Genomic DNA, 452,625 nt, shown 5'->3' with positions numbered 1-452,625 from the left:
ACCGCAACCGCAGACCGGGCGTTTATGATGGAATTTATGAAAACAATAACTATATCGGCGAGCCGGGCTTAAATGGCGGCATTTATAACAACCGCAACCGCAGACCGGGCGTTTATGATGGAATTTATGAAAACAATAACTATATCGGCGAGCCGGGCTTAAATGGCGGCATTTATAACAACCGCAACCGCAGACCGGGCGTTTATGATGGAATTTACAATTATAGAAACGAACCAGGTGTTTACAACGATATCTATAATAATCGATCCCTTAACAATAAATATCAAAACATGTATGATTCACCTAGGGGAGTACCTCTGTTACCTATGTATGGATATGACAGCGAAGTAAATCTAAATAAAGATTACGAATATATGAAACAACTATATCCTAATACAGCAAGATCTATTTACTCAGAAGTCGTTCGGGAATGTAACAGATTAGATTATGATGGAAGTATTATGTATGAAGACTATCCTGAGAAAACCGAAATAGAAAAAATTATAAATCGCGTGTATGACAGAGTAAAGAATTATGATGAAAAGCAATATGATGAACATCTTCATTATCATCCAAGGAAACGAGAAAATCATCTTCGGGATATCGTAACTTTAGTTTTATTATGCGAAATGTTAAACAGAAGAAGTCGTTATCGCAGTATGAGGCGCTGGTTCTAGTAGATACGATTAAAAATACTAAATTGTTTATTTCCATACGGAACTATTACAAAATTAACTTTCAGCTATATAATTAAAGTGCACTCAAATGAAGATATATTATTTGAAAGTGCACTTTTTTTCACGCTATTAAACAGTAAGTATACTAAAGTATACTATTTTATCAATATAATACATTATATTGATAAATTACGATCATAATAGTTGATCAGTTCGTCAAAGCTAGTATAATAAGGACAATCTCGGTAATGATGAATAACTAAGGGTCCGCTGCCCCATTTTGATATGATTATATTCTTTTTATAATCCAAAACAATTCCTGAATGAGTATTCCTTGGAACATCATAGAATATTCTCTGATGATTTGCTGTTGGTTGGTTTCCAACGAATAGATAACTTCTATCCATAAAATATTGGCTTGGGTTATTCATCCAATAAATATTATCCGGCGATGACTGATAAAATGCATAGGAATGACAGTTGTAATTATACGTACAGGGAGATACATAAGCAGAATTGGGATATACTTTCTTAAACTCCTTGTAACACAACTCTTTCTCAGCCACTGAATAATCCGACAACTTTAATACTTTTACCTTCGTACCATTCGGGGTTAAAATAAAATCAGTTTCTAATAATTTACCATCCTCTCTAACACTGCTAATTCCGGTTTCATGAAACATATTGCGAAAAATACTTTCAGTCTTCCTATAGATATGGGCTGCTTTTCTTTGCTTTTGCTTTTGATCAACCTCATAATCTAATTGGATAATCCTATCTCCTTGAAGCTTTTGATAGATTTTTTTATAGGCTAACAGCATCTCAATTACACACAATTGCAGATAGGAGCTCGAATCCATATCTTCATTTATTTCTTTTTCTGAATACAGATCCAGTAAAAGATCTCCGATATCATCCCGATGAATAAGTTCACTTAATCCATTAAAATAACCTGCTACCGTATCAATTCCAATTTTATATGAATTGTATGCAAACAAATTTATGATTAGAGGATAATTGAGAACTAAAGTAACCAACTCTTTAGAAGATATTGCTTTAAGAATATATTCCGGAATGCAACATAAATTTATCTTATCTTGAATCGTATTGATCTTCCTCCACTGACTTGTCCCTGATTGTATCGGATATTCATATTCTTTGCTCTGCCGATTTCTTTTCCATAGAATCCTTTGTGATAACATCTCCATCCTATGCTTCATGTAATATCCTTTGTCACGGTTATTATCTAATCCATGAACAAGTACCTTTTTACATTCTTAGTAATTTATATGAAGCCATTTCTTCTTTAGTAAATAAATCTCAAAAATTATTTAATCACCCCTTAATATATCAAAGGTATTATATAAATCTATGATTCCATATCCCCAATCTCTGTTAGGATAGGTTAGAAATTCCCGTCTTCTTGCCCCCCGTATTAGAAACTTCTTTATAACTACTGTATCAACACCAACATCATTCCCTCTTACCACTGCCCATTCTAAGAATAATGCAACAATCCCGGCCGTATGAGCTGCTGCCACACCGGTACCCGTGTAAAGTTCAAATTCATTATTTAAGGAAGGCGCAATATAATTGACACCAGGAGCTGCCAGTTCGGGTTTTATATCATCACTCCTGGTATACCCTCTGCTGGCGTTCACATACAGATTATCGTTAATGGGGTTATAGGCAGTAACAGTAATCGGAATTATGGATGTCCCCGGAGCTACAATCGTTGTATATATATTTGGCTGGATAAAATTAGTGTCTAAAGATACAAAATTACCCATAGGTAACCAAATATGAAAACCGGTTGCTAAATCTCCTTGTCCATACACATTGATTTGCCATATACCCGGTGTAGCATTCTCAAACCGAAATAAAATTAATTGGTCCCCTGTTAACGTCTCTACCAATTGAAAATCTATATAAATAATAGTTTGCTCAAATATAAATGAGATTTCTCGGGTAACTCTTAGTCCGGTCGTTATTCTTGGAATAAATTCACCCCCGGGAGTATATATCTCGATTGAGTACACCCCGGGAAAATCGCCCCATAATTCCATATGAAAGCTACCTTCATCTTCCCCCACATTCAGTTCAACAGTATTATAGCCAATATCCGGATCAATTGCACCATAATAATGCCTCCCAAGATTACCTTCATTTCCGACCGCGGTAACAATACCTACATTGTTAAAATCCCCTAATATGGACAAAAAACTACTCAAATGCGAAAATCCCGTATGGGCTGTCTGGGATGTCCCTAGACCCAAACAGATTGCTATGGGTCTTTTTAACTGCCTAGCTACCTGTATACAATATTGTACACCCCACATAATATCATTTTCCTGATAGCATACCACATCCTCCGGGATAAAATAAAACTCTCTTAGATACTCTTTTGCCTGTTTTAACTTTACCACAACCAGTTCAGCTTCCGGAGCAACTCCAACAAATTCCACCTCCTCATTCTCTGTACCGGCGGCAACCCCTGCCATCATTGTTCCATGACCGACAAAGTCCATACTTGGTACGATAGCAAGCGGATCTTCAGATAAGAGTGCTAGGTTAATCTGATCTGCAACGTATTCTGTTCCATAATAAGTATCGAAGGGATAACCCTCCTCACTCTGGATGGTTTGATCCCAGATGGATACGATTTTTGTAGTTCCATTTTCATTTAGAAAGACAGGATTTAGATAATCAATTCCTGTATCAACAATACCAATTAATACCCCTTGTCCTCTTAAATCAAAACCAGGAATAGCTCTTAATTCATCCACTCCTGAGGCATCTAAGCTTATCTCACTGGTTAAGCCATAGGTTTTAGGGATGATGGAATAGCTGTATTCTTTGACAATCCTCCATGGATAATCAGGAACAGGAACATGTATGACTGCATAGGCTTCATTCATGATATGGACTATGGCATTATCAAATTCTTCTAAGACCCGGGGATTGTATCGATAATCAACAATTAAGTCTGCATATTCCTCACTAACAATTCTGACCCTTTCCTCCTCAGTCATACAGTTCTCCTTATTCGACTTACTTAATACTAATTATATACATACCTTATATGCTATATAACCACTCCTGTCCTCAAGCTGTCGAAGACATTAAAAATATCCAGTATTCCATATCCCCAATCTCTGTTGGGATAATTAATATCTTCGTCACGTCTTGCACCCCTTAGTATCATTTTTTTTAATTCTACTGTACTCATATTGGGTATATTACCTCGAATAAAGCCCCACTCCAGCAGCATTGCCGCAACTCCTGTCGTGTGAGCTGCCGCTACACTGGTCCCTGTATATGCAACAAAGCCATGATCCAGCGTCGGACCTATCACATTCACACCAGGTGCTGTTATTTCAGGCTTCACAACTTCCGTTCGTGTAAAACCTCTACTAGCATATAAATAAAGGCTATCATCCAAAGCATTATAAGCAGTGACCGTTAACGGAACAATCGCATTGCCAAGAGCCAATACTGTAGTAAAGATATCTGATCGAATAAAATAAGTATCCGGTGATATAAATTCGCTCATTGGTAGCCATATATGAAATCCGAGATTTAAATCTCCTCTTTCATAGACACGAAAACGCCAGATACCCGGCGCCGGATTGACAAACCGAAGTAATATAAGTTGATCCCCTGTCTGAGTTTCTACCATTTCATATAATAAATAAAGTGTAGTTTGCTCAAAAAGAAAGGAAACCTCTGTATTCACATTCAAACTTGCAGCGATTCTAGGTACATATTCTCCGGTAGGAGAAGTAATATCGATGGAATAGATGCTTGGGGACTTTCCCCAAAGTTCCATAACAAAACCTTTCTCATTCTGTCCCACCATTAATTCTACCGTATCATATCCGGTTAAGCGGTCCACCTCTCCGTAGTAATGTCTCCGTTCATTGCCTTCATTTCCTGCTGCAACCACAACAGCAGTTCCTGATCTTCTCCCTATAATGGACATCGTATTACTTAATACTCCTCTTCCATCGTGACCTCCTTGTGATGAACCCAAAGCCAAGCATATTGCTATGGGCCTTTGTAATATTGATGAAACATTCAACAAGTAATTAATACCATATAAGATATCTACCTCTGAATAGCATACTACTTCCTCAGGAATAACAAAAAACTCCCTCAAAGACTGCTTACATTGTTTTAATTTAACTACAACCAATTCAGAAGCCGGAGCTACCCCATAAAAATCATCTATCGGAACCTCATTTCCTGCTGCGATTCCAGCCACCATGGTTCCATGTCCAATAAAGTCCATGGTTGGTACTAGTTCAAGAGGGTTGTCACTAAGCAGTGCCAGATTTATCTCCTCCCTCGTAAATTCAGTACCATATAATCCAACTTCAGGATAATTCTCGCTTTCTATCGTCTGGTCCCAGATAGATACGATTCTGGTAGTCCCATCGGCATATTGAAAGATTGGATTTAGATAATCAATACCCGTATCGATTACTCCGATTAAAACCCCTTGTCCTCTTAAGCTGAAATTCGGAATGTTTCTTATCCTTGGGATTTTGGTTGCCTCAAGACTGGCTTCGCTGATTAACCCAAAGCAATGAGGCATTACAGTATATCCTAAATTTGCCACAAATTCCATGGTTAGTAGCTGCGCAGGAATATGTACGACTGCATATATATAATTTATAATTCGAACAGTTGCATTCGGAAATCTGTCAAAAACAGAATAATCCCCACTATATTCTACTAGTAAATCAGCGAACTCTTCACTAATAATGCGCTCCCTTTCTTCTTCTGTCATATACTACCACCCCATTAAAGAAACTTATATCTTAATATAACGTCTCTATCGTATTAATATGACTGTTTTATACTGAAATCCATAAAATAGAATATAAATATTAATAAGAGGGTTAAGGAGATGAATCATGCATAATAAACGGTTAAAAGTCTGTTCTCTTAGTTTCATTATAATTAGTATTTCTACTTATTGCATCTATCAGGAGAGTATAAAAAACAATACAATAACTATCACCACAAGCGAAGAGGCTTATCAGATTAAGGAAGTACTATATGAGGCAGAGGGTGTTAAAGGTTATTATCCTCAGGTAATATCCGGAACCACAAAAGAAAAGATGGCGGTATGGAACGAAATTATAAAGGATGATTTTAATAAAATAGTTAACACTTATTCCTTTGCACCCTATTCAGATCTACAAGGTACATTCCCCGGCGCAAAAACTTCTATGTTAGAAATAGATTATAATGTAACCTTACTTAACAATCAATTTATGAGCATCTTCTATACTGCCGTTTTCCAAAACCCTTATTCACCTTATCCCACAGAGCTGGTTTATACAACGAATATTGATACTAAGAAGGATACAAGACTAAGGCTTGAGGATTTCATCCTGTTAGATTTAAATTTTGCACGAACGCTTAAGGATTGGGAATATACGACTACAGGACCATCCGAGAAGGAATGGGAACCGATTATCAAAGACATCCTTAGCAATATGGAAAATGAGTTTTTATTAAAAGGTCTGAAAGCAGCAGACCAAATAGCTTCTGATAATATTTTGGGTATATATTCCTATCTTACCGCCGAGAAGTTAGGAATAAGTATAGCTGTTCCTAATTTTGTCGGAGATCATGCGGAGCTGGAAAAAAAATATATTGATATTAAGAATTATTTAAATCCTATTTATGAGTGGAACTTTGATAAAAAGGTCATTTTACCAACACTTTAAACTAATTTTTGACAAATAAAATAATAATCGATTCCATTATTGTTTTACTGCTCTAAATATGCTAATATCAAAATAAATTATATTACTCGAAGGAGGATGCTTATGAAAGGCACCGTTGTATCATCTTGGATTGAATCCTGTAAAAAACTTTATGGTAATGAGATTGTAAAGCAAGCTATGATTACTCACAATGTTTCAGCAGATAAGATATTTTCCCCTCTAGAAGATGTAGAAGATAAAATAGCTATTGGCATTATTAATCAAATCGGTCAGTTGGCCGGCAAGGATGATAAAGAAATCTGGACAATTATGGGTGAGGAAAACATAAAAACCTTTAGTCAGATTTATCCCGGATTTTTCCGACACGAATCCGCTTATCAATTCTTAAAATCCATGAATGACGTCCATGTCATTGTCATGAAACGTTTTAAAGGAGCCGTTCCACCCATTCTGGATGTTACCCCGATTTCTTCCCACGAAATACTGTTTGTATACCGTTCCAAAAGGGGAATGGGTAATTACCTAATTGGACTAATAAGCGGGGTATCAAAATATTTCAATGAAAAGATTGATGTTGAAATCCTTAGCAAGACGCCGGATGAATTACATATGAAACTGACTTTTGAAAAGGAAATCCAATATATAAAAAAATTCAGATTAAATCAGATATTATCATTTAAGGTAATAAAAAATGTATCCGTAAAATCCGGTTTGCTTAATTTTTTATTGGTAACGTCAGCTTCCGCACTGATCTTGCCGGATTTTGTACATGCTTTAACAATAGGGGCTGTTACCTTGGGAGTTTCTTTGTTATCCGCTAGTCTCTTACAAAGACCTCAGAAGCTGATTCGTAAGGAACTGGATAAGTTAAGTAAAGGTTATTTTGTTGAATATCTTTCTATTCGTTCAAATGACGAATATGAGTTGATGATGGAACAGATTAATGAAGTAAAACGTAGTATACAAAAAGATTTTATTGGTTTTAATGCGATCGTTGATGAAATGTATACTTTTAACCATTCCGTTTCAGAGATTGCAGTTAACATGCAAGCCACTTCCAACGATATCACCGATGTGTTGGATGAAGTAGCGACCGCAGCTACAACTCAGGCTGAGGATACCGAAAATTCAGTTACTATATTAAATGAAAGCATTATGAATGTTACACGTATTTCAAATGAAAGTCAAAACAATAAAGGTCAAATTGAAGCTGCTATGAAAAATCTGGAAAGTAGTTTTAGCAAGGTTCACAATACAACCATGGAAATTAACTCCGTGCTAGAAAAGTTTCATCAGATACGAAATAACAGTAATCAATTACAACAGGATGCACAAGGAATAACTCAAATTGTATCAATCGTAGCATCTATTGCAAAACAAATTAATCTCTTAGCCCTTAATGCTTCTATCGAAGCCTCCAGAGCAGGAGATGCTGGAAAAGGCTTTGCAGTCGTTGCCGAAGAAGTAAGAAAGCTTTCGGAGGAGACCAATCAGGCGGTTGACAAAATACACGATAGCCTTACCGGATTTGTATCCAGTATAGGAGGCGTTGTTGGTGATATTGATATACAATACAATGTGTTAGAAACTGAAAGTAATAAATTAACAGATGCAGTTCAATTATCAAGCCAATCAAATCAGAACTTAAAAGCAGTATCTGATTTAATGATCCAGACCTCACAGGAGCTCAAAGAAGAAGCTGATCATATTTCATCCATCTTTGATAATATGCACAGTCTGGCAGCCATTGCTGAAGAGAATTCCGCAGCTACAGAAGAAGCCAGTTCAAATGTAGCTTTATATGTTGATGAGATTAATAAATTAACAAAACAGATCTCTGTATTCGATTACATGATTAAAAACTTTCAGGAGGATTTAAGTAAATATATTATCTAGAATTTATTCGTCCTTATTACTTAATCCATGCAAAAGGGTTTGCTGCAAAAAGAAGCTTAAGGAATGTCCTTATCTATATTGCAGCAAGCTTTTTTTTGATGAAAATTAAAAGTACAAACAGCTATATATGATTATGAAAAGATTATACAGATTAATTGCTACCATTTTAGGATAATCAATATTGTTTATTACTTCTGTTCCAAATTATAGCATTTTCATTGCAAAACATTAGTATCTTTTCTTGGGTGATTTATAGATTTTTTATAGATTATTTATGTATAATGAAGCAACACGACTATATATAAGCTGTATTGTTTGATACCATATATTAAACAAATTCATTTATTTAAACAAATTCATTTATTTAAACAAACTTATGGGAGGTACATAAACAATGAAAAGGACCGGATTAAAAGTAATATTTGTTATGCTGTTTGCGTTACTTTTCCTCTTCTCGTGCTCTAAAAAAGAAAATGAGGGAAAGGATCAGAATGACGATATAAAACAAGCTCCGTCACAAGAAACTGTTTCTGAGAATGAAAGCAAAGCTGAAGAAAATGCTTCTGAGGAAGATGCTAACTCTGAAGATAACAGTTCTGAACAAGCTGCAGACAACTTAGAGGAAGCTGTAGAAGAAATTGCAGAACCTATAGAGCCAGTAATTGTGGATGGTTATGATATCACAGCAGCTGTCTCAGGCACACCTTTAAAGGATGCATACAAGGATTATTTTATGATTGGTGTCGGACTTAACGGAAGCGCTCCTGATACAGATACTGTTCGATCAGCCGCAATGACCGAAATCATAAAATATCACTTTAACAGTACTACGTATAGTAACTTAATGAAACCTTCTTATCTGCTTAATCAGCAGGGAAGTATTCAAAACTTTGAAGTTGGTAATATTGAACCGGCTGTTAACTTTGATACTGTAAAAGCCGGCTTAGATTTCTGTAAAGAAAACAAGATAAAAATGAGAGGACATGTTCTCGTATGGCATAATCAGGTCCCTGATTGGTTTTTCCGTGAAGGCTATCAATCCGACGGAGCATATGTGGAAAAGGACGTAATGTTAGGCCGTTTGGAAAGCTATATTAAACAGGTTCTGGAATACGTTCAAACAAAATACCCCGGTGTTATCTACAGTTGGGATGTTGTTAATGAGGCTGTGGAAAACTCCCCAGGTAGTTATGAGAAAGAATCCGGATTTAATATACGAACCCATTATGATGGCACTAAGGATAATCTATGGTATAAGGTGATTGGCATTGATTATGTAGAAAAGTCCTTTGAATACGCAAGAAAATATGCTGATCCTGAAGTTAAGCTGTTCTATAATGACTACAATACCTTCCAACCTACGAAAACCTCAAAAATTCATAAGTTGGTATCCCATTTGAAGGAAAAAGGCTTAGTTGACGGTATCGGAATGCAGGGATATATGGATCTATCTTATCCGGGCATCGCAGGCGGTAACGACAATCTAATGAGTGCCATTACAAAGTTTGCTGAACTGGATCTGGAAATACAAATCACTGAATTAACAATCCGCAGTAAGGATAACACCGAGGCTTCCATGGAAAAACAGGCCGAAAGATACAAAAGCGTATTTGAGCTTTTAAAAGGCCTTGATACAGCCAGTGGAAGAACCGCTAATATTACCAGTGTAACCGTGTTCGGTCTTATGGATCAATATCTCTTCTACACTAATGATACGACCAATGCCAGATTGTTTGACGGTCAGCTTCAACCAAAGCCGGCATTTTATAGCATCATGTCTGTTGTTGAATAATATAATTATATAAATAAATTGAGGGTTGCTGCCAAACAAACTTATATGCTTGGTAACAACCCTTTTTTATGTAAGCTTTAAATCGTATCTATATTTATAAATCCATTACAACCCAAATATCTTTAAATTATATATTTTTTAATTTATATATTCAATAGTTTTATTACAGTAGTTAGAAATATTTAAGTCGAAGCGCTCTCAAATTCTATGGTAAATATCGTACCTTCACCCGTTTTACTGTTCACACTTATTTTGCCATTATGTTTATCTATGATTCCTTTTACTATCGATAGACCTAAGCCGGAACCTCCAATCGCTTTGGATCTGGACTTATCTACCCGGTAGAAAGGTTCAAAGATATGGTCGATTGACTCAGCGGGGATGCCCGGACCATTATCAGCTACGATTATAGTAATAAAATTATCCTTTTCAAAGCTGGTTAATGTAACTTTTCCACCTTTACCACAATATTTAATACCGTTTTCTACAAGATTAAAGATAGCCCTGTACATTAATATCCGGTTGCCTTTCATTGCCCCTGCGTTATTTATCATTTCTAATGTAATGCCTTTATCCTTCGCTACTAGTGTAAGCTCTTTATCTAACTCCTGAAATAAACTCTCCAGTAAAATAAGATCCGAAAAACTATCCTTGGTTTCTTTAGATAATATCAGAAGATTATCCACAATTTGAATCAATCGCTCGTTACTTTCTTTCGCAATTTCAATTGCTTCCTTATAATCCTCAATTGAAGGTTCCTCATCCATCTCAAGCACCTGAATACCAGCCTTTGTGGTAGCCAACGGCGTACGTAACTCATGGGCCGCATTGGCTGCAAAGTTTTTTTGTATGGCAAAGGACGTTGACAAACGATCTAACATCTGGTTATATGCGGTGGTTAGGCTGGCAATTTCATCCTTGGCCACAGGTTCCTCAATCTTCTCATATAAATTATTCTCATTTATCCTTTTCACCGTATCACTCAGTTTACTAACCGGTTTAAGAGCCTGCCCTGTTATTAAATAAATAAGAATCAACCCAATGATTACAAGTACTACAGCTACTAGGATACTCTGTAAAGTAAATTTTCTCCCCGCTTCCTTAAATATATTCCCCGTTGATTCTGCCTCCTTATGCGGCGTTACAGACAAGATGTCATTCAGTTCCTCAGAAGGAATAAATTGTTTTGCAAAATCCAATACATCATTTATCTTTTCACCACTCTTGCCTCCGAAAGTTGTATTCTGACCGTCAAAATTTATACTGAACTGATCTCCAAACTTCATGACAAACTGATCGGTATATGTATTGTCAGCATTTTGAACGCTTACAATAGTTAAAAACGTCGCTACAGCAATTAATATTATTCCACATAAGATTGTAATCCTAAGCTTTAACGGTATTCTTCTCATTGGCTATCTCCCGCCTTATCTTCTATCATATATCCAATTCCACGAATATTACGTATTACTTCCTGTGAAAGCTTTTCAGCTATCTTCTTCCTTAAGGAGCTCATGTGGAATTTAAAGCTGTTAGAAAACAGATCTGCATCACTGTCCCATACATGTTCAATTAATTGCTCCGAACTTATAATCGTGTTTTTATGAAGCACCAGGTAGTGAAGAATAGAGAACTCCTTCTTCGTCAGTCCCAATTCTTCCTCTCCTGCCATTGCAATGCATTTAGCCAGATTTAATGTTATTCCTGCAGTATGAAGTATTGTTTCCTGCATCATTACTTGTTGTCTTAAAAGACAGCGTATTCTAGCTTCTAACTCCTTAAAATCAAATGGTTTTATCAGATAATCATTACCTCCATCATCCAGTCCAACTATTTTGTCCTCAACTTCCGACCTTGCTGATAAAATCAATACCTTCACTGTTTGGTTCGTGCTCCTGATTGTTCTTAATACTTCCATACCATCTACTTTGGGAAGATTTAAATCCAATACAATCAAATCATATTCATTAATCTCAAACAATTCGAGAGCTTCCTCCCCATCTATCGCAGTATCCACAGCATAGCCACATTTTTTTAAGCCTTTGGCAAGAATATCCTTCATTCTGATTTCATCTTCTACAATTAAAAGCTTCATTTTATCTACCCCATATTATTTTTCATAATACCTGAACTCATTACCCTTATTATCTGTTTCAGTTTTAATTAATGTAAGTCCACTTACATCGGTATAATCTTCGGAACAGTTCTTAGTCACAAGATAACCGTCTTTCATACTGATTTTAAACTCTCTTATTTCTCCATTTATTAATATTGTACTCGTTAATAAATTGATGTCATCTTCAAAATCAATCCAATTATTTTTATTTTTTACATCAGTAATAATCTCCGGAAGTTCCTTTGTTAAAAACTCTGATAACAAAACCTTTCCGTTGCCATAATCTATATCAAATTGTAGACTGTCAAGGTCTATACTGACTGAGTTACCAAGGGTACCATCTTTTATAAATATACCATCCATACTAATATCTACATGGTTTTCTCCATCAGCAATATGTAATCCATTCTTTGATATATTCACTGATTTACCTTCATTATTTACCTGTAATCCTTCTTTGTCAAGTTTAACCTTATCCTGACCATGTTCAATAGTTAGCGCATTATCTTTATATCTTATGATGATCTTTTCATATCCGATGCTCTTATTCTGTAAATGTGTTGAACTTATTTCTTTTGTTTGATACGCTGTTTTTTTCACATTAGAAGCTTTACTAAGATGCTCTAGATTCGATTCTATATCCAATAGTGGGATACAGGCCCTTGCTGTTCTTTCACGGAAACTTGACACAATTACCATACTAAGCAACAACATTGTTACAATTAATACGATTCTTTTCCTATTCATTTTTTTCATTATCTAATCCTCCATCTAAATATGATATTGATAAACAGATCTAATATTTTCTGCCTATAATTCCATCTTACTAGCTTAAAGGTTAGATAAAGGATAGATTTAAAATATATTTGGAATATTATTTAAATTACATTTAACTTCTATTTATGAATTCACTAGTATACTAATATACAATAAATCTCAACTCAATTTAATTACAATGAGTCCGGGTTATACAACCCGGACTCACAACATAAACCATATTCAGTATTTCTATAACAGCCTATTTATTCAATGTATTTCTCTTCACGTTCTGCAATAATTTCAGCAGCACCGGAAGCTAACCAATCTTCAATACCTGCATCCCAAACTTCATCAAATTTTTCAGGAGCCGCTGTTACTGCTTCTGCCATAAGTGTTTCGCCTTTATCAGTTAATGTCTGAGTATAAGGACCGGCTGCACTAAGTGTAGCAGGAACGATGATTGCCGGACGACCATTTCTCATTGCATTATCATAAGCATCAATAATCAGCTGAGAATCTACGGTATAAGACTGTGCCAGAGCCTGACTGTACTTATCAGGATCACCTATGTCAAGTCCGTTAATCATGATGGTATAGTCAATGTTTTGAGGAGAGTTCATAATCTTCTCACCTTCTGCTGCTATAACCTTAGGTACGCCATCAATCATTTCATGGGTTACGCCTTCATCACCGATCTGCAGATAGTAACGGTTTTCGAATTTAGATAACCAATTAATGTAGCGAAGTGCTCCTTCTACATTCTCACTGCTGGCAGGAACGAAGAAGTTTACACCGGCTGCATCATAGATGTCTTTTTCAGTAACACCGTTTGCATTCTGGAAAGGATCAATGGTTACGATTTCTGCATCAGGTACATTAACCAATAAATCTTTCAAGAGACCCGGAGTATCACGATATGCCTGATCCCAGTTATGTATGAATGCACCAACCAGACCGCTCTTGATAAGATTATCGCTGTCCGTATCATCATTATAAAGCATAAATTGATTATCAACTAAACCTTCGTTATACATTTTATTTAAGAAACGAACGCCTTCCTTATAGCCGGGAAGCAGATAATTACGGTCAATAACTGTATTAACCCAACGTTCTTTTCTGCTAAGGTTAGGATCGATAAAGGAATTTAAAAGTGTAGCTGCACGCCAACGTACGTCAGTGGTCATAGTAAACGGAACCACTTTGTCCTTACCAACGCCGCCAGGATCCTGTGTCTTGAAAGCGACAAGTGCATCATAGAATTCTTGAGTTGTTGTAGGTAATGGTAAGCCAAGTTTATCTAACCAGTCCTTACGGATGAAAGTATTAAACTGAGCTACGTTCATACGACGGGCAGGAATTGAGAAGATTTCTCCTGTTTCCATTATCATGTTACGTTCAATCATATCTCGTCCAGGTAATGCTAAGTCCGGACCTAAGAATTCCTTTAAGTCAGGTAAATGTGAGTCAATGTAAGGTGCTAAATCTGTAAGACCACCTAAATCACGGTAATTTGCAATTAAATCACCACTATAGGTGAGACAAACATCTGGTGCAGTTCCTGCTGCCATAAGGTTATTAAGCTGGTCGGTTTCTTCCCAACGGGAAACTGCTACGAAGGTAATACCAATGTTTAACTCTTCTAAAGCTTTTTCTTTAATCCAATTGGTATAATGGTTGTTCGTAGGATCGGTTTTACCACCATCAGTACCACGATCAAAGATTTCAACCGTTATTTCGCTGTATTCAGGTTTATCGTCGGTCGCAGCGCTACTGTCGTCGCCGTCATCTTCCTTATCAGCTGGAGCAGTAGTTGCTTTGTCATTAGATGGATCTGTTGTTACAGGATCATCTTCTTTTTTTGATTTACAGCCCCCCAAAACGCTGATCATCATTGCACATACAAGAATGATTGACAACAATTTTCTTTTCATTTTTATATCCTCCTGTTTATTTTTTTATAAATAACAACGCCGCATTAGCTACGTTGATATCTAACGGCATACCTTCATAGTTAATTATTATATTAATATAACTTCGGAATGTATTATTCCTTAATTGCTCCCAGGGTAACTCCTGCTATAAAGTATCTCTGAAGGAACGGATAAATCATAACAATAGGAAGTGTTGCAAACATAACAGACGCTGATTTCAGACCTTCACTTGCCATCGGAGCTGTAAAGCCTTCCTGTGTAGCCGTTTCTATGGACGAAAGATTATTGATTACCTGATAAAGCTTAAGCTGTATCGGAGCAAATTTTGGTTTTGTCATATAATATAGTGCATCGGAAAATCCATTCCATCGTCCTACGGCATAAAACAATGAAAGGGTTGCCAATACCGGCTTTGATAAAGGCAGATATATTTTTAACAATGTGTTAACAGGTCCTGCACCGTCCAGCTGCGCTGATTCCCGAAGACTATCCGGTATCCCGTAAAAAAAGCTTCGCAGTATTATCATATAAAATATAGATAAACTGTTAGGAATGATTAATACAAGGGGATTATCAATTAAATTTAACTGCCTCATCAGTAAGTAATTCGGTATTAAACCTGCACTAAAATACATCGTTAGCAACATCATACCATTTAAAAACTTCCTACCCTTTAAATTATCCCAAATTAGTGGGTAAGAGCATAATATCGTCATAACAAGTGAAACCACCGTACAAATTGCGGTTAGCAATGCTGTCCACCATAGGGAACGGACAAATGCAGCATCCTCCAGAACATAGTGATAGGATTCAAATGTTAATTCAACTGGAAAAAATGAAACTCGATTATTAATCAGCGCCTGTGTAGAACTTAGAGAACGAGCCGCTATATTAACGATGGGCATTAAACATAACAATATAAATATAAAACATATTACTGCAATAAATAGATCTTCTGCTCTTCTTTTTTTTGATTTTACCATAAGTCTGCTCCTCCCTTTACCATATTCCACGTTCGCCAAACTTTTTCGCTACGGCATTGGCAGTTAATAAGAATATTACGCATATAACAGATTGGAACAGTCCCACTGCAGCAGTAAGAGAGAATTGGAAACCTCTGATACCTACACGATAAACATATGTACTTATAACATCCGCCACCTTCATAACCATACTATTCATCATAGCAAATGGACGATCAATTTCACTTCCTAAGATACGCCCCAAATTCATTATAAGAAGTACAACAATGGTAGAACGGATACCAGGCAATGTTATATGCCATATCTTTCTAAGTCTCGATGCCCCATCCACTTCGGCAGCTTCGTAGAGCTCAGGATTAATACCTGTAATAGCAGCAAGATATATGATGGTATTCCATCCCATCTCCTTCCACACGCCTAATACAATGTACGTTATGACATATAGAAAATTTTCCGTTAGAAAATTAATTGGGTCCGCCCCTATCTCTGCCAATAATACATTTACTACACCGGTACGAGGAGCGAGGAGTTGTTTTGCTATACCGCTTACAATAATCCATGACAAAAAGTGTGGTAGATACAGAACTGTCTGTGTGAATTTTTTATAACGGCGAAATACTAGTTCGTTAAGTAATAAGGCTAGTATAATTGGCATAGGAAAACCAAATAGTAAGTCAAGAGAATTCAACATCAAGGTATTACGAAATGCATTCCAGAAATCTTTAGATGTAAAAGCTTCTTCAAACCATCTATACAACGGATCTGACCAGGGAGAATCCCATACACCCTTAAACATATTATAATCTTTAAATGCCATCGAGATATTTGTCATAGGCAGATATCGAAAAACAATGGCAAAGGCTAATGGTAATGCCATCATTAAATAGAGTGTCCATGTTCTTTTCAGATATAAACCTAGTTTGTGTCCGACACTTTTTTGCTTCATAAAGTCCTCCTTATTGGTTAGATTTTTCTGATGTTATAGCTTATAAAGCCGATTTATCAACTCATCGCATATGAATCATTTAAAAAGTAAAATCATCTATCATCAGACTTTGTACATTTTTCACATAAAATCCACTCAGATAAACTGATTTTAAATCATTATAACAATTAAATTTTTGAAAAGACATGGAAAAACTTTAGAAAACATGTAAATATTATGGTTTATTTTTGCAATTTTAACTATAATATGTTATTATATAAACATGCATTAGCAGTTATCTATTTAATGTTATTTTTTAAATTGATTTTATTTATTTACTTTTTTCACCCGCCCACACTTAGTTAAAATCAACCATTTCTATGTATCAATAAGAGGGATGAATATGAATCAATTGGACGAAGAGGTTCTCAATAATATTGTAGCAACAGTAGATTACTATAATCATAGAATATGTACTCCTAGTTGGAATATATCAGAAGATATTATAAACTTTGTTGATATTACCTATGTAATAAGCGGACAGGCTGAATATACCATTAATAGGAATAAATATATCGTATCCTCCGGTGACCTACTATGCATACCGGCAGGTAGTCTACGGGCGGCTATCAGCTGCTCGGAATCACTTATGGAATGCTATAGTATCAATGGAGTCATACGAAATATAGAAGGTGAAGATATTACAATGCCCCTTCCGATTATATGTAACATTGGTATACATAAAGATATTATTGAACTGTACCGAGATTTAAACGCTGTGTGGAGACTCCGTGATCCGGGTTACGTTTTGAAGGCCCGGGCCATCTACCTAATGCTATTACAACGTTACTTTCAACTTATTATATATCAGAAGGATACAAGCATCATTGATAAAAGAATTAAAAAGGTACTTCATTATATGTCAAATCATTATCATGAGCCCCTTACTGTTCAAAAAATGGCACAGTTGGTCAACTTAAGTGACATGTATTTTGGAAGTTTGTTCAAACAAGAGACCGGAATGTCTTTTCGAAAATACTTAACATTAATCCGTATTAATCGTGCTGAAGACATGCTGTACAGCGGTGAATTTAAAGTAAATGAAATAGCAGATGCCTGTGGTTTTTCCGATGTGTTTTATTTTAGCCGGTTATTTAAAGAAAATCGTGGTTATGCACCTTCCAACGCCATACGGACAAAAAAAACAAAAATATAGCATAGCGAAAAGGGCTGACAGGAATCTTATCTGCGTCTATACCAAGAAGTGTATCTGCAACATCTCTAAATGCTTTTAACTTAGCTTCAAGCTCTTCAATACTTCTAGGTTCATCGCCCTATGTGGCATTAGATGACGAAATTTCAGGATATATTGCCGTGAAGCATCTTCTTGACATGGGACATCAGGATATAATAGGTATTTTTACTCATAGTGACCGCCAGGGCCTTCTACGATATAAAGGTTATATGAAAGCATTGATGGAACTAGGCTTACCTATACAGGAAAACCTTGTCTTCTGGTACTCCAAGGAAAATATGCAGCAGATACTAAACGGCGCTCCCCTTTTGAAAGGACTGAACAAAAGCACCGCTGCGCTATGTTACAATGACAGCCTAGCTTTAATGTTAATTGATTTGCTGAAAGAACACGGTATACGTGTACCGGAGGATTTCTCTGTTGTGGAAATTGATAATTGTGAAATGGCCGGTATAAGATCACTCACCACTGTTGTACATCCTGCAGAACAATTGGGCAAAGCATCTGCAAAGTTGTTGCTTTCAATGATGAACGGCAAGGAAGGAAAGAGCATTTTATTCCCTCCTGAATTGATTGTGCGAAACTCCGTACAAAGAATGAAAGGTTAATTAGGAAGGACTATAAAATAACTGGGACTTTTTCATAGTATGGTCTATAATAAGAAGGAACATAGGGGGTCACCACACACAAGTTGGAGTACACATCCCCTACTTTGTTTCCCTTACCACGTACATAAATGTTCGCGTTAGGTAAACAAAGTAGAGAATATGTTCTCCAAATAGTGCATTAAGGTGACCCCCCATGCTCCTTCTTATCCAAGGCTTTTCTATCTATATATGCAAAAGTCCCAGTTATTTTTATACAGCGATATTATGTTAAAAAATCCCCGATTATTAAACCGCTTATCACCGCAAATAAAATCACGTATATAAAGTAAAGAATAAACCGTTTGGTTCCAAGAACAATTTTTACTGCTCCAAGGTTTGTAATTTTGGTAGCCGGTCCGCTTATCATGAATGCAGTGGCAGCTCCCATACTCATTCCTGAATGTAACCATTCTGCTAATAACGGAATGGTTCCTCCTCCACATACATACAACGGTACGCCTATAGTAGCAGCCATGAAAACTCCCAGCTTACGCTGGCTTCCGAAAAAGCTTACAAAGGCATCGGTCGGTACATAGCGTTGAAACAGCACGGAGAGGACGATACCAACAAGTAAATATCCACCGGTCGCTTTGACATTCCTACCAATATTTTTCAATAACCGTAATAGAAGGTTTGGATCTGTATCCCTATTACCGGACTTTTCAAAGCCCGAAAAATCAAAAAACTTTTTCTCACGGTAAAAAAAATGAATGCAGAGCCCTGCTAAAATACCGCATAATGCACAGGCTATAAACCGAATGATTAAAGCGCCTTTCCCTAGAACCGCACTATAAATCAAAAGCTGAGGATTTAATAAGATGGAACTCATCATAAATGCCGCTAACCAATCTTCCCTCATACCTTTTTTTGCAAATGATGCAACTATGGGAATCGTTCCATACATACAAAGTGGTGAAGCAATTCCCAATAGACTGGCAGGAATAATGCCAAATACACCAAATCGTTTCTCTTTCATTCCGGCAAACAAACCATGAATTTTATCCTTGCCAAAGACAGCTATCACTGATCCGAATACGATACCAATTAACCAATAATGAAAAATCTGTTCAAAAAGAATCGTAAAATAATACCAGAAATAGATAAACTCACGTCTTAATACATTACTCATCAATATTAACCAGTTCATAGGACATTGTTCCAACACCAATTTCCTGCGCATAATCAAGCGTATGTGTTCCGTTTCTTGATTCAATGCGGGTTCTTAAGCTTGCACTTTCCTCTTCAGGAGCGGCATACACCTGGTCAACACAGGCTTTATCAAGTGCAACCGGGTCAAGAGATGCTAAAATACCAATATCTGCCATCTCTGGAGCAGCCGGACTGTTGTCGCAATCGCAGTCTACAGAAAGATTATTCATAATACTAATATAGATAATATTCTCTCCGGCATCATCAACGATTGCTTTTGCCGCTTCCGCCATAGATTCTAAAAACTCATTCTGAATATATCCCCCACTTAGCCAGCTGTTGGTTTCTCTTGCACCGGCAGTATGTATTAGATTTTTACCTTTCGGAGTAGCAAAACCGATGGACATATTTTTAATTGCTCCTCCAAAACCGCCCATGGCGTGTCCCTTAAAATGTGACAGTATGATATAGAAATCATAATCTTCATAATGGGAGCCTACCAGATCTTCCGTCAGATGTTTGCCGTTTTCAATCGGCAAGCTTATTGCTCCCTCAGCGTCCAGAATATCTACCGGTGCATATTCTGTAAAACCGTGATCCTTCGCTGCCTGCATATGAGCTGCTGTACTGGCACGTAAACCGCCATATGCCGTGTTACTGTCTACAAATGTACCATTCACGGTAAGAACCAGATCTTTCACCAGCTCCGGTTTCAGATAATTATTACCTCCCGGCTCTCCCATATGTACCTTGACCGCCACCTTACCTGATGCTTCCCTTCCTAACGCTTCATAAATGCGTATTAAGGCTTCCGGACTGATGTCCTTTGTCATGTATACAATTGATGGATCTCTTTCTATAATAGTGGTATCTGTTTTAATATCCTGCTCACTTGCTTCATTGTTTGTATCATCGTTCGTATTGCTGTTTGTATCATTTTCTTCTTTGTTTTTATCTTCAGTTTCATTACCTACTGTCTCTACTGTCGTATTTTCGTTGTCATCCTTTGAATCGTCTTTCATTCCACATGCCGCTAAAGAGGCTAATACAAATATTACAACTAAAAAAATCGATATTTGTTTCTTCATGATAATATTCCTCCATATAAATAAATATGAAACGATTGCTTCATTTGTAATAACTTTACATGGTATATAAATACAAATCAATTACAGTTTTATATTAATTATATCAAAAATTATATTTTGACATTCATATACATGAGAGTATTTTCGTTTCTTTTAGGCTCTTAGTTTACTTTCATTTTATAATTTTTTTTCGCAAGTGCGTTATCTTGATAAAAACAATATATAATAGGGAGCATTCCCTCTTGAATAAAATAGGATTTACATAAAAATATGCTCCTCCTTGCTGTGCATATACCGTCTGTCCAAGGAGGAGCATATCATGATTTATAACTTATCTGGTTTTACTGGTGAAACTAGTCTGTCTTTTTGCTATATCCTATTTTGTTCTCATTTCATTATATTTCTTCTTCCACCATACTCTTACTACGATGGAATATATCATAGATGCAAGGTACCAAAAACAGAGTAAGAAGCGTTCCGTAGATTAAACCTCCGATAGCAACAATAGCCATTGGTTGTATCATATCAGCACCCATACCAAACCCAATCGCCAAGGTGGATAATCCCAAAATGGTAGTGAATGCAGTCATAATAATAGGTCTTAATCGGGTTCTGCCTGCTTCCACAATTGCTTCTTTCTTATCCATCCCTGCTCTTCTAAGCTGGTTGATATAATCTACCAATACAATACCATTATTAACAATGATACCCGATAGCATTACGAATCCAATCATAGCAATTACGCTCACTTCGTTTCCTGTAAGGAACAAACCTAGGAATCCGCCGGTAAAAGCTAAAGGCAGCGTAAACATGATAATAAACGGTGATAATAAGGATTGGAATTGCGCAACCATAATCAAATACATAAAGATAACAGCTAATAAAAGCATTAACGACACCTGCTCTAAGGCCTCATTGGTAGATTCGTTTTCACCTGACATGGTAAATGAATATCCTTCCGGCAATTCATATTGATTTACCAGTTTTTCTATCTCGTTACCCACCAGACCTATATTGTATTTTTTATCTACTTCAGCGCTGACGGTGATGTATCTTTGCTGGGAGGTGCGATGAATGGATGCGGGACTTTTGGCATCAATAAATTCTGCAATTTCTGATAAGAGAATCTCGTCTTCACTTCCATCCATTTCTTTAACTGTTATTGTTACTGCTTCTAAATCTTCTCTGGTTAATGTTTCATCTTCCTGACTTTTTACAAAGACATCATAATCCTTTGTGGCGGTAGCAATCGTAGTAGCCGAGGTAGTTTCCCTAAGCTTTTTATTCAATTCCTGAAACACCTGTGCTACGGTTAAATTATAAGCAGATGCTTTCTCCTTATTCACAATTACTCTAAGTTCCGGTGTGGTTTCTTCCATACCATCCGATACATTAACGGTCCCATCCACGTTCGTTACAATATCGGCTATGTCAACAGCAATTTCCTGCAGTTTATCGAGCTCTTTACCCTTGATTTGAACTTGAATTCCGCTGCCACCCATAGCACTCATATCCATGGAGTTTGTTTCAACGATAATTTCAGCCTTTAGGTCCTTGGTTTTATCTAATATCAATTCCTCTAACTCTAATCCGGACAGCTTTTTATCCTCTTTTAATACCAAAAACATAGAAACCGAATTCGTGGAAGATCCTCCTCCCATACCTAACATGGAACGGGTTCCGCCACCTGCCATTGCTCCGACCGCTTCTACATCCTCAATTTCCATAATTCGTGTTATGACTTCATTCGATATGTTCGCTGTCTCATCTAAGGGAGTCCCTTTTTCTGTTTCTAAAGAGATGGATACCTGAGTACTTTCCATTGGAGGCATAAATGAAGTTCCATTGGATATGGCTCCTACTATGCTTAACACCAGCATGATAATTGTCACTAGGATAACGACCGGTTTGATTCGTAATGTTCTTTTTAACAGTTTGCTATATAACATCGCAATCCGGTCAAAGGTTTTATTCTGTTTTTCAGTCGTGTTTCTTAATAAACCTGCACCCATCATCGGTACAAGGGTTAATGCAATTACCAAACTAGCTAATAGGGAATAACCTATGGTAAGACCCATATCCACAAACAATTGTCGTGTGATACCTTCTGTAAATACAATTGGTAAGAATACACAGACCGTTGTCAGGGTAGAAGCAATAATTGCCCCACTCACCTGTTTCGCTCCTTCCACCGCTGCCTTTTTCGCAGATAATCCTTCATTCCGTAGTCGGTATATATTTTCTATGACAACAATGGAGTTATCAACCAACATTCCGACACCCAGGGCAAGACCCGATAAGGAGATTACGTTTAATGTAATACCGGAGAAATACATTAACGCTACTGCCGTCATAATACTAATCGGTATGGAGCATGCAACTACAAAGGTAGGTTTGATATCTTTTAAAAACAGGAATAGAATAAATATCGCTAAGATACCACCAAAAATCATATTTTGCACAACAGAATTAACCACTAGATCAATATAAATACCCTGATCCATCAAAGGGAGAATATTAAGGCCTTCGTATCGAACCATCAATTGCTCAAATTTTTCATTAATTCTATCTGATACTTCCCCGGTAGAGTATCCAGTTTGTTTTTGAATCTGAAGAATTAATCCCGGAGTGCCATTAATAACCGAATAAATCTCTCCTGAATTATCCATGGTAGCGACTTGAGCTACATCGGACAGTTTCACAGGCTCTACACCCTCAATCTTCATATCCATAAGGATTAGGTTATTAAGGTTGTCTAAATCCCTTATCTTATCTCCTACACGAATTAGATACTCCACACCTTCCTCTGTCACATAGCCGGCCGGCATGGTAAAGTTTTGAGCCGCAAGAATCCCTTTTATCATATCAGAGGTAATTATGTTTTCAAGATTCGCTTTCTCGTAAGCAGTTTCCTTCGTTTCCTCAAAACTTGCTAAGGATTTCTCTAATTCCTTCTCACCGCTGTCAATCTTATAAGCTGCAGAACTCATCTCTATCGCAGCAAGAAATTCGTTTTTACTTAATTCCTCTAAAGCTTCATTTACGGTTGATTTTCCCGATTGTATATCATTTTTTGCAGAAATTAAAGCAGCTTTCCCTTGACTAATTTGCTCTTTTCCCGCTAGCAATTCGGTTTTTGTAGAATTTAAGCTTTCTTTTCCGGCAGCAATTTCTGTTTTTGCATTCTCAATTTCTAAAAACCCTGCATATACTTCCAAGAGCTTACGTTCAACTTCTTCAGGAGTCATATCAATAACCGCAATCTGTTGCTCTATCTGAATTAGCTGTTCCTGTAAAGCAGAAACCTGTTGTTTTAAGGTCTCTAGCTGAGTTTTTAATTCATGCGGGGCCTGATCTCCCATAGTTTCTATCTCGCTGATTCTTAGAGATGCATCCTCCATAGCAAGTTCAAGCTCACTCTTTGATGAATTAAGCTTCTCTAATCCCTGCTTCACTTCATTTAATTGTTGTTTAGCCAACTCCAGCTCATGTTCCTTACGGATCAGTTCCTGCTCTCCGGTCAGTAATTCCTGTTCCTTTGAAGTCAATTCCTGTTCACCGGCAATCAAATCCGCTTCCTTGGCCTCTAATTCCTTCAGCTGTTTCTCGATTTCCAGTTCACCTTTTAACATTTCCAGCTGATTATCATTGAGTTTTGACTTCGCACTGGATAGTTGTTCGTTCGTGCTTAATTTGCCTTCTTCAAACTGTTCCCTACCCTGAATTAATTCCTCTTGTGCCTTTTCTAATTTATCCTGTGCTTCGGCAAAAGATTTATCTAAGGCATCACGTATCTGTACATTAACAGCATCTATCTTATCCTGCTCAATAATGATATGGATTGTTTCCTCAACTTCACCATTGGCTGATACACTGGCTACACCTTCAATACTTTCTATCTCCGGTGTAATGGAATTTTTAACGAACTCTGTTAATTGCGCGCTATCAAGACCAGTTTGACCAATGGAGGCTACCATAATCGGTAACATATCCGGATTTAGCTTCATGATAATAGAATTACCGACTTCCTCCGGCCAGTAGGACCTAATTTGATCCAAACTTTCCCGCATTTCTATCGTAACCGAATCCATATTGGCAGTCTGCTCATATTCGCAGATTACCAAAGACATATTTTGGCTGGATGTAGATCGAATATTACTAATGTTACTAATCGTCGCCATGGACGATTCCACCGGCTTTGTTACAACCATTTCTACTTCTTCCGGACTTGCTCCCGGATATGTAGTAATGACAATGGCATAGGGTAAATTAATACTAGGTAATAGATCCGCAGTCATATTCGTAAAGGACACTACTCCCAATACAATTGCTAATACAATCCCTACCAGTACTGTGTACGGTTTTCTTACACTGATTCGTGATAACATAGATACCTCCAAGTCTTCCTGTTTCTTCTTATACAGTCTAATAATGTAATGTAATTTCAGTTATTTATTTTCCATGTTTCTTATGCCGTTGTCAATAAAGATTAAGCAGTTTATAAATATATAAGATTATTCATTTTTTATACATAATTATTGCTATCTTTTCTTAGTTTTATAGGACTTGGAGTCAGGCGTATCTCTGTACCGATTAATTTTTAGAGTTCTTTATGATTAATATTAATACCGTTACTAGTATTACTGTAGTTAGAGCTACACCGATTGTTTTGAACACATTAGCTCCTGTTCCTTCTATAGGATTATCCCCGTTTTCTTCCCTGACATTCTCACTTTCAATATTTCCCCTTGTGATATTTTCCTTTGTGGCGTTTTTACTCATAACACTTTCTATAATATCGCTATTCCCGTTATTATCTGTTTTTTTTGATAATTCATCGTTTTTCATGTCTGAGATTTCTATATCAGAAGATGGTGAATGCCTATCCTCGCTTCCTACCATTGGCGTTTCAAATATCATCATTTTATTATGAAACAAATCCTCAAGGTCATAATTATTATGTTCTTCTGCTTTCATTTTTTTAAGTTCGTTTAGCAAGTTTATTTTTATAGGCTTATAAAAGTCTCCCATATAATACACGTATACTACTTTTTCATTTAGATCATAAACGTTTGAATATCTGGTACCTCCATTTCCCCAGTCTTGTGAAGTTGCATCCAATATCCTAGTCATTGTTTCGTATGTAAATTCCTTTTCACTGTCCTCCAACATACTTTTAGCCTTTTCATATCTGGAACATGGATATCCCCCCAGATCAGGATTTGATAACCAGAAATTTGTAATCAACTGATACTCTTCTTTTTTGGGTATGATTTTTAAATCATTTTCCATCCATTCTATTACAACCGAATCCCCTGAAGCATCTGCAAACATCAAGTGATCAGCATAGCTGGAGGGAATGTTATACTCCTTTACCATTTCTATAACTTCCGAAACATTGGCACACTTTGAAATTATTATCTCACCCAAATCCATTCCCAAATCAGATTTTCGTTCATCATAAGGAACTTCGGATCTTGGACATGTTGCCCCATCATAAAATAATCCTTTCTCATTCATGCCACCTTGCACATAAGACGAGTTCGCAAAACAGATACGACCATAGGTGTTTTTACCTGGTGCACTAATCCAAAGATTTGATGAAATCTGATACATCCAATCTTCATTATTCCCTGCTAATACACTACCATTATACTCTTTCATAAATATAGTACAGGCAGATACATCCAACTCTTTTGATAAAAAGAAAACTAAAATTAATGCCATACAAATAATCCTCTTCATTTTTTAATCCTCCATCTTCATTCTTATCAATATAAATTTTTACGGTAATCAAAGCAGATGCTTTTATATCATTATAAGTAATTTAAAACATGGAAAATTAACATTTTATGCTCATTAATAAATGTTTTCTCGCTTACCTTTACGTCAATCATAGAAAAAGATGTTATAAAATAATCATAGCCCCTACTGATTATTTTGTAACATCCCTTTTCATAAATATCATATTTATAAATGATAATTTATCACCTTATCAGATAAAAAAATCCAATTAACTACCTGCCAAACTCTGATAACTTTAAATCTTTATTTCGATCCAATGCCGTCTGTATACTCCATCTGTGAACAAACAGCAATAAAGGATTTCCTTTTAAATCCTTAACCTTTTTTGTATCCGAGGAAACACTTAAGGTGTTTACGTCAATGTTTTTGTTCTCAACCCATCTGATATACTCATAAGGTAACATATCCAAAAGGACCTCAACCCCGTATTCGTATTCCAGTCGATATTTTAGTACATCAAATTGCAGCACCCCAACGACTCCTACAATGATTTCTTCCATACCGGTGTTATACTCTTGGAATATCTGAATAGCACCTTCCTGTGCAATCTGTGAGATACCCTTTAGAAACTGTTTTCTTTTCATGGTATCGACCTGCCGCACTTTGGCAAAATGCTCCGGTGAAAATGTCGGTATTCCTGCGTAGGTGAATTTCTGATCCGGCATACAGAGCGTATCCCCAATGGAGAAGATACCTGGATCAAAAACTCCAATGATATCTCCGGCATAAGCTTCTTCTACTATCTTACGTTCCTGTGCCATCAACTGCTGAGGTTGCGCCAGCCTGATCTTCTTATTCCCCTGTACATGATTTACTTCCATACCAGCCGTAAACTTTCCGGAACATAACCGTATAAAAGCAATACGGTCTCTATGGGCTTTATTCATATTGGCTTGAATTTTAAATACAAAGGCTGAAAATTCATTATTAATCGGGTCAATTTTTCCCTCCGAGGATTCTCTTGGTAAGGGTGATGTAGTCATAGATAAAAAGTTCTTTAGAAAAGTTTCAACACCAAAATTAGTTAACGCCGAACCGAAAAATACCGGTGTAAGCTCTCCGTTTAATACAAGATCTAAATCAAAATCACTGCTTGCCCCATCTAAAAGCTCAATTTCTTCTGATAAGATATCATGATTATCTTTTCCAATCAATGTATCAACCTGTGCATCCCCCAACTCTACTTCAACGCTTTCCAATGCTTTTTGACCGTTGTTCGCGGCATAGAAACGGGTAATTCGTTTGGAATTCCTATTATAAATCCCTTTAAAATTCTTACCCGAACCGATTGGCCAATTAATCGGACAGGTGCGTATTCCTAATACGCTCTCAATTTCATCCAGTAATTCAAAGGTATCCTTAGCTTCACGATCTAACTTATTGATAAACGTAAAGATCGGTATGTTTCTCATCACACATACCTTGAATAACTTTATAGTCTGATTTTCAACACCCTTGGATGCATCAATTACCATAACAGCTGAATCTGCTGCCATTAAGGTTCTGTAAGTATCCTCCGAGAAATCCTGATGTCCGGGTGTATCCAATATATTAATACAATAATCTTTATAATTAAACTGCATAACGGAAGAAGTAACTGAAATTCCACGCTTCTTCTCAATCTCCATCCAGTCTGAAACTGCATGTTTTTCAGTTTTTCTACCCTTTACGGATCCTGCCAGATTAATAGCACCACCAAACAGTAATAACTTCTCCGTTAAAGTGGTCTTTCCGGCATCCGGGTGAGATATAATAGCAAATGTCCTTCTTCTTTTTATTTCATTCTTATACTCCAACAAATTAACCCCTCCATACGTTTACATAAAACCACTTCATCATATAATAATTGCTTGACCTTGTCAAGGTTACATATCATTTATTAGCTATTAACTATATTTCTAATACTATAAGTAAGTTACTATTTATTCATTATAGTATGTAACAAATTATTACATAGCATAAACCCATGTTAACATAAAAATATCAAGTAATTCTTAGTTGTATATATTACTTAGAACTACTTGATAAAATTATAATAAATAATGATATGACTCCTCATGCGGTACATGAAGTTGCTGCAAAGGAAGTTCATATACCTTAACCATTGTTTCCTGTTTCATATTCCTTCTTTGTTTTTCCCACACTAAGGATGGCCTTCTCAATTCTCTTATCTGTAACCTCAACTGCTTGTATTCGTAGATTTTTATAAGTTATCTCGCTTACCTGTCCCTTCGGCGGTATATCCCCAAACAGATTAATAAAAAATCCGTTTAATGTTTCATAATTTTCTACAGGCAACTCAACACCAATCAGCATTTCCAATTCATATAGACTTATCATTCCACTTACTTCATAAGTAGAATCATCAATTTTTATAAACTCCTGATCCTCTTCATCCTCGTATTCATCAAAAATATTGCCTACAATCTCTTCAACCATATCTTCAATTGTAATAATACCTGCCGTACCGCCATATTCATCAATCACAATTGCAATCGGGGTCTTGGCTAACTGCATCTCCACAAAGAGCTTATCAATTTTTTTCTGTATCGGAACAAATAAAGGTTCTCTTACATAATCCACCAAATTAAAATCCACTGATCTGTCTCCGACTATAAGCGGAATCAGATCTTTTACATGTAGGATTCCGATAATGTTATCAATGTTATCCTCATAAACAGGAATTCTTGAATATTGTTCTTCTTTTACAACTGTAATTAAATCGTTTAATTCAATTGTTATCGGCACTCCTACCAGTTCAATTCTATGAGTCATAATATCTGCCGCTACTTTATCATTAAATTCAAAGATATTATTGATCATAACTTTTTCCCGTTCATCGATGGCACCCTTTTCTTCCCCTACATCTACCATCATACGAATTTCTTCCTCTGTTACATCATCATCCAGTGAATTGGGATCAACTCCAAATATTCTGACAAAGAAATTGGTAGAAGCCGTAAGTAGCTTAACAAACGGGTTCGTTATTTTAGACAACAGATTAAGCGGCTTTACAACGAAAAAGGCTATACTCTCTGCCTTTTTCATAGCAACCCTCTTCGGTACCAGCTCTCCTAAAACCAATGTAAAATAGGATAGAATAATTGTGATGAGGATAACGGTAATCACCTTAAGCAGTGAAGCTGATATTGGTAAGTTATAATCCCTCAAAACATTTACAATAGGATCTGCAAAGGATTCTGCTGCAAATGCACTTGCTAAAAAGCCGGCCAGAGTAATACCAATTTGAATAGTTGCTAAAAAACGGCTTGGTTCTCCCAAAAGTTTAAATAACAGTTTTGCCTTTTTATTGCCTCCTTCTGCCATTCGTTTAATCTTATTATCATTTAATGATATAAGAGCTATTTCTGAAGCAGCAAAAAATGCATTTACGGCTATTAATGCAAATAAAAACAATATTTTAGAAAACAAAATTGAAACCTCCTGTAAAGTATATAATGATCATATCCTATGATTCGTTACTTAGTTATAAGAATTTCTATGATGTGCAATATATCTATCTTTCTTTCAAGAAATGTTCATCATAAATCACTTAAAACTTTTCCATATCACGAAAATAGATATCGGTAAATACGTTCAAGAAAGAACGTTATTCAACGATATCTATAGTTTATCATAATTATGGAATTATAAAAGTATAAATTTACATTTTTATATGTTGCTCCGTGTACCAGCCTTCAAAGATACCCTTGCTTACTCCTTAATGATATTACAAAACATAAGTAGGCGGAGTGTATGTTCTGGCTTTTAGTTCATTGTCTAACATATATAAACCTTTAGGATCACCGGCGAACAAATCGAATTTTTTAATATTATCATCAGCATTTTTTTCTTCTTCTAACTGTTCTTTGATGAACCAGTCTAAAAACTGCATTGTACGAAAGTCCTTAATTTGAGATGCTGCTTCATAGATTGTATTGATTGATTCCGTCACATATTTCTCATGTTCAAATGAAATTACTAACGGATCACGAAATGTTGTATATTCTCTATTGGGAGCAGCAATGGAATCAAGTACTATACGCTCCCCATTGTTAAGCAGATACTGACGAAACAGCATAGCATGGTCTCTTTCCTCCTGCGCCTGAACATAATACCAGTTCTCAAACCCACCAAGATTTTGATCTGCATAATAGTTTGCCATATCTAGATATAGATAAGCAGAATATAACTCTTTGTTGATCTGTTGGTTTAATAATTCTAATACTTCTTTTTGTAACATTTTCTTCATCCTTTCGTTTTTGTAATATTTTATACCTTAAATTGTTCTCGAACCAACTTAATTAATTTAATAAGGCTCTCTAAATGTAAACTCTGCCGACTCAACCCATTCTTCCGGTCTGGAAACTCTCTTCACGAATTCTTCTAATAAGACGCAGTGCTTATCCTCCTGATTTATAAGATAACCAAACACTTTTTTCGATTGCTCTTGAGAGGATCTATCAAATAATTCTTGATAGAATTCTTTACTTTGTTCCTCTTTTTCCAATGCCAGTCGATATACATCCAGTTGAGTCGCCATTATCTTGATTTCTGATTTAAAATCAGGTAAATCCTTAAAGATAGCTTGGACCTCAGATAAAATATTACTATCGGTCAGAGGAAGCTCAATCTTATCTGCATAACTTTTTAATATCATTGCATGCTTTTCTTCTTCTTTTTGCAAAAGCGTAAATACTGCTTGTACGCTGTTACCTTCATTTAATTCGGCCTGTTTCCTGTAATAACCTTGTAAATCATATTCCAACGAAAGAGCTAAATCCAGTAATTCCATATCATTCTCTCCTTTTCTTAAAAATTTTAAACAGAAAATCTAATCATTCTACGATGTTTTTTTGCAAAAATTAATAATGATATTTATTACTATTATTATATTACTCTTTCCATGTTATTTCAAGGAAATTTTTTCATATTATTCTTATGATTTGTTTTTTTATGAACAACTTTATATGCATATCAATAATTCTTCATATTTTCACACTATTAACGTTATTGTATAACAGCCGCAAAGATGTTATAATAGGATAAAATTTCTATATAATGGAAACTTACTGTTGGGAATTTAACTTTAGGGAACTCATTATCTCATAATACTCGATATTCAACTATCCCTAAAAAATAAACAAGAAAGTCAGGTGTACTTATGGAAATCCGTACAATACAAGAAAAATCGACCATGATTAAAGAAAATATCAATAAGGTTATTATCGGTAAGTCGGAAATTATTGATTTGATGTTAACGGCACTCCTATCCAACGGACACATTCTATTAGAGGATGTACCCGGCACAGGTAAGACAATGTTAGCAAAGTCCTTATCCAAATCAATTGATGCTGGCTTTAAAAGAATTCAATTCACTCCGGATCTTCTTCCATCCGATATCACCGGTTTGAATTTTTATAATCAAAAGCAGGGTGAGTTTACCTTTCGAAGCGGCCCGGTCTTTACTAATATCCTACTGGCTGATGAAATCAACCGTGCCACTCCCAGAACACAATCCAGTTTATTAGAATGTATGGAGGAGCGTCAGATTACCATTGATGGAGAAACAAGACATCTTGATCAACCTTTCCTTGTAATAGCAACGCAAAACCCGGTAGAAACCTCGGGTACCTTCCCGTTACCGGAAGCACAGCTTGATCGTTTTTTGATGCAGGTTCGTATTGGCTTTCCGACAAAGGAAGAAGAACTGGATATATTAAATCGCTTTATGAAAGAAAACCCTTTGGAGACACTGGAACCTGTATGCTCGAAAGAAGATTTGCTGAAAATGCAGCAAACCGTGAAATCAGTATTTATTCATACTTCTTTGATGGAATATATGATAGAAATTGTAAATAAATCAAGAGAAATGGATCAGATTGTACTCGGTGTCAGTCCAAGAGGAACTCTGGCTCTACTTCGTGCATCCCAAGCTTATGCAGCAATTAAGGGTCTGTCCTTTGTTACCCCTGAGATTATCAAGCACCTGGTACCTTACATTTTGGCTCATAGAATTATCTTAAGAACTAGTCTAAACCGATCAGCCTCTTCCTTAGAGGTAATCGAACGGGTATTATCAGATACGACTGTTCCAACCGAGGATTTTTCTGGGGTGTAACTATGTCCAAAACGTAAGGAATTCCTGAATACAAACAGCAGACGAACGTACAGGAAGGGAGGCAGATAACAATGGGTATAATATATGCTTTAATCGGTGCATTATTATTATATCAATTGCAGAAATATCTGTATAAAAGATATTGGAATAAGCAACTAAAAGTCAATCTTTCCATATCAGAAGACCACGCAATTGAAGGAGAAGACCGTATCCTTACGGAAACCATTATAAATAAGAAGCTGTTACCTATTCCGATTATTAAAGTTAAATTCATGACCTCCAGATATTTCACCTTCCATGATATGAGTAACGCAACGGTATCTGATAATTATTACCGGAATGACCTACTCTCTGTCATGATGTATCAGAAGATTTCCAGGAATATCTCGTTTCGCTGTGCTCGTCGTGGGTATTATACCATTGAAAAGATTCATGTTGTTTGCAGCGATTTACTTGTTGTGTCTGAATATGTCTGTGGATATGATGTAAACGTTCATCTATATGTATACCCTCGCCCGGTTGATTATAACCGACTACAGATCCCATTTCAAAAAATGCTCGGTACTGTACTCACCAAACGGTTCATAAACGAAGATCCTTTTGAATTCAAGAGTATCCGTGAATATCAGTCCTACGATACACTAAAGACCATCAATTGGAAGGCATCGGCAAAAACGGGGTCTTTAATGGTGAATGTATTCGATTATACTGCTTCACAACAAATTAAAATTATGATGAACTTAGAACCTGAGGCTCTAAAAAAACAGGAGGATCTGTTAGAAGAAAGTATGCGTATTGCCGCAGCTTTAGCTGCGAAGTTTATAGAACAAGGGGTACCGACTGCATTTTATACGAATGCACTTGATATATTAACAAAGGAACCAATATTCATCCCGGCTGGATCGGGAACCAATCATTTAAGGACAATCAACGAATCCCTTGCACGGATTGATACAAACCTAGATGTTCCTGCTTTCCAACCAATACTAAAAGAGGAATGCCAAGGAGCACACCGTAATGATTATATTGTATTGATATCCACCTACCATAAAGAAGATTTACAACAATTACTTTCTTCAATGCTTCAGGATAAAACTGATTTTATGTGGATCGTACCATATAGTAAAAACATCTCCATAAAAATCGATACAAAATTACAGCCCTATACATATGAATGGGAGGTATATGAAAGCTGATACCGTACCATTACCCGTTGAAAATACGTGTTAGCTTATTGGTTTTACAGAATTTGTTCTTTGTTTTACACAATTTATGATATATTAATTGAAGTAAATTCATTTCATCACCGAAATAATTCATAGAGAAGGATGGTATTATGAAATTAAAACTACGGATGTCCGTTGTAGATATCATTGATATGATTCAAAGGTTTCTTATTGCCTACTGTATAATAACAATCGCACTATATCATATCGACAACTCTGCAGCCCTTTATAATCTAGGGTTGTTTCCCATTCCCTTTCTCTCGTACCTGATACAAAAAAATTCCAAGCATATCTGGTCTTTTATTTTGTTACATTGTTGTATCCTACCGTTTTATGTTTTTACAACTTTTCATCCGGTTGCTGTGACTGTATTTAGTTTCTATATTATTTTAACGGCAATTATTTCATTCATTTCAAAACACCATAGCTTCGTCAGATTTAACATTTATCTTATAGCTGTGTTTGTATTGCTTTATCTGATACTTTCCGGATTAAAAATAACTTATTTGGCACAGTTCACCTTATCCTTAACCATTTTATACACTTTGTTGTCCATCTTTAATCTGTATCTTCAAAACTTAGATAAATACTTTCACAGTCATGCAACCATTACTAATATTCCATACCAACAAATTAAGTCATCCAATAATATCTTAATGCTGTTTTTGGGAGGTTTATTTCTAATTGTAATGTTGGTATCTTACGGTCTTCCTTTAACAAATTTACTGAGCCGTATCGGTAAATTTATTCTACGAATCATACTCTCTCCACTTCGATTACTTACAGGTAACGAAACAGAACCCGAAGAAACTCTAGAGGAAGAGACAGAACAAACCCTACCTCTAGATACCGAATCCTCTGAACTACTACAATTTATTTTTAAGATAATTGAATGGCTCTTTATCCTTCTTGTTGCCGTCGCTTTGATAGCTCTTTTCACTTATTCCGTGTACAAATTATATCAATACTTTTATCGGAAACGAGTAAATGATTCGATGGACCGGATTGAGTATCTTTCACCGTTTATAAAAAAAGAGGCTACCAAAAAAACTCCCCGTAAATTTGGCTTTCATCTATTCGGTAGATCAAACAACGCCGTGATTAGAAAGCATTTTTTCAAGGCAGTATCCTCGTCAGCGGATGCTAGTAAGAAACTGCAGAAGAATCTAACCCCCACAGAAATAACAGAACTGATGAAGCTTGGAGGCAAAGGTACTGATCCTGCCATAATGGCCGAACAAAGAAAGTTGATAACCGCATATTATGAAAAAGCGAGATACAGTAATGAGGAGTGTAGTAAGGAAGAGGTAAAAAAGATTAAGGAAATGTTAAAATAAATTTTTTCCGAATTATTCACGGGACATGCCCCTAATTACAATTACCTCTGCTATTATCGTAGGAATTACACCAAGTACTACGATAAAAAACCGTTTTCTAAGTACTATTTCCTTATAATACTGAAGCATTCCTTCTCTTTCCCTGAGCATATCTCCCATTTTCCTCCATTGGCTGACCCAAAAGTCAAAGTCAGACCAGCGGTTAGGTATCAGTGAGCTAGGAAAAGTAATACGAAAATCCGTCAGCTTAAACAAAATCATACTAAATAGGATTATAGAAAGATAACCCAATATAGATAATATCAGTGAGGCTTTCCATCTATAAACTTTACGAAGCATTAAAATGACTATCCAGATAACACATAGCCATACGGGTATATGGACTACTCTGTCTGCAAGATACCGATATGCATAACCATTGATATAGGCAGCGGGCTCACCAAGACCATAGGTAGAGACAAACTCTTTTGCTAAAGTATCTGCATTATGTGTCTCTGAAAACTGCAATTCCATGCAGCTATATTGGTCTGATATCCCATTCTCCTCTGCTCTGATGATTATCATATTTCTGTTTCCCTTTTTCATAATTCCTCTTATGATATATTCTTTCTCCCTAAGCTTAAGCTTCATTCCCACAACATTCTCTGAGCCAAACAGTTTCCGTGCTGTATCTCTATCCAGTATACAACCAACCAAATCCTCGGAAGATGGATAGCCCCCCAGTACGAGCATCCCGGGATGAACCTTTGACATATCACCGGCAACTGTGACTAAGGAGACATCTAAGGATCGTTTCATTCCTTCCCTACTAACTAAGATATTTTCTTCTCTTTGCCATAGGGTTATTTCGGGGATGTTAGCATCCTGTCTGTCACTCATACTCTGAAGTATATATTTTATCTGCTGCTCTGTTAATTGGGGACCCACATATCTTACACTAACCCCTGAATGATAATCTTCTATCTGTTTTTGATTAACTATGGAACCTGCCCATAAAAGAACGCCAAATAGTAGGACAACTAGATTTTGTATAGCTTTTTTGATAGGAATGTTAATAACCGTCTTCTGTATCATTACCTTAACTCCCCTAACTGTTTTACTTAATTCGTACCTTATCGCCGGCTCGAATGTATTTACTGCTATCCGTAATCACATTCGAATTTCTGGATAAGGCTCCGTCCACAGCCACTGTATAATTGTTTTTATCTAAAACTTCAACACTAATACGGTCTGCTATCATTTCTGTTCCAAGAATCCCTTCTTGTTCTCTCGTAACCAAAACATAATGACCTGTATTATCCTCACGAAGAGCCTGTATCGGTATACACAGATCATAAATCTCTGACTGGCCAGTAATTTGCAGTTCTGCCTTTTGTCCCAAATAATAATCACCTTTTGGCAGACTTGTCTTTAATTCCGTTACCCCATTTCCATTGGTGGTAACACTTATTATGTCGACCTCCATGCCTTCATTTTCCCCTGCTATGGCTACCTTTACATCATCACCAACAGCCACATTAACGGCTTTTTCTCGATCAAAATCTGCTTTGAACCAATAATCTCCTACGCCAATTTTTATTAGTTCTTCACCTGATGTAGTCATTCCCTCCTCTAACCCCACTGATAATAGGATACCTTCATAAGAAGAAGTAACTTCACCGGAGCACTCCAACAGCTGATTGATTGCTTCTAGTTCCTTTTCTTTTTGCTCCAAATCAATTTGATAGCCTTGCATGTTTAGCTCTGAGATTTGTTTGCTTTTTTCATATAATCTCAGCCGATCTGCATCGTTTTGCTTTGCCGTCTCATACTGTAATTCCATTGTTTCCACTGCCTGCTTTGCTACCCTAACCGCTTCCTTTGCCGATTTTACTGCCTGTTTTTTGCCTACCATGAGCTCTTGATAATCAAAGGATCCGTCTTCCATTCTTTGAATGACTCTTTCTAATTCTTTCAACTCTTCCGACAAATCCGCCTTCTCTATTTCACTTTCCTTCTTTAACGCCTCATAATCTTCTTTCGCTCTTGTAAGTGCCAGTTCTTTCGAAGTGATATCCTTCTCAATCGCCTTCGAATTGTCGCCAAGTAGAAAATAATATAAATCCATCCAGGCAGTTTCAGAATCGGACTTATAATCAAATTCATAATCGGCTCCATCATTGGATGCAAGAACCGATAACTGAAATGCCAATAGATAATCCCTGAGTTTATTATCCTGTTTTCTTAACTTACGAAGTTCATTCCCTGAAGCAGTTAATACTTTCTCCAGATTAATTATCTCTGCTTCATACTCCTTCTGCTTCGCTATGTAATTTTGCCTCGCATAATTATAATTCTCAGTCAGCCTGCGTATATTATCTTCTGAATGAATGATCGGGTCTGTACTTTTAACCGCTCTTTGTAGTTCTTCATTGGCAGTACTCTGTAAATCATCATAATATGATATTATATACTGTAGGAACAGCAGGCTGTCGTTATCTCCTTCTACTGTAAGTGCTAAGGTTAAAACTGCGTCCTTATGTTCGGTATAAGCATCTTCTCCGCCATAGTAAGCTTGAAATATTGCCTCCTCTGCATGAAAAAGAGAAAATTTGTCTTCACTTATCACGGCCTTCTGATAGCTTTCGATTAAATGTTTTATATGCTCTTTTAATTCCCTGGCCTGTGATAATGCAGTCTTAGCATCCTCCACAGCTCTAAGAGAAAGTATAAGCTGTTTCTCCTGTAAACGTAACATGGTTTCCTGATTTTTTATGGCTAGCGCATACTCTTTTTTCTTGTCTTCAAGCAGCTCTTCTCTTGTTTTATGATAGCTATCCTCATAATCCCTCTCTGCTGCTTCTAAATTCATGTTAGCAACCTCTAAATTTGACTTAGCCTGTTTAAGGGAAAGCAAAACTCCTCCTGTTGTTTCAGCAATGTTAGCTGCCTGGCTTAGCTGTTCTCTCCTTATCTGAAGCTTTAACTTTGCAATCTCCGTTTCAAGGATACTATATTTATTTTTTATGTCTTCTTCACTATAACGAAATAATAAGGTATTCTTACTCACTGGTACCCCGGGAGAAACATATATCTTATCAATACGATAACCCGGCGCTACATTGATACACAGTTCCTCTGCCTTAATAATCTGCCCTATCCTTGTGAAATCATAAGTCAGCTTATTCCTTCTCGGGTTATCAACCATCACCTGAGTCACTGTAATGGACGCCGCAGCCCTGGATAGGACGGTGAAGATTAGCATGATAGCAAAGAATAAAATTAGCATCTTCCCTGCCACATGGGAAACAGAAGATTTTTTGTTACTTCCATTATTCACTAACGTCTTCCTATATTCATTTCTTAATAAAGTTTTTATTCTGTGAATCATAGAAATCTTGTATCTCTCCTCTCGCTTCTATAAGTTATTCCTTGATTCCTGTTACCATAATTCCCTGCTCCAGATATTTCTGCCCATATAGAAAAAGTAATAATGCAGGTAAAAGCATTACAACCGATGCAACCAGAGAAATTCCCGCCTTCTGAACGGATATCCCGGGAAGATATAAGGTTAAGGGCCATAAGCTTGTTGTTTTTATAAAATTAAGCGGTTGCTCTATTGCATTATAAAGCTCCAGAAAATCTAAAATCATCGCAGATATAATTCCACCCGCCCCCATAGGGATTCCGATATTGATGAATAATTTCCATTCACCTGCTCCGTCAATTCTGGCTGCCTCAATTAAAGACCTTGGTATGGCTTTAAAGAATTTAACCATGATAAATACCGGAAAGGTCGAGAAAATCGCCGGTATAATAATGGCAAGATGGCTATCCAACAGATGAATGCGATCTAAAACCAGATAAGTGGATACCATTGTTACCTGAAAAGGCATTACCATCAAAATGATGTATATTGTAAAAATAATCCTCTTCCCTTTAAAATGAAATCTTGCAAAGCTCCAGGCTGCCGGGACTGCAATTAATAACTGTCCTAGGAGGCTAGGAAATACCTGCTTACAAGAATTCCAAAACACAATAAAAAACTTTGGAGAATCAAGAAGAAGTTCTATATAGGAACGCAGGGTAGGATATAACGGCAGAAAAGGCCAGGATACTTTACCTGTAGTATCATTTAGTACCGTCTTAAAGTTCCCGGAAAATTCCCCCGAACCCATAAAAGAACCGGTAATGACAAACCACAATGGAAGTACTGTAAGTACTGACAATAGGATAAGGATTATCATATTAAGTTTCCTTTTACACCATATAAATAATCTTTTCACTTTAACCTCCAAGTCTATTGTAAATTCGTCAAATCAAGTCGATGTACTTACATACCAATTTTCTTTTCGAAATCTTGTTAATCAATATTCTCATAACGATAATCATTTGAATTACATCAACTTCAATGCATATCCCGTTAAACTAATTCATACATTCTTTGATTCAAAATTCATTTTGTAGAGATTTCATAAGTCAATTCACAATCTATTACATGTAGGTAGCATTTATTCAATATCTAACTTACGATCTACTTTGGTATCTATTCTCTGTAGTATCAGTATGATTGCCACAATAATCAACGCCAACATAACAGCTGCAGCACTCATTTTTTGAATATCCAATTTCGTAAACCAATTGTTAAACAGGTGTTGAAGCATATAGATATTATTATCCCTTGGATATGCACCTGCAATTAAATATGCTTCTCGAAACACTTTAAATGAATTTAGTATGGACAATACAGTTACGATAAAAACCGTAGGCAGCAATCCGGGTAAGGTGATATACCAAAACTTTTTCCAAGCATTCGCCCCATCTACGGCGGCAGCTTCATACATAGTTTGTGAAATTCCATCCAGTCCTGCAAGCCAGAGCACCATATCATAGCCAATATTCTTCCATATATAACTAAATACCAGTACCGGGAAGGCTTTGGTACTCATCCAGTCATATCCCTCTAAGCCAATCACTGAAAGAGCTCCATTTAACAGGCCATTCTGATGAAAGACAACCTTCCAAAGGAATACAACCGATGATACCGGAATGGCCAATGGGATAAGAAAAGAGGTCTTAAAGAAGCTTCTGTGTTTTTTCAAGTTATTTATCATTACTGCCAAAACCAAAGACAAAAGCAAAAGTATTGGTACACAGATAATGATAAATCTTGAAGTATTTTGCGCAGCTATCCGAAAAGCCTCATTATGAAGCACATTCATATAATTGTCCATTCCAACAAATTTCCCACCCATAGCTTCCTTGAACGATCTCTTGATTGCATCTGAAAACGGAATCAGTACAAAGAAGATAACGCCTAGAAAACTAGGTGCTAAAAACGCCCATGCCTTTCTATTTTCTTTCATCTTTCACTTCCATTCCTAAGTAATCAATATTCGTATACTTATAAGAGCTATTGATAGATCATTCACTTATATAGGTACTAATACTGCTTACTGCATTTTTCGCTGCCTGCTCTGCTGTAATATCACCTCTTAGATAACGCTCTGCCTCATCTAAAATCATGTTTAACATAGTGGTATCATTCATCATTGGCTTTGACAAACTGCATATTTTTTCATATATTTTTTTCCTTAACGATGATGTCGGATAGTCAGCTCTGACTTCATAACCATCTTCAAATCCGAGAACCATACCAATTGATTGATCTTTCTGTATCCATCCGTCCATAGCTTTTGTGTTTAGTGGGAAACCATCCTCCAGCGCTAAACTTTGTACTTCTTCTGAGTACAGCAATTGGATGAATTTTTTCGCCAATTCTTTCTGCTGCCCTGCACTGTTAATGCCAATGAGAGCACTTGCTGCAAAAGTTTGATTCATCGCATTATAGGTTCCCTTCCACTGACTCGCTGCTACCAATGGTATTGCAAAATCAGCGATTCCATTCATCAAACCTATATTACTTTGTATTAATTTTTTATGTACATCCCCGACTGCACTTACCCAATAACCATATTCGACATACCCTGTGGATTTACCCAAATGGTCTAAGACTGCATCGTCAGAAGCTCCAATGTTAGAAGCTATAATATTCATAGCTTCTAAAAAATCCTGAAGCATTCCTTCATCGATAACATTCTTATCATTCAAAATCTGATCATAATAGATCAATAAAAACCAAGCTGCCAAGGCCCGATAATTACTTTCATATAGTAAAGGTATCTCTTGGTTACTTTTAGTATAGTCAGCAAGCTCCTTTATTGAACCGGCAAAATTCACAGCCTCCGCATTACCATAAATAATTGGAAACTTAAATCGAACCGGCATAGCATAAACCTTACCATCATCGATATAATTATCTGCGATATTTTCTATAAGTTCTCCGTTTTCCAACATTGGAGTAAAGATGCTACCCATATCCTCAAGAACACCCTTTTCTATATAGGAATCGATCGGTAGACCGTCTAACACTAAGATATCCGCTCCTTTTGACGACAAGAGTTCCGTATTCAAGGTTTTGATATAATCCGTGTCCGTTACTGTTTGTTCCGGGTCTTCAATTCCATATGTATAATATTTACCCTGATCTTGTTTTGCTACCCGGTAATTAACAAACACATCCGGATGGCTTTCACGAAACATCGCTATTGCCTGACGGATCGTCTTGCTATCCGTCAAAGAAAAGATCGAAAGCTCGACCGAAGGTATCGTACTCAAGTTTTCATCATAATATAAATACTTTATAACCGCTTTATTGGTATCCTGATACACACAGTAAAAGTCATCCTCGGCTCCTACAATAAATTTAGAAAGGGTGAGGGATGGCATATTCAGACTGCTTTGATTGCCATCCACGATGGTTTCCCATAGGGAGCTTCCCTCCTTATTTAGGTGTATTCCGGAGGTATCACAGAAATATGCCGTTGTACTGTCATACTCTAAGATGCCTATATTCGATAAATCAATCTCGATAGCTCTGGGTGTTCCTTCTTCTTTGGTTTCCATATTAATGGTCAATAATTCATCATTATTTTGACTTGTATAGTATAGGTTATTCTCTTCCACCGTGATTTTAGCGTCATAACTACTGGTAAGCTCAGCTTCTACTGACTGTCCATCCGACGAATATACTTCAATTTCTCCCCTTAGATAACTAGCGGCTATCATACCATTCTTAAGAACTTTTATAATCACCGGCCTATAGAACATATCAAGGTCTGTATATTTCTCCTCAAATTTTTTAATTTCTACCTTCTCATATTCTCCTTGGTCAGAAAGTCTATAGAATGCATTCTTATATCCTGTGGAGTTACCTAATAAATACTGTCTCCCATCCTCACCGTAAAATACATCTGTAATTCGCATCGTATTGGTTCTATTAAAAACTTGTAACTCATCTGCATTTTCTTTGGTCCATTCTTTATCGGTATACACATATTTTTCATAAAAACCAAAGTTATTATATGTATATAGCTCTATAATTCCATAGGGAGTAACCGTAAGAGAGATATAGTCGTCCGGATCTACTTCTTTTGGAAAGTCAATTGTCTCTTCCACATATCTTCCAATAGTGATTTTATCTTCTACAGTGATATTCTCCTTCTCCTTATCTCCTTTACCTCCATTGCTACATCCTGATAGAGTTAAAAGCAGTAGTAAACAACTCATTATGATTGATATTTTCTTTTTCATACTAAAACTCTCCTATTCATTGCTCATTTTTACTTATTCATTCAAATAGGTATTGATACTGCTTACTGCATTTTTCGCTGCCTGCTCTGCTGTAATATCACCTCTTAGATAACGCTCTGCCTCATCTAAAATCATGTTTAACATAGTGGTATCATTCATCATTGGCTTTGACAAACTGCATATTATTTCATATATTTTTTTTCTAACCGATGATGTCGGATAGTCAGAAACAATTGTATAACCATCGTCAAATAAGATACTCATACCCATTGACTGATCTCGCTGTATCCATCCGTCCATAGCTTTTGTATTCAATGGGAAACCATCCTCCAACTCAAAGCTTTGCACTTCTTCAGAGAACAACAAATGGATGAATTCTTTCGCTAATTCCTTCTGTTTCCCTGCACTGTTAATGCCGATGAGCGCACTTGCTACATAAGTATGATTCATTGCATTATAGGTTCCCTTCCACTGTCTCGTTGCTTCCAATGGTATTGCAAAATCAGCGATTCCATTCATCAAAGCTATATTACTTTGGATTAATTTCTTATGTAAGTATCCCATTGCGCCTACCCAATATCCAAATACTGTATGTCCTATGGACTTATTCATATGATCTAAAGTTGCATCGTTAGAGGCTCCAATGTTAGAAGCTATGATATTCATAGCTTCTAACAAATCCTGAAGCATTCCTTCATCGATAACATTCTTATCATTCAAAATCTGATCATAATAGATCAATAAAAACCAAGCTGCCAAGGCCCGATAATTACTTTCATATAGTAAAGGTATCTCTTGGTTACTTTTAGTATAGTCAGCAAGCTCCTTTATTGAACCGGCAAAATTCACAGCCTCCGCATTACCATAAATAATTGGAAACTTAAATCGAACCGGCATAGCATAAACCTTACCATCATCGATATAATTATCTGCGATATTTTCTATAAGTTCTCCGTTTTCCAACATTGGAGTAAAAATGCTACCCATATCCTCAAGAACACCCTTTTCTATATAGGAATCGACCGGCAGACCATCTAACACTAAGATATCCGCTCCTTTTGACGCCAAGAGTTCCGTATTCAAGGTTTTGATATAATCCGTGTCCGTTACTGTTTGTTCCGGGTCTTCAATTCCGTATGTATAATATTTACCCTGATCTTGTTTTGCTACCCGGTAATTAATAAACACATCCGGATGTTTTTCACGAAACATCGCTATTGCCTGACGGATCGTCTTGCTATCCGTCAAAGAAAAGATCGAAAGCTCGACCGAAGGTATCGTACTCAAGTTTTCATCATAATATAAATACTTTATAACCGCTTTATTGATATCCTGATACACACAGTAAAAGTCATCCTCGGCTCCTACAATAAACTTAGAAAGGGTGAGGGATGGCATATTCAGACTGCTTTGATTGCCATCCACGATGGTTTCCCATAGGGAGCTTCCCTCCTTATTTAGGTGTATTCCGGAGGTATCACAGAAATATGCCGTTGTACTGTCATATTCTAAGATGCCTATATTCGATAAATCAATCTCAATTGCTCTGGGGGTTCCTTCTTCCTTGGTTTCCATATCAATCGTGAATAACTCATCTTTGTTTTGACTTGTATAGTATAGGTTATTCTCTTCTACCGTGAATTTAGCGTCATAACTACTGGTAAGCTCAGCTATTACTGACTGTCCATCCGACGAATATACTTCAATTTCTCCCCTTAGATAACTAGCGGCTATCATACCATTCTTAAGCACTTTTATAATCAGCGGTCTATAGTACATATCATACTCAGCATATTTCTCCTCAAATTTTTTTATTTCTAACTTCTCATATTCTCCTTGGTCAGAAAGTCTATAGAGTACATTCTTATATTTTGTGGAGTTACCTAATAAATACTGTCTCCCGTCCTCACCGTAAAATACATCTGTAATTCGCATCGTATTGGTTCTATTAAAACCTTGTAATTCATCTGCATTTTCTTTGGTCCATTCTTTATCGGTATAAACATATTTTTCATAAGAACCAAAGTTCTTATATGTATATAGTTCTATAATTCCATAAGGAGTAACCGTAAGAGAGATATAGTCGTCCGGATCTACTTCTTTTGGAAAGTCAATTGTCTCTTCCACATATCTTCCCATTGCGATTTTACCTTCTACAGTGATATTCTCCTCCTCTGTTTCTCCTTTACCTCCATTGCTACATCCTGATAGAGTTAAAAGCAGTAGTAAACAACTCATTATGATTGATATTTTCTTTTTCATACTAAAACTCTCCTATTCCTTGTTAACTTTATTCTCACTATTCTTTTCAGTAGCTTCTAAATGATCAACCTGTTTCCAGATTATATTTTTACCAAGTAATCTCTCCAATATAGGCCTCATTCCTAAAGTCATAGTCATATGTAATTTTAAGTATAAATTTTTTAACATTGTATTGAACTTTAATCCTTGAACAAAATTATCCCTTGTAATTATTTTATATTCTTCTTGTGTATCCTTCCTCCTGATTATAACAATTAATTTTCCAATCAATCTCTAAATATGGAAATATTTTTTAGATATTTATTAGAGAAATCCCAGATATAATGTTATAATAGTGTGATATACCCTTATAAGCTCTAAGTTTCTTGGTATGATTGGAGGAATTTACAATGAAAGTTTTGCTGATTGAAGATGATAAGGATCTATGTCAGGCCCTAAGCTTTACGCTTAAGCAAAATGGATATATCGTAGATACCTGTTTACGGGGTGACGAAGCGATTTATTACGGCTCTTCTGCCTCCTATGATGTGATTATATTAGATCGTATGCTTCCCTATTTGGATGGATTAACGATTTTACAAGTTTTGCGTAAAAACAATATAACAACTCCAATTATTTTGGTTACTGCGATGAACGGAATTAACGATCGAATTGATGGCCTGGATGCCGGTGCAGATGATTATCTTGTTAAGCCCTTTGACACCGGTGAGCTGCTGGCGAGAATACGTGCTTTATCAAGACGTCCCAGAACGATTGAGAGTAATACAATCCTTAAGTTCTCCAATTTTTCATTGGATACTGAACTACATACCTTAACGGCTGAATCAAAAACCGTCACATTATCGAATAAAGAAACCTGCTTATTAGAATATCTAATTCGAAATCGTGGGCAAATACTTACAAGAGAGCAGATCCTTACCAGAGTATGGGGACTTGATTCTGTTGTGGAAGACGGTAACTTAGACAATTATATCTATTTTGTCAGACGAAGACTTAAGACAGTGAATTGTAAGGCACGCATTAAGACAATACATTCCGTAGGCTATCAGCTTGAGGAAATATAGAAGTTAATAATACTATGTAATGGAATTATTATCAGCAATCTATTAGATTGGAGGAAGATATGTTTAAATCACTAAGGAATAAGTTGGTCATTCTATATTCTATGTCTACAGGATTTATTCTGATTATTGTTATTATCGTCCTTCTAGTATATACCGAGAAAGAAATAGCAGAAAAAAGACTGGCTACATTTCATAATAATGTTAGTACAATCACCAACAAACTTCAATTCGAGAATACCATAAATCATTCCTGGCTTTCCCAACTGGAAAAGAAAAATAACCTACTCATGCATATTGAGGACAATGGAATTCCTCTAACATATAAGGGTGTTTTATTAACGCCGACAAATCGTAATCAGTTAATGCAGCAACTTACTACTCTTGCTTTCGAGAATGGGATAGATATTAAAAAAAATCCTATCTTCTATCAAACGACTAAAAGTAACATTTTTACGATAAAAGGAGCAAAAGATGAGATTTATTATGGCTGTGCTGTTATTATCCCCACAGATTCCGGTTGGAGAAGTCTGTTATTACTTCAATTTTTACCAAATTATTCCTCTGTGATTTTTAAACAGCGCATTCTATTTTGTCTATTAGCCTTCGCAGGAATCATCGCACTATTCCTCGTAAGCCTAAGCTTTGTAAGCCGCATCTTAAAACCCTTGGAGGAAAGTAACCGTAGGCAAACCCGTTTTATTGCTGCTGCCTCTCATGAGTTACGCTCTCCTCTGTCAGTCATCCATGCAAACAATGCGGCCATTACAGATGCCTCCCAAAATTCACAGAAATTTATTAATGGAATTGATAAGGAATGCAAACGGATGTCCCGCTTAATCGACGACATGCTCCTTTTAGCCTCCATTGATGCAAAATCCTGGCACATGAAAAAAGAGCCGGTTGAAACCGATACTCTTTTACTTGAAACCTATGAGATGTTTTTACCCTTATTTCGGCAAAACGAACGAACTCTTACTATAGAACTTCCGGAAAGGGAGCTGCCCGTTCTCTATGGGGATAAGGAACGCTTACAACAAGTTTTGGCAATCCTATTGGATAACGCATTGTCCTATACACCAATACATAAACGTATTATTTTGCGTGGATTTATATCTAACAACCATATAAATCTGGAAGTGGAGGATCAGGGCTTAGGAATTGACGATCAGGAGAAAAAATTAATCTTTGACCGCTTTTACCGAGTGGATCAATCCCGGAATGATAAGAAGCATTTTGGACTTGGTTTAAGTATTGCGAAGGAATTAGTGCAGCTTCAGGGCGGTAAAATATCAGTTCGTGATACGGTCGGTGGCGGAGCGACCTTTGTGGTACGCTTTCGGATCATATGAAACTGCAATAATCCTCATTATTTTAGCATTTGATTGTTCTCAAAAAAACCGTTCCAAGGGTCGTCTCCACCGCTTCTTATAAGCGCTTCCTTCATAGTGACGCTGTCTGGTGCCACCGTATCAAGCTCATCCCATGAAATTGGCATAGACACCCTGGCTCCTTTTCTTGCTCTTAGTGAATAGGGTGCAATACTGGTAGCCCCTCTTCCATTTCTCATCCAATCGATGAAGATTTTGCCTTTACGCTTGGATTTTCTTACATTACTGGTATAACGATCCGGCCACTTCTGCTCCATAACCTCTGCTACCCGTCTTGCAAAATCATGAAAAACCTCCCAGGAAGCCACCGGCTTAAGAGGAACAACCACATGATAACCTTTACCTCCACTGGTTTTAAGATAGGAGTTAAGTGATAGTTCAGTAAGAATCCCTCTCACATCCAGTACGCCTTGTCGTACTCTGTCAAGCTCCATTCCTTCATCCGGATCTAAATCAAAAACCATCATATCGGGCATTTCAAGGGTTTCGACACTGCTGCCCCAGATATGAAACTCTAGTGTACCCATCTGAGCTTCCTCTATCAGTCCGGCTGCATTTTCAACATAAAAGTAATCTTCTGTTTCTCCACTACTAGTAGATACTGGATATGCAATTACCTGTTTACTCCCTGGTCCGGGATGTTTTTTAAAGAAGCAGGTCTGGGATATTCCCTTGGGGCAGCGGATCGCACTAAGAAGCCTATGACTCACATACGGCAGCATCCGTATCGATACCTCCGCATAATACCTGATTACCTCTTCCTTCGTGATCTTAGGATCATCGAATAACACCTTATCTGGATTGGTAATCTTCACTCCCTGAATCCTGAGACGGCTGTCTGTATCTATCACTGGCTTTTCCTCTTCTTCTACAGATGACTGAGGTAGAGTTTCTTCCTCTATTTCTTCCTCTGTTTCCTTCTCTGCTTTTTCTCTTCTTACCTCTTTGGGATCCTTGTCCTCTCGCAAGCCTTTATAACTAGCCTGCCTTAACAGATTCTCCTGGGTCCATTCGGCAAATTTTATCTCCGCAACAAATACAGGCTCAAGCCATATAATCCTTTCATCGGCTTTTAGTTTTGGCTCTACTCGGAAAGGTGAAGCCATCCTCTGTATGTTGTCAAATTTCTCTTCCAGTCTCTTCATTTCAGCTTCGCTAAAACCTGTGCCGGCACGTCCTGCAAAAACTAGTTCTTCCTTTTCATAGACACCAAGGAGCAACGAGCTTATGCCATTGGTTCTTTTTTCGGACCTGGTATAGCCTCCGATTACGAACTCCTGCCTTTTATCACATTTTACTTTAATCCAGTCACCGTTTCTTGTTCCGCTATAGACAGAGTCAGCCTTCTTGCCGATAATTCCTTCCATATCTGCCTCACAGGCCACAGCAAAGCTTTCTTTCCCTTTTCCTCTGATATAGCGGCTATAATAAAGGTTTTTGGGAGTATCCTTCATAAGTGTCTCAAGCATCTCTTTTCTCTTGATAAGAGGGCGGTTACGAAGATCTACCCCATCCAACGCCAGAAGATCAAAGACGATATAAGTAAGATTTTTACCTTTCGGGTTTTTCATATAGTTTTGAAGCGCCTGAAAATCGGTCTTACCCGCTGCGTCTGTCACTGCGATTTCATCATCCAGAACCATTGCTCTTCCTGAAGAGAAACTTAAAAGAGAGGATACTATGTCATGAAAGCGATGAGCGAAATCATTCCCGTTCCTAGTGATTAGACGGGCGCTGTTACCTTCCACAAAGGCCATGATTCGATACCCGTCATATTTCAGTTCATAGAGCCAATTCTCATCCTCAGGTATGGTCTTCACTAGCTTAGCCAGCTGCACCTGCGCCACTTGAAAAGGGTTTTTTATGAATTTCTCATCTTCCCCCTTCTCAATTTCCTCCATGGTGCGGCCGGTCCTGATGCTGGTAACAAATCCTGATATCCCGTCAGTATCTTTCACATACTCATCCTTCTCTTTTAGAAAAAGCCAGTTGTCCGCTTTCTCTCCTGGACTCCCTTTTATCCGAATTAGAGCCCACTTTCCCTTAAGTCTTCTACCTTTTAATACAAACTTCAGTACACCTTCTCGCAAGCCTTCTTCCACATTAATATAAGGCTCCCAAAAGCCTTCATCCCAGAGCATAACTACCCCTCCACCGTATTCCCCTTTGGGTATCGTCCCTTCAAAATTCCTATATTCCAACGGATGATCCTCAACCTGTACTGCTAGTCTTCTATCCTTGGTTTTATAGGATGGTCCCTTGGGTACCGCAAAGCTTAAGAGAACGCCTGCCCACTCCAGACGTAGATCGTAATGTTCTCTTCGTGCCATGTGGTGTTGGATGACAAATCTCAGACCTTCTTCTGAGTATTCTGCTTCTCCTTCCGGCTCCAGGGTTCTATCAAAATTCCTTTTTTGATTGTATTCTTTTAATTCTCCTATCATATATTAAGCCGTTTCTTTGTCTGTCTTTGCTTTTTCCACGCTCGCTCTAAGGGCCTCCATAAGATCAATTACCTTACCTTCGCTTACAGGTTCAGCAGCCACAACCTCTTTGCCGGATATTTTAGTCTCGATAAGCTCCCGAAGTCTTGTCTGGTATTCGTCTTTATATTTCGAAGGATCAAAGGGTGTATCCATTGAATTGATTAGCATTTTTGCCATGCCAAGCTCCTGTTCGGATATATTCGGCTTATTATACTGTCTTTGTAGCGCTTTAACCTCGTCAGCATAGTGCATAGTGGAAATGAGCACACCATCCTCCCGCGGTATAATTGCCATCAGTGTATCCTTGGTTCCCAGGACAGTTTTACCTATGGCAATCTTTTGTTCTGCCATCAAAGCAGACCTGAGCAACTCGAAGGCCTTTTCACCTCCTGCCTCAGGGGCCGCCTGATAGGTCTTTTCATAGTAGACAGGGGAAATCTGGTTTAACTGGGCAAAATGTAAGATCTGGATTGACTTTTCTTTTTCTGTTTTAATTTTCTCTATTTCTTCGTCTGTAATGACGACATACTTGTCATCATCATACTCAAATCCCTTAACAATATCTTCACCTTTAATTTCTTTTCCACAATGGGCACAACTTTTCTTGTAACGAATGCGACTATTATCTTCCTTATGCAGCTGATTAAAATGAATGTCGTTATCCTGTGTAGCTGTAAACATCGCAATTGGGATTGCGACCATACCAAACGTTATAACTGATTTTCGTGATATCATAGTAAAATCACCTCCAAATCTTATTGTTTCCAGCGAAACTATTCGTATTCGGTATCCAATCAAAAACAACTATAAAATCCCGGGTATGCTTCTCTCGAAAGAAATTATGAGCGCGTGGGTGAGAATTTTGTCCGAGGTAGGATGAACGAAAGTTACAGTGATGACCGGATATTTTCTACCAGATCCGCATTAATATCCAATTTTATATTTCAAAAATGATTTATAGCACTTAATATATTAAAGATAAAAGCCTACATCAAATTGATGCAAGCCTTTACTGATTATTTCTATTATTTTATAATTACATCTCAATCTATCTTCCCGTATGATCCACCGTATACTCTCAGTATAAATCAGCTTGAACACCGGCTCTAGCTACATATATTCCCCTCTATGAATTAGCAACTATATTATATACTCCGTTTTATAATAGCAAAGACGGTGGATTATAAATTCTGGATTTCATCTCATTATCCAACATAAAAAGTCCTTTTGAATCACCGGCAAATAAATCAAACTTTTTAATATTATCATCGGCATTCTTTTCTTCTTCACCCTGCTCTTTGATAAACCAATCTAAAAATTGCATTGTACGAAAATCTTTTATTTGATTTGCAGCATTGTATATTATATTAATAGAATCTGTTACGTATTTCTCATGCTCGAAAGAAATTATAAGGGGATCTCGAAATGAGATATATTTTTTATCCGGGGCAGCAATTTCTTCTAATACGATACGCTCGCCATTGTTTATCAAATACTGACGAAACAACATTGCATGGTCACGTTCCTCTTGAGCCTGTACATAGAACCAGTTCTCAAATCCACTAAGATTTTGATCTGCATAATAATTTGCCATATCCAAATAAAGATATGCGGAATACAGCTCTTTGTTGATCTGTTGATTTAATAAATGTAGCACTTCTTTGTTTAGCATTTGCTTCATCCTTTCACATGATGATACATAAATATTTAATCTATACCATATCTGTTTTCCATAATCCATGCAAATTACAATATGCATAAACGGCTATCGGCATAGCCTCATCCTTATTAAAGAATACTTCAGGTTTATTACCTGGTTCCAGATATTCAATCCGGAAACCATGATCTGTCTCAAGTACGATCCACTCAATATAATGCTCAGGATTCATGGGGTGTTCAATACTACCTACAGATACGCTAGTTTTGTTACCTTCAAATCGAACAACCGGTAAATGCTTTTCAACAGAAGCTTCTACTGTGTTGGGAGAAATACTCATCATTTTTTCATTACAACAAGTCACCTGTTCTATAGATTTATTAATAAAAACTATTAAATTTCCACAATGCTTACACCTATAAAATTCAAGATTTTTTTTCATTTTTAACCCTCATTCTCTAAATTATTGACTTAACATAGAAATAATTATTCAACTTCAGTAAAGGTTTCTTTTTCAAGACCACATAATGGACAAGTCCATGTATCAGGAAGCTCTTCCCAAGTAGTCCCAGGTTCAATCCCGTTTTCAAGATCCCCTGCAATAGGATCGTAAACATAGCCACATGGGCATTCATATTTTTTCATTAGTTTTTCCTCCATTATTATAATTTTTCAGTTTGCCAAATACATATGCCTGCCAAAAGATTGCTTTAATGATGACATTTTTAATAAGTTTTGCTTGACATATCAAGTTTCTATCTAATTTTATAATTTTTAAACACTTAAGATAAGTGCCATAAGTCATCTTAAGAAATGCAAAAAGCACTCTTTTATTACATTGATTTTATAATCAGATAACTAATTAATGAAGTAATTCCACTTACAAAACTTCCCCATAATAAGTCAACTACCGTAATAAATATGGGCCACTCTTTCACAGTCGCAAGATTTGTAAGGTCGTAGGTTGAATAGGTTACTAAACCAAAGAATGCTCCCATAAGTAAAGCTGAAGACCAATTACCTTTCATAAATGCTGGATTAAGTACAAATACTACAATTCCAAGTATAAAGATGGTATAGAACAAAAACGCAGCAAAAAGATTGACTTTTTCAGCCATTATGTATCCCAGATACTTTTTATAGATTGGCCTTGCTATAACAGAAAGCCAAACCATATCAATGATTAAAAACACCACAAGAGTAATTATGTAATTACGGATAAGTTGCATAATAATTATTACCTCCACTATTTTTTTGGAAACCAGGGTATAAATATACTCGTCTTTTCAGCATATTCTTGATACTCTGGTTTGTTTTTCATTGAATTCTCTAACAGGGGAATTCCAGATACAAAAACTAAAAGCACAGTGATCGTAATTGGGCTGATAATTGTAAGTACCGGCACTCCTAAGCTCAATGCCATTAAATATATTCCCCACCACAAGGTAGCTTCGCCAAAATAATTAGGATGTCTGGTAAAGCGCCAGAGACCATCCATCATAAGCTTACCTCTATTTTCCTGTTTCTTTAAAAAAACTCTCAGTTGATTGTCGCTTACCACTTCAAAGCAAAACCCAGTTATCCAAATTAAGAATCCAATGATAAGTATTCCTAATTGTACTTCATCATTAATATACCGGGTAAAAATAATTGGGAGTGCGATTATAAACATAAAAAACGCTTGTAGCATATAGATTTGAAAAAATGATCTGGGTATGAGCCATTTTCCCCATTCTCTCCTCCAAGCTGCGTACCGAAAGTCCTCTGGCTTTCCTTTATTTCGTTTATAAATATGTATAAATAACCTTAAACCCCAAGTAGAAACACATAGAACAATAAGCCATTGACTTAGTTTGATTTCATCTGTAATCAGAAGTATGTCCCAAGCGACTGCAACGAATCCTAATCCCCATCCTATATCTACAATAGAATTGTTTTTTCTTATCGTTCCTATGATAAAGAATAATAGAAAATAGGCAAAAATAAAAAGCATCGTATGAATCATTGTAATTAATCCTCCTCTCCTAATTGCTTCTTTTATCGCGATAAAGCACAGGAGAAGTGCCAAAAAACACTTTATCTTCATGTGCTTTTCGTTCCATAAGTAACAGTTCTTTTGCAATTGACGTAACATTTCTTTTGATTTCCGGAGCATTTATTTCTTCTATTGATTTTCCTTGAAGTTTTTTATAATATGAATACTGTGCCCATAAACTATTGGTAATTTTTTTTGTATTAGAAGGCTTTCGAAGTAAATCCAAGGCTTCCTTACGAAACCTATCACCAAACTCCTTAACATCTTCTTCTACGATTAATGCAAGATTTCTTCCAATATTTTGAGTCCATTCTTGATTAAGCTCTCTGCATAAGAATTTTGTTTTATACCAAGCCTCATATAATTGGTTTTTCGAATCCAATGGCACATTTTTCAACCAATAAAAAGCTAATAAACGTCTCCTCCAATCCCACCACTTTAGTGGACTTTGTAAATCAGATGCCGGTATTAGGAAAAATCCAAGTTCCAAAAGTTTTGCACCAAAAACACCTGGAGGATTTCCTCTGTTTGTATTTTTTAGGGTTGTCCGGTACACTCCGCAGGAGGGACTTCCGTCCATATACACATATGCTATGGCACCAGCCCTGCTTAAGGCCTCTATACATGCTAAAGCACCTTCTATCACCTTATTAGTAACAATCTCACCTTTACGATTTTTCACTTCAGCATCTCCGGTCCATACTTTAGTTCCATCTCCTCCAGACAGACGTATAGGTTCTCTTAACACTCCTAAACCGGCCATACACTCAGGACAAACAGGACACCATCGAAAATCATTCTTTTCCCGTCCTAGATTTTTAAGTAAATCCCACCCCTTTCCGTTGTATCTTACTGGACTTCCCATACAACATGCACTAACTCCAATTGTTAATTTAGTATGAATAATAATTTCTGTTTTTTCCATAGTACCACTCCTCAGCATTATAGTTTCCAATTAAAAAGTCTCCTTTGATTTAAGATACGCCCTGTTACATAACAGGGCGTATCTTAAGGTGGAAAAAAGGATCACTATGTCATTGGGGGGGAGACATAAGTATATGTTAGTAGATATTCTCTACATAGTTATACTATAATAATAAACCCATGAATAAAAGTGCCTTTCGTCATTATTCACAGTGCAAATGGCACTGATATCTCATGTTCAGAATTCTGTAATACAATATATACTTATTGCCATCATTATTCATTCTTATAATAATGGTTTATGTAATTAAGTAAGCATCTAGTGGTTATCTATTAATTCATGGTCTTTCTTATAGTATTATCTCTCATACCACTTAATTAATTAGGTTGCATAACACCGGAAAAAACAAGCCATGCTAATATTGATTTTGCAACCAAGCTTAAAACAATGTAAATTTTCTCACCATACAGATAGTTCTTCCATCTTCCAACCTTAAGATACTGAAGAACCATATTAATCGGAAATAGATTAAAGAATATAAAGTAGGAAGAGACAATGGCATATACAAACCATGGAATTTTATCCGGTTCACTGTTACCAAATGCATATAGCAGTATTACAATCCAAGGAGCAATACCGGCGATTGTTCCATATATAAAAGGACTCCAATCAGATTTTTTTGTAAACTGATTTATCTTTTCCATTAATAAACCAAATAAGTTCATAGATGCATTTACTGCAAAGATTAAAATTAATGCACCAATATCATAAACCCCAAATAAAACCGAGATTAGTACGATCATAATAGAAGAACTGATAGAATATTCATACCATCGGAAATGATTAATTCCTTTCTCCAGTCCTCTGTTATATATTCCATTGGTTCCGGGTAAGACAATAATAAAATGGGCTATTGCAGAGACAAATAAAAAGGCAGAAACCAAAATACCAAATGGTAAATGAAATAATTCATTCACATCAGTAACCAGGCGCATTTGATTTGTATCAAAGGTTAAATAGTATGATAAAATAGCTGGTGTAAAGCTTTTAACCTTTTCTATATTCAATGATACAAAAAGCATAAAACAACCTTGGAGGAAATGTAGTATTCCCATAAAAAAATTAAACCGTCTTAAAGATGATAACTCAATAATCTTCATAGTAATTCTCCTTTATCATTATAGTAATATTAATTTTCAGTAAAGCAGACTGCAACACACCCTAAACCGGAATGTATAGCTACGACAGAAGATATTTCTGTAATAAACTCAGGTTCTTTACCAATCATTTTCGTTAATTCACTTTTATATTCCATAGCTAATTCCAGATTATCTGCATGTACGATACAGTAACTCTGAATTCCTTTTCTGGCAATCGTTGATTTTATGAGGTTGAATATTTTCTTTGTCATACCCTTCTGACTAAATCCAACACCAAAAGCTGCCCCTTTTCCGTTCCTATCTATTGTCATGATTGGTCTTAGGCCCAACTTCATACCAACCTTACCTACTGTGTTGGGTACACGCCCACTTCTTACTGCATATTCCAGGGTATTCAGACATACATAGATATAAGTCTTGGGAATTTGTTCTTTTACCTTTTTAGCAATCTCTTCATAAGATAAACCATTATTGAGTAGATTGGAAGCATATTTTACCAGTAAGCCTTCTGCACCGGAATTCGTTTTTGAATCAATCAATGTTATCTTTTTTTCAGCATCCTTTATCTTTTTAATTTCTTGCTGTATTGTCTGATATGTACCACTCAACTCACTTGAAACTGTTATGAAAATTAAATAATCATAGGTTTCTAATAAGTTATCAAGAAAAATAGAAACTCTGCCAGGTTCCGGTTGAGAGCTCGTTGGATAACTTTCAGCATCTTTCATAAGATGAAAAAGCTGTTCCAACTTAATCGTTGACTTATCCAGATATACGGAATCATCAATAAGCAGCCCCAATGGTAATGTATGTATTTGATGTTTTAATTTATAGTCCTCCGGTATATCAGCAATTGAATCTGTAACTATTCCAATCCTACTTAATTGTCTTGTTTTTATACTATTTTGAAGATGCATGTTATCAACTTTATGTTCAATGAATGTACCAAAGGGTCGCAAACTTTGTGCCACTATTTCTGGTACATCTGTATGAATATGAATTTTTACTTTATCCTGAAACGATGTAATTATCAAAGAATCACCCAACTGGTTGATTTTGTCCCGAATTATTTTTTTTAAATCTTTGCGTATAGGTACGATATCCTTTTCGGATATATCCATAAAAAATTCAGTACAATATAGATAGTTACTTTGCTCATGGTTACTGAGATTAAAACTGTCTTGTACTTCATTATCACTTTTAACTTCTTTTTTCGCCAAATAATAATAATTAATTCCATTTAAAAATCTTACAAAACCATCCGCTCCAGAGTCTACAACTTTATTTTTTTTAAGCACTTCTAACTGTGATGTTGTCATTTTCAGCGAATTTTGAGCTGTTAGGTAAGCATTAGCAAAAAGGTCTTTGAAATTATCGTAATTTTGAAAATTTTGATATAAGTAATTAGCCCAATCCTTTATTACACTGATCATGGTACCCTCTATCGGCTTTTCCACAGCCTGATAAAGATAAGAAACTGCTTTATAGGCTATGCTTGAAAATTGTTCCAAAGTCACTTCCTTATAGCTACTTCCCTCAGAGGCAATACCATTTACGTAAGATGCAAATAAAATACCAGAATTACCTCTTGCATTGGCTAGACCCGCCTCAGAAATAGCCTGAAGCATTCCTGAAAATGTATTAACCTTTATTGGTTTTTCTACCATTGCCTTTAGTGTTATAGATAAGTTAGTGCCGGTATCACCATCAGCAACGGGGAACACATTAATCGCATTTAGATACTTCTTATTTTGGTACACCTCCTGAAACCCAAAATAAAACCATTGTAATAAAACCTTACCATCAACAAATTTTTTCATTTGTGTTTTCTCCATATCTGTTTCTCCTCAGTATTTATTATGTTATTTGACAGCTTGGTAATTATTGTTATTTTAGTAAAAATTTCACCAGTATTGTCATGTAAGTCTAATATCTAAGAAATTGTTAACTTTTTTCACGGATTAGTTTGGTATATTTGTCTATACTGAAGTTTATCATTATACATCATATCCTCCGCTTCTTGTAAAATGCGCTTCATGCTCTTTTTACCTTTGCTCTTCATAGCACAACCTAAAGATATGGATAATTTTACAGAGTCTTTTGTTTGCGTTATACAATGGTCCTTAATTGATTCAATCATTTTCTTAGCTTCCATAATGTTTGTTTCAGGTAATAGAACTACAAACTCATCGCCGCCATAACGGGCCACTCTACCATTAACGCATTCTTTTTGAAGTATATGAGCAATTCTTTTTAACATCTCATCACCTGCTTCGTGACCGAAGACATCATTTGTATGTTTCAATCCATTGACATCGCCTAAAATAATAGATATGGGGAATTTTTCTAATTCATCTAATTGAATTAGTTCTTCTTCCACAAATCTTCTGTTATATAATCCGGTTAATACATCATGATAACTTAGGTATAATATTTTTTCCTTCCACTTCATAAGTTCGATTGCATTTTTTACTTTTAAAGGAAGAGAAATAGAGATTTCTTTTTTTCCCAGTGGTTTTGAAAAATAATCATGCGCCCCTAACTCCAGTGCTTTTTCTAAGATATCACAATCATATAATCCTGAACAAACAATAATCGGTATATCCCTATATCTTTCCTTTTCTTTTATTTCCTTTAATATCTCTAATCCATTCCTCTCCGGCATCATGATATCAAGTATACATACATCGACTTTCTGTGAATATAAAATCTCTTCAATATTTTTACCATGGTCTGCTTCTATCAACTGAATGTCAGGTAATTTACTTTTCAATGCTAATTTAATCATTTTACGGTCAATCGGAGAATCATCAATGATCATCACTTTTTCCATTCATTAAGACCTCCCTACCTTAACAAATAACTGTTTTACTTTTGATAAAATACTCTCTAAGACATTATTGATTTCTGCAATACTAACGTCTTTTTTTAGATGCTTTTCCATATCCTCAACTAGGGATGCAATCTCTTTAGCCCTAACATTTCCTGCTGACCCCTTTAATTGATGTAGATATAATTGAACCTCTTCTATTTTTCCATCTTCAAATAACTGCTTAATTGTTTCAACTGTCTTGAGGGCATGATCACGAAATTCAATGATAATTTCTTCCGCATCTTCATGGCTGAAATCAGTATCTTCCCTCAGTTGTTTAATTACTTTTTCAAAATAATCATCATCATCATTCGATGACTCTTTATTAAAAATTTTATTACTGTATTTATTGATCAAATCCATCAACTGATCAGCAATGATTGGTTTACTTAGATAGTCATCCATACCTACTTCCATGCATTTTTCCGCATCTCCAGACATAGCAAAGGCTGTCATGGCAATGATTATTGTATGCTTTCCGGATTTTTCTTTCGCACGTATTTGTTTCGTTGCTTCATATCCATCCATGATCGGCATCTGACAATCCATGAATATTAAATCATACTGTTTCATATCACATGCTTTTACAGCTTCCAGCCCGTTTTTAGCTACATCACAAAAAAGGTTATGCTTGTTTATTAATTTGATGAAAAACTTTGTATTAATTACATTATCTTCTACGAGTAATATTTTTAATCTGTCATTATATCTTGATTCCCGAATCTTATGTTTTGTTATAAGTTCAATCGGATCATTTCTCATTAATTCTTTTTCTCCTAAAACGACTGCAATGCAATCTAACAGTTCTACTTTTTTGTATGGTTTCGTAATAAAACCTTCAAACCCAATCTGGCCTGCTCCTTCTGCTTCTTGATTAGAGGCTATCGTAGTAATTAAAACGAAGGCAGTATTCATTGTTTTTATAGACCCTTTTATCTTATGAAGCACATCAAATCCAGTGGTTTCGTTTAATCGGTAATCTATTAATATTACATCATAAAAGTCATTATTTTGTGCTTTGTTATGTAATATCTGTGCATAATCATTTGATTTTGCTTCTGCAACCATACACCCAAACTCTGTTAGGTATGCAGCAGCAATATACCGGTTCATTGCTACATCATCAATAATTAATATTTTTTTATCTTTTAAGATAGCATAGTCAGAAATTTCAAGCGCTGTTGCTTTTTCATTTTTGAGTAGTGGAAAAGTAAATGAAAATGTACTGCCTTTCTTCTTTTTACTTATTACTTTAATATCGCCCCCCATAAGGTCTGCTATTTTTTTGCATATTGACAAACCTAATCCGGAACCCCCATATTTTCTCGTCATGGAAGTATCCACCTGACTAAATGGTCGGAATAATTTATTAATATCCGACTTATTAATACCTATTCCGGTATCTTTCACCTTACATAAAACTACTATCTCTTGTTCGTTCTCCTTCACAAGTGATACCTCAACATAGACTTCTCCACTCTCAGTAAATTTAATAGCATTGTTGATAAGATTATTTAACACTTGTCTAATTCGTGTAGGATCTCCTATTACATTATAGGGCACTTGCGAACTAATCATTAAATTTAGTTCCAATCCCTTTTCTTTTGCTCTGGTTCCAAAAAGTGTTACTGCTGTTTCTATCAAGGAAGTTAAATGAAACGGTATGCTTTCTAATTTCATCATTCCTGTTTCAATTTTAGAAATATCAAGAACATCATTGATAACAGTTAATAATGTATCAGTAGAACTCTGAATCAATTGAATATACTCTTTTTGCTCTTCATTCAAAGGAGAATCATCAAGAAGTTGCAAAAAACCGATTATACCATTCATGGGTGTTCTGATTTCATGACTCATATTAGCTAAAAACTGACTTTTTGCTATACTGGCTGCTTCCGCTCTATTTTTCTCGAGACTTAAATTTTTATTCACTTTTTTTAACTCAGTAACTGCTGCCTCCAATTCTTTCGTCCTTTCGGCAACTTTATCTTCCAGGTTATTAATAAGTGACTGAATTTTATCTGCCAAATGATTGAAAGACTTTGATATTGAACCTATTTCATCATTTCTATATATAATAGCTCTTTTTGTTAAGTCCCCCTTTGAAAAACTGTCAGCAGCTTGGACTAAATCATTCACCGGTTTGAGATAATGCTTTGACACTCTGGCAAAAATATAAATTGATACAATAATTATTAGAAACAACAACATCATTGAAATCTTGAACAATAAAGAATTATCCTTCATGAATAATTGCTCAGGCACAGAGATAATAACACTCCATTGTAAACCATGTTTTTGGTAATCCGTTATGTTTATATGAAATTTATCATTCTCCGTATTCATTAATTGTAAACTTGTATTTTCATTCTCATAAAGTTCAAAGGCCTTCATAATAGAAGAGTCAGCGATATCTTCTAATTTTCTTCTATCATATGTACCATCTTCCAAAATCGTAAAGTTAGATTGTTCCATAGAATTCGCAACGAGAGCTTGCCCATCAGCTTCAATGATATAAGCTTTGGTATTGGTTTTCTCTACTAGTTTTTTTAAATTGGAATTTAATCTATTCAATGTAAGGTGAACGCCCAAAACTCCTTGTATAATATCATTCTTATATATAGGATAGGCAGCTGATAGCACCAAATCCTCTTTTACAAAATGCTTATATAATGGAGCAAATACTGGTTCACCTTTTTCTTTTGCAATTATATACCAATCTCTGGTTCTTGGGTCAAACAAACCAAAATCACTTATTAAATGCTCAGCAGTTAAATTCTCATTTACAGAATAATATAATGAATGGCCTTTCGTTTCTTTTGTACTTTGATAAAGTTCCAATTCATTATTAGAATTTCTTCTTGCCCCATAAAAATCCCCATTCTCCAAACCATAACTTACACTATAGATTTCATCGATACTGGTATTTACTATATTAGCTAAAAATGGCTCTCTCTCTGCAGAATTGTTAATATCAATTATTTCATTTTTAATCATAAACTGGTTATTTTCATTCATTTTAATTGGTATGCTAACCATATCATCGATTTCTCTTATGATTTCATTATTCATATTATTTACATACTCTACAATTGTTTTATCAATAGATTTTTTCCATGAATAATTATTTAAATATATAATCATACCCGCACCTATTATAAAGGTTAAAACAAATATAACTAAAATAATTTGACGAATTGATAGGCATTGTTTATCTTGATTTAATCTCATACAGTTATATCCCCACTTCAGGTTAAAAATTTGAAAAATCTAATAATTATTTTAACATATTGATTAATGCATTAGATATATTTGATAGGGCCATTTGCTTTTCTACCGCGCCTATATCGTAAGCTACTTTTGGCATGCCATATACGACTGAAGAGATCTCATCTTGCCCGATGGTATGCGCTCCTTGTCTTCTCATTGCCAGTAAACCCTTGGCACCATCATTACCCATACCGGTTAATATGACGCCTATTGCTTTATCAGCTACCTCTTTTGCTATTGAGTCAAATAAAACATCAACAGAAGGACAATGCCCATTGACCTTCTCTCCATAGAAAGCTTCAATTCTAAAACGGGTTCCGATTCTTTTTACCAAAATATGTTGATCACCTGGTGCTACCAATACTTTTCCCTGTTCGATATAGTCACCGGTTTCGGCTTCTTTCACATGAAGTTTTGTTTGATTGTTAAGTCTTTCGGCAAACATGCGGGAAAACATAGGTGGAATATGTTGTACCACGACAATTCCCGGAAAATCTGAAGGAAGTTGAACCAAAATCTTGGATATTGCTTCTGTTCCACCAGTAGATGCACCAATAGCAACAATTTTGTCATTCCTCAAATTTTTAGCTTCTAAAATCTGATTTGAGGTATTATTTTTTCCTAAAGTCACCTTGGATGCCGCTGCTATTTTAATTTTTCGAATTAATTCATCTATAAACAACTGTATTTGCTCCGGTCCACTTTTATATGGCTTTACAACAAAATCTACCACCCCTGCTTTCATTGCATCAAAAACAGAACCACTTATTCCGCTCACCATGACAACCGGTATGGGATATTGGGGAAGAAGTCTTTTGACAAAGTCTATACCATTCATCTTTGGCATTTCTACATCGCAGGTCATTACATCAGGTTCGAATTCCAGAATTTTATCTCTTGCCTCAAATGGATCACCCGCTTTTGCCACAACTTCTATCTCCGGGTCCTTCATGATACCTCTTATAATTGCTTCTCTGAATACAAAACTATCATCGACTACCAATACTTTTATTTTCTTTTTTTCCATTTTCACTTTATCTTTCCGAGTTTTATATTTTTATTATTAAGTGCCATAAAGTAGTGTTATTTTATATTGTTTTACAAAATCCACATGATAAGCCTAATAGAGGAGAAGCATAATGCCTATCCTCTATTATCAAGTTAATACTTACCAAATTCATTATCATTCAGAAGTATTACTTTTTTTTGTTCACTTATTTTCAAATCTTTATCTTTATTTTTTTCTTCGTATTGATCTGTTAGCTGTTTTGTTCGTGCCCTGTTATCTTCTAAACCTTTATAGGAAGTAGAGCTACTCAAATTTTTTAATCTGAATTTACTTACTTGTTCCTTTAACATACTAGCCTGACTAGCTAATTCTTCGCTGGCAGCTGCACTCTCTTGGGAGGTAGCTGAGTTCGTCTGCACCACATTAGAGATTTGTATTATTCCTTGATTTATTTGTGTGATTGCAGCTGCCTGTTCGTTAGATGCTGAAGCAATATTATTAATTAGATTAGCTACACTGGTTACGCTACTTACAATCTTGTCTAGCGCTTCCGCCGTATCATTGGCTATCTTGGTTCCACCTTCAACACGTTTTACCGAGCCTTCTATCATTTCAGTTGTCTCTTTTGCTGCTTTTGCAGATCTAGCCGCCAGATTTCTTACTTCCTCTGCTACAACAGCAAAACCTTTTCCATGCTGACCCGCTCTAGCTGCCTCTACAGCTGCATTCAAAGCAAGAATATTGGTTTGAAAAGCAATTTCATCAATAACTTTTATAATTTTTGATATATTGCTGGAAGCTTCATTAATATCCTCCATCGCCTTAATCATCGCATTCATTTGGCTGTTGCCTTCCTGTGCCTTAAATTTCGCGTCTTCAGCTATCTTATTTGCCTCTTTGGCATTATCGGCATTTATTCTTGTCTGGGAAGATACTTGTTCTATGGAAGCGGATAATTCTTCAACTGAACTGGCTTGTTCCGTAGCTCCCTGTGATAGTGCCATACTACTATTAGAAAGCTGTTCAGATCCAGACGTAACCTGTTCAGCGGCAGCACTTATATTATGCATAATTTCATTTAAATTATCAGCCATACGGTTAAAGGTTGCTGCAAGAGTGCCTAATTCATCTTTTGATTTAATATCTGCTTTTGCATCCAGGTTTCCATCGGTAACTTCCTTTGCAACACTTACGACTTTACTGATTGGTTTACTGATACTTCGGGAAATTAATACACCTAATAGGATTGCTACTATCATTCCAATTGCAACTATAATCGACATTGTAATCATTGTTGACACAGCAGCAGCAGAATATTGTTGAGACATTTCTTTTCCTACTGTATTCTTCATTTCAAAGAGCTGATCTATGTACGAGACAGCACTATCAGCATATACTTTTCCTTCCTCTTTTAACAAAGCCAACGCTTGTTCTTTTTGGTTTGAAAGTGACAAATCAATAATTTTCTCTTCTACTTCTCTGTAATTCTCAATTGCTGTGATTAATGCAGCAAAAACCTGTTTGCCCTCTTCTGTCCACAATGATTCTTCAAACAGCTTTAACTCTTCGTCGATAATCTTGTTATAATTGTTCATATTCTCTATAGCCTTGTTAATTAAATCAGGATCATCCTCAATAATAAGGTCTCGGACATTCACACGTATCCTTTGGTAGCTGATAGACGCATCGGCAATGTGACTTAAGGAAACACCAAAATCTTCATTTAATTGATTGTAGTTTTTGTCAGTTGTATAAAGGTTATATATCCCAATTCCACCTATTATAGCTGCTATCATTGCCACAAAAATAAAACTTACTGTTAATCTGACCCCTATTTTCATATTAGTAAACCATCTCATGTATTAGTCCTCCATTAAATAATATTCGATAAATCATTCATATCCTGATCATTTAATAATCGATCACATTCGAGTAATAACTTGACTTCATTTCCAACTTTTCCGATACCTTTAATATATCTATTTGTATAGGTACTAACCTCCGGTGGGATGGCTATATCTTCATCTGGGATGCTAATAACTTCCTCCACTTTATCTACAATCAACCCTACGGGCACCCCATTAATATCAACAACAATGATGCAAGTCCTATCGTTATAATCAATTGGTTGCTTTCTAAATCGTAACCTAACATCCATAACCGGAATAATTTTGCCTCTAAGATTTATTATCCCTTTTAAATATTCAGGAATTTCCGGTACTTCTGTAATTGGATGCATACCTATGATTTCTTTTACAAAACTGATGCCTAGTCCATAAGTTTCATTACCTATTTGAAAAGTTAGATATCTTCCTTTTTGTGTATCTTCCTGTTCATTTAAATCTGTAATGTCTTCGTTCAAATTACTCACTCTTAATACCTCCCCTTCTGGTTTATATTTCTAAAATCAACTTATTTCTAGTACTAAATAGTCTTTTAAATAATAACAACTATTTAATTCTTCATAAATTTTATCAATGCTTTTTGTGGTAACATTTAAGTTAATTCCATTGTGCTTGATATATTCAGATATCTCATGCTCAGATATCTCGAAAATCTGTTTCGGATCGAAATGCCAAATGAGCCCGAACTTTGATATAAGATTGATAATATCATAAGCCTGTAACAATATCCTATCACAATCCTCTTTGAAATTTACTTTAACACTATACTTACCCATTAATTATTTCTCCAATAAAAGCAGTTTTCGTTCTTTTTTCGTTAAATCATTATCTGATTTAATTATAATTAGAAGAATCATGAGTAAACAGTGCCGTTAGTCATGATATAGAGTGCAAAAAGCATAAATTATTTAACTTTTATTACATTTTTCAACTTTTTATAGTTTTTTTTTACATATAATCTTGCTCGGATATATAATTTATGTTATTATTTAGTCACAAAAATAAAAAGTCAGGGTGAGATCATGAAAGTTGTAATTGTAGATGACCATAGGTTATTAAGAGATAGTTTAAAAAACATGATAGAACATAACAGTAATATTGATGTTGTAGCCTGTGCTTCAGATGGTAACGAAGCATATAAATATTGCGAAAAGTATAAACCGGATGTTATATTAATGGATATCTTAATGCCTATTTGTAATGGATTGGAGGCAACCAAAAAAATTAAGTCTAAATATCCAGATACCAAAATACTTATCCTTACTGCTTCTACAGACGATTTCAATTTAACGAAAGCTCTTAACAACGGTGCGGACGGGTATATTCTTAAGGATGTTGGTAAAGATGAGCTGATTTTGTCCATAGAAAGTACCGCCAAGGGACTTGGTATTATCCACCGAGATTTTTTAAATCATTTAAAGAATGATAAAAACATTGATACAGACGAAACTAAGAAAGAATTAAACTCTACGATTATTGTTGATGGAATAGAAGTTGCTTTAACCAAACAGCAGCAGCAAATTCTTAAAATGATTGTGAAAGGATATAATAATAAGCAAATCAGTCAAGAATTATTCCTAGCTGAAGGAACGGTTAAGAATAACATTTCAGAAATTATCTCTAAATTCCAGCTTAAGGATAGAACACAATTAGCTGTTTTCGCAATAAAGTATAATTTAGTTTAATAATTAAGTTCTATATAATAAAAAGACCAAAAATCACAATTGATTTCATGGTCTTTTTATTATATATGAGCTTATTCTTAAATAGCTATAAAAAAGCACATTTACCTTCTTTTATAACCTTAGTTTATATTAGAATTACAAAAATGTTCCTCAATTTCTTCTACGGTCTCTTCAACCAGCTCTATTAATGCTTGTATGTAATAATTTAGCTTCAAAAGATTATTATCTTTTAATATCTTTTCTATCTCTTTCGAGATTTCATAAACCTTATTTGCCCTATAATTACCTGATAAACCTTTGATTTTATGAATAGTTTTTATCATCCCTTGAATATTTTCTATATGATAAAATAATTTAACATTCTCTTTTTCCTTTTGAATTTCTTCGGAAAAAGCCATATATAATTCCATTAAGTTATCGTCTTCGAGACCAGTCTCCTCCTGAAAGGTCCTAATTTCTATTATATTCTGTTTCATAATCTGTCACTTCCTTCTGTCTTATTGTGCAATGTTAAGTTAACCACTTTTCTATTGTTGTTTTTAATTCACTTCGTGTGATTGGTTTACTTATATAGTCATTCATTCCCGATTCCAAGCATTTTTTCCTGTCATCCTCCATAGCATGCGCTGTTAAAGCAATAATCACCGTCTCTTTGTTTAATCCCTGTTTTTTTATTATTTTTGTAGCTTCATAACCATCCATAATAGGCATTTGACAATCCATTAAGATTAAATCATATTTTTCATTTTCACATAATTCTAATGCCTTCAGTCCATTCTCAGCAACTAAAACCTCATATCCTAATTGTGTTATTATAATCTGAAGTAGTTTTTGATTTGCCGGAGTATCCTCTACTAATAGAATTTTTCGTTTTTTTATTTTTTTGATTCTTTTATACTTTTTATTATATTGATCAAAGAAAGAATAAGATGTGTCCGTACTATCATCTTCATCAGCGATTTTCATAACAATATCAGAAGCATTAATAACCTTGTTTAAATCAATTGTCACACAGAATTCCGATCCCTGACCCTCTATACTATGAGCACAAATCTTTCCTTTCATTAGTTCAACTAACCGTTTGGTTATAGCAAGACCCAATCCTGTACCCCCGTATTTTCTTGTTGTGGATGCATCTGCCTGAGTAAATTCACTAAATAACCTCTCTAGCACTTGACTACTCATTCCAATTCCGGTATCACTGACTTTTATCCCTAACTTTGCAGTTTCTTTTGTTTGCTTAATCATTTCTACTGATATTCTAACGTATCCTATATCAGTGAATTTTATCGCATTGCTGATAAGGTTAAATAGAATTTGCTTTAATCTTCCCGGGTCTCCATAAAAAAATTCGGGTACTTTTGGTGAAATACTCCACTCAATAGCTATATTTTTCCCTACAACTTTGGGTATGAACAAGCCGATAGAATCTTCAATTAAGGATTTTATATTAAATATGATATTATCTAATATCATTTTGTCTGCTTCTAGCTTTGAATAATCGAGAATATCATTAATTGTAAGCAATAATGTTTCCGTTGCCGATTTTATACTATCCAAATAGCTGCTTTGTAGTTTCGTTAAATCAGTATTTTGCATCAGATCAACGTAACCAGCAATCACATTCATTGGTGTTCTTATCTCATGGGACATATTCGCTAAAAATCTGCTTTTTAACAGACTTGCTCTTTCTGCCTTGATCTTGGCTTTTCGCAGTTCTTGATTCATGATACGTCGTTCTATGGCTCGTTCCACGGAATTAATATAAGTTTTAAACGCCGTAACATGAGCTTCAGGCCATTCCTTGTTTTCATCTGCATCAATAAATCCAATAAATCCCCAGAAGGAATTTGAAACATGTATTGGTAATAAAAGTATTGAATTCATATTATATTTTGTAAGAAAATCAGATAATCCATTTTGTGACAATTCACTGGATTTACCTTTGTATTCTCTTCCTTGCTCCAACTGCCTTGCTAAAAAATACTCATCGAGCTTAATATTTTGAAATACATGGTCAGACATTAAAGAAGGTTGACTCTCATCCATCCACTCTAATTTTAAGCTACTTCGTTTTGTCTCATCATTATCCCAATGATTAACAAACAAAAGAATTCTATCAATCTCAGCCGCTTTCCCAAGTAGAGGCAACGAATGGCGGATAGCATCCATATATTCCTGATTGTCTAAAAGGTCTTTAATCGAATAGGTGATCGCTGTTAAAATTTTTCTTCCGATTTTTAGTTCTTCCTCAAGTTTTTTTGCTTTTGATATATCAATGAATGTACCAAGCATCCAATGTGGTTTCTTATTTACATCCCATTCAATCACTTTTCCTTTAACCTGTAACCATATCCAATGATGGTTTTTATGTTTAACTCTAAAATCTAAATCAAATTCACCGATAGAACTAGTCTTAATTATTTCATTTTGTACCTTTATAATATCTTCCTTATGTAATAATTGCCCATAATCATCATTCAGCAAAGGAGTTAACTCCTCTTTTTTATAGCCCAGAATTTCTGCACCCTTTTCATTGACATTAATACTTTCTATCTTCCAATCCCACAATCCAATATCGCCACTTGCTGTCGCCATATTTAATCTCAGCTCTTGATCCTTAAGGCTGTTTTCCATAAAAAGTCTTTGTGAGATATCTCGCATAACTCCTATGATACCAATGATTTTACCATTAGAATCGAAAAAAGGAGTTTTAGTAGTTTCCGAACGAATTATCGTACCATTTGCAAGCATAATATCTTCTTCAATGGTAACTCTATGACCACTATTCAAGACCATCAAATCACTTTGCATGCAATTTTCTAATGTTGTTTTATCTTTAATTAATTCGATACCTTTTTTACCAATAATCGCAGCTTCATCTAAACCAAATAATTGATCCGCACAAGTCTTATTACAAAAAAGATATTTTCCTTCCGTATCTTTATAATATATAAATTCATTAATTGAGGCTAGGGTTTCATCAAGAAAAAGTTTATGCTTTTTATTGGCTGATATATCGTTACTCTTAACGATGATAAAACTAGTATCATCCAATTCACACTTTAAAAACTGCGAATCTACTGATAATAATTGACCATCACTTAAAAGCATATGAATATAAGCTTTTTCTGAGGATTTATTTTTTAATGAAATTAATATTTGCTCCACTTTAGCCTTTGTATCCTCAGGATATAAATCATATAATTTCATATTCATAACCTCACTTAAAGTGTATCCAAACTTGTGCAAAAATGAAGTATTGGCATGCAGGAAACTTCCAGTTTCAGTAATGATTAATAAGTACTCTTCTAGTACATTTGATATAGTAATAAGTTTTTGCATATTATTTTCATGGTTTATCAAAAACTAAACTACCTCCCCTTATTCTGTCCTTTTATGTCCTTATTATATCATAGAATAAACAGAAAAAAATGTCAAAAGTAATGTTTCTAATATTTCTTAATCCACAGTTTCTACGCGATTTTTTCCTTTTTTCTTTGCCCGATAAAGTGCAGTATCGGCACGTTTTTGTAGTTCAATTAAGGTATCTTCTTCCTGCACAGTAGCGACTCCTAAACTGACTGTTACTTGTCTTACTTTTTTTAAAATTAAATTCTCTATCCTATGACGAATTCTTTCTGCAATAATAATCGCTTGTTCATGATTAGTTGCCGGTAATATAATCATAAATTCTTCTCCTCCATATCTGGCAAGAATATCATACTTTCTAATACTTCGCCCTGCTGCTTTAGCAACCTCACGGAGTGTATAATCCCCAAGAGCATGTCCAAATTTATCATTGACTTTCTTAAAATTGTCGATATCAAACATGATAATTGAAAATTCCTCTGTAGTTCGTTCAGCCTTATCAAACTCATTTGACAATGCTTCATTTAGATAATGACGGTTATAAACATTCGTCAAAGCATCTTTATTCACAAGTCGTTCTAGTTTATCGTGAACATAAAACTTTACAAAACCAATCAATAATATAACCAGTATTAAATTCATACAGGAAGCAACTATTAATACTCTATATTTATGTAATTTAATTTCAGAATAGAATTGAGCCTCATTAACAATCGTATCTGCTAAATCCCAAATTTTTTCACTTTCCAAAAGCAACCATTCTCTTTGCTCTTGGTTGTTTAATTCTCTGTATTTGTAAATCTCTTGTTTTAATTTATTCCACCTTTGGTATATTTCATTAAATTTGAGATTATCCACCAGGGGGCTGTTTTTAGAATCGAAAAGAAATTGATTAACATAATTCTCTATACTAATAATGAGATCATCTCGTTCCACATTATTTGTTTCAAGTTTCAATAACCGCTGTATTGCTCCCCTAATCTTACCCAAATTGTTAATTGTTTCTGCATCATTTTCAAATTGTTTTGCTACATTAAAACGAGATAAAATATCAAATATTGTAATACTAAAAGCAGTAATTAAAATAATGATCAGAACTAGTGACTTTTTCATAATATCCTTTCTGACATAATGAATGATTGCTTCAACAACTTCTTATATCTTATAAAGATTAACTTCGATTATCCGGTTCTATTATTCTGAGATTCTTTAAAGCCTCAATAAGTCCTGTTGTGTCCAATGGCTTAGCAGCATAAGCATCACAGCCTATATCAAATGCTACTTGAACGTGTTCAACCTCTGACATAGCAGTTGTCATTATGATTTTAGCTTTTTGCTCTTGAGGTATCTGATATTGTTCCTCCATATCCCGTATCGATTTTAAGAGACTTAAACCATCTATCTTTGGCATCATGATATCCAAACAGATAAGTTGATAAGGTTTGTTCTGCTCTAAAGAAAGTAATACTGCATCCAGTGCATCCAATCCATCAACAGCTACATCACAGGAACCATAGCGTAATAGCAATTTTGATAAAAATAATCTGCTTGGTAAATCATCTTCAACAATTAATATCTTCATAATTCATGCTCCTTTATTTTATAAAAATGCTCCAATATTAAGTATTAGACTGATTCTACCATCTCCCATTAAAGAACAACCGGCAATGCCTTGAATTCCTATATCTTTAAGAAGATCCGGTAATGGCTTAACTACAATCTGCTGTTGACCTAATAACTCATCTGCAAATACACATATTTCTTTGTCATCATGTTCAACCATAATCATTATTCCTTCTGTTAAATCCGTAATACTGTTACTAATATGATGTATTTTATGTAATCGTAGTACCGGATAACAATTGCCCCTCACCAGTATCATCTCATTACCCTCTGGATCTTCAATAATCTGTCTCAGTTTAACTTTAAAAGATTCTTTAATAGAAATAATAGGAATTGTATATAAAGAGTTCCCAACTTTAATATTCATTCCATCAATGATTGCTAATGTCAGCGGTATTTTAAGTGTTATAGTGGTTCCTCTATCAATTTTACTATCAACATTTATTTCTCCACCTATTTTTTCAATGTTTTTTACTACTACGTCCATCCCGACACCACGGCCGGAGAACTCTGTAACACTTTCTTTAGTTGAAAAACCGGGTAGCAATATTAAATTAAATATTTCTCTGTCTGTTAGCTCAGCTTCATCATTTACTATTAGATTATTTTGTCTGGCTTTTTCATAAATTTTTAGTTTATCGAGGCCTCTCCCATCATCTTTAACATTTATCAACACATCCTTGCCTGCATTCCTAGCCTCTAATATGACAGTTCCTTTTCGGTCTTTGCCTTTATCCAATCGTTCTTCTGTTGTTTCAATTCCATGATCGATTGAGTTTCTAACCAGATGCATTAGTGGATCTGATATATGTTCAATAATGTTTTTATCTACTTCTGTATCTTCTCCAATGATATTAAGTGCAACATCTTTGTTTAACTTTTTACTCATATCACGAACAATACGATTCATTTTCTGAAATGTTGAAGATAATGAAACCATGCGAATTGACATTACAATTTCCTGAAGGTCATTCGTTATTTTATGAAGATGTCTGGCGGCTTTTGTAAAGTTTTCAAACTCATACCCCTTAAGATCAGGATTTTCTACTACCATCGCCTCTGCAATTACTATTTCGCCAATTAGATCCATTAATTTATCAAGCTTTTCTACATTTACACTAATAATATTTTGAATTGACGAATTCGATAATGTTTCATGAGTCGGACTCTCTTTCTTTATGATCGGAACAAGAATCTTATCCGGAGTTTGCTGTATATTTGTTGTCTGAATAAGTCTATTGTCTGAAATCTCTAAATATTCAGAGTCATCCTCCATCTGAATTAATTCCAATTTTTTAAGGAATATAATCTGCATAAAGAACTCTTGCATCATTTCATAATTTAGATTTGACTTCAAATAAACCAAAAAACCTTTCTCTCTTATATTTTCCAAGCTATTACTATCCTCGATCAGATTTTCAGGAATATAATGCATCTGGTCAGTAATTTCAGAGAGATTATGCACTACTGTATAAGCTCGGATATTTTCCATCTCACATCCGTCTTCAAAAAATATCAAAGCTCTATAGCTATACTGATATTCCGTTCCACTTTGCTTGTCCTGTTTTATATAATACTGTTGTTTATTTTCTTCTGTTTCCTTTTTCTCAGTTGAATTATCTATGTTTTCTTCTTTCTTAATTGTAGAAAGAAAACTCTTTAATTTTTCGATTATTTCTCTTGAATCCCCATCAGAAACTAAGTCATTGTTAATTTTATCAATTTCTCTTTTAATAAAATCTAGACTTTCAAATATTAAATCTGTTAAAATAGTATAATCAATGCTCTGAGGTGTGTTTTCTCTAATATAGTAGAATATATCCTCAATGGTATGAGAAAGAGTAGAAATATTCTCAAACATCATCATAGCTGACGAACCTTTGATTGTGTGCATAATCCGAAATACCTCATTAATCTGATTGCCATCAAATTCTTCATTTTTTTCAGTAGTTAAAATAAGTTGTTCCAGCTGCTCTAATAATTGAAGTGTTTCGAATATATACATTTCTAACATTGGCTCTTTCGCCTTATCTTTCACCATAATTTCAACTCCTACTAAACTGATCGTTTCCTGTTTTAATCACTTATTTCGCCGGTAAGAACAACATAGTTATCTTTATGATCATCGCTATACCATAGCTTTTCGAATTCTTGAGGTAATAATGGCTTGCTAAAATAATAACCCTGTATTTCATCACAACCAAGGCGGTTAAGTGCATCAAATTGTTCCTTTGTTTCTACTCCTTCAGCAAGTACCTTGTATTGAAGGGTATGTCCCATATCAATAATAGCTTTTACAAGCATTGCACTTTCATCTTCTTGTACAATATCATCAATAAATGTTTTATCAATTTTTAATTTATGAAATGGTAGTTTTCTTAAATAATTTAAGGAAGAATATCCTGTTCCAAAATCATCGATATCAACTTTAATTCCCATGTTTTTCAATTTTAATATAATATCAATCGTTTTATTTATATCTCTTATAATGGAACGTTCTGTGATTTCAATTTCCAAAGTTTCTGGAGATACCTGATAATCATGGATGATAGCTAATAAATGGTCTGTAAATCCCACCTTTTCCATCTCCTGAGAACTGATATTAATCGAAATCACAGTATGAATCCCCATGTTTTCCCATGTTTTTATCTGTTGACATGCCTGTTTCAGAACCCACTCCCCTATAGAAAATATCATTCCGTTTTCCTCTGCAACTGCAATAAATTCAGATGGGGAGATAAATCCGAACTCCCGATGCTTCCATCGTATTAATGCTTCAACACCTGAGATTTCTTTATAATTATTATCCCAAATAGGTTGATAAACCAGAAACATACCATTTGTTAAGGCTTGTTGTATATCATCGATGATTTTTTGTTTTCGCATTAATTTCTTATACATGTCGCAGGTGAATAAAATCACTTTACTTCCACCATGTTTTTTTGCTTCTAACATCGCCTCTTCTGAATTCCTAAAAAGTTCCTCGATTTTTTTATCTTGAGCATAAATTGCTATACCAATGCTGCATTTTATCTTTAATGATAGTTGATCTATTTGAAAATTTCTTTCCATATTTTTCTTTAATTTTTCAGCCTCATCCATAATGGTCTGAAGTGACAAACCATTTTGAATAAATATGGCAAATTTATCAACACCAAGATAACTGATATATTCTTTTTCATAATAAAGTAAAAGTCGATTCGCAAAAGCTTTTAATAACTTATTACCGATTAAATACCCGTATTTATCATTAATAATTTTAAAACGATCGATATTTACGTAAAATAATGCCATAATTCCGAAGTTGGAACCTTCAGACATATGCATTATTTTTAGTTGTAATGTACTTCTATTCATTAGACCGGTAACTGTATTATGAGTTAATAAATACTCTTCTCTGTTTTTACTTTTAACCTGATCTGTAACTTCATTCAATATCCCAATGTAATTTTTTATATTCTGGTTTTTATCCATAAGAGCAACAATTTTTAAAGTGGAAACATATTTCTCCTTATTCTTCTTAATTGTTGAAACATCGCCTTGCCAATATCCATCTATCTCCAACTGATTAGTTAAAACTAAATGAAGCGAAGCATCTCTCATGACTGTTTCAATTATATTACCTTCTCCCTTATCTAAGTCTTCCTTACCATATCCGGTTATTTTTGTATAAGAATCATTAACCTCTATAACTTTCTTAACGTCATTTTCTGTAAAAATCATACCCTCTGACGAATTAAATAATGCTTCTGATAAAAGATTTAATTTAACACTTATTTCATTAAATTTAGTTACATCTTCCACTGTAGTTACTTTGAAGCGGAAGCCTTTTTTATCTTCAAATCGTGCTGCAGTAACCAAAACATCTATCATCTCTCCATTTTTTTTCTTAACCCTCCAAATATCACTAATCTCCGGATTTCCATTTATGAAATCATCATGAAGCTTCTTCGCTTTATCCTTCTGATGTTCTGGTAATATCATAGTAAAATTATTACCTAATAATTCTTCTTCGGTATAATCATAAATTTTGCAATACGCTTCATTAACCTTAATAAATTCACCCTTATAATTAGTGATACATATTCCTACCTTTGCTACTTGAAATACTGATTCCAGAAGATCCGCAGTCGAATTAGCGGAAAAAACTTGTTTATTAATTTTGTGATCACTCATATTTTTCATATAATGCTCCTACTATCATTTCATTTCTGGGCAAGCTTGTATTATTCACTATAATCAAATACCAAGAAATCAAGTAGTGCCAAAAGTCATTATCCTGGGTGCAAGTAGCATTTCTTTTAGATATGAAATAAAATATGCCATATTACTTTCCGGAATATAGTACCAGTCATAATACAGCATATTTTACTATGCAATCTATATAAATTGGGGAATAGAAGAGAAGGCATTATTTCAATTATGTTATAATATACCAAATCATAAAATAAAAATACAATTTATTTAATTTAGTTGCTAATGTTATATTATATGAATTAGTCTATTGATAAAAGTGCCAAAGGTCATTATAATCAATGCTATCAGCATTAAGATGAAATATACCTTCGCTTTGATGTGTTTACCTAAAGCATAGTTTAGTCTTCTTGAATGTTATCATTATATTGTTTTATTAAATTAATTATTTTAGGTGTACACCTTCTACCTCCACAAGGTCCTGAGCCCGCACCTGTTGCTTTCTGTACCTCTGATAAAGTTTGAGCACCATTTTGTATTGCTTTTTTTATAGTAGCTCTTGATATAGCCTTACAAATACACACCTTAGTCATTTTATCAATAATTTCTTTTTCTATATCTTCCACAATTAATCTCCTTATTTTATTAATATAAATGAAACACCTTATTGCCTAAGTTTTTATGTTTGATTTATAGTTTTTTCTTCAGGCTTCTGAGCAGTAGTTCCTTCAATCATTTTTTGAAATAACTCCTCATATTCCAACCCATCCTCCGGATAAGTAACAAAACTATTCGTTAAATTAATTTCTTGTAGATTTTCACTTCCTTCCTTCATTAATTCAAACTTTTTATTAATTTTATCTAAGATTACCTGTGTATTATTCTTATCACAAAACGGAAATACTCCTATAAAGGTATCAAATGAGTATTTTAAGAATACATCAGTTTCCCAAAACAAACTTTCTAATCCCTCATAAATGCCTTTTAATTCTATTTTATAAATATATTCCTCTAAATTTATATTATCGTCTGGTGAAATCACCTTTGACATTAAAATGGATACTTCATAATTTCCCTTCTTTGCCTTACTTAATTCTGAAGTAATAAAGTTTTCAAGATTAAATGTTACTTCTTCAAAAATTTCAGTTTCTGTTGGCATTAAGAGTTTAAAAACTTTCTGTTGGAAAACAACCTGTTCAAAGGGTTTTAACATAATATTAGTGATACCCTCATTAATTGCCTGCATGATCGTTTCTTTTTTATTATTGGCAGTGATTACAAGTATCGGAGTATCCTTAGATTTATCTTTAAGTTTTCTAATGACTTCAAAATCTTCTTCATTAAAATCTACGTCAATAATTATCATATCTAATTTATCTTCATAATCTTTTAAAATATTTATACTTTCTAGCAAACTAGATGCTTCTAAAAAAAAGTATTCCTCTTCCTTTAATATTTCCTTCACTTTGTTACGTACAACATTAAGATTATCATGGATCATAATATTTTTCTTATTTTGCATAAAATCACCTCATTTTATTTCATCTCATTTAATTTATTGATTATGCATTTTCTAAATACATCTCGATTTAGCGAACAAAAATATGTTGTACGAAAAGCTTGCATCCAATCGGATACAAGCCTCAAATTAAGCAACTACTTGTTTATCTACCTTATAGTATGATCTTATGAATTACAGTTTTACTTTTCAACCAAATATATGCCGTATATCGAATGAACATTGATGAATATCAATTGCTGCTTAATAATTTTCTTTTCTAACTTCAAAATAGCTTTTTGAATGAGAACAAACCGGACAAACCTCCGGAGCTTTCTTACCGATTACAAGATGCCCACATTTACGGCACTCCCACATAACTTCTTCAGACTTTTCAAATACTTTTTGCATTTCTACATTTTTCAAGAGCGCACGATATCTTTCCTCATGTGCTTTTTCAATTTTTGCTACCCTTTTGAATTGTGCTGCAAGTACAGCAAAGCCTTCTTCTTCTGCATCTTTCGCAAATCCTTCATACATTTCAGTCCATTCATAGTTTTCACCTTCTGCAGCATGAAGCAAATTAACTGCAGTATCTCCTAATTCACCAAGTGCCTTAAACCAAAGTTTTGCATGCTCCATTTCATTGTTCGCTGTTGCTTCAAATATCGCTGCTATCTGCTCATAGCCTTCTTTTCTTGCAACAGATGCGAAATAAGTGTATTTATTTCTAGCTTGTGATTCTCCTGCAAATGCTGCTGCTAAGTTTTTCTCAGTTTTTGTACCTTTGATGTTCAAAACATTCTCTCCTTTGTCTTCATCTTCTTTTAAAGTGTTTTGCAGTTTTAACAATCATTTTTTTAAAATCAATTACCATCTTACTTACCACTGTTTCAGTTATAGATTGTTGAATTGAAAACACACTTGTCATAATTCATTATAATTGGGTTATCTCGGTACAAACAGTGCCATTAGTCATGATATATAATGCAAAAGGCATTACACCAGCAAATTATTGAATAATTACTTTACCAAGACTCGGGAAAGATTAATAGTCGATGGTATGTATTCCTTTGATTAAAGAATAATTTAGTTAGAACTTAAAATAAATTATTAAAGACTATGAAACAACTAACTTCTGTGCATCACAGTCTTCTACATTATTAAGATATATATTGATTTATTTTTTCAAATAAAATTTTTGTTCTCAAAGGTTTTGTAATAAAATCGTCCATTCCAGCATGTTTACTCTTTAACATATCTTCTTTAGTAGCATTGGCTGTTAATGCAATAATCGGAACACGCCTGCCAGAAGTTTTCTCTAAATCTCTAATAGCTTTCGCTGCTTCATAACCATCAATAACTGGCATTTGTAGATCCATCAGAATTATATCATAGTCCTTAATCTTAACCATAGATATAACCTCTTCACCATTATCAGCAACATCGATATGATAACCATATTTTTTTATTATATTGTAAACAAGCAATTGATTCGCTTTATTATCTTCAGCCAATAAACACACTATTTGTTTCTTCGATACGCCTTCTTTTCTCTCTTCAGCCGCTATATTTAAACCTTTAACCGGAATACTTACTGTGAATGTACTGCCTTGGCTTAATGTACTTTTTACATTGATTGTTCCCCCCATCAAAAATAAGAGTTCCTTCACAATTGCAAGCCCTAAACCTATACCACCATATTTTCTTGAATTTGACATGTCAAGCTGTTGGAAGCGTTGATATATTGTATCAATCTTATTGTCTGGGATACCTATTCCGGTATCTGTTATCGAGAATTCTAAACTTTCTTCTTTATTTACATTTATTAATGCAACTTTTAATACAACACTGCCAGAATCAGTGAATTTATACGCATTACTTAATAAATTCGTTAGTATCTGCTTTATTTTATCTCTATCTCCTTGGATGAACTGAGGTACATTTTTATCTATTTCACAGTAAAACTCTAAATTTTTCTCATGGATAGAAAACATCTTTGTTATTTCATCAATTAGTTGATTAAGTGAGAATATAGTAAGTCCTAACTCAATTTTACCTGCTTCAAGCATCGAATAATCTAAAATACTATTTACAATTGCCAATAGATCTTCTGCTGACTTAAACGCTATATTATGATAATCTTTCTCTTTCGGTTTGTAGTCTGCGGTTTTTAAAAGATCCATAAACCCAATAATACTATTAATAGGAGTTCTTATTTCATGGCTCATTGAAGCTAAAAAGTTACTTTTTACCTGTATTGCATGTTCAAGTTCTGTTACATCATACAAAATAACAAATTTGCCCATAGAAGTATGATGTTCATCAAGTAATGGACGTATCTTTAAGTCATAATATTTTGTACCCATATTAGTTTCAATTGTTATCCTCTCATCTGCACTCTGTACATTCACATACTTATCAAAAACAGACAGATAATTGTTGTCTATTTCCTGAATTTTTTTTCCGAAGTACTGCTTACTCTTTAAACATAGCGTGTTCTCTGCGGTTTTATTCATATCCAGTAAATTGTTTTGATTATCGAAAACAAACAGCAAACCACTCATATGTTCTGCTACTGCTGCCCTTGCTGATGGAATTAAACGAAATAATTTATACCTATATAAGGAAATATAACATATGATACCGGTAATAGAAAAAGTAAATAACGTTGGGTCAATTGGATAAAACGGATTTAAACGAAAAAGATAGATGATACTAAGAACCAATGGTATCATTATTGAATATATAATCATATTCGTCTGCTTTAATAAAACCAATGGTAATTGTTTTTTATTGTGAAGTAATATCAAAATCCCTAATGAAAATAGAAAATACGAATATAAAGAATGAACCCAATACCAAAGGCCATAGAATTCATTTGCTACTAACAAAGGCCCTACCTCAACAAAAGCCCTACTCTTCACCATAAGATGGTGATAACGGTTAGTAAATAATAATATCATAGTTATACTTGGTATAATATAAAAGTATCGTATATACTTTTGCATTATATAGCGGTATTCTGTAAATTGTATGCAAAAAACAAACCAATGAACAGAAATTAGAACTACTCCTAGAAACTCGATCTTTTCTAAGATTATCATAGCTCTGATATTGGTTGTTAAATTTGATATATAACTACTTACCCCCCAAATAAAAGCACCCAACATCATTAGAGCAAGAGTTTTTGCCTCTTTCTTACTTCTATAATTCCAGAATTTTAACATTAAAAAGGCAGTGATTAAAATTGATGAAATAGAAAAGTGTATATATAGAATTAATTCTATCGGCATGTTTCTCCCTTCTAATATTAAAGGATCTCTTCCTCTAAGATAACATAACATCTGACATTAAGAAGTACCATTAATAAAAAATAATTTATTTTTTTCCAGACTTTTTGCTCAATAGGTGTCTACATCTCTACCTATGTAGGCTACTGTGTCCCCTCTCCAATATACTCTTTAATACTTTGCCGTTAGATTTTACTATATTAGACTTAAAATTTATTATAACAGTGTTGTTAATCTATTTTATCTAATATTATTGATATTGTAACATTAACAAATACATACATTTATGAGTTCATTATATCATAAAAATATAAATAGTCTATTAATTTATGACAAGTTACATATTACATAACCGACCGATATTTCTAGTGTATCATTATTTTTTTTGATCAGTATAGCTGCTCCATACTTACCATATTAGAAACATTGCCCCATCAATTATTATTAGATGAGGCAATCTTTGATAAATCATAATTATTCTATTCTACTGAAATAACGGCTACAGGGCAATTCTCACTTGCTTCCATTGCTAAATCTTCTGCTTCAGGAGGAACTGTATCAACATACACTTCTGCCGGTCCATCATTCCCCATGCGAAACACATCAGGGCATGTAGAAACACAAAGCCCGCAGGAAATACATCCTTCTCTATCTATTTCTGCTCTCATTTTGATCATCCTTTCCTTTATGACATAAATAATCGGATATCATCTTCTACAGATCCGATTCCTGCTATTCCAAAGTTCTCCACCAATACTTTAGCTACATTTGGTGATAAAAATCCAGGAAGTGTTGGCCCGAGGTGAATATTCTTTACTCCAAGATACAAAAGGGCTAGTAGAACAATGACCGCCTTCTGTTCATACCATGCAATATTATAAGCGATTGGTAGCTGATTCACATCATCAACTCCAAAAACCTCTTTCAGCTTTAATGCAATCACTGCAAGTGAATAGGAATCATTACACTGACCTGCATCCAAAACTCTCGGAATACCACCAATCTCTCCAAGAGCAAGCTTATTATATCTGTATTTTGCACATCCAGCAGTTAAAATTACGGTATCTTTCGGAAGTTTTTCAGCAAACTCGGTATAATATTCCCTTGATTTCATTCTACCGTCACAGCCAGCCATAACAAAGAATTTCTTGATAGCTCCGGATTTAACTGCATCTACAACTTTATCGGCTAGGGAAAAAACCTGTTCATGGGCAAAACCGCCGACAATGGTACCTGTCTCTATCTCTGTAGGAGCTGGTAGCTTTTTTGCCATTTCAATTACGAGGGCAAAATCTTTTTTACCATTACTATCTGCACTGATATGTACACATCCTGGGAAGCCTGCGGCACCTGTAGTAAAAATACGGTTTCTTATATCAGCTGTTCTTGGCGGAACGATACAGTTTGTTGTAAAAAGAATAGGGCCGTTAAACGGACCAAACTCATCCACCTGACGCCACCAGGAACCACCATAATTACCAACAAGGTTATCATATTTCTTGAAGAATGGATAATAATGTGCCGGAAGCATTTCGCTGTGAGTATAAACATCTATGCCAGTTCCCTTCGTCTGTTCTAACAACTGCTCCAGATCTGTCAGGTCATGTCCTGAAATTAGAATAGCCGGATTCTTCCTAACACTAATATTAACGCTTGTTATTTCAGGACTTCCATACTTTGACGTATTTGCTTCATCAAGGAGTGCCATTGCTGATACACCGAACTGACCAGTTTTGAGAGTCAAAGCAATCAATTCATCTACTGACAATGAATCATCTAAGGTTGCTGCAAGTGCTTCATAAATAAAATCGTAGATTTTAAGATTTTCATTTCCTATATTAAGTGCATGATGGGTATAGGCCGCCATACCTTTCAGTCCATAACTAATTAACTCTCTTAAAGAGCGAACATCTTCATTTTCTGTAGCCAATACCCCTATCTCTGATCCCTTTACTAACATAGAATTCCGATCAGATATTGTAAAAGTCGCAGCGTCTTTTAACGTAAGACCAGAAGTTTTCGACTTAAGCTCATCCCTTAATGTAATCATTTTCATAATCTGCTTTTCAATTGCCTCGTCATCAAAATTTGCATTCGTAATTGTAATAAAAAGGCTTTTCAACACCTGATGATTCACCTCACCAAGAGTGGCTAGTTCCAGATTTCCTTTAGTCACAACATCTGCAATACCTTTACAAATATAGATTAATAGATCTTGTAATTTCGCAACTTCTTCATTCTTACCACAAACACCTTTTACTGTACATCCGATATTTTTTGCGGCCTCCTGACATTGGTAACAAAACATACTCATAGTAATCCTCCCGATAATAAATATTTTGGGAGCCGATGCTTTTGCCATATTCCAACAAAACTCCCGAACATCCCTGTTTCATAATTTAGCTTAGCTTGAATTGTAATTTAAATACTGCACCAGCTTCATATCTGAATACATTAACATTAGTTTCATTCTAATTGATAAAATTGATTTGAGATAGTGCTAAAAGTCATTCTATAAAATGCCAATGGCATTAATACTGGTTTTTTATTTAATCAATATTGAATTGTCTTAAGATGTCTTCCTAAATCTTTATCCATCAGCAATATATGATCTCTCCACCATTTATTTAAATCATTTTGTAATTGAACAATTGATGTAATGGTTATTCCATCTTTAGAGACAATATCTTTTATTGATTTTAAATCTTTTTTAAACTTTTCATGTTGCTGATACTGTAACATGTACTTCGGGTATTGAGTTTTTCTTTGTAATTCCTCTTCATCACGAAAATGCTTTATAACATATTCTTCAAGAAAATAAATCGTATTTAAAACTTCTTCTTTCCCTTTTCCTTCTTTCATTGACCTTAACATTTTGTTAATACGATCAAATAATTCTTTATGCTGATCATCAATTTGGGCTACCCCAACAAAGTAATCATTTGTCCAATCCATCATAAAAATAACTCCAATCCTAATTCTTTATTATTTGTTTGCTGTCTTCCATCTATATACTATTCCTTCTCGTTAAAGTAAAAACACTATACCAAGATGTTTTATAATATGTTGTCTCAAACATACAATTATTAATATATCTGATTTTTTTACCACCTTCACTGCAATAATAAACCTCTTATATAAATTCATTCATAATAGTATCTAAAATTACAGGATCATATTGTAAATCAATTAAAGGCATACCAGATTTTAAAATTATATTCTTCTGATGGAAAGTACTCTTATTTTCCTTATAAAGGATTCCGAGCGGTATCTTATCCTCAAACTCCATAGCCTTAAGTAGAGCTGCTGTCTTATCAGTACAGTCGTAGCTTGAATCAAGTTCATATACACGTTGACTGTAAAAAGAGAAGGTATTCAGCTTATTGAAACTTACGCAAGGCTGCAGAATGTCAACGATTGCATATCCTTCGTATTCAATAGCCTGTTTCATGATATTAATCAAATGTTCTTGGCGTCCACTGAAAGCTCTTGCTACGAATCCGGCTCCCCCTGCGATAGCTAACAATACGGGATTAAGCGGAATGTTGGCATTACCATGTATTTGCACTTCGGTAATCATACCTACCATAGACGTCGGTGAAGCCTGTCCTTTCGTCAAACCATAAATCTGATTATCATGAACAAAATGGGTTATATCCACATTTCTCCTTATATTATGGAGAAAATGATTTCCTCCTTCACCATAGGAATCACCCTCTCCAGAATTTACAATAACCGTCAGCTTTTCATTGGCTATTTTAGCAGCAACTGCTGCAGGAAGCGCTCTTCCATGCAGGCCACAGAAGGAATTAGTGCTAATATACTGCGGAAGCTTCGCTGCTTGTCCTATACCCCCTACCATTAAAACTTCATATGGATCCTTGTTAAGCTCCTCCAGAGCTGTTTTTAGACAGTCCAAAATATTAAAGTTACCACATCCAGGACACCAGGCAGTTTCATAAGTGGTTATTTTACTCATTCCAATACCTCCTTTCGAATACGATTAACAATCTCATCTTTGGATATTTGTCTTCCATCATATTTTAATATATTAGAAGTGCAGACAATTCCTGTTCTTTCACGTATCAAATCAGCCAACTGTCCTGTAGCATTCTGTTCAATATTTATGATTTTCTTAGCATTTGATACTTTTTCCTTTAACAGTTTCTCAGGTAGTGGATAAATATCACCAAATATAAGCGCTGCATATTTTCCATAAGAATCTTGATTTAATATGTTCACCGATTCAACAATCGGTCCATAGGTAGAGCCCCAACCTAATAACAGTGTATCGTAAGAATCCTCACCGACAAACTCAGGCTCCTGCACTTCATTTTTCAGCTTATCCCATTTTCTAAAACGTTTATTCATCATTGCATTACGGACTTCAGCATCCTCTGTAATCCATCCACGTTCATCATGCTCATCACTGTCTGCCGTCACGAAGTTTTTGGTTTTACCAGGGATTAGTAATGGTGAGATACCATCCTGCGTTATACGGTAACGGAGATAATTGCCTTCCTTACTATCCAACAATTCATTGTCTTCTTGTATGGCCATATCCGTTAAATCATAGGGTTCTATAGTTGCAACTGAATCTGCAAGATATTGGTCACTTAACAATATAATCGGAATCTGGTATTTTTTAGACAACTTCAATGCTCGCATTGTTTGGTAAAAAGCATCCTTATGATTTCGAATTGCTATGACCATTCTGGGAAACTCACCATGGGACGCAGATATTACAAATTTCAAATCGCTTTGTTCCGTACGGGTGGGAAGTCCTGTTGCAGGTCCCGGCCTTTGAACATCAACTACTACAAGGGGAATTTCAGCAATACCGGATAATCCAAGTGCTTCCACCATTAAGCAGAAACCTCCCCCTGAGGTACCGGTCATTGCAACAGCTCCGGCAAAAGATGCTCCAATAGCCATATTGATAGCAGCTATCTCATCCTCCGCTTGTTCTACTACAATACCTGCTTTATCAGATTTTGATGCCAGAAACTCCATAATTGATGTAGATGGTGACATCGGGTATGCACAATAAAATTTAAGTCCTGCAGCAATTGCTCCAAATGCCAAAGCCTGGTTTCCTGATATCATAAGTAAATCTCTATCATTATGTTCAGGAATTTCATATTTACTGACAGCCATGTCATACCCTTGTAGCAGAGCTTTTTTATTCACTTCCTTATATTGTTCTTTTAAATATTTTCCTAATACTTCGTCCATATGTAATGGCTTTAATCCAAATATTTTTAATAAAGCTCCGATTGCTATACTTCCTATTGTACGAATGTTACCCAGTTGCTTTGCTAAAGAAACCATCTCCAAAGAAATAATCCTGGAATCTTCTATTTTCCACTGGGTGTCACATAGTATAAATCCATCCTGTTTTAGTTGTGCAACGTGTAATTTTATTGTATCTTCATCGAAAGCAATAATCCCGTCTAGGATATCGCTATGGGATTGGATCGCTTCTATGCCAAACCGTAATAATGTAAAATTATGTCCTCCTCGAACTCTGGACATAACATCTCTGACCGCAAACACATGATAACCCGAGTCCTTTAGTAATTTCTGTAAAATAGTTGCCATAGTCTCAATACCTTGGCCGGCAGTTCCTCCAATTAATACATTATAAATAATAATCCCTCCTTTATAATTTATGAATATTAAGTACCTGAGTGATTTATCAATTTCCCTTGACTGATATGTTAATAGTCCTCCCTCAAACCGAATTCTGCAGATTCCACCCATTCCTCCGGTCTATTAAGCTGTTTCACCAGTTCCTCTAATATGATACAGTGTTTATCTTCTTGATTTATTAAATGTTGAAAGACATTCTTGGATTGTTCCTCCACAGCCTTCTCATATAATTCACGATAAAAATTCAAACTTTGTTCTTCCTTTTCCAGAGCAATTCTGTATACATCCAACTGACTAGGGAGTATCTTTATTTCAGACTTAATATCATTCATTTCTTTAAAAATCTCTCTTACATCATCCAAAATGTTATTTTCTGTTAAAGGTAATACTATTTTATCAGAATAGCTTTTTAATATTTCAGTATGTTTTTCTTCTTCCTTTTCCAATAATGAAAACACAATATGAAGACTGTTTCCAGTATTGAGTTCAGCTTGTTTTCTGTAAAAACTTTGTAGATCCTGTTCCATTAATAGTGCTAAGTCCAATAGTCTCATGATATCTCTCCATTTTATTATTTTATCGTCTACAACAAGTAAAAAGGTTCCCTTTTCTACAAATTTATAAACTGTTCTTGTTTTTTATCCCGTACTTATATTTCGTGTGGAAAAGGCATACTGTTCACATCCTATTGTAGCTTTGTTTGATCTATTACACTTTTTTTTATGAATCTGCTGTTCCGTTATCCATTACTTACTTCAAAGGTATCGCTTTCTAGTATACCTAAGATTTAAATACTATCTTATATTAGATTATCGTATTCCTATGTATAATTTATATATAATACTCAATGCGCTCTTCTAATGGCAGAAACTGTTTATCTACAGGACTGGCTGTCGGCTTACCAAAAGGCATTTGTGCAATAAGTTTCCAACTATTTGGTATATTCCATTCTTCTTTCACTTTTAATTCAATCAGTTCATTATAATGCTGTAACGATGCACCAAATCCTCCAATTTCTAACGCAGTCCAAAGTACAAACTGAAGCATACCGCTTGATTGTTGGGACCAAGTCAAAAAATTATCCTTGTATAAAGCAAACTGTTGCTGAAGAGTTTCTATTACATTATTATCTTCAAAGAATAAAACCGTACCAAAACCATTTTGAAATGAATTTATTTTTTCCTCGGTAGACGTGAATTGGTCCGGCGTTATTATCTTTCTTAATGTTTCTTTTGTAATATTCCATAACTTATCATGATGTTTTCCTGTTAACAATACTACTCTGGCACTTTGTGAATTAAAGGCAGACGGTGTATATTTTACCGCATGCTCAATGATTTCTTTTATTTCATCATTAGAGAGCACACTCTCCTTACTTATTTCATAAAATGTTCTCCTTTCTTCTATTGCCTTAAAAAAGTCTTTTGTCATTTGATTTTTTCTCCATTCTTCATAATCTTTCATTTGTTCTATTTATATTTCTAATTAATTTTTTGATAATAGTATCATAAAGGAACAAAATTAAATTAGACAGTGCCGTAAGTAATCAAATTAAGTGCCTTTTGCATAACGTAGTAATTTCTTCAATCAAAAAACGCCTGGGCAAGGGGAGGGCCAGGCGTTTTTTGGGTTAGCTGTTCTATTTAGGGGAAGGGGAAGAGCATACCAATCAATGAAATTACTTATTGGCATATGTTTATTCTATTCTAAAAATATAGAATTTTGTAGTGCCAAAAGTCACTATTATTCGTGCTGAAATAACTAAAATATACTTTATTATATGCTGCTCTTTGATTTAAATAGGACTTATGTCAATAGCATAGACACAAGTCCTATGTAGCATGTTCTTCGGATATTAAGGTTTTCTTTGTATTTCATCGTCATCACGAAAATATTATAGAATATTTTCCAAGGAAAATAAATCGTATTTTAAATCTTATTTTTCCTTCCTTCATTTACTTAATATATTGTAAACACAATCAATATGTTATGTTATCTTAAACATAATTCAGCATGCCATACAGTCATAATTAAGTTGTCATTAAGATTGATTATCACATATATTTCCAATGGAACTCACTATACAGTTATCTCCACACTTTTTAGCAATACCGGTATAATGATGCAATACTTCTAGGGTTTTTACCAGAGAATCTTTAAACTCCTCAATCCCTATACATATTTTAAGCTTGTAAATCTTGTTGTTAAATAAAAATTCCTGTGTCGTAAAGATTTTATTAATTTTTAAAGCAGCTTTAATACTATTGCTCAAATTCGTTTCCGGCATCAGAATTATGAAGCTTGTTTCTCCCCATCTACCTATTGAATCAAGTTTTCTAAAATTATCTTTTAATATTTTACTTACCCATTCAATAGAATAATGTCTAAACTCTTGCCATCCACTAGCATTTTTATTCCTATAATCAATTTCAAGCAACATAATCGAAAAAGTGTTTCCATATCTGTTATATCGCCACACCTCTTTCTCAGTCACTTCAATAAAACCTTTTTTGTTTAGCAAGCCGGTTAAATAATCTGTATTGCCATAAACTTCAATCATTTCATTTATTACTGACTTTGCTGTCAATAATTCATTTAGTTCCTCAAGTTTCGCAATGAAGGGCTTTAAATCTTGATAACCTATATTAATGTGCCAACCCCGTTTCTCAAGTACCACTTTTTTGCTGATTATGTCTTTTTCCAGTCGATTCATTACTAAATTATGTTCTATTGTTACAACTGTAAAATCGATTACTTTTCCGTATATCAAACCACTTAACATGATATTTTCATCTACCTTACTTGCTTTACAGTCAAAGTCTTGAAGATGAAAAATTTTTGATACAACACATTGCCATTTTATAAAATCCTCTAATGATATATTTTTTTTCTCTATGCTTGATATAAGTTCATAAGCATTCGTAAAATCTCTGTCCTTGATATATGTAAAATACTTGTCCAGGATTATTTTTGCTGGAATAACACTCGCTTCATCTATTTTTTTTGAATTTTTATTTTCAACATTATCTTGCTTCGTGTCTTTCTCTGCATCATATTTTTTTCTTTTATTAGCATCACTTAATACTTCATATGCCTCGTTAATTTGCTTCATCCTTATGTCGGAATCTTTTGCTTTACTTACGTCCGGATGATATTTCTTTGCCAATCTTTTATAAGCACTTTCTATCACTTCAGGTTCTGCAAGGTAATGTACCTGTAAAATTTTATAATAGTCAACGCTGCCCATCATATGAATCCTCCATATCCTTTTCGTGCTGTAAAAGAACTTTTATATCTTTTCAACTACAATTAATCTACGGGAGTATTCTTATCCTTCGCAAGGACTTATACTCTTTCTGAGATAGCTCAATTTATTCATAAGCCTTATCAAGATAAAAACCATAATCATTTTCTTCCGTATAGATTCTTAACATAAGAATCAAATAAAATAATCTTCTTTATGTTTCACTGAAATAAATAATTTATCTTTTATCGCCTTAATCTCATGGTTTATCAAAACTCTACATATTTATAAAATAGGTATCGGAAACACAAATTTCATCATGTTGCCAGATACCTATAGTTTAACATATTATAAATTTTTTTACATTACTTTTCTCTGTTTCTCAATCCGCCCGTATGATCCTACGTATATCCATGGCATAGATTGGTACGATTGATTGATAAATATCTCTCCATGAATATTTTAATATCAATTACGTCCAGATAATTTCAATTCTTTCGCCACTTACTAAATCAATCTTTTTTTCCTGTCTTTTATATACTAAATTGGTTGTAAAAGATTGTTTTGGATCTAAAGATACATGAGTAAGCTTTCCATCCTTCCAAGAAATAGATATCTCTGAACCTCCCCGAACGCAAAGTCCCGATACCTTTCCTTTCGTCCATACCTTTGGTAAAGCAGGTAATAAAACAATACGTTCTTCACTACTTTGAACAAGCATCTCTGCCACTGCAGCAGTGGAACCAAAGTTCCCATCGATTTGAAAAGGAGGATGATTATCAAATAAATTTGTAAGGGTTGATTTTGTCAATATTTTTACCAGATGCTCATAAGCATTTTCTCCATCCCATAACCTAGCATACATATTGATAATCCATGCTCTGCTCCAGCCAGTATGTCCGCCTCCATGAGCTAATCTTCTACTTAAAGTTACTTTTGCAGCTTCCGCTAATTCTGGCGTACCGTCTACCGTAATTTGCTGGGAGGGATATAAAGCATAAAGATGTGAAATATGACGGTGCCCCGGTTCTGCCTCCTCATAATCCTCCCGCCACTCCATAATCTGTCCATACTTTCCAATAGATATCGGCACCAGTTTATTTTTCATATCCTCTATCTGTTGTCGTAATTCTTCATCCTCTCCTAAAATACATGCTGTTTTATTAAAGCAGGTAAATAAATCATATAAAATTTGGGTATCCATAGAGGAACCTGCACAGACACAACCCCTTACCCCTGTTGGCAAAATATATGTATTCTCGGGAGATACGGAAGGACATGTTAAGAGATAACCTTTATCCTCTATTAAAAAATCAATAAAGAATAGGCATGCTTCTTTGAGAATGGAATATGCTCTTTTTAAGAACAACTCATTTTTAGTAAAGAGATAGTGCTCCCAGATATGAGTACATAGCCATGCAGCTCCCATTACCCAGTATGTTGCTGGAATATAGATATCCTGTGGAGCAGTGTCTGCGTATAAATCTGTATTATGATGAGCTAAAAAACCTCGACAACCGTACATCTTCTGAGCAGTTATCTTGCCCTTTTCTACCATACGCTCAAGTAGATCAAATAAAGGTTGATGACACTCCGATAGATTACAGGTCTCTGCCGGCCAATAATTCATCTCTGTATTAATGTTTATTGTATATTTACTGCCCCAAGCCGGATCAAAATCCTTATTCCATAATCCTTGCAGATTAAGCGGAAGGCCTCCCGGTCTACTACCTGATATCATAAGATATCGTCCGAATTGGAAATATAGCATGATAAGCCCATGATCGATATGATTTTCAGCAATTCGACTTAATCTTTCTGCGGTCGTCATTAAATCAAACTCTTTATCATATTCTAACTGTAGCTTCACTCGATCAAATAACGATTTATAGTCTTTTATATGACGTTCTTTCAATGCATTATAACCCCTATTAACCGCTGACGTAAGAAGCTTATCCGTTTGCTTAGTAAGAGCCTCGTATTTATAATCGTCTGACTTTATAGGATAATAAAAGGAAGAAACAGCTGCTAGGTATACCGTAACTACTTTGGCATCTCGTATTATTAAATGCTCGCCAATAACCTTTACAATTCCTTCATCAGCCTGAGCCCTAGCCATAACAACAAAGTCAATACCACCTTCCCCAAGATTACCATCCAGTGCAATTGAATCATCTGAATATCCATAAACACGATTGTAGAATAAACCTCGGTGAAGCGTAATATCAACATTTAGATTATTTTCTGTTGATTCAATCTTCATAACTATCACTCGGTCTTTAGCAGTTGCAAAGGTTTCTCTCGAGATTTTAATTTCGTTATTCTCAGATATCGAAAAGCTAACGTTATGAAGCGCCTCCGAGATATCCAGTTCTCTCCGGTAGTTATGCACATTATCTAATCCATGAAATCGTACGCTCATATAGCCCAAGGGCTGATATGGTCTTTGGGTTGCTGGCGTCCCAGAAAAAGCATAGGTAAGCAGATTCTCAGCCTCAGGTATATTTCCTTCTAGTATCAATTTACGAACTTTATTAAGATGTTTTAATGCATCTGGATTATTTCGATCGATAGGCGGTCCATACCAGATACTATCCTCATTAAGTTGAAGAACTTCCTCCTTAACTCCACCAAAAATCATAGCACCCAAGGAACCATTTCCAATTGGTAGTGCCTCCTCCCAGACATTTGCCGGTTCTTTATACCATAATTTATTCATCTGTTTCCTCCCGCTACATAACCCTCAAAATCAGATTAATCCCTTATATTCCAAAGTATAGGAAGTAAAACTTGCACTTCCCTGACCAATATATGTAAAATACAGTGCTTGAATCCCATCCGGTATTGCTATAACTGCTGAATAATCCTTCCATACATTCGAAAATCCTACCGATATCGTACCAAGTGGCTTGCCATCCCAGGCGGTCTTAATCTCAAAGTCACCTTGGCAATATCCACGTACTTTAATTTTGACCTTCTTAATTCCTTTACTTTATACTTCAATGATATCAAAAAAACTCATAATACGAAACTTTTTTAAACTGTTGTTCGTTTCTTCTGTAAAATCCAATTATCGGTATTCTTTCATATAATCTCCATGGGTATCAATAAGTTCATCACACATACTCACAATATCATCGATAGATAATTCAGCTGACGTATGCGGATCCATCATAGCTGCCTGATAGATACTATCTCTCCTTCCGGTGATTGCGGCTTCAATGGTCATTAGTTGTACATTTATGTTAGTCATATTCATTGCAGCTAGTTGCACCGGAAGCCTTCCAATATGGCATGGATGAATTCCCTGTGCATCCACGAGACAAGGCACTTCAACACATGCATCTGCCGGAAGATTATCAATAAGTCCTGTATTTAAGACGTTTCCTCCAATTTTAATCGGCTTATTGGTTACAATTGCCTCCATTATATAGGATGCATATTCTTGAGAACGTTGGTGTGTAATCTGACCATCCTGGAGTATGCTGTTCTTCTCATTTTCCCATCCTTTTATCTGCTTGATACATCTTCTTGGATATTCATCCAAAGGAATCTGATATCGATCGATCAATTCCGGATATTTTGATTTGATAAAGAAGGGGTTGTATTCGGCGTTATGTTCACTGGATTCCGTACAATAATACCCTAGACGCTTTATGTATTCGAAACGAACCATATCATTATGCTTTTGGGTATTATTCTTTTGTTCGGCGCGGAATTTGATTTCAGGATATAAATCATTCCCCTCCTTGTCTTTTATCTCTAATAGCCAGGCCATGTGATTTATTCCTGCAATCAGATCACTTCTGCCTTCTAACTTGTCCTCCATGCCAAGGTTTTTCAACAAAGTTTCAGAACAGATTTGTACGCTGTGACACAAACCAATGGTTTTCACATTCGTATATCGTTGCATATATCCGGTAAGTATCGACATTGGGTTTGTATAGTTTAAAAGCAAAGCCTGTGGACAAACCTCCTCCATTTCCCGCGCAAAATCCTTTAAAACAGGTATTGTCCTAAGTCCCCGCATAATTCCACCAATACCAAGGGTGTCACCAATCGTCTGTTTTAAGCCATATTTTTTGGGTATCTCAAAATCTGTAATCGTACACGGATCATAAAAGCCAACCTGAATCGCATTTACAACAAAATTTGCACCTCTTAAGGCTTCCTTTCTGTTAATAACGCCTAGATAGGTCTTAATTACCGCTCTGTTTAAATTTATACTTTTGTTGATTGCTTTTAGAATAATTTCTGATTCTGAAAGTCTTATCGGATCAATATCATATAATGCTATCTCTGCATCCCATAAACTCGGAGTACACATGCAGTCACCCAGGACGTTTCTAGCAAATACAGTGCTTCCAGCTCCCATAAAGGTTATCTTAACCATAATCTTTTTCCTCCAGATCATTTGCATTAATTTCAGCATTATTATATAATAATTAGCAGAAAAATACTTTGTCATATGTTTCATATTATTGTCAATATGATGACTGATATCTGATTAGAATAAGGAGTGAAAAGCTTGGAATTTATTATTAGGCCGGAAGAAACAATTACTAAAAACAGACCTCTTGTTCTTTATCATTGCGGCCATGAACAGTGTCTGCCTTCACATTCCTTTGGACCTGCAATCCGTCCTCATTACCTAATCCATTATATTCGGCATGGAAAGGGTTCCTATACTGTAAATGATAAAACCTATTTATTAAAAGCTGGTGAAGGGTTTTTAATCTATCCAGGCGAAACAACCATCTATACCGCCGATACACAAGACCCTTGGGAATACTGCTGGATTGGTTTTGATGGATATGATGTCAGAGCTATCCTTCAAAGTTGTGGACTTACCCCATCAAATCATATATTTGCGGATCAAAGCAATGGACTTCTCTGGAATGACTTTCTCTCCTTGATTAGACTTTCTATTGAAAGAAAGGGTAATGAGCTTACGCTTTTAAGTCAACTCTATCTCTGCTTCTCCCATATGTTTATTCATTCACCCAATTCTTCAAAAATACTTAATAAAGCTCTTATCGAAAAAGCCTTAAATTACATACATAACAATTATACCTATCATATTAAAATTACTGATATCGCTAATTATCTACATATTGATCGAACTTACTTATATAAACTGTTTATGAGTTTAATAGGAACTTCTCCTCAACAGTACTTAATCAATTATCGGATTAGCGTATCACAGAAAATGCTTATAGAAACCAATCTTTCCGTTACAGAGATTTCATATTCCTGTGGATTTCGGGATACCTCTGCCTTTAATAAGCATTTTAAGAAACTCATGCATACTACCCCATTACTCTACAAAAAACATAATCAACATCCAAAGAACGGTTAGCACTACATTATATACAGTTCATAAAACAGAGTACTTGGAATGGCTTCCACCTTTATCTTTATCTTGATACTGATAACGGCATTGTTGCTAGTCCTTCTTAAATAAATTGTAAAAAGGTATCTTGAAACAATATTCATCCTGTTACAAGATACCTATAGATTACAATATTTTCACTGTTAAACATTATTTATGTTGATTTCTCAAGCTGTCTTCTCTTATGATCCACAACGTAGCTTCTCGATGAAATAATGAAACAGTCTCATACCCTTAAGTTCCTTCATCTCCTATGATTCCGGGGTATACTTATCCCTATTTGCATCTCAGACAGATACAGTATCGGCTCATATGTGATATCACCTCTACATCTTATACTGCCTTCCCTTTTGATCAATCGTATGTTCCCCTTTGTGTATCAGCTGAGAGACAGGAACAATCTCATAGCCTTTATCCTGTAGTCCGACAATTACCTTCTCCAATGCCTGCGGAGTGTATTTGGCTCCGTTATGAAATAGAAGAATGGAGCCTTTGTTAAGCTTCTTATGATAAACCGTTTTATTCACGATGTTTTCGGCGCCGTAATCCTTCCAATCTAAGGAGTCAATATCCCACTGTATCGAATAATATCCACAATCCCTCGCCGCTCCAATCACTGCATTATTGTAATCGCCAAAGGGTGCTCGAAACAAGCTCATATCAAAGCCTGTCAGCTCTTTCACCCGTTTATGAGCCTGCATGATTTCCTTAGCACATTCCTCGATGGAAAGTAAGGACATATGTTTATGATTTTCTGTGTGATTTCCCAGATCGTGACCTTGTTCGTAGATGTTTTTCACATCCTTCGGATATTTTTCAATCCACTCACCGGTCATAAAGAATGTAGCCTTTATATCATACTTGGCTAATATATCAAGAATTGTCTGGATATACTCATTCCCCCATGCAGTATCAAAGGTTAATGCCACTTGATTTTCCTCCGTATCCACACTGTAAATAGGCAGATCTCTCCTGTTACCTGAAGTGGAAACTGAGATTGCATCGGGAAGAAATGTTATTCCCAGACCAATAATTACGAAAATACTAAGTATTATAATACCTAATTTCACAAATAACGTGATATTATCCATATTATTATCATTTTGTTCCATATTTTCACCATGCTTTACGCTGTTAATATAATATATTGAAGCAGCTAGGCCATTATTCAATGTAAGACTTATATAAATGTAAATGGAAAAGTATATTATAGATAAATGAAGATGTTTTATGTAATGTTTTTATCTTCTAATCGTTAGAACCTCAGTGAAAAACAACTACAAGCAGCATCCTGCCACTTGTGTTGTTAACCTCAACCGGTAATAGATGTTTCATAATCTATATATTCTTTATAAGATGTTTGCATAGACACTTGTAATAAATATAATCCTTATAGTATTCTTTGTACTCTTTATATTCTTTGTATTCTTATACTCTTTATATATATCATACTAATAATAATTCGTCATAAACAATGTTTCTTATAACCTTTTCACTTACCTCTTAGACATCATACTTCGTCTTTGATTTAAGATAATCCTGTCCAAAACCGCTTTATATACAAGAACAATCTGTGCATCAATATAACAGAATTTATTGGCTACAAATTCATAGGTTTTATAAACAAAGCAAAGATTCATTAAAACTAAAGCTCCTATGGTTATTTCCGGTGCCATTGCTCTTGCAATTAAGAAAATTGATACCCCCAGATAGAATACAAAAGCGAAGAAATAAGTTTTACTGATGCGAAATGCTAACAGCATCGTGTCATTTAACCGATCATGCATTTTCGTCAGTGCCTTTAAATCTCTGTACTTGAGTTTTTCATACATATCATTAAAAATTATTTGGCTATCACTCATCTTGGTATCCACATTCCTTTTAACAAAAGAAAAATATCTGTTATAATTTACTTCACCTAATTCTTTACTAATTAATTTCTTAAAAACATTTGACATATAAATCACCTTCTCCTCACAACTAATCGGGTCATAATTTCCATTTGATTTTTATAGCATATTAATATTAAAAAGTCCAGTGTTTTTTTCTTTAATACTATTATTCACATAGGACACAAAATAAACCTCTGCAATTGCTGTTATACTTTCCTTATAAATGTATTCTATTTTTATAGACATTTATTTTATTTTTTTGAGTTCTATCGACATTGATAAGATTTATAAAATTTATTAACAAAATGTTCATAATATATCCATACAATCATCATAAATGTAACTTATAATCAAAATAAGTTAATAAAGTAATGAAATGAATTCGCTAATAAGATAATTTTTTTCATAAAATAAGCCCGGCAGCTACCCTCCCCCCTCTACCGGGCTTCTCCTCTTTTTTAGATCTATCCCACATATTCTATATGTATTTCCTTCAATAAAAGCCTCGCTTTTATTTTTTTCTGCTAATTTACTGATACGTATAAGCGCACTATTATAATCAAATTCTTTAATTTCTTCCATCGCTCTCATAAATTCTTTTTTTAAAGCTATATCCTTAACATGTATTAATTTTTCAATTTCATTCATGATAGCATCATACTCATACCTCTTAATATAATATATGGCTTTAAGAATACTTTGTTCATATTCTTTATCCGACATAACCTTATAATCCATTTGTTCTTTTACAACAAGCGAATGTTTCGTTCTATCGTATTCATTTAATGCATCTACCAGCTTTTCCCAAAATTCTCTCAAATGATATACAAAGGAGGATAACATCTTATCAATGTGATTGATATCACCTGTCGAAAGCTTCGTCTCCATAATCTTACTTTCTTCGTATAAGCCTATGGCGCCAATATTTGATAATACATTCTTTATCTTATGCATCGCGATACCTAGTTCATCAAATGTTTTCTCTTTTCCGTTGATACATTTATCAATAAAGATTTTAAGATCTTTCAGGGAACTCTTTAATATGTAGATATATTGGCTCGGATTACCAATGGCATATTTAAACCCTGCATCAAAATTAATCTCACGTACATCTGCTAATAACCTGCGTATTTCAATTTGCTCCTCGGATAATATTACTGAATTCTCCTCATCTTCAGAGGTATCCAAAGGATAATTTGAAAACCATTTATTTAGTATATTTAAGAGTTGTTTTGTACCCAAGGGTTTTTCTATAATATCATCTGCACCTGCGGTATGATATATTTTATTCAGTTCCTCCGTAACACAAGCAGTTAAGATTATGATAACAGCTCTATGACCATCTTTTTCAAGGCTACGTATCATTTTTGTCACTACATCTCCATTCATTCCCGGCATGATATGATCAATAAAAACAATGTCATATCTTATTTTATGATATAACTTAATTGCATTGATTCCTGAAAAAGTTTGATCCGTATAGATATGAAATAGATTTATCATCTTGGCCAATATGATAGCGTTTACTTCATTATCATCTACTACCAAAGCATTTAAGCTATTTATTTGATCCATGTTATAGCTCCTCCATTAGGATAAATAATATTTATATAAATGGTAACTTTATTATTTGAGTATGAAAAGCACCTTCGGAGCTTTCCGAATAAAATATACTGAAATGCAATACTTCTATAGCAAAAATATTTTATACAAAAAACGTGGGGACACTTTATCCTACTTTAACCTTTTCATTAGAAAGCGGTAAATTTATTTTAAGAGTTCATATTCCGGAGCCAAATAACATGATAAATTTTCTATCGAAATTTATGAAATAATTAAATTAATCCTTTTATCCCGTCATTTTTTTTGTTATAATGAAATTTAGGAATTTAGTTTATAAAATCTAGGAGGTATAAAAATGGCCGTAACTATCATGGACCACCCATTAATTCATCATAAGCTGGGGATTATGCGACGTAAAGCTACATCAACAAAGGAGTTTAGGGACTTAGTATCCGAGGTAGCAATGCTCATTTGTTACGAAGCAACCAGAAAACTTCCCCTTACAGATATAGAAATCGAAACCCCTCTAGTTAAAACCATTGCAAAGGAAATCGAAGGTAAAAAACTTTGTATTGTACCCATTCTAAGAGCTGGTCTTCATATGGCAGACGGTATACTCAACCTAATACCGAATGCGAAAGTTGGACATGTCGGGTTATATAGGAACGAAGAAACTTTAGAACCGGTGGAATACTTTTGTAAACTTCCTTCCGATGCAGCTGAACGTGAAATATTTGTTGTAGATCCTATGTTGGCAACCGGCGGTTCTGCTGTTGCTGCAATCGATATCTTAAAAAAGAGAGGAATAACAAAATTTCACTTCTTGTGCCTCATTGCTGCTCCTGAAGGCGTTGATCGTCTAACCAAAGCACATCCTGATATTGATATATATATCGGCAATTTGGATGAAAGATTAAATGAAAATGGATATATTTTACCCGGTTTAGGTGATGCCGGTGATAGAATCTACGGAACAAAGTAAAAACGTATAGAATATAGAATGTGCCTAGGACATTCTAATTACCGAACGCGTTCCAGAGGTTATCATATCCTTATACTTGAATACGGTAATTTTACCACGAAATATTTCATCAAATAGGATGTATTTTCCTATTCTATGAGCTATAACTACAATATAAATTACATGTATGAGAAAAGTGGATTCAAATGTTTATATCTTAAACATTTGAATCCACTTTCTCACATATCTGATAGATTTATAATGCATTAGTTCTTATTTAATCTAATTCCGCCTCAGAAGCACATTCATTTATTTCCATGAAAATTTATAGATAGTTACTGAGTCGTATTCTTTACCGGCTTTTAGTACACAGGAAGGAAAAGATTTGGTATTGCAGGAGTTAGGAAAATATTGTGTTTCAAAACATACCCCGTCTCTCTTTTGGTAAGTAGCACCGCCCTTACAATGTTCTACTGGCTCAATCATATTGCCGGTATATATCTGCATTCCCGGCATATCCGTATAAATCTCCATTCTTCTTCCACTGGTTTCTTCTACCACCTCCGATACTTTCTCAACTTCTCCGCCGGTAATATCAAGTACGTAGTTATGATCATAACCACCAGCCTGGAGTAGAGGCTTATAATCCGCATCGATATCCTGTCGAATGCTTTTTAATGTCCTAAAATCCATCGGTGTACCGGTCACATCCCACAGTTCTCCGGTTGGTATTAAATCATCTGAAGTAGGAGTAAACTGATTCGCTTTAATCCAAACCTTATGATCAAGTATGGAACCTGCATTGTGGCCAGCTAAGTTAAAATAGGTATGGTTTGTTAAATTCACAATGGTATCCCTATCTGAAACTGCATGATATTCAATCACCAACTCATTCGATTCCGTTAAGCTATAAGTAACGCTGATATCAAGATTACCCGGGAAACCTTGTTCCATGTGAGGACTCAATCTTGAGAATTCAATACTTATAATATCTTCCTCCTGATAAATTTCTGTATCGTATATAAATTTATGATACCCGGTATAACCTCCGTGCAGATTATTCTCTCCATCATTTTTATCCAGTTCGTAAATCTTTCCGTTCAATTCGAATTTCGCACCTGCGATACGATTGGAATGTCTCCCAATTAATGCTCCAAAATAAGGCTTGTTTTCCTCATAGCCTGTCAGATTCTCGAAGCCTAAAGCAACATCTGCCATATTCCCTTGTGCATCAGGAACAATAATACTTACAATATTAGCTCCATAATCTGTAAAAGTAACCTTCATTCCATTATTGTTGGATATGGTATACAAGGTAGCTTCTTGACCCTTACCGGTTTTTCCGAATAACTTCTGTGTGATCTTCATGTTAATACTCCTTACATTTTTTTATACATGGATTATTTCCTCTTTTAACCTTGGGAAATAATCTCTCTTCTTCGGATTATAACACAACCACATAAATTAGCAAATACATTTTGACAGGTAAGATGTACCCATGCTATACTATCTCATATGAAGTATACTTCAAACAACATGTTTTAAGTGGTTGAATATCTTATTACTTGTCTATATATGATATAACTTAGGTTATATTAATAAACAAATGTGTTTTTAAGGTATTTAACATAATAGGGAAACAGGTTCAAAGCCTGTACGGTCTCGCCGCTGTATTTGGGGAATTTATTTCCGAAAGCTCATAAGCTTTGGCAAACCACTGGATTATTCTATTATCCGGGAAGGTTAGGAAATAAATGATGATCCATAAGTCAGAATACCTGCTTAAAACCGGTACCATAAGTTCCACGAGTTTTGGACAAGGGTACAATAGAGTAGCTGATTTAAGTTATCAGTATATTTTTATTGTCCTTTTTCCTATTGTGGTGAAAGGATTTTTTTAATATCAGGGACTTATATCCCTATAGAAGGAGAGAAAGATGAGAAAAGAATCAAATTTTAAGAAAACTCTAATTGCTACCTTACTGATGCTAGCAGTGGTCGCAGTAATGGTCGTTGTCTATTATGTAAATAGACCGGAAACAGTAAAAGGTGCAAAAGAAATTACAATTGAAGTCGCAATTCCGGAGGAAAAAACGAAAGAATATACGCTCCATACAGATGCCGAATTTCTACGTCAGGCTTTAGATGAAGAAAAACTAATCGGTGGTAAGGAAAGCGAATATGGCTTTTACATTACCGAAGTAGATGGTCGTACGGCTGATGATGCTAAACAAGAGTGGTGGCTCATAACCAAAGGGGGCGAAGATGTCTTTACAGGCGTTGACGAAATCGCAATTCAAGATGGTGATAAATATGAACTCACTTTAACGGTGGGCTATTAATTTAGGAGGTTCCTATGAAAATTAAGGATATCGTTATTATCGGTATGATGGGTGCTGTATTATTCGTTATACAGATGGCCTTAGGATTTCTCCCCAATATCGAATTGGTATCTTTAATTATCATCTTATCAACCTTGATATTTGGATGGAGAACCCTATATATCATATATGTATTTGTGCTTTTAGAGGGAATACGCTATGGCTTTGGTTTATGGTTTATTAATTATCTTTATATATGGACCATACTATTTATAATCACAATGCTATTTCAAAAAAATCGTTCTTCTTATTTTTGGGCAGTGATATCAGGGTTTTATGGTTTAAGCTTTGGTGCGCTTTGTACCATTCCATATTTTTTTATCGGCGGTGTACCTATGGCTCTAGCCAGTTGGACAAGTGGAATTTACTTTGATATCATCCATGGCGTTGCTAATTATATCGTAACTCTGGTATTATTTAAGCCGCTACATAAATTGCTGGAGATGTTGAATAGGATCAGATCTAATTCAACATAAAAGAATCAAAAAAGGTTATCCTTAAGGAATACTCCTTAAGGATAACCTTTAATCAATTTCGTTTATAACAATATAGCTAATTCTTATAACTTATAACAATAATTTATAGTTTAGAAAAAGGTACACTGTAAACCACTCTTGATTATACTCTTGTTACGTTAGTTGCCTGAGGACCCTTAGCTCCCTGAACTACTTCGAACTCTACCTCTTGGCCTTCTTCTAAGGATTTAAAACCGTCCATATTAAGACCTGAGTAATGTACGAAAACGTCGTTTCCTTGCTCGTCAGAGATAAATCCAAAGCCCTTTTGATTGTTGAACCACTTAACTGTACCTTTGTTCATGTAAAATTCCTCCAAAAATAATAATAATTTAATTTGCTGATATCTTCAGCAACATATTAATAATACCACTCTTTGCTACCTGTGTCAAACATTATTTGTCGACATGATTATTAATTTCATACGCTTCTTTATCTGTACAGACCGCATATTTTCCGGCCTGCAATACCTCCAGGGCACGGTCTAAGTTGGATAGCTTCATGATGATAGAAGTATCCTTACCTGCGGTTGCCAGAGTATACATATACTCGACACTTAAACCGGCATCGAAGAGAATCTTTAATACCTCATGCAAGGTACCCGGTCTTTGTGCGATCTTTACAGCTATAACATCCGTAAGCTTTGCCGAAAATCCCTCCTCCTTCAATACTTTTTGGCCTTCTTCAGGATCGGATACAATCATTCTAAGCAAACCGTATTCTGATGTATCTGCCAAACTGAAGGAAGCAATGTTAATATTGCGTTCTCTTAATGCTTCGGTTACACGCTCTAATCTTCCTTCCCTATTTTCAATAAATACCGATAATTGCTTAATAACCATAATCCCCCTCCTATTTCTATTATAATAAAAATGCTAACAATTATTCTTTTATGACATAAATGTTGATATTTCTCTTAACTTATTGATCTGATTAATTTTCTTTTATCTATAACTCGTTTGGCGAAAGCCAAACGAAGCAATACTTAGATTAATTTTCTTTTATCTATAACTCGTTTGGCTTTACCTTCACTCCTGGCAATTGTCTTGGGTTCTACCAATTTTACCTTAACTGATAAGCCCAAAGCAGAATGAAGTACATGGGAGATTTTCTTAGTCAGATTCTCCAACTCTTTGATTTCATCAGAGAAGAAACGTTCTTCCACTTCCACCTGAACTTCTAGATAATCTAAGTTATTGATACGGTCAACGATTAATAGGTAATGGGGGCTGGTTTCACCGAGTTCCAGTAGCGCCGCCTCAACTTGAGAAGGGAATACATTCACACCTCGAATAATCAACATATCATCGGAACGACCTTTAAATCTTGAGATACGAGCTAAGGTTCTGCCACATTCACATTTATCATAACTGATACTGGTTAAATCTTTGGTGCGATAGCGGAGTAACGGCAGAGCTTCTTTGGTAATCGTAGTAAATACCAGTTCACCTACTTCTCCTTCTTTACATGGCTCTAAGGTCTCAGGATGAATAATCTCCGGTACAAAATGATCTTCATAAACATGCAGTCCGGTATGATATTCACAATCCGCTGCCACCCCGGGACCAAGTATTTCACTCAATCCGTAGATATCATATGCTTTCAGATGCAGCTTTTCCTCGATTTCCTTCCTCATGTTATCTGTCCAGGGTTCGGCTCCACAGATTGCAGCTTTTAATTTAATATTATCAATTTTCCCTGCTTCCTCTAAGGTCTCAGCAATATGTAATAAGTAAGAAGGCGTACATGCAATTGCAGTAGCACCAAAATCCTCCATCATGGTAATTAACCTTTGTGTATTACCGGTTGACATTGGTACAACGGTTGCTCCGATTGTCTCGGCTCCGTAGTGAAGACCAAGACCTCCTGTAAACAACCCGTAGCCATAGGCAACCTGTATCTTATCCTGAGGGCCAACTCCATCCATTGCCAATACTCTGGCAACACATTCCTGCCAGATTTCAATGTCTCTTCTGGTATATCCAACAACTGTCGCTTTACCGGTTGTTCCTGAGGAGGCATGAATTCTTACAACTTCTGACTGAGGTACCGCAAACAATCCAAAGGGATAGTTTTCCCTTAAATCATTCTTAGTTGTAAAGGGTAACTTCACCAAATCATCGATATCTTTAATATCTCCCGGCTCAATCCCCATCTGTTGCATCTTTTTACGATAGAATTCCACGTTATGGTAAACTCTGCTGACCATTTTCTTAAGTCGTGCACTCTGTAGATTATGCAGCTCATCACGGCTCATACATTCCTTTGTTTCATTCCATATCATGATTTTATATCCTCCTGCTCTGCAACCGTATACCCTTTTTCTCTTAATACAGCCGCTGTTTTAGGCAAATCCTCGGTATTAATAATCATAAGCGGTACTTTTCCTTCCCGAACTACTATAGAATAAATATAATTCACTCCAAGACCGGCATCTGCTATCACATGCAGCATACCATCTAATGCACCGGGTTTATCTATTAGCTCAACTGCTACTGCTTCGGACATCTTCACGGCAAAACCATGTTCAGATAACAGTGATTTCGCTTTCTCCGGTTGATCAACGACAATTCTTAGAATTGCAAACTCCGGTGTATCAAAGGAAGCAATTGCTCTAAGATTGATATTATTATCCTTTAACACGGATGTTACTCCTGCCAGACTTCCAATCTCATTCTGTACGAATACGGAAAGCTGCTTAATCATATAAATCCCCCCTACCATATGTTAAATTAATTGATCCATTTTATATCTCTTTTTTATGCCAATAACATTCCTCAATAAACTCTAATTATGGAGATCATAACCTATTTCAAATGCTTTTTTATTAAGTTCTACCGTTTTTGCCGGAACCGTCTGTTCAATCACGGTTAACCAGTCTTCTTTTTTAAAGTCCATATGCTGAGCTGCCATACCAAGAACGATAACATTAAACACCTTGCTGTTTCCCAACTTTTTCGCCTCTTCAATCGCATCAACACGATAAACCCGATGACTTTTTTCCAGATTCTCTATTATATTTTCAGGGTATTTTGCCGCCCCAATGACAACGGGCATAGGATCAATTCTTTGATCGTTTACTACAATCGCTCCGTCTTTCTTTAAATAATGGGCATATCGTAGCGCCTCCAGTCTTTCAAAAGCAATTAAAACATCCGCTTGCCCCTCTTCTACGATTGGTTCTCTTACCTTATCACCATATCTTACAAAAGTAACTACGCTGCCGCCCCTCTGGGCCATACCGTGTACCTCAGAAAGTTTCACATCATAACCTGCTTGAATTGTCAGACCACCAAGTATTCTGCTGGTAAGCAAAGTACCCTGTCCTCCGACACCTACAATCATTATATTTTTCGTCTTCATAGCTTTCCTCCCTATTGTGTCTGAACCGGCTTAATGGAATTGAATTTACATAAAGTCATACATAATCCGCATCCGTTACACATAGTATCGTTAATTACGATGTCTCCGCTTTCCTGCTTGGTAATTGCAGGACATCCCGGTTTTAAGCACATACCACATTTTTTACATACGGATATATCAACGTAGTACTGTGTTTTTATCGATGTCTTATCTAACAATACGCAAGGAGCCTGCGCAATAATAACTGCAATTTCATCCATTGCCGTTGCTTCCTTTACCACCTTCTCCAGTTCTTTGGTGTCAAATGCATTCACAACATAAACATGGTTCACTCCAACAGCCTTACATAAGGCAGCCATATCCACGCAATAGGTTTCCTCTCCTTTAAGAGTTTTACCTGTTGCAGAATGGTCCTGATGTCCTGTCATACCGGTTGTTGAATTATCCAGTATCATGACTGTACCGGTGGCCTTATTATATACCATGTTAATTAATGAATTGATTCCGGTATGCATAAAGGTAGAGTCACCGATAATAGCCACCCAGTTCTTTACAAAATCTTTCCCCTTCGCTTTTTCCATTCCGTGAAGGGAGGATATACTGGCTCCCATACAGATCGTAGTGTCAAGTACAGAAAGAGGTGCTACTGCACCCAGAGTATAACATCCGATATCCCCGGCACCATGAATTTTTAATTTATTTAATACGGAGTATACACTGCGATGAGGGCATCCCGGACATAAAATCGGAGGACGGTTTGGTAGCTGCACAGCCGGAGCTACTACAACCTTTTCACCGTTAATTGCCCTACGTAATAAGTTCGCGCTATACTCACCCTGTATCGTCAGAATGTCTTTCCCAATTGCCTCAATGCCCCAGGATTTCACCTGTTCTTCTATAATCGGATCCAACTCTTCTACTATATATAAGGTTTCAACCTTAGAAGCAAATTCCTCAATCAAGCTTTTTGGTAATGGATTTACAATACCAAGTTTTAATACGGAAGCTTCAGGTAATGCCTCTTTCACATATTGATAAGGAATACCGGAAGTAATAATACCTATCTTTTTATCGTTATATTCAACTTTATTAATTGGGAAGCTTCCCCCATCCTTAATCAAGGCCAGATCTCTGCTTTCGACAACCAAATGCCGTCCCTTAGCATTGGAAGGCATCATTACATTCTTAGCAAAATCCCTTACATAAGGTTTATCTTCAACCTCTATCCTATCATTTAACTCAACCATACCCTGTGAATGGGAAAGCCTTGTCGTACTTCTTACAATAACCGGGGTATCATACTTTTCACTAAGCTCAAATGCAAATTTGACGAATTCCTTTGCCTCATGACTGTCGGATGGTTCTAATACCGGAACCTTTGCAGCTCTGGCAACAGCACGGGTATCCTGCTCATTTTGCGAGCTATATAGTCCCGGATCATCCGCTACGATAATTACCAAACCTCCGGTAACTCCTGCATAAGCAACCGTAAATAAAGGATCGGATGCTACATTCAAGCCAACATGCTTCATGGAGGAAAGAGCTCTTACTCCACTGATTGAGGCACCAATAGCCACCTCCAATGCCACCTTTTCATTCGGTGCCCACTCCGAATAAATCTCGTCATACTGAACAATATACTCACTAATTTCCGTACTTGGTGTGCCCGGATATGCAGACGACACTTTACATCCTGCCTCATAAGCCCCACGGGCGAACGCCTCATTTCCAAGCATAATCACTTTCTCTGCCACTATGTATATCTCCTTTCTTATGTTTCTAACCTAGTGTATTTCTCACTCATAACTAGCCAAATTATTTTTCCTGATTTTCATCTACTTTTCTAACTTTATTTCACATAAGCACTATTACAATACGCTTCAATCCAACGCATAATGACAAAGCTTTCACTAAAGCTTAGTTTCGATGAAACAGGCAGTATCCATGTCACCATCTTGCTGTAACGAATACGAAATAGCAATCAGGTGGCACTAGAGCCATATATTTTATTAAGACTTCCGAAGATCGGTAACTCTTTTGGCTTTTCCTTCAAATCTTTGTAAGCTTCTTGGTGCTACTAATTTAATGGATGCATCCAATCCAAGTACCACCCGAAGGCTAGTTTTTATTTTGCGTTCCAGCTCCCCTAACTTCGCATAAGAATCCAGAAGAGATTCATCCGCTAATTCAACCTTAATTTCCATTAAGTCCAGGTGGTTTTTTCGATCTACAATAATTTCATAATGGGCACCGATTTCCGGAACCTTGAGTAGTACTTCTTCAATCTGTGTAGGGAATACATTCACTCCCCGAATTATCAGCATATCATCGGAACGTCCTGAGAGATTCTCCATTCTGACTGTTGTTCTTCCGCATTTACAGGGTTCATACATAAGCCTCGAGATATCCCTAGTCCGATAACGAATTAAGGGAAGGGCTTCTTTTGTAATACAGGTGATCACCAACTCCCCTTTTGTACCCGGCTCTAGTACCTCTCCGGTGTCCGGATCTATAATCTCAGGGATGAAATGGTCCTCATTAATATGCATACCACATAACTCCAAACATTCTCCCGATACACCGGGGCCTATCAGTTCACTCATTCCGTAATTTTGAGTTACCTTCATGTCATTGCCCCAGAGCTTATGCATCTCTTCCCGCATAGGTTCTGTCATTCCTTCTCCGCCAACTAATCCAATTTTTATTTTTAAATCTTTCTCCGGATCAATCCCCATCTGTCTTACAACTTCTCCGATATGTAATGCATAAGAAGGTGTAGCTACCAATAGCGTTGTTCCAAAATCCTGCATATACATAATCTGTTTTTGCGTATTCCCTGATGATGTGGGGCATACAATAGCTCCTATGTTCTCAAGTCCGTAGTGAAGTCCCAGAGCACCGGTAAACATTCCGTATCCAAAGCATATCTGGGCTACGTCATCCTCTGTTGCTCCGCCCATGGCTGCTATTCTGGAGACACATTCTGTCCAGGTCTGTAAGTCTTTCCTTGTATACCCTACTACCGTTGGTTTACCTGTGGTACCGGATGAGGCATGTACCCGAACCAATTCCTTTTTTGGAACTGTAAATAATCCAAAGGGATAATTATCTCTTAAGTCCTTTTTATTCGTGAATGGAAGCCTTTGTAAATCTGCAAGGCTCCTGATATCTTCGCTCCTTACACCTGCCCGATCCATTTTTTCTCGGTAAGCAGGGACTTTTTCATAGACTCTTGTCACCGTCTCTTTCAGTCTGGCTAACTGGATTTCTTCCAGTTCTTTTCTTGGAAGTGTTTCTTCTTTTGCCCAAATCATTTGGTGTTCCCCCTTATATCTAATTCCTCTGAATACTGCAAAGGCAGATGTGATATACATTATTACCACTACAAGGGAGCATAATCTCAGCCTTTAAAAGCAGAGGTAATGCTCCCGTGAATATTTTAACAGTCTGCCTTAGACCTTTAGTAAAGTTATAACACTATATTGTCTTATCTTTGCATTTCAGAGATTTATTATGTTACTTTCCTTCTCTGTTTAATAAAATGTTACTTACTCTTGAATGGATTTCTTTTTATGTACAGTTACGGTCTCTTCAAAGCAGGAGAATATCTCATTCACAGCTTCCTTTTTCATCTTCGGTGTTAATAAACTAACTACCGGTACTACTACCAGACCGGCTATCATTGCAACAGCTCCTGCATTGATTGGTGACATTGGTGTTATAAACGGATTTTTCATTCTGGTTAATATCAAATTAATAACGGTGTTACCTACACCGGTGATAAAACTAGCCCAGACCGCTGCTTTTGTTACACCTTTCCAATACAAACCATAAAGGAACGGTGCCAGGAATGCACCTGCCAAAGCGCCCCAGGAGATGCTCATCAACTGTGCTATAAAGAACGGGGGATCCCACGCTATAATAACTGACAAAGCAATAAATAATACAATTAATATCCTCATTACAAAAAGCTGAGACTTATCACTCATCTTCTTAATAATTGTATCCTTAATAAAATCCAGAGTCAACGTAGAACTGGAAGTTAACACCAGACTTGAAAGTGTAGACATGGAGGCTGAAAGAACCAGTACGACTACAATACCAATTAAGATATCCGGCATTTTTGATAACATATAAGGAATAATGGAATCAAATACGACTGCTCCTTCACTATTATAGATCGTAGCATTATCAAACAATCTGCCAAAGCTTCCTAAGAAGTAGCTTCCGCCGGCGATGACAATCGCAAAAACAGTCGAAATTATTGTTCCGGCTTTAATGGATTTTTCATTTTTTATTGTATAAAATTTATGCACCATCTGAGGCAATCCCCAGGTTCCTAAAGAGGTCAGTATAATAACTCCAAGAAGATTAACAGGATCAGGACCAAAAAATGAAGTAAATGCTCCCGGCTGTCCCATAGTGACAGGTATATCACTTTCGAACTTAGCCAGTTTCTGAATTGCTTCCATAAAACCGCCCTGTCCATGTAATACGGAGTATATTACAGCGATAATCCCTCCTATCATGATGATACCTTGAATAAAATCATTAATCGCAGTTGCCATATATCCACCCAGTAATACATAAACACCGGTCAAAACAGCCATTGCAAGTATACAATATTTAAAAGGTATATCAAAAGCCATACTAAACAGGCGGGAAAGGCCGTTATATACGGATGCAGTATAAGGTACGAGAAAAACAAATACAATCACAGAAGCTACAATTTTAAGTATTTTACATCCATACCTGGTTCCAAAGAAATCCGGCATGGTAGCTGATTTTATGTGATTTGTCATTACCCGGGTTCTACGACCTAATACTACCCACGCCAGTAAGCTTCCAATAAACGCATTGCCCAAACCGATCCATGTGGCCGAGGTTCCATATTTCCATCCGAACATGCCGGCATAGCCCACGAATACAACTGCTGAAAAATATGAGGTTCCATATGCAAATGCAGTTAACCATGGCCCAACCTTACGGCCCCCCAATACAAAATCTCCGACGTTGGTTGCATGTTTTCTTGCATAAAATCCTACAAATATCATAACTGCAAAAAAACAGATCAAAAATATAAGTTTTATTACCATCCTTCACCCTCACTCTCCCTAAATGCCTCTCTTTATCGATTTAACGCTTTAAAGCGTCGTACTTTAGTGTAATAATATCAATTTTTCCCCAAATTGTCAAGCTTTTAACGGTAAATTGTGGTAGACACCTACATTGTTGTAACTTAACTTCTTGCCTGTCATCAAAACCATTTATTTTGATTTTGTTATAATCTATATAGGAATAGACTTATAAAACATATTTGATTATTATGATTAGACTAATAGGATTAATACTGATATAATTGTAATGAATGTTGTTCAAATATAATCAATAATTAATATAGGAGGTCTTACATGAAAAAAATTGCTTTCATGCTTTTAATCTCATTCATGTTGGTTGGCTGTTCCAAGGCAAACCAAAAAGAAACAGATACTACGACTCCAACAGATACCACTGTAGATGAACCAACAGCATCTCCCACGGAAACACCAAAACCTACAGAAGCTGTTAGGGAGGAGATTATACCTGCAGACCCCTTCGATTCTGAAGGCAGAGCCCTTGCTACCTTTGGTACACCTAATGTGGACGGTACGATTGATGATATTTGGCAGGCAGCCGGTACGATAGTACCGGAAATTATCTCTTCGCCAAATGTAGCGGCTACCGGCGAGTTTAAGGTTCTATGGGATGACAATGCTCTCTATTCCTTGTTTATAGTGACAGATCCTGAACTTAATAAAGCAAGTTCCAATACATATGAACAGGATTCTGTTGAGGTTTTCTTAGATGAGATGAATGATAAGGCATCCTCCTACCAAAGCGATGATGTTCACTACCGTGTTAATTATGATAACGAAGCTTCTACGGATGCCGGAGATTCCAAGCGCTTTTATACAGCAACTACAAGTTTAAAGGATGAATCCGGTAAAGTAATTGGTTATATCGTAGAGGCAAGTCTGTCATGGACGAATACACCGGCTAACGATACCGTTATGGGTTTTGATTTACAAATTAACGATGCCGGCCAGACAGGAAGCCGCTTGGGAACAGTGAATATTTTTGATCGAACCGGAACCGCTTGGTCTAATCCCTCCAGCATGGGGGAAATCATATTAAGAGGCAAAGATATCGATTCTGTAACGGAGGCAAGTCCCTATATGTTGCAAGCTTATATAAAACACGCTGAAGGTTTTAATCCGGAGGGCTATGTTAACAGTGAAATACTTACAACCACAATCATGGAAGCCAAAGATATCCTGGAAAAACCCGGTGCTACGCAAAAAGATTTCGATGATGTATTAGAAAAACTTAGAGATGCTGTTAGTAAGCTGGATGACGGCAGTGGTTTCCCTAATGTAGAACAATTGGCTGCATCAGAGACTCTTCCTGATCCTTTCACCTTCTTTAATGGCGATAGTGTAAACAATGCTGAGGATTGGAAGAAACGGGCAAAAGAGATTTCTAATTTATATCAATATTATATGTATGGTGTTATGCCTGATCCGTCCGGTGAAACCGTAACCTATGAAGCAAACGACAATAATCTAAAGATTACCGTTGAAGCTAACGGTAAGAAGATAAGCTATAATGCAATGTTTAGTGTCCCTGACAAATCTAAGGTTAAAATGCCGGAGGGTGGATATCCTGTAATCATGGCATTTGGATGGCTTACCCAGACCGCTTATGCCAATGATAACGGTTATGCCGTAATCACACTGGATACCAGTCAAATAGCTGCCGATAACACCTCCCGTACCGGTGTGTTCTATGAATTATATCCTTACGGCGATGTATGGCAAAAACAAACCGGAACATTGATGGCCTGGAGCTGGGGCTTTAGTAAGATTATTGATGCCCTTGAGAACGGTGCCGGCTCCGAGCTTGGTATTAGTCCTAATAACACAATTTTAACCGGTGTATCCCGTTGGGGTAAAGCAACGGCTGTTGCCGGAGCCTTTGATAAACGTATCCGTATCACAGCACCTTCCTGTTCAGGGGCCGGTGGAATGGCGGCTTTCCGATATAAGAGCGAGGGTAAAACCTATGACTACTCTTCCATAGGCATTGCTACTCCCCATGTAATGACAGCAAATGAACCCTTAAGTTCTCTTCAATCCTCCGGAGAGCGTCAATGGTTTAATGATAAATTCCTACAGTTTAAAGATGTAAATACCATGCCCTTTGACCAACATCTTTTAGCTGCTCTGACTGCCGAAGAGGATCGTTATATGTTCATTACCGGTTCCTATCTATATGAAGACTGGACAAATCCTCCGAGTATGTGGCTGACTTACCTGGCTGCTAGGGAAGTATTTGAGTTCCTTGGTTTGGATAAAAACATCGCGATACATATCCACAAGGAAGGACATATGGTTACAGATGAAGATATGGTGTATCTGATTGATTTTGCGAATCATCATTTCTACGGCAAGAAAGTGAAAAGTGATTTGAATGATCTGACCACGACCCTTTATGCCGAACCTGCGAATTATGATCCTATCTATGATAAGTATATGAAATAAATCATATATATAAATGAAGTAATAAACTAACCGTATACGCGAAAACGGGCTGATACAAAACACCTATAACAATAGATGTGTTAAGTATTAGCCCGTTCTTATTATTTTGGCTTTTTGTACAAATTGATGGGTGTGATTAATAAAATATAGCTCCCATATTTAATTCAGAGCAGAACAATTTATTATAAATATTAGTAGGGATACATTTGTTGAAGGAATATAAAATACAAGACTATGTAGAAAAGAGCTGCCATCGGAAGCAATATAATGAACTTCATATGTTTTATCTTATGACGAAATAGTCTCATGCCAAGAAACGTACCGATACCTCCTCCGATAAAAGAAAGGATAAGTAGAGTACGCTCCGGTACACGCCACTTATTTTTTATGGCTCTTTGTTTATCATATCCCATGATAAACAAGCCAATGATATTTATAACGATCAGATAAGCCGTTATAAACCTAAATAATATTTCACTCATGTTGTAATCAAACCCTTCTTAGATGAATATATTTTTAACCTACCATTAAGAAATTTCGCAGATAGATTAGATTATGAAAAAGTAATTAGAGATTTACAACGAAACATACGAAGCCAGAATGAAATTAACATGCCAGATGTTAATCCGTTAAGAAACGTGGATTATACCATATTTTTCAGTATCTGCTATCTGCGAAGTTTCATATGCTGCTCAGAAATAACCCGGAGCATCCCCCTTTTCTTAGATGACTAGGGTGTTAAAAGCCTTTCTTCAAACTTGAATTCGTCTATTTGCATATACACTTTCTTTATTCAGAGTGATGCAAACATAGTTTAATAAGCAACTGTATGAAGTCGTTGGTACTTTGACCGCGTGTTTTGCGACCTTATGTACCACTACGTACTTCATCCAAGCGAGCGCGTGCCCGGAATAAACTATGTTTGTATCACGAATATAACAACTAGAATTGTGCAAATTTACGTATGACACTTTATTTCTCGGCTTTTGACACCCTAATCCTAAGATTGGGATGCTCCGGGTTACTGTTTTGTTATTAAGATATACACGTTTCTATTTATATATAACAACCTTTATTGCTCTACATCAATGGCAATACCCAACTCTGTAAGCTGTTTATCATCTACCACATTGGGAGCATCCGTCATCAGACAAGATGCATCCTTCACCTTTGGAAATGCAATTACGTCACGGATACTGTCTTCTTTAGTCATTAACATTACCAAACGATCCAGTCCGTAAGCAAGTCCAGCATGAGGAGGAACACCGTATTTGAACGCATTTAATAAAAATCCAAAGCGTTCATATGCGGCTTCTTTGGAAAAGCCAAGTACCTCAAACATCTTCTCCTGAACATCGCTTTGATATATTCTTACTGAGCCACCGCCAATTTCTGTACCGTTTAATACGATATCATATGCTTTTGCTCTTACCTTACCGGGATTCGTATTAAGAAGCTCTAAATCTTCCTCCATTGGCATCGTAAAAGGATGGTGCTTCGCTGTATATCTTTGTTCCTCTTTGGAATACTCCAATAGGGGGAATTCAGTAACCCAAAGGAATTTATATTCATCTTTTTTTAAGAGCTCCAGATTACGGGCAATCTCCAGTCTTAAGTTGCCAAGCACGGCAAAAACAACATCATCTTCATCTGCTGCAAATAACAATAAATCACCGGCTTTTGCCTCCATAGCAGAAACCAAAGCGCCTAGTTCTTCCTCTGTCATGAATTTTGCAAAGGAGGATTTGAAGGTACCATCCTCATTCACTGCAAGATATGCCAATCCCTTTGCTCCAAAATCCTTCGCATACTCGACCAGAGCATCAATTTTCTTTCTGGGCATATCCGCTTGTCCATTGGCATTAATACCGCGGACTGAACCACCTTTCTCCAAAGCACCGGTAAACACACTGAAACCACAATTTTTTACGACGTCAGATACATCCTTTAATTCCATACCAAAACGAATGTCCGGCTTATCGGATCCAAAACGGTCCATTGCTTCAGTATAAGTCATTCTCTGAATCGGAAGTTCTATGTCAATTCCGATACTCTCCTTGAACATTTTATGAAGCAAACGTTCGTTTACTTCCAATACATCATCCACATCTACAAAGGATAGCTCCATGTCTATCTGCGTGAACTCCGGCTGTCTGTCTGCACGAAGATCTTCATCACGGAAGCATTTTACAATCTGAAAATACCGATCATAGCCGGAACACATTAATAATTGCTTAAATAGCTGCGGTGATTGGGGCAGAGCATAGAAATTACCGGGATGTACACGGCTTGGAACAAGGTAATCCCTTGCACCCTCCGGTGTACTCTTGGTTAACATTGGTGTTTCAATTTCTAAAAATCCTTCTTCTGATAAAAACTGCCGTGTCAAATTGGCCACTTTACTACGAAGAATTAAGTTTTTTTGTAAATCCGGTCTTCTAAGATCGAGATAGCGATATTTTAACCTTAATTCCTCTTTTGTCTTCGATTCCTCTTCAATCGGAAAAGGAGGCGTATCCGCTTCAGAAAGAATTCGAATATCTTTAGCCCTTATCTCTATATCTCCTGTTTTCAGATTCTCATTTATAGCACCGGAACGGGCTTCTACTTTACCTACAACGGCAATTACAAATTCACTTCTTAAACGTTCTGCCTTTGCAAAGCCCTCACTTCCGACATCTCCCTCTTCAAATATAACCTGTAATAACCCGGAACGGTCTCTTACGTCGACAAAGATAATACCACCCTTGTTTCTACTCTTTTGAACCCATCCCATTACAGTAACGGTTTCACCGATTAACTTATTTGATACCTCTGTACATCTGTGGCTTCTACGTAAGCCTTTCATTGATTCAGCCATTTTACATCTATTCTCCTTTGCTTATGCCTATCTAATATTATAATTTCTAATGGAATCATTTTAATTCATTTTATACTATCTGTCCATAGATTTTTCATATACTGTCTCATACATACTTTCATATGCCGCCCCATATTAGTTATAATCTCAACTGAAAAAAATATGTTTTACAAGCTTCTCCACTGTCTAATTTACAGTGTCTTCTGCGTGGATGTATTTTCATATAAATCATTATAAATACATTACTTGTATTTGCTACTGCTTAAACAAAATACGTGTACCGGGCTGATTAATGTATGTACTTTAACCCCCGATACACGTATAAATAATTTAGTCCATAATTCTAGAATAATTATAATTTAAATTTCTTTACGACTCCTTGTAAATCTCCGGCTAAAATTGCAAGTTTTTCACTGGATTTCGCAATCTCTTCGATAGAAGTACTCTGTTCTTCCATAGCAGATGAGGCTTCCTCAGTACTTGCAGCGTTTTCCTGTGCAATTGCTGACAGAGTCTGCATCATATCCAGTATTGTATTCTTGGCACCTATCATATCTTCTTCCGATACATTCAGCTGCTCAACGGCATCCTGTGCTTCCTTCATAGCTTTTGCTATGGACTTATATTTCTGATTGGTGCCGGATACACTAACAGACTGTTCTTTGGTGATAGAGATTACTTTTTCAATTCCTTCAACTGCTTTTGATACAATTTGATTTAGTTCTTGAATTATGTTATCAATGCGTCCTGTAGAATCAGCCGATTGCGCTGCCAGTTTCTTGATTTGATCAGCCACAACAGCAAATCCCTTGCCGGCTTCTCCTGCTCTTGCAGCTTCAATGGAAGCATTAAGGGCCAATAAATTGGTTTGTGCAGCTATGTCAGTAATCACATTACTTGCTTCGCCTATCTGAGCCGTGCTTTCCTTCGTCTTTCGGATAATATCATATATTTCGTTTGTTGCTATGTTGTTCTCCTGTGTGATCTCTGACAAACGCTCAATGTCTTGAAGCCCTTCATCCACAACATTCCCTACTTTACCTGCAGTTTCATTCAGATTCTTCATTTGTTCTCTATTTTTATCTATTACATTGCCTAAGGTAATAACCTGTGAAGAACCTATTTCAGTATTTTCTGCCTGTTCCGAGGCTCCCTTAGCAATTTCTTCAACAGTTTTTGATACTTCATCCGCAGCCAAAGCAGACTGCTCTGTTGTAGCGGTCAGTTCCTCCGCTGTAGCTGATACCAGAATTGCGGAATCTGTAATCTGACCAATAATCTCCCGCAGGCTGTCTACAATCTCCTGCATGGCTCTTGCCATAATACCGTTCTCATCCGGCCATTTTTTTAATTTTTTTGGAACATCTTCGGTAATATCCAGGGATGCAATTTTCTTTGAAATATTAGCCAAAGTTAAAATTGGTTTGGTTATGGTAATACCCATAAATATTACTAGGGCAGCACTTATCAATAGGCCGATAATTACTACAAATAGTATTCTGTTTTGTAAAGTTGGGATTGCTCTTAATAGCTCATGTTCAGCAGCTACAATAACATAGGTCCAGCTTGTTCCTTCCACCGGAGCATAGCCTGAATAAAAGGTATCCTTAGTTTCTTTGCCATCTATCTCTGACCAATATTGATAGCTGGTAACCCCTTTTTTATCCTCTTGCATCTTCTTTACTGCATCCGACCAAGATACGAATTTAGGATCCTCCTCCGCTTTACTAATTGGATTATATTCCTCTAAGACCATAGCTTTATCCTTATGGGCGATAATCTTCCCATTACCTCCCAGCATATAAGCAAAGCCTTCTTCACCGTAGCTGGCATCGTTTGTAATCAAACTGAGGGTATTACCATCCCTACGTCCGATCAGTACCCCTACAACCTTATCATTCTCTAAAATCGGAGTGGCTACCATAATTACCGGTTCATTGATTACCCGGCTGATAATTACTTCAGATACATTCGCTACACCTTCAAAAGCTTTCATCACATAACCCCTGTCACCCAATTGACTTACGGTACCATCGGTGTAGTAAGCGCTACCATCCGGCAAAACAACAGCAATATCAAGAAATTCCGTACCCTTTAGTTCTTCTTTCATAACAGGTAACTGCTTGTCCCATTCCATGGATCTTATTTCTTTTCTTGCTGCAATCCTGGTAAGCGAACTTTTTAATGTCAGAATTCTTGCTTGAACCAGTTTAGCTCCTTCATCAGCTATCATCTCAACGGCATTTTCCGCTTCCTGTATTAGCAATTTCTTTCCCGTATTAATTGATATAACTCCTAATACAGCCGTTACTAAAATAATAATTGTAATAAATGATACCAGTAACTTCGTTCGTATACTATTCATAAGAATTCTCCTAGTCGTGAATTTTTTGTGATTAAAAACCACCAAAAGTTTATTTAATTTTACAACAAAATCCACAAAAATTCAATATATTAGCACACAAATTATCACAAAATTCCAAATATAGTATCGATAAATACACTTTTAATTGTGTATTTTGTAAAATATTTGATAATTGTCAAATTATTATCATTATATTTGCATTATTTTACTATCGTTTTACATGTATTTACATGCACCATGTTAATTTTGTTCAAAGTCAATGCATTTTCGATTACAGGTAGCCGGTCTTACAAAGGTCGTACCTACCCTTACATGCTCCGGATGTATCTGATAAGCCTTTAATGCTTCTTCACTTTCAAATAGACTATCCAATACAAGATCTGAATCCGAGGAACTTAATTGCTGTAAATATACCTTGATTGATATAATACCGGGTATTTTGTCTTTTAATTCCTCCAACTCTCTTTTTATTACTTCAGCGTTTTTCCTGTTCTCCTCCTCAGTAAAGCCCTCAGCATAGTTCCATGCAACAATGTGTCGAATCATGTTAATACTCCCTTCTTTTGATATAGTAAAACTCTAAGTTTGAATATACTCTTTTCATACTATCAGGATATAATATATTACATTGCAGGTAAGCTTGCAATAGCAATCGATTATATCCTGATAGTTGGATATCAATTATTGAACTTTTAGTGTTAAGACTCTATATGAGCAGAAAAAGGCGATGCCGGAAACCCTTCCTTATTGTAGAGATTCGCTCCTTCCGGATTATCCGCCCACGCATATCTAATCCCTACCGGAGCTATGATTTCGTTGCTTGAAACCAGAACGGTATCCCCTTCAATGATTGCATTTGCTTCCACATAGTTGCCGTCCGGTCCACAGATGGAAAAGGTTTTTACTGATTTATCATCAGATCCCTTCGCTATCAACCCACTACCAATATGAGTAAAATATATTCTTAACTGATCTCCTTCGCTTTCCATATGATCATAGAGCGGTCCGCTACATTCCAGATTTTCATTAAAAATCATATTTCTTGCCCAGAATGCTAACCGTTCAGCAACGGTCTTTTTATTCCATGGATGTAAGTCGTTATATTGTCCTACATCTATCGTAACAGCCATTCCAGTACCCGGAAGAGCCAGAGCTCTTCTTTGTTTATCTCTAAGGATTGCCCAACCACTTACTTCAGGTTCCTGTTTCCAAGGGCAAAAATTAGCCAATTGTACGTAAAGAAACGGAATATCTCCCAATCCCCAGTTGGCTCTCCAATCTTTTATTACTGCTTCAAAAAGTTCTTTATAATCCTCGGGATTACCTGTATTTGATTCACCCTGATACCAAAGAACTCCCTGTATACTATATTTCCGGAGGGGGTAAATCATGTTATTATAAACACCCGATGGCATATATTGAAAGAAGGTCGTTGGCGGCAAGGCTCTCATAACAGCACCTAACTTATATCTCCACGGGCCGGATAAAGATATTTCTCCTCTATCAGTCTTAAGTTTATATGGCATATCTGTTATAAAAGCACCAACATTTTCTGTTAAAATAACACGTACTGTCAAAACATTCTTGCCGGGCTTTAGTATCCCTTCCGATAACTTGTAGCGACGGGGTGGATATTGATAACCGGTGCTACCTACCTTCTCTCCATTCAGATAAGTATCATCCCCATCAATAATTGTTCCCAGATAAAGTTTGGCATTTTCCCCTACCATATCTTCTGAAGCATAAAATTCTTTTCGGAACCAGACAGATCCTCTATGTGTTTCCAATTCAGTGCCTCGAAAGCTTGTGGGAATATCAATGTCTTTCCAATCTGTATCATTGAATTCCTCCTTATACCATAAGGTATCACCATTCAAACCGGGATCGGTTTCAAACAGTTCGTGATACCAAGTATTATTACGGGTTTCTTCCTTTTGCTTAACCCCATTCACGTAGTTATCATCTTTACACAGGGTAAGAAGCTCCTTAAATCTATCAAACTTTAACAGTGTCGGTTCACTGATCCAAGCCTCAGCCGGAGTTCCCCCAATCGCTGTATGTATCAAACCGATCGGAACTTTATACGTATCATAGATGTTTTGGGCAAAGAAATAACCTATTGCACTAAAATCATATACCGTTTCGGGTGTCACGCTAACCCAGTTACCATCACACAGTTCGTCAACCGGCCCGTGAAAATCATACATCTGAGGAACCGAAAACTTACGTATTTGAGAGCATTCAGCTCCAGAAACCTCATCTTCAAATAAATCCAACGTACGGCTCACAGGTATCTGCATATTAGATTGACCCCCCAGAACCCATACATCTCCAATTAAGATATCCTTTATCATTTTAACGGTATCCGCACTTTCAATTCGCATTTCATGGGGTCCACCCGGGTTAAGATTCTCTAATAGGATCTCCCATTTACCACTTTTATTCGCTTCAGCCTGATATTCTTTACCTAAGAAAGTTACGTTGACTTTACCAAAGGGAGCTACGGTTCCCCAAATACGTACGGGGCTATGTCTTTGTAATACCATTCCATCGCTAATTAAGGGTGATAAAGCGATACCTTTTCTTTGCTTTTCCATATTATTGCTCTCTCCTTTTTCTTAATGTATAAACTAGCATAATATTATTCGTTTATTAAACACAATAACCGAATGCTAATAAACTAAAATTTTTATTTTCACTACCGTTTTCCATTTTAACTTCTATCACACGTTCCAGCGTTTCTTCATCCCGAAGTACCAGTCTGACTGTCGGGTTATTCCAACCAAACATTCGATAGCCTGATAAAGTAGCGCTTATGATACCGTCTATTATGATTTGAGCATTCCCTTCGGTGATTTCATTACTTTCTTTGAATATTACGAATAAGCTTTTGCAGGTTAAACGCATGATGAGACTGTCATTACCGCTTTTTTGGTTGTGTACCCATCCATTCTTAAATTCTTTAATCGTATCAGAAGCTTTAAAAGATCCCATAGAAATAAGTTCTGCATTCTGAGAATCAAGTAGCTTCATGTTAATAAATGAATTACCGTAGAACGGACGACCTGGAATCTCGATATCTTGCTCTTCCTCTTCATTCATTACTCTATAATAATAATATTTTATAAATTCTGCTATCAGTAAATTGCCATATTCATTAGGATGTATATTATCGTTTGAAAAATGCGACCAATAAAAACGCTTATTTATAATCTCTGGCATAAGTGCATCCATAATACTAATCATTGGTAAATGATAATATTCACCTACTGCCTGCATCTGTCCTTGACAAGAATACCCTGATTCGGATGTCATAAAAAGCAAAATTACCGCCGGTTTTGTATCAGCATTTAATAACTGAAGTATTAAACATTCATAGACTTCCCTACTAACACTATCCTTAGAATCATTCACGGCAAATTCAACAAAGATAATATCCGGCTGATATTGTAAAATATCCCGCTTGGCGCGGATGAGCCCTATGGTCGATGAAGTTCCGTTCATTCCTGCATTCACATATTCTATTTTATCTGATGCTGTGAATAATTCTTTAAAATAATGGTACGATAATGTAGCATAACAATTATTCCAGCTTACCTTTAACGGAAATGTTATAGAAGCACCGAGATAAGCTATGGTTACTTTATCTCCTCGGCGGGCTTTCTTCATAGCTTGTAGTATTCGAAAATTATTACCGGTACTTATTAAAGAACGTTTTATAACTTCAGCATCCGTTATTAAATCATGAAAGTCATTCATCCGGAAGCTACCTCATTTCCTTCTTATCTATCGTTTTATCTATGGCTTCTTAACCTAAAGGATAACTCTCTTATATAAGAAATTTTGCTTTAATAAAATAAAAACTGTCATATATACTATAATAGTATTTTACTCTATTCAGATAATTAATTCTACAAAAAAATGAGTCAATCCATAAGTCATGAAAATCAGAACTTTAGGATTGACTCATCCTTATGATGTTTCTATTTATTCCGCATAGAAATCGTTTATAATTGCATCAAACTGTGCAGATGCTGCTTCAGCAATTTCAACTGCTGATAAAGCTCCAAGTCCGCCGCCATCCATATTGGATCCATATTTATAACTTAAACCGGGTACTTGATAAAGTAGAGAACGTACACCCTGGCCTTCAACCATAGGTTTAATTGTCTCTTCTACTGCTCTGCTATCTCTAACTAGAGCATAGTAATTGGATAAATCACCTTCAGCATCTTCATATCCGGGAGGTGCTGATACCCACTTTGTATAAGCAAATGCGATATCATCGGCAAGCTTCGCATCTAGTCCTGCCGGCATTACACGTACATTACCGGTATACATGGTTTGCATTCTATCGCCGCTGGGACCCTTCGGGAAGAATACATAACCCCAATCATCTTCCATGCTCTGAAGAGCTGAGTTACGGTACCATTCGGTTACCATCATAGCTCCCTTACCGCTTACAAATGCATTCTCAAACCAAGTAAATTCTGCACCTTCAGGATCAGGCATCATATGACCTTTATTATATAAATCTACCGCCAAATTTACAGCAGCTAAATACTCATCGGAATCCTGATTGTTTTCATATCTACCGGTTTCTTCATTAAACCTAACATAATCGGAACCATTACTAAATACTGCTGCCTTAGGAACTTCAACCTGCCAAGCAACGATGGAATACACATCGGTAATACCATCGGAGTTGGTATCCCTAGTTAAAACGTTACACAGTTCCTCAAGTTTCGCCCAAGTCCATTCACCGCTTGCCTGAAGATCATATAAAAGATCAGGTTCTAGACCGGCTTCTTCAAAAAGTCTTTTATTAAAGAATACGCCTAAGCCGGGGCTGTTCTGTTCTTCCGTAAAACCATATACCTTACCGTTTTGTGTCATGTAATCTGTCATGGACGCATTCCAGAGATCATCAGAAAAATCAAAGCTTGGTAAGTCACTAAGCGGATAGAACATTCCTTGCTTTAAGGGTTCCGGAACAAATTTCTGATCCATAATGAAAATATCAGCTGCAGGATCACCTGCCATCGTAGATGTAATAAAGATTTCCTGATATTCAGCCCAAGCACCAATGTTAACCTGTGACAATTTAAAATTGTGTTTCGCCTGAAGATCTTCTCTGTAGAGAAGTGTATCTTCATCTCTTTGTGTTGCAGGTTCTGCAACTTCACCGGTTGACCACCAGTCACCAACCGTAATTTCAATGCCTCCCAGATCTCTTGGAGGTTCCGGGGTAGGTGTTGCTGTAGGTGCTGCTTCTTCCGGATCCTCTTCTTGTGAACTCTCTGCCTCAGGTGTAGGTGTAGCAGTCTTATTAGCTTCTTCCTCTCCCCTAGAACATGCAGCAAGAATAAATACGGTCATTACTAAAAGTAATAAAAATGCACTAATTTTTTTCATCTTACTCATAATCCTTCTCCTTTTTTACTAAATCATAGCTTCTGATTTATGTATATTTTCTACAATATAATAACAAATCATTAAATAACATTATTAGGATTTGCACTATAAGAAGATACAATAGAGAATATACTATCCATATTGTAACAAATTTTATTTGAATAAGCTAATCATTATTGACTTATTATTAGTATAAGTTTATACTTATGTCAGTAGAACAAGATAGAATTTTGTCAGTTTTTTATAATTTTTTGATATCTAGAAGGAGAGAAAGCGATGACACCACAGCAAATCGAATATGTATTAACGCTTAGTGAAGAAAAGAGTTTTTCTAAAGCAGCTCAACGACTCTATATTACTCAGCCTTCTCTCAGTCAATTTATAAAAAACCTTGAAGGCGAAATAGGTGCTCAACTTTTTGATCGTAGCACATTTCCTATTCGGTTAACGCCGGCCGGTGAAGTATTTGTAGAAGCAGCAGGTAAAATCAAAGCAGTGGAAGAGGAATTATATGACCATATTGCAGATTTATCTAATCTAAAAACAGGTAATCTTAAAATAGGTACCAGTCCTTTCCGTGCCTCCTGTCTTTTACCGAAAAGTATTGCAGAATTTCATAAAAAGTATCCCGGAGTATCGATACATATTATGGAAGATGAAAAGGCTAGCCTAGAAAAGGCCGCTTTAGAAGGTAGCATTGACCTATATATAGGTACAGGTCCCTTCGATGAGCGAGTGTTTTATACAGAAGCTCTTGCTGAGGAACAGCTTTATCTGGCCGTACCGGGTGACTGCCTCTATAACAATGAATTACAAAGCTTTCAAGTCAGTTCACAAGATATAAAATATGACACAGTAAATCTGCACAAAACACCCTCCGTAGATTTAGCAAAATTTCAGACAGAGCAATTTATTTTTCAACAGCACAAGCAAAAGCTCTCTTCTCTGGCTCTAGAGATATGTGAGTCTTATAATTTCGAACCTAAGATAATACTTTACAGTGACCGTTTAGAAACAGCTTTCTCCTGGGTATTAGCCGGTATCGGACTTTCCTTTTTACCTGATTTTTTAATACGATTCGGAAATTACGAGAAACACCCTATATATTATAAAATCGATTATCCTGAGGCAACCAGACATCTCTACGTTGCATACCGTAAAAACCGCTATTTATCTAGGGTTGCTGTCGAATATATAGCAGTATTAAAACAATTAATCGGATATGGAACATGGAATATTTCAGAATAAAATTAAGAAATTATATCTTCTGTTATAGCTTCACAATTCTTACTTTATCAATAGAAACATAAAATAGCCTCTTATCATAACAAGAGGCATTTCATTATGAAACAGTTTAATATTTTATTAAATCAAGAATTTACGACCCAAGATTAGTTGCTTTAATTGCTTAATCTCTTCAAATAAATTGACCGTATTATCTTGTAATTTTATCTTTACCTGTAAAGCTGCTTCAACAATCTCCTGTTCCTTAATCCCCCGACAAATCTCACAGATCTCATCAAGCATGCATTCAATAATTTCTGTATTATGATAATCAATTGCATTCTCTATTACCTTTAAATCCAATTCTAATTCAGTTCTATGCAGATTAAGTTCGTTATATGTAAAATCACATGTATCATCCTTGGTAAAAGCATTCCCTTTTCCAAAGGAATTATCTATTTCATTTTCTATGTCCATTTGTGTATCGTAAGCATCTTTAGAAAGCATATCTTCCGATATTGCACTCCCTGATAAATACTCTTCTTTCATGGTTATTGCACCCTGCTGTTTTCGTTTAAAATCTCCTATACGAAATGTCAATGAGAAGTAAAATTCGCTACCACTACCTACAAAACTGTCAACCTTAATTTCGCCTCCCATAATCTCTACCAGCTTCTTTGTAATAGCCAATCCAAGCCCTACACCTCGGTATCTTTTCGTATAAGGACCTTCCACTTGACTAAAACTCATAAAAATGCGTTCTTTATCCTCCTGTGCGATACCAATACCCGTATCATTAATACAGAATTTTAAATTTATGCTATCTTGTTGTATTTCAGTTACATTGACCGACAGGGTGATGATACCTGTATCCGTGAACTTAATGGAATTATCAACTATATTATCAAGAATCTGTTGAAGCTTTTTACCATCACCAATTAAGACCCTTGGTAGTTCAGCGTCAAACTCACTATGCAGCTTCAAATCCTTCTTCATCGCATCAGGTAAATGGGTAATGATAATTCCTTCCAGAAGCTCTAATAGATCAAAAGCTTCTTCTTTAAGACTAATCTTTCCTGACTCTAACTTAGCTAAGTCCAATATCTCATCCACAATATTGGTTAATGCATTGGCGCATTCCTTTGCTATTTTTAATTTGTCTCTTTGTTCCTTTTCAAGATTGGTTAATAAGGTCAAATCCAGCATTCCCATGATACCGTTAATCGGTGTGCGAATTTCATGGCTCATATTTGACAGAAAATCATTTTTTGCTCTATTCGCTGCTTCTGCTGCATCCTTTGCCTCAATTAGTCTTATCTCAGATTGCTTCTGCTTTGTTATATCAGACACAATTGTAACGATTTTATTAGTTTCCGGACTATATACAATAAAGGAAAACCACTTTTGATAGATGGATGAATAATAACTTTCAACTTGGAAGCTTTCTCCTTTGTTTAGTTTATCTTTGTTTTGCAGGAGCTGTAAAATAACAATATCCTTTGAATTTGGAAATACTTCTGAGTAATATTTATATAAAATATTCTCCTTTTTCATATTGACAAAATGTTCAAACTTCTCATTAACTTCAATAAATTCTAAATCTACCGGATTGTTTGATCTGTCATTTAAGATTTTGAAGTATACATATCCGCTATTCATATTCATAAACAGAGAATGATATTTGGCATGACTTTTTAGCAATTCCTTCTCCGCTTTTTTTCGATCGGTTATATCACGGATCACACTGAGTAGAATACGCCTTCCTCCAATATCAGCACCCTGGGAACTAACCTCGACATAGAGTAATGATCCATCCTTTCTTCGATGTGTGGCCTCAAAAAAGATACCCGAGATATCTGCCTGCTGCATCTGCTGTCTTGTTACCGTTTTACTTCTCTCAGGTCATAAATATTTAAAGAACATAACTCCTCATAAGTATAACCGTATGCTATTACAGCTGCTTTATTGGCTTCGATAATTCTACCGTCCAAATCCACAAAGAGTATGATATCCCTGGCATTCTTAGAAAATAATTTATAGCGCTCTAAGATTTCCTCCGTTTCTTTTTGCTCCGTAATATCCGAAATAATGCCAATATAGCACGAAAAGTTTCCATCGAAATCATAACAAGGCGATACTACCAATCTGCACCAACGATAACATCCGTCATATCTTCTTAGCCGGAATTCATAATGCATCTTTTCCTTCTTAGTATGGTGATTTATATGCCCCTTACAAAACACTTGCCTGTCATCAGGTAAAACAAAATCAAACCATCCCTTATCTAACATGGAATCCATATCTTCTCTCACAAAAGAAAGCCCTGCTTTATTCATATATATAATATTAAAATTTTCATCCAGTTTCCATATCATTCCCGGCATCTGATCCAACAGGTTGTTACAGATTATTGCCAGGTCCTTGGTATGTATTTTAGATATTTGCATATTATCATCACCTTAATCCTTTGTTCAAACATTCATATTATAAGTGTTAATTAATACCATGTCAATATTTTACTGATTTATACTGTTTTTGCGCAAGTTTTACATTATTTTTCCACTGTAAAAATAAAAAGTATCCAAATACAAAAAAAGATATATCAAACATATAACTTAATAATCTTCACACGTTTGATATATCCCAATCTATTTAGTTATTATTTCAGATGTTATAACAATTAACTGATACTATATTTAATCAATAAAAAACGCTTCAAACTTATCCAGATCGACCTCTGTTTGTTCTCCTGTTTCCATGTTCTTTACATTGGCTTTGTTATTATTAAGTTCATCTGCACCAATAATTACCGTATTTTTAGCACCAATTTTATTGGCATATTTCATCTGTGCCTTTACACTGCGGTCCAGATAATCGGTTTCTACGATAACTCCGGCATTACGCAGCTTGTGAACTAATTGATATGCAGCTGCTTTAGCTTCCTGCCCAAGAATACCTACATATAATTCAACTGCCGGTTCCGGCTCCAGCTCTACCCCTTCCGCCGCCAATTCATTAATGATACGCTCTATACCAAAACCAAAGCCTACCGCCGGTATATTCTGCTTTTCATCCACCTCATGCACCAGATTATCATATCTGCCGCCACCACAGATAGTAAATCCATCTTCATTCACAAATTCAAATACGGTCTTTGTATAGTAATCAAGTCCTCTTACGATTTCCGTGTCAACTTCAAAAGGAATATTAAGCTTAGTAAGAAGATTCTGCAGTTCATCAAAGTGATTTTTACATTCCTCATCCAGATACTCTATTGTTCGAGGCGCATCCTTGACTATGGTTTTACAGGTAGGTACCTTACAGTCAATTACCCGTAAAGGATTCTTTAGCATTCTTTCTTTGCAGGTAGGACATAACTGGTCCTTATTCTTTTCCAAAAAGCTTAACAATGCTTCATTATAGGTAGTACGACAACAGCCACAACCAATACTGTTAATATGGAGCTTTGCACCATTTAAGCCCAGTTCCTTCATAAACTGTGTAAGGAGGGTTATGATTTCTACTTCTGCCAATGGTCCGGCTGCACCAAAGATTTCCACACCAAATTGATGATGCTGACGAAGCCTACCGCTCTGGGGGTTTTCGTAACGAAATGCCGGTGTAACATAGAACAGCTTCGTCGGTTGGACTTCCGCATAGAGACTATTTTCCAGATAAGCACGCACCGCTCCTGCGGTTCCTTCCGGCTTAAGGGTGATACTACGGTTACCCTTATCATCAAAGGTATACATCTCCTTCTGCACCACATCGGTGGTCTCACCCACACCCCTTTGGAACAGAATTGTATGTTCAAAAACAGGGGTAATAATCTCCTTTATATTGTAAGCTTTGCATATCTTTCTGGCGATGCTCTCAATTATGGTCCGCTTGTGCATATTTGATCCATACCAGTCCTGCGTACCCTTAGGTCTTTGTGTAATCATGTAATCCTCCTAACTTGTTATTAAGGAAAACTTAAGGATAGGTTCTCCGTAATATTCAATTTTTTTAGATATATAATATTTATACTTCTCTAAGTTATTATAAATTGCGAACATTTGGTATTCTTTATGGTTATTCTATTGATAACAATACTTTATGTCAAGTACTGTTATCAAATAAATAAAACAATGTGGTTTCTATAATTTTCTGTTTTTACCCAGAAAATCCTTTTTTCTTTGTATCATTTCATCTATTCTACTAATGTAGTCCATTACACTCTTTACATTATCTACCCGTTCAATACGGTTTTCATTATGGAATACGAACTTCGACATTGCACCGGCACCAAGAGCCAGAATTGTCTGCTTCTCTTCCATAATCAGAATATTATAAAGACCTTCCAGCCCATATCTGGCATAACCGATGTTCTCCAGGTTATCTGCCATATTCTTTTGTCGATAAAGATAATAAGGGAGATAATCGTTATTCTTTGCAAACTCAAAGGTTGCTTCTAACATATCCGATGTATCCGTTGCCTGTAATTCGGTATAATTGTCTTTATCCGTATTTAATCTGGCCGCTCTTTTTATTGCCAATGTGTGCACCGTAAGTCCTTCCGGATTAAGCTTTTCAATCTCTGTTAACGTCTCCTTAACGTCGATCACATTTTCTCCCGGAAGACCAATGATGATATCCATATTAATGTTATCATGACCAATTGCCCTAGCCATAGTAAAAGCTTCCCTTATCTGCTCCACAGAATGCTTTCTTCCGATTAAATCGAGGGTTTTTTGATGCATGCTTTGAGGATTAATAGAGATACGATTGACTCCCCTTTTTTTTAAAACAACCAGTTTTTCTCTTGTAATGCTGTCTGGTCTGCCTGCTTCTACACAAAATTCCCTGACATGGGTGAAATCAAAATGTTTTTTAACACTCTCGATTAACTTATCTAGTTGCTCTGCTGATAGTGTTGTTGGGGTTCCTCCTCCAAAGTATACGGTCGTCAGTTTTTTATCCGGAAAGCAGGTTGCTCCGTATGCGATCTCCTTATGCAGTGCACAAAGATATCTATCTACATAATTGGAGAAACGTTCAATAGAATAAGAGGGAAAGGAACAATAAAGGCAGGTACTGGGACAGAAAGGTATCCCAATATATAGACTGTAGCCATTACGATAATCCATATCCTCAAGAAGCTTCTTCTCTCTTCGGGCAATTTCTATACTCAACTGAATTTTTTCAAGTGAGCACAAATATTCTTCCTGCATCTGTAATCGAATTTTTTCTTCCGTAAATCCCTGTTCCAACATCTCATATACAAGTTTGGTTGGGCGAATTCCGGTTAGGATACCCCACGGCAATTTCTTGTTTAATTTATGGGACAGCATTTTATATAGCAGCCGCTTCATGGCATTTTTATATTGGGATTTTTGATCTTCAATTTCTAGTGTATCTATCGATTGAATACCCTCTTCCCCTGCCGGATTAACCATAGTGATCGAAATTAGCTCGGGATGAAATAATACACGGATTATATAAATCTCCGCCATATTAGCAACAATTTCACCTTTATTATTATGATTCTCTAGTGCAATATCGATCATCCATGAATCAGATTGTTCAACTTTAGTTTCTTCTTTTTCACTATACACTTTAATTATTTCATTTGGATAGAAAGCCTTAACCAAAGGATAAACATCATTCTCATAGGCCTTATCCGACAGGATAATTTGTATCATTTTTTCTCCTATTATTTTACATCAAACAATTTTTTATTTAGTATTTCTTTGTAAAGGAATAATATTAATATTATGTCAATTATGACTTCGCATCGATTGAAGCTAATTAAGTAAATACTATATTATAATACTAGGTGATTTATGAATTATAGAATAACTTTTCGTTTATTAATTAAGTATCTGATAAAGTTTATTCCTTAATCTCTTATCAGGTAAAAATTATTCTCCTTCTCATATCCGACGGTAGTAGACATTCCGTGACCCGGATAAATCAACGTTTTATCCTCTAATAACATAAGCTTATTCAAAATAGACTCTATCAGAAGTTGTCCATCTCCGGTTGGAAAATCTGTACGACCAACACTTTCTCGAAACAAAGTATCTCCACTGATTAAGCAACCCTGTTCTTCAAAATAATAGCATACTCCACCAGCGGTATGACCAGGCGTATGGATTACCTTTAGGATAAATCCGGCGATAGTAAGTATCTCCTGATCCTTAAGTAAAACATCCGCGGTCAGGCTAGTTGCTCTACCCATAAGAGAAGATGCATTTAATGCAGGATCGCTAAGCAGCTTTGCCTCCGCTTCATGGGCATGAATTTTAGCCTCTGTAAGCTCTGACAACTCTTTCGCTGCTAAGATATGATCAAAATGACCATGAGTTAACAGGATTGCCTTACAAATGAGGTTATTAGTTTTCAAATAATCAATTATTTTAACGGCTTCAGCTGCCGGATCGATTACAATCGCTTCCTTACTCTGCGTATTACTAATAATATAGCAATTGGTTTGTATCATACCGAGTACAAGGGTTTTCATATTAAAATTATTCATACATAATACTTCCTTATCTTAAATTATCTCTATATTAAGTCTTCTCAAGAAATCGGCCTGGTTAATCAAAACATAGATGAATCTTCTAAACAAGCTAACAGCAGGCCTGCCATAATTTCCATGACCCATCAGCCTGCTGTTCTTTCAATATCTATAACACTTTCCACGTTACGGATTTTGGCAATGATCTCATTTAACTGCTCTACTCCATTGATTTCAAATCCAATACTAATGGTAGCAGTACCCTGTTTACTGGTTCTAACGTTCATGGAGGTTACATCAATTTTATTTTCCGTAAATACCTTGGATACATCCACCAGTACACCAGTCCGATTATTGGCATATATTTTAATCTCAGCAGTATATACCCCACCGGTGACTTTGCCATCTGCAATGTTCCATTCGGCATCAATTAGTCTTGCCCTGTCTTCTTCCGGAAGATTGATTACATTAATACAATCCGTACGATGAATGGAAACACCCCTACCCCTGGTTACGAAGCCTACTATTTCGTCACCCGGAACTGGGCTGCAGCATTTTGAAAAGCGAACTGCTACATCATGAATTCCTTCAACTACAATTCCACTCTTTGATTTCTTCTGAGGTAATCGGGTATCTTTAAAATCGGATATTGTTTCAAGTACATTCTCATCGGTAATTTCTTTTTTATGCTTCTTTTTATATTCCTCCAGAAGCCGGTTCACTACCTGACCTTCTTTTAATCCGCCGTGGCCGATTGCCGCAAGAATTGATTCCCAATCACGGAAGCCGTATTTACGCATAACAACATTGATAAATTCCGACTTTAATAAATCACTTAGAACAATACTCTTGGTTTTACAATAGTTTACAACCAATTCCTTGCCTCTGGTTATATTATCATCCTTTAGCTCCGATTTAAACCATTGATTAATTTTATTCTTAGCCTGCGTACTCTTAACGATACTAAGCCAGTCACGGCTGGGCCCTTTCGAATTTTGCGAGGTCATAATCTCAATACGGTCACCGTTTTGTATGACATAATCGATGGGAACTAATTTACCGTTAACTCTGGCACCTACCATTTTATTGCCTACGGCGCTGTGAATACTGTAGGCGAAATCAATAGGATTCGATCCGGTTGGCAGGGTCTTTACATCCCCGGTGGGCGTAAACGCATATACGCTTTCCGAAAATAAATCAAAGTCATTCTTAAGTAAACTTAAGAATTCTTTGTTATCCGATAAATCTCTCTGCCATTCGAGAACCTGACGAAGCCAGGTAAGCTTCTCTTCCTCAGCATTGGAAGCATTCCCTTTACCGTCAGCCCCTTCTTTATACTTCCAATGGGCTGCAATACCATATTCTGCCGTACGATGCATATCATATGTTCGTATCTGAATTTCAAAGGGCGCTCCCTTTGGCCCGATTAACGTCGTATGGAGAGACTGATACATATTGGGTTTTGGCATAGCTATATAATCCTTAAAACGTCCGGGAATTGGTTTATACATTTCATGGATCACTCCAAGGGCTGCATAACAATCCTTCAAGGAATCAACAATAATGCGGACAGCAAATAAATCATAAATCTGTTCCAAAGATTTATTCTGGTTCACCATTTTCTTATAGATACTGAAAAAATGTTTAATACGTCCATCGATTTTCGCAGGAATTCCCGCGGCATCGATATGGGTTCGAACCTCATTCACTATGGTGTCAATATATGCCTGTCTTTCACTTTTTTTCGTTGCTATTTTCTCAGCCAGTTCCTTATATACATCCGGTTCCAGATATTTTAAGGATAAATCATCTAGTTCTATTTTAATCTTAGAGATACCAAGCCGTTGTGCAATCGGTGCATAGATATCCATCGTTTCTCTGGCAGTTTCCTTCTGCTTTTCCGGTTCTTTGTATTTTAATGTACGCATATTATGCAGACGATCTGCCAGTTTAATTAATATAACACGGATGTCCTTCGCCATGGCAAGGAACATCTTTCTTAAATTCTCTGCCTGAAGCTCTACCTTATCCATGGAATAATTAAGCTTGGTCAGCTTTGTAACACCATCAACTAATAGTGCGATTTCTTCAGAAAACATGTCTGTAATCTGAGCCACAGTAAATTCGGTATCTTCTACTACATCATGAAGAAGTCCTGCTACGATACTCTCCTTATCCAGTTCCAGCTCTGCTAATATATTGGCAACACAGAGCGGATGGACAATATAAGGTTCTCCTGACTTGCGCAATTGATCCTTATGGGCATTATCAGCAAGATGATAGGCCTTTTCTATCATGGAAATATCGGTAGAAGGATGATAACTACGAATCTTCGCAATTAGTTCCTGATACAAAGCTTCAGGCGAAGTAAAATCAGCAGGCGCATTAATAACAGCCTGACTCTCAAGTACATCCTGATCATAAATTTCATTTATTTCTTCCATGATATCACCACCTTACTTTAACAAATTAGTACACCTGGTTCCCATAAAACCTTTCGCTTTAAACGAATAAATGGTATGCTAATTCGTCTATTATCAGTTTCTTTATCGAATCGTTATCTATATTATATTAATATTTTTTTGAAAATTCGTTACTATAATTTATCTTATCATTAAAACAATGTCCTTTTATTTCTAGATGAAATAATGTAATTATTTCATTATTTACCTTCATATTTTATTACAGCCTCAACATCATAACCTTGAAGTTTAGCTCGTCCGTTTAAACCTTTTAACTCCATTAAAAAGATTATTTTTATAACTTCTCCCCCAAGTTCCTCAATAAGTTTCGTAATCGCCTCGATGGTACCTCCCGTCGCAATCAGATCATCTATAATTACAACCTTCTGTCCCGGCTTTATGGCATCCTTATGCATCTCTATGACCGCTTTTCCATATTCCAAATCATATTCCATAGAAACGGTCTCACAAGGTAATTTTCCTTTTTTCCGTACGGGAATAAATGCTTTATTTAAGTTATATGCGATCGGGACACCAAAGATAAAACCTCTCGATTCGGGACCCGCGATTACATCAAATTCTACATCCTTAAGAAGTGCCTGCATCTGATCAATTGCTAATTTTAGGCCATCCTTACTCTGCAAAACGCTGGTTACATCACGAAAAATAATACCCGGTTCCGGAAAGTCCGGTATACTTCTTACATAGTCTTCAATTTTCTTCATCTTACACCCATACCTTTCTGAAAGGCTTTTGTAATCCAATTGCCTTTTATACATGATTATATCACTACCAATGAATTTTTAAAAGCGTATTTCATATATGTTATTTAATTTCTACAAAATATAACAAATAATTCAAAAAGTTCCATAATATTTTCCATGAATTTTTTCTGTTTTTAAAACATATTCAACATTAACGGTAATTTTGAATCATTAGTTGTATGCTTTTAAAACCGTTGTATTCATTTATTCTTGGAAAATATGTAATCATCAACCTTATCTTTGACCCTCTTCCGGTTCTTAATTTATCTGCCTCTTCTACCCCATAAGCATCACTTATGTAAGAAAAAAACTGATTGACATCCCCAAAATATAAGGCTTCCATTTCGCATCCATATTGATCTTCAAGACGAAATTTAATTCCGCTGGAATTTTTGCCGATGATGAAAGCTGATTTAATCTTTAAATCCTTTTCAGCAAATAAGGGTTTTTCATTTCCTTTTCCAAAAGGCTCTAAAATCTTTAATTCCTCTATTAAGGCCTCGGTTATGTAGCCGAATGGAAGATGGATATCAATGGTAACCTTCGGTACCAGCATTTCATCCGTTAGTATGGTATTATCATTTAAACATTTTCTTAAAACCTCAATATTTTCAGGAAATAACGATAGTCCGGCGGCCATTGGATGCCCTCCGACCTTAAGCATCAAATCCCTGCATTTTGATAGTTCCTCAATCATATTATATTGCTCTATCGATCTTGCTGAACCTTTTATGCAGTCTTCCGCGTCCGTTAGAACGACCGTTGGCTTATGAAATCGTTCTTTTACTCTTCCTGCGATAATTCCTGCTAAACTTTCATGGCAATCCTTTAGATATACCACAAGTACCTTATCATCTTTAAGCGGACTGTTTTCAATTAATTTAATTGCCTTGTCCACATTGTCCAAGGTCATATCTTTACGGACATCATTTAAAGAGCGAACACCGGCTGCCAGCTCTACCGCCTCATTTTCATTCTCAGAAAGTAGAAGCTCCAAGCCCTTCTTTGCCGTATCAAGTCTTCCTGAAGCATTTAGACAGGGACCGATTACGAAGCCAAGATGAAATACATTCAGCTGCTCTTTCTCTATTCCGGCTGCATCCATCAATGCAGATAATCCTTTATTCTTGGTTCTCTTTAATAACGAAAGTCCGTATTTCACGATAATACGGTTTTCATCTACTAGGTCCATTACATCACAGACCGTTGCTATCGCTGTATAAGACAATAATTCTATTTTATAATCCTCTTTATCTTGACATTCATATCTGTCAAGTAGTGCAACGATTAATTTGTAAGCAATTGCCGCACCGCATAATCCCTTAAAAGGGTAGGTACAATCAGGTTGCTTCGGATTTATAATAGCATCTGCCTCAGGTAGTAAAATCTCATCCTCAAGTTGTACTAGGCTATGATGGTCGGTAATAATTACAGTCATTCCGTATTTTTTAGCCAGACTAGCCTGTTCCAGCGCCACAATTCCGTTGTCACAGGTTAATATAGTATCCACTCCATCTTTATAAGCAGCCTCCACCATGTTAATGTTAATTCCATAACCGTCTTTTATACGATCCGGTATTTCATAATCCACCTCAGCCCCCAATAAACGTAAGGTCCGATATAGCATATAGGTTGAAACCACACCGTCCACATCATAGTCTCCGATAATACGGATTTTTTGATGATTATTTATCTTTTCCTTCAAGATACTACAAGACTTTTCCATGTCTTTCATCAACATAGCATCATGCATTTTATCCATATTAGGATTAAGAAAGGCTTCTATATCTTCCGAATCTTCCAATCCCTTATTAACGAGACAGCGCGCCAGTACTTCACTTATCTTGCACTGCTCCATGATTTTTTTAAAATCCGCTTTTTTATTTTTTATTACCCAATACTCCATGAAACCTCCACGTAATATACCTATGTCCTTGTTGCAAAATCGTTTCGGGGTATTTTAAAACACTGTCCTTGGATAAATCTATGCATTCCATATTCGCCCTAATAAGAACAGTTTTTTATAGTAATCGCAAGCGTTACAATAACTTTAGTGAGAGATTATAGTACATCTCTCACTAGGGTATCCAAAATGATTATCATATGTGTTTTATATCAACTCACATGTTTTTATATCATCCTCACTTGATTCTATCATTCTTTTGCTGATGAGGAAAATTTCTTATAAAACATATTCCAAAGCGCTCCTGAAAGGAATACGGAGGAGTATCCTCCGACAATGATACCTGCCATTAAAGGCCCTGCGAATACTTTAACACTTTCAACACCCAGAATAAATAACATCACAACCATGAAAAGGGTTGTTACAGAGGTGTTGATACTTCTGGATAAGGTCTGGGTAATACTTTTATTTACCACATCTTCGACAGTTTCCATATTTAACTTCTGTGCCATATTCTCACGAATACGGTCAAAGATAACAATGGTTGCATTAATGGAATATCCGACAATTGTCAGCATACAAGCAATGAAGGTACTTCCGATAGATATCCTTGCAACCGCATATACCATAAATACGATTAATACATCATGAACCAATGGTATTACAGAAGCTAGGGCAAAACTTAAGTTCTTAAATCTGAACAGAATATAAAGCAACATAGCGAAGGTCGCCACTACAACCGCTAACACGGCATCCTGCCTCATCTCAGAACTGATAGCACCACTAATTACTTCTGTCTGAATTAGTTCGGGATCTACCGCGTATTTTTCTACCAGCTTGTCTTCTAAATCCTTTCTTTGATCCACAGATAACTCTCTGGTACGAATAATCAATGTATTTTCTCCCTCTACCTTAGAGGTTTCAACATTCGGATATCCGGTTACATCTCTGACTAACTGTTCTATTTCTACATTATGGCTGCGATCAAACTTTTGTGGAAAGGTTACTGCGGTTGATGTTCCACCAACGAAATCTAGTCCATACACCAAAGCCGATCCGGTATTGATCTGATGGAAAACCATAGCTACAATTCCGGTTATAATTAATAGAGAAGATACAACAAAGACTTTCATTTTATGTTTCAGGAATGGAATTGGTTTGCGCTCTTTTTGAGTTCCATACATACCCTCTTTGTTAAGTCCTAAACCAAAGAAGGCTGACAGGATAAATCTGGTGATTACCAATGCAGTGAAAAGCGATAATACGATACCAAGTGCTAACGTGTAGGCAAAACCTTTCACTGTACCGGTACCAAGCAATGCTAATACTACAGCGGCAATCAACGTAGTAATATTACCATCGATGATAGCAGATAACGCTTTATTAAAACCTATCTTAATAGAGGAACGTACTGTCTTTCCTGTAGCCATTTCCTCTCTGATTCTTGAGAATATAATACAATTGGCATCCACCGCCATACCGATCGATAATAAGATACCTGCAATACCCGGTAGCGTTAAGGTAATATTAAATACATTTAATAATATTACAATGAGAGACCCATAGATAAATAACGCAATGGCAGAAGCAAGTCCGGGTACACGGTAATAAAAAATCATAAAGAGGATAACCAATATAAAACCGATAAGACCTGCCATTAAACTGGTATTAATCGCTTCTGTACCCAGCTTAGCTCCAACTACATTGGAACGTAATTCTCTTAACTCCAAGGGTAATGCTCCGATTCTGATGGTGGAAGCTAATTTACTTGCTTCTTCAAACGTATCTTGACCTGTGATATGTGCTACTCCATTTGCAATTACACCCGTAACTGTAGGTGCACTGATGATCTGTTCATCATATACGATTGCTATGGTTTTATTAATATTAGCTGCGGTGGCTTTCGCAAATTTTTCCCTACCAGCATCGTTTAAAGTTAGTTCTACAACATTTTGTTGAAACCCTAATTCATTCTGTACGATGTCAGGTTTTGCATCCACGATATCAGCGCCTTCGATTACAATATTTCCGGCTTCATCAATAAATTGAATTGCACCGGCTTTACCAAGCTCCTGTAATATCATATTGGCATCCTTAACACCGGGAATGTCCACATTAATACGATTGTCGCCTTCCTGATAAACCATGGATTCTGTACTGTAATTTTGTACTCTCATCTGCATTTTGTAGATTGTATCACTTAATTCTTCGCTCGTAGGTTCTTCCTTTATCGTCTCGTAGGTAATACTTACACCGCCTGCAAGATCAAGTCCCAGCTTTATATCGGAGGCGCTACCGGTTTTTTTCTCTCCAATACCGTATATCGCAATATAGATCAATGCAGCTAAAGCTACAAAAACCAGTAGAAGCTTTCCGATACTTTTACCCTTGTTTTTCATATAAAATTCCTCCTAGAATTCTCTTGATTAATTATCTTTATTGTGATACCGGTTTTCTATAGACTAGCCGGTCCAAATTTATATCGAAATATGCATTTAATATCTGTAATCATCAAGTATTATACCTATTTTATCATTCAATAAAATCGAAGTAAATTCTTAATTTTCATCCATCCCGGCCGCTTTTAACATGATCGCACATTCAACCCGTTTTTTTTGAAGCTCACAGCCGATATCATAAGTATCATTGATATCACCATGAAATTTAAAGGAATTTGCGGCGCAACCACCGCTACAATAGAATTTAGCAAAACAACTTCGACATTTATCCTTGGAATAAACATTACATTGCTTGAACTCTTCTCTTAGTTGTTCCTTCTTGATACCATCATATACATTTCCCATTAAATAATCGGTGTTTCCGACAAATTGATGGCAGGGATATAAATCTCCCCAAGGGGTAACTGCCAAGTATTCTGTTCCGGCACCGCAGCCGGATAGACGCTTTGCAACACAGGGTCCACCGGATAGATCCAACATAAAATGAAAGAAGTTAAACCCTCTGCCTTCTCTTCCCCGCTCCAGCATTAATCTGGCTAACTTATCATACTCTTCAAATAAAATTGGTAAATCCTCTTCTTTGATAGAATACCTCTCCTCAGGTAATGCAACCACCGGTTCAACTGATATTTGTTTAAATCCCAAATCTGCCAGATGTTTTACATCTTCAGAAAAATCAAGATTGTTCCCAGTAAATGTTCCTCTTACATAATAATCAGTTTGCTTCCTACTTTCTGCTAGTTTTTGAAATTTAGGAAGAATTAATTCATAACTTCCTTTTCCGTTCCTGGAAGGACGCATTTTATCGTTCACTTCTTTACGCCCGTCAATACTTAAAACAACATTACTCATCTCCCGATTAGCAAATTCCATAACCTCATCATCCAGAAGGATACCATTGGTAGTCAGTGTAAACCGGAAATTTTTATTATGAAGTTTTTCCTGCTCCCTTCCGTAGGTTACAAGATCCTTAACCACCTGAAAGTTCATGAGCGGCTCGCCACCAAAGAAATCAACTTCCAGATTTCTCCTGTTTCCCGAATTAGCTATAAGAAAATCCAAAGCCTGTTTGCCGACCTCATAGCTCATTAAGGATCGGTCTCCCTGATATTCTCCCTCCTCAGCAAAGCAATACCTGCAAGCAAGGTTGCAATCATGGGCTATATGTAGGCATAAGGCCTTCACCACCGTAGAACGTTGCTTAAACTCACTGATATAATCCTCATATAAATCTTTCGTAAAAAGTGCTCCATCCTTCTTTAGCTGTTCAATGTCTTCCATTACCTCCATGATCTGACGGACAAGAGCTTCTATATTTTCTGTAAACTCTTCTTTATTATCATTAGCAGTTATAAGCTTCATATACTCCGGCTTTGTATACTTTTCAACCATGGCAGATATGATGCTTCCCTGATTATTATTTTCATACAATGCGATGATATCATATGCCAAATCATCAACAACATGGACCATACCGCTGTTTACATCCAATACGATATTGTATCCATTATTTTTAAACTGATGAACCACTGTTCATTCCTCCCTAATCTTCACAACGAATGGGACTGTCTCAAAATATCTTCCCAAAAATAGCTGTGATTTTGCAGAAAAATATTTTGAGGCAGCCCCACAAATCATGATGAGTTCAATCATCAACCTAGTTTATTACCACAAGAGCTTACATGTCTGACGGGTGTTACTTAGCACTCTTCAACCAGCGATATTCTCTTATCTTAGTGGTGTGAATATAATTACAAAATCTAAATGTGCTTATGTACAGTTTTATTTATTTTCGCAGCTTTGATTGCCGACTGTACAGGATGTCTTACATGCTGATTGACATGATGTCTGACATTCGCCACAACCACCCTTTTTCATAGTTTCTTTCAGGTTTCTTGTGTTTAAAGTCTTGATATGTTTCATTCTTTTGCCTCCCTTGATTACACTAACGCAGATTAGGAATAACACCTGCCTATGTATAGTTCTACATACGCAGATTAGGAGCTCGAAAACTTCGTTTTCAGACGAATCCGTAGGATTCGTTGCTCACCATTACACTTATCCATGATGTTTTCTCGTGCAAGCACGGAAACATCCTAGCTTTCATGGACGTCTACTTATGTATAGTTCTACATACGCAGATTAGGAACTCGATTACTGCGTAATCTCGTTCACGTTGCACTTATCCATAAAATCCATGATGTTTTCTCGTGCGAGCACGAAAACATCCTAGCTTTTATGGACGTCTACTTATGTATAGTTCTACATACGCAGATTAGGAACTCGATTACTGCGTAATCTCGTTCACGTTGCACTTATCCATAAAATCCATGATGTTTTCTCGTGCGAACACGAAAACATCCTAGCTTTCATGGACTAATCTGCTATTTCGTGGATATTATATCATATGTATATGCATAAGAAAAGAGTTTTTTGCAATTCTATTATTATGAAATAAATGATATTTTTGGTATATGGTATTGAAATGATAAGGTACGGCATGATATAATATATCATATCGTTATCAAAACTACATCACTATAAAAATATTTAATAAATAATTAAATTTTCTTTAGAAAGGTTGGTGTAATAAAATGAAGAACTTTATTATTACTACAGATACTACCTGCGATTTACCTCATGATTATCTAGTTAAATATAACATTAGGCTGCTTCCTTTATATTATAACTTTAATGGGGTGGTTTATGGTGATAAAAACGAACTGGAGCCTAAGGAGTTTTATGATAAAATGCGTGGCGGCGCTATGCCCACCACCATGGCCGTTAATCCAGAAACAGCAAATGAGATTTTCAAAGAATTAATTGATGAGGGATATGATATTTTACATATTGCTTTCTCTTCTCCCTTAAGCGGAAGTTGCTCCATAGCTGCAACCGTTGCCAGAGAGCTATGTGAAGAAAATCCTGATGCAAAAATTATAGTTGTTGATTCTCTGTGTGCCTCTATGGGTGAAGGACTTCTTGTCCATAAGGCCGTTCAGTTAAAAGAAAACGGTAAATCTTTAGATGAAATTGCTGATTGGCTTGAACAGAATAAATTAAATCTATGCCATGTCTTTACGGTAGATGATCTACATCATCTCCATCGGGGTGGCAGGGTATCTAAGACATCTGCAATTATCGGAACTTTAATTAATGTAAAACCGATATTACATGTGAACGACGAAGGACGCCTGATTCCGCTAGTCAATGTAAGAGGAAGAAAAAAAGCCTTAATCTCTTTGGTAGATAATATGGAGAAACGGTTGGAAGGCTTTATAGATAAGAATGATATTGTATTCATCAGTCATGGTGATTGTGTGGAAGATGCAGAATATGTAGCAGAATTAATAAAAGAGAGAATTGGAATTCAGAATGTTATGATTAATTTCATCAGTCCTACGATCGGAGCCCATGCCGGTCCCGGAACCGTAGCCTTATTCTTTATGGGTAATACAAGATAATAAAGTATCGTCCGTTTCGTAAAACAAAAGGTTGTGTTCTATGAAACGGACTTTTTTAATTTCTGAGAAATTCGCACTGTGTGTTTCATCCGTTATTGTAAAAGGTTGTTCAATATCAAATAGCTATTCATTTTTTTATTTCTTTCTATGAAATTTTCAATTAAATTCATTTTAACGGAAAGATCCGTTATGCAGATTGCTAACTACTTCTGTGACACGATTTTTAGCTTCATCCCCTGACGTTGATCCTTTTATATAATTTACCAGCTCCTGCTTCTTATCATCTGAAAGGTTAACAAAATTAGTCATAGCTTTCATATCCAATGCCAGTCGAAATCCCAGGCCTTCGGGAATTTCGTTATTTAAATTAACCAAACTCATAATTATACTCCTTTCAATCTATATTTCGGTTCCTTACTCATAAAAATCAACCTATTGTCTCATCAATAAATCTCTCTCATATTATATTATTTGAAAGTTTCTCAGATTTATGTGTTATTCATAAGTTTTCCTCTATTATCATTGGATTTATAATCCTTGGTTTCCACTTATTTTCATTGACTCTGTTACAGTAACTATTGATATTAAGTATTTTTATATCCTCATATCAAACTAAGTGTGCCAAACAAGGTAGTTATTGAGATGTTTTGTTGATACAGCATTAAAGGTATTCATAAATAACATCGAATGGTAGTTGTTGATTTTTTGTGTGTTGTAAATGCCTTTTTCTTTGCCCAATTTTAGCTGTATTAAATGATTTTATTGCTTTTGAAAAATCTGACATAATCGTTTTATACGTACAAAGGTTTGACGATAGGCATATGCAACTCTTTGCTGATAGTTCTATTCGTAAAAAACCAATAGAGTTCGGAATATGATAAAAGGTGTTTTAAAGAAACATTTATTCTATTCATGTTTCTTTAAAACACCTTTTTATTAATATATATATATCTTCTGTTAAGATTCAGATAACCAACTTATCTAACCTGTAGCAATGCTCTCTTCATTCGCTTTATCTAAAATCTGTTCGATATCCTTAAATCGAAATATCCAGGTTAATAAAAATCCGATAATAAATCCAAGGATACAGGCAAAGAAGAAGGTCCAGAAACCCTCTCCAAAATAAACCACTAAGGATACCATGGATGGAAATGCAAAGGAGACTGCTCCCGCACTTGATGTTCCTACGATACCTCCACCAATCGCCCCTGCGATACAGGCTGCCACCATCGGGCGTTTCAGTGGTATGGTTACGCCATAAAGTACCGGCTCAGTTACTCCAAGAATTGCTGTTATGGAACCGGAGAAAGCAATCGTCTTCATTCTTTTATTTTTTGTCATGAAGCTAACTGCCATCGCTGCGCCTGCCTGTCCAAGGACGGCAGGTCCTAGAAGCGGCAAAATGGTATCTACCCCATAGGCACTGATATTACTTAAGATAACCGGAACTAGACCCCACTGGAAACCGAATACCACCATAGGCTGCCAAATCAATCCAAAGATTGCTCCGGCAACTATGGGACTGAAATTATATAAGGTATGGAAAGATTTTGCTAAAACATCCCCGATAAAGGTTCCGAATGGTCCAAACACCAAAAACGTAACAGGAACTACGATTAAGACCGCTATCATCGGTTTTAAAAAGCCTTTCACCGCCCTTGGAAGGTATCTCTCTAAGGGTATCTCTACATAATGCAATAGTCCCACTGCTAGAATAATCGGTATCACACCGGAGGGGTAGGTAACAGAGCTGACAGGTAACCCTAAGAAATCAAGCCCTAACCCCTTCTCAAAAACAGCTGTAATATCAGGATGAACCAGTGCCACTGCAATCATGACTGAGGTAAACGCATCTGCTTTCAGCTTAACCGATGCCGTATATGCCAGAAAAACCGGAAGATAATAAAAGAATGCATCAGCTATGGCATATAGTATTCGATAAGTTCCATCTGTCTCTGATAGAATACCACCGTTAACAACTAAGGTAAGGATTCCCTTTAATAAAGCTGCTGCCATCAGAACATTAAGGATTGGTATAAAGATACCCGATATAGTATCTATAATTTTATTAAAAACATTCTTATTCTGCTGTGATGTCAAATGATTATTTCCTTTCTGTCGCAGATATAAATTCTTCTACGAGATTTTCAATCGTCTTTAAGCTACTTCTCCAAAACTGTGGCTCCTCCAGATTAATGTCAGCTTCTTTCGCAGCACCCTCAACATCCATTACCGTAGTTGCATTTAATAAAGCTCTGTATTTAGGAATGAATTCTTCTCCCTCAACTTTATATTTTTCATATAATCCTCTGGCAAATAAACCGCCAAAGGCATAAGGGAAATTATAAAAGCTTAAATTTTCAGAATAATAATGTCCTTTTAGCACCCACATATAAGGATGTAGATATTCATGATCAAGTCCATCTCCGTAAGCTTCCTTCTGAGCTGATAGCATTATTTCTTTCAGCTCATCCGCAAATAAAAATCCAGTCTTACTTTTCTCAAAGACAGCACTTTCAAATAAAAATCTGGAATAAATATCACAGATAATCTGTGTTACATCCTGTAACTGACTTTCAATTAATGCTATTCTTTCACTGCCGTCGGTCTCTTTAATGGCTGCCTCCATGATAATCGCTTCATTAAAGGTAGACGCTGTCTCCGCCACCGGCATGCTATAATCCACGTTAAGAGGTAGATGTTCCTGAATGTTCATTCCATGATATGCATGCCCCAGTTCATGGGCTAAGGTTACTACATCCTTTAAGGTTCCGGTAAAGTTTGATAGAATTCGGCTTTGCTTCACAAAGGGCATGTTTTCGCAGAAGGCACCGCCCACTTTACCTTTCTTCGGATAAAAGTCAATCCATTCATTATCGAAGGCCTCTTCTACCATGTCAGCTAAATCATCTGCAAAGCCACGGAAATGCTTCACCAGATACTCTTTTGAATCCTCTACACTAAATTTTGTATTACTTTCTCCCATAGGAGCGAACATATCAAACCAGGGAAGACCGCTGTGATACCCCAGAAGCCTTGCTTTGTGTTTTAAATACTTGTGGAATACAGGTAAATACTCTCTAATCGCTTCCAGCATTGCATCTAAGGTCTCTTTCTTCATTTTCGATTGCTGCAGAGTCATAGCCAAAGGGGATTCATATCCTCGGAATTCACATATGGTGTTTACCTGAGTCTTAATATTATTAAGAGAATAGCTTATGGCATCCTTAATCTTTTCATAGGATTGTAGTTCTGCATAATAAGCATCTTTTCTCACGGAAGCATCATCCGAATAAGCCAAGTTACGAACCTCAGGTAGGGTAATCACTTCTCCCCGGTATTCTACCTCAAGAGTAGAGGTTAAAAAGCTTTGCATACTGCTCCAAGCTGAGCCGGCAGATATATTTAATTTCGCAATTACTTCTTCCACTTCATCACTTAACAGATGCTTTGCTTCTTTTTTTATCTCTGAAATGAAGAATTTATATGCCTTTAATTTCGCATGCTTTTCCATATAGGTATCCATATGTTCAATCCCTGCAATAAATTTATGGATAGCTGCCATCGGTTTTGAAGATAAGCTTAACATTTTTTCTACAGCATTCAGTTCATTGACTGTTTGGCTGTCAGTGGTGTTCACAGATTGTCTTAACATAATGTAGAAGCTTAGTTTACAGCCAAGCACCTGATACTGCTCCATATACTCAATAGCCTTTATAAGCGCCGTTTCCTCTTCAGGTGTCTCCTTTAACCCTTCACTAAATCTGGTAATTTCTTTTGTAAGGTTTTTTAACTCTTCCCAATCTTTCTTATATTTTTCATCCTCATATCCTTTGTATAGTACATCCAATGACCATTCTTTGTTCATAACCTACTTCCTTTCCTTGGAACCTTCCAATTCTAATAATTTCTCTTTTATATCAAGTCCTCCTGCATATCCAGTTAGACTTCCATTCGCACCAATCACCCGATGGCATGGTATCATACACATAATAGGATTATTATGGTTTGCCATTCCAACCGCTCGAGATGCTTTTGGATTACCAATCATTTCTGCAATCTGCTTATAAGTCCGGGTCTCACCGTAAGGGATTGACCTTAGAGCTTCCCATACCTTCAGTTGAAATATGGTACCTTGTGGGTGAAGCGGTATCGTAAACTCTTTTCTTGTGCCTTCAAGATATTGCATTAACTGAGATGCTGCATTTTTAATATTATCAGTCTCTCGTAATTTATACTCTAAAGTATCTTTCACGTTCTCTGTATCACCGACAAGAGATACTTGTGTGATACCTGCACCGTCCTCTGTAATTCTTATCTTCCCTATCTTGGTATTATAATAAAATGTACAATTCAACCAAACCACCTCCTCTTCTTATTCATATGAGTGAATGACCAGCTTCTTACTTGTCTTTTTAATAAATCTTGCTTACTATGTATTTATCATATACTTTTATAACTACTTGTTTTATCAGCAAAAAGAATACCACTCTCCAGCAATCGAATGCCATATAAGTAGTATTCTCCTTCATTCTGATTTATGCTCTCTTACATCTACCTAAATTATATACAGCAAAACAAGATAGCATTACGTAATTATAAGTTTATTCATTGATATCTAATGCACCTTTTTATGAAACAATCAAATGGTTGATTACATGTTAAATATACCAACAAACATATAATATGTCAAACGTTTTCAACCTTTCCCAAGATGTACATTTCAACTTATTCTTCAACTAAAATTTTATGCTGTACAATAGCTTAACCATATATGGCCCCTTGAAATTATAGGTTAACCAACCCAAATAAATAATATTATTTATATACCTTTACCCTATCTTCCAACGGTAAAAAATCCTTATCTTCCGGTGCGGCTATCGGTTTCCCAAAAGGCATCTGTGCCAGTAATTTCCAATGCTTAGGCAGGTTCCATTCATTTTTTACCTGTTCATCAATAAGTGGATTATAATGCTGTAAGGAAGCTCCTAATCCCTCTTCCTCCAAGGAGGCCCATATTACGTACTGAAGCATACCGGAGGATTGTAGTGACCATATAGGAAAGTTATCCTTATAGAGTTCAAACTGCTTTTGTAATCCTTCCACAACTTCCTGATCTTCAAAAAACATCACAGTTCCATAGCCGTTTTTAAAGGAATCAATCTTTTTATCCGTTTGATCAAAACTGCCCTCGGGAACAATTTTACGCAAAGCTTCCCTAGTAATCTCCCATAATTTATCATGTTGATCTCCGATAAGAAGAACAACTCTGGCACTTTGGGAATTAAATGAGGAGGGTACATATTTTACAGCATGTTCTACAATATGCCTTATCTCTTCGTCCGAAATAGGGGATGCTTTCGCGATGGCATAGATTGACCTTCTATTTTCAATTATCTGTTTAAAATTGTTATTCATAAAACACACCTTCCTTTCTTTTTATACAAACTTGTTTTATTCGCTTCTAACCTTCTGTTATCCTCTATAGCCTCACTGCTATAACCGTATTTGATAAGCTATATCGTAAGAATATGTCTTAAAGAATAAATTCCGGAAATCAGATATAATATATTCCTAGGTTTAATTATCTAAAACTATATTCTAATATTTATATTGTTTACAATTTAATTTAATACTATTTATTTGCATTTGTCAATAGATTTTATTGACGAAATTATAAAAATTGTATAAAATCTAATTGAAGTCAATATATCTTTCATATAAAGATAATAAGAAAGGAATCTTGAATATGAAGAATCAAAATCATGCTAACAAAAAAGTTACAGAAAATGTTCAAAAAATCTCTGAATATGATATCCTAAAGCTTGATAATCAACTGTGTTTTTCCTTATATGTTTGTTCAAAAGAAATCATCCGTAAATATAAACCTTTGTTAGATCCTTATGGATTAACTTATACCGGCTATATTATTCTGCTGGCTTTATGGGAAAAGGATGATATTACCGTAAAGGATTTGGGTAGAAAGTTATATTTAGATTCCGGCACATTAACACCTATGCTGAAAAAATTAGAGGCCCTTGACTTTATCAAGCGCACCAGAGGCTCTAAGGATGAGCGTACAGTTTATATAAAATTAACAAAAAAAGGATATGAATTTAAAGAAGAAGCAAAACATATTCCAGAAAAAATGGTGTGCTCCTTGGAATTGGATCCGAAACATGGGAAAGAGATGCTGGTATCTCTTCATAAAATGATGGATACCTTCAGTTCTACAGAATTAGGAGAATAAATAATTATGAAGAATGTGGCTAATTTAATTACTATAAGCAGAATTTTTATGTCCGTTATATTACTTTTTTTCCTCAATAATACAACCATATTCATACCGGTATACCTAATATGTGGTATCAGTGATTTTATTGATGGGTATATAGCCAGAAAAACAAATACTACGAGTAATTTGGGTGCCAGATTAGATTCTCTGGCTGATCTGCTTATGTTTATTGTACTATTACTTTATGTTTTTCTTCATATAGGAGAAGAAATTAGAAACTACCTACCATTTATAATTATTATAATTCTTATTCGCACGATAAATATCTTAATTGCATATGTTAAATTCCACGCCTTTGTTGTTTTACATACCTGGTGTAATAAAATAACCGGTATAAGTGTATTCCTGATACCCTTATTTATGAACAGAGTAAATAGAATATATTTATACATCGTATTTATTGTTGGCACTATATCTGCGTTGGAAGAAGGCTTACTACATTTGTTAACAAGTAAGCCTAATCTCAACCGAAGAAGTATCTTTTTTGATTAGTCATCTATTTTTTGTATTAATTAATATTTGAAATGTTAAATTCTATCTCTGTTGCCTATCCTCTCTTGTGTCGGATTATCTTAAAGATTCCTTTTATTCGATGTCCATTAAAGATATCCAAGATACCTTCCAACATCTGATCCGTGATAATGCCCCCTCCTGATGGGACCATGGAATGGAATGGCATCTCTAATACCATTGAAATCATCATAGCATAATTTTCCTTGGAACCAAAAGAATTCTTTTTCACCATTTTTTTAATTATGAAAATGAATAGCTTTCCAAACAAAGTATGCCTCACATCCATAAGCGTATGATCTAGATTGTACGGCCTTGTCGGTAGTAAATCACCGGGTATAAGCTCCTGCCCATACAGATGTTCAAATTCATTATCCGATAAGACCAGTTCTTCATTCTTAAGACTATAATAGCTTGGTAATTTTTCCCTGTAATCCGGTTGTTTGACTTTTGGACTTATTAAATTAACCGTTTTCTGCAAATGGCAATCTGTTAAAGAAGAGCAAATCATAATCTTATACTCTCCGCTATCACAGTACCAGTCATGAATTGCAGTATTATAATATGCGAATTCATGAGTATCTAAGGTAATTTCGATCTGTTTTTTCTCACCGGGCTTAAGAGAGATTTTATTGAAAGCTCTAAGCTCCTTCACTGGCATAAAAACCTTCTTATTTTTATGAGCTACAAATACAAATGCCACTTCTTTTGCTTCCCATGAACCGGTATTGGTAATATCAAAGGAAAGGATAAGTTTGTCCCCATAGTGATATTCGTCTTGATTAATCTCTAGATTAGAATAATGGAAAGTGGTGTAGGATAATCCATGTCCAAACGGATATAAAACCGGTTTTTGAGCAGCTTCATAATAACGATAACCTACATAAACGCTTTCCCTATATTCTACGGTAGTTCTTCCACCGGGAAAATTATGATAAGCCGGAGTATCCGATAACTCTAAAGGCCAAGTTTCCGCCAGTTTACCACAGGGAACCGCTTTTCCCATCAATAGATCGGCAATTGCCTTTCCGTTACCCTCTCCCCCAAGATAGGATACCAGAATACCTTTTACTTTACTTACCCAAGGAAGCCTGGTTGGCGCTCCTCCTGAGAGTATTACCACAATATTCGGGTTTATGGAAGCCACTGCCTCAATTAGCCGATTCTGATTTTCAGGAAGGTCCATAGTTTCTCTGTCAAACCCTTCTGATTCATAACCTTCCGTAAGTCCCGCAAAAAAGTAGACAATATCCTTACCCTTACATATTCTTATGGCTTCCTTTTTTAGAGCTTCTTCTTTGGTAGAATCCTTCTTGCCAACGCTGTTTGCCAGATATCCCTGTGCATATTCCATAGTACCATATTCCTTCAATGCTTCCCAAGGCATATCCAGTTGATAGGGATGTATCTTTGAGCTGCCTGCTCCCTGATATCTGGGTTCCTTCGCCAAAGCTCCGATGACCACTGCCTTTTGTTCTGGATTACCCGGGAGGATGTCATCCTCATTCTTTAGTAAAACCGCTGATTCTGTTGCAGCCCGGATTGCCAATTGATGATGTGTATCCATATCACAGGTAAACCCTTCCTTTTTATTATCCGAGGCTTTTAAGATTAGTTCTGTTACTTTACAGGCTGTACGGTCTAAATATTCTTCCGGTAATGTTTTTTTCCTAACTGCTTCAATTATTTTCTTATCATTATATCCATTGCTTCCGGGCATTTCGATATCTAAACCGGCTGCCAAACCTAATACCCGGTCATTGACAGCACCCCAGTCGGATACAACCACTCCTTCATATCCCCATTCCTCTCTTAAGATATCGGTTAGCAGATATGTATTTTCACTGCAATAGGTTCCATTCAATTGATTATAAGCACACATTACAGTCCAGGGTTTACCCTTTTTTACGGCAATTTCAAAGGCTTTTAAGTAAGTTTCCCGCAAAGCCCTTTCATCCACGATAGCACTTACAGTCATACGTCGTTTTTCCTGGTTATTCACGGCAAAATGCTTTAGGGATGTCCCTACTCCTTGACTTTGTACTCCTGATATCATAGCCGCAGCCATCTCACCTGAAACATAAGGATCTTCACTGAAATACTCAAAATTTCGTCCACATAAAGGGCTTCTCTTTTGATTGACTCCCGGCCCTAACAGAACGGACACTCCTTCCTTTTGGCATTCCTCACCCAAAGCGATACCGATCTCATAAGCTAAATCTCTGTCAAAGCTACAGGCTAGGGCGCTGGCTGTCGGAAAGCATACAGCAGGTACACTATCACTAAATGCAAGATTATCCTGATAGGATATTTCTTTTCTAAGCCCGTGGGGTCCGTCACACATCATTATAGAACAAACTCCCAGTCGCTCTACGGACTTTAAGTACCACCTGTCTTCCCCTGAACAAAGTCCGGCTTTTTCTTCCAGCGTCATCTGCTTCACCAGATCACTTGCTTCCATCCTTCTACTGTCCTTCTTTTGATTTATTTCCCCATAAGATTTGTCCGACATCATACCCTCCTAAAGAATTCTCGCGTAATTTTTATTACTCTGTATTCGAAAGCTGTCTTTCTATCTTCTTTTGTCATACTATCTATCTCATACTATCTTTTTTTATCTATCTTTCTTATATTTATACTTGTACTTTCTTTCATGTACTCTCTTATTGGTAATCTCTTACTTGTTCTTCCTTACTTGTACACTCTTACATATTCTTTCTCACAGGCAATCTGTTATTTATTTTCTTTCGCTGGCTCTCTTACTTATACTCATTTCTATTCCTTTTCTGTTCTTATGATAGCTTACGATATAAAGTCGCCTCATAGGGTCTTAAACAGTCTGTTTTATCCGAATAATTGGATATCACCGATTTATAATCTTCTCCATACTTATCCCTTTTAATTGTTCTATTGCTTAAGTTACATTCGACCAGATAAGTTTCTTCTCCTGATTTTCTTAGGTAGGTAAACAGATTTTTCTTCTTTCTGTTTAAAACTTCAAACTCACCGTATACCAATGCTTTGGTATTCTTTCGTAATCGAATTAACTCCCGGTAGAAATTCAGTACAGATAATCTATCCTCGGTCTGTTTCTTCACATTCCATTCTTTAAAATCCTCATCCATATAGATCCAAGGATGACCCTTCGTAAAACCTGCCCCCTTAGAAGCATCCCATTGCATAGGGGTTCTTGCATGATCCCTGCTGCCACTTAATACCTTGTGAAATGCAGCCTCTTTCCCTAAAGTACCTTCTAATTCATGATATAGATTGATACTTTCCACATCTTTTAAGTCTTCAACCCTGTGAAACTCTTGATTGACAGCCCCAATCTCCTGACCCTGAAAGATAAAAGGAGTTCCCTTTAAGGTCAATAATATCATAGCTAAAAGCTTCCCTATAACCTCTCTGTAAGCAGGATCCGGATTAACTTTCGATATCATTCTCGGATTATCGTGGTTTTCATAGAATAAGGACATCCAACAACTGCTGCCGTAATGCTCCATCCAATCTATCATATATTTCTTCAGATAATTAAGATCATATTGATAATCCTCGAATCTTACATGTCCCGGAGTTTCAAGATGATCAAAGGAAAAGATCATATCCAGCTCTTTTCGGTAATCAGCCGTTAACAACTGTGCCATCCGCATTCCGACCCCCGGTGTCTCTCCAACCGTAAATGCTTGGTAGGGTGCAAAGGCTTCCCTCTTTAATTCCTTTAAATAAGTATGAAGCTTCGGACCATAAAAATAATGTTCTATCCCATAATAGCCCATTAACTTCCCTACTGCTTCGTTTCCATCAGGCAGGCCTTCTTTTTTTGAGATATAATTAATTACATCCAGACGAAAGCCATCCACACCTTTTTTTAACCACCACTGAATCATCTGATAAATCTCACTTCTTAAATTCTCATTGTCCCAATTGAGATCCATCTGTTTTTTTGAAAACAGGTGTAATGCCCATAAATCCTGTTGTTTATAATAATTCCAGGCAGGGCCGCTAAAGAATGATGTCCAGTTATTTGGCGGGAGATTGTCATTCTTCGATTTACGAAACAGGTAATAATCTTTATATTTTGAATTTTCATTTTCTACAGCATCCTGAAACCAGGGATGCTCATCCGAGGTATGGTTAATAACCAAATCCATAATCAGCTTCATATCCCTGTTATGGACTTCCAAAAGTAACCGGTCAAAATCCTCTAAGCTACCAAACTCCTTCATGATTTTATAATAATCCCTTATGTCATATCCATTATCATCATTGGGAGAATCATAAATCGGAGATAGCCATATAGCATCAATGCCTAGCTCCTTTAGATAATCCAACTTCCTTCTAATTCCCTCAAGGTCTCCAATTCCATCCCCATTCGAATCGTAAAAGCTTCTCGGATAAATCTGATAAAAAACAGCTTCTTTCCACCAGGAAGGTGCGGTTTGCCCTGTATCTGTCTTAGGTATATCCTTCTCACTGTTTAACAGCTCAAGCAGTGTACTAACAAATCCGTCACCAAAGGTTTTTTTCGTCAATTTTGAGACTGTTTTCAGCTTCATATTACCGATGACGGGATTTGTAATGAAACCTTCCCTAATATTCATCTGTAACAGAAGCTTATGGAGAATATCATATCCGATCGGGTTATTGTAAACCTCTTTTACTTTACTGTTCCTATTCAGCTTATATTCCATAGAAGCCTCCTCCACCGGGTAAAAAATCATATATCAGACTAAACATCCACAATCATTTGTTCCTTTAAGGTTTAAATCCACAAACATGGTTAAAATAACTAAGAAAAGATAATCTCTCTGTATTAACATCTCCTTCTTTTATCAATCGTATATATTAATAAAACAAAAATAATGGAGGTTTTCCGATGGAGAATACAAAAATGAACTTCTTTCAGCAGATACATCATGCCATAACAAAACCCAGAGAATATTATAAGCTTACCAAAGTAAGCGGTGCCAGACTTACAGGTTTTGTATTTTTATTCGTGGCACTCACTACAATTATCGGTCTCATAATACCTATGTATATTGAAATCCTCGGCCCAAACGGTTTTGTTAATGTACTTGACCAAGAATTACCCGAATTCCAAATGAAGGATGGAAGACTTTATGTCAGTGAACGATATGAGACTGTTGATGATGGCACTTATATCTTAGTTGATACTGATGTTGAAGCTTTTGAACTAATAGATGTTAGTGATAACTATGATCAGGCTATCTTAATTAGTAAATCCAACATCATTAGCAAACAATTAAACGGCCGAATACAGAGCTTTAATTTCAGTCAGTTATATGGTTTTGACTTCGACGACACCATCCTTCAGACTGCCAAACCCTTTCTATTTGTCCTACTTATGATTGGCTCTGTTCTCATCTACTTATTTATGGTTGGGGCTTATTACTTTCGAAGCCTTTTATACTCCATATTCGGTATGTTGGTAGCTACAATCAGTAAAACAAATCTGCCCTTTAAAACGGTTTTTCGAACCGCCGTATATAGTAAAGTTACGATACACCTTTTATATACCGTTATAGATCTTTTTCTTCCCCTTGTCCCAGACAGTTTAAAAAACCTGCTTGCCCTAGCTATAACCAGCATTTATATCGTCTATGGAATATTATCTCATAAATCAGAGGAAGCTGCCTCCTGGAACAGGATGATATCTTCCCACAGTAACTCCTACCACGATAATGAAAGCTCAAATAGTCAGTACGATACGCAATCCACAAGTTATGATAATAGCAGATACAATAACTTAAACAGCAGTAGTAACTATGTACCAAAACAGATACCTGAGCCCAATCAGAACACAGACCCAAACCACTATTCCTCTGATCAGGAGATTAGCGATACCCCCTACAACAATGCGAAGATCGAGAATAATAAGACTAAAAACGAGAATAAAAACAAGTAATTTACAATGAAAGAAGGATTGTAATTCATTCTAGTAATCAAAAACAATAAAACCTGCGCTATTCACTCGTTTCCTTTAATCCAAGCTTAGCCTGATTATGCTCCATCATGAGCGCAACATCCTTCTCATTTAATTTATACACATACATGATTAAAATCATAATTGCATATCCAATAATCGGTACCAGGCTCATAATAATCCAGATACCTTCAAGCGTATCTGCAGATTGTATAGGAGCCTGTTTTACGTACCCAAATAAACCTAAGAGAGATAAGCTTAAAGTAGCGCTTATTGCACCCCCCAGTTTCGTAATAAAGGTCTGTATGGAAAATGCGATTCCTTCTGTTCTTTCTCCATTGATATAAGCTCCATACTCAATACAGTCTGCCGTAAACATACCATAAATCAATAGCGGTATTTGCATAAAGGTAACTCTTACAGCCGCAATACCAAGGAATACAGCAAGATTTTCGTAGCCAGCAAAATATTGGATAACGGACAGTATAATCATGGCCGCTGAAGAATAAATCGTCAGCTTCTTCTTGCCAAAAGCTTTTATCATTGTAGGTAAGAACGGTGCTACAATAATGACCGGTATAATCACGACAGCCATAATAACAGTAACTAAGGTCTCATCACCGAGGTTTGAGTTAGCAAAATAAACAGCCATGGTCTGCAGAGTATTAGTAGCACTAATCGCAAGATATCCAATATAATAAAGCAATAAATATTTATTCTTAAATAAAAAACGAAAAATCTTTTGAAAAGTAATATCCGAGCTTCGATGATATTTCACTCTTTCCTTTGCATGAAATTGCATCGGGAACATCACTAAAAATGCAACGACACAGTAAACACCTGCCGTTAAAGTCCATCCAGCCTTAACCTTGATACTCATAAATGCAGCACTTAAGATTGCCGCCAGAGCAGCAGCCAGCCTTCCATGCGATATCAACGTATCCCGTTCATATGCATGCCTGCTCATTACCGTTGCCAGAGAAAATAAAGGTGAATCAGAAACCGTGTAAACCATTCCAAAAATGATATATGTAATATAGGCATAGATAAGCTTCACATTATATGCAGCATCTATGTTTATAAAGACAAAAAACATGGATAAAGGAAGAATATAAGTGACAAATCGAAGCCAAGGAAGATATTTTTCTTTCTTAAAATTCACCTTGTCAACAATCGCTCCCATAATCGGATCATTAAAAGCATCCCAGAGCTTAGCAATCAAGAGCATTGTGGTAGTATGACCTAAGGAAAGCCCAACATACTCCGTATAGAAATACATCAAAAATTGAAACTGTATTACATAGATAATATTCTGCCCCAGAAAAAAACCTCCATAAGACATGCGCTCCAATCTAGTAGTCTGAAAGCTATTCTTCCCCATAACCTTCCACCCTTTCCGGTAGGGCCTCTGCTCTACCATCAAAATAATTAACAACAAATTGAAATGATATTTTGTTGCCATCCTTATAGAGACGGTACCATCTCCATTGATGGTGCGAATTCGGTATCAACTTCTACTAGTATACCGTAAATTGACAAAATATTCAATCTTTTATCCCTGTTTTTCAGTTAATTAATTTAGAAAAATATAATATTGTTCAAAGACTCCTTTTCTGACTTACTTATCATATGTACCACAGAATTTTAGCAGAAAATAAGCATTTTAATCCTAGCTATATCTATTGAATAATCAAATAAAATTCTGTAAAATATTTAAAAGTAATCCTATAAATCAATTATCTTATTGAGTTATTAGTACTAAAAAATGATTTAAAGGCAAATCTGTGCTGCTATTTATATTCGTCGTTTGGCACTGGAATGGAGTATACTTATGAAACTAAGCGCTACGGAAAAGAAAGAGTTTATTCATTATATTACTGAACTTCTTCAAAATGAGCAAATTCATAAAATGAAGAAGTATATTCAGCATGGAAATACGACCACCTATACGCATTGTCTTGTTATCGCTTATTACAGCTACTGGCTTTCCTTACGGATACCACTTCATTTTGATACAAAAAGCCTAACCAGAGGAGCTATGCTCCATGACTTTTACCTCTACGATTGGCATATGCCAAATCAAGCTCATAAACTTCACGGCTTTTATCATGCCGGCATAGCCCTACACAATGCAAAAAAGCATTATGATATCAATCCCACCGAAGCAGATATCATAAGCTCCCATATGTGGCCCCTTACCCTAACCAGGTGTCCTAGGACTCGGGAGTCCGTTATTGTATGCCTTATGGATAAAATCTGTTCCTTGGCAGAGACCTTTCATATCTCTATGCTCCCAAAGGATTATACTTTCATAGAAGGTAAGCTTCTCCCTAACGATTACGCCTGATGTCCGGCTGTTAATTAATATCAGTATATTCTGCTCTAAATGCACAATGTTAAAATATAACCAAAAAGACATGTTTAACTTAATGAACGCACCCTAATACGATTTGGGATGTTTTTTTAAGCTGTACATGTCTTATTTATGTGAATTTAATAATCGTTTTGTTTTGTATATACCTTTTATATGCATTTATTTTAATTAGATTAACATTAACTGCTTAGTCAAGCAGATGTAAATCCTCATCGAATCCCAGCATAAGGTTCATATTCTGGATTGCAGCACCGGAAGCTCCTTTGCCAAGATTATCAAGTCTAGTATAGATTACTATACTGCCCTTCGCATCATTTCCGAAGACAAAAACCTCAGCCTGATTGGTATGATTGCAAGCAGTTATGTCAAGTCCTCCATCGAAAAGACTGGTATCGTCCCCATAGGGCATCACCTTAACAAACTTCTCCTTGCAGTAATGTTCACTCATCAGTTCATGGATCTCCTTCACACTTAACCGCTTGTTAAGAAGCTTTGTGTGAATTGGAACTGAGACTGCCAAGCCCTGATATACATTATTCAATACCGGCAGAAAAATGGGACTTTCCTGGAGCCCTGTTCTCATGGTCATCTCAGGTAGATGCTTATGATTGAAGGTCAGGCTGTAGGGTCTTGGACCGGTGGTATAGGGATTAGCCTCTCCGTCCGCCTCATACTTTTCAATTAAAGCTTTACCACCACCACTATAACCGGTCAGGCTTTGGCAGCTTACCGGATAATTGGTAGGCATAATTCCATGGAAAATCAAAGGATATACAGATAGTGCGAAGGCTGTGGCATGACAGCCGGGATTACTAACCCTCTTCCCGTTTATCACAGCTTCCCTGTGTTCTTTTGATAATTCCGGTAGCCCATAAGCCCAGTCCTTGGATGTTCGATGAGCGGTACTGGCATCAATTATCTTCGTATTTGGATTGGTTACTAAGGACACCGCTTCCTTAGCAGCATCATCGGGTAAGCACAAGAATACAATATCGGCTTCATTTAAGCATCTTGCTCTTTCAGCCGGATCTCTTCTTTTCTCATAATCTATTGTAATCATATCCAGTTCACTGTATAAACTTAGTCTTTCATGAATTTTTAATCCTGTCGTTCCGGAAAGTCCATCAACAAATACTTTTTTTTTCATCCTACTGTCTCCTTATCCCTAGCATAAATAAAACATAATAATAATAGTAACAATACATGTATATAATAAAATATGTGAATTTGTATATTTATACATTGTTATTCATTAATATACAATTGTATTGCACAATTGTCAACCTGGATTTATATATTTATTAAATAAATTATTGAATAATCTCAATTAATAATAATGAACTACGTTTTAACTCTCTTAAGGTTCGATTATGCCATCTTATAAACTGCTTGTATCGAGTTCCTATTATGATGGATATCAAAGCAAAGAATATTACTAGCCAATGAAAATTATAGAACACAATATATGACATTAAACCGCTCAATCTTTTCCCTACTTCATAATCTTTTTTAGTAATTTAAGATGATTTTTATAGGGTGGATATCTTAAGGGAATATCAATCAAGTTCGATTTCTTTAACACGCTTTTCTTATGGGAGAAGGTATCAAAGCTGGCTTTTCCATGATAGCCTCCCATACCGCTTTCCCCAACACCACCAAAGGGCATATGAGAGGTAGCCAAATGAACTACCGTATCATTGATGCAGCCGCCACCGTAAGAGGTATGCTTAAGAACATACCTTTCATGCGTTTTATCATTCGTAAAGAAATAAAGTGCCAGTGGCTTAGGGTGTTTGTTAATTTCAACAACAACCTCCCGCAGATCCTCAAACTCAAGGATTGGGAGTATCGGTCCAAAAATTTCCTCACCCATAACAGCGCTATTCCAGTTAACCTGATCCAACATAGTAGGCTCAATCTGATGTGTCAGATCATTCCCTCTGCCACCAACAACAATATGACTGTCTTTTACTAACCCTAGGAGACGTCTATAGTGTTTCTCGTTAATAATCTTGGGATACTCCTTATTATTATGGGGCTCTTTGCCGTAAAATGAAGTAATATATTTTTTCATTCTGCTAACAAGTTCTTCTTTTATGCTTTTATGAACCAGCAGATAATCCGGTGCCACACAGGTCTGACCGGAATTTAAGTATTTGCCCCATACAATTCTTTTTGCCGCCAGTTCAAGATTAGCGGTTTCATCAACAATACATGGACTCTTACCCCCCAACTCCAGGCTGATCGGGGTTAGATGTTTTGCCGCTGCTTCCATCACTACCTTTCCTACTGCAACACTTCCGGTAAAAAAGATATAATCAAACCTCTCCTCAAGGAGATTTTGATTCGCTTCCCTGCCTCCTTGAATAACAGATACATAGGACGCCTCAAAAGCTTCCTTTAGAATTGTATCAATCACAGAAGAGACGTTAGGAGAATAGTTCGAGGGCTTTACCACAGCACAATTACCCGCTGCTATGGCACCGATTAAGGGTTCAATCGCCAACTGAAACGGATAATTCCAAGGAGCTATTATGAGTACGACTCCATAAGGCTCTGAATAGATTTTACTGGAGGAGATAAAATGAGCAATCGGCGTCCTGACTCTCTTGGGCTTAGCCCACCTGGAAAGCTTGTTTATCACAAAGCGAAGTTCATCATAAACCATCCCAATTTCCGTCATATACCCTTCAAAATCCGACTTATTCAGATCTTGTTTTAAGGCATTCAATATATCGGCTTCATGATTTCTAATCGCCTGATAAAGCTTTCGAAGCTGCATTTTTCGAAAGGATACTTCTCTGGTAACTCCTGATGCAAAATAATTTCTTTGATGCTCCAATATTGATTTGATATTATTCATATCCTTTTAACCTCCTTTATTACCCATTACAAACCACTTTTACCCATGTGACACTGACAGAACTATTATTTCATAAAACGAATCTGCGGTGATGCATTCCAAATAATCTTTAATTTACCCTAGCTGTTTCAACTCTATTAGATAAAACCTTGTTCTGTAGCTTCTTCGATTGTCCGAATTATTCCTTTATGTATTCATATATTATATAAAAGTCTTTCTTGCAAAAAACTTTAGGGACAGGATAAAGTGGATTCGCTTCCCGACATGCCCGGTCTACCATAACAGGAATATCCTTATCCTGTATGCCCTTAATCTTTGTGGGTATTCCCATTTGTTGATTCATTGACTTAATTTTCTCTATGAATTGTTTTGATTTCTCGTATGTACTATCTTTTTCTTTGCTAATTCCTATTAGATCTGCCAGTTCAGCCAGAGGTTTATGGACAGCTTCCCCATAATAGTCTAATACATATGGTAGGATCACAGCATTCGCCAAGCCATGGGGTATGTTATAAAAACCTCCCAAGGTATGGGCTATGGCATGAACATTTCCAACGTAGGCTCTGGTAAATGCCATCCCTGCATAGTAGGATGCTTTTAGCATATTCTCTCTTGCGTCTAAATCTTCTCCATTCGAATAGGCCTTCCATAGGTTATTAAAAATCAGTTTTATCGCTTCTTTACTGTATTCATAGGTTTCTTTTGTATTACTTCTACCGATATACGCTTCTACGGCGTGTGTCAGTGCATCCATACCGGTAGTGGCAGTCAGATGGGGTGGAAGCTTTATTGTTAGCAAAGGATCCAGTACGGCATAATGAGGTATGAGGGAAGTATCATTGACAGCGTATTTTTCATGGGTTTTGCTGTCGGTAATAACGGCCGCCAAGGTTGCCTCACTTCCTGTTCCTGCAGTGGTTGGAACCGCTATCAAAGGTGGCAGTGGCTTTCTAACTTTGAGTAAACCTTTCATTTTTTGAAGGGTTTTCTTAGGCCTAGCCACCCTTGCTCCAACCCCTTTGGCACAATCAATAGCAGTTCCACCTCCAAAGCCTAGAATAGAATCACATTTATTCTCATTATAAAGCATGAGTGCCTCTTCAATATTATCAATGGTAGGATTGGGAACTGTTTTATCGTAGATGGTATATTCAAGCTCTTCTGCTTCCATGCTGGATAATAAATCCTTCATTAATCCCAGATTCATGATACCTCGATCCGTTACAATTAAAATCTTATGTAATCCATTCTCCTTCATTCGTTTTGGCAATCTTTTCAGGCTGTTTTCACCCTCTAACAGTTGTGGTTTACGCCAAGGTAAAAATCCCGAGAAAGCTCTTAATATTAGCTGAAACAATCTACAATAAATCTTATACAACTCAATTCCCCCTTATAAATCATTAACCATATATTTGGTTCGATCTGTTTTCTATTTCTCTTCAATATAGATAAATCTGATTTCTGACTGGTAAATCCTTTTATATAAATTTATCATACCCTTAAGCTCCCGTCTGGTAATGAAGACATTCGTGATAGATTCCCATAAGAATACCCATCCTCCGATAAAAATTCCTTCTCTAATGACATTGAATACAATATGCTCAGTTTCACTTAAATAAAAGTATCCAAACGCAAGAAGAAGCAAGGAAAATGTAAAATAAAAGATCGTTTTTCCTCTTAAATTAATCCAATTACGCTTCTCTCTTGCAGCGGCATAGAGATAAAAATTTTCATAAGCTGACTTAACTGCTGCTTCCCGATTCGAATCCCGTTTACTCTCAGGCAGATATAAGGCTATAACTATATTATTCTTTCTTGGGATATCCTCAGCCGATGTAAGGATAAACTCATTAAATTCTTCATTAATAAAACGTTTCCTAAAAGGCACGGGATCCCACTGATCATAGATATCCGTATAATCATCGATACCTATTTCAATCAGATATGACTTGGAATCCTTCTCATACTTATATTGTTTTTGTATTAAGGATGAACGCTTTTTCTTCATGGAAGCCCCCTTATTCCTATATGTTTTCCATTATTATACCATATAATGTATCTGATATCCTATAAAAAAAGAAACAAGCTTTCTTTCAACTGAATTTATACAAGAGCAACTAATTTATGACATCATATTATTTTATCAGCGTTAAAGCTAATATATTCTGCATTTAAAAAACTCTAAAAAAAGAGTATTACAACTTATTATAATCAAAATTTGCAATACTCTTAGCTCTTAATATAGTTATCTTTCGATATGAGTAACTATATTTTTAATAATAGCTAAGTCATGATATTTATTTATTCTGCCCCACTTCTTCAGACCAAGGTCTTTTTCAAAGTTAATATATCGTATCCTCCAATTACCATTCTCAAATACATGGACGCTTTTAGGATTATAATAAATAATTGTAATTGGTTTCTTGTTAAACTTAGCAGACATTGTTTCTTCAAATTGTTTTACCTTATCCTCTGTGAATGGATTATAGAAATAAAAAATAGTCCCTTCCTGTGGCAGATTAGCTATGGCATCACCGGCTATGATCGTTATGTTTTTATACCTAGATAACTGATCTTTCGTACATTTAGCCACTCTTTCATCAAGCTCAAGTCCGACAATCTGATTTTTTAATCTCCTGCTTATCCAATAATTTATGACTCGGCCTTTACCACAACCCACATCAACTAATACATCGTTTCTTGCTACTGGTACGAAGCGGAAAATGATCGGCATGACGGAATACTTAGTATGGTATACATCATTCGCTCCCAGATGCTTATAGATCGTTTTGCAATTCCCCCGAAGCAGTTTTCTACTGATGCATAAGTCAATTAATATCTCATATATACATTCCCGTATACAATTTAGGCATACACAGATCAAATACTTTATTGTCATACATATGCCTTCTTCCTTAATTCTTATTCTTAATCTATCCTTAATACTCATCCTAAGAAAACTCCATTATCTCTTTTTAGTCCAGAGAAAGATAAAACAAATTAAGTGTGAAAACCTTCCTCATTATTCAGATATTTACAACAAAAATTATTATGTCTCATAATGAGTATTTTTATTCCATTAAATAAGACTATATCTCACTTAATCATAGCATCAAACAGCATTCTGAAGTAAAGTTTACTTGTAATAACAAAAAGCCTCTTCATTATGAAAAGGCTTTATCAATTCGTATTATAATTATCATAAATTTATCCCAGAGCAACATCTAAAAGCATCATTACAGAAAAACCCAGCATAGCTCCAATGGTTCCTGCATTGGAGTGGCTTTTTTCCTGTTGCGCTTCCGGAATTAATTCCTCTACCACAACATAAATCATTGCTCCGGCAGCAAAGGATAACGCATAGGGTAAGATCGGTCTCATAGTAATTACTGCTACTGCTCCAAGAACACCGGCGATCGGCTCTACGATACCGGAAGCCTGCCCATAGGCAAAGCTCTTTATTCTGGATAATCCTTCTCTTCGCAGTGGTACTGATACAGCTGCTCCCTCCGGGAAGTTTTGAAGGCCAATACCTAGAGCTAAAGCCACTGCTCCGGCTAAGGAAGCCGCTGGCAAATCAGCCGCTACCGCTCCGAAGGCAACACCAATTGCAAGACCCTCCGGAATGTTATGAAGGGTGATTGCCAGTACAAGAAGCACACTTCTTTTTAAACCAGTTTTAACCCCCTCCGGCTCTGCATTCTGTGGCATAAAATGCACGTGGGGCATTAATACGTCAACTAACCACAAGAATGCTCCCCCGGATAAAAATCCAATGACCGCTGGCAACCAGGCTATCATTCCCGCTTCCTCTGCCATACTGATTGCAGGTGCCAACAAGGACCAGAAACTAGCCGCAATCATAACTCCTGCGGCAAATCCAAGCATTCCATTTAAAACTTTTCTATTAATACTTTTAAACAAGAATACACATGAAGACCCTACTGCAGTAACAAACCATGTAAATAAGGTGGCTAATAACGCCTGTACCACTGGGTTCAAATTAATAAACCAATCCAAAAAAATTCCTCCTGATTTTTCATTACGTATTATAAATATGAACCACTTAGAATATGTTGCCTGTTTCTAACTTAGTTTCATTTATAAAATCCCTTTATGAAGGCTAACTAGATTTAGAGAGGTTATGTTTCTTGAATTGGTTGTGTATTGGTTTTTGTATTATATAAATTTGATTGGTCTTTCTATTAGTTTTATGCTGATTTTATATAGGTTTATATTGATTTATCTTGATTCTATTTTGATTCTATCTTGATTCTATTTTGATTCTATTTTGTATTTGGTGTAATTAACTTAGAACTAACTTCTGAATTATTGTATTTGTTTACGTATTTGTTTACGTATTTGTTGCATAAAATATTAACTCCTAAAAACGCTCAATAACCTCTTTATTCAGGCTCCTTACTATCTCACAGGCCAGTTTCACTCCACAATCATAATCATGATAAGAAGAGATACCATAGTGGGTATGGGCATATCTTACAGGTACACCGATTACGATGGTCGGTACCCCCTGATTTGACAGATGGATCGAAGCTCCGTTGGTGGAGCCGCCGGCCCTTACCGCCTCCTGCACAGGGATACCATGTTTTTCTGCTAAATCCAGTGCAAACCTTTGATATCTCGGATTCGTTATCATTCTGGAATCAATATGTCGCAGCATGGGGCCTTTTTTTATGGCTGTCTGTATCTCATACTCATTCACGCAGGTATCATCTGCCGGACAGCCCTCGAATACAATTGCAATATCAGGTTGAATTGTTCTTGAGGTTACTATGGACCCTCTTGTTCCCACTTCCTCCTGCGATGCAAATGCACCCACAATATCCACCTCTAAGTTTTCTCCTTCTAAAGCATGTAAGGTACTGATAACCATACCACATCCTAATCGGTTATCGAATGCTTTCCCTATCATGAGATCATGTTTGTCCTGATATTCAAAGTCAACGCAGGGAACAATGGGTTCACCTATTCTTATCTTATACTCCTTAATCGCTTCCTCCTTAGAGGTTGCCCCTACATCAACGGTAATCTGCTTAATATCCAAAGCTGACTTTTTCTCCTGCTCACTCATAAAATGTGGTGGTTTGCTGGCTACTATTCCGGGGATATATTCACCCTCTGCGTTCTTAACCCACACCTTATGGGCAGGAATATTGTTGGTAACCCAACCTCCGATGGGAATGATCTGCAGGGTTCCGTTCGGCTTAATTCCCTGTACCATGAAACCAACCTCATCGCTATGGGCATCCAACTGAACTATCGGACGATTGCCTATGTTATTCTTGTAATAAAGATAGAGATTACGAAGAGTATCCTCCTTAATCGTACCAAAACCTTCACAATAATTTCTTATTAACGCTACAACATCATCTTCAAAACCAGATATCCCCTTGGCATTGGATAATTCGGTAATCATCTTAATCGTGTTTAATTTATTCATTCTATAATATCCTTTCTTCTAAGATGTCTTTTTCTTTTTCTGTTGGAAATATAAATCATTCTATGTAACGTAATATTCATATATATTATCGTAAACTCATCTTTTATAATGAAATATAGATAAGGAATATCTAATTTAATGATTGTACAACGGCTTAATGATTTAGTGATTTACAATTTTGATATTTTAATTATTTAATTTTATTTAATAAGAAAAATTACTATATTTCTCAATCTTTTTCATGACCCGCTTCTTTTCACTTCCTTCAAGAGGGGTGGGTTGATAGTTGTTTCTTTCTTTTACTGAGGAAATTGAGCAAGGGATAATCTCACTTTCTTCTGAATCTAAGATCCCATTTACAAAATTAAATTTATGGATATATACCATAGTATCTTTATCACTTGGATTTTTATTACCTCCGAAGGAAAAGTTACCGAGGCTATATACAATCTTCTTACCATTATAATCTTCGATTCCCTGGAGAACATGAGGATGTGCTCCCAAGACCAGATTTGCTCCGTTGTCTATTGTATAACGAGCCAGCTCCTTCTGTACATAGTTTGGATAGTAGTCCCGTTCAATTCCCCAATGAAACATTGCTATAACAATATCTGCTCCATCTTCCTTAAGTCCTTCAATCGCCTGCTTTATTTCTTTTTTCTGATTTTTACTTACTTCCCAACTAACATAACCAAGAAATCCAACTTTAATTCCTCGGATATCCTCAATGTATTTATGTTCATAGCCAAAATATCCGATACCTGCAGATTCTAAAGTCGTCAATGTATCCCGATACCCCTTATCGAGATAATCTCTGGTATGATTATTGGCGATACTGACGACTTCAATATCTCCTTCTTTTAATATCTCCACGTAAGATGGATCGGCTTTAAAACGAAACTTCTTATCGGCAGCTTTCTTAGATTTAGTTAAGGTTGTTTCAAGATTAACTACAGTGATATCGTCTGCTTCGAAGATATCCTTAACATTTCGAAAGAAATATCCATAATCCTTATTCTGTATCTTCAATTCATGATCAAAGCTTCTTTCATATCCGTAATTAGCATCTCTTCCCAGGGTTACATCCCCGGCTGCACTGATAATAATTGTATCAAAAACATCCTTGGTATCGTCCTTAGATATATCCTCAGCACCATTTTTAGATTCATTCATTCGTTCTTCGGACAAAGATGGAATTTCATTTTTATCCGTTGTATTCTCTGCCGCTGAAGTTTCAGTATCTGTGTTTTGTTCTGATTCCCCATCTTCTTTATTATCTGTATCTTCATAGACACCGGAAGCTTCATTCGCATTAGAATCTTTGTTGTTATTTACATCTTGGGTATGTTTGCCCGTATCATCCTCGGTAGAATTCGGTTCAGGATATTGAACATTATTCATCGCCTGTGAAGTAGTCTCATTTGTAAAGGATAAGGATACCTCCCCCTTTAATACCAATACTGTTAAAAGGACAGCGATAATTCCCAATTGTATGATTAAAACAGCGCCCATAGCACGTTTTTTCTTCTTTTTCACATTAACACCTCTTTAATATAATGATGATTCATTTATGATGATTTCATTATACCTTAGAAGATGACATTTTTCTATATTATTATATCTAATCATACACAAAATCCCTTTTACCGTAAATTTTCGCGGTGAAAGAGATAAAAAAAGGTCTGTTGCAAAATGAAATATGACTTATCCATTCTGCAACAGACCAATTATTTTACCATGCTGTATTGGTCCAAATTTTATTCTCTACATTTGGATCAACACCTTTTAATTCAAACAACTGACTCATCGTAACCAGTGCATATCCGTCATCTATTAATCCTTGTATAATTGCATCCAGTGCTTCTACTGTCTTATCATTTCCGGTAAAGTCATGAAGCAGTATGATGTCTCCGTCCTTAACTTTGCTTAAGATTCCTTCGGCTCTTTGTTCAGCTGAAACAGTTGCATCCCAGTCAGCAGAATTGATACCATTGATGAAGGGAAGATCAATATTCTCATACATTACATCACTGGTAGATATAAATGGAGGTCTGAAAAATACTGGAGTAACTCCAACCGTTTCATAAATCTTATCAGTGGTGCTTAGGATTTCTTCTTTGATTTTCTCAGGTTCCAGTTGTGCCATATTTAAATGTGTCCACGAATGATTCGCTATTTCACATCCAAGTTCTAACTGTCTCTCCATAACCGGAACTGTTTCATCACTTATGTTCTGTCCAATTAAGAAGAAAGTAGCTACGACCCCATACTTTTCTAACTTATCTAATACTAGCGGTGTTGTCTGAAGATTTGGACCATCATCAAAGGATAATGCCACCAGCTTTTTACCGGTATAATCAATCTCTTGTGCTACAGGAGCTTGCGTAGGAGTTGGAGTAGCCGGTAGCGGTGTTACTGTAGGTTTTGGTGTATTTTCCGCAGGTGTTTCGGTTGGTGTAACCGTATCCTTACTATCAGTTTCCACATCCTTCGAAGAGCAGGAAATTAAGAATGCTGATACAGCTACACAAGCTAATGCGAGTGTTAAAATTTTTTTCATAATAAGTCCCCTTTCAATTTACATAACAAAATACCTAATATGGTTATAAAGGAATAAGGTAAATCGATTGGTATCTTACATACGATATCCTTATGAAAACATTTTAGCAAACCGAATTATAATAATCAAATAATTATATAGTTATCAATATCATAGGTCTTAAATTATAACATCTGCAGTATAACTTAAATCCTTATAAAATTTGAATGTTTTGATCCCATCAAAATGCATAGTAATAAAATATTAGACATTCGCTTACTAAAAGTTAATCATGAAATAAATAAAAATCTGATATTCATATCATACTGTCTATAACAGATAAAAAGAATACAGCTTTCGATAAAATAATCGAGAGATAAAGTATATAAAAAGAAAGGAGGATATACCAAATGGCAAAAACAATTCTGGGTTTTGTGTTACATGATCGGGTTAAATCTGCCAGCAAAGTACAGGAGCTATTAACAAGGTATGGCTGTAAGATTAATACCCGCCTTGGATTACATGTGGCATCTGAAGATTCCTGCAGCAAGCAGGGACTTATTTTGCTGGAGTTTATAGATAATGCAGATAAAATAGCAGAGGACTTCGAGAAAGAATTGAAAGGTATAGCTGACGTGGACATTCAGAAAATGGTCTTTTAGTATTCGTTAGTTTTCTAAACGCTTGCCTTTCTCTATGTTTATTTTCTGTTTTTTATAGTATCACCATATTTTGCCATCGTCAATGCTTAATTGTATTCCTTACCGGAGCCGCAGACTGATGTTATAAAAATAAGCAGAAATATGAAACAAATTATGAAGTTACCGACAGACCTTTATCCAATTTCTATTTAATGTTACCAAAATATCTATCTGTGTTCAAAAAACCGTATGATATAAAAAATAATCCATATAATATTACAGATAGACGTTTTTTAGGAGGTATTATTATGTCTGATAATAAAATCACATCGAAGTCAAATAATGGAGTATATAAAAACACTATGGACCTCTCTCACGTATCAGCTCAATTTAAAAAAGGGTATAAAGGTGATATGACATCCAAAGAAGCCGGAAACATGGTAAAAGCAATGATTCAGGAACAAGAGAAAAAGCTGATGGAAAAATATAATAAGACCTTCTAGATTTATTTTATTTTTTAGAAAACTCATATGCCAGATTAAACAACTTAAAAAGATGTTCTTTATGTGTTTTTATATAGAATCTATGAAATCAGTTCATAAGAACGATAATCCTATGAAATGAAGGTTTAAAAACGCTATAATCATTGAAAACTCCTTGATTATAGCGTTTTTTTAACATTAATCAATCAACTGAGAATTCTTAGGTACCGTATGAAACGCCTTCTTAAAAGCCCTGTAGAAAGTAGAATAATTTTTGAAACCGCTTTGGTAACAGGCTTCCGTAATCGGAGTTTTGTTCTGAACCAAATTCTTTGCTATAAGCAAACGTTTTTCTGTAATATAATTTCCTATGGTATATCCCGTCTCTTCCTTAAAGAAATGCATCAGGTAATAACGGCTCAGATAAAAATGAGAAGCTATTCTATCTATGGTCAGCTCCTCCACAAGATGTTCATTGATATAATCGAGTATTTGAACCAGCTTAGCATTCCCAATCGTTGAATCCAGATAATTTATATGATTAGATATCGCTGTTCTGTTCAGTTGAATCATAAATTCTAAAAACAAAATCTTTTGATATAATTCCTTAGCGAATGCCTGATCTGAAAATGATTGCTCTAATTCAAGACATACCTGATAAAGCTTGCTTTTCTCAACGGAATGTATTCGTAATACATTCGAATGCTCTGACTTTGCTCTTTCAAAGCAATAGTTTAAATTATAATCCTGTTCGGAGTAATTTTTTAAGAACTGCGTTGAAACATAAATAATGATTCTTTCATATGTTGTATTATCAAGGATACTGGGTCTGTGAATCTCACCGGCATTTACAAGGATAATATCATAAGGTTTCAGCGTGTAATTTTTACCCTCAATTGTGTAATTTATATTACCGCTTATAAATATAATTATTTTGTTAAAATCATGGTAATGAAAAGCGAATTCTCTTCGCTGTCTGTCAATGATATGAAACATTTCAAAATCATTATTTAGATATCCAATCTTTTCAATGTCATTCATACGAACATCCCCGCAATCTGTATCCATGTCGCTTCTTACCTCACATTTATTATATAGCATTATATGCAACATTTAAAGCATTATATCTCTATATTTATTAAATAATGCTTCATATAATGATATTAGAAAGCAGAGTTAGGCTAGAAATTAAAGGAGGTTTTTATATGCTTACAGGTATTTTGTTACCAATCATAACTCCGTTCAAAGATAATAAGATTGATTATAAATCCTATAAACGCTTAATTGATCATTATGTTGACAAGGGTATCAGTGGAATTATACCCCTTGGTACTACCGGAGAAGTACCTACCATTAATGAATATGACTTTAGGGAAATAATAGAAAAAACAATGGAATTTACCGAGGATCGTTTACCTGTTTATGTGGGAGTAGGCGGTAATTTTACAGAAAAGATCGTAAAGAAAGTAAGACTGGTGGAAGATTATAATGTAAAAGGTATCTTGTCTGTATGCCCTTATTATAATAAGCCAAACCAAGAGGGAATTTACCAACATTTTAAGAATATATCCGAAAACACCAATTTAGATATCATCCTATATAATATTCCATATCGAACCGGAGTCAACATTGAGAATGAAACCATATATAAACTGGCAGAGCTTAAAAATATCGTAGGGTTAAAGGATGCCAGCGGTGATATCAAGCAAACCATGGCTTTACTTATGGACCCGCCAAAGGATTTCTCAATCCTTACGGGAGAAGATATCTTATTCTTTTCAACACTCGCTTTAGGAGGTCAGGGCGGTATACTTGCTTCCTCCCACTTAAAAACCGAGTTGTTTGTGGAAGTCTATCATAAAATGAAAGCGAATGATACACAAGGAGCATTAAAAATTTGGAAAGATCTTTATGAATTTATTCCTCTCTTATTCAAAGAACCCAATCCTGCACCCATCAAATACTGCTTAATGGAGCAGGGACTGATTGATTCGGCCGAAGTAAGGCTGCCCCTTACGCCAATCTCTACACAACTGGAAATTCAACTGGATAAAGTTGTTTTGGCCTATAATAAAAATAAACGACTACACATGGCTTAAGCTATAAAACGTTAGAGGGAGTTACATTAATTTGCCTGTAACTCCCTCTCCTATATAAGCCTATTAAGTAGTAAAATTATTTCTGATAAGTTAAAACATTGCTTTGTTAATGTGATGATTTATTCACATATAATTCAGATTAATTTTGCTCATGATCACCTGTCCTGTGATTGTCATAACTATCTTCCATATCATTATCTACATCATCTTCTGTATCATCTTCAGTATTATCTTCTTTATCCTCTGGTTTTATATGTTTATCAAAAACACCTCTTATCAGTATAGAATTAATGAAACAAGTAACAGATATACTAAAAAGCACGATAAAAGGGAAAAAATATGGAAAGTAGTAAAGAGCAACAAAAGGACCGATATTGATCATAAAAACCATAATACTTTTCGGTATGTTCGTAAATGCAAGTATGACTGAGTTTTTTATCGTATTCTTTAGTGTATTCTCAAAAAACACTAATAATGGAAATATATAAACGCTGACAAAGTAGATATTTACAACTATGATGATATTAAGAATACGAATTATATTTTCATACTTCATTTCCATCGCGTTCATTAATAAAAAATTAAAATAGAAAAATACCGCAAGAGCTACCATCACAATCCAGATTAAAGTAGCCTTTTTAAAGTTTGCCTTAAATCCTCTAAAAAAACCCTTAGTAACACTGTTTTCCTCATCCCTTACCATTTTTAGAGTGACATAGTAAGTGGCTGAGATAGACGCACCCATGGTAACAATGGGTATACTACAGACAGCAGACCAAATACCCAGAATTAATATATCAGATAAGCGTCCAAGGTGTTTCATAAAATTAGTGTCATAATTTAAAAATTTCATAGTTGTCTCCTGATGAACTATATAATAGTATCACAGTCCAAATTATCTTATAGTCATTATTTAGTCATTATTTGATTCCTTAGCTTAAAGTATACTGTACCATCTTAATCTAAAAATAATATTATTGCCAATAAACTTCCATATTCGAATGTATCACTTGAAGTAGAAATCGTCTATGTCCAACTAGTACTAACAAACTAAAATTGAATAGTACCTCTTCTGTCTCCATAGTACCCCATTTATAAACTCTGTTTAAATCAGGTTCTACTGTGCTGATTTCACCTTTAACGTCTAACTTTTTAGTACTATAATCCTCCAAAATAGCAAATAGCAAATAGCGAAGATGCCCAAAAGTCACCTTTAAAGCATCTTCCTATTCATCCTATATTTATTTTCTTTTATTTGATCCTAATGTTATCGATATAAAAGCTCGAAACATTAAATCCTTTCAGATAAAGATAGGTATCTTTCCCGCTTAAATAGTAGGTCGTTTTCAGTGTTACCCATTTATATCTGTTCTTGCCAATACCGGATTCTGCTTTTATATCCAGAACAACGCTAGTTGCATCCATTCCCGTTCCTTCAATCACTCCCATCTCATAAAAGACCGGCAAGTTCGCTTCAGCATTATATAACATTGAAACTTCTATGGTAATGGCTGAACCGGATACTGTTGGAGCTGTGATGGCTGAGCCGGATACAGAAGGTATGGTAATGGCTGAACCAGAAACTGTTGGTATGGTAATCAAGGTTTCCGATCCACTGTTTACTAGCGGAATGACTATATATCCATCCTCACTTGACTTATCAACTCGTAATGCCGGATCGCCGCCAAGTGTAGGAACGGATATTGCTGCTCCGGAAACTGCTATTATATAATCTGCCAAACCCTTGTCAAAGGTGTCTGAATATAGTAACCCACCGGTTAAAACAGGTCCCTTCATTGCTTTTACAGTATCAAAGAAAGTATCATAGGTATCAGGATCTTCAAATATACTGGTCTTTAACTGACTTAAATCCATTCTATCATCAATCAGACCATAGAATTTTTTATTCGCAAACTCTACCAGATATCTGGTGTCCTCCAGCGTGAATTTATGTCCCACTGCATGAAGATGGATACCGATATTGTCACCCAGACCTAAGCTGTCATAGATGTTTTGTGCTGCCAGATAGGAAACATACATCGCCGCCGGATTCGTCCAGTCCCCTCCTGTAAGCTCGCCCGTAATGAGGAAATAACGATCCTCATCCGCTGTTAAAGCAGCTAAGAAGTGCTGATCAAACGGCAGTTGGTGCGGACTGGAAAACTCCAGGAAGTTATCATTAAACCAGTGTGCCTCTCCACCACCCTGGAGATTACTTAGCTGTTCGTTGGCTCCAGGGGTAAATAACGGTTCATCCTGGAACTTTTGCCATGTAGCGGTTCCCTGCTCTGCACCCTGCTCATCAATAAGTTCCTTTAACTCAATGGAAGAATAATCGTATTGTTTTCCTGCACTCATATATCGGAAGCTTGCCATTCCACCTGCACCGGAGCAACCGGGTACCGTAATTTTAATACGAGGTTCAAAAGCTCCTGCTACTGCAGCGGATTTACCGTTTCTTGATATACCTGTTACCATGGTGTTGACCGGACTAATATTCAGCTCGCCGGACAAGGCCATATCATCTTCTAATACATCAATTATCTTACTTACACCCCAGGTCCAGGCTAAGAGTACACCGGTCTGTTCATCCCATCTCTGACCATAGGGATATAACTCATAAAAAGCACCGGTATGGTTTCCATTGTCAGCCGCAATCGCATTATTGTCATACTCGATTACCGCATATCCGTTATCAATCAAATACTGCTTTTCTGTTCCTCCTAAAGAACCGATTACGATCAATACCGGATATCCGCCATCCTGAGTTGCCGGTTTTTTTGTAATGATATTTTCTCCGCTCACCGGGTCTACGAATACATCTCTTGGGAAGGTTGCCGTAGCCATGAAATTAACCGCTTTATCACCCTTCGCTACAGTTATTCGGATAAACTTTTCATTCGGTGCCGGTTCTACCGTCTCTTGTCTGACAGTCCAGGTCTCCCAATCAAAAACCCATCTTGTATAAGAATTAAGATATTCGTACATCACAGACTCGCCGGACATATCAGGAACCACTCCATACATATAGTACTGATACATATCTGATATTTCGGCCTGGCGCTGCTCCCATTCCTCTAAGGTCGTAACCTTACTGCCATCACGGAAGGTAAAAGCATCCGGTAGTATAGAGTTTAGCGGTAATGCACTTGGCTTTGTAAAACCGCTGCCATCATTTAGACCATCAACTGCCGCCTTTAGCGCCTGATATGCCTGATTAATCTCAGCTTGGATTGATGTTTTATCAGCAGCAACACTCTCTGCATTAGCTAAGGGTTCCGTGATACTATCTTTATTAACATAGGCATCCAGATACATCTCCTTCACACTGTCAATATAGGTTAATAAAGCATATGGATTCGTACCTGTCTGTGCTCCTTCTGCTTTTCCCTCTAAGACCATTTTACCGAGCAAACTCGGGTTTTGATATGCATTTCCTGTCGTATCAAAAATCGTAATGGTTGTGGCTCTGTTACCATTTTTAGCTTCATTAATCTGTAAATCAAAGCCCATCTCCATTTTGTTAACAGGTACCGTCGTATCGGCCCATATAATTACAGCCTCTATGATATAACCGTTATTTACCCCAGCTTCGTCTTTGGTTATCTGGGTCTTGGTATAAAAGCGTGTCTTCTCACCGTTATCATGGGTCCGCATATTATCAAAGTTTACCCGATAATGTAAATCATCGCTTTGGTACGAACCGGCCTTATCGTATAATTCATCCAGGAATAATTCCAAGGAATCCTGCTGATAGCTAGCCGTATTAGACTTATCAAGATTACTGTCCTTGATGGCGGACAATATATAGAGTCCATTGTCATCCCACATAAGACGGTGCTCTGCTGTTACATCTGCCTGTGCTCCATAAACCTCTGGAACTATGACCTCGGCTTTCTCCCAAACCTCATCGATAATGCCATCGACGAAGGGAGAACCGAACGTAGCCGTAACTTGCTCCGGTATTACAGTCGGCTCCGGTGTGGAGGGAGTTGGTGTTGAAGGCGTTGACGGGCTTGGCGCATAACCCCCGGTCTCAGGACTATTCGCAACTAAAATCTCAGAGTTACCGTCAATCTCTATTCTAATATAGCCAGTACCTTGCAATATGGGTATCAATTCATCCGAAGTCGTATTTAAAATTGTTTTAGATGCTTCTACCGAATTCAAATCAAGTGTAAACTTCTGCGTTGCATTGATGAGTAAGGCCAGGTTTGTCTTAATAACGGAACCTTTATGGGATATCGTAACATTTGGAACCTTACCGCTCTCTCCCCGAAGCTCTATGTTTCCTGCTGCATTCACATATAAGTTAAGATCTCCCCTGACTTCAAGGATCGTCTTAGCGTTAGATTTCGTGATATGTATCGATACAGAGGCACTTTCTTCAATGACTATTCTAGAGGCATCCGTATCGATTGTTATGCTATTACCCTTCGCATATTCATGCCATGTATCACTCTTAATCGCATTCACTTGTATATCATTGAATAAACCATAGTTGTTAACCGAACTGTTCGGGGCATCTACTATTAATTTCTTATCCCTATAATCCCCCTCAGGAATGTGAAATTCCATTTCATCCTCCGTTGCTATTTTAATAGCCAATGCATCCGTTAATAATGCTTTCTCTAAAGAGGTCTGATTATTTACAGTTACGGCTGATGTAACCGTTATTGTTACACTATCGGCGATTTCACCGGACAGGGTTGTCGCTGTTATTTTAACATTACCGGGTCTGATCCCTTTTACAAACCCTCTGTGATTCACCGTAGCAACATTGGTATTATCGGATGTCCAGTTAATATAATCCGATGACTTGCTAGGTTCATATGCTTTATTTAAATTATAGGTTTCACCAACAATCATTGTATCTATTTTATTGATGATTTGAACTTCTTTTGCAGGGTTTTTCGATGCCTTTCTTACATAAACTACTGCACCCAGTTGGTATTTACCTTTTGGAGTTGTGATATCACAGGTTATATTCGCTGTACCTGTTTTCTTGGCTTTTACAACACCAATTTTATTGACGGTTGCTATCTGTGTATTACTACTTTTCCATTCGTATGAAGAGCCTGACTTTTTATTTTTTATATTAAAATCATAAGTATCTCCTACATTCATATACCGATAGTTTGTCTTGCTTAATACCGGCGTAGTCGAGTCATTTGTAGTATGGGCATATACCTTTTGTTGACTCATAATACCAGATGGTAATATTATGACCACCGTAAGTAAACATGCCAACATTCGTTTTAAATTAAAACTTGTAACCCTTCTCATGCTATCAACTCCTTCTCTTTTCATAGTTCTATAACAATCTCTATACCATGAAATATAGAGTTTATTATCCTGTTATTTTTAATACGATAAAAGATATAAATAAACGTAAGATAGCATTTTCGTAAAAGTCCTTATTACTTCTTAAGGAAAGAACAAAAATCAATCTGCCATATGATATAGGACATGATATTGATACATTTATGAATTGTAAATATATGGTATCTTTATTCTATCTCTAATACGTGGTATTGTCCAATAAGTATAGGGTTATAAATCATATATCAATTCACTTATACATGATTTAACACTAATAACATCCTTGCATGGATTGATCTTTTTTAACTATAACATTCTCATTTACTTCATAATACTTCATAGATAAAATGGCACCAATAAACTTATTTACCATGAAAAAAAACCATTGATTTAATCGATTAATTGAGGTTTTGTAACCCAAATCATCTTATCATCAATGGTTTCTTATTAATACGCAAGTAGATGGATAACTATATTATAATTTCTACTTCTAACGGTTTTCTACCTAGCAGTTCTACACTTCTTTGATCCGGCTGGCTGCCTCCGACATAGATTTTAAACCTCTTACTGTCAATATACCTGTTCCCTTCGTCGTCCACAATCTCAAAAGCTTTTTTATCAACCTTCAGTTTTATTGTTTTCTTTTCTTTCGAAGAAAGTGATATTCGCTCAAATGCACATAAATTATGGTTTCTGACAGCATGCTTAGATTCTAAATCCTTCATGTATACTTGTACAATTTCATCTCCGTCGTATTCTCCTGTATTTTGAACCTCAACTTCGACTTGAAGTAGGTCCTGTTCTGTCTTAAGCTCTGTCCTTAGATTCGAATACTCGAAGCCGGTATAACTTAAACCATACCCAAAAGGGTACAAGGGCTTTCCTTCAAAATAACGATAAGTACGGTTCTTCATTGAGTAATCCAGAAAATCCGGTAAATCCTCCTCTCTTTCATAGAAGGTAACCGGAAGTTTTCCTGACGGATTTACTTCACCAAAAAGTATCTTAGCGATTGCCAGACCACCCTCCGAGCCGGGATACCAACCCTGAATAATTCCTTTCACATTCGGCGTATCCTGAAGCCATTTCAAGTTCATTGCACTACCAGTTAGATTAACAACAATTATATCAACCCCGGTTTCAATTACGGCTTTTAACAGATGTATCTGGGAAGCAGGTAAATCCATCGATTTATCTGCCTTCATTAGTTCATTACCCTTGGAAGGATTCCCGTTATCAACCTGCTCTCCTTCAAAACGGCCATCCAAGCCTACACACACAATAGCAAGACCGGTTCGTTTTGCAATCTTAACGGCTTCCGAGGTTCTGTCATGGGGCATTGCCCTAGGTTCCACCTTATCTTTTATAATGTGGCAGCCTTCGGAGTAATATATTCTGGTGGTTTCATCCACTACACTTTCAATACCCTCTAAGATAGTAATATATCTGGTAGGTGTACCGACATAATTACCAATGAGTGCTGTTCGACTGTCCGCATTCGGACCAATCACTGCGATATGCTGCGTATTTTTTGGTAAGGGTAAGATACCCTCATTTTTTAACAGAACAACGGACTTCTCAGCTGCCAAAGTAGCGGCTTCCCTATGTTCCTTACATGCGACCTTATCATAGGCTATCCTGTCATATTCACAATCATCGGAAAAAAGACCTAACCGAAGCCTCGTCCTCATGGCATGCACCGCCGCTTCTGTTATCTCCTCTTCCGTAACCAGACCTTGTTCATAGGCCTGTAAAATATATAGATAGATATTACCGCAATTGATATCACAACCCATCTTTAAGGCCAAGGCCGCCGATTCTTGTGGAGTAGAGGTCACCTTATGATGCTCATGAAAATCTGCCAACGCAAAACAATCCGATACATAATAACCTTCAAAGCCCCATTTATCCTTTAAAATATCCTGCATCAATAATTTACTGGCACAGCAGGGTTCTCCGTTGGTTCTGTTATAAGCACCCATAACACTTTCCACCCGGGCTTCTTTAACACAGACTTCAAAAGCAGGCAAATAGGTTTCCCATAAGTCCTTATCCGACACCACTGCATTAAACTCATGTCGGAGTTCTTCCGGCCCGCTATGAACTGCGAAGTGTTTTGCACAGGCGGCGGTTTTTAGATATTTTCCGCTTCCTTGTAGTCCCTGTATAAAGCTTTTACCAAGTTCAGAGGTAAGATAAGGATCTTCGCCATAGGTTTCCTGTCCCCTACCCCATCTAGGATCTCTGAATATATTAATGTTAGGTGCCCACAAGGTCAAACCCTTATAAATATCCCGATCCTCTTCCTTACTGTATTCATTATACTTTGCCCTTGCTTCGGTGGCAATGATGTCCCCAATCTTTAGCATAGCCTCTGAATCAAACATAGCCGCCAAGCCAATTGCTTGCGGAAACATGGTCGCTGTTCCAGTTCTGGCTAAGCCATGTAAGGCTTCATTCCACCAATGGTATCTTGGAATACCTAGCCGTTCAATCGGAGGTGCATCATACCTTAATTGACTTGCTTTTTCCTCCAAAGTCATTTTGTCTACTAATTCTGTTGCCTTTAACGTAAAGTCCATGCTTATACCTGTCCTTCTTGATATACTGTCCTTGAATTATAATCATAATAAGTAACGTTATCCTATTTATTATTTTCAAAAATTTATAACCCTATTTATTAAGAAACTAACAAACTAATATAATTATCTAATCAGTATGTAGTCATAATCAAGATCACTATTTATGGTTCACTTTATTCTTCATCTTTTATATAAAGTATTCCGATATGGTAACAATGAATGGGATTGTAACCGCACATAAAAGAGTCGTTACTGTAAATATTTCTGCTGCCAAGATTGAATTCTTTTCATATTTAATGGAAAACAATATTCCGGTCGTGGCTGACGGTGCTGCCGCCATTATGATTGCTGTAATTAATACCTTTTCATTGATTGGGAACCGGCTGTAAATCATCAGCAATATGATTGGAATTAGTAAAAGCTTGAGAAAGGTAACAAAATACACTCTGTATTTTGTGAGTAGCTTAAGGATATTCGTCCTACCTATGGTAACACCTGCAATCAGCATAGCAAATGGTGTATTAATTCCTGCTATATGTGAAAATGCTTGGTACATAACCTGGGGAACTCTGATTTGCAATAGAAAAAATACAAGTCCTATTACAATCGCTATGATAGAGGGTGACATAAGTTTCTTTAGCATGCTTTTTAGACTCCATTCACTGCTACCCTGCATCATAATAACCCCATGGGTCCATAGGAAAACATTGAATATTGTAATAGAGGCAGTTACATAAAAAACACCTTCTGTTCCAAAGATACCGTTCACCAAGGGAATTCCCATAAACCCAACATTGGCATAGACACTGGATAAACGTTCTACCTCTACATCTTCATTTTCTACCCATTTCTTAATAACAATCCCATCCATAACAATTTTCTTTCTCTTTTTCTTTTTAATAAGCACATAGGCAATAATAATACTCATAATATGAGTAACTAGGGCCAGTACCAAAGAAATTAATAACCCTTCCATCAGATCTGTACTAAATTCCCTCTGATAAGAGACGAAAATCACCATAGGATTGACTAGCAGCAATAAAATATTGGATAATTTACTATTCGTAGCTTCATCAATCAGTTTTATTTTATAACAAACAACACCGATAAGAATAATAACAAAAATTACTAGAATTTGATTTAATGTAATACCTGCCAGTGACATAATTTTCAGCTTCTCCTATGCTACAGTGTTGATTGGTGAACCCTGGATAAATGCTTTTAGATTCTCTACAGCGATATTCATTAGTCGCTGTCTTGCTTCCTTCGGGGCCCAGGCAATATGAGGTGTTATAATGATATTTGGAGCAGATAAAAGTGGATTATCCATACGAATCGGCTCTGTGGACACCACATCTACTGCTGCCCCAGCTACTTTTCCACTGATTAGGGCATCTCTTAAATCCTCTTCTACAATTAAGGGACCTCTTGAATCATTGATAATCAATACCCGATCCTTCATCTTACTTATGGTTTCTTTATTAATAATTCCTTTTGTCTCAGGGAATAGTGGACAATGAAGGGATATTACATCAGAACCCTCTAGCAGCTCCTCAAAGGATACCTGCTCTATATTATCATCTAATTGGTCTTTATCGATAGGGCTGGGATTGTAAGTAAGAATCTTCATTCCAAAAGCCCTTGCTATTTTAGCGGTTGCCTGACCTATCTTACCAAACCCTATAATGCCCATCGTCTTATCTACTAGTTCAATCAAGGGGTAGTTCCAGAAGCAAAAATCCTGCGAATTCGTCCAGTCTCCCTTTTTTACGCAGTTGGAATGATCTCCGATATGATGACATAGCTCCAATAACAGAGCCATCGTATACTGAGCTACGGCGTCCGTTCCATAAGAAGGAATATTGCTTACCACAATCCCACGGCTTTTGGCGGCTTTAACATCAATAACGTTATATCCAGTTGCCAAAACGCCGATAAACTTTATATTCTGACATTTTGCCAAAATCTCCTCCGAGATAACCGTCTTATTGCTGTATACAATTTCTGCATCTCCAATTCTTTCAATCACCAATTCCTCAGGGGTTCTGTCATATACCACCAGATCTCCTAACTCTGCTAGTCCGTCCCAGCTTAAATCACCGGGATTTTCTGTATATCCGTCTAATACTACTATTTTCATACTGTCTCTTTCCTTTCATCTGGTTTCCTTAGTCCTCCAATAACGCCCATGCCCGGTTAATAACTCTCTTTGTATTCGCCAGGACGATATCGCCATCCTCACCCTCTCTGAGTGTCACTTCCAACGAAAGCACATAGGGATTGTCTGCTCTAAAAAAGCCCTCTTCCTTTAACACTCTGAAAAACTCCAGTAGCTCCGGCGTATCATTGGCACTGTTCGGATATCCGAATCTTGGATGTTTATCACCGTATGCATCACAACCTTGTTTTACAACTGCATTTCCTATATGAAAATGTGTTATATACGGCTTTAAGGTCTGAATCACAAACTTACTGGTTTCATATGTGGTAGGAAAATGGGATAAATCCACCATCAGACCAAAATTCTTACATATGCTTCTCACATCCGCTGCAAATTTCGCTGCATAAGGAGCAGGCCCGATCAAGGCTGCCTTATCCATATCAAAATCAAATACTTCCAGATTAACGCTCATATTCTTAGTTGCAGCGTAATTACATACATTTATCGTAGTCGTAAGGAGTTGCTCATAGGCCTTATCCTTCGTCTGTTCTTCCCACTTGCCGGCTAAGAAGGCAATGCCTTTCGCTCCAAGGTATTCAGCCTCATCAATTGCTTCGATTAAGGTCGCCTCTGCTTTTTTACGTCCTTCCTCATTAATATCATTCGGATTGAGTCCGGTGGATAACAGACGGGGCTGTGCTCCATAGCATACCTTAATATGGGATTGCTCTAACAATGCCTTAACTTCAGCCCGAAGTGAATCCTCCTTAATCTGTGTGATCTCAATCGCGTCAAAATAATCGTCCTTTAATATCTTACAAAGGGATTCCTTATAATCGTACATTGCCGGTGGATAACTCATCCAAAGAATGGTCCCCACCTGAAAATATTTATGAATACTGTCTCTCATGAAACTACTCCTTTCCTATAAAAGTTATTTAAATAAATATGAACTTTATTTTCATTATAATGATGTACATTTTTTTATTAATACTACGATGTATTTCTAAAACATTATTTCGATTGCTTCATACTCCTGTAATTCATCCAGTAAAATATATGCTATTTGATCTTTATATTCGTAGCTTACATCCTGCCCTGACTTCAATGTGTTCATCGATTTGGGTTCCTTCGGAACCGGTATCTCCAATTTTAAGTGGTACATTGGAACCGGGTCAAAGAAGCTTAATCCAAAACAGCCACTGTTATTGACAAACTGAACAAACAGATTACCATTTGACCGTTCAGAGAGACTCACCTCTACCATAGGGTTAAGACTTTTGGCAATGGATTTTATATCACATAGGTTCATCAAGATATCCTGCATAAACCAGAAGGTGTTACTATGTCCGCCCAGGTTATAGAAGGTCCCGGGCATCCAGGGGATATAGACGGCATAACCTTTCCCAAAATTGTATTTTGTTACGCCCGGAGTATCCGTAATTTCTGTAAAATAACAGCGCTCCGGAGGTCCATACCTATGAGGAGGAATTAATTTTAAGAATTTTTCTGCATCCTCCTTTACAGTAGCGTGGATAAAGCTGTCACCAACCGGAATAACATCCGTATCTGCATAGGAGGTAAAAATTTTCTTATCCTTCGCTTCAACCAAAAACATCGAAGATACCATGTCATGACGAATAGAATTAATCCGTTCTACCCCAAGGCTCTTGATTACCTGTTCATCCCGAATACCGGTGTATGGATCATATAATCCCGTTTCTCCGGTCGCAATTACTCTTCCACCGTTTTTGACATAGTCATCAATTTTGTCCGCTTCCTCTTTTGATACAAATTTGATATCCGGTAAAAGCAGTAGCTGATACCGACTTAAGTCTACATCCATAAATTCCGTAGGAAGTACCTCAGCAAAGGGTATATGACTTTCTGTCAAGGTCCTTATCCATCCCTTTTCTTCCGGACTTGCCACCCAGCGATGGGTTCGTTTCATCAAAATCTTTGCTTTGGATTTAAGTCCTGTATAGGCTTGTTCATGCTTGGCATGAAAGGCAAAAACCTTCTTTATCCTCTGAAAGGAGGACCGGTCCAGATGGTTATCAATTCGTCCGATCAGATAATAATCCAAGGCACCTAGATTAACCAGATTCTGCCATAATCTAAGCTCCTGAAGGGCCGGAGTTACGGAGACATGGCGGAAGGCATATCCGATATATTCCACGGTTGTATTGGAGCAGATGATATTGCTGGTACCGTCGCCAATGATGACACGACAATTACTGGAGGCATGATATTGCCAATGGGGTAATCTGGTCTTATATTCCGTAGCTGCTTCAATTCGGGCGTAGGCTTCATCATCAAAGCAGATTTCCTTATTGATGCCCTTAACAAAGGCAACCATTCGCTCCCGATATTCCTTAAGTATTTTGTCCTGAAACTGGAGGTACTGGCCATAAACAGGATTGTTATAGTCCTCAGCTTCCGGTAAATCCTGCCCATACAACTCCCTGAATTTTCGTTTGCAATTATCACAGTGGCAATAGCCGTAATCTTTAAAGTCATAATCTTTTGTCTGAAAACCACCCATATTACAGAATAATCCGTCAAAGGGAATCGTCTCAAACATTTCTTTTAATATTTCAAAGGCATACTTTTGCTGATAATCCCCGTTAATGCAGCACTGCACATCCCCGTTGTAATCCATAACTTGGCCGTCCTTTGTCCGAAACGCCCATTGTGGATGCTGTTCATAAAGAGTTCTTCGAACCTTCGAAAAATCCGTTCTGGCTAATACTTTAATGCCATTTTTGTGACAAAGGTCCACGATATCCTTTAAGCTGTCTCCGTGCAAATATGAGCTTTGATAATGATAGGGCAGCTTTGTAGGATAGCTGGCTATAATGCCTGCTGCATTGAGAAGTACTACATTCGCCTTGAAATCCAACAAATCCTTCACAAATTGCTCTGCATTGATATCCTCCATATCGATTTCACGTAAATTAGTCTGTATCATTCTCCAGGGATAATTCTCCCACCAAGCCATAATAATAACTCCTTACTGTATTTTTTAACATAGTGTACTTAACGACCTCTATAATGTTTAATTTATTTAAAAATCTTTGTATCCTACTGTATTCATAATGTTATCTGTAATGCTGGAAATATATTTGTTTCTTTCATTATCATTCTGTCTAAACATATATCAACAGTTTTAATTTTTCAGGGTTTTCAATTTCTATTACAGTTTAATTTTACAGCTTTTATTTTTTTTCATATATGTGCAATTTATTTTTGTATTTAAACTAAAATAAAAATTCCTTGTAGCTGATATCTCTTTTCTTGTTATTCTTCCAAGGCTAATAAAACATCTAACTCAGCTAATCTGTCAAAACGTTTTACATCCACATAAGAACATAAACGGGTCAGCACCTGTGGTTTGTACATGGCTCTTGACTTGGAGGAATATATCTTCCACAGATTGGCCGCTGTTTTTAAAAGCTCTACAGCCTCCTGCTGTAGTTTTTTATCTCCGTTTTTACGGTAGGTACAAAGCAGGACTGCTGCCTTTAATTTGGTTGCATAATATCTTCCCAGATAACTAAGAGTTTCTATATCATCTAAGGTATATTGAAGTTCCTGATTACCTTCTGCTTTCTGTCTAATGAGATTTACCCCCTCTAGAGCCTGTTCTGCATAAGAAAGAATTGTCTCAGCCGTTCTTAGGGGATCAATTTTGCTTAGTGGCTCACCCCGGTACATTGCTTCGCAGTATTCTGATACGCTGTAATAATCTCCTCCGGGAATACTCTTACACCGGATGAATTCGTTGATGTCGGCAAAGACAAGTTTATCCGTCTCGAAATCATACATACAGCAACCTTCCGGATACCACTGAAAATCATAATCATGCCAATGTACCTGATTGAATTCCTGTAGAATAGAGGATGCATGCTTCCAGCTATCATATAGTTTCGAAGCTTCTATCTTAAAATAACTGTTAAGTTCATGAATAAAGTAATCCTTCGAGAGATCCATATTATAGGATAGCTGGCCCCAGATCGTAAACATATACCACATTTTTTTGATATATAACGGATGGGATAAATCCCTCTCATCCATATAATCCCTACCCCAGGTATAACCGTCTGCTCCCATATAAAACCCGGTCATTTCATCCGACGGTAGATTTTTGATATACTCTCTGGCAAACTCCGGATCTCCCCAGCGATACATATAAAAATCATCGTTACGTATCGTTAACCATATCTTAAGATCTTTGGCCTTCTCCTTTAAAAAATCATGAATGAAGGCAGGCTTAGTACTGGAATACATATGGGCCTGAGAATACTTAAAACTAATGCCAAAGGGGCAGGGAAATTCGCGAAACTCTTCTATAATACTGTCATAGGCTGTATATTGCATCCTATGGATAAAGCGAAACTCCCTCTGTGGATGATCTGCCAGATAGTCCTTTACCCCTCTACCATAGGAATCAGCCAAAAACGGGATATCCGTCTCATCCCTTAGCATGTGTTCACCAGAGGTAATACCGATGCCTGCCAGTAAGGGGTAGGTCTCCATCAGAGCCTTTGTTCCACAGTAGATGTAATCCTTCGTTACCGGATTATGCTGATCGCAGGTAATCCCATAGGGGTTATTCTCTGTGCCATAGACAAATAAATTCCAGGTAAAGATAAATATCTTAATGCATCGGTTCTTCGCATATTCCATCACTGACTGCCAGAAGGATATTTTATCGTCCATCGTCATCTTCTTCACGGTTACTAAGCTTTCTTTCATATCCTTTGTATACATTCCCCAGCCGCTAAGGTCTGCTTTAATGGGTCTGGTTGTTATTTTCACATCTTCCAGAGCTGTTAGTGGGTATTCAGGAATACGTACAAGGGAAGGAAAAGGTGATAGAGACCATAAGGACAATACATTATATCGGTTTAGAGCCATTCGATCCAAAAACTCTTTCCAAAACTCAAAATCCCACATATTTTCTATGTTTAGAGATGCAGAATCCGATGCATCGGAATAACTGGGTGTTCTGGCATCTAAGGGAATATTAAACTTAATCCCTCTATATTCCAGATAAGGGATAACCGAAATATCCGATATATCTTCCATACCTTTCCCATGGCTAATCTCCTTACTTAAATCCAAAACACCGTACATAACACCGGCTTCGTCCGCTCCTGTTATGGTGACCGTATCCTGTGTTGTTAACCTTTGATAGCCCTGCGGTTTCAGCTTTCGGTCCATGAAAAGCCTTAAATGAAAGGTATTGTTTTCTGCACTTCTATACATCAGTTCCTGTTTCAGTTTATCGAGTGCAAATTGAATTGCCGGTGTTAATTCTACATTGCTTATAATATTAATCATCACATTTTCCTATCTATTGGTCAATCATTTTGCCTGATGTTTTGTCAGTAAAGATACCAATGTTATTCGCAGTCTTAACCCTGGCGAGATTGGTATCCGGAAGTTCCATAACTGTTATCTCCGCAAGATATAAAACCGTTGTTCCCGGTTCTAGATGTCCTGCATAGGTACCGTTCTCATCCGAACAGACGATATGAATATGTGGCTGCCCATCTACAAACATACCCTGTAAGGAACCCAGCTCCAACGGCTTCTCAATCGTTACAAATTCCTCTTCCGGTACATTGCTGAAACTGGTTACCCGGTGATATACTACTTTTTGCAAAGCTCCTATTCCACATAGGATAACTGCATCCTTAATTCCGGCTTTATTTACTTCTTCCGTAATTTTCTCAAGAAGCAGATCTCCTCTTTGCAGATCAAGTATCAGATAACGATGTGGCTTATTTCCTAAAATCATAGCAAACCTCCTTTATAATAGAACTGTTTCGTGAGCACATAGATTAGTTTCTCTCTTTAGGTTTTTAGGGCTATCGATACAATCTTATAGAAACTATACAAAGAGCTCCGTCATACCTACCTAAGTTAACTAATTTATATGAGTTTCTTACATTACATAGATAGCCAAGATTAAGGTGTGCATATTCAGCCTTATTAAAAGCTTATGATATTATAAATAATGCTTAGTATGCTCGATACAATCATTTTTGTACGAGACAGGCATACTAAGCATCTGTATCAAACTAGTGTATGTGGGAACTCCGTGTCTCGCCTTAAAAGAAAATCTATTATTATGCGACAGCCCCATGAAATATCATCACTATTGTATGATATCTTATTTCATTAATCGTTCCAGTGTTTCATCCGGTTCTAAACCAAGGTTTTGGTAATGCTGGGTTCTTACTTTAATATCATCCTCTAACTGCATTTTAGCAAACTGTATTACGTCTTCAGCAACTTCTCTGGGGATAACTAAAACTCCGTCATCATCCGCACAGATTACATCACCAGGTTTTACGGTTACACCTGCACAGTTAATCGGTACTCCGATTTGTCCTCTCTGTACTCGGCCATAAGCATGGGTGAAGGTTCTTCTGGTACAGAATACCGGTGCTTTCTCAACATTTGTCTCATAGGAATCACGGCATCCGCCGTCAACAACAACTCCTTCTACACCACGCTCCATCATGGTCAAAGATATCTCAGATCCCCATACACCGCCACGGATACCATCCATATCGATACAAATTACCATATCCTTAGCGTTTTCTTCATTCACGGTGTCAACAAAGTTGTAGATGTCGTTACAACCTTTACCCAGCTCTTCTCTCCACTCTTCCACTGTTTTACAAGTTTTTACTTTATCCTGTTTTGGAAGCAGTTTAACCGTGTGAGCGAAGCCTTTGAATTCAATTCCCGGACGAAGAGGTCTCATCTTCTCATCCATAGTTCCTTTGTCTACCAGACCTAGGGCATCCATTGCATCTGATAAATCTGCACATCTGTACTTTCTAAGCTCTTTAATTAATTCCTGATTTGTCATCATAATATTATTCCTTTCTCTTGTTAGGTATCATTTTTGCAATAGTCCTATTATTTCATTTATAATAACCCGGTATCATAATCATTGCACCATGCTTATGATACACAGATTGTTTACTTCCAACATTAGGATATCATGTATAATAATGTGTTACAAGGTAATATCCTATACACTTTTTTATTTGAAAATACTCAATATTGTATTTGATTAAAATATAAATATTCTTATTGTTTGAATTCATAACTCTGCTTACAGGAACAATTGGTATGGCCACTCAATTCCATGCTAAGGATTTTTCTATAGCTCACTTTACTTTCATGGATAGACTTTTATATCAGCTCACTTTACCTTCACGCTGATAACAGCGGCATCCCGGTTTTGTACGGTGATTAAAAGACGTTGATCGGATAATATTTTTAATCCCGTTCCACGAAGACAGCTTTCAGGTATTACCCTATCTTCTAAAAGCTCAACCTCCACTTCCCGGTCGTATTCCGTACTGTTGAGAACCCAGAGGTATATGTTTTTATTATGATCTTCCCATACCCTTCCTATAACTCCGGGATTACCATTAATCCGTAGTCTTTGCCTCTTTCCGCCAAAGGTGAGAAGTGATTGAAACCAATTTCTCGTTTCTGTATCCTCATTCAGATAATATCCATAGCCTGGCATAGAACCAACCATCATGATACGACCCTTTCCATAAGTGTCACACACAACAGCATTCTTTCCATCCGGATATGTTCCTGTTACACAAGTTGATTGACCGATCACCTCAAATTCCTGTCGGTATACCCCTCCATGGATTGGACCTTTATTCGTTTGAATGATTAATTCCTTATGTTTATCCGGGCCCAGATGAACCTTTGACTGACGGTAACCGAACTTTTCTTTAAAATTACGGTTAGGCTGTTGTTCCATTCCATGACCTCTATCATTAAAGTATCCAAAACAGCCTTCACTGATTAAAGTACCTCCGTTATGAACCCATTCACTGATCCGATCCATATCCTGGTCCGAGATGGCAAGCGGATAGGGAACATAGACCATATCATAATGATTCAGTTGATGAAGTCTTATTATATCTGCCTGTATGGAAGCATCGGTAAATGCATTGTATGCTCCGGTCAGACATTTCGCATAGATATCTGTATCTTTATATAGGGAATAGCATAGAGCTTGCGAATCCTCCAAAAGAAGGATCGCACATTCACCTTTTACCGGATTTGCCTTCCATAGGTCTGTTTGCTCCGGTGCATTACACCAGCTTTCTATGGATGCGACCATTTCGGATCTCTCAGTCGGTGAACCGTCTGGTGCATACCAGCCGTATGCATGGAAAAGTCCTCCTTCACAAAGCGGCCTCCATCTCGGATTCATAAATACTTTAGATCCGGTAACAAAGGTAGACATTGCATCATATCGTATATTTTCTGGAATGGACATGAGGTCCTTATCACTTTCATAATCGGTTTTATCACTGCGTCCGTCCCAGGTACTGTCTCCGATGGCTTCCGCTCTCCAAAATTCCTTGCCATCGCATGCAAGACGGGTCATATCACCACTCATTAGAGAACGGCATTGATTTGAATACCAATGGGTATATCCATATAGATCAGCATAGTTCGGATAGGCCCAGTCATCACCACAACAGGTGGCAATATCCTTATGGGATTTCGCATTGCCATGGGCGAACACCTTATGATTTGGATCTGCATTCCTTAAAACTTCCGATTTGATTCGGAACCAGTATAACTGGTTTTCATTATGAAATTTGATAGAATCCATAACCTCAGGATAATTTCCGACTACTCTTGGAAGCTGTACCTGATTCCAGTCCGTATAGCTATAACGAAACCAAGCTTGATTTAACTCATCTAAGTTGTCATATCTCCCCTTCAACCATTCCCGAAAACGTATTTGTGTTGAAGGACAATAACAGAGTAATTCCGGTGTATACAGACTGCATTCGTTCCAAACATCATAGCCGTAAACAGCCGGATGATCCTGATAGCGTTCTCCCAGGGCGGTCAGGAAGCTTTTCACACCCTTTTGAACTTCAGGATGATCCATACACATCATAAAAGTACCGCCGGTTACACAGGATGAGCCTATATCATTAAATCGTTTCTTACCTTTATAATCTTCCCTAATTGCTTCGGGATATTTTGCACAAAACCATTCCGGTGCGTAATCGCTCATTTCTGCGATTACGGTTTTTATTCCGTATTTTGCCGCTAGCTCCAACTGCCGATCATAAGGCTCCCAGTTATAAACACCGGGTGCGATTTCTATGGCAGACCATAGAAACCAGTGACGAAATATTGTCATTCCATCTTTTGCAGCCTGTTCATAATCCCTCTCCCAATCCTGCCTGGGAGGGTTAGAACGTCTGTAATAAACTGCACCAAATTCCACCGATTTTTCGTTTTCATTTTTATTAACCATGTTAGATCTCCCTTGGGTAATCTAAGTAACTAAACAACTTTTATGTTTGTTTTCTTCACATGCCTCTTTTTAACTATACTTTTTGTAATATATCATTGTAACATATATTCAGTTAATAGCAGTCAATATATCAGATCTATTAGCCTTTAACCGCACCTGCCGTTAAACCTTGGATAAAGTAACGGTTAAAAATCATATATACGATAATCATTGGAATGATTGCAATTGAAGTACCGGCAAGCATTAGGTTCCAAGAGGACGCTGCTGCACCTGAACCTTTCAGATTCATGATACCTACAACCAGCGGCATACGATCCGGATTTGATAAGGTGAATACCATCGGCATAAGGTAATCATTCCAAGCAAATCGAAACTCTAGGATAGCTAAAGTTGCAATCAAGGGCTTTAATAAAGGGAATATAATACTTGTATATATCCTGAAGAACGTACAGCCGTCAACTTTCGCAGATTCATCAATTTCGGTTGACAGTGTTCTTATGTAGGATCTAGTTACGAATAGATTCGTAACATTCATACCCATTACTCGGATGATAATAACGCCCCATAAGGAGGTATTAATGCCAAATACTTTGGCAATCATCAACTGCGGATACAAGGTTAAACTACCTAAGGAAACAAACATGGAGGATATAACCATGGCAAAAATCAGATTTTTACCGCGGAAATGACCTCTTTCAAATACATAGCCGGCTATGGTACTGGTAATAATGGTTCCTACTACAATGAAAAATGATAAGAATAAGCTGTTAGAGGTATATTTTTGAAAGTTAGCTAATTCCCATGCCTGTTTATAGTTATCAACAACAAATATACTGGGTATTATTTTATTTCCATTGGTCAGAAGCTCCATATTGCTTTTGAATGAACCCATGAATGAATAAAACACCGGAAATACTGTTATGATAAAAATTACACCAAGTACTAAATATAAAACGATATCTCCGCTAATTTTTTTAACTTTACGACGCTGCATAATGGACCTCCCTCCTTTAATAACTCTTTCCTAATTTACTGCTAGATCTCATATAAACAAAGGAAATCATAGCAAGTATAACCGCTGTAACCAATGCCATGGATGATGCATAACCGACTTCAATCTGTCTGCCATCATATCCAAAGAAGTATTTAAATACATAAGTCATAACAACTTCCGTTCTACCTCCGGGTTGGCCATTTGTAGTGGATAAAATCAGATCCGCCATCTTCAAGCTACCAACGATAGCGTTCAAAAGCACTACCTGGAACGTTGGTCCTATCATAGGAAGCGTAATTTTGAAGAATCTCTGGATTGGATTAACACCGTCCAAATCCGAACATTCATACAATTCTTTTGGAACACTTTGCAGAGCCATTAAAAAGAAAATCATGTTGATACCGAAGTTATTCCATACGGATGCAAATCCGATTACAAACAGGGCGGTTCCTTTATAACTAAACCAACTAATTGGACGTTCAATGAAGCCTGCGCTTTGTAAAAGTCCATTCACAGTTCCGTTAAAAGAAGCAAACATCAGGGAGAAAATCAAACCTGCTATCGCTGCACTGATAACGGTTGGAAGAAATAAAGTGACACGGAAAAATCCTGTTCCTTTTCTTCCTTTATTTAATAAAACAGCCAGTAAAAGTGCCAGCGGAATTTCCACTGCAAGCTTACCAAATGTTAAAATTATCGTATTCAGCAGTGAACTCCAATAGGAAGTATCTCTTGTAAATACACGGACAAAATTCTCCAGTCCGACAAAACTTTCTTTAAAACCATTTGATTCATATAAAGCATAGCGCAAAATATAAAGTATTGGTACATAAGTAAATAGAATGAAACCGATCAACATAGGGGTCAGCATAAGGACTGCCTGTGTTGAGTCTTTCTTAATCCACTTGATTTTATGTGATGATCCTTTTAATTCTTTCTTTGTTATTTTCACTGGTAATCTCCTTCTTCCCATTCATTACTCAGAGCTTCTTATTGCCAAACCTTTTGACAAAACATGATGTGCTCTTAGAATATTTTGAAGTTCCATGATGTCAATATTCTCTGATGAAATGCTGATAATACTCATTGCCTCAGCACACATCCGCTCTGTGTAATCCGGTTAGCAGATTAACCTCCTTACAGAGCAACCTCTTTACAAAACAAACTACATAAAGAGTCCTTTCTTTAAAGTAACCACTCTAAAGAACTATCATATTAAAAATCTTGGAAATATTACGATAACTATTTAATTGGATACATAATATCGATTGATATATCCAAAATGTAATTTTCAAATTTTATATAACTTTTAGTAAAGTTCATACTTGCTGAAAAACACCTGCATCTTTTTCATATAAAAGCTGCCTCTCGAATCCACGTATATCAAATATTCGGCATGATAGTAATTACTCGTATACTTCAATTGGAATTTAGTCCTGATAAACACCGGATTCGAGTCGCAGCTTTCATTTAATCTTTTGGTTTTACATAGTATTGCTATTATGTCATTCCATAGGATGTCTTAATTGCTGTCAATAATTATTTACTTCTTTCAGTAGTTACACCATTGGGAAGTTTATATAAATCTACTAATGCAGGATCAACTTCTGCTAATGCAGCATTATATTTTGCATCGATTTCTGCCATGGTTTTCTCTACATCATTTACTTTAGGATCAGTCCACATATTAGCGATGGCTTCACGGTAAGTAGCACCTTCGAACTGAATTAAAGTATCCGGTACAGGAGCCATAGTAAAGATTTCATCAAAGCTTGCGAATGCTGCAAAGTTTTTCATAGTAGGTTCTGATTTCGCAAGAGCAACTGCTTCGCTTCTAACCGGAATATATAATCCTTGTTCGTACATTTCTGCCGCATTTTCATCCGCATAGAAGAACTCTAATACTTTTAAGACTTTTTCAGGATGTTCTAAAGCTTTTTTACCTACACACAGAAGGTTTGTAGGGTTACCGAAAGTCTTGTACTTCGCAGGTTGACCATCAAAGGTAGGAATATCAATTACTTCCCAATCAATTTGTGCAGGGAACTGATTGTTATAAACTGCAGCGTCAAAGCTTGCTGCTCCCATCATACCGATCGTACCTGCTGAAAACTGTGCTCTTACCATATCTGCATCCATGGTCTCAAATCCAGGAATAACACTGCCGTCAGCTACCATGTTGTCAATTGCACTGATTAAAGGATTGTAATCAGAATAAGCAAACTGCTGTTTTGCATAGTCATATCCATAATGACCTATATTCTGTCCTGCACCCATAGTATAGAAGGAAGTGATCGTCCAAAGTGCGCTAGGTGCAATACCTAAGCCATAAGCCTTACCGTTAGATTTCTCTGTAATGATTTTAGCAACTTCTCTTACTTCTTCCCAAGTCTTAGGATAGTCCGCTTCGGAAAGTCCGGAAGCTGCAAACAAATCCTTATTTACAACAAATCCGTATGTAGTAAGGTTGTAAGGTAATGTGTAAGTTTTACCGTTAAAAACGTGTGCCTGGTTAGCTACCAGATTAGAATATCTGCTTAAAATGTCTTCGCTTCCGGGCAGATCTTCGATTGCAACGAGGTAATCGGAATCAACAAAATCCTGCATCCATTTGGAGTCGGATCTGAATAAGTCCGGAGCTTCACCTGCCTGTGCGGCAATTTTAATTGTATCGGTAAAGTTACTGCCGTATACGGTATATTCGATATTGATACCCAATTCTTTACCAACACCTTCATTAAACTCTGCGATTTGTCTATCTCTTACTTCTTTTTCGTGAGCGTTATCGGACCAAACCTTAATGGTTTCCATCTCAACAGGCTCTTTGTCCGCTGTGTCATCGGATGCTTTGTCATCATTGTTTGTCTCAGTATTGGTCTCCGTATTCGTTTTCGGAGTAGTGTCATCTTTTTTGTCTTCGCTTTTACTACAAGCTGCTAAGGAACCGGCAATCAAAACTGCTGACAAAAGTAATGCCATAAATTTCTTTGTGTTTTTCATTCTCATACCCTCCATAAGATTTTGTTATGTCATTTTGCTACCCAATAGTGATTACTATTGATGTATTTATTATAATACCGGAATCCCTTCAAAGTAAGGTTTAACTTTTATACAACTTGTATAATAGATCACCCTGTAAAACCCATATAATTAGCTATTATTATGCAGAATCACGGCAAATAAGTTGTATTATATCTCAACCCCATATATTTTGTGTGGAAATATAAGCTATTCAGAGGGTAGCCAAATCCTTTTCGAAACATGGAATATCCATGTTAACTCACGTATTATATCAATAACTTAAATCTACTTTTCTTATACCTTCCGATACTTCGTATCGAAGATGCCCGCCTTATGGGCATTATTCGCTGGGCTTGCTCGCTTTGCCTTCGTACACATAAAAAATTCACGAATAGGTTAAGTTATTCTACTATCCGTGAATCCTTTAATGAGCTTTATTTTATTTTACTTCTTTAGTCATCTATGCTCTCGTTATCTTCGAATTCCTGTTCGGCAGGTAGGATCGAAGTCAGGTCAAATGCTATCACACGATCCACTTGATAGGAGGCATTGTCAAAGGCTGCAGATTCAAAGTTAACATAAAGATAGGAATCTTCAATCGCAATTTCTTCATTCATGGAAGGCATCTCAACCGTATGAACTATATCCCCCAAGGAAATGATACCTTCCGTCTGATCGGCAAAATCCGGCTGATATAGATCCAACTGTCTCATATAACCACGAAGTCCCTTATAAAGCTGGCAGGAACGGGATAAAATCAAATACCCATTCTCCGTAAATGCAAGTCCTTGGACTCTGGTAGGCATTGTAACAGTATTTACTTTCGTCAAAGTAAGCAAATCCTCATCTTCAGTTATTACATAGCTGTACATACGGGTTGATTTTAATTCATTATAGGAACCAACCCAAAGCATTTCATTATAAAAAGTCATATAGGATGCTGTTATTCCCAAGTCAATCATGGTATTAAGATCAATTCTTGAGTAAGCTTTCTCTTCCTTTACCGCATTATGAATATCTGCTATGGGAACCGGTGAGACGCTTGTACCTACGGCAATCCATACATGGTTACCATCATAAGTAATACCGCCAACATGAGCCATAACCGGCAGTACGATCGTGGCCAGAAGCTCTTTTGTAGCTTTATTAAGCACATAGACAACGGAATATTCTTCATCCGCAAGATCATATGCCGATATTAATAAATAATCCTCGGTAAAAGTCATACCCTGAGGACACATGGAAGTACTTGAGAATCCTCCGACATTGGTTGTAATTAATCCAGGTATAATAATACTTTCATTAAAGATCGCATTGTTTCGGAAAAATTCTATATCCTTATAAGCGGATGAATTTTCAAACTCTGTTACGTCAGAGAATAAAGCAGCTGCTGAACTTGTAGCTTCTACTTCTACTATCTCAGCTTGAACAATATCAGAAACCGGACTGTCATATACGATTCCATTATAATCCCGATGGACTATACCATAGAAGGAATAGGCTTCTCCTAGGATTAATCCCTCAATTATGATACTGTTAATGTCTTCCTTTGTGGTAGTATACAAGGAGAACTCGCTATTACTGTCTTTCCAATAGATATCATAAGAAGTGGCACCGGTTACTCTCGGCCAGGATAATCTGACTTTTTGTTCACCCACTTTAACCTTAAGCTTCATTTTAGCCGGATTGGTGGTGATCTCCACCGGAGTTGAGTAATCCCCGGCAAACAAGGGATCAAAAGAATAAGCACTCACTTTATATCGAAATCCTGTTCCGGATAAAGCGGTTTTATCTATATATGATATGTCTTGTGTAGTTCCTATTTTTTCATAGCTATCGGATGCGTCTTGTGAGCGATAAATAAGATATCCGGATGCATCTGTAGATTTATCCCATGTTAGTGATATCGAAGTCGAGGTCGTATCTGTTACCTCTAAGCCTGTGACCGGGAGTGGTTTTATGGCTCCTGTAAATGTATCAGAAAATACACCCTTATATTCACTTCCGTATATCTCACCAACCGCCCGTATCTGATACTTTAATATCGTGCCTGCGGGGGCGTAAGAGGTATATTGATTGGTATATGAAGAGCCGTCTAGGATAAAATCTCCGGAAGTCTCATCCCAACGATAAATTTCATATTGTTGAATTCCATCCATCTCATCCCAGGAAAGTGTCAGGTGAGAAATACTATTACCCTTCATATGAATATTCTTAATCTTACCCGGAAGAACAGTAACATTAAGCCCTATCATATAATCCTGATATTTTATGAAAACCGTTTGCAACCCTATCTTATTCGTGTCAAACCCTTCAATTTTATAATCCGTTATATTCTCGGTAGTTCCGTCTGCGAAATATCCCATCCATATCATATCAGAAAAATCAAGACTTTCTCCTGCCATATAAGTTGTCTTATTAGGATACTGCGTGATTTCAGCATAAACTAAGACAGGGCTATCTTCTGCTTTAACATTCGTTTTATCAAGCAGACCAGAAAGACTGGTTGCAGCTATTAGTATAACCAATAGAGTCAAAATCTTTTTTTTCATTATCTTAATCTCCTATTCTCTGGCCAATGTGAGCGTGTAACTAAGAAGCTATGTATTTCAATAAATAAAATATCTAAAGTTCACCGATACCAGTCTTTGGTACGAATGATAAAAAATAGATACTTGTATTCTCACATACACGTAGGAGACTGTCAACCCAAAGGCCGGTCAGATTTATTACTTCATACCGTATAATGTCCAATCATTACCTTACCTCCTATTAGGATTTTAAAAAAGTCATCCGGTTACCCGAATGACTTTTTCTCTCAAAACAATACGATGTATCAGTATTCTTTATTAATATCATCATCACGGGATAAACCAATTAGTAAGCCCATGATAGAATCACAGCCTCACTTAATTAATGTTTATAACAATGATGTTTATTGATAAAGAACATATGATTTATCTCCTTGTTATCCCGGTTGATAGATTTTCATTATTTTATTCCATTATTTTCTTATTGTCAAGGAAAATCAATTATAATTTTAGCTTTAAAACAGTCCTTGCATATTCCTTACTGCTTAATACAATATCTTATATATAATAGCCAACCATATTCCTTGAGGTATAATACTACGATTGATATAAATTTGGAATTCAAAGATATAAATAAGTTGTTATTTTTAATAGTAAACGGAAATATTCCTATGATTTCTAATCGTTGAATAAAGAGGAAGTCGTGACATTGGATTCCATAATTGTTGGAACCCAATGTCACGACTTCCTTTAAAAAAGTTATTCTATACTATAATTCACAGAATATCATCTACATTAGCTTTGATTAACAATTACCCTTTTTAAAATCGTTTCCTTAAAGAAGAGGCCTGCCTCTACCGTTTCTATACGGTAAGTAGTTCCATCAACCGAAACAGATACCCCATTCTTTTGACACTCTTTCATGCAAAAATATGCTTTAAAATCCACTTTATCATGAAGGGAATATTCCTCTATCATCTGTTGAAAGGTTTGTACAACATTATAGGAGCCGTTAACATGACAGGAGGTACCAATACATACACTTATTTCAACCATTATTCATGCTCCTTTCCGGGTAGATAATTTACATGTAACAAATCATGGACTCTTCCCTTTAAGATTCCGTTATACAATGACATCATTATCGGATTCTCTTCTGAACATTTAATGTTACATAACTTATCTGCTGCATATAATCCATTGCCTCGGTTTTCTCTGATATCTTTTTGAGCGAAGGGCTGACCGGCTCCACTGATACAACCACCAGGGCAGGCCATAACTTCTATAAAATCATAATGCTCACCGGATTTCATTCTTTCAATCAAATCACTTACATTTTTTAAGCCGCTGACAACTGCAATCTTGACTTCTTTGTCCCCATACATAACCGTTGTTTCCTTCACGCCTTTCATACCACGAACTCCCTGATAGGCTATTGACATAAGGGATGCCTTTGACTTGTCAGTAGAAAGTCGGCGAAGGACAGCTTCCGTCACACCACCGGTGACACCAAAGATAACTCCGGCTCCTGTAATTGTACCAAAGGGCATATCGACTGCCTCCGGTTCCAGCTCTGTAAATATGATACCTGCTTCACGAATCATCTGTATTAATTCCTGTGTAGTAATAACATAGTCTACATTCGGTACTCCATTCACCTTAAACTCATCTCTGGCAGCCTCGTACTTTTTCGCAGTACATGGCATAATTGCAACGTGAACATGTCGACGGCTGGAGGAATTAGATTGATCCTTTACTATGGATGCCAGCATCTCCATTGGCGAGCGACAGGTGGAAACATTCGGTAACAGCTCGGGATAATTCTTTTCACAATACTGCACCCATGCCGGACAACAGGAGGTGAAAAGAGGTAGATTACTATTTTTGTCCAAACGCTTGATAAATTCGTTCCCTTCTTCAAGAACGGTCAAATCTGCTCCGGCGCTGGTATCATATATCTCATCAAAGCCCATACGACGAAGTGCGGCAACAATCAGTCCGATTGCATTACCCTCCGCATCCAGTTCCAATTTCTTACCAAGTCCAACGCGAACCGCGGGAGCAATCTGTACGGTTACCTTAGTATTCATATCATCCAAGGCTTCCCACACCTTCTGAGCATCATTTTTAACCACAATGGCTCCGGTAGGACAAACGGCCGCACATTGTCCACAGCCAACGCAGGGTGATTCTGCAATCGGAATTTCAAATGCCGTACTGATAGTCATTTTTGAACCTCTGTGGGCAAAATCAATGGCTCCAACATTTTGTATCTCATTACACATTCTAACACAGTCACCACATAGAATACATTTATTCGCGTCACGGGTAATACATAAGGATGAATCGTCTATTTCCGGTTGACTTGCCGTGTTAGGAAAACGTACATCTTTTATATCAAAACGCATAGCCAAATCCTGAAGCTTACATTTTCCATTATTATTACAGGTAGTACAGTCACGGCAATGGTTGGCCAAAAGCAGCTCCAATATATTCTTTCGATATTTCCGTAGTCTTTGCGTATTCGTCTTTATATTCATTCCTGCTTTTGGAATTGTAGAACAAGCTGCATCGATTCCTCCCCACTCATTTTCCACCATACACATACGACAGGCTCCGTATATAGACAGCTCTGAATGATAGCAAAAAGTGGGCATCTTAATTCCAACTTTTCGGATTACTTCAAGAAGATTCTTCTCCCCATCGATTTCAACGGGAACTCCATCTATCGTCATAAAATCTTTCTTATCCATATAAACCTCCAATCTAATATTACTTATTCTTTAATTGCATTAAATGGACAGGCTGTGATGCAGGCACCGCATTTAATACACTTCGTCTGGTCTATAGTAAAAGGCTCTTTTACTTTTCCTGAAATCGCATTTACCGGACAGGACTTTGTACATTTTGTACATCCCTTACACAGCGCTGGATCAATTGTTATCATTTTTAGTTTCTGACAATTACCGGTTGGACAATGTTTGTCAAAGATATGGACTTCATATTCCTCACGAAAATGCTTTATTGTACTTACGACCGGATAAGCGGCTGATTTCCCTAGGCCGCAAAGTGCCGTAGCAGAGATGGTATCTGCCAGTTCCAGGAGTAAATCGATATCTCCTGCTTCTCCCTTTCCTTCCACAATGCGTTCGAGTATCGCAAGCATTCTCTTGGTACCCTCGCGGCAGGGAACACATTTGCCACAGGATTCGTTCTGCGTAAAATTCATAAAGAATCTGGCAACTTCAACCATACAGGTATTTTCATCCATTACTACCAATCCTCCGGAACCGATCATGGCACCGGCTTTTTTTAAGGAGTCAAAATCAAGGGGCAGGTCCAGATGCTCTTTGGTCAGACATCCGCCGGAGGGGCCTCCTATCTGTACTGCCTTAAACTCTTTACCATCTCTCATTCCTCCGCCAACATCAAAGATAACTTCTTTTAATGTTGTCCCCATGGGAACTTCAATCAGTCCTGTATTTTCAATATTCCCGGTTAAGGCAAATGCTTTTGTACCCGGACTGTTTTCCGGACCTATGGTTTTATACCACTTCGCACTGTTTAATATAATCAAAGGCACATTAGCATAGGTCTCCACATTATTTAACACCGTGGGTTTATCAAAAAGTCCTTGTTCTACCGTTCTGGGCGGCTTTACCCTTGGCATACCCCGTTTTCCTTCAATGGAAGCAGTCAATGCACTGCCTTCGCCGCATACGAAGGCACCGGCTCCCCGATTGATATGTATATGAAAACTAAAACCGGTTCCTAAGATGTTGTTACCAAGAAGTCCATGCTCGGTTGCCTGTTCAATTGCCATCTTTAGACGACTCACAGCCATCGGATATTCTGCCCGGACATAGATATAACCTTCACTGGCACCACAGGCCAGACCTGCTATCATCATTCCTTCCAGCATTCGATGAGGATCGCCTTCCATGATACTGCGGTCCATGAATGCTCCGGGATCCCCTTCATCTCCGTTACATACTACATATTTTTGTGCTTGTTTCTGCCTATTTACCTGAGCCCACTTCCGTCCGGCAGGAAAACCACCGCCTCCTCTGCCTCTTAAATTCGCCTCTGTAATTTCATTAATTATTTCATCTGCTGTCATATCAAATAGTGCCTTTTCAAGAGCTGTATACCCATCGTTGGCAAAATATTCTTTAATAGAGGTAGCATCGATATGTCCACAATGATCCAAAACCAATCGGGTCTGTTTTTTATAGAACGGAATTTCATCCTGCTTTTTACAGACTGCATTGCCTTTTTGATATGCAAGTCGCTTTATATGTTCTCCATTCCTTATTGTTTTTTCAATAATCTCCTCACAATCGGATAACTGCACTTTGGTATAGAGCCATCCCTGAGGATCAATTCTTAAAAGAGGACCCATTTCACAAAATCCGTGACATCCGCTTTTTTTCATTCCTACGGTTTCATCATGGGGTTCATCAGCTAGTTCCACACTGCTGGGTATATCTCGCTCCTGCATCAACTCAGTTAACCGATTATATATTTCAAACGCACCACTGGAGACACAGCCGGTTCCAGCACATACCAATATTTTTGTCGTCTGCGCCTTAAGGGAAGACGCATACTTGGAACGAATCTTTTGTAAATCTTCTCTAGTTTTTAGCATCAAAGTTCCTCCTTTAAATCTCTTAATAATTCAGAGGTTTTTTCCGGAGTCATGGCAGGATATACCTTGTCATTGACCGTAATAACCGGTGCTAAACCGCAGGCACCAAGACAGGACACTGTTTCCACGGTAAATCCCAAATCATCCGTTGTTATCTTGTTCTCTGATAATCCTAAATCCTTACGAAGTCTCTCCAGAATAGGAATTGATTTTCTTACATGACATGCAGTACCATCACATATCTTAATCACAAATTTACCTTTCGGTTTCAAAGAGAAGTTTTCATAAAAGGTTGCCGTGCTGTAAATTCTGGCCTCACTGATTCCTATCTTTTTTGATAAATACGGAAAAACCTCCCTAGGTAGATAACGGTAATGCTCTTGAATACCCTGCAAAATAGCAATGATCGCACTTGGTTTACATCCAAGCTCATTCATAATATGATCCACGATTGTGAAATCAAATGTTTTGTTCATAATCATCCTCCGTTCTTAATATTTAATAATTCTTCCTCAGAAATGTTACAGTTTTGGTTTTGTTTCGTTTTATGTATATAGCCCAGTAGATGTGTTTCAACTCTGATTTTTATAACAGTAATTTTTTAGAGGGTTCTTATTTATTACTTAAAATATTTTTCGTTTAAACAGAACGAAATTTTTCCACTAAATGATTTGATAAAACTGCTAATGAACTGGCCAGGTTTTCATTCTGTACGATAATTTTATCCGGTACTTTTAATCGGACAGAAGAAAAATTCCATATTGCCATAATGCCGCTTTTCACGAGCAGATCGCAGACACTCTGTGCTTCTTTGGAACCAACAGTAATAATACCCATTTTAATCTTCATTCTTGAACATATCTTGGGAAGCTTTTCGACCGAAAGAACCTGTTTTCCAAATATATGGGTTCCGATTACACTCTCATCAAAGTCAAAGGCTGCAACAATATCAAAACCATATTCCGAAAAACCCTCATACTTAAGTAAAGCCCGTCCCATGTTATCTAATCCGACGATAACAACTCGTTCAATATTGTCATATCCAAGACAGTGTTCTATATCTGATATTAAGTCCTTTACCGGATAACCGATTTTGGGACGCCCTCCTTGGCCTGCCATGGCAAGATCCTTCCGAACCTGAACATCATTTAATCTAAGCTCCTCTGCTATCATAGTTGCAGAGATATTTAGAACCTCATCTGAAGGTAACGATTTCAGATAATTAAGATATAATGGCAGTCTTTGTAGGGTTTGTGTAGGAATGGGTTCTATCATGAAGTTATCCCTCCCTTGAGCCCATAATATATTCATCTATTGCTGTAGCTGCATTTTTACCGGCTCCCATGGCAAGGATAACTGTAGCCGCGCCGGTTACCGCATCTCCACCGGCATAGACGGCTTTTCGTGAAGTTAATCCCGTCCTCTCATCTGCTATAATGCCTCCCCATTTTTGTGTTGCGAGACCCTCAGTTGTATCTTTAATGAGAGGGTTTGGAGATGTTCCAATGGACATTATGATACAATCGGCTTCAATACTAAAATTACTGCCTTCTATTGGAATGGGCTTTTGCCGTCCTGAAGAATCGGCTTCCCCCAGTATCATCTGTTGACAGCTTATACCCTTTACCCATCCTTTCTCGTCACCTACAATCTCTAATGGGTTGGTAAGAAACTTAAACTTTATCCCTTCTTCTTTAGCATGCTCTATCTCTTCCAGTCTTGCAGGCAGCTCCTTTTCGGTACGGCGATAAATAATAGTTACCTCAGATCCCAGACGTTTGGCACATCTTGCCGCATCCATAGCCACATTACCTCCACCAACAACTGCAACTTTACTGCCTTTTTGTATAGGAGTAGCTCCACTCTCCTCATATGCTTTCATAAGATTAATCCTTGTCAAAAACTCATTGGCAGAATAGACCCCTTTTAAATTCTCTCCTTTGATATTCATAAATCTTGGAAGTCCTGCACCGGAACCGATAAATACGGCCTCGTAACCATATTCATTTAACAACTCGTCAATTGAAATGGTTTTACCAATTACCATATTGGTCTGGATATCAACTCCCAGCTCCTTTAAGGAATTAATCTCTTTTTGTACAATGGCTTTCGGAAGTCTGAATTCGGGGATACCGTATACAAGAACTCCTCCGGCAAGATGTAATGCCTCAAATATAGTTACGCTATACCCTTTTTTTGCAAGATCTCCGGCACAGGCCAGACCGGAAGGACCGGAACCTATGACAGCTACTTTTTTATCATTGGATATTGGTTTTATCTGTTTTTCAGCCCCATGGGTAATATGATAGTCAGCAACAAAACGTTCCAATCTTCCAATCGCTACCGGTTCTCCCTTAATCCCTCTTACACATTTTGCTTCACACTGTATCTCCTGAGGACATACTCTTCCACAGACAGCAGGTAAAGAACTGGCGCGAGCTATTACCTGATATGCAGCCTCAAAGTCACCATCTGCGACAAATTGGATAAACAAGGGAATGTCAATCTGCACAGGACATCCGTTGATACATAATTTATTCTTACATTGGAGGCAACGTTTTGCTTCATCGATTGCTTGCTCCTTCGTATAGCCTAAGGCAACCTCCAGAAAATTTTTATTTCTTATCTCAGCCTCCTGGGCCGGCATTTCATTTTTAACCATAGACGTATTTGCCAATTAAGACACCTCCTTTTGATACAGCTTGCATGCCTCATCCTGCTTTTTTTGCTCAAATTCTTTGTACATGTCAGATCGGGCTATTGCCTCATCAAAATCAATCTCATGCCCATTAAATTCCGGTCCGTCAACACATGCGAATTGTGTCTTTCCTCCAACACTCAGACGGCATCCACCGCACATTCCGGTGCCGTCAATCATAATCGGGTTCATACTGGCAACGGTCTTTATTCCGTACTGCTTCGTCAGCATACTTACATATTTCATCATGATCAAAGGACCGATCGTGATTACTTCATCGTATTGTTCTCCGCTCTCAATAAGTTTTTTCAGTGCGTCAGTTACAAGACCTTTCTCGCCACAACTACCGTCATCGGACATCAGTACCAATTTGGAGCTATTTGACCTGAATTCTTCTTCCAGTATGACAAGCTCGTTACTGCGAAAACCTATGATTGCATGCACCTTCGTACCCTGTTCATGAAATTTCTTAACCACCGGATATGCAATCGCACATCCAACACCACCGCCTACCACTGCAACTTTTTTCTTACCTTCGGTAACGGTTGGCCGTCCCAGGGGTCCGACAAAATCCTGAAGGCAGTCTCCCACGCTCATAGAATTTAATATCCTTGTGGTTGCTCCTACAATTTGATAGATAATAGTTACCGTACCCTGTTCGCGGTTGTAATCCGCAATTGTCAGAGGTATTCGTTCTCCACCTTCATCCGTACGTAATATAACAAACTGTCCCGGCTGTGCTTTCTTAGCTATAAGAGGCGCTTCTACCTCCATCAATGTTACTGTAGGATTCAGTTCTTTTTTCTTAATAATTCTAAACATAGATACCTCCTATTCACCGATAAACAAAATAATAAATAATTAACATAGCTTATTAATTATTCGATATACATATATATAATTAATAGATAAACAATAACGTACTTTAAACATGTTTCTATTACCTTCAAGCATAAAAAGGCTGCAACTTTTCAGCTGCAGCCTTATCTTCAAATCGTTAACATTTTATGTTTGCGACAAAATCAAATGTTAAGGATTAGAAATCAACTTCTGTATCAAAATAGCAGCAATACAATAATTTTTCCATTACCTCAGGGGTAATTGCTCTCGGATTAGATCCTGTGCAGGCATCACCTACTGCAAGCTCTGCCACCTTAGGAAGTTTTTCAAGAAATTCTTTTTCATCTATGATGCCATCCTCATAATCCTTAATGCAGGAGGGAATATCAAGTGCTCTATTTAAAGCATTCAGATGATTAATCAATGCATCTGCTGTAGGTTCCAGTCCTAAAAATGCGGCAATTTCGCCATATCTTTTCGCTGCTGTTTCATCCTTAGAGTTATATTTAATAACTTTAGGAAGATACATTGCATTTGCACAACCATGAACAATATGTCCGCCGGAAAAAGCAGCGCCTGTCTTATGAGCCATGGAATGAACAATTCCAAGTAACGCATTGGAGAAGGCCATACCAGCCAGACATTGTGCATTATGCATCTTAGCACGGGCTTCTTTATCCCCCTGATAAGATTTGACTAAATACTCGCTAACCATTTTTATTGCCTGTAAGGCCAGCGGATCAGTGTAATCGCAATTCATTGTTGACACATAAGCTTCCACTGCATGGGTCATTGCATCCATACCGGTATGTGCCGTAAGCTTCTGGGGCATGGTTTCTGCCAGATCAGGATCTACGATTGCGATATCGGGTGTTATATTAAAATCAGCCAAAGGATATTTTACACCCTTCTGATAATCAGTAATTACGGAAAATGCAGTAACCTCAGTCGCCGTACCGGAGGTAGACGGTATCGCGCAGAACTTTGCTTTTGTACGAAGTGTGGGAAAATTAAATGGGATACAAAGATCTTCAAAAGTAGTTTCCGGATATTCGTAAAATGCCCACATAGCTTTTGCAGCATCTATTGGAGATCCTCCACCGATGGATACAATCCAGTCTGGTTCGAATTCACGCATTGCTAAAGCACCCTTCATTACGGTTTCAACGGATGGATCAGGTTCAACTCCCTCAAAAAGTCTTACTTCCATTCCTGCTTCCTTCAGATAGTCAACTACTTTATCAAGGAAACCGAAACGCTTCATGCTTCCTCCGCCAACAACTACGATTGCTTTCGTTCCTTTTAAAGTTTTTAATGCATCAAGTGATCCTTTACCGTGATAGAGATCTCTGGGAATTGTAAATCTAGCCATTTTTATAACCTCCTGTTTTATGTAATGTATGGTTAATTCCTTGCTTAAAAGGATTAGTACTTTCTTGTTTTATCTGTATTAATATTTATTCTTTACCGGTCAGTTTGAAATGTATTTATTTTTGGGGAATGTTGTAGTTCTTTTGTTTCTTTCTCCCTTACTTTTTCTCTCTTGTTTCTTTAATTATTGATTTGTTTATATTTTAACAATGCCTAACCAAAAAATGAAATGCAAATTCTATATATCGATATTCCATTATCGATATATCTTTTCTCCGGAAAAGGGAAATGCATTTCCATTTTATAGTTATTCTTAAATACAATTATTCTAGGTAGAAAGAATATAGATAGATAAGCTTCATGCAAACTTATCAATTAAACCAATGCATATTTACTAAATGATAGATTAAGCAAATTATGAATTCTTGTGATATCAGATAATGAATAACGGTATATCGATATTGGAATATCGATATACCGTTATTTATATTTTTGCTGCTATTTGTAGTCTTTAAAAGACACTTTATTCTTTTCTTCTGAAAACTTATCAATAAATCTTCTGTCTAGCTCTGTAAAAATATAATCCTTAGGATATATAAAAACATCCTTATATCTGTGGCCGGAAGCTTTACATTTACGCTGTATTAGGTTATATCGTTTCAACCATTTATCCGGTATTGGTGATACCCACATATATGTACTGGTTATGGAAGATAGCATATCATACTGACTGCATCTGTCATATACAAATATATGTTTCGAGGTTTTATCCGTTCTCTTCGTTTTCATCCCGTTGCTCTGCATGATATAAGGAATTGCTGTATCTCCGTGAACGATTTCTATGTACCCCTTAAAATCCCGATAATCTATCTTATCTTTATGAGCCAGCGGATGGTTTTCTGACATAAGAGCTAGATATTCAAATTCCCATAAAGGCTCATACCTTAGCTGCTTCTCTGTAAGATAATCAAAAAAATAGTTTTCATATTCTGTCTGGTAGCGGATAATTCCAAGGTTAAACGGACCATCTATAATATTGTTAATTACCTGTATTGAGTTCGTTTCCTGTACATTTACATTGATTTCCTTGTTTATATCCAGTTCGGATACGAAACTTGTAATGGCATCTGCGATATAACTTCCTCTGGGTATAGATATATTAAAGCTTTGAATATTAGTATTGGAAGTATCAGATAGAGCTTCCATTTTCTCAATCTGAATAAGTACATTTCTTGCATAGGATAGAAACTCAACACCCTTTTGTGTAGGTGTTACTCCCTTAGATGTTCGCTCAAATATGGAATAACCAAGGGTATCCTCTAGTTCCTTTATTGCCTTACTTAAACTTGGCTGTCCCATATAAAGATTTTCTGCTGCTTGGGTTATAGAACATGTCCTTTCTACTTCAATTGCATATTTTAAATGCAGTGTATTCATTTCCTACCTACTTTCCACTATTCTAGTTACATTGTTGTCTAAATCCATCATCATTCATACTTAAACACACTTCGGTGTATTAGTCGTCAAGGCTATCTATCTCTTTTCCTTCATAGCCTGTTTTAGGTGCTTCGATAACACAGCAAGGGAGGCCGCCAGATTTTCATTTTGTACAAGAATATGGTCAGGGACCGATAGATGTACCGGAGCAAAATTCCAGATGGCCAATACACCACCCGCAACCAGTTGATCGCATACAACCTGTGCCTCTTTTGCAGGTACCGTAATAATACCGATATGGATATTCATACGACGACACAAATCACTTATTTTATCCGAAGATAATACCTTAATCTCATTTATGGTAGAACCGATACGATAGGGATCCACATCAAAAGCAGCAACAATATTGATACCAAACTTACGAAAACCTTCATGAGCTAAAATTGCCTGTGCCAAAGACCCCGCTCCGACAATTACAGCTTCATCAGCATTGTTATATCCTAACAGCTCTTCTATATTATCAATTAGATCATTAACCGAAAAACCTGCTTTTGGTTTTCCCTTTGAAGAACTGACCGCAGCAAAATCCTTTCTTACCTGAACCTCATTTAGATTTAGCCTCTCTGCAATTTTAGGAGCTGAAACTGTTTCGACATTCTCAGACTGTAAGATTCGTAATTGTTGAATATAATATGGCATTCTACGCAGTGCCTGTGTGGTAATCGTATTTCTTTTTTCATTCTTCACTAAATCCACCCCTATTTATCAGTATTGGTATATCGATATTTTATTACCGATATTGATATAAGTCAATCTATTTTTAGACCACAACTACTTAATTAAATCTTCAGAGATATTTAAACATAGTTTAGTGAGCAACTATTATGAAGTCGTTAACACTTAACACTTGTTTTACAATCCGCCAAAGAAAAATTGTGTACATATACATATGATACTGGGCATAAAGAAGCACCCTACAATAAATATAATCTGCAGAGTGCTAACAAGCAAACTTTATGTAATAAGCCTAGTCAGCTTAAATGTTATATTGAATGGGGCAGTCCTTCCTGTAGTTCTCCCCATCCACCGAGCCTATTGCCATCCCATGAAAAATAAGTTTGATATGTTGTACTAACCGGTGCTATTTCTTTTATTCTTTCTTCTATGCTAATATCCTGATTGCATAGCTTTTCATCCATTAATACATTGCGAATTTTACACAAGAAAACTTCTCCATCCTTCAGCTCAACATTTTTAAAGACTTGTAATTCAAAAGATAAAGGACTATCCGTGAGAATCGGTACATCTAATTTAATACCCTTAACCGTATCAATCTTAATATTCATCTTATTTCTTGAATATCCATCCTTATTTCCAAAATAATCAGACAGAGTTAGCAATTTTTCAGTTACAAGATTAGCGGAAAATACCCCGGTTTGTTTAATACGATCCTTCGTTAACTTGTCACCGCCAATACATGCCATCACTCCCAATTCACTGTCCCAGATATAGCTAAGCCAGCAGAATAATCCAAAGTTGGCCGTACCATCCTCTTTATATGTGCCATACAGGAAAAGGGTTTGCGGACAAAAATTGTTCGTTATAGGTACTGATATTTTACTCATTATTACTACCTCCATTTAGATTATTTAATATTCTTAATAAGTAATTCTCAAATTGGACGATTTCCTCCTCTGTAAAACCTTTATAATAGATATCATTCATTTGAGATGAAACCTCATTATAAGCTTGTTGAAGATTGCGGGCTTTATCAGTAAGAATAATCAAGGTTTTACGTCGGTCTTTTTTATCATATATCCTTTTTATAAGACCTGATTTTTCCATTCGATCAAGCATACTGGTAAGGGTCGTTTTCGCTAATCCAGTCTTTTGCGACAATTCAATGATAGGAATTGATTCGTTTTGCCAAAGGATATATAAGATACGTCCTTGGGCGCCGTTAAACTCATCAATATTCTTTTCATTTAGAATTTTTTCAAATATTCGCCCTGCCTGTTGCTTAATCTGGGAAATCAAAAAGCCTCCTTGTGTTTTTATATTCAATTCTAGCACTCCTTCTTATTTTATTACTATATAGTATCATACTATATAGTACCTTTAGTGTCAATGGATATTCATGTATTCAATTATAACTTGTATTTATTATTTATACATTTCCTAATATCACCAAAAAGAAGAGCCCGCCGAAAAATCGGCAGGCTCATTTGTACTGTCTCTTAATAGTAACATTGGGATGTGATTTCAACACAACCTCTTTTTCTCTTTCTAATGATTCAATAATTAAATCTACATTTTCAGGGTCAAATAAAAATAGAATTATAAAGACAATAAATGCAAACATTATTATTCAAACATTTTCTATTAATAAAAGAAAAATCCTTAGTAATATTTTCTTTCTTGCTCAATACCCTATATTACTTATGCTATATCTATTATAGCATAATAGAAATTGTAATAATTATGTATATTATCCTATAATTTATCATAATCTGATTGCTGTTATCATTAATACTATGAATACAGGAATACTGAGTATTTTTACTCTACAACACAATCCTAAATTAGTTTTTATGCCAATAAAAGGTATAATGCGAATGTTGTTTAAATCCTAGTGATTTGTAAAAGTTACTAGTAAATAGGCATCTTGGCTGAATTAGTACCATCTTAGTCCAAATCCTCGCTCTCAATATTATATATATCATCCAATTGCAGTCTTTTTTCTACGATTTGGAGTATCCGTGATGTCCGGTTGATTTTGGCAACCATACCGGTAAACTGAATATACTCTCCTTCGTTATTCACTTTATCCTTTTGAAAAAACACAACTGTAACGATTGGGTGTTTTCCTTTTCTTAGTAGCCTTTCAATCTTTCCAAGCTGTAAATCCAAATACTCTTTTGCTTCTTCTGACAATTCTATGCGGGGTACAATGATTTTTTGTTTTGCAGTAATTGCCTCCTCATAGCCTTTTAGAGCCGCAAAAGGAGCAAATATCTTTGCCCGTTCTTCTACCGTCATTCTTGGATGTTTGATTATATCTGAACTTTTCAATGGATATTCTATATGAATAATGTCATCATATTTATGAGTAGCTTTAGCATCCAACGAAACCGGGTTTTTTACCATATCTAATCTCTCCTACGCTTTGTGTCCACCAATCTGGTTGTTTCTTTCCATTGTGGTAGCACCCTCTTCTAAACTTATGCCCTTTAAAATAGCATTCTTTCCAAATTTCTTTTTTATACTAAGCATAGCCTCCTGCATCTTACGCTCTTTTGCCAGTTCTACCGGATCTGTAAATAAATCATATTGCTCATATCTCTCTTCCTCAAGATTATTGGCACTAAGAGTCACCCGCCTAATCATAAGTTCTTTGGATACGATTCTATCGTAAAGTTCCAAAAGTGCCGTTATGATTTTCTTGGTACTGCTGGTTGTTGTATTAAGATTCGCAGTACCATGAGCGGATTTTGGAATCACCCTACCATAACGGTCATAAGTAACTTCCCCTTTATATTTTCCTTCATCGACGCTGCTTCTGTCATAGCCAATGGTCAATGTCAGACTATCTGTCACCATTCCCTTATCCACTAGTTCCAATACCAGTAAATCGGTCATTTCCTGTACAATAATTCTTGCCTTATGAAAATCATAGGGATACTGTAAGACTTGTCCTGATGAAATGCTGTTTGTGCTGGGTTTATAGGATTTGATTTCTTCCATTCCACAGGGTTCATATCCCCAGGCATGGTCAATCAATAATTCAGCATCAATTCCAAGAATCCTAAATAACAAATCCTCATTATACAGTGAGGTTCTTGCAATATCACCCATCGTATACAGACCATTATGTTCAAGTCTTTTGGCGATACCTTTACCAACTCTCCAAAAATCTGTGATCGGTTTATGATCCCACAATAATCTACGATAGGTCAGCTCATCCAGTTCAGCAATACGAACTCCGCTTGAATCCGCATCTACATGCTTTGCAACGATATCCATAGCAATCTTACTGAGATACAAGTTGGTTCCAATTCCTGCGGTGGCAGTAATTCCAGTCTTATGAAGTACATCATGAATTATTTTCACCGCCAATTCCTTTGCAGACATCTGATAAAGCTTTAGATAATTCGTTACATCCATAAAACACTCATCAATGCTGTATACATGAATATCTTCCGGACTGATATATTTTAGATAGGTCTCATAAATATCTGCTGACACTTCGATATAGCGTGCCATCTGAGGTGGTGCAATGATATATTCTACTTCTTCCCCTGTATGTTGTTTTATTTCCTTAAGTTTTTGTTGAACCTCGAATAACCGTGCTCTGCCAGGTATACCATATGCCTTCAGGGATGGGGATACTGCAAGACAGATAGTTTTCTCTGTACGAGCCGGATCCGCTACCACAAGATTGGTAGTCAGGGGATTTAGTCCTCTTTCAATACACTCAACGGAGGCATAAAATGATTTCAAATCGATTGCAATATAAATATGTTCCTGTGTCGCTGCTCTTGTATTTGACATCTTCACTACCTCCTTTCCTCGGTTTCTTAAGTCTCTTTATAGCTTCCATACAACCAACCCGTCTAAACTAATTGAATGGAAGACCCATATTATGATCTATTACTCGTTACATCCGTGTCTTAATTATACTACTATTGTTAGCTGCAAACAACTCGTCAACAGCATTATGTGATCCGTTTTTATATTATAATTCAGGCAACCATATATCTTAACCAACATAAAAACCTTCCTTGTACTTCGATTTAGGAAGGTTTTATTTTTATTAATTGTTAGTAGTATGTCAAAAAATTATTATTTTTTTCATTAACCTAGTTTGCTTTTATTTTATAATCCAGCGGTCATGGAACGCCTTCTCTATAAACTCTTCTTTTTCTAGGTATTCTTGTATAATCTCTCTTAAGAACTCCTTTTTATACTTCTCATCTTTGTTCATCGCTAATGAGCGATAACCGGTTCCTCTTTGAAGATAGTCCGAGGATGCTACAGTATACCATTTTTCAGCTATCAGTTTTTCACCACTAATATATATGCCTAGTATCTTTCTGCCATTATGTTCAATCGCTGCATTAGAAACATGAAGTCTACCCAAATATTTGCCCCGAAACCCCGGTCCCTTACCATCTGCATAGCAATAATCTGTATCCAACGAATTTTGTAAGGCTTCCCATAAGTCCTTTCCTTGTATCTGAAAACTGGTGGGATTTAAAGGAGAAGGGCATAATTCTATCAACTTTTTCTTCGACACATTCCCTTGTCTAATTCCCCCGTGAATTACACCACTATTTATAATTGCCATATCACATTTAAACACATCCTGCAAAGCATCTGCCAGTAGATTCGTCATAGGATTCTCTTCCACCACATCATGCCATATATCCCTACTGACTTTACAAATTGTTTCACTCAGTTTATCAATCGCCTTTTCTTTGTTGTTCTTTAAAACATCCAGTATTTCATCAGATTCCTTACACTGAAGAACATTGATATTACATCCTTCAATCAATTTTACCTTTCCTTTATCTACTTCCACTACAAGCTTTCCTACATGTTCACCGTATGCTCCGGAAGTAAAAATAATTTTCTCATTTTCTATCTCCGGTTTCTCCATTAAGATATGAAAATGCCCACCTATGATAATATCAATACCCTCTATCTTTTCTGCTATGTCCTTATCCGTATCCATCCCTAGATGGGATAATAAAATACACAGGTCATAGTTATCTTTATGTGCATTTATCTCAGATCGGATAACCTCCAAATAATTTTTCATAGAAAATCCAAGTAATTTTGTAAAGGAGCCCAAATAAGGCGAGGCAGCTATGATTAAAATCTTCAAATCACCTTTTTTAATAATGATGTTTTTCCTAACATTTTCAATAGAGCTATCATCAGGACCGTATAAGTTACTGCTTAATAACGGAACTTTTGAATTAGCTGCCATATATTTTAAGACATCAATCCCAGGAAAAATCTCATTATTACCGATTGCTAAGGCGTCATACCCTGCACCCTCCAGTAACTCCATCGCAGCCATTCCATCGGTTCCCTGTAATTCAATCCTTTTGAAATCCGCAAAATCTCCGGCATCTAATATAATCGTATTATTGTCCTTAAGTTCTTTTATCTTAGTAACTATCTTAGAAAAATTTTCATAATTACTATGGATATCGTTGGTATGTAGTATCGTTAATTTCATTTTCCTTCTCCAATCATAATCGCATTACTGACATTTATTTATACCTAATTTGTCATTAATGTAAAAAACCTTCCCTGTATTTTGGCGAGTCAGGAAGGTTTTACTATCTTATACTGGTCAACCACCCTGTGGCGATTGCCTTTTCTAATTATATTATAACATGTTATGAAAACATTGTGAAGAATAAATAGCTAAAACAATATGAAACCAACATACTGTATGAGTTATTTCAAACTCATAACCGGTCTTTAATCCTGTCCTTTCAGAAGCCACATTATCATATGGAAAGATAAAGTTAAGTCATTAAACATTGGCATCAGTTGCAAAGGCCTCTGAACCCATTGGTGAAATTGTGACGTAAAGGCGCAAGACATCTTCACCAGTGTTTATAACCTGCAAGCTTTCCTGCCCATCAACCTGCATTAACTCGCCCACCTGCAACGAGGTTTCATTGCCATCTGTTACAACCCTGGCATTACCCTCCATGACCTGCAGGAAAAGGGTTGATTCCAGATGTGTATGTCCCGGTAGTATTTCACCTTTTGCGATATTTAGAACAAAGGCAATTACATTATCGCTTTTGAAAATCATCCGCTTAGCGATTTTTCCTTGTGGCTCATGAAAATAATCATTGAAAATATACTTGTTCATAGATAAAATCCTCCTTTAATTTAGCTTAAACTTTAATATACCCTAATTGGGGGATATAATTACTAATTTCTATTCTACAAAAAACTTTTTATCAACCATCTTTACTAGCTTATTCAAATTCCGGAATTCCATATTTCTTCAAGACTTTTATCAGCGATTTCCAATAAGGTGCCTCCTTATTAATTCCATAGCTTGCTATTTTTTCTCCAGAATCTAATTCTATATCAAGTTCCCAAGAATAGCCGTCCAAGATGTCTTTATCTATATATTTCTTTTTCCATTCATCTGGATAACATTTCATTACGTCATAAGTGAACCTTGTTATCATGTCATCTGACAAAGGAATTTCAAGCTTAATATCTGATTGAAAAAACCCATCTTCATCAACATCAAGATGAATCCCTTCATTTGAAACATATCTTAGACAAAGGCCATATTTCTCAATATCAAAGCCGCAGACATAATTCCGACCAAAAAAACCTCCAATACTGCAATGAAACCTTTTTATAATTCCCCCAAATATTCTGCGATATGCAAAGTCATCCTTGCATTCATTACAATGATACCTCGGTTCAGGCATCGGAACACAACACCCACCAAGAACCACTCTTCTATTCTCTAATTCATCTTCAAGTTCTAAAGACATCGCCGGCATACCCCATAATATATGAGCGGTATCACGACTTCCGCATTTGGGACACATTTTTCTTGCCATAGAGTTCCTCCTAATTTTTAATGTCCAGAATATGTATTACTCCAGACCATGATGTTCAACTTCTCTACAGATTTCAATAATATCAGTATGTATCTTTTGAACAAAAAGCAGATAATCAACAATAATAGCTCCCTCGGGAATATTCACTTCAATGGTTATTGTGATAAAATTAATATTAGGAATACCTTAACCTCTAACTGTTTCTTTCAATTCTATATCTTACTAAAGATTTTTCACCTGTAACATCCGCTAGTCTGTGGCGTTATTTCCCTGTATTTTCTACAGGCATAACTGTTACTGTAGAATTCCCAGTAGTCTATTATGTATCAACTTCCAGTCCTGGTTTAAATTTACCGTTCTAATTTTAACTTTATGCCCTTGTATTAGAAAATCTGCATCTACTTCCTCATCTACCATTGGATACAATAAAATTCCTTCAGTCTGTAAATTTAAACCACCTTTTGCCTCTCCGTTTTTCAAATATGAGAATATCTGATACAGGTTATTTGACCTTAATTTTTTTGAACCCAGATTTGATGTAAAAACTTCTGCATAATATTTTGTATCTATTATTATCTTTCGGTCCTTAGACGTAAGAGATATGTCAGTTTGCATCTGTGGTAAATAGGTAGCATCTCCAACAACATCCCAGCCGATATTTTCTCTTGAAACCTTAAATTCCTCCAGTTCTCTTCTATAAAAATTACGTACAAAGTTTTCATAAAGATATGCCATCTGTCTCTCATCTCTTAAGAAATCCCGAAATTTCGTTTCACCGGTCTGCTCATCAACTAAGATATTATCATAGATAATCTCACAGACCTTCAACACAAATTCATAATATTGATTATTTTTGTTAATCTGTATCTCACGAAAGGTCTTTTTGTTGATTACAATAGAATTAATATCCCTGAAATATCTGCTTAATCTGGCCAAATCATCCTTTAAAGTTTCATCCAGACCTTTGTTCATTATTAATAGTTCTATCGTGGTCTTAATGATTTGGTTATGATGAATATTATGACTCAATTCATCATAATCACATGTCATTTTTCCCTCCATCCATGTAACTCTTTTCATAGAAGATGTAAAATCTATTTTACCTTTGATAGATGGAATTGTCTCATTCCTATTAATGTATTTCCTATCAAACCCCCTTTTGATAAGATATTCTGTTCCGCTTATCATCACCCTAGCAAAAAGGTCAAGTAGGTCATTGCCTCTAATCTTGTCTGTATCTATAATATCTTTTTCCTTTAATCTATCCCATGCATAACACAGCATGAAGTAGATGTTTTTTATAGGTATTCTGTCTGGCATAAGATTACCTTTCCTATGATAATAAATAATCGATTTCAGTTTCTGCTGTTTCCTCGTCGTCAAACCAATATTCCAGAAGAAGTGGCTTTATCTCAGAGAGAATAATTCTACGGTACCATTTATCCTGCGATTCCCCTTGCTTCGGAGTAATACAAAAGTAACTGTGTCCGATTCTATATCCTTTTCCTAGGTTCTTATTATCATCACTTATTTTCTTGTTTAGATGTTCCATACGAGTAATGATTTTATTAAGAAGAAAATCCTCTATTCCTTTTTCCTTCATAAAATTCCGAAACGCTTCTGTTGAGAATGCAGGATTGATACTAATAAAAGAAAAACGTCTTCTTAATGCATAATCCACCATAGCTAAGGAGCGGTCAGCTGTATTCATCATACCTATTAAATACAGATTATCTGGGATATAGAATTTATCATCCTCACTCTGGGCATATGTTAATGGTATCTCATATTCCTTTCCTCGTTTATCAGACTCAATCAACATCATCAGTTCTCCGAATATTTTACTCAGATTTCCTCTGTTGATTTCATCAATAATAAAATAATAATTATGCTCTTTATCCCTCTGCGCTTTCTTACAAAAATCATAAAAAATACCATTCTTTAGTTTGAATTTGCCATCTTCAGTTGGGCGGAATCCTTGTATAAAATCTTCATAGGAATAGTTCTGATGAAATTGAATCATTTGTATCTTAGAGTCATCTTTTAGCTTCATATGTGAATATGCCAACTTTTTAGCAACGAATGTCTTACCTACTCCAGGAGGTCCCTGCAGGATTATGTTTTTCTTATGTTCTAAGTCATAAATAATATCTTCATACTTTTCTTCACTAATAAAAACTTCCTGTAATAGGTTATCTTTAGTATACACATCCGGGGTTTTTACTTCTTCACCCTCTATCATCTCCATGATAATCTCATATTCATTTTCTTTCACTTTAAAGAAGCTCCCAATTGATCCCTGTATCGCCTCTAAAGTTTCACCTAATACTTTTTCACTCCTAATTTCATCCAAGGGAATTGGTCTAAGCAAGTTAGCTGTCTTCTCAAATTCAACTGTTTCACCATTATGTTCTCTACTTACTTTTAAAAGAGAAACGATAGCTCTTGTAGGAGAAGTTTCATATCCAATTACCAAATCTCCTACTTTGGCTTCATCAAAGTACTTATACACATTTCTTTTTGTCCCTTTATCTGTATGTGAGGTATATTCTATTTTTTCTCCAATATTAATGTTATCAAAGCTCCATATAGACGGTTTTGCATTTAACCACCAATAATTGACCTTCTGGCTATCTTCCGCTTCATCATACTCTATTACGGATTGACTATTAATAATTTCTACGGCTCGCTTATACCCTGTATTAGAAATTTGATTAATAGCTTGTACAGATAGCTTATTAGTCTCCATAACCTCTAAAGTTTTATTAAAATCATCTATCACAATGGGCTCCGATGAAATCTTCTCCCACCTTACCCCTATTCGTTGCGCCCATTTTTCATTTGATGATATAAATTTTCTATCATCCTTCTCTTCATAATATTCTTTTATTACTATACCATAAGCCAGAACCTTCTGGTCTCCTGTATAAGCTAATACATAATCGCCTATTTTAACATCCTTGGCAACCTTAATGTTTCTGGTCACAGATGAGTTATCCTGAACATCATACTCATATTGCATTGCAAAGCAATTGTTTTCTTTACAATAATCCCATACCGTTTTATTTTTTATGAAAACATTTAGTAACCACGCTTTTGTGTTATCTGTATCTATATCCCATAAAACCGTGTCAAGTATTCTGTAGTTTTTAAACTTAAAATTATTATCCCTGTATTCTTTAATCTTTTTAACATTCTGAATATAAAAAGGAAGTTCTCCTGGCTTAAGTAAATTTATATCAAGTGACTTATATACAATTGACCCTGCATCTGAGCTGTTATTTAGAACAGGAAATGTAAAAGGCTTTAGATAATGAAGTATTTCACTAACAGAAGCAATACCCATTCCATAGATGTTATTTTTCAGCACCTCATGTGTCTTTTCAAATATTATTTCATCATCATCTATTCTACTTATCTCAATACATAATCTAATAAACCTTCTGGCATCATCTTTAGAAACCTTATTAAATGTAAAGAAGCCTGTACCAAACATACCTATGGAACCATTATTGCCTGAATTCTCATACTGATGATTTTTTGCATTTTCCTGCAATTTATCAACCAAATTCAAAAGTCGATTTTTTTCACTTTGACTTAAATGGCTTTTATTAATTTTCTCTTTCTTCTTTTGGTAGGAAGACTTCCATGTACCTATCCCCATCAAATAGAGCATATCCAAATCTTCTATTCCTAGCTCTTCCGGATTTACATTTGCTAATGCATTAACTGTTTCTCTTACTAATTCATATGCGCCATCATGAGCATCTGGGTTCATTTCTGTTTGAATAGATAATTTTTCATGTAATGTCATAATATTTACATTCTCCTTTGTATTCTGTTTAATACCAGTTAGGCTTTTGTCCTTTAGAATATTTCGTTAGGATTCATCACTATCATTATAATATTTACATACGAATAAACTCTAACTCTCACTACTAATTCTAATATTTTCTTCATAAATTAGTTTTGCAAAATCATTTTTATCTTTCTTAACGTAAGAATCATACAATTCTAAACTTTCCTTTATTACCTTCTTGCATAAACAACATACTTCCCAACAACCAGCATCAGAAAGCACAGCATACGACTTTTTTATCTTGTTACATTTACAAAACCAATACTCTTCTTTCATATTTACCATCACTAATTATATAACATATACTTACACTTAGGATAATTGCTGCACCCAGTAAAAGAACCGTATTTACCTTTTCGTTTTACCAATTCTCCACCACAACGAGGACATATTTTATTAGAAATTTTTGTTTCAGCATCACTAACCTTTTTACGTATAGAAGAAATATGTTCCTTTCGGTTATCCTTCGAATCCACGTTAGCTGATATAATTCTGTTCGCTATATCTTGAATGTCATTTATATTTAATTTCTCTTGATGATAGCTCAATACAATCTTTTTAAGTTGATTAATATATACTACCGGCGTACTTGTTCTTACCTTGATATCAGTATTCCATGAGAAAGCTACTATAGGTATAAATATATCTTCCTTTAAGTTCAATAAAGCTTCCAAAGCCTTCACATGCGCATAATTTTGTTTCAATGGATTTCTAAAATTATATTTCTTTCCGTACATGTTCTTTGTCCACTGGTCAGCAAATTCATTACCGGTAATCCAGCCTTTGTAATTCTTAGTCTCTATAACGAATATACCATATATGGACACAATAATATGGTCTATTTGAGTAGTCCCATAATCAGTTTCCAGCATTATATTATTTAATACTTTATATTCATTCTCTGGTAATCCTGATAAAAGCTTGGCTACTAAAGTCTCACCAAACCAGCCTTTCACTTTTGGAGTTAGTATTCTTATTAATATGCCGAGTACTGCGGCAGCCAGTAAATATAAATATCCTATGTAATCTCCCATAATAAATGCCCCCCTAATATATTACCCATATTACAATTTGTGAATTGTTCCTATTCTATCACTACAGCATGTCATAAAATGATTTCTCACTGATAATAATTAGGTCATTCCCCTTTAAAATCATCTCTTCAGCTTTCTTTTGCTTACTTGACTTTCCGTCCTTAATCGATGAACAATAATCATTATTTCCAAGGACAAGGATATTTGTGTTCCTTGTTACCGAATCAGTAGGAATTCCACCAACTCACCAATTATTACCATATACGGTGGGCATGTCAGTTCTCTGGTAATTGTACCCTCTTCCGCTAGCACAGAGTACACGTTTCTGACCTCTTCTTCTGTATCAAACCCAACATACATTGTAACTTTTTGCGTAAGCTCAGTCTTTTCGGAATTGTCCAAATCTATCAGTCGCACTTCATAGTCACCGAACATAATCTCTGAATGATATACCCTATCATTTATTTCCTCATTCGGCTTTTCCCACCCATAAGCTACCGCATCACGATAGTGGATTAGTGTCTTTACTGTACAGCCGAACGCCCTTTCGTATAGTTTCAACGCCTCATCTGAAGTTCCTGCAAAGCATAGTTGTGTAATAATCTTCATCTTTTTCCTCCAAAAACTCAATCATCAATTTAGTAAATTCAAATTTGTCGTTCGTAATTTTCATACGGTTCCGACACATTATCTATATATTATGAGCCAGCTTTATTTCGTGTAATGCTTATTCGGTACGTTGATATATTGACGGTATGGTTAAAACCACGTCATTATAAATCTTGAATCCGATTTTTTCATAATAACCTGATATATGTTTTTCTGTTTGAACTAACCACTCGCAGTTTGGGAAATGTTCAATACACCTTTTTACCAATTCCTTTCCTATTCCCTTGTTTTGATATTCAGGGTCAATTACTAAATCATAAATTACTGACCTGATAAACATATCGCTCAACACCCTTACCGCTCCAATTAAGCGTTCATTTTCCCATGCAGAAATCACTAAAGTTGAGTTAATAAAAGGAATGTTAAATTTTTTTAATATCTCTGGGTCTGGAGTAATTTCTGAACCTGCCCAACCTGCTAAAAAAAACAAATGATGTAATTGCTCAACAGGTAAATCTTTTTTTGTGTCATTATATGTAATAATCATAAATAACCTCCACTAATAATATGCTTCAGTTCGCATTTTGTAACGAGTACGACCTATATTTATCATTCTAAAATGAGCGAAAAAATCTATCATATGAATGTTTCTTGTTGAATTAACATATCCCAAAGTTTGTCCTTTTGACACATCCCATATTTTAATATATTCCATAATGGATTTACAGCGTATGGTCCAAAAACTTTCATATACGATATGTGCATAAAAATCGCACCTTGCCAAATCAAATCATATTCATTACGAGATATTTTTTCATTTTCATAATATCCCTGCAAAAAAGCCATTGCTAAGTCAAAACGATACTTCATTTCCTCAGTTTCACGATTATATTCCACGAATTGCATAATAAAAGCCCAACCAATGTCAAGGTGCATGCTACCAATACCCGAGTCATCCAAATCTATTAGTATTACCTGGCCATTTAGTCTCATCATCGCATTGTGTGGACCCAAATCTGTATGAATAAAGCATTGGTCATATTTTGTAAAATCAGGTAATTGATTAAGAATTGAATCAAATTCTTTCTTGAATTCTTTATCAGTAAACCATTCATAAAATCTTTTTTTATCAGCATCAAGAGACGATAAATATTGATAATCTGTATAGGAATGAACTAGTCTGGCAATCTTTCCAAGTGAATATTCATCTTCGACGGTTTCCTCTAAAGGCCGTCCTTCAACAAATTCCATTACATAAAACCAAAATCCGTCTTCATGAATATAACAATTTCCGTCTGGTGTATATATAATATCAGGCGCAATGTGCTTTTGGTTTCCTAAATATTCATGTGCTGATACATTACCTTTAATCACATTTTCTGATATTTCATCAGGAATACCTTTTAACAACATGCGTTGATTATTAACCGAGAATGAAAATATTTGTCTGGATGAATCTTCATGGAATTGATTCTCTATTATTACTTCTTGAAATCCCCAGTTCTTTAACACTTTTGTTAAATTAATCATTTTTATCATCTCCAAATATGCATTCTCATTATCGTATAAATTCGTACTCGACAATTCACGAGCTATTAATAATTAATTATACCCCAAAAATATCCATAGTTCTACTATAATTTGCTAATTAAAAATATATCATCCTCATATTTTGATAGTTTTCTATGTCCTTACACCACGGACTTACACCTCATTTTTACATAAATTCTTGCATAAAAAGAAGCACTCTACCATTTTTAACGTGATAGAGTGCTCTATATTTATTTTAACTTATCAAAATGTGAACTGATATTGTTATATCATTACACCACTGAGACATCCTCAAAAGCCCTTTTCTAGCGGTTTTGAAGGCTTTTGCCTCATTATATCCGATAGTAAAATCGAATAAGTGGATTCGCCTACTTTTGATTAAGCGCTGCCTGTGCTGCTGCAAGTCTTGCGATCGGCACACGGAAAGGTGAACAGGATACATAGTTTAATCCTACCTTATGGCAGAACTCGATGGTAGAAGGATCTCCACCATGCTCACCACAGATACCAAGCTTGATATCAGGTCTAGATGCACGACCTTTTTCGGAAGCCATCTTCACTAACTGACCAACACCGTCCACATCAAGTCTTGCAAATGGATCGGACTCGAAGATCTTGGTCTTGTAGTATGCATCTAAGAACTTACCGGCATCGTCACGGGAGAAACCAAAGGTCATCTGTGTTAAGTCGTTTGTACCGAAGGAGAAGAACTCAGCTTCCTCTGCGATTTCATCAGCAAGTAAAGCTGCACGAGGAATCTCGATCATAGTACCAACATGATACTGAATGTCGGAGCCCATTTCTTTCTTCACTGCTTCAGCTGTCTCAACAACAATATCCTTAACATATTTTAACTCTCTCTTCTCACCAACTAACGGGATCATGATTTCAGGAACCACATCGAAGCCTTTTTCTTTCTTAACTTCAATTGCTGCTTCCATAACCGCTCTGGTCTGCATTCTTGCAATCTCAGGATAAGTTACCGCAAGACGGCATCCTCTGTGACCCATCATCGGGTTGAACTCATGTAAGGAATCACAGGTAGCCTGTACTTCCTCAACGGAAAGACCCATATCCTTAGCTAATTCTGCTATATCATCAGCATCGGTAGGAACGAATTCATGTAACGGAGGATCCAGGAAACGAATGGTAACCGGTCTTCCTTCCATAACTTCGTAAAGTCCTTTAAAGTCACCCTTCTGGAAAGGAATCAATTCATTTAATGCTGCTTCTCTCGCTTCAACAGTCTTAGAAAGGATCATTTTTCTGATCTTAGGAATTCTGTCAGCCTCAAAGAACATGTGCTCTGTACGGCAAAGACCGATACCTTCAGCACCGAATTTTACAGCGTTAGCTGCATCTGCCGGTGTATCAGCATTGGTTCTTACTTTTAAGGTTCTGATTTCATCAGCCCAGGTCATAATTCTTTCAAAGTTACCACTGATGGAAGCTTCTACCGTCTTAATATCACCAACGTAGATGTTACCTGTGGAACCGTCAAGGGAGATATAATCTCCTTCTTTTACTGTATTTCCAGCAATTGTGAAGTACTTCTCTTCTTCATTAATTTTAACTTCACCACATCCGGATACACAAGCAGTACCCATACCACGAGCAACAACTGCTGCGTGAGAAGTCATACCACCACGTACGGTCAAGATACCTTCAGCTGCATGCATACCTTCGATATCTTCCGGAGAAGTCTCAAGACGAACAAGAATAACTCTTTCACCTTTTTCATGAGCTTTTACAGCATCTTCAGCAGTAAAGTATACTTTACCGGCTGCTGCACCAGGAGAAGCAGGTAATGCGCTTCCAACAGGTTGTGCTGCCTTTAAAGCTGCATCATCAAAAGTAGGATGTAATAACTGATCTAAGGATTTTGCTTCAATTCTCTTGATTGCATCTTCCTTCGTAATCTTTCCTTCATCTACTAAATCGCAAGCGATTTGAAGAGCAGCAGGTGCTGTTCTCTTACCGTTACGAGTCTGTAAGAAGTAAAGCTTTTTATCTTCAATTGTAAACTCCATATCCTGCATATCTTTATAGTGATTCTCTAAAAGAGTAGCAATTCTCATGAATTCTGCATAAACCTCAGGCATGTCCTGTTCAAGTCTTGTAATCGGAAGTGGAGTTCTGATACCGGCAACAACGTCCTCACCCTGAGCATTGATCAGGTATTCACCATAAATCTTAGCTTCACCGGTGGAAGGATTACGGGTAAATGCAACACCGGTACCGGAGGTATCGCCCATGTTACCGAATACCATTGCCTGTACGTTAACTGCAGTACCCCAATCGCCAGGTATATCATTCATTCTTCTATAGTAGATAGCACGAGGATTATCCCAAGAACGGAATACAGCAGTTACAGCTTCGATTAACTGATCTGCAGGATTTTGAGGGAAATCAGTACCTTTTTCTTTCTTGTAAAGTGCCTTAAATTGTTCAATAACTTCCTTTAAGTCATCAGCTGACAAGTCAGTGTCAAATTGAACGTTTTTCTTTTCCTTGATTTCATCCAGTACTCTTTCAAACTTGGATTTAGGAATTTCCATAACAACGTCAGAAAACATCTGAATAAATCTTCTGTAGGAATCATATGCAAATCTAGGGTTACCGGTCTTCTTAGCAAAGCCTTCAACAGCAACATCGGTTAAACCTAAGTTAAGGATAGTATCCATCATACCCGGCATAGAAGCCCTTGCACCGGAACGTACGGAAACCAATAAGGGATTTTCTGTATCACCGAATTTCTTTCCTTGTTGTTCTTCAAGAACCTTTAAGGAATCGAAAATCTGAGTTTTAATTTCATCCCTGATTTTCTTGCCGCTATTGTAGTAATCTGTACAAGCTTCTGTCGTTACGGTAAAGCCTTGTGGAATCGGAAGTCCTAAATTAGTCATTTCAGCTAAGTTAGCACCCTTACCACCAAGAAGGTTTTTCATATCCGCTTTACCTTCTTTAAACAAATATACCCATTTCGTCATTTTGTAAGTGCCCTCCTAATTATTTATATTATATAATTGATATAGCAAAATCTGTTTGAGTGAAAAGTACTCCACGAGGAGAGTAATTAATCATATAATTAGACTGAATAAAGTGTTAAAATGCTACGCATTCTTTTCCAGCTACAATATATTGCCATTTCAAGCAAGCTTGCATAGCAATATATTGCATCTGGAAAGCACCAATGGTGCTTTTAACACTTTATTCATCATTGTCTTTTATTCTTCTCGTGCAATACTTTTAGCACTCAAACGTTTCCTGCTTATATCACATTATAACTCTATATTGGCATTTTTAGTCACCAAAAAACATTATAACATAGACATCTATTGTAAGAAAAGACTTTTTTTCTAAAATTTTAATTTATTCTCAAAATATGGCTTTAAATCTTCTATTTTTATTCTTTCTTGCTCCATAGTATCTCTGTCACGAACGGTAACACATCCATCGTTTTCTGATTCAAAATCATAGGTAATACAGAACGGTGTACCAATCTCATCTTGTCTGCGGTAACGCTTACCGATATTACCTCTGTCATCATATTCACAATTATACAGTTTACATAAATCCATATAGATCTTCTCAGCAGGTTCTGCTAACTTCTTTGATAAGGGAAGAACACCAATCTTAACCGGAGCCAACGCAGGATGGAAATGAAGTACCGTACGTACATCTCCCTCAGCGATTTCTTCTTCGTCATATGCTGCACACAGGAAAGCCAAAGTTACACGGTCTGCGCCTAAAGATGGCTCTACCACATATGGAATGTATCTCTCTTTCTTCTCATCATCAAAGTAACTCATATCTTCTTTGGATACGTTCTGGTGCTGAGTCAGGTCATAATCGGTACGGTCTGCAATACCCCATAACTCACCCCAACCGAAGGGGAATAAGAATTCAATGTCAGTGGTTGCTTTACTGTAGAAGGAAAGCTCAGCGACGTCATGATCTCTAACTCTCATTTCTTCCTCTTTCATACCGAGGCTCTTTAACCAATCGATACAGAATTGTCTCCAATAAGTAAACCACTCAAGATCCGTATCCGGCTCACAGAAGAACTCCAGCTCCATCTGTTCGAACTCTCTGGTTCGGAATGTAAAGTTACCCGGTGTAATCTCATTACGGAAGGACTTACCGATCTGTCCGATACCAAAAGGTATCTTCTTACGGGAGGTTCTTTGAACATTCTTAAAGTTAACAAAGATACCCTGAGCCGTCTCCGGTCTTAAGTATACAACATTCTTCGCATCCTCCGTTACACCCTGGAAGGTCTTAAACATAAGGTTGAACTGACGGATATCGGTAAAATTATGTTTACCACAGGTAGGACATACAATCGTATGTTCGTCAATGTATTTCTTCATCTCTTCATTGGACCAGGAATCGATGGATCCTTCCATAGTGATTCCTTTATCCATATGATAATCTTCGATCAATTTATCGGCACGAAAACGCTCATGACATTCTTTACAGTCCATCAACGGATCAGAAAAGCCACCCAAATGTCCGGATGCTACCCAGGTCTGTGGATTCATAAGGATAGCACAATCCACACCCACATTATAAGGGTTTTCCTGAATAAACTTCTGCCACCAAGCCTTTTTAACATTATTTTTTAATTCTACACCCAGATTACCATAATCCCAGGTATTCGCCAGACCTCCATAGATTTCTGAGCCCGGATATACAAATCCTCTTGCTTTTGCTAATGCAACTATTTTTTCCATTGTTTTTTCCATACATTCATCCTCGCATCTTTCTTTCATGTTTCATTTAAGGTTTATAGATAACTACCGTCATGTCTTCACTATTACTCTGAACTTTATTATTAGCTGCTAAAGTCACATTCTCGCTATAATACTTTACGCTTCCCTCTACGATAATATCAAAGGGTTCATAAAGTACTACCACCTTATACTTTCCATTATTCATTGCACTGTCCCGATCTACCAGTGATCCATCTTTTGCACTGATAAACTGTTCCGGTAAACTAAGTGCTACATTATCCATATCAGCATTGAAATACGCGGCTGACACATCATTAAATGCACTATAATGAGCCATCCCTGAAAATGTAAGTAGCATAATTGCTTTGCCGTCTCTTAAAAGAAGATCTTTAATCTCTATCTCCTCACTACCTGCCTGCTGGTTATACAGACTAATTTCTTTTTTCACAAATTCATCTAATTCGGATAAATTATAATAAGACTTATCAAAATCCTCGACAAAAGCTACCTGAAGTTCGCCGTTACTTTTAACCAATATGGTATTAGAAGTAATATCCTCAGCCGTTATGTTGACTTCTTTTTTATTACACCCTGTTAGGCTTATAATAAACAATAGTAAAATAATACTAATCGTTATTTTTTTCATATATTATTTCCCTCCATCGGATAGTTTTGGGTTCATATCATTTTAACCTTAAAATATGAGAATTTCAACATGATTTTCTAAAAACTTATATTTATAGAGACATAATCATCTCTAATGACTTGAATTGATGATCAATATAATGTTCCAGATATATCTTAGTACAACGCGTTAATTCATGAAGAACTTCTTCAGATACCGTAAAGGTGTACAGTTTTTCTATCTCTTTCGATATTATGTACTGTAATGTATATAAAGTGGAAGTTCCTATCTTAATTGCACTACGGTCGTTAAACTGGCACTCACTGCACAAAATTCCTCCTGATTTTATAGAAAACCGATAGTCTGTGTAAACAGCAGATCTATGGTTCAAAGTATCTTGTTCACCTTTGATAATCTCCTTTTTATTATCAGCCGGATTTTTCGAACACTTGACACACTGAAACACCTGTGGTGCTTCACCGTTGATTGCCATTGCTTTTACCTCAAAGATAACCTTTACAAGCGATAAAGGAATTGTCTTCTTAGCAATGGCCCGAAGTGTCTGATACAGTAGCTTTAAAACATCCTTTTCATCATTATTTTCCTTCGTTATATAATCTGCAAATTCACAAAAATAAAACCCATAGTATAAGCTTTCGATATCTGACCTTAGCTCCGCGAAATAATTAGAAATCTCAGCCGACATTATATTATAAGAAGATCTTCCGGCATATAGGGTGAATTCACCAAAGGAAAAAGGTCCGCTGCATGCCAATAAGGCGCTGTTTTGTCTACGAGCGCCTTTGGCAAATGCTGTTATTTTTCCATGTTCTTTCGTTAATATTACCAACCGTTTGTCATAATCACCAACCGGCATGGCCGACAGAACCATTCCCGTCACGGTAGTTGATGCCGGCAAGATAATCACCTTCTTTTTCCTTATCCACGACCAGGTAATCTTCTATACTTTCTTCCCTAGTACACGCAATATAATTTAAGTAATCATCAATCTTTCCTGTTTTGATAAACTTCTTCCAACAATCATAATTCTTCATAAATGAGCCCCCTAACCATGATACTTGTTATGTCTTATAAATCCTTACGTGGTTTCTTTTACTTTATATCATTAGGTTTCCCATTTTGTATTTTTCTAAACTGGTTAGAATATCCCATCGTAATTTTAATAATAACACTTGACAAATTCTTATAGTAACAATTCTAACCAAAATATGTGTTTTAAATTATATATTATCTTTATTAGATCTATATATCCAATATAATAAATTAAAGATCAATACAGAGAATTACAATTCAATCAGTGAATCAATAAAAAGATAATATAATCGTTATCGTTAGTATCTATATCTCATTTCTGTTATATCCATAATTTTTTAAAAGAAAATCACTATCTCTCCAATCCTTCTTAACTTTAACCCATAATTGAAGATTAACCTTACAATCCAGTAGATTTTCGATTTCCCTTCTGGATAGAGTACCGATCTGTTTTAACTTACTGCCACCCTTACCGATAATTATTCCCTTATGGGAATCTCTTTCACAGACAATTGTAGCATGGATGTCTATCAAGGCACCGGATTCGGGAGTTTCTTCCCAGGAATCATCAGAATTATTGTTTCGCTCTTTCATCCTGTCGATGCTGACTGCGATACCATGTGGAATTTCATCCTCTAATAATCTGAGTGCTTTCTCTCTGATTAATTCTGCCACAATCTGTCTCTCAGGCTGATCGGTAATAGTATCCTCATCATAGTACTGTGGTCCTTTGGGCAGATATCGAAATACAGTATCTAATAAATCTTGCGTATTCTCTCCTTTTAATGCTGATACCGGAATAATCTCAGCGAAATTAAGGATATCCTTATAGGCCGCTATGAAAGTCAGAATTTCTTCTTTTTTCACGGTATCTATCTTATTAATAACCAAAATAACCGGTGTTCTCACTTTTCCAAGCTGCTCTGCAATGAGTTTCTCACCTGCTCCAATAAAGGTAGTTGGTTCTACCAGCCAAAGCACCACATCCACTTCACTTAAGGTACGCTGCGCTACACTGACCATATATTCGCCCAGCTTGTTTCTTGCCTTGTGTATTCCGGGTGTATCTAAGAATATAATTTGTCCGCGATTATCCGTATATACTGTTTGGATTTTATTTCTGGTTGTCTGAGGTTTATCCGAGGTGATGGCTATCTTTTGTCCGATCAGACGATTCATCAGTGTTGATTTCCCCACATTGGGTCTGCCTATCAAAGTGACAAATCCTGATTTATAATTGTTTTCCTTCATTTTTTATCTCAAGCCTTTCTTATCAGCCGCTACATGGATCATTCATACCCGTTGTATAAAACTAATTGATTTTACATTATTTTAATTACTGTTTCTTTTTTTCTTATACATGAGTACTTCAGTCAACATATTCTATTGTTTTTACACAAATGACATGATCTAAGTTAGCGGCAAAAGTTTATTCTATTTATCTCACATTTTAGACTTTGTTTCAATGCTTATCCACAGGATGCTTCCATTTATTTCAGTAACTTTTTTACTTCCTTAAATAATTCTTTGTTTTCTTCAATCTTTTTCTCATTGCCGATGACACAGATATAGCCGGCATCCGTAATTGATTTCACAATACCGGATAAAGCACGAATATCCTTAATAGAAACTTTTAATATCTCATCTCTTTCCCTCTGTAAATCCTCCATGGTAATTCCGGCCAGATACATACTTAGGGATCGCTTTCCTTTGGACTGCGGTGTTAACGGCGTATCCAGAGAACTGATGGTGCCGATGATATTCTTAGTAATATCCCTTTCATCCGCATCATAGTTGGCTACAAATTCATGGCATTTTTCATATATCTGATTTGTCTCTTTTAAGTTCGGATCCCGGTAGGAGGTAAAATATGCGTCGCCGTCTACGCCGGAAAAGTTACACATGCATCCATAAGCTCCGCCCTTTACCCGAACATTATTCCAAAGGTAATCATAGCTTAAGATAATCTTTAACACTTTAAGAGCTCCGGTATATTGATAGCCTGCCTTAAGGAAATTACCAGCACGGGCAACATACTGTACCTGCATAGCTGTTTTAAAGCCTTCGTTATGGCAGGTAGGGACCATTTCCTGCCTATCATACTCTTCATAAGCTTTATCTTCTCTATCCTTTAAGCCGATGATAAATGCCGGAAACTGTTTTTTCAAAAGACGAATTCCTTCTTCATCTGCAGTGATACTGACAAGAAGCTTATCCTTTCTGAATATTATCTTCATCAGTTCTTTTAGTTTTGAAACCGCTTCACCCTTTTTCTCATCAAATTTTACTACCAATTCCTCCAAGAATTTATAGAAGGTGATACCGGTTGTTATTTCCTTAAACAGCCCATGGGCAGAATAATATGACATGGCCCGGTCAACTGCAACAGAATGACCCGAGGAATTAAAGCGCATCTGCATTCTGGATTTCATCTCATCTACAATCTCTTTCAGCCTCTTTGTATCGTCAAAGTAGGTCCGATATAGCATCTCCTCCATTAGCCGGAACGCTTCCGGTAACTTATGATATAAAACCTTAGTACTAAATTCGAATACCGGCAGATATTGATCGCTTCCCTTGATTGCAAAGCTTTTAACATCTGTACTTATCCCACCGGTATGAATATTAATCTCATTGGAAAGCTCCAGATAGCTATAATTCTCTGTATTTACATATCCAAGGATTAGAGATAAGAGTGACATATAGGGAAGCAGATCCTTAGGAATGTCACTGACATCGAATAACAATCTGAGATAAGCAATCTCATTGGTAAATACATTATGGTGTATCACCTTAACATCCTCTACCTTAAGCTCAGTGTTATAAAGAGGCTGTACCTCCTTGCCGATATCCTCTCTAGCAAGCAAAGGAATCGCCTCCAGCTCTTCCTTGGTGGAGGGTTTTTCCTGAAACTCTCTTAGCTTCCTTGTTTCTTCTATGATGTTATCTATCTCTTCTTTTGAAAGACCGGCCTTATAAGCAGACAGTTTATTCTTAACTGCCTCCTCTCTCTCCGTATTAAGTCCTGCTTTCGGTTTTAAGACAATCATAGTAGAATGCGTATTATTAAGCAGATAATCGCGAATTAACTGTTCATAATAACCGGTTCCAATCTTTTCTTTTAAACGGTCATATAGAACAGTATCTTTTAGGCTCTGGAAGGGGTTATTGTCATCATAAAGCCAGATACCCATAACGCGAAGACCATACATAAGCCCTTTGGGAAATGCGCCGTAATCCGCTTCCCGATATTTAAATTCATAATAATTAATTGCAGCTCTCAGAGATTTTTCATCAACTCCCTCTTCGGCAACCTTAGTAAGGGCTTGCCTTATCGTGGTTAAGAACTGTTCCTTCTTATCTTCGTCACTGTTTTTTGCTACGATGGAAAGGGTTGGTTGCAGATATTCGCTCAGATAACTGCTTAAGATATCCTTTCCCATCTGCGCATCCAAAAGTGCTTGTTTTACCGGCGCCCCCGGTGCATCAAGTAATACATAATCCAATATCATAAAGGAAAGGTTAAGCTCTTTCGACATCGTCGTACCGATTACGGTATTGTAGCTTAGATAGGTATTCTCGGCTACATCTTCACCTTCTCCCAGAGGATAGTATGCAACAATTTCCTTCATTACATCAAAACCCTTCTGAAGTGTGATTGCTGAATTTACCTCCAATCGGTCAAACTTTCCAAGATACTCCTGATCCAACCACTGTAATCTCTCCTCAAAATCCATATCGCCATACAGATAGATATAGCTATTGGATGGATGATAGTACGTCTTATGAAAATCCAGAAATTCTTCATAGGAAAGCTCCGGTATAAAGTCCGGATCACCACCAGATTCCACACCGTAAGCTGTATCCGGGAAGAGAGAGTTGAGATTCATACGAAACAGCATCTGCTCCGGTGATGAGAAGGCTCCCTTCATCTCGTTATAGACGACACCGTTATATTTTAAATCATCCGCCTCATTTTCCAACTCATAATGCCAGCCCTCTTGTTGGAAAATCTCCTTACGCTCATATATATTAGGAAAGAAAACCGCATCCAGATATACATGCATCAAATTCTTAAAATCCTGTGTATTCTGACTTGCAACCGGATAAACGGTACGATCAGAATAGGTCATTGCATTTAAAAAAGTATTTAAAGATCCCTTTGCCAGTTCAACAAAAGGATCCTTCGCAGGAAAGTGTTTTGAACCGCATAATACCGAGTGCTCAATAATATGCGCCACCCCGGTACTGTTCTTTGGCGGTGTCCGAAATCCGACGGAAAACACTTTATTATCATCCTCATTAGCAATCAGGGCAACCCTTGCTCCGGTTTTTTTATGGAACAGTAATATCCCCAATCCGTTTACATCATCTAATTTATCCTCAAAAGCAAAATCGTATGAGAAAGGAACCTTAAAATTCATATTGAAACCTCCTGTCATATATCTTCGCAATAAGTATGGCAATATATAGTAAGTGCTTATTCATAATAACATAATTTCTTTGATTTGTCATTTCTTAGATACATAAAATGATTACGAAAATGTTACAGAATACTACAAAGTTTGTTTGACTTTTTTCATAAATTATGCTAAATTTAGACTATCATTACTAATAATAGTAATGCAATTTTAATCGTTTTTTTAGGAGGCAATTTTTATGAAAATGGGAACAGTTAAGTGGTTTAATGCAAAAAAGGGGTTTGGTTTTATTTCTGACGAAGAGGGCAATGATGTTTTCGTACATTTTTCCGCTCTTATGATGGATGGGTTTAAGGTTCTTGAAGAAGGCGACAAGGTTGAATTTGAAGTTGTTGATGGCGATAAAGGCCCTCAGGCAGCTAATGTAACAAAGTTATAATCACAGCGAAAATAATGTAATTTGTATAGATATGGATGCATATTTGATCTGAGTGTTTAAAGCATTCTGCAAGCAAATCAGTGTTTCTATATTAAGTTTATATAAAAATAGCGAAACCCTATGATAAGTGTCAAAATACCTTTAGTGGTGCTTTGCTTAGCACTATTTTACATTTATTATTGCATCGCTTGCGAATACTTATGACATTCAATCATTTTCGTTATAAGTAGGATGGGTTGTAACATAGGGGTTGTTTCAACAGCCTCATAAGATAGAAGAACAGGAAAGCATGATATATAAAGTCAACTTTCCTGTTCTTTTTATGATAATTGGTTCAGATATTTAAGTACATACAATCTCTTTCATATCTTAGGTCTAATACAAAATTATTCTTATTCATAATTAAACTTGTTTAATTAATCGTGAGCCAATTAAGTGCCTCACTTTTATCTTGAAATACCTTGATATCTGCTCTTGAAAATCTAGTAACAGCATCAAGTGCAATTCTGTGTAAACCTCCTAAACCTATCAAAGCACTCGCTTTTACATATTGCTTTGTACTTGCAGTTTGCTCTTTAAATAAACTAATTACATCTTTATTAAAGTGCATACCTTCTACATTCGTTAAAGTGAGAACTGTTCCCTCTTTTTCTTTTTTAATAAGTTCATTTGCCTCACTAATAATTTGAGGAAGTTCAGAACTCATACAACCTGAATAATCGAAATAAAACACCTTTTTTCCTATGTGCGTTACTGTGTTAATCCTAGACATATGTGCCTCCTTAAATAGTGATAATTAGTAGAAACTAGTAAAAAAACCTAGAATAATTAGAGATTTTATCATATTTTGGCGATATATGTCTACTTAAGTTATTTTAGAAATATCCAACAAATTATATAAAAATTAATAATATATTGAGACATCTATGCTTCTTAACACTTCCCTAGTGTTTGAAATGTCTCATACCGGTGAACACCATAGCGATTCCATATTCATTACATTTCTTAATGGAGTCTTCATCACGGTTTGCACCACCCGGTTGAATTATGGCAGTAATTCCTGCTTTGTGAGCCGCCTCTACACAATCATCAAACGGGAAGAAAGCATCGGAAGCAAGTACCGCTCCTTTTGTAGCATTTTCATTAATTAGCTCTGCGGCATGTTCAATGGACTGCTTCGTTGCCCATATTCGATTTACCTGTCCGGGACCGATACCAACAGACTGTTTATCTTTGGCAAGGGCAATACCATTCGATTTAACAAACTTCACCACTTTCCAGGCAAATCTTAAGTCTTCCATTTCCTTATCGGTAGGAACGCGATAAGTTACTACCTTTAAATCTTCTTCGTTTAATAGTTTACTGTCAATCGTCTGAACAATCAGTCCGCCGTTTACCTTCTTTAAATCATATGCATTTTCATCCTGAGGCACTTCAATGTCCTTAAGCTCTAATAAACGGATGTTTTTCTTGGTTTGAAGAAGCTCTAAGGCAGCCTTTTCAAAGGAGGGAGCTACTACCACCTCTAAAAAGATTTCCTTCATCTCCTGGGCAACCTCTAAGGTAATTTCTCGATTCGCAACTACGATACCTCCAAAAATGGATACCTTATCCGCTCCAAAGGCTTTTTTCCATGCACCGTAGATGTTATCCGCACTGCCTACCCCACAAGGATTACCATGCTTACTGGCAACCACAGTGGGTTCCTTGAATTCCTTTAATAATTCTAATGCTCCATTGGTATCATTGATATTATTAAAGGATAATTCCTTACCGTTTAGCTGAACTGCATCAGTGATAGAGCCCTTCTTCTTACCAATCTCACGGTAAAAAGCTGCAGCCTGATGAGGATTCTCACCGTATCTCATGTCCTGAACCTTCTCAAAGGTCATAGTTAGAGTTTCCGGAAGCTCTTTATCATTTCTCTCTTTCTTAAGATAATCAGCAATCATAGTGTCATAGGAAGATGTATGCATAAACACCTTCTGCATCAGATAGAATTTCGTATCAAGAGATATTTCATTGGTCTGTTTTAGTTCGGAAAGCACCTTATCATAATCTCTCGGATCAACAACAACTGCAACATCCTGATAATTTTTAGCAGCAGAACGAAGCATAGTGGGCCCTCCGATATCAATATTCTCCACTGCTTCCAAGCGGGTAACTCCATCCTTTAAAATCGTAGCCTTAAAAGGATAAAGATTTACAACCACAATATCAATGGTTTCAATATTTAGATCTGCCAGCTGCTTCATGTGCGAAGGATTACTTCTCATGGCAAGTAAGCCCGCATGTACGGCCGGATGTAACGTCTTCACTCTTCCATCCAAACATTCAGGAAATCCGGTAAGCTCTGATACTTCGATTGCCGGAATGCCGGCTTCCTTCAGTTTACCATAGGTACCCCCGGTTGATATAATCTCCACTCCCAGGGAAACCAGCTCCTTAGCCAACTCTACTATACCCGTCTTATCCGATACACTGATCAATGCTCTCATATTTTCTCTCCTTTTTCTTAAAATTCATTCTACTTGTGTCTTCTCACAATTATCTACAACGATTAAGGCTACTATGGTCTCAGGTAAAGCCCTGAGAAAAGACACTTTTGTTATTCTACAAAAAATTCTACACTACTTAAATGATGAATGCAATTTATTAATACTTATGTTTCTTATCGTTTTTTCTAATATATCAATTCGTTGTAAAAAACTCCAAAGTTACTCATCTTTGTTCTTAAAATTTTCACGGTTTTTACCAATGTAAGCTTTTTAAATAGAACCCAGTTGCATTCGTTTAGAAAGTGTACTATAATGCGTATTGAATTAGATAAAGGTTAAGGAGAAATGTTATGCATAAAAGAAAGCGTTTCAAAATTACTGACATACTTATAGGGGTTGTTTTCACTCTGTTTTTTATTTCCCTATCCGTGATCATCACGATTAATTTTAGGCCGTTATACTATTTTGATGTGAATTATCTAAACATAGTGGAAACCTCCGGTTATAGTAAAGAAGAAATCATTGATAATTATAATGCACTCATCGATTACTCCTCACCCTTTTTCCAGGGAAGATTAGAGTTTCCAACTCTTCCCTCCTCCGAGTCCGGTATACAGCATTTTGAAGAAGTCAAAAATATTTTTACATTCTTTTATTTGCTTGTCGCACTCTCCTTCATTATTGTTATTATGATAATTCTACAAAAAATCAAGAAAAAGGATTACAGTTTTTTACCAGTATCAGCAATAACAGCCATAGTTCTTCCGCTTACGTTAGGTCTTTTCATGGCAATAGATTTTGATACCTCGTTTCTTGTATTTCATAAATTATTTTTTAATAACGATTATTGGTTATTCGATCCGGCAACTGACCCTGTTATTAATATCCTGCCGGATACATTCTTCCTGCACAGTGCGTTGCTTATTATATTACTTGTATTATTAGGAAGTCTAAGTCTTTACCTTATCTATCTTCATCTAAATAAAAAAACCGGTATCAAACACCGTAAAATCAAAGGAATTAAGATATAATAAAATATGTATATGCCATGAAAAAATTGGTGAAAATGTTTGTAATGATATAGTAAAAAACCATAGTCGGTTATCTATAAAGGAATCTGTCAATATAATACCAAAGGAGTAAAAAGTATGAGAAAGACAAAAATTATTTGTACCCTAGGCCCATCAACAGACGACGATAAAATCTTGAAGGATTTAATTCTTTCCGGTATGGACGTTGCTCGTTTTAATTTCTCTCATGCAGATCACGCAGAGCATCTGGGGAGATTTAGAAAGATTGAACAATTTAGAAAAGAGTTGAACATGCCAATCGCTACACTACTTGATACCAAAGGACCGGAAATTCGAATTGGTACTTTCAAGGATGATAAGAAAATTCAACTGCAGGCAGGTCAGACCTTTACCCTATATACCGAAAAAATAGAAGGTAACGAAAACGGCGTATCCATCAGCTATCCGGAATTAATAAATGATATCCTCGTTGGAACCACCATATTAATTGATGATGGTCTAATTGAGATGTCCGTAATCGAAATAGCTGATAAGAAAATTGTCTGTGAAGTTAAGAACGGCGGAACTGTATCAAACAAAAAAGGTGTTAATGTTCCCGGTGCTCATCTGTCCATGCCTTTTATCAGCGATAAAGACAGAGAAGATATTTTATTTGCAATTGAACATGGATATGATTTTATAGCCGCTTCATTTGTTAGAACAGCAGAAGATGTAAAGGAAATCAGAAGAATACTTGATGAGCATAACTCACAGACAAAAATAATTGCGAAAATAGAAAACTTGCAAGGGGTAGAAAATATTGATGAAATCATAGAAGCTGCGGACGGTATCATGATTGCTCGTGGCGATATGGGTGTTGAAGTTCCTTATGAAGAAGTACCCGTGATTCAAAAGATGATTATAAAGAAAGTTTATAATAGAGGTAAGCAGGTAATTACCGCAACGCAGATGCTTGATTCCATGATAAAGAATCCCCGTCCTACAAGAGCGGAAACCACTGATGTGGCGAATGCGATCTATGACGGTACCAGTGCCATCATGCTTTCCGGTGAAACAGCCGCAGGTTGTTATCCGGTAGAGGCTTTAAAAACCATGGTAAAGATTGCAATTCGAGCAGAAGCTGATATCGATTATAAAAAGCGTTTTCGTATCCAGGATGTCTCCCAGAATCCCGACATTACGGATGCTATTTCCCGAGCAACTGTTACCACCGCCCATGATTTGAATGCGAAAATGATTATTACCGTCACAACTTCCGGTAGAACCGCCCGTATGGTATCCAGATACCGTCCGGCTTGTCCAATCTTGGCCTGCACCACGGATTCTGTAGTATACAGACAATTAAATCTTGCTTGGGGTGTAACTCCCCTTATGATTGCCGTAGAGCATGATACCTTTGAATTGTTTGACCACTCTATTGATGCTGTAGAAAATGCCGGATATTTAAAGGATGGCGAACTGGCTGTACTTACAGCCGGAGTTCCACTTGGTATATCAGGAACCACCAACATTATAAAGGTTCAAATAGCTGGAAGCAAAGAATAATTTGCAATTATTCGTATGATAGCTTAGGATAATATCTTATGCAAAGATAAAATCGAACTATTTTCTTGTAAATACATTGCTTCGGATTTTTTATGTAATCTTTCTCTCTGAAATACTTAGTTAAGCATTTATAATTCGAATATTAGTTATATGAGTGATAAAAGATAGTTGATATTATCTTTTGCCAAAGAGCAAAAACTGTTGTATATTTATTAATAAATTGCTATTATAAATTATAGATATTAACTTGAATCAACTCAGAAGGAAGGGGAAAGTTACATATGAAAAAGCAGGACTATATCAAATGGGATGAATATTTTATGGGAATTGCTCTTTTATCAACCGAGCGTAGCAAAGACCCAAGTACCAGTGTCGGAGCCTGTATCGTTAGTGAGGACAACAAAATTCTCTCCGTTGGTTACAACGGTATGCCAATCGGTTGCTCCGATGACGATTATCCTTGGGACAGGGAAGGTAATGGTCTCGATACAAAGTATTTTTATGTATGCCATGCAGAACTAAACGCTATCTTAAATTATACGGGTACACATATGAAAGGTGCTAAAATCTATACAACTCTGTTCCCATGCAATGAATGTACCAAAGCGATTATTCAAAAAGGAATCACTGAAATCATATATATGTGTGATAAATATGCAGATACCGAATCTGTAATAGCTGCAAAACGTATGCTTGACTCCTCCGGAGTAAAATACAGGCAGTATCATCCTATCGGTAAGGATATTGTGATATCTTTATAAAGTTATAATCAATATATTAAATGCATTCCTTACATGCGTTTTTACACAAACAAGTGAACCGTAAGTCGCTTCACTTACATAAAAATAAAAGGCTCCCTTCCTGAACCATTCATTAAGGGAGCCTTTCATTTTTTATCTTTATATTTTATAGTTATTACTTATGTCTTAGTCATAAGCTGTAAAACCTGTAAAATGATCCTCATTTACATCCTCTGCATGAACCCATCCAAGGCTGCCATTTACCCGAACCTGAATCCATTCCTTATTATCGGTAGCTACCATCTCCACTTCACTTCCTGCTCTTAGGACAACTGTATCTGAAACCAAATCATTGGATCTGTATGCAATCATATCCCTTATCACACTTAACTTAGAGGAAGTAACATAGTGTTCTAAACCTATTATTCCATGGTCCACCAGGGACACATTCGCCGGTGAATAAGTAAAGGTGTTCCTTCCAAACCAAGTATGATACCTGGCTATGATATCCAGTCTTACCGGAGCATTAATTCCTATATGATCAAGGTAAACCGCTTTAAAATTAAAATCAAACATCTTGGTCTCATCATATTCCTGTTGCGGTGTTATCATCCCGGGAATCGTACCAAGACTATAATATCCGTAGTTCATATCCGGAGTCTGTACGATTCCGTAAAAGCTCGTGGTATAATCGTCACTGGGTCCAAAATCAATGATACCGATCAGATTTAATTTACTATCATAAGTATCCGAAAACCGAAGAATAACAAAATACTCCGTTTCTGCAAACATTACATCAACTTCAATGGGATCATATCCCTCCACTGAGATGAGCCCCTTCGTTGTATTATATGTAATAGTTTCTTTAACTCCATCTTCATCTAAATCAAATAATACAGGTACATTGGACTTATATTTATAAAAGGTTGTACCATTCTTAGAATCATAGGATGCCAGCAGAGGACTTTCATCAGAAGAATCGTCTAAAGGCATAGGATCCGATTGGACCTCTTGATTCTCGCCAGATTGAAAGGGTCTGCTGACAAAATCCATCTGTACTGGTAGATAAGCCTCCGTCTTAGACTCTTCCTTAAGAACCTGTAATAAATCATTCTTTTCTACATATACCAAAGGATATTTGGCTTCTGATTTTAGCCCTGTATCTCCTACCTTGATATCATCCGTTAATTTTGAAAAGTTATTTAACCCCTGAACCGGTTGATCATTGTCATCATAATATTCTGTTTCATATCTGAGTTCATATACCAGTTCCAAAGCTCTTTTCATTTTCTGATAGGTATCCGGTTCAACTGCCACCTTAAAACCAAAATCCTCTATATTACCATCTGAGATCCAATACGCCTTATATAATCCAAAGACATCATCCTCTGATAGCCTCTCAAATATGTCATAATTAGAAGTATTCGGAAGCATGTTAATATATATGATATTCTCTTCCTTGGTGTAGATACCCTCATACAGATAATTGACATTCTCATACAACGGTGGAGCAACGCTATCCATAGGTAAAATTGCATTATTCAGTACTTCATATTCGTTAGAGCGACGAATTACTTCTTCGACAATTAACTTAGCATAACTCAGTCGCTGATCTTCATTAAACACATCATACTGCCGATTAAAGTAATCAATGGCTCCCAGTAACCCTTCAGTTTTATAAACGGTATCAAAGCTCTCTAAATCCTGAGTGGCATTAGAAGTACTATCATTCTCTGTCTTCTCCTGTTCTGCTTCTGAATATACATTTTTAGCCGTTTGATCTGCTTCTTTTTCATTGGCTTTACATCCGGCAAATATTACTGCTATACATAATACTAATAGTAATCTTTTCATCGCTCACCTCATATTTTATATATTATTTTGCTTATCTTCATTCATCTTTATAATTTCATCCATTATGTCTTTCTTAAGCTTCTCCCACTCAGTTTCATTTTCCACATAATAGAGCGGACAGAGCTTCCCTGATACATCATAATGCCTTATGATATCTTCTTCTCCCAGGTTAAATTCCTTATATAGGACTGCCGCCAATGCAACCAGAGATTTATAGGTTTCTTCATTAAACCTGCCGGTCTCGTCCGGATGACAGCACTCTATGGAGATGGTATCCTTATTTCGTTCATTGGATGCATAGGCAATCTCTGTTAGGGGAATGCATTGTATGATTTCACCCTCTAGTCCAATGATATAATGACTACTGGCAGATGTCGTTTTTTTTCTTGCCAAGCCTTCAAAATAATTGCGATTTGCACTCGCAGAAGTTCCCGGGTTTGCCGTATAATGAATTACGATACCGTTAACCTTCTTAAGTTTCGTCTGAGGTCTGGAGTACCGGTTTGGTGTCAGATACTGCTTTGATACAACGGTTCCATTGGATAAGGTAACGGTGACCGCTTCTGTTTTATGTCCGGTGTTATTAAACAACGATATTAATAATTTACCGATTACGAGTGCCGATACGGTAAAAATTGCTATCATCAAGGTGATTACCAATATAACCATAATTTTATTTTTAAGCCTCTGCCTTCGAAGCCACTCTTCCTTCGATAGTATCTTACTCACAATATCACCCTTCAATCATGTGTATATTTCTCTGACTCATTCGTTCCATACTAAACAAAAATAATTCTAATTTCCTGATGCAAATACTAAATAAATTAGATAATCTTTACTCATTGTATAAATTATCCATGGTATTGTCAATCTCTTCACTATCTGAACTATCTGTATCTTATTCTTTACCTGCCTTTGTCTTCGCGCATATGAAAGTGAAAACGGGCAAGAAAATCTGTTTTATACAGTTTTCCTGCCCGTATATATTTATATTAGCTCGAATAGGGTACCTACTAAGTTATGAAATCTTGCTTTTATTCTTCAACACTATAGTTTGGTGCTTCCTTCGTAATATGAATGTCATGAGGGTGGCTTTCTTTTAAGGAAGCCGCTGTAATCTTAACGAATTTACCTGTTTCCTGAAGAGTTTCTATGTTCTTGGCTCCACAATAACCCATACCGGATCTTAATCCTCCGATGAGCTGGAATACGGTATCTTCCACTGTACCCTTATATGCAACACGGCCTTCCACACCTTCCGGAACCAGCTTCTTGGCATCTGTCTGGAAATAACGATCCTTACTTCCCTTTTCCATCGCAGCAATGGATCCCATACCACGGTAAACCTTATACTTTCTTCCCTGATATAGTTCAAAGGTTCCGGGGCTTTCATCACAACCTGCAAAGATACTTCCCATCATACATACGTTAGCACCGGCTGCCAGAGCCTTCGTAAGATCACCGGAGTATTTAATACCTCCATCAGCAATAACAGGAATACCATAGCTTTTTGCTACTTCATACGCATTGATAATTGCTGTAATCTGCGGAACACCAATACCGGCTACCACTCTGGTTGTACAAATAGAACCGGGTCCGATACCAACCTTAACGGCATCCACACCCGCCTTAATCAGATCCAGAGTTGCTTCTCCTGTTGCCACATTACCTGCGATAATCTGCGCCTCCGGATATGCATCTCTAACCTTCTTAACTACCTGTATTACATTTGCAGAATGACCATGAGCCGTATCAATAACAATAGCATCTACCTTGGCTTTAATGAGGGCATCTACACGGTCAAGAATATTATTCGTAATACCAACTGCTGCCGCACATAATAATCTACCCTGTGCATCCTTAGCAGATAAGGGATATTTAATCTGCTTTTCAATATCTTTAATTGTAATAAGACCCTTTAGGTTTCCTTTCGCATCTACAATCGGAAGCTTCTCTTTTCTGGCAGCACCAAGAATTTTCTTAGCCTCCTCCAGGGTGATTCCTTCCTTCGCTGTAATGAGACCCTCAGAGGTCATGGACTCTTTAATTTTCTTTGTAAAGTCTGTTTCAAACTTTAGGTCACGATTGGTGATGATACCTACTAATTTCTTGCCATTTACGGTAATCGGCACACCGGAAATCCTGTATTTTGCCATCAACTCATTCGCGTCCTGTAACGTATGTTCCGGAGACAGATAAAAGGGATCCGTAATAACACCGTTTTCAGAACGTTTTACCTTATCAACTTCCTCAGCCTGTTCCTCAATCGACATGTTTTTATGAATAACTCCGATACCACCCTGTCTCGCCATTGCGATTGCCATTCGATTTTCAGTAACAGTGTCCATACCGGCACTCATTAATGGAATATTTAGTCTGATTTTCTTGGTCAGATTCGTTGATAACTCAACTTGATTCGGGATAACCTCAGAATAAGCAGGCACTAATAATACGTCGTCAAATGTGATTCCTTCACCAATAATATGACCCATTTTTTTAATCTCCTCACTTTCTTAATAGATGTAGTTTATAGTTATATAAGTTACTTTTTCATTTCAACATATCCATGTTGATTTTGGTTGTTGTTATAAATATTTTTATTGGTAATTTATTTATGATTAAAATATTTTTACAAGTATATCTAATAATCCATACCTTGTCAACAACAATAAAATAAATTTCTCTTGTTTCATTTCAATGTTTTTCTACCGACATCATCTGTTTTTTATGCGCATACAAAACGGGAAAACCGACAAGATTTCCGACACAAATGTGAATCCTACCGGGAAGGCTTTTTATTCTATAAGAAATTCGGAGAAATTTTTCTAAAACAAAAAGACCGATATCAGCGTCTATATGATATCGGTCTGTAAACTTTATATTTCTAATTTTCGTTTTCATTTCTTATTCTAGTAACCCAACTTAGATTTAATCTCTTTCTATCTAACAGGATTCCTACTTCATTGCTTTTTAATACGGTGATAATTTTCTCGGACTCTTTTGTTTGATCATACCAATCATTTTTTCACTGGGCTCAAACAAAATTCTGTATTTCTTGTTATCGACATTTGCAATAATAACATAGGGTTTACTTTCCTTGGTGCCGGAGGAGAAATCCTTCTTATCCATCTGAACATGATTGTAGGAATCTAAGGCATGAGAATTAATCGGAGCCATGATTTCCACCTGCTCAAAATCAATTCGCAAGATCTGCTTTCTCTTCGCCTTACCCATAATCTTGTCAAAATCCAATTGTCCGTCAACAAAAACATATTCATATTCTACATTCAGCCTGGGTAGCAGATAAAATAATACCACCACCATAGCAATTCCCACAATACTAAAAATTTGTCCTAAAAACATAGCAATAAAGCCTATGATAATCCCGACAAACATAAGAAAACGAAGTGCCAACGTTGCCGTCGTATCCTTTCTTTTAACACCCGCTTCTGCATAAAGTTGATTCATTCTAACACCTGTGCCTTTCTATTATTTTCACGGCCTACTAACTCCTCTGTTACTCTGATCGAAGTGATCATGATGGAATGGCCTGTTTAGAAGTTACTCGTGCTGTACTATACCTCTACCGTCCAATTATGAGTATCTTCTATTCTACCTAGCTGTATTCCTGTGAGTGTATCGTAAAGTTTCTGGCTTACCGGACCGATACCACCATCCTGTACCTGCATAATCTGATCGCCCCAACGAAGACCGCCTACCGGAGAGATGACTGCAGCCGTACCGGTTCCAAATACCTCTTCCAGGGTGCCGTTTTGATAGGCTTCATATATCTCATCAATGGAGATTCGGCGTTCTTCAACCGCTAATCCCCACTCTTTACATACTTGGATAACAGAATCTCTGGTAACACCGGGAAGAATACTTCCTGTTAACAAAGGTGTAATTAATGTGCCGTTAATCTTAAAGAAGATGTTCATTGCACCGACCTCTTCGATGTATTTTCTGTCAACACCATCCAACCACATTACCTGAGAATAACCCTCGTCATGGGCTTTAACCTGTGATCTTAAAGAAGCCACATAATTACCTCCGGTTTTTGCTTCTCCGATACCACCTTTTACCGCCCTGACATACTCATCCTCAATCCAGATCTTAACCGGATTAAGTCCTTCCGGATAATAAGGTCCTACCGGTGAAAGGATAATCATGAACATATAACTGTGGGATGGCCTTACTCCAAGGAACGGATCCGTAGCTATGATAAACGGTCTGATATACAAAGAGGTTCCCGGCTTTGTGGGTATCCATGCTTCATCAATCTTAACAACTGTTTTTACTGCTTGTACAAAGTCCTCAATCGGAATCTCCGGAATACAGATTCTTCGATTGGTTCTGTTGGTTCTTTCCGCATTTTTATTCGGACGGAACAACAAGGTTCTTCCATCCTCTGTCTTATAAGCTTTTAAGCCCTCGAACATCTCCTGCCCATAATGAAATACCATAGCGGAAGGCTCTAATGAAATCGGTTGATAAGGAACGACTCGGGGATTAATCCAACCCTTTCCCTCTTCATAGTTCATAATAAACATATGGTCCGTAAAAATGGTACCAAATTTTAAGGGATTATCTGCACTGGGCAGCTCCTTCGGGGTTTTCGTCATTTCAACTTTGATATCGAGCATTCTTATCATCCTTCCTTTTCTATCAGCATCGGCAAACATTCCATCTTTTTGCGTTATAGCTGACTTGTATCCTATGATTGTTTCCTAAAAATTATATATTTTATATAGTAGTATTACTATAGGATTTTTTCAAGTGTTTTTAACGTATTTTTCCTATTAAATTATATTAATTCCTATTTTAAACCTAACTGTTTACTTCTTTTTTTCATATTTACAGAAGGTATAGGTTAAATCATAATAGGTTTGTTCATCTGATTCTCCCGTTAGAATCCAATCCGGTCTCTCATCTAAATTCGGGAAATAGGTATCTGCCTCATATGCATAGTCAATTTTAGTCACATGGGCCACATCGCATAAATCTAACATTTGCTTATAGATTGTGGCACCACCGATGATATAGATATCCTCAGATGCATAACCCTTGACCGCCTCTAAAGCTTCCTCGATATTCTTAACTATAAGTGCATCCTTTACTTTATAGGTTGGGTTTGAAGTAATCACTACATTCAGACGCTCTTTGAGGGGCTGTCCTCCCGGAAAGCTCTCCAAGGTCTTTCTACCCATGATGACAGCTTTATGTATTGTTTCATCTCTAAAAAATCTTTGGTCTGCGGGAATCCTCACTAGGAGCCGATTCTGATACCCGATAGCCCAGTTGTTATCCACGGCTACAATAAGATTCATTTATATTCCACCTTTCTACCAATAAGGACCCGTAATCCTAGTCCGCAAATGTATTCATTTATTATATTATATTATATTGAATGCAAATCCTATTTTATCACTATTCTTGTTTAGGAATTGTATATAATAAATAGTTCTTACAAATTCATATGTCTAGCAACAAAATTACTAATTACATCTATATTGTATAAAACTCCGTTATACCTTCATATGATTTGAAAACGCACAATATAGACTCATAATAAGACTATACAGCAACCGGGATATTTTCCACCTTAGGTCCATGCTGATAATTTCTTAATTCAAAATCCTCAACCTTAAACTGATAGAAATCCTTAACATCCGGATTCATCCAGAAGGTTGGTGCTTCAAATGTCGGTCTCTCAATCAGTTCCTTAATGACCGGGATATGTCTGTCATAGATATGGGCATCCGCAATCACATGCACCAGCTCTCCCACTTCATAGCCACAAACCTGTGCCAGCATATGCAAAAGGACGGAATACTGGCATACATTCCAGTTATTCGCCGCCAGGATATCATTGGAGCGTTGGTTAAGTATCCCATTTAACACCAGCTTTTCGCTGTCCGATTTTTTCGTAACATTAAAGGTCATACTATAAGCACAGGGATATAAATTCATCTCATGAAGATCCTGATGTACATAGAGATTTGTCATAATTCTTCTGCTGTAGGGGTTATTCTTTAGGTCATAAATTACCCGTTCAACCTGATCCATCATTCCTTCTTTATATTGATGTTTTACAGCCAACTGGTAGCCATAAGCCTTACCGATCGAGCCGTCCTCATCCGCCCAACTGTCCCAGATATGGCTGTTCAGATCATTTATATTATTGGATTTCTTCTGCCAGATCCAAAGTATCTCATCGATACAGCTTTTTATTGCCGTTCTTCTGAGTGTTAACGCCGGGAATTCCTTAGATAAATCATAACGGTTTACAACTCCGAATTTTTTTATTGTATAGGCGAAGGTCCCATCCTCCCATTTCGGTCTGACCTTTTCACCCTCGGTACTCGTTCCGTTATCGAGAATATCCTTACACATAGAAATAAAAATATTATCTGCTAAGCTCATACATCATTTCCTCCCCGGTTATTTTTGACGTTTATCAGATCTATATTTTGTACGATAGCTTATATACCTTGGAACCAGATATAAGGTAGCACACAAGTTTCATTCCTTGCATACCCTATTATCTGTCACTATATAAGCAAAAATCAGGTTACTTTCTTTCAATATTGTACCTCACACAGACAGAGTAAGCAAGGAAAAATGTAGCCCTTAATACTTTGTATTGTATCAAAAACTTTATTATCTAACATAATTGTTGCATGCAAATACCGAATTTATTCGATACCTGCATGCAACTATATACTTTTGGGAAAGCCTTATTAAGTTTTTCGGCATACTGCTATTGCCGTACCAAACCTTTATCTATGTACCTTTTTCTATTAATTAATGTCATTTGTTTATAAGCAAACCAACTGGTCCTCAATATATTTCTTGATATTAGAAGCATTGACATATTTCTTTGCTACGCCGTCCTTAATTACGACTAAGGTAGGAGCCTGCATAATACTATATTCTTTCGCAAGGTCCGCATTCTCTTCCGCATCGACAACTGTGAAAGAGAAATCCTTAAGTGCCTGTTTCGCCAGATGGCAATTCGGACAGGTCTTAGTCGTAAACAGATATAAGCCGTCACCCATCATACTTTCTTGTTCCAGATCAAATCCGTTGAAGCGTTCTGCTACTCCAACCGGCATTTCTCTTGAATTCTCCGGTTCATAAAGTCTTCTGTTTTTATATTCCTGAGACTTACCGTCATTCCAGTTTTGCACCGGACGATAATAACCGGTGATACGGCTGTAAACCTCAGCCTTTTCTCCGCAATGAGGACAGGTAAATTTCTCTCCTTCCAGATAACCATGGGTCTTACATACGGAATAAGTAGGTGACATAGTATAGTAAGGCAGCTTATAATTCTCTGCAATGGTTCTTACCAGCTTCGCAGCTGCTTCCCAATCCGGTAATTTCTCTCCTAAGAAGGCATGGAATACGGTTCCTGAGGTATAGAGAGTCTGTAATTCATCCTGAATATCCAAAGCCTCGAAGATATCCTCTGTATAGCCTACGGGCAGATGGGAACTGTTGGTATAATAAGGGGTATCTCCCTCTTTACCGGCAGTCTTAATATCCGGGAATCTCTTTCTGTCAAACTTCGCAAGGCGGAATGAAGTGGATTCTGCCGGAGATGCCTCTAAGTTATAGAGATCACCGTATTTCTCCTGATAATCGGACAGACGCTCTCTCATATGATTCAATGTCTTTATGGCAAAGTTCTTTGTCTTCTCATGGGTCATGTCTTGGCCAAGCCATTTTGCATTCAGACCCACTTCATTCATTCCCACCAGCCCAATGGTAGAGAAATGATTGTCAAAGGAACCAAGATATCTCTTCGTATAAGGATACAGACCTTCGTTCAAGAGTTTTGTAATAACGCCTCTCTTAACCTTTAAGGAACGAGCGCAGATATCCATCATTCTGTCAAGACGGTTAAAGAATTCTTCTTCATTGGCTGCCATATAAGCAATTCTTGGCATATTGATCGTAACAACACCAACCGATCCTGTACTCTCACCGGAACCGAAGAAACCACCGGTTTTCTTTCGAAGTTCACGAAGATCCAGACGAAGTCTGCAACACATGGAACGTACATCGCTGGGTTCCATATCGCTATTTATGTAATTGGAGAAGTAAGGTGTACCGTATTTTGCTGTCATTTCGAATAACAAACGGTTATTCTCCGTATCTGACCAATCAAAGTCCCTGGTGATGGAATACGTGGGAATCGGATATTGGAACCCTCTTCCGTTGGCATCGCCCTCGATCATAATCTCAATGAAAGCCTTATTGACCATATCCATCTCTTTTTTACAATCCTTATATTTAAAATCCACTTCCTTACCGCCTACGATACAAGGCAATTCTGCCAAATCGTTTGGTACGGTCCAGTCAAGCGTAATGTTAGAAAACGGTGCCTGGGTACCCCAACGGCTGGGAGTGTTAACACCATATACAAAGGATTGGATACATTGTTTTACTTCTTTATAGGTTAAATTATCTATTTTCACAAACGGAGCCAGATAGGTATCAAAGGAGGAAAATGCTTGTGCTCCTGCCCATTCATTCTGCATAATACCAAGGAAGTTTACCATCTGGTTGCAAAGGGTTGATAGATGGCTTGCCGGTGAGGAGGTAATCTTTCCGGGGATTCCGCCAAGACCTTCTTTAATTAACTGTTTTAATGACCAACCGGCACAATATCCGGTTAACATGGATAAATCATGCAGATGAATATCTGCACTTCTGTGTGCATTTGCAATCTCTTCATCATAGATTTCTGATAACCAGTAATTAGCCGTAATTGCACCTGAATTATGTAAGATAAGACCACCTACGGAATAAGTTACTGTAGAGTTTTCCTTCACTCTCCAATCCTCTTCATTCACATAGTTGTTAACGATATCCTTATAATCAAGGATCGTAGATTTCATATTACGAATTTTTTCTCTATTTTTACGATATAGGATATATGCCTTTGCAACATCCGTATATCCGGTTTGCTCCAATACATTTTCCACACTATCTTGGATGTCCTCTACGTGTATTTGATCATCCTTAATCTTCTTCTGAAAATCCGATGTTACGCGAAGTGATAATAAACTGATAATTTCTTCCGTATAAAATTTCTCCGTGGCTTTGAACGCCTTGGTTACAGCGTCACTAATTTTTTTTAAGGTAAATTCAGCGACCTGACCATCTCTTTTTACAACGTTAATCATATGTAACTGTCTCCCTTCCCGCTCTCTTAAAGTAGAGATATCTGCACAATTTCTTATGAATAAATACTATCAGAAAAGAGCTGGATAGTCAATACAAAAATACTAGATATATGAAGATTTTTTATATCTTACACAATATCTAGTATTTAAATTAGTTATTAATTCCTATAAAGTATTTGGTATAATATGCCGATAAACACACGGTAGCTCGGTAACAACGAGCTAAAATATCTTTGAATACTCTCAACCGAAAGTTCTATTATACACATAAATTCTAAGATATTCTGTTGTTAAATATATCTTTTTCAATCACAAATATCCTTTTAATTACCAATTCATTCTTTATTAAAATGATAAACATCTACTTATCTAGTGTCTCATATGATTTTGACCAAATAACATAATGCCATTTCGCTGTTGCATAAGATTTGATTTTTATTTCAACTACATTTATATATCCGTCTTTCATTATAAAGTAAACACCGCATAACTACCTATTACTTTCGCTTACATAATGTTATAAAACCTTACATTCCTTGATAGATATCCTTCGGTACATAGGCTTTAACGAAGATACCCTCCTGCCTATATTCCTCTTCTAAGAGCTGACCGTATTTACGGATCGCCTGAATCTTACCCGCTTCTTGATAGGAAAATACTCTTTCCACTAAAACTTTTCTCTCTTTTAACACCTTTTCAATCAGATCAAGAAGCTTATCCACATCCTTACCGGTCTTGGCTGATATTTTCACCGTATAATCCGCTTTAAAATCTTTCATAATCTGTTCAGCTTCTAGCTTATCCTGTTTATTGAAAGCCGTAATAATTACTTTGTCTTCTATCCCAAGCTTTGTCAGGGTTTCATATACAATATGCATCTGTTTATAAGCATCCGGATTGGAGCTGTCAACAACATGTAGGATAATATCTGCATATTTCGCTTCCTCTAAGGTTGAACGAAAAGAATCAATTAAGTGATGGGGGAGCTTGCGTATAAAACCTACTGTATCAGTCATAAGAATTTGCTGACCGCTTTCTAAATTTAGATTTCGTGTGGTTGGATCAAGGGTTGCAAACAGTTTATCTTCTTCCAATACTCCGGCTTGCGTCAGATGATTTAGTAAGGTGGATTTACCGGCATTGGTATAACCCACAATAGCGATTACAGGTATTTTACTTTTGCTTCTTAAGCTTCTTGCAGTTTCTCTGTTTTTCTTTATCCCTTCCAGTTCTTGTTTTAACTGCGTAATTCGTTCCTTGATTAAGCGGCGGTCAATCTCCAGCTTTTTCTCACCGGGTCCTCTGGTACCTATTCCACCACCAAGTCTTGATAAGGAATTTCTAAGACCAATCAGCCGGGTTGCACGGTATTTTAACTGCGCCAGTTCCACTTGAATTTTCCCTTCTTTTGTAGAAGCTCTCTTTGCAAAGATATCAAGAATTAGTACAGTGCGGTCAAGAACCTTAGTTTGAAGTGAATCCTCCAGATTTTTTAACTGTGCCGGTGACAGTTCATCATCACAGACAACCCCTGTGGCATCCATTTCGAATACCATAGCCCTGACCTCTTCAATCTTACCCTTACCGATATAAGTACCCGGATGTATTCTCTCCCGGTTTTGGATAATCTTTCCTACGGTGATAGCTCCGGCTGTATCGGCCAATTCCTCCAGCTCATCCAGAGACTGGGCCGTATCATCATTATCCGATACTGCAACACCTACCAGTACAAATCTCTCAATTTGTTCCTTTATCTCATATAAATCTGACATGCTCTACCTCTCAATATCATTCCTGTATACTATCATAAAACCATATTACCCACTCAAACACATTATCCACATTATGTCAATTATTTTCCTATATTATCCTAATTCTTACCTCTTTGAATTCTCATTACAGTCCATCCCCGGGAAATGAGATATCTTAATTTTCACAGATCACTTTTTCATTGTTCTTATATGTTCAGATAAATAAATAAGGCCTTTTCTAATACCAAGCTATCATTGTCCTTTCTTGATATCATCCGGGTTCATTAATCTGGTTGTAATAAAATCCAGTTCCTTCTCTGCCTCTTTATCCTCTGGGTAGCTTGCTTTATATTCCTTTAATTTTTGAATTGCAGTCTCAAACAGTCCAAGATTTTCATAAGCAATAATTTCATTTTTCTTTAATGCTTTCATCGTACCGGCATGTTTATAATCCATTCCTTTTTCCAGATACTTTATAGCCTGTTTATATTCACCGGTTGTCATCAGACTGGTTGCTATCTGGTTATAAACGAAAGGCGTGGTGATATTTCCTTCATCCAAATATTTATCATAATAATAAATTGCTGTTTCATAATCCTTCTTCTTACGGTAAATTTCACCAATATAGAAATACGCCTCAGTAAATCCGTTGGCAAAGGCTTCGCTGAGTTCTGCCAAGGCCTCATCATAACGTTCCTGATAATAATGCACCTTTGCCTGCATAAATCGGTCTTCCTTAGACTTTACTTCTATTGCTGCTGCCGCTTCTAAAACCTGCTTCGCTTCAGCTTCTTTGCCGGTATCCAGCAATAAATAGTATTTACCAAAATACCCTTCATAACTCTTTGGGTTCAGAGAAATTGCCTTGTCATAATCGATAAGACTAGCTTCCTGGTCACCAAGCTTTCTAAAGGTATATGCTCTATTACACAAAGCTACCGGATCATCGCCAAAGGTATTCAGAAACTCTGTATAGATATCCCTAGCTTCTTCATAAAATCCGATCGTCATTAAAGAGCTTCCCTTATAATACAATATGTCCATGTTGAGCTCAGATAATACACGCATTTGAAGTGCTTCATCGAACAGTTGGATTGCATCGTGGTAACGATACATTTGATAATAAGCAATACCCTTACCCCGTAAAGATCTTTTATTGTTTTCTTTTACCATAATTATATCTTTATCCAAATATGCTTTATCGAACTGTTCAATGGATTCTTCATATTGTCCAAGGGCGATTAAGGTCATACCATAATCTATGTAATAAATAGCTTTGTTGGGGTTTTGTGATATAGCTGCTTTAAAATTAGCAGCTGCTTCCTCAAAATTCCCGCTTAAAAAGCAGCGCTTTCCACTTCGATAATAACCACCGGCTGCACTGCACCCGGATAATATCATGACCATGATACATAATAACCCGAAAGAAAGTAGCTTCTTTTTCATCCTCTGCCCCCTATTTGAATTACTATAACGAAAGACTTGGCACCTAAACATTAACTATCTATTAATCCCGTGTTGTAAAGTAAAGATGAACGGAAAGATTTCTTAAAATATACTATATATTGTAGATATGTTTAATTATACAACACAATCCATGTATTGGCAACAATTCTCGACTGCGTCCGGAAGATTTTTCGATATCCACAGCATAGAACTTCTATCGATACGATCATACAAATATTTTCTATGAAAACCAACCCTATGAAACAAAGTAAATCCGAATCCGTTTCCTTTCGAAGATAAATGGAAAGCTACTTATAATTATATTCTATACTAGGTATTAAAGTGACAAAGGCTTACTGTATATCAAAATTTGTACGATAGTACAATTCACGGCATATTTGTACCTTTCATATGATAAATTAATGAAAAAATCAGGTATTGTAAAACAATGATTGATCCTAGGCCTAATCACATGAAAAAATACGCTGAACATGAGCACAGAAGAGAAATACCACAAGGTAACAGCTCAAAAGAAATCGAAGTCGAAGCCGGTTATCATATAGAACCGGTCGCTATGGGCTTTACCTATCCTACCTCAATTACCTTTGATGATATCGGAAATATATACATCGGTGAGGCCGGTTTCTCCTACGGCCCTGCAAAAGCAGAAGGAGGAGGTAAAATCAAACGAATTGACCCTTATGGTAATGTTACCACCATAGCCTCCGGATTTGACAGTCCTTTGACAGGAGTAACTTGGCATAAGGGTTGTTTTTATGTGGCAACAGGAGACATTAAAGGAAAAATCTATGTTGCAGACACCTATGGTAACAGCCGTGTTTTAATTAGCGGCCTGCCAACCGGAGGGGATCATTATACCTCGAATATTGTTTTTGATAAATATGATAAGATGTATTTTGGAACCGGAACTTCGACTAACTCCTCTGTAGTAGGTTTGGATAATTTTATGATGGGATGGCTCGCTAATTATCCTGACAAACACGACATTCCACCCATAGACTATGTACTTACAGGAAAGAATTACCGTTCTTTAAACCCATTTAAATTTAGCAATCCCGAATTTGTATATACCGGTTCCTTTAAACCCCTTGGTGAACCTTGCGAATCCGGTGAAATGATAAAAGGCAGTTTAAAAGCCAATGGTGTCATCTATCGAGCAAATGCGGATGGCTCTAACCTTGAGCAGTATGCCATAGGCCTTCGAAATCCTTATGCACTTAATTTTTCTCTGGAAGGAAAACTGATCTGTATTGACCAAGGCTATGATGCCAGAGGAAGCCGACCAATTGCCAATGCTCCTGATCCCATGTATGAAATTGAACAGGGCGGATGGTATGGATGGCCGGATTACGTAGCCGGTATTCCTGTAACTGACCCGATTTTTCAACCTCCAAACGGGGAAGTGCCAGAATTCGTACTGGCAGAGCATCCTCCGGTTGCAGGTAAACTTCGTTCTGTTTTTGAAGTCCATGCAGCTGCAACCCATTTTGATTTCTCTAGAAATCCTAAGTTTTGTACTGTTGGGGATGCTTTTGTAGCTTTATTCGGTGCATTAACTCCCATGACCGGAACCTTAGAAAATCACCCTGGACACCGGGTTGTTCGGGTTAATATGAAAACGGGCGAATATTATGATTTTATTACCGGACATCACAACGGTCATTCTCCGCTTCGACCAATCAGTGTTAAATTTGACCCCAGTGGATATGCTCTTTACATTCTGGACTTTGGCCGAATGGATGTAAGTCAGGCAGATATGACTCCCTATGCTGAGGACGGAGTTTTATGGAGAGTAACAAGAAACGCTTGATAATTAATAGGGTATATAATTCACGTAGTTTCCACGTATTGAGTTGATTTATATTGAGAAGTTTTATAATGCCTAATCCGATAAAATGACTTATACATGGTAAAGAAAAACAGAGGGAACATGCATAAAACATATCCTCTGTTTTTCTTTATTAATATGAAGCAAATATTTTGGTACATATTAACAGTGAGATAAGAAATATAGCACAATTATCGTAATCCTATAGGAATAGATAGAATTAAAATTAGAATCTAAGGGTTTAAAATCAGAAACGACATTGACACAGTTAGGAAATATGAGCTACAATAGATACAATTGTTATTGTTAATCATTTGATTGGCGCGCTTGCATTGCTTTAAGATGTTTTCGCGCATTTATAATGTACGGATAGTTTTCAGATAAGAATGTACATTTATATTTCATTTCAATGTGGTATACAATAAAAATGATAAACATGCTAAGGAGGATTTTTCATATGGATTTTTTATTGTCAGGAATATTGGCAATAACCTGGCAGCAGTGGATTATGTATGCTGTAGGTATTTTACTGATTTATTTAGCGATTGCGAAAGGATTTGAACCTGGTCTTCTGCTTCCCATGGGCTTTGGTGCGATATTAGTTAACCTGCCTGCATCCGGTGTATTAAATCAAACCCTATTTGGAACAGAAGAAACCCATGGTATTATAGAATGGTTATTTGAAACCGGTATTGAAGCCTCAGAGGCCTTACCTATTCTACTTTTCGTAGGTATCGGTGCCATGATAGATTTCGGTCCGCTGTTATCCAATCCCAAGATGTTTTTATTCGGAGCGGCAGCACAATTTGGTATCTTCTTTACAATTACCGTAGCAGCAATTTTAGGATTTGATTTAAATGATGCTGCTTCCATCGGTATTATCGGTGCAGCTGACGGTCCTACTTCCATTCTTGTGTCCAAGCTGTTAAAGTCGGAATATATCGGTGCGATCGCCGTTGCAGCTTATTCCTATATGGCTTTGGTCCCCATTGTACAACCCTTTGCAATCAAGCTGGTAACCACAAAAAAAGAACGTTTGATTCGCATGGAATACAATCCCAAATCCGTAACCAAGACTACCAGAATAGTATTTCCAATTATCGTAACCTTTATAGCCGGTCTGGTTGCTCCGGCGTCCGTATCCTTAGTAGGCTTTTTAATGTTTGGTAATTTAATTCGTGAATGTGGTGTTTTAAATACATTATCCGAAACAGCACAGAATATCCTTGCCAACCTCATTACCTTACTGCTAGGTATTACCATCTCCTTCAGTATGCAGGCAGAAGGCTTTGTCAGAATTGAAACCCTAATCATCATGGGCTTGGGTCTGGTGGCCTTTGTTATGGATACTATTGGCGGTGTATTATTTGCCAAGTTAATGAACCTGTTTATTCCAAAAAATAAAATTAATCCTATGGTAGGTGCTGCCGGTATCTCTGCATTTCCAATGTCAGCCCGTGTTGTTCAAAAGATGGGACTGAAAGAAGATCCCTCTAACCACCTTCTGATGCATGCCATCAGTGCTAACGTATCCGGTCAGATCGGTTCCGTAGTAGCCGGTGGTGTTATCATCAACCTGGTAATCGAACTCTTAAAATAAGAAAAGCTAAGAAAGGAGTTTTATATGAACGAACAAGTTTTTTGGGATTCACTCTATATCATGGGAAATGGTATGTTAAGAATATTCGTTGTTATCTTAATCCTTACTTCCATTGTAATGCTGCTTGCTAAGTTTTCCGGAGGTAAGAAAAACAAAACTGATTCTATACAGGAATAATATATAATACAAGTACAACAAGGGGTTACAAAAGCGATACCACAAATACTCATCGTTAAGTACCCCCTTGTTGTATGCGTATTTAAGACCCACATAGTCTGTCAAATTAACATTAAAACACTAATTAAACACCAATATTTAGGAGTCATTGCTATATTATCCGTATAGCATGATACGGTTCTTGATTTTATTAATCTATATCATTTCACTGCAGTTCTTCCCATTCCCGGTATAAGCCGAAAAGCTTATGATCTAATTGTTCCTTATCTTTATAGATTTCATTCAGTCGATCCCCATCATAGCTGTATAGATTCATTAATTCCTCTAAAGCCTTTATCTTCTCCTCCTGCTCTTCAATCTCAATTTCCAGTTGCTCCAGCTTCTTTTTGCTATTATCTTTATTATGTTGAACATTAATACGATTATGTCGATCAGATGTTGGTCTATCAGACAAATCTTTGCTATCCGGTTTTATCATTGTATTCCTATTCTCAGATAAATTATCTGATGCACCTTCTGTTGTTCGTACCAAAGCTTTTTGATACTCCTCCTGATAATAGGTATAGTCACCATGATAAACTATGATACTTCCATCCTCAAGAGTTACCATTTTATCCGCGACTTTATTAATAAAATAACGGTCATGGGATACGAACAGTAAGGTTCCGTCAAACTCTGATAAGGTTTCCTCTAACACCTCTCTCGAATCAATATCCAAATGATTTGTCGGTTCATCCAGAATAAGAAAATTAACTCCTTCAAAGGTTAAGGAACAAAGCTTTAATCTGCTCTTTTCTCCACCGGAAAGGAATCTTATTTTCTTATTTACATCCTCTTTCATAAACAACACTTTGGCCAGCTGGGATCTGGCTTCACCGTTGGATATATTATGAAGCCTTGAGAAGTATTCCAATACAGTCAAATCCTCATCCTCATATTCCACCTGTTGTGGCAGATAACCTACGATTACCCCGGAACCAAATCTTACGTTACCATGATCTGCTTTAAGTTCCCCCAGTAATGCCTTTAGCAGGGTTGACTTTCCGCTTCCGTTTTTACCAATAATACAGGCACTATCCTGATAGAATAATGTGATATCAACCTCTTTTAAAATCTCTTTCTGGTCAAAGCTTTTCTTAAGCCCCAAGGCTTCCAGAACAATTTTACCAGTTCTTTGGGTTGTATTTTGATTCAAACGTATTTTTCGTTTATTTAAGATCGGTTTTTTTGGAGTATCGATCTTTTCCAACCTCTTCTCCAGTTCCTTCGCCCTCTTATACATCACTTCACTATCCCTTGAATCCCCCCAGATTCGATATCTTTGTATCTGTTTTTCAATTCGATCTATCTTTCTCTGTTCATTTTGATAATGCTTATAATCAACCAAAAACCTTCTTTCCTTTTCCACTACATAATAACTGTAATTACCAGGATAGACATCTGCATGGTCATAGTCCAATTCGATAATCTTACTTACCACCGCATCCAAAAAGTATCTGTCATGGGATATTACCAGTACTGCTCCTTTATAATCTCGCAAAAAACTCTCCAGCCATTCTATGGAAACCAGATCCAGGTGGTTACTCGGTTCGTCAAGCAGCAGTATATCCGGTTCCTCAAGCAGTATTTTTGCTAGGATTACTCTTGTCTTTTCTCCTCCGCTTAGCAGATAAAAAGGCATTCCCTTCATTGTTTCATTGATATTAAGGCCCTCACATATCTTATTGATATTAGTTTCTAAGTCATAACCCCCGGATAATTCATACTGTTCAGTTACTCTGCCATATTGTTGGAGTGCCTTATTAAGAGCCTCCCCCTCCAGCTTTAAGAACTGCTCCTCAAGTTTTTTCATCTCTTTTTTCATTTGATATACATGACCAAATGCGGTCTGCAGTACTTCTATTGTTAGCATAGCTTCCTCATAATCCGGTATTTGGTTCAGGTAACCAAGCTTTGCATCCTTTCGGATGTTGATATCACCCTCCTGATAGTCTTCCAGACCCATCAAGATTTTCATCACTGTAGTTTTACCACATCCGTTCTGTCCGATAAATCCAACCCTCTCTCCCGTTTTTATATCAAAAGATATATTTTCAAATATTTGATTTGCTCCGTAATATTTTTTTAAATTGTGAACACTTAATTCTATCATTTTATTTATTATCCTCTCTTTCACTCTACTATCTTTCTGTATCACATAGATCATTTCTACAAGTTCTTTAAGAAAAGCTCTTCTACAACCTTAAAGAACGCTTATCATATTAAGATTTATTAGCTATCGATAATCCTTACCCCTTTTTATGAACACAAAAAAACCCAAAGCCAATAAGCCTTGGGATTTTATAAATAATCTAAATTCTTACTATCTATTTATCAAAAAATCTCCAATAAACTTATATGGTTAAGATGAAAGCTATTAAATTTGGGCGCACTTATCCCGTTAATTGCAGAATTTGCGATCATAATAGCTTCAAATTTAATCCATCTAAGTGTATTGTTCATCAATTCTTTTCCCTTTCATAGAATTCTTATATTATCTTATGTTAAATTATGTCTAATGTCAAGCCCATTATCTGATTTTGCTTAATACAGAAAGCAATTTAAGTAAAGGCCTCCAAATTCTTGGATTATGTTCCAGAATAAAGTTCTGTATTTCAGAGCTTGATACTGCATCGGTGACTTTCAAAACATGTTCCCCGCTGGGATCAGCCCCAACTGCAGTTTCCCCAAATGCTAATCCTCCGACTGCAACCTGTGACGCTAAGGCAATTCCTCCGATAGAATATATCCCAACCGCTATACCTCCTGTTGCAATAATTCCTAAGGATAATCCTCCGAAACTAAAACCACCAAGTGCAAATCCGCCCAAAGCAATAAGACCTAAGCCTAAACCTCCTAAGCATAATCCCCCCAGGGCAATACCGCCGATACTTACGACTCCTATTGCTATATATCCAATTGCTATGATTCCTTTTGCCACCTGCATACCGTAACCATTTTTAATATGAACTAAGGGAATGCCGAATATTGTCGTTTTACTCTTATATTCATAAAACCAATAACACGGAACCATACGAGATGAAGAACAGGCTGATGATGCTGTTGTATCCTGTGTTTGGGTATTTTGATCCAGTGTGTGATTTTGAGGGCGTACCTCCAGCTCCTCACGAACGAGATTGTCGATTGTGACGTTAAATATGTCGGCTATTGAAATCAGTTTATTCAGCTCCGGTGTGGACTGTCCCGCTTCCCACTTACTGACTGATTGACGGGATACATTTAACAGGTCTGCCAGCTGTTCCTGTGAATAACCTTTTTCTCTTCTTATTTGAATTAGCTTATCAGAAAATTTCATATGCCACCTCCTACCCACAATATAGCAAAATCGGTATATTAAGACAATAAACTGAACCTTGCAATTTGTCAACCAACAGTTGCAACCCTCATAAAAATAACCTCTATCTAATTGTGATAGGCAAAAAAGTTAATTTATCATAAATAATTCATATATAACTGTTATTAAGCTTATTTGTCATCTTCTTCGTATTTTGAAAGGTTTTTCCTCACAAAACGAAGCTGTTCTTCCAGATATTTCGCCTGTCTGGTCAGAAACTCTTTTTCATCATAATCCGACGTATACCTTTCATCATAATCCGGATGTCTAAAATGTCTCTGTCCGTATATCCCTGTTGGATAATGAAATCTTCGATTACCCCTTCCATAACCATAGATCGGTCTTCCAACAAAGTTAGCGTACCCCGGTGTTGTATAACCGGAACAAAAACCGGCACCCCGTCCAGTCTTAGCTCCAAGTCCAATCGGACCGCTTCCATCTCCTCTTGGCATAGTAATCACCTCCTTCCCGATTATTTCTGTCTTTGTCTTCTCCTGTATTCTAATAGCCGATACAACAAGTAAATACTGCCCGGAATAAGACTTGCTCTACAAATATGTCTGCTTAAGCCATGGCTCCTTCCGGCGTTTCTTTGCCCTCTTATCGGAAATGGATTTCGATAACCAGGCACTTGAAAGCCTGCGCAAAAGCCGGCACTCCGTCCGGTCATAGCTCCAAGTCCGATTGGGCCGCTTCCATCTCCTCGTGGCATAATAATCACCTCCAAAATTGATATGAAGATTTAATGTTATTATTGGCATATGCTCATTATTATATTAAACCAGTTATTGGCATATGTCAATAACTGGTGACAATTTTTCTTATAAAAAGTTAGGGTGTCAAAAGCTTTATTCTGAGTGATGCAAACGTAGTTTAGTGAACAACTGTATGAAGTCTTTGGTACTTAGACCGCGTGTTTTGCGGTCTTATGTACCACTACGTACTTCATCCAAGCGAGAGCGTGCCGGAGTAAACTATGTTTGTATCACGAATTCAATAATCTTTTGACACCCTAACCTTAATAACCAAAAAATCTGCCCTCCTAATTTGAAGGGCAGACACCTGTCAGATAATAATTCGGTTACCGGTATGATTAAATATATAGCAATCCTTTAGCTCCTTTTGTATTGTTTTACTTCCTTCCTCTCCCGTACAATGGGATACAGCCACAAGTCGAATATCCATCTCTTTAAAACTATCAATGGTATGACGAATTCTTTCTTCATCCGCATCCACAAGATGGGTACCTCCAATTACTGCAAAAATAGGTAGGTGTATTCTTTTTTTAATTGTCTTAAGAATATTGATAATGCCGACATGAGAACACCCAACAATTAAGACCAAACCTTTATCCGTTATGATACCCAACACAAGCTCATCCATAAAATCATCTTGTAGATATCGACCGTTATGCTCCTTATAAAAGTTGGGATTAAGCTGTTCAAATCCGGTTCTTTGCTCAAAATTCTTAAACAGAAAAATTTCATCTCTAAGATAAGTGATGTCTTCTGTCACAATACGAAGCGGAATTTGTTTCTTCTTTATATATTCGGCGTCAAATAAGTTTCCGTTAAATTTGTATTGATCGTCACTTAACTTTTTATACTTTGGTATAAAAAATCCTTCACCAACAATCAGCTTAGGAACCATACCAACTGCATTTATCAACGATTCAAACCCTCCGCTATGATCATAATGCCCGTGACTTATGACGACATCCTGTACTGTGGACAGATCTATATTGAGTTTGTCGGCATTTGCAAGAAATGCTCCGCTTTGTCCGGTATCAAACAATATTTTATAATCGTCAACTTCAATAAAGAGAGATAGCCCATGCTCACTGGCCAAATGCCTCTCCTCGTCCGAATGATTTTCTATTAATGTCGTTATAGTTAACTTCATAATCCTACCTTTTGCCTTTGCACCATTTGTTACAGAATTCTGATTTTTTACTACATCTGACATTTGTAGATTGGCACTTAGGACAGACTTCCTTATCCTGTGCATAATTTATCTCATAAAGAGAATCGCAATCATAGCACTTAAATCTGCATTGGCCGGTTGTATAGTTGCCACCACTGATATGAATTGCTTTTCCTTCGCTTAAAGCAATGGCTACTTTTTTTCTGGCCGCATCAATTATATTTTGGAAGGTCTGCCTAGATACCTGCATCCTTTCTGCACATTCCTCCTGATTAAGCTCCTCGATATCCTTTAACCTCATAGCCTCCAGCTCTTCTACCTTAAGAGTGATTTCCTCCAGTTCGCATCTTGGCCTTCCTGAGGGTGCAAAATAGGTATCCTTTGGAAAAAATTCAACTCTACGAAATTTTGTTGGTCTTGGCATAGCTTCCTCCTAGCATTTACTAAGGCCATCATATGATTTTCACCCACATATTCAGCCTTTCATTTATTTACTTAACGGTGCTTATAATAATCCTTTTAATCTAATCATAGCACTACATCGTTCGTAAATAAAGAGGCTATGCAAGGTTTTAACCACAATTTCCCTCATGGGCATGTTCCCGGCACACACTGCCGGTAGATTTTAATTGCCCCGTTATAAAATGATTGGCAACCGCATCACAGTTTCCCCTAGCACCGGTGTAAACCTCGATCCCATTCTCATAAAACAACTGCTGAGCCGTTTCTCCCATACCTCCTGCTATGATTACCTTTACGCCTAACTCATGTAAAAACACCGGTAAAAAACCGGGTCTGTGACCGGGATTTTTCGCAAACACCTTATCGGTGATTTTATCTTTTACAACTTCATAGACCGTAAACCCCTCACAATGACCAAAATGTCCGCTTACCATCACTCCATCACTAGCAATTGCAATTTTCATTTCATATTCCTCCATTTTTAATATTTTATAAAAAATAGCGTATGTTTTGTTAAGTCATATCTTTTCTAATTTTTCATAATATAAATTCGATAATATTTTTACATTAAAATAGCATAGTTACGGCTTTTTAATTTTTACTTCTAAAATAAACTTTTATAACGAGGGGTATTTATGCATATATCCACATTCATCTGATAAATGTTTTGTAATACAGTCCCACATTCTAACTATTGCTTTATTTGCCGGACTTTCATTAAATTTTGTGATCGGCCTTAATTGGTTAAGAGCAACCATAACGGTTTTATCAAAGGGAATTTTACCTGCCATAGGGATATCAGCCTCTCTGACAAAATCCTCAATTTTTTTTGACATTTCTTCGTTAATATCATATTTATTAATACAAACCATAGTAAGAAGATCAAAATGTTTTGTAAGTTCTAATATCCTTTTTAAATCCGAAAGTCCTGACTGCGTCGGCTCTGTAACAATTAAAGCAGCATCCGCTCCTGTAATAGAGGATATCACGGTGCATCCAATACCCGGTGATCCGTCAATTAATGTTAGGGAATTATCCGGTTCAAATTGCTTACTGTTCTTTCTTAAGAACGTTACTAACTTACCGGAACCATCACTTCCGATCTCCATTCTGGCTCTGGATATAATACCGGTATCTGTTTTGGTGATAAATGTATCTGCTGTTTTTTCATCCACCAGCCGAATTGCATGCTGGGGACATACTAAAACACAAGCACCGCAACCCTCACAGGAAAAACCATCAATCATCGGTAACCGGATGGCGTCAAATCTGCAAATCTGTTCGCAGACTCCACAACCAATACATCTTCCTTCATCAATGATTGCCTTTAGTCCACCGTAAAAACTATCTTGGTCGATATCATCGCCCTGATAATACAGATACAGATTCGGAGCATCGACATCACAATCAATTCTAACGGCTCCCCCAGATAGTTCCGATAAGGCTGCCACTACAGTCGTTTTGCCTGTTCCTCCCTTACCGCTTAGGATAACCAGTTCCATCAAAGCGCCTCCTTTATTACCATGCTGATATGATCAAATATCTGTGTATAAGGCTGTTTATCATACAGTATGCAGCCTATGGAATAAGCTTTCGCAGCCTCCTGACTGTATGGTATGACTCCCAGTAACTTAATCTGATTTTCTTTACAATACTCCTTTATAAAATTTTCATCCCCATCATCCTTATTAATAATTACTCCAAAGGGAATGTGATAGAGCTTCACCAGTTCAATCGCCAATTTTAGATCATGGAGTCCAAACTGCGACGGTTCTGTAACCAGCAGAGCTGCATTCGCATATTTTAACGTATTTACTACATTACAGGAGGTTCCCGGCGGACAATCGATAAGATAATCCTTGTTTTGCAACTTACTGAGTAATTCTTTGATTACAGGTACAGCCATAGGCTCCCCTACATTTAAAATGCCGGCGCTACATTCAATCCCTCTGCTGATCCCTTGCTCGATGATACCTATATTTCGCCTTCGATAGCTTAAAGCATCTTCTTTGCATACCAGCTTACAGGCGCTGCAATCATGACATAGTTTTTCAAAAATAACAATATCACTTCCCGCTTTTGCCAAAGCATGAAAACGGCATACCTTAGCGCACGCCCCGCATAAAGTACATTTTGCTTTATCAATGTCGGGAACTCCTACAGTAACAACTTGCCTGGCAGTTACTTCCGGTTTTAAAAACAGGAAGCCGTTCGGCTCTTCCACATCACAATCAACATAGTTTCTATTCATTGCAAGAGCGAGGTTCGTAGACACAGTTGTTTTACCGGTTCCTCCCTTTCCACTGAGAACTGCTATATTCAACTTAAACTCCTCCTGTCTAGCCGGATATACCATGATGCGCAACTCCCGCTTTTTTGATTGGTGTCAGAAGATTCTTCTCTAGCATTTTAACAGCTTCCTGTACCGGTACCATATCACAGGAATACGCCTTAATTCCTGACTTTTCTACCAGTTCATAAGCATTTGGACCAAGACTTCCGGTTATAATTACATCCACTCCTTCCTCAATCAACTGACTTGCAGCAGCAATTCCGGCACCTCCTCCTGAGGCTGCACCCTTGTTCGACATTATCCTTAGATTGGATTTTTCCGTGTCAATGATATGAAAGCATTCACACCTGCCAAATCTACCATCCAGATTATCGTTTTTGTTCTTTCCCACCGCTGAGATTGCCACGATCATAAAATTACCTCACTTTTCTACCTACTTTTTTATAGATTATTATTAGCATATGCCAATTTAGATATTACTCCAAAATTTGGTTTTTGTCAAATGCCAATTTAAATATACTATTGAAACCCGTGATACAAAAATAATTTGTCCCGGGCACGCTCTCGCTTGGATGAAGTACATAGTGGTACATAAGACCGCAAAACATGCGGTCTTATGTACCAACGACTTCATACAGTTGCTCACTAAACTATGTTTGTATCACTCTGAATATCCACACTAATCCTATAAAATTTAAACATCTGCCTCTCGGCAGATGTTTAAATCTTATTTATCTGTTATTTCGACATATTCTGTAACACATTCTGTCCCAGCTGAGTATTATAATAGCAGGATATAAATTTTAAGTTGAAAGGAGTATCTTTTATGGAATTTATTATATTTTTTCTTGTATTTATAGTACCCGGATTAATTGCTGTTCTGGCTTACAACATTGTTGCACAGTTAAGAGTTGAGGTATGTTTTACCGGTGGATTAATCTTTGATTTATTAATTTTTATCATTATGATTACAGGTCTATATTTCTTTAGGGATATTACGCAGGTTCCAATGCTGTTAGAACAGTTTATCTGTTTAAGCTTTACAAGAAATTACGCCCTATTAAGTATCCTGATTGGTATTATCCTAGGTGTAGGTTTTGGTTTTCTAAAGAGATTATTCTTCTGGATACGTAACTAACCCTCTTCATCTATAATACGAATACCACAACAGGGATAACCATGTAACACATAGCGATTAGAAGGAATAATCTTGATAACAAGGGTGGTGTCACTATGTAAAATAGATATACACCACCCTAAAAACATTTTTTTATACTATTTCTATCTACAAATAATATTGATTAATTGAATTTACCCCATACCACCCGTTTCACATAGTCCGTGTAAGACAAAAGTATTCGAAGCACTTTATCGGATACATTAGGTACGGTATAATCCACAACACTTCTAAGAATATGCTGCTTCTGATCTAATATCTGAAGTCCTTGCAATATTCTATCCTTGTTAAGTCCAACCATCATAACAGAGGTTTCCTCCATAGCTTCCGGTCTTTCATGAGCCTGTCGAATATTCAATGCTTTCAGACCAAGAATAGAAGCTTCCTCGCTGATTGTACCGCTATCACTTAATACGGTTTTCGCATTTTGTTGAAGTTTTATATAATCATAAAATCCGAAGGGCTTCATGGACTGCACCAGCTCATCAAGACAAAGATTTTTTTCCTTAATCATATTTCTGGTTCTTGGATGAGTACTCATAATAATCGGATATTGATATCTCATTGCAATGGTATTTAAGCTGTCGATTAAGTCGGTAAAGTTCTTTTCGGAATTAATATTTTCTTCTCTATGGGCAGAAACCACAAAATACTCTCCCTTTTTTAACTCTAACCGATCTAACACATCAGACCTCTCAATATTCTCTTTCTTGGAGTTAATTACTTCATACATTGGACTTCCCGTTTTTATAATTCTGTCAGCAGGAAATCCTTCTTTTAATAAATACTCTCTGGCAATGGAGCTGTAGGGTAAATTGATATCAGAAATATGATCAATGATTTTACGGTTGGTTTCTTCCGGAACTCTTTGATCAAAGCATCGGTTTCCCGCTTCCATGTGAAAAATAGGAATCTGTCTTTTCTTAGCTGCAATCGCACATAGACAGCTATTGGTATCCCCGAGTACTAAAAATGCCTCCGGCTGCACTTCTTCCAGTATGCGGTCAACCTTTATTAAGATGTTACCGATTGTCTCTACCGCTGTTCCCATTACTGCATCCAAAAAATAATCCGGTTTTTTCAGATGTAAATCTTCAAAAAATATTTTATTTAATTCATAATCATAGTTTTGTCCGGTATGAACCAGGATGTGTTCAATTGCTTCGGTTATCTCAAGCTTTTGGATAACAGCCGATAACCGAATAATCTCCGGACGGGTTCCTACAACCGTCATTACCTTCAACTTCTTCATACTGACTCCTAAAATCAAGAATTGTCCTGTTACTATTCTACCAATTCACATAGTGGTATATAAGATATAGAAAAATAGCTTCATACTTCCATATAATAGGTATCCGGTTTATCCGGATCAAAGCATTCATTTGCCCACATAAGTATTACTAGGTCTGTTTCACCTAGATTGATGATATTATGGACAAATCCTACAGGGATATCAACCACTTCCAAGACATCTCCGTTTACAAAATACTTGATTATAGTTTCAGTACCAATCTTTCTTAGCCTTATAACTCCTGTTCCTTTTACCACAAGGAACTTCTCACATTTTGTATGATGCCAGTGATTTCCTTTAATATATCCCGGCTTAATGATGTTCACGGATATCTGCCCTCGTTCCTTTGTTTTTATAAATTCCGTAAAGGAACCCCTATGATCTGCATTGGTTTTTAAAGGAATACTTAACTCTTTCTCCGGAAGATAACTTAAAAACGTACTATATAATTTTTTTGTTAAGGAATTCGACATATCCGGTATCGAGAGTTCTCTGCGGCTTCTTTCAAAGGAATAAATCAGATCCGTTATCTCACTAAGTGAAATTTGATAAACCTTAGGTACTTCACATAAATCTCCCTTTTTATTGGCCTCTCCGTGTAATGCCCGAACCAGTTCCTCCACTAAATCATCAATGTAGACTAGCTTTAGAACAACCTCCGGATTTATCACAGTAATGGGTAACCCACGAGCTATGTTATAACAGAACGTGGCGATTGCACTATTATAATTCGGCTTGCACCATTTACCGAACACGTTGGGAAAGCGGTAGATAAAAACCTCTGCCCCTGTATCTTTCGCATATTGAAGTATTAAATCCTCTCCTGCTTTTTTACTCTTACCATACTCATTATCCAGTACTGCCTGTATAGAGGAAGAAATCATAACCGGGCAGGTGTTATTCCATTCCTTTAACCGATCAAGCAATGTAGAGGTAAACCCATAATTGCCTTGTAAAAACTCTTCTCTAGTATCTGCCCTGTTTACCCCCGCCAGATGAAATACAAATTCTGCATCTTTACAATAATCATTCAGCAATGACGGGTCGGTATCAATATCATATTCAAAAAGATCCGTAAAGCCTCTGTTTTTTAACTCTATTATCAGATTTTTTCCGATAAAGCCCTTCGCTCCTGTAATCAGTATATTTTTCGTCCAGATCATCCCCTTCGGTCTACTATGCATCCGGCACAGGTACTAAGGTCAAAAGATTGCATCCCTGTGCCAACCTATGACTGTTTCCAACTGTTTAACTCATCTCTTACATATTGAAGTTCCAATAACTTAGTCTTAATCTGATCAATATCCAATCGTTTCGTATTGTTTGAATTATACTCATCGTCCTTGGATAACTTCTGATTTCCCTCTATAAAATACTTATCATAATTTAAGTCCCTGGTGTCTGCTGGAATACGATAAAAATCACCCATATCCTCCGCCACATAATATTCTTCTTTTGTTAACAGAGTTTCATAAAGTTTCTCCCCGTGCCTGGTACCAATAATTCTGATTTCGTTATCAACCTCAAATAATTCCAGTAATGCATGAGCCAGGTCCCCTATGGTAGATGCCGGTGATTTTTGGACCATGATATCACCTGCTTGGCCCTGCTCAAATGCATACATTACCAATTCCACTGCCTCCTCAAGACTCATTAAAAATCTCGTCATATCCGGATTCGTAACTGTAAGCGGTATACCGGCCTTAATCTGCTCGATAAATAAGGGTACGATAGAGCCTCTTGAGGCCAGAACATTACCATAACGGGTACCACATATGACGCATCTTTTCGGATCAACCGTTTTGGATTTTGCTATAAACACTTTCTCCATCATAGCTTTTGAGATACCCATGGCATTAATCGGGTAGGCTGCTTTATCCGTAGACAGACATATGACTTTCTTCACACCACCATCAATTGCTGCCGTAAGTATATGATCGGTTCCGATAATATTGGTTTTCACCGCTTCCAGAGGGAAGAACTCACAGGAGGGCACCTGTTTTAAAGCTGCTGCATGAAATATATAATCTACCCCGTAGATTGCATTTTTTATCGATTGTATATCCCTCACATCTCCTATGTAGTACTTTATTTTGTCCGTTTTATATAATCTGCGCATGTCATCCTGCTTTTTCTCATCCCTTGAAAAGATCCGGATTTCTCTGATGTCTGTACTTAGAAAACGTCTGAGTACTGCATTACCAAAGCTGCCTGTACCCCCCGATATAAAGAGGGTTTTCCCATCAAACATAATAACTCCCTTTCCTAAAACTAAAACATCCCTAATGTATCGCTCTATTCAACTTAGACTAGCAAAGTACTCCGCCATCATCGAATTATTCGACTGAACCTTATTCCTGTATCGTAAATACAAATTTAATACCTAAATATCATCATAAAGCAATTCACTAATTTTCAATCCATCTGAATATTTTGTCAGTCACCTTACTTCTGAATATTTTGACAATTTACCTTTATATCCGATTATTATGATAACTCACTCTGTTCCTTGAGAACTATCGCGAATAAGGCAGCTGCCGGTCCCTGAGCGCTAGGATAGGTCCCATAATTTTGTGGGTACATACCAAAAGCCATACTCTCATCGAAGGAATCGGTGACCTCTCCATCCGTAATGGAGTTCATTAGAGCGATAAGCCCCAGATTCGAAACAGATAAATACGTATTATCCAACAAACCAAGCATTACCCCTCTTCTTACAGCATATGAAATCATAGCGGTGGAGGAGGTATCAACCGGTCCTTCGGACGCGGTTAACTGCCAGGTAAAATATCCACTCTCTAATTGATATTTTATGGTTGTATCAACAATTTGGTGAAATGTTTTGCACAAAAAATCGTAATTTGTATGCTCAGTATTCATTTGACTTAGACTTTCAACCAAACCGAATAAGAACCAGCCAATCCCCCGACCCCATCCGATAATGCCGCATTTTATTCCTTTTTCTAGATTAAAACCATGATAAGGCAAATGGGTTGCTTCATCAAAACCAAATCGTAAAAAATTCATCATATGGTTAGCCGCTAAATTGGTAGCCGCATTATCCTTATATATTCTCCCGTATCTGCAAAGAAACGGACATACCAGCCCAATACTTTCTATATAAATGTCATGGGGTCTGTCAAACCGATAATAAAAACTTCCGTTTTTGTCTTTTGGTTGAAGCTCAAGGAAATTTCTTATCCTATCAATGGCATATTTATATTTTCTGTCCTGTGTCAATTGATGAAGGTAGATCAATGTGTATCCATTCAGTACATGATCCGGCTTTTGAATTGGTACATTGTACTGGATCCATCTGGTATAATAAGTCAGAATACCGTTTATGTCCCTTCTATCTTTTGAAAGCCTATGAGCTAGTTCCATGGATACAGCCATTAACCCGTTGGATGCAGAAAAATAATCTGATAGGTTGGAGTTTAATTGTGGTCGTCTCCCAAAAAGTAAAGATCCTCTGTTTTGATGATGATTTTCTATGGGGCTGGCTTGCAGCCTATGGTCGACTTTATCCCGTAGTTCTTGAAAAACAGATAACAATTGTTCTCTGTCAATTGCAACCTTTCCATAATCCTTACATTCCTGTGTCCTCTTTTTTACCAATTTTATGTAACATATATCCCTAATCAAACCCATTTGATATCTTAAATATCCAAATCCTCTGTGTATCGGAGACAATCTCCTCTTAACAAAACCTTGCAGGTTACTTAACATGGCTCCTATCTTATCCATACCAAACTTTTTCAGTATATGGCCATATCGCACAACTATGACACCACAAAGGTACCGATATTCCTCACGACGGTGTAAAAAAACATAAAATAGTACATTAGGAATCATTACTGTAATTACTGCCATTAGCAAGAAATTAATCGTCGTTATACGGTCAAGGATGATTCCTTGAAAACCTAATAATATAAAGCAAGCAGCCCCTGCCAAAATTGCATAAAGGATGGAGTCCTTAAAATACAAGCCTGCTTTTTTATTAAAAATGATTTTATATAGAAGAAATGGTCTGGTAACATTCGCTATTAAGCCTGAGATTAAGGTACCGATGAACACTCCCTTTAGACCTAGTATTTGGATTAGGGTGATTGAAATAATTAGATTTACAATGCCCTGTATCAGTGCGATGTATTTATCCGCTTCAAAAACTCCTGCTGCTGTCTTAAAGTTTAAAAGTACGGTTCGGTGCCCTTTAAAATAACAGTCTAACATAATCAAACCTATGACGCTGTTCTCCAGACGATATTTCTCTCCGAGCCACAGGGTTATGAAGGGTGTTAATAAAAGGTATAGTACAATAGCAGAGAAGCCGAAGATCCAGAAGCCCAGAAAACGGTATACCAAGAATAACTGATACTGTTTTTCTTTTGACTCAGTAGCGATCAGGTTCCCAAAACAGGAGATAACAGAATGAAATACGACATTAATTAAAGTAAGCATCGACGTAATAACCAGATTGTAATTTGATAAAAGCCCTACCGCCGTAACATTAATAAAAGAGGAAATAATAATATTATCCGTCTGATTAATGCTGATTTCTCCGATTTTATGATAAATCAGGGCAATCACATTCTTTTTTATAGGTGCTTTTTCTTCTTTTGATAAAGGCTTACTATTTTTATCCTGTAGATAGGGATAAAGCCTTTGAAAATAACGGTTTACAAAAATCTTTTGAAGCAACCCGATGGTTGCAGAGGTCAGTAAATAGAATAAAAAGTTGCGAAATAAAATCAAGATTATAATTTGAGCCGTTGTTATCACAAATAAGGTTATTACATGAATATTCATCTGAAGGTAGTATTTTTGCTCCGCGTTCATAAGGGTGTATTTATAGGTTACAAAATAGGAGCTGACTGAAGTAAATAAGAAAATCAGATAGTAAAGAATTAATTCATTGTTACTGATCGCTCCGGGCTCTTTCATCATATATTTTAAGAAAGGGATCAGACTTACACCCAGTACAGTTACAATCAATGCAATATAACGATAGACCTGCTTATAAAGTAACATTAAGGATTTGATTTTTTCATAATCCTGATCAGCAACCGGTTTATACAGACTATAGCTGATTGCGGTACCAATACCTAACTCAGCTAAGGATAATACAGACAAAACATTGGTAAAAAAACCGTTTACACCAAGCAGTGACAGATCTAATCGATGTATAAATACTGTCCTTAAGACAAAACCCAATCCTAATATTATGATATTTCCCAAAGTGCCAAAGAAGACATTGCGCACTGCATTCTCAGTTCGTCCCATATTCCTATCACTTTCATTCTCTTATTAAAAAAGGTGTCTATATCATTCCGGAACTTATAATCAGGTAACATTGTTTGCATAGAAATAACTTTCATTAACTTAGCTCTCAGTATCTCTCGATGTGATTGGGACATCCGCTCTATTATTCTTTCCCACTACAGTGCATACCACTAACAATAAAACAATTCCCATCATCTTAATCTCTCCCAGCATGACATTAATAGTAAAACCGATGAAAATCGGTACTATCCATACATAACGCCGAAAGGAAGTTCCTTTTCTCTTTCGAAACACCAGATACATAAATTGAAGATAAGAGATAAAACCGTAAGCCAGTATCCAATAAAAGTGACCATTGTGAGGAGGGTATTCCATCTTGTTAATGAGTGTTACACCGCCCCTGCCAAACAAAATATATTCAAAAAAATTCACATTATCTAGGATATATTCCCAGATAAGAAAACGGGATTCCCCGGAATTATTACGAAAACGTTCCATAGCTTCTAACGCTACCGAAGTCTCCATAAACCTAGGAATTCTGGGAAGAATTAAGATTAAGCTCAATAAGAGAGCTACATACAAAAACAGATCCAACGGATGCAAGAGAAACTTTTCCTTCCTCTTTTTCTTCTGAAACATATCCTGTAGTTTTATGAGCAGATATAAGAACATCGCTACTATGAAGGAGACTAACCCTCCGCTGCTCATACAGGAAATCAATATAAAAAACAAAGATAAAACAGAGCATACCTTTAGTAATAAACTCGTTTTTTCATTACACCATAGATATAACAAAAGCGCATTCATCATATATGCAATATTATTCGCATCCATCCAGATAAATGCATAGCGATATCCCACATATCCCTCGTATAAGGTCTCATTAATCGATATACCGGATCGTCTGTTCCAAAGTAATTTAAATTCCTGATATAAGGCTTTGTCTAAATTATATATTACAGCTAAGGCTACTACGAAAATCATAAATATAATTAGGATTTTCTTTAATTGAAAGGAGGCATTCGTCCTCAGGTAATAAGAGAATAAGAAATAGTATAAAAACATGGAGGTAAATAATAAGAGATAGACCAGATTACGGTACAAATGCTGTGGTGCCGTAATCAATCCCAGCATAGTACTGAAAAGCATGATAAAAAACATAGCAGCAAAAACCTTAAATTCTTTTAATACCGCGATATTATGATACCTTCTTATCACCCATAGATAAAGAAGCGGCAAAGTATAAGGAATGGAAATAAACCAGACATAGGGTAAAAACATGCAATCAATGACACATGCATAGAATACAAACTTATCAAATCTATCTTCTCTCATATCTGTCTGTTGGTTCATATTACGAATTATACTCTCCTGCCATTATAAATTGATATATTCTTTCACACTGCTTTTCCCAAGTTTTATGCTCCAATATAAATTTTCTTGCTTCCTCCGCTTTCTCTCTTAACATTTCTTCCGGTAACATAAGGATCTGATTTATTTTCATTCCTAAACTGATAGCATCATCTGTCTGAACAACAAAAAGCTTATCCAGATATTCCTCTGTCAGACCGTTTAATCTAGTCGTCAACACCGGTACCCCGCTTAACATATATTCGAATAATTTTGATGGGAATGTAACCCTGGCAATCGGATGATCTACCGGCCTTGGATTGACCAAAAGATACGCCTCCCTCTGAATTTGTCTCATAAGACTATAATGAATGCTTCCATGGTATCTGATATTTTTATTAATTCCAGTATATTCTCTTACATCCTTTGCAAGGGGTCCATCGCCATAGATATCAAGAAAGACCTCTTTCTCTTTGATATATTTCATAGCTTCAATCAGTTCGATGATTCCACTGTACTGCGTTAAGGCTCCGGAATAAACGATACGTTTCATCTTATGGTTACATGACTCATCCGTTGGTTGACTTGAAGATATGTCCGATGCTTTATGATAATCTCTTTTATTTATTATGTCCGCATAGTGATTTATTGCGTTTTCGGTTGTTGCCTCCTTAGGATCTATCCCACCCTCAACTACAATATAGTTTTTACCGGGTGCATACCTGGAAATCGCATGCTTATTTAATGTAATGAACTTATCATAAGAAGCAAAAAGCTTAAGGGTCAGATGATCAAAGCTTTTTCTAAGAATATAGGAGATACCCTTCCTACCCACAGCATCATCAATCGGTAAATCTGCCAAAAGACAGATTAACTCACAACCATATCGTCTTTTCAACCATTTTGCCGGCAGTCCTACCTGAGGAAACAAATTAAAAGTAAAAATTGTTTTTATCCCCTCGTCCTTCACAATTTTTCTAGCTTCCAGATACGTAACTATGGTTTCAAGGAATTGTTTTATCACCGGCAGATTGAGAAATCCAACTCTTATTGAATAAAAACCCCGGAACAATCTGATTCGTTTCCTCCTGATAAATAGTCGGCCTTTTGGATAGGCAGCGGTAGGATATATAGTTATACACCGCAGAGCCAAATCCCCATAACGGGATAACTGCTTTAGTACATTAATCTGCATTTTGTTTCCCGCAATGGAGGCTCCGTATAGCTTCGATGCTTCTTTCATGCTGATTGCATACCCCAAAAAGAGAACTTTCATTCTGCCAACAGCTCCTTAAAAATCTCCATATGTCTTTTCGCCATAGTTTCAATAGTATAACACTTTATCGTCTCCAGATTGAAATTTGCCATCATCAGCCTTAAAGAATTATCCTCTAGAAGTTGGATCATTCGTTCTTCCAATAATGCGATATCTCCTACCTGAACGATATAGCCATTCTTACCTTCTTCAATCAGCTCCAAGCCAGCCACACATCGGTCTGTCGTAATAACCGGTAAACCATTCGCCATAGCCTCATTAATGACTAGTCCCCAGACATCCTCTCTTGTAGGGAGCACAAACAAATCTGCCACAAGAGAATAATCCTTAAGCGCATCTTTCGATTTATACGGGGTAAAATATACACTGGTAAGTTTTAGTTCTTTCACAAGCTTTTCATATTCCTCCGTGGGTTTTCCACCGATGATATAAACCCCGGTATCCGCATTCAGATTCTGGCTTGCCCTCAGTAATATGTCATATCCCTTACGGTGTATAAACTGACCGATAGATAGGACAATTTTCTTCTTCGTAATACCAAGCCTGCTTTTGATCTGCTCCTTTTCTTCTTGGTTTAAAACATATGGAATAATATCCTTCTCTAAGACAGAGGTGAAGGGATACCGATAGATATCCTCAGGGGTTGCTCCATAAGTTAAGAAATAATCATCCAGACTTTTTGACGAACTAAGGTATGCCAAAGCCCCCTTCACCAGATGCTTTTTATACCGCTCCTTTATACCTTTTCCACTCTTGGTAAATCCTCCGTCCCCCTCCAACAGATAAGGTATCTTATGTATCTTCATGTACTCTATTGCCATAATCCCGGTGGGTGTTGCAAGATTTGTGACTACTATAAAGTCATACCGATACCTACGTAGTATCTTAACAACTATCGGACAGATTGCTTTATCAACATCAATTGTCTTTCCTTTTAAGAAGACCCCTTTAAAGTTAGTAAAATTATGATTTACCCAGCCCTTCTCTCTTTCTGAGGAATCCGACTTTTCAAACAAAACCGTAAGATGGCAGTACTTTCCCAGTTCATTAAAAAAATCGACCCGGTAGGGTGAGGGTACATTCGTTAACCACAAAACTTTCATTTCATCACTTCCCGATATAAATCCAGATATGCCTGATAGCATTTATTTTTATCGTATTGCTGTGCTATGTTTCTACAATTTTCCTTGCTTCTTGGGTTTAACATAAGTTCTCTTATCGCCTCTATAAAGCAGGTTGAATTTAACTTAGGTACCACAATTCCGCCTTCTTCCTTCACCAGTTCCGGATTCGCACTATATCGGTTGCTAATCACCGGTATGCCACAAGCCAAAGCTTCTAAGGAGACCATACCAAAGGTTTCTTCGATCGAGGGATTCAGAAAAACATCCGCCGCACTGTATATCTTAACCAAATCCTTGATATGATTGGTCCGCTCTAGTACTAGGATCTTATCCGTAAGTCTTTGCTTCTGCTTCTCAGTTACTCCAACCAATGCAATTTTATAGGGGTCCTCCAATCGCTTGGCCAGTTCCTGAAATAACCACAATCCCTTACGCTCTTGCCAGATGGATGCCACCCCCAGTAAGACTATCTTACCCTCTAACCCATATTTACTTCTAAAATCACTTTCCGTCGGTTTAAATAGCTCTAGGTCAATTCCATTCGGAATTATGCGTACTTTTATGTCCTTTAGAAATGACTGCTTTACCTGTGATTTCAACCAATGAGATACCGTGGTTATGGTCAGTTTCTCTACCCCAAGGAATAAGTCCTTCTTCCATTTATAATTATTACTTGAATTATCTAAGAAGAAGCTGGCCGGATAGACCTTCTTCTGTATGCAGTTATGACAATGGGTTTTCCATTTATTGCACCGCGCATAGGTATAATAAGCACAGTGTCCGGTAAATGCCCAGCAATCATGAAGGGTCCAGATTACGGGCTTGTTACTTTCTTTCATATATTCAAACAACAGCTTTATATTGAGATAGCTGCCATGTAGATTATGAAGATGTAAAATATCCGGATTATACTCCCGAAGTCTACGAATAAAGCGTTTTGTGGCATGAACTGAGCCAAAGCCCTGTAGATCAAACAGCCTTGTGAGCATTGCATGACTGTAAACCGAAAGCAAACTGCCAATTCGATGGCTATGATAACCCTCCTGTGTACACTCTCTTCCGTAGCCAATCATTGCCTCATTGCCTTCTTTTATAACTTCCTGATATAAATCACATACAATCCTTCCCGTACTACCATAACCCAGATCTGAATTTATGAAAGCAACCCTCAACGCGAACTCCTAACTGTATTACAGCTCTATGGTTTAGAAGTCTATATATCTAACCCTATTTCGTCTGCCGAATACCGATTAGTATCTCTACTATCTTATTCATCCCAATTCTTTTGGATACATATTCGCTAGCCTTAATCGCTAGGATTGTAATCAATAGGACCATAACAGGCCGAACAGGAGTCAAATACCACAGCTGATACCGATTACAAAGATTAGTTATGATACCGGCAAAGGGCGTATGCAAAAGATAAACGGCAAATGACATCTGCCCAAGCATAATCAACAGTTTTTCAATCTTTTTCTTCATGCAAAAGGCGGATAAACCAAGAACCATACCAATTGACAGCATCTCAACCGGTATAGCTCCTTTCATCCAATAGGAGATTGGTTCCCCGTGATGCAAATTGACACTTAAGACGGCGATATAGAACAAGATAAGCACAGGTAACCATCTTAAGCATAGGGAAGAAAGCATACAAAGCAGCTTAAATCTTCGTATCAGCGATCCGATAACAAAATAAATCGCCCAGTTAAGGGGATTAATATACGGGTAGATGGTAAGATAATTAAGTCCTGTTAATTCAATACTAATGTAGGAAACACCCATTAAGATAAAAAGATATCTTATATTATTCTTCCCCTTCCAAAACATTAGGTAAAGCATCATTAATACGGATAGATAATACAGATGACTGTACGCAGTAATTGTCAGGAACCAATGGTAAAAATCAAGTCCACCTTTCCTAAGAGCAACATAGAGAAAAAGTAAGGTTCCACAGAACAACCAGGGTATTCCAATGGTATAAGCTTTCTTTCGAAAGAAGGGTTGCAGCGGTCTTTTTGTATCATAAAACAGATACCCGGATATGAAAAAGAACACTCCCACTCCGATGGCTCCGATACTGTCTAACACAAGTCCAAATATCTGATTGCAGGGGAAAGTAGCCTTCGGTACTGTTCCTACATGGGCAGATACAATACTAAAAAGTGCGAAGGCCTTTACAATAAACAGATATGCTCTTTCATCAAAACGTTTGGCTTCCCCCATGATAAACAATTAAAGCCTCTTTTCATCCCAATTCACATTTTCCTTAATCACCTTAGCCGGGATGCCACCGATAATACAACCCGGCTTAACAAACTTACCGGTAACAATTGCACCGGTAGCAACGATTGAATTCGTGGCAACCTCTGCTCCTTTTGTAAGAATTGTCCGATTCCCAATCCAGACATGGCAGCCGATTCTAATACTTCTTGACGGATTGATACGGTTACCTTTGGAACTTAGAATAGAGTGACTGTCTCCTGTCCGAAGGGTTACCTCTGAGGAAAAAAGGCATCTCTCTCCAATTACAATATTGCACCCTTCCATACATGCCAGATGGGTTGGACCGTTGATATGCGTTTTCTCCCCAATATAGATAAGATTTTCATCGTTTTCAACATATATATTACATCGACTGGCAGATACCTGATTCCCCAGAATGATTTTATTATAATTACCATGTATGTGTATTCGACATTCCTTTAATACACAATGCCTCTTAATACAAATCAGATTATGTCTTCCAGTGATTTTAATATCACAGTCTTTTAAAAAGCTTTTCCTACATAATATTTTATTATTTCTTCTACCTCTTATTCTGTTCCTTCCAAGTATATTCGTATATAAGCCTCCCGCCAGGGCAGAAAATCGATTATTCTTTTTTAGAATTTTTTTAAAATGTTGTTGAATGTCTTTTCGGATTCCCATATAATACCTTCTCTTCATTGAGTTTAATCGTCAACGATATCCATTCATTGCTAAACTAATATTATCCTTAAATTATCTCAGTATCTTAGGTCTGTGGTAAAACAACCTAATCTCTATTGTCTTTTCCTGTGAGTGTATCATCTATCGGATCTCTTAAAAGAGCTTTATCTACTGTGTTCAGACAATGTTCTGATATTTTAGTATATTTATTTTTTTTTCGTTTTGTTACCTTTGGACTCTTTCTCTTCTTGTAATCATAAACTTTACCTAACTCAATGTAGGCAAAGCTGTCCTTACAGGCATTTTTAATCTTTTTCTTTTTATTACAGGACAGCTTAGTACCAACAAAACTGGTGTCAAACACCGGTTTCACCAATAGTTCCTTTTTGCATCTTTCTATATACTCCTTTGTGCTCCCAATGACTTTAGCGGGAACTCCTACGGCAACACTATCGGAGGGTATATCCTTTGTAACGACACTACCTGCTCCAATAATAACATTATCGCCGATTACAACGTTTGGTAAGATTGTCACCCTTGCCCCAATGAAGGAATTGTCACCAATGATAACCTTACCCACCTTTCCATACCCCATATGCACTCTTTGGGACTGGTCATGAGCTAGTATCTGTACATTATTTGCCACCGTCACATTGTCTCCGATTTCAATCAGATAACAATGGGAGGGATCAAACTTTGTACCGGTCTGTCTGTAAAAATTCTTACCTACCTTCATGCCTTTCTTCACATAATAGGACGTAGGTAAATCTCCATAACAGATAAAATGAACTGCGATATATAGATTAGTTAAAATAAAACTCTTTAATTTTCTCTTTAAGGGTAATATCTTCTCTTTATTTTTAAAGTATTTATTTGTTCTCTCCAATTCCTTATCCCCCTTTTTTCCCTTATTTTCATAATGACTTATTATGATTTGATAACTTATATCTACGGTATAATGTTCCCTCAACAATCGGTAGCTGTTTATACCCATACTCTTTCTTACATCTTCATCTTTAAGAATCTGCTCCACCGCCATACGAAAGTCGTTCATATTTCCACTGTTCACTAAGATACCGCAGCCGGCACTCTCAATAATCATACCGAGGTCCGTTGCAGGATCAACGCAGGCTATTACCGGAAGGGAGGCATTCAGATACGTGAGTAGTCTGGACGGGAAATTAGGTACCGTACTGTTCTTATATAAAAAGATTAGGCCGATATCACAGGCCCGAACCAGCTCCTCATATTCCCTAACCGATAGGGAAGGAATAAGCTTTGCATTCACCGGTTTTATCTGAGTAATTTTTCTGTGCAAGTATTCATATTCGGTTCCGGATCCAACAATAAGAATGAATACTTTACTCTCTTCCAGGTATTCCCTTAGGATATCTGCTAAAAACGAAATTCCTTGTGCCTTACCTAAGTTGCCTCCATAGATGAATACCGGTTTATCCATCGGTAAGCCGTACTTTTTTCTGACAGCTTCTCTATCAACCGATATTATCTTTCTTTCCCTTATACTGTTAGGGCAAACCTCTATCACCTTATTCTTTAGATATCTGTTATGTTTTTTGATATAGTTAACACCGGCCGGTGACATACACCCGATGTAATCTGCATGGCGGTAGGTCAGCTTCTCTAAATAGCGAAACACCCCCCATACAAGGCCCCCATATCTCATTCCGCCAAGATCAACCGTATCCTGGGGCCAGATATCCTTAAGAAGCAGATACAGGCTGGCACGGTAATGCTTCTTCATAAGTACTACGAAAGGAGTTAAAGTAATCGGAGGTGTGGAGAACAGAATAAGATTAAATTCTGCATGCTTTAAGTATTTATGAATTGCGCAAAGCAACCTGGGCCCGGCGAAAAAGGAGGCTATAACCTTTTTATACTTATTCGTCTTCTGGATATTACCGGTTCTTACCCGTAATACCCGAAGCCCCTCTTCTAAACGCAGAGAACTTTTCTGCTGTATTGCTTTTTCGTTCACTGTCACAACCGTAACATCATGTCCGTTCCGATAAAACTCCTGCATCAAATCGGAGTATAGATTATATTCACCATACTTTGGCCATGCCATAGTGATCAATAATACTTTCATAATAATGTTATTTCCTTCATAATAATCTCAAACATAGATTCCATCTCCTCTTTCCCATATCGTTGATCGATGGTAACCGGTATCAGATATTGGGATAACCGAAATTCCAAGGTTTGAGGCTCTACCTCCATAAGAAGATGGCTCCACCAATGCCCTTGGAACAGTTTATTTTCAACTAATCTTTCGGGCAGACCTTCTTTTTCAATTAATAATGGATAGACCATGGGTACACAATCCTCACTGTAATAACGCTTGGGTTCGATCTGATTTATCTTATCAAAACAGTCGCAGGCAGCAGAAAAATTATCCCTTCTTCTGCATCGGATCCTTTCATAGTCGGTTCCGTCTAATATGGCATGGGTCAACTCAGACATTCTCCTAATATCAGAGGTATTAAGTCTCTCTTCATTTTCTACTCTATTCTCATAGGCCTTACCCTCACATCCGTACTCAATTCGTAACAACAAAAACAGTCCGGTATCAGAGGAATAATCCTGTTGATACTCATCCATATATCTTTCGGCCTGATTGCCAATCACATAGGCTCCATCTGCTGCTCCAATGAATTTCCTCACAGAATATACATTCATGCAACCTTTTAGGGGAGGTGCAAAAAAAGCCTGTGCATTATCGATAATTACCTTTGGATATTGTTTCGCCAGGTGCTTCATCCTTTTCTCTCCCATAACTCCAAAGTAATTAACAAGTACCACCGCCTCATCCTCCTGACAAAACGGTAGTATAGGACAAAACTCTTCGTTTAAATAATAATATCTTACTTTCATTCCTTTCTTTTCAAGAAACTCTCTTACCGTATGGCATTCATAATAAGGAAGACATACCTTTTCACATCCTAATACCCGACAGGCATGATAAATTCCTGCCCTGCCTGTATTAAGCCTTGCAATGTGTGACCCGGTATAATATTCTCTGCCTTTCATAAACTCCAGCTCCAAAAAACTTCCGAATTCTTTGTTATGCTTCAAGATCATTTCCCCTAACCAATTCATAAAAAAATAACTTAATTCCTGTCATACCTAAGATCTGAAATAATCGTTTATATGATTCGATATTCAGATCAACCTGGTCTGTGACCCACCAAAGCTTATACAGGTATATCCGGCTTTTTTACTCTATTCATCACGAATATATTTTTAAACCCTCACAGTCATAGCCCTGATGGAATAAATAATCCAGAATCGATAGATTGGGTATGAATTCTCCCCAAAGCTGAGGATAAACAATCGGCTGGTAATCACTGTAGGTTAGTTTCATGTCTTTCCCTGCAAAATGTTCTTCCTTTTGATACACTCTGGCTCCAATCCCGGACAGATAGGTGCTTGCACCCACCGCTTTACATAAATCAATTACCCGGTTCTCCCTAGCGGATTGTATCCTGTAAGAAGAGGAGCGTTCGAACCGTTTTCCTATCCCAAGTCCTTTACAGATTTGTTGTATCAGGGCAATATTCATATCCGCAATATTATCAAACTTATTCATCAAAAGCTTTTCAAAATCGTAGTAAATCTCATCAAAGTACTTCGCCTTTTTATAATTTAAAAGCAATGTTTTCAAATGCTTTTTCTTCCAACCAAGCTCATCTTTTGTTACCACCTCCATAATGGTATCTCCAAGGGTCTGTAATACCGGTATCTTTAGCCGAAGTTCTCCCTGAGGTGTTTTTATTCTATTACAATTCGTAAACCCGGCATTGGAATACTGCGCATCATCCAAAAAGATAAAACAATCACTGTTCGCTATTTTATAAAAATAACCGGGATACGGAATATAGTCCGGTTGATGAATTGCCACTATCATTAATATCAGCCCTTCTTTCTATGACTTCAATTCTTGTTATATGAACACAAGTCAAAGTCTGTTTTTTCTTCAACAGCTTCGGGTGTCATTCCGAGTGATGCAAACATAGTTTGGTGAGTAACTGTATGAAGTCGTTAGTACTTAGACCGCGTGTTTGCAGTCTTATGTACCACTACGTACTTCATCCAAGCGGGAGCGTGTTACGAACAAACTATGCTTGCATCACGAATACAACAACTAGAAATTTAAATTCGTCAATTTGCACATACACTTTCTTTATTCCGAGTGATGCAAACATAGTTTGGTGAGTAACTGTATGAAGTCGTTGGTACTTAGACCGCGTGTCTTGCGGTCTTATGTACCACTACGTACTTCATCCAAGCGGGAGCGTGTTACGAGCAAACTATGCTTGCATCACGAATACAACAACTAGAACTGTGCAAATCTACGAATTTAAGTTTGACAAAAGGTTTTGACACCTAATCTTATACCTTATGTCTCTCTTCATTAAGGGAAGGCCGCTTATAATTACCGTACTTTATTTTGGACCGTTGTAATATCCCTCGGCTTGCTGCAAAAGCAATCCTTACATCCTGATAAAAGGTTACCTTTTGTGCATAGGAAACCTCATATTCAAACTGTTGCTCCCAGGTTGGTGTGATATTCCCATATAAAACTTCCGGCGGAATGAGGCCTCCCCGTACCTTATGTCTTTGTAGCTCATATTCGGTAAAGTAGGGTAAATATTCTGCTACCAAGGGTCTAGGACCGATAAAAGAAAGTTCTCCCTTTAATATATTGATGAGCTCCGGCAGTTCATCCAAAGAGGAAGAACGAAGAAAGCTTCCGAACTTTGAAAGCCTGGCTTCATTGGGGAGTAAAGCTCCCTTTTCATCCTTCTCCTCTGACATGGTTCTGAATTTATATATCGTAAATAAATGATTATCTTTTCCGATTCTTTCTTGCTGAAAGAGCACCGGCTTCCCTAGATTTATTCTCACTAGGATGTAGATGATAATCATGAATGGTCCAACTAAGGCAATTGCCAACAAAGCAATCATAAAATCAATACTTCTTTTAATAAACCTGTAATACATTACCTACCACTTCCAATCATTCTCTTCGTCACAGAAACCTTCCTTTAATCCAATCCCAATCTGCTTAGCTATGAGCTTAAAACATTCATAACATTATGTCGCCTTTCAATACTATTGCTCATAATAGCATTCTTACTAAAGCAAATGCCTCTGCTGCCTTCACATTAACGGTAGAACCTCTTACTCTTGCCAAAGCTTCCATAGCTTGTAAGGACCTGGGGTTTGGAAATTCTGCCAGCTGGGAACGATAATATTCCATGGCCTTTAGCTTAACAACCAGATAGTCACTGATATCATGATACACATTGGGTAAAAAGGAATTCGCTGCGTGAGGTAGATTCCATTCTGTCTCGGATAGGGTCTCATAAGCGTAGATCTCCTTTACCCTGTGGAGATATTTTGGTCTTAAAGCCACAAGCGATGCCTCTGCTATAATCTGATGATCCTTTTGCATATCTCCATGATGCGGAATAAAAGTAATGTCAGGCTCCACCTCTTCCACCACCTCAAGTATCCTTCTATTTACTTCATGCCTCTGTACTGTCTCCAGCATTGCAGCAGGTAGATCAAGATAAAATGTCTTCTCAATTCCCAGATATCTATGACACTTACCCGCTTCTTCCAGTACGGTTTCTACAAGTTCTTCTGAAAATAGCGGAGCACGCCCCTTCGTTGCAATACATACATAAACCTTATGTCCTTCCTTTAGATACTTTGCCATGGTAGCTCCCACCCCTAGAATTTCATCATCTGCATGGGGCGCTATCACTAAAACAATCATATTACCTTTCCCTCCTACCCCTCTCCAAATACACCCTGTAAACTCTAAACCCGGTAAATAGGAAAATAATCACTTTGTTCAAACTGATCTTTGATTTCCTCCACTGCCATACCCTTTTCTAACAGTTCGATCTTTCGAAGCTTAATTAACTCCTGATATCTCTTCTCATCGAATATTTTCTTACCGACCAGATAGTCGGTTTCTCCATCTTTATGGAAGCTTTTTTTGAACTGATATAAACTGTCCTCTTTGCAACCGACTCCCCCTCCCAGATGAAAGGTCTTATATCCGTTTGTATGGCCCCAGCAGGCGGCTTCATAGAGTAATAAATTCGTTGGGGCAAGATGGCGGTAATTTGTATCCGATGCGGATAGATGATAGTTCATTTGTTGATTGGCAAACAATAGAATTGACATAGCTATTATTTTATTCTCATAAGAAGCGTAGAAGATATCTGCATGATATTTTAAATCATATAACATACTGTGATAAAAATCCTGATCAAAGTAATAGTACTCACTTGCATGATTTTTATCCATTGTTCGGTTATAAAGAGGTATAAATTCTTCTATAAGCTGCGGACTTCTTCCCCAGAAAATCTCTACCCCGGCTTTTTTTGCCTTACGGATCATATTACGGTTTTTACTGGACAGATCAGCCCAAATTTGTTGTTCGGATAACAGATTAATCGTAACGGTATTCCCAAGCTTTTTTATCTCATACATGCTTTTTAGTTTTTCACCATTCCTATGTATAGGATGAAAACGGGCAAATTCACAGACAATACCCTGTTCCCTGCAATAATCACAGTATTCCTGTTCCAGTTGTTTTAAATCCTCGTCCGTTGTATTCCCCTGTATTAAAAACCCTCCATAGCCATAGGGCGTCGTAATATCGTAATAAGTATCCTTTGATATCTTAGATGTAAAATGTTTATCCTGATAAATATCTCTTACCATGACTACATTGATTGCCCGGATATTATCCTTCTCATAATAAATCAGCTTGGCATCACCATCACCGTTATGACAAAATGCTTTCACATAGCCGGACAGATAATAAACATCATACTCTCGGAATCTTTTCACCAGGCTATCCCATTCCTGCGTATGCTCTAATTTTATTACAGACAGCACTGTCTCACTTCCTTTATATTTAAGTACGCCCCGTAGGTAATCTATTCAAATGATAAGTCATCCGTTACAACACCTATAGGGGCAAGATTATCTCTTTCGTTTAACAGGTATCTTTGCTGGTATGCTTTATCCACAACAGTTTTCGTTTGTATGAATACTATCAACAATCTAAAACCGTTAACTCACCTTAAGGTTCTTTAGTACATGACATATCCGTTTCATATCCCTATGTCCATATCGCTGGTCACAGGGAATGGAAAGAATTCTATCATAAATCAGAGAAGCTTTCTTATATTCCGACTCAGTCAGCTGTGTTGGTACCGGCCAATGAATGGGACAATAGACGGATGCATTTGTTAACTTTTTTCTGATTTCAGCCCGGTTTTTCAGGGTATAAATCGGGAAGAACATAGGACATACCCCATCCGGCAAAGAATGAAACACCGGAGTAATAAATGAAACATCCTTAATCCCTTTGTAAAGATAGGAATAATTTGCTCTTCGTTTTTCTCTTATCTCATTAAAATCAATGGAGCGGATGATTCTCATCGATAATGAATCGATTTTCGCAGTTAACTTTTCTTCCTCCAATAGCTGCTCCGCCATCGCAAACAGATTTTGATAGAGTTTTTTCAATTTTTCATCCCCGGTTTTTATATATTCTCCTTTTAAAAGTAATGCCTCTCTTCGGATAAAGGTAAATAATTCATTCTCGTTAAGAACATCCGAATGTATTTCCCTGACTGAAGAGCCAAGTATGCCGCCACTAGGAATTCCAAACCATTTTCGCAGGCTAGCAATATAATAATCGTTTTCTTCAAACCCCTGATACTTTGAGCCGATGGAGTGAGTAATATCTTCAAGGATGATAGTAGAGTTTTGTTTCAGCTTTTTTATGATGTCTTGTAAATTCTGATTTGTCCGATAGCCGAAATAACCCATATGAACAAATACACCAACACCCTCCAGATGATGTAAATCACTTAAATCCGGTTCCAACTCCTGATTAATCTTATAAAATTTGCATAGATATCCCTCATTTAAAAATGGAAGTATCATAGAATTACAAAGATATGCAGGAAGCAAGGCGGTTCGCCATCTGGGTTTTATTTGCTTTAGAAGTAGTGTTAAGGCTCCTCTGCCAGAAGATGTAAATACGGTATTACCATAAAGCCAATTTATATCCTTACCTTCATAAATCCGGTTATTCTCAAGCCAAAATTCACTCCCTATTTCCATCTTCGTTCTTACTAAGAATTGAATATACATATAGGTCATGATAGGACCCTTTTTTATATATTCTGTTTCGAAGTACTCCTTCCCTTAAAAATCCCATCCTCTCAAACAATTTCTGGGAAGCCCTGTTATAGGCATTAATAAAGGCATAGATGCATTGAAGGCGCAGTTCTTGAAAGGCATACGCTGTCAAGGTCTTTACCGTATCCGTTCCATAGCCCTTGCCGCAAAAGTCCTTTTTTATCTTTATATGAATCTCAGCCGTACCGTTTTTATAATCAATATTCGTTAATACCACCGTACCGATTGTTATTTCTTCCTCTTTCTCAACAATCATACAACGGAGAGTATGCTCACTTGGTTTCAAAGACATAATCCACTCCTCCTGATGATAATCCGAGATAGGGAACGACCAACCGCCGAGACAATATTCTATTTCAGAATCATTCATGAAACCCTTTAATATCTCTTTATCCGAAAGCTCTATCGCCCGTAAATACACTTTTGAACCATACATAATCATTTCGATTGCTCCTTACAAGTAAGTAATCAGCTTAAATAAAACCTACAAATCCTTAATTATCCTGACAATACGATACAGGTCTTCCTCCGTAAGCTTAGTATCACTTGGAAGGCACACACCGCATCGATAGATCTCTTCCGATATCCCATCTCCGATATAATCATATTCTGCAAAGAACGGCTGCAGGTGCATCGGCTTCCATATGGGTCTTGACTCGATTTCATCCTCTTCCAAAGCTACGATAACCTCTAAGGGGCTTAATCTGCCTTTCAGACTGATACAGCTTAGCCAGTAGTTTGGCCGGTTCCAATCATTCACCGGCATCATATGAATATCTTCATGGTCCCAAAATGCTTTTTTATAAAATTCAAATATATATTTTTTCTTCTCAATTCGCCTACCTAATACTTTTAACTGACCCCTGCCTATTCCTGCCACTATATTACTCATACGATAGTTATAACCCAGTTCACTGTGCTGATAATGTCTGGCCGGATCCCTTGATTGAGAGGACCAGAATTTTATTTTATGAATTCGCTCTTCCTGATCCGAGACAACCATCCCCCCGCCGGAGGTTGTGATGATTTTATTTCCGTTAAAGGAATAGATGCCATAATCACCGATGCTACCGGTATAGCTGTCTTTATAAAGGGTCCCAAGACTTTCCGCCGCATCTTCGATTAAGACAGCTCCACTTTTATCACATAAGGTTTTTATCCGGTCCATATCCGCAGTTAAACCGTATAAATGAACGATTACTACCGCTTTCACCTGCTTACCCAGTTGTCGGTATTTATCAAAGGCCTTTTCTAAATGCATTGGACTCATATTCCAGGTATCAATATCCGCATCGATAAATACGGGTACCGCGTTAAGATACCGAACCGGATTAACAGATGCTGAGAAGGTTAGATCGGAACAAAAAACAATATCTCCTTCCCCTATTCCGGCCGCCTTAAGGGCCATATGAATTGCTGCCGTGCCACTGCTTAAAGCTGCTGCTGATTTCACGCCTACTAAAGCGGAAAGTTCATTTTCAAATTCATTAACGTTAATACCAAGAGGGGCAATAAAATTCGTTTCAAAGGCTTCTTCGATGTACTGCTTTTCATACCCTTCCTCACTCATATGTGGAGATGCCAGATATATTCTTTTATTCTGATTCATTGTTACCTCCGTCAATCTGCTCAAGAATAGCACCATAATCATAATCCACATTACTTTCATTTACTTCCTTGGGATCACGATACGTAGGAACCACTTGTTTCATAACTTCCTTTATATGGTCCGGTGCTCCGGTTTTTAAAGCATTGTTTAATAGCTCTAACTTATCCTCCAGCTCTTTTTTCGTAATTGACTTCTGCCGTTCAATAAAAATCTTTCGGTTAGAAGTTGCGATTAGTTCTTCCCCCTTCGTTAAAGGCTCTTCATACAGCTTCTCACCCGGTCGAATTCCTTTCTCAATGATTGGTATTTCCTCATAGGGTGTATAGCCAGATAGTCGAATTAGATTTTCAGCCAGTTCCAGTATATTCACCGCCCTGCCCATATCAAGTACATAAATCTCAGCATTCCCTTTCATTGAACCGGACACTAATACCAGCTGCACCGCCTCCGCTATGGTCATAAAATAACGATAGATCCGTCGATCCGTTACTGTAACCGGGCCACCTGCTGCAATTTGTTTTTGAAATAAGGGTATAACCGATCCATTGGAACCAAGTACATTACCGAATCTGACAGCGATATAATCCGTCTTCGAGTTATTCTTCATGCTTTGAAGAATCATTTCACAAAACCGCTTACTGGCTCCCATAATACTGGTTGGGTTGACGGCTTTATCCGTTGATATATGAATAAATTTATCCACTTTATACCGGTCAGCAGCTAAAACCATATTATAGGTTCCAAGAATATTGTTCTTCACTGCCTCCTCCGGGCAATCCTCCATTAAGGGTACATGCTTATGGGCCGCCGCATGAAAGATAAGATTCGGTTTGTAACGTTTTAATAACTCATTTACTTTATGGCCGTCTCTCACCGATGCAATCTCAACCTTTAGATTTAAATTGCTATGATAGGCCTGTAATAGCTCCTGCTGTATTTCATAAGCATTATTTTCATAATTGTCTACAAGGATAAGTTGCTTTGGTTCGTACCTAGCTATCTGTCTGCATAGCTCTGAGCCAATGGAACCGCCACCTCCGGTTACCATTACAACTTTCTGGAGTATAAAATCCTTTATCTGCTTGTCATCCAATATAACCTGCTCTCTTCCAATCAGTTCCTCAATTTGTATCTCTCTGATATTATTCCAGAGATTACTTTTACTTCGGTGCAGTAAAGTCATTGTATCCGGTAAGATACGTACCCTACATTTTATTTTTGAGCAAATCTCCAGAATGCATTTTAATTGCTTCGGCGTGGCAGAGGGTATTGCAATTACAATCTCTCTGACCAGACAATCGCCAAGAATTTTTTCCATCTTAGCAATCGGTCCCTTTACCTCAATATTACGTATAAATTTTCCTATTTTTTCAATACTGTCATCAATAAAACAGACCGTTTCATACCTACTATTCGGATTGTTTTGTACTTCTTCTAAAAGCTTCACACCGGCTTCCCCTGCTCCAATAATAGCAAGGGATATTCTGTCCTTGTATTTCTTATATTTATTGCATTTCCTATACTGACGATAGCATAATCTCATAAAGAGCATTCCTAATAATGAAACACTATAGGAGGCCAAGGTAAATAAAACGGATAATTTACTTCCCGGGATAAAATAGTTCAGAGTAAAAAAGCACACGTACCCACAGGCTCCTCCTAAAATCAAGGTGATATATTCTTTGCTTTCGGCGTATCTCCAAAGGCTGTCATAGGTTCTAAAAAGAGATTGGGTAATGGCTCCACATAAAGTCATGATTACCATATGCGGAAGTAATTCAAATGCATTAAGACAGACCCTTTCGTTTATCAGCTGTAGAAAATAATATAAAACTATATTTACAAATACAATTATGAATAAATCCAATAAGAACACGATTGTCTTCCTGTATTTTTTGATTAACAACCTACTTCCCTCCCCTGTATCCCTCCTCATAGAATGTTATCCTATAGCAAGTTATCAGGTAGGATATATGCTTTCTTTTCTTTCAGCTCTCTTCCCTCAATTAGCCTTTCGGCATTATTCATAAATTCGCTGCAATACTGCTCTCCAATTTTTTTATTTATGATATCAAGAGCCTCCGAAAAAATCGGAGGACGGCTTAACATATTATGACAATCACTACCCAGTACATCGATGTAACCCTTTTTGATATAATGAAGAGCCTGTTTTCTCGACTTATCATCTATGATGGAGGTTGTATTTAGTTGTATCACACAGCCCATTCTCCTAAGTTTATTTATATGGCGGCTCCTACTTTTTCTTTTATGATATCTCTCGATGTGTGCAATCACCGGTACAATATCATAATAAGATATTAAATTTGCCAAGGTATCATATGCTTTCTCGCTCCATTTAAAGCCATGGGGTAGTTCAATCAGAAGATATCTGGTGTTCTCTATACATAGCTCGCTGATATCGGGATAGTGAAATAAATAATCATGAAGTATCGTTTCACTTCCAAGGACTAATTCTATTTCTATTCCGATAAGCATCTCAATGCTTCTCGATCTTAAATCTATGAAATCATATAAAGAGGTCTTTGTAGGATCAAAATGAGGAGTGCAAACTACCTTAGATACATTTTGATGGTACAGTGTCTTTGCCATCAACCCAGCTTCTATAACGCTCTCGGCTCCGTCATCTATACCCGGTAAAAGATGTGTATGCAGATCAATCATTCTTATCCTTATAATTCCTATAGTAGTAATTCGACTTTTTCTTATTATGGTGCTGAAATGAGACCCCATTCATTACAAAACCTAAGATGTTAGCATTTGCAAAGCTATATTTATTAAGTGCAGATACTATATTGGGGTAAGTGGTTATCCCCTCTCTTACTACGATGATTACTCCGGAAGATAACTTTACCAGGCTGAGTGCGTCTGATACTACATTGATTGGAGGTGAATCCATAAGAATGTAATCATAAACCTTCTCCAGTTTTGCCAGCACTTCCTCCATTTGTACACTGACTAAAAGTTCATTCGGATTTGGCGGGATTGTACCCATGGACATTACATGGAGATTCTTATATTTTGTTTCCTGTATCACATCATTTTCCGAAACCATGCCGGATAAGGCATCGCTGATTCCCGGTGCACTGCGAACCTTTGTAAAGCTGTGTATTCTTCCTTTTCTTAAGTCACAATCCATTAATAATACCTTAGAACCTGTTTGGGCAATCGTAATTGCCAGATTAACGCTGGTCGTACTCTTACCATCCTCAGGATTCGGACTGTTAATCACTATTTTCTTACATCCGTTCCCTCTCAAGGCAAACCGTAGGTTTGTTCTGAAGGATTTATAGGCCTCCGTGATGATAAACTTCGTATTTTCATTGAGGCAGATCGCTTCATTTTCTGATTTCTTGGAACGTTTCAGAAGCGAAAGAAACGAACGGAATGTGATTTTCTTTTTTTTCTCCTTATCAAAATTTGGTATAACACCCAGAACCGGTATCTGATATCTTTTTGCTAATTCCTCCTGGCTTTTTACTCTTACATCAAACATCTCCCAAAGAATAATTAGGAATACGGAACCAAAAAGTCCTATGAAACCACCGATAATCGTATTTAGAATGATGTTAGGTGAGGATGGGGACGTGGGTATCACTACAGGATCAACGATACTGATTTTTGAAGTATCTTTAATATTTTTTATGTGTACGGGAACCATATCTTGCATTACCTCCACCAGACGAAAGGAGTCCATGGGATCATTGGTCGTTACACTTATTTCAAAAATCTCCGTATTATTGACCGCTTCTATGGTTGTCATTCTTTTCAAATAATCCGGAGTATATGCTAAATTGCTTTCTCTTGCTATCTTACTGTAAAAATCCTTCGTTTGAAGAAAGCCAATGTAAGTGTTTACTACCTTCTGTGCATAATTTAATTCATTTAGATTAGCTGAAGAAGTTGTATCGTTAGGATTGACATACATTTGTACAGATGCCGTATAAGAAGGCTTCATTACGTAACTGCTAATCAAATAACATACACATAAACCGGCAAATATACTGATTACGATAAACCAAATTTTTTTTAGCAAAAGTTTTATCGTTTGTTCCAGAGTCAGTTCCATTCATATTCCTCCTCATATCTCGTAATACCACATGCTTATTCATTATGTTACAGCATACTTTCACGCCGATTTCTCTGTGAATAAGGTAAACTTCTACTGCTATAATATGGATTATTTTTGCTTTTGTGATAAAAAACTTCTTAATACTGCATAAATTGTATTCAAATTTAGACATAAAGTCTTTGTGAACAAAGATTGCACAATACATACTTTCATATGCTTAAAAGAAATTGCTTTTTAATTCCTATAGCAATAAAAAGCATCCCTTATTTCTAAGGGATGCTTTTCACTTCTATTTATTTTATTATTTTTTTTATTAAGTGTGCTTAGTTTTAATATTTGTTTCTGCTTACAATGTATTTACAAGTCATTTCTATTATTAGCAGTCCATACTTATCTATAATTATTACTTAATTTGGTTAACTGCATAACCCATTTCGGTTAACATATCCGTAACACTGTACTCACTGATATAATGTCCTGAGCCAACCACTACGAAGTAACTATTGCTACCTTCCGCTTTTAACAGATTATCGATATAATCCGCCATACCCTTATCCCGTTGAGTCCAGAATTTATCCTGCCATTCTCTTAGATACCCTTTGATTTCTTCATCGGCAATTTCTTCTAATGCACTTATACTATTTCCACCCATTGTTTTCTTGAAAGCTTCTACGTCACCTTTACGCCAGTATTCTAAGGTTGCATTCAGAAAATCATTGGCATGATTGACATTAACTTCAACTTCACTACTAAAAGCATTTTGAAGTAATACAATATTATTAAGAAGAAAGAACTCCTGAGTTCCCGGTGAAAGACTATCTAATATGGTTGCTTGTTTTAATAAGCCCTCAATTTGATAGATCGGCTTTTGATACATATACGCACTATTCATTAATGTTGCATCGATACCAAGTGCTGCTGCATTTTGTGCTTCTGCGTTTTGTTCCTCCGCATTCTGATCTGCACCACCGGCTCCTGCTGAGGCCATTACTTCAAAGGTAAGAAATAAAACCCAAGGTTTCATCATAGCGATTGCTTCTTCAGTTAATCCTACTAATTTTCCTGTTTCTACGGTTAATTGATAGATTTCCGGTGAAACATGATCCTTCAAAGTTGTGCCATCGGTATAGGTTAGAAGCTCATTATACGCTAGCATCTCGGACTCATCATTTAATAACGCTTCAACAATTAATGCATCAGAGCTATGAAATGCCTGCAGGATCCTCTGACTCATCGGATAGATAACCGGTGATGCTATATGAATTGAACCCAGAAGATATACCGTATTCTCACCTGATTTTACTTCCCAGAAAAAACCCTTACTGGAAGCCCCAAGACCTTCATATAGAATGGTTACCAGTCTGGAGGATATCACCATTGCCTGTTCTATACTACATCTTTCATCAAGTCCCTGTTCCCCGTTTTGTCCTGTATAAACACCGATTGCTTTCATATAATCAACCGGAGATAATCCATAATTAAGGCCGATATCCTCGGTATAGTCATAGTCTGTTAATACAGAGTAAAATGCATTAAGAGCCTCCTCAACTGTTACGGAGTAGCTTAATTTCGGTATCGTATACCTGCTTTGTTCTGCACAATCAGAGGTGAGCAATTTATATCTTAGCCCTGCCAGTAATATTCTTAACTGTGACTGTTTGATAGGACCTGTCATGTCCTTTTCGGTCCATCCTGTTGGGTAAATGCCATAGGTTATACCGGCTGAAACATCGGAAATTGCCCAGGTGCTAATCTGTTGGGTTGCTTCTGTATTGGCGGGAGCAGTTTCCGCGGCCCCAGCAAATGCAGGAGTAATCAGCATAAAGCACATAACCAACATTAACAGCATTGATAATAATCTTTTTTTCATTTTTTGTACCTTACCTTTCTTTTAAACTTTTCATTTTGCTAACGCATATAACTAATTCGAAATATGCCTCGCCCATTTAGTTCCATGTTATTATGCTATATATCCTACAGAATATGGATTGAATTATATCATACAAAATATTCCACTTCAAGAATATATTGTAGATTTTTAGACAATCTTAATCTTCTAATCATTTTATTAATTTAATGTAGGTCTAAATAACTAGCCTGTTTTTATAAATGATAAAATCACCTTCTACTATAAGATTACGAACGATACAAAACCCATAGAGGTTACCTATTCTTTATTAGGCTAGTATATATCTGATATCTGATTTATACAACAACTGTTGACATAAACGTCTGATTTATATGAATAAACGTTAGTATTTAATTATTTTATATAGGAAGTGAATCCTCTAAACACAGGGCACCAAACCCAAGAGTACGATTAGGATATACATTCTCAATCCTCAAAGGTCTTGCACCGTTAATCAGATAGGCCTTCAGTTTTTCGCCGTACAGGTACCTATCATTCCCCAGTACGACACCCCACTCCAGCATTAAGGCAGCACTACCGCTTACAAAGGGTGTAGCCATAGAGGTTCCGGACCGAAGTGTATATCCGCCTCCCGGAGATGCTGACATAATATCAACACCGGGAGCTACCAGATCCGGCTTTATATCATTGTCTCTCGTAAAGCCCCTTCCTGAAAAAGGTGCATAGCTCCCGGTATAGGCATTATAAGCTCCTACGGTGACGGCACGATATGCGGTCGAGGGTATAGTTAAAGTAGTGAATTCTGATGGTAGTAAAAACCCGGTACCGGGATTTGTCAATCCTCCCGCAGGCAGCCACATATCATAATCTCCGATCACAATCTTCCTTGGCACCATTTCAATCCGCCAGACTCCGGAATTGATGTAATCTCTGGTTGGGACAAATTCAAGATAGATTTCCTGTTGAATATTATACGGCGTCGGATCACCATAAAAAAGTAAAATCTCTGTCTGTGCAATTGTAAATTGTTGTTTTCCTAGGATTCTGGGAATTGGGCCTACACGAACACCGTTTGGAGCAATGATAGTAATGTCGAATTGGTCATAATAATTTTTCCAAATCTGAAGGTTTAATGAAAACTCAAATTGATCCACGGAAATATCCACATAAGAGGTAGTCCCCATTTGCAATACCCCGGCTGCGTGATTTGCTGTTGCCCCTTCATTTCCTGTGCCAATAACAATACTGGTCCGCCATATGTTAGCTATATCATCAATAAAGGTTTCCAATAAGGTTCTCCCTGTATGAGAACCATAATTATTGCCAAAGCTTATATTAATCGCTACCGGTCTTTGTTGTTCCAATGCGAATCTTACAGCAAAGTCAATTCCCTCCATCAACTGTGTTGTCCTGGGAAAGGAATCCCCAATGGAGGAACCCAGTTTCACAACAATTAATTCACTTTGAGGAGCCACCCCCCGGTATCTGCCTTCACTGGCCCTGCCGTTTCCCGCTGCGATACCGGCTACATGGGTTCCGTGACCGGAGATGTCCACACTGGGAACAATCTCCATCCTCTGAGGCATGGGTATCTGAAGGGCTTCATTTATCACTTCTCTTGTATATAGGGTTCCAATCTGATAGCCTGGTGGTGGGTTTCCGGGAATTGTTTGATCCCATAAAGCTGCAATTCTGGTGGTTCCGTCCTCGTTACGAAAATCCGGATGGGAATAATCAATACCCGAATCTATAACAGCAACATAAACTCCCCTGCCAAACAGTCCGAAAGTTGGTGTTTGTAACGGATTAATACAAGAAGCTGTTCTTCCTTGATTCACTTCAAAAAATAACCGTTTTGGTTTTTCAATAAACTCAATTTCCTCATAATCAGCCAAGCGGTAAATCTGCTCCTCCGGTATCGTTATGATTGCATACTCGTTCATTAGTTCCACAATTAAAACATCCAGTTCTTCCTCGATACGACTCAGGCTGCCATTATACTTTACAATCAGTTCCCAGGTATTCGTTATTGGTGAATAACCTACATCCAAATCCAGGGTTTTTTCTCTCGTAGTCTCAGGAACTTCAAGTGCTAAATTTAATTCGTTTTCAATAACTCCGCTATCCATAGATATCCTCCTATTATTTAAGACAATATTTCAACCAATGTTTTTACTTCCTATAAGGCTGCTATATATTGGAAAAACCAGGATGTACTATAAATTCCGACATTCTCAATACAACACTCCCTTATTGGAATGTCCATCAATTCAGTTAAATATATGCCAGATAGGGGATAGGTTATTACAGTTACGGCTTTCGGCACTGAAACTGGGTTTCCCATACAATATTGGTGTTTCTATACGGTCTTTCCAATAACTTTTTCTAGAAAAGTAGCTTAAAAATGTTACAATAATTAAGTTGACTTATGTAAACTTCTAATTTTATGGGGGTTAGTAAATGAAGAAAAAAACATTGATCATCCTGTCCGTTCTGGTGCTGTCTGGTACTATTTTGGCAGGATATTATTATCTAAATAAAACCCAGCACAAGCTGTCCTACCCCTTATTTCTGGAAGCAGTAGAGCAGAATAAGGTGGCTGAAGTTATCTTAGATGAGAACAGTAATACTTTTAAGACAAAATTAACAGAGAAACCGGACAGTATATATATTGTAACAAATCCAAAAACTGAAGATTTTACAGAATTTTTATTGTTGAATAATATTACTGTTAATTATGGTAGTAACACACCCGCTAATATCTTTCGTGTACTTTTTGTCGCGGCAATTGCAGGTGCAATTATATGGTATACGCGAAACGGTTCTAATAAAAACCTAATTTCGGATACGAATAAAAAGAAGCAAAACTCATCTGCCATTACTTTAAGTCAGGTGGCAGGCAATATAGAGGCGAAATCCATGGTGGAGGATATCATCGGTTTTATAAAAAATCCGGAACAGTATGCACAGGTTGGGGCCAGAATGCCAAAAGGATTGCTATTTTACGGACCTCCCGGAACCGGTAAGACTCTTATGGCGAAAGCCATAGCCGGAGAGGCAAATGTTCCTTTTTATGCCATGAGCGGTTCTGATTTTGTCCAAATGTATGTTGGCGTAGGTGCCAGCAGAATTAGAAATCTGTTCAACAAAGCCAAGAAAAATGAAAAAGCCGTTATATTCATCGATGAAATTGATGCCATCGGTAAAAAGAGAGCACGAAACAGCAATGCCAGCAATGATGAACGTGATCAGACCTTGAATGCCTTATTAACTGAAATGTCAGGTTTTCATGATAATCAAGGGATTGTAGTGATTGGTGCAACAAACCGACTGGATACCCTGGATGAAGCACTGCTTCGCCCTGGCCGATTTGACCGTCAGATAGAAATCGGACTTCCTGATGTAAATTCCAGAAAGAATATCTTATCCCTTCATGCAAAGACCAAGCCTTTGTCTGAGGATGTGGATATGGATGCCCTGGCAAAGTCCACTGTATTCTTCAGCGGTGCCATGCTGGAAAATCTTCTAAATGAAGCAGCAATTCAAGCAGCGAATGAGAAAAAACCGGCAATTAATAAGAACCACATTGACAAAGCTTTTTATACGGTTGTTGCTGGTGCCCCTAAGACGGACCGCAGTTATATCTCAGAGCATGACCGTAAAATCACTGCCTACCATGAAGCGGGTCATGCACTAGCTACTACACTTCTCTTACCGGAACATTATATCTCCAAGGTCACTATTATACCCAGTGTACGAGGTGCAGGGGGATTTAATCTGAGCATTCCAAAAGATACTTTGTTCCAAAGCCAGAGACAATTAAAAGCTAATATTATGGTATTACTTGCTGGCCGTGTCGCCGAAGAATTAATCTTTGGAAAAGAGGAGATTACCACCGGCGCCAGCAATGATATCCAAAAAGCCTCTTCCATGATCGTAAACTATATCAATAAATTCGGTATGGATGAGGAGTTAGGATTATTCAGTATGGATGCTTTTGAACATGGACAGGATAATCAGCTAATCAGTAAATGCCGTTCTCAGATGAACGACTTCTATGAAGATACAAAAAAACTGCTTCAATTAAATCTGGATACACTAAAGAAGATAACCAATGAATTACTTGAAAAAGAATCCTTAACCGGAGAAGATATTGATAGAATTTGTGCATAGCTGTCGTACTCATAAATTTTATGAAAATCTTGTTAGTATACAATTGTTTATTGCATAGGATTAGGGTGTCAAAAGCCTTTGACATCCTAATCCATATAGTTAATGTCGATTATTATTTTTCACTCTTACAATCTTCCATATAACTCCCGTATTAGCAAGATATTCGTTCGGATTATTTCGGACATTCATTCCGAGATCAAGAACATACATAGCATTGTCCGGTCCGAATACAACGTCCACCGGTCTGTTAATGCCCCCCTCCTGAGTCAAATGAGCCGGGAACCCGGTTTTGTTAATGGCAAAGGTTGTTACCCCGCCTGTACTCATATTGATTTGTGAAATACGATGCCCTATTCCTGTATAGGGTGTAGAATTTACAACTGAACTGGGACTGGCTGGTCCGAATTCTGCTATAAAAACATCTCCGTAGTTGGCAAAGCCAGGATTATAATTAAAATCAAAGCCCATAATATTTGATTGGGGTGGAAACGCAGCATAGGGTCTCGGAGGATAATTTGGATGGTTCGTCATCAAAAATTCCGGCTGCTTTCCTCCCTCCGGTGCAAATCTGGGATTTGTAACCGGTTCTCCTCCTGCATAATCAGGCCAACCATACCAAGTCCCCTCTCTGACTAAATGAAATTCGTCCGGAGCGTTGGCGATCGGTCTGCTGCCTCTGATTTCATACCCGTGATTGGCTGCAAATAGCCGAAAATCCTGATCAAAGCGAATACGAACAGGATTACGAAAGCCCCAAGCATAAAGCTCCAGTTCACTTCCATCCAGATTGGATCGCAGGATACTTCCGTTAGCCCTTATCACCCCTTTTTTTACCTCAAAAGCCTGGTTAGGGATACCAAAGGGCGAATATGCTCCGGTAAAAGTATGTTCATCTGCAGCAACCAATATGTTTTCTGTTTCAAAATTCTGACCATTCATCATAATAAAGGTTCCCGGATAGTCAAAAATGAATGGGTGGTGGTAAAGCCATCCGTTATCCAGACCAACTACAGCGGAGTTTGTTGCTGTCCCCTGCCCGAAATACATCTTACCATCGGATCCGAATGTCACATTATTATTGCTGAAATCTCCATTGCTGGGTAACCCAGTAATGATATCTTCTCTGGTTCCATCGACGTGTACTGCCGTGATTGCTCCCTTATGAGATACATAGAGATTACCATCAAGATAATTGATTCCCGTAATCGGCGTATTGAATTCATCTGCAACAACTTCAAAACCATCCTCCGTAAGCCGCAATACCCTAGGAAGGTCTGATATATATCCGGATTCTGCCACATACAAGTCTCCTGCCCTAGTAAAAAGCATACTGATAGGTGCGTTAAGACCCATGGCAAAAACCTCTATCCCATAACCGGCAGGCAGATAGATATCATCAGGGTTTACATATCTTCCCTCTTCCTCATTCACCTGATTAAATTGACATCCTTTTCTTATTCTGGAACTCATTATCATCTTCCTTATGCTCACATTAGTACAATATATTCATATACCATATATTCCATGTCTCTAAGGTAATGTATAAGGAACACCCGACTAAAATACTCATTTTATTTATAGTTTTTATTATGTTGTATCACGTTTTTAACTTGTATTAATATCGATTTATCTCAATCCTAGATACCTTACACACCTTTCGATCATAGGTAAAGAGGCCATTCACTTCATCTTCCACATCCGATAGCTGGGTGTAAACAATGGCAGATAAGCCTTTTTTTCTTAGACATGCAATCTCCTTCCTCATTAAATTCTGATATGCTTCATCTAACTCTTCTTTCGTTCTATAGATCCGGTAACCATAGATTCTCCAGGAATAGGAATGCTCTGGAATATAACAGGCATACCCTCCGAACTCTGATAATATTACAGCTCTTTTCTCTGGTGTAACCTTAAGTTTATGAAAATAGTTATGTATACTTTTAAAATCCCCTCCCCTTTGGTCGTACCAACCGCTGGCATGATCAACCAACCGGGTAAAGTCATGTTCACGGATCAGTTCTGTTATTTGTAAAGAATCAAACTGCCCCCAGGCTTCATTAAAGGGAACCCATACTACTACACATGGAGAATTATAAAGCAATAATATCGTATCAATGCACTCCTGCGTCCATTCTTTTCTTCCCTCTACATTCTTTCTTGCAAACCAGCTATAGTGATGATCCTTAATACATCCGGCTAACCATGGAAATATCGTAGGTAAATATCCGACCAAAAAATCATTGTAATTACCTCCCCCGTTAACCATATCTTGCCATACTAGAACCCCTAGTCTGTCACAATGATAATACCAGCGCAGAGGTTCAATCTTAATATGCTTACGTATCATATGAAAGCCCAAATCCTTCGCCTGGGATATATCAAATATCATAGCCTCATCACTGGGTGCCGTATACAATCCATCGGGCCAATAGCCCTGGTCTAAGAGACCAACTTGAAAATACGGTTCGTTATTCAGTGAAATACGGGGAATCCCTTCCTCGTCTTCCTTTACCTCGATTTTGCGCATGGCAAAATAACTTTCTATCTTGTCTTCTCCAACCGTAATTTCAAGATCATATAAAAAGGGATTTTCAGGACTCCAATACTCAAACTCTTTCATGGGAATTGTTACGTTGGGACTTTTACTTATCAACGTAACAATATTGTTACCTTTAGCAAAAATTTTAATTTTGATTAGTGGCTCAATCTCTTTTCTTGAATCTTCCCCCGTTCTCTTAGTATTTTGTTGATTTATCTGTTCCAAATGATTAGAGTTAATCTGATCCATCAGAGAATCGCTGCTGTTTTTTTCATCGGTTTCTATAACCTGTCTTAGACTTATATCAAGATGAATTGCGCTTTGATCCACCAGCGGTGTGATCCTTAGGGCTTCGATGTACCTATCTGGGACCCATTCCATCCAAACTGTTTGCCAGATCCCGCTCTGGGCTGTATAAAACATACCTCCCCGCTTTAGTTTCTGCTTGCCCCTGCTATGATAGGATGTATCACTATAATCATTTACCCGTACGGACAGAAGGTTACCTTCTTCCTTTATATAATCAGTAATATCCATGGAAAAGGGAAGGTATCCCCCGGTATGTTCTATCACTTTTTTATAATTAATAAAAACCTCACAATACTGATCGACTGCCCCAAAATGCAGAATGCACCTCTTACCCACAGGCTTTTCGGGTATAATCAGAGGTCTTTCATACCACAATGTCTCATCCGGCTGTATCTGTCGATTCACTCCGGATAAGACACTTTCCGGGGAAAACGGTACTAGTATTTTACCATCATAGTATGCAGGCTTATGAATATTTTTTGTGATACAATAGTTCCAATATCCGTTTAAGATAGTATACTCTTCTCTCTTTAACTGAGGTCTGGGGTATTCCTCCAAAACATGTTCAGGATTTAACTGTTCCCCCCAGGATGTGTACAATTGATGGTGTGTATTTATCTTCTTTTTAAAAAGCAAAGTACGTATTGCATCTTTTAATTTCATCTCCAACACTCCAATCCTATTGAACTTAAACTCTCATTTTTAGAAATCTGCGATGGTTTCTTAGATACCTTTGATTAATCTTAGAAACCAACTAATGAAATGTATGTAAAAACCAATCACAATATCCCATATCTCTATTCCATATTTTAACTTATTCACACTTTATTAGCAATTCATAACCTAGCATTGATTCTTATCCGGTTTGTTTTGGTATTATGCCTTTTCACTGCAATTCTTGCGAAAAATCTAATAGCTTATCTTTCCTTCGTTTTCACTATCTGGTATAATGAGGTATACTCTGATTGTTTAAAAAAGTGAGCCTCCAAAGTGTGCACTTGAATACTAAACAATTCGGATAAATTCTTCTAATTATGAAAACACTCATAGAAGAAACAGAAAATTGTACCAGATAAAAGGAAAGGAAGATAAAACATTGAGTTTTTCTAAAGACTTTATATGGGGAGCTGCTGCTGCCTCATATCAGATTGAAGGTGCTGCAAAAGAAGATGGAAAAGGCATCTCCGTATGGGATACATACTCCCACACGAAAGGTAAAACCAAAAATAATGATCATGGTGATATTGCCTGCGACCACTATCACCGGTACAAAGAAGATATTGCCTTAATGAAAGAAATGGGAATAAAAGCATACCGCTTATCCATAAGCTGGCCACGGATTCTGCCTGAGGGTGTAGGAAGTATCAATGAATCCGGTCTTGCATTTTATAATCACCTGGTGGACGAGCTTCTCGCAGCTGGAATTGAGCCTTATATTACATTATTCCACTGGGACCTGCCCCAGGCAATCTATGATCGGGGTGGTTGGAAAAACAGGGATATCTCCGACTGGTTTGCCCAGTATGTGAAGGTTGTTGTTGATAGTTTATCAGATCGCGTAACTAAGTGGATCACCGTCAATGAACCCCAGTGTCATATCCTGTTAGGACATGTAGACGGAAGTCACGCCCCTGGCGATCAGGTATCCATTCGTGATGCTTTTATTATGATGCACAATATACATCTAGCCCATGGTAAAGCGGTACAGACGATACGAAAATTTGCTAAAAAACCAGGCATTGTAGGATATGCCCCTAATCCGTGGCCTGGAATACCGTTCTCTAATAACAAAAACGATGTGGAAGCCGCAAAAAATTACTCCTTAAGTGGTACCACCCGTGGTTTATGGTCCAATACCTGGTGGCTTGACCCTGTTTTATCAGGAAGATATCCTGAAGATGGCTTAGCGTACTTTAAAGAAGATTTTCCCTTTGATATCATTCAGGGCGGAGATTTGGAGCAGATTTGTCAGCCTCTGGACTTTTTAGGAATTAATATGTACCAGGGGGCTATCATTCAGTACGACGATCAACATGGCTATATCGAAGTCCCAAGAAAAACCGGCTATGATAAAACCGCCATGAAGTGGCTGGTATTACCGGAAATTCTTTATTACATGCCAAAATACTTATATGAAAGATATCAGTTGCCAATTTATATTACGGAGAACGGCCTTTCTTTATCCGATTGGGTTAGTTTGGATGGTAAGGTTCATGACTTAAATCGAATTGACTTTATGCACCGTTACCTTAAAGAGTTAAAAAGAGCAACTACAGAAGGCGTTGATATCCGCGGTTACTTCTATTGGTCTGTTATGGATAACTTTGAATGGTCCGAAGGCTATAACGAACGCTTTGGGTTAATACATGTCGATTATGTTACACAGAAAAGAACCCTGAAAGATTCCGCTTACTGGTATCGTAAGGTGATTGAGAGTAACGGTGATATTCTTTAAAGTTATTCTCTATTTGTTTTTTGTTATTATCTTAAAGACATCATATATAAACAAAAAATTATTGTAGTTTACTTATATTAGATTGGTTTAACATAAAAACCTCATAAGACGGGACATAAGGTTTCCCCTCATGTATTGTTTGGAAAGCATATTATTTACTCCAAATAACTTGTAGGAACCCTTATGTCCCGTCTTTTAATATGTTTATTATAAACTGTTAGTTGAAGGAAATAGGTGATAGTCTAAAACCCTCCCGATAATTAATATATTTTAGTTCTTTTTGTCACTTTCTGTATTATTTTGCATATAGTAAAGTAAGGACTTGGATATAACCTATCCATCCTGCCATAGCTTATAACAAGTTATGGGTTTATAAAAATAATAAAAGGAGGAAGAAGTATGAATTATAATATAATTGCACATCTTTCAGAATTTATTGGTCAGACGGTTACAGTATTCACTACTAGCGGTGGACCTTCCGGCTGCGGCTTTACTGGTGTTCTTTTATTCGTTAACCCTTGTTATATTCGTTTATCTACCCAACAAGGAACACCACCAACAAGTCCTTTAGCAGAAAACATCTGCCCGAAATTTGCTGCTGATACACAGGGACAGGGAACAGGTTGCCATAAACCGAAACCTATACCACACTTTGTAATTGGTTCCGTATGTGATATACCGGTAGATAAGATAGCATCCTTCTGTCATAACGCTATATAATAAGGTTTTATAACGAAAAAAGCTATTTCATTAATATTTATGTCTTTCTTTGTCACAACATGTAAAACCATTTCATATTATGATATTAGGATATGAAAACGAAACGTAGGTATCCAAAACTTTAAAATCAGATTGGAGGAAAAATATATGTCATTATTAGGTTACAATAATAATTATGGAGGAAATATGAGTTTAGTACGACATCTTTACGAGTTCATCGGTCAGACCGTGACTATCTTTACCACCAGCGGCGGACCTTCCGGCTGCGGTTTTACAGGTGTAATACTCGCTGTAAATTGCAACTATGTTAGACTGGTGACACAGCAGGGTACACCTCCTACCAGCCCACTCAGTGAAAACATCTGCCCACAATTTGCAGCCGATGAGGCGTTCGACGGCGGTATCGGCGGTGGCATCGGTGGCGGTCTAGCAGGTGGTATCGGCGGTAAAGTTGGCGCAGGCGGCGGCGGAATCGGTGGCGGTCTAGCAGGCGGTATTGGTGGCGGTATCGGTTGTGGAGGCTGTCATTATCCTAAACCACAGCCATTTGTAGTTGGTTCCGTATGTGATATCCCGATTGATAGGATTGCAGCCTTCTGCCATAACGCAGTATAACGATAAGTTTATACCAAAGAATGAGTAATATAGCTGAGCCGGCAAGATGAACCAGCAAGCGGCTTCACTTGTCATAAAAATGGGTTGTTTTCTACCTCTGCTTACCGTATATGTTACGATAATACAGCGTGGGAGACATCCCTTTTTTATACCAAGTCTTTTTCCGAATCTTTCAGTCTTTAATTTCCTTAAATGTCTTCTGACCTAAGAAATCCTGCCTGCGGATATTTTAAAAGTCGATCCATAACCCCTTGATGGCATCCTCGAAATTGTGCTGTTAGATCCTGTCCTGCTATTAATCCGTTATGTAACCCTCCTACCCAAGCAGGAGCTGCACTAAGGTCATAGACCACATTATTAACCGCGACATAGATTGGTTTTCCTTCTGTTCCATCATAATAAGCAAGTTCTTGTGGAGTGAATACCTGTAACTGTGCCTCTTTGGTCTGGGTCTCATTCAAAATATGAGACATAGGTATCTGAGGTTCACTTACTGCCTGACTTTTCTGTACAGAATGAAGATTGTTATGATATTCTTCCTGCCATACTGAATAACGCTTTATATAATTAATTAGAGTATTAACTCGATCATCTATCTGCTTCTGAAAATAATTACTTTGATAACAGGAGGTGGCAAATACCTGCATCTGACTAAAATGGCACATTTCCTTAATATAGCCATCAACCATCCTCCTCAATTCATATTCATCCATAACAATTCACCTTTCTAATGATATATTGTACCAATCTGACATGTAACTGCTAAATTATTATTCCTCTGTCTTTACATAACATTCCTTATATATGTATATTAATCCGATACAGTAAATTTTATAGGTCTTATAGAATATATATGCCTATTTTATGCAAGAACTTCTCCTAATACAAAGTTCTAGATAAATCTACTCATTCAATGTGATATTATCACAGAGGAAAAAATTAATCGTCTGTTATAATGAGCCGACTTGTTAAAGAAAGGGAGGATAATGTGGTGAGAGATATTATAATAATGGGCAATGGCCGGCAGTTGTGAAATTAAATCCAATCCTTACAGTTCAACCATATACAGTGCTATCCTAGGACTACAGTTATCTACTTGATACTACTTGACTTATAAAGAAAGAGGAGAACAATGCGTAATAATAAATATTTATACCTGATAACTATTACTTACTTTGCCCTTGGCTTTGTGAATATACATTTTGCTCTTTTGGGATTGATTTGTATGGCAATACCATTCTACTTGCTACAAAAAAACAAGAAAAAGACATGGTGTCAGGGCTACTGCCCGAGAGCCAGTCTGTATACTACGGTCGGTAAACATAAAAAAAATTCCCGTAAGACACCGGTTTATTTTACTAAAGGTAATATGAAGAAAATCGTTCTGGCTTATTTCTTCGTAAGTCTGACAGTGATATTAATGTCAACTCTAGGTGTGGCAATCGGAAGGATCCCCCCTATGGATTATCTAAGGTTTCTTCTTGTCTTTAAATTACCTGTAGATTTGCCTCAGATTATTGAAATAACTAATCTTGCCCCATGGGTTACGCATCTTGCCTACCGTTTTTATTCCATGATGATGACTACCTCCATACTTGGTCTCTTACTGGCACTCATTTATAAACCCAGAACCTGGTGCACCATATGCCCGGTTGGTACTCTATCCGATGAATATCTTAAAAGCAGAAAGAAAGTGAGTAACCGTCCTGTTATTCATAAAAATGTTGAAGCAGAATAATGCAACTATTATAATAATAGTAAAATTACATGGACTATTAAACAGAGGAGGCGTGCTATGGATTCCTATATTTTATACAGTATAACTGTTGTATTCCTTATCTTTTCCATATATAAAGATAAGAAAAAAACAAAGATGGCATTAAAAAAATCCTGGAAGGCGTTTGAGAATATATTACCCCAATTTCTGGTTGTAATCCTATTGGTCGGTATTATGCTTGCGGTCATAGATACGAATACCATCTCTAAGATTATCGGTTCCAAATCAGGTGGTTGGGGAGTCATCGTATCTGCTGTGATTGGAGCGATAACCCTTATTCCGGCATTTGTTGCATTCCCAACTGCAGCTCTCCTCTTAGAGGGCGGTGCTGGGTATATGCAGATTGCAGCATTTGTATCCGCTCTTATGATGGTCGGAATCGTAACTCTACCGATTGAATTCAAATACTTTGGTAAGAAAATGGCCATTCTTCGTAACACTTATGCCTTTCTTTTCTCCTTTGTAGTGGCTTATATTATCGGGATCGTTATAGGTTAAAAAAGTGCACCCTAAATCACAAAGACAAGAGATACTTAAAATATTATATTCTGTAATGGAAATTGAAAGGTTTTTAGAATTTGAGCTGTCTAAATTGACAGCATGGAGGGTTAATATGAAAAAGTTTTTCAAAAGATATCGCTCTTTTCTCATTGTATTGGCTTTACTATTGTTAATAACACTAATAAATAAGAAAATTGGCTTTAAAGCCTTTGATATAGCTACCTTCTCCATGAAGGAAATGTTATTGGTAATTCCTCCGGTTTTTATTCTTCTGGGCCTACTGGATATTTGGGTACCCAGAGAGACTATGATAAAATTCATGGGAGAAGGTTCCGGTTTGAAGGGAGTACTATTATCCATTCTCTTAGGTTCCGCAGCGGCAGGTCCTCTCTATGGAGCTTTTCCGGTTGCTGCCGTATTCATGAAAAAGGGCGTAAAGTTTATGAATATCTTAATCTTTCTGGGTGCCTGGTCAACAACAAAGATTCCTATGTTCCTTTTTGAAATGTCATCGCTAGGTACTTCGTTTGCAACAACCAGGTTGCTGATTGATATTCCCGGTATCATTATTATTGCATATCTCCTTTCAAAATCAGTATCGAAAGACTATGTGAATAAGCTTTATGTTAATGCAGAAAATTTATAATATTCGGTAATATATAACTTAATAAAGGAAACTTTATAATTTAACATTTTAAAAGGAGGAAAAATTTGAAACTTACGAAAAACATTTTTTTACTTTCGATATCAATATTAGTTCTAATGACCCTAACCGGATGTTTTAACTATGGCAATATGAATGAGCCAAGGAATGATATTAAGACCTCTGACACAGCTGATGATACAGACAACACGGGCATAACTGGTGAAACGAACTCCTTAGTAATGGAGAAAATTACAGCTGAACAGGCGAAGGAAATGATGGACCAGCAAGAAGATATAATTATTCTAGATGTACGTACTACACAAGAGTTTAATTCCGGACATATCGAGGGAGCGGTTCTTATTCCTGATTATGAATTAGCCGAGGTTGCAGAGGAACAGCTAAAAGATAAAGATGCTATCATATTGATTTATTGCCGAAGCGGGAATCGAAGTGCCCAAGCTGCCAATACTTTGCAGGAACTTGGTTATACCAATTTATATGATTTTGGTGGTATCATAGACTGGCCGTTTGATATTATCAAATAATATAGCGATGGTTGAATATCAAGAAATATGATAAAGTACATTAACAATGGATCTGTGAAATATAGACATCGAAATCGATTCCACCTGTATCATAGGTGAAATCGATTTCGATGTCTTTTTATTAGAGATAACGAAGCTGCTGCTATAAATTAATATTTCATATGGGCACTAAATATAAATTGGTAAATATACTTATATTTTTTATGTAATATAACAAATTTCTAATGTGTTTTATATTGTATTTCAGTAATTTTAATGATAAAATTAGAATAATAAGTCATAAAAGGTTGCACATAATATGTTTTTGTATTATTCTGTCTGCTACCGATTATTAGTGACATCCATTATTTATGAATAAACAGGGAGGGTTTCATATGTCCGAGCAACAAAACAGTAAAGTTAAAAATCGAAATAATACAAGATTTTTAATCTTAACTTTAGCTTTTCTGATTTTAGTTCTTATGGTAGCACTGTCGCTTTTGTTTTTATCTGACAGGGAGGGAGTAAAAGATTATATTCAATATGGATTTATTGTGATCATCGTATTATTTGCCTTGGAACTAATTCTGTTGTTAAGATTCTTCGCTTCTATTACCTTGGTTGATAAAAACGCTAATTTATTATCCCAAGGAAAGCTGAATATCAGTGATATTAACGCTGATAAAACCAAGGGTCTTGAATCTTTAACAATTGCATTTAACGAAATGAAGAGAAATTTATTAAGCTTTATCGAATCAACAAAGAGCAATGTGATAATTCTGTCTGATGCAGTAGATAAGGTAACGAAAAGCCTTGACATGAGCTATAAAGGCAATGAACAGATCGCCTCCAATATGAATATCGTAGCAGAAAAAGCTCAGGATCAGTTAAAAATTGTGAAAGATACCTTGGACCGGATTCAGGAAGTATCACAAAGAACCAATAGCATTACTACGAGCCTCGCGAATATTGAAGGCTTTGTTGAAAATACCGTTAATATGGCAGAGAACGGTTCCGAACATTTGGATAAATATAATGAGCAGATGGATGTTATCTCCACTAACCTTTCTGATACTTCAACCTTTATTGATACCTTAAACTCACATCTGAAAGAGATTGATCAGGTAGGCGGTCTTATTATCAATATTACAGAACAGTTAAAGCTTCTTTCCCTTAACTCCGCTGTTGAAGCCGCAAGAGCCGGTGAGGCTGGTAAAGGCTTCGTAGTTGTAGCTCAGGAGATGAATAAGCTATCCTCACAAACGAGGGACAGCATTGGTCAGATTAATAAATTGTTGAGTAATATTCTTAATTCAAATGAAAAAGTTAGCGAAAGTATTGATAGCTGTGTGGAAAGCTTTAACATTAGTAAAGAAATTTTCAATTCCGTGAAGGATTCCTTCTATACTATCAATAAGAATGCCAATATCCTTAACGAAGATATGAAAAAGGTATATGAAGAATCCCGCTTAATAAACGAAAACACTAAGGGTATTAATGAAAAAGGATTAATTCTTCATGATGCATCCAATGAAATATCATCTATTACTCAGGATGTGGCTGCCGTTACCGAAGAAGAACTTGCAGAGAACGAAGAGATTAATAATCAAGCCCTATCCCTGCAAAACATGCTGTCCAGTATAGAGAACCTGTTAATGAGATTTAAAACCTCTATCGTTCCTGTAGATCAGGTGAGTCCTAAGAGATTAAAAATTGTGATGCTTAGTCCCCTAGACCATCCCTTCTGGCACGGTGTAAGACAGGGTGCATTATATGCCAAAAATGAATTAAAAACGAAAAATGTTGAGGTTGAATATATTGGTTTTGAGCATGTGGACGATAGATTTAATCAAACCCTGGCTGAAAGAATTAAGGAAGGCTGCGATGGTATCGTTGTTCCAGGATTTATCCAAGATATTGAAAATCATGTAGCTAATGCAAACCGCAAGAATATTCCGGTTATGGCGTTTAACTGTGATTTCGTAGAAGGTACGAAAAGATTATCCTACTTCGGACCTGATATTCATGCAGCCGGTTTAATGGCCGGAGAATTGGTAGTGAAAGCATTGGATGGTGAAGGAGAATATGCTCTAATCCGGGGTGGATTAGGAACTTCCATTAATAAAATCCGTAGAGATGCTCTGATAGAAGTAACCAAGAAAAAGAAAAAGATTAAATTAGTTGAAGAAATCGAAGCGGAAATAAATGATAATATTGTTTATAAGAAAACAAAGGAATCCTTGATGAAGTACCCGAATCTACGGGCTTTAGTTGTAGTTACCGGTGGCATCACAGGTGCAGCAAAAGCAATAGAGGAATTGGGGCGAATCGGAAAAACCGTTCTTATCTGCTTTGATTATGACCAAAAGGTAATGGAATTAATCAAACAGGGTATATGCTATGCTGCCATGGGACAAGATCCCTTCGGTCAGGGCCATGATCCAATCATTTCTCTATATAATTATATTATGGCTAACGAAACACCTGATAGTATTTCTTATACAAGAACAGAGGTTATTGATATTAGAAGTATCACTGAAAGTTAATTTAAAAATTGTTCTAAAATACTATAAAAAGGGCATCACTCTTTCATTATAAAAGTGATGCCCCTTATTGTATAAGTAATATTATTTTCTTACACACCCTATGGACCAACTAAGATTTAGGGTGTGTAGATTTCCTATACCAATCCTTACGAGTATTTTCTGCTTGCTTCATATGAATATTAAAGCCTCTGTCTTTCTTGGCTATATATGTGATACAATAATTTCCATATTACCTTTTAAACAATACGTACCGTAACCATAGGGCAGAATAAAATGATCCCCTTTTTTTATCTCTATTTGATCAATAGATCCTTTACCTTCTATTATACTGACATTTAAAAACTTAAATTCTTGCATAAATGTCTGTTCCCCATGAAGGCTTAGTTTACTTACCGTATAATATTTACATTGAATTAGTTCTTCCAATACGCAGTTCTGATAATTCGTTAACTTTCCTCTTACCGTTACATCCTCATGAGGACATCGGATCACATCTATGCTTTGCTCTATATGTAAGGGTCTAGGCTTTCCATTATCCAGTCTGTCATAGTCATACAGACGATAGGTTATGTCACTGCTTTGCTGCGTCTCCAAAAGTAAGGTGCCTTCCTTAATTGCATGTACTGTACCGGGATTAATCTGCAGAAAATCTCCTTTCTTAATGGGTTTGATACGGATTAGCTCCTGCCATCTTCTATCCTCTATCATCTTCCTTAGCTCTTCCCTGCTATCTGCATTATGACCAATTACCAGATTGCCATCTTCAGGGCAATCAAGTATATACCAACATTCGGTCTTACCGAGTGCCCCCTGCTCATGTTCCATGGCATATGCATCATCCGGATGGACCTGTATGCTTAAGTCTGCTTTGGCGTCTATGATTTTAACTAAAAGAGGGAACACCTCTCCCTCGACGTCTCCAAACAACTCCCGGTGATGCTTCCACAACCAACTTAAGTTTTTTCCTTCATATGTACCGTTTTTAACAATACAATCTCCGTTTTTATGAGCACTGATCGCCCAACACTCACCGGTATGTTCATCTGGTATATCATAACTAAATTCTGTTTTAAGACGGTCACCACCCCATATCATTGACTTAAATACCGGCTTAAGAAATATTATCTCGTTCATGGTAGACCCCTTTCTAATGTCCTGTGCATTAAGCCCGACAAAATTCTTAACTATATTATAGCAAACCGGCATTATATTTCAACAAGATGAATTATTTTTAAGTTACAGACTAACTTAATTGGTTACGTTAAACAGTAAAATTCACATAACATAATGACGCTTACATCTATATGTTTATAACCATGTCAATACAAAGTATATTCGAATCCTGTCCATTAACCTTATAAGTACAAGAAATCGTTCTACATAAGCCTCCTGTCGCAGACGATATATATTCATGGGAAAAGTGTATTCTATCCTTATCTTTCACAGCTTGACGAAAATATTTCTTATCATCATGGTTATCCCCTGGTATTGCCGGATGAAAATCTTCATTATCTTCCAATTGAATATTTGGATGCATAATCGTATGACTAAGCTGCTTTCCGTTATCACCAATCACATAGACACATTCAATTTCATCTTTTTGTCTCACTATATCAATCAGTACCCTATCTATCTCAGCGGTTGAATTATTAATTCCCTGTAATTGATTCTTAAACTGCTCTATCCATAACAAAATCTTCTCCTTTTCCATCTCCCTTCTCTGTGGATAATTTTTTATCTGACTCTTCAAACGATATCCACTCAATACACTTCTTAGTTGAGATGATATATCGTGAAGATTACATGCTTCAGCAGAATTTTCCTGTGCATAGGCTGCATTGTTTTGTACAACCTCCGAGATATTCGTGATTATTGCAGAAGTATCTTTAAGACTTTGTGCCTGATTTTCGGAGCGCTCCGCTATCTCTTTACATAAATGGGTGGTTTTTTCAATAGAACTTTGTATACTAATTAAACTATCCGCTGTCTTACTTGCTATTTCAGTACTTTCCTGAGTTGTATGTATACTGTTATTAATAAGTGATATTGTTTTTTCAACCGCTTCTTCACTTTTTACAGCTAGAATATTAACTTCATTAGCAACCACTGAAAAACCTTTCCCCGATTCTCCGGCCCTAGCAGCCTCTATTGCAGCATTTAATGCCAGCAACTTGGTTTGTCCTGCTATTTCTTTTATTATATCAATAATATGTGAAATATCCTTAGATGAATTTTTTACGTTTTCCATGGATGTTAACATTTGATCCATATATACTCTTCCGGTTTTTGTTTCCTTCTTTATTGCCTCCATACCTATGGCCGCCAACTTTGCATTTTCTGCATTATTTACGGTCTGCTCCGTAATCTCATAGACTGTGTTTGACAAGCTGCTAATTAAATCTGCTTGATTTGATGCATTATTAGCAAGAACAGAGGAAGCCTTTTCCATCTGATCAGACAGAATATCCATTTGATTGGATAGCTTTAATATTTTTTCAAATGATTTATTCAACGATTGTTTTATTTTATGAAGAGCACTTCGTATAGGAAGAAAATCTCCTTGATAATTAATGTCTTTGTTCAATGTAACCGCCATATTTCCCGCTGACAGATGTGATAAAACATGGGAGACTTCATTAATATATTCATTAAATGATCCGCTGATAAAGCTTACATCTTGTGCCAGTTCACCCAATAAAGTAAATTCATTCGCGTTAACTTCAATATCCAAATCTCCTTGTAATAGCTGATTGGTTATTATTTTAATATTTTCAATTTCCTGGTAAAACCCGAAATCCTCTTTGTTACTTCTTTTTCCTGTCTTTCTAAACATAGCAAATGCTCCTCTCTTGTAAATTAGCATAAAAAAAGCAACGGATTTACTACTCCGTTGCTTTTTTAAATATAAACTATGATTGTTTCTATGTCAATAGTTTTAATTATTTCTCTTGCACAAAAGGCAACGGTACCTGCTCCGTTGCCTTCTATGCAAACATGTAACTATTATATTAACGAAAAAAAGTATGATGAATACATTTTCATTACGGTTTGGCATCGTATCATTACTTTGTAAGCCAATGTGGATTGCTCCTATACAAATTTGAGCAATTGCCTTCATCTATTCTTTTACTTGGCTCTCTCGTACTGATAGGGCCATTTTATATCACAGCCTAACTCATTTGCTGCACGAAGTGGCCAATACGGATCACGAAGAAGCTCTCTTCCTAAAAACACGAGATCAGCCCGTTCATTTTGAAGGACTTCCTCCGCCATCAAAGGAGATGTGATAAGTCCTCCTGCTATTACCGGAAGTCCACATTCTTTTTTAATGGTTTCCGCATATTTTACCTGATAACCCGGATATACATTCATTCCTACATTCACAACTCCACCGGAGCTGACATGGACAATATCTATACCATAGTCTTTCACCATATTTACCATCCGAGCAATACTATCATCATGGTTACCACCCTTGCCGTAATCTTCAGCAGATACTCTTACAAGGATTGGTTTCTCCTTTGGCCAGACTTTTGTTACGCTTTGAAGTATTTCCTTTAAGAATCTGGAACGGTTTTCTTCACTGCCACCATATTCATCCGTTCTCTTATTCGTTAAAGGAGAAAGAAATTCACTGATCAGATAACCATGGGCTGCGTGTATCTCAATTACATCAAAGCCGGCAAGATCTGCTCTACGAGCCGCTTCCCCAAAAGCTAATATAACCTTTTTGATTTCCTCTTTCGTCATCTCTGCCGGTACTCTATATTTATCACTAAAGGCTATGGGACTGGGGGCGATGGAGGGTTCCGCTATCACTTCTGATTTACGACCCGCATGAGCCAATTGTATACCAACCTTAGCTCCATGCTTTTTGCATTCTTGCACAATTTTTGCAAGCCCATCAATCTGTTCGTCCTTCCACAGACCTAAATCCCTGTCCGTAATCCGACCCCTATTCTCTACACCTGTTGCCTCCAGAAGAATCAAGCCAACACCTCCGACAGCTCTTGAGGCATAATGTATAAAATGCCAGTCCTTTACTAAACCAGCTTCATTAGAGCTATACATGCACATAGGTGCCATTACAATTCGGTTCCTAAGTTTTAGTTGTATTAAATTATATTCTGTGAATAATTTCGTCATTGTCATACCTCCATTGTAATTCACAATATAATCGGTCGAATCATTCAATATTCCTAATATATATGAATGGTATACTCAATTAAAAACCATTGTTTTAGTTTAACATTAAGAAATTTATTACTTGTAAATACTTCATATACTCTAAACAGGTACTACATCTTCTGCTTCCAGTCTCTCTAATATAAATCTCATAGATTCATTAAACTCTTCTTGCGAGGAGTTTTTAAAAATCAATAAATCGTCACTGACATCAGGGTCATCCAAGGTAGTTGGAATATCAAAATTACACCCTGCTATGTACTCATCCCAATTCGCTAGTTTCCAGATATCCCTGTCCGAATTACGTTCTATCATTCTCTGTCTGCATACCTCAATAGAAGTTTCAACCCAGATAACGACTAAATGCGCATCTTTTTGTTTCAATTTGTTTTTTAAATTCATAATATAATTAATATCTCTAATTTCTCTGGAAAAGGGAGCATTAATTAAAACCATATCAGAATAATCGAGCGCTTCCAATGCCAACGCAACAATCGCTTCATATTCGTAATCGCGGATATTTTCTTCAAAAAACTGTGAACTTCTGTTATAGGGTTCACCTGCTATCTTAAAAATCTGTTTTGATAAACAGATTAATGTATCCTTATCAAGATATACTATGTGCTTCAGGGACTTAGCCAGTTGCTTTGAGACGTATGTTTTGCCACAAGCCGGGGGGGATGTTACTAAGATTAACTTTTTCATGTTTCATTCCTCCTAACGTTAGTAATAATTAGTCCAACTTATATAAAGTATATGCAACCGGCTTGTAATCATGCTTCTCTTAACAGAAAAGCTTTTCGTCGGCCAAAAATTCACAAAAGATTGTTATCTACACAAAACAATTTAATCTTTATTTTGAAATATCCAGTACTGCAATAATCTCGACTTCACAAAGTACATCCTTAGGTAATTTCTGCGCAGCTACACAGGACCTCGCCGGTTTCCCTGTAAAATACTGTGCATAAATTTCATTGAAGGCAGCAAAATCATCCATATCTTTAAGAAAACAGGTTGTCTTAATCACATTCTCAAAACCTATTCCGGCTGCACCAAGGACAGCAGAGATATTCTTCATTACCTGCGTTGTCTGAACCTTGATATCTCCCTCTACAAGCTGTCCGTTCTCCGGATTGATTGGTATCTGACCGGATGCAAACATAAGATTACCATGAATTAGTGCTTGGCTATAAGGTCCGATTGCTGCGGGGGCCTTATCGGTTTGAATTACTTTAAACATAAAAATACCTCCCATTCTGGTTTTCTTTATATTATAGTTATCATTGGTAAAATTAGCAAGGATATATTTTTGTACACATATATTTTTGTATTGATTAACCTGAGAATTACATGGCCTTCCTTAAGACTTCCGTATCAGTATAACAAAGGAGTAAGTAGAGTCCTTTTTGTCTCTATAAAATAACAATCCTACTGTATATTCTATAAATAGGTTAAAAGCATGAAAGGCCACCCAATTGTCTTTCATGCTCTTTAACTTAATGCAATATGTTTTCTATTATATAATCTGTTGTTTATATAAAATAACATGGATCGACTATTGTAGATAAATCAGGCAGAAACCTCAATTGATTGAGATATCCTATCTGTTGACAACGCAATATTATATCTAAACGAATTCACAGCTTCCCTTCCAATTGAATAATACTCCACCTCCGCTTTTCTCATAGCTTCAAGCTCATAAACATTCCTTCCATCATACACAATAGGTGTCCTCATAAAGATACGGAATAATACCGGATCCATCATCTTAATCTTACCCCACTCTGTCAGAATGAAACATACATCAGCATCGTCAATGGCATCTTCAATATGATCCGTATAGGTTATCCCATTGCCATGCTCCCCTTCAGGAAACAGCTTTCTAAAATTAGCTTGTCCTACGGGATCATAGGCAAAGATACTGGCACCTTCCTGTAAAAGTTTTGGTATATAATAGACGGCTGGAGATTCTCTACAATCATCCGTACCAGGTTTATAAGTAAGACCCAGTATGGCCACCTTCAACCCCTTAAAAGACTTTACTCGGTCAAAGGCCTTCTGATATAGTTTATCCTTCTGATCATTATTTACATCGATTGCTGCTTTTACGGTACGAAGTTCATAACCATTCAGATTCGCCATATATGAAAGAGTTTTGGTGTCCTTTGATATATTGGGGCCTCCATATCCGATACCGGCACCCAGAAACTGTAAACCAATCCTTTTATCAAAGGCAAGCCCCTGTGAGACTTCTTTTATATCAGCACCCATTCTCTCACAGAGGTTAGCAATATCATTCATATAGGAAATCTTAAGTGCAAGAAAACTGTTAGAGGCATACTTCATCATCTCTGCGGATTTTCTACTTACGCGTAGTATAGGGCTTTTAAAAGGCTCATAGACACGTCTTAGAATTTCCTCAGCCCATTCACTTTCAGTTCCTATTACAATACCCGGCACCTGTAGTGTATCTCGGATTGCAGTACCTTTAGCGAAAAATTCTGGATTATAAGCTATTTCAACTCTGTACGAATTTACCGAAAACTCTGCTACAATCTGATCGAGTTTATCACAGGTTCCCACCGGAACAGTGGTTTTTATTACAATCAGACAATCTTTCGCTACAATAGAAGCTATCTTCTCAGTTAATGATGTTATATAGGATAAATCAACTGATCCGTCCGGATTCTCCGGAACCCCTACATCGATAAAAATAACATCAGCGTTCTTATATGCTGCTTCCTCATCCGTTAAGTAATCAAGTCTATCTCTTGCATAATTTTTCTTCATCAGCCTAGCGAGATCCGCCTCATAAATCGGAGATTCGTTTTCTTTCAACATCTTTATTTTAGCTTCATCAATATCTACACAAGTTACATGATGACCTACTTCGGCAAAACATACGCCGACAACTAATCCTTCGTATCCGGTTCCTGCGATTGCTATGTTAAACATCTTTACTCATCCCTTCCATTTTAGAGTTATATATTTTATATGTATCTTTATAAAAATCGTAAAGTTTATTACTTCTGTAAATAGTGAGTCATACTACGTTCGGATAATGTATCTCGTAGAATATTGTACTTATATCTAAGATAAAGATTGTACAGTAACAAAAATAGTGTTATAATTCTTGTAATATTTTTACATTTGGAGGTTTCTATATGAATTACCATAGTCAGATATTAATTACCTTGTTATCAAACGCAATTCGAGGTCAAGAGCCAAGTATCGAGATCAATAAAACCATCGATTGGTATGAAGTTTATGAAGAAGCTTTAGCACATCAGGTTCATACCCTTATATACCCCTGCGTAACCCGGCTATCTCCAAAATCTAAGCCGGACCCGGAACTACTATCCAAATGGGAAAAAGAAACTATGAGGTCCGTATCCGAGCAACTTCAGCATATAGATATCATAGGTCATGTTTTAGACACCTTATATCAAGAAGGTATCCAGGTTGTCGCATTAAAAGGTTTAATTCTAAGGGAATATTACCCTGAACCGGAATTAAGAACCATGGGTGACGCTGATATATTGGTTCATAGAGAGGATACAAACAAAGTTGGAAAAATACTGAACTCTTTTGGGTACGAGGAAGGTATATCCTCCAATAAGCACATTGCATATATTCATCAATATTACCCTTGTATAGAAGTACATTGGACACTAAGCAATCAGGAAAATAATAAATCACCGGTCTTTACCGGACCGATTTGGCAAAACACTAAAAAATCAGATCTATTAGGTAATACCACTTATATTTTATCGGATGAAGATCAGCTGTTACATCTTATCGTTCATTCCTTGAATCATATATATACATCGGGCTTTGGTTTACGTCAATTATGTGATATCACTCTATTCATTGAAGCAAAGATTAATACAATTAACTGGAGAAAAGTCAAGGCAGAAGTCATTCTTTTTAGCATGTATAATTTTGCATCATCCATTTTTATCCTATGTAAACGTCTATTTTTTATGAAAATACCTAATGATTTTATTGATGCTACCATTAACACTTCCTACATCGATATGCTTCTTCAGGACATCATTCATTCCGGTGTTTATGGAAAAAGAACACCGGAGAGAGAAGCTTGTTCAAGTATATTAAGATTCTTACATACACAAGGTTCAACTCGTCCTTTTACAGGCTTTCATTATAAACTGTCTTTTCTTTTCCCTTCTAGTAAGTGCCTTGGGCCAAAATATAATTATGCCAAAAAGAACCCACTATTACTACCCATCGCCTGGCTTCACCGTGGTATCAAAAACATAAGACGTAAAGAATTTATCACTCAGTCCTCTAAAATAAATGCCATTGGAAAAGAACGGGCTAAATTGCTTCACTGGCTACAACTTCGTTAATATGCTTCTCCTGTTCAATTAATTTCCCTTCATTTATTTTCCAAATTCTATGACAATATTCCAATAAGGAAGGTCTGTGCGTTATTATGATGCAGGTGCGACGAGGTTGTAGATTTATGATTGAATCCATAACTCTCTGCTCTGTATCAACATCCAATGCTGAGGTGGCTTCATCTAACACTAAAATCGGCGATTTACGAAGAAATGCTCTAGCAATTGCTATCCTTTGGGATTGTCCCTCTGAAAGTCCATGCCCTCGTTCCCCAATTATCGTATCAAGACCCATGGGAAGTTTACTCACAAACTCCCAGGCATCTGCTTCCTTTAAAGCAGTAATCTGTTCGTCTGTAGTTGCATCTGGACAACCTATACTTAGATTATATGAGATTGAACCGGATAATAAGGTATTCCCTTGAGGAACATAGGATATCATGGAGCGTAAGGATATATTTGTCTTATACCAGTGATTAATGGAAATGCTACCCTCATTGGGTTTATATAGTGACATCAATAGATGTATTAAAGTCGTTTTTCCTTCCCCTGAAGCTCCAATTAGTCCGATGATTTCACCTTGGTTTATTTCGGTTGTTATATTCCTCAATACAGGATTCCCTTCTTTATATTCAAAGCTGACATCATCAAAAGTAATATTACGAATTCTTATACCGATATCTAGTAAATTATTATTATCATCTTTACTAAGTTCCTCAAACTTCATTACTCTTTTTGCGGATGCAGCCATAGAGAACATCTGAGGTAGTGTTTGGGCTAGACCCATAAATGGTTGTTGTATCTGACCAACTAACTGAATAAAGGCCGTGAAAGTACCAAAGGAGGTTGTACCTTCGGCAAGGCGCATTGCCCCCCATCCGAATACAATAAGGTAGCTCACCCAATATCCGCCGGTCATCATGGAACCGGCGCTTACACTGGTTAAATTACTTTTCAGATACAATCGTTTTTTTTCGTCTTGTAACTCCTTTAACCGTCTGCAACTTCTCTTCTCATGACAAAAGGTTTTTAGAACCAGCATATGTTCAATACACTCCTGCAAATACGAGCGATACTTACTCTCTGCTTCTTTAGCCTTTATATTAATTTTCATATAACGTTTTCCTATAAATTGGCTTAATAAAATTGCGACCGGAACTAATAAGAGAGCAAAGATAGCAAGGAACGGATCATATATTAATAATGTAATAAAAGCAGCACATACTCCTGATCCTAATGTAATAATCTCAGGCAGGTCTTCAACAATTCCGCTTACGATACCGCCGATATCGTTCGTCATCCGTGTCATAATATCGCCGCTATGATATTGGTTATATTCTGTCCATTTGACCTCTGTTAACTGTAAAAACAGTCTTTCCCTCATGTTATTGGACATGGTTTCGGAAACACGAACTGACAGCATGGAAACAGCTGCTTTCATAAATACCTGTATTAGTACTATCCCCAGCAAAAACAACCCAGATATTAAAGCTTGATTTAACATCCCACTTATTGCAAAATCAATTAGTTCTTTTGAAGCAATAACCATACCGACCCCGCAGAGCGAGAGTAGAAAACTCATTATGAATATAATAAACAAGGATTTTATATAAGGGCGGGCCTGCCTTGCGATCCAATTAATAATTACTATAATTTTTCTCAAGACAAGGATCCTCCTAATATTCGGTGATAGATTTTACGAATAACTCTGCAATAGGTCATTATTATGAATCTGCGAAAAGGAAAAAGTAGTATCCAGTTAAAAGACAATATCCTCCAATAAAGATTGGAACAGGATATACATCTGCCCTCACGCCATACATGAATAACTTTGGCAATGATCTGATCTTTTCGTATTGGTCCTTCAGATACTGTCTGTGCATCTCCACACATATAAAAGAAGTGCTTTTTTCTTCGTACAATTCGATGTAAAATATATTGTTTACTGTCCATCTGTACCAGAACAATATCTCCCTTTCTTATATTAGAATACTCGGTTGCTTTAAGTACTACACTGTCTTTATTACTTCTTAAAAAAGGGTACATACTCATTCCGGTTACAGTAATACGAATATGTTTTCCAAAATCTATTATTTCTTTTACAAAAGGGTATAGTGTTTTAAACTCTATATTTTTTATTTGACACATTGATAAACCAACTCCACCGCTTCTCTTTCCGGTCGGCACTTTAACAAATAGATTGGAACAATATCAATTATCTTTTCAATATTATACATAGCTATTTGCATAAGCTCCCCATCATAATAAGGTAGGAAACATCTCGGCAAAACTCGGGATATTCCCTCCCTGCTTTTAAGTAACTCTATACTATTCTCCTCGGACTGTTCAATCATTACGATTGCAGACAACGGAACACTGCAATTGGTACATTTAGGAGATGACCCATTCCAAGGAGTACCATGGACATAGACATACTCCTTTTCTATTCTTACTGCCGGCCTATCTTCATTTATAATCTTTGCCCCTTTTATCCTTCTCCATAATTTTGCCTGCGTACTCTTACCGGTACCGGAAGGAGCAGAGAATAGAATACCTTTTCCCTTCCAGTCAATGGCTGCCGCATGGATAACAATGCCATGTTGGAAGAGGATATGGTTTCTGAATAAAATTTCGCCTATCGGACCAGTAATCATAGATGTAATGTCCGAAGTGTTTTCAACATATGTGATAACAGCTTCATCCCATTTATGATTAACCTTTATCTGATATGAAACCTCGGTTGTCTCCATATCGAAAATATAGATATAATAACATCCATCTGCATTCGACTTGTACCATTTTATATTTTCATCCATCAATAGTGTACTATCCGGAATATTAACAATTTTTTTGTGTTCCATAAATAGCTTTAAATCTGCATCGTTACTTTTTTTTAGAATATATTTCTGTAATCTTTTCTTTATTTTATATTTTTGATTCGAGTTAATATTAGTAGAGACTCCGGCAATCATAAGCGTATTCGTCACAACTTTTTCCTCCGTTAACATCAAGCTATTACCTGCATTTGGGTTTTATGGTCTTATACAACCAGATATTCTAACTACAGCCACCACCATTTTTATATTTGGCAAAGCAGCCCCACCACCAGAACAACCAAAATGGGCGAACCCACCTTAATCTACAGGATGCAAGTCTCTCTTCTGAGCGAAGTTCAATCATTTCTAAAGTAGGTTTTATGTACTTTTTCATTCACTAATCCTCCTGTCAATTTATTATCCAAAGATAACTGATACATTTCACGAGCATACTCGCACAGATATGATGCCGGTTCAGTAAAGCTGCCTGTTTCGCTTTTTAATCTGGCTGGGCAGGACATACAGTAATCCCGCAAAGAGCATTGTTTACAAGTGCTACAAGTTAGAACACAAGAACACGCTTTCGTCATATCTCTCCATGCTTGCGAAAAACCCGTCTCGAATGGTAAAGTATAAGGATCATCCAATAAAGAGCAAGGAATCATTTTTCCGTCCCAGGTTATCCAAAAGGAGCTCTTACCATTATTACATTGAAATGGATGTCCATCATCCGGTTGTGCGACAAAATCATCTAATTCATCTTCAGAATTTTTATTTTGTTTTTCTCCTTTGGACTTTTCCATCTTGTTATGATAGTAATTATTAACACGCCATTCATATTGTACTAAATCTTTCGGATTTAGGCGTTCTCCCTCCGGGTTGGTACAAAACCCTTCCCGTCGCGGTGATATATAGTTAACAATACTTAAGTCCACTCCCCGTTTCTCTGCCAGTTCAGCCAACCGCTCAAAATCCTCCTGGTTCTCCTTTATAACACTTGTCCGAATCTGGACATTAATACCTTCTGCCAGTAATAAATCAATACCTTGTAAAGCCCGCTCAAAACCACTTTCATCACCGCATACCTTACCATAGGTCTTTGGCGAACCACCATATAGAGTGATATCAATTTGAGCGGGAGGCATACTACCCAACCACTTTGCTATCTGGGGGGTTATCATCGTTCCATTTGAATAGATAGACTTAATAAAACCCATCTTAGATAGTTCTTCATAGATATCTCTAAAATCCTTCCGAATAAAAACCTCACCTCCGGTGAGCAAAAGATACAGCATACCTGCATCCATTGCTTCCTCGGCTATTTTTATCCACTCTTTTGCCGTTTTTTCCATCGATATTGCTTGCTTATCCAGCGCATTGCGACATACATAACACATCTTACATTGTAAATTACATCTGGCAGTTAATTCAAACTGACCAAGGATCGGTATTTTCTTCTCCGCTGCTATGCACCCCAACTTATGGCTCATTACCCCCCATGTCATATCCATTGCTCTAATAACCCTTTCTCATGTAATGACGATATGAAATCATGAACATCTTGTTTGGCTGTTATTGCATCTATCTCATATTCTTCTGTAAGCACAGTAACTAGCTCCTCTTCCTTATCCACATTCTGCTCTAACTTTTTCCAAAGTAATGCGCCGCTTTCACTAAGACTTATTAGCCCGTTAAATTCTACTACTCTCTGACCAATCGGTACAACAATCCATGATTGCGCTACTTCCCTTAATAAAAACCCCTGTTTAATTCTCATTACTTTTCCCCTTCATCCCTTTAAATCATTTATTTACTCCGTAATATTCCACATACCAATCAGCAAATTTTTGTAGCCCTACATCAATCGGTGTACTTGGCTTAAATCCTATTACTTTGTCAAGTAAATCAACGGAAGCATAAGTTATCGGTACATCACCCGGTTTCATTGGTTCAAAGACTTTCTTAAATTCAATATTTCTACCTGTAGACTTACTCAAGCATTTTTCTAAAGTCTGAATAAATACCATTAATTTTTCCGGATTATTATTTCCAATATTAAATACCCTGTGATTTGTAGTTTTGTTCGGTGGAGAATCTATAATCTTCTCTATTCCCTCAATAATGTCATCAATATAGGTAAAATCTCTATATAGGTCATTCTTATAATCACCATTATTATAGATATGGATTGGCACTCCCTTAAAATAATTATTGGTGAAACCAAAATATGCCATATCCGGTCTACCCATCGGTCCATATACAGTAAAAAACCTTAATCCTGTCGACGGAATATTATATAAATGGCTATAGGTATATGCCATTAATTCATTTGATTTTTTTGTTGCGGCATAAAGTGACACCGGATGGTCCACAAAGTCACTTTCTTCAAATGGAACTTTTTTATTTGAACCGTATACAGAACTGGATGAGGCATATACAAGATGCCTAACAGGGAAATATCTGCAGGCTTCTAATATATGATAGAAGCCAATTATATTACTTTGTATATAAGCATCTGGATTATCAATGGAATATCTTACACCCGCCTGAGCCGCTAAATTAATTACAATATTAGGTTTGTGTTCCTTGAATAACTTAATGACAGTTTCTTTCTCTGATATATCACCTTTTATAAACAAAAAATTGTCATAGGCTTTTAATAGGTCTAACCGAGTATTCTTTAAATTTATGTCATAATAATCATTTATGTTGTCCAGTCCAATTACCCTATAGCCTCTTTCAAGTAGTTTCTTTGATAGGTAAAAGCCGATGAAGCCTGCTGCCCCTGTGACCAGATAATTTTCGTTGGTATCTAAGGATTTTAACGACATTCTTATTCTCCTTTATTAGTGAATGCATTGGTACTAGTGCTTGTTTTCTGCCAATGGCATAATATTCAATACCGGCATCCAACATTTGTTGTACTTCATATATGTTTCTACCATCAAAAACAAGCGGAGTTTTCATATGTTTCTTATAATCAATTGGATTTAACCCTTTAATCTCATCCCACTCGGTAAATATGAAACAAAGATTAGCATCGATTAAAGCATCTTCAACACTCTCGACATATGTAATTGTTCCTCTTTTTATCTTTCCCTCAGGATAGATTTTTTTAAAGTTATCAGCTCCAACCGGATCATAAGCGTAGATATCTGCTCCATTTTCTAACAACAAAGGGATATTATCAAGTGAAGGCGCTTCTCTCAAATCATCTGTTCCCGGCTTAAAAGTTAGACCTAGTACTGCTACCTTCAATCCATGAAAGGTGATTAATCTTCTGCTAGCTTTTTTGTACATTGCTAATTTCTGTTCCTTGTTCACATCAATCGCAGCTTTTACTGTTTTTATTTCATATCCATTCTGTCTGGCCAGATACTCTAAAGCCTTGGTGTCCTTTGGGAAACACGAGCCTCCATATCCAATACCGGCATTCAAAAACTTATCCCCGATTCGGCTATCATAGGACATTCCCTTAGCTACATCCTTAACATCAGCACCTACCAATTCACAGAGGTTAGCTATTTCATTCATATATGATATCTTAAGTGCCAAGAAGTCGTTAGAAGCATACTTAATCATTTCAGCCGATCTTCTATTCACTGTTACGATAGGCAGATGAAATGGCTCATAAATACATTTCAAAATATTCTCTGCCCATTTACTTTCCACACCTATAATGATTCTGGAGGCTTTTAGTGTGTCATGAACCGCTGATCCTTGCGCCAAAAACTCAGGATTTGAAGCAACCTCAACCTTTACATTATGTACTAAAAAGTCATTAATAAACTGTTCAACTTTGTCATTCGTGCCTACAGGAACGGTTGACTTAACAACAACCAAACAGTCTTTTTCAATTGACTCAGCTATCTGCCTTGCAACGGAAGCTATGTAAGATAGGTTTGCTGATCCATCCGGTAATTCCGGAGTTCCAACACCTATGAAAATTGCATCCGCATCCTTATAAGCAGCCCTGAAATCCGTAGTATAGTCTAGTCTACCGGCTTCATAATTCTTTCTCATCAAGCTTTCCAAATCCGCCTCATAGATTGGTGATTTACCGGACTTCATTAATTCAACTTTCTTTTCATCAATATCAACGCAGATTACGTTATGCCCTACTTCTGCAAAGCAAACACCTGCAACTAATCCTACGTAACCAGTTCCTGCAACTGCAATTTTATACATACTTATTCAATCCCTTTCAAAATTTTTATTCATATATATACTTCTTCTTACTTTTCTTGAAACAATCCTTTCTATTTTATCTAATACAGGAGCTAAATCACTTCTGGTTTCAGGAAAAATACAATATAATGATATAAAATATATAATTACGCAGATAAATATTGATATAATACTCCATATCAAATTATCGCTTACATGTTGTAAACCTAAAGCACATAATGCCATTATTATGGAGCAGAAAACAAATGGTACAATATTAAGTATCATTTTTCTTGGTGATATCCGAACCGTCAAATACATAATTGTAAGATTAACAATAATCATTTCTATTACTACAAAAGACCGTAATATGTATAGCATCTCAAAACCGCTTTTTGCTCCATACAATAACAGTGGTATCAGAACTACAATCTGAGTTACCTGAACCATAACCGATAATCTTGGTCTACCTACTGATCTGTAAACTTCTGAACAATAATTACTAAGAACTATTTTAAAAGAACTTATTAATGCCCATAAACCTATAAACTCAGATGCTTCGACCCATTGACTTCCTAGCAACAAATTTGTCATAAGTTTATGATACATAAATATTCCGACTCCCATAGGGATAACCAGCATGCCTACATGACGTTGAAATTTAAAAAATGTGTCTTCAAATAGCTTAAAGTTGTTTTGCATTCTTGATAAAGAAGCAAATAAAATCGGTGTAGTTGCTGCAGTTATCAGAGTCATTATTTGATTAACCGTATGCATTGAGGTTTTGTATAAACCGAGGTGATAAGTAGATAGAAAAACTCCCACAATAAAAATGCCTATATAATTTGTTAACCAGATAGAAACAGCTTCAACTAAAGACCATATGCTAAATGCTAGCATTTGTTTTAGAATATGAAACCGAAAAAACAAATTTGGTTTCCACTTCGATTTAACTGTTAGTATGATAGCATTGGAGAGATGACCGCATATTGTACCAATAATTAAAGCCCAATAACTTTTTAACATGATTGCCAATGGGATAGAAACAACCAAAGGTATTAGTACCGCTGTTATACGGACAACAAACAGTGTTTTAAACTCCAGGTTTCTCCTGTATAACGCCATCTGTATACTTGAAAAAGATGTAACAGGCAAAGATATGCAAGCCACCCTAAACGTTTTACCTAATCCGGGATTTCCAACAAGTGCTGCCAGGGAGTCACTAAATATGATAATAATTCCCCATAACAAAAAAGAAATCGTTAGATTCGTCCAGAAGGCAACCGTAGTACTTTGATACATCTCCTCATTTGAATTAAATTCATGCTGAACAAGATATTTTTGAAACCCCGAATCGGTGAACATATCAGCAAAACTAAATATCATTGCTACTGTAGCCACCACACCAAATGCATCCGGAGTTAACAATCGTGCAAGAATCATACTGGTTACAGGTGTAATCAATTTAGCTAAAATCTCAGCTAGACTTGACCACTTAGTAGCATTCCCAATTTTTTTATATATATTTTCCATTTTATCATTCCCTTTAAAGATTAACTAATCTTACTATTTATCCAATCTTTAATATTCGCTGCCCTTTGTTCTAGAGATAACATTTTAGCTCTCTTTAGTGAACCTCTTGATAGTTTCGTTCTAAGTTCTAGGTTACTCTTTAGCTCCTTAATAGCCATCGTGATCTCCTCTGTGCTATAAGGATTTATAAGTAATGCATTCTCTGAATCCAAAACGTCCTTATTAAACGGTAAATCAGATGAGATGATAGGTAAGCCACATGCCATTGCTTCTAATATCGCATTACAGCATCCTTCATTTTGTGTAGGTAGTACAAATACATCTGATGAACTTAAAAAAGCCGGCATGTCGGTTGGATTTATTTTGTCACAATACAAGATATTATCACCATTTGGTTTTAAAGGTCCACTCCCGGCACAAATTAATTTTACTTCAGGCATATCTTTTATTGCTTCTACCAGATTGTTTATTCCCTTCCGCTCTATAAATTGCCCCACAAAAGATATAATAAAATCATTTTGATCAAATCCAAATTTTACTCTGGCAAGAGCTTTATCTATTGGCAAAAATGAGCTTGTATCAACTCCGTTCACAAATACTTTTACTTTTTCGTCAGTAACAACATTCATCCCCAACAGCTTTTCTTTATTATAGGAAGATACAGAAATAACTCCTGCAACATTATTGATATCTTTTATGGTTTTTTTAATTCCATACTTTTTAATCGACCAATCTGAACTCTCGCCATATGCAATAAATGACGGCCTTTTAAATTTCTTACTTAATTTGCAGGCACATATACCCGGCATACATATAAAATGTCCATAGAATACATCTGGTGAAATCTTATGTTTTTCTATAATAGAGGCACAAGATTTATAAAAGAAATACAAACTAATATGCACGGGATTTAAACCTATTCTTTTTTTCTCTCCTAAAGATAGATATCTAGGATAGAATATATTAATTTCATTGCCGTTTTTACTATGTTCAATTACATGGGTAGTAAGACTATGAAACTTTTTTGATTTATGTATGGGTATTGGTGCGATAACCGTGCAATTAAATCCCATATCCGCTATTTTGACAACCAGATTTTTGAGAAACACATGTTTAGTCGGCTCAATACGATTAGGATATCTTGTTGCTATAAAGCAAATATTCTTCATTACATTCCCCTTTTAATCTATTCCCTATTTTTTTAAACGGAAAGCATTCTATAAGTTCGTTCTTTTTGCAATTTACTTGTTCCGGGCTTATTTTATAATTATCAATAATTGTATTTATACTTATATTATTGATTTCATTCTTATATACAGGACTATGTTCTAAATCATATCCTGAGTAATAGTCCTTAAACTTAAAACCATCACCTGAAGGTGCATCTGAAACAATTATATGTTGATTTGGTATATTAAAACTATCCGCTATAATTAAACCATGTAGACTACTTGATATTACATATTCACATGAAGCTATTTCCTTTACTACTTTAATGGGATCTGATTTGAGATCTATAATTTTGGAATACTTAAATTTATTATTTAAATCTCGAAATGCAATTTCATGCTGCTCTTTAAAATGAGGAATTATCCCAAGTTCAAACCGTTTTTGAATTTTGTTATCCAATAACCCCGAGGCTAATATCCCTCCATCTCCAGTTGGAATATTTAATCTTCTTCCTATCAATTCTTCTACACGTTGTTTGCTTAGATTCCCTCTTAGGGCACAAAATGTTATGTTTTTTCTAAAAAAAGGTGTTGTTCCATCATCATCACTTATAAATCCTGTTCCCCAGATATATACCGTTGGTAATATCAAACCTGATATCTGTTGAATTATTCTACGCTTAAAATTCTGTGAAAGGGTATATCTGTTTAATCCACTCCCTATACCACTTAACTCACTTGTAATTGAATTATGTTGGACTATATCATAACCAAAGTATTTTTTTATAATATGAATATTAAGCAAATCTCCCATATTATTAATGTGTGCGTAACTTACTCTCAGTTTTTGTTTCATCATAAATACCTTTCTCTGTATTTTTTATATAATACTTTTTTCTTATCTCTATATAACAAATTCCTAAAGCTAGGAATGTTATATAAAAAAATCTACTGTATGTTACAGTTGAATAGTCCATAATTAGAAAGATCGTATAAACCGAAAAAAACAAAACCTCATATTTACCGAATAAATTCTTAAATATTTCTTTGTACAAAAAGATATATATACCATAAAATGCTATTCCACCAAATAAACCTATTGTACATAAAAGCTCTAGATAATTATTATGCGCATAATAATCCGTTCTGTTAATTGTATTAAAATTACCGAGTCCTGTGCCAAAAAAGATATTCTTTTTAAAGTAAGTAATTCCTGTTTCCATTAGATATTCTCTTGTTTTTAGTGAATTATCTACTGCTGCTCCAGGGTTGATAAATGAGTTGACTAAGTACTCCAATCTATTCCCATATATCTGGTATAAGAAATCATTATTTATGGATAACCATATAATAAATATTGAAGTAACTATTGCTATCAATGGAAACACCAACTTTTTTAAGCTACTTTTACCTTTCCAATTTTTAAGTGTAATCACCATTATAAAAAAAAGAATTGGAACAAGTATACTTTTTCTACGACCCGATATAAAATTAAGGAAAAACATATAAGGACATAAAATAAAATATATTTTCTTTCTTTTTTCATAAAACATATACCAAATGATTAAAAGTAAAGTCGGTATTGATACATATGTATATTGCATTATCGTTCCATTCGTATAAGAGATATCTAATCCGCTAGCTATTAAATTATTAGGTCCTTGTAAAATCAAAACTATAGAACAATAAATAACACCTCCATACATTAAGCTCTTTAAAGCTAAATCAAGTGTATTGATATTTCTGATACATTGTGTGATAACAAAGGCAATAAAAAATGTTCTGATAATAATATTTAAATTACTCATGGTTACATTCTCATTAACCGTATATATTAATGTACTTAAACAAAATGCTATAAAGAGAATACTCCATATTAAGAACACCCTATTATCTAATTTATTTTTATAAGTAATAATTGATAAAACTAATATTATAAGAGGTAAAACTATACGTATTCCAAATAAAGTATCACTGGTATACAAGTAACTACTTTGTAATAATATTATCATTACAATTAATAGCTTATCTGTAAGAAGAAGCTTCTTTTTCTCAAGAATTATTTTCATCTGTTAACCCCCAACCACCTTAATTAATTCTGATATTTTACTAAGCCCACCTTCTAAAAAATAGTGCTACTTTAAAAGGAAAAAACGTAAGTAGAAAATAGAGAAATGATTGCAGTGTTATTTTTTCTTTCATCGCTACCCATGCAAATTTTCTTGCAGCGTCATATTGACCATTTCGCATTTCCTTTTTTGATAATAATAAAGCCATAATATTATTACGCATCTTTATCTGCTTCTTTGAAAGCTTTAAGATTAAATCTTTATACTTTGTATTTATTTGTTCAGTAGCTTTTAAATATTTATCTGTCTGCTGTGAGATCTGATTATTTTGCTTATAATTGTAATATTTTACACAGGGTTCTTTAACAACACCAACTTTTGTAACTTGACATATTCGTATCCATAAATCATAATCCTGTCTAGCATACAGTTGTTCATCAAAAAACCCACATAGCTTTAACAACTCCGATTTTACTAAAACGGTTGACGTTGATCCTACATAATTACGAATTAATATTTTTTGAGATAGATCACCTGATTCAGCAGGTATATAAAGATATGATGAATTTTCTTCAATATATATATTTTCAATTCCTGTGCATACTAGTCCTACTTCCTGATCAATCTTTATTATTTCAACTTGTTTTTGTATTTTTTCAGGAAACCATTCATCGTCATCGTCCAAGAATGCTATATATTCACCTGTTGCTGCTTTTATACCACAGTTTCTGGCATAATTTCCATTTCTGCCCGGATGATATGATATTAATTGTATACGTGAATCTTCATTCATAAGCTGATTTACAATCTCATCTGTCCCATCAACTGACCCATCTGAAACTATAATGATTTCTCTAACTGGGTATGTTTGATTTTGAACACTTTTAATTGCTTTTTCAATTAAATTAGCTCGATTATGTGTGGGAATAACAACACTTATATCCATCTTTAAACCTCCATTAAACTAAAAAACCTTTATTGGATATTACTATACTCATATTATAAAGATTAGATTTCTCACCCTAAGTTTTTAATAAAGCTATCTATTGCTTTTATTATTGTAAATGTATTAGATTGGTATAACTTAAAATTCCTAGAGGCTAACGAGCTTAATTTACTTTCCAAGTCACAATCAATACAGCCACAAATTAGCCCCATATTATCAAATTGATCTATAATCTGGATCTGATGATCATCTACATGTTCACTATATTTTACCAATCTAGGAACTCCTATGACTTTTTTTCCCAGTTTTACAGCAGTGATAATAGTGCCCGTTCCGCCGTGAGTTATCACAATATTACAATTATTTAACGTTTCAATAAACTTATCTCTGTTTAGAAATTGTGTAAACTCGAAGTTTTTTGGTATATAATCACTAAAACCAATCTGTGCAAAGACTTTATCTGTTATAAGATTATTTTGAACTAGTTTATCTATAGCTATTAACAGACGGTTAAATTGAAACTTCTGTGAGCCTAAGGTTACAAAAATCAATAAATCCCCCCCTTATAAATAGCTTTTGGAAATACTTTAATCATATCATCCCACTGAACATAAAACTGATCAGCAAATTTATATAATAATTTGCCTGTTTCTGTCGGTGTAGATACCTTTGCAAACGATTCAATATATATTAGTTTACCTCCTAATAGTTTTACTAATAAGCATATTGGTATTACAGCCAATACTCCTGTAGTAATAACTACATTCGGTTTCTCTTTCAGTATAATTACTAAAGATTTAATACTGTTAAAAACTATTTTTGGTATAAATCTAATTTCTTTTCTATTTATTTGTAATAAATAAAAGCTCTTAATATTATCTACACGAGATGAATATTTAGTTTTTTCGGTAACAATAAAGCTATCATATTCATCCATTATCGGTTTTAACATCATTAGCTGTTCGTAATGTCCACCCGAGGAAGCAGCAAAACATATTTTTTTATACATATAATCACTCTCTTATTTTATATAATTTAATTCTTCAGATTCTATTTTGCTCCTCTACCAAAAACCACTACACCTATTGTTTTAATCAGTATCTTAATATCCATCAATATTGACCAGTTATCTATATATTCCAGATCAAGCCGTACGACATCTTCAAAATCATTAATATCACTTCTACCACTTACCTGCCAGAGACCGGTAAGCCCTGCTTTCAATGCCAATCTTCTCTTGTGCCTTCCTTCGTATTGAAGGAACTCCTTCTCCGTGGGGGGTCTGGTACCTACCAGGCTCATATCTCCTTTTAGAATATTAAAAAACTGTGGAAACTCATCCAAGCTGGTTTTTCTTAGAAGCTTACCTACTTTAGTGATTCTTGGATCATTTTTCATTTTAAACATTAGACCATTCATTTCATTGTGAGCCATAAGTTCTGCTAATCTCTCCTCTGCATCCATATACATAGAACGAAACTTATAGATACGAAAACGTCTACCGTTTTTGCCAATCCGTATCTGAGAGAAGAATATAGGACCCGGTGATTCAATATAGATCACCGGAGCGATAAATAGTGTAAGAATTATTGTCAAGATACACCCAATCAAACCACCTATGATATCTAATATCCGTTTAAATAACATTTGGCTTTCATTGAATATCCGAGTACTAAAAGTGAGCACATTATATCCACTCATTTCTCTGACAACTTTTTCATTAATTTTTAAACCAAAGGTATTAATACTGATATCTACAGTAATTCCCATTGTTTGAAATTGCTGAACTATTTCCTCCAGATTAATACTCAATGTATTATCATTTGGTATATGTATAAACGCACCATCTAATACCTCCAACCTAGCCACATCAAACATATTATGAATGTCAGCCTTAACCTCAATACCTTCAATTCTTTGACCTATCATAGAAATATCCAGTATTGTAAGATATGTAATCTGATATTCCCATTCGTTTTCATTCATAAATTTTGCTATAACTTTTTTTACTTGATCTGAGGTGGTAATTATCATAATCTTATGACTGGAGCTGCTTTTTTTATAGACAGCCAGCAAAAGGACTTTATAATATTGTCTGGTGATATATGTAATAAGTATGTTTAATATAAAGAAACAAAAGAAAAATAATCTGGAGTAAGAACCTCCTTCTTGAAATAAAAACATTACAGCAGTTAAAGAGACTGCTAGAGCACAGTTAATCTTTAGAAGAATAAACATCTCCTCTAAAAACCCCCGCTTAAATAACTTACTGTAAGTATCATATATGTAATAAATTACAATGTATAACAAAAGAATTATGATTAGTGCTGATCCATATATTTTTGTATTTAACCATATATCTGTAATCTCCCCAAAACGAACCCACATAGATAGTAAAAAAGATATCAGGATGCAGAATAAGTCAACCAGAAGTAAATACTTATTAGGCAAATTCTTTTTCATCAAACCCATTGTAAATCACTTCCTTTACAAATAATCTGTTCTTTCTGGCAATGATAATACAAGTGATTATTAAAGTTAAGATTATCCCAAGGATTATCATCAAGGCATCGATATTTAATTTACTATTATTTTTTGCATTATTTGATATGTATAAATTATGCCCTTTACTATCGCTAATCTGCGTAATTTCACCTTCAACGTTAATATCAATACTAAGACCACATAATTTATATATTTCCTCTGAAAGATACACTACTACTCTTCTTCCATCAAAAGACATATCCTTTAGATCCTTCCTAGATTCTAGCCCTAAAACATTAATTAAATCATTAACTAATAACTGTGCTTTATAGGATATATCTATACTTAAATCAACTTTTTCATTACGCAAGTGTTGATTCAAATAATTATAATAGATATGGTATTGGGAATTTTGACTGTGAGTACTCCCTAAATTGATAACCAGATCTGAAAGCTGATTCATTAAAGACATTTCAGCATCGTTGAGACCATCCTTTCGTGATACATCAGAGTAATTGGAAATAGCAGGTATACTTCTATTTTGGTCTACTTTATTAAGTAATTTGGCAATATGAATAACACTTATAATGGCTATTAATATAAAAATCGTAATGAAAGGAAGCATAGAACGCTTTCTTTGCATTCTATTCTCTACTGGTTCTTCACTCTTATTTAATAATTGCATTTTTTCATCTCCCTATGAAACACTACCGGTTAACTATATCCATCAACTAAGTTTCTTTTTTGGAATTAGTCTTTTGTATTTAATATTTTTCATTGGTAAGATGATTAATAAAACTTTTATTCTAAGATATTAGTATGATTCATAGTACCTGTAATATCTTTTATATTTCTTTCCTTTATATCCGTAAGCCTTCTTATTTGATTCGTATTTATTAAGTACCGCCCCCAGAATACGGCTATGCGCTTTTTCCAATTGTTTTATAGTTCGTTGAGCGAATTTATAGCTGATGGCATTAGCCTCTATTACCATTACGATCCCATCACACTGTTCAGCTACTATGGCACTATCAATAACACTTCCGATCGGTGGCGTATCAATAATAATATAATCATAGATGTTACGAAACATTTTGATTAAATCAATAAAATTATCACTTCCCAGAAGTTCTGCCGGATTAGGTGGAATCGGTCCTGTAAAAATCATATCTAGATTATCAATATTCGATTTATACAAAACGTCTTCCAGACTGTTCTGTCCGGAGAGATAATGGGTTAACCCAAGTACTTCCCGGTCTGGTTTATAGCGCCCTACGATAACTGACCTTCTTAAATCAGCATCAATGAAGATAACCTCCTTTCCACTTTCCGCCATAGACATGGCTAGATTAAAGGATACATTTGACTTTCCTTCATTCGGTAAACAACTTGTTATACAGATTACCTTAATTTCACTTCCACAGAATTGTATATTCGTTCTTAATGATTTATATGCTTCATTACTTAGAAAGCTAAGCTGATTTATATTTTCAAAATTTACCTGTAACATTTTCAATCTCCTTTAACTAGCCAGTTCCGCTTTACTTTTGATTTGTTTAGACCTATGTAACCTCTTTTTACGATTTCCTTCTTCCAGAGGAATTACACCCAAGGTTGTAATCCCGAGATGTTTTTCAATATCATCTGCTGTCCTAATATTATCATTCATCATGTGTACAATGATGATTGCTAACGATGCAACAACAACTCCAGCTAAACCGCCGAATATGGTGTTTTTTGTAACATCCGGACTGGAAGGGTAGGAGGGAATATTGCCGTACTCAACAATATTGATTTTTTTAATCTCCATAATATTTACCATCTGTTCCGATGAAACATTTGCTATTTCATCGGCCAGTTGCTTCGCTAATACCGGATCACTGTTAACTACACTGATTTCCAAGATACGGGTGCCGTCCGGATTAACTATATATATCATATCTGCCAATTCTCCCGGTGACATATCGTCGATACCAAGGTTCTCAATCACTTTCTCCATTACCGGGCGGCTTGTTACCAAGATCATATAGTCCTGCGTTAACTGCGCACCTGACTGTAAATCTGAATAGGTTGTCTTTGACTCATCCTGACGATGAATTACATATATTGATGTTGTTGAAGTATAAATTGGAGTTATCATATACTGGTTGATAAGTCCTATAACTATTGCTCCTACAATACCGGCCATAATTATTATCCATATCTTATGTAATAAAACCGAAAACAGTTCTTTAATATCTATCTCTACTGCTTCATTGCTCTTAACATCCATTCTACTGCTCCTTATTAAGTATTATATTATCTTATTCTCCAGCATCCTCATCGGGTTCTCTTTCATTATTTTATATACGGCTCCCTCACCGTACTTCTTCTGCAACCGTTTTATTGCTGCTTTTGCGATTGGTGATCTTTCATCAGCTCCATGAGAATCAGTTCCCAAAAAATGTACCCAGCCTCGTTTTATTAGCTTATGGCAAAAGCTTGTCCTTTTTGAAAATCTTCTTACTGTACTTGATAGGTTAATTTGGATATATGCTCCTAACTTTATAAGTTCATGTACGAAGTCCGGTTTATTCACTAGATCTAAATATCTCTCTGCATGGGCAAGGATAGGTATATAACCCGCGTGAATACACTGACTGAGTCCCTTCCATATCTCTCGAAAAGTACTTTCCGCTAAAAACTCCACTAATATGTATCGAGTGTCATTGATTGTCAGGGCCTCACCACGCTTTAGAGCATTTATAATATCTGTGAAGTATAAAATCTCATTTCCCAGAAATAGTTTGAACTCCTTATCTATAAGTTGTGCAGCTTCACCTACCTTTTTCTTCAACTCCAGTAATCTATCCTTCGGTATACGCTCCATACCTACATAATAATGCGGAGTCATTACTATAGTACGTAGTCCTTCGTTATAAGCGATGGATAGCATGCGGCAAGTCTCTTCCATGTCTTTAGCACCATCATCAACCCCCGGGAGAATATGGCAATGGATATCGCAATAACCTTGCATAAGCTACCTCCAAGCTTATAGAATTTACATTGGAAATTCATATTTATTCAATCAACAAAAGGATTATATAATATGATTTTTACAAAATCAACCTTTATTTGGAAAAAAGAGGAAAATCCCATTTACAGATTCTCCTCTTTTTATACAGCGTAATTTTATTTTCTTTTTTATTTTATCACATACGACTTTTTTCTAAAAAATATATTCCAACAGCGCGAAATACAAGTATCATTCATTATTTTACAAATAGTATTAATTAATTACTATTAATAAGATATTTCATTGATGGATTTTGGCGGTATTGGGGATTTATCATAGGGGTATAATCTTTTTTCCATAACTAATAGGTCCCACCACTTTCCCATCTTAAATCCTGTTTTTTGATAAATTCCTACTTTTGTGAAGCCGAATTTTTTATGCAAATGAATACTGCTTTCATGATGATTCGTTATTAGAGCATATACTGTATAATATCCTTGTTGCTTCACAAGATCAAAAAGCTTCTCATATAGGGCAGATGCAATTCCTTGATGATGGTACTTCTCATCAATATAGACAGAGCACTCACAATCCCAATCAAACGCTGCTCTTTCTTTAAATTTTGCACAGTAAGCATAGCCCAATACCTTGCCATCCCTCTCATAAACAAGCCATGGGAACTGCTTTAGGACAGTCTCCATCCGACTTTGGAATACCTCCACAGGAACCGGATCGTATTCAAAGGTAATAGCGGTATTTAAAATATATGGTTCATAGATGGCATAGATAGACGAAGCATCCTCCAGGGTTGCCATGCGAATGTTTGAATTCGTGTTCATTATGTAACTCCTTATAGTTCCACTTGTAATTGTTAGAATTATTATTCCAATATTATAGCACCAGAACTTAGTCTTGTCACTTTCTTATAATATAAAATTCTAGACACAATGCCCACCTATTACTACTTTATAATCTTTAATATCGTGTACACTTTTACTACCTTATAGCTTTAACATGTTGTTCACTTATTCTAATTTAATAATCTTTACATAATGTACAATCATGAATATCATGTCTACATTTACTGAAATATTTGTTTGGTGATTATACGCTTTATCATCAGAGATGTTAACCGTTCTTTTGAACATTAATGTCTTGTTAACAATTCCCTACATTTTGCTTTTGGTACACCAAAAAGGAGCACCACTTTAGTCTTAATTGACAAAGTTGATGCTCCGCTTTATTTTATACTTTTCTGTATTTAATCCTACGCAGTTCTTGGTTATTATCTACTCTCTACATGATGACATGCTACCAGATGACCCTGTTTCATCTCTAATACAGGTTTTTCCTGTCTGCAGATATCAGTTGCACGAGGACAACGACCTGCAAAAGGGCAGCCCTTTGGTGTATTAATCGGGCTAGGTACGTCACCGGTTAATATCTGGCGTTGTTTCTGGGCTTCCTTATCCGGGTCCGGAATAGGAACTGCGGATAGTAACGCCTGTGAATAAGGATGAAGTGTATTCTCATATAAATCCTTACTGGATGCCAGCTCTACAATATTACCCAAGTACATAACAGCGATACGATCACTGATATACTTAACGATATTTAAGTCGTGGGCAATAAATAGATAGGTTAAATTAAGTTTTTTCTGTAAATCATGTAATAAGTTAATAATCTGAGACTGAATGGATACGTCCAAGGCAGAGATCGGTTCATCACATACGATAAACTCAGGCTCGATTGCTAAAGCTCTCGCAATTCCGATACGCTGTCTCTGACCACCGGAAAATTCATGAGGAAATCGATTCGCATGCTCCTTATTTAAGCCTACCAGCTCCAAAAGTTCATAGACTCTTTCCTGACGTCTCTTCTTATCATACATCTTATGGATAATCATACCCTCTTCAATGATGGAGCCTACCGTCATACGGGGGTCAAGGGAGGAATACGGATCCTGGAAAATTATCTGAGCCATCTTGGAATACTCAAAATGAGTTTTCTTGTTAATCTCCATTTCTTTCTTCCCATGATATACAAGCTTACCTTCCGTTGGCATATAAATACCCATTAACACCTTACCAAGAGTGGACTTTCCACAACCGGATTCACCAACAAGTCCTAAGGTTTCACCCTTATAGATATCCAGCTTCACATGATTCACTGCTTTTAATATTCCTTCGGACACTCTAAAATGCTTTGATACATCCTGGATTTCCAATAGTTTATTAACATCAAAATTCTTATTTTCCATTGCTACTCACCTCCATCCTTTTTACTAGGACAATCCTCATGAAGTAACCAGCAGGCTGCTTGGTGATTATCACTAGGATCAAACTGAGGTGGCATCTCTTCTATACAGATCTTCATGGCATGTTCACATCTGCTGGCAAATGGACATCCTACCGGAGGATTTAACAAATCCGGCGGTGTACCGGCGATGGAAACCAGTCTTACGCTACGATCCATCTCTACAGTAGGAAGACTTTTAAGAAGTGCTCTTGTATACGGATGGGAAGGACGATAGAATATCTCCTCCGCTGTTCCGGTTTCAACAACTTTACCTGCATACATAACCGCAACACGGTCTGCCATGCTGGCTACTACACCCAGATCATGTGTAATTAATATAATAGCAGTATTGGTTTTTTCTTTAATTTCCTGAAGCAGGTCCATAATCTGTGCTTGAATAGTAACATCAAGAGCAGTCGTAGGTTCATCCGCTATCAGTAACTTTGGTGCACAGGACAAAGCCATAGCTATCATAACTCTCTGTCTCATACCACCTGAAAACTCATGAGGGTACTGCTTTGCTCTCTGTTTTACGTTAGGAATATTAACCAATTCCAATAATCGAAGTGCCTCTTTATGGGCCGCTTCTTTTGAAAGGTTCTGATGATGTCTGATGGCTTCGGTTAACTGTTTACCCACCTGCATCGTAGGATTTAAACAGGTCATAGGATCCTGGAAGATCATACTGACATCCTTACCGCGGATATTCATCATTTCCTTTTCAGTTGCTTTTACTATATTTTTACCGGCTAACTGTATCTCTCCACTTACAATCCTTGCGGGAGGCATCGGATTCAACTTCATTATGGTTTGAGCTGTTACACTCTTACCACAACCACTTTCGCCAACAATAGCGAGGACCTCTCCTTCATGTAATTCAAAGGTGACACCGCGAACCGCTTTAACCTCACCGGCATAAGTATCGAAGGATACATGTAAGTCATTAACCTCTAACACTTTATTCATCACGTTACCTCCTTAACTTAGGATCCAATGCATCACGTAATCCATCACCCAACAGATTGAAGGATAACATCGTTAAACTGATGCAGATTGCAGGAATAATTAACAGGTGTGGATACATCTGGAACAACTGTCTTCCCTCATTTGCCAGGGTTCCCCAACTTGCATAGGGTACTGGCACACCAAGTCCGATATAACTTAAAAATGCTTCTGTAAAGATTGCGCTTGGTATAGACAGTGTTATATGAACAATAACAACACTAAATGTATTCGGAAGTAAGTGTTTTCCGATAATTCTTGATGGTTTTGCTCCCATTACTTTCGCTGCCACAACATAATCCTGTTGTTTCAAACTCATAATCTGGCCACGAACCAATCGTGCCATACCGGTCCAAGCAACCGCAGCATAGGCTACAACAATTGTCATGATACCCTTCGGCATTATCATCATTAATAAAATAACGATAATCAGATAAGGAATACCATTAATAATCTCAATAATTCTCATCATGACGTTATCTACAGCTCCGCCAATGTAACCGGCAATACCACCATAGATAATACCGATAATCACATTAACAAATACCGCTGTAAAGGAAATGAATAATGAGATTCTAGCTCCGTACCATATTCTTGTAAAAACATCTCGCCCCAAAGAATCTGTTCCAAACAGATGCACATGTCCATCTCCCGGATCTGTATATCCGATTTTTGCATAGGTATGAGTTACATGCTGTTCACTCACTGTATAAGGAGATATTATAGGTATTATAATAGATAAAATACCGATAATTCCTATGATAATTAAACATATCATGGCTGCTTTGTTCCTACGCAGACGATGCATCGCATCCTTCCAATAACTGGTGCTGGGTCTGGAGATAGTTTCGCTTTCTGTAGTATTTGATCCTATCCATTCAAAACGGCTTACATCAATCTTCTCCGGTGTTATTTCTTGGGAATTGTTATTCATATCCGTTATATTCTCATTATTTAAGTCATTTATCTTATTTAATTTATTTTCTTTCACATTTTTTTTACTCATGCTCTCATCACTCCTTTACATTCGTAAGTTTAACTCGGGGATCAATGAAACCATAAGCAAGGTCCACAATAAGATTCGCAATTACCAAAAAGGCTCCATAGCATAAAGTGGTACCTGAAATCATGGTGTAATCCTGTGCCTGGATACTAAGTACAAAGAATCTACCCATTCCCGGAATAGAGAATATATTTTCAATTACAAAGGCTCCGGTCAGTACTGCAGCAGCAATCGGTCCAAGCACCGTAATTACCGGCATGATCGCATTACGAACGGCATGCTTCCAGATAATTTTCTTCTGGGATAAACCTTTTGATTTCGCTGTTTTAATATAATCCTGACCGAGAACATCCAACATACTGGTTCTCATCAGCCTGGAAATCGTGGCCAAGGAACCAAAACTTAAAGCAAAAGAAGGTAGTATCTTACTGGCAAAGGTGTTCCATCCTGTAATCGGGAACAATCTAACATCAAATATTTGATATACTCTCAACCCCAGGAAATACTGTAGTAAGGAACCCACGATAAAGCTGGGTACGGATACACCGATAATAGCTAACAACATGGTTAGGGTATCCCAATGGGTACCTCTTTTTACTGCTGCTACAATACCTAAAAATACACCCATAATAGTTGCAAAAATAAGTGCTCTTATACCTAAATCAAATGAATATGGAAATGCTTGTGCAATAATATCATTAACAGGTCGATTATAATGTATGGAATGACCTAAGTCTCCCTTTAAAACATTACCAATATACATAAATAACTGTTCCAGCATCGGCTTATCAAGTCCGTATTTTTTGTTCAAAGCTTTCATTGTAGTTTCTGGTATCGCTTTTTCCCCAATGAAAGGATCGCCGGGTAGCCAACGCATCATAAAAAATGTTAATGCAGTTAAGGCAAGTAATGTTAATGCTGCATAAAATAATCGCTTACCTATATATTTTATCACATGCACTCCTCCTTTCTGTTATCATGTTTTTTTGTGAGGAACGAAAGCTTCGCTGTCTCTATAAGAATTGTTATCCTATATCACTTTTAATTGCTTACGGCATATAAAATGCAATTATACATAGAATAAAGCCCATAGCTGGAATACCATCTAAAAAGTAATATAGGATGGCAATTCTAATAGATCGCATTATTAGTCCGTTCTCGCAATTACCGTTATATTATACTATATCACAACTAAATTGTCGTGCTTTTTTTCGATTTTTTTCGCTAGGGAATTATTGGGGACTTAATAGTAAACAAAAGGGAAGTGCGGGTTGCTAAAGTACAGCCCGCACCACCAATTGATGTAATTACATCGTTAGCTTTTTTAGCTTATATTTTCATATTAACCAAATAGATTACTGTGCTAATTTAACATATCTGTAGTTCATATCCTGGAATGCAGTTCTGATTACACCGCCAGCAATTTTACCGCTTACGATATAATCTCTGGATCTCCAGTAGATAGGAGCGATTGGAAGATCTTCGCATAATAATTTCTCAAGTTCATATAAGTAACCCATACGAACTGCAGGATCTAATTCTGCACGAACTTTATCCAGTAACTCATCATATGCTTCGCTTGAATAGCTGGAGTGGTTGTTACCACCACCGGTTTCAAACATATCAAGGAAGGTCATAGGATCGTTATAGTCAGGACCCCATCCTGCATATACGATGGAGAAGTCTTTGTTAGACATTCTCTCAAGTCTACTCTTGAAGGTCATAATTTCAACTTCGATTTCAAGACCTAAGTTAACCTTTAACTGTTCTTGAACATATGCTGCATATTGAACAGCAACATCACTGTCACCGCTGATCATGGTAAGCTCAACCTTATCAACGCCCAGCTCTTGTAATGCTGTTGCATAGAGTTCTTTTGCCTGTTCAGGATCAAATGCAGGAATTAATTCACCAACCTCTTCTGTGAACTTCTTCTCAAGACCGTTCATTGCCGGAGGTGTGAAGCCTGTAGCAGGCTTGGAATTGTTCTTTACGATGTTAGCTGTAAAGGAAGGACTGTCAATTGCATAAGTAATAGCCTTACGAAGGTTTTTATTCGCAAGAGCAGGCTCTGCTAAGTTAAACTCTAAGTACCAGCTGGAACCATCGTCATATGTGATAACCGGATAATTCTCACCCTTCATCATCATAGCCTGATCGCCGGTAACGCCGATAACATCAACTTCACCAGCTTTAAAGGAGTTGAGTGCCGCGTTAGAATCATTAATCATAACCATTGTAATCTTGTCAAGTGCGATTTCACTTGCATTATAGAAATCAGGGTTCTTTTCAAGAACGATCTTGCTTTCATGTTCCCAAGAAGTCATCTTGAACGGTCCGTTATATACCATCTTATCTGCATCAGTACCGTAAGCAGTACCAAATTCATTGTATGCCTTCTCATTAACAGGTGCAAATACACCAAATGCTAAGGTTGATAAGAAATAAGGAGCCGGATGTTCTAATGTTACTTCTAATTCATAATCAGAAAGTGCCTTGAAGCCGAGTTCTTCAGCACCAACTTCACCTTTATTGAATGCTTCACCATTCTTAAATATATATGCAAAGTATGCATAGTCAGATGCAAACTCAGGTGTAAGAAGGGATTTCCAAGCAAATACAAAGTCATTGGCAGTTACAGGTTCACCATTGGACCACTTCATACCCTCACGAAGCTTGAAAGTATATACTAAACCATCATCGCTTTGTGTCCAAGTTTCTGCAACACCGGGAACTACCCTGTCATCTTTGTCCAACATAACAAGATTTTCTACGATATGACGAAGAACTGAGAATGAAGTAGTATCAGTCATTGTAACGGAAAACATTTCCGGAGGTTCGGATGCAATGTTAACTGTAATTGCATTAGCCTCAGGTGTACCGGGATATGCGCTTCTGTCTGATTCCTGAAGTGCCTCATCTACATTAGTATCCTCAACGGGAGCCTCAGTAGCGGTAGGTTCAGGTGTTGTGTTATTAGTGTCATCTTCTTTGCCTTTGTCTTTTGTTCCGCATCCAGCTAACAGCATAACTGACATTGCCAGAACTAAAATTACGGACAGTAATTTCTTAAATTTCATAAATATTCTCCTCCTTTTTGCTATATAAAAAGGAAGCATATTGTTATACACTTCCTTAGTATATATTATGATATAATATTCTAATACAAAATTACAAAATAGTCAAGATAATTACTTTATCCAAAAAGGGGACAATTTATAGAATTATTTCTATTTTTGTCCTTTCTGCTCTTTCTTCTATTATAATTAGCACATAATGCCTCCCAAAACATATAATATGGCATAAAGGAGTGAAGCATATGGCCCAACTTTTTGATATTGGTATCTTCGGCGGTGATCTTCGCCAGGTTTATATGGCCATGTCCTTTTTGTCAAAGGGATATCGGGTTACCACATACAATCTTGCCGAGACAATCAGTCATACAAACCATAGTCCGGCACATACTTTGAGCGAATTATTTGAGAACTGTACCATACTCATCGGTCCCATTCCTATGTCCAGGGATCAAGCTACAATTTCTTCTGTAAACGCTCCAAACGATCTTACGATTGCTCATGTGGCATATCTTTTAAAGGAGCAACATTCTTTGATAGGTGGCAATATTCCTATACCTATAAAAGAATTATGTGAAACACGGCATATCCCCTATTTTGACTTAATGAGAAATGAAAAAATAACAATTTTAAATGCAATAGCCACAGCGGAAGGAACTATAATGGAAGCTATTGCAAACAGCAGCAGAAATCTTCATGGTAGCAACTGCCTGATACTTGGCTATGGTCGATGTGCTAAGGTATTAGCCGATAAGCTAAAGGGGCTGGATGCCATGGTAACCATAGCAGCCCGTTCAGAGGATGCACTGGCCTATGCATATGCAGCCGGACACAAAATCGTATCGATTGCAAATATGAAATGTATATTACCATCCTATTCTTTCATATTTAATACGATTCCTTCCTTAATTTTGGATAAAGATTATTTGGAATTGGTAGATCGTAATGCTACCATAATAGATATTGCATCCGCACCGGGAGGTATAGATTTTGAATATGCTAAACAATTGCATATTACAGCCAAACTATGTCTTGGTTTGCCCGGTAAAGTATCACCGAAATCTTCTGCTGATATTCTAGTTACAGAAATCATAAAGTTTATGAAAGAAAGAAGTGATTAAATGACCGTTAACGGATTGAAAGTGGGCTATGCCCTCACCGGATCATTTTGCACCTTTTCAAATACCTTTCTTGAGATGGAACGGCTGGCTAAGGAAGAAGTCGATCTATATCCTATCTTCTCCGAACGTTCCTGTACGATAGACAGCCGGTTCGGAAAAGCAGAAGACTTTCTTAAGAAAGCAGAAGCAATTACCGGGAAAAAACCTGTTACAACCATAGAAACGGCCGAAAAATTCGGCCCTGGAAATATACTTGATATTGTAGTGATAGCACCCTGTACAGGTAATACTATGGCAAAGCTTGCCTATGGAATCACAGATTCCCCTGTACTTATGGCAGCTAAAGGACATTTAAGAAATAACAAGCCCGTCGTTTTAGCTATTGCTACCAATGATGCTTTAGGAGCCAATATGAAGAATATTGGCATGCTTATGAACACAAAGAATATTTATTTTGTACCATTTAGTCAAGATAATTATGAGAAAAAACCTTTCTCTATGATAGCCCATTTTAATTTGCTTTTACCTACTATTATAGAAGCCTTGCAAGGAAATCAACTTCAACCTGTTATTTTAGCTCCAAAATAATCTTATAGGAAATATAGTATTGTATAATTCCAAAATACATCTGAATTTAATATGATGTAAGCAAGGGTGCTTATATATGACAAAGGTGTCTCCACCCTGTCTGTTATGATTCCACCCCTGTTTTATGTTCTGTTTTTCGTACCATGTGACATCGGATATAAATGATACTCTGTATGCTTTCGTAACCTGAGGTGGTAAGTTTATAATGTTAATCCATAACAAAACCAATCAATTAAGCAAACAGCGGTTATTTTATATAGGAACGATGTTACATGGTACTTGATTTTATTAGATATTATTTTATGAGGTGATGATATGTGTGGAATAGCCGGTTTTAGTAATATGAAGGCTGACTTTACTAAGGATTATAACAAGTGGCATAAAACACTTACTGGGATGAAACATTCTATGAAGCACAGAGGTCCGGATGATGAAGGCATAGTATTATATCCTCAAGCCGGTCTTGCCCATACCCGTCTCTCTATTATCGATTTAACCCGAGGTCATCAACCTATGACAAAGAGTAAATTCGGTTGTACTTATTCAATCGTTTATAACGGCGAATTATATAACACCGTCCAATTAAGAGATAACCTTGTCCGTATGGGGTATTTGTTTAAGACCCATTCCGATACCGAAGTGATTCTTACGGGATATATGGCTTTCGGCGAGTCCTTTGTAAAAGAACTCAATGGTATTTTCTCATTTGCCATATGGGATGATAATAAACATAGCCTCTTTCTATGTCGAGACAGACTTGGAGTAAAACCTTTATTTTATACTGTAACAGAAAATACCATTGTATTTTCTTCTGAAATAAAAACTTTGTTTAAGTATCCCGGTTTTACGCCAAGGATTGATTCCCGGGGATTATGTGAAATCTTTGCCTTGGGACCCGCGAAAACATATGGGCTCGGTGTTTTTAAAGATGTTTATGAAGTACTGCCGGGTCATTTTATACAGTTTAATAAAAACGGATTCCATGATGAAACGTATTGGGAACTGGTTAGCGCACCACACGAAGACACCTATGATGAGACTGTTGAAAGGACTTCCTTCCTATTATATGACTCTATCAAACGACAGATGGTATCGGATATTCCTATCTGTACTTTCCTATCCGGCGGTGTTGATTCAAGCCTGATAACCGCGATCTGTGCTGAAGAACTAAAGAAAGAAGGAAAAAGGATTGAAAGCTATTCTTTTGATTTCGTAGATAATGCCAAGCACTTTAAGTCAAATTCCTTCCAACCCTCCATGGACCGACCATATGTCGATATCATGGTAGAACACGTGAACAGTAGACATACTTATCTGGAATGTAATAATGATGATATGATAGAGAATCTTTTTCATGCCGTAGATGCAAGAGATCTTCCGAATATGGCTGATGTCGAATCCTCTTTACTGTATTTTTGCAAAAAGGTAGCGAAAAGAAATAAGGTTACCCTAACCGGTGAATGTGCTGATGAAATCTTTGGCGGATATCCATGGTTTCATAGTCAGGAAGCCATGGAACTTAATACTTTTCCCTGGTCAAAAAATCTAAAACCAAGAAAACAGTTATTATCCGAGGATCTGTTAGCAACCATTGACTTAGATGAGTATGTCCGTAATACCTATAAAAAATCTGTTGCTGAAACTCCCCATCTGGATGGAGAAAGCAAGTTGGAAGCCCGTCGCCGGGAGATTGCCTATCTTAACCTTAAGTGGTTTATGATGACTTTATTAGATCGTATGGATCGGTGCAGCATGTATTCTGGTCTGGAGGCCCGGGTTCCGATGGCTGATCATCGCATTGTAGAATATATCTGGAATGTACCTTGGGAAATGAAGTGTCCGAACGGAGTTGTTAAGGGATTACTTCGAGATGCCGGAAAGGGTCTAATACCGGATGAGATTTTATATCGCAAAAAGAGTCCTTATCCAAAGACTTATCATCCTGAATATGAGAAAAGACTTGGTAATATGTTGCTTGAAGTTCTATCTGATTCGAATGCCCCCATCCGACCTCTCATCGATGCTAAGAAGGTTAGAAGCTTTTTAACAACTCCCTCTGATTACGGAAAGCCCTGGTATGGTCAGTTAATGGCAGGCCCACAGATGATAGCCTATATGCTGCAGGTGAATTATTGGTTGGGGAAATACAAGATTGAGTTGGTATAAAAAGTAACGGTACCGTTATATCGGGTCTATATCAGAGTTCAGGTTATCATTTTTAAGTAACAACTATACTTCGATTTTTCGCTCGAAATTGTCTGTCTGAGCGCATGCGGCCTCCTTGCCGGCGCTCCTAAAATGTCCATCCATGGACATTTTCCAGACACGTTCGCTCAAAATCTCAGTAAGTGTTACTATAAAAATGATAAAATCACTCTAATATAGACCCGTTACAACGGTACCTGTTTTTCGACAAATTTAAATATTGATAATAGCTTCATATTATCGATATTCCTCAGACTTTAAAATTCAAAATACTAAAAAGACAATAAAGATATGCAAATATAAGCCGATACCAGGGTACCTATTTCTTGTCTATGATATTATTCATCCTTGCCATACACACCTGAAATGTCCCTCCATGGACATTTATCAGACACGTTCGCTCAAAATCTCAGTAAATGCTATTAATAAAATAGAATAGTTTAGATAGAATAATTTTCCATGACGTAAAAAGGCCGGAGCAGGTGCTTCCGGTTACAGGCGTCGAAACTGTTTTTCATGAATCACACATCTGGGTTCCTATGTTATGGAGCAGATTGACATTGGTTCTTTCAATTTCTTTTCTGCTCCGTACATAGGGGCACAGGATGTAAGTGATTTTGAAAAACATCGACCCTGTAACGGAAGTAACCGCTCCGGCCTCAAGGTTATTTTATTTGCGATAAATTTTATCCCTTAGGTAATTGAAAGTCCAAGTACACTACCATAAACACAAAGAATAATGTAATCACTAGACATATACCGTTAAAACTTAATTCGAATCTATTTAACTTACTTGGGATACTGCTCTTTTTTAACCAGAACTTAAAGATTACTATTCCTATAATAAGGGTTAATATAAATGCCATACTTTTCAAAGCGTATGATACCGTATCAATCATCAATTCTGTTCCAAATAAATATTCTACAATAAATTCACTAAACAATCCGCCTATAAAGCATAGTCCTCCCATAATGATAACTACAGAGTTTTGCAAAATGTCCGTATTTTCTTTCTTAGCTTGTTTGACTTTTTTGAAACCGGTTAGCATAGCGGTATATTTAACAAAAGTTATTACTGTGCCGAGATTAACCAGCATAATTCCATATTCCGCCCAACTGTCCTTAGCTCCATACGCAATCCAATATTTTGAGATGCTACCATTAAAAAATGGCGCACCTACAATGCCTAATACCGCTAAGATAGTGGCCACAGAAACGTAAGGCATCCGTTTCCATACACCTCTAATCTCATATACATTTCTTGTATTATAAACATCAATAATCATGCCGGCTGTTAAAAATAATGTTGATTTAAAGAAAGCATGATTGATAATATGATAAATCCCACCCATCTGTGCCTGGGGACTATTCATATTAATTCCCATCATAATAAGCCCAATTTGAGATACAGTAGAATATGCTAATAGCAATTTTATATCCTTTTGTGCCATTGCAAGAATAAAGCCAATTACTGCTGTCATAAATCCCATGATATAAAAAAGCTCTTTCGTGTCGATTTGTGGGGAGAACATGGTCTGTACCCTTATAAAGAGATATACCCCACTCTTTACATACAACCCGGATAAAATAGCTGATATAGTAGATGGAGCACTGGGTGTTCCATGGGCTTTGGGTAGCCAACTAAATAAAGGCATCAGAGCGACTTTTAAGCTAATGCTAGTTATAATAAATGCATATGGAAGTATCAATACTCTTGCATTATCTATATTATGAAGCCCTTTCTCCACCCCATAAAAATCTACAACTCCAACTGTTTTATACAGAATACCTAATCCCATAAGAAAGAACAACATAGAAACAACATTAATAAGAAGATATAAAATACCGTCATAAATTGCCTGGCTGTCTTTCTTAAACATAATTAAAATACTTATAATTACTGTTGACACTTCGATCAGAACAAAGATATTAAATAAATCATTCGATAAAAATATACCTATAATTAATCCTTCAAGAACTAGAGTCAAAAACACTAACAACTTATCTATATAGTTACTTTTCAATTGATACAATCCCATCCCAAGAAACAGAACCGTTGTTAGAAGAACCATCACAAGAGCTAATTCATCTGCTCGCAACGCTATTCCAATATAATCCGGCCAATTTCCAATATTATGAATCAATTGCCCATAGTTTTTTACATGGTAAAATACATCAAATGCTAATGCAACCATAATCACCTGAAATACTACTGATATGTATTTTGAAATCCTTACGGGTAATAAGTAGTATAACGCTCCAAATAATATAGGTAACAGTATTAGCCAATACAAATTCATTATTCTTTTCTCCTATCTGATCATATTTTTTATTTTTTTAGTTTTAACCAGTTAGAAGTACCATATTTATGATAAACATGAATAAACATAACAAGACTGGCAGCCGTAATACCTGCTCCAATAACAATTTCCGTAATCATAAGTGCTTGTGGAAGTGGATCAGCTACTACTGCATCTACAGGTATTTCTTCAATTGGCGGAACACTTTCCGGAATATAATTACCACTTATATAGTATAAAATAACTGCTGTCTGCATAATACCAATAGAAATTATGGTTTTCATTACATTTCGTCTGGCAATTAGTCCCCACACTCCTATGAAAAATAAAACTATTGCTATCGTTTCTCCGTTAATATAATCCATCAATCATCACTCTCCCAGTATACAAATCTAAAAAATATAATAGTTAAACCGCAACATACTTTTAGTCCGATGAGAAGGTTCATCCCTACCAGATAGATTACATTCATTTCACCAGCCTGTTTATATAAAAGCATAAACACAAATAGTATGGGCAAAGCAATGATTACGATGAATAATAATTTTTCTAAAGATTGTAGGGATTTTATTCGAAAAACACTAATTGGACGAACTAAATATCTGCTAATAAATACGGAAGCTAAAACTGCCCCTCCCTGAAATCCTCCACCCGGAGTTAAATGACCGTTTAAGATAATATAAAAACCAAATATTATGATAATAGGGTATATTATACCTGTCATTTTCGCAATAATTTCAGAATTCTTATTCATTTTCCTGCCTCCTGGAAAAGCTGATTACGGCTGTAGCACTTGCAAGAAGAATTAACGTTTCAAAGATACTATCAAAAACTCTGTAATTCAGATAGATTGCAGTAACCCCATTCTTAGCATGGGTATCCTGATAAAAATTCTGTATATAGTATGTAATAATACTCTGATCCAAATTCATTTTGGTATCCAAAAAAATAGAAATCACATAAACCACAATTGCAACAAACAAGATTGTAAGAAGTAATTTACGCATTATTGTCTATCCTTTCTTCACAGTGGATGATTGAAACATCAATTCCCTTATACTTCCTATAACGGAAAAACTCCTCCATCTCCTTAAAGTGATGATCTTTTTCCCGCCCGAATATAAGAACCTTATTCTCCGTTTTTTGGAGTAAGTAATCAAAATTTTCCCTCTCAATAATTACATTCGGATCGCCGTAAGTAGTTATAATATTAGGTTCCAGTTCTTTTTGTTTTAAAAAACGTTCTATATCTTTCAAAATTAGAGGATAATTGCCCTTATCTCGTTTTTTATTTTTCTTATCATTTTTTTCTGTATTATCATTGATGTAAAAAATCTTAATTGCTTTATGCTTATTAATCGCAACCAGAAATATTACTGTTGTCAGTCCTGCTGCCATTATGGCTTCTGCTATTGCGACATCCGGTGCACTATATAATAAATAAACATAGGAACTAACAAGCGAAAATATTGCCAGATAGACTACCGCCACTCTAAGCTTAACTGTGTTGATTGATGCAATTGCTAGAATTACCATCATAATCAAGCAGACCTTTTCCAACATTATTTCTTCTCCTTCTTATTAGTATATCCACTTATATAAGCGGATCTTGCTATGGCATGGGTGGCTAAAGGATTCGTGATGATTATTAAAAACAGAATAAGAAGCACCTTTAAAGTAAAGAAGCTAAAGCCCGAATGAAACATAACTCCAAACATAATGGTAATAAAACCAAGGGTTTCAACTTTGGAAGTGATTAAAATACGAGAATAAAAATCTTTGAACCGAAACAATCCTAATATACCGAAGGACATAAAGAGCAACGCCAGAACTACGATAATCTTTGATATGTACTCCATTACTTAACCCCCTTTTTCTCTATAAATTTAGCGATTAGAATAGTACCAATAAATCCCAGTACTGCATATGCCAGTGCAACATCAAGAAAAAAGGACTCATTTAAGATTACCGCCAAAATTACAATCGACATAATAATCTTAGCTGATATCATATTAAATCCCATTAGTCGGTCCCAAATGGTTGGACCTTTCAAAACTCTTATTAGTACGATAGCTGCAAAAATTATTAAAACCATAAGAACGTACTGATAAAAACTCATTCCTTAGTCTCCTTTAATATCCTTTCAAAAATCTTAAGAACAGAATCATCCATACGACCTAAGCTTAATATTGTCAGCTCCTGCCCTTTCTTATCAAGTGTTACAGTTCCGGGAGTTGAGGTTATTGCATTAGCTAACATACATATACGTAGCTCATCATCTATCACTGTTTTATGTTCAGAAATACCCACCTTACCCTCTCCCCTAATTATTTTATTAATAGAAGATATTCCCGATTTATATATTTGAACAAACAAAACAAAAAAGTACTTGATTAAAACAATCGGGCTGACCTTATAGGTTTCTTTATAGCCCTCCAATAGTAAAAAGCGATTTGTAAAAATAATTGTTATAATCGAGACCCCTATTCCGGTTAAAATCTGCATAGTTTTATAACCTTCATTAAGAATAATCCAAATGACGGTAAAAATAATAACTAGTGGAATATGTTTCAGCATTTTTTTCATAAAATCACCTAGTAAATAAATCATTTCATATTTATAAAAAAAGCAAACCGATAAATTTAAACAACTCCAGAAAGTACCGGAATTAACACTCTTTATACCCATATCATAACTTAAAAATAGGACAGAGTAAACATCTTTTTTCATATAAAATTCCATATATTTCGTTACCCTACCTCATATAATATTATCTTGCTGAAACTTCGCAGATGTAAAATGTAAAGCATGATATAATCAGCAGTCCGCATACTAATTCCATAACGTAAAAAGGCCGGAGCGGGTGCTTCCGGTTACAGGGATCGATACTGTTTTTCATTAATCACACATCTGGATGCAATTGTACGGGGCAGAATGACATTTGATTTAAATGTCAATTCTGTTACGAACAATTGTATTCAGATGTTAGTGATTTTGAAAAACATCGACCCTGTAACGGAAGTACCCGCTCCGGCCTCACAATTTATGAATTCTTACTTATGCATTTTTCTCCGCATTTGGTTTTTCCAATTCTACAATCGCATTCTTCTTCATTGGAATTCTACAGTTCTTATTATTACCGAACTCAACAATAACAATCTCATCCATTACATCAATTACCACACCGTAAAAACCGCTGGAGGTTAATACGCTGTCTCCAGATGCCAATGTAGATAGCATAGCCTGCATCTGCTTCTGTTGTTTTTTCTGAGGACGAATCATTATAAAATACAGTAACGCTCCTAGTAAACCGATTTGTAAAATTATTGCGAACCATGGATTACCCGTTTCGGCGCCCGCAGCCTGTAAAAGCATAAAATTATTTCCCATTATTATTCCTCCTAAAAATCATTTTTCTATAATTCAATGTTATTCACTTTTAGTGTACTATCTCATTCGTCTAATTAACAAAAATTCATGGCAAAACACCCATTGTAGTTTAGATAATCTTGAGTGAGATCCTACCCTAATCCTCGCTCCTAACAAATCCTTCAAGCTTTTGTTTCTTATATTCTTTATATCTTTTACCTCTTATGGCATCCCTGATTTCCTCCATCATATGATTGTAGAAATACAGGTTATGAAGAACCAATAGACGCATTCCCAGCATCTCCTTTGCCTTAAGCAAATGCCTGATATAGGCTCTGCTGTAATTCTGGCAAGCAGGACAGGCGCAACCTTCTTCAATCGGCTTCTCATCCAGCTCATATTTTGCATTTAACAGATTCATTTTACCATGATTGGTATAGGCATGTCCATGCCTACCATTACGGGTTGGATATACGCAATCAAAGAAATCAACACCTCGGTCAACTGCCTCTAATATATTGGCCGGAGTACCTACACCCATCAGATAAACCGGTTTATGAAGCGGTAGATAGGGTACGGTATCTTCAATGATTCGATACATTTCATCATGACTTTCTCCTACTGCCAACCCTCCGAGTGCATAACCGTCTAAATCCATCTCAGCAATTCGTTTCGCATGTTCAATCCTGATGTCCTCATAAGTACCACCTTGATTAATACCAAAAAGCATCTGCTGCTTATTAATTGTATCCTCTAGATTGTTAAGTCTGGTTAATTCAGTCCTACATCGGATCAGCCACCTTGTTGTTCTGTCAACAGAAGCCTGTATATATTCTCTGGTAGCCGGATGAGGAGGACATTCATCAAATGCCATGGCAATGGTAGAAGCCAGATTAGATTGTATTTGCATACTTTCTTCAGGACCCATAAAAATTTTTCTTCCATCTATATGGGAACTGAAATATACCCCTTCTTCCTTGATTTTTCGCAGTCCCGCTAAGGAAAACACCTGAAAACCACCGGAGTCGGTTAAGATGGGTTTGTCCCACACCATAAATTTATGAAGACCGCCCATTTGCTTTACAATCTTATCCCCGGGTCTGACATGTAGATGATAAGTATTGGATAATTCAACCTGAGTTTTGATAGCATTAAGATCCATGGTTGATACTGCTCCCTTAATTGCAGCTGCAGTTCCAACATTCATAAATACAGGCGTTTGTATCGTTCCATGGACGGTAGTAAATTCACCGCTCTTGGCAAGTCCATCCTGTTCGATTAATTTATACATTTACTTTTATGCCTACTTTCTCTTAAGCTGTTCACTTAATTTTTAACATTACAAGTATACCCTTAATACCCTTTATTTTCAACTATAAAATCATAATTCATATTTATTTGTTGAAAAACGCTTTATTACCATGTTTATTATTTATCGTTTCTTTCACCCTTACTCATATCTTGATTACTAATCATAAAAAGTACAAAAATCTTTATCATGGTTCGAAATTCTTATAATATGCGAAAAATTATCCATAATTTTGAAAAATATGCCCATAAAATTACACAAAAGTAGAATTTTATTGCATTATTTTAGCGTAATTGGTAGAATATTTATATCTAGGTAAAAAGAAAATCAAGCGTAACTACTGACGGAGGTCGCTATTATGTCGATCAAAAAATCATTGCGAATCTTGCTGATCATATCCTCAATTATACCCGTTGTATTGGTTTCCGTAATAGCACACGGATTACTTACACACAGGCTTATTTCTGTTCAAACCGATAATCTCCAGAAAATAGCAGAGACAAATCAGAGTGGCCTGGTTGCTTTAATTGAAACCCAACGAACGGAAGTGTCGCTTCTTTCCATACATGATGAAATCCAATCACTGGTCAGAATTAGTAATCAGACGGATAATTATTCACCCGACGCTGTTAATAAATTGTTAACCATAAGAAAAAACAGTTATAAGGACTGCGAAATAATGACCCTTTACAATTTTGACCGCGAGATAATCGCCAGTAGCAATCCCTCTATCATAGGTTTTGACGGTGCTTCCAATATCTCACTATCTTATATGTTTGCTACTAAAAACTTTGCAGTTGGTGTCAGCGGTATTAAACCTTATGTCTTTAATAGTACAAAGAAGCATACCATAGAGATTGGTTATCCGATTTTAGAGCAAAATAGTGATTCAGAGACAATCCTTGGATACCTAATCAGTACCTTGGGCTTATCTTACTTCGAAGATTTTTTAAGCTCCATCTCCATCGGTGAGACAGGCTATGGTATACTTCTTGACAAAGATGGGACTGTGATATATCACCCGGTCCAAGAATTAATTGGTAATAACATTCACGCCGACCGCTTATCCAGTATCGTAGATGATTATAATAAAGGTCTCATCCCTTCCAGCGGCAAATTTGAATATTTTCATGATAGCTCAAATCGGGTTTATGGATATTGTGTAATTCCTGAGCTTGATTGGGTTCTTCTGGTGAAACAGGATATCTCAGAATTACGATCTCTGACAAGCATTATCCTGTCTCTACTGATTTTTATATGTGCTGTTCTTTTAATATTCATTATCATATTTGCCCATTCCCTAACGAAAAGATTTACTGCTCCAATCATTGCCCTGAGGGATGCAATGAAAACTGCCTCGGACGGCAATCTAACGGTGCAGTCGAATATAAAAAGTAAAAATGAACTTGGAGAACTCTCCAAGAACTTTAATAAAATGTTACATATTATAAAAACCAATTATGAAGATTTGGCTTCCATGCACGAAGAACTTTTATCAAATGAAGAACAATTAAGAACAAATTATGATCACATCGAGTATTTGGCTTACCATGATACCCTGACAAATCTGCCAAACAAACTGGCTTTTTTAGATTATGTAAATGCTGCTTTGATTTCATCTCCCAGGGCATCAAAATCCCATGCGGTATATTTTGTGGATCTTGATAATTTCAAGACCGTCAATGATACCCTAGGACATGAATACGGAGATTCTCTGCTTATTAAAACAGCACAAATATTAACCTCGATTATGGGTGAAAACGGCATGCTCGCCAGAGCCGGAGGAGATGAATTCTTGATTTTTAAGGAGAATATTTCCTCGAAAGAAGAAGCCGTTGCATTTGCTTCTGAGATGATTGATTGTTTCAGAAATCCATTAAATCTTGGAGATGAGGTTGTTTATGTCTCTATGAGTATCGGTATTGCTGTTTATCCTGAGAATGGCTTATCTCCCAATGCGTTAATTAAAAATGCTGACATTGCCATGTATAAGTCCAAAGATACCGGTAAGAATAAGTTCACAATATTTGATTCCAAGATGGAAGAAGAATTAAATCGCAACACCTTAATAGTAGAAGTATTACGAAATGCTATTGATAACAAGGAAGTTTATATTCAGTATCAGCCGTTAATTGAATTGGAAACCACCACTGTTATAGGTTATGAAGCATTGATGCGAATAAGAAGTGAGCGTCTGGGTTCTATCACACCGGAGGAATTTATTCCGATTGCCGAAGAGAGCGGATTAATCATAGAATTAAGTTCCTGGTTATTAAAAGAGGTATGCAATTTCAACAAAGAACTAATCGATATGGGTATTCCTCCCCGTCCGGTGTCTGTTAATATATCGTCGATACAGATTAATCGTCCCGGTTTCATATCATTATTAAGAGAGGTTTTAGAAGAAACCGGATTGCCACCTCAGTATCTTGAGCTTGAAATTACGGAAAGTTCATTGGTTTCCTCCATCATGGATGCTACAGAGCTTTTAAACACTTTACAGGAGCTTGGTGTCAAGGTTTCTTTGGATGACTTCGGAACAGGATACTCCTCTTTGAATTACCTGACAAAGATGCCAATTAATACTCTAAAAATTGATAAATCCTTCATCGATAACATCTGTTATAGTGAAAAGGATTCACAAATCGCCAAATCAATCATTCAGTTGGCCCATAGTCTCAATATCAAGGTAGTGGCAGAGGGTGTGGAATATGAAAACCAGTTAGCCTTATTAAAAGAACAAAAATGTGATATTATACAGGGATTTATCTATAGCGGTCCATTACATGCTCCTGCACTGATCGATATGATAAGGAAAGCATAAGAACGACATAAGACCATGCTTTTACTCCATGCATGGCTTTAAAAAAGAGGCTATTTCAAATTTTGAAATAGCCTCTTTAATTTAGTAATTTTCTAATACTTTATAACATAGACTCGCCTTATTTTGCAGCTCCTGAAGAACCAAGTACATTAGCAATTTTATGTTTTACCAATGCTTTTACAAAATCTCTACCCGGAGCAAGGAATTGTCTAGGATCAAAATGATCCGGATTAGCTGTGATATGCTGCCTTACACCTGCAGTAAAAGCAAGTCTTAAGTCGGAGTCAATATTAATCTTACATACAGCCATTCCTGCCGCTTGTCTTAACATATCTTCCGGAATACCGATCGCATCATCTAATTTACCACCGTTTTGTTGAATGATTTTAACGTACTCTTGAGAAACAGAGGAAGCACCATGTAATACGATAGGGAAGTTAGGAAGTCTCTTAGCTACTTCTTCCAAGATATCAAAACGAAGTTGAGGATTCTGTCCCGGTTTGAATTTGAATGCACCATGGCTTGTTCCAATAGCTATTGCTAAAGAGTCAACACCGGTACGGGAAACGAATTCTTCTACTTCTTCCGGTCTTGTATAGGATGCATCTTCAGCAGAAACATTTACATCATCCTCAATTCCTGCTAACTGACCCAGCTCACCTTCTACAACACAACCATGAGCATGCGCATATTCTACAACTTTCTTAGTTAATGCTATATTATCTTCAAAGCTATGATGAGAACCATCGATCATAACGGAAGTAAATCCTCCATCAATACATGCTTTACAAATTTCAAAATCTGCACCATGATCTAAATGAAGAGCAATTGGAAGATCTGTATCCAATAAAGCTGCTTCTACTAATTTAACAAGATAATTATGTTTTGCATATTTTCTTGCTCCTGCAGAAACCTGTAATATTACAGGTGAATTTTCCTCTTTTGCAGCTTCCGTAATACCTTGGACTATTTCCATGTTATTTACGTTAAAAGCTCCAATTGCATAGCCTCCGGCATATGCCTTCTGAAACATTTCTTTCGTTGTCACTAATGCCATCTTATTATCAATCCTTTCCATTTGTTAAATATTTTTCAATGCTCCATATATTATACCATAAAATAACTTATTGAAAAGTTTTTTTTAAATTTTTCTATTTTTCATCTTTTTAATTCCCATAGATTAAGAATTAGCACATCGCTTTCTATAACATATAATATAACATCCAATTCATTTTCTTATGTATATAATCTTAAGATTATGTGTGGTCAGTCTTATGTCGGAAATGTAATTACGTTCATTTTCCGAAATTAAGATTAGAAATAATTATGGGGAGTGATATTAAAATGTTCTATGATGATAAAAGACGTCGGCCTCCTTGGCCACCGGGTCCTCCGAAACCTCCCGGTCCGCATCCTTGGCCTCCCGGTCCGCATCCTTGGCCTCCGGGTCCGCATTCTTGGCCTCCGGGTCCTCCGAAACCTCCCGGTCCACCAAGACCTCCCAGACCTCCATGGGGCCCCGGCCGTCCTATCGTATATCCTATTCCGGGTAGACCTATCATAATACCAATACCGGGCAGACCTCCTTTTAGACCGGGTCCTGCAAGACCCCCATGGGGAATTGGTCCCAGAAAAACACCGTGGTATAAAAGCTCAGAAAAGTAGGAATATTTACCCGATAAAATAATAAAAGTACTATTGGTAATACATTTCTAGTAAGGTTACAATTCTTCTCTATGAATATATTTCATTTTCACTTCTGCGGGATGATAAGAATGGGACTGTTTCATAATAAACAGTTGGAATATAATTTACCTCAAACTTCCCCGTTTAACTAATTTGAAACAGCCCCTTCATCTCGCTTCTTTGTTAACTACCCTGATGCTTACTTACAGGTATGTCTTGATTAAATTGAGAGGAACGTATAAAATAAGAATAAATACATTACAATTACTACTATACAAAAATTGCATACGAAAGGATTAAATCTACAATGGAAGAAAAAGAAGCAAAACGTGTGGCAGATTCTCTGACAGAACAAGTTCAGATATTAATGCCTTCCCATATAAATGGTTCAGATCGATTATTCGGAGGACAGTTAGTTCAATGGATTGACGTGGTTGCAGCAGTTGTTGCCCGTCGCCATTCCGGGCGAAATGTTACAACGGCGGCAATTGACACTTTACAATTTAAGGCTGGTGCTTATATTAATAACACTCTGGTATTAATTGGCCGAATTACTTATGTCGGTAAAACATCCATGGAGGTTCGGGTTGATACTTATGTGGAAGATATAGCAGGGATGCGTAAGGTTGTTAACCGAGCTTATCTTGTGTTAGTAGCTCTTGATGAAAATGGTAAGCCTACACAAGTTCCAAGACTAATTCTAGAATCGGAATCAGAACGGGCAGAATGGGAATCCGGTAAGAAACGTCATGCCCTACGCAACAAACGTAGGAAAGAAGGTTATTAAAGTAATTAAATCCATCGTAATATAGGTTTTTTTGTCACCATATTCATAATGAAGAGTAAATTATAGTAGGAGCGGAATTATTAACACGGATTCCGCTCCACTTAATTTTTATGATGCTCCGGTACGCAGAGCGAATTGTAATTAAATTCATTATTGAAGAAAGGAATGATAGAATGCCTAAAATTAAAATTGCTATTGATGCGGGTCACGGAAGCAATACAGGCGGAAAAAGAACACCTCCGTTTACTAAAGATGTCGATATTAACCGGGATGGAATTATCGATATAAAAAAAGGGGAACAATACAGAGAACATTATGCTAATGTAGGCGTTGCCAAACTTTTATATTCGAAGCTGGAAGCCCGTGGCTATGATGTAATTCGTACTGGTTGGGACGATGCAAATGCAAACAACGATAAGGATGACTCATTAAGCTCTCGACAAAGAAAAATAAAAGGAGAGCGTTGTGATTATTCCATCTCCATTCATTTTAATGCCTATGGTAACGGAGACAGCTTTAACAGTGCCAACGGATATGGTGTTTATATTCATAGTAAAAACCCTTCCGATTCCAAATTACTTGCAGATTATGTAATAAGAGAATTGGGTCAAGGAACCCCACAAAGGAACCGTGGTATTCGCGCAGCCAGGCTTGCTATGTGCAATTGTAAAACGATGAAAACAAAAGCTTCCATTTTATGCGAGTTGGCATTTATGACGAATGAATATGAAGCTTCGGAATTAATGGCGAATGCATATTTCTGGGAAGAATGTGCACAGGAAATAGCAAATGCCGTGGACCGGTATTGTAACTGTAACAATGAGGAGGTCACGGATAAAAACGGAATAACCAAACTTTATCATAATGTTGTATGGGGAGATACCTTGAGTGCCCTTGCTATAGCGAATAAAACTACTGTTAACCGACTTGTTGAACTCAATGATATTAAGAATCCGGATCTTATCTATGTAGGACAAAAGCTTCTGGTTGCTAAATATGTGAACTATACCGTGAAAAGTGGTGATACTTTAAGTCGATTAAGCTTAAAATACTTAGGTGATGCGAGTCGTTATGATCTTATCATGGCAATGAATGATATGAAATCGACCAGAATCTTTGTTAATCAAATATTAAAAATACCTGTAAATTAAGAATGTATTCAAATACATTAATATACAGACTCTCATGATATAAAAAGTAATATTAGAATTTATGTTTTTGCTTATCAAATGTTAAATAAAGTTTAATTTTTTTGCTAACCTTAACCTCGCGTTATCAGAATGGATCGTCCTTCCGGTTTATGTATGCATTAAAAAACAGGGAATTTGTTCCTTTACAAACATCCCTGTTTTTTTATTCGTTTTTACCTAACTATATTTCACTTTAAATGATTTTATAAACTTAATCCAATATCACAATTTAATATATTTCTAAAGCTCTATCGATTGCGCTTTTTTGACAGCCTCCTCAAGAGTCATGCCAGTAAAGTCCTGAGCAGATATCCATCTTCCACTCTTTTTATCATCTAAGAATGCTCCGACACACATTCCGGGTATACTGCTTTCCACGCTATTAGGAGCATGAGGTCCTCCCAAATCAGTACGACACCAACCGGGATCTGCTAGGTTAATCATAACATTCGACCCCTCTAATCTGGAGCCCAGATCCTTGGTAAACTTATCCAAAGCAGCCTTACTAGCTGAGTAACCTGCCTGTTCCGGCTCATCCTTAATTCCGCTGGTAGTATTAATTACTCTGCCGAAGCCCTTCTGAACCATCTTCGGTATTAACCGATAACATATCATAGCAGGAGCTATTGTGTTAATGATAAAACTTTGAGTAAAATCCTCTACCGGCGTTTTAAAATACTCTTGCCGATATGCAATTTGAACCGCGGCATTATTAAATAATATATCTACATGGGTACCCTTCTCTTCTATCTCATCCAGCATTCGATTCACAGCATTGATATCTGAAAGCTCCGCTTGTACTGCATACGCTTTCACACCCCTCGCTTTTACTTCTTCAATCACCTTCTCCGTATGGGAAATGCTTCTTGAATGCAGTATAAGATTACATCCATGTTCCGCCATAAAAAGTGCTATATGATAACCTACTCCTCTACTGGCTCCCGTAATGAGTGCCCACTTGCCTTTTACATTTGTCATATTATAAAACCTCCTACCTTATAGAGTTATTATTTTTATTACTTAAACAGATCTTTTCTTTTTATACATCCTATATTAGTATGGCTTTATAGGCGGATGCTTAAGATTTTTTGTCAGCTTATCCTATATGTAATAATATCATGAGTATCCATATATTACTATCCCCAGCAAACATATATTATAGTATCCTACATGAATTTTATATAATATAATACATAATCTATATTCCTATTATTCAGTATTCCAACAACTCACAAATTAAATATTCCAATAAGTTAAATTTTTTTATAAATTGAATATTCCCTTTGATAATATCGAGTATTCCAACAAACGATAAAACTGAGTATCCTACAATGATAAATTTGAATACTCCAATAAATGTATTGACATGTTTTAATGTATATGATAAACTTTTAAAAATTTCAGATTAAGGATGATTTTATGATATTCATTTTAACCTTAAATCCGAATAGGGACGACGATAAGCAGCGCTTGTAGCTATGTAATTCACATAGGTACAGGCGCTTAAAGTCTTGTGCCTATGTGGATTTATATTTATAGTTTAAAGCTTAACCACATTGGTATCATTGTAAGCTATTACAATTCCAATGTGGTTTTTTTATTATCATTTTTTGAAAGGTTGTGATATTATGCGACATACAGATTATGTCGGAATGGATTTCGTTTTTTATAAATAACCTAGTTATACTGATAACCTATAAACAATTATAATTAAAATGTTTATTTGAAAGGAGAAAGCTATATGCTACAAATAGATGGAACAAAAACTAAAACCCCTACTTCACCTAGGGAATTAATTCATAGCATCGGTACTACCGTCACATTACAGGGTGCAATCTATAAAATCAGAACTATGAGCGGCTTTGCTTTTGTAATAATAAGAACTCACAACACCTTAGTGCAAGGTATCTATCACCCTGACTTTTCTGAATTTCCATTGGAGCTACTGAAAGAAGAAGCTTGTGTTACCATAACCGGTAAAGTGGTTGAAGATAAACGTTCCAAAACAGGATATGAGATACATTTAATGAAGGTTAAGATACTCTCCTCCCCTATACAAGTACTCCCTGTTGTTATTAATAACAAAAATATGGTAGTCTCTATGGATACTCTAATAGACTATCGACCGATTACACTACGTAATGAAAAAGAAAGAACCATCTTCAAGCTTCAGGAAGGCATCTGCCGTGGTTTTCGAAGTTTCTTATTTTTAAACAATTTTACAGAAATTCATACACCAAAAATCGTATCTGCCGGTGCTGAAGGCGGAGCCAATATCTTTAAGCTGGATTACTTTGGAAGAGATGCCTATTTGGCTCAAAGTCCGCAGTTTTATAAGCAGATGATGGTTGGTGTTTATGAGCGGGTTTTTGAAATTGCCCCTGTGTACCGGGCCGAAAAGCATGATACCTCCAGACATTTAAATGAGTATATCAGTGTGGATTTTGAGATGGGTTATCTGGAAGACTATACCGAATTGATGCATATGGAAACTCAAATGCTTAAGTATACCCTAGACTTCTTAAAAAGTAATTATGCTTATGAACTTGATCTTCTAAAGGTTAATTTGCCTGAGATTTCAGGTATCCCTGCGATTAGGTTTCATACAGCCAAAGAAATGATTGCCAAGGAATATCACAGAGAAATGAAAGATATGGAGGATTTTGAACCGGAAGAAGAAAAACTTCTCTATGAAATGATAAAGAAAAGAACCGGAAGTGAATTCGTATTCATTACTCATTACCCCAGCAAAAAACGCCCTTTCTATACCATGGATGATCGTGAAAACCCTGAACTTACCCTAAGTTTTGATTTACTGTTTCGCGGATTGGAGATAACTACAGGAGGACAAAGAATTCACAATTATAGGGAGCAATTAAGTAAATTGATTTCTCGCGGTATGAACCCGGAAGCATTCGATAGCTATTTAATGCTTCATAAATACGCAGTACCGCCCCACGGAGGGTTAGGGCTTGGTCTTGAACGATTTACAAGCCGTCTTTTAGAACAGAGTAATGTAAGATACTCTTGTCTATTCCCTCGGGATATTAATCGACTGATACCATAGAAAAAAGTTAGTTATAGAACAAAAGGCTATAGAAAAAAAAGATAAATTGGGAATATAACTCACCGTAGCTCCTTGTTTGCCGGACATATTTATATACTTTTTTAATGCAAAATCAATCATGTCCCTAGGTAAGTTATATTCCCATATGCTTATAGTTTACTAAACCATTTCTTTGATTGAGACTAATTAATAGCTATTTTAAGAAATCCATCTGTTCTTTTCGATGTTCTTGCTTAATTTTAGCATTTTTAAATGCTTCATCATCCATGTGATCTGCATTATGATTAAGATAACCTTCTGTAAATATAAATCGTTTCTCCGTATTTTCCAGATAATTATTAGATGCATTCTCGCCATGAGCAATAATGTTTTTTAGATTCTGTATTTCGTTCTCTCTTTGCTGATTGATATCTTTTGCATGCTGAATATTTTCCGGTGAATCAGAGATATCGGAATGCTCCTCTAAATGTCTCTCCGTCCGTGTCTTTCGCTCCACCAAACTAATCAGATGGTCTATTCTTCGTTCATTTTCCAAACCTCTATCGTCACGTGATCTGTTATCCTGATCCATGTTTTCCCACCTTTCCTACTTTTTTGAGAAGTATTTCTCTTTATTATTTTTTCCTCTGAGTCAATTTGTTATACTGGTTTAAAAGTCCTTGCTATTTTAGCTTTTTGGGAATACATGCATTATGTGCCGATACGAATAAATGCTGTCATTACATCTATATTTTGATTAATTTTTTATTATTTTATTTTAATGATCTCATATAATAAAACATATATTGCTGAATTATCCCGGCATAACCTTGGTATTGTTCTACATCAAAGCTGTTTTGATATACTTCGTTTAAAACCTTATTTATCCATACATCAACGGGAAAAGCCTCGATATGATGGAGTCCATAAAGTGAAATACAATTAGCAACCTTATCTCCCACACCAGGAATGGTTTTTAATGCAGTAACAGCCTCCTCATGACTGCACGCTTTTAGCTGATCTAAATTAATTCTGCCTTCGTGTATTGCCTGTGCAGCCTTAATGATATATTCATCGCGATAGCCTAGCTTTAACTCTCTTAGTTCCTCTTTTTTTGCATTTGCCAGACGACCAGGGGTAGGAAATGCATAATATCCCATTTTGTAATGCTCTTCACTGATTTTAAATTCTCCATACCGATTGCAGATACCCTCGATACATTTTTTTATCGAAGGTATATTTTTATTTTGAGATATGATGAAACTAATTAATATTTCAAAGGGTTCCTGCCTTAGTATCCGTATGCCTTTACCGTAATCTCCGGCTTTCTTTAAAAAATCATCCTTACCCTTCATAAGTTTTTGTATAATACGATTATAATCATAGGACAAATCAAAATAATCCTTCCAAATCAATTCATACTCTTCTCCACTACAACTAATTTCTATGGCTGTATCGTCCAACTGTTTTAACTGTAGATATCTTCCGTATGCAATCAAGCTGAAAGTATCCTGTTTTATCTCATTCATCCGAAAACACTGTCCGGATTCCGCTATTTGTCTTATATTTATATTATTTGATTCTATTATCATAACATAACCCCATCTATAAGAATAATTGTCAATTTGTTCCTATTAGTTCTCAAGGATCTCATATTATTTCTTATATTATACCCTTTGAAACCATAAAACAACTGAAACAACATTTCTTTAACCTCCAGAATATAGATTTGAACCTTGCCAAAATACGGTATTAGGTTTATTATATGGTATCATAGCATGTTTATAATAATTTTATACGATTCGATAATATGGTTTATTTTGTACTTTTTACATGTCCTAAACCATAGACAGGAGGATTACTCTATGCATTTTACAACAAATCTGGAAGGTCTTCAAATAAGATTTGCCGAAGAAAAAGATATCTCTTTGGTTTTAAGCTTTATCAAAGAACTGGCAGACTATGAAAAAATGTCTAATGAAGTAGTTGCCACGGAAGATATTCTGAAAAAGAATTTATTTGACCAAAAGATGGCGGAGGTAATCATAGCCGAATATTATGGCAAACCGGTAGCTTTCGCTTTATTTTTTCATAACTTCTCCACCTTCTTGGGAAGGCCCGGAATTTATCTTGAGGATTTATATGTAAAACCTGAGATGAGGGGTAAGGGAATTGGTACTGTGCTGTTATCCTTCCTTGCCAAATTAGCTGAGGAAAGGGAATGCGGCAGATTGGAATGGGCCTGTCTAAATTGGAATGAGCCTTCCATTAAATTTTATAGAGGATTAGGTGCAGTCCCCATGGATAAGTGGACTGTTTATCGTGTCCACGAAGACGCATTGCGAAATCTGGCATCAAAGTATGATTAAGAAGTTTCTGTTTTAACATGTTAATTCGTCAGTATAAATTTTAGTGAAATTATAGTGGGGCTACTATATAATTTCACCGATTTATTATGCAATAGCCTCAAAATTCTTCCTAAGTAATTTTTGTTAAATAAAACAGATTGCGTTATCCGATATAATCACTTATAATGTGTTAGGATTTAATGAATGTTAAAGATTATGAATAGTAAAGACAAATATCTGCTTCATATAAGTAGGAGGTTTCTATATAAGAAATGTTATATAATATCATGTTTATCCATAGATACTTGATGGGCCAGGTAAGAAGAATTTATTTTATGGCCTTACCCGAGACTAAGAAGGATTATAAGAAAAGCCGGGTATATTATACCACTGCCGATAGCGCAGCACAAACCATTGTGCAATTGGCCGGTGGTACTTTTTTGGCGTCCATTATGTCTTACAGTGGAATTTCTGATGCCAATATCGGTATTATCACGTCCCTGGTTAGTTTTGCGGCTCTGTCGCAGCTGTTTTTAATTAATTTTTTGAAACGTATTAAAAAATATAAGCTTTTGGTGTGTGTAACTGCATTACAGCGTACCTTGTTTGCTTTGATTTATCTAATTCCTCTGCTAGGAATAAGTAACATGCAAAAATCTATTCTTATCGTTGTTCTTTATTTTATCGGGCAGGTTTTTGTTCAGATCGGATTACCGGCATCCCAGGACTGGATCGCAAGTCTGGTTCCATGCCGTCTAAGAGGTAAATATTTTTCCATCAAGGATTCTGTCGCTGTATTTGTTGTTTCCAGCACTATGCTGCTTGCAGGAATGATCCTGGATTATTATAAACCCCGAGACATATTAGTTGGATTTGTAATCATAGGTACTATTATCTTTATCCTCACTATGGTAAATGTTATCGCACTTTCAAAAATGAAGGAACCGAAAACCTCCTATGTGAATCAGGATGGAAAGGAAATGCACGGGAGCCTTGCAAAAAAAGCCAGAGACAGTGAAAAATCTTTACATAAGACGGAACAGGGAATCCTCATGGAGTTGAAGGGAGCATTTATCGATCGTAAATTTAGAAAAGCTTTTACAGTTCAATGCCTCTTCACCCTGGGCTTTTATATCTGTATTCCCTTTAACGCCAGCTATCAGATTAATGAATTAGCCTTGCCTTACACTTTTATTATGCTCATCGGTTTTGTCGCGAACTTATATCGTATCTACATCACTCCTAAGTTTGGCCGTTTAGCAGATAAATTTGGAATGGCAAAGATGCTTCGTTATACCTTGTTCGCTTTAGGCTTGAATTTCTTGACCATGGCACTTACCGTACCCGAGAACGCTTACCCCTTACACATCATCGGATCAGTTCTAGCTTCTACAGCCTGGGCATTCGTAGGTATCGGTTTATTCGGTGTACAATTGGATTTCTTTAAGAGTGAGAAGAGAATGGTTTGGCTTACCATAACCTCCTCCGTATCCGGTATCTTTGGATTTCTGGTATCTATTGTTGGCGGAGCAATACTATCTTTTCTCCAAAGGAATCCGATTGAATTATATGGGAGACCCATATATGCCCAACAGGTCCTTAACATACTTGGATTTTTTGTTTTATTATCTGCAGTATTCTATATCAGGTACTATATTGAGACAGAAAAAATCGATACCAATCGATCCGACGGAAGAATTCAGATATAAACGTGAAACATTGAAGTTAAACATCTCGTCCGTGTGCATATATGTCTAAGGCGGTTAAATTCCTATCATGTGAGTCGCATCCTAAAGGGAGCGTTTTATTGAATAGGATGAATTCTATTATACAACAAAAGGGTATTTATGTAATTCTTATATCCAAATAAAACAACCTATGTTAAAATGGTAAATAACAGCAATTTATACATAGGAGGTAATTGAAAATGGAAACCAGACCTTATATCTCATGGGATTTGATAAGCACGTTTATGACACAAGCGTTTGAAAAATTAGGAGTTCCTAAGGAAGAAGCGCTTGCCTGTGCGGATGTGCTTATGGAAAGTGATCGTAGAGGAATTGAAAGTCACGGTTGTAATCGATTTAAAGCGATCTATGTAGATCGTATCCTGGCAGGAATTCAAAAACCGATTACCGAATTTGAAGTACTTCGGGAAACCGCTACAACAGCTGTTGTAGACGGTCATGACGGCATGGGTATGATTGTTGGAAAGAAATCCATGCAAATGGCAATTGATAAGGCAAAAAAATATGGTATGGGTATGGTAGCAGCACGTAACTCCACCCATTACGGAATCGCCGGTTATTATGCATCCATGGCCACAGATCAGGGGATGATCGGCATCACAGGAACCAATGCACGACCCTCTATCGCTCCTACCTTTGGCGTGGAGAATATGCTTGGCACCAATCCCTTAACAGTAGGTTTTCCAACGGATGAAGAATTCCCTTTTATACTTGATTGTGCTACCAGTATAACACAGAGAGGTAAGATTGAATACTTTGCCCGAACGGGTAAAAACACTCCAGAGGGTATGGTAATCGGACAGGATGGCTCTGCCTTAACAGACAGTAAGCAGATATTAACGGACCTTACCAAGGGATCTGCTGCCCTAGCACCCTTAGGTGGAATTGGTGAAGAACTGGCCGGATATAAGGGTTATGGTTATGCTACCGTAGTAGAAGTACTTTCTGCCGCCCTGCAGGCGGGCAGTTTCTTAAAGATGTTAACCGGCGTAGATGAGCAAGGGCAAAAATGCCCGTATCATCTGGGTCATTTCTTCCTGGCAATCGATCCGGAAGCCTTTTTAGGATTGGATACTTTCAGAAAAACCACCGGCGATATCCTCAGGGCTTTAAGGGCTTCTAAACTTGCCCCCGGTGAGGAACGGATCTATACAGCAGGCGAAAAAGAGTACCTATGTTGGCTAGATCGTAAGGATAAGGGCGTTCCGATCGGAGATGAGGTTCAGAAGGAATTTATCGAAGTAAGGAATAAACTGGGTCTTTCGATTCGTTTTCCTTTTGAAGCATAGCAAAGATTTAAAATACATCTTATTACTAAACCGAACATCGTATTGCCTACAATAAAATTCAAGAAAATGTATTTATCTTAGTCTACTATATACCCACTTATCGAAAAATATAAAAAGCATGCTACTGGCTGCAACAAACAGCCAGTAGCATGCTCTTTATGTTTAGCTAAATTGCTTACGTTATAACTTAACAGATCCTTTTATCAAATCCTTATTGTCTGAACTGGTACCAATATATACTTCATATTCCATTGCTTCCAGTTCCATCTGGTTCGTCTCTTCATTATAATAACAGAGCTTCTCTGTAGGACAAGACAGCGTTACAATCATCTCTTCTCCGGGGACAAGATTTACTCTGGTGAAGCCGCGAAGCAGCTTAACAGGCCGATCTATGGAGGATTTTGAGAAGCCTACATACATCTGAACAACTTCTGCCCCTTCTCTGTTTCCTGTATTCTTAAGCTTACAGGAAGCATATACTTGGTTACCCTCTGCCTTAAAGGTTGCATCCGATACCTCAAAGGTCGTATAGGATAATCCAAAGCCATAAGGTAAGAGTGGTTTCACGCCTTCTTTTTCCAATTTTGCATATCCATGATAATAATCATAATGCTGTTTGGTGGTTTCCCAGTCTACCTGTGGCAGGTCACTCTCCTGATAGGGTAATACATATGGGAGCTTTCCACTGGGGCTGATATCTCCAAATATGATTTCACCCAGTGCTCTTCCACCTTCCATGCCGGGATAATAAGCCATGATGATTGCACCGACAGAATCCATCCATTCCGTGATCATAATTGTATTACCACCAATCAATACGGCCGTAGAACAATCATTTACCGGGCCAACTGATTTAATTAATTCAATTTCATTTTGATGAAGACCAAGGGAATATTTTCGGTCGCCACCCATAGAGCCGGTATAACCTTCCGCTTCTTCTGCGGATACAAATTCACCTTCATCATTATAATCATAACCTACCACAAAGACTACAGCATCAGCTTCCTTAGCCAGAGCCTTAGCTCTATCCAGATCCTCACCCTTATCAAAAATTACTTCCGTATCCGGTGCTGCCATACTAAGTCCTTGCACCGGCGATATTACATAAGGAGGGCGTACCCAGCTGGAACCGTGATCACCAATTGGCTCAGCCTCTCCTAAAGCTCCCAGAACAAGAATCTTCTTCACTTTCTTTTTATCTAAGGGTAATATCTGTTTTTCATTCTTAAGCAGAGTAATGCCTTTTCTGGCACTTTCTAGTGCAAGGGCTATATGCTCCTTGGATGCAAGTACAGAGGAATTACACTGCGTATCCTGCTGGCTTGTAAATGCTAATAGAGTACGGATAATTCTTAGCGCCGATTCATCAATCTTCTCTTCCGAAACCTTACCATCCTTTACAGCCTGAACTAATTTATCACCAAAAAATACGGTATGCGCCATCTCCATATCCTGACCGCCGTTTGCAGCCTCCACTGTATCTTTGACACCCCAGTAAAAATCACTCATTACAAAGCCATCGAAATCCCATTCTTTCTTTAAAACTTCATTTAAAAGATAATCATGATGTCCACAATGGGTTCCATGGTACAGATTATAGGAGCTCATCACACTGGCTGCCCCAGCATCAATACATTCCTTAAAATGAGGAAGATATACCTCTCTCTCAGTTCTCTTATCACATTCAACGCTTACTTTAAAACGGGAATTTTCCATTTGGTTAAATGCATAGTGTTTTACACATGCAATAATATCCTCTTCCTGTACGCCTCGGACTAAAGCAGCCCCCATCTGTCCTAGATGATAAGATTCCTCTCCATAGGTCTCCTGGCTTCTTCCCCAACCGGGATTATAAGGAAGGTTTATGCATACCCCACCAAACAAATTGCCACCAAAGGCTTTAATTTCTTTCCCAATGGCATGTCCTATCTTCTCCTCCAGTAAAACATCAAAGCTGGCACCTCGGAGCATGGATACCGGGAAGCAGGTGGTTTTTCCATTCCCGCATACGACCCCCCTCGGCCCATCACAGAACAACATAGGGGGAACACCAACCCTCTCAATTCCTCCGGCAGGGTAAGGGACATAGTTATAATGCAGATTATCCGGATCTGTCTTAATATTTTCCATCTCCTGCGCCAAACTCATTCTGCCGCTCATAAGATAAACCTTTTCCTCAAGTGTAAGATTTTTCAAAATCGATTTCGCTTTTTCCGTAAATCCAAGACGATATTCCTTAGTACACTTCATATAATGTCACTCCTTGTTTTATATTTGCAGGACAAACAAAACCTTTGGCCTGCCACTTATGTTAATAAGATAAATTAATAATCCAATTCGTAATAAATTCACAGTTAATAGTTATGCTATCCATAATTCTATTTTCCTATTAGCAATGCTATCTTATTCTGGATTATCCTTCATAACAGTTATAACATTAATTAATCATATCTTCAATGTATATAACAGTTTTTTGCATGTCAGATTACAGTTTCTACTCCTATGGGATACATTTTCTAGTTAACATTTCGCATTATATTTCTTACCGCAGTTTCTATTGTTTTCTCACCTTTTAAATAAGATTTGCTTTCTTTTAATATATATTGATACATAGCTTCATCGTAATTGATTGGTGTATCCAGATTTTGAATCATTGCTTTTAATCGGTTGATCTGATCCTGTGTTGCGGGATAGGAAAATTGTAATTTGCTGCCGGATATCGGATCGATGACCGTTCCTCCCTGTAAAATCTTCTCTGAGTCATTCGTCCAATAGGAATAGGCTACCTGATTTACAGGAAGGCCCCGTCCAACATGTTTTTTTTGAACTTCTTCTGATAAAAGCATTGTAATAAATTCCTTAGCTAGCTTCTGATTTCTGCTCTCTTTATTAATTCCAACGACTACATAAGGCTTATACATAAATCTGGCTGTTTTATATATATAATTTAATTTTGATACTTCCTCCAAAAGAAGAAAATTCTCTAACCCAGCCAAATCCATTGTGATTAATTGTGCACGATTTTGTATCATTTCCAGAAGCCTTGAATTTTCATTCCATTGCTCATAACTTAAATTCGGATTGTAGCAGTCCAGTTCCTTCAGTAGTAATAAAAACGTCTCCAATTTATCCATATTAAGTTTTCCATTAGAATCAACTATATCCTGATAAAACAACCGAAAATAAGAATAAATTAACTGATCTTGATTTAAACGTTCTCCCATGATTGCCCTATCGCTTATCTTCGAATATTCAAGCAACCGTTCCATGGTTTTTGTTTCCCTTAAGACCTTAGTTTTACCGGCATAGATACTGGGTGCGATTTTCATGGGAAAAGTATAGATCTTTCCCTCTGTTGTATAATGATTCACTATATTACCGAATATTTTATTGTCCTTCACCATAGGTAATAATACACTACTTAAATCAGTATAAATATCTTTCTTAATATAGGCGTCTGTAGGAAGGTAATCACTGACTATGATATCTGCACCTTTTCCTGCTATAATCTCTGAATTTAACGCCGCAATATAATCTTTTAATTCTAAGGAAGTCTCTCCGTTTTTCGCGATACGGTAATCTATGCTAACCTCAGGATGAACCTGTTGAAACTTTATACTGGCTTGTTGAATGATATCACATTTTTCTATGGAACTGATTGTAAGTATAATATCAGGAACAGCGGGTAAATCTTCATGATATTTATATTGAATGAATTCGTACGTACCGTTATAGTCCAAATAAAGCACGAAATAAGTATCTTCTTCGTCCTTAGTTATATTTTGAATGGATAAGGATGGTATACTCATGGAAGCAGCCGAACCACTAATTAGTGTTTCCATAATTGCGCCACCTTTATCTACAGACGACAGACCGTTTTTATCTACAACGAATACTCTGCCAAAAAGATCTGTCCCGATTGATATATTACCGACAAAAGAAATGTCATCATCCGTATTGATGGTTATTTCATTCGTTAGTTCTTCGGATTGCTTATTCATAACAAGAAGTTTATTATATTCCTTGTTCACAGCAATAATATCCTGGCCTGTTGCCGCAACTGCTCCATTAATTCCTGCCTCAAACCGAAGAAGTCTCTTACCACTCTCTTTATCATATACCTTAACCATTCCCGTATATCTGTCTAATAAAATAATATCTCCGTCTTCCATAATCTCAAAGTCGGATGGATATGGATATTTGCCTATCTCATCTTTTAAAGTCAAATCTTTAATTACGATTTTTTGCAACCTATTGCTGTCTGTAATCTCGTATATACTGACGTTTCCCTGAGCGATATCATTATTTTTAGCGATTGCATATAGCTTGTTGTCTTTTCCATATTTCATAAGATAAATACTTCGGTCTTTAAGTTCTTTCTTGTCTGCCCATGCAGGTATCTCTCTTTCCCACTGACCTTTCTGAGCATAGTTATATTTTGTATATTGGTTTGTCTCATAATTAATCGCATATAACTCAATCACTCCCATAGGATTCTTAAGTATAGTTAAAACGGACTCATCCATTTGTTTTACCTGCACCGGAAGTTCAATCTTTTCTTCCGCATAGCGACCCATAGCTACCTTGGATGTATTGTTTCTAAAACCGCATCCGACAAGCAATATAATCATGAAAATCATCATTATGATAAGTTTACTGTTTTTCATAGTTCCTCCGAAATATAGTATATATACTGATTATATCAGATATTATTGTATAATCCATAGATCCGGTATGAAAATATGTACTAATTTTATACATATGTATTTGTATAGATGAAATCCTTTTATGACCTTTATACTATGATCCATGGATACTTTTGTATTCACGAATATATTCCTTCTTATAGACAGAGTGGACTACTATAAAATAAATTTTACAGCAATCCACTCTATCGTCAGTTATTTATGAAAACTACATTTTGTGAGTTCAAAATGTAAGTGGTTGTTAAATAACTGTATGTGATCTAACGTAATATAAATTATGTAAGAAGTTAACTCGTCTTATATTATTAAAACAATGATTTCTAAAAAAAACCTATATTTTACTCAGGATAATCATTTTTTTACACATTGCACATAATACACTATCAATTATCGGTGATATGTTGTAAAATAGTATAATATAAGAGTATAACGGAGGTGATAAAATGAGAATCCTCATCATTGAAGATGATGTGAAGTTATGTAATGCCATATCGTTCCACCTAAAAAATGAGGGATTTTTAACGGACGCCTGCAATACCGGAGACGATGGCCTTTTCTTTGCTATGGAAAGAAACCACGATCTTATTATTCTTGACCGGCTATTACCAGAAATAGATGGTATTACATTATTGGACAAAATCAGAAAAAATCATATAGAAACTCCTGTCATCATGGTAACTGCTTTAGGGGAGCTAAACGATCGTATTGACGGTTTTGAAACCGGCGCAGACGATTATCTTGTAAAGCCCTTTGCCATGGAGGAGTTAATTGTTAGAGTAAAAGCTTTGCTTCGCAGACCGAAGAAAATTGACGATATTACAGAGTTTTCATTTTCTAATATTAAACTAAATATTCAGCATAAGATTTTAAGCAGTGATACAGGCCAATGCGAATTATCCAAAAAAGAAGCTGCATTGATGGAGTTCTTTCTTAGAAATAAGAATCAAATATTATCAAGAGATATCATCTTAAACAGAGTATGGGGCTATGATAGTTTTGTCTGTGAAGCCAATCTAGATAACTACATATCCTTTTTACGAAAAAGATTAAAATCCATTAACAGCAGATGTAAGATATCTACCATTCATTCTGTTGGATACCGTCTGGAGGAATAATCATGTTTCGCGTTTTACAGCGTAGATTTACCTTCATTTATACATTTACGATCAGTTTAATCTTAACCTTCGTTATCATTGTAGTGGTGTATTTTATGTTCAATCAGACATTACTTAATACACAAGCAACGTTAACCAATGTTTTAAATGAAGTGGAATATAAATTGCAGGTAGATAAGAATATTAATCAGGTATGGTTATCAACGATGTCCTCCAAATTCGACACAATGATCCACATTGAAGATAATGGAAAACCACTTTTATATACCAATACCATAAAAAGTCCTACAGAATATGATACTTTAGTAAATAAGGTGAAAGAACTGGCTCTGAAAAAAGATATTAATACTTCTATCTATCCGATATCCTTTGATAAAAAGCTTTCTCCTTTGCTCAAGTTCAGAGGCGACAAATATGAGCCCTATTACAGTTATACCTCTATGCTGGTTTCGGCAAACGGTTGGCAGACGATAATTATTATTAAAAATGTAACCGATCAACATCTTATATTATTACGATATGCAATTACAGCTTTTGTTATTGATTTACTGCTTATTTTATTTGTATACTCGTTCAGCCGTTACTTTGTAATGAAAACTCTTTTACCGGTGGTGGATGCCCAACAAAAACAGAAGGAGTTTATTGCCTCCGCATCCCATGAGCTTAGATCACCTTTAGCCGTTATTCGTGCAATCGTATCATCATTAAAATTAAATGTGGGTACGTCAAAAGACAACCTTCAGAATGAATATTTAAATGATATCGAGGCTGAAGCCGTACGCATGTCTACTCTAATCAATGATTTGCTTGTACTTGCCTCGACGCAGGCTCATAAGTGGTCCATAAAAAAGGAAGCCCTTGATACGGATGCCTTATTATTAGATCTGTATGAGGCTTTTTCTATCCTAGCATCAAAAAAGGGCAGAAAACTTTCCATACATTTACCGGATAAAAGTCTTCCCTGCGTTCTTGCAGATAAGCAACGACTTTGGCAAGCTTTGACTGTGATATTGGATAACGCTCTGGAGTATACTCCTCCAGGTAAGGATATTACTCTAAAAGCCTATACCAAGAAACTAAAAATGTACATTGAAATTATTGACCATGGTGTTGGCATTCCGGATGAACAAAAAGAACTTATATTTAATAATTTTTATCGGGCAGACCCTTCCAAGAATAGTAAGGAACACTTTGGCTTAGGTTTAAGCATAGCCAAGGAACTAATACTTCTTCATGACGGTAAAATCTATGTGCAGGATACCCTCGGTGGAGGAGCCACCTTTGTAATAGAATTGCCCTTAGAGTAGGATATGATATAAGCTAAAACTTTGATATAATGAAACAAAAAATAAAATAAAGTCAGCTTTCACGTACTAATAATTCGCCTAGCATGATATTTTCATCCTGACTTCATATGACTCGTTGAAATTCACTAATTACTTTATCTGATGGTAAAACAGGACCTAAAAACGCAAACTCCTCGCCTTGCTCGTCAGACACTGCGCTTTTTAGCTCCTAAACCATCATCAATAGTAATAAGTGAATTTATCAACTCGTCATAAGGCGCCATGTTAAAAACATCATGCTAGGCGAATGCTATACTGAGAGCTGATTTTATTTTATTTTTTTCTTTTTTCTATCTACAAAGTTTATCGTTATAATATATAGGAAAAATTAATAAAATGACAAATTATTAAGATACTATAAAAGACACAAAATAATTTGCACAATTTAGAGAAAGTATCTCCTTACTACCATTCCACTCATAGAGAGGAGTGAATAAAAATTTGAATATCTACGATATCATTGGACCGGTTATGGTAGGCCCCTCCAGCTCTCATACCGCTGGGGCAGTTCGTATAGGTCTTTTATCCAGAAAACTAATGGATGAAAATATAATAAAAGCTGACATATTTCTTCATGGATCGTTTTATGCTACAGGTAAAGGGCATGGAACAGACCTAGCCTTAGTCGCCGGCTTACTCGGAATGAAGGAGGATGATGATCGTATTCCTTCCAGCTTTCATATTGCTGAAGAATTAGAACTTCAATATTCATTTTCCGGAATTATATTACGGGATGTACATCCCAACTCCGCTTTATTAAAGCTTACCGGTATCAGTGGAAAATATATGGAAATCATCGGCTCCTCCCTGGGCGGTGGCCGCATTATGATAAATCAGATTGATGGTTTAAATGTGAATTTTAGTGGCAATTATCCAACACTGATTGTGCACAACATTGATGAACCGGGTCATATTGCCGATGTTACCGCTATGCTCAGCCATAAATCCATTAATATTGCGCAGATGCAGCTTTACCGGGATGGTCGCGGTGGTAATGCAGTTATGGTAATTGAATGCGATCAGGAGGTTCCTTATGAATCAGTCAAATGGTTGGAAAAGGTTGAGGGTGTTGTTAAAGTATCGTATCTAAGTTTATTAGATTGATCTACTGTATTTATATCAATACGGAATCTTCTTTATAGATAAATTCAAATATATATTTATATTTATTGTGTCAAAAGGCGCTGCGACATTTTCGAATAAAAACTATTGCTACTAACAAATAAGTTTGAAAGCACCAAGGTGCTTTTTACACTTTTATTATATTAAATAATTATACTAGCTATAGCTGAGAGGTTCGCATATTTATGTTCAAATCATTGTCAGATATTATAAAGAGAATAAAAAAAACAGGTTTGCCCTTCTGGGAAATCATACTTGAGGATGACAGTTATGAACGTCAGGTGCCGAAAGAAGAATCCTGGGCTAAAATGAAAAGTCTATATCATGAAATGAAACTAGCAGATGCCTCCTATGATAAAAATTTAAGATCAGCCAGCAATCTGGCTGGGGGTGATGGTGCCAAGGTAAGTGAAGCCCTTGAAAAAGGTGAAATACTGAGTGGCCCTTTTATGGGAGAAGTAATTGCAAAGGCATTAAAAATGGCTGAATCCAATGCCTGCATGAAAAGAATCGTTGCTGCCCCCACCGGAGGTTCCTGTGGAGTGATTCCTGCCGTTTTAATAACCTGTGAAGAAAAACTCAGATTCTCGGAAGATAAAATGATTGAGGCGATGTTTGTTGCTGCCGGTATCGGTCAGGTAATTGCAGAACGGGCATTTATATCCGGTGCCGAAGGAGGCTGTCAGGCTGAGATCGGGTCAGCCAGTTCTATGGCAGCAGGGGCAATCAGCTACCTTAAAGGCGGGGATGGCAACAAGATTATTCATGCAGCCGCTCTTGCCTTAAAGTCTATGCTTGGATCCACCTGTGATCCCGTGGCAGGTTTGGTAGAAATCCCTTGCATCAAAAGAAATGTAATGGGCGCTGTCAATGCTGTTGCCTGTGCTGATATGGCCTGTGCAGGTATTATAAGCCGTATCCCTCCTGATGAGGTAATCGATGCTATGCGAGAGACCGGACTCGCCTTACCGGATAGTTTAAGAGAAACCGGAAAAGGCGGATTAGCACAAACGAAAACAGGGAAAGAAATAAAGAATTCCATCTGGTCATAGAGCTTCGTAGTTAAAGTAAATGCATTTAGGATAGACCGTGCTAGGCTCACACAGCTTCCGTAAAAATTAAAAAAGAACCTATCTAAGATAAGAAAACTCTTATTTTTGATATGTCCTTTTTTATAAAGGAAGTTCTAATAGATTGTATGATTTTTCCATATTTAATTCTCTATCACAATAACTTATCCTTGTAGAATGAATAATCCTGTTATAAGAGTGTCATTGTATCTTATGAAGTTATACCCCGATAAAAAGATATATTATCATTCCTACAAGTCCAGATCCCAATATGATAAAAATCGGATTGGGTTTTCGTTTTCTTAAAACGATGAAGCTGACAAGAAATAAACCTAGGGCAATGAAATTCACGTCTGCCACATTCCATGTAAATCCATGTTCTCCCCAGATAGCTAGGATAAATATAGAAAAACCAGCTGAAGCGATTAAGGCAACGACTGCTGGTCTTAATCCACTTAAAATCCCTTTAACAATTGTTATGTTCTTATACTTAAAGTAAAAATATGCCAGAGTTAACACAATGATAAAGGAAGGCAGTATACATCCAAAGGTTGATATGATTGCACCTCCGACGCCTGCAATCCGGTTTCCGACAAAGGTTGCCGAATTGATTGCAATTGGACCGGGGGTCATCTCTGCTATTGTTATTAAATCCGTAAATTCAGTCATGGTAAGCCATTTCTTAACATCAACAACCTGTTCCTGAATCAAAGGAAGCGCTGCAAACCCGCCACCAATACTAAACAATCCTACCTGTAAAAAACTAAGAAATAATTCAAGATATATTATCATTGGTTACGCCCCTTTCCATGTTTCTCTCTGTAAATGACCGTTATTGCACCAATCAATGCGCAAATCAATATGATAATCACTACATTTACATCAAAAAAGAAAGTGGCAATAAAAGCTATAACCATCATCCATATAGATAACATCTGTTTTCCTTTTGTAACATTTCCTGCTAATTTGAATACAACATCGATGATAACAGCAGCCACACCGGCTTGCATTCCTTTTAGCAAGGCACTTACTATTACACTGTCACGAAATGCACTATAAAAAAATGATACAACCGTTAAAATAATAAGCGGAGGTAGTACTGTTCCGAACACTGACACCACAGCACCGAAGGTGCCGGCAATACGGTAACCGATTAAGATAGAAGTATTCACTGCAATGGCTCCGGGGGAAGATTGGGCAATTGCAATCAAATTCAGCATTTCCTCCTCATCGATCCACATTAACTTTTCAACAAATTTCTTCTTCATCAACGGAACGATAACATATCCACCTCCAAAAGTAAATGCACTTAAAGAAAAGGTGGAGATGAACAGCTTCCAAAATAATTTTCCGGTTATCTTCATATTTTTCTCCTTAGCTTTCTGTCACAGCTCCATGTCTAATAATCGAATTATTATGCATTCATCCTATTAGTATCACGAAATATCTATAGAAAAAGTATTGCTTTGCATAAACCACAATTATTTCCATAGATTTCGTATATTAATCCGTATTCTTTTATTATAAACAGGATAACATCAGTAATCAAGCCAATCTGAACCATTCTTATACAAAAGCAATCAAAAATCAAAACCATTTTACTAATGATAAATTTTTACAAAGCAATAAGTATATTGTAACGTTTTATTATAACTATCATTCACAAGAGTTACTGCCATTTCGCTGTGCTGTTTATTTCGTTGTGTTATTTATTTCGCTGGCATCACCCAATTCCATATCTTTCGTAAGTTCCTCTATCCCCTTCTCTATCTTATTTTTCTTTTCTTTTGTTACCTTAATCCAAGCAGATAACCCACCCTCTGCACCGCAGAAAGCGAATACGCAGGTTATTAAAGTATTTGGTTCTGATCCTGTTTTATATGATATAAATAAACAGGCTGCCGAAAAAAGAATCAAAAAGACAAACATACAGGATAAGGTTATTTTCATATACTTTCCGCTTACTTTTTGCATATAAGTTCACCTATATTTATTATTATACTACATTTTATGTTCTGTTCTTGTAGTTGTGTCATAGGTTAAACAATAGAGCATTACCCATGTTTTTATCAATGAGTTACCAACTCATATAATAAGGGTAATGCTCCTTATAATTCATAATTACATCCTAAACCAAGTATTCAGCGATACTTACTATAAAAGGGATTGTAATACAAGATAATAAAGTTGTTATTGTAAAAATTTCTGCTGATAGTAAAGCATTTTTTCATATTTAATTGAGAAAAGAATACCTGTCGTAGCAGAAGGTGCTGCTGCCATAATAAGTGCAGTTATTAATACAACTTCACTCATAGGGAATCTGCTATAAATAAGTAGTAATATACTCGGTATGAATAATAACTTTAGAAAAGCTATGAAATATACCCTATATCTCGTTAACAATTTAAGTATATTAGTTTTTCCAATTGTAACACCGGCAATTAACATGGCAAAGGGTGTATTAATGCTAGCGATATGGTTAAAGGCCTGATATATTGTATCCGGTACTCTTATCTGCAATAAAAAGAATGTTAAGCCTATGGCAATTGCTATAATAGATGGCGATAAAAGCTTCTTCAGCATGCTTTTTAAACTAAATTCCCTACTGCCTGACATCATTATGACTCCGTGAGTCCAAAGAAAAATATTAAACATAGTAATGGATGCCGTTACATAGAATACCCCTTCCGTTCCAAAGATACCATTTACCAAAGGAATTCCCATAAAGCCGACATTGGCATATATAATGTTGATACGCTCTACTTCCACATCCTTATTTGCGATTAGTTCTTTCAACTTTTTTCCGTTATTATATATCTTTGTTCTTCTTTTTCTTCGAATTACCAGATAGGAAATGAAAATACTCATTAGATGAGTTACCGTTGACAAAATAAGTGAAATCAACAAACCTTCCAATAAATCTTTACTAAATTCCCTCTGGTAAGATACAAAGATAACCATTGGGTTAACCAGCATTAATAAGATATTCGACAGCTTACTGTTGGTTTTCTCGTCAATCAGTTTGGTTTTATAACATATGATACCTATTAAAATGATCATAAATATGACTAATATTTGTTGAAACGTAATACCTGCAAGTGACATTCTCATTCTCCAATTCAGTTTCTAATAACCTACTTATAAAGCAAAATATTCATCGAAAGATCCGATGGATACTTATTTTCACACCAACAGGATTATTCTACTATAATCATTCCCTCTTTACCAGTCTTAAATCTTGGGTAAATTGTTCCTGTTATCTCCACTCTTCATTCTCATTGTATTTACCTATTAAAACTCTTTTTCCTTTGGTACAAAATTAAGCAAAGTTTATTAATAATATTTTGTTCCTATTTAAGTTGCAATAACATTACAACATATGTTATATAATTACAGTACGGTTAATTTTTGGTTTATGTATAAGATATCACTATCCCTGCAATAAGATAATAATCATCAAGACAAAAATACTAAATACTATAGATAGGAGAAATTGATCTATGAGTAAACGATATAAATATTTTAAGAGGCTCTCCCTCTTTTCTATAACCCTATGCCTCTCTTTATTAATCGCAATGTCAGCAACAATAATGGTTGTATATTTCCGACTATCTTCAGCAGCTATCTCTAACAGTTCCCCATTTTTTTACGCACTGTTATTTGGATTGCCTTATATTCCTATCCTTATTGCTTCTTTGATTGTTTACATAAAACTTCGAAAGAAAATTCGTATAGACTACCCGGAACTATTAATCAAACAAGAGAAGCTATCAAAAGAAGTTATTATAAAACGTATCATCAAGTCAATTGCAGCAACAATTATAATTTGCCTTATTCTTTTAATCATTGCTCCCTTTGTGGCCCTTCCATTATTTCTTAATCGTCATGTAGATTATAAAGGTTATACCACGCAGAATTATCCGTTACAGGATATCTATGTGGCAACGGATTATGCTCTAAATGAAAATCAAATATATCTTAAAACAGAAGACGGTCTTAATCTATGGACTTCAGAAATTTTTGCCGAAAACCCAAAAGCAGTTATTATCTACTTAAGTGGTATTGTTCAACCTTCTGTGACCTATTTTTATGGACATGCTAAATACATGCAGGATAACGGTTATGCATCTATTCTTTTGGAGGTTCGTGGACATGGTAAGAGTGATGGTAACAGAATTTGCTTAGGATACGAAGAAACTAAGGATGTACAAGCGGTTGTTGATTATATTCAAAGTAGCCCTAAATATGATGGTGTACCAATCGTTCTACATGGAGTGTCCATGGGAGGCGCGATTGCAGTCAATGCCTTCGGACAAATTGATGAAATAGACGCATTAATTGCAATGTCCGCTTATTCAAGCTTTGAGGATGTGGTAATTGATATCATGGATAACTATGGTATACCCCAATTTATTCAAACCTTTGAAAAACCTCTTATATCTTCATCCTTAAAAATGATGTTTGGCAGTGAAGCAGTCGAACACATAAAACCGATAGAACAAATCAAAAATACGAACGGTAGACCTGTGTTATTAATGGCTTCTTCCGGCGATATGGAAGTTCCCATGGATAACTTACATCGTCTAAAAGATGCGAATCCTAATGTAGAAGTATGGATACGGGATTCCTGGGAACATTTTATTGTAAAGGATTGTGATTTTAAGAATATGGCTAAGGACAAGGAGTATTGTAATAAATTACTTGAGTTTATTGAAAAAAGTCTTGGTTACTGATTTTCTTCAAGCAAACGGAATATGTCTGCCTCAGGTATCGGGTGACAGAACAAGAAACCTTGAATCTTATCACAATTATGTTTCTTCAAGTAATTAAATTGATTTTGAACTTCTACTCCTTCAGCTATAACATTCATCCCCATATTCTTCCCAATCGAAATAATATGACCTACAAAATCATCCTCACTATCTTCTGCTATGTGATCAATAAATATTTTATCTATCTTCATTGTAGTAATTGGAAGTTGTTTTAAATAATTTAGGGAGGAATATCCTTTCCCAAAGTCATCCAGCGCAATTCCGACATTAATATCACGCAGTTCTTGAAGCCTTGAAGCAATAAAATCAAAGGATTCCATTAAGATGGATTCTGTGATCTCTAATTCAAGACATTTCGGTTCTAATTGATGGCTTTGTAGACTTTCCTTTACAATGTCCTGAAAGTTAGTATTTAAAAGCTGTAGTATTGAGATATTTACTGATACCGTTAGGTTTGAATATCCTTTTTCCCTTACCCTTTTTAGAAATCCACACGCTTTATTTAACACCCATTCTCCCAACTGATTTATGAAATGTGTCTCCTCTGCCACTTTAATAAATTTTATCGGTGATACCGCTCCCAGATCAGGACTATTCCATCTAAGAAGCGCCTCAAAACCGGTTATTGTTTCTGTTCTGATGTCAAGTTGCGGTTGATAATGCAGTTCAAATTCATTATGCTCTAAGGCTTTCTCTAAGTATTTCTCAATTGAAATCCTTTCTACTAAATCTTCATGCATAATATCATTAAATGTTACATAGTTCTTTTTTCCTGCTTTTTTAGCCTGATACATAGCGATATCTGCATACTTTAGTAAATTCTCTAAATCATTCCCATGATCGGGGTATATCGAAATACCTATGCTCATACTAATATGAAGATTGCTATTTAGACTATCAAATTCATTCATGAAGTTATTTAGAAGATAAGAAGCATATTCTTCTGCCTGTTTTTCATTTTCTATATGTTGCAAAATTATGATAAATTCGTCTCCACTAAGGCGGTAAAAAGTACAATCTTTCCATAACAAAGAAGTTAATCTCTCACTGATTTTAACAATCAGTTTATCTCCAAATACATGACCTAAGGTATCATTTACATATTTAAAATTATCAATATCTAAAAATAACAGTGCTGCCTTTTTTTCTTCAGAGGTAAAGATATTATTTGCTGTTTCATACAAAGAAAGCTTATTTGGCAAACCGGTTCGTGAATCATAATAAGCAAGATAAGCTAACTTTTCTTCATTCTCCTTAATTTTTTCATTTGCTTTTAACAATGCCTCATATTGATGTCGCATCTCATCATCCGAAGCCGTCAGTTCTTCGTACAGTTGTGTTAACTCTTCATGGTTTTCCGATAAGTTCTTTTTCATCCTTTGTATCTTACGAAGATAAAACAGTAGAATACTGACAAAGGAAATAAGTATGATAAAAGCAAAGACTACACTTAGTACTAATACCTTGTAGGTTTCGTAAAATGAAAAAGGTTTATTGATTATTTCGTAATCTTTCGGCAGTAATTGTGAATCAATATCAAATCGAATCAGCTGATTATAATCAAATACAACTCTAGTAGAATCAGGCGTCATCACCCTGATTTTATCCGGATCCTCCCCTTCAAGAATGCGATTTGCCATGTCAGCGGCATATTCACCCTGTAGTCTACCGCTAAGTAAAGAACCCCCGATAATTCCGTTATTTAATCCAAAATCATAAAGTGAGTATACTGGAACATTACTGAAGTTACTTATTTCTTTTGTAGCATAAGCGATATCAAGAACATTATTATTACCATCACTAAAATAGGTTCCGATTATTATGATGCTGTTTTCATCTAATGCTTGTGCTTGATGCTTAATCTCATCGAAGGATAAATCATTCCATGTGATAACATTCATATCCGGATTAAATTTCTCTATTTTTTCAATTAATATATTCCCTGTTGATATCCCACTCTCAGAGTTATCATTCAGCAAATAAACAGTATGAATTGAGGGGTTGATTTTGCTGGCAATCTTTAGTGTCTTTATCGGATCAATAACCTCTACCACTCCGGTTACCCGATGAAACCCTTCTGTAATTGATCTTACACCTTCACTATTTACACCACAAAATACAATCGGTGCATCAGAGAATATATTCTCCCTATTATTTAAGGCAAATTGAAGCGCTATATCATCTGTAGTTACTATGACATCAATTTTTTTATTATGATATTTATATTTATAATAATCATATAAATAATCAAGATTATCATGAGATTGATAGTTCTTCCAATCCATGTATTCAATAAAAAAGGAAACGTTATCCCCTTTTTCCCTAAATTTATCCATGATGCCTTGGGTTGCTTCTTGTGTCCAAACAAATCCCTGATGATAAGAGTTTAAGATCAAGATTGATTTTATATCACCATTCTCTTTTGCAAATGCATGATGATTGATACCAAGACAAAAAGTTACTATAATTGTCACAATTCTCAGATATTTTATCTTTTTCTTTATCATACAACCCCCATAATGTCTTATGTATAGTATTTTTCAGGATTAGCTCTAAAACTAATATGAGATCCCAATATGTGTATCTTAAGTTCGATCCTCTTGGTTTCAGTCTGTGACTCCTTACATAAATAGTACTAATCTAACATCTTTTATGTTTTAATTATATAACACCCGGAAACATATTCCAAGGGATATATACATTTTACTAATCTTATTTGCTTCATATCTTATACATTTAATCGCTACGATAAAAAAGCGTTAATAAAAATAAAGATTTATGCTTTCGCATAAATCTTTATTTTTCTCACACTTTTTTTATTCTATATTGACAAATGAAGTCAAGCTTAAACTGTATTAATTAATAGCCTGCATTATCATAATCAAGCTTTGCTCCATAGTAGGAGTATTTCGGTGCTAAATCTTTATCGAACAATAATGGGCTTCTGTCACGTCTCCATGATAAATGATCTGCAAATCCCCAGAATGTAATTACAGATACTGCAGTATTTCCTGCTGCATTTTCCTCAACAATTCTGCTTACAAGCTCATAATAATACTGACCCTGAGCCTTTAAGTTCTCTTCTGTGGGCTGCATAATATTTTGCCATGTTCCAAGACTAACGTCAAGTTCTGTAATCTGAACATCCAGTCCCAAAGCACTGAATGCCTTTAAAGTTTGCATGTATTTATCAATGGAATCTTTCGTATATAAATGTCCTTGACAGCCGATACCATCAATCAGGGATCTACCGGTATCATCTACAAGAGATTGAGCCAGTTTTACAACAGCTTGGGTTTTGAACTGTTCATTGAAGTCATTATAAAAAAGTCCTACGCTTTCCGGAGCATATTTATCTGCAAAATTAAATGCATGCCAGATATAATCGTCACCAATAATTTGTTTATATAAGCTATCGCGATAGGATCCGTCATCTAAGAGTGCTTCATTCACAACGTCATAGGAATAGAACATGTCTAAATAACCAAGTGCCTCCAGCTTTTCAAACACCTGTTTAATATAGCTCTCCATGCGGGCAAGCATTGTATCACGGTCAACTAAACCTTTGGATTTATCAAAATCAACATAGAATATCCAATCCGGAGTCTGACTGTACCAAACCAAAGTATGACCACGGAGTGCCATCCCCTTACTCTTGGCCCAGTCTAAAAGTTCAGTCGTCCTCTGTGGAAATGTTACGACGATATCTCCTGTGGCAACACTCTCAGCTCTGTCCAGAATATAATCCGGTTTCATAAAGTTTTCTAAGGTAATACTGGTAAAATTCTCAGTAATTAAATTTGCATAATTATCATTTTTGATCATAGCGTCAGATAAACAAGTACCTGCTGTAATACCAACCTGCTCATAGACATCTTTAATTCCACCGTCTAACACTAATTGTGTTTCCTGATCATTTGCAGCATCCTTATCTTCTGCACTTTTATCTTCTGATTCAGCCGGTGTTACTGCCTCTTCCTCATCAGTTACATCTTCTGTTTCTTTCTCATCTTGTGCATTATCTTCTTGTGTTTCTGTTTCGGCTTGTTCAGTCTCAGGGTTATCAATCGGATTCTTTTCTTCTTTGTTACAGCCGCCCATAACTCCCAATATCAGTACCATCAATATGATTAATGCTATTTTGTAAATTCTTTGTTTCATGCCAACCTCCAATTAGTAATTTTTTTAACGCTCACCATAAAATATAGCATTAACTGACCTACTTGTCTATCCTATTATAAGCCACTTCTACTAACAAAATCGACTTTAGCATCTTACATGTTTGCGCTTAAATCCTAGTTTTCCTTTATCTGCAGCATTTTGAATATATTCAGCAGCAACATTTGTTTTACATTGGGTTTTGCCCATAAAAACTTCTACCTTACCAACTTCGACGGCAATTTTTTTAGCCTCTTCGTGAAGCGGTAAATAAGAAATGCCCACAGACATTATAAAATTATTCATAGCATATTTGGTTCGATTGGGCTGATTGTGTATTGTATCCCGTACCCTGTAAAGCATGGATAACAGTTTATCCTTGTCAAATTCACTGTCTTTACGAGATCCTAATAACCAGTCATAACAGCTCCAACCTGCCGACATAGTTAATTCATCTTTGCTGTCTATAAAACGGTCTGCTACCGTAAAGGCTATATCTGTTTCGGCAAGGGTTACTGCTACTATATAGTCCGATATCATATAAAAATATGCACCTTCTATCCATCTGTCAAAATCTTCTTCTGTCATTTTTTTAGGCTCCGCTATCATACCGGCTAAATACATGGCATCATAATTACCTGTGGCATAAAGCTGCTCTGCCAAAGGTTGATTATATTTTATCTTTTTAAATATCGGCTTCATAGCACTTATTGATACGCCAAAAACAGGCTCTCGTGCACCATTATTCAGATATGTTTTTTTCGTTCGCTCTGTACCAAGGGCTTTAAGCTCTTCCATAATTTCGTTTAGTTCCATTGGTATATCTCCTTTCATACTTCTCCTCATCAGTCTGGTTTTAGCCTTAATTATACCTTTTAAATTATTCATGTCAATTAATTATTATTTTATCCTGATTTTTTACCTTTACATCAGTAAATACATATCCTCCAAATAATCATTTAAGAATGTATTTAATAAATAATGAAAAGGAATGAATCCTATACAATATAGAACTCATTCCTCTAGAAACACTTATAACAAAGTACTTCCTTATAGTTCACTTCTTAAAGAGTGCGTTTATAATTATTCTTCCATATTATAACTTTTTAATAATTTATTGGCAGTGGCTATTGTTACCTTATACCGTCGAAACAAGCATCAATATGTTTATCATCAAACTTTGACTTAGTAATCATAGCTACTACAATAGTAACAACAGTTGAAACCGTAAGTGAAATAATAATCGGATCAATAACGGCAAGTTGACTTCCCGGAGGAGACAGCGTTTCCTTTCCAAATAGTAACGAACATACTTTCAATACGGCCGATTCTTTCGTATGTATAAACATCATCCATAAAACACTGGTTATAAATCCGGCACTCATTCCGGAAATGGCTGCTGTTTTTGAAAGCTTTTTAAAATATAAAGCTCCAACGTATAAAGGTAAAAAAGCCGAAGCACATACTCCAAAAAACAATCCGGTACTAATCGCTATGGCACCATCCCAAACTGACGGAAGAACATAAGCAAGAAAAACAGTTATTAATATAGCTACAAGGACTCCTCCTCTGGTTATAAACATCAATTTTTTATCATCACAATCTTTATTTGAATACAGGTCTCTCCCTACTGCTGTACCTATAGCATGAAACTGAGAACTAATTGTTGACATCCCCGCTGCTACAATAACCACAAAGAAGATCGCCATAAACCATTCCGGCATGAAAGTCTGCAAAAACACGGGGATTACATTGTCCGTTCCTTGTGCCGCAACTACGGCGATTTGTCCGAATTTCTCAAAAAAGTAAACATTTGATAAGGGGCCAACGATAAAAGCAACACCTGTCATCATAAAAATGAAAATGCCTCCTGCCGGAATTGCTCGATTAATTTCCCGATTACTCTTAACAGTCATAAATCTTACTATTAACTGTGGTTGTGCAAGCACCCCTATACCGACACCCATAACAATGGAAGATACGACAACCCACCAACTCGTAGATAAGAACGTTGGCATAGCGGTCCAGCCATTAAAGCCTGAAGGTACTTTTAATTGTTCTATCACCGCAGGATTATTCATTAAATCTGTAAGCTTTTGATGTGCAGCACTTATGCCACCTAATCCCGAATAAACAGATACCAATAATATAGCCATACCTATAAACATAACACTGCCTTGAAATGCATCTGAATACATAACACCTTTTATACCACCAAAGAATACGTAGATAGCAACAATGATAGAGAAGAAAAATAGAGCAACATTATAATTAATTTCAAGACTCCATTCAATAAACTTGGCAGCACCGATCATGACTGCCGCAGTATATACAGGCATAAGAAGAAATATGACTAATCCTGCAAACTTTTGCATAAGCTTTGATTGATATCTCTTTCCAATTAGCTCCGGAAAAGTATGGGCGCCTAAATTGTGACCCATTTTTCTTGTTCTTTTGCCAAAAAGTATAAAGGCAATAATAATCCCAAAGAAAATATTCATAAATGTCAACCAAAGTAAACTCATTCCAAATAGTGCCGCAGTACCACCAAAACCAATGATAGCAGAAGTACTGATAAACGTTGCTCCATAGGATAAAGCCATAACCATAGGATGTATTTTCCTGCCACCAATCAGATAATCTTCTGAGCTTTTTGTGTGCTTAAACCCCAAATATCCAAGGATGCCAACAATACCTAGGTATAAAATAGTTATAACAACTTTTAACCCCATAATACAAAACCTCCATTGATTCTTTCGTTATAATACATTATTGATCTTATCTTCCGTTTGCTCCCATAATAATTCTTCTGTCATTTCATCTTTTTCTTTTTCTTGACCTTTGTTCCAATTCCGGTAGCCATATACTACACAAAAGATCGAACATGCAATACATAACGAAAGTACTATAAAAATATTAATGTCTTGTAACCCAAACACATAAATCCCCCTTTCTGTTTTATCACTTTAAACTTCTACGCTTTAAAGTGATATATTATTAAAAAGTATATATGATTTATAAGTATCTGTCAATAAATAGAAGAAATCTCCTAGCCATCTTGTTGCCGAAGAAATTTCTAAATCATCTTATATAGGAAATTCACTTCGACGCATCCTAAAAAAAAAGAAAGAAGAATCTGTCGTAAAATGAAACTAAGAGATAATAAACTTTCTCCCAGCATAACCATTAACAACAGATCCTTTTATTGTATTTCATAATTTACACCAATGATTTACCTTATCCTATTAATGATATGAAGAATCTTATCTTTTATTTATTAACCTTCCATGCATATTAAAATAAGATTCCTTCTGTACTTCCCTTTATTTATTACGGCATACGCGAAAACCCTGATCAGAGCCCATTCCGTTCGCCTCGAACTTACCCCGGTAAGACGGCTCGCAACAACTGACATCACCTAGCCATCCCCCACCTTTCCAAACACGGTAAGTGCCACTGTTAACATTCATATCTTCATACCAATCCCAACACCATTCTCTTACATTACCGGACATATCATATATTCCTAACTCGTTGGGTTTCTTAGTCCCTACAAGTTTTGTCTGATTATTGTTATTATCAACCGCCGCACAGCTCCAGTCTCCCGATAAATACGTATCTCCAGCATTTTTCCAATACCATGCTACTTCATCTGCATCATCACTTCCACTATAGGTATAGCTCTTACTCATCTGGCCTCCGCCTGCTGCATACTCCCATTCTGCTTCTGTCGGTAATCGGTATCCGTTCGCTTCCTCATTAATCGTTATGGTCCATTTAATATTATCATATTCACTTATATTATTCGGATCTATTTTCACTTTATCTATATTGTAATGCGGTTCTAAGCCCTCTTTTATACTTCTCTTATTACAATATTCCACAGCCTCATACCAGCTTACCATTTCTACCGGTAAATTATCCCCTTTAAATTCCGAGGGATTACTCTCCATCACTTCAATCCATTCTTTCTGTGTTATCTCATATTTGCTGATATAAAAGTCCGTTAATGTTACATTACTTCCATAAAAGTTGGAATTCGTGTTAAGAAATCTCCCTCCTTTCACTAACACAAGATTATCAGACTCTTTTTTCGAACAAGCACTTAAAATAGCCATGATTGCTAATACCATCATAATAAATCTTATTTTCATAGATATATCTCCTTTATCTGACGAAAGTTAGTTTCTTAACCGTCTATTGTTTAATTCCTGTAATGTCGTGGCCAATTTACAGGAAATATTATATTGGTTCATAACCAATTCAGATAAGCACATCCAGCATCTTTCCCACGCCCAGTGCTGCTGCTTCGAATGGTAATATTCTTGTAGTATGTAGGTAAGTAGTATTTTAATATGTAAGGCCTACAGCTTTTGAAACCATACGGCTTTATCTATATCAATTAATTTAACGGCCATAACCCGTTAGAAATCCTATTTTAATATGATCTTTTACCATGCAGTAACGTTAGCATATCCGCTACTTTGATATCCTTCAACCGCCATTACCTGGTATGACCAGCTACTACCCAAATTCATGCCTTTACTTCTCCAGGCGTTAACATGGTTGCTAAAAGTAATTTTTACATTACTGCCGGTCGGTCTCTTTGACTGTCTAACGCTCCAAAACTGCTGGAAGGTTTGAGTCCCGTCGATGGAAGGCGCGTTATATCGCATAGTCGTATATATATCATAGTTACCACCATCACTATACACAGTTCCCTTATGTGTTCCGGTAGGCCTATAAGTGCCCCAGGAATCAACTATGTAATACTCGATAAGCGCGTTTCTTGTCCATCCATAGAAAGTCAGATATCCGTTACCGGACGGTGAAAAGGCGCCGGCATTGTAATTACATACTCTGGATGCTGATCCCTGACTCCATCCCTTACCAACAACAAAGTTCCCGCAATTTCTCCAACTAACACTGTAATTTCCTCCGGAGCCATTGGTTGCGTTAACTGTTCCTCCACCATCGGTCCAATTCTGCCAGTAGTTTGTCGCTGCTAATGCAGTGCTAGCAAACATGGTGGATAAACACATCGTAATTGCAAAAAATACCGCTAAAACTTTCCTATTTAACTTACGCATACTTATATCCTCCTTTATTCGATTTTTTGTTACTACTTACCTACACACTATATTGAATACTACCTTATAAAAAATCACTCCCTTTTCATTTGTCTTAAAAAAGAAAGACAATGTGATAATAATCATTGTTTACATATCGTACGGATATCTCAGTTGCAAAAGTTAGGATTTGATTATTGTAATTTTGCTATTAACAAGTAAAATTTAATGGATTATTTTGTGATAGGATTTAGAAACAAGATCATTCAGATGAGTAAAGATTGTGCACTGAAAAATAAGTTATTCGATTAGTCTAATGATACCAGAATAATAATTATAATTTCTTTAAGTATTATGATATCAAATGATACCTTAAATTCTTCACGAATCAATATTAACATAAATTGTAAATTTGTGCAATATGTCTTTTTATATTTTCATATTTTATTTTTTTATATTTATTTTATCACTTTTACTATAGATTTATCGCATATACTTAGTACTATATTATGTAATATTCCTTAATTAAGTTTTTATTTTAGTGTTTTTGCACAATTTAGCGTATTGTTCCAAAAATATATGCATTAGGTTTAATATAATTATATTAAGAATATCTCTGAGAACAGAAAAACATTGCGTTTTGAGAGTTTTGAACGTTATCACAATAGATGAAATAGCTTGAACAGTATGTCTAAATAATAGGTTAACAGGATAATAAAAGGGAGCATAGTAAAGAAGCTGTGCAAAATGAATTTACATTTTACAACAGCCTCACTTAAATATGAATTAATTTAATTTCTAATATAGTTCAATGTTTTTCTTAAATAGCACCCAAGTGCTGACAAAGTAAGAGACAAACAAGACGATTATTATCATCATCATCTTAAATAACGCATCATAGAATTCTTTGCTACCGATAAGTGTATTAATAATCACTTCAGTCCATTTCATATAGAATCGTCCGGTAATAATTGCACTAATGCCTGCAAAGAGAATTGGAAGGCCGAACCATATACCCATTTGACTCAAAATAATGCCATTAATTGAAGTATCTGATACCCCCATCTTTTTTATGATTTGAAATCTGTGTTTAAAATCAGAAGAATCCGCCAGTTGGTGAAGAGAAAGCACTGTAAAGCTAATCACGAATAATACAATTCCTCCGTAAAATAGTAGTAATTTCGTCAGTAAGGCTACAGATATTCCTTCATTTCTCTGTTTCGTTCGCATACGAAGCTCTGTATAGTACTGATGATCCTTAGAAATCTGTTCTATCTTCTGATTTAAAGCTGCATTTATCTCCTGTGCAGTTTCATAAGACATTTTACTCATGGCATTACCATAGTAATTACATTTTCCTATCAGTAAACTTTTACATAAGATATCAGGTATAATTATAACTACCGAAGTATCACTACTAAAGGAATAAATGGCCTCTCCAAGCTTTTCCCTATGTCTGATTTCATTTGCCTGAACTAAATTTTCATTGTTAATCGTAATTGTTTTGTTTTCTTTCAGGTATTTTTCAATTTCTTCTTCAGTTACGCTATAATGCCATTGTAAGCTAAACTCATTTTCCTTTAAATCAATTTGTGTCGACCCAGCCATCGCCCTTAGATGATTATAATCTGATAGGGAAATCGCCATTATGGGTTGTTCGAAGCTACCTTCTACAAACTCTTTATCATTAAGATAATAGAATTCCACTTTCAAACTATCTTTAAGCACAATGCCCATTTCCTCCAAAGTTTCTTCCACATAGGTAAAATCACCATCGGGAAGGGTATTCAAGGTTGTCTTTGAATTACCTTCTGTAGCAATCTGTATATCATAGACTGCTCTTTCTTTCAGATATCCCATAGCCCATCCTGATAAAATCGGATCAACAATGAATGTTGTAATAGCCAGTAATATGGTTCCGGCTAAGATTGACATCGTCCGTGTATTAGAAGTTAGCCTTGCGTTAATCTGTCCTACGATAAATAATGTGTTCCCTTTATATTTCCATCTCTTTGATTTTGTCTTAAATATCTGCATTAACGTTGACAGAGAATAAAACACTGCAAACATGAAAAACACCAGATATATCATTACATACATATAGGCTCCGTTCGTAGTTGTTCTATCCATTAGCGGATGACCTGCTACAATCATTAACGCAAACGCAATAATTAAAATCGTAAAACCTGTTAGTATTATTATTAATTTTTGTATAGATAAGAGCTTACGCTTTATTATGCAGAGAATCAGGTACATTGCGACTGTTCCGGCAAAAAACAAAGGAAGAATTAAATTTCCATAAAATGATACGACATCCATAAACCCCCTGCTACCAAGAATCATTACATCCTTATATTGTTTATATAACAAAAGTCCATCCATTACTTTATTTATGGATATTGCTGTCATTACTAAAATCATAAAAGGCATAAGGAACTCCTTTTTCATATCATCTTGTAATTCCTTGTTCGCTCTCAACATATCGACAATCTTCATTTTTCGTATTTTTCTGATATTTAAAAAGCCTATCAGAATAAAAACTGCACAGAAGCCTATTACCGTTATCAGTACGGTATCTGGGAACAGAGAAAAATACATATGATATTCTTCTTCAAAAAAACTCATGATATTAGAAGTTAATACCTGTGAAAAAAAAGCCCCTAATATAATTCCTATTACGATAGAGATAAGTCCCATAATCAGTGTTTCAACAAAAAACAGAAAAGCTACACTTTTTTGTTCCATGCCAAGGAGTGTCTGAATTGCAAATTCCTTTTGTTTGCGTCGTAATATATAGTTATTTACATACTTCACCAAAAATATCAGAACAGCAGTAATACCAATCACCGGATATCGCATTAAATTTTGTAGCAGTTTTAGGTCATATTCCACGGGAAGGCTACTAACATAATATCTGCTGCTGATTGACATGAAGGAATAGAATAGTCCGACACAAATCATTAAGGTAACGATATAGATCAGATAATCTTTCATGGATTTTCTCGCATTGCGAAGTGCCAATTTAGCGTACATCTCTTAAGTCACCTCCTAGCAAGGTCATTACATCAAGGATTTCTCCAAAAAATTGCTTTCTTGACTTATCACCCCTGATGATTTCATTAAATATCTTCCCGTCTTTTAGAAAGAGTATTCTTTTTGCATAGCTCGCTGAGAATGCATCATGGGTAACCATAAGAATTGTGGCTGCTAATTCTTCGTTCATACTGATTAGCGTTTCCATCAGCATTTGTGCTGACTTTGAATCTAAGGCTCCGGTCGGTTCATCTGCCATAATAACGTTTGGCTTATTAACAATTGCTCTTGCACATGCACATCTTTGCTTTTGACCTCCGGATACCTCACCAGGATACTTATTCAGTATTTCATTGATACCAAGCTTATCTGCTATGTGCTTCACTTTACCTGGAATTTCAGCAGCTGGTACTTTATTAATTGTCAAGGCATAGGATATATTTTCTTCTAATGTCAGAGTATCCAGCAGATTAAATTCCTGAAAGATAAATCCAAGGTTTTCTCTTCGAAACTGCGCCAGTTTACGATCATCAATTTCTGTAATATCCTGTCCCCCAAGATAAATATGTCCAGCACTAACTGTATCAATTGTTGAGATTACATTTAAAAGTGTCGTCTTTCCTGAGCCTGAAGCTCCCATCACTCCGATAAATTCACCTTCATACACGGAAAAGCTGATATCATCAATAGCCTTCGTTATATTATTTTTGTTACCGTAATATTTTTGGATGTGATCAATTTTAAGTACTTCCCTTTTCATTTTGCCTCCCTTGCCTGTGCGGCATTTCAAATAATTATATTTTTTGATTATGTTTATTTGTGATGATATAATTCTGAAATCAGTTACTCCTGATTTCCTTTTCTATTGTCCAACAATTTATTGCTTAATTGTATAGAAATAACTTACCGACTTCTTACAATTTTGTAAGAAATCAATAAGTTATCAATGTAAGTCATGTGTAAGGAATATAAATTTATCATTACTTATCTACTTCAGCCTGCCTGTTGCAAAGGTTAAAATGATTTTGGTATAGCTACCGATTTGGGATTTAACATCGATCAACACATCTAATTTTTCACAGAGTTTCTTACATAGATATAATCCAATTCCTGTTGATTTTTGCAGCTCATGTCCGTTCTTTCCGGTAAAACCCTTATCAAAGATTCGGGGCAGATCCTCGCTTAATATTCCAATACCATCGTCTTCGATTATGAGATTTGTTTTACTACCGATCACTTCAGAATAAAAAACTATATTGGTTGCACCATATTTTGCGGAATTGACGATACATTGATCAAGAATAAATACAATCCATTTACCGTCTGTAAAAACACTCTGGTCACATTCCAACTTAACCTGAATCTTCTTCTCCAATAGCAGTTGCTTATTATTCTGAATCGATTTCTTTACCACCTCATCTAAATTCACTTCTTTGATAAGATAGTCCTTCTCTACATTTTTACTTCTTGCATAGAACAGAACCTGTTCCACACAGCGGTTTGCCCGTTCCAATTCCTGAAGTACTTTGATTGCTTCCGGAGTACGATTATTATCACAAATTAGTTTCATGGCTGCAAGAGGGGTTTTCACCTCATGAACCCATTGTTCAATATATTCTATATAATCATTGCATTCATGGATGGTTTCGGAGATCTCCTCCAACATTGCCTTATTTCCCATATGTAATATTCTATGATAAATAACGTCCTCTAGACGGTGAGACTTTTCCATAACATCTGCAATTAAATATTTTTGTTTTAGATGCTTAAGAGACTCAAGAAGAGAATTGTAATACCGCTTTCTACAGCTATAATCAAAAGAGTAATATAAAACCAGAACAAAACCCCATCCGACGAGCAAAAGTGTAATTGCATCATTTGAATTTCCTAACATACTCATAAAGGATGACACTGCAACCGCACCCAATATCTGAAGTATGTTCGGTATGCATTTATCTTTTAAATAACTGTATCCACTCATTCACTCACCTAATCCTTATCAATATAGTATCCCCTTCGATGTTTTGTTTCAATTAAATGATATACTCCAATCCCCTCAAGCTTGTTACGAATACGGGTTATGTTAACACTTAACGTATTATCGTCAACAAACATCTCATTATCCCACAAATGATCAATAAGGTCAGCTCTTGGTACAATCTTTCCTACATGGCGAAACAGATAGGCCAATATTCTCATCTCACTTTTTGTTAATTCTGCTTCCAATCCGTCTTTTATAAGCCTTCCGGTCTCAATATTAAGTGTGATCCCTTTATGCTCCAATACTAATTGATTCTCATCCTTATATACTCTTTTTAAAAGTACTGCTATCCGAGTTAATAGGATGGATATATTGTAGGGCTTAGTAATAAAATCATCACCGCCCATCATCAAACTCTGTAACTCATCGATATCGGTATCACGGCTCGTGACAAAGATAACAGGTACATCAGAAAAGGCCCGCAGCTTCATACATATCTTAAGCCCATCTTCACCCGGTAGGTTAATGTCCAGCAATACAATGTGGGGTTTTATCTCCTTTAACTGATTAACAACGTTAGTAAAATCTACAATATCGCATACCTCATAACCATGATTGGCCAACACCAGATGTAATTCACTTCTTATCGTATTATCGTCTTCTACCACCGCTATTTTGTACATGGTCAATTCCTCTTTCCACCGTTATTCAGGATTCTATACCATCAACTATATATATATCATACAAGTAGCATTGATTAAATCCTTCAAATAAATCCTCTTATTTGATATTATTTCCATTACCAACATCCATATCATCTTATCACAGATATTCCCTTTTATCTACCAAAAATATGTCACGAATTTAAACCAACAAACAAGTTGTAGATTATACTGCAATAAATCTTAATTTGGGTATTTCTGTAAATTATCCACGCAGTATTGTTGATAATGTGGATAAATGCCATTAATTGGAAATTAATATTTTGTATTTTTGACATACTATGTCCAATGACTGTGATTTAATATGAATGACTAACTTAAAGGAGCTTAAAACCCATGCCATTTCTGAAACATGACCGTCGACCGGTTATTCGACATCCCCATGGACATCCGGTAGCTGTTATTGCCGCTTTTAATGTACTCGGTGATTTTATCCCAAGATATTTTTGCATTGAAGATGATAATCAGGAGCTGTTTAAATATAAAATTCATTCAGTAATTTCTACGAAAGATAGATATATGTTAAAAGAATTTTACTGTGTTTATGATACTTACGATTACAGAACCAATATACTTCTTATCTTTGATATTACCAAATGCCGCTGGACGATAGGATAACTATATTGACTATTCCTCTACAATAAGAGGTCTTATCATATCGGGATCTTCGTGCTCTAATATATGGCAACGCCATATATAATCCCCGGAATGTTCTTTAAAATGCATTACAATAGAAGTTACCTGCCCAGGATCTGCCCTCACCATAACATACTTGCCCTGCTGATTATCTTTGTCTGTTATTATAATCGACATATTAATTGTTAATTAGATAAAATATAGAACAAAAACACAAAAACCAACATAATATAATATGAAGAACATAATTTTAACATTGTTTAATTGACAGGAGGTTATGTATATGTTCCAGTATCAAGCATCTGAAAAAACCTTCAATTGTTTTGACAGTAAGTTCTGTGATAATGTACAGATCCCAAGTTTACCGTTAAAAGGCCCTAAGCCGTTTGACCAAATCCTCCATTGTATTCATAAAGCAATCGAAGATGAAGCAAACGCCGTTGATTATTACCGACATCTTTTAAAAGATGCTCCAAATAAACTCCACTGTGAATTCCTTCAGCAGATTTGTGATAATGAATTAGAACACTTACACATATTTATAAAGTTATATATATATTATACCGATTGCGAACCAAAATACTGTGTTACTCCTGCCTGTATAAAATGTTACAGGGAAGGTTTATTAAAGGCTTTAACCGACGAACTAGCGACTGTTACTCTTTATCGAAACGTTCAATTATCTACTATGGATCAGGTTATCATCGATACCTTCTACATGGTAATGATTGACGAGCAAAGTCACGCAACTATGTTAAGTACCTTATTCAATAACTTTCCATGTAAATAATCAGAAAGTATAATATTTCTCTATCCTGCTAAAAGGAATATAATATTTATATGATTAAGGCCTGTTACTAAATGAATCATTCGGGAATATAACAGAAGTGCCCCGGGTGAAGGGTCACTTTTCGCACTCACAGAGTGAAGGACACATCGTTTAGTATGTATGAATAGAGGGAACATAATTGTTCCCTCTATTCATACATATTCAACAATATGTCCCTCAAACAGTGTATTACAGCAAGTCATACTCTCAGTATATTCATCTAGTAACCGCTCTACAAAGTCATAATATAAACATAACCTATATCGCTGTACATATAGGAATCTATATCTTTATTTACCGAGCTTAATCATATGGAAGCTTTTATCGCATAATATTGCCTGCAATATACCACCTTCTATCTTAGCATTATCCCCCTTAACAGGAACCACATTATTCGGATTCTCCTCTGTATTAACAGCTTTTAAATCAGAGTGGGTTAAAACGATATGTTCTTTCACCTGATAATCTTTAAACTGTCGTAAATCGCAGGTTAACTCCATAGAATCCTCCAGATCCTTATTAACAGCAAATATCGTTAGAGTTTCCTCCTCCTCATTCACAACACAGACAGAATCTAGATAGGGTGCATCCCCTTGTTTACTTTCATAAACCGGTGCCTTTACAATGGTATTTAGTACTGTCCCGCGTCCATGATTACTGATCAGTTCAAAAGGATAAAAAATTGTCTGCATCCATGCACCAGTATCCGAGGTCATGATGGGAGCAATTACGTTAACGAGCTGTGCAAGACATGCCACTTTTACGCGGTCTGCATGACGGAGCATGGTAATCATCATACCTGCAACTAATAATGCATCTTCAAAATTATAGACATCCTCCAATTGATGAGGCACTTTACACCAACGTTCCAACTTTTTATCTTGGTTATTGGAATGGTACCATACATTCCATTCATCGAAGGATAGCTGAATGGTTTTATTTTTACGTTTCTTTGCTTTCACCGCATCACAGATTGATATAACCGATTGAATAAAACGATCCATAGCAACGGTGTTAGCAAGAAATTCCGGCGTATTATTATCGCGATTTCCATAATACTGATGTAACGATAGATAATCGACCTGGTCATAGCATTCCGAGAGTACTGTATCCTCCCAAGAACCAAAGGTGGGCATATCAAGGGCAGAGCTACCACAGGCTACCAACTCTATGGAGGGATCTACCATCTTCATAATTCTTCCTGCTTCTGCTGCAAGTCTTCCATATTCAACTGCTGTTTTATGTCCCATCTGCCAGTGACCATCCATCTCATTGCCCAGACACCATAACTTAATATCATGGGGCTGTTCATATCCATGTTTTTTTCTCATATCACTATAATAGCTTCCACCTTGAATGTTACAATATTCTACGATATTCTTGGCATCCTCGATACCTCTAGTTCCCAGATTAACTGCCATCATCGCAGAGGTATTGGCTTTCTTCGTCCAGTCCATAAATTCATTTAATCCAAACTGATTAGTTTCAATAACACTCCAGGCAAGATCTAATTTCTCTGGACGCTCATTTTTGGGACCAACTCCATCTTCCCAGTGATAGCCCGATACAAAATTACCTCCAGGATAACGGACAATAGGAACGTTTAATTTACGAATGAGTTCAACTACATCCTTTCTCATACCCTGTTCGTCTGCAAACGGACTTTCAGGTTGATAGATTCCTTCGTATACAGCTCGTCCAAGATGCTCAATGAATGAACCATAGATACGATGATCAATTTCTCCAACAATAAAGTGTTTATCAATAATTAACGTTGACTTTTTCATTCTTCGATTTCCTTTCTTATATACTAAAAGATACTTAAATTATAACAACTCATAAGGTTATGAAAATATCATTATTTCTTATATTATTGACTTTTCTTCCGGTTATAAGTATGATATAAGAGCGTAACAAAATTAGACAAACTCCTTCACTAAGTATATTGAAAGTCTGTCATAAAACGTTATTTTTATCTATTTAGAAAGTAGTCCTCTGGGATTTAGCAATAACAAGATTATAAGTTGGCCAAGCTCTTATAATTAAGAATACAGGCTGACCAATCATAATAATGAAATATAAGAAAGAGAGTACCGAACAGGGTAGTCTAAAGTAAGTAAAGTAAAACTAGGTAAATAAATAAAAAGGCTCTATGGAACTACAAAAAGATAACACATAGAAAGCGAGATAAAAGATGATAACGATTGATTATTGCGGATATCACACACATAATCCTGATCGCGATACTATTTTACGTCCATCCGGAACAACCAGCTATCTTTTTTTACTGATACTATCACCAATGACTTTTTACTTTCCGAATAAAAGCACAGTGAGTGCAAAGCCCGGAGCATGTATCCTTTATTCTCCCGGAAATCATCAGCACTATCAGGCAGATAACGAGTTTTTCAACAGTTATGTACACTTTTTTTGTGATCATGAAATCATTAAACAATATAACATAAAACAGAATACGATTTTTTACCCGGATAATACCGAAGAGCTTAATTGGCTGCTGAAGAAGATTTACCAGGAATACATAAATAAATTTTCAAAGGCAGCTCAAATGACGGATCTATATATTCATCAGCTTCTCATATTGCTTCACAGAGGTCAACTTCGGGAGACAATTCCTAATGAGCAAAGGCAGAATATTTACCCTGAGCTTCTAAGTCTTCGTGAACAGATGCTGGCAAGCTGTGAGCAACCATGGACTGTGGAAAAGATGTGTAAAATATTAAATATCGGAAAAAGTCAACTTTATAAGTACTATGATCTTTTCTTCCATAGCACCCCGAAGGAAGAGCTAATTCAAGCAAGATTACAGAAAGCAAAATACCTGATGAAGAATGATGCTGTAACGATCAAACAAGCTGCATATGATTCAGGTTTCAATAACATTTGCCATTTCAATCGGATATTTAAATCCCAATGCGGATGTACACCGGGGGATTATAGAGAAGAAGGAACGTAAAAGAAATAAACACTATCTCCAAGCTTCCAGTAGCCCTGAATTATGACTGAATGGCCTTCTTGTCCACTGGATTCCCAATACATGACATAGAGGATTTTGCCCTTGTCCAATAAGTCCAACATCTTGTCTAAATTGATATCAAATGAAACACTAAACATCACGCCATATTGTCGTGCATTAGTCTCTAACTTTACACAAAAATAATAGTAGTACATAAAAAATGACTACTATTATTAGTTCTGTCTCTATTTTTAGCAATACTTTAATTTTTCCTGAAGGATAGATTCTACTCTTTGTTTTATTTGTTCAAATCCCACTCCTAAGGATACTGACAATTCAGTAAATAATAATTCTTTTGCCTTTTCTAAATATTTTTCATCCGTAGCAGATTTTTTTCTTCCTTCCGCTCTTTTTTCATTCTCTTCCTCATTCAAAGCATTAATTATTTCTACTAATTCGCTTGGATTTCCTTCTTTCAGCATTTTATTATAAACACGTTCTCTCATCTTTTTATCAGTAATACGCGGCAAATCACTATTGTCTAATAATGTATCTATAATATCCTCTGCTTTTTCCTTTTTCATAACCTTACGCATTTTTACTTTTTCATTATCAACTGGAGTCATAATAATAGAATTTTTTATATTTACCGGATGCATGATATAATACATATTTTTCTTATTTTCTATCGTTTTCTCTTTTATATCCTTGATTAAACATACACCCCGACAAGAGTAAATAATATAATCACCTTTCTTAAACATTTTATCGCCTCCATTTTTCACCTAGGTTACCAATACAAATATAACATACTAATTATTAAATGTCAACTTGGTTGACATTTTTCTTCTATTATAGTATACTTCTTCTGAGGTGAAATGAGTGGAAAGTGAAGCTAATAACTTAAATTTAATAGAATTAATAAATTTAAAATATTATAAGTTCAAGAAAATGATTGAAAAAGAATGTAAAAACTCATATAACATTTTTATAACTAATTCAGAATGGCTTGTCATTTACCTTATTTATGGGAAACAGCCTACTATTTCAGAAATAGCACAACAAGTCAACATAACAAGGCAGGCAACTCACAAATGTATTAAAGCTTTAAATTCAAAAGGTATTATAACGATTAATAATGTTGTAAATAATAACAAGAAAAAATGTCTTAAACTTACCCCATTGGGTGAACGTTTATTCTTAGAAAATAATATGTTTAAAGAAGCAGTCGAACGAGATCTTGCAGAACAAATAGGGTTAGAAAATTTAAACCTGTTAAAAAGCTTGCTTAAAAAGATATAAAACCGCTGCCCCTGCAGACACAAAAAAGCTCATACTTTCGTATGAGCCTTTCTGTGTCTACAGGGGCAGTAGGATTTGAACCCACGACCTGCGGTTTTGGAGACCGTTATTCTACCAGCTGAACTATACCCCTATTTATGTCGCCTATTTATAGTACTATGAATTGTCTTAATTGTCAATATAATTTTAAGATTTTAGCACGACTTTGCACTGTAATATTTTGGTATATCAAATCTCGTTTATATTTTATAGTATGTATGAGTGTAATTTATTCCATAGTCAGCATCAACTCTGCACCAGCAATTGTACCATTCAAACTTTTCTCTTAATTTTACGTGAGAAGAATTTATGTTCCATTAAGACAATACGCAAGTCACATATAGTACAATAATTGTACATGCTAATTATTTATCTATTCTATCAATTACTTTATATACATCCTCATTACTTCTTGAATGTTTTTAACACCGATTAACTGTATTCCCTGAACCTTGATGTGCTCTTTATTCGCTTGTGGTAAAATACATGTCTCAAAGCCCATTTTGGCAGCTTCAATAGCCCTTTGTTCCGCCATATTAACTGCTCGGATTTCTCCGGTCAGACCTACCTCACCGAATAATATTGTTCTGTTATCTAAGGCTACGTTCTTATAACTGGATAAGATTGCAGATACTACCGCAAGATCCAGTGCCGGTTCCGTAATTCGTATTCCGCCTGCTACATTAACATAGGCATCACAGTCCGCTAGTTGAATGCCAAGGCGCTTTTCTAAAACTGCCATGAGCAGATTTACACGGTTATAATCTGTTCCGGCTGCTGTTCTTCTTGGCATATTAAAATTCGTCCGGCAAACCAAGGCCTGTACTTCAACCAGGATAGGTCTTGTCCCCTCAATGGAGGCCGCGACAACAGATCCCGATTCTCCTTCTGGTCTTCCCTTTAACATATATTCGGATGGATTTTTTACCTCAACCAGGCCGGTATTTCGCATTTCAAATACCCCAATTTCATTGGTAGAGCCAAATCGGTTTTTTACTGCTCGTAGTACCCGGTAAGAAGCATGATTATCACCTTCAAAATAAAGTACGGTATCTACCATATGTTCCAGTACCCTCGGTCCGGCAACCATACCTTCTTTGGTCACATGTCCGATGATAAATACCGTTACCCCCAGACCTTTAGCAATACGCATTAACGCAGCGGTAGCCTCCCTTACCTGGCTTACGCTGCCCGGTGCAGAACTCACCTCATCCTTAAACATGGTCTGGATGGAATCGATTACCACGATATCAGGCTTATGCTTTTGAATGGAATCTTCAATTAAATCTAGATCGGTTTCACAAAGGAGCAGAAGCTCGCCGTGAAACACACCGAGCCTCTCTGCCCTCATTTTAATCTGGCTTAAAGATTCTTCACCGGATATATATAATACCTGTTTCGTTTGATTTACGATTTCCCTGCACATCTGTAAGAGCAGTGTGGATTTTCCGATGCCCGGGTCACCTCCGACCAGTACAAGGCTAGCCGGTACAATACCTCCGCCTAAAACCCGGTCCAGTTCTCCAATCCCTGAGCTTACTCTTACATTATCTTCGGTTTTAATACTTGACAGAGTTTCAGGTTCTCTGGCAATTCGACTCTTGCTGCTCGAGGTACTCTTTTTCACAACCGGTTCCTCTACAAACGTATCCCATTGCTTACAGCCTGGGCACTGACCTACCCATTTTGCAGATTCGAAACCACATTCCTTACAGAAGAACACGGCCTTACTCTTAGCCATCTATAGTTTTACCACCTTTATAAAAGCTTTCTCTTCCTCATTCAAATCCACGGAAAATACCAGCTTTCCCCCTAAATTTGTTTTCATTTTGCCAAGATAAGAATCATTTTTAAATATCTCATAATCTTTCTCAGCTTCAAGCTCTAAGGTAATCTGAGCGGTATCCAAACCTACCACCTGATAACTTACTTCATTCTCCTTCATATTCAGGTGAAATACTGCGGTACCGGGCACTGATTCATAAACAAACATGCCGTTCTTCTCGAGCTTTGTTATTTTATTATAGGTTTTTACCTTGTATAAATCCCCTTCATGTTCAAAGTCTGACATTTTAGATTTTACATCTAATTTGTAATTGCCAAAACTTATGGTTCCATCACTTTCCTTGCGTATTAACTCTTCAATAACTGCCATTATATGACCCTCCTAATTGTATTTATTGTAAAAGGCTTTATAACAACTTCGTTATTTTTTATACCTTTTACAATAGGTTCGTAAATTTATCGTGACAGATAACTTAAAATGGAACACTTTTATTACTTCAATTACATTATAAACGAAATAGAGATCAAATTCTACTACAATTTCATAGTTCAATTTCTGAGTGCACTAATATTATTTCGTTTTAACAACCATTTCATTGTCAAGATACTCTATGGATACAGTATCTCCTTCTTTGATATTTCCCGCTAATATTGCCTCTGCCAAACGGTCTTCAATATTCGATTGTATTGCCCTTCTTAAAGGTCTTGCACCGTATTTTTCATCAAAACCTACCTCAGCCAGATGACTGATTACTTCATCACTGGTTTCTAAGGTGATGCTCATCTGTGCTTTGCTTCTCTTGGCAATGGTAGCAACCATGATAGCCACGATACTCTTAATGTCATCTTTTGATAGAGCGTGGAACACGATAATCTCATCAATTCGGTTAATGAATTCCGGTTTGAAGATTCTCTTAACCTCATCCATTACTCCTTCCTTCATCCTCTTATAATCCTCTTTGTCATCGACAACCGAGGTAAAGCCTAGACGTTTCGGGGCTATGATGTTCTGTGCTCCGGCATTGGAGGTCATGATAATAATTGTATTTTTAAAGCTTACTCTTCTACCCTGCGCATCGGTGATATGACCATCATCCAGTACCTGCAATAAAATATTGAATACATCAGGATGTGCTTTCTCTACCTCATCAAACAAGATAACGGAATAAGGATTTTGTCTGACCTTTTCGCTTAATTGGCCTCCCTCATCATATCCAACATATCCCGGAGGGGAACCAATCAGTTTACTTACACTGTGCTTTTCCATATATTCCGACATATCAACTCTAATAATTGAGTTTTCACTGCCAAACATAGCTTCTGCCAATGCTTTTGAAAGCTCCGTCTTACCAACACCCGTAGGCCCTAAAAATAAGAAGGAACCAATTGGACGATTAGGGTCTTTTAAACCTACTCTACCTCTACGAATTGCTCTGGCAACGCTGCCTACGGCTTCATCCTGGCCAACAACTCGTTCATGAAGAATTTTTTCAAGATTTTGAAGTCTTTCTGTCTCTTCTTCTGCCAGCTTCTTCACCGGTATTTTTGTCCAGCTGGATATAATCTCAGCAATTTCATTTTCGTCCACTACCAATTGTTTTTCCGTCCGCTGTTTTTCTTCAAGAACTTTCTGTTTCTCCAGCTGTTCCTGCGCAGCTTCCTGTTGTTTCTTTATCTCACCGGCTTTTTCATAAGCCTCCTGTTTGATTGCTTTTTCTTTCTCATCTTCCAAACGCTTGATTTCCTGTTCCAATTCCTTAACCTGTGGTGAAGAGGTATACGTACTTAATCGGACCTTGGAAGCAGCCTCATCCATTAAATCAATTGCTTTATCCGGCAGATGTCGGTCGTTAATATAACGGCTTGATAACTTTACAGCAGCTTCTAAAGCGCTATCCGTAATGCGTACCTGATGATGTGCTTCGTATTTATCCCGAAGTCCGAATAAAATCTGAATTGCCTCTTCTTCGGAGGGTTCATCTACGACAACCGGTTGGAACCTTCTTTCCAAAGCTGCATCCTTTTCAATATATTTACGATACTCTTCTCTGGTTGTTGCACCGATAATTTGTAACTCTCCACGAGCTAAGGAGGGCTTTAGAATATTGGAAGCATCAATTGCTCCCTCCGCACCACCTGCTCCGATGATGGTATGAATTTCATCAATAAAGAGAAGTACATTGCCATCTCCGATTACTTCACTGATTACTTTCTTAATTCTTTCTTCAAATTCACCACGGTATTTTGAACCTGCCACCATACCAGATAAGTCTAAGGTAACGACCCTCTTTTCCTTAATGACATCAGGGATATTTCCTTCTACAATTTTTAGAGCCAGCCCTTCTGCGATTGCAGTTTTACCAACACCCGGTTCACCTACTAAGCATGGGTTATTTTTAGTTCTTCTGCTAAGGATCTGAACAACTCTTTGTATCTCATTTTCACGACCGATGACAGGGTCTAATTTACCCTCTCTGGCATACTCTGTTAAATCACGGCTGTATTGGTCCAAAGTCGGAGTTGCTGATTTTGCTTTCCCCTTATTCTTTCCTGCTGAATAATCTGTCTTAGCGGCACTTACATCGACACCGGAAGCGGTTAAGATATCAATATATACCTTCTGTATATTTACACCGAGTGTATTCAAAAGACGTACAGCAATACAATCGGTCTCCTTAATAAGTGCAAGTAATATATGCTCCGTTCCAACCAGCTGTGCTTTGAATTTGGCAGCTTCCTTATAGCTTTGGTCCAGAATGCGCTTTGATCTGGGGGTGAAGCTACCGGCATCCATCATTTCAACCCCATTATTCGGAGCAATCAGTTGATTTACCAGTTCCAGAACCTTTTCCACACTGACACCGTTTTCCTCTAATACCTTAGAGGCCACTCCGTCGACTTCCATTAAGCCAATCAGAAGGTGCTCTGTACCAATATAATTATGAGACAGTCGGTAAGCTACTTCCTTCGCTAAATTAATTGCATTTTTTGCATTTTCGGTAAATTTATCATACATCATATTGTGTCCTCCATTCACTTAAGAGTACTTTCATTAATAATTATTCGTCCTGTTTATATAATTGTAGGTAATTCCTTTCTGATATATTCAGCTCTTGACTGATCCCTTGTCGTACTACCTACATTTTTACCAAGGGTCCACTGAAGACTTCCGGGTTGTACTCCCATCATCAGCTTATGAACATTGAATTCCCTATCAAATTTAATTACCCCGCAGTCTGCACCAAACTTTAATTGGGATAACAATGTCATAGCATCGTCGGATGCAATTTGGCGGGCAAATTTTAATATACCGTAAGAGCGGTATACCTGATCTTCTATTTCATCGGAATTAACAGATAGCATATATTCCCGTCTTTTTCTTTCCTGTTTTATAACCTGAGTGACAATACGGTTTAGGTTATCAATAATCTCCCGTTCCGAATTTCCTAAGGTTTTCTGATTAGAAATCTGATAGATACTTCCAAGACTCTTCGTTCCTTCTCCGTAAATACCACGAATCGTAACTCCATACTTGCCTACCTCTTCAATCAGCTTCTGTATCATTCTGGCTGCACTTAAGGCCGGTAAAAAAACCATATAGGAAGCACGCATCCCGGTACCGGCATTGGTTGGGCAGGATGTTAAGTAACCATACTTTTCATCGAATGCAAAATGTAACTTCTCATAAGCAATGTCATCGATACGATCCGCTTCCTCATATGCCTGTTCTAAATTCATTCCACCCACGATGGCTTGTATTCTTACATGATCCTCTTCATTTATCATAACACTGATTGTTTCATCTTCCGATAAGATTAAACCGGTGGTCTGCTTTTTCTCTGCCAGCAGCGGACTGACAATATGCCTCTCAACCATGGCGGACTTATCAATCTCACTTAAGGTACTGATATTACAGGAATAAAACTTTCTATTTGCTTTTTCTGCTAAAGAAGAGGTGATAGTTTTTACTTCTTTAACCAGTTCTGCTGCCTGTTCTTCCTTTAGCTTATTGGAAAAAGAATAGTTTGCTAAATTTCTTGCAAGTCTGACGCGGCTGGAGATCACAACATCGCTGTCTTGGGCAGTTTGTTCATACCATTTAAGCATTATTCGTCTCCTCCTTTTTCATCTCCCGTATCAGATCCCGTAACCTTGCAGCCTCCTCAAACTCTTCTTTCTCGATTGCCTCTTGCAGCTTTAGTGACAGTCTCTCTATTTCGGTAAAGTCCTGTAATATACGGTCTGTATCACTTATGAAACCTTTTGGTCTTTTCCCGGTATGCACATCGGAACCCTGAACACCCTTTAAGGTCTTGCTTAATTCTTTATGAAAGCTGCGATAACAGTTCGCACAGCCAAAACGACCCTTTTGTAAAAATTCTTCATAGGTAGTACTACAGGAATCACACACAATATCCGGCTTACTATCCCCAGTTTCTTTCGTTCCTTTCGTTGTATATGCTTCCAACAAAGTCGATAGCAGATCTCCTAAAGTAAGCTCGCTGTTTAATAGCGGTTTCTCCATTTGAAAGGATGTGTAATCTGCCGCACATTCCTCGCAAAGATGCTGTTCCTTTTTTATTCCATTTATAATCTCGGTATATAATAATTTGGCATCTCTCTTTTGGCATCTATCACATAGCATAGGAATTACCCCCTTTCAAATTCATCAAATATCTGATCCACGATCTTATGCGCTTCCTCACAGCTGATATTCTTACATATTGCTTTTGCAAATATAACTCTTAAATTCTCCTTCATTTCCTCGATAGCCTGAAGCTTATTCATATCAATTGCAATTACCGCTCCCTTTCTACGATCAAGTTTTATATAACCTTCCTGCTTTAGAATAGCATATGCTTTATTCACCGTATGCATGTTAATTCCTATGTTTTCTGCCAGTTCTCTTACGGACGGTAGGTTATCACCTTCTTGTATCTTAGAAGTTGCGATACCATATATAATTTGATTCCTAAGCTGTATATAAAATGCTTCATCACTGCTAAAATCGATTTTAACATACATCGTAAACACCTCATTACATCAAATTTATCGTTATATCTGTTATATATATAATATAACAGTACACCTCACTGTGTCAATAACAACTTATTATACAGTTTATGAATATGTTCTACCGTTCCTTAATCCAAATCATCATCCCGATATCCTCTTGATTTCATAAATAATCGGATTGAGATAATTAATAGTAAAACACTTAGGGCGCTCAGTAAACCGATAATGACAGCGGCCTTATTTAAATTCGACTGATATTCATCAGAACGGATGATTTCATCAATATTCGTGTCTGTATTCGGTTCAAATCCTTGGGAACCTTCAGCTACATATCGTTGCAACGTTCTTTCATGCCTATCATATCGATAAAACCCTTTTTCTTCCATCTCATTCATGGCATAGATTAATAAGAACTCAGAGTCAAGATTATCCTCCGGTGTATATGCCGAAATAGCAATATCAGATATGATTATCTGCGTCCTCTTATAACCAGAGGGGATTTTAACTTCGCTATCCGGCTCTATCAATTTATATCTTCCATTATAAACAATGAATAATTCATCTTCCAATCTGGCAACTGCAAAGCTTCCATGCTTTGTTCCCGGCGTGATTATTCCACCTTCTGTATTATCTTCTTCCACAGGAGCCGTTTCACGAATTACATTTATAGTATATTCTATGTTAGCTCCCGATTCTGCTAACACTGTAACAATAACTTTATTTTCCCCTTCTATGAAAGAATCATTACCTGATATTTTAACAATTGACTTTTCATCTTCTGGAACTGCTTCAACCACCAGTCTGTCAACTGTATGGCTTACCATGGTCTCATAAGTAAATGTATTTTTGTCAAAATCAGGGCTTAGATTCGAAGGACTAATTTTTAATGATCCTAAAAATGCGTTATCGGAAGCGGTTTGTGCTGCTTTTACACTAACTTCTAAATCTTTAATGGAAACCGCCATTCCCATACCGGATTCGTATTCATACACGATAGCATCATCAAAGGTTATTTCACTGCTACCTACTTTTAAGGTTTCAAACTTTAAGGTGTATTTTCTACTATATCCCGCTTCTGAGGTATTAACGTCTGAAATTTTCAAATATCCGCTACCACCGGTAATTACCGATGCGCCGCTGATATATTCCAATACTTCTTCATTATAAGTAAGATAAGCTTCAAAATCACCAAACATAGTTTCCGAATTTATGGTGATATAAACAAATAAATTTTCGCCCACATGAACCTCTTCTACATCTGTATATATCTGAAGCTCTGCACTGGCTGCTTGAACTGCCTGTATGTTGATATGGTTTCCAAATATGACTAACAGAAGTACTAACATCAAGTATTTTTTTATTTTTTTCATATGTTTTTCTCCCTTTTATGTATTTCATTGCTACTGTTATGATTTCATATATATAAGATTAAATTCATTATAAATCTTTTCATATGAATACTTATATTCCTATTTATTCGTATTAAATATATGAATTAAGCTATTTCACTTTAATTATAGTATCTTTAAAGCAATAACCGGCCAGTAGGCTTCGAACCCACCGGCCGGATTATAGTTAGTTAGTCTGTATTTCCAAGCCTGCTTATCTTATACCTGCTATCGTAAAATACCAGTGCATTTTATCTTGCAAGTAAGTATATCAACACTTACATACAATTTCATGCAATAAAGATATTTCAACTTCAAACTTGTCTAATGAAACTATATCCACTTATTATTGTCGTACTATATTGATGATATAGTCTGCTATGTCTCCGTTTTGAGCAATAACCGGAACTTTAATTTCATTATTACCTACATTCAACGGAATATAACCGCCCCCTGCCAGGGATGCCTTCTTGCTAACGGTTGTAGCCTTAATCTCAACCATATCCACTTCATTTCCTACAATGAGATAATAATTTTTCTCAGTCTGACTGAAGGTTGGTGTTATGGCTAGCTCTTCACCATTCATATTAAATACCTTAAGACTCTTAAGTCTATTATTCGGATTAAATTGTGTCATCGGTAACGGTGCCGGTTGACTTGGCATGTTAAAATATACCGGAACAGAGAATACAATTGGAGAATCCGTTATATTTTTATATGCAGCTGCTATTTTCTTAGACTCTGCAAATGGTGCTTCGACATTGGTCATGTATTGATGGAAAAAAGTTGATATCGGCGTTACATTAAACTTTTGCAGATAAACCGTATCCTGTCCACGCTGAATATAACTACTGCCAAGGAAATAAGCTCCACCAACTAATGATTTATATGGGTTCGTCCAAGGTATCAAATATTTCATATTGTTCGCTGCATTTTTACTTCCGTTTTTGGCATAATTAAGACCGTTTGCGATAGCTCCTCCTCCGGGACTATCATTAGCTCCTATATTAAAGAAATTATAGTAACCTTCATAACCTTTATAGGTACCTGATACACTGTTACTTAAAGTGGTAGGTCCTGTCACAACTTCCTGTTTTACGCGGGAGGCCAAATGGTAAGGACTCACGCCGGAATATTCTGCGGCTTTTATAAAGGTTTCACCATAGGTATATGTCTGTGGAAGACCATTATCATCGAGAAAACTATAGGATGTATTGTGTAAAGCTGTCCCTTTTAATATGTTCTCTACCCCTGAGCTATTCTGATAATTATCGTGATATCTTAGTAATTCAAATTGGAAAATTCCATTCTCAGTAAGGAAATTACGAGGATCCATATAGTATTCGATAGCGGCTTTCGACGCTGTCACCCAGTATGAGCCATCGTATAATATAAAGGTATCATTCTTCCAGTTATAGGCTCCATTTTCAAAGGACAACCATTCCACACTTTTTGAATTAGGTAACAGGTTTTTACCCGGTTTACTTTGTTCTGCTATCACCGTGTTCCAATCAAGTCCGGTATGATAGGCTTTGAACTCCCAATTCGGATATAAAGCATGTAATCTTCTTAACGGCTCTTTATAGCTCTCCGGGAAACCTTCTGCCATTAGTTTTAATTCAAAGTCTGCTTGATTGATATTTCCAAGGATAGGTGTAGGAGTAGGTGCAATATTGACCGGTGGCGGTGTGATTGCCGGGACATTACTTCCTACAGGAAGTTCATCACCTATATAGATATATTCCGCTCTAACATAACCGTTAATATTATTATATTCGATCTGATACCATACATTACCGTTAACCCTTACGGCACTTAATACCTTTACGCGCAAACCGCTCGTCAATAACACCGGCTCATTATTCTGGTCTAATAAAAATTCCTGAGAAACCAAAACATTACGTACAACATTCAGATAAATTGTATTGCAGACATAGCCGTTCATCGGCATGTAAATATCTGTTGTTATATTCACTTCCGAAATTTCCAAAACAGCTCCAGGTGTCGGCGTTGGTGTTAGCATAGGTGCCGGCGTAGGTGTCAGTGTAGGTAATGGTGTCGGTGTTGGGGTGATCAATGGAGTTGGTGTTGGCTCTGCTGTCACCTTAGGTGTTGGCGTTGCCGTCGGTTTCGGGGTGGGAGTCGGAGTTGCCTTTGGCTTTGGCGTCGGTGTCGGTGTTGCAGTTGGTGCCACTGACTCCGTTACTCTGAAAGTCACCTGATTAGCCAAGGCATAACCCGAATACTTTTCACTGTCAATTGTAAATGATATTTTAAACCATTTTTCACCAGAACTTGTTACTTCATCTGTTATGGTTACATTCTTGCCCTTTTTCAGTGATATGATATTACTTTTTTTATCTTTAATATAGATCGCATCTTTTCTGGCTGCTTCACGAACTTTCAGTCTACTGGATGCAATCTCGCCTAATACTTTGTCATTAAAATTAAGATCTATATACAAACTGGATACATAACCGGTTTTAGTCTGCTCTTCGTTTTTAAAGGATACCGCATACCATTTCGTATCTCCGGTGATAGCTTCATCGATAATTGTAACACTACTATTATCCTTCAGACTGCCAATCACCTGATAAGTTTTATCAGGACCGCTTCTCACATTCAGGGAATAGGCAGTAACAACAGCTTTTATATTATACTTTTTATCAATGGTTTCATTCTGCTGTGGTGCCTGTGTAGGCTTTGGTGTTGGTGCTTTCGTAGGTTTCGAAGTTGGCTTTGGCGTAGGGGTTGGACGATTGACTTTAACAAAATCACTATGTACATAACCCTTAACGGTCTTACCATTAAACTTAAGAGAAACATAGAGCCAATCTCCATCTTCTTCTAATACATCCACTTTTTCACCCTCACGAAGAAATACATGGGTTTGGTCAAGCAACAGTTTGTCTGCTGTTGTTGACGGTTGTGTTCTTACATTTAAAGTAGACGCAGTAACCGTTCCGGTTTGTGCCGCCATCGCATAATCAGAAGCTCTATCAATGCCATGCGAAAATATTAATCCGATGCATATCAGTATAATCAGCCATCTGTTGTAAAAGCGCTTCTTCATCAAATACCCCTTTCATAAAACAAAGCAATAATCTAGGATTTGCCTTCGTTTCGCTTAGTTACATTTTGTGTTTAAATCCTACAATTACTGCTTTATATTATGAAAGAACTATGGCACTTCTGTGGCATTTAATGTTTTTTATGTTATATGCTGTTATAACCGGTTATATTTTGTTGTTTTAGCAAAGATTTGGTTTTTATCCAATGATCTTATAAGCAATTGATTAAACTTCGTAAACGATAAACGTAAAAAAGTATGGTGTAATCAGCCATCCACATAATTATATTATCATCAGGCATGATGTATTTAGCATGGCGCCTCATGACAAGTTGGCAAATTCACTTATTTCTTTTGATGATGGTTTAGAGCCTAAAAAGCACCGTGTCTGACGAGCGAAGCGAGGAGTTGGCGTTTTTAGGCTCTGTTTTACCATAAGAAAAAGTAATTAGTGAATTTCAACGAGTCATACGAAGCCAGGATGAACACATCATGCCGGGTGATATTTTAGTTACTTAAATGCTGATTATACTATACTTTTTATATTATCTACTTGAGAAGTTTCAGTCATTGTTTATAATGCCTCATCAATTGCCTTACCAATATCATTTCGCATATATTTGTTATCGAAGTGTATCCAACCGGTTGCTTCATATGCTTTTTTCCTGGCTTCTTTTAAGTCCCTACCCTTGGCAGTTACCCCCAGAACCCGTCCTCCATTAGTTACTATCGCTTCACCGGACTTCTTTGTTCCTGCATGAAACAGAAAATAGTCGTCTTTCTCATGAAAGTTTTCTATTCCGGTAATGGGAAATCCTTTGTCATAATACTCCGGATAGCCATCAGAAGCAAGAACGACACACACCGCTGCATTGTCTTCAAATCTTAAATCTATGCTGTCTAATCTGTGGTCAATGCAGGCTTCAACCACATCAATCAGATCATTTTTCATTCTGGGTAATACCACCTGAGCCTCCGGATCTCCAAATCTAGCATTGTATTCCAATACCTTAGGACCCTCCGGTGTCAGCATCAGTCCTACAAATAAGATCCCTATGAAATCCCTTCCCTCAGCCTTCATAGCATCTATAGTTGGCTGATAGATATATTTTTTACAATAATCATCGATTTCTCTAGTGTAGAAAGGACTTGGAGAGAATGTACCCATACCGCCTGTATTTAGTCCTTGATCCCCATCCTTAGCACGTTTATGATCTTGGGCACTGGTCATTGGCTTTATATGCGTTCCATCACAAAAAGCGAGAACGGATACCTCCGGGCCGGTGATAAACTCTTCGATCACCATACGGTCTCCAGCTGACCCAAACTGCTTATCTTCCATAATACTTTGAACCCCGGCTGCTGCCTCTTCATAGTTATTACAAATTAAAACACCCTTACCCAGAGCTAAACCGTCTGCTTTTAATACAATCGGGTAACGGCTGGTTTTAAGATAGGCAAGTGCTTCACCGGAGGTGTCAAAGGCCTCATATCCGGCGGTAGGAATCTGATACTTTTTCATCAGATCTTTTGAAAATACTTTCGAGCCTTCAATTGCAGCCGCCTTTTTTCTTGGTCCAAAGACTCTTAAGCCTCTCTCTTCTAATACATCCACAACGCCGGCAACCAAAGGATCATCCGGACCTACAATAGTAAGATCTATCTCTTCCTTGACTGCAAAGTCTGCCAAAGCATGAAAATCCATGACAGCTATATCAATACACTGTGCACACTCAGCAATTCCTGCATTCCCAGGAGCACAATAAAGCTTGCTAACCCTAGGGCTCATGGACACCTTCTTTGCTATGGCATGTTCTCTTCCGCCGCCTCCGATGATTAATACTTTCATTTAAATAACCTCCGTTCTATATATTTATAGTATCTTTGTCTCTCAATATATTCTGTATTTGACATATAAAAAATAACTTTAAACTGCTATGAATTATCCTTCATTATACTTTTCCTTATAATGTAGCTTATATTTTATTTTCATACCGACACATCAAAGCCTGTCCTTTATATTTGTATGTATAACTTTTTGTAAGGAAAAAACAGATAGCTTTCTATCTGCTGTCTGTTTTCTTTGTTCATCCTATTTTTTTATTTTAACAATATTGTCTTCTATCATTAGTTTGTTTTCTGCAATAAGACGTACCGCTTCGGGAAGTATGATCCACTCAGCCTGTTCCATAACTCTTCGTTGAAGTATCTCGGCTGTATCATTGTCTAAAACATTAACCGCCTTTTGAAGAATAATCGGGCCGGTATCACATCCTTCGTCTACAAAATGTACTGTTGCACCGGTTACCTTAACACCGCGGTCTAGCACAGCCTCATGAACCTTAAGTCCATAATAACCTGCTCCGCAAAAGGATGGAATTAGGGCCGGATGTATATTGATAATCCGATTTTTATACTTTCTTACAATTATCTCAGGTATCATTAACAAACACCCTGCCAACACCACCAAATCCACTTGGTAACGGTCAATCTCCTCCAGTAATGCATGTTCAAACTGTTCCTTGGTTTCATAATCCTTTTTAGACATTGCGGTTGCAGGTATACCGTAGTGCCTAGCCCGTTCTATGGCATAGGCCTTCTTACTGCTGCTAATGACCACCTCAATTTTAACGTCGGTCAGCTTCTTTTGATTAATCTGATCGATCAAAGCTTGTAGATTCGTGCCACCGCCGGAAACGAGCACTGCTAATTTTAGCATAAGGTAACTCCCTTCGTACCGTTTTTCGCTTCACCTATGATATAAGCCTTTTCTCCTGCTGCCTCAATTAATTGAACCGCCTTGTCCGCATCTGTCTGGTCCACGGCAATCATCATACCAATCCCCATATTGTAGGTATTATACATGATATGTTCTTCAATATCCCCATCCTTAGAAAGCATTTCAAAGATAGGTGGAATCTTATAACTGTTTTTATTAACAAATGCATTGATTCCTTCCGGAAGCATACGGGGAATATTCTCATAGAAGCCTCCTCCGGTGATATGACTGCAAGCTTTTACCTTAACACTACCCTTTTTTAATTCTTTTAGAGCCTTTACATATATTTTTGTCGGAGTAAGCAAGGTTTCTCCCAAGGTAGAACCTAGAGACTCATAGTAGGTATCCAGAGTCTCTCTCTGCATACGGAATACTTTTCTTACCAGCGAATAACCATTGCTGTGAATTCCTGATGATGCAATGCCAATCAATACATCTCCCGATTTTACTCCGGCTCCGGTTATCAGTTGCTTCTTATCTACTATTCCCACTGCAAAACCTGCCAGATCATATTCATTTTCAGGATAAAATCCGGGCATCTCTGCGGTTTCACCACCGATTAAGGCTGCTCCGGCTTGCTTACACCCCTCTGCTACACCTTTCACAATGGTAGCAATTTTTTCAGGTTCATTTTTGCCGCAGGCAATATAGTCTAGGAATAGCAAAGGCTCCGCTCCCGCACAGGCAATGTCATTAACACACATAGCAACACAATCAATACCGATTGTATCATGCTTATCTAACAGGAATGCAATTTTTAATTTTGTCCCTACTCCATCCGTTCCCGATACCAAAGTGGGCTGCTCCATATTCATAAAGCTTTCAAGAGAAAATGCTCCAGAAAATCCTCCAATATCCGTCAACACTTCCTTACGCATGGTTCCTTTGATATGCTCTTTCATCAGGTCCACTGCTTTGTAACCTGCCTCAATATCTACTCCTGCCTTCTTATAGTCCATACAAACCTCCATCCAGCTGCCTCCCAGGGCAATCAATTAACTTTAAAGTTACGTTTGATAACAGCATGGTTTCGTCACGCCAATGATATAATAAAAACCATTTTATAAGTTTTATGTTTCGATTGAAAACTTTATCTGCCAACATTTTAGCATAACAGTCATAGTTTGTCGTGTATTTTTGACAGAAAATTTCTTATGGTATTCATTAGAGCCTCTAATAAACATCATTTTTATGTTATAGTAGTTTGTAGAAAATTTCTACTACGATTTTGGTGTCAAAAGTTTTTCATTAAACATAATCGTAAATTTGTACAAACTTTCTTTTCAGAGTGATACAAACATAGTTAGTGAGCAACTGTTATGATGTAGTAGGTTCTTAGACCGCGTGTTTTGCGGTCTTATGTGTGAAAATTTACGTAGGATATTTTATTTCAGGGCTTTTGACACACTCACCCTATAACATAAAACGTTTCGTAACACCTATAGTGCTACGAAACGCTTATTACCCCATGTTATTAAAATCTTATATAATGCAATGTCTGTTAAAATCAATAATATTCCATAAATCAAATAAGCCAACTCAAAAGACGGTAATATAAGCAACATCAGGTACTGCAATGCTGCAATTCCAATCCCGGAGAAAATAGTAACCACTGAGGAGGCACTTTGTTTTACTACTACAGTTTCCGTTGTCCAGTTGAAGTTCGGTAGTTTTAAATTCACTAACATCCCAAACACTGCTACAAAGAAAGAAAACCCGATTGTGATGCCCAACAAAAGTAAAGTCTGTATCATACTTAATTCTAAAACAATACTAATGAGAACAGCCGCAATGACAGACGGCGCTGTTATGGTAAAATTCACTGCCATCTTAGACAGGAAGATAACCTTCGTAGATACAGGTAATGATTTTATTACCCAAAGATTTTTCCCCTCTAAGGATATGGATGCCATTGTAGTGCTACTGGTAGCAAGGCAGAAGGATATAAATATAGGACTGACCTTCCTAATCATATCCAAGGCCTGAGGTACTCCAAGCATCTGCTCCAGATCAACAAATAAGAGAGCAACCGCTCCCGCAATCAGCATAATTATCCCAACTCCCGTATTAAGAACATAGATAGTGGACGAGAAATACCTAGCCAATTCCTTTTTATATAGTGCCTGAAAGGGAGTTGTTTGTTTTAATTCTCCCATTTTATAATTCGTACGGTATCTCCCTGTCATAATTACTGTATTCATCTTTTTAAACACCTTGCCAATTAAAAGAGAATAAAGCAGGAAGCATACAACGGATATTCCCAAAAAAGATACCAATGCCATACTATTATTATGAACAACCGCTTTTGTATACATGTCTGCCAACGGATAAATTGAATTCACCTGTTCGGTCAAGGCACGACTAAAATTAACTATTTCCTCTCCTGTATCTTTCACAAAAAGCGGTAGCACAATAATAGCAAGAATCAATATTACCGAAACTATGATATTAGCCAAATTGCTATGTCGGAACTTGGAAGCAATATAGGTAATCCCGGTTCCAAGAACCGATGCTAAAATAATCGGTACCAGTGGTATAAACCAGATCGTTAATAAACCATATAGATAAAACAAATAACCTGGGTTGGCTAAAACACCATACGCTATCATCATAGGTATCATAATCATAAGAACAAACAAAAAATTAATACTGTATAATAAAATTAATCGGCTGGCAACAATACTACCCGTCTTTACCGGAAGGGACATTACCATATCATAATCCTTAAATCCAAATATCGTTCCCTTTACCTTGAACACGGTAGTCAGAAGAACTATCATACTAATCACCGCCATCATCATAGCGGGCAGTATATCAATACTATTATACATCTGAAGACCTTTACCCAGCATGAAGCAGTAAAAAAAAGCAATTGACCCCATTCCCAAAACAAATAGTAAAACACCAAAATAGATTGCTTTAGGTTTTCTCTTACGGTTATTACCTATGGAGAGCATATCACCCAGAATGGCACCAAGCTGTACACTAATTAAACGTAAGACTTTTTTCATATCCGTTACCCCAAACCTTTCTGTCAGTGTTATTTTTTATCAATCAGATCCAAGAAAACATCTTCCAAGCTATGATCTCCGGTAACCTCCTTGGTAGGACCATAGGCGATCAGTTTTCCGTTTTTAATAATTGCGATTCGATTACAGAGCTTCTCGGCCACCTCCAATACATGGGTGGAGAAAAAGATTGCACTCCCACTCTTACATAAATCTGACATGATGGATTTTAAAGTATGAGCCGCTTTCGGATCAAGGCCCACAAAAGGTTCGTCCAGAATAAGAAGCTTGGGTCTATGTATCAACGCTGCTATAATAGCCAGCTTCTGTTTCATTCCATGGGAATAAGATGCTATGGAGTCTCCAAGATTGGAGGTAAGTTCAAAGGCATCTGAATATTTCTCAATAAGAGTCTCCCGATCAAACTTATTCACCTCATAAATATCACCTATAAAATTAAGATAGGAAATACCGGTTAAATGTTCATATAAATCAGGATTATCCGGTATATACGCCGTGATTTTTTTACAAGCAACCGGATCCTTTTTTATGGATACCCCGTTAATAAAAATATCTCCCTCTTCAAAATCCATCACTCCGGCTATGGCACGGATTGTTGTCGTCTTTCCAGCACCATTATGTCCGATAAAACCAAAGATATCCCCATTAGCTATCTCCAGATTTAGTTGGTCAACTGCCTTTTTGTCACCTTTGTAGCTTTTTGAGAAATTTCTAATCTTTAACATAATCCTCTCCATTCTGCCGATCTACCGCCATCAGGGATCAGCTTAAGATTTTAAAAGCAATTAGTTACCATTATTTTATCCCTTAGTGTAAAATCATTCTTAAAATTAATCCTCTCACAACATTTTGTCTACTGTGAATTAAGTGAGTTGACTCCTCAAATCAATACTACGGCTCCATTGTTTCCTCATCAAAAGCCTTATTAAGGATCTGTGTCCCCTCTAACACAAACCGCTTATCCTTAATGATTGGTATTGTTGTGCCGTCTTTTAGACAAACGGTAATTTCTTTAATCTCATCATAAGGGAGGGTAATATCCGTATGGCAGTTAAAATAAGCCTTATCCGGTTCTGTCTTTCTAAGCAGAGATATCTCGTTATCTCTTGCAATAATCTCCTTACCGTCCGGATTAAATACCTTTTTATCCTCAGCCATTTTATAGCAGGTATCGCCTATGGCAAAATGAGGTCCTGTCTTTTCTGCTATTAGGATTGGAAGTCTGGGCGCGATATCGTACTTCCTACCCATCATATAAGCTGTCGTATTCGTGCCTATTGCAAATTCTCCCAAAGGCAGAGTATCATGATTATATAATAAATTCTCCTTAATAAAACTCTTATTCTTTTCGTCACTATCGAAGTTTTTGCAGTTGTACCCGATTACTCTGCCATCCTGAAATACCAGCTCTAAGTCCCTGTATTCCAAATCGTGCAGATATACTTTGGGCACATGTAATGTACCATGTGTTCCTTTTAATTGCGGAGAAGTAAAGACTTCACCTACCGGAATATTAACATCCGCTACACAATTCTCAAAATTAGTTTCCTTCTCTTTATCCTTCAGAGGATGTAGCTTCACCTTAATATCGGTACGGTTTGCACCGGTTCCCCGAACATACACATAGTCTCCCTGATCCAGGGCATTGATGATAGCTTGCTGTATTTTACGGTATAAGTCGCTATCTAAGGTATTAACCTTAACTGTCTCGGCAAAGATAGCCTCAAAGTCTTCTCCGATTTCGGGAATTGGATAGGAGATTATCGTAAAGGAAGTCTCACTTAATTTTAAGTATTTCTCATGAATAAAATTAGCTTCATTATAGTAATCCACATATAATTTCTGCTGCCGCTTATCCAGACGGATTACTTCTTTCTTATCCTCCGGAGCAAATAATTCTTCTCCAAAGACTTGTATCAGGCTAGGACCGGCATAAAGAGCCGCCTTATCCTTATATTGTTCTAAACCGGTTTTAAGACTTTCCAGTTTTCTAACCTTTAACGCTTTATCAAGGAAGATGCCGATATCAAAGCGGTGATCATAATCATATTGCCTGTTTGGGCTGGTGGCGTGGTATCCGATTTTATGCTGCTGATAACGATTCATCGCATTATACGCCGCTCGGTAAATCGTTGGTTTCAATCCCATTTTCTCAAAATTATGAATGACCTGACGGACCATTCTTTCAAATCCAATTTGATACCTAAGATTAACAATGGCCTTCTTACTGATATCTAAATTATTGGCAATAAAACCGAGTCGATAACCTTCGGTAAAGGTATCTGCCATAGCCTTTATCTGCTTTTCCGGTAACGAATTCAAAAACTTAGCAGTCCGCTCTTCGTTCTCTGAGATATAGTCTCCGTATTGGTAGAGATACTTTAGATCCGATAAATCCGATGTCATAATTATATCGGTGGCAAAAGCAAGCTCAGTGTCAATCATTTCTCTAATTCGACGAGTTACCAAGAGGTCACAATAATCATACATAAAATCATAGATAGCTCTCTTAACATCCTTATAAGTAAATTCATCTTCTGCTTCAAAGTAATTATATACTTCAATTAACAGTTCCAGATAAATCGTTAATTCATAAAGCCGTTTTTCATAAGCATATATTATAATACTTCGCAGTTCTGTATATAAAAAAGATAAAAGTTTACCGTATTTGACACCCATACGGTCACAGGCATAGGTTGGATTTGCATAACTAACAAGATAATTATCTCCCGTAATATCCTCATACAAAGAGCGATTAATGGATTTATATTCCTTTATTGCTAAATCAGCGAGAGAATTTTCTTCTTTCAACTGAACAATGTTTTTTATCAGCATAACAAAAGCAGCCATCTTACGGAAGTACTCAATGAAAGGCTCTTTTACGGTGTTTTCCTGCTCCATTAACCGGATACGATCTATTGCAAGTTCATATCTTTCCTTTATTTCCTCCCATTCTTCTTTTGAAAAATTATTTTGATACATATTTACTCCTATCTACGGGAACTGTATTCCCATAATTCTTTAAATGTCGCATCTATTGATTAATAATATTGTTGTTATCTACATTTTTTTGAATTAGTTGATAGCCATAGTCCCATAATGCCTGAGATCCTTCTCCTGTATTCTCATTACGTTTCAGAATCTGTGAGAGAGTCACCTTATGCTCCTTCCATGACTTTCCATCACTGCCTGAATTTAATAATAGTGGCTGAACTTTGTCTAGAGTTACGGCAAATTTAGCTTCCGGAGTCCTTCCCTCTTCAAATTCATCCCATAAAGCACGGATTTCTTGAGCTTGGTCCGCCGGCAGCAACCGAAAAATACGATCTGCGGCTTCCAATTCCCGTTCCCTTTTTGACACATTTGCATTGGAATCGTAGGCATAGGTATCTCCGGCATCAATTTCTACCAAATCATGAATCAATACCATAACCATAGTTTTTAATACATCAATCTTTTCATTGGCATGCTCGCTAAGTATCGCACACATCAACGCAAGATGCCAAGAATGATCTGCGTCATCCTCCTTACGGCTACCATCCACAAGATAGTTCTGACGTATTATATTCTTTAGCTTATCCACTTCAATGATAAAATTTATTTGCTGTTCTAATCTGGTCAAAGCAGGCCTCCTCCATTCATTCTCATTCGTAATAAACTTATATGGGTTTACATATAATACGGTTTATGATGTGAACTTTTTCTTAACTACCAAAACCTAAAATATAAAGAATTAATAATAAAATCGTCATACATCCGTTCAGAACAGCTCCGATAATTGGAAACCGATAAAAAATATCTCTTTGCTTAAACGACTTATAAGATAGAGTAAATCCGAAAACAGCCAGAGCAAAAAGCGCAAAACCGATGACACCTAAAATCAGTCCACCTTCTCCCTTCATCAAACCGGAGATTACACTAACCACAATAAAGCCGGCTACCACGGCAAAACCGATAATTGCCGAGATAACTCCTGTTTTGCTATGTCTTCTTCCAGAAAAATGAATCATATCCTTCTTTCGAATGATTCTTAACATTTCATTTCCCCCTTCTACCCTTTTGCTTTTCATCGGATTTTTTTCAATATACCGTTACCCAATGCGAAAAACAGATAACCTATTAATCCTCCGAGTGTATTCAAAACAACATCATCAACATCAAATATTCCAACCTTAGAATACATCTGGACCAGTTCAATTGCTAAGCTGAAGGTACAACTTAAAAAAGTGACATAAAAAATCCTGCGGTATCTCTTATTTAAAAGAGGTAGCAGAAGGCCAAAGGGTGCAAACGCTAATATATTACCAAGGATATTTACTACAAAGCTTTCAAGACCCAAAATCTCCCGATATTTGATAAATCGTTTAATTTCCTTGAAAAACTCCAGATTGTAACGATAATCTTCTGATATTAAATCTCTTCCGTAATGCTCACTAAAAAACAAAAAATAACACAATAATATAATATATAAATAAAACATAAGCCAACCGGCTTTCGTTAAGATTCTTTTTTGATTCTCTTTCAACTTTTTTCTCCATATCTACGAATTTCTAATAAAAATAACTAATTCCGAGCTCTATCTAAATGCGAACTTTAAATATAGTTTATTGATAAAACAGCTATCAACCTTCTTGGCTGGATATAGGTTATCCACGACGCCCAAAAATATACACTTTGGGAACTGACAAGTATTATTATAAATCAATTTCAAAACCTAGTAAAGAAAAGATTGGAATAATGATGGCAAAAATGTTCAATAATACCAACATATACTGCATGCTATAAATCAAATAAAATAAATTGCTTGACATTGGAGGTATAATCCAATTCTTTGTGGAAAATACATCCCATATTGTGGTACAATAATTATAAGCAATATATCTATAGCATTTGTATAAAAAAGATTCTATCAGTATAAAATTGTAGGGTTTATAATACCTGTAAGGGGTGGCTTATGAAAACTTTTGAAGATTTATATAAGGAACTTATGGCAGCAACTGCTAAACATGAGGAAGAGGATTATCTTAGGACCTTGGATCCGTATGACGCTCATCAATTGGATTGTCTGCTTCATCCAAAAAAGCATCCGGTTGTATGGCATACCGGTAATTGCGATTGCGATGATGAACATCACTGCGTTAACGTATGTCCATTCCATGCAATCAATCCGGGTGCATCCGGAAATATAGTTATTGATGAGGATCTGTGCGCCGGATGTATGTTTTGCATCCAGGAGTGTCGCGCAAAAAATCTTACCAATAGTAAAGACGTGATACCTGTGTTACAGGCACTTCGATCACATAAGGGTTTAGCCTATGCTTTAGTTGCTCCTGCTTTTTTAGGTCAGTTCACTAGTGAGGTTACACCCGGAAAGCTTCGTAATGCGCTAAAGATGGTCGGATTTGACGGAATGATTGAGGTTGCTTTATTTGCGGATATTTTAACCTTAAAAGAAGCTCTGGAGTTTGATAAAAACATTCAAACAGAAACGGATTATCAGCTTACCAGTTGTTGTTGCCCGGTATGGATCGCCATGATACGTAAAATCTACAATGATCTGGTCCCCCACGTACCTCCGGCAGTTTCTCCTATGATCGCCAGTGGTCGTGCCGTAAAAGTGATGCATCCGGATGCACTTACCGTTTTTATTGGCCCATGTATGGCCAAGAAAGCTGAAGCCAGAGAAAAAGATATTGCCGATGCCGTTGACTATGTTCTAACTTTTCAAGAGATACAGGACATCTTTGAAGTTATGGAAATTGATCCTGCTGCCATGGAAGAAAGCGAAAAAGATCACTCCTCCAGGGCAGGAAGAATTTATGCGCATACCGGTGGCGTCAGCGAAGCCGTTGCCCTTACACTGGAACGACTTAATCCTAACAGAAGTATATCAATACGGACCAAACAGGCAGATGGAGTTCCGGAATGTAAAGAAATGATAAATGATATTTTATCCGGTAACATAACAGCTAACTTTTTTGAAGGTATGGGTTGTGTCGGCGGTTGTGTCGGTGGACCAAGAGCTTTAATTCCTCATGAACTTGGCAGAGAGCATGTGGAAGAATACGGCAATAAGGCAACCTATCCTACTCCGATTGACAATCCCTATGTAATAGAACTACTCCATAAGCTTGGTATCGATACTGTTGAAAGTCTTTTAGAGCATAGTGATATATTCACACGAAGCTTTAAGGATAAGACCATTCCTGTAAAGAAATAACTTAACCTGTATTTATTTCCTTTGACGTATTACTACAATTAATATGGGAGGTATCCCTATTGATAAATTCTTTGTATATAGCATTGAACTTATCATATATAGATACTCTCCCATAATTTTATATTAGAGTTATTTATTAAACTTTCTTCTAATGTGTTTCTTCATAAGAATAATAGGTAATTTTCTTACTCATCCCATACGGAAAATAGTGCTTCAAAAGTCTTATTGTATACATTAACATTTCTTTAAAACAATAATAAAACTCATATTATTTGCTTCTGCTTCTGCAAAAATCTCGCCATCCATTTTTCGTAGCAGTTGTTTACATATGTATAGACCCAATCCGTTACCCTGTTTTCCATGGGCATTGGAACCCCGCCAGAAACTTTCATAGATATGTACAAAATCAGTAGGCGGTATTGGTGTCCCTGTATTTGTGATACGAATTAATTGACAATTATCTTCTTCCTCAAAGGAAAAGGTAATTTTCTTACCATCCCCATACTTTATAGCATTCTGAAGAATATTATCCATCACATCAATTAATTTTTCTATATCGCCTGAGAGCAATTTATTTTTATAGGGTTGTATTATAAATTCTATCTTAAGAAGTCCTAACTTCTCCTCGTACACCCGTTGTACGGCATCTATTAATGATTTCAGATAAAACTCACCCACCCTTACCTCAAAATCAAACAATTCGGTTGAGGATGTTTTAATAATCTGAGATACAAATTTCTCTATCTGATCAGCCTTTTCATCAATCAGCCTTGCCGTATTGTGCTTTTTTTCTTCAGAATCATATAAATCTTCATAAAGAGCCTTCGCATACAATTTAATTGTACTTAACGGCGTTTTTATATCATGGGAGATGGATAAGATCATCAGCTTTTTATCCTTTTCCATCTGCAATTCCTTCATCTTATGCTCCTCAAGGCTATCTTTAAGCAGATTTAATCCCCATACAAATTTACCAAAATATCTGCTTTTCGATTCTTTCACACTCTCCGGTAGGTGGCCCTTCGCAAGCTCATAGGGCATTTGGCTGATCTCATGAAAGGGTCGTAACAGATTTCTTTTTAGATAAAGTAAGATCGTAAGTGCCGTTAAAAATATGACTGTCTCAATACATATAATGAAGAAAAGCATTTTACTCTTATATACGTCTTCTCCCGTATCATATATAAATCTTAGATATCCCTTAAGTTCATTTTCAACATAGAAGGGCTTAATCATATATTCATACTCTTTTGATATAGAGTTTCCACTAAAAAAAAGTTCCATATCCTCCGTAAAATCAGTAGTCTTTGCAGAAGCTGCTGAAAGAGATAAATAATTCACATCCTTTACGTGCTTATATGTTGATAACTCTATTTCTGAGAACTCCTTATTCTGTATGAATGAATTAAGAATACGGTTGACCTCAACCAAATATGCTTTTTGGGGTTGGTGGATGGAATATTCATTAAGCAAATAAGTAGATACTCCGATTAGGAAAACAAATCCTATAACATACCCTACCAGGATACGATTATATTGCTTCATACTTATACCCCACTCCCCAGACGGTAACAATTCGTTTTGGTTCTTTAGGGTTTTTTTCAACCTTCTCCCGAAGCTTATTGATATGTACCGTTAATGTAGACGGTTCGCTGAAACTGTCCATGCCCCATATCTTATTGAATATCCAATCCTTTTGCAGGGTCTTACCTTTATTTTCTATAAAAAGTATTAAAAGCTCATATTCCTTCAAAGTCATTACAAGCGGCTTTCCCTCCAGATAAACTGTAGTAGCATCAATATCTATGGTTAAATTACCGTCAGTTAAAAGCTTTCCTTTTTCCTTCATATCATAGCTTCTGCGTAGCTGAGCCTTAATCTTTGCTGATAATATCTCCATATCAAAGGGCTTTTCAATATAATCATCGGCTCCTAGGGTAAGTCCTGTAATTTTATCCTCTTTATCAACCTTTGCACTCATGATGATAATCGGCATATTTCCCTTCGATCTAATCGTAGTACATACTCCAAAACCATCCAGCTCGGGAAGCATAATATCAAGTAGTACAAGCTTAACCGTATTGCCTTCCAGATATTCAATTCCCTCTTCACCACTTTTTGCATGATAGAGGGAATAACCATCCCTAGTAAGAAAATCACAAAGAATGGTCCCTAATTCAATGTTATCTTCAATCACCAATAAATCTACCATACACCCTCCGGATAACCCTAATCATTAGCTACCAGCCCATCTCCAGCAGCCAGCTGTTTAGGGCCCTTTCCCTCTCCTTCATCTGTGCTTCATCTAAATATTTCCCTAATACATATTCCCCTTTTATATTTCCATCCATGATATATAAGACTTTATCCGTCTTAGCTGCTACTTTTACATCATGAGTCACTAACAAAATTGAAGTTCCTTCTCTATTCAATTTAACCATTTCTTCCATAACCTCTTTGGAGGCTTTCGAATTTAAAGATCCTGTTGGTTCATCTGCAAATAACATCTTTGGTCGATTAATCAAAGCCCTGCAGATACAGGCTCTTTGCAGTTGTCCGCCGGACACCTCTGTAATATCATTATCCGCAATATCTATAATATCTAACTTTCTCATAAGTTCCAAGGCATAATCGTTAATCTTGGTACGTCCCTGTCTTGTTTTACCTTGTTCAGAATGATATGCCGATACGATTATATTATCATATATGGATAAATTTCTCAACATATGCATCTGCTGAAATACAAAGCCCATTTCATTCAGTCTTATTTCAGACATCCTCTTATCTGAAAATCCTGCGATAGACCTGCCGTTAAAAATTACATCTCCAGCTGTCAGATGATCCATGCCACTGACTGTATATAGCATCGTTGATTTTCCGGAACCGGAGGGTCCCATTACAGCCACAAACTCCCCTTGTGTCAGATTAAAATTAACATTTCGAAGTACATTATTCTGCCTTTTGTTAACAATATAGGTTTTACATAAATCCTTTACTTCTAATATTTGATTCATAAACTTCCTCCAATCTGCCGACGGTTACGACGACTTTACAATTTCAGATACCTGTATGTTAACTATTCCTGATGATTCAGTTCCCATACAAAAGTCCTTTTTATTTGACCAAGACTGCTTAAAACTGCCAACATTGTAGCTGTAAATACTAAGGTCGGATAAAACAGATAAACCTGAAGCGGTTCAATGGTGAGCGAAAGTCTGGTTAAGCCCATAATATTGAAAATACCACCCGCCAGGAACTTACCCGTACTGTTTGCTAATAATGTTCCGAGAATAATTGAGAGTAAAAGGATTATCGATATTCTGTATATTTGCCACAGTTTAATATCAAGGTTATAAAAACCAAGGCTTTTTAAAAGAGCAACCTCCGGAATCTCTTTGGATATTAACATTCTAAGCAACAATGCCGTTATTAAAAAATTCACCCCAAGAACTATGATTAAAATAAGGTTTTTAATAGACCCTAATTGTTTCGTTATGCTGCCGATGAAACTATCGACTACCTCCTTACCACTTTTTATATCCATATCATGAAAAGTTGCTTTCAGTTCATTGAATTGTTTCATTTTTTCTTCTTGATCTCCGGTAAAAAGTCCGGATATCTGTATCGAGGTATTACTTCCGAATTCCGCTTTATAGTTTTCCGCTAATCGTACTGCGTTGCCAAGGTTGTTGAAGGTCTGAAACAATGCAGTGATGATATATTCCTTGGTCTCATTCTGTACTTCACATAGTATACTATCCCCTATACCAACCTCTAAAGCATCTGCCACCTTCTCCGTAATAGCAATCTCATTCTCCAAAACCGGCGGATATCCCTCCAGATAATCGTAATTATGTGTCGAAATACCAATTCCCTGAAATCCCAAAACACCGATACTCTCTTTCTTATCCTTTGTTAATAGTTTTCCATTGGAAATTAAATCGGCTCGGAGAGTAGTCTCAATGCCTGCTTCTTGAAACTTATGCTGCAATTCCTGCATTCGTAAGCCTGCCTTCTCCTGATTCCCGATAATAACATCTCTTATATAAAAATCACTTTTGATATAACCGAACCAGGTGATGGTTTCGTTGGAGCTTAAAGTACTTATTATATTATTCGGTATTATAATCACTGCGGTTCCTAAGATAAAAGTAATGATTAGTATCACAAATTTTTTAAGGTCACTGCGTATATCACTCAAGGCCATGAAAAAAGGGGTACTCATCTGCTTAAAATGATGCAGGGATAGTTTTTTTGTTTTCTTAAACCGTTCTCCTGTATTACCTTGCCTGATTGCATCAATCGCAGAAAACTTCTTAATTTTCCTGGTTGAATAATTACAAAATAAAACCGTTATCCCAATTACTAATATTACACTGGCAAAAGATACAATCCAATTTATAGACGAATGTTGCAGGAGAATGTACTCACTGATATTTGCCTTTAGCAGACCGGATACCGGTATACTAATTCCATAACCTATAATTCCGGCAACTGTTGATAAAACCAGATATTTTATGGAATACATCCCTCGTATTTTACTGTTTTTAAGCCCGATTGCTTTCATAACCCCAATTTGTTTATAATCCTCCATTACTGTGAAAACAATTGTAAATCTAAGTATTAGAAACGATATCAATATAAGAAATATACTAAAGATTATCATAATGGCTGCTAATACCAGATCTAATATATATGCCGTGCTAATTACACTCTTATTCATAATTGTAAAGTTGGGCAGCAGTAGATCAGAAAAAGCATTTTCCAAATCCCTTATACTATACGCCTCTGTCTTTTGGAAGCTCCAGAAATTTAGAAATTCCTCCTGTATCGCATGTTTCGCATACTCTTTAAAATCCTGATCACTTATAATTATGCGCTTCATACCCATTAACTCTGCACCTAAGACAGCATCCTTAAAGATATTACTTACGACTAAATCCATATGGTACTCGTTCTCAGCTCCATCATTAATAATAATTCTTAAGCCGTCTCCCTGTACCAAATTCATCTTTTTTTGTAAGCTTACCGGTATTGCTACTTCTGATGGTCGAACCTCAAAATCCTTGCCTAATGCATCAAAGATCCGATTAAACATCTCAGGCTTCTTCATAATCACCAGCGAACTTGTATTCTTCAGTTCTTGTTTATTGGAAGCTATTACGTTTTTTTCATGAAGCATTATAGCATCTTCCTTATGAGCACTCTTTACCATATCGCTTGTTTTGACCCAATCTTTTATTGAGCTGGTAATATAGGTATCGGAGTTCGTTAAAGTCATTAAATCAGCTACATTGGATTTTTCTATAAAATAATCCACGGCGGTTACCGTTGAATATAGCAGATTAGTGCTGCTAGCTATTAGTATCGATGCTGTGAGCATGAAAGCAAATAAGATTACATTCATAATCTTTTTTCTCTTGAAATCTTTTTTCAATATTTTATAAAACATCTTTCTATATCCCCTTTCATAATCATTATCTTGAGGGGAGTATAACATGTCAATTATTAAATAATCCTTAAATCTAATCCTTAATTTGAAAAATAATTTTTCTACTCTACTCATTACCGATAAAAAAATGATATGCGTTAATCAAAATTATATGGCAGTTAAATGCAATTCTATATTTGCATATTGTTTTGTTCATAGGAAAAGCCCCTTGATCCGGAATCCTTTACCGTCTCAAGAGGCTTTTATACCCAATATATTTACTTATAAAACTATTAATTACTGTCCTATTAATTTATCGCTTTCCAGAATATGATGTACCAGCCAGTCATTTAAGAAATCTAAAAGCTCTAGTATAACTTCCTTTTGGTTTTCGTCAACGGTCTGCAAATCATATCCTTCCAACTTCTCGATAAAGGAATCATGCTCCATTTTTTGTGCAAAAAATTTACGATATTTTATGCTAAGCATATATTCTTCCTCATGCTTAAAATGCGTTTGTGCATACTCCTTTAATTCATTTAATATTTCAACGATATAGTCATATTTATCAGATATATATTCATCCACCATGGTTTCATATGCTTTGTCTGCAATTTCAAACAATCTCTTATGCTCCAAATCCACTTGCTCAATTCCTGTTTTAAATTCGTCTTTAAATCTATACATATCGTATCCTCCTAGTAGCTAACCATTACACCTAATTGTGTCTGAATATTCGCCGATTGGTTACCGCTCATATCTGTTATGTTATTCTCTAAGATTTCTATCCTCAGATAAGTGTTATTCCCCGGTACGGAACCCAAAGTGATGTATACACTGTTACCTGATACAGACACTGTACTGGTGTATTCAATCGGATATGTACCAATCTGAGTTACCTTAACATCCATATCTCCTTGAATAGGTTCATTAAAGTTTAATCGGATTACATTCATTGCATTTTTATCAAACACCGGCTGGTCTATCATAATCGGTTTCTTGTTATCCTTTAATTCAACGGTGGTTGTATATTCAACAATTTCACTGAAGCTTCCGTTATAGCCCTTAACTCCTGATATGGAAACCGGACGTTCTACCGTTACATCAATGGACCCGTCAGCCACTGTTAGAAGTACCGTTGCTCCGTTATCCTTGGTGTTCTTTGTTACTTGAGCCGTTAGAATAACGACACCGGGTATCGAATAATTTGCTACAGTCTGCGCTGATGTCACATCCAGCATATTCGCAAATTCCAGATAAATCTGACTTAAATTTGTAGTAGACTGTATAATTGCATAAGGTCCCGGCAGTTCATTGGTAGTTCCACCGGTATTACTGATGGTAATTGATCTGGAAAGACTCAGATTTCTAAAGTTATCCTGTACAAAGCCCTGCTCTATCGTAAAGGTATAATTGCCGGATAAGGTCATGTTACCCATCAAGAGTTTGATGACATTACTCTCTGCACTTTCCATCTTTGTGTACGTAATATTCGTTCCTGATCTTATTTCATCCGTAATCGTTACCAAGATAGAACTAAAGATACCTGAATTTGCAGTTAAGGTTACCTCCTTGTTATAGGTTAAGGTAAGTACATTGGTCTCCGGATCAAATACTGAAGTCAGAAGAACCGGATTTGTCTTATCTACCGAGAAGTTAACACTGCTAAAGCTGTGCATCTGCTGTGCATAAGTATCCGTTGGTGTTACATTATAGCTATTCCAATATCCGATGGATACCGTTTGAATTCCTGTTAAAGTAGCGTCTGCATCTGTTAACGCATAATTAACTTTTTTATTATCTTTTTCATCAACCGTTCCGTATAAAGTAGATCCGTTATTTAATCTTGCCCAACCCGGTTGTTGAATAGCTCTATCAAAAGTAGCTGTAATCGTATTATAGGAAGTTCGCAAAATCATAATCGGTCTGGCTTGAGGCTTCGGTGCTGTATCTGTCAACAAATACGTTGTTAATGTATAACTGGACGGCATATTACCGGACAAATCCTTAATTCCTGTCATGGTGATAGAAAATGTCTTTCCATAATCGGTTACCGCTATCTTGGACAGATTAATGGTTAAGGATTTCTTATCTTCACTGGCAATATAATTTAATTTGTTATTTAATGTGCTTAATGTACTCGGTTCAACACTGGAATTAAAACTGCCTGTAGGTACCAATGCCGCATTAGATACCTTGAAATCAGAAAAATCTACCGCTTCATTGAAACGGATTGTCGCTATCATGCCCGTATCATCCAGATCAACTTCTGTAATGCTAGGTGGAATTGTATCAATAAAGTTCAGTTGCTTGTAGTATTCCTCGATTGCTAAACCATCCGTTGTTTTAATCTTATTGGTGAAATTAATGCCGTATTCACCATCAAACATATTAGAAGAGGTTATCGTTAATGTCTTTAAATCAGAGGAAAGACTAGCAGTCAACGTTCCGGGATCTTTCGCCAAGACACCCTTCACATTCTTTTTCATTGTAACTTCTATACTATTTAATAATTTATTATCTGCTCCAATTACCGTGCTTTTATCAATAGGGCTGTCGAATACAACCTTTAACTCTGTTGAGCCTACAATTTCTGCCGATTTGACTGTAGCAGATGGTCCGATTACTTCAATTATAATCGCATCATTCACAATACTGTTTTCAGCAGCTTCCTGCGATGAAGTTTCTGCTGCCGTAGCAACTAGGATAACCTTTCCTGCTTTTACAGCATTAACAACACCGTTGGAACTGTTTACCTTAATACATCCGGCATCTCCACCTCCAATAGACCAATAGGTTTTATCAGAGGAACCGGAAGGAAAGATATCTCGATTAAAATTATATTCCTCTCCCAGTGTAAGAATATGAGCACCGTTAACTTCTTCTGCATTATTAATTTTAATGCCGGTAGCCGGTACAATCACTTTAACTTTACTGGAGATTGTTTTTGACTTTCCGGACGGATATATGATTTTACATTTTACGGTTGCTGTACCCTTACCTACGGTTGTTATTAATCCTTTACTGGATACTTTTACTACCTTAGTGTTGGAGGAGGACCACTTATATGTACTACCGGCTACTTTATTTTTAATTTCATGCTGATAAGTTTCCCCTTCTCCTTTTAGCTCTACTGTACTTTTCACAAAAGTCGGAGTTGCTGCACTTACAACCGCTTCGCTCTGATTCCACCAAAATGAAACCATGAGTATCAGTACCAGTATCATCGCCATTCTTTTGCCTTGACTCATTTTCATTCGACATTCCTCCTAAGTTCATCATTACTGCCGTTTTTTCGCAGCATTTGCCGTATAGTAATACTTTCTGCTATATTCATGCATTTCTCCTCTTATAAAACGAACTAAGAGGCTAGCGATTTAAGCAGACTTTTTCATTGTAATACTACTATATATAGTATCATAACCTAAAATATTTGTCAAAATCTTGTCGTATTGTTTAATTATTTCTTAAGGACCAATTATTTACATTTCAACAAATTAGTCAATTCGTTTTGTAATAACGGTAGGACGTTTACAATATACCCTATCTCTTGATATTACCTGTTTATAAACATCCTCTACTCTACCGGCAAATACTTCGGATGAAAAAGTTTTAGCCATTTGTATTGCATTCCTTGAATAGTCGGTTTTGGTATCTTTAAATAACACCTGGTCCAATCCATAATAAAATCCTTTTTTATCTGTAAAGGTATATCCATTTTGTCCATTAATCAATATATTATCCAGACATTTATCTTCCCTTGCCACCACCGGTAAACCACAGGCTAATGCTTCAATATAGGTCAGTCCTTGGGTTTCGCTTTGTGAAGCGCTGACGAATACATCTCCCAGCCTGTAATACAGACCAATGATGTCCCAGGGTTGTGATCCGGTAAATATAACCCGTTCTCTGATACCTAGTTGTTTTACCAAAAGCTGTAATTTATCCAAAGCAGGTCCGCTACCGACTATTACAAATTTAACCTCTTCCCTCGTTTTCATATATTCCGGCATTGCGGTTATAATCTCTTCCAAATTCTTTTCAAGAGAGACACGACCCAGATAAAGCAATACCTTATTATCTTTCGTGATTTTATATTGTTTTTTCAATGCTAAAACTTTCTCCTTTGTATAATTCCTAGCATCAAATTTATACAAATCTATACCGGTTGGAACAACTGAGATCTCCTTATGAACACTGTATTTTAATAAAAGCTGTTTGGTTTTTTCTGTCGGAACAATTACTTGTTCTACCGTATTACAGCAAACCTTAGAATAAACTCTGGCAAATGCCTTGGCTTTTTTATCCAATGCTTTAAATCGGGTTAGGTAGTGGGTATAATCTTCATAAATAGTATGATAGGTATGAACGATAGGTAGCTTCAATTCTCTAGCCATAATACGTCCAAAAATACCAAGGGAGAATTCTGTATGGGTATGAATAATATCCAGATTCAGTTTCCGTATGATTGCAGCCAGCTTAGGTTGGTAGAACAATCCAACCCTTCGCTCTGATATAAAAACAAAAGGCTTGCTGGGAACACGGAATACATTTAACTCATGATTCGGAGCTCCCGGTGTCTTAGTTGTAAAGACATAAACATTATGTCCTCTTTTCTCCAGTTCTTGTTTCAACATATAAACAGAGGTAGCAACACCGTTAATCTCCGGATAATAAGTTTCGGTAAATAAACCTATATTCAAATTTTATCCCTTCCTTTCCCCGAACAAATAATTCCAAATAATTTATTTTATAATAATTTATTTATACCGAAATGTAAAGATAATATAAATATACCCTGACCAAATTTATAGAAACTTAGTCAGGGCATTTCATATTAATATGATTAACTTAATACTACTAATTTATTTATAAACACAATATCATTCTAGTATAAGGGGATGTCAGGATCTTGTATCACACCAAAATAAGCAGGTTTTTTCTCTAAGTTATCATCAAATAATAAAGGATAACTTGGTTCATTTGCTTTATTAAGCCAAGACCTTCCATCGATTGTTCCCCAGAAGGTAACATTAGTTAGGTTTACTCCCTCGTCCCTCCACTTTTTGAAATAAAGGAACATTCTTTTATAACGAGTCGCCTGTTTCATAATATCTTCCTCAGTATTGCCTTTTAAATCAACATCAAGCTCAGTAACCTGAAGCTCAACATCAAGTTCTGCATAAGCACGAACAGATGCATCAATGTCGGTTAAGGATGGCGCATCCACTTTAACGTGAGTCTGCATTCCGATACCATCAATATTACCCTGTTCTTTTATCTTCTTAACAAGCTTTGTAATTGCAACTACTTTGGGGGTTTCTTCCGTATTATAATCATTATAGAATAACTTCACATCAGGATCCGCATATTTTCTAGCATATTCAAATGCTTTCTCAATGTATTCATCACCAATTGTACGATACCAATAACTTTCTACACGAAGGCCATCCGGATGTCCTTCACCAGGATTTATTGCCTCGTTTACTACGTCCCAAGCATAGATAACTCCCGGATAATTTGTCTGATAATACTCCAGCACCTGCTTAATGTAGTTTTCCATTCGTTTCAACATTACTTCTTTGGAAACTAATGGAGCATCATGTTTCATAGAGTAACCCTCAGCAAAAAACCACCGGGGCGTCTGGCTGTGCCAAATCAAAGTGTGACCTCTCATCTTAAGTCCATTTTCTTTTGCAAACTTAATACCGCCCTCTGCCGCATTAAATTTGACTGCCGGACTTTCATTATATTTTGGATCCGAGATAGAAGTATGATAATCCAGAATTGCGTCGGGCTTCATTTCGTTTTCCATAGTCAGACTGTTAAAATGGGTAAGAACCAGTTCTTTTAATTCAGCGTTTCCAACTCCGCTGCCATTTAATACTGCACCTACCGTAAAATAATCCGCATAGATATCTTTCACTACAGCATTTTTATAATCAATCGGTACCGGTGTCGGTGTTGCTGTTGGTGTTGCCTCAGGAGCCTCAGTTGGTGCAGGTTCCTCCGCCGGTACAGCCGTAGGTGTCGGTGTTGCTGTATTGTTCTTATCGTCTGCTTTACAGCCGGCCAGTACTGTAATTGCTATTAGCAGGATCATGATTAGTACAATCATTTTCTTAATTTTATGCATTTCAATTGTTCCTCCTTTAGGACCTTGTACTCATGCAATCTATTTTTCAATATAGCAAATTATAAGTTGCGTGTCAATTCATAAATACATTGCTCACTTTTTGTCCCATTATTAACTAATTTTACAATTTTATAGAAGTTTTACTTTATTTTTTACATAAACAGAATTATAATGAAAGAATAGTATATAATTATAAATAAAAATGAAAGGATGATTAACCATATGAAAAAATTCGGAAAATTTATATTTGGAACCCTATCGATCGCAACGGTTGCTGCAGGTGCCTATTATCTTTATAAGAATTTTATTAAGAAAGATACAACCGATGATTTTGATGATTTTGAAGATGATTTTGAAGACTTTGATATTGATGATGAAGATGATATGGATTCAAGAGAATATGTATCTATTAATATCACATCCGACGAGGAAGAAGTTTCTGCAGAACCTGAGACCCAGGATGACGTAGATGCATCCGAGGAAGAAAAATAATGCGAATAGCATAAATAGACTACTTAATATATTCTATTATAAAATCGGAAGAAACGCTTCGTAGGTTTCTTCCGATTTATTGCATTACTCTCGGCATGTCGTGATACAAGAGCCACTATTTATCATAGGTAACATCTAAGCCTGTTACTATTATTACTATCATTCATTATATTTATTTATATTTCTTAAGTAATTTTCCTATATCCTGAACAAATCCTTCCTGATCAGCCAAGTTATATACGGTATAGGATGTCATATCTCCAATCATATAATTGATTGCAACATTATTCCCTATCTCGACGATTAGTTGATCTTCTTCACCGGATACTTCGATTCTATAATAATTCCCATCCAATTGATCCGTTGTGACCGTAAATACATGATGGCTCATTACAGAATAAAAATCAGTTATGCTTATCTGCTCGGAAAGGGTTGCTTCTATACTGCTGGAAACATCAATAATCTTAATTGACTTAACCTTATCTAAACCAATTGGGAAAGCCATGTCAAAGGTAATCTCATCCTTATTCCTGATACCTGCTGTAACTTTCAAATCGTCATATTCATTATCTTGGATAGAAGCGATAAACTCATCTTGCGAAAACTTATTATCTTCCTCTGTAGTTTGGCCAGCTTCTTCCATCTGTACAGAATCGGCTTTCTCCATATCACCTTCGTCTGCTGCTATACCGAGTGTTAACTCCGGTGCCTCTGCTGCTTCCTGAGATTCCTCACTCGTCATCTTTGTATATACTTTTGATTCTTCCTTGCCCATATTTTCATCGCCATATAGTTCAATACCCGTACTACTGTCATCTGCAGCAGATTCAGCATTATTCGAACGGTCCCCTTTCATTCCTATGCCGGATATCATTTTAATTGCATTAAAACCAGCAAATAATACCAGGGCTGCCGCTGCGACTCCTGCAAATCTTCGAACATATCTAGTCATAGGAATTACCTTGTCTTTATTCGTTGTATCCTCATGATCAGCTTTCACTGTATCTTCATCCGTCTGGTTTTTGATTGCTTGTAGTGTTCTATTAATAAGATCCTCTGAGACACTGATTTGCCCTTTTTCTAAGGAAGTGTTCAGATGTGATTTTATATTCATATCATCCATTTCAATATTAATATCCTTATTTTGATCAAAACTCATCTGAAATCCTCCCTTCTAACAATTGTTTTAGCTTCTGCCTTGCCCTGGACAATCTGCTCTTCGCTGTTCCCTCTGCTATGCTTAAAGCCTGTGCTGCTTCAGAAACCGACATTTCCTGAAAGTAGACACAAAGTACCACATCCCTATATTTTGCCGGCAGAGAAAGAACCGCATTCTTAATCAGATCGTTCGTGTCCTGCTTTTCTACATCTTCATAATCAGAATCACTGATAATCGCATCCTCTTGATACTCCATCATAGGAACGACTCTCCTGTTCCAAGCACTTTTCAAAAAATCTTTACAGGTATTAATCGTAATCCGAATAATCCAGGTCTTGATACTTGAATTACCCTCAAAGGTAGAAAGCTTTTGATTTACCTTGATAAACACATCTTGAAAAATATCTTCTGCCGTATGGATGTCCTTAACATACATATATGCCGTTCGAAGAACGTCGTTACCATATTGTCTGATTAAGGTCTCTATATCATATGCAGGTGATTTTTCAAAGAGGTCATTTTGAATTTCCTTTTGCATCCTATTATCCCCCTATATTAAAACCCTTTATAATCATCTGTCAAAATCTTGCTTGCTAAACCTAGTATACATGGACATGCAGATGATGTAAATGATAAAATGGATGCAGAGGGAACTGTTTTCCCTTCTTACTGATTAGACGCACATCCTATCGTTATCGTTCCATAAATTTGACGGATTTTGCAGAGAAATATTTACCATCTCTATTTAACGGAGACCGTATACCGGGTGTCTATAAAAATACAATTTTCATTATCTAGTAATTCTCGATTTCGATTTTTCACTTGATACAGTCTGTGACAAAAATTAATCATGCTTTTCTGTATTTTTCTTCTCATAAGTCATACGGTACAGGTTGGCGTAGATACCGTCATTTTTTAATAATTCTTCATGGGTTCCGGTTTCCTTTATTCCTTCCTCTGTAAGTACAAGTATTTTCTTGGCATTCTTTATCGTAGATAATCTGTGGGCAATAACAAAGGTGGTACGGTTCTTTGCTAATTTCTCCAAGGAATCCTGTACTACTTTCTCACTTTCATTATCCAAGGAGGAGGTAGCTTCATCAAAGATTAAGATAGGTGGATTTTTTAGGAATACCCTTGCTATACTTAATCGCTGTTTTTGTCCTCCTGAAAGCTTAATTCCCCGTTGTCCTATATTGGTGTGATAACCATTTGGAAGTCCCATAATAAACTCATGGGCATTGGCATTTTTCGCAGCCTCCACCACTTCTTCCTCAGAAGCATCTGCCCTTCCATAACGAATATTATCCATAACAGTTCCGGCAAACAGGTATACATCCTGTTGTACAATACCTATATTTTTTCTTAGAGAGCTAAGAGTTATATTGCGAATATCAATATCATCTATGGTGATATACCCTTCCGATACCTCATAAAATCTTGGTATTAGACTGCACATGGTAGTTTTCCCGACACCGGAAGATCCCACCAAAGCCATATAATCACCGGCGTCTACCTTAAGATTAATATTCTTAAATACTTCAGATACGGTATCATTATATTTAAATGCAACTTGATGAAATTCTATCTCACCTTTAACCTCATTAAGATTAATTGCTTCCGGTTTATCTTCAATGTCCGGTTTTATTTCCAGAATTTCATAGAAACGATCGAAACCGGTCATACCATGTTGGAACTGTTCTGTAAAATTAATCAGTTTTTTTACCGGATCAATCAATGTGTTTATGTATAACAGAAAGGTAAGCAGGTCACCAACATTGATCAACTTATTGGCGATAAATAATCCTCCCCCTGCGATTACCGCTACATTAATCATACCGGTAAACAAATTTAAGCCAGAGTGAAAAGAAGCCATATTCCAGTAGCTTTCTCGTTTACTATCTACAAATCTAGAATTCCCCTCCAGAAATTTTTCTATTTCTAAAGTTTCATTGGCAAAGGATTTCACCACCCGAATTCCGGACAAATTATCCTCAATCTGTGCATTAATGTCCGCTATTCTTTCCCTATTTTTACGAAAGGCTCTGCTCATCCTTTTCCTCATATATAATGCAAACGCAAACATAATGGGAAGGAAGGCAAAAACGATTAAGGTAAGAGGCAGATTAATTTGAATTAATATAACAAATGCTCCGACAAACTTAATGGTTGATATAACAATATCCTCAGGGCCATGGTGACATAGCTCCGTAACCTCAAATAAATCATTGGTAATACGGGACATTAACTGACCAACCTTCTGATTATCGTAAAAGTTAAAGGATAGCTTTTGATAATGCTCAAAGATGTCATTACGCATATCATATTCCATCTTAGCACCCATAATATGTCCTTTATAAGCTGTAAAGTAGGTACTTATAAATTCCAGAAGTAGAAGTCCCAGCATGACAAACAATAATTTGATGATAATCGGACTGGCCTGTGTTATGTTCATCTGCACTAAGACATGATTTGTTATATATCGTACGATCATGGGATATACCAAGGATATGGCAGCTGCAGTCAGCGCAAAGAACATATCTGCGAAAAACAGTCCCTTATAAGGCTTATAATAGGATAAGAATTTTTTTGATTTTTTACTCATACCAACCTCCATCATGCCGTTACTTGGCAACTTAATAACTCCAAAGATTTTATCTAACTACTATAATACAAAAAGGCCCTGTAATTCAAGGAATTTTTGTAATCATTTTTTATCTTGATTATTCTTACAAAAAACCTTGAAATACATGGCCCTTATTCGTATAAAGCAAATATCCGCTTTCTATTATGAAATTACACCCAAAAACCGCTGATAGCTTTATAAGTTAGGCTTAAACCTTATTATTTTTCTTGTCTATATTCCCATAGCGGTTATTTCTTACTTATACAATGTCTATTAAATAATAAAGAATGAATTAATCAACTACTTGGATAATCGCTTTGCCAGATCATACATATATTGATCGATATCCTTCGTCATTGCTAACGCCTCTTCAATATCATAATCCACAAATTCACCATTCTTATGAGCTACTACCCTGTTTGAGGCACCGGCAATTAATAAATCTACCGCCTTGGCTCCCATGGCTGTAGCATAATAACGGTCCCTGGCAGTTGGACTACCGCCTCTTTGTGCATGTCCGATAATCGTTGCTCTTGTTTCCATTCCGGTCGCTGCCTCTATCCTTTTTGCCATGCCGTGGGAATCTCCGATGCCCTCAGCATTGATAATAATATAATGTTTTCTTCCCGTTTCACGTCTCTTATTAATCTTATCAATAATATGCTGTTCATCATAATCATAACGTTCCCTGATTAAGATATCCTCTGCACCATTGGAAACACCACACCATAATGCAATATATCCCGCATTTCTACCCATAACTTCTATAATACTGCATCTTTCATGGGAAGTGGAGGTATCTCTAACCTTATCAACGGTTTCCATTGCCGTATTTACAGCCGTATCAAAACCGATGGTATAATCTGTACAGGTAATGTCAAGGTCAATGGTTCCAGGAATACCAACCGTATTCACCCCACGCTTTGCTAAAGCCGCCGCTCCTTTAAAGGACCCATCACCGCCGATTACCACCAGACCGTCAATACCATGCTTCTTGCAGATTGCAGCACCTTTATCCTGACCCTCCGGTTTGATAAATTCCAAACAACGGGCAGTATAAAGAATTGTACCGCCTCTTTGGATAATATCCGAAACACTTTTATTATCCATATCGATTATGTCTTCTTCCAATAAACCATTATAACCCTTTCTAATACCTTTTACTTTAATCCCTGCTGCCAGTGCAGTTCTTACCACCGCTCTGATTGCAGCATTCATTCCCGGCGCATCCCCACCGCTTGTTAATACTCCAATTGTTTTAATCTGATTACCCATTATTTATACCTCCGTTTTATTTTACAGTATTGTATTCTAATTGATTTTTCGTCTGTTTTCAATACTCTTTTCGGTCACACGAATATTTTTATCCGAATAAACTGTCTTTAGTTTGCTAATCAACTCTTGATTCACCTTAATACTTCTGCTTTTGGGCAGCAGTTTCATCTGTTTTTCCTCTTCACAATATATAATCACTGAATCGGAGCCGTCATATTCGCTTAAAATTGCATATAATGTCTGTTCATCCTTTTGAAACGCTTCAACATTTTTGTATTTAATCCAAAGTTCCTGAGGAATACTATCAAAGGGTATTATCTCCTGACAGATTAGTTTAGCGGCTTTCTCTTCCTCAGCTGTTACTTTACCGCGAATAAAGATTTTAACATCATTCGAAAGCATACTCTTATATTTCTCATAATCTCTCGGAAATATGATGACTTCTACAACCCCAAACATGTCTTCTAATAAGACAAAGGCCATCGAAGCATTATTTCTGGTAGTCTTTACTGTAATATCAATCACCATACCACCGATTAACTTAATCTCACCGTCAATCACCTTAGGTTTGTCGGTCTCCTCATCAATCATAAAATCGCCGGAATATGCATTTACATTTTTATTAATTCTGTCCTCATAGGCCTCCAAGGGATGACCACTGACATAGATACCCAGAACTTCTTTTTCAAATGCCAATAATTGGTCCTTACTATATTCCTCCACATCCGGTAAGGCAATTTCATAACTTAATTTTTCCTCTTCCTCTGCAAAATCAAATAAGGTCATCTGTCCTGTCAAAGATTTTTTCTTTTCGGCTGCTATCTGATCTATAATCTGTATATAGCTCATCATCAACTGTCTTCGATTGGTATGAATATTGGAAAATACACCGGCTTTAATAAAGCTTTCTATCGTTCTTTTATTAACCTCCTTTCCGGAAAGACGTTCGGCAAAATCCTTAAGACTGCTAAAAGATCCCCTCTCTTCCCGCTCTGTTACAATCGCTTCAATCACCGGTCTGCCAATTCCTTTAATTGCGGAAAGGGCATAACGTATGGCTCCTTCGGATACAGAAAATACGGCCTGTCCTTCATTGATGTCCGGTGGTAATATCTCGATCCCCATTTGTCTGCAGGTATAGATATATTCTGCTACTTTACCGGGATTATCAATTACCGAAGTCATAAGTGCCGCCATAAACGCAACCGGATAATAACACTTTAAATATGCAGTCTCATATGAAATTACAGCATAGGCTGCCGCATGGGACTTATTAAAGGCGTATTTGGCGAAGTCCATCATTTCATCAAAAATATGATTCGCAACCTTTTCTGAAATTCCATTACCCACACAGCCGGGTATCCCTTCCTCCTTATTACCGTATACGAAGGTCTGCCGCTCCTTAATCATAACTGCTTCTTTCTTTTTTGACATGGCACGGCGCACCAAATCACTTCTTCCGTAGCTGTAACCGGCCAATTCACGAACAATCTGCATTACCTGTTCCTGATATACAATACACCCATAGGTAGGGGATAAAATCGGTTCTAACTGAGGACATTCGTATATAATCTTTCCTGCTTCATTCTTACCCTTTACATACTTTGGAATAAAGTCCATTGGTCCCGGACGATAAAGAGCTATGCCCGCAATAACGTCCTCTAAGGACCGAGGTTTTAATTCCTTCATAAAGCTTTTCATACCGGCACTTTCCAACTGAAAAATGCCCTCAGTTTTTCCTGAGGAAATCAAATCAAACACTTTACTGTCATAATAATCGATCTGTTTTATATCTATTTTATTCTCTAAATTGCGATCCTTATTTACCAACAATACTGCATTTTGAATTACAGTTAATGTTCTAAGACCTAAAAAGTCCATTTTTAAGAGTCCCAGTTCTTCCAAGGTTGTCATCGGAAATTGCGTTGTAACCGAATCATCAGAGGAACGAGTCAATGGAACATATTCATCAATCCTGTTCTTACCAATTACAACCCCGGCTGCATGCATGGAGGTATGTCTTGGCAACCCCTCCAAACGCTTCGACATATCAATGAGGTATTTGACCTCTTCATCACTTTCATAAAGTTGCTTTAACTCCGGATTGATTTTTAGCGCCTTTTCAATCGTAATACCGATTTCTGTCGGAATCATTTTAGCAACAATATCTACCTGTGCATAGGACAAGTCTAGAGCTCGTCCAACATCCCGAATTACTGCCCTCGCTGCCATAGTACCGAAGGTAACAATTTGTACCACCTTGTCCTTGCCGTATTTTGCTGTTACATAATCAATTACTTCCTGTCTTCGTTCAAAACAAAAGTCGATATCAATATCCGGCATAGTAAGTCTTTCGGGATTCAAAAACCTTTCAAACAGCAAACTATACTTAATCGGATCGATATCCGTGATTTCAAGGGAATAAGAGACCAGTGAACCGGCCGCACTTCCTCGCCCAGGACCAACCATGATCCCGTGGTCCTTGGCATATTTTATAAAATCCCATACAATTAAAAAGTAATCCACAAAGCCCATATCTTGTATCGTCTTTAGTTCGTAATTCAGACGTTCCCAAAGCTCATCAGAGACTTCCTCATATCGATTTTTCAGACCGTCCCTACATAGTTTCTCCAAATATTCGAAGGCTGTATAGGAGGTAGGTACCGGATAAACCGGCAGCTTATACTCACCGAAGGTTATTGACACATTACATCGTTTGGATATTTTATATGTATTTTCCAAAGCTTCCTTCGCATATGGAAAGATAGCTGCCATCTCCTGAGGTGACTTCAGATAATACTGTCCTCCCTCATAACGCATACGATTATCATCTGAAACCTTCTTTTGGGTCTGAATGCAAAGCAGAATGTCATGAGGATCAGCATCCTCAGCATAGGTATAATGAACATCATTTGTAGCAACCAGCTTTATTCCTGTCTCTGAGGAGAGTCTTAAAAGCGCCTGATTAACTGATTTTTGTTCGGGCATTCCATGATCCTGAAGCTCTAGAAAAAAATTATTATCACCAAAGATTTCCTTTAATTCAAGAGCAGCTTTTTTCGCTTCCTCATAAAAGCTTCTTCTTAAATTGCTGGCTACAACACCACCCAAACAGGCGCTTAAGGCGATGATGCCTTCATGATATTCCTTAAGAACCTCATAATCAATTCGCGGTTTATAATAAAAGCCTTCTAAAAAGCCCTTAGATACAATTTTCATAAGATTATGGTATCCTGTATTATTCTCAGCTAGTAGCACCAGATGGTGATATCGTTCTTCCGATGCCCCCGGCTCCCTATCAAACCTGGAATTTGGTGCAACATAAACCTCACAACCGATAATCGGTTTTATTTCCTCAGCCAGACACGCCTTATAAAAATCAATCACACCATACATCACACCATGATCTGTAATAGCCAGGCTGTCCATACCCAATTCCTTCGTACGAAGAACCATTTCCTTAATCTTACCGGAACCATCCAAAAGACTATATTCCGTATGTACATGTAAATGAGTATAGTTCATGCTCCCTCCTCCTTCCTTATTATCATCTTAAGGAAACTGCTATTTCCTATATTATTATAGTCTTTTCTTCATCATAACTTAATCTTTTCAAAACTTCAATTGTTTCATTCTTGGTTTTTACAATTTATATTGGTTCTATAATAAATATTGGGGTGGTACTTCACCCCGATATTTATTTGTAATAAAATACACTTATAAATCGCCTACCACTACTTTCGTACTGCCTCGCTAACACTATGAAAGAAGGTGATTTATAAG

Annotated in this window: 365 protein-coding genes, 1 tRNA gene, 2 pseudogenes and 1 riboswitch; of the genes and pseudogenes, 65 read left to right on the top strand and 303 right to left on the bottom strand. The window is 36.6% G+C overall.

The features are described 5' to 3' along the window. On the top strand, positions 1-677 hold a 677-nt coding region (locus I5677_RS01830), incomplete at its 5' end, for a hypothetical protein (protein WP_197659841.1). 176 nt (positions 678-853) lie between these two features. Here I5677_RS01830 and I5677_RS01825 read toward each other — a convergent pair. The 3 genes from I5677_RS01825 to I5677_RS01815 all read right to left on the bottom strand — a co-directional run bounded on the left by I5677_RS01825 (position 854) and on the right by I5677_RS01815 (position 5,469). Next, the gene (locus I5677_RS01825; protein ID WP_197659840.1) at positions 854-1,897 is read right to left on the bottom strand and encodes a hypothetical protein; all 1,044 of its coding nucleotides are present in this window, start codon (positions 1,895-1,897) and stop codon (positions 854-856) included. A gap of 111 nt (positions 1,898-2,008) precedes the next feature. After that, entirely contained in the window at positions 2,009-3,709 is a 1,701-nt protein-coding gene (locus tag I5677_RS01820) for a S8 family peptidase (protein WP_197659839.1), read from the bottom strand. A gap of 53 nt (positions 3,710-3,762) precedes the next feature. Next, on the bottom strand, positions 3,763-5,469 hold the full coding sequence (locus I5677_RS01815) for a S8 family peptidase (protein ID WP_197659838.1): 1,707 nt from the start codon (positions 5,467-5,469) through the stop codon (positions 3,763-3,765). 127 nt (positions 5,470-5,596) lie between these two features. On the opposite strand from I5677_RS01815, the gene I5677_RS01810 reads away from it, so the two are divergent. The 3 genes from I5677_RS01810 to I5677_RS01800 all read left to right on the top strand — a co-directional run bounded on the left by I5677_RS01810 (position 5,597) and on the right by I5677_RS01800 (position 10,106). Next, on the top strand, positions 5,597-6,418 hold the full coding sequence (locus I5677_RS01810) for a hypothetical protein (protein WP_197659837.1): 822 nt from the start codon (positions 5,597-5,599) through the stop codon (positions 6,416-6,418). Positions 6,419-6,520: 102 nt separating this feature from the next. After that, positions 6,521-8,314 (top strand): methyl-accepting chemotaxis protein, encoded by a 1,794-nt coding sequence (locus I5677_RS01805; protein ID WP_197659836.1) that lies wholly within the window; start codon positions 6,521-6,523, stop codon positions 8,312-8,314. Between the two features lie 394 nt (positions 8,315-8,708). Next, the gene (locus I5677_RS01800; protein ID WP_197659835.1) at positions 8,709-10,106 is read left to right on the top strand and encodes an endo-1,4-beta-xylanase; all 1,398 of its coding nucleotides are present in this window, start codon (positions 8,709-8,711) and stop codon (positions 10,104-10,106) included. Between the two features lie 182 nt (positions 10,107-10,288). Here I5677_RS01800 and I5677_RS01795 read toward each other — a convergent pair whose 3' ends face one another. The 6 genes from I5677_RS01795 to I5677_RS01770 all read right to left on the bottom strand — a co-directional run bounded on the left by I5677_RS01795 (position 10,289) and on the right by I5677_RS01770 (position 16,841). After that, entirely contained in the window at positions 10,289-11,518 is a 1,230-nt protein-coding gene (locus I5677_RS01795) for a sensor histidine kinase (protein WP_197659834.1), read from the bottom strand. After that, the gene (locus I5677_RS01790; RefSeq protein WP_197659833.1) at positions 11,515-12,201 is read right to left on the bottom strand and encodes a response regulator transcription factor; all 687 of its coding nucleotides are present in this window, start codon (positions 12,199-12,201) and stop codon (positions 11,515-11,517) included. The genes I5677_RS01795 and I5677_RS01790 overlap by 4 nt, the downstream gene beginning before the upstream one ends. 15 nt (positions 12,202-12,216) lie before the next feature. After that, a complete protein-coding gene (locus I5677_RS01785; protein ID WP_197659832.1) occupies positions 12,217-12,978 on the bottom strand; it encodes a hypothetical protein in 762 nt (253 codons plus the stop codon). Between the two features lie 266 nt (positions 12,979-13,244). Next, positions 13,245-14,912 (bottom strand): extracellular solute-binding protein, encoded by a 1,668-nt coding sequence (locus tag I5677_RS01780; RefSeq protein WP_197659831.1) that lies wholly within the window; start codon positions 14,910-14,912, stop codon positions 13,245-13,247. A 113-nt stretch (positions 14,913-15,025) separates the two neighbouring features. After that, complete coding sequence (locus I5677_RS01775; protein ID WP_197659830.1) at positions 15,026-15,895, bottom strand: carbohydrate ABC transporter permease; 870 nt, start codon at positions 15,893-15,895, stop codon at positions 15,026-15,028. Between the two features lie 16 nt (positions 15,896-15,911). Then, the gene (locus tag I5677_RS01770; protein WP_197659829.1) at positions 15,912-16,841 is read right to left on the bottom strand and encodes an ABC transporter permease; all 930 of its coding nucleotides are present in this window, start codon (positions 16,839-16,841) and stop codon (positions 15,912-15,914) included. 382 nt (positions 16,842-17,223) lie between these two features. Here I5677_RS01770 and I5677_RS01765 point away from each other — a divergent pair, with 382 nt between their 5' ends. Continuing rightward, positions 17,224-18,036 (top strand): AraC family transcriptional regulator, encoded by an 813-nt coding sequence (locus I5677_RS01765; protein WP_197659828.1) that lies wholly within the window; start codon positions 17,224-17,226, stop codon positions 18,034-18,036. Between the two features lie 122 nt (positions 18,037-18,158). After that, complete coding sequence (locus tag I5677_RS01760; RefSeq protein WP_197659827.1) at positions 18,159-18,683, top strand: substrate-binding domain-containing protein; 525 nt, start codon at positions 18,159-18,161, stop codon at positions 18,681-18,683. Between the two features lie 262 nt (positions 18,684-18,945). On the opposite strand, the gene I5677_RS01755 is transcribed toward I5677_RS01760, so the two are convergent. The 8 genes from I5677_RS01755 to I5677_RS01720 form a co-directional block, all read right to left on the bottom strand. After that, positions 18,946-19,869, bottom strand: a complete 924-nt coding sequence (locus I5677_RS01755; RefSeq protein WP_330617780.1) for a permease — start codon at positions 19,867-19,869, stop codon at positions 18,946-18,948. Continuing rightward, positions 19,844-20,704: a DUF362 domain-containing protein gene (locus I5677_RS01750; protein WP_408632530.1), complete on the bottom strand. Its 861-nt coding sequence runs from the start codon at positions 20,702-20,704 to the stop codon at positions 19,844-19,846. Before I5677_RS01750 ends, I5677_RS01755 begins: the two co-directional genes overlap by 26 nt. 650 nt (positions 20,705-21,354) lie before the next feature. Beyond that, positions 21,355-25,347 carry an efflux RND transporter permease subunit gene (locus tag I5677_RS01745; RefSeq protein ID WP_197659826.1) on the bottom strand — a complete coding sequence of 1,331 codons (3,993 nt, stop codon included), beginning with the start codon at positions 25,345-25,347 and terminating at the stop codon, positions 21,355-21,357. 205 nt (positions 25,348-25,552) lie between these two features. Next, positions 25,553-26,704, bottom strand: a complete 1,152-nt coding sequence (locus tag I5677_RS01740) for a carcinine hydrolase/isopenicillin-N N-acyltransferase family protein (RefSeq protein ID WP_197659825.1) — start codon at positions 26,702-26,704, stop codon at positions 25,553-25,555. Positions 26,705-26,976: 272 nt separating this feature from the next. Then, positions 26,977-28,563 (bottom strand): peptide chain release factor 3, encoded by a 1,587-nt coding sequence (locus I5677_RS01735; RefSeq protein ID WP_197659824.1) that lies wholly within the window; start codon positions 28,561-28,563, stop codon positions 26,977-26,979. Positions 28,564-28,861: 298 nt separating this feature from the next. Then, positions 28,862-30,196, bottom strand: a complete 1,335-nt coding sequence (locus I5677_RS01730) for a hemolysin family protein (protein ID WP_197659823.1) — start codon at positions 30,194-30,196, stop codon at positions 28,862-28,864. 298 nt (positions 30,197-30,494) lie between these two features. Continuing rightward, positions 30,495-31,007 carry a ferritin gene (locus tag I5677_RS01725; RefSeq protein WP_197659822.1) on the bottom strand — a complete coding sequence of 171 codons (513 nt, stop codon included), beginning with the start codon at positions 31,005-31,007 and terminating at the stop codon, positions 30,495-30,497. A gap of 66 nt (positions 31,008-31,073) precedes the next feature. Further along, entirely contained in the window at positions 31,074-31,559 is a 486-nt protein-coding gene (locus tag I5677_RS01720) for a ferritin-like domain-containing protein (RefSeq protein ID WP_197659821.1), read from the bottom strand. 369 nt (positions 31,560-31,928) lie between these two features. On the opposite strand from I5677_RS01720, the gene I5677_RS01715 reads away from it, so the two are divergent. From I5677_RS01715 to I5677_RS01705, 3 genes are all read left to right on the top strand, one after another. Further along, positions 31,929-32,885, top strand: a complete 957-nt coding sequence (locus I5677_RS01715; protein ID WP_197659820.1) for an AAA family ATPase — start codon at positions 31,929-31,931, stop codon at positions 32,883-32,885. A 71-nt stretch (positions 32,886-32,956) separates the two neighbouring features. Then, positions 32,957-34,081: a DUF58 domain-containing protein gene (locus I5677_RS01710; RefSeq protein WP_197659819.1), complete on the top strand. Its 1,125-nt coding sequence runs from the start codon at positions 32,957-32,959 to the stop codon at positions 34,079-34,081. Positions 34,082-34,221: 140 nt separating this feature from the next. After that, on the top strand, positions 34,222-35,448 hold the full coding sequence (locus I5677_RS01705) for a hypothetical protein (protein ID WP_197659818.1): 1,227 nt from the start codon (positions 34,222-34,224) through the stop codon (positions 35,446-35,448). A gap of 12 nt (positions 35,449-35,460) precedes the next feature. Here the strand turns inward: I5677_RS01705 and I5677_RS01700 are convergent, their stop codons facing one another. The 7 genes from I5677_RS01700 to I5677_RS01670 all read right to left on the bottom strand — a co-directional run bounded on the left by I5677_RS01700 (position 35,461) and on the right by I5677_RS01670 (position 45,612). After that, positions 35,461-36,522 (bottom strand): ABC transporter permease, encoded by a 1,062-nt coding sequence (locus tag I5677_RS01700; protein WP_197659817.1) that lies wholly within the window; start codon positions 36,520-36,522, stop codon positions 35,461-35,463. Positions 36,523-36,544: 22 nt separating this feature from the next. Then, positions 36,545-38,818 (bottom strand): hypothetical protein, encoded by a 2,274-nt coding sequence (locus tag I5677_RS01695; protein ID WP_197659816.1) that lies wholly within the window; start codon positions 38,816-38,818, stop codon positions 36,545-36,547. Positions 38,819-38,852: 34 nt separating this feature from the next. Beyond that, positions 38,853-39,674 (bottom strand): carbohydrate ABC transporter permease, encoded by an 822-nt coding sequence (locus I5677_RS01690; RefSeq protein WP_197659866.1) that lies wholly within the window; start codon positions 39,672-39,674, stop codon positions 38,853-38,855. Between the two features lie 264 nt (positions 39,675-39,938). After that, positions 39,939-40,793, bottom strand: coding sequence for a carbohydrate ABC transporter permease (locus I5677_RS01685; protein WP_197659815.1), 855 nt, complete (start codon positions 40,791-40,793; stop codon positions 39,939-39,941). Between the two features lie 58 nt (positions 40,794-40,851). Then, positions 40,852-43,080 carry an ABC transporter substrate-binding protein gene (locus tag I5677_RS01680; protein ID WP_197659814.1) on the bottom strand — a complete coding sequence of 743 codons (2,229 nt, stop codon included), beginning with the start codon at positions 43,078-43,080 and terminating at the stop codon, positions 40,852-40,854. A gap of 33 nt (positions 43,081-43,113) precedes the next feature. Continuing rightward, entirely contained in the window at positions 43,114-45,342 is a 2,229-nt protein-coding gene (locus I5677_RS01675; protein ID WP_197659813.1) for an ABC transporter substrate-binding protein, read from the bottom strand. A 12-nt stretch (positions 45,343-45,354) separates the two neighbouring features. Further along, entirely contained in the window at positions 45,355-45,612 is a 258-nt protein-coding gene (locus I5677_RS01670; protein WP_197659812.1) for a hypothetical protein, read from the bottom strand. A gap of 119 nt (positions 45,613-45,731) precedes the next feature. Between I5677_RS01670 and I5677_RS01665 the strand changes: the two genes are divergently transcribed. Then, a complete protein-coding gene (locus I5677_RS01665) occupies positions 45,732-46,406 on the top strand; it encodes a response regulator transcription factor (protein ID WP_197659811.1) in 675 nt (224 codons plus the stop codon). A gap of 59 nt (positions 46,407-46,465) precedes the next feature. Continuing rightward, positions 46,466-47,755, top strand: a complete 1,290-nt coding sequence (locus tag I5677_RS01660) for a sensor histidine kinase (RefSeq protein WP_197659810.1) — start codon at positions 46,466-46,468, stop codon at positions 47,753-47,755. A gap of 17 nt (positions 47,756-47,772) precedes the next feature. Here I5677_RS01660 and ligD read toward each other — a convergent pair whose 3' ends face one another. The 17 genes and pseudogenes from ligD to I5677_RS01580 form a co-directional block, all read right to left on the bottom strand. Then, a complete protein-coding gene (gene ligD / locus I5677_RS01655; protein ID WP_197659809.1) occupies positions 47,773-50,238 on the bottom strand; it encodes a DNA ligase D in 2,466 nt (821 codons plus the stop codon). A 3-nt stretch (positions 50,239-50,241) separates the two neighbouring features. Continuing rightward, the gene (ku, locus tag I5677_RS01650; RefSeq protein ID WP_197659808.1) at positions 50,242-51,015 is read right to left on the bottom strand and encodes a non-homologous end joining protein Ku; all 774 of its coding nucleotides are present in this window, start codon (positions 51,013-51,015) and stop codon (positions 50,242-50,244) included. Between the two features lie 424 nt (positions 51,016-51,439). Beyond that, entirely contained in the window at positions 51,440-51,952 is a 513-nt protein-coding gene (locus I5677_RS01645; protein WP_197659807.1) for a ferritin, read from the bottom strand. A 40-nt stretch (positions 51,953-51,992) separates the two neighbouring features. Next, entirely contained in the window at positions 51,993-52,280 is a 288-nt protein-coding gene (locus I5677_RS01640) for a desulfoferrodoxin family protein (protein ID WP_330617777.1), read from the bottom strand. 6 nt (positions 52,281-52,286) lie between these two features. Continuing rightward, positions 52,287-52,379 (bottom strand): annotated as a pseudogene (locus tag I5677_RS17475) (hypothetical protein); the annotation flags it as partial. Positions 52,380-52,423: 44 nt separating this feature from the next. Next, a complete protein-coding gene (locus I5677_RS01635; RefSeq protein WP_197659805.1) occupies positions 52,424-52,582 on the bottom strand; it encodes a rubredoxin in 159 nt (52 codons plus the stop codon). A 188-nt stretch (positions 52,583-52,770) separates the two neighbouring features. Next, a complete protein-coding gene (locus tag I5677_RS01630) occupies positions 52,771-53,166 on the bottom strand; it encodes a DUF2177 family protein (protein ID WP_197659804.1) in 396 nt (131 codons plus the stop codon). Positions 53,167-53,183: 17 nt separating this feature from the next. Beyond that, entirely contained in the window at positions 53,184-53,942 is a 759-nt protein-coding gene (locus I5677_RS01625) for a DUF1295 domain-containing protein (RefSeq protein WP_243456457.1), read from the bottom strand. 19 nt (positions 53,943-53,961) lie between these two features. Beyond that, positions 53,962-54,897: a DUF523 domain-containing protein gene (locus tag I5677_RS01620; RefSeq protein WP_197659802.1), complete on the bottom strand. Its 936-nt coding sequence runs from the start codon at positions 54,895-54,897 to the stop codon at positions 53,962-53,964. 377 nt (positions 54,898-55,274) lie between these two features. Beyond that, positions 55,275-56,057 (bottom strand): heliorhodopsin HeR, encoded by a 783-nt coding sequence (gene heR, locus I5677_RS01615; protein ID WP_197659801.1) that lies wholly within the window; start codon positions 56,055-56,057, stop codon positions 55,275-55,277. A gap of 29 nt (positions 56,058-56,086) precedes the next feature. Next, complete coding sequence (locus tag I5677_RS01610; protein ID WP_197659800.1) at positions 56,087-57,892, bottom strand: DegV family protein; 1,806 nt, start codon at positions 57,890-57,892, stop codon at positions 56,087-56,089. A 119-nt stretch (positions 57,893-58,011) separates the two neighbouring features. Beyond that, on the bottom strand, positions 58,012-58,890 hold the full coding sequence (locus I5677_RS01605; protein WP_197659799.1) for a GGDEF domain-containing response regulator: 879 nt from the start codon (positions 58,888-58,890) through the stop codon (positions 58,012-58,014). Positions 58,891-58,893: 3 nt separating this feature from the next. After that, on the bottom strand, positions 58,894-62,160 hold the full coding sequence (locus I5677_RS01600) for a sensor histidine kinase (RefSeq protein WP_197659798.1): 3,267 nt from the start codon (positions 62,158-62,160) through the stop codon (positions 58,894-58,896). Between the two features lie 46 nt (positions 62,161-62,206). After that, positions 62,207-63,226 carry a protein-glutamate methylesterase/protein-glutamine glutaminase gene (locus I5677_RS01595; RefSeq protein WP_197659797.1) on the bottom strand — a complete coding sequence of 340 codons (1,020 nt, stop codon included), beginning with the start codon at positions 63,224-63,226 and terminating at the stop codon, positions 62,207-62,209. Positions 63,227-63,360: 134 nt separating this feature from the next. Then, complete coding sequence (locus I5677_RS01590; RefSeq protein ID WP_197659796.1) at positions 63,361-65,067, bottom strand: methyl-accepting chemotaxis protein; 1,707 nt, start codon at positions 65,065-65,067, stop codon at positions 63,361-63,363. 14 nt (positions 65,068-65,081) lie between these two features. Further along, on the bottom strand, positions 65,082-65,579 hold the full coding sequence (locus I5677_RS01585; RefSeq protein ID WP_197659795.1) for a chemotaxis protein CheW: 498 nt from the start codon (positions 65,577-65,579) through the stop codon (positions 65,082-65,084). A gap of 36 nt (positions 65,580-65,615) precedes the next feature. Continuing rightward, positions 65,616-65,888: a hypothetical protein gene (locus I5677_RS01580; protein ID WP_197659794.1), complete on the bottom strand. Its 273-nt coding sequence runs from the start codon at positions 65,886-65,888 to the stop codon at positions 65,616-65,618. A 246-nt stretch (positions 65,889-66,134) separates the two neighbouring features. Here I5677_RS01580 and I5677_RS01575 point away from each other — a divergent pair, with 246 nt between their 5' ends. Continuing rightward, positions 66,135-66,797 carry a response regulator transcription factor gene (locus I5677_RS01575; RefSeq protein ID WP_206762656.1) on the top strand — a complete coding sequence of 221 codons (663 nt, stop codon included), beginning with the start codon at positions 66,135-66,137 and terminating at the stop codon, positions 66,795-66,797. A 119-nt stretch (positions 66,798-66,916) separates the two neighbouring features. Here I5677_RS01575 and I5677_RS01570 read toward each other — a convergent pair whose 3' ends face one another. The 20 genes from I5677_RS01570 to melA form a co-directional block, all read right to left on the bottom strand. Next, a complete protein-coding gene (locus tag I5677_RS01570) occupies positions 66,917-67,273 on the bottom strand; it encodes an Hpt domain-containing protein (RefSeq protein ID WP_197659793.1) in 357 nt (118 codons plus the stop codon). 34 nt (positions 67,274-67,307) lie between these two features. Next, positions 67,308-70,142: a response regulator gene (locus tag I5677_RS01565; protein WP_243456468.1), complete on the bottom strand. Its 2,835-nt coding sequence runs from the start codon at positions 70,140-70,142 to the stop codon at positions 67,308-67,310. Between the two features lie 117 nt (positions 70,143-70,259). After that, positions 70,260-71,282 carry a diguanylate cyclase gene (locus tag I5677_RS01560; RefSeq protein ID WP_197659791.1) on the bottom strand — a complete coding sequence of 341 codons (1,023 nt, stop codon included), beginning with the start codon at positions 71,280-71,282 and terminating at the stop codon, positions 70,260-70,262. Positions 71,283-71,340: 58 nt separating this feature from the next. Beyond that, positions 71,341-71,751 (bottom strand): response regulator transcription factor, encoded by a 411-nt coding sequence (locus tag I5677_RS01555; RefSeq protein ID WP_197659790.1) that lies wholly within the window; start codon positions 71,749-71,751, stop codon positions 71,341-71,343. Positions 71,752-71,769: 18 nt separating this feature from the next. After that, positions 71,770-73,833, bottom strand: coding sequence for a chemotaxis protein CheA (locus tag I5677_RS01550; RefSeq protein WP_197659789.1), 2,064 nt, complete (start codon positions 73,831-73,833; stop codon positions 71,770-71,772). 35 nt (positions 73,834-73,868) lie between these two features. Next, entirely contained in the window at positions 73,869-75,977 is a 2,109-nt protein-coding gene (locus tag I5677_RS01545; RefSeq protein WP_197659788.1) for a sensor domain-containing protein, read from the bottom strand. A 410-nt stretch (positions 75,978-76,387) separates the two neighbouring features. Continuing rightward, complete coding sequence (locus I5677_RS01540; RefSeq protein WP_330617776.1) at positions 76,388-76,612, bottom strand: (2Fe-2S)-binding protein; 225 nt, start codon at positions 76,610-76,612, stop codon at positions 76,388-76,390. 53 nt (positions 76,613-76,665) lie between these two features. Further along, positions 76,666-77,508: a response regulator gene (locus I5677_RS01535; protein ID WP_197659787.1), complete on the bottom strand. Its 843-nt coding sequence runs from the start codon at positions 77,506-77,508 to the stop codon at positions 76,666-76,668. A 240-nt stretch (positions 77,509-77,748) separates the two neighbouring features. Continuing rightward, entirely contained in the window at positions 77,749-78,282 is a 534-nt protein-coding gene (gene rbr, locus I5677_RS01530) for a rubrerythrin (protein WP_197659786.1), read from the bottom strand. A 365-nt stretch (positions 78,283-78,647) separates the two neighbouring features. After that, a complete protein-coding gene (locus I5677_RS01525; protein WP_197659785.1) occupies positions 78,648-80,780 on the bottom strand; it encodes a histidine kinase N-terminal 7TM domain-containing protein in 2,133 nt (710 codons plus the stop codon). A gap of 476 nt (positions 80,781-81,256) precedes the next feature. Continuing rightward, the gene (locus I5677_RS01520; protein WP_197659784.1) at positions 81,257-81,445 is read right to left on the bottom strand and encodes a ferredoxin; all 189 of its coding nucleotides are present in this window, start codon (positions 81,443-81,445) and stop codon (positions 81,257-81,259) included. A 17-nt stretch (positions 81,446-81,462) separates the two neighbouring features. Further along, the gene (gene hcp, locus I5677_RS01515; RefSeq protein ID WP_197659783.1) at positions 81,463-83,091 is read right to left on the bottom strand and encodes a hydroxylamine reductase; all 1,629 of its coding nucleotides are present in this window, start codon (positions 83,089-83,091) and stop codon (positions 81,463-81,465) included. A 239-nt stretch (positions 83,092-83,330) separates the two neighbouring features. Beyond that, positions 83,331-83,735 carry a bacteriohemerythrin gene (locus I5677_RS01510; protein WP_197659782.1) on the bottom strand — a complete coding sequence of 135 codons (405 nt, stop codon included), beginning with the start codon at positions 83,733-83,735 and terminating at the stop codon, positions 83,331-83,333. A gap of 175 nt (positions 83,736-83,910) precedes the next feature. Continuing rightward, positions 83,911-84,756 carry a thiamine pyrophosphate-dependent enzyme gene (locus I5677_RS01505; protein ID WP_197659781.1) on the bottom strand — a complete coding sequence of 282 codons (846 nt, stop codon included), beginning with the start codon at positions 84,754-84,756 and terminating at the stop codon, positions 83,911-83,913. Next, the gene (locus tag I5677_RS01500; protein WP_206762655.1) at positions 84,753-86,540 is read right to left on the bottom strand and encodes a 2-oxoacid:acceptor oxidoreductase subunit alpha; all 1,788 of its coding nucleotides are present in this window, start codon (positions 86,538-86,540) and stop codon (positions 84,753-84,755) included. The genes I5677_RS01505 and I5677_RS01500 overlap by 4 nt, the downstream gene beginning before the upstream one ends. After that, positions 86,498-86,983 (bottom strand): ferritin-like domain-containing protein, encoded by a 486-nt coding sequence (locus I5677_RS01495; RefSeq protein WP_197659780.1) that lies wholly within the window; start codon positions 86,981-86,983, stop codon positions 86,498-86,500. The genes I5677_RS01500 and I5677_RS01495 overlap by 43 nt, the downstream gene beginning before the upstream one ends. Positions 86,984-87,260: 277 nt before the next feature. Continuing rightward, positions 87,261-87,893: a nitroreductase family protein gene (locus I5677_RS01490; RefSeq protein WP_330617775.1), complete on the bottom strand. Its 633-nt coding sequence runs from the start codon at positions 87,891-87,893 to the stop codon at positions 87,261-87,263. Between the two features lie 577 nt (positions 87,894-88,470). Next, the gene (locus I5677_RS01485) at positions 88,471-89,679 is read right to left on the bottom strand and encodes a GGDEF domain-containing protein (RefSeq protein WP_197659779.1); all 1,209 of its coding nucleotides are present in this window, start codon (positions 89,677-89,679) and stop codon (positions 88,471-88,473) included. 466 nt (positions 89,680-90,145) lie between these two features. Next, positions 90,146-92,392: a glycoside hydrolase family 95 protein gene (locus I5677_RS01480; protein WP_197659778.1), complete on the bottom strand. Its 2,247-nt coding sequence runs from the start codon at positions 92,390-92,392 to the stop codon at positions 90,146-90,148. A gap of 351 nt (positions 92,393-92,743) precedes the next feature. After that, a complete protein-coding gene (gene melA / locus I5677_RS01475; RefSeq protein WP_197659777.1) occupies positions 92,744-94,066 on the bottom strand; it encodes an alpha-glucosidase/alpha-galactosidase in 1,323 nt (440 codons plus the stop codon). 135 nt (positions 94,067-94,201) lie between these two features. Here melA and I5677_RS01470 point away from each other — a divergent pair, with 135 nt between their 5' ends. Continuing rightward, positions 94,202-95,032 (top strand): AraC family transcriptional regulator, encoded by an 831-nt coding sequence (locus I5677_RS01470; protein WP_197659776.1) that lies wholly within the window; start codon positions 94,202-94,204, stop codon positions 95,030-95,032. A 359-nt stretch (positions 95,033-95,391) separates the two neighbouring features. Here I5677_RS01470 and I5677_RS01465 read toward each other — a convergent pair whose 3' ends face one another. The 3 genes from I5677_RS01465 to I5677_RS01455 form a co-directional block, all read right to left on the bottom strand. Beyond that, a complete protein-coding gene (locus I5677_RS01465) occupies positions 95,392-96,156 on the bottom strand; it encodes a polysaccharide deacetylase family protein (RefSeq protein ID WP_197659775.1) in 765 nt (254 codons plus the stop codon). A gap of 405 nt (positions 96,157-96,561) precedes the next feature. Then, positions 96,562-97,023, bottom strand: a complete 462-nt coding sequence (locus tag I5677_RS01460; RefSeq protein ID WP_197659774.1) for a hypothetical protein — start codon at positions 97,021-97,023, stop codon at positions 96,562-96,564. A 357-nt stretch (positions 97,024-97,380) separates the two neighbouring features. Beyond that, positions 97,381-98,532 (bottom strand): response regulator, encoded by a 1,152-nt coding sequence (locus I5677_RS01455; protein ID WP_197659773.1) that lies wholly within the window; start codon positions 98,530-98,532, stop codon positions 97,381-97,383. A gap of 343 nt (positions 98,533-98,875) precedes the next feature. Here I5677_RS01455 and upp point away from each other — a divergent pair, with 343 nt between their 5' ends. Then, positions 98,876-99,502 (top strand): uracil phosphoribosyltransferase, encoded by a 627-nt coding sequence (gene upp / locus I5677_RS01450; RefSeq protein WP_197659772.1) that lies wholly within the window; start codon positions 98,876-98,878, stop codon positions 99,500-99,502. A gap of 288 nt (positions 99,503-99,790) precedes the next feature. Here upp and I5677_RS01445 read toward each other — a convergent pair whose 3' ends face one another. After that, positions 99,791-100,849: an aldose epimerase family protein gene (locus tag I5677_RS01445; RefSeq protein WP_197659771.1), complete on the bottom strand. Its 1,059-nt coding sequence runs from the start codon at positions 100,847-100,849 to the stop codon at positions 99,791-99,793. Between the two features lie 232 nt (positions 100,850-101,081). Further along, positions 101,082-101,281, top strand: a riboswitch (cobalamin riboswitch). A 137-nt stretch (positions 101,282-101,418) separates the two neighbouring features. Between I5677_RS01445 and I5677_RS01440 the strand changes: the two genes are divergently transcribed. Then, entirely contained in the window at positions 101,419-101,823 is a 405-nt protein-coding gene (locus I5677_RS01440; protein WP_197659770.1) for a DUF4430 domain-containing protein, read from the top strand. 14 nt (positions 101,824-101,837) lie between these two features. Next, positions 101,838-102,338, top strand: a complete 501-nt coding sequence (locus tag I5677_RS01435) for a hypothetical protein (RefSeq protein ID WP_197659769.1) — start codon at positions 101,838-101,840, stop codon at positions 102,336-102,338. Positions 102,339-102,480: 142 nt separating this feature from the next. Here I5677_RS01435 and I5677_RS01430 read toward each other — a convergent pair whose 3' ends face one another. The 8 genes from I5677_RS01430 to I5677_RS01395 form a co-directional block, all read right to left on the bottom strand. Then, entirely contained in the window at positions 102,481-102,681 is a 201-nt protein-coding gene (locus tag I5677_RS01430; RefSeq protein ID WP_197659768.1) for a cold-shock protein, read from the bottom strand. A 91-nt stretch (positions 102,682-102,772) separates the two neighbouring features. After that, on the bottom strand, positions 102,773-103,219 hold the full coding sequence (locus I5677_RS01425; RefSeq protein ID WP_197659767.1) for an ACT domain-containing protein: 447 nt from the start codon (positions 103,217-103,219) through the stop codon (positions 102,773-102,775). Positions 103,220-103,362: 143 nt separating this feature from the next. Next, complete coding sequence (locus tag I5677_RS01420) at positions 103,363-104,661, bottom strand: phenylacetate--CoA ligase family protein (protein ID WP_197659766.1); 1,299 nt, start codon at positions 104,659-104,661, stop codon at positions 103,363-103,365. Then, positions 104,658-105,083, bottom strand: coding sequence for an ACT domain-containing protein (locus I5677_RS01415; protein ID WP_197659765.1), 426 nt, complete (start codon positions 105,081-105,083; stop codon positions 104,658-104,660). Before I5677_RS01415 ends, I5677_RS01420 begins: the two co-directional genes overlap by 4 nt. 81 nt (positions 105,084-105,164) lie before the next feature. Next, positions 105,165-105,740 carry an indolepyruvate oxidoreductase subunit beta gene (locus I5677_RS01410; RefSeq protein ID WP_197659764.1) on the bottom strand — a complete coding sequence of 192 codons (576 nt, stop codon included), beginning with the start codon at positions 105,738-105,740 and terminating at the stop codon, positions 105,165-105,167. 11 nt (positions 105,741-105,751) lie between these two features. Continuing rightward, on the bottom strand, positions 105,752-107,494 hold the full coding sequence (gene iorA / locus I5677_RS01405; protein WP_197659763.1) for an indolepyruvate ferredoxin oxidoreductase subunit alpha: 1,743 nt from the start codon (positions 107,492-107,494) through the stop codon (positions 105,752-105,754). 255 nt (positions 107,495-107,749) lie between these two features. Beyond that, a complete protein-coding gene (locus I5677_RS01400; RefSeq protein ID WP_197659762.1) occupies positions 107,750-109,054 on the bottom strand; it encodes a phenylacetate--CoA ligase family protein in 1,305 nt (434 codons plus the stop codon). A gap of 234 nt (positions 109,055-109,288) precedes the next feature. Further along, complete coding sequence (locus I5677_RS01395; protein WP_197659761.1) at positions 109,289-110,836, bottom strand: sodium:solute symporter family protein; 1,548 nt, start codon at positions 110,834-110,836, stop codon at positions 109,289-109,291. 315 nt (positions 110,837-111,151) lie between these two features. On the opposite strand from I5677_RS01395, the gene I5677_RS01390 reads away from it, so the two are divergent. Next, positions 111,152-113,320, top strand: coding sequence for a sugar-binding protein (locus I5677_RS01390; RefSeq protein WP_197659760.1), 2,169 nt, complete (start codon positions 111,152-111,154; stop codon positions 113,318-113,320). Positions 113,321-113,511: 191 nt separating this feature from the next. Here the strand turns inward: I5677_RS01390 and I5677_RS01385 are convergent, their stop codons facing one another. The 7 genes from I5677_RS01385 to I5677_RS01355 all read right to left on the bottom strand — a co-directional run bounded on the left by I5677_RS01385 (position 113,512) and on the right by I5677_RS01355 (position 123,969). After that, a complete protein-coding gene (locus tag I5677_RS01385) occupies positions 113,512-113,802 on the bottom strand; it encodes a DUF1294 domain-containing protein (protein ID WP_197659759.1) in 291 nt (96 codons plus the stop codon). A 590-nt stretch (positions 113,803-114,392) separates the two neighbouring features. Further along, positions 114,393-116,180 (bottom strand): aspartate--tRNA ligase, encoded by a 1,788-nt coding sequence (aspS, locus tag I5677_RS01380; RefSeq protein ID WP_197659758.1) that lies wholly within the window; start codon positions 116,178-116,180, stop codon positions 114,393-114,395. A 352-nt stretch (positions 116,181-116,532) separates the two neighbouring features. After that, a complete protein-coding gene (locus I5677_RS01375; protein WP_197659757.1) occupies positions 116,533-118,545 on the bottom strand; it encodes a methyl-accepting chemotaxis protein in 2,013 nt (670 codons plus the stop codon). 240 nt (positions 118,546-118,785) lie between these two features. Further along, positions 118,786-119,091, bottom strand: coding sequence for a Dabb family protein (locus I5677_RS01370; RefSeq protein WP_197659756.1), 306 nt, complete (start codon positions 119,089-119,091; stop codon positions 118,786-118,788). 152 nt (positions 119,092-119,243) lie between these two features. After that, entirely contained in the window at positions 119,244-121,142 is a 1,899-nt protein-coding gene (locus I5677_RS01365; RefSeq protein ID WP_197659755.1) for a sialate O-acetylesterase, read from the bottom strand. A 55-nt stretch (positions 121,143-121,197) separates the two neighbouring features. Continuing rightward, positions 121,198-122,304, bottom strand: a complete 1,107-nt coding sequence (locus I5677_RS01360) for an SGNH/GDSL hydrolase family protein (protein WP_197659754.1) — start codon at positions 122,302-122,304, stop codon at positions 121,198-121,200. 228 nt (positions 122,305-122,532) lie between these two features. Beyond that, on the bottom strand, positions 122,533-123,969 hold the full coding sequence (locus I5677_RS01355; RefSeq protein ID WP_197659753.1) for an ABC transporter substrate-binding protein: 1,437 nt from the start codon (positions 123,967-123,969) through the stop codon (positions 122,533-122,535). Positions 123,970-124,236: 267 nt separating this feature from the next. Between I5677_RS01355 and I5677_RS01350 the strand changes: the two genes are divergently transcribed. After that, positions 124,237-125,208 carry a LysR family transcriptional regulator gene (locus I5677_RS01350; RefSeq protein WP_197659752.1) on the top strand — a complete coding sequence of 324 codons (972 nt, stop codon included), beginning with the start codon at positions 124,237-124,239 and terminating at the stop codon, positions 125,206-125,208. 117 nt (positions 125,209-125,325) lie between these two features. Here I5677_RS01350 and I5677_RS17300 read toward each other — a convergent pair whose 3' ends face one another. The 11 genes from I5677_RS17300 to scfA form a co-directional block, all read right to left on the bottom strand. Then, positions 125,326-127,053 (bottom strand): PAS domain-containing sensor histidine kinase, encoded by a 1,728-nt coding sequence (locus I5677_RS17300; protein ID WP_197659751.1) that lies wholly within the window; start codon positions 127,051-127,053, stop codon positions 125,326-125,328. An 11-nt stretch (positions 127,054-127,064) separates the two neighbouring features. Continuing rightward, complete coding sequence (locus I5677_RS17295; protein WP_197659750.1) at positions 127,065-127,631, bottom strand: PAS domain-containing protein; 567 nt, start codon at positions 127,629-127,631, stop codon at positions 127,065-127,067. Positions 127,632-127,880: 249 nt separating this feature from the next. Further along, positions 127,881-129,128 carry a histidine--tRNA ligase gene (gene hisS / locus I5677_RS01335; RefSeq protein ID WP_197659749.1) on the bottom strand — a complete coding sequence of 416 codons (1,248 nt, stop codon included), beginning with the start codon at positions 129,126-129,128 and terminating at the stop codon, positions 127,881-127,883. Between the two features lie 195 nt (positions 129,129-129,323). Then, positions 129,324-130,868 carry a coproporphyrinogen dehydrogenase HemZ gene (gene hemZ, locus I5677_RS01330; RefSeq protein WP_197659748.1) on the bottom strand — a complete coding sequence of 515 codons (1,545 nt, stop codon included), beginning with the start codon at positions 130,866-130,868 and terminating at the stop codon, positions 129,324-129,326. 197 nt (positions 130,869-131,065) lie between these two features. Continuing rightward, positions 131,066-131,704, bottom strand: coding sequence for an MBL fold metallo-hydrolase (locus tag I5677_RS01325; RefSeq protein ID WP_197659747.1), 639 nt, complete (start codon positions 131,702-131,704; stop codon positions 131,066-131,068). 128 nt (positions 131,705-131,832) lie between these two features. Beyond that, the gene (locus I5677_RS01320) at positions 131,833-134,130 is read right to left on the bottom strand and encodes a RelA/SpoT family protein (protein WP_197659746.1); all 2,298 of its coding nucleotides are present in this window, start codon (positions 134,128-134,130) and stop codon (positions 131,833-131,835) included. A 218-nt stretch (positions 134,131-134,348) separates the two neighbouring features. After that, positions 134,349-134,873 carry an adenine phosphoribosyltransferase gene (locus tag I5677_RS01315; RefSeq protein WP_197659861.1) on the bottom strand — a complete coding sequence of 175 codons (525 nt, stop codon included), beginning with the start codon at positions 134,871-134,873 and terminating at the stop codon, positions 134,349-134,351. 190 nt (positions 134,874-135,063) lie between these two features. Next, positions 135,064-136,818: a single-stranded-DNA-specific exonuclease RecJ gene (gene recJ / locus I5677_RS01310; RefSeq protein ID WP_197659745.1), complete on the bottom strand. Its 1,755-nt coding sequence runs from the start codon at positions 136,816-136,818 to the stop codon at positions 135,064-135,066. A 248-nt stretch (positions 136,819-137,066) separates the two neighbouring features. Continuing rightward, positions 137,067-139,214, bottom strand: coding sequence for a protein translocase subunit SecD (secD, locus tag I5677_RS01305; RefSeq protein WP_197659744.1), 2,148 nt, complete (start codon positions 139,212-139,214; stop codon positions 137,067-137,069). Between the two features lie 159 nt (positions 139,215-139,373). Next, a complete protein-coding gene (gene scfB, locus I5677_RS01300; protein WP_197659743.1) occupies positions 139,374-140,804 on the bottom strand; it encodes a thioether cross-link-forming SCIFF peptide maturase in 1,431 nt (476 codons plus the stop codon). A 252-nt stretch (positions 140,805-141,056) separates the two neighbouring features. Next, on the bottom strand, positions 141,057-141,197 hold the full coding sequence (gene scfA, locus I5677_RS01295; RefSeq protein ID WP_197659742.1) for a six-cysteine ranthipeptide SCIFF: 141 nt from the start codon (positions 141,195-141,197) through the stop codon (positions 141,057-141,059). A gap of 671 nt (positions 141,198-141,868) precedes the next feature. Between scfA and I5677_RS01290 the strand changes: the two genes are divergently transcribed. Then, positions 141,869-142,738, top strand: coding sequence for a DegV family protein (locus I5677_RS01290; protein ID WP_197659741.1), 870 nt, complete (start codon positions 141,869-141,871; stop codon positions 142,736-142,738). Positions 142,739-142,909: 171 nt separating this feature from the next. On the opposite strand, the gene I5677_RS01285 is transcribed toward I5677_RS01290, so the two are convergent. From I5677_RS01285 to I5677_RS01260, 6 genes and pseudogenes are all read right to left on the bottom strand, one after another. Next, entirely contained in the window at positions 142,910-143,119 is a 210-nt protein-coding gene (locus tag I5677_RS01285) for a hypothetical protein (protein WP_197659740.1), read from the bottom strand. 237 nt (positions 143,120-143,356) lie between these two features. After that, a pseudogene (locus tag I5677_RS01280) lies at positions 143,357-143,529 on the bottom strand (IS1595 family transposase); the annotation flags it as partial. Positions 143,530-143,719: 190 nt separating this feature from the next. Beyond that, positions 143,720-144,838: a PTS transporter subunit EIIC gene (locus I5677_RS01275; protein ID WP_243456456.1), complete on the bottom strand. Its 1,119-nt coding sequence runs from the start codon at positions 144,836-144,838 to the stop codon at positions 143,720-143,722. A gap of 4 nt (positions 144,839-144,842) precedes the next feature. Then, a complete protein-coding gene (locus I5677_RS01270; RefSeq protein WP_197659739.1) occupies positions 144,843-146,606 on the bottom strand; it encodes a M3 family oligoendopeptidase in 1,764 nt (587 codons plus the stop codon). A 3-nt stretch (positions 146,607-146,609) separates the two neighbouring features. Further along, positions 146,610-147,095: a methylated-DNA--[protein]-cysteine S-methyltransferase gene (locus I5677_RS01265; RefSeq protein WP_197659738.1), complete on the bottom strand. Its 486-nt coding sequence runs from the start codon at positions 147,093-147,095 to the stop codon at positions 146,610-146,612. A 461-nt stretch (positions 147,096-147,556) separates the two neighbouring features. Next, positions 147,557-148,156 (bottom strand): nitroreductase family protein, encoded by a 600-nt coding sequence (locus I5677_RS01260; RefSeq protein ID WP_197659737.1) that lies wholly within the window; start codon positions 148,154-148,156, stop codon positions 147,557-147,559. 331 nt (positions 148,157-148,487) lie between these two features. Between I5677_RS01260 and I5677_RS01255 the strand changes: the two genes are divergently transcribed. Next, entirely contained in the window at positions 148,488-148,988 is a 501-nt protein-coding gene (locus I5677_RS01255) for a MarR family winged helix-turn-helix transcriptional regulator (RefSeq protein WP_197659736.1), read from the top strand. A 6-nt stretch (positions 148,989-148,994) separates the two neighbouring features. Further along, on the top strand, positions 148,995-149,525 hold the full coding sequence (locus I5677_RS01250) for a CDP-alcohol phosphatidyltransferase family protein (protein ID WP_197659735.1): 531 nt from the start codon (positions 148,995-148,997) through the stop codon (positions 149,523-149,525). Positions 149,526-149,580: 55 nt separating this feature from the next. Here I5677_RS01250 and I5677_RS01245 read toward each other — a convergent pair whose 3' ends face one another. Further along, positions 149,581-152,055: a glycoside hydrolase family 3 C-terminal domain-containing protein gene (locus tag I5677_RS01245; RefSeq protein ID WP_197659734.1), complete on the bottom strand. Its 2,475-nt coding sequence runs from the start codon at positions 152,053-152,055 to the stop codon at positions 149,581-149,583. A 280-nt stretch (positions 152,056-152,335) separates the two neighbouring features. Continuing rightward, the gene (locus tag I5677_RS01240; RefSeq protein ID WP_243456455.1) at positions 152,336-154,267 is read right to left on the bottom strand and encodes an alpha-glucosidase; all 1,932 of its coding nucleotides are present in this window, start codon (positions 154,265-154,267) and stop codon (positions 152,336-152,338) included. Between the two features lie 155 nt (positions 154,268-154,422). On the opposite strand from I5677_RS01240, the gene I5677_RS01235 reads away from it, so the two are divergent. Continuing rightward, a complete protein-coding gene (locus I5677_RS01235; RefSeq protein ID WP_197659733.1) occupies positions 154,423-155,472 on the top strand; it encodes a DUF1189 domain-containing protein in 1,050 nt (349 codons plus the stop codon). 58 nt (positions 155,473-155,530) lie between these two features. Here I5677_RS01235 and I5677_RS01230 read toward each other — a convergent pair whose 3' ends face one another. Further along, positions 155,531-156,871 carry a glycoside-pentoside-hexuronide (GPH):cation symporter gene (locus I5677_RS01230; protein WP_197659732.1) on the bottom strand — a complete coding sequence of 447 codons (1,341 nt, stop codon included), beginning with the start codon at positions 156,869-156,871 and terminating at the stop codon, positions 155,531-155,533. Positions 156,872-157,321: 450 nt separating this feature from the next. On the opposite strand from I5677_RS01230, the gene I5677_RS01225 reads away from it, so the two are divergent. Then, entirely contained in the window at positions 157,322-157,837 is a 516-nt protein-coding gene (locus I5677_RS01225) for an HD domain-containing protein (RefSeq protein ID WP_197659731.1), read from the top strand. A gap of 214 nt (positions 157,838-158,051) precedes the next feature. Here the strand turns inward: I5677_RS01225 and argC are convergent, their stop codons facing one another. The 9 genes from argC to I5677_RS01180 all read right to left on the bottom strand — a co-directional run bounded on the left by argC (position 158,052) and on the right by I5677_RS01180 (position 168,748). Further along, on the bottom strand, positions 158,052-159,011 hold the full coding sequence (argC, locus tag I5677_RS01220) for an N-acetyl-gamma-glutamyl-phosphate reductase (RefSeq protein WP_197659730.1): 960 nt from the start codon (positions 159,009-159,011) through the stop codon (positions 158,052-158,054). A gap of 345 nt (positions 159,012-159,356) precedes the next feature. After that, positions 159,357-160,727: an aldehyde dehydrogenase gene (locus I5677_RS01215; RefSeq protein ID WP_197659729.1), complete on the bottom strand. Its 1,371-nt coding sequence runs from the start codon at positions 160,725-160,727 to the stop codon at positions 159,357-159,359. A gap of 178 nt (positions 160,728-160,905) precedes the next feature. Beyond that, positions 160,906-162,105, bottom strand: a complete 1,200-nt coding sequence (locus tag I5677_RS01210) for an iron-containing alcohol dehydrogenase (RefSeq protein ID WP_197659728.1) — start codon at positions 162,103-162,105, stop codon at positions 160,906-160,908. 51 nt (positions 162,106-162,156) lie between these two features. Further along, entirely contained in the window at positions 162,157-162,735 is a 579-nt protein-coding gene (locus I5677_RS01205; RefSeq protein WP_197659727.1) for a hypothetical protein, read from the bottom strand. A gap of 237 nt (positions 162,736-162,972) precedes the next feature. Continuing rightward, positions 162,973-163,677 carry an rRNA adenine N-6-methyltransferase family protein gene (locus tag I5677_RS01200; protein WP_197659726.1) on the bottom strand — a complete coding sequence of 235 codons (705 nt, stop codon included), beginning with the start codon at positions 163,675-163,677 and terminating at the stop codon, positions 162,973-162,975. A gap of 257 nt (positions 163,678-163,934) precedes the next feature. Then, positions 163,935-164,747, bottom strand: coding sequence for a ZIP family metal transporter (locus I5677_RS01195; protein ID WP_197659725.1), 813 nt, complete (start codon positions 164,745-164,747; stop codon positions 163,935-163,937). 364 nt (positions 164,748-165,111) lie between these two features. Continuing rightward, on the bottom strand, positions 165,112-166,188 hold the full coding sequence (locus I5677_RS01190) for a M42 family metallopeptidase (RefSeq protein ID WP_197659724.1): 1,077 nt from the start codon (positions 166,186-166,188) through the stop codon (positions 165,112-165,114). 204 nt (positions 166,189-166,392) lie between these two features. Then, positions 166,393-167,724 (bottom strand): CapA family protein, encoded by a 1,332-nt coding sequence (locus I5677_RS01185; protein WP_197659723.1) that lies wholly within the window; start codon positions 167,722-167,724, stop codon positions 166,393-166,395. Positions 167,725-167,920: 196 nt separating this feature from the next. Continuing rightward, positions 167,921-168,748: a polysaccharide deacetylase family protein gene (locus I5677_RS01180; RefSeq protein ID WP_197659722.1), complete on the bottom strand. Its 828-nt coding sequence runs from the start codon at positions 168,746-168,748 to the stop codon at positions 167,921-167,923. Between the two features lie 389 nt (positions 168,749-169,137). On the opposite strand from I5677_RS01180, the gene I5677_RS01175 reads away from it, so the two are divergent. Together I5677_RS01175 and I5677_RS01170 are read left to right on the top strand one after the other, a co-directional pair. After that, positions 169,138-169,389: a hypothetical protein gene (locus I5677_RS01175; RefSeq protein ID WP_197659721.1), complete on the top strand. Its 252-nt coding sequence runs from the start codon at positions 169,138-169,140 to the stop codon at positions 169,387-169,389. A gap of 287 nt (positions 169,390-169,676) precedes the next feature. Then, complete coding sequence (locus tag I5677_RS01170) at positions 169,677-169,871, top strand: small, acid-soluble spore protein, alpha/beta type (RefSeq protein ID WP_197659720.1); 195 nt, start codon at positions 169,677-169,679, stop codon at positions 169,869-169,871. A gap of 177 nt (positions 169,872-170,048) precedes the next feature. Here I5677_RS01170 and I5677_RS01165 read toward each other — a convergent pair whose 3' ends face one another. After that, positions 170,049-170,918 carry an AraC family transcriptional regulator gene (locus I5677_RS01165; RefSeq protein ID WP_243456454.1) on the bottom strand — a complete coding sequence of 290 codons (870 nt, stop codon included), beginning with the start codon at positions 170,916-170,918 and terminating at the stop codon, positions 170,049-170,051. Positions 170,919-171,055: 137 nt separating this feature from the next. On the opposite strand from I5677_RS01165, the gene dapA reads away from it, so the two are divergent. Further along, complete coding sequence (gene dapA / locus I5677_RS01160; RefSeq protein WP_197659719.1) at positions 171,056-171,949, top strand: 4-hydroxy-tetrahydrodipicolinate synthase; 894 nt, start codon at positions 171,056-171,058, stop codon at positions 171,947-171,949. A gap of 139 nt (positions 171,950-172,088) precedes the next feature. On the opposite strand, the gene I5677_RS01155 is transcribed toward dapA, so the two are convergent. From I5677_RS01155 to I5677_RS00935, 46 genes are all read right to left on the bottom strand, one after another. Beyond that, complete coding sequence (locus tag I5677_RS01155) at positions 172,089-172,802, bottom strand: YesL family protein (RefSeq protein WP_197659718.1); 714 nt, start codon at positions 172,800-172,802, stop codon at positions 172,089-172,091. Between the two features lie 398 nt (positions 172,803-173,200). Beyond that, positions 173,201-177,235, bottom strand: coding sequence for a glucuronyl esterase domain-containing protein (locus tag I5677_RS01150; protein WP_197659717.1), 4,035 nt, complete (start codon positions 177,233-177,235; stop codon positions 173,201-173,203). 506 nt (positions 177,236-177,741) lie between these two features. Continuing rightward, a complete protein-coding gene (locus I5677_RS01145; protein WP_197659716.1) occupies positions 177,742-179,853 on the bottom strand; it encodes a glycoside hydrolase family 3 C-terminal domain-containing protein in 2,112 nt (703 codons plus the stop codon). 187 nt (positions 179,854-180,040) lie between these two features. Further along, the gene (locus tag I5677_RS01140; RefSeq protein WP_197659715.1) at positions 180,041-181,018 is read right to left on the bottom strand and encodes an AEC family transporter; all 978 of its coding nucleotides are present in this window, start codon (positions 181,016-181,018) and stop codon (positions 180,041-180,043) included. Positions 181,019-181,033: 15 nt separating this feature from the next. Next, the gene (locus I5677_RS01135; protein WP_197659714.1) at positions 181,034-181,993 is read right to left on the bottom strand and encodes a D-2-hydroxyacid dehydrogenase; all 960 of its coding nucleotides are present in this window, start codon (positions 181,991-181,993) and stop codon (positions 181,034-181,036) included. A 28-nt stretch (positions 181,994-182,021) separates the two neighbouring features. After that, positions 182,022-182,924: a sugar phosphate isomerase/epimerase family protein gene (locus I5677_RS01130; protein WP_197659713.1), complete on the bottom strand. Its 903-nt coding sequence runs from the start codon at positions 182,922-182,924 to the stop codon at positions 182,022-182,024. Between the two features lie 96 nt (positions 182,925-183,020). Next, positions 183,021-185,015, bottom strand: coding sequence for a beta-galactosidase trimerization domain-containing protein (locus I5677_RS01125; protein ID WP_197659712.1), 1,995 nt, complete (start codon positions 185,013-185,015; stop codon positions 183,021-183,023). A 299-nt stretch (positions 185,016-185,314) separates the two neighbouring features. Then, on the bottom strand, positions 185,315-187,360 hold the full coding sequence (locus I5677_RS01120; protein WP_197659711.1) for a beta-N-acetylhexosaminidase family protein: 2,046 nt from the start codon (positions 187,358-187,360) through the stop codon (positions 185,315-185,317). A gap of 13 nt (positions 187,361-187,373) precedes the next feature. After that, positions 187,374-187,820: a PPC domain-containing DNA-binding protein gene (locus I5677_RS01115; RefSeq protein WP_197659710.1), complete on the bottom strand. Its 447-nt coding sequence runs from the start codon at positions 187,818-187,820 to the stop codon at positions 187,374-187,376. Positions 187,821-188,195: 375 nt separating this feature from the next. Then, positions 188,196-188,906, bottom strand: a complete 711-nt coding sequence (locus tag I5677_RS01110) for an RraA family protein (protein ID WP_197659709.1) — start codon at positions 188,904-188,906, stop codon at positions 188,196-188,198. A 336-nt stretch (positions 188,907-189,242) separates the two neighbouring features. Further along, complete coding sequence (locus I5677_RS01105) at positions 189,243-191,351, bottom strand: beta-galactosidase (protein WP_197659708.1); 2,109 nt, start codon at positions 191,349-191,351, stop codon at positions 189,243-189,245. A 139-nt stretch (positions 191,352-191,490) separates the two neighbouring features. Continuing rightward, positions 191,491-192,345 carry a carbohydrate ABC transporter permease gene (locus I5677_RS01100; RefSeq protein WP_197659707.1) on the bottom strand — a complete coding sequence of 285 codons (855 nt, stop codon included), beginning with the start codon at positions 192,343-192,345 and terminating at the stop codon, positions 191,491-191,493. 16 nt (positions 192,346-192,361) lie between these two features. Next, entirely contained in the window at positions 192,362-193,297 is a 936-nt protein-coding gene (locus I5677_RS01095) for a carbohydrate ABC transporter permease (RefSeq protein WP_330617770.1), read from the bottom strand. Between the two features lie 587 nt (positions 193,298-193,884). After that, entirely contained in the window at positions 193,885-195,345 is a 1,461-nt protein-coding gene (locus I5677_RS01090) for an ABC transporter substrate-binding protein (protein ID WP_197659705.1), read from the bottom strand. 473 nt (positions 195,346-195,818) lie between these two features. Continuing rightward, positions 195,819-197,918: a bacterial Ig-like domain-containing protein gene (locus I5677_RS01085; RefSeq protein ID WP_197659704.1), complete on the bottom strand. Its 2,100-nt coding sequence runs from the start codon at positions 197,916-197,918 to the stop codon at positions 195,819-195,821. A 73-nt stretch (positions 197,919-197,991) separates the two neighbouring features. Continuing rightward, positions 197,992-198,120 carry a hypothetical protein gene (locus tag I5677_RS17290; protein ID WP_279380734.1) on the bottom strand — a complete coding sequence of 43 codons (129 nt, stop codon included), beginning with the start codon at positions 198,118-198,120 and terminating at the stop codon, positions 197,992-197,994. A 572-nt stretch (positions 198,121-198,692) separates the two neighbouring features. Further along, positions 198,693-198,953, bottom strand: a complete 261-nt coding sequence (locus I5677_RS01080) for a (2Fe-2S) ferredoxin domain-containing protein (protein ID WP_197659703.1) — start codon at positions 198,951-198,953, stop codon at positions 198,693-198,695. Then, on the bottom strand, positions 198,953-200,650 hold the full coding sequence (locus tag I5677_RS01075) for a [FeFe] hydrogenase, group A (protein WP_197659702.1): 1,698 nt from the start codon (positions 200,648-200,650) through the stop codon (positions 198,953-198,955). Before I5677_RS01075 ends, I5677_RS01080 begins: the two co-directional genes overlap by 1 nt. Positions 200,651-200,673: 23 nt before the next feature. Continuing rightward, positions 200,674-202,545: an NADH-quinone oxidoreductase subunit NuoF gene (gene nuoF / locus I5677_RS01070; protein WP_197659701.1), complete on the bottom strand. Its 1,872-nt coding sequence runs from the start codon at positions 202,543-202,545 to the stop codon at positions 200,674-200,676. Beyond that, positions 202,545-203,021, bottom strand: coding sequence for a complex I 24 kDa subunit family protein (locus I5677_RS01065; protein WP_197659700.1), 477 nt, complete (start codon positions 203,019-203,021; stop codon positions 202,545-202,547). The genes nuoF and I5677_RS01065 overlap by 1 nt, the downstream gene beginning before the upstream one ends. 163 nt (positions 203,022-203,184) lie before the next feature. Continuing rightward, positions 203,185-203,820 (bottom strand): redox-sensing transcriptional repressor Rex, encoded by a 636-nt coding sequence (locus I5677_RS01060; RefSeq protein WP_197659699.1) that lies wholly within the window; start codon positions 203,818-203,820, stop codon positions 203,185-203,187. Positions 203,821-203,824: 4 nt separating this feature from the next. Continuing rightward, positions 203,825-205,222, bottom strand: coding sequence for an NADPH-dependent glutamate synthase (gltA, locus tag I5677_RS01055; protein ID WP_197659698.1), 1,398 nt, complete (start codon positions 205,220-205,222; stop codon positions 203,825-203,827). After that, positions 205,223-206,065 carry a sulfide/dihydroorotate dehydrogenase-like FAD/NAD-binding protein gene (locus I5677_RS01050; RefSeq protein ID WP_197659697.1) on the bottom strand — a complete coding sequence of 281 codons (843 nt, stop codon included), beginning with the start codon at positions 206,063-206,065 and terminating at the stop codon, positions 205,223-205,225. A 214-nt stretch (positions 206,066-206,279) separates the two neighbouring features. Continuing rightward, complete coding sequence (locus I5677_RS01045; protein WP_197659696.1) at positions 206,280-207,455, bottom strand: iron-containing alcohol dehydrogenase; 1,176 nt, start codon at positions 207,453-207,455, stop codon at positions 206,280-206,282. 497 nt (positions 207,456-207,952) lie between these two features. After that, positions 207,953-208,891, bottom strand: a complete 939-nt coding sequence (locus I5677_RS01040) for a LysR family transcriptional regulator (RefSeq protein WP_197659695.1) — start codon at positions 208,889-208,891, stop codon at positions 207,953-207,955. A gap of 96 nt (positions 208,892-208,987) precedes the next feature. Beyond that, complete coding sequence (locus tag I5677_RS01035) at positions 208,988-209,641, bottom strand: redox-sensing transcriptional repressor Rex (protein WP_330617767.1); 654 nt, start codon at positions 209,639-209,641, stop codon at positions 208,988-208,990. Positions 209,642-209,937: 296 nt separating this feature from the next. Next, entirely contained in the window at positions 209,938-210,519 is a 582-nt protein-coding gene (locus I5677_RS01030) for a flavin reductase family protein (protein WP_197659694.1), read from the bottom strand. Continuing rightward, entirely contained in the window at positions 210,512-210,952 is a 441-nt protein-coding gene (locus tag I5677_RS01025; RefSeq protein WP_197659856.1) for a MarR family transcriptional regulator, read from the bottom strand. The genes I5677_RS01030 and I5677_RS01025 overlap by 8 nt, the downstream gene beginning before the upstream one ends. Before the next feature lie 627 nt (positions 210,953-211,579). Beyond that, positions 211,580-212,041 carry a YolD-like family protein gene (locus tag I5677_RS01020; protein WP_243456453.1) on the bottom strand — a complete coding sequence of 154 codons (462 nt, stop codon included), beginning with the start codon at positions 212,039-212,041 and terminating at the stop codon, positions 211,580-211,582. Positions 212,042-212,053: 12 nt separating this feature from the next. Next, positions 212,054-213,445, bottom strand: a complete 1,392-nt coding sequence (locus I5677_RS01015) for a Y-family DNA polymerase (protein WP_197659693.1) — start codon at positions 213,443-213,445, stop codon at positions 212,054-212,056. 319 nt (positions 213,446-213,764) lie between these two features. Beyond that, entirely contained in the window at positions 213,765-215,141 is a 1,377-nt protein-coding gene (locus I5677_RS01010) for a bifunctional metallophosphatase/5'-nucleotidase (protein WP_197659692.1), read from the bottom strand. A 303-nt stretch (positions 215,142-215,444) separates the two neighbouring features. Further along, entirely contained in the window at positions 215,445-215,792 is a 348-nt protein-coding gene (locus tag I5677_RS01005; RefSeq protein WP_197659691.1) for a cupin domain-containing protein, read from the bottom strand. Between the two features lie 109 nt (positions 215,793-215,901). Beyond that, positions 215,902-216,507 carry a hypothetical protein gene (locus tag I5677_RS01000; RefSeq protein ID WP_197659690.1) on the bottom strand — a complete coding sequence of 202 codons (606 nt, stop codon included), beginning with the start codon at positions 216,505-216,507 and terminating at the stop codon, positions 215,902-215,904. A 294-nt stretch (positions 216,508-216,801) separates the two neighbouring features. Beyond that, positions 216,802-217,827 (bottom strand): 5-methylcytosine-specific restriction endonuclease system specificity protein McrC, encoded by a 1,026-nt coding sequence (gene mcrC, locus I5677_RS00995; RefSeq protein ID WP_197659689.1) that lies wholly within the window; start codon positions 217,825-217,827, stop codon positions 216,802-216,804. 13 nt (positions 217,828-217,840) lie between these two features. Beyond that, a complete protein-coding gene (locus tag I5677_RS00990) occupies positions 217,841-220,321 on the bottom strand; it encodes an AAA family ATPase (protein ID WP_197659688.1) in 2,481 nt (826 codons plus the stop codon). Between the two features lie 332 nt (positions 220,322-220,653). Further along, positions 220,654-221,400, bottom strand: coding sequence for an NERD domain-containing protein (locus tag I5677_RS00985; protein ID WP_197659854.1), 747 nt, complete (start codon positions 221,398-221,400; stop codon positions 220,654-220,656). Between the two features lie 216 nt (positions 221,401-221,616). Then, positions 221,617-222,009, bottom strand: coding sequence for a VOC family protein (locus I5677_RS00980; RefSeq protein WP_197659687.1), 393 nt, complete (start codon positions 222,007-222,009; stop codon positions 221,617-221,619). A gap of 118 nt (positions 222,010-222,127) precedes the next feature. Further along, on the bottom strand, positions 222,128-222,556 hold the full coding sequence (locus tag I5677_RS00975) for a GNAT family N-acetyltransferase (protein WP_197659686.1): 429 nt from the start codon (positions 222,554-222,556) through the stop codon (positions 222,128-222,130). A gap of 89 nt (positions 222,557-222,645) precedes the next feature. After that, entirely contained in the window at positions 222,646-223,539 is an 894-nt protein-coding gene (locus tag I5677_RS00970; RefSeq protein ID WP_197659685.1) for a phosphotransferase enzyme family protein, read from the bottom strand. Positions 223,540-223,928: 389 nt separating this feature from the next. Next, a complete protein-coding gene (gene ppdK / locus I5677_RS00965; protein WP_197659684.1) occupies positions 223,929-226,550 on the bottom strand; it encodes a pyruvate, phosphate dikinase in 2,622 nt (873 codons plus the stop codon). 369 nt (positions 226,551-226,919) lie between these two features. Continuing rightward, on the bottom strand, positions 226,920-228,308 hold the full coding sequence (locus I5677_RS00960; protein WP_197659683.1) for a glycine--tRNA ligase: 1,389 nt from the start codon (positions 228,306-228,308) through the stop codon (positions 226,920-226,922). A 34-nt stretch (positions 228,309-228,342) separates the two neighbouring features. Continuing rightward, positions 228,343-228,942 carry a hypothetical protein gene (locus tag I5677_RS00955; RefSeq protein WP_197659682.1) on the bottom strand — a complete coding sequence of 200 codons (600 nt, stop codon included), beginning with the start codon at positions 228,940-228,942 and terminating at the stop codon, positions 228,343-228,345. Between the two features lie 91 nt (positions 228,943-229,033). Next, a complete protein-coding gene (gene recO, locus I5677_RS00950; protein WP_243456452.1) occupies positions 229,034-229,840 on the bottom strand; it encodes a DNA repair protein RecO in 807 nt (268 codons plus the stop codon). Further along, complete coding sequence (locus I5677_RS00945; RefSeq protein WP_197659681.1) at positions 229,785-229,976, bottom strand: hypothetical protein; 192 nt, start codon at positions 229,974-229,976, stop codon at positions 229,785-229,787. Before I5677_RS00945 ends, recO begins: the two co-directional genes overlap by 56 nt. A 304-nt stretch (positions 229,977-230,280) precedes the next feature. Next, complete coding sequence (era, locus tag I5677_RS00940; protein ID WP_197659680.1) at positions 230,281-231,225, bottom strand: GTPase Era; 945 nt, start codon at positions 231,223-231,225, stop codon at positions 230,281-230,283. Between the two features lie 239 nt (positions 231,226-231,464). Continuing rightward, positions 231,465-234,398, bottom strand: coding sequence for an insulinase family protein (locus I5677_RS00935; protein WP_197659679.1), 2,934 nt, complete (start codon positions 234,396-234,398; stop codon positions 231,465-231,467). A gap of 235 nt (positions 234,399-234,633) precedes the next feature. Between I5677_RS00935 and I5677_RS00930 the strand changes: the two genes are divergently transcribed. After that, complete coding sequence (locus I5677_RS00930) at positions 234,634-234,834, top strand: cold-shock protein (protein WP_197659678.1); 201 nt, start codon at positions 234,634-234,636, stop codon at positions 234,832-234,834. A 412-nt stretch (positions 234,835-235,246) separates the two neighbouring features. On the opposite strand, the gene I5677_RS00925 is transcribed toward I5677_RS00930, so the two are convergent. Both I5677_RS00925 and purH read right to left on the bottom strand, forming a co-directional pair. Beyond that, positions 235,247-235,606 (bottom strand): hypothetical protein, encoded by a 360-nt coding sequence (locus I5677_RS00925; RefSeq protein ID WP_197659677.1) that lies wholly within the window; start codon positions 235,604-235,606, stop codon positions 235,247-235,249. Between the two features lie 172 nt (positions 235,607-235,778). Then, positions 235,779-237,332, bottom strand: a complete 1,554-nt coding sequence (gene purH, locus I5677_RS00920) for a bifunctional phosphoribosylaminoimidazolecarboxamide formyltransferase/IMP cyclohydrolase (RefSeq protein ID WP_197659676.1) — start codon at positions 237,330-237,332, stop codon at positions 235,779-235,781. A gap of 350 nt (positions 237,333-237,682) precedes the next feature. Here purH and I5677_RS00915 point away from each other — a divergent pair, with 350 nt between their 5' ends. The 3 genes from I5677_RS00915 (at position 237,683) to I5677_RS00905 (ending at position 240,669) form a co-directional block, all read left to right on the top strand. After that, positions 237,683-238,363 carry a TIGR01906 family membrane protein gene (locus I5677_RS00915; RefSeq protein ID WP_206762653.1) on the top strand — a complete coding sequence of 227 codons (681 nt, stop codon included), beginning with the start codon at positions 237,683-237,685 and terminating at the stop codon, positions 238,361-238,363. Positions 238,364-238,480: 117 nt separating this feature from the next. Further along, positions 238,481-239,908, top strand: a complete 1,428-nt coding sequence (gene pyk / locus I5677_RS00910) for a pyruvate kinase (protein ID WP_197659675.1) — start codon at positions 238,481-238,483, stop codon at positions 239,906-239,908. 281 nt (positions 239,909-240,189) lie between these two features. Continuing rightward, positions 240,190-240,669 carry a deoxycytidylate deaminase gene (locus I5677_RS00905; protein WP_197659674.1) on the top strand — a complete coding sequence of 160 codons (480 nt, stop codon included), beginning with the start codon at positions 240,190-240,192 and terminating at the stop codon, positions 240,667-240,669. A gap of 165 nt (positions 240,670-240,834) precedes the next feature. On the opposite strand, the gene I5677_RS00900 is transcribed toward I5677_RS00905, so the two are convergent. The 10 genes from I5677_RS00900 to I5677_RS00855 all read right to left on the bottom strand — a co-directional run bounded on the left by I5677_RS00900 (position 240,835) and on the right by I5677_RS00855 (position 254,893). Then, positions 240,835-242,502, bottom strand: a complete 1,668-nt coding sequence (locus tag I5677_RS00900; RefSeq protein ID WP_197659673.1) for an SH3 domain-containing protein — start codon at positions 242,500-242,502, stop codon at positions 240,835-240,837. Between the two features lie 15 nt (positions 242,503-242,517). Then, positions 242,518-243,231 (bottom strand): peptidoglycan recognition protein family protein, encoded by a 714-nt coding sequence (locus I5677_RS00895; RefSeq protein WP_330617766.1) that lies wholly within the window; start codon positions 243,229-243,231, stop codon positions 242,518-242,520. 305 nt (positions 243,232-243,536) lie between these two features. Next, complete coding sequence (guaB, locus tag I5677_RS00890; protein ID WP_197659672.1) at positions 243,537-244,994, bottom strand: IMP dehydrogenase; 1,458 nt, start codon at positions 244,992-244,994, stop codon at positions 243,537-243,539. A gap of 478 nt (positions 244,995-245,472) precedes the next feature. Next, positions 245,473-245,970: a DUF6106 family protein gene (locus I5677_RS00885; RefSeq protein WP_197659671.1), complete on the bottom strand. Its 498-nt coding sequence runs from the start codon at positions 245,968-245,970 to the stop codon at positions 245,473-245,475. 107 nt (positions 245,971-246,077) lie between these two features. Beyond that, positions 246,078-247,145, bottom strand: a complete 1,068-nt coding sequence (locus I5677_RS00880; RefSeq protein WP_197659670.1) for a branched-chain amino acid aminotransferase — start codon at positions 247,143-247,145, stop codon at positions 246,078-246,080. Between the two features lie 192 nt (positions 247,146-247,337). Then, on the bottom strand, positions 247,338-247,829 hold the full coding sequence (locus I5677_RS00875; RefSeq protein WP_197659669.1) for a dihydrofolate reductase: 492 nt from the start codon (positions 247,827-247,829) through the stop codon (positions 247,338-247,340). Positions 247,830-248,076: 247 nt separating this feature from the next. Then, positions 248,077-248,925 carry a thymidylate synthase gene (gene thyA / locus I5677_RS00870; RefSeq protein WP_197659668.1) on the bottom strand — a complete coding sequence of 283 codons (849 nt, stop codon included), beginning with the start codon at positions 248,923-248,925 and terminating at the stop codon, positions 248,077-248,079. Between the two features lie 395 nt (positions 248,926-249,320). After that, positions 249,321-251,696, bottom strand: a complete 2,376-nt coding sequence (locus I5677_RS00865) for a ribonucleoside triphosphate reductase (protein WP_197659667.1) — start codon at positions 251,694-251,696, stop codon at positions 249,321-249,323. Positions 251,697-252,223: 527 nt separating this feature from the next. Beyond that, positions 252,224-253,468: a GTPase HflX gene (hflX, locus tag I5677_RS00860; protein WP_197659666.1), complete on the bottom strand. Its 1,245-nt coding sequence runs from the start codon at positions 253,466-253,468 to the stop codon at positions 252,224-252,226. 231 nt (positions 253,469-253,699) lie between these two features. Next, positions 253,700-254,893 (bottom strand): tetratricopeptide repeat protein, encoded by a 1,194-nt coding sequence (locus I5677_RS00855; protein ID WP_197659665.1) that lies wholly within the window; start codon positions 254,891-254,893, stop codon positions 253,700-253,702. A gap of 472 nt (positions 254,894-255,365) precedes the next feature. Here I5677_RS00855 and I5677_RS00850 point away from each other — a divergent pair, with 472 nt between their 5' ends. The 3 genes from I5677_RS00850 to I5677_RS00840 all read left to right on the top strand — a co-directional run bounded on the left by I5677_RS00850 (position 255,366) and on the right by I5677_RS00840 (position 258,519). Next, the gene (locus I5677_RS00850; RefSeq protein WP_197659664.1) at positions 255,366-256,724 is read left to right on the top strand and encodes a PQQ-dependent sugar dehydrogenase; all 1,359 of its coding nucleotides are present in this window, start codon (positions 255,366-255,368) and stop codon (positions 256,722-256,724) included. A gap of 475 nt (positions 256,725-257,199) precedes the next feature. Next, positions 257,200-258,342, top strand: a complete 1,143-nt coding sequence (locus I5677_RS00845; protein ID WP_197659663.1) for a sodium ion-translocating decarboxylase subunit beta — start codon at positions 257,200-257,202, stop codon at positions 258,340-258,342. Positions 258,343-258,366: 24 nt separating this feature from the next. Then, entirely contained in the window at positions 258,367-258,519 is a 153-nt protein-coding gene (locus tag I5677_RS00840) for a hypothetical protein (protein ID WP_197659662.1), read from the top strand. 205 nt (positions 258,520-258,724) lie between these two features. Here the strand turns inward: I5677_RS00840 and abc-f are convergent, their stop codons facing one another. The 10 genes from abc-f to I5677_RS00790 form a co-directional block, all read right to left on the bottom strand. Continuing rightward, a complete protein-coding gene (gene abc-f, locus I5677_RS00835; protein WP_197659661.1) occupies positions 258,725-260,671 on the bottom strand; it encodes a ribosomal protection-like ABC-F family protein in 1,947 nt (648 codons plus the stop codon). A gap of 417 nt (positions 260,672-261,088) precedes the next feature. Beyond that, entirely contained in the window at positions 261,089-261,874 is a 786-nt protein-coding gene (locus tag I5677_RS00830) for a helix-turn-helix transcriptional regulator (protein WP_197659660.1), read from the bottom strand. Positions 261,875-262,044: 170 nt separating this feature from the next. Further along, the gene (locus I5677_RS00825) at positions 262,045-262,365 is read right to left on the bottom strand and encodes a DUF5320 domain-containing protein (protein WP_197659659.1); all 321 of its coding nucleotides are present in this window, start codon (positions 262,363-262,365) and stop codon (positions 262,045-262,047) included. 20 nt (positions 262,366-262,385) lie between these two features. Continuing rightward, entirely contained in the window at positions 262,386-262,625 is a 240-nt protein-coding gene (locus I5677_RS00820) for a DUF5320 domain-containing protein (protein WP_197659658.1), read from the bottom strand. Between the two features lie 353 nt (positions 262,626-262,978). Beyond that, positions 262,979-263,878, bottom strand: a complete 900-nt coding sequence (locus I5677_RS00815) for an MBL fold metallo-hydrolase (protein ID WP_197659657.1) — start codon at positions 263,876-263,878, stop codon at positions 262,979-262,981. Further along, positions 263,820-264,260, bottom strand: a complete 441-nt coding sequence (locus I5677_RS00810; RefSeq protein ID WP_197659656.1) for a DUF134 domain-containing protein — start codon at positions 264,258-264,260, stop codon at positions 263,820-263,822. The genes I5677_RS00815 and I5677_RS00810 overlap by 59 nt, the downstream gene beginning before the upstream one ends. Before the next feature lie 148 nt (positions 264,261-264,408). Beyond that, positions 264,409-264,762: a NifB/NifX family molybdenum-iron cluster-binding protein gene (locus I5677_RS00805; protein ID WP_197659655.1), complete on the bottom strand. Its 354-nt coding sequence runs from the start codon at positions 264,760-264,762 to the stop codon at positions 264,409-264,411. A gap of 153 nt (positions 264,763-264,915) precedes the next feature. Next, positions 264,916-265,800 (bottom strand): ATP-binding protein, encoded by an 885-nt coding sequence (locus I5677_RS00800; protein ID WP_197659654.1) that lies wholly within the window; start codon positions 265,798-265,800, stop codon positions 264,916-264,918. Continuing rightward, positions 265,800-266,621: a P-loop NTPase gene (locus I5677_RS00795; protein ID WP_197659653.1), complete on the bottom strand. Its 822-nt coding sequence runs from the start codon at positions 266,619-266,621 to the stop codon at positions 265,800-265,802. The genes I5677_RS00800 and I5677_RS00795 overlap by 1 nt, the downstream gene beginning before the upstream one ends. A gap of 16 nt (positions 266,622-266,637) precedes the next feature. Beyond that, positions 266,638-267,003: a NifB/NifX family molybdenum-iron cluster-binding protein gene (locus I5677_RS00790; protein ID WP_197659652.1), complete on the bottom strand. Its 366-nt coding sequence runs from the start codon at positions 267,001-267,003 to the stop codon at positions 266,638-266,640. Positions 267,004-267,417: 414 nt separating this feature from the next. On the opposite strand from I5677_RS00790, the gene I5677_RS00785 reads away from it, so the two are divergent. Then, on the top strand, positions 267,418-267,729 hold the full coding sequence (locus tag I5677_RS00785; RefSeq protein ID WP_197659651.1) for a hypothetical protein: 312 nt from the start codon (positions 267,418-267,420) through the stop codon (positions 267,727-267,729). A gap of 163 nt (positions 267,730-267,892) precedes the next feature. Here I5677_RS00785 and wecB read toward each other — a convergent pair whose 3' ends face one another. The 24 genes from wecB to I5677_RS00665 all read right to left on the bottom strand — a co-directional run bounded on the left by wecB (position 267,893) and on the right by I5677_RS00665 (position 298,974). After that, the gene (gene wecB, locus I5677_RS00780) at positions 267,893-269,020 is read right to left on the bottom strand and encodes a non-hydrolyzing UDP-N-acetylglucosamine 2-epimerase (RefSeq protein WP_197659650.1); all 1,128 of its coding nucleotides are present in this window, start codon (positions 269,018-269,020) and stop codon (positions 267,893-267,895) included. An 80-nt stretch (positions 269,021-269,100) separates the two neighbouring features. Continuing rightward, on the bottom strand, positions 269,101-270,243 hold the full coding sequence (locus tag I5677_RS00775) for a capsular polysaccharide biosynthesis protein CapF (RefSeq protein ID WP_243456451.1): 1,143 nt from the start codon (positions 270,241-270,243) through the stop codon (positions 269,101-269,103). A gap of 44 nt (positions 270,244-270,287) precedes the next feature. Further along, a complete protein-coding gene (locus I5677_RS00770) occupies positions 270,288-271,310 on the bottom strand; it encodes a polysaccharide biosynthesis protein (RefSeq protein WP_197659649.1) in 1,023 nt (340 codons plus the stop codon). A gap of 236 nt (positions 271,311-271,546) precedes the next feature. Further along, positions 271,547-274,342, bottom strand: a complete 2,796-nt coding sequence (locus I5677_RS00765) for a glycoside hydrolase family 88 protein (protein WP_197659648.1) — start codon at positions 274,340-274,342, stop codon at positions 271,547-271,549. A 99-nt stretch (positions 274,343-274,441) separates the two neighbouring features. Beyond that, the gene (locus I5677_RS00760; protein ID WP_197659647.1) at positions 274,442-275,695 is read right to left on the bottom strand and encodes a hypothetical protein; all 1,254 of its coding nucleotides are present in this window, start codon (positions 275,693-275,695) and stop codon (positions 274,442-274,444) included. A 1-nt stretch (position 275,696) separates the two neighbouring features. Next, positions 275,697-276,968, bottom strand: coding sequence for a glycosyltransferase (locus tag I5677_RS00755; protein ID WP_197659646.1), 1,272 nt, complete (start codon positions 276,966-276,968; stop codon positions 275,697-275,699). Beyond that, positions 276,965-278,071, bottom strand: coding sequence for a glycosyltransferase family 4 protein (locus I5677_RS00750; protein WP_197659645.1), 1,107 nt, complete (start codon positions 278,069-278,071; stop codon positions 276,965-276,967). The genes I5677_RS00755 and I5677_RS00750 overlap by 4 nt, the downstream gene beginning before the upstream one ends. Then, positions 278,068-279,264 carry a glycosyltransferase gene (locus I5677_RS00745; protein WP_197659644.1) on the bottom strand — a complete coding sequence of 399 codons (1,197 nt, stop codon included), beginning with the start codon at positions 279,262-279,264 and terminating at the stop codon, positions 278,068-278,070. The genes I5677_RS00750 and I5677_RS00745 overlap by 4 nt, the downstream gene beginning before the upstream one ends. Positions 279,265-279,319: 55 nt before the next feature. Continuing rightward, positions 279,320-280,315, bottom strand: coding sequence for an acyltransferase family protein (locus I5677_RS00740; RefSeq protein ID WP_197659643.1), 996 nt, complete (start codon positions 280,313-280,315; stop codon positions 279,320-279,322). 9 nt (positions 280,316-280,324) lie between these two features. Further along, positions 280,325-281,020: an acyltransferase gene (locus I5677_RS00735; RefSeq protein WP_197659642.1), complete on the bottom strand. Its 696-nt coding sequence runs from the start codon at positions 281,018-281,020 to the stop codon at positions 280,325-280,327. A gap of 106 nt (positions 281,021-281,126) precedes the next feature. Next, complete coding sequence (locus I5677_RS00730) at positions 281,127-283,127, bottom strand: glycosyltransferase (protein ID WP_197659641.1); 2,001 nt, start codon at positions 283,125-283,127, stop codon at positions 281,127-281,129. Beyond that, on the bottom strand, positions 283,124-284,113 hold the full coding sequence (locus I5677_RS00725; RefSeq protein WP_197659640.1) for a hypothetical protein: 990 nt from the start codon (positions 284,111-284,113) through the stop codon (positions 283,124-283,126). The genes I5677_RS00730 and I5677_RS00725 overlap by 4 nt, the downstream gene beginning before the upstream one ends. Before the next feature lie 154 nt (positions 284,114-284,267). Next, on the bottom strand, positions 284,268-284,945 hold the full coding sequence (locus I5677_RS00720) for a WbqC family protein (protein ID WP_197659639.1): 678 nt from the start codon (positions 284,943-284,945) through the stop codon (positions 284,268-284,270). A 485-nt stretch (positions 284,946-285,430) separates the two neighbouring features. Beyond that, positions 285,431-286,042: a sugar transferase gene (locus I5677_RS00715; RefSeq protein WP_197659638.1), complete on the bottom strand. Its 612-nt coding sequence runs from the start codon at positions 286,040-286,042 to the stop codon at positions 285,431-285,433. Positions 286,043-286,160: 118 nt separating this feature from the next. Continuing rightward, positions 286,161-286,823, bottom strand: a complete 663-nt coding sequence (locus tag I5677_RS00710; RefSeq protein WP_197659637.1) for a PIG-L deacetylase family protein — start codon at positions 286,821-286,823, stop codon at positions 286,161-286,163. 44 nt (positions 286,824-286,867) lie between these two features. Next, positions 286,868-287,959, bottom strand: coding sequence for a lipid II:glycine glycyltransferase FemX (locus I5677_RS00705; protein WP_197659636.1), 1,092 nt, complete (start codon positions 287,957-287,959; stop codon positions 286,868-286,870). A 177-nt stretch (positions 287,960-288,136) separates the two neighbouring features. Next, positions 288,137-289,237: an aspartate aminotransferase family protein gene (locus tag I5677_RS00700; RefSeq protein ID WP_197659635.1), complete on the bottom strand. Its 1,101-nt coding sequence runs from the start codon at positions 289,235-289,237 to the stop codon at positions 288,137-288,139. After that, the gene (locus I5677_RS00695; RefSeq protein WP_197659634.1) at positions 289,182-289,718 is read right to left on the bottom strand and encodes a GNAT family N-acetyltransferase; all 537 of its coding nucleotides are present in this window, start codon (positions 289,716-289,718) and stop codon (positions 289,182-289,184) included. Before I5677_RS00695 ends, I5677_RS00700 begins: the two co-directional genes overlap by 56 nt. Before the next feature lie 42 nt (positions 289,719-289,760). Beyond that, entirely contained in the window at positions 289,761-290,885 is a 1,125-nt protein-coding gene (locus I5677_RS00690) for a DegT/DnrJ/EryC1/StrS family aminotransferase (RefSeq protein WP_197659633.1), read from the bottom strand. Beyond that, positions 290,872-292,791 (bottom strand): polysaccharide biosynthesis protein, encoded by a 1,920-nt coding sequence (locus I5677_RS00685; RefSeq protein ID WP_197659632.1) that lies wholly within the window; start codon positions 292,789-292,791, stop codon positions 290,872-290,874. Before I5677_RS00685 ends, I5677_RS00690 begins: the two co-directional genes overlap by 14 nt. Positions 292,792-292,832: 41 nt before the next feature. Continuing rightward, complete coding sequence (locus tag I5677_RS00680) at positions 292,833-293,567, bottom strand: CpsB/CapC family capsule biosynthesis tyrosine phosphatase (protein ID WP_197659631.1); 735 nt, start codon at positions 293,565-293,567, stop codon at positions 292,833-292,835. Continuing rightward, the gene (locus I5677_RS00675) at positions 293,560-294,972 is read right to left on the bottom strand and encodes a polysaccharide biosynthesis tyrosine autokinase (RefSeq protein WP_197659630.1); all 1,413 of its coding nucleotides are present in this window, start codon (positions 294,970-294,972) and stop codon (positions 293,560-293,562) included. The genes I5677_RS00680 and I5677_RS00675 overlap by 8 nt, the downstream gene beginning before the upstream one ends. A 406-nt stretch (positions 294,973-295,378) precedes the next feature. Continuing rightward, complete coding sequence (locus I5677_RS00670; RefSeq protein ID WP_197659629.1) at positions 295,379-296,845, bottom strand: TraB/GumN family protein; 1,467 nt, start codon at positions 296,843-296,845, stop codon at positions 295,379-295,381. 398 nt (positions 296,846-297,243) lie between these two features. Then, positions 297,244-298,974 carry a S8 family peptidase gene (locus I5677_RS00665; RefSeq protein ID WP_197659628.1) on the bottom strand — a complete coding sequence of 577 codons (1,731 nt, stop codon included), beginning with the start codon at positions 298,972-298,974 and terminating at the stop codon, positions 297,244-297,246. A gap of 331 nt (positions 298,975-299,305) precedes the next feature. Between I5677_RS00665 and I5677_RS00660 the strand changes: the two genes are divergently transcribed. Next, entirely contained in the window at positions 299,306-301,018 is a 1,713-nt protein-coding gene (locus I5677_RS00660) for an ATP-dependent metallopeptidase FtsH/Yme1/Tma family protein (protein ID WP_197659627.1), read from the top strand. A 99-nt stretch (positions 301,019-301,117) separates the two neighbouring features. On the opposite strand, the gene I5677_RS00655 is transcribed toward I5677_RS00660, so the two are convergent. Both I5677_RS00655 and I5677_RS00650 read right to left on the bottom strand, forming a co-directional pair. Continuing rightward, positions 301,118-302,488, bottom strand: coding sequence for a PQQ-dependent sugar dehydrogenase (locus tag I5677_RS00655; protein WP_197659626.1), 1,371 nt, complete (start codon positions 302,486-302,488; stop codon positions 301,118-301,120). 145 nt (positions 302,489-302,633) lie between these two features. Further along, on the bottom strand, positions 302,634-304,529 hold the full coding sequence (locus I5677_RS00650) for a glycoside hydrolase family 2 protein (RefSeq protein ID WP_197659625.1): 1,896 nt from the start codon (positions 304,527-304,529) through the stop codon (positions 302,634-302,636). Between the two features lie 433 nt (positions 304,530-304,962). Between I5677_RS00650 and I5677_RS00645 the strand changes: the two genes are divergently transcribed. The 3 genes from I5677_RS00645 to I5677_RS00635 all read left to right on the top strand — a co-directional run bounded on the left by I5677_RS00645 (position 304,963) and on the right by I5677_RS00635 (position 307,656). Further along, positions 304,963-306,321: a GH1 family beta-glucosidase gene (locus I5677_RS00645; RefSeq protein WP_197659624.1), complete on the top strand. Its 1,359-nt coding sequence runs from the start codon at positions 304,963-304,965 to the stop codon at positions 306,319-306,321. Positions 306,322-306,720: 399 nt separating this feature from the next. Next, positions 306,721-307,041: a hypothetical protein gene (locus I5677_RS00640; protein ID WP_197659623.1), complete on the top strand. Its 321-nt coding sequence runs from the start codon at positions 306,721-306,723 to the stop codon at positions 307,039-307,041. Positions 307,042-307,227: 186 nt separating this feature from the next. Continuing rightward, the gene (locus I5677_RS00635) at positions 307,228-307,656 is read left to right on the top strand and encodes a hypothetical protein (RefSeq protein ID WP_197659622.1); all 429 of its coding nucleotides are present in this window, start codon (positions 307,228-307,230) and stop codon (positions 307,654-307,656) included. 188 nt (positions 307,657-307,844) lie between these two features. On the opposite strand, the gene I5677_RS17100 is transcribed toward I5677_RS00635, so the two are convergent. Beyond that, the gene (locus I5677_RS17100) at positions 307,845-308,369 is read right to left on the bottom strand and encodes a cytochrome b5 domain-containing protein (protein ID WP_243456450.1); all 525 of its coding nucleotides are present in this window, start codon (positions 308,367-308,369) and stop codon (positions 307,845-307,847) included. A 419-nt stretch (positions 308,370-308,788) separates the two neighbouring features. Between I5677_RS17100 and I5677_RS00625 the strand changes: the two genes are divergently transcribed. From I5677_RS00625 to I5677_RS00605, 5 genes are all read left to right on the top strand, one after another. Beyond that, positions 308,789-309,394 carry a 4Fe-4S binding protein gene (locus I5677_RS00625; RefSeq protein WP_197659621.1) on the top strand — a complete coding sequence of 202 codons (606 nt, stop codon included), beginning with the start codon at positions 308,789-308,791 and terminating at the stop codon, positions 309,392-309,394. A gap of 57 nt (positions 309,395-309,451) precedes the next feature. Beyond that, on the top strand, positions 309,452-309,931 hold the full coding sequence (locus I5677_RS00620; protein WP_197659620.1) for a permease: 480 nt from the start codon (positions 309,452-309,454) through the stop codon (positions 309,929-309,931). Between the two features lie 115 nt (positions 309,932-310,046). Beyond that, entirely contained in the window at positions 310,047-310,580 is a 534-nt protein-coding gene (locus I5677_RS00615) for a permease (protein ID WP_197659619.1), read from the top strand. Positions 310,581-310,645: 65 nt separating this feature from the next. Further along, a complete protein-coding gene (locus I5677_RS00610) occupies positions 310,646-311,125 on the top strand; it encodes a rhodanese-like domain-containing protein (protein ID WP_243456449.1) in 480 nt (159 codons plus the stop codon). 374 nt (positions 311,126-311,499) lie between these two features. Beyond that, a complete protein-coding gene (locus tag I5677_RS00605) occupies positions 311,500-313,650 on the top strand; it encodes a substrate-binding domain-containing protein (RefSeq protein ID WP_197659618.1) in 2,151 nt (716 codons plus the stop codon). 201 nt (positions 313,651-313,851) lie between these two features. Here I5677_RS00605 and I5677_RS00600 read toward each other — a convergent pair whose 3' ends face one another. From I5677_RS00600 to I5677_RS00575, 6 genes are all read right to left on the bottom strand, one after another. Continuing rightward, positions 313,852-314,784, bottom strand: coding sequence for a type I phosphomannose isomerase catalytic subunit (locus I5677_RS00600; protein WP_197659617.1), 933 nt, complete (start codon positions 314,782-314,784; stop codon positions 313,852-313,854). A gap of 166 nt (positions 314,785-314,950) precedes the next feature. Next, positions 314,951-316,483: a methyl-accepting chemotaxis protein gene (locus tag I5677_RS00595; protein ID WP_197659616.1), complete on the bottom strand. Its 1,533-nt coding sequence runs from the start codon at positions 316,481-316,483 to the stop codon at positions 314,951-314,953. Positions 316,484-316,776: 293 nt separating this feature from the next. Next, positions 316,777-317,796 (bottom strand): NADPH dehydrogenase NamA, encoded by a 1,020-nt coding sequence (gene namA, locus I5677_RS00590; RefSeq protein WP_197659615.1) that lies wholly within the window; start codon positions 317,794-317,796, stop codon positions 316,777-316,779. A 141-nt stretch (positions 317,797-317,937) separates the two neighbouring features. Then, entirely contained in the window at positions 317,938-318,540 is a 603-nt protein-coding gene (locus I5677_RS00585) for an AAA family ATPase (RefSeq protein ID WP_197659614.1), read from the bottom strand. Between the two features lie 148 nt (positions 318,541-318,688). Next, on the bottom strand, positions 318,689-319,075 hold the full coding sequence (locus I5677_RS00580; RefSeq protein ID WP_197659613.1) for a RidA family protein: 387 nt from the start codon (positions 319,073-319,075) through the stop codon (positions 318,689-318,691). Between the two features lie 329 nt (positions 319,076-319,404). After that, positions 319,405-320,790 carry a UDP-glucose dehydrogenase family protein gene (locus I5677_RS00575; protein ID WP_197659612.1) on the bottom strand — a complete coding sequence of 462 codons (1,386 nt, stop codon included), beginning with the start codon at positions 320,788-320,790 and terminating at the stop codon, positions 319,405-319,407. Between the two features lie 209 nt (positions 320,791-320,999). On the opposite strand from I5677_RS00575, the gene I5677_RS00570 reads away from it, so the two are divergent. Then, the gene (locus I5677_RS00570) at positions 321,000-322,205 is read left to right on the top strand and encodes a nucleotidyltransferase domain-containing protein (RefSeq protein WP_197659611.1); all 1,206 of its coding nucleotides are present in this window, start codon (positions 321,000-321,002) and stop codon (positions 322,203-322,205) included. On the opposite strand, the gene I5677_RS00565 is transcribed toward I5677_RS00570, so the two are convergent. The 26 genes from I5677_RS00565 to I5677_RS00440 all read right to left on the bottom strand — a co-directional run bounded on the left by I5677_RS00565 (position 322,174) and on the right by I5677_RS00440 (position 347,758). Next, positions 322,174-323,859 carry an ABC transporter ATP-binding protein gene (locus tag I5677_RS00565; RefSeq protein ID WP_197659610.1) on the bottom strand — a complete coding sequence of 562 codons (1,686 nt, stop codon included), beginning with the start codon at positions 323,857-323,859 and terminating at the stop codon, positions 322,174-322,176. The two genes, I5677_RS00570 and I5677_RS00565, sit on opposite strands and share 32 nt — an antisense overlap. Next, positions 323,856-324,383 carry a S26 family signal peptidase gene (locus tag I5677_RS00560; protein ID WP_197659609.1) on the bottom strand — a complete coding sequence of 176 codons (528 nt, stop codon included), beginning with the start codon at positions 324,381-324,383 and terminating at the stop codon, positions 323,856-323,858. The genes I5677_RS00565 and I5677_RS00560 overlap by 4 nt, the downstream gene beginning before the upstream one ends. Continuing rightward, positions 324,332-325,183, bottom strand: coding sequence for a hypothetical protein (locus I5677_RS00555; RefSeq protein ID WP_197659608.1), 852 nt, complete (start codon positions 325,181-325,183; stop codon positions 324,332-324,334). Before I5677_RS00555 ends, I5677_RS00560 begins: the two co-directional genes overlap by 52 nt. 70 nt (positions 325,184-325,253) lie before the next feature. After that, a complete protein-coding gene (locus I5677_RS00550) occupies positions 325,254-325,406 on the bottom strand; it encodes a hypothetical protein (RefSeq protein WP_197659607.1) in 153 nt (50 codons plus the stop codon). Then, a complete protein-coding gene (locus I5677_RS00545) occupies positions 325,369-326,523 on the bottom strand; it encodes a radical SAM protein (RefSeq protein ID WP_197659606.1) in 1,155 nt (384 codons plus the stop codon). The genes I5677_RS00550 and I5677_RS00545 overlap by 38 nt, the downstream gene beginning before the upstream one ends. Next, the gene (locus tag I5677_RS00540) at positions 326,514-326,789 is read right to left on the bottom strand and encodes a PqqD family protein (RefSeq protein ID WP_197659605.1); all 276 of its coding nucleotides are present in this window, start codon (positions 326,787-326,789) and stop codon (positions 326,514-326,516) included. The genes I5677_RS00545 and I5677_RS00540 overlap by 10 nt, the downstream gene beginning before the upstream one ends. A gap of 25 nt (positions 326,790-326,814) precedes the next feature. After that, positions 326,815-327,843 (bottom strand): GDP-mannose 4,6-dehydratase, encoded by a 1,029-nt coding sequence (locus tag I5677_RS00535; protein ID WP_197659604.1) that lies wholly within the window; start codon positions 327,841-327,843, stop codon positions 326,815-326,817. Then, positions 327,752-329,200, bottom strand: a complete 1,449-nt coding sequence (locus tag I5677_RS00530; protein ID WP_197659603.1) for a UDP-glucose dehydrogenase family protein — start codon at positions 329,198-329,200, stop codon at positions 327,752-327,754. Before I5677_RS00530 ends, I5677_RS00535 begins: the two co-directional genes overlap by 92 nt. A gap of 6 nt (positions 329,201-329,206) precedes the next feature. Beyond that, entirely contained in the window at positions 329,207-330,712 is a 1,506-nt protein-coding gene (locus I5677_RS00525; RefSeq protein WP_197659602.1) for a lipopolysaccharide biosynthesis protein, read from the bottom strand. Positions 330,713-330,732: 20 nt separating this feature from the next. After that, positions 330,733-331,881: a glycosyltransferase family 4 protein gene (locus tag I5677_RS00520; protein ID WP_197659601.1), complete on the bottom strand. Its 1,149-nt coding sequence runs from the start codon at positions 331,879-331,881 to the stop codon at positions 330,733-330,735. Continuing rightward, positions 331,844-332,740: a polysaccharide pyruvyl transferase family protein gene (locus I5677_RS00515; protein ID WP_197659600.1), complete on the bottom strand. Its 897-nt coding sequence runs from the start codon at positions 332,738-332,740 to the stop codon at positions 331,844-331,846. Before I5677_RS00515 ends, I5677_RS00520 begins: the two co-directional genes overlap by 38 nt. Next, complete coding sequence (locus I5677_RS00510; RefSeq protein ID WP_197659599.1) at positions 332,700-333,950, bottom strand: O-antigen ligase family protein; 1,251 nt, start codon at positions 333,948-333,950, stop codon at positions 332,700-332,702. Before I5677_RS00510 ends, I5677_RS00515 begins: the two co-directional genes overlap by 41 nt. A gap of 40 nt (positions 333,951-333,990) precedes the next feature. Next, positions 333,991-334,896, bottom strand: a complete 906-nt coding sequence (locus I5677_RS00505) for a glycosyltransferase family 2 protein (RefSeq protein WP_197659598.1) — start codon at positions 334,894-334,896, stop codon at positions 333,991-333,993. A gap of 71 nt (positions 334,897-334,967) precedes the next feature. Then, positions 334,968-335,447, bottom strand: a complete 480-nt coding sequence (gene pssE, locus I5677_RS00500; RefSeq protein ID WP_197659597.1) for a PssE/Cps14G family polysaccharide biosynthesis glycosyltransferase — start codon at positions 335,445-335,447, stop codon at positions 334,968-334,970. Continuing rightward, positions 335,444-335,905: a PssD/Cps14F family polysaccharide biosynthesis glycosyltransferase gene (gene pssD / locus I5677_RS00495; RefSeq protein ID WP_197659596.1), complete on the bottom strand. Its 462-nt coding sequence runs from the start codon at positions 335,903-335,905 to the stop codon at positions 335,444-335,446. Before pssD ends, pssE begins: the two co-directional genes overlap by 4 nt. 41 nt (positions 335,906-335,946) lie before the next feature. Beyond that, positions 335,947-337,368, bottom strand: a complete 1,422-nt coding sequence (locus I5677_RS00490; RefSeq protein ID WP_197659595.1) for a sugar transferase — start codon at positions 337,366-337,368, stop codon at positions 335,947-335,949. Then, positions 337,340-338,065 carry a hypothetical protein gene (locus tag I5677_RS00485; RefSeq protein ID WP_197659594.1) on the bottom strand — a complete coding sequence of 242 codons (726 nt, stop codon included), beginning with the start codon at positions 338,063-338,065 and terminating at the stop codon, positions 337,340-337,342. Before I5677_RS00485 ends, I5677_RS00490 begins: the two co-directional genes overlap by 29 nt. Positions 338,066-338,194: 129 nt before the next feature. Continuing rightward, positions 338,195-338,890, bottom strand: coding sequence for a CpsD/CapB family tyrosine-protein kinase (locus I5677_RS00480; protein WP_197659593.1), 696 nt, complete (start codon positions 338,888-338,890; stop codon positions 338,195-338,197). Positions 338,891-338,902: 12 nt separating this feature from the next. Continuing rightward, entirely contained in the window at positions 338,903-339,652 is a 750-nt protein-coding gene (locus tag I5677_RS00475; RefSeq protein ID WP_197659592.1) for a YveK family protein, read from the bottom strand. A 21-nt stretch (positions 339,653-339,673) separates the two neighbouring features. Next, positions 339,674-340,396 carry a CpsB/CapC family capsule biosynthesis tyrosine phosphatase gene (locus tag I5677_RS00470; RefSeq protein WP_197659591.1) on the bottom strand — a complete coding sequence of 241 codons (723 nt, stop codon included), beginning with the start codon at positions 340,394-340,396 and terminating at the stop codon, positions 339,674-339,676. Between the two features lie 266 nt (positions 340,397-340,662). Continuing rightward, the gene (locus I5677_RS00465) at positions 340,663-341,214 is read right to left on the bottom strand and encodes a GNAT family N-acetyltransferase (protein WP_197659590.1); all 552 of its coding nucleotides are present in this window, start codon (positions 341,212-341,214) and stop codon (positions 340,663-340,665) included. A 446-nt stretch (positions 341,215-341,660) separates the two neighbouring features. Then, positions 341,661-342,635, bottom strand: a complete 975-nt coding sequence (locus tag I5677_RS00460; protein WP_197659589.1) for an ABC transporter ATP-binding protein — start codon at positions 342,633-342,635, stop codon at positions 341,661-341,663. Between the two features lie 2 nt (positions 342,636-342,637). Next, positions 342,638-343,639 carry an ABC transporter ATP-binding protein gene (locus I5677_RS00455; RefSeq protein WP_197659588.1) on the bottom strand — a complete coding sequence of 334 codons (1,002 nt, stop codon included), beginning with the start codon at positions 343,637-343,639 and terminating at the stop codon, positions 342,638-342,640. Positions 343,640-343,643: 4 nt separating this feature from the next. Beyond that, positions 343,644-344,681: an ABC transporter permease gene (locus tag I5677_RS00450; protein ID WP_330617759.1), complete on the bottom strand. Its 1,038-nt coding sequence runs from the start codon at positions 344,679-344,681 to the stop codon at positions 343,644-343,646. A 7-nt stretch (positions 344,682-344,688) separates the two neighbouring features. Continuing rightward, positions 344,689-345,633: an ABC transporter permease gene (locus tag I5677_RS00445; RefSeq protein ID WP_197659587.1), complete on the bottom strand. Its 945-nt coding sequence runs from the start codon at positions 345,631-345,633 to the stop codon at positions 344,689-344,691. A gap of 400 nt (positions 345,634-346,033) precedes the next feature. Then, positions 346,034-347,758, bottom strand: coding sequence for a peptide ABC transporter substrate-binding protein (locus I5677_RS00440; RefSeq protein WP_197659586.1), 1,725 nt, complete (start codon positions 347,756-347,758; stop codon positions 346,034-346,036). Positions 347,759-347,997: 239 nt separating this feature from the next. Between I5677_RS00440 and dpsA the strand changes: the two genes are divergently transcribed. From dpsA to asnB, 3 genes are all read left to right on the top strand, one after another. Further along, positions 347,998-348,873, top strand: coding sequence for a dipicolinate synthase subunit DpsA (gene dpsA, locus I5677_RS00435; protein ID WP_197659585.1), 876 nt, complete (start codon positions 347,998-348,000; stop codon positions 348,871-348,873). Then, positions 348,874-349,461 carry a dipicolinate synthase subunit B gene (locus tag I5677_RS00430; RefSeq protein WP_197659584.1) on the top strand — a complete coding sequence of 196 codons (588 nt, stop codon included), beginning with the start codon at positions 348,874-348,876 and terminating at the stop codon, positions 349,459-349,461. A 315-nt stretch (positions 349,462-349,776) separates the two neighbouring features. Then, positions 349,777-351,627, top strand: a complete 1,851-nt coding sequence (asnB, locus tag I5677_RS00425) for an asparagine synthase (glutamine-hydrolyzing) (RefSeq protein WP_197659583.1) — start codon at positions 349,777-349,779, stop codon at positions 351,625-351,627. A 725-nt stretch (positions 351,628-352,352) separates the two neighbouring features. On the opposite strand, the gene I5677_RS00420 is transcribed toward asnB, so the two are convergent. The 10 genes from I5677_RS00420 to tgt all read right to left on the bottom strand — a co-directional run bounded on the left by I5677_RS00420 (position 352,353) and on the right by tgt (position 358,626). Beyond that, positions 352,353-353,966 carry a complex I subunit 5 family protein gene (locus I5677_RS00420; protein WP_197659582.1) on the bottom strand — a complete coding sequence of 538 codons (1,614 nt, stop codon included), beginning with the start codon at positions 353,964-353,966 and terminating at the stop codon, positions 352,353-352,355. Between the two features lie 29 nt (positions 353,967-353,995). Beyond that, complete coding sequence (locus I5677_RS00415; RefSeq protein ID WP_197659581.1) at positions 353,996-354,331, bottom strand: sodium:proton antiporter; 336 nt, start codon at positions 354,329-354,331, stop codon at positions 353,996-353,998. Beyond that, the gene (locus I5677_RS00410) at positions 354,331-354,720 is read right to left on the bottom strand and encodes an MnhB domain-containing protein (RefSeq protein WP_197659580.1); all 390 of its coding nucleotides are present in this window, start codon (positions 354,718-354,720) and stop codon (positions 354,331-354,333) included. Before I5677_RS00410 ends, I5677_RS00415 begins: the two co-directional genes overlap by 1 nt. After that, on the bottom strand, positions 354,713-354,973 hold the full coding sequence (locus I5677_RS00405) for a hypothetical protein (protein WP_197659579.1): 261 nt from the start codon (positions 354,971-354,973) through the stop codon (positions 354,713-354,715). Before I5677_RS00405 ends, I5677_RS00410 begins: the two co-directional genes overlap by 8 nt. After that, the gene (locus I5677_RS00400) at positions 354,966-355,529 is read right to left on the bottom strand and encodes a Na(+)/H(+) antiporter subunit B (protein ID WP_197659578.1); all 564 of its coding nucleotides are present in this window, start codon (positions 355,527-355,529) and stop codon (positions 354,966-354,968) included. Before I5677_RS00400 ends, I5677_RS00405 begins: the two co-directional genes overlap by 8 nt. After that, complete coding sequence (gene mnhG, locus I5677_RS00395) at positions 355,529-355,825, bottom strand: monovalent cation/H(+) antiporter subunit G (RefSeq protein ID WP_197659577.1); 297 nt, start codon at positions 355,823-355,825, stop codon at positions 355,529-355,531. Before mnhG ends, I5677_RS00400 begins: the two co-directional genes overlap by 1 nt. Further along, positions 355,825-356,085: a monovalent cation/H+ antiporter complex subunit F gene (locus I5677_RS00390; protein ID WP_197659576.1), complete on the bottom strand. Its 261-nt coding sequence runs from the start codon at positions 356,083-356,085 to the stop codon at positions 355,825-355,827. The genes mnhG and I5677_RS00390 overlap by 1 nt, the downstream gene beginning before the upstream one ends. Further along, positions 356,082-356,654 (bottom strand): Na+/H+ antiporter subunit E, encoded by a 573-nt coding sequence (locus I5677_RS00385; protein WP_197659575.1) that lies wholly within the window; start codon positions 356,652-356,654, stop codon positions 356,082-356,084. The genes I5677_RS00390 and I5677_RS00385 overlap by 4 nt, the downstream gene beginning before the upstream one ends. A gap of 369 nt (positions 356,655-357,023) precedes the next feature. Then, the gene (gene yajC, locus I5677_RS00380; RefSeq protein WP_197659574.1) at positions 357,024-357,356 is read right to left on the bottom strand and encodes a preprotein translocase subunit YajC; all 333 of its coding nucleotides are present in this window, start codon (positions 357,354-357,356) and stop codon (positions 357,024-357,026) included. Between the two features lie 136 nt (positions 357,357-357,492). Beyond that, on the bottom strand, positions 357,493-358,626 hold the full coding sequence (tgt, locus tag I5677_RS00375) for a tRNA guanosine(34) transglycosylase Tgt (protein WP_197659573.1): 1,134 nt from the start codon (positions 358,624-358,626) through the stop codon (positions 357,493-357,495). Positions 358,627-359,002: 376 nt separating this feature from the next. Here tgt and I5677_RS00370 point away from each other — a divergent pair, with 376 nt between their 5' ends. After that, on the top strand, positions 359,003-361,468 hold the full coding sequence (locus I5677_RS00370) for an EAL domain-containing protein (protein ID WP_197659572.1): 2,466 nt from the start codon (positions 359,003-359,005) through the stop codon (positions 361,466-361,468). Positions 361,469-361,586: 118 nt separating this feature from the next. Here the strand turns inward: I5677_RS00370 and fba are convergent, their stop codons facing one another. Together fba and I5677_RS00360 are read right to left on the bottom strand one after the other, a co-directional pair. Next, positions 361,587-362,525, bottom strand: coding sequence for a class II fructose-1,6-bisphosphate aldolase (gene fba, locus I5677_RS00365; RefSeq protein WP_197659571.1), 939 nt, complete (start codon positions 362,523-362,525; stop codon positions 361,587-361,589). 292 nt (positions 362,526-362,817) lie between these two features. Further along, a complete protein-coding gene (locus I5677_RS00360; RefSeq protein ID WP_197659570.1) occupies positions 362,818-363,030 on the bottom strand; it encodes a hypothetical protein in 213 nt (70 codons plus the stop codon). A gap of 431 nt (positions 363,031-363,461) precedes the next feature. Between I5677_RS00360 and I5677_RS00355 the strand changes: the two genes are divergently transcribed. Further along, a complete protein-coding gene (locus tag I5677_RS00355) occupies positions 363,462-363,941 on the top strand; it encodes an acyl-CoA thioesterase (RefSeq protein WP_197659569.1) in 480 nt (159 codons plus the stop codon). Between the two features lie 173 nt (positions 363,942-364,114). Beyond that, positions 364,115-365,092: an N-acetylmuramoyl-L-alanine amidase gene (locus I5677_RS00350; RefSeq protein WP_197659568.1), complete on the top strand. Its 978-nt coding sequence runs from the start codon at positions 364,115-364,117 to the stop codon at positions 365,090-365,092. A gap of 279 nt (positions 365,093-365,371) precedes the next feature. On the opposite strand, the gene I5677_RS00345 is transcribed toward I5677_RS00350, so the two are convergent. Next, positions 365,372-366,109: an SDR family NAD(P)-dependent oxidoreductase gene (locus I5677_RS00345; RefSeq protein WP_197659567.1), complete on the bottom strand. Its 738-nt coding sequence runs from the start codon at positions 366,107-366,109 to the stop codon at positions 365,372-365,374. 763 nt (positions 366,110-366,872) lie between these two features. Here I5677_RS00345 and aspS (I5677_RS00340) point away from each other — a divergent pair. Continuing rightward, positions 366,873-368,198: an aspartate--tRNA(Asn) ligase gene (gene aspS / locus I5677_RS00340; RefSeq protein WP_197659566.1), complete on the top strand. Its 1,326-nt coding sequence runs from the start codon at positions 366,873-366,875 to the stop codon at positions 368,196-368,198. A gap of 193 nt (positions 368,199-368,391) precedes the next feature. Here aspS (I5677_RS00340) and I5677_RS00335 read toward each other — a convergent pair whose 3' ends face one another. Together I5677_RS00335 and I5677_RS00330 are read right to left on the bottom strand one after the other, a co-directional pair. Beyond that, positions 368,392-368,769: a hypothetical protein gene (locus tag I5677_RS00335; RefSeq protein WP_197659565.1), complete on the bottom strand. Its 378-nt coding sequence runs from the start codon at positions 368,767-368,769 to the stop codon at positions 368,392-368,394. A gap of 181 nt (positions 368,770-368,950) precedes the next feature. Beyond that, positions 368,951-369,769, bottom strand: coding sequence for a DNA-3-methyladenine glycosylase family protein (locus I5677_RS00330; RefSeq protein WP_197659564.1), 819 nt, complete (start codon positions 369,767-369,769; stop codon positions 368,951-368,953). Positions 369,770-370,042: 273 nt separating this feature from the next. Between I5677_RS00330 and I5677_RS00325 the strand changes: the two genes are divergently transcribed. The 3 genes from I5677_RS00325 (at position 370,043) to I5677_RS00315 (ending at position 373,562) form a co-directional block, all read left to right on the top strand. Further along, positions 370,043-370,546 (top strand): GNAT family N-acetyltransferase, encoded by a 504-nt coding sequence (locus tag I5677_RS00325; protein WP_197659563.1) that lies wholly within the window; start codon positions 370,043-370,045, stop codon positions 370,544-370,546. Between the two features lie 251 nt (positions 370,547-370,797). After that, positions 370,798-372,234 carry an MFS transporter gene (locus I5677_RS00320; protein ID WP_197659562.1) on the top strand — a complete coding sequence of 479 codons (1,437 nt, stop codon included), beginning with the start codon at positions 370,798-370,800 and terminating at the stop codon, positions 372,232-372,234. Positions 372,235-372,452: 218 nt separating this feature from the next. Next, on the top strand, positions 372,453-373,562 hold the full coding sequence (locus I5677_RS00315) for an Ldh family oxidoreductase (RefSeq protein WP_197659561.1): 1,110 nt from the start codon (positions 372,453-372,455) through the stop codon (positions 373,560-373,562). A gap of 180 nt (positions 373,563-373,742) precedes the next feature. Here the strand turns inward: I5677_RS00315 and I5677_RS00310 are convergent, their stop codons facing one another. Together I5677_RS00310 and I5677_RS00305 are read right to left on the bottom strand one after the other, a co-directional pair. Further along, positions 373,743-375,812 carry a beta-glucosidase family protein gene (locus I5677_RS00310; RefSeq protein WP_197659560.1) on the bottom strand — a complete coding sequence of 690 codons (2,070 nt, stop codon included), beginning with the start codon at positions 375,810-375,812 and terminating at the stop codon, positions 373,743-373,745. Between the two features lie 266 nt (positions 375,813-376,078). Next, the gene (locus tag I5677_RS00305) at positions 376,079-378,229 is read right to left on the bottom strand and encodes an ABC transporter substrate-binding protein (RefSeq protein WP_197659559.1); all 2,151 of its coding nucleotides are present in this window, start codon (positions 378,227-378,229) and stop codon (positions 376,079-376,081) included. Between the two features lie 482 nt (positions 378,230-378,711). Between I5677_RS00305 and I5677_RS00300 the strand changes: the two genes are divergently transcribed. The 4 genes from I5677_RS00300 to sdaAA all read left to right on the top strand — a co-directional run bounded on the left by I5677_RS00300 (position 378,712) and on the right by sdaAA (position 382,903). Continuing rightward, complete coding sequence (locus I5677_RS00300) at positions 378,712-379,383, top strand: response regulator transcription factor (protein ID WP_197659558.1); 672 nt, start codon at positions 378,712-378,714, stop codon at positions 379,381-379,383. A 2-nt stretch (positions 379,384-379,385) separates the two neighbouring features. Further along, positions 379,386-380,690 (top strand): sensor histidine kinase, encoded by a 1,305-nt coding sequence (locus tag I5677_RS00295; RefSeq protein ID WP_197659557.1) that lies wholly within the window; start codon positions 379,386-379,388, stop codon positions 380,688-380,690. Between the two features lie 480 nt (positions 380,691-381,170). Further along, positions 381,171-381,833: an L-serine ammonia-lyase, iron-sulfur-dependent subunit beta gene (sdaAB, locus tag I5677_RS00290; RefSeq protein ID WP_197659556.1), complete on the top strand. Its 663-nt coding sequence runs from the start codon at positions 381,171-381,173 to the stop codon at positions 381,831-381,833. 203 nt (positions 381,834-382,036) lie between these two features. Beyond that, positions 382,037-382,903, top strand: a complete 867-nt coding sequence (gene sdaAA, locus I5677_RS00285; protein ID WP_197659555.1) for an L-serine ammonia-lyase, iron-sulfur-dependent, subunit alpha — start codon at positions 382,037-382,039, stop codon at positions 382,901-382,903. Positions 382,904-383,140: 237 nt separating this feature from the next. Here the strand turns inward: sdaAA and I5677_RS00280 are convergent, their stop codons facing one another. From I5677_RS00280 to I5677_RS00265, 4 genes are all read right to left on the bottom strand, one after another. Next, positions 383,141-383,710, bottom strand: a complete 570-nt coding sequence (locus I5677_RS00280) for a chromate transporter (RefSeq protein ID WP_197659846.1) — start codon at positions 383,708-383,710, stop codon at positions 383,141-383,143. Next, entirely contained in the window at positions 383,710-384,285 is a 576-nt protein-coding gene (locus I5677_RS00275) for a chromate transporter (protein ID WP_197659554.1), read from the bottom strand. The genes I5677_RS00280 and I5677_RS00275 overlap by 1 nt, the downstream gene beginning before the upstream one ends. A 328-nt stretch (positions 384,286-384,613) precedes the next feature. After that, on the bottom strand, positions 384,614-384,895 hold the full coding sequence (locus I5677_RS00270) for a hypothetical protein (protein WP_197659553.1): 282 nt from the start codon (positions 384,893-384,895) through the stop codon (positions 384,614-384,616). Between the two features lie 216 nt (positions 384,896-385,111). After that, a complete protein-coding gene (locus I5677_RS00265; RefSeq protein WP_197659552.1) occupies positions 385,112-386,026 on the bottom strand; it encodes an AEC family transporter in 915 nt (304 codons plus the stop codon). A 395-nt stretch (positions 386,027-386,421) separates the two neighbouring features. Here I5677_RS00265 and I5677_RS00260 point away from each other — a divergent pair, with 395 nt between their 5' ends. Continuing rightward, the gene (locus I5677_RS00260) at positions 386,422-387,654 is read left to right on the top strand and encodes an alpha/beta hydrolase (RefSeq protein ID WP_243456448.1); all 1,233 of its coding nucleotides are present in this window, start codon (positions 386,422-386,424) and stop codon (positions 387,652-387,654) included. Here I5677_RS00260 and I5677_RS00255 read toward each other — a convergent pair. The 11 genes from I5677_RS00255 to I5677_RS00205 form a co-directional block, all read right to left on the bottom strand. After that, positions 387,648-390,200, bottom strand: coding sequence for an ABC transporter substrate binding protein (locus tag I5677_RS00255; RefSeq protein ID WP_197659551.1), 2,553 nt, complete (start codon positions 390,198-390,200; stop codon positions 387,648-387,650). The genes I5677_RS00260 and I5677_RS00255 overlap by 7 nt on opposite strands. Before the next feature lie 352 nt (positions 390,201-390,552). Continuing rightward, a complete protein-coding gene (locus tag I5677_RS00250; protein ID WP_197659550.1) occupies positions 390,553-391,854 on the bottom strand; it encodes an endo-1,4-beta-xylanase in 1,302 nt (433 codons plus the stop codon). A 105-nt stretch (positions 391,855-391,959) separates the two neighbouring features. Beyond that, positions 391,960-392,739, bottom strand: a complete 780-nt coding sequence (locus tag I5677_RS00245; RefSeq protein WP_243456447.1) for a DNA alkylation repair protein — start codon at positions 392,737-392,739, stop codon at positions 391,960-391,962. A 245-nt stretch (positions 392,740-392,984) separates the two neighbouring features. Beyond that, entirely contained in the window at positions 392,985-394,583 is a 1,599-nt protein-coding gene (locus I5677_RS00240; protein WP_197659549.1) for a sodium:solute symporter family protein, read from the bottom strand. A gap of 27 nt (positions 394,584-394,610) precedes the next feature. Next, positions 394,611-394,790: a symporter small accessory protein gene (locus tag I5677_RS00235; protein ID WP_197659548.1), complete on the bottom strand. Its 180-nt coding sequence runs from the start codon at positions 394,788-394,790 to the stop codon at positions 394,611-394,613. A 384-nt stretch (positions 394,791-395,174) separates the two neighbouring features. After that, positions 395,175-396,005 carry a formylglycine-generating enzyme family protein gene (locus tag I5677_RS00230; protein ID WP_197659547.1) on the bottom strand — a complete coding sequence of 277 codons (831 nt, stop codon included), beginning with the start codon at positions 396,003-396,005 and terminating at the stop codon, positions 395,175-395,177. 297 nt (positions 396,006-396,302) lie between these two features. After that, on the bottom strand, positions 396,303-396,941 hold the full coding sequence (locus I5677_RS00225; RefSeq protein ID WP_197659546.1) for a glycoside hydrolase family 11 protein: 639 nt from the start codon (positions 396,939-396,941) through the stop codon (positions 396,303-396,305). A 777-nt stretch (positions 396,942-397,718) separates the two neighbouring features. Further along, positions 397,719-399,953 (bottom strand): ABC transporter permease, encoded by a 2,235-nt coding sequence (locus I5677_RS00220; RefSeq protein ID WP_197659545.1) that lies wholly within the window; start codon positions 399,951-399,953, stop codon positions 397,719-397,721. Continuing rightward, the gene (locus I5677_RS00215; protein WP_197659544.1) at positions 399,943-400,713 is read right to left on the bottom strand and encodes an ABC transporter ATP-binding protein; all 771 of its coding nucleotides are present in this window, start codon (positions 400,711-400,713) and stop codon (positions 399,943-399,945) included. The genes I5677_RS00220 and I5677_RS00215 overlap by 11 nt, the downstream gene beginning before the upstream one ends. Positions 400,714-400,941: 228 nt before the next feature. Beyond that, the gene (locus I5677_RS00210) at positions 400,942-401,934 is read right to left on the bottom strand and encodes a sensor histidine kinase (protein WP_197659543.1); all 993 of its coding nucleotides are present in this window, start codon (positions 401,932-401,934) and stop codon (positions 400,942-400,944) included. An 8-nt stretch (positions 401,935-401,942) separates the two neighbouring features. Continuing rightward, the gene (locus tag I5677_RS00205; RefSeq protein WP_197659542.1) at positions 401,943-402,617 is read right to left on the bottom strand and encodes a response regulator transcription factor; all 675 of its coding nucleotides are present in this window, start codon (positions 402,615-402,617) and stop codon (positions 401,943-401,945) included. 375 nt (positions 402,618-402,992) lie between these two features. Here I5677_RS00205 and I5677_RS00200 point away from each other — a divergent pair, with 375 nt between their 5' ends. After that, positions 402,993-403,274 carry a hypothetical protein gene (locus I5677_RS00200; protein ID WP_197659541.1) on the top strand — a complete coding sequence of 94 codons (282 nt, stop codon included), beginning with the start codon at positions 402,993-402,995 and terminating at the stop codon, positions 403,272-403,274. Positions 403,275-403,283: 9 nt separating this feature from the next. Here I5677_RS00200 and I5677_RS00195 read toward each other — a convergent pair whose 3' ends face one another. Then, entirely contained in the window at positions 403,284-403,469 is a 186-nt protein-coding gene (locus tag I5677_RS00195; protein ID WP_197659540.1) for a multicopper oxidase domain-containing protein, read from the bottom strand. Between the two features lie 106 nt (positions 403,470-403,575). On the opposite strand from I5677_RS00195, the gene I5677_RS00190 reads away from it, so the two are divergent. Next, entirely contained in the window at positions 403,576-404,082 is a 507-nt protein-coding gene (locus I5677_RS00190) for a ferritin-like domain-containing protein (protein ID WP_197659539.1), read from the top strand. A gap of 329 nt (positions 404,083-404,411) precedes the next feature. Here I5677_RS00190 and arfA read toward each other — a convergent pair whose 3' ends face one another. Further along, entirely contained in the window at positions 404,412-405,908 is a 1,497-nt protein-coding gene (gene arfA / locus I5677_RS00185; protein ID WP_197659538.1) for an arabinosylfuranosidase ArfA, read from the bottom strand. A gap of 407 nt (positions 405,909-406,315) precedes the next feature. Here arfA and I5677_RS00180 point away from each other — a divergent pair, with 407 nt between their 5' ends. Beyond that, positions 406,316-407,095, top strand: coding sequence for a helix-turn-helix domain-containing protein (locus I5677_RS00180; protein ID WP_197659537.1), 780 nt, complete (start codon positions 406,316-406,318; stop codon positions 407,093-407,095). A 251-nt stretch (positions 407,096-407,346) separates the two neighbouring features. Here I5677_RS00180 and I5677_RS00175 read toward each other — a convergent pair whose 3' ends face one another. Continuing rightward, positions 407,347-407,859: a CarD family transcriptional regulator gene (locus I5677_RS00175; RefSeq protein WP_197659536.1), complete on the bottom strand. Its 513-nt coding sequence runs from the start codon at positions 407,857-407,859 to the stop codon at positions 407,347-407,349. Between the two features lie 118 nt (positions 407,860-407,977). Here I5677_RS00175 and I5677_RS00170 point away from each other — a divergent pair, with 118 nt between their 5' ends. Further along, a complete protein-coding gene (locus I5677_RS00170; RefSeq protein ID WP_197659535.1) occupies positions 407,978-408,397 on the top strand; it encodes a MarR family transcriptional regulator in 420 nt (139 codons plus the stop codon). A 60-nt stretch (positions 408,398-408,457) separates the two neighbouring features. Here I5677_RS00170 and I5677_RS00165 read toward each other — a convergent pair. The 18 genes from I5677_RS00165 to I5677_RS00080 all read right to left on the bottom strand — a co-directional run bounded on the left by I5677_RS00165 (position 408,458) and on the right by I5677_RS00080 (position 430,028). Beyond that, positions 408,458-408,530, bottom strand: a tRNA-Trp gene (locus tag I5677_RS00165). A 291-nt stretch (positions 408,531-408,821) separates the two neighbouring features. Then, complete coding sequence (radA, locus tag I5677_RS00160; RefSeq protein ID WP_197659534.1) at positions 408,822-410,177, bottom strand: DNA repair protein RadA; 1,356 nt, start codon at positions 410,175-410,177, stop codon at positions 408,822-408,824. After that, positions 410,178-410,591, bottom strand: coding sequence for an endosialidase (locus I5677_RS00155; protein ID WP_197659533.1), 414 nt, complete (start codon positions 410,589-410,591; stop codon positions 410,178-410,180). A 201-nt stretch (positions 410,592-410,792) separates the two neighbouring features. Continuing rightward, the gene (locus tag I5677_RS00150; protein WP_197659843.1) at positions 410,793-413,237 is read right to left on the bottom strand and encodes an ATP-dependent Clp protease ATP-binding subunit; all 2,445 of its coding nucleotides are present in this window, start codon (positions 413,235-413,237) and stop codon (positions 410,793-410,795) included. 56 nt (positions 413,238-413,293) lie between these two features. After that, positions 413,294-414,328: a protein arginine kinase gene (locus I5677_RS00145; RefSeq protein WP_197659532.1), complete on the bottom strand. Its 1,035-nt coding sequence runs from the start codon at positions 414,326-414,328 to the stop codon at positions 413,294-413,296. Continuing rightward, positions 414,321-414,866: a UvrB/UvrC motif-containing protein gene (locus I5677_RS00140; RefSeq protein ID WP_197659531.1), complete on the bottom strand. Its 546-nt coding sequence runs from the start codon at positions 414,864-414,866 to the stop codon at positions 414,321-414,323. Before I5677_RS00140 ends, I5677_RS00145 begins: the two co-directional genes overlap by 8 nt. A gap of 5 nt (positions 414,867-414,871) precedes the next feature. Continuing rightward, on the bottom strand, positions 414,872-415,246 hold the full coding sequence (locus I5677_RS00135; protein ID WP_197659530.1) for a GntR family transcriptional regulator: 375 nt from the start codon (positions 415,244-415,246) through the stop codon (positions 414,872-414,874). A 119-nt stretch (positions 415,247-415,365) separates the two neighbouring features. Continuing rightward, positions 415,366-416,607, bottom strand: coding sequence for a cadherin-like beta sandwich domain-containing protein (locus I5677_RS00130; RefSeq protein ID WP_197659529.1), 1,242 nt, complete (start codon positions 416,605-416,607; stop codon positions 415,366-415,368). A gap of 364 nt (positions 416,608-416,971) precedes the next feature. Then, a complete protein-coding gene (locus tag I5677_RS00125) occupies positions 416,972-419,698 on the bottom strand; it encodes an SH3 domain-containing protein (RefSeq protein WP_197659528.1) in 2,727 nt (908 codons plus the stop codon). A gap of 571 nt (positions 419,699-420,269) precedes the next feature. Next, positions 420,270-421,544, bottom strand: coding sequence for a phosphoribosylamine--glycine ligase (purD, locus tag I5677_RS00120; RefSeq protein WP_197659527.1), 1,275 nt, complete (start codon positions 421,542-421,544; stop codon positions 420,270-420,272). Between the two features lie 243 nt (positions 421,545-421,787). Then, the gene (gene purN, locus I5677_RS00115) at positions 421,788-422,414 is read right to left on the bottom strand and encodes a phosphoribosylglycinamide formyltransferase (RefSeq protein WP_197659526.1); all 627 of its coding nucleotides are present in this window, start codon (positions 422,412-422,414) and stop codon (positions 421,788-421,790) included. Beyond that, positions 422,408-423,433 (bottom strand): phosphoribosylformylglycinamidine cyclo-ligase, encoded by a 1,026-nt coding sequence (gene purM / locus I5677_RS00110; protein ID WP_197659525.1) that lies wholly within the window; start codon positions 423,431-423,433, stop codon positions 422,408-422,410. The genes purN and purM overlap by 7 nt, the downstream gene beginning before the upstream one ends. Before the next feature lie 480 nt (positions 423,434-423,913). Next, positions 423,914-425,485 carry an ABC transporter permease gene (locus tag I5677_RS00105; RefSeq protein ID WP_197659524.1) on the bottom strand — a complete coding sequence of 524 codons (1,572 nt, stop codon included), beginning with the start codon at positions 425,483-425,485 and terminating at the stop codon, positions 423,914-423,916. Positions 425,486-425,514: 29 nt separating this feature from the next. Continuing rightward, positions 425,515-426,228, bottom strand: a complete 714-nt coding sequence (locus I5677_RS00100) for an ABC transporter ATP-binding protein (protein ID WP_197659523.1) — start codon at positions 426,226-426,228, stop codon at positions 425,515-425,517. A gap of 166 nt (positions 426,229-426,394) precedes the next feature. After that, positions 426,395-428,485 carry an aminopeptidase gene (locus tag I5677_RS00095; protein ID WP_197659522.1) on the bottom strand — a complete coding sequence of 697 codons (2,091 nt, stop codon included), beginning with the start codon at positions 428,483-428,485 and terminating at the stop codon, positions 426,395-426,397. Positions 428,486-428,537: 52 nt separating this feature from the next. After that, the gene (locus I5677_RS00090; protein ID WP_197659521.1) at positions 428,538-429,125 is read right to left on the bottom strand and encodes an HD domain-containing protein; all 588 of its coding nucleotides are present in this window, start codon (positions 429,123-429,125) and stop codon (positions 428,538-428,540) included. An 82-nt stretch (positions 429,126-429,207) separates the two neighbouring features. Continuing rightward, a complete protein-coding gene (locus I5677_RS00085) occupies positions 429,208-429,540 on the bottom strand; it encodes a DUF6142 family protein (protein WP_197659520.1) in 333 nt (110 codons plus the stop codon). A gap of 29 nt (positions 429,541-429,569) precedes the next feature. Continuing rightward, a complete protein-coding gene (locus I5677_RS00080) occupies positions 429,570-430,028 on the bottom strand; it encodes a VanZ family protein (protein ID WP_243456446.1) in 459 nt (152 codons plus the stop codon). Between the two features lie 429 nt (positions 430,029-430,457). Between I5677_RS00080 and I5677_RS00075 the strand changes: the two genes are divergently transcribed. Then, positions 430,458-431,723: a [Fe-Fe] hydrogenase large subunit C-terminal domain-containing protein gene (locus tag I5677_RS00075; RefSeq protein WP_197659519.1), complete on the top strand. Its 1,266-nt coding sequence runs from the start codon at positions 430,458-430,460 to the stop codon at positions 431,721-431,723. 234 nt (positions 431,724-431,957) lie between these two features. Here the strand turns inward: I5677_RS00075 and I5677_RS00070 are convergent, their stop codons facing one another. The 8 genes from I5677_RS00070 to I5677_RS00035 form a co-directional block, all read right to left on the bottom strand. Beyond that, entirely contained in the window at positions 431,958-433,268 is a 1,311-nt protein-coding gene (locus tag I5677_RS00070) for a HAMP domain-containing sensor histidine kinase (protein WP_197659518.1), read from the bottom strand. Next, the gene (locus I5677_RS00065) at positions 433,255-433,935 is read right to left on the bottom strand and encodes a response regulator transcription factor (protein ID WP_197659517.1); all 681 of its coding nucleotides are present in this window, start codon (positions 433,933-433,935) and stop codon (positions 433,255-433,257) included. The genes I5677_RS00070 and I5677_RS00065 overlap by 14 nt, the downstream gene beginning before the upstream one ends. A 28-nt stretch (positions 433,936-433,963) precedes the next feature. Beyond that, entirely contained in the window at positions 433,964-434,737 is a 774-nt protein-coding gene (locus I5677_RS00060) for an ABC transporter ATP-binding protein (RefSeq protein WP_197659516.1), read from the bottom strand. Between the two features lie 62 nt (positions 434,738-434,799). Continuing rightward, the gene (locus I5677_RS00055; protein WP_197659515.1) at positions 434,800-437,175 is read right to left on the bottom strand and encodes an ABC transporter permease; all 2,376 of its coding nucleotides are present in this window, start codon (positions 437,173-437,175) and stop codon (positions 434,800-434,802) included. A 276-nt stretch (positions 437,176-437,451) separates the two neighbouring features. Next, the gene (locus tag I5677_RS00050; RefSeq protein WP_197659514.1) at positions 437,452-437,841 is read right to left on the bottom strand and encodes a bacteriohemerythrin; all 390 of its coding nucleotides are present in this window, start codon (positions 437,839-437,841) and stop codon (positions 437,452-437,454) included. A gap of 11 nt (positions 437,842-437,852) precedes the next feature. Then, positions 437,853-440,411, bottom strand: coding sequence for an Ig-like domain-containing protein (locus I5677_RS00045; protein ID WP_197659513.1), 2,559 nt, complete (start codon positions 440,409-440,411; stop codon positions 437,853-437,855). Positions 440,412-440,651: 240 nt separating this feature from the next. Further along, positions 440,652-441,857 (bottom strand): glycosyltransferase family 4 protein, encoded by a 1,206-nt coding sequence (locus I5677_RS00040; protein WP_197659512.1) that lies wholly within the window; start codon positions 441,855-441,857, stop codon positions 440,652-440,654. Between the two features lie 185 nt (positions 441,858-442,042). Then, positions 442,043-443,290 (bottom strand): endo-1,4-beta-xylanase, encoded by a 1,248-nt coding sequence (locus I5677_RS00035; RefSeq protein WP_197659511.1) that lies wholly within the window; start codon positions 443,288-443,290, stop codon positions 442,043-442,045. Positions 443,291-443,512: 222 nt separating this feature from the next. Here I5677_RS00035 and I5677_RS00030 point away from each other — a divergent pair, with 222 nt between their 5' ends. After that, entirely contained in the window at positions 443,513-443,782 is a 270-nt protein-coding gene (locus I5677_RS00030; RefSeq protein ID WP_197659510.1) for a DNA-directed RNA polymerase subunit delta, read from the top strand. Positions 443,783-443,954: 172 nt separating this feature from the next. Here I5677_RS00030 and I5677_RS00025 read toward each other — a convergent pair whose 3' ends face one another. The 5 genes from I5677_RS00025 to I5677_RS00005 all read right to left on the bottom strand — a co-directional run bounded on the left by I5677_RS00025 (position 443,955) and on the right by I5677_RS00005 (position 452,367). Further along, the gene (locus tag I5677_RS00025) at positions 443,955-444,941 is read right to left on the bottom strand and encodes a hypothetical protein (RefSeq protein ID WP_197659509.1); all 987 of its coding nucleotides are present in this window, start codon (positions 444,939-444,941) and stop codon (positions 443,955-443,957) included. After that, the gene (locus tag I5677_RS00020) at positions 444,931-445,479 is read right to left on the bottom strand and encodes a sigma-70 family RNA polymerase sigma factor (RefSeq protein WP_197659508.1); all 549 of its coding nucleotides are present in this window, start codon (positions 445,477-445,479) and stop codon (positions 444,931-444,933) included. The genes I5677_RS00025 and I5677_RS00020 overlap by 11 nt, the downstream gene beginning before the upstream one ends. A 306-nt stretch (positions 445,480-445,785) precedes the next feature. Beyond that, positions 445,786-447,546 (bottom strand): ABC transporter ATP-binding protein, encoded by a 1,761-nt coding sequence (locus I5677_RS00015; protein ID WP_197659507.1) that lies wholly within the window; start codon positions 447,544-447,546, stop codon positions 445,786-445,788. A gap of 321 nt (positions 447,547-447,867) precedes the next feature. Next, positions 447,868-448,842: a 6-phosphofructokinase gene (gene pfkA / locus I5677_RS00010; RefSeq protein WP_197659506.1), complete on the bottom strand. Its 975-nt coding sequence runs from the start codon at positions 448,840-448,842 to the stop codon at positions 447,868-447,870. Between the two features lie 36 nt (positions 448,843-448,878). After that, positions 448,879-452,367 carry a DNA polymerase III subunit alpha gene (locus tag I5677_RS00005; RefSeq protein WP_197659505.1) on the bottom strand — a complete coding sequence of 1,163 codons (3,489 nt, stop codon included), beginning with the start codon at positions 452,365-452,367 and terminating at the stop codon, positions 448,879-448,881. Between the last annotated feature and the right edge of the window lie 258 nt (positions 452,368-452,625).

This window comes from Mobilitalea sibirica, from assembly GCF_015999265.1.
GTDB lineage: Bacteria > Bacillota > Clostridia > Lachnospirales > Lachnospiraceae > Mobilitalea > Mobilitalea sibirica.
This window is presented reverse-complemented; position numbering and strand designations above follow the sequence as displayed.

Bases quoted from the DNA above. Each gene is read 5' to 3' on its own strand.
- I5677_RS01215 (WP_197659729.1), bottom strand. From the start codon at position 160,727: ATGAATAATATCAAATCAATATTGGAGCATCAAAGAAATTATTTTGCA.
- I5677_RS01400 (WP_197659762.1), bottom strand. From the start codon at position 109,054: ATGATTTGGGCAAAAGAAGAAACACTTCCAAGAAAAGAACTGGAAGAA.
- I5677_RS00420 (WP_197659582.1), bottom strand. From the start codon at position 353,966: ATGAATTTGTATTGGCTAATACTGTTACCTATATTATTTGGAGCGTTA.
- I5677_RS00655 (WP_197659626.1), bottom strand. From the start codon at position 302,488: ATGAGTTCCAGAATAAGAAAAGGATGTCAATTTAATCAGGTGAATGAG.
- I5677_RS00855 (WP_197659665.1), bottom strand. From the start codon at position 254,893: ATGAAAAAGAAGCTACTTTCTTTCGGGTTATTATGTATCATGGTCATG.
- I5677_RS00880 (WP_197659670.1), bottom strand. From the start codon at position 247,145: ATGCTCGATATCAAAGTTGAAATGACGAAAACCCCGAAGGAGCTGCCC.
- I5677_RS00850 (WP_197659664.1), top strand. From the start codon at position 255,366: ATGAAAAAATACGCTGAACATGAGCACAGAAGAGAAATACCACAAGGT.
- I5677_RS00215 (WP_197659544.1), bottom strand. From the start codon at position 400,713: ATGAAAAGGGAAGTACTTAAAATTGATCACATCCAAAAATATTACGGT.
- radA (WP_197659534.1), bottom strand. From the start codon at position 410,177: ATGGCTAAGAGTAAGGCCGTGTTCTTCTGTAAGGAATGTGGTTTCGAA.
- I5677_RS01675 (WP_197659813.1), bottom strand. From the start codon at position 45,342: ATGAAAAAGAAAATATCAATCATAATGAGTTGTTTACTACTGCTTTTA.
- I5677_RS00210 (WP_197659543.1), bottom strand. From the start codon at position 401,934: ATGAGTGGATACAGTTATTTAAAAGATAAATGCATACCGAACATACTT.
- I5677_RS00710 (WP_197659637.1), bottom strand. From the start codon at position 286,823: ATGATTGTTTTAGTGATAGCGCCCCATGCAGATGATGAAATTCTAGGG.
- asnB (WP_197659583.1), top strand. From the start codon at position 349,777: ATGTGTGGAATAGCCGGTTTTAGTAATATGAAGGCTGACTTTACTAAG.
- I5677_RS00315 (WP_197659561.1), top strand. From the start codon at position 372,453: ATGGAAACCAGACCTTATATCTCATGGGATTTGATAAGCACGTTTATG.
- I5677_RS00775 (WP_243456451.1), bottom strand. From the start codon at position 270,243: ATGCATAGTAGACCGAAGGGGATGATCTGGACGAAAAATATACTGATT.
- I5677_RS00410 (WP_197659580.1), bottom strand. From the start codon at position 354,720: ATGAATAAGAATTCTGAAATTATTGCGAAAATGACAGGTATAATATAC.
- I5677_RS00885 (WP_197659671.1), bottom strand. From the start codon at position 245,970: ATGAATCAACTTTATGCAGAAGCGGGTGTTAAAAGAAAGGATACGACG.
- I5677_RS01135 (WP_197659714.1), bottom strand. From the start codon at position 181,993: ATGAAAATAGTAGTATTAGACGGATATACAGAAAATCCCGGTGATTTA.
- I5677_RS00505 (WP_197659598.1), bottom strand. From the start codon at position 334,896: ATGGATATAAGTGTTGTTATTCCCACACATAATCGAGCTAATTTAATT.
- I5677_RS00975 (WP_197659686.1), bottom strand. From the start codon at position 222,556: ATGATTATTACATATAATGACACAAAAAAAGATTTACCTGTTGAGCAA.
- I5677_RS01680 (WP_197659814.1), bottom strand. From the start codon at position 43,080: ATGAAAAAGAAAATATCAATCATAATGAGTTGTTTACTACTGCTTTTA.
- I5677_RS00060 (WP_197659516.1), bottom strand. From the start codon at position 434,737: ATGAATCAAATATTAGAAGTAAAGGATTTATGTAAAACCTATATTGTT.
- I5677_RS00740 (WP_197659643.1), bottom strand. From the start codon at position 280,315: ATGGGGGAAGCCAAACGTTTTGATGAAAGAGCATATCTGTTTATTGTA.
- I5677_RS01140 (WP_197659715.1), bottom strand. From the start codon at position 181,018: ATGTCACTGGCAGGTATTACATTAAATCAAATTCTAGTAATTTTTGTT.
- I5677_RS01225 (WP_197659731.1), top strand. From the start codon at position 157,322: ATGAAACTAAGCGCTACGGAAAAGAAAGAGTTTATTCATTATATTACT.
- yajC (WP_197659574.1), bottom strand. From the start codon at position 357,356: ATGGGAAATAATTTTATGCTTTTACAGGCTGCGGGCGCCGAAACGGGT.
- I5677_RS01010 (WP_197659692.1), bottom strand. From the start codon at position 215,141: ATGAAATTAACGATACTACATACCAACGATATCCATAGTAATTATGAA.
- I5677_RS00925 (WP_197659677.1), bottom strand. From the start codon at position 235,606: ATGTCTAGGATTAACACAGTAACGCACATAGGAAAAAAGGTGTTTTAT.
- I5677_RS01090 (WP_197659705.1), bottom strand. From the start codon at position 195,345: ATGAAAAACACAAAGAAATTTATGGCATTACTTTTGTCAGCAGTTTTG.
- hemZ (WP_197659748.1), bottom strand. From the start codon at position 130,868: ATGATACAAATTATCCTGTCGGATAAGGCCTATGAGAATGATGTTTAT.
- I5677_RS00430 (WP_197659584.1), top strand. From the start codon at position 348,874: ATGACCGTTAACGGATTGAAAGTGGGCTATGCCCTCACCGGATCATTT.
- I5677_RS00935 (WP_197659679.1), bottom strand. From the start codon at position 234,398: ATGAATTTTAAGGTTCCTTTCTCATACGATTTTGCTTTTGAGGATAAA.
- I5677_RS01240 (WP_243456455.1), bottom strand. From the start codon at position 154,267: ATGATTTTTTACCCGGTGGAGGAGGCTTCTATGGAATATAAGCTGAAT.
- I5677_RS01145 (WP_197659716.1), bottom strand. From the start codon at position 179,853: ATGGACTTTACGTTAAAGGCAACAGAATTAGTAGACAAAATGACTTTG.
- I5677_RS00140 (WP_197659531.1), bottom strand. From the start codon at position 414,866: ATGCTATGTGATAGATGCCAAAAGAGAGATGCCAAATTATTATATACC.
- I5677_RS01575 (WP_206762656.1), top strand. From the start codon at position 66,135: ATGAAAGTTGTAATTGTAGATGACCATAGGTTATTAAGAGATAGTTTA.
- I5677_RS01825 (WP_197659840.1), bottom strand. From the start codon at position 1,897: ATGAAGCATAGGATGGAGATGTTATCACAAAGGATTCTATGGAAAAGA.
- I5677_RS00625 (WP_197659621.1), top strand. From the start codon at position 308,789: ATGCGTAATAATAAATATTTATACCTGATAACTATTACTTACTTTGCC.
- I5677_RS01390 (WP_197659760.1), top strand. From the start codon at position 111,152: ATGAAAAAAATTGCTTTCATGCTTTTAATCTCATTCATGTTGGTTGGC.
- purN (WP_197659526.1), bottom strand. From the start codon at position 422,414: ATGCTAAAATTAGCAGTGCTCGTTTCCGGCGGTGGCACGAATCTACAA.
- I5677_RS01445 (WP_197659771.1), bottom strand. From the start codon at position 100,849: ATGAAGATCACACAGAAGTTATTCGGAAAAACCGGTAAGGGTCAAGAA.
- I5677_RS00930 (WP_197659678.1), top strand. From the start codon at position 234,634: ATGAAAATGGGAACAGTTAAGTGGTTTAATGCAAAAAAGGGGTTTGGT.
- I5677_RS00765 (WP_197659648.1), bottom strand. From the start codon at position 274,342: ATGGGACGAACTGAGAATGCAGTGCGCAATGTCTTCTTTGGCACTTTG.
- I5677_RS01510 (WP_197659782.1), bottom strand. From the start codon at position 83,735: ATGATGGATTGGACAAATGATTACTTTGTTGGGGTAGCCCAAATTGAT.
- I5677_RS01080 (WP_197659703.1), bottom strand. From the start codon at position 198,953: ATGGTTGAAATAAGTGTATGTATTGGTACCTCCTGTCATGTTAACGGC.
- I5677_RS00990 (WP_197659688.1), bottom strand. From the start codon at position 220,321: ATGACATTACATGAAAAATTATCTATTCAAACAGAAATGAACCCAGAT.
- I5677_RS00620 (WP_197659620.1), top strand. From the start codon at position 309,452: ATGGATTCCTATATTTTATACAGTATAACTGTTGTATTCCTTATCTTT.
- I5677_RS00905 (WP_197659674.1), top strand. From the start codon at position 240,190: ATGAAAAAGCAGGACTATATCAAATGGGATGAATATTTTATGGGAATT.
- I5677_RS00480 (WP_197659593.1), bottom strand. From the start codon at position 338,890: ATGTTACAGGTAAATTTTGAAAATATAAATCAGCTTAGCTTTCTAAGT.
- recJ (WP_197659745.1), bottom strand. From the start codon at position 136,818: ATGGAGTATTGGGTAATAAAAAATAAAAAAGCGGATTTTAAAAAAATC.
- I5677_RS17100 (WP_243456450.1), bottom strand. From the start codon at position 308,369: ATGGATGAATATGAATTGAGGAGGATGGTTGATGGCTATATTAAGGAA.
- aspS (WP_197659758.1), bottom strand. From the start codon at position 116,180: ATGGCTGAATCAATGAAAGGCTTACGTAGAAGCCACAGATGTACAGAG.
- I5677_RS01285 (WP_197659740.1), bottom strand. From the start codon at position 143,119: ATGAGTTTGGTTAATTTAAATAACGAAATTCCCGAAGGCCTGGGATTT.
- I5677_RS01060 (WP_197659699.1), bottom strand. From the start codon at position 203,820: ATGATAGAACCCATTCCTACACAAACCCTACAAAGACTGCCATTATAT.
- I5677_RS00945 (WP_197659681.1), bottom strand. From the start codon at position 229,976: ATGAAGAATTATGATTGTTGGAAGAAGTTTATCAAAACAGGAAAGATT.
- I5677_RS01465 (WP_197659775.1), bottom strand. From the start codon at position 96,156: ATGGATAATATCACGTTATTTGTGAAATTAGGTATTATAATACTTAGT.
- I5677_RS01780 (WP_197659831.1), bottom strand. From the start codon at position 14,912: ATGAAAAGAAAATTGTTGTCAATCATTCTTGTATGTGCAATGATGATC.
- I5677_RS00265 (WP_197659552.1), bottom strand. From the start codon at position 386,026: ATGTCACTTGCAGGTATTACGTTTCAACAAATATTAGTCATATTTATG.
- I5677_RS00540 (WP_197659605.1), bottom strand. From the start codon at position 326,789: ATGAGAATTAAACAGGGGTTTTTATTAAGGGAAGTAGCGCAATCATGG.
- I5677_RS01500 (WP_206762655.1), bottom strand. From the start codon at position 86,540: ATGGGTGGAATCTGCAGAATTCGGTTTGAGGGAGGACTATTAACATAT.
- I5677_RS00050 (WP_197659514.1), bottom strand. From the start codon at position 437,841: ATGTATAGATTTAAAGACGAATTTAAAACAGGAATTGAGCAAGTGGAT.
- I5677_RS01245 (WP_197659734.1), bottom strand. From the start codon at position 152,055: ATGTCGGACAAATCTTATGGGGAAATAAATCAAAAGAAGGACAGTAGA.
- I5677_RS00155 (WP_197659533.1), bottom strand. From the start codon at position 410,591: ATGGCAGTTATTGAAGAGTTAATACGCAAGGAAAGTGATGGAACCATA.
- I5677_RS00450 (WP_330617759.1), bottom strand. From the start codon at position 344,681: ATGAGTAAAAAAAATGTGAAAGAAAATAAATTAAATAAGATAAATGAC.
- I5677_RS00225 (WP_197659546.1), bottom strand. From the start codon at position 396,941: ATGCGTAAGTTAAATAGGAAAGTTTTAGCGGTATTTTTTGCAATTACG.
- I5677_RS01785 (WP_197659832.1), bottom strand. From the start codon at position 12,978: ATGAAAAAAATGAATAGGAAAAGAATCGTATTAATTGTAACAATGTTG.
- I5677_RS01125 (WP_197659712.1), bottom strand. From the start codon at position 185,015: ATGGCTTGGTGGGAGAATTATCCCTGGAGAATGATACAGACTAATTTA.
- I5677_RS01820 (WP_197659839.1), bottom strand. From the start codon at position 3,709: ATGACTGAGGAGGAAAGGGTCAGAATTGTTAGTGAGGAATATGCAGAC.
- I5677_RS01660 (WP_197659810.1), top strand. From the start codon at position 46,466: ATGTTTAAATCACTAAGGAATAAGTTGGTCATTCTATATTCTATGTCT.
- I5677_RS01545 (WP_197659788.1), bottom strand. From the start codon at position 75,977: ATGAAAAATATGAGTGATCACAAAATTAATAAACAAGTTTTTTCCGCT.
- I5677_RS01695 (WP_197659816.1), bottom strand. From the start codon at position 38,818: ATGATTCACAGAATAAAAACTTTATTAAGAAATGAATATAGGAAGACG.
- I5677_RS01550 (WP_197659789.1), bottom strand. From the start codon at position 73,833: ATGGTGAAAGATAAGGCGAAAGAGCCAATGTTAGAAATGTATATATTC.
- I5677_RS00150 (WP_197659843.1), bottom strand. From the start codon at position 413,237: ATGTATGATAAATTTACCGAAAATGCAAAAAATGCAATTAATTTAGCG.
- I5677_RS00535 (WP_197659604.1), bottom strand. From the start codon at position 327,843: ATGTCGTTAAAATCCTTAGATACCAACGAAAATTATCTGGTCACAGGG.
- I5677_RS01085 (WP_197659704.1), bottom strand. From the start codon at position 197,918: ATGAAAAAAAAGATTTTGACTCTATTGGTTATACTAATAGCTGCAACC.
- I5677_RS01105 (WP_197659708.1), bottom strand. From the start codon at position 191,351: ATGGTTAATAAAAATGAAAACGAAAAATCGGTGGAATTTGGTGCAGTT.
- wecB (WP_197659650.1), bottom strand. From the start codon at position 269,020: ATGAAGAAGTTGAAGGTAATGACGGTTGTAGGAACCCGTCCGGAGATT.
- I5677_RS01170 (WP_197659720.1), top strand. From the start codon at position 169,677: ATGTCTGATAATAAAATCACATCGAAGTCAAATAATGGAGTATATAAA.
- I5677_RS00135 (WP_197659530.1), bottom strand. From the start codon at position 415,246: ATGTATGTTAAAATCGATTTTAGCAGTGATGAAGCATTTTATATACAG.
- mnhG (WP_197659577.1), bottom strand. From the start codon at position 355,825: ATGGAGTACATATCAAAGATTATCGTAGTTCTGGCGTTGCTCTTTATG.
- I5677_RS00470 (WP_197659591.1), bottom strand. From the start codon at position 340,396: ATGCAAGGTTATTGCGATATCCATTGCCATATTCTCCCGGGGGTTGAT.
- I5677_RS01635 (WP_197659805.1), bottom strand. From the start codon at position 52,582: ATGAAAAAATATGAATGCCCATGTGGCTATGTTTACGATCCTATTGCA.
- I5677_RS00785 (WP_197659651.1), top strand. From the start codon at position 267,418: ATGGAATTTATTATATTTTTTCTTGTATTTATAGTACCCGGATTAATT.
- I5677_RS01750 (WP_408632530.1), bottom strand. From the start codon at position 20,704: ATGACAAAGGACATCAGTCCGGAAGCCTTAATACGCATTTATGAAGCG.
- ku (WP_197659808.1), bottom strand. From the start codon at position 51,015: ATGATATCACGAAAATCAGTTATAACGTTTGGTATGGTCGCAATCCCA.
- I5677_RS01165 (WP_243456454.1), bottom strand. From the start codon at position 170,918: ATGGATACAGATTGCGGGGATGTTCGTATGAATGACATTGAAAAGATT.
- I5677_RS01705 (WP_197659818.1), top strand. From the start codon at position 34,222: ATGAAATTAAAACTACGGATGTCCGTTGTAGATATCATTGATATGATT.
- I5677_RS01430 (WP_197659768.1), bottom strand. From the start codon at position 102,681: ATGAACAAAGGTACAGTTAAGTGGTTCAACAATCAAAAGGGCTTTGGA.
- I5677_RS00245 (WP_243456447.1), bottom strand. From the start codon at position 392,739: ATGAATAATTTAAAAGGTATAATTAAGGCTAAAACCAGACTGATGAGG.
- I5677_RS01720 (WP_197659821.1), bottom strand. From the start codon at position 31,559: ATGGAATTACTGGATTTAGCTCTTTCGTTGGAATATGATTTACAAGGT.
- hisS (WP_197659749.1), bottom strand. From the start codon at position 129,128: ATGATTACACAAAGACCTAAGGGTACGCAGGACTGGTATGGATCAAAT.
- pfkA (WP_197659506.1), bottom strand. From the start codon at position 448,842: ATGGGTAATCAGATTAAAACAATTGGAGTATTAACAAGCGGTGGGGAT.
- thyA (WP_197659668.1), bottom strand. From the start codon at position 248,925: ATGAGCTTAGCAGATAATATTTTTATTTCTATGTGTAAGGATATTCTC.
- hflX (WP_197659666.1), bottom strand. From the start codon at position 253,468: ATGTCAGATTTATATGAGATAAAGGAACAAATTGAGAGATTTGTACTG.
- I5677_RS00250 (WP_197659550.1), bottom strand. From the start codon at position 391,854: ATGAAACAAAGAATTTACAAAATAGCATTAATCATATTGATGGTACTG.
- I5677_RS01350 (WP_197659752.1), top strand. From the start codon at position 124,237: ATGACACCACAGCAAATCGAATATGTATTAACGCTTAGTGAAGAAAAG.
- I5677_RS01795 (WP_197659834.1), bottom strand. From the start codon at position 11,518: ATGAGAAGAATACCGTTAAAGCTTAGGATTACAATCTTATGTGGAATA.
- I5677_RS00815 (WP_197659657.1), bottom strand. From the start codon at position 263,878: ATGTCAGATGTAGTAAAAAATCAGAATTCTGTAACAAATGGTGCAAAG.
- I5677_RS00750 (WP_197659645.1), bottom strand. From the start codon at position 278,071: ATGAAAGTTTTGTGGTTAACGAATGTACCCTCACCCTACCGGGTCGAT.
- I5677_RS00595 (WP_197659616.1), bottom strand. From the start codon at position 316,483: ATGTTTAGAAAGACAGGAAAAAGAAGTAACAAAGAGGATTTCGGGTTT.
- melA (WP_197659777.1), bottom strand. From the start codon at position 94,066: ATGGTTAAGATAACCTTTATGGGAGCTGGAAGCACTGTATTTGCTAGA.
- I5677_RS00545 (WP_197659606.1), bottom strand. From the start codon at position 326,523: ATGGATATGACATGGGGGGTAATGAGCCATAAGTTGGGGTGCATAGCA.
- I5677_RS01200 (WP_197659726.1), bottom strand. From the start codon at position 163,677: ATGAGTATTAAGGATAGATTAAGAATAAGAATTAAGGAAGAAGGCATA.
- I5677_RS00985 (WP_197659854.1), bottom strand. From the start codon at position 221,400: ATGGGAGATTACATAGGATATTTATATTTACTGGCTGCCGCAGTACTC.
- era (WP_197659680.1), bottom strand. From the start codon at position 231,225: ATGAAGGAAAACAATTATAAATCAGGATTTGTCACTTTGATAGGCAGA.
- aspS (WP_197659566.1), top strand. From the start codon at position 366,873: ATGCTACAAATAGATGGAACAAAAACTAAAACCCCTACTTCACCTAGG.
- I5677_RS00270 (WP_197659553.1), bottom strand. From the start codon at position 384,895: ATGCAAAAAGTAAGCGGAAAGTATATGAAAATAACCTTATCCTGTATG.
- I5677_RS01555 (WP_197659790.1), bottom strand. From the start codon at position 71,751: ATGAAGATATTAATTGTTGAAGATGATTTACCAAGCAGATTATTTTTA.
- I5677_RS00020 (WP_197659508.1), bottom strand. From the start codon at position 445,479: ATGCAAAAGGAAATTCAAAATGACCTCTTTGAAAAATCACCTGCATAT.
- I5677_RS01480 (WP_197659778.1), bottom strand. From the start codon at position 92,392: ATGAATAAATTATGGTATAAAGAACCGGCAAATGTCTGGGAGGAGGCA.
- I5677_RS00370 (WP_197659572.1), top strand. From the start codon at position 359,003: ATGTCGATCAAAAAATCATTGCGAATCTTGCTGATCATATCCTCAATT.
- I5677_RS01565 (WP_243456468.1), bottom strand. From the start codon at position 70,142: ATGCAAAAACTTATTACTATATCAAATGTACTAGAAGAGTACTTATTA.
- I5677_RS00345 (WP_197659567.1), bottom strand. From the start codon at position 366,109: ATGACAAATGTAAAAGGCAAGTGGGCACTCATTACGGGAGCCAGTAGA.
- I5677_RS01590 (WP_197659796.1), bottom strand. From the start codon at position 65,067: ATGAGATGGTTTACTAATATGAAAATAGGGGTCAGATTAACAGTAAGT.
- I5677_RS00175 (WP_197659536.1), bottom strand. From the start codon at position 407,859: ATGTTTAAGAAAGGTGATTATATTATTTACTCTTGTCGGGGTGTATGT.
- I5677_RS01595 (WP_197659797.1), bottom strand. From the start codon at position 63,226: ATGGAAAAAAAGAAAATAAAAGTATTGGTAGTCGATGATAGTTTTGTA.
- I5677_RS00845 (WP_197659663.1), top strand. From the start codon at position 257,200: ATGGATTTTTTATTGTCAGGAATATTGGCAATAACCTGGCAGCAGTGG.
- I5677_RS00440 (WP_197659586.1), bottom strand. From the start codon at position 347,758: ATGAAATTTAAGAAATTACTGTCCGTAATTTTAGTTCTGGCAATGTCA.
- I5677_RS01645 (WP_197659807.1), bottom strand. From the start codon at position 51,952: ATGCTAAACAAAGAAGTGCTACATTTATTAAATCAACAGATCAACAAA.
- namA (WP_197659615.1), bottom strand. From the start codon at position 317,796: ATGACGAAATTATTCACAGAATATAATTTAATACAACTAAAACTTAGG.
- I5677_RS00755 (WP_197659646.1), bottom strand. From the start codon at position 276,968: ATGAAAGTTCTCTTTTTGGGGTATGCAATCAGCATGAAAGAAGCATCG.
- I5677_RS01775 (WP_197659830.1), bottom strand. From the start codon at position 15,895: ATGGTAAAATCAAAAAAAAGAAGAGCAGAAGATCTATTTATTGCAGTA.
- I5677_RS00515 (WP_197659600.1), bottom strand. From the start codon at position 332,740: ATGATGAAACAAAAACTGAGAGTAAGTTACGCACACATTAATAATATG.
- I5677_RS00335 (WP_197659565.1), bottom strand. From the start codon at position 368,769: ATGGATCAGGATAACAGATCACGTGACGATAGAGGTTTGGAAAATGAA.
- I5677_RS01810 (WP_197659837.1), top strand. From the start codon at position 5,597: ATGCATAATAAACGGTTAAAAGTCTGTTCTCTTAGTTTCATTATAATT.
- I5677_RS00670 (WP_197659629.1), bottom strand. From the start codon at position 296,845: ATGAAAAAAAGATTATTATCAATGCTGTTAATGTTGGTTATGTGCTTT.
- I5677_RS01370 (WP_197659756.1), bottom strand. From the start codon at position 119,091: ATGATTCGACACATTGTTGCATGGAACTATGCTGAGGGCTTTACTGAG.
- I5677_RS00520 (WP_197659601.1), bottom strand. From the start codon at position 331,881: ATGAAGAATATTTGCTTTATAGCAACAAGATATCCTAATCGTATTGAG.
- I5677_RS01045 (WP_197659696.1), bottom strand. From the start codon at position 207,455: ATGGCTAGATTTACAATTCCCAGAGATCTCTATCACGGTAAAGGATCA.
- I5677_RS00580 (WP_197659613.1), bottom strand. From the start codon at position 319,075: ATGTTTAAAGTAATTCAAACCGATAAGGCCCCCGCAGCAATCGGACCT.
- I5677_RS00180 (WP_197659537.1), top strand. From the start codon at position 406,316: ATGATAACGATTGATTATTGCGGATATCACACACATAATCCTGATCGC.
- I5677_RS01800 (WP_197659835.1), top strand. From the start codon at position 8,709: ATGAAAAGGACCGGATTAAAAGTAATATTTGTTATGCTGTTTGCGTTA.
- I5677_RS00255 (WP_197659551.1), bottom strand. From the start codon at position 390,200: ATGATAAAGAAAAAGATAAAATATCTGAGAATTGTGACAATTATAGTA.
- I5677_RS00320 (WP_197659562.1), top strand. From the start codon at position 370,798: ATGTTATATAATATCATGTTTATCCATAGATACTTGATGGGCCAGGTA.
- I5677_RS00680 (WP_197659631.1), bottom strand. From the start codon at position 293,567: ATGATTGATCTGCATACACATCTTTTACCGGGTATAGATGACGGAGCC.
- I5677_RS00790 (WP_197659652.1), bottom strand. From the start codon at position 267,003: ATGATCGTGGCAATCTCAGCGGTGGGAAAGAACAAAAACGATAATCTG.
- I5677_RS01525 (WP_197659785.1), bottom strand. From the start codon at position 80,780: ATGCCGATAGAATTAATTCTATATATACACTTTTCTATTTCATCAATT.
- I5677_RS00650 (WP_197659625.1), bottom strand. From the start codon at position 304,529: ATGAAATTAAAAGATGCAATACGTACTTTGCTTTTTAAAAAGAAGATA.
- I5677_RS00605 (WP_197659618.1), top strand. From the start codon at position 311,500: ATGTCCGAGCAACAAAACAGTAAAGTTAAAAATCGAAATAATACAAGA.
- I5677_RS01395 (WP_197659761.1), bottom strand. From the start codon at position 110,836: ATGGTAATAAAACTTATATTTTTGATCTGTTTTTTTGCAGTTATGATA.
- I5677_RS01050 (WP_197659697.1), bottom strand. From the start codon at position 206,065: ATGTTTAGAATTATTAAGAAAAAAGAACTGAATCCTACAGTAACATTG.
- I5677_RS01440 (WP_197659770.1), top strand. From the start codon at position 101,419: ATGAGAAAAGAATCAAATTTTAAGAAAACTCTAATTGCTACCTTACTG.
- I5677_RS01360 (WP_197659754.1), bottom strand. From the start codon at position 122,304: ATGAATGACTTTCATGATTTAATAACGGATGCTGAAGTTATAAAACGT.
- I5677_RS01755 (WP_330617780.1), bottom strand. From the start codon at position 19,869: ATGAACTGGTTAATATTGATGAGTAATGTATTAAGACGTGAGTTTATC.
- I5677_RS00045 (WP_197659513.1), bottom strand. From the start codon at position 440,411: ATGAAAATGAGTCAAGGCAAAAGAATGGCGATGATACTGGTACTGATA.
- I5677_RS00350 (WP_197659568.1), top strand. From the start codon at position 364,115: ATGCCTAAAATTAAAATTGCTATTGATGCGGGTCACGGAAGCAATACA.
- I5677_RS00715 (WP_197659638.1), bottom strand. From the start codon at position 286,042: ATGTATTACAGGTTTATTAAAAGAAGTATTGATTTTATGATTGCTTTG.
- I5677_RS00275 (WP_197659554.1), bottom strand. From the start codon at position 384,285: ATGAAGATAACCGGAAAATTATTTTGGAAGCTGTTCATCTCCACCTTT.
- I5677_RS01110 (WP_197659709.1), bottom strand. From the start codon at position 188,906: ATGATGACAAATCAGGAATTAATTAAAGAGCTTAGAAAGTACAGATGT.
- I5677_RS01385 (WP_197659759.1), bottom strand. From the start codon at position 113,802: ATGAGTGAAATATTATTTAGGTTTATAACGGCTTATCTGATCGTTATA.
- I5677_RS01155 (WP_197659718.1), bottom strand. From the start codon at position 172,802: ATGAAATTTTTAAATTATGACACTAATTTTATGAAACACCTTGGACGC.
- I5677_RS01455 (WP_197659773.1), bottom strand. From the start codon at position 98,532: ATGGATCAAATAAATAGCTTAAATGCTTTGGTAGTAGATGATAATGAA.
- I5677_RS01435 (WP_197659769.1), top strand. From the start codon at position 101,838: ATGAAAATTAAGGATATCGTTATTATCGGTATGATGGGTGCTGTATTA.
- I5677_RS00660 (WP_197659627.1), top strand. From the start codon at position 299,306: ATGAAGAAAAAAACATTGATCATCCTGTCCGTTCTGGTGCTGTCTGGT.
- I5677_RS00865 (WP_197659667.1), bottom strand. From the start codon at position 251,696: ATGATTAACGTTGTAAAAAGAGATGGTCAGGTCGCTGAATTTACCTTA.
- I5677_RS00230 (WP_197659547.1), bottom strand. From the start codon at position 396,005: ATGAAAATAAGATTTATTATGATGGTATTAGCAATCATGGCTATTTTA.
- I5677_RS01580 (WP_197659794.1), bottom strand. From the start codon at position 65,888: ATGGGTAAGTATAGTGTTAAAGTAAATTTCAAAGAGGATTGTGATAGG.
- I5677_RS00355 (WP_197659569.1), top strand. From the start codon at position 363,462: ATGGAAGAAAAAGAAGCAAAACGTGTGGCAGATTCTCTGACAGAACAA.
- I5677_RS00830 (WP_197659660.1), bottom strand. From the start codon at position 261,874: ATGAAATTTTCTGATAAGCTAATTCAAATAAGAAGAGAAAAAGGTTAT.
- I5677_RS01065 (WP_197659700.1), bottom strand. From the start codon at position 203,021: ATGAACAAAACATTTGATTTCACAATCGTGGATCATATTATGAATGAG.
- I5677_RS01190 (WP_197659724.1), bottom strand. From the start codon at position 166,188: ATGAATAAATTAAACACGATTAAGATGATTACCGAATTATCCAATGCC.
- I5677_RS00585 (WP_197659614.1), bottom strand. From the start codon at position 318,540: ATGAAAAAGTTAATCTTAGTAACATCCCCCCCGGCTTGTGGCAAAACA.
- I5677_RS00640 (WP_197659623.1), top strand. From the start codon at position 306,721: ATGAATTATAATATAATTGCACATCTTTCAGAATTTATTGGTCAGACG.
- I5677_RS00465 (WP_197659590.1), bottom strand. From the start codon at position 341,214: ATGAACACGAATTCAAACATTCGCATGGCAACCCTGGAGGATGCTTCG.
- I5677_RS00415 (WP_197659581.1), bottom strand. From the start codon at position 354,331: ATGGATTATATTAACGGAGAAACGATAGCAATAGTTTTATTTTTCATA.
- I5677_RS00695 (WP_197659634.1), bottom strand. From the start codon at position 289,718: ATGATTATGTATGGTTCAAAAGTGTATTTACGGGCGATAGAGCTTTCG.
- I5677_RS00300 (WP_197659558.1), top strand. From the start codon at position 378,712: ATGAGAATCCTCATCATTGAAGATGATGTGAAGTTATGTAATGCCATA.
- I5677_RS00310 (WP_197659560.1), bottom strand. From the start codon at position 375,812: ATGAAGTGTACTAAGGAATATCGTCTTGGATTTACGGAAAAAGCGAAA.
- I5677_RS01290 (WP_197659741.1), top strand. From the start codon at position 141,869: ATGAAGAACTTTATTATTACTACAGATACTACCTGCGATTTACCTCAT.
- I5677_RS00820 (WP_197659658.1), bottom strand. From the start codon at position 262,625: ATGCCACGAGGAGATGGAAGCGGCCCAATCGGACTTGGAGCTATGACC.
- guaB (WP_197659672.1), bottom strand. From the start codon at position 244,994: ATGGGTCATATTATTGGTGAAGGAATCACATTTGACGACGTATTATTA.
- I5677_RS00510 (WP_197659599.1), bottom strand. From the start codon at position 333,950: ATGAAAATAATTCTTGAGAAAAAGAAGCTTCTTCTTACAGATAAGCTA.
- I5677_RS00550 (WP_197659607.1), bottom strand. From the start codon at position 325,406: ATGAAAAAGTACATAAAACCTACTTTAGAAATGATTGAACTTCGCTCA.
- I5677_RS00475 (WP_197659592.1), bottom strand. From the start codon at position 339,652: ATGGATGTTAAGAGCAATGAAGCAGTAGAGATAGATATTAAAGAACTG.
- I5677_RS01535 (WP_197659787.1), bottom strand. From the start codon at position 77,508: ATGCAAAATAAGAAAAATATTATGATCCATGATAATCTTAATGTTGTA.
- I5677_RS01425 (WP_197659767.1), bottom strand. From the start codon at position 103,219: ATGGTTATTAAGCAATTATCGGTATTTATTGAAAATAGGGAAGGAAGA.
- I5677_RS00035 (WP_197659511.1), bottom strand. From the start codon at position 443,290: ATGCATAAAATTAAGAAAATGATTGTACTAATCATGATCCTGCTAATA.
- I5677_RS00125 (WP_197659528.1), bottom strand. From the start codon at position 419,698: ATGAAGAAGCGCTTTTACAACAGATGGCTGATTATACTGATATGCATC.
- I5677_RS01175 (WP_197659721.1), top strand. From the start codon at position 169,138: ATGGCAAAAACAATTCTGGGTTTTGTGTTACATGATCGGGTTAAATCT.
- I5677_RS01790 (WP_197659833.1), bottom strand. From the start codon at position 12,201: ATGAAGCTTTTAATTGTAGAAGATGAAATCAGAATGAAGGATATTCTT.
- I5677_RS01320 (WP_197659746.1), bottom strand. From the start codon at position 134,130: ATGGAAGAAATAAATGAAATTTATGATCAGGATGTACTTGAGAGTCAG.
- I5677_RS00730 (WP_197659641.1), bottom strand. From the start codon at position 283,127: ATGAAAGTATTATTGATCACTATGGCATGGCCAAAGTATGGTGAATAT.
- I5677_RS01205 (WP_197659727.1), bottom strand. From the start codon at position 162,735: ATGAAGAAAAAGCGTTCATCCTTAATACAAAAACAATATAAGTATGAG.
- I5677_RS00735 (WP_197659642.1), bottom strand. From the start codon at position 281,020: ATGGGAATCCGAAAAGACATTCAACAACATTTTAAAAAAATTCTAAAA.
- I5677_RS00770 (WP_197659649.1), bottom strand. From the start codon at position 271,310: ATGTTTGATGGGAAAACCCTCTTTATATCGGGGGGTACAGGCAGCTTT.
- I5677_RS01130 (WP_197659713.1), bottom strand. From the start codon at position 182,924: ATGAGAGACAGTATTCATAAATATTTTCAGGTGGGGACCATTCTTTGG.
- I5677_RS00720 (WP_197659639.1), bottom strand. From the start codon at position 284,945: ATGATAGTGGCAATTCATCAACCGGACTATATTCCGTATCCCGGTTAT.
- I5677_RS00455 (WP_197659588.1), bottom strand. From the start codon at position 343,639: ATGAATAAAGTGTTAGAGGTTAATGACTTACATGTATCCTTCGATACT.
- I5677_RS01315 (WP_197659861.1), bottom strand. From the start codon at position 134,873: ATGAAGAAAATTGAAGACTATGTAAGAAGTATACCGGACTTTCCGGAA.
- I5677_RS00400 (WP_197659578.1), bottom strand. From the start codon at position 355,529: ATGTTGGAAAAGGTCTGCTTGATTATGATGGTAATTCTAGCAATTGCA.
- I5677_RS01560 (WP_197659791.1), bottom strand. From the start codon at position 71,282: ATGAAAAAGTCACTAGTTCTGATCATTATTTTAATTACTGCTTTTAGT.
- I5677_RS01725 (WP_197659822.1), bottom strand. From the start codon at position 31,007: ATGTTACAAAAAGAAGTATTAGAATTATTAAACCAACAGATCAACAAA.
- I5677_RS00615 (WP_197659619.1), top strand. From the start codon at position 310,047: ATGAAAAAGTTTTTCAAAAGATATCGCTCTTTTCTCATTGTATTGGCT.
- purH (WP_197659676.1), bottom strand. From the start codon at position 237,332: ATGAGAGCATTGATCAGTGTATCGGATAAGACGGGTATAGTAGAGTTG.
- I5677_RS01120 (WP_197659711.1), bottom strand. From the start codon at position 187,360: ATGATTAATATTATAAGCAATGTAGAATTAACACCGGCAATTCAATTT.
- I5677_RS00390 (WP_197659576.1), bottom strand. From the start codon at position 356,085: ATGAGTTTTTATCAGTACGTTCTTATGGTTTTAATAATTTTTGCAGCT.
- I5677_RS01685 (WP_197659815.1), bottom strand. From the start codon at position 40,793: ATGAAAGAAAATAGAAAGGCATGGGCGTTTTTAGCACCTAGTTTTCTA.
- I5677_RS00130 (WP_197659529.1), bottom strand. From the start codon at position 416,607: ATGAAAAAAATAAAAAAATACTTGATGTTAGTACTTCTGTTAGTCATA.
- I5677_RS00570 (WP_197659611.1), top strand. From the start codon at position 321,000: ATGAATTACCATAGTCAGATATTAATTACCTTGTTATCAAACGCAATT.
- I5677_RS00700 (WP_197659635.1), bottom strand. From the start codon at position 289,237: ATGACCTATATGTATATTCAATTCTTAGTAAGAACGAAGATGGAAATA.
- I5677_RS00665 (WP_197659628.1), bottom strand. From the start codon at position 298,974: ATGGATAGCGGAGTTATTGAAAACGAATTAAATTTAGCACTTGAAGTT.
- I5677_RS00760 (WP_197659647.1), bottom strand. From the start codon at position 275,695: ATGAACCAACAGACAGATATGAGAGAAGATAGATTTGATAAGTTTGTA.
- I5677_RS01805 (WP_197659836.1), top strand. From the start codon at position 6,521: ATGAAAGGCACCGTTGTATCATCTTGGATTGAATCCTGTAAAAAACTT.
- I5677_RS01640 (WP_330617777.1), bottom strand. From the start codon at position 52,280: ATGATGAGTATTTCTCCCAACACAGTAGAAGCTTCTGTTGAAAAGCAT.
- I5677_RS00025 (WP_197659509.1), bottom strand. From the start codon at position 444,941: ATGAGTTTTGATCAAAATAAGGATATTAATATTGAAATGGATGATATG.
- heR (WP_197659801.1), bottom strand. From the start codon at position 56,057: ATGAAGATTATTGAGTTATCATCTTTAAGACGGTTTAATTTTTTTATG.
- ppdK (WP_197659684.1), bottom strand. From the start codon at position 226,550: ATGACGAAATGGGTATATTTGTTTAAAGAAGGTAAAGCGGATATGAAA.
- I5677_RS01740 (WP_197659825.1), bottom strand. From the start codon at position 26,704: ATGAAGAGGATTATTTGTATGGCATTAATTTTAGTTTTCTTTTTATCA.
- I5677_RS01690 (WP_197659866.1), bottom strand. From the start codon at position 39,674: ATGATAATCCTTATCCTATTGTCAGTACTTACAGTACTTCCATTGTGG.
- I5677_RS00675 (WP_197659630.1), bottom strand. From the start codon at position 294,972: ATGGAACTGACTCTGGAACAAACGATAAAACTTTTGCTAAAAAAAATT.
- upp (WP_197659772.1), top strand. From the start codon at position 98,876: ATGGCCGTAACTATCATGGACCACCCATTAATTCATCATAAGCTGGGG.
- I5677_RS00690 (WP_197659633.1), bottom strand. From the start codon at position 290,885: ATGAATCAGAATAAAAGAATATATCTGGCATCTCCACATATGAGTGAG.
- I5677_RS01270 (WP_197659739.1), bottom strand. From the start codon at position 146,606: ATGAACAAAGAATGGTCATTGGATGTACTATACAAAGGATATGAGGAT.
- secD (WP_197659744.1), bottom strand. From the start codon at position 139,214: ATGAAAAACAAGGGTAAAAGTATCGGAAAGCTTCTACTGGTTTTTGTA.
- I5677_RS00460 (WP_197659589.1), bottom strand. From the start codon at position 342,635: ATGGAAAATAAGAATTTTGATGTTAATAAACTATTGGAAATCCAGGAT.
- I5677_RS00095 (WP_197659522.1), bottom strand. From the start codon at position 428,485: ATGTATCAAAATAATTTTTCAAAAGAAGAATGGGAGGAAATAAAGGAA.
- I5677_RS17295 (WP_197659750.1), bottom strand. From the start codon at position 127,631: ATGCAAATATCTAAAATACATACCAAGGACCTGGCAATAATCTGTAAC.
- I5677_RS00005 (WP_197659505.1), bottom strand. From the start codon at position 452,367: ATGAACTATACTCATTTACATGTACATACGGAATATAGTCTTTTGGAT.
- I5677_RS00485 (WP_197659594.1), bottom strand. From the start codon at position 338,065: ATGCAATTATTAAATAAGAGTGAAGAACCAGTAGAGAATAGAATGCAA.
- I5677_RS17300 (WP_197659751.1), bottom strand. From the start codon at position 127,053: ATGCAGCAGGCAGATATCTCGGGTATCTTTTTTGAGGCCACACATCGA.
- I5677_RS01005 (WP_197659691.1), bottom strand. From the start codon at position 215,792: ATGAACAAGTATATTTTCAATGATTATTTTCATGAGCCACAAGGAAAA.
- I5677_RS00875 (WP_197659669.1), bottom strand. From the start codon at position 247,829: ATGAATCTTATTGTAGCCGTGGATAACAACTGGGCTATCGGGTATCAG.
- I5677_RS00205 (WP_197659542.1), bottom strand. From the start codon at position 402,617: ATGTACAAAATAGCGGTGGTAGAAGACGATAATACGATAAGAAGTGAA.
- I5677_RS00195 (WP_197659540.1), bottom strand. From the start codon at position 403,469: ATGTCGATTATAATAACAGACAAAGATAATCAGCAGGGCAAGTATGTT.
- I5677_RS00325 (WP_197659563.1), top strand. From the start codon at position 370,043: ATGCATTTTACAACAAATCTGGAAGGTCTTCAAATAAGATTTGCCGAA.
- I5677_RS00065 (WP_197659517.1), bottom strand. From the start codon at position 433,935: ATGGTAGATTTATTGGTGATTGAAGATAACATTGAATTAGGGACCATT.
- I5677_RS01260 (WP_197659737.1), bottom strand. From the start codon at position 148,156: ATGAATAACAATTTTAAACAGATAATTGAAAATAGAAGGTCAATCTAT.
- I5677_RS01665 (WP_197659811.1), top strand. From the start codon at position 45,732: ATGAAAGTTTTGCTGATTGAAGATGATAAGGATCTATGTCAGGCCCTA.
- I5677_RS01410 (WP_197659764.1), bottom strand. From the start codon at position 105,740: ATGAAGACGAAAAATATAATGATTGTAGGTGTCGGAGGACAGGGTACT.
- I5677_RS01115 (WP_197659710.1), bottom strand. From the start codon at position 187,820: ATGATTTTAGGAAATAAGCCACATCGTTATCTGATACTTGATCTGCAA.
- I5677_RS01325 (WP_197659747.1), bottom strand. From the start codon at position 131,704: ATGAATAATTTTAATATGAAAACCCTTGTACTCGGTATGATACAAACC.
- nuoF (WP_197659701.1), bottom strand. From the start codon at position 202,545: ATGCTAAAAACTAGAGAAGATTTACAAAAGATTCGTTCCAAGTATGCG.
- I5677_RS00085 (WP_197659520.1), bottom strand. From the start codon at position 429,540: ATGTTAAGAATCATTCGAAAGAAGGATATGATTCATTTTTCTGGAAGA.
- I5677_RS01625 (WP_243456457.1), bottom strand. From the start codon at position 53,942: ATGATTCATACGATGCTTTTTATTTTTGCCTATTTTCTATTATTCTTT.
- I5677_RS00330 (WP_197659564.1), bottom strand. From the start codon at position 369,769: ATGATAATAGAATCAAATAATATAAATATAAGACAAATAGCGGAATCC.
- I5677_RS01415 (WP_197659765.1), bottom strand. From the start codon at position 105,083: ATGATTAAGCAGCTTTCCGTATTCGTACAGAATGAGATTGGAAGTCTG.
- I5677_RS01015 (WP_197659693.1), bottom strand. From the start codon at position 213,445: ATGTCAAATACAAGAGCAGCGACACAGGAACATATTTATATTGCAATC.
- I5677_RS01490 (WP_330617775.1), bottom strand. From the start codon at position 87,893: ATGAAAGATTATGAAGAATGGAGAAAAAATCAAATGACAAAAGACTTT.
- sdaAA (WP_197659555.1), top strand. From the start codon at position 382,037: ATGTTCAAATCATTGTCAGATATTATAAAGAGAATAAAAAAAACAGGT.
- I5677_RS01250 (WP_197659735.1), top strand. From the start codon at position 148,995: ATGAAGAATGTGGCTAATTTAATTACTATAAGCAGAATTTTTATGTCC.
- tgt (WP_197659573.1), bottom strand. From the start codon at position 358,626: ATGTATAAATTAATCGAACAGGATGGACTTGCCAAGAGCGGTGAATTT.
- I5677_RS00810 (WP_197659656.1), bottom strand. From the start codon at position 264,260: ATGCCAAGACCAACAAAATTTCGTAGAGTTGAATTTTTTCCAAAGGAT.
- I5677_RS01630 (WP_197659804.1), bottom strand. From the start codon at position 53,166: ATGCAACTTATCCGTAATTACATAATTACTCTTGTGGTGTTTTTAATC.
- I5677_RS00915 (WP_206762653.1), top strand. From the start codon at position 237,683: ATGCATAAAAGAAAGCGTTTCAAAATTACTGACATACTTATAGGGGTT.
- abc-f (WP_197659661.1), bottom strand. From the start codon at position 260,671: ATGATAGAATTAAGTGTTCACAATTTAAAAAAATATTACGGAGCAAAT.
- I5677_RS00190 (WP_197659539.1), top strand. From the start codon at position 403,576: ATGTTCCAGTATCAAGCATCTGAAAAAACCTTCAATTGTTTTGACAGT.
- I5677_RS00145 (WP_197659532.1), bottom strand. From the start codon at position 414,328: ATGCTTAAATGGTATGAACAAACTGCCCAAGACAGCGATGTTGTGATC.
- I5677_RS01040 (WP_197659695.1), bottom strand. From the start codon at position 208,891: ATGAATACACTGCATTTAAAATATGCAATTGAAGTAGAAAGGACATGT.
- I5677_RS01770 (WP_197659829.1), bottom strand. From the start codon at position 16,841: ATGAAGCAAAAAAGTGTCGGACACAAACTAGGTTTATATCTGAAAAGA.
- I5677_RS00575 (WP_197659612.1), bottom strand. From the start codon at position 320,790: ATGTTTAACATAGCAATCGCAGGAACCGGATACGAAGGATTAGTTGTC.
- I5677_RS00800 (WP_197659654.1), bottom strand. From the start codon at position 265,800: ATGGAACTGGTTATCCTAAGCGGTAAGGGAGGAACAGGCAAAACGACT.
- I5677_RS01600 (WP_197659798.1), bottom strand. From the start codon at position 62,160: ATGAGATTAAATCAAGATAAACAATGCCTATCAATTCGTCAAATTATT.
- I5677_RS01765 (WP_197659828.1), top strand. From the start codon at position 17,224: ATGAATCAATTGGACGAAGAGGTTCTCAATAATATTGTAGCAACAGTA.
- I5677_RS01715 (WP_197659820.1), top strand. From the start codon at position 31,929: ATGGAAATCCGTACAATACAAGAAAAATCGACCATGATTAAAGAAAAT.
- I5677_RS01255 (WP_197659736.1), top strand. From the start codon at position 148,488: ATGAAGAATCAAAATCATGCTAACAAAAAAGTTACAGAAAATGTTCAA.
- I5677_RS00530 (WP_197659603.1), bottom strand. From the start codon at position 329,200: ATGTATAAAATTGCAGTTGCAGGAACTGGTTACGTAGGATTAGTTGCA.
- argC (WP_197659730.1), bottom strand. From the start codon at position 159,011: ATGAAAAAAAAAGTATTTGTTGATGGACTTTCCGGAACGACAGGATTA.
- pyk (WP_197659675.1), top strand. From the start codon at position 238,481: ATGAGAAAGACAAAAATTATTTGTACCCTAGGCCCATCAACAGACGAC.
- I5677_RS01505 (WP_197659781.1), bottom strand. From the start codon at position 84,756: ATGAGTAAAATAACCACTTATGAAACTGCCTGGTGTCCTGGATGTGGT.
- I5677_RS00055 (WP_197659515.1), bottom strand. From the start codon at position 437,175: ATGTTTTATAAAATATTGAAAAAAGATTTCAAGAGAAAAAAGATTATG.
- I5677_RS00600 (WP_197659617.1), bottom strand. From the start codon at position 314,784: ATGAACGAGATAATATTTCTTAAGCCGGTATTTAAGTCAATGATATGG.
- I5677_RS00825 (WP_197659659.1), bottom strand. From the start codon at position 262,365: ATGCCAAGAGGAGATGGAAGCGGTCCGATTGGACTTGGAGCTAAGACT.
- I5677_RS01700 (WP_197659817.1), bottom strand. From the start codon at position 36,522: ATGATACAGAAGACGGTTATTAACATTCCTATCAAAAAAGCTATACAA.
- I5677_RS01020 (WP_243456453.1), bottom strand. From the start codon at position 212,041: ATGGTAAAAAACCCGGTTTCGTTGGATGCTAAAGCTACTCATAAATAT.
- I5677_RS00970 (WP_197659685.1), bottom strand. From the start codon at position 223,539: ATGATTAATTTAACAAAAGTGTTAAAGAACTGGGGATTTCAAGAAGTA.
- mcrC (WP_197659689.1), bottom strand. From the start codon at position 217,827: ATGCCAGACAGAATACCTATAAAAAACATCTACTTCATGCTGTGTTAT.
- I5677_RS01355 (WP_197659753.1), bottom strand. From the start codon at position 123,969: ATGAGTAAGATGAAAAAAATTAGTGCATTTTTATTACTTTTAGTAATG.
- purD (WP_197659527.1), bottom strand. From the start codon at position 421,544: ATGAAAGTATTAATCATCGGAGGCGGCGGAAGAGAACATGCCATAGCA.
- I5677_RS01570 (WP_197659793.1), bottom strand. From the start codon at position 67,273: ATGAAACAGAATATAATAGAAATTAGGACCTTTCAGGAGGAGACTGGT.
- I5677_RS00305 (WP_197659559.1), bottom strand. From the start codon at position 378,229: ATGAAAAACAGTAAACTTATCATAATGATGATTTTCATGATTATATTG.
- I5677_RS01520 (WP_197659784.1), bottom strand. From the start codon at position 81,445: ATGAGAGCAGAAATAGATAGAGAAGGATGTATTTCCTGCGGGCTTTGT.
- fba (WP_197659571.1), bottom strand. From the start codon at position 362,525: ATGGCATTAGTGACAACGAAAGAAATGTTTCAGAAGGCATATGCCGGA.
- I5677_RS00405 (WP_197659579.1), bottom strand. From the start codon at position 354,973: ATGCGTAAATTACTTCTTACAATCTTGTTTGTTGCAATTGTGGTTTAT.
- I5677_RS00295 (WP_197659557.1), top strand. From the start codon at position 379,386: ATGTTTCGCGTTTTACAGCGTAGATTTACCTTCATTTATACATTTACG.
- I5677_RS01495 (WP_197659780.1), bottom strand. From the start codon at position 86,983: ATGAGACTATTGGACTTAGCACTATTAATGGAACAGGATCTACAAAGT.
- I5677_RS01100 (WP_197659707.1), bottom strand. From the start codon at position 192,345: ATGCAGCGTCGTAAAGTTAAAAAAATTAGCGGAGATATCGTTTTATAT.
- I5677_RS00900 (WP_197659673.1), bottom strand. From the start codon at position 242,502: ATGAAAAGATTACTATTAGTATTATGTATAGCAGTAATATTTGCCGGA.
- I5677_RS00220 (WP_197659545.1), bottom strand. From the start codon at position 399,953: ATGTACGCTAAATTGGCACTTCGCAATGCGAGAAAATCCATGAAAGAT.
- I5677_RS01605 (WP_197659799.1), bottom strand. From the start codon at position 58,890: ATGGAAAAAGTGATGATCATTGATGATTCTCCGATTGACCGTAAAATG.
- I5677_RS01620 (WP_197659802.1), bottom strand. From the start codon at position 54,897: ATGGAAAAAACAGAAATTATTATTCATACTAAATTAACAATTGGAGTT.
- I5677_RS00490 (WP_197659595.1), bottom strand. From the start codon at position 337,368: ATGGGTTTGATGAAAAAGAATTTGCCTAATAAGTATTTACTTCTGGTT.
- purM (WP_197659525.1), bottom strand. From the start codon at position 423,433: ATGGACTATAAGAAGGCAGGAGTAGATATTGAGGCAGGTTACAAAGCA.
- I5677_RS00015 (WP_197659507.1), bottom strand. From the start codon at position 447,546: ATGAGTAAAAAATCAAAAAAATTCTTATCCTATTATAAGCCTTATAAG.
- I5677_RS00635 (WP_197659622.1), top strand. From the start codon at position 307,228: ATGAGTTTAGTACGACATCTTTACGAGTTCATCGGTCAGACCGTGACT.
- I5677_RS00805 (WP_197659655.1), bottom strand. From the start codon at position 264,762: ATGAAAATTGCAATTGCTAGTGATGGAGTGATGGTAAGCGGACATTTT.
- I5677_RS00030 (WP_197659510.1), top strand. From the start codon at position 443,513: ATGAAAAAATTCGGAAAATTTATATTTGGAACCCTATCGATCGCAACG.
- I5677_RS01375 (WP_197659757.1), bottom strand. From the start codon at position 118,545: ATGAATAGTATACGAACGAAGTTACTGGTATCATTTATTACAATTATT.
- I5677_RS01365 (WP_197659755.1), bottom strand. From the start codon at position 121,142: ATGGAAAAGCAAAGAAAAGGTATCGCTTTATCACCCTTAATTAGCGAT.
- I5677_RS01745 (WP_197659826.1), bottom strand. From the start codon at position 25,347: ATGTTATCACGAATCAGTGTAAGAAAACCGTACACAGTACTGGTAGGG.
- I5677_RS01030 (WP_197659694.1), bottom strand. From the start codon at position 210,519: ATGAGTAAAATATCAGTACCTATAACGAACAATTTTTGTCCGCAAACC.
- I5677_RS01420 (WP_197659766.1), bottom strand. From the start codon at position 104,661: ATGATATGGAATGAAACAAAGGAATGTATGAGCCGTGATGAGCTGCAT.
- I5677_RS01460 (WP_197659774.1), bottom strand. From the start codon at position 97,023: ATGTCAAATGTTTTTAAGAAATTAATTAGTAAAGAATTAGGTGAAGTA.
- hcp (WP_197659783.1), bottom strand. From the start codon at position 83,091: ATGAGTATGTTTTGTTACCAATGTCAGGAGGCCGCAAAAAATATCGGA.
- I5677_RS00075 (WP_197659519.1), top strand. From the start codon at position 430,458: ATGAAAACTTTTGAAGATTTATATAAGGAACTTATGGCAGCAACTGCT.
- I5677_RS00260 (WP_243456448.1), top strand. From the start codon at position 386,422: ATGAGTAAACGATATAAATATTTTAAGAGGCTCTCCCTCTTTTCTATA.
- I5677_RS00070 (WP_197659518.1), bottom strand. From the start codon at position 433,268: ATGAAGCAATATAATCGTATCCTGGTAGGGTATGTTATAGGATTTGTT.
- I5677_RS00840 (WP_197659662.1), top strand. From the start codon at position 258,367: ATGAACGAACAAGTTTTTTGGGATTCACTCTATATCATGGGAAATGGT.
- pssD (WP_197659596.1), bottom strand. From the start codon at position 335,905: ATGTATAAAAAAATATGTTTTGCTGCTTCCTCGGGTGGACATTACGAA.
- I5677_RS00955 (WP_197659682.1), bottom strand. From the start codon at position 228,942: ATGAAAAAAATAACGATTAGTATTATTTTACTATTGTTTATTATAAGC.
- dapA (WP_197659719.1), top strand. From the start codon at position 171,056: ATGCTTACAGGTATTTTGTTACCAATCATAACTCCGTTCAAAGATAAT.
- ligD (WP_197659809.1), bottom strand. From the start codon at position 50,238: ATGATAGGAGAATTAAAAGAATACAATCAAAAAAGGAATTTTGATAGA.
- I5677_RS00100 (WP_197659523.1), bottom strand. From the start codon at position 426,228: ATGTTAAAGATTAGAAATTTCTCAAAAAGCTACAAAGGTGACAAAAAG.
- I5677_RS01710 (WP_197659819.1), top strand. From the start codon at position 32,957: ATGGGTATAATATATGCTTTAATCGGTGCATTATTATTATATCAATTG.
- I5677_RS01150 (WP_197659717.1), bottom strand. From the start codon at position 177,235: ATGAGAAGGGTTACAAGTTTTAATTTAAAACGAATGTTGGCATGTTTA.
- I5677_RS00980 (WP_197659687.1), bottom strand. From the start codon at position 222,009: ATGAAGATTATTACACAACTATGCTTTGCAGGAACTTCAGATGAGGCG.
- I5677_RS00960 (WP_197659683.1), bottom strand. From the start codon at position 228,308: ATGGAAAAAACAATGGAAAAAATAGTTGCATTAGCAAAAGCAAGAGGA.
- I5677_RS00525 (WP_197659602.1), bottom strand. From the start codon at position 330,712: ATGGAAAATATATATAAAAAAATTGGGAATGCTACTAAGTGGTCAAGT.
- I5677_RS01230 (WP_197659732.1), bottom strand. From the start codon at position 156,871: ATGGGGAAGAATAGCTTTCAGACTACTAGATTGGAGCGCATGTCTTAT.
- I5677_RS01000 (WP_197659690.1), bottom strand. From the start codon at position 216,507: ATGGCAAGAAAAATGTGTCCCAAATGCGGAAGTCGTGATACCGCTCAT.
- I5677_RS01180 (WP_197659722.1), bottom strand. From the start codon at position 168,748: ATGAAAAAAATTTTAACACTCGCATTAGCTTGTGTAGCTGTATCAGCA.
- I5677_RS01485 (WP_197659779.1), bottom strand. From the start codon at position 89,679: ATGATGGGCAGCGTTGACTATTATAAAATTTTACAGGTACATTACCTT.
- I5677_RS00105 (WP_197659524.1), bottom strand. From the start codon at position 425,485: ATGAAAAAAGTCTTACGTTTAATTAGTGTACAGCTTGGTGCCATTCTG.
- scfA (WP_197659742.1), bottom strand. From the start codon at position 141,197: ATGAAACATATCAAGACTTTAAACACAAGAAACCTGAAAGAAACTATG.
- I5677_RS01235 (WP_197659733.1), top strand. From the start codon at position 154,423: ATGGAGAATACAAAAATGAACTTCTTTCAGCAGATACATCATGCCATA.
- I5677_RS00360 (WP_197659570.1), bottom strand. From the start codon at position 363,030: ATGATAGGTCTACCCGGAATAGGATATACGATAGGACGGCCGGGGCCC.
- I5677_RS00200 (WP_197659541.1), top strand. From the start codon at position 402,993: ATGCCATTTCTGAAACATGACCGTCGACCGGTTATTCGACATCCCCAT.
- I5677_RS01815 (WP_197659838.1), bottom strand. From the start codon at position 5,469: ATGACAGAAGAAGAAAGGGAGCGCATTATTAGTGAAGAGTTCGCTGAT.
- arfA (WP_197659538.1), bottom strand. From the start codon at position 405,908: ATGAAAAAGTCAACGTTAATTATTGATAAACACTTTATTGTTGGAGAA.
- I5677_RS01610 (WP_197659800.1), bottom strand. From the start codon at position 57,892: ATGGAGAAAACACAAATGAAAAAATTTGTTGATGGTAAGGTTTTATTA.
- I5677_RS00240 (WP_197659549.1), bottom strand. From the start codon at position 394,583: ATGGGGTTAAAAGTTGTTATAACTATTTTATACCTAGGTATTGTTGGC.
- I5677_RS01075 (WP_197659702.1), bottom strand. From the start codon at position 200,650: ATGGATAAGAAAGATTTTATGACGATAGATGGAGTTCCCGTTGAAATC.
- dpsA (WP_197659585.1), top strand. From the start codon at position 347,998: ATGGCCCAACTTTTTGATATTGGTATCTTCGGCGGTGATCTTCGCCAG.
- I5677_RS00385 (WP_197659575.1), bottom strand. From the start codon at position 356,654: ATGGGTATAAAGAGTGTTAATTCCGGTACTTTCTGGAGTTGTTTAAAT.